Here is a 411456-nt window from a genome sequence, read left to right on the forward strand (position 1 = left end):
TGCCCTCAACCGAACAAGGATCTCACCATGGATTCCCCAACCATTGATTGCCAGACCGTCGTCCTCGGCGCCGGTATCATCGGCGTCTGTTCTGCGCTGCACCTGCAAGCGGCAGGCCAGCGGGTGGTCTTGCTGGACCGTGATGAGCCAGGAGCTGGCACCAGTCATGGCAATGCCGGCTTGATCGAGCGCTCCAGCATCGTCCCGTACGCCTTTCCCCGTGAGTGGTCGCGGCTGGCGCGTTATGCCCTCAACCGGCAGTCTTCCCTGCGGTTCAGCCCGGCCTGGCTGCCAACGATCGCGCCCTGGCTGTTTCAGTACTGGCAGAACTCCTCGCCCGACAAACTGGCCAGCGCGAGCCGCGCAATGCTGCCGCTGATCGAACGCTGCGTCAGTGAGCATGACCTGCTGGCCGAGGCCTCAGGCATGACCTCGCTGATCCGCGCCAAGGGCTGGATCGAGTGCTATCGCGACCGAGGGGAATTTGATCTGGCAGTGGCCGATGCTCGCACTTACGACCGTCACGGGCTGCGTTATGAGGTGCTTGATGCAAGCCAGTTGCGCGATCGCGAGCCGCATCTGATCGGGGCCTTGGGCGCCATCCACTGGCTTGACCCGAAAAGCGTGATCGATCCCGGTGCACTGGTCCGCGGTTATGCGGCGTTGTTCGTTGAGCGCGGCGGCCTGTTGCTCAAGGGTGACGCGCGCAGTCTTCGTCAGCACGACGACAGCTGGCAGGTAGAGCCCCGCGAGGGGCTGATGCGGGCGCAAAACGCAGTGGTCGCGTTGGGGCCGCAATCAACGGAGGTGACCGCCCGCTTTGGATACCGCATTCCCCTGGGGATCAAGCGCGGCTATCACATGCATTACGCAGCAAAACCAAATGAGCCGTTGCAGCACTCGATCATCGATGCCCAGGCGGGCTATGTGCTGGCGCCCATGGCGCGGGGTATCCGACTGACTACAGGCGTCGAGTTCGCCGCACCCGACGCGCCCATCAACGAGATCCAGCTGCGCCGCTGCGAGGCCATCGCCCGAACGCTTTATCCGTTGGGCGAGCGGCTGGATGCCGAACCGTGGCTGGGGCGTCGGCCCTGTTTGCCGGACATGCGCCCTGTCATTGGACCGGCGGCGTCGCACAAAGGGCTGTGGTTCAACTTTGGGCACGCGCACCACGGTCTGACTCTGGGCCCGGTGACCGGTCGATTGCTGGCGGAGATGATGAGCGGCGCCAAGCCCTTTACCGATCCCGCGCCTTACAGCCCGGACCGATTCGGGTAAACCTCGGCGCGCCGCTGACTATTGCGCCTGCAACCGCTTCTGAAAGAACAAGCGCTGGTGCCCGGGCGGATAGTCATCCAGCCGACCAAACTGTTCATAGCCATGCTTGCGGTAGAACTCCGGCGCCTGGAAATCAAAGGTGTCGAGCCAGACGCCAACGCAGCCCCGCTCGCGGGCGAGGTCTTCGGCCATCGCCATCAACTGGCTGCCCATGCGCTGGCCCCGGGCCTGTTCAGGTATCACGAGCAGTTCGATGAACAGCCAGCTGTAAAGAATGCGGCCGTGAAGGCCGCCGAGCACGGCGTCGGTCTGTTCGTCGCGGACAAACAAGGCAAACTTTTCGTGCTTGCCGTCGCCTGCCATGGCCGCGTTGTAGGCCCTCAGTGGTTCAAGGATCTGCAGGCGTTCTTCTTCGGAGGGGTTGGATTTGAATTCGATACGGACACTCATGCGTCGCTTCCTGCTGACGGAAATGGGGACGCCAAGGTTGTCGGATATGCGGAAGGGAGTAAAGGTGCGAGAGGTTAAAGCAACGGACTAGAGGGAATCAGTGAGAAGGGATGTGGAAGCCCCGGGGGCCTCCACATGCGCTAAAGCGCTGGGTCGATCAGTCCTTCTGATCGCGCAGGACGTTACCGGAGGTGCCGTCGATGCGGAATTCGTAGGTCAGGCTGTCAGCTTTGCGGCCTTCGCCTTCCCAGTACCCATTGTCGTCGGCTTCGATCATGTAGATCTCGGTGTAACCCGCCGACTTGGCTTTTTCGATCGCTTTTTCGATGGTGATCCAGCCAGCGCCCGGCTTGTCCGCCAGGGCGAACTGTGCGGTGGTCAGGGCAGCGGTGGCGAGAACGGCAGCGGTAAGTTTCTTGATCATGATTGAACTCCATTTCCCTTTGCGGGCTTTTTGAATGCGAAATTTTGGAGTTCGTCACCGGAAAATAAGTTCATCCGAGGTTTTGTAACCGCTTGATGCTGCCGAATGAATGCCACCGCAGACAGCGGCTTAAAGCTGCGCCAACGCGGATCAGCGCTTGACCTTGCGCCGCAGCACACCGTTCAACACCACCACGACAACAGCAACGAAGATCGCGATGTATTGAAAGGTCTTCTCGCTGAGCACGCCGGTGGTCTGTAGGTGAGACAGCCCAAGCATGATCGCCAGAACGCTCAAGGCGATGATGATCGAATAAATCAGACGCTGTTTGTTGGTCATTACGGGATTCCTGAAAACCGGTCGAGATGTGGGGCGCGGTGCAAATGTGCGGACATGGTACCTGCTCGGGTCGACGCTGGCACGCCACCGCCTGCCCCGGGGCTGTGTCAGGCTACGTCCCCGCTGCGGCGAAGCGTCTCGGCCGCTGATTTCCGTCACTTTCACGTGGTTTAATACGCGCACTTTTTAGTCGCTGAAGCATTTCAGGGCTGTAGGACGTGTCTGCCAACAACGCAGATTTTTCCTCCCCCTCTTTCAACAAGGAGTCCCCAATGCCCCATGAAGGCAGCCTGTTGCAGGCCGCAGTCGTGTTCCTGCTCGCCGCCGTTCTCACGGTTCCTCTGGCCAAACGTCTGCAACTGGGCGCCGTGATCGGCTACCTGATCGCGGGTGTGATCATTGGCCCGTCTTGCCTCGGCCTGATCGGCGACCCGCAGAGCGTCGCGCACATCTCCGAGCTGGGCGTGGTGCTGTTGTTGTTCATCATTGGCCTGGAGTTGTCGCCGCGACGCCTCTGGACCATGCGCAAATCGGTGTTCGGTGTCGGCATGGCACAGGTGCTGCTAACGGGGGTGGTCATTGGCGCGGTCGCGTTGCTGGGCTTCAATCAGCCGCTGAACAGCGCCGTGGTGCTCGGCCTGGGGCTGGCGTTGTCATCGACCGCCTTCGGTCTGCAAAGCCTGGCCGAACGCAAGGAGCTCAACGCACCCCACGGTCGGCTGGCCTTCGCCATTCTGCTGTTCCAGGACATCGCGGCCATTCCGCTGATCGCGTTGGTGCCGATGCTGGCAGGCGGTTCTCACGATGCCGGTTCCGGCGATTCCCTGCGTCACGGCCTGCAAGTGCTCGGCGGCATCGCCATTGTCGTGGTCGGCGGTCGTTACCTGCTGCGGCCGGTGTTTCGCATCGTCGCCAAAACCAAACTGCAGGAAGTCTCCACGGCGACCGCTCTGCTGGTGGTGATCGGCACGGCGTGGCTGATGGACCTGGTGGGCGTGTCCATGGCGCTGGGCGCATTTCTTGCCGGCCTGCTGCTGGCGGATTCCGAATACCGTCATGAGCTCGAAGCGCAGATCGAACCGTTCAAAGGCCTGCTGCTGGGGCTGTTCTTCATCAGCGTCGGCATGGGCGCCAACATCGGGCTACTGATCAACTCGCCGCTGACGGTGCTGGGCCTGACGCTACTGCTGATCGGCTTGAAGTTGCCGTTGCTGTTCTTCGTCGGACGTCTGGCGGGCGGGCTCGGCAAGCAAAGTGCGCTGCGCCTGGGGCTGGTCCTGGCCGCGGGCGGTGAATTTGCGTTCGTGGTATTCAAGATCGGCCGCGATCAGGGCCTGTTCGATGCCGCGTTGTACGACACGCTGGTGCTGACGATCACTCTGTCGATGGCGCTGACGCCATTGCTGCTGCTGGCCCTGTCGCGCTGGCTCAAGCCAAAGCCCGTGATCAAGGAAGTGCCGGCAGAGTACAAGGAAATCGAATCGGACAACCCGCGCGTAGTCATCGCGGGCATGGGCCGGATGGGGCAGATCGTTGCGCGTATTCTGCGCGCGCAGAACATCCCGTTCATTGCGCTGGACACTTCGGTGGAAACCATCGAGTTCACCCGCAGTTTCGGTAATGTGCCGGTGTTCTACGGCGACCCGCTGCGTCCGGAAATCCTGCGCGCCGCGAAGGTCGACCAGGCCGAATATTTCGTCATCGCCACGGACGACCCGGACACCAACATCAAGACCGCCGAGCTGGTGCGCAGGCTCTACCCGCACATGAAGATCATTGCTCGCGCTCGTAACCGCCAGCACGTTCACCGCTTGCTGGACCTGGATGCCGAGGCGGTGCGGGAAACCTTCTATTCGAGCCTGGAAATGACCCGGCGTACGCTGATCGGCCTGGGCCTGAGTGAAACCCAGGCGGCCGCGCGCATTGATCGGTTCAAGCGCCACGACGAACAAGTGCTAAATCGCCAGCACCTGATCTACGATGATGCCGCGAAGGTCATGCAAAGCGCGCTGGAAGCCCGGACTGAATTGTCCGAGCTGTTCGAATCCGACCGGATCGATGAGGAAGCGAGTGACGCGCAGCCTGCAGTGAAGGCTAAAAAATAGCGGCCTAGGGCTGAGCCTTCTTGCGAAGGCTCAGCCTCTTAGCCCATGACCTCGCTCAGTGGAATGAAGTTGAGCAGGTCGCCCTCCGCCACCGTGGTGCCTTCCACGATCTCGATCAGCCCGTCGGCCCAAGCCGCGCTGCGCAGCACACCCGAGCTCTGATTGCGGTAGGCAACCAGCCGGCCCTGTTCAAGGCGTCCGCGCAAGTACTCGCGCCGGCTTCCCGGTTTGGTCCAGACGAATGCAGCAGGCACCTGGAACTGCAGCGGCTTGACGGCCTGCACGCCGAGGCGTCTGAGCAGATAGGGCCGGGCCAGCAGCGCGAAGGTCACCAGCGTGGAGGCCGGATTGCCCGGAAGGCCGATCACCGGCACGCCACGGAAATGGCCGAACGTCAGCGGCTTGCCCGGTTTGATCGCCAGTTTCCAAAGAGCGATCTCGCCCTCTTCACGCAGCGCGTGACCGAGAAAATCCGCTTCGCCGACGGACACGCCGCCCGTGGAGAGGATCAGGTCGACGTCGTTGAGGCTGCCCAGCGCCGCGCGGGTTTTCTCGAGGTTGTCGGGAAGGATGCCCGCATCGACCACTTCGCAGCCCAGTCGCGCCAGCCAACTGCACAGCAACACGCGATTGCTGTTGTAGATCTGCCCCGGGCCCAACGGCTGCCCCGGCTCGATCAACTCATCGCCCGTGGACAGCACGGCCACACGGGCGCGGCGCACAACCTGCACCTGACCAAAACCCATGGTCGCAGCGAGGCCCATTTCGATCGGGTTCAGGACCGTGCCCGCATCCAGCACCTTGTCGCCGACGGTGGTTTCCTGGCCTTTGGGGCGGATGTTCTGACCGGCGCTCAACGGTTCGAGAAAGCGCACGGTCGCGTCGGCTTGAACCTCGGCGTTTTCCTGCATCTCGACGCAGTCAGCCCCTTCAGGAACCGGCGCGCCGGTGAAGATTCGCGCGCAAGTGCCCGGCTGTAAGGGCTCGGGCGCTTGCCCGGCGAAGATCCGCTGGCTCACTGGCAACGGCTCGCCGGTCCAGTCCGCCACGCGCATCGCGTATCCGTCCATGGCGCTGTTGGGCCACGGCGGCAAATCCAGCGTCGAAATCAGATCCTCAGCCAGCACGCGCCCCTGGGCATCGGCCAGCGCCACGGTTTCACGCTCGCTGATCGGCGCGTTGGCGGCCAGATCCATCAACCGCTGCATGGCCTCTTCGACCGGCATCAGGCGACTCATTTCAGTTGCGCTCATGGAGGCTCACCCGCGGGTCGCGCAGGGTTCGGCCTTCTTCAGGTGCGGCACGAAATTGCACGGGCGGAAGCTGTTGTTCAACTGGTCGGCGAGGATGCCGTCCCAGCCGGTGCGCACCGCGTTGGTCGAGCCCGGCAGGCAGCACACCAGCGTGCCGTTGGCCAGACCGGCAAGGGCGCGGGACTGAATGGTCGAGGTGCCGATGTCGGGCAGGGAAATCTGGCGGAACAGCTCGCCAAAGCCGTCCACCTGTTTGTCCAGCAAACAGGCCACGGCTTCCGGGGTGCTGTCGCGACCGGTGAAGCCGGTGCCGCCGGTGATCAGCACGACTTGTACTTCATCGTCGGCGATCCAGATCGCCACCTGGGCGCGGATCTTGTACAGGTCATCCTTGAGCAACACGCGCTCGATCAGGCCATGACCTGCAGCGGTCAGGCGGTCGACGAACATCTGGCCGGAGGTATCGGTTTCAAAAGTACGGGTGTCACTGACCGTCAGAACAGCGATGTTCAGGGGTACGAAAGGCGAGTCTGCCTTGGCTTTCATGGCGAGGTCCGGTTGTAGAGGAAACAGGGCGGTGTTATATCACAGCACCTGCTTTTTTCCGCGCCAACCGAGCTGATCATGACCCCTTCCGAAGCCCTCCCGCCCTGCTCTATCCTGCTGCTTGCCGGAGGCCAGGGTCGGCGCATGGGCGGGCGTGACAAAGGCCTGATCACCTGGCGCGACAAGCCTTTTATCGAGCATTTGTACGGGCTCGTGCGACCGCTCACGGACGATGTGATCGTGTCGTGCAACCGCAACCGCGAGCAGTACGCGCGCTACGCCGACCAACTGGTGGAGGATGAGCAACAGGGCTTCCCCGGCCCTTACGCGGGTATTCGCGCCGGTCTTGCCGTGGCCAGACATGACTATCTGCTGGTCATCCCCTGTGACATGCCACTGCTGGATCGTGAGATTCTCGACGGCCTGCGCCAGAGCGCGGCCACTTCCGGCACGCCAGTCATGGTCCGCCAGGGCGAGCAGTGGGAACCGCTTCTGTGTTGCATTCCCACCTGCCACGCACATGTGTTCGAACAGCATTGGCGGGAAGGACAGCGCAGCCCGCGCCGGACCCTGGCAGAGTTGCGCGCCGTCGGGTTGCAGTGCGAGGCCGACGACCCGCGCCTCGCCAACCTCAACACGCCGGATCTATTGACCGAGATCAAGGCCTGAGCGCAGCGGGCAGGTTTCATGGAACTTTGCCGTTACACTCTGCGTCAGACACATCACTAAATAAAATTCCCGGAGACACAGCAATGAAACAACGGACTCTTCCTGCCGCCTTTCTGCTCGCGCTGAGCCTTGCCGGTCTTGCCGGTTGCTCGTCGCCCACCGTGATCACGCTGAACGACGGCCGTGAAATCCAGGCAACCGACGAGCCGAAGTTCGATGAAGAGTCGGGCTTCTACGAGTTCAAGCAGCTGGACGGCAAAGAAACCCGCATCAACAAGGATCAGGTTCGCACCGTTAAAGAACTGTGATGCCGGCTTGATCGCGAGGGTTTGAACACACCGTCGCAGAGAGCAAAAGACCCGCCAATCGAGCGGGTCTTTTTTGCCTTAAATAACCCGCAGCCCTATCCAGCGCGCTACCAATCCAACGTGATCCGGCTTTCGAATACCCGCTCCTGCCCCGTCACCGGATCAACAAAGCGCAATCCCTGGGCAAGGAGTTTCAGCGGGTTAGCGTAGTCGTCCACGGCGTCCTTGAGCACGTCGGGATAGAACGGGTCATTGCAGATGCCAGCGCCCAGGGCGGCCATGTGCACGCGCAACTGGTGTTTTTTCCCCGTCACCGGATACAGCGCATACCGCCAGAGCCCGCCCTTTTTTCGCTGACCACAACCCGGGTTTCCGTGTTGCTCGGGCCCTCGCCCTCTTGCATGCGAAAGAAGGGTTCGCCATCGACCAGGCGGCTTTTGTGAACACGCGGAAACGCCATGTCCGGGAGCGCAGGCGCTATCGCCTCGTAGCGCTTTTCAATCTGCCGGGTCGGAAACAGCGCCTGATAGGCCGACCGCGTCTGCTTGTTGGCCGAGAACAGCACCAGCCCTGCCGTATGCCGGTCGATGCGGTGCAAAGGCACCAGATCGGGATTGTCGAGGGTACGGATCAACCGTCGCAGCAGGGTCTGCTCAACGTACCCGCCCGCCGGTGTGACGGGCAGAAAATGCGGCTTGTCGGCAACCACAAGATGCTCGTCGGCATACAGGATCGACTCCTGCACCGGAATCGGCGTCTCGTTGGGCACTTCGCGAAAGTAATGGATGCGCAGGCCTTCGCGGTACGCAAGCTCCACGGCGATCGGCTGGCCCTCAGCGTCAAGCACTTTGCCCCGCGCCATCCGGTCAAGCCACTGCTCGCGGCTGATGGCACTGAAGCGCTCGCACAGGCAATCGAGCACCGTCCGCCACGGTCCGGGCGGCAGATACAACGTGCTGGCTTGACGGTGGGCAGCGGTAAATACAGGTGCGGACATAAACAGCTCAAAATAAAAGTGGTGATAGCAGCAAGGCTGGCATTATCTACGCCGAAGAACCTTTGCGCGACCGCGCAGATAACGGCTTTGCCGGAAGGCTCTAGCCCGGGCGATACAGAAGTGCGCGACGTTATGCCGCACGGAAAACCGGCGCCAGTTGTCTGACAACCGCGGTCCCGCGCTGGATGCGCAAAATGATTTGTCCTAAAATGTTTCGAAATCGGCAAGCAGGCGCGAATCCGAGCGGACACGAACTTCTTCGTGACTGAAATCGAAAACGCCTGCCAGACCTGAAACCCATAAAAAGAAAGCCCGTCATCGACGGGCTTTTTTCGTTTTCAGGGTTTGTGTCGCGCGTCGAGCGCCAGTGCCCACGACTTTTTCTTTCGCCACTTTTTGAGGTTACGCCCATGCTGGTTCAATTCTTCCAATGGATCAAACGTCTCTCCACCGGTACTTCTTCGCAGAGCGATGAAAACTATTCCCAGTCCTTTTCCAACGAGGACCATGACGTGGGCCGCTGGACGTTCATGTCGGTGTTCATCGTACTCACCCTGAGCCTGTACATCGTCGCCGGCCTTGGCTACTACGCCAAAGTGCACGTCTGGGACGGCATGACCGACGAGCAGAAAGCCGCCGTCGCTCAAGCCATGGTAGTCGACACGCAATACCTCTGAAGCCAGTCAAGACGCGCGCGGTTATGCACTTATCCCACGTGCGTCAGTCGCTCAGAAACAGCACGACCTGATCGGTGTCGAACGGCCAGTCCAGTTCGGCACCGGTGTCTGCCCGCCTCAGCACGGGAATCCTCAGGCTATAGGTTTCGTAGCAGGCCTCGCTCTCGGCGATGTCGACCAGCTCCACCATCAAGCCGTGCTCCACCAGCGGCATCAGTTCGGCTTCGGCCACCTCGCACACATGACACCCCAACGTTCCAAACAGCTGACATTCCGGTGGCATGGCCAGGCCCCTCTGTGGCTGTGATTCCAAGGGTTTGATCTGGAAGTCTAGAGCTGGCCGCGAACACCGTCGAGCCTGCGCAGGCTCCCTTACCGTCCTCCCGTCGCCCACCCACACTGGAGCGCGAGGTCCGACAGGCGCACCGGAACAGCGCAGAAATCGCTTCCGGCGAAACGGCAGTCCTGTTCACGCGATTGGAATGAACCTTCAGGAATGCGCCATACTCGAAACCCCATATCGTCATCCCCTAAGGAGAAAACCATGGCTCGACCTACAGCAGACAAAGCCCAGGACATATTGATGTCTGACTTCCAGACGCTGGTTGCCGATACGGAAAAATTGCTGGCGCACACGGCCTCTCTGGCCGGTGAACAGGCCGACGAACTGCGCGAGCAGATTCGCGAAAGCCTGGTCCGTGCACGCGAAACCCTCAAGCTGACCGAAGAAACCCTCCGCGCCCGCGGCAAGGAAGCGGTCATCGTCACCGAGGACTATGTGCAGAACAACCCATGGCAATCGGTAGGCATCGCAGCTGGCGTCGGCTTCCTGCTGGGCCTGTTGGCCACCCGGCGCTAACGGCCATGACGCAGCCGACAGGTCCAACCGGGACCGATCAATCCTCTTCGCCACGGCGGCTGGGTGCGGCTTTTCTGGGGCTGTTGCACACCCATGTCGAACTGTTCGGCATCGAGCTTCAGGAACAGAAAGCCCGTACGGTCAGGCTGTTGCTGTTCGCAGGCCTGGCGCTGGTTTTCGCGTTGTTGCTGCTCATCGGCCTGTCCGCCTTGCTGCTGATTCTGGTCTGGGACAGCTATCGCCTGTACGGAATCATCGGCCTGTGCGGGTTATACACCCTGGCGGCATTGTTCTGTGCAATGCGCCTGAAGGCAGCTGTTTTCGATGAGTCTTCACCCTTCCATTCGACACTGGAAGAACTGGCAAACGACCGCGAGCGACTGATGCCATGAGCGCACCTCAATTGCCCCAGACCCACAATCGTCGCGAGTTGCGCAAGGCGCTGATCCGCCTGCGCATGGAAATGCACCGTCAAGAAATCCGGCAGGAATCCTCGCGCTTGATGCATCCCCTGCAACGCATGCGTGGCATGGCTTCAGACCTGCCTGGCTCCCTTGGCATCAAGCATGGGCCGCTGTGGGGCGTCGGTGCTGTCACCCTGCTGGGATTTCTCACCGGCAAGGGCACTCGCAGTAAAAAACCGGCAGCGTTACCCGCCTGATCAAATTCAGCGCAACTGTTTTGCCGTTAATCAAAATGGCGCTGCAAAACTCCTCCCGCCGTCGCTAAAAGCCTTCTGGCTGCATTCTTGCTAACAATCCGCGCCTTGCCCGATATTCGTATCGGGCAAGGCGTCGGTGTTTATCGAGCGAAAATCCCACAGCCAAGCCTTCGCCAGCACCGTTTCAATCAATCGTCACTAAGGAGGCCCCGTGTTCGATGGGCAACCGCTCGCCTGTTTTCAGCCGTTCATCGACACCGCGACAGGCCGCGTTGCCGGCGTTGAAGCACTGGGCCGCCTGCGCCAGGCAGACGGCAGTCTGCAATCGGTCGGTCCTTTGTTTGCGGATCCGCGGCGCCCGGCCGTGCAACTGCGTCGGCTGGATCGTCAGATTCGCGACAACGCCCTCAGCCGGTTGCACGAAGCGCCGAGCGACTGGTTCCTGAGCCTGAACATCTCGCCTCGATGGATCACCTGCCTGCGCCACGATGAATCGCCGCCCAGCCTCAAACAACTGCAGACCTACGGCATTCCTGCAGAACGTATCGTCTTTGAAATCACCGAATTGAGCGGCGACGGCCAGCGGCTGAAGAACGTCGTGGCTCGCTACCGCGACGCCGGGGCACGCATTGCCATCGATGATTTCGGCGCCGGCTATTCGCAGCTGGACCGGGTGCTTGCGCTGCAACCCGACATCCTCAAACTCGACATGCGTCTGTTTCAAGCCGCGGCGCGGGGCGGCCCCAGCAGCGATGTGGTCAAAGCCCTCGCGCAGATGGCCGAGAAAACCGGGTGTTGGATCATCGCTGAAGGTGTCGAGACCGAGGCCGAACTGGACTTCGCTCTTGAGTGCGGCTCGCGCTACGTTCAGGGCTATCTGTTTGCGCCGGCGCAGTTGTCTTTCTTCGAGGCCGATGCGTTCGTCGAGCGCTTCGCTGCCCTGCGCGATCGTTACGTGATGAAGAAAGTCGCCGAGCGGGAACAGCTGATGACGCTGCGAAGGCAGGTCACGCAACTGATGTCCCGGCTGCAGAGCTGGGCCGAGAACGATGCGCCGCTGAGCGACTTGCCCCAGGTCACGGAATTCCCCTGGTTGCTGCGCTTTTATCAATGCGACCGCCATGGCACTCAACTGACGCCCAATCTGGAATGGCGCAACGGCGCGTGGAGCCCGGATGCTCGGTATCTGGGCCATAACTGGTCCTGGCGGCCCTATTTCTATCACTTGCTGGCCGAGGGCTGGCACGAGCGGCGTCTGACGCTGTCGAGCACCTACCGCGACGCCACCAGCAATCAGTACTGCCTGACGGCCGGGCAGTTCTTCGACAACGGCGAGCGACTGTTGCTGATCGATGTCGACGCGGCCGGGTTTTGAGGCTGTCTGTGGACACCCTTTCGGCGATCTTGTGCTTGCAGCGTGCGGGGTGAACCGGGAAGCTAGCGTGGTAATCATTCGACGGAGTACCGGCCTTGGATTGGCAAACCCTGCTTACCCGCGAGCGCCTTGGCAAGACCCTCCACAGCCCTGAGGAACTGGGGCGCAGTCCCTTCCACAAGGACCACGACCGGATCATCTTCTCCGGCGCATTTCGCCGGCTTGGCCGCAAGACTCAAGTTCACCCGGTCACCAGCAATGACCATATTCACACGCGCCTGACCCACTCGCTGGAAGTCAGCTGCGTCGGCCGCTCGCTGGGCATGCGCGTCGGCGAGACCCTGCGCAGTGCCCTGCCCGACTGGTGTGACCCCAGCGATCTGGGCATGGTCGTGCAATCGGCCTGCCTGGCCCACGACATCGGCAACCCGCCATTCGGCCACTCTGGCGAAGACGCCATTCGCAACTGGTTCAAACAGGCCGCAGGCCGCGGCTGGCTGGACGCGATGAGCGAGGTCGAGCGCAATGACTTCCTCAATTTCGAAGGCAATGCCCAGGGTTTTCGCGTCCTCACCCAACTGGAATACCACCAGTTCGAGGGTGGCACGCGGCTGACCTACGCCACCCTCGGCACTTACCTGAAATACCCGTGGACGGCCCGTCACGCCGACTCGCTGGGCTACAAAAAGCACAAGTTCGGCTGCTACCAGAGCGAGCTGCCGATCCTGGAGCAGATCGCCGGCAAACTCGGCCTGCCGCAGATCGAGGATCAACGCTGGGCACGTCATCCGCTGGTTTACCTGATGGAGGCTGCGGACGACATCTGCTACGCGCTGATCGATCTCGAAGACGGCCTGGAAATGGAGTTGCTCACCTACGACGAAGTGGAGTCGCTGCTGCTGGGTCTGGTGGGCGATGACCTGCCGGAGACCTACCGCCAGCTGGGCCCCAATGACTCGCGCCGTCGCAAGCTGGCGATTCTGCGGGGCAAGGCCATCGAACACCTGACCAACGCCGCCGCGCGCGCTTTTGTTGAACAGCAGGACGCGTTGCTGGCGGGCACGCTGCAGGGCGATCTGGTCGAACACATGCACGGGCCGGCCAAGCGCTGCGTGCTCAATGCCAAGGACATGGCGCGCAAGAAGATCTTTCAGGACAAGCGCAAGACGCTGCATGAAATCGGTGCCTACACCACGCTGGAGATTTTGCTCAACGCCTTCTGCGGCGCGGCGCTGGAACAGTTCGGCGGGCATGAGCCGTCGTTCAAGAGCCGACGGATTCTCGATCTGCTGGGCAATAACGCACCCGACCCGAGCTGGCCGCTGCACACGTCCTTTCTCAGGGTCATCGATTTCATCGCCGGCATGACCGACAGCTACGCCAGCGAAATGGCCCGTGAAATGACCGGCCATTCCAACCCTGTCTAGCGGCGCCTTTTAGCCGTCGCGCCTTTTCGAAGGCCTTGGCAAAAGCCCGAACCCGGCCCTGAATCAGGGCCCGGATTCGGTTTTTTCACATTGGGGCTTCAGGCAATCCAACAGCAAGTTCGGATATTTCCTACACAACCGTCGGAATGCCCTTATCGCTGGTCGTACATCCCTGCCGAATAATCCGCGCCTTCCGAGCCTTGGGACAACTCGACCCATTACCTCCCGAAGACACCGCCCGCCCTGCGAGCGCGCCGCCGGCCCGCCTTCAAACAGCGGCGCTCACTTCCCCTACGTCTGGAACCGCCGATGTTCACTAAAGATTTCCGAATCCTGCTGGTAGAGGATCATCCGTTTCAGCTGATCGCCTTGCAGATCCTGCTGAACAATCATGGGCTGTACCGCGTCACGCCGGCGCTCAATGCCAGCGAAGCACTCGGCGCCATGGAGCGCAGCGCCGAGCCTTATGACCTGCTGCTCTGCGACCAGCGTCTGCCAGGCATGTGCGGCCTGGAGCTGATACAGACGGCGAACCGGCGCGGATTGATCCAGCGCGCCGTGTTGCTCAGCGGCCTCGATGCAGATCCGCTGGCCAATCTTGAGTCCGAAGCCAGAGCGATGGGTCTGCCGCTGCTGGGATGCCTGAGCAAACCGCTCAATACTCTGGAGCTGATCAGCCTGCTCTCTGCGCCCGCCTGACATCACCCGCATGCGTCCTTTCCGGGCATAGCCCTTAATAAGCCAGGCCGCTGCCGAGTATGCTTTTCATGAGGCCTGTTGTTATCGGCGCAACCGTTGACATTAAACAGGTAGGCCATGATTCGAAAATGCGTAGGGTTATTCCGATTCGAAATAAACACGCGTTTCTACATAGCATTAAATCAGCGGTAACCGCTGTTACGTATTAAACATTCATGACCGCTGTGTGCATCCATGTACGCACATACGCTTATTTCTGTAGGAACATTCCTATATAGCCCTTCGGGCATGATCTCTTTATGTGCGCCTTTGAACATCTGGGATAAGGTGCGCGCTTTCTTGCCACCCGTTATGGACTGATCATGAACTCTATTTTTATTATCGACGACCACCCGGTCATACGCATGGCCATACGTATGCTCCTGGAGAACGAAAATTACGAGGTGGTCGGAGAGACCGACAACGGCGTCGACGCCATGCAGATGGTCCGCGAATGCATGCCCGACCTGATCATCCTCGACATCAGTATCCCCAAGCTGGACGGGCTCGAAGTACTCGCCCGCTTCAACGCCATGAACCTGCCCTCCAAGATTCTCGTACTGACCGCCCAAGCGCCGAGCCTGTTCGCCATCCGTTGCATGCAGTCAGGCGCCTCGGGTTATGTGTGCAAGCAGGAAGACCTCAGCGAACTTGTCAGCTCGGTGAAGGCCGTATTATCCGGCTACAATTACTTTCCCAGCCAGGCCCTTGCCGCGACGATCAAAAAAGAAGGTGACCCCAACGAGCTTGAGCGCTTCAAACTCGTCAATGACCGCGAACTGATGGTGTTGCAACTGTTTGCCCAAGGGCGGACAAACAAGGAAATAGCCAAGGGTATGTTTCTCAGCAACAAAACGGTCAGCACTTACAAAACCCGTTTAATGCAAAAACTCAAGGCCAAGACTCTGGTAGAACTTATCGAGATGGCAAAACGCAATTCGCTAGTGTGAGAGACAGGATGCCAAAGGCGTTAAAGGACTATTGCATAGCAGCCGTCATTGTCTGCCTTGGCTTCGATACCCAGGCAGGCCCGCTGACGCCCGAACGCTACACGCTGCTGAGCCGCTCCAACCCGGCGCACATGGACGTGACGCTGGACCGCGCCCAGTGGCAATGGGTGCGCAACAAACGCGAGCTGGTGGTCGGCACCTCCGCGCCGGACTATCCGCCGTTCGACATGACCCTGACCGGGCGTGACTATGAAGGCTTTACCGCCGATTACGTCGGCATCCTCGGACGTGTGCTTGACCTGCCGGTGAAGGTACTGCGTTTCGCCAGCCGCGACGAAGCGATTCAGGCGCTGAGCAGGGGCGAAATCGACCTGCTGGGCAGCGCCAATGGCTACGAAGCGGCGTCGCGCGGGATCATGCTGTCCACGCCTTACGCCGTTGACCAGCCCGTCCTGGTGACCCGCGCCGGAGAGGCGCGACCACTGAACGGCGACCTCAACGGCTTGCGCCTGAGCATGGTTTATCACTACCTGCCCCCCGACGAAATTGCCGCGCTTTATCCCAAGGCGCGCCTGCAAACCTTTCCCTCATTTCAGAGCGCGATCAACGCCGTGGCGTTCAACCAGGCTGACGTGTTTCTGGGCGACACGATTTCCACCCATTACGTGATCAACAAGGGCTATCTGAATAACGTGCAGATGGCCAATTTCGGCAAGCATGAGGCGAACGGTTTCAGCTTCGCCGTAGAGGCTACCAACCCCGTGCTGCTGGACATCGTCAACCGGGTGCTCAAAGGCATTCCGGTTGAAGAGCGCATCGCCATCTCCAAACGCTGGGGCGCTGGCAGTGACCTGATGCTCACCGACCAGAAGCTGCAGCTCAATCAGCGGGAAGAACGCTGGATCGCTCAGCATCCGACCGTTCGCGTGGTGTTCAACGAGGCCTATGCACCGCTGACTTTTTTGACGGGGCCGGTAATTTCAGCGGTGTCACCGCCGATTTGCTCGAACTCATTCGTCTGCGCACCGGGCTTACCTTTCAGGTGAGCCACGCCGCCAGCATGAACGACATGACCAACCAGCTGAGCCAGGGCCAGGCCGACCTGATCGGCGCGATGATCCCCAGCGAGGAGCGGCAGAATCGCTTCAATTTCAGCCGGCCCTACATGGACAACGTGTTCGTACTGGTCACGCGCAAGGAACCTCGGCGCCCTCCAATCTCGATCAACTGGACGGCAAGCGGGTGGCCCTGGCCCTCAGCAGCCCGATCCTGCCCTTCCTGCGCGAGCAGCACCCGGGCATCTATCCGGTGGAGGTCGACAACCCCGCCCAAGCCCTGGACCTGCTTGCCCACGGGCGGACAGAGGGCGCCATCACCTCATTGTTCAGCGCCAGTTATTTCCTTTCCTCCCGGGCGCTGAACGACACGCTGCAGATGCGCGTCACCGTCGGGCAGGAACCGGCGCGCATCGCCATGGCCACGTCACGTAATGCGACCGAGCTGACCTCGATCATCGACAAGGCGCTGTCGAGCATCGCCCCGGAGGACCTGGCGGCCATCAACAACCGCTGGCGCACCTACACGCCGCCGAGCAGTGGCGCCTGGCACGACTATCAATTGTTGATCTACCAGATCATCGGCGGCGCCAGCCTATTGCTGCTGGGCTCGCTGGCCTGGAATGCCTGGATGCGTCGGCAGATCAAACAGCGCGAGCGGGCCGAGCGGGCGCTCAACGATCAGTTCGAATTCATGAGCGCGCTGGTGAACGGCACGCCGCATCCCATCTATGTCCGCGACCGCGACGGCCTGCTGAAAATGTGCAACGAGAGTTACCTCGCCGCGTTTGCCGCTCGCCGCGAGGAAGTGATCGGACAAAGCATTCTGGACGGTGTACTGAGCGACACCGAAGAGGCCCTGGGCTACGTCGAGGATTACAAGCGTGTCATGGCCGAAAACGAGCCGCTGATTCTCGACCGCTCGCTGCACATCGGCGGCCGCGAGTTGACGATCTACCATTGGATCCTGCCGTTCCGCGACTCCCTCGGCAAAGTGCAAGGCATCATCGGCGGCTGGATCGACATCAGCGAACGGCGGCAATTGATCGAGCAACTGCAGACGGCCAAGGACCTCGCCGATGATGCCAACCGCGCGAAAAGCACCTTCCTGGCAACCATGAGCCACGAGATCCGCACGCCGATGAACGCGGTCATCGGCATGCTCGAACTGGCCCTGAAGCGCGCCGACCACGGCCACCTGGACCGCCCGGCCATCGAAGTGGCCTACAGCTCGGCGAAGGATCTGCTGGAGCTGATCGGCGACATTCTCGACATCGCCCGCATTGAGTCAGGCCGTTTGAGCCTGAGTCCCGAGCGCGCCAACCTGCGCCAGCTGGTCGAATCCGTGGTGCGGGTGTTCGACGGCCTGGCCCGGCAAAAAGCCTCACGCTGGCGCTGGATCTGGACGCGCGGACCAACACGGATGTGCTGATCGACCCGCTGCGCTTCAAGCAGATTCTCTCCAATCTCATCAGCAATGCCATCAAGTTCACCGAACTGGGTCAGGTCAAGATCACCCTTCAGACGGAAGCCGGCCGCAACCCGCAGCAAATGCGCGTGCAGGTGGTGATTCACGACAGCGGCATCGGGATCACCGAGCAGGACCAGCAGCGGCTGTTTGCGCCCTTTGCTCAGGTGGACCAGTCAGGGCAACTGGCGCGAACCGGCGCCGGCCTTGGCCTGGTGATCTGTCGCAGCCTGTGCGAAATGATGGGCGGACACCTGACGTTGAGCAGCCGTCCCGGGGATGGCACGCGGATCGAGATGACCTTCGAGTTCACCACCCTCGAGCCGCTGGATGCAAAAAGCGTCGCCCGTGAAGCCGCGCCGCACGCGTCAGCCCAATTGCACATCCTGATCGTCGACGATCACCCGGCGAACCGTTTGTTGCTATTCGAGCAACTGTGCTTTCTCGGGCATCGCTGCGACATGGCGGTACAGGGCGCCGAAGCCCTGGAGCGGTGGCAGGCTGAGCGATTCGATCTGGTCATCGCCGATTGCAACATGCCGGTCATGAACGGCTACGACCTGACCCGAGCCCTCCGCCGGCTGGAGCAAAGCGAGGCACGTCCGCGCTGCACCGTGCTGGGCTACACCGCCAATGCCCAGCCGGAGGAAAAGCAACGCTGCCAGGATGCCGGCATGGATGACTGCCTGTTCAAACCCATCAGCCTGACGGCACTGAACGACCGCCTCAGCAAAGTCATGCCGCTGCGGGCTGCGTCGACGCAAGGCGCGGTGATTGCGGTGGCGACTGGGACCGCTAAACCGCCGCAGGAAGTGTTCGACCCGCTCACCATCGAAGCGCTGACCGGTGGCAGGGCCGACATGAATGCGCGGCTGCTCGATCAACTTATCGACAGCATTCGCCAGGATCGCGCCGAGCTGAATGCCAGCACGCTCCCGGAGCAGTTGAAAGACATCGGCCACAAGGTCCGCGGCGCGGCGAATATTATTTCCGCGACGGCTGTCATCGAAGCGTGCGAAGCGCTGGAAGCTGTCTGTGAAGCCGAAGCACCGGACGCCACTGTCGGCGAACGGCAGTCAGCACTTGATGCCGCGCTGGGAGTTCTGGAGCAGGCCTTGGTGGCTTACCGTGGGAAGACGCCAGCGCCAAAGGCGAGGCCGCTGGCATGAGGCTGATTCCAATGAGCGCTGCTGATTTTCAGGCTTTTGCTGCCCGTTCGGTCGCCGGGTACGCCAGGGACATTGTTCGCACCTACGGGCTGCCTGAAGTGCTGGCCTTCGAAAGCGCCAGCGCTGACTTCAATGACCTGGTGGCGGATGGCCTGGAGACAGAGGGGCATTACTTCTACTGCTTATGCACCCATGAAGGCGTTGAGGTGGGCAGCCTGTGGCTAGGCGTGGTGGAGGATCAGCCGCTGCCGGCTAAAGTGTTCATCTATGACCTGGAGATTCATCAAGCCTTCAGACGTCAGGGCCTGGGCCGGCAAGCACTGCGCGCCGTCGAATCGTGGGGCGTCGAGCGCGGCATTCGGCGCCTGGAGTTGAATGTCTTCGCTGACAACCATGGGGCGCGCAAGCTGTACGAAATGTCGGGGCTGGCTGTCAGTGAAGTGACCATGGGCAAGGATTTCTAGTCTGCCAGCATGCGTTGGCGGTCACGCCGACGCGGTAGCAGAATCAACGCTGCCGTACGGCGCCAGGTGCTCGCTCAGGTATTTCAGTAAAATGCTCACCTTCGGCAGCGCCTCCTGGTTTTCAACCAGACCAGGTTCATGGGCAGTCCGTCAGTGGCGAGTTCCGGCAGCACTTCCACCAGCCGCCCTTCGTTGAGATGGGTCTGCACCAGCCAGGTTGGCAACTGTGCGATGCCATGCCCGGCCAGCGTGGCCGACACTTCACCCTCGCCGTCCCCCACCGCAATACGCGGATGAATGACCCGCCGCTCCTGATCCCCCGGCACGCGCCCGCGAAAGTACCAGGGCTGCACCTGCCCGTCGGACTGGCCGTAGGCGATGCAATGATGATCTTCGAGATCAGCGTCAGTTTCAGGCCGACCGTGTTCGGCGATGTAACTCGGTGCGGCACAGAACACCAGTCGCTGGGCGCCAATGAACCGGTGCCCCAGCCCCGCCGCCCAGGCATCACGTCCGCCGATCCTCACTACGATATCGATGCCTTCATGCACCGGATCGATGAACCGGTCGGAGAAGGAAATGTGCGGTTGCAGCAGCGGGTACTCCCTGACGAAATTGAGAATCAGCGGCAACACATGGAGGCGCCCGTAAGAGGCGGGCAAATCAATTCGAACCCGCCCATGGGGTTCATGCCGCTCCGACGCGAGCGCCAATTCAGCTTCTTCGAGGTCAGCCAGCACGCCGCTGCAGGTGGCGTAGAACTTCACACCGGCCTCGGTGAGGGCCAAGCGGCGTGTGGTGCGATTGAACAGGCGCTGGCCCAATCGCTGCTCCAGCCGGGCGATGCTTTTGCTGACCGCCGACGGCGTCAGGTTCAGCTTCAGCGCGGCGCTGGCGAAGCTGCCGAAATCGGCCACGGCCACAAACACGTCAATGCCCTTGAGCCGCTCGGATGAGAACATCGCGATCACCACTGATGAACTGAATTCGCGATAGTAAGTCATTTATGTCGCGGATGAGAACGCAAATCTCCAATAGGCTATGGCTACGTCTCTTGGAGCTTCCTCTATGCAACCTACACACTCGGCAACGGCGTCCGCGCCGGATGCCACCTCTCGATCAGGTGTTCAGATCCTGATCATGGCGGTCGCTGCTTTTATCATCGTCACTACCGAATTCCTGATCGTCGGACTGCTTCCGGCCATGGCCAAGGACCTCGGTGTATCGATCGCCGTGGCTGGCCAGGTGGTGACACTGTTCGCCTTTACCGTGATGTTGTTCGGGCCGTTCCTCACCGCAAAACTCGCCGGCGTGGAACGCAAAAAGCTGTTTACCATCATCCTGCTGGTGTTCGCGGCCTCCAACGTGCTGGCAGCGCTTTCCACCAACATCTGGGTCATGGCCCTCGCCCGCTTCATCCCGGCGCTCGGTTTGCCCGTCTTCTGGGGCACCGCCAGCGAAACCGCCGGGCAACTGGCAGCGCCCGGCAAATCGGGTCAGGCCGTGTCGCGGGTGTACCTGGGCATCTCCGCCGCCCTCGTATTCGGCGTGCCGCTGGGCACCGTCGCCGCCGACACCCTCGGCTGGCGCGGCAGCTTCTGGGTGCTGGCCGTCATCTCGCTGGTGATCGCCATCCTGATGCAACTGTGCATGCCCACCTTGCCTTCCTCGCCTGCCAAGCACGGCGCAAAGCAGACTGACATCCTGAAACAGCCGCGTTTTCTCGCCCACGTGTTGCTGTCAGTGCTGGCGTTCACCGCCATGTTCACGGCCTACACCTACCTGGCCGATATCCTCCAGACCCTGGCTGACGTTCCGACCAACCAAGTGGGCTGGTGGCTGATGGGCTTCGGCGCTGTGGGCATGATCGGCAACCAATGGGGCGGCGCGTTGGTTGATCGCAGCCCGCTGGGGGCCATGGTCCTGTTTTTGGTGATTCTGAGTGTCGGCATGGCCGCTGCCATTCCCCTTGCCACCAACCACGTCTGGCTGATTGCCGCGCTGGTGCTGTGGGGCGTGGCGTACACCGCGCTGTTCCCGGTGTGCCAGGTGCGGGTCATGCAAGCCGGCGCCAAGGCACAGGCACTGGCCGCGACCATGAACATCTCGGCGGCTAACGCCGGGATTGGTCTGGGTGCGATTTTTGGCGGCCTGGGGATTGGACACCTCGGACTCGGGTCGTTGGGATGGATTGCGACCGGGATTGCGGCCCTGGCGATTGTGGTTGCGCTGCTGATGATGCGTAAACGCTGAGGGCTGATGGGGGACTGATTTATTGACACGCTTCATCGCAAATCAATCTGTCCCCTTTCTCGCTTTATCGTCGCTCACCCCAGGCAGCGACGAAGCAGGCACCGCCGGGACGAAGCTGGTAGACTGCGCCCCGAAATTACTTAAGAGGAACGCTTCATGGCCACTAACCGCTCCCGCCGTCTGCGCAAAAAACTCTGTGTCGACGAGTTCCAGGAATTGGGCTTCGAGCTGAAGCTTGGCTTCAAAGAAGACCTGGATGACGAGGCCATCGACGCCTTCCTCGACGCTTTCCTGACCGAGGCCATGGACGCTAACGGTCTGGACTACGTCGGCGGCGACGATTTCGGCCTGGTTTGCCTGGCGAACCGTGGTTCGGTCAGCGAAGAGCAACGTGCTGCTGTCGAAGCATGGCTCAAAGGCCGTAGCGAGCTGACTGAAGTTGAAGTCAGCCCTCTGCAGGACGCCTGGTACCCGGAAAAGCCGATCAACGCGGCTGTCTGATCAGCGGGCGGGCCTTCCCGCCAAGCTGATACCCTCAAAAAAGCCATCCTCAGGGATGGTTTTTTTGTGCCTGAAATTCAAGGCTTGGCGTTTCTCGCCCCAGCAAACCTCAGCCAGATCTGCGGAATTAAACAGCCGAGTCCCCTAAAGCGCCCGACCCACCCGCAAAAATCACGGTTTAACGTGACTTTGAAGGGACAAGCGCAAAAAATAGCGCCGTTTGACGGCAGCGCCCCGGCGCAAGTCACGAAAGCTTGGGGCATAATGCCGCTTTACCGAAACGCCAGTGTCACGCCCTGTCATCGGGCATTTCTGGTGGCTCGTTCACCGTGCGAGGGAATTCACCCCCTCTTCATCTCCGCATTTGCTGCAGTAGGGTTTATTGAATGATCAAGTCTTTGCGTCCGCTATTTATTGCCACCCTGCTTTTGCCCCTCTCGTTCTCCATCGCCGCCGCCCCCATCAACACCGCCCTGCCGCCCAAGGTTCAGGAAGCACTTAAAGCCAGCAAGCTGCAGAACGATGCACTGTCGCTGGTGATGCTGCCGGTCAGCGGCCCCGGTACCCCGACTGTTTTCAACGCCGACGTGTCGGTCAACCCGGCCTCGACCATGAAGCTGGTCACCACCTACGCCGCTTTGGAAATGCTCGGCCCGACCCACCAATGGAAAACCGAGTTTTATACCGACGGCACCCTCAGCAACGGCGTTCTGCGTGGCAACCTGTACCTCAAAGGCGGCGGCGATCCCAAGCTGAACATGGAACGCCTGTGGCTGCTGATGCGCGACCTGCGGGCCAACGGCGTGCAGCAGGTGACCGGCGATCTGGTGCTGGATCGCAGCCATTTCGTACAACCGCAACTGCCGGTGTTCGACGACGATGGCAACGACAAGAACAAGCCGTTCCTGGTGCGCCCCGACTCCTTGATGGTCAACCTCAAGGCACTGCGTTTCGTCACCCGCAACGACGACGGCAGGATTCTGGTTTCAGTGGAGCCGCCCATCGCCGCCATCCACATCAACAACCAGGTGAAGGCGCTGTCGTCCAGCAAGTGCACCGGTGACGTGCTGTACAACCCGGTGCCGGCAGCCGATGGCGGCATCACCGTCACGGTGTCCGGTCAGTTGGGCGACGGCTGTAATTCCCAGACGTATCTGTCGCTGCTCGACCACCCGACCTACACCGCCGGCGCCGTGCGCGCCATCTGGCAGGAACTGGGCGGGACGATTCTCGGCAAAGACCGGCTGGACGTGACGCCGGGCAGCGCCAAGCTGCTGGCCAAGGCCTTTTCGCCGGACCTGGCGGAGATCATCCGCGACATCAACAAATTCAGTAACAACACCATGGCCCAACAGCTGTTCCTGAGCCTGGGGTCGGAGTTCCGTAACGAGGCAGACGGTGACGACGCGAAAGCCGCGCAACGTGTCGTGCGCCAATGGCTGGCGAAGAAAGGCATCATCGCGACGCACCTGGTGATGGAAAACGGTTCAGGCCTGTCCCGCGCCGAACGGGTCAGCGCGCGGGAAATGGCGCAGATGCTCCAGGCCGCGTGGAACAGCCCGTTTCAAGCCGAGTTCATGAGTTCGCTGCCGCTGGCGGGCATGGACGGCACGATGCGCAAACGTCTGAAACGTACGGCGCTGCGCGGTGAAGCCCACATCAAGACCGGCACCTTGAACACCGTACGGGCTATTTCCGGGTTCAGCCGCGACAGCAATGGCAACACCTGGGTGGTGGTCGCGATCCTCAACGACCCGCGTCCGTGGGGTGCGTCTTCGGTACTGGATGAAGTGCTGGTCAGCCTGTACAACCAGCCAAAACTGGCAAACACGTCCATTTCGCTTCAGCAGTAATGGCCTGCGCCGGGCTGTGCGAAGTCGTTCGATGACATGCGCACAGCCCGGCCGCCAATCCTTGCATACCCGTTCTGCCTACCAGCTCTGGCCCAACCCCAACAAACCGAGAATCTGCTTGCGCAGGTCGACCAGATACGGGTCGTCACGGTGCCGTGGATAGGGACGATTGATGGTCAGCTCGGCCTTGATCTGCGCGGGCCGGTCACTGAAGACAATGACGCGGTTGGCGAGCAGCAATGCCTCTTCGACATCGTGGGTGACCAGCAGCGCCGTGTAACCCTGGCGCTGCCACAGATCGATCAACTCCTGCTGCATGGCGATCCGGGTCAGCGAATCAAGCTTGCCCAGCGGCTCATCGAGAATCAGCAGCCGCGGCTCGTTGACCAGCGCCCGGGCCAGCGCGACTCGCTGCGCCATGCCGCCCGACAACTGTCGCGGATAGGCCCGCGCGAATTGACTCAAGCCGACCTTCGCCAGCGCCTCATCGACTTTGCCCTTGGTGGTTTTGAGCAGGCGCCGGGCTTCCAGCCCGAGGGCAACGTTGTCCCACACCGGACGCCACGGGTACAGGGTCGGGTCCTGAAACACCACCACCCGAGTGGGATCCGGTCCGGTGATCGCAGCGCCGTCCGCGGTAAGGCTCCCGCTGTCCGCACCTTCCAACCCCGCGACCAACCGCAGGAGGGTAGATTTGCCGCAACCGGAAGGGCCCAACAGGGCAACAAATTCCCCCGGTTCAATCTCCAGCGACACCCGTTCCAGCACCGGCAATTTATGCCCTTCGAGGGAGAAACCGTGGCTCAGATTATCAATGCGCAGCGCCAGGCCACGACTCGGCTCTGCGCTTGCCGCTCTGGCTGCATTCACCATTTCATTGCTCCTTCCTGCCAGGCCAGCAGACGGTCACGAATCAGAAACAGCGCCGAGATAAGGCCCGAACACGCCAGCGCCATGATCAACAACGCCGCGTACATGTTGGCGTACGCCGCCCAGCCTTGGGCCCATTGCAGGTACCAGCCGATGCCGGACTTCACGCCCATCATTTCGGCCACTACCAAGGTCGAGAACGAGGCGCCGAGGCCCATGAACAAGCCGACGAAAACGTGAGGCAGCGCTGCTGGAATCGCCACCTTGAAAATCAGAAATCCCTGCTTTGCACCCAAGGTACGGGCCACGTCGTAGTAGGCCTTGTCCACACTCGACACCCCTGACCACGTCAGCACCGTCACCGGGAACCAGGTCGCCAGAGCAATGAGAAACACACTGGCGCTCCAGCTGCTGGGAAACAGGAAGAAGCACAGCGGCAACAACGCGGTGGACGGGACCGGGCCGAGAATTCTCAACACCGGGTGCAGCCAGTAGCCGATGCTGCGCGACCAGCCGATGGCGACGCCGGCGATGAACCCCGTCAGCGCACCCACTGCAACCCCGCTCCCCAGCAGAATGGCCGAATGAAACAGGCTGTCGGCCAGGCGCGGCCAGTCTTCGACATAGACGTCCAGTAACGCTTGGGGCGGCGCGAAAAACGGCACCGGCAACACGCCGAATTTGGCGGTGAGCAGCTCCCAGATCGTGAGCAGAATCGGCAGCGCGATCAGCCAGGGCCCGAGTGTGTGCGTATGCGCGACAACGCGCTGAGACCAGCGCCCCGCCACCACCGCCAACAGGATCAGCCCGGTCATGATCAGGCACAGATTCGCCAGGCCCTGGGTCATCGGCCAGAGACGAGTGGCGTTGGGCAGATACACGATCAACAGCGCCGCCACGAACCAGACCACAGCCGCCACCACACCCTGCAGCCAGAATATTCTTGCAGAGGGTTTCGACCGTTCGAGTTCAACAACCAGATCAACTGAAGACATCGGCCGTAATCTCCGCAGCAAAGGCGTTGGCATCGGTGCTTTGACGGATGACCTCGACGGTTTTCAGATCACGCACGTAGGTGGCGATCTCCGCAGTCAACGCCGCGCCGACGGCATGATGGCCATGGGTATGATCGTGAAGGATGGCGACGACTTCTTCGGTCGTGGTGTTCAGCGCGTAGGCCTGGAATCCCTTGGCCACCTCCTCCGGATGCTTGACCGAATAATCGTGAGCTTCAAGAATCGCCTGCGTCAGCGCGGCCACCACACGTCTGTCGTCCCGCGCCAGGTTGCCGGTCACGCCCACCACGCAGCAGCTCAGGTTGGCGTAGTCCTCCACCAGGTTGGACGACAGCTCGCGGGCCTTGCCGGCGTTGATCAATCGGTACATGAACGGGTCGCTGCCGCTGACCGCCTGCACCTCCCCACGCTCCAGCGCCGTACCCAGCAGGTCGGCCGGATACAGGCGCCACTCGACGTCGCGCACCGGGTCGACGCCATGTTTCTTGAGCAGGATGGAAAAGAAGTTGCGGTCCGGGCTGGCCATGTCGGTCACGCCGATGGCCTTGCCTTTGAGGTCTTCGAGGGTCTTCACGTTGCCACTGGCCGCCGTGAGCAAACGCAGGCAACCGCCGTGGGTTCCGGCCGTCAACTTGACATCAAAACCTTGCTCCAGCGCTTTCAGCCATCGCAATGCCATGCCGATCCCGGCGTCGGCCTTCCCCGTTGCGATGGCTTCCAGCAGCACCTCTGTTGAATTCCCGAAATTGACCAGCTCGACGTCCAGATTGTGCTTCTTGAAGAAGCCCTGCCCGTGGGCGATGACCACGGGTGCCAGGCACACGGCGTTCAAGTTGATCGCGAGCTTCAATGCCCTGGGCTGATCGAGTTTGATGAACTCCCCCGTGCCCGCAGCCTGGCTCGCCCCGTCACTGGCGTCGGTGCCATGCCCGGCATGCTCCGCGTGTTCGTCCGCTGCCCAGACGCCGCGCGGCACTGACAGCAGAAGTGGTGACGCCAGCGCGGCGCCGGCAAGGCCCAGCACCCGCCGACGGCTCAGTTGATCGAAAACGGCCATGGTGTTCCCTTACCCGGTGAGTGAAATGGTCGTCGCCGAACGAGAATTTTAATAACCAAATCCTGGGGTTTCGCCGACTGCTTAAAACATTAGCACCGACCTTTTAATTAATTAAATTCATTTTTGTTCTATATGACTATGCAAATAGTCTATCTATCGAAGGGACTGTTATGCACCCCCGGCAACGTCAACGCCTCTAGTGGGTGCGTGCTGACGGCAATGTCATGCATCACCTCGTGCACTACCGCTATGCTGCGTGCTCGACCCATCACCGGATTCGCACCGCCCATGAAGACCTCCAGATCCCAGACCGTCCGCCACGGCCTCCTCCTATCGGGATTGCTCAGCGCACTGCTATCGGCAGCCCTGCCAGCCCACGCCGAAGACGGCAAACCCACCCGCGTGCGCGGCGCCATCACCGCGGTCGAGGGCGACGCGTTGAAGATTCACAGCAATCGTGGTGAGGACTTGCAGATCGTGCTGACCCCTGACACCCAGATTCGCGGCGTCACGTTGGCGCAGGTGTCTGAAATCAAACCGGGCAGCTACATCGGCTCCGCCGCGGTGCCGCTGCCGGACGGTTCGTTGAAGGCGCTGGAGGTGCATGTGTTCCCGCCGGAAATGGCGGGCACGGGGATGGCCATCGGGCCTTTGACCTGACGCCGGACAGCACGATGACCAACGGATCGGTCGGCGACCTGGTCGCCAGTAATGGCCGCACCATCACGGTGAATTACAAGGGCGGGCAGAAGAAGATCGTCATCCCTGATGACGTGCCGATCGTCAACCTGATGCCAGGCGATCGCAGCTTGCTCAAGCCCGGTGTGAAGGTGGTGCTGCAGGCGCAGAAAGGTTCGGACAACGCGCTGACGGCGCTGTCGATTTCTGCGGGGGAAAATGGCGTTGCTCCGCCGATGTGAAGCAGGCCACCATGAAGCGGCCAATGTGCAGGGCTTGTAGCGTTCAAAACCTGCGTGGCGCCGATAGATGAAACAGCACCGGTCAGCACGCGCAGGTCAGTGAATGCAGGGCTGATTCAGAGACAGGTCGCGAGCACCGCGCCACGCTGCTCAATGGCCTTCGCGCCGGGCTTTGCGTAGAAATTGACCTTGGTCATGCCCGCCTTGCCAGCGACGTCGGCGAAATACTCGCCTTCGGTGGTATAGACCGTGAACGCGCCAGGGTCACCTTTGGCCATGAACACGTCGGCCACGTCACCGAACAGTTGCACGTTGGCCCACGTGACCTTGATGCACTCGGCAACGGCGACTGCTGGTTTCTGGCTGGTGTAAACCTGCGCCGGCCCTGCCGAGCGCGTCTGATTCAAGCTCATGCAGCCCGTTAACCCACCCGATAACAGGAGCAGCGCCACAGCGCCCGCCCAACGTTTCATGCCAGTCCCGTTCATCAAGCGCCCTCTTCCTTAAAAAGGAGGGATGTTACCAGCAACGTCAAGCGAGCCCCATGGCTAAGCCGTCTGAGCGCTTAATCATCCAGCCCGGCAGGTGGTGCAGCAGGAGCGGCCTTGCCGGGCTTGGCCGGTTTGCCCGACTGGGTGGCGGCCTTCGGCTCGGCGACCGGCGCAGGCGGAGCAGCGGCGGCCGCTTCTTTCTCGGCCATCGGCATCTGGTCGATGGTGCTGAAAATGTCCTTCGGATCGATGGGACCGTTGTGAGTCATTTTCTTCTCACCGTCCTTGCCCACCAGAATCACCTGCGCCTGCTTTTCTGTCTGAGCGCCAAGCTTGAGTTCGCGGATCAGGGCCATGGTGGCCTGGGCATCAAGGTCTTTTCCGTTACGCTGCCCCACGGTATTGATGATGGTGTAAAGCACCATGTCGCGCTTGGCGAATCCTTCCTTGTTGGCGGGTTCGTCCAGATTTTTCTTAAGACTCACCAGCGTCGGGTCGACCGAACTCGACGCGATAACGATCAGTGGACGGGTCTTGCCGCGCTCCTGAGAAAGTGGGCCATCACCGTCGGCAGCCAGCAAGGGGCTCGACACGGCGAACAAAACGGCAAGGGTCAACGACCGGCTAAACATACACATCTCCTCTGGTTTTCCATGCACTGATGATCGCGCATCATGGGAAAAGGTCCAGACGGTAGCGGGAAAAAAACCGGATTTATTTCGCGGCGCGCAGAGGCTCGCGGGTATCAAATGGGGTCAAAACGTCCGGCCATAGGGGCTGAGGCGGGATCTAGGAAGGCTGGTCTGACGAGGGAATTTCAGGCAATAAAAAAGGGCGAATCTTTCGATTCGCCCTTTTTTGTCACCGCCCAGCAGAGCGGATTTGTTTGGTAGGCGCGATTGGACTCGAACCAACGACCCCCACCATGTCAAGGTGGTGCTCTAACCAACTGAGCTACGTGCCTGCTGTGGGTCGGCATTCTACGGATATTCAAATGGCTGTCAACGTCTTTTTGGGCAGTAAGCCTATGAATATGCAAATTATTTAGGCCCGGCGCCAACACCTGTAGATCGACGTCATAGACAGCACGTTAGCCCTCCTCTGCTGCTACGACCTCGGCGTGACGGGTCTCCATGACTGCGAGATTGAAAGGCATGTGCCGCTTGTCGCCGTAATGGCACTACTGCCGAACTCCAGATGCCGAATGAGTAAGGAATAACGACACGGAGATCACCCGATGAACAGACCACTTGCTGCACTCATGCTCGGCTGCGCCCTGACCTGCACCTCCCTCGCAGCGCTGGCGGGCGCGACATCGCCAGACATGGGTCCGCCACCGTCACAGACCGGCATCGACCCGCGCGTCCAGGGCAGTGATGCCGCTCGCCAAGGCGCCGATGTGGACACGCAAACCAAGAAGGGCATCAGCATTGGCGGCGGTACGTCCATGAGCAATGGCACCGGCAATAACAACGATGCCGACCTGCCCGGTGGCGACACCACCAATGGTGGCGGTAGCAAAGGCTCGGGTTCGTCGAGCGCGGGCGGCGCAGGCGGTTGAAGCCTCTCGTACATCTTAGAAATGAAAGGGCGCTTGAACAGCGCCCTTTTCGTGCCTGGATGTCGTGGCTGGCCGTGGTGTTTTGATATAGTGCGCAGCCGCCGCGCCTGAACCAGGGTCTCGGGACCGGGCGTCATCAACAGTGGAGAGCGGCACCGTGGGCATGAAGAAATCAGCGCTGGAACTCAAGCGTGACCTGAGTACGATTGCGGCGAATCTGGAGAGTACCGCAGGGGAAATCAGCCGACTGGCCGAACGGGTCAACGATGTGGACGTGGTCGCGGTGCTGCACTTGATGAATCAGCAGTACAAGGACGCTGACCGCCTGCGCGCCTACGTGGACGAGATCAGAGCGGGCCGCATTACTCGCGCCAAGGCCGAGTGACGAGGGCGGCAGATGACCGAACTCCTAAGGTATTCAGACATGCATAAGCAAAAAAGGGTGACCCTCTCGGGCCACCCTTTTTCGTTACCGCCCAGCAGAGCGGATTTGTTTGGTAGGCGCGATTGGACTCGAACCAACGACCCCCACCATGTCAAGGTGGTGCTCTAACCAACTGAGCTACGTGCCTGCTGTGGGGCGGCATTCTACCGGGAATCGAATTGCTGTCAACGTCGATTCATCCCTAAGCCTCTGAATGCCCAAGCTATTTGCGCCGACGGGAGCGAATAGGATCGAGTGCATGCCTCAACAACCGGCGCCTCGCCAGCGCCAGTAGCGCTTCCAACCTGCGACCTCGGCTGGTCGGCCAATTTCATCTCAGGTAGGATCCGCCCATTCGTAAAAAATATAAAACAGGGCTTCCAGGATGACGAACACGCCATACCCCCACTCCTACTACGCCGCTTCCGCCAATCCGGTTCCGGTTCGGCCTCGGCTTCAAGGGGACGTCGAAACCGACGTGGTCATCATCGGTGCAGGTTACACCGGCTTGTCGAGCGCGCTGTTTCTCCTCGAACACGGCTTCAAGGTCACGGTACTGGAAGCCGCTAAAGTCGGTTTCGGCGCCTCGGGCCGTAACGGCGGGCAGATCGTCAACAGTTACAGCCGCGACATCGACACCATCGAAAAGACCGTCGGGCCCAGGGAGGCACAACTGCTCGGCCACATGGCTTTCGAAGGCGCGCAGATCATTCGTGACCGAGTCGCCAAGTACCAGATCCAGTGTGACCTGAAAGACGGCGGCGTTTTTGCGGCGATCACCCCTAAGCAGATGAGCCATCTGGAATCGCAAAAACGTCTCTGGGAACGCTACGGCCACACGCAGCTTGAGCTGATGGACCAGCGTCGCATCCGTGAAGTGGTGGCGTGCGACCAGTACATCGGCGGCCTGCTCGACATGAGCGGCGGTCACATCCACCCGCTGAACCTGGCGCTGGGCGAAGCGGCGGCAGTCGAGTCGCTGGGTGGGGTCATTTACGAACAGTCGGCGGCAACCCGCATTGATCGCGGTGCCAGCCCGGTGGTGCACACCGCCGAGGGCAAGGTTCGGGCGAAGTTCGTCATCGTCGCGGGCAATGCCTATATGGGCAACCTGGTGCCGGAACTGGCGGCCAAATCGATGCCCTGCGGCACTCAGGTCATCACCACCGAACCTCTCAGCGAAGAACTGGCGAGCACGTTGCTGCCTCAGGATTACTGCGTCGAGGACTGTAACTACTTGCTGGACTACTACCGGCTTTCAGCCGACAAACGTCTGATCTTCGGCGGCGGCGTGGTGTACGGCGCGCGCGATCCAGCCAACATCGAAGCCATCATCCGGCCGAAGATGCTCAAGGCGTTTCCGCAACTGAAAGACGTGAGGATTGATTACGCCTGGACCGGAAACTTCCTGCTGACCTTGTCGCGGTTGCCGCAAGTCGGGCGACTGGGGGACAACATTTACTATTCCCAAGGGTGCAGCGGCCACGGTGTGACCTACACCCACCTGGCGGGCAAAGTGCTGGCCGAAGCGTTGCGCGGACAGGCAGAACGTTTCGACGCCTTCGCCGGCCTGCCCCATTACCCGTTCCCAGGCGGGCAACTATTGCGTACGCCGCTGACGGCATTGGGTGCCTGGTATTACAGCCTGCGGGACAAGCTGGGGTTCTGAGTTTGCAGCTCCACCAGTGATCATTAGCCCTGTAGGAGCCGGCTTGCTGGCGAACCGAAAGTAGCCAGCTTGCATCCTGGTAGCTGAGCAGCTGCGTTTGCCAGCAAGCCGGCTCCTTGTACAGAAACAAATCTCAGTATCCGACGAGAATTTATCGCTGATTAAAGTCAGCGACTTACCTTAGCGTTCAGCGCCTTGACCGCCTCGCCCGCCGCCTGTTCCTGCCCGGCCTGGGCCAGATCATTGGCGGCTTTCAACCAGCGTTCACGGTCCACCGGCACCGGGACTTGTCGTGGCCCCTGGATCAGTACGGCCCAGTTGCCGGCGTCATTCCAGTCCGAAGTAAACGAATCAAAGCTCGTCGTCACGCGCCCCGGCCCGGTGTAGATCAGCACCGTACGCTTGTTCTGATCGAACCCGACCAGCACGCCGTAGCGCTGCTCTTTCCAGAACATGGAACCGTCCGAGAACCGCACCATGACCGGATAACCCGCCGACACCTGGGCCAGCAGATCAGGCAGACCAGGGTCGACGGGGTACACCACAAACCCGTATTCCCGGGCCAGGTCCAACATGCTGCGGTCGAGCCTGTCTTCGGCGCCCGGCAGTTTCAGCGGTTTTTCCAGAAGGCCCGGCGTGGTCTGTACGCCATGCACGGTCAGCATACTGGCCAGCGCGAACGGCGCGCTCTGATAATCCTTGCCCCGGAACGACGGCACTGCGTTGATTTCCACCCGGTCAGGCAGCGTCTTGTACATCGGCGGGTAGCCGGGCTTCCAGTTATGGGAATTCGAGCAGCCTGCCAAGACCAGCACGGCCGCAAGCGCCAGCCATTTGCGTCGACCTGCAACGCTATCCAATCGCGTCAATGCCCGCACGTTCTTCACCCACTTGACTGATGGCGAGGGATCACGAGATCCGGCCGGAAGGCTGATGATAGAGCCGCCACTGGTTGCGGTATAGCCCGAAACGCTGTCAACGCGAGTGGATAGAACAAAACGGTCACGAGATTCTTACCACCGGTCAATTTTTAGCAACAACAGGGAGACTAGACTGTCGGTTACTAAGAGACGAAGAGAAGAGCCGGAGGAAGCCATGAGCCTCGGAATGACCATTGTGATGTTGATCGCTGCCTGGATGGCCGTTGCGTCCGCCATGTTGTGGGGGTGATGCGGATCTCGCGTCGCCATCATCCGCATTATCGGGAAACCGAAGCCGCGAAGTCCGTAGAGCGTGCACAACGCAAGATCCGTCATGCCACAGCGCACTGATACCGCTGTGGACTGATCAATCACCGTACAAATGAAAACGGTCGGTAATGGCATCCCATTCCCGACCGTTTTTTATTGCCCTGCATTTGACTGCTTCGCGGTTCCTGCTCCGCCCTCAACGCCAGGCGGAGCCTACTTCAGTGTCAGACCTTCTGGCCCTGCGCTTCAGCGTCCAGACGGCGCTGGCGGGACCGACGAACCAGCATGTTGAGCACTTCGATCAGGGCCGAGAACGCCATGGCGGTGTATACGTAGCCTTTCGGGACGTGGGCGCCGAAGCCTTCGGCGATCAGGGTCATGCCGATCATGATCAGGAAGCCCAGGGCCAGCATCACCACGGTGGGGTTATCGTTGATGAACTTGGCGAGGGGTTCCGACGCCACCAGCATGACGACCACGGCAGCAATCACGGCGATCACCATGATAGGCAAGTGCTCGGTCATGCCAACGGCGGTGACGATACTGTCGATTGAGAACACTAGGTCGAGCATCAGGATCTGCCCGATAGCGGCAGCCATGCCCAGGGTGACGGTGTTCGACGCGGCTTTCTCGGCTTCGCTTTTGATGTCGACGCTGTGATGGATCTCAGTGGTAGCTTTCCAGACCAGGAACAGGCCGCCGGCAATCAGGATCATGTCCTTCCAGGAGAACGTCTGGCCGAACACCTCGACCACCGGCGCGGTCAGCTGGACAATCCACGCCACGGTGGTCAGCAGGCCCAGACGCAGGATCAGCGCCATGCTGATACCGATCCGGCGCGCCTTGGTGCGCTGATGAACCGGCAATTTGTTGGTAAGAATCGAGATGAAGATAAGGTTGTCGATACCGAGCACGATTTCCATGACGACCAGTGTCGCCAGAGCGATCCACGCCGTTGGGCTTGCGGCCAGTTCCAGAAGGTATTCCATATAAGCGAGTGTCCAGAATCAGTTCAGGGGTTAGGACGGCATTCTAGGGACGGAAACACTTCAGTAAAATTCGTATTTTTCAGGCGTATACTTCGATTTTCCCGAAGTGACGTCCCCCATGCTCAATTATCGACAGCTGCATTATTTCTGGGTTGTGGCCAAGACCGGCAGTATTGTCCGGGCCTGCGAGCAATTGAACCTCACGCCACAGACCATCAGCGGGCAAATCAGCCTGCTGGAGCAGACCTACGGCGTCGAGCTGTTCAAGCGTGTCGGCCGCCAACTGGAACTGACCGAAACCGGCCGCGTCGCCCTGCCCTACGCCGAACAGATGTTCCAGCTGGGTGGCGAGCTGGAAGCGGTTCTGCGCGCGCAACCGGACGAACAGCAAATCCTCTTTCGCGTCGGGGTCGCCGACGTCGTGCCCAAATCCATTGTCTATCGGCTCATCGCGCCGAGCATGGCCCTCAACGAGCTGGTGCGCATCAGTTGCCGGGAAGACCAGCTCGAACGCTTGTTGGCCGACCTCGCGATTCAGCGCCTGGACCTGGTGATTTCCGACAGCCCGATGCCCTCTCATCTGGACATTAAAGGCTATAGCCAGAAGCTGGGCGAATGCGGCGTGAGTTTTTTGCCACCCGCGCCCTCGCCGCCCTGTACGGCGAGAACTTCCCCCACGGCATGCAAGGGGCGCCGCTGCTGGTGCCGGGCCAGCAGACGGTGGTGCGCAGCCGCCTGATGCGCTGGTTCGCTGAGCAGAATGTCCAGCCGAAGATCGTCGGGGAGTTCGACGACAGCGCCCTGATGAAGGCCTTCGGCAAGTCCGGCAGCGGGATTTTCATTGCGCCGAGCGTGATCGCCGATGAAGTGATCGAGCAATACGACGTCGAGCTGATCGGCCATACCGACGCCGTGACCGAGTCGTTCTACGCGATCTCGGTCGAGCGCAAGGTCAAGCACCCCGGCATCGTTGCGATCACCGAGGGGGCACGCCGCCAGTTATTTCCGGATTAGGCGTTGCAGGCTGCCGGGTGTGGGCGGACTGTCATCAGCAGCAGGGCCAGCAGGATCGACAGCAGGATAATCCCGGCCGCCGCGAAGCCCAGGCTGCCAAGGCCCAGATGATCGATCACCCGGCCGCCAATGATCGCGCCAATGCCGATGCCCAGATTGGCCCCGGCGATATTCAGCGATGCGGCAAAGGCCGGCGCCTGGGGCGCGGCTTTCATCAGCCGCACGTGGCTGACCAGAAACAGCGCCGCCTGGGTCGCGCCCCACACCGCCAGCGCCAGGGCCAGAGCAGGCAGGGAGTGCATGCTCGGCACGACCATGACCATGCCGCCGATCATGAACGTGCAGAAGGTCAGGCTGGCGATCAGCGGATGGCGATCCACCAGCCGCCCGCCCAGTGAATTGCCCAACAGACCCACCGCACCGAAGCCCATCAGACACCAGCCGACCACGGTGCCGTTGAAACCGGCGAGGCGCTCGAGCATGTCCGCCAGGTAGGTATAGGCCGTGAACATGCCGCTGAACACCAGCACCGACAGCAGCACATGGCCCTGCATCAACGGGCTGCGCAGAATACGGAACTGGCTACGGAACGAGGCCTGATCCTTGTGCACGCTATGGGGCAAATAGATGAACAGCAGCAGCGCCTTGGCGAAGGCCACCACCGAGAGGATGGCGAAGGCACTGCGCCAGCCGATGGCGTCCGAGATCAAGGTGCCAACGGGGATGCCGAATACCGTGGCGCAGACGATGCCGAAGCCGATCTTGGCGATCGCACGGCCGGCATGATCAGGGCCGACGATGTCCACGGCGGTTTCGCTGGCCAGGGCCCAGAACACCGGCAACCCGAGGGCCGGGATCAGCCGCGCCGCCGCCATGACCCAAATGTTGGGCGCCAGCGCGGCAACGGCGTTGGAGACGCCGAACATGATCAGCACCGCAATGAACAGGCGCTTGCGCTCGAAGCGCGAAAAATACGCCGTCAGGAACGGGCCGAAGCAGGCCACGGTGAAGGCGAACAGCGTGACCAGCAAGCCGGCCTGAGGGATGGTGACAGCCAGGTCGCGGGCGATGGCGGGCAACAGGCCGACGATGACGAACTCTGTGGTCAGCACGGTAAAACCGGCGGCCGAGAGTAGGTAGATGGGGAAAAACATGAAATCTCCAGAACGACGAAACGACCGGTCCTTGCGGAGCGGTCGATCGGATGTGGCTTGAATCAGGACGCGGAGGGTATCAGAACCAGGCGCTTGGGAGCCAGGCGCCGGACGAGCCACGTGTCGCTGCCCACGCTGAGCCGGGCAGCGAGGCCTGTCAGTAAGCGCCCATGTAGTCGCGCTTGCCGACTTCCACACCGTTGTGGCGCAGCAGGTCATAGGCCGTGGTGACGTGGAAGAAGAACTGCGGCAGCGAGTAATGCAGCAGGTAGGTCTGGGTGTTCAGACGCTTTTCCTTCTCGGTACCAGGGCGAAGGACGATTTCGCGCGCCTCGTTGCCATCGACCTGTTCGGCCTTGATCGTATCGAGGAACGCCAGCACTTTGGTCAGCAGCGCTTGCAGGTCGGCGAAGGTGGTTTCGGTGTCTTCATACTTCGGCGGCTCAAGGCCGGCCAGTCGTGCGCCGGCGCCTTTGGCAAAATCAACGGCGATCTGCACCTGACGCACCAGCGGGAACATGTCGGGGAACAGACGCGCCTGCAGCAGGGCATCCGGCTGAATGTTCTTGGCGGTGGCGTGGGCTTCGCCTTTCGCCAGAACGGCGCTGAGGGCGGTGAGCATTTGCTTGAACACAGGAATCGAGGCAGCGTAAAGAGAAAGGGTCATGGCAGTTCCTGGGGAAATGAGTCGCACAGAGGCGGACGCGAACGCGGCTTGTCTTTTACCTCATCCACCCCCTACCCTCATAGCCTTTTCAACGCCTGGGAAATGGGTCATGTCTGACGAGCTGGATTCCGAAAACACCGTTGAAGCCTCGGGTGCGCTGCAGCTGAACAGCACCGAAGTGCGCATTCTGGGCTGCCTGATCGAAAAGCAGGCGACCCATCCCGAGACCTATCCCCTCACCCTCAACGCGCTGGTGCTGGCTTGCAACCAGAAAACCAGCCGCGAGCCGGTGATGAACCTGACGCCCGGCCAGGTCGGCCAGAGCCTGCGCGCGCTGGAAAGCCTGCAACTGACACGCCTGGTGATGGGCAGCCGGGCGGACCGCTGGGAACACCGCGTCGACAAAACCCTGGAGCTGGTGCCGGCGCAACTCATCCTCACCGGCCTGCTGTTGCTGCGCGGCCCGCAAACCGCCAACGAGCTGCTGACCCGCAGCCAGCGCATGCACGACTTCGAAGATACTGACGCAGTCGTGCATCAGCTGGATCGGCTGATCGGGCGCAGGCTGGCGGTGTTGATCCCGAAACAGGCAGGCCAGCGCGAAGACCGCTATATGCACGCACTGGGTGACCCGGCCGACATGGAGAGCATCCTCGCCGCCCGCGCGCATCCAGGTGAGCGCAGCGGTAGCGGCAATTCGGGCAGCGCGGGCAGCTCGGCGATGGCGGAGAGGGTCGAAGCCCTCGAAGCCCGCATTGCCGCCCTGGAAGAGCGGCTGGCATTGCTGGACGGTTAAGCGCGTTAACCCCGCGCGAACGCCGCCGCGGCCTGATACTGCACCTCGCTTGGCGTCACGCCGGTATAGAGAATGAACTGCTCCAGCGCCTGTATCGCCGCCACCTGGTCGCCGGTGATCAGGCGCTTGCCGAGCCGTTCGGCCTCGACAATAAACGGCGTTCGCGCCGGCGTGGCGACGACGTCAAACGCGGTATCGGCCTGATCGATGGCGGACACGTCGAAGGCCAGCGCTTCGGCTTGATCACCTGCCATCCCCAACGGCGTGACGTTCACCAGCAGCGGCGGACGCTCACTGCCCAGTTCGGCTTGCCACTCGAAGCCGCAAGTCTGTGCGAGCGCCCTGCCCGCCTGCTCGTTGCGGGCCACGATCAGCCCCTCAGTGAACCCGGCGTCGCGCAGGGCACAGGCGACAGCCTTGGCCATGCCACCGCTGCCGCGCAGGGCGAAGCGAGTGCGCGGCACTTCATGGGTGTCGACCAGTTGGGCAATGGCGATGTAATCGGTGTTGTATGCTTTCAAGTGGCCATCGGTATTGACGATGGTATTGATGGATTGAATGGCGGCGGCGGACGCATCCAGTTCATCAACGAGTGCAATGCAGGCCTCTTTAAACGGCATCGACACGCCGCACCCGCGAATGCCCAAAGAACGCATGCCGGCGATGGCCGCAGGCAGGTCGTTCGGCGAGAAGGCCTTGTAATAGAAGTTAAGACCCAACTGTTGATACAGGTGGTTATGGAAGCGAACGCCGAAGTTGCCCGGACGTCCGGCCAGCGACATGCACAACAGCGTTTCCTTACTGGCAGTGACCAACATGAAATCTCCCGAGTGGTATTAGAAGACGCCTGGGGAAAGGCGTAGAATCGCGGCGTTCTGGCGCTACACGTTTTTAACCGCGTTACAACGGCGCCAGCCCTTGTCATGAAAGTTGTCGAATACCTTACACAAAATTTACCCAACGGCCTCGCAGATAATTTCGAAACCGTTGTCTGAGAAGTTATCCCGTGGCAGTGCCTGAGCGTAACGCAGGCTCGCGACAACGGGAATGAACACCGAGGAACAGTCATGATTCGTCAGATCCCCAAAGTTGCCTTGTTGTTAGGCGCCCTCGCCCTCGCAGGCCAGGCTGAAGCCCATGGCGGCGGCCCGGGCTGGGGTGGAGCCGCCGTGATCGGTGCGGTCGTCGGCGGTGTTGTCGGCGCGGCAGTGGCGTCCGGTCCGGTTTACGCATCGCCCGCGCCGGTGTACTACTCGGCCCCGGCGCCTGTTTATTACGCGCCACCGCCGCCACCGCCGGTTTACTACCAGCCGGCTTATGTCGTTGAACGCCCGGTTGTCTACGCACCGCGTTACTACGGTCCGCCACGTTATTACGGCCCACCACCGGGCTACTATCACGGCTACCACGGTGGCGGTCGCTGGTAACGGCGGTCTGCTCCGGCCAGCAGGGCTGTCGATCCGTGGTCGCCAGCCCTCACCCACTACTGACCCCGCCTCCCTGGCGGGGTTTTTGTTTCCGGGCGTTTATGCCGGACTGCACGGTGTGCGCACATCCCCCATCAGCGTCCCTACCCGCTCATCAATGACAACTATCGAGCGCGGTGATTTTTGCCTCAAGCGGTCGCGCCGTACAGTAGCGCCATAGATTGATGGAGGCACTTATGACCAAGGTTCAAATCATGTCGGTTGTCGGCAGCGCAGTTCCCCCTCAGCTTCGTGAGCGCGGGCTGTTGGCGTGCTGGTACCTGATGCAGAACGGCGAGCCCGTGAGTGGTCCATTGCCTTCACTGCCGGCAGCGCAGGCCCTGTCCCAGCAACTTGAATGCCGCTCGCTCAACAGCTGAAACCCTATTCGCTCTTCCCTGTGAATCGTGCGTTGCTCCGCACACCCCTTTAGCCCGCCTCTTTAATGACGCGGGCTTTTTTTGCGCGGTGATCCGGTTTTGATGCGAAACCCAGTTCGGCAGGTGCGCCATGAAAGGCAATTTGACCCTTTTAAATACAGGCTTTTTGGATCCGCCACCTGAACCTGAGCTATACAATCGCGGTTTATTACCGAAACCCCGCACCACCCCATCGACAACTTCAGAAACTTGCTCCTAAAATGCGCCGAACTTGTTGTCGTGCTTGAAGAAAGTCCGACGTTCCACGCTATTTCCATCATTTAGTGAGCTTGGCTCTTGAAAATTCGCCCAACCGTCATCGGCCTATTATTTGCACTTACAGGCTGCGCACTTTCCACTGTCGCATTCTCCGCGACGGCGCTGGCCAATGAGCCGGTGGCGTTCAAGCGCGACCCGGCCAATCTGCATCTGGCCTCCGGCAGTTCCATGATCACCGACCTGCAAACCGGTCAGGTTCTGTATGCGAGCAACCCCGATATCGTCGTGCCGATCGCCTCAGTGACCAAGCTGATGACTGCGATGGTCACCCTCGACGCCAAGTTGCCCATGGACGAGATGATCAAGGTCGAAATCTCGCAAACGCCCGAAATGAAAGGCGTGTTCTCCCGGGTCAAGCTGGGCAGTGAGCTGAATCGCCACGACATGATGCTCATCACCCTGATGTCGTCGGAAAACCGCGCTGCGGCGAGCCTCGCCCACAGCTATCCGGGCGGCTATCCGGCGTTTATCCGGGCGATGAACGCCAAGGCCAAGTCGCTGGGCATGAACCATACCGTGTACATGGAGCCCACCGGGCTGTCGGTGTACAACGTTTCCACCGCACGTGACCTGACCAAGCTGGCCCTCGCCGCCCGCAATTACCCGATGCTGCGCGAGCTGAGCACAACGCCGGAGAAGACCGTCACCTTCCGCAAGCCGAATTACATCCTCGGCTTCAGCAACACCGACCATCTGGTGCGTAAATCCAACTGGGACATCAAGCTGACCAAGACCGGCTTCACCAACCAGGCCGGGCACTGTCTGGTGCTGCTGACCAGCATGGCCAATCGTCCGGTGTCCGTAGTCATTCTCGACGCCTTCGGCAAATACACCCACTTTGCCGATGCCAGCCGCATGCGCTTGTGGATGGAAACCGGCAAAAGCGGTCCGGCGCCGGAAGTCGCGCTGCAATACAAGAAAGAGAAGAACCAGGTGATGCGGCAGAAGGGTTTGCAGGCGTCGGAATAAGCCTTCGCGCCGCATTCAGTGGGCACCCGCCGGGCGCCCACTGATCAATGATTTGCCCTCGCCATGCGCTTGAGTATCACCACCATCCCCACGCCCAGCCCGGCCATGCCCACCAGCAACGCCGGGTAGCTGATCCACCACGGGATCGGCGTGGTCATCATGCTGTATTCCGACATCCCGCCAATTCCCGCCACCAGATTCAATGGCAGGAACACCACGTTGATCAGCGTGAGCTTGCGCAGCAGGTTATTGGTGTTGTTGTTGACCAGATTGCCCCGCGCATCCATCAGACTGGCGAACACCGTCGAGTAGATATTCGCCTGTTTGTGGCACTGCTCGTTCTCGATGATCATGTCTTCGATCAGCGCCAGGCTGTCGCCGGAAAACTGATGCTTGTGGGCGTGATTGCGCAGACGGGTCAACACCGAGCCATTGCTGTCGATGGCGTTGATGTAATAGACCAGGCTTTCGCTGAGGTTAAACATCTGCACCAGATGGCGGCTGTCCATCGACGCATTGAACTGCTGCTGCAATTCCCGGGCGATCATCTTGATCACCTTCAGGTGCCCCAGATAATGATGGATGTTGTGGAACAGCACCTCCAGCAACACGTCCAGCAGCGTGTGCATCGGCCGATGCTGTCCCAGATCGCCGAACTGTCGCTCGTCCGCGCAGATCAGCACCATATGATGGGGGCTGAGCAGCACCCCGAACGATGACACGTCAAAGGAAAAGGTATCTTTGCCCGAGTAGTTCTCCGGGCGCTTCCAGATCATGAACAGCGCGTCTGGATGAAACTCGATGCGCGACACCTCGTCGGGGTCGAGCGCCGAGGCCAGGGCGTGGTCATCCAGCTTGAAGCGCTCCAGCAGCAACGTCTTCTCCGCCGCATCCGGGTCGCTGAACCACAGCACGCTCGCCTCGGCCTCAGAGCATTCCCATAACCTGCCCGCCTCCAGGCGGTGGCCTTTGATCACCGGCCTAACCCGCCAGACCGCGACGTTTGATGTCGAGGCGGCGAATGAATTCCTCCAGCACCAGCGCGTACAGATCGTCCTGCAGCCAGGCGTCTTCGATGCCAGCGTCGAGGTTGGGGTTGTCGTTGACTTCGATGACCACCACGCGGTCGCCGGACTGCTTCAGGTCGACGCCATACAGGCCGTCGCCGATCAGGTTGGCGGTCTTCACCGCCAGGTCCACCACGGCCCGCGGCGCATCATGAACCGCCAGGGTCCGGCACTCGCCATTGACCTCCGCGTCGATGGCCTTGTGGTTATAAATCTGCCAGTGCCCCTTGGACATGAAGTACTGGCAGGCGAACACCGGCTTGCGGTTGAGCACGCCGATGCGCCAGTCGTATTCGGTGTAGAGGTATTCCTGGGCCAGCAGCAGCACCGAGTGCTCAAACAGCTCCCGCGCCGCGTCCTGCAACTGCTGCGCGTCCTGCACTTTGATTACGCCCTTGGAAAAACACCCGTCGGGAATTTTCAGCACCAGCGGAAAGCCCAGTCGTGCCGCGACGTGCTCCAGGTCATCCGGTCGCTCCTTGTAAAGGATTTCCGTAGCCGGCATGCCGAGCTTGTGGCTTTTGAGCAGGTCGGTCAGGTAGACCTTGTTGGTGCAGCGCAGGATCGACGCCGGGTCATCCATCACCACCAGCCCTTCGCTCTCGGCCTTCTTGGCGAAGCGGTAGGTGTGGTTGTCGACGCTGGTGGTCTCGCGGATCAGCAGCGCGTCGTATTCGGCCAGCCGCGAGTAATCCTTCTTCTCGATCAGCTCGACATCGACGCCCAGTTGCTGGCCGACGCGGATGAAGTTGTCCAGCGCCTTGCGGTTGGACGGCGGCAACGCTTCCTGGGGGTCGTGCAGAATCGCCAGGTCGTAGCGATAGGTGCGGCGCGAGCGCGGCTGGCGCCAGATCTTGCGGCTGAAGCTGTCGAGGGATTGAGCGAACTGGTCCTGCTGGTGATCGCGCAGGCGGGTCAAGGCGCCGGTCTTGATGCCGACGATGTGCCAGTTGTCGCGCTTGCGAAACTCCACCAGCAGGATCGGCGCCGGAAACGCTTCGAACAGCTGACGGGCCAGATCCTGCAACGGCGCAAGATCGGTCTGACCGAAATACAGGCTCAGGGTGAAGCCTTCGGTTTCGTCATACGGATGGTCACGCAGCGCATGTTCGAGGCGCTTGTCGAGGTCATCCAGGGCCAGGCCGTAAAGTGATTTACGGGTCAGCTCGCTGATGGTCTTCACCGACGGAATCACATGGTGCCCCCGGGCTTCGGCCAGCAGCGAGCAGTAATAACCGTGACCCAGGTAGCGGTAACTGCGGCAGAGGTTGATCACCTGCACCCGTTGCCCGGCATTGTCCTGGGGCGGGTTTTCCAGATAGTCCTGGGCGCTGATCAAATGTTCGCTGGGCAAGTAAGACGACCAGTCTTCGAGCCGCTCCACGACAATCAACAGTTGGCTTCGGGTTGAAACAGGTTTCAGCGGATTGACATTAAAAGTTGCCGAACGCTGAGGTTGTGCTGATACTTCGTCGGTCTTCACCGGCACCGCATTCATGAGTTGATCCTTCGGGAAACAGTCCTTTCTATAAAACATGGCTTTGTAGAAATGTCCCGTTTCGTTACTCACTCTTTACGGTGTCGGACATGAACTTTATATATCGCCTCGCCCAGCCTGCCGATGTGGATGAACTGTTGGTGCTGGAAAACCAGTGCTTTGAATCCGACCGCCTGAATGCCCGCAGCTTTCACTGGATGGTCACGCGGGCCAATGCGCGATTGATCGTGGCGCTGGGCGATCAGCCCGAACAACGCCTTGCCGGTTACGCGCTGGTACTGTTTCATCGCGGCACGTCTCTGGGTCGGCTTTACTCGCTGGCGATCAGCGACGGTGCCCGGGGCCAGGGCCTCGGGCAGCAACTGCTGGCCCAGGCTGAACAGCAAGCCCTTAAGCGTGAGTGTGCCTATTTGCGGCTCGAAGTCCGCCCGGACAACGCCCCGGCGATTCGCTTGTACGAGCGTAACGGCTATCGACTGTTCGACCGCATTGACGATTACTACGAAGACCACGCCCCGGCGCTGCGCTACGAAAAGCGCATCCGCGAACGCGCCACCGGCGTCACCCGCCATGTGCCTTACTACCCGCAAACGCTGGACTTCAGCTGTGGCCCGGCGTGCCTGCTGATGGCGATGAAAGCGCTGCAACCGCCACGCGCCATGCAGCGCCACGAAGAACTGCAGATCTGGCGCGAGGCGACCACGGTGTTCATGACCTCCGGCCATGGCGGTTGCAGCCCCCAGGGCCTGGCGCTGGCGGCGTTACGGCGCGGGTTCGAGGTCGGCCTGCAAGTGTCGGTGCGCGGGCCCTTGTTTCTCGCCGGGGTGCGCAGTGAAGAAAAGCGCGAAGTCATGCGCCTGGTGCATGAGGAATTCAGCCGCGAACTGGCCGCCAGCGAGGTTCGTCAGCTGGGCAGCGCACCGCTTAATCTCCGGCAACTGCAACAGGACAACGGCCTGGCACTGGTGTTGATCAGCAGCTATCGGTTGACCCGTTCCAAGGCGCCGCATTGGGTATTGGTGACGGGTTGCGACGATGACTTTGTGTTCTTGCACGACCCTGATATCGATCACAGCCAACAGCGTCAGGCCATGGATTGCCAATACATGCCGGTCAGTCATAAAGAGTTCGCCGGCATGAGTTGTTTTGGCGCCGACAAACTTCGCGCGGCGGTAGTGCTCTATCCACAAAAGTATCCGCAGACACCGGCACTTATATAAATGGCGTCAGGTGAAGCACTGTTCGCGTAAAGATCCCGTCGTATTGATTGCAGTTGAACAGGCAAACGGCATCAATAGGCGCTCGGCCTTTAGGCGATGGGTGGGACAAGCGTGATGGATAACTCGGTGATCGGTCTGGTGATTGTTTCGGTGATAGCGGTGTTCGGCCTCTCGGCGTTTTACGTTGATTTCGTTCACGCACGCCGCAAAAGCAATCCTTCACCTGCAAACGGCGCCGTTCGTGGCCATTCTCGCGCTGGAAGGGGTGCCGATGTTCGCGCCGATCAAATGGCGCATCCCATTGAAGAAGAGCCAGCCCGTTGATACGTCCCTGTCGCGCCGCTTCGCGCGGATCGGCCACATAGAGGCGTTGCTGTTGGTCATCATCGTCATCGCCGCCACGGGCATGGCGCGGGGAATCTTATTGAGCTGAGGTGTTTAATAACCGTGGAAAGCTGCTGACCCACGCGCAACCGCTGCATCGCCGAATGTCCGTAGGAGCCGGCTTGCTGGCGAACCGGTTGAGTCAGACATAAAGATGTTGACTGACAGAACGCGTTCGCCAGCAAGCCGGCTCCTACAGTTTCGGCGCAGCGGTCAGGTCACCCAGAAAAACATCAGGGTCAGGTTCGCGCCCGAGATCAGTCCGAACAGCCCCCAGGCCAGGGTTTTGGTCAGGCGGCTGTTGACGAACTGGCCCATCAATTGTTTGTCACTGGTGAAGCGAATCAACGGCCACAGGGCGAACGGCAGCTGCAGGCTGAGGACGACCTGGCTGAGCACCAGCATCTTGCCCACCGCGCCATCGCCGAACCAGATCACGCCGATAAGCGCCGGAATCAGCGCCAACCCACGGGTCGCCAGGCGGCGCTGCCAACACGGGATCTTCGCTTTCAGAAACCCTTCCAGCACCACCTGACCGGCGATGGTCCCGGTGAACGTTGAACTCTGCCCTGCCGCGAGCAGCGCGACCCCGAACAGCACGCTCGCCACGGCGCCGCCTACCAGCGGATCGAGCAAATGGTACGCGTCCTGAATTTCCACGACGTCGGTGTGACCGGTGCCGTGGAACGCGGCGGCGGCCAGGATGAGGATGGCGGCGTTGATCACCAGCGCCAGGCTCAGGGAGGCGATGGTGTCGAGCCGGGCGTAGCGAATGGCGCTGGCCTTGCTTTCGACTGACGTGCCGTTGACGCGGGTCTGCACCACAGATGAATGCAGGTACAGGTTATGGGGCATCACCGTCGCGCCAAGAATGCCGATGGCGATGTACAGCGGCTCTTGGTTGCTGAGCATCTCCCACGACGGTTTGAGCCCCGCCACGACGTCCGGCCAGAACGGTTTGATCAGCACCAGTTCGATAAAGAAGCACGTCGCGATGGTCGCGATCAGTCCCAGCACGATGGCTTCCAGACGCCGGAAATTGGCGCCCTGTAACGCGAGCACGATGACCGTATCGAACGCCGTCAGCGCCACGCCGGTGGTGATCGACACGCCCAGCAGCAAGTGGAACGCCAACGCCGCACCCAGCACTTCCGCCAGATCGGTGGCGAGGATCGACAGCTCGGCAAGAACCCACTGCCCCATGCCGACCCGATGGCTATAGCGCTCGGAGGACAGCTGGGCCAAATCGCGGCCGGTGGCAATGCCCAGGCGCGAGCACAAATTCTGCAGCACCATGCCCGACAGACTGGCCAGCACAACCACGAACAACAACGCATACCCAAAGCGCGAACCGGCTTCGATGGCGGTGGCCCAGTTGCCGGGGTCCATGTAGCCGATGGAGATCAACAGGCCGGGGCCGACGAACAGCATCAGCTTGCGCAGGAAAGACGCATTGGCGGGAATGGCGACGCTGTCGGTGGTCGCCGACGGGCAGAATGGCGCGGTGGCGGTGGTCGGGAGTTTGTACTTCACGGGAATCCGAAACGTGGTGGCGGTCAGCCCCGGAGCTTAAACGCGCAGAAATGTTTTGTCTTGAATCTCTGGGGCACTAACATGCTGCGTCTCACCGATTCGGAAAAACAATAATGCATGCCGCTTCTGATAGCCCTGATCACGCCCGCCCGACCCAGGACGGAATCGACCCGATACGCGCTGCGCGAATTTCCGCCCGCATCGACCGACTGCCCGCCGTCGCCACGATCTGGAAGCTGGTGGCGCTGCTGTCCATTGGTGGTTTCTTCGAACTCTACGATCTGTTCCAGACCGCCTACATCAGCCCTGGCCTGATTCGCGACGGGCTGTTTGCGACCGGCGCGCAGGGTGTATTCGGCTTTTCCGATCAAGCGGCGTTTGCGTCGGCGACGTTCCTGGGGCTGTTCCTCGGCGCCAGCCTGCTGAGCCCGATCGCGGATCGCTATGGTCGCCGCGCGATCTTCACCTTCGCGTTGATCTGGTACACCGTCGCCACCGTTTTGATGGGTATTCAGACGTCGGCACTGGGCATCATCTGCATGCGCTTTCTGGTGGGCATCGGTCTGGGCATCGAGCTGGTGACCATCGACGCGTACCTGTCGGAACTGGTGCCCAAGCGCATGCGCAGCTCGGCGTTCGCTTTCGCGTTTTTCGTGCAGTTCCTGTCAGTGCCGTCGGTGGCATTGATGTCCTGGTGGCTGGTGCCCCAGGATCCCTTCGGCGTCGCCGGCTGGCGGTGGGTGGTGCTGGCCAGTGCGGTGTTCGCGCTGTTCATCTGGTGGCTGCGCTCGCGCCTGCCCGAATCGCCGCGCTGGCTGGCGCAGCACGGCCGCTTCAGCGAGGCGGAAAAGATCATGGATGAGCTCGAAGCCCGTTGCGTCAAGGACCACGGCCAGGCGCTGGACGAACCGGAAACCCACAATGTGGCCGTCGAAGGCAAGGGCCGCTTCGCCGACATCTGGCAACCGCCGTATCGTCGCCGCGCGCTGATGCTGATTGTGTTTCATGTGTTCCAGGCGATCGGCTTTTTCGGCTTCGGCAACTGGCTGCCTGCGTTGCTCTCGGGTCAAGGCGTGAGCGTGACCCACAGTCTGGCGTATGCGTTCGTGATCACCCTCGCCTATCCGCTTGGGCCGCTGCTGTTCGTGAAGTTCGCCAACCGTTTCGAGAACAAGTGGCAAATTGTGGGCTCGGCCCTGGGCTCGATGATTTTCGGCACGCTGTTCGCGCAGCAGACGACGGCGGCCGGTCTGATCTTTTGCGGGGTGATGATTACGTTCTGCAATGCGTGGTTGAGTTTCAGTTATCACTCGTACCAGAGTGAATTGTTCCCGACCAATATTCGCGCCCGGGCGGTAGGGTTCTGTTATTCGTTCAGTCGTCTGTCGACGGTGTTCAGCAGTCTGTTGATCGGGCTGTTTCTGGATCACTTCGGCACGCCGGGGGTGTTGACGTTTATTGTGATGAGTATGTTGATCGTGATCATTACGATTGGCGGGTTTGGGCCGAAGACGCGGAATCTGGCGCTCGAAGATATTGCTCATCGCTAGCATCGCTAGGGGACTGATTTATTTACACCGCTTCACCGTAAATTAATCTGTCCCCGGTCCAGCGAAGAGCAAGAGCGTCTGCCTAACGGCACACATTTCGCCTTCGGCGAGTTACTTGGAAAAGCACCCCAAGTAACCAAGGGTGCTTGCTCCTGGCTAGGTTCCTCCTTCGTCGGAATACCCTCACTCCGACGACGCTCCGTGGGCCCGCGCCGAACGGACATCCATGTCCTGACGGCGCTCTCGCCGCATCCATGCGGCTCGGCCCACTGCGCGTCGTCTGCGTTCGGCCTGCACCAAAGTCGCGATTGGTGGTGTCTGGACTTTTTGGGTATGAAGATCAAAAGCAGATCAGGAGCAGATCAAGGGCAGATCAGGGGCAGATCAGGCGCGGAGGACTTGTGGGAGTGAGCTTGCTCACGAAGGGTCAGGACATCCACCGGATGTCTGGTGTTTGAAACTGATCGTTCCCCCGCTCTGCGTGGGAAGGCATCCCGTGACCCTCCGCGTCACCTCCACCGGCCTGAATGCGCGTCGTCTGCGAGACGCGGAGCGTCCAGGGCGGCGTTACCACGCGGAGCGTGGGAACGATCAGACGGATATCTGGTGTTTGAGATAAAGCATTCGCGAGCAAGCTCGCTCCCACAGGAAGTGTGGCTGATCAGCAATACTGTCGGCGCCTGGGCTGGCCTCTTCCCGGCTAAAGCCGGTCCCACTAAAAGCAACGCGTGCATTCAGTGAGATTGGCTCCGACTGTAGGACCGGCTTTAGCCGGGAAGCTTTCGCTCTGCATCTGCATCTGCATCTGCATCTGCATCTGCATCTGCATCTGCATCTGCCTTTGATTTTGATCTTCAAACACAAGAAGTTCAGGCACCACCAATCGCGACTTGGGTGCAGGCTGAACGCAGGTCTCGTGGAGTGGGCCGAGCCGCATGGATGCGGCGAGAGCGCCGTCAGGACATGGATGTCCGTTCGGCGCGGGCTCACGGAGCAAGACCGGAGTGAAGGAACTCCGAGGAACGAGGGGCCCAACCAGGAGCAGGCACTTTTGCTTACTTTTGGTGCTTTTCAAAAGTAAGTCGCCGAAGGCGAAACAGTCTGCCCCCAGGCAGACGCTCTTGACGTTAAGGATCTTGATCTTAAGGATCTTGATCTGAAAAAACCTACCGGATCCCCAACCGCCTGGCGAGCCGACTCAGATTCGCGCGATCAACATCCAGCTCCCGCGCCACATCTGCCCATTTCCCGCCATGCCGCTCCAGCGCCTCACCAATCAACCGCCTTTGAAACCCGTCCACCGCCCCCTTCAGCCCCTCGCCCGGCTGAGTCGCCGGCAGGTCCTCGCTCGCCTGCAACACAGCAGGCGCAGCGACCCGCAACTCATCCAGCCCCAGAACATCCGCATCGATCGTCAAAATCCGCGGCCGCTCGCGATGCACCGACAGCGCCTTGAGCACTGCCCGGCTGATCAAATGCTCCAGCTCCCGCACGTTCCCCGGCCATGGGTACGCCAACAGCACCGCCTGCCCCTCAGGACTCATGCGCAAACTGCGCAGCCCCATCCGCGCCCGGTTCTCCTCCAGGAAATACCCCGCCAGCAGCAACACATCGCGACCCCGCTCGCGCAACGGCGGCACCACCAACGGGTAAACACTCAGGCGGTGATAGAGATCCGCGCGGAAGCGCCGGCGCGCACCTCCTCCGCCAGATCACGGTTGGTCGCAGCGATGATGCGCACGTCCACGCGATGCTCCTGATCGGAACCGACGCGCTGCAACTGGCCGCTCTGCAACACCCGCAGCAGCTTCGACTGGACTGGCAGCGGCAACTCGCCCACCTCGTCGAGGAACAGCGAACCGCCATGGGCCAGCTCGAACTTGCCGCTGCGGCTGCTGACCGCGCCGGAAAACGCACCTTTGACGTGACCGAACAACTCGCTTTCCACCAACAGCTCCGGCAGCGCGGCGCAGTTGAGGCTGATCAGCGGCTTCTGCGCCCGCGGCGACTGCACGTGAATGGCCTCGGCGACCAGTTCCTTGCCGACGCCGGTTTCGCCGGTGATCAGCACCGTCAGCGGGCTGTTGCCCACCAACTGGATTTCCTGCTGCAAACGCTTGTGCACCGGGCTCTGCCCGATCAGCTCCAGGGCCCGCGTCCGCCCGCGGCGCGTTTGTAAACCTCTGCCAACAGGCGTTGATCCTCAAACCCGCGCGCCAGTTGGCTGATCCGTTCGCTGGCCATCACCGTCGCCGCCGCGAGGCTGGAAAACGCCTGAAGGTCGCCCAGATCGACCCGGCCAAAGCGTGCCGGATCGAGGGAGTCCAGCGTAATCACCCCCACAGCGTGTTCTGCACGTAGAGCGGGCAGCCGAGGCAATCGTGCACTTCCAGATCGCCATGTACGCCCTCGACCAGCCCGTCGTACGGGTCTGGCAAATCGCAGTCGGTGGAAAACCGCGTGGGTTCGCGGTTTTGCAAAATGATGTCCAGCCGCGGGTGCTCCCCCAGCCGGAATCGTCGCCCCAGCGTGTCCGGGCTCAGGCCCTCGACGGACAACGGCACCAGCGCCTCATCCTCAAGCTTGAGCAACGCCACCGCGTCGCAGGGGAATAACTGTCGCAACGAGCGCAGCAGCCGGCGATAGCGCTCATCGTCCGGCAAGTCCCGGGACAGGTCGGCGACCAGCGGAATCAGCGCCAGCAGTAGAGGATGAGTCATCAAAGCTCCCGGTCATGTCATGGGAAGGAGGCGCGGTGGGCGGGTCATTATGACGTCGGTGAGAGTCTAAACGACAACACCCTGGCCGATCCTACCCCTGCCGACGCAATGGAGGGCGGTCTGAACACCGCCAGGCAGAGATCGCCGGATTAAAGACGGCATTAAACCGTCATTCTCTAGAAGTCATTCGTTGGTCGCCAACGCTACGGCGGCGGCAGTCTCAACAATCAAAAGCAACCCCCGCAGACTTTCGTAAAAGAAGTCCCCTGTCATTCTGACGCCACCCTACCGACGTATTAAACGAAGCCCTTTAATTTAAATGAAAGTGGTGAAAATCTTATTTTGTTTATAGTCCGTTGACCCTAAAGGAGCACTCACTATGGCCAGAATTCAGGGACGAGTTCTTGAAACTTCCCCTCCCTTGGTAGTTGATCTCGACGGCACGTTACTGCGCTCGGACCTGCTCATGGAAACGGCCATGGCGTTTATTCGAGGCCAGCCGCTGAAAGCCTTGAAAATGCTCGGCTGGCTGTTCAAAGGCAAAGCCGCTCTGAAGGAAGGCCTGGCCCTCAGCACCGAAATAGACGTCTCCGTGCTGCCTTACGATCCGCAGATCATCGAGATGATCCAGCGCGAAAGAGACACCGGACGCATGGTGGTGCTGGCGACGGCAAGTCATGTAAGTCTCGCCGAGCGCATCGCCGATCACCTTCAGTTATTCGATCTGGTGCTGGCGTCCAACACCAACCGCAACTTGTCCGGCCACAACAAGCGGGACCTGTTGGTGGCGCACTTCGGCGAGGGCGGTTTCGACTACATCGGCAACTCCAAAGATGACTTGCCGATATGGAACGTGTCTCGGCAGGCCTATGTGGTCAATCCCGACCGCGGAGTGGAAGCCAACGTAAAAGCGCAAGTCCGCGTTGAGCCAACCATTCGCAGCAACACGCCGAGCTTGCGAGACTGGCGCAGGGCCCTGCGCATGCACCAGTGGCTGAAAAACGCGCTGATCTTCGTTCCGCTGCTGGCGTCCCACCGGCTGGCCCAGTTCGAACTGATGCGTGACGGCGTCATTGCGTTTCTGTGCTTCGGCCTGTGCGCCTCCAGCGTCTACATCCTCAACGACCTGCTGGACCTGTGCGACGACCGCCATCACAAAAGCAAATGCAATCGGCCGTTCGCCAGCGGCCGTCTGTCGATCAAGGCCGGTCTGGTGATGGTGCCGACGCTGCTGGCGATGGCCTTCGGCGCCGCGCTCTTGCTCTTGCCGTGGCAATTTTCGGCGGTGATGGCCGCCTATTACGGCCTGACCCTGACCTACTCGCTGAGACTCAAACGCCTGATGGCCTGGGACGTGATCGCCCTGGCGATGCTGTATACCGCCCGGATCATCGCCGGCGTGGCGGCGTTCAGCCTGACGTTGACCTTCTGGATCCTCGCGTTCTCGATGTTCATCTTCCTCAGCCTGGCGATGGTTAAACGCTACGCCGAGCTGCGTGATGCCCGCGCCCGGGAGGTCAATACCTTCGCTCGCGGCCGGGGTTACCACCCGGGCGATCTGGACATGATCGCTTCGTTGGGGGCGTCTTCGGGCTACCTCGCAGTGATGGTGTTGGCGCTGTATATCCAGGACGCGAAAACCACCGAACTGTACGTCACGCCACACATCATCTGGCTGGCCTGCCCGCTGCTGCTGTTCTGGGTGACGCGGGTGTGGATGCTGACCCATCGCGGGCAGATGAATGAAGACCCGGTGGTGTTCGCCATCCGCGACCGCACCAGCCAGCTGATCGGCGCTGCGTTTCTGATGATGTTCTGGATCGCCGCATGAGCACGCCGTTGTATTCCTGGGGACGTTTTCCCCGCCACCCGCAACGCGGTCATGGCTGTGTGTGGCTCGACGAATTGCCTGCGCAAATGGACCACGTGATCGGCGCCCACCGCAGCAGCCTGCCCTATGGCAACGGCCGCAGTTACGGCGACAGTTGTCTGGCCGCCAGCGATCAGGTGCTGCACATGCGCTCGCTGGATCGGCTGATCGAGGCCGACTGGAGCACCGGGGTGATCAAGGCGGAGGCCGGTATTACCCTCGCTGAAGTGCTCGCCGTGGCCATCCCCCAGGGCTGGTTTTTGCCGGTGACGCCCGGGACCCAGTTCGCGACGCTGGGCGGCGCCATCGCCAACGACGTTCACGGCAAGAACCATCACGTACGCGGCACCTTTGGCCGTCATGTGCTGGGCTTCGGCCTGCTGCGCCACGGCGAGCCGGAAGTGATCTGCTCGCCTGACGCCCACCCTGACCTGTTCGCCGCGAGCATCGGCGGCCTCGGCCTGACCGGGGTGATTCACTGGGCGCAGATTCAGTTGATGCCGATCCGTGCCAGCCAGATTGACACCACCACGGTGCGCTTCGCCAATCTGGCCGAATTCTTTGCGCTGTCTGCCGAGCTCGACGCGGGTCATGAATACAGCGTCGCCTGGGTCGACTGTCTGGCCAGAGGCGCGGAGACCGGACGCGGCGTATTCATCGTCGGTGATCACGCGCAATACGGCTCCCTCGACGTCGTTCAACGCAAGAGGCTCAGCGTGCCGCTGACGCCGCCGGTATCGCTGATCAACAACGTCTCCCTCAGCGCTTTCAACAGCCTGTACTGGCGCCTACACCCCAGCCAGCGCAAACCGGGCCGCAGCGCCTACGAACCCTTTTTCTACCCCCTCGACCGAATCCTGCACTGGAACCGGATTTACGGTCGTCGGGGTTTTCAGCAATACCAATGCGTGGTGCCTGCAGTGAATGCCGAAGCGGCCATGGGCGAACTGCTGCGCACCATCGCTAAGGCCGGTCAGGGTTCGTTTCTCGCCGTGCTCAAGCGCTGCGGCGATATGGCCTCGCCAGGCCTGCTGTCGTTCCCCATGGAAGGCACTTCCCTGGCCCTGGATTTTGCCCAGAGCGAGGCCCTGGAAAAGGTGCTGTTCCCGCGTCTGGACGACATCGTTCGCGCCGCCGGCGGGCGCTTGTATCCGGCCAAGGACGCCCACATGACTGGCGCCGATTTCCGCCGCGCCTACCCCGCCTGGGAGCAGCTGGAAGCGCTGCGCGATCCCTCTTTGATGTCCCGTTTCTGGAGCCGTGTGATCTTATGAAAACTGCAGTGAAGAAAGTCCTGATCATCGGCGCCACCTCCGCCATCGCCAGTGCGTGCGCGCGTTTGTGGGCCACGGAAGGCAGCGATTTTTCCTCGTGGCACGCAACGTCGAGAAGCTGCAGCAGACCGCCGCCGACCTCAAGGCGCGTGGCGCGACCAACGTCACGCTGCACGAGATGGACGCCAACGATATCGAGGCGCACCCCTTGATGATGGGCCGCTGCCTGACCGCCCTGGGCCAGATCGACATCGCCCTGATCGCCCACGGCACACTGCCCGACCAGAAGGCCTGCGAGCGTGACGTGCACATGGCGCTGAAGGAATTCGCCAACAACTGCACGTCGGTGATCGCCTTGCTGACGGTGCTGGCGATGCAGTTCGAGACCCAGCGCTGCGGCAGTCTGGCGATCATTTCTTCGGTGGCGGCTGATCGCGGCCGCCCTTCCAACTACCTCTACGGCAGCGCCAAGGCGGCGGTGTCGACCTACTGCGAAGGCTTGCAGGCGCGGCTGTTCAAGGTCGGCGTGCACGTCACCACCATCAAGCCGGGCTTCGTGGATACGCCGATGACCCAGGGTCTGTCGTTGCCGGCGGCCTTGCTGGCACAACCGGCGCAGGTCGCCCAGCGCATCGTCAAGGGCATCGCCAACAAGGTGCCGACGCTGTACGCACCGGGTTTCTGGGCGCTGATCATGCTGGTCATCCGTTCGATCCCGCAGCCGGTGTTCAAGAGGCTGAACCTGTGAGCGAAGCCGTGCCCGAGACTTTGCACCTGTCCGGCTGGCGCTACCGCGCGGTGCTGCTGTCGGTGGTCGGTTCGGCGCTGGGCTATCTGGCCTTTTCGCTGTGGGGCGGCTGGCAGGCAGTGGGCGCTGCGGTGAGCGAGGTCGGGCTGATCGGCATTGTCATCGCGCTGTTCATGTCGTCGGTCAATTACGGCCTGCGCTTCGTGCGCTGGCAGACCTACCTGAAGGTGCTTGGCCATCCGATGCCGTGGCGCCCGAGCCTGAACATTTACCTGGCCGGCTTTGCCCTGACCACCACGCCGGGCAAGGCCGGTGAAGCGTTGCGCGGCGTGTTGCTGAAACGCTGGGGCGTGCCCTACCCGCAGAGTTTCGCGGCGTTTTTCAGCGAGCGCCTGTCGGACCTGTTTGCGGTGGTGCTGCTGACCCTGTTCGGCCTGTCGCTGTACCCCCAGGCGTGGCCGATGATTGTGGTCGGCGTGGCGCTGGTGGCGGTCGGGCTGGTCGTGCTGTCGCAACGTCGGCTGCTGGAGCGCATCACCGAAACGGTGCCGGCCGGTGGCGGCAAGGCACTCGGCCTGCTTCGCCATCTGCTGCAGGTGCTGGTGCATGCGCAGCAATGCCATCGCCTGCGCCTGATGCTCGGCCTGACCGCGCTGAGCGTTGTCGCCTGGAGCGCCGAAGCCCTGGCGTTCGACTGGATTCTGAAATGGATGGGCGCCGACATCCCGCTGACCTTTGCGGTGTTCGTCTACGCCCTGGCGATGCTGGCCGGCGCGGTGAGTTTCATGCCTGGTGGAATGGGCGGCGCGGAGGCGGTGATGGTCGGGCTGTTGGTCTGGAAAGGCATGGACGGCGCCGACGCCGTGGCCGCCACCGTACTGATTCGTCTGGCCACCCTGTGGTTCGCCGTGGCCATTGGCGCGGTGATGCTGATCAAACTCAAAGGCGAGGCGACGACGCCTCGGGTTCAACCGATTTAATAACGCTTTTCGACGGGATTAAAGGGACAGGAGTGCAAGTCATGGTGGCAGCAGTACGTTATCGAGCGTTGTTTGGCATTCCTCTGTTATTGGCGGTGGCCGCCGTTCTCTGGAGCTTTCTGGCGTCCAGCGGACCGATTCAATGGATGGACAACGGGATCTTCATCGCCGACGCCTCGGAGGGCCGCTATTTCAGCGACACCCTCGGGCCGCTGGATCACCCGTTGTACCTGTTCGTCACCACCGCGCTGTTCGCTCATTTCGGGCCGCTGGTGCTGAGTTTCATGAACTCGATGCTGCTGATTCCACTGGGCTGGGCGATTTTCCGCCTGGCCAAGGGCGTCGGCGCCACGTCGCAGCAAGCCTTGCTGGCGATTGCCGCCGCGCTGCTGTGCCATTGCGTGTTCTGGGTCTCGACCAAAGCGGAGGTGTACCTGCTGCACACGCTGCTGGTGACCTTGGCGTATATGGTGCATTTTCGCGATAAATCGCGCCTGGGTCTGCTCACCGCGCTGTTCATCATCGGCATGCTCACAGGCCTTGCCGCCGCCATTCATCAACTGACGTTCATCGTGCTGTTTCCGCTGTACGTGCAACTGGTCTGGCAGCACAGGGCGCGGGTTTTGCTGACGATTCCGGGCTTTGTGCTGGGCTTTGCGGTGGCGATCCCCGGCATCTTGCAGGAGCTGCAGAACGGCCTGAGCCTGATCGATATCGGTCATCGTTACCTGATCGGCATCCCCGACAAAACCACCGAGCAGAGCTGGCAGGGTTCGCTGTTTCGCTTCGACGACATGTGGCACGAGAAAAACTCGGTGGCGCTGCTGATGCTGTCGCTGCTCGGCCCGCAACTGGTGGCGCTGGTGCTGTTTCCCAAAAGCCGGCGCCTGCGACTGTTGTGGTGCGCGGCGGTGCTGAACTTCCTCTTTGCGGTGTCTTACAACGTCACCGACCGCTTCACGTTTTTTCTGCCGGGGGCGGTGCTGTTGAGCATCATCGGCGTGATTCATGTGCAGGCGTGGCTGGCGCGACGCAACGCCGCCGTGGTCGCCTATGCCCTGCCCTTCAGCGGCCCGGTGACGATCCTCGCGGTGTACGCGATTTACGCCGGCGGCGTCGTCGCGCTGCCGACCCACAAGGAAGCGCTGCCTTTCCGTGACGATATCCATTACTTCATGGCGCCGTACCTGCGTGATCGGTCGGCGGAGGCCTTCATCCAGAGTTACGAACAATCGGCCCCGCCAGGCGCGCTGATCGTTGCCGACTGGACGCCCAACGGCGCATTGCGTTCCGCGCAAGCCAGCGGGCTGCTCAAGGGGCGAACCATTGCGCTGTGCGAAGGCGCGCAGGACATCGAGTCCTATCTCAGCGGGCCTGGCGCCTTCCTCGCGCGGACCAGTTATTGCTCAAGCATCTCGGACCGTTTCGATCTGCAGACGCTGGCGGTGGGATACGAGCTGCACGCGAAATAGACAAACAGAGGGAAGAAAGCCCCCGCGACGAGCCAATCGTTGCAGGGGCTTTTTGTATTTATGGCGGCGTGGGATTCGACGGGAAGAGATTCCTGCAGTGTTCCCCCCTTGAACCTCGTTGAACTTGGAATGACCGTCCGTCGGGTGGAATGCACCTCTTGCGTCGCGCGACTGACCAATAGGTATCCATGACAACAAAGGGATTCACATCATGATCAAGACAAAATTGACTGCCCTGACCCTCGCTGGCCTGATGGCTGTTGCCACGGGCTCTGCATTCGCCGGCTCCACAGGCCCGACCGATCCGGTCGACAAAAACGGCCCGAAGCCAAGCACGTCCACCAGCGGTCAGAATAACGACGGCAGCTCCCCAGGCACGTCTACTCCAGGCACCAAAGGCATGGGCAGCACCAACGGGACCACCCGTGGCGACGCTGACGGCGGTGGCATGACCAACGGCAGCGGCATGGGCGGCAGCGGCGGCGGCACTGGTGGTGGCGCGAGCGGCTCCAGCGGTAGCAAATAACGCGATGTGATGACCGTGTTTGCTTGAGCGCAAAAGCGCCGGGGCAGCACTGAATACGATGAAGGGCCGAATCTGATTCGGCCCTTTTTTCGTTTCGGGCATTTGATTGACCCAATGGATTTTGGAGCCGTCGCGCGGGCGGCAATTGGCCTCCCCATCTTCCGGGCGATTGGACGTAGCCCCCGTACCTCCGCAGCCTTAGCGTAGCAGTCATCAATCGCTGCCGGATGACCCGCCTATGAAACCGCTCAATCACTTCCCCTCCCTGCTCTGCTGGCTGGCCTTCGCTGGCCTTATCTCTGTCGGCAGCGCCCAGGCCCATGATGCGCAACAGGAAAAGGTGACCGTGCTGGAACAACACCCGATGCTCAATGCGCCCGGGAAAAAAGCCACGGTGCTGACCGTCGATTACCTGCCGGGCCAAGCCTCCATCGCCCACAGTCACAGCGGCAGCGCGATTGCCTATGTTCTGGAAGGCGAGGTGATTTCGAGAGTCAACGACGGCAAGGCGATTACCTACAAGGCGGGCCAGACATGGTACGAGCCGGCCGGATCAAAGCACTACGAATCGCGAAACGCCAGCGCGACAAAGCCTGCGAAATTGCTGGTGTTCATCCTGCTGGACGAAAAGGCCGACATCCTCACGCCGCTGCCGAAGTGACATCGAGGGTGATCACACCGGCCTCTTCCCGGCTAAAGCCGGTCCTACAGTGGGATCGCGGCGATCCTTAGGACTGGCTTTAGCCGGGAAAGCGTCAGGCAACGCACTGCAAAACCGGGCAGACAAACCCGAGGCTAAATTTTCTGCCACCGCTGTCGATACGCTATTCGTAGAGCCCGAAATGTCGGGTCGGACCGGATCAGTGAAAGGCAAAAGTATGTACACAAACATTTTTCTGCTGGTAGAGCATGGCCGCGATCAAGGTGAAGTTTCTGTGTTGGGCTGGTTCGATGACGAACGCGCCGCACAGGACACCGCCGAAGCCATGGAGTGGAAAGCGTATCGCGATGAAGCCAAGCGTCATCATCAGTGGTCGAGCCAGCCACTGCTGCCACCGGACCAGACGGCCCATCGTCGTTTCTGGGTCAAAGGCATCTCCAAGTTCAGCCACACCCCGGCACCCCGTTCGTGGGCGGTGCATTGATTCGGCGCGTGTGAATTCTCAGCGCAGCGGGTGCACTGCAACAGAGCTGAAAGGGGACTGATTTATTTACAACGCTTCACCGTAAATCAATCTGTCCCCGCCGATTCCAACTGCGCGCCAACCACGCTCCACCGCACGTTCAGGCCCGTGATCTGGACGGATACCCGCGCCTGAGATAGCGTGCGGCTCCTACCCACTTCCAGGCCTCCCTCCCATGACCGACCGTCAACTCATCGTCCCGGACGAAATGCGTTTGCTCGCCGAGCGCGCGGGCTATGCCCCTGCCGTCAAGGTCGGCAAAACGCTCTACTGTGCCGGTCAGGTCGGGCGCACCCATGAGCTGGCCGTCATCGACGACCCGGGGCAGCAATTCCTCGCGGCATGGGAAAACCTGCGACTGGTATTGACCGCTGGGGGATGCACCTTCGAAGACGTCGTCGACCTGACGACCTACCACGTCGATCTGCACCGTCACATGCCGGCGTTCAGGGCGGTAAAAGACAGCGTCTTCCCCAGGGGCACCTGCGCCTGGACCTGCCTCGGCGTCAGCGAACTGGCCAGGCCCGGCCTGCTGGTGGAAATCAAGTGCGTGGCGGTGCAGCGCTGATGCTCGGATTTCCCGGTTCCTGCGCCAGGCATTCGGGCACATTCGTCCCCAGTAGCACCGCTTATCCCGCAATACTCTGTCTGATCATCCAGCGAATCATGTACGCCACCGGTACACAGTGATGCCGGACCCTTCGGTGTCCGGGTCGCCGTAGCGTTCGACATAACGGCTGAGCGTCGACCCTCGTCGGTCAGTCACCGGACAACACCTGGCAAGCTAATGCGCAGCCCAATGGGAGACCTGCCGCCGCACGTCAGCGGCACCTGTCAGGCACTGCGTAGCGGTGGCGCCCGGGTCCTTGCGCTCCAGGGTGGTCACCGGTTTGCCGGGAGGCGAGTAGATCGTGATGCGCTGGGCGCCGACCGGGCGAAACTCGATTCGGGTACCGTCCTCCAGGTGCAGCGCCTGGTCCGTGTATTTTCCCTCCATCGCCTGGTAGTAGGGCGGCGCGCTCAGGCAGGTGCGCAAGTTGCCGTCTTCGAAAATCTCGACATAGAACACGCCCCCGCATGGGGGCCGGCCCACAGACCGGTGTGTCTGGCCGGCGGCGGCGTAGCGCTCACCGACGGGTAATCCACCAGCGACACGTTGCTCGGATGCTTGCTCGCGCAGCCAGACGCGCACGAGACAGCAGCGGCCACGATAAGCAACGCCGTGGCCCGCGTTACGCTCATTCCATTTTGCATAGTGAACCTACACTTCCAGCGCGTGGTTGACCGGCAGACCGATGCGCAACAGCGCCTGCATGCCGTTGCCGGACGCGACGTCGAACAGGGTGGGTTTGACTCTAGTACGCAGCCATTGCCCTCGCAACCTTCAAAAACAGCCGCAGCCTGCACGGGCGCTTCCAACCCTCCCTTCCCGTCATTTGCCCCAGGCAGGAACGGGTCGAACGTCGCATCGTTGGCCCTGTGTATGCATTTCCCTCGGGATCAGATCATAAACACGACCTATGCTTGGATAGAGCGGGTGCCAGTGGTGCCGAAAAATTTCATCCAAACGGCACGTCCGAGGGTTGAACCCCCTATACCGCGCACAGTCCATGCACTACATCCCAAGGGGGAACATCGATGAATGACTTATCAAAAGCTTCAGGGTTGAGGCGTTTCACTTCCATCATTGCAGGCATCTTTGCCCTGTTTCTGGTGGTTGGCGGTATCTGGCTGCTCTCATTGGGCGGCTCTTTTTATTATCTGTTCCTGGGCGTCGCGCTGCTGGTGTTCGCCGTCCTGTTGTGGCGACGTTCCGCGGCCTCGCTCTGGCTCTATGGCGCGCTGATGCTGATCACTGTGGTCTGGGGCCTGTGGGAAGCAGGCACGGACTTCTGGGCGTTGGTGCCGCGCTTCGACATCCTCGGGGTGTTGGGTCTGTGGCTGCTGATCCCGGGGGTCACCCGTGATATCCCTGAGCGTCTGAAGCCGGGCAAAACCTTTTTATCCGCGACATTGGCACTGGCCATTGTGGTGATGGTCTACGCCATCTTCAACGACCCCCAGGAAATCAACGGCAGCATGGCGACGGCGCAACCCGCCCAGCATCAGCCTGTCGAGGGCATCGCCAATGGCGACTGGCCTGCTTATGGCCGCACGCAGTCGGGCACGCGCTATTCACCGCTGACCCAGATCAACGAAGGCAACGTCAAAGACCTTCAGGTGGCCTGGACCTTCAACAGTGGCGAATCGAAAACCGCCAATGACTCCGGTGAAACCACCAACGAACTGACGCCGATCAAGGTTGGCGACAACATGTACATCTGCACCACCCACCAGATCCTGGTGGCGCTGGACCCGGCCACCGGCAAAGAGAAGTGGAGATTCGATCCCAAGCTCAAATCCGATCCGTCCTTCCAGCACTTGACCTGCCGTGGCGTCGCCTACTTCGATCAGGCGGACACCACTCAGTTTGCAAAAAGCCTGGAAGGCACCCAGCCGGTCGCCACCAGTTGCCCGCGCAAATTGTTCCTGCCAGTCAACGATGGTCGCTTGTTCGCCATCAACGCTGACACCGGCGCACCCTGCGCCGACTTCGCCAAAAACGGTGAGCTGGATCTGCTGCACCTGCAGCCCTACCCGTATCCGGGCGGCCTCGAACCCACCTCCCCGCCTGTTGTGACCGGTACCACCGTGATCATCGGCGGTTCGGTGACCGATAACCTGTCCGTGCACGAGCCTTCCGGCGCAATCCGTGGTTACGACGTCAACACCGGTGCGCTGAAGTGGATCTTCGACACCGGTGCCGAAGACCCGAATGCAATCCCGGGCGACGGCAAAACCCTGGTCAACAACTCGCCGAACGCCTGGGCTCCGCTGGCCTATGACGCGAAAACCGACGTGGTCTACGTGCCAACCGGTAACCCGACACCCGACATCTGGGGCGGCAACCGCACGCCGGTGATGGAGCGTTATGCGAGCTCGATCGTCGCGATGAACGGTTCCACCGGCAAGCTGGTGTGGAGCTTCCAGACCACTCACCACGACTTGTGGGACATGGACGTACCGGCTCAGCCGACCCTGGCTGACGTGAAAACCGGCAGCGGCGACGCCGTCCCCGCGGTGTACGTGCCGACCAAGGCCGGCAACCTGTTTGTGCTGGACCGTCGCGATGGCAAGCCGATTGTGCCCGTCCATGAGATGCAGGTGCCTGCCGGTGAAGCCGCGCCAGGCGATCGGGTCAGCCCGACTCAGCCGCGCTCGGACCTCAATCTGACGTCCATTCAGACACTCTCCGACAAGGAGATGTGGGGCGCGACCATGTTCGACCAACTGGTCTGCCGCGTGATCTTCAAGCAGCTGTCCTACAACGGCCAGTACACGCCACCGTCCGAGCAAGGCACGCTGGTGTTCCCGGGCAACCTGGGGGTCTTCGAATGGGGTGGTATCTCGGTGAACGCCGACCGTCAGGTGGCGTTGATGAACCCGATGGCGCTGCCGTTCGTGTCCAAGCTGATACCACGCGGCCCGAACAACCCGCTGTGGCCTAAAGAAGGTGCTACCGGCTCAGGTACCGAAATGGGCATCCAGCCCCAGTACGGCGTGCCTTATGGCGTCGAAATCAACGCCTTCCTCTCACCATTGGGCCTGCCGTGCAAAGAGCCGGCCTGGGGTTATGTGGCTGGCGTGGACATGAAGACCCACGATGTGGTCTGGCGCAAACGCATCGGCACCATCCGCGACAGCCTGAAGGGCATTCAACTGCCGCCGCTGAAAATCGGCGTACCAATGCTGGGTGGTCCGATTTCCACGGCCGGCAACCTGATGTTCATCGCGGGTACCCAGGACAACTACCTGCGCGCTTTCAACGTCACCAACGGCGACCTGCTCTGGGAAGCACGCCTGCCAGCGGGCGGCCAGGCCACGCCGATGACCTACGAGAGCAGTGGCAAGCAGTACATTGTGATCATGGCCGGCGGGCATGGCTCGTTTGGCACCAAGATGGGCGACTCGTTGATCGCCTACGCCCTGCCGTCGAAATAACCAGCGGTTGAGCAACAACAAAAAGCCCGAGTGATCGGGCTTTTTGTTGCCTGCGATTCAAGCATGGCGGTGGTCGGTGCTTTGTAAACCGACGCCTGCGTCAAAGCCGGAAACGGTCCACCGATTGGGAGAGCTGGCCTGCGAGCACTGCCAGTTGATCGGTGGTACTGGCCGTCTGGCCAATCACTTGGCTATTACCAGCCGACATGCTGGCGATCATCTCCACTTGATGGGCAATCTCATTGCTGGCCAGACTTTGTTCACCAATAGTCCGGGTAATGTCATTGACCAACTGAGTGGTGCCCAGCGTTGCCTCAAGAATTTCGCCTATGGCCTGCTCCACTTCGGCAGTTACAGCCATACCCTTATCGACCTGAGCAACACCCGCTTCCATGCTCATCACGGCGTCGCGAGTGCTTTGCTGGATACGTGCCACCATACTGGCAATTTCCTGGGTAGAGGCGCTGGTGCGTCCCGCAAGGCTGCGCACTTCATCGGCAACCACCGCAAAACCTCGCCCCTGCTCACCGGCACGGGCCGCTTCAATAGCAGCGTTCAGCGCCAATAGATTGGTCTGGTCGGCAATGCCCTTGATCACCTGGATAATGTTGAAGATGCCTTCAGACTCTTTGTCCAGCAGACGAATCACTTGCGCCGACTGCTGAGACGATCGAGCGATGCCATCCATGTCGCTGACCACCTGATGAATTACGCGGCCGCCATTCTTGGCCAGGGTTTCGGCCTGATTGGCCATGGCCAGCGCCTGCTCCGCATGCCGCGTGATCTCCTCGATGCTCGCCGTCATTTCGCTGGTGGCCGCAGACATGGTGCCGGCTGCGGCGCTCTGCTGCAGGCTGCTCCCGGCGACTTCGTGACAGCTGCCCGCCAACTGCTGGCTGATGGTGCTGACGCCTTGAGCGTTATTGCGCACCGCTTCGATCATCCCGCGCAAGTCCCGCTGCATGGCTGCCAGGCTAAGGATCAGCAGGCTGGCTTCATCGCGATTACCAGGTTCAGCGATAGGTTCGCTCAAGTTGCCATGGGCAATGCTGTCGGCAATGCGCCGGGCCGTTTGCAAGGGGGCCATGATGCTTCGGGTCACCCACAAGCCCTGTACGGTCAGCAGCAACAGACTGATCACCAGCACAACACCGAGGGCAATGTTGGCACTGTGGATCGCGTCACGAGTCCCGTCGCCGCCGGCCTTGGCGTTGTTTTCGATCAGCTCGCTCAAACTGGCCATCTGATCTTCCAGCTGGGTGAACGCGCGGCTGAACGACGCCAGTTCCTGCTGTGCCCGTTCCGGACTGTTGAGGGCCAGCTCGACAATCCGCTCACCCGCCACGATATAAGTGTCCAGGCCAGGCTTGAGGTTTTCCATCGCTGACTTGAGCGCAGGATTGAGGGGCAGTGTGAGGTTATCGGCGATGACCTTGCGAAAGTGCGCAGCATGCTCGTTCAGGCCAGCCACGACGTCTTCGCGACGGGTATCACTTTTGCCCACGCCGACCAGCATCGCCAGCAGTACATCAGCGCGCAGGGCATCGTGCATCATGTCGGCTTCCAGATGATTGCTCAGCGCCGTCATGCTGACTTCACTGTCGAGCATCGCGGCTTCCGTCCGCGCGTTGCTCAGGTAATTGACCAGACTGATGATCACGACGGTGAGCACGCTGGTGCCGATCAATAGCAATAGACGCAGTTTTATCGACATCATCAAGCCCCGGGTTATCGGTGGGAAAATCGCCGCTGTGCCTACGTTATCGGCGCAGGCCATCCGTTATTGAAGGCTATTTCCTGTTGGACTGTCGGGCATTTCTCGGGGATACAGGGCGGTGGTGGTTATGGAGCCTGCCCGATTGAAAAAGCCAGGACACGGTGCCCACTTACCTTCAAGTGAACACCGCGACCTGGCTTCAGGGAATTGGCGAAATGATTGGCTCGCCGGTGACGCCGACGGCTCAGTCGGCCTTGATAACGCCCGTCATCGCGGTAAAACGGCTCTGCGGATTCTTGAGCTTGTCGAGCACCTCATCCGGCGTGGACTCGCGGAACACCACCATGTGCCCCACCTCTTCACCGCCTTCGGTGACACGCTCGATGTCGTTGATCATCCAGGTTTTCAGCTCTTCCACGCTGATGCCCAGCTGCTCGGCGACCTGACCGTGAAAGCGTTCTGTGTCGTATTGATTGAACTCGTCGTTGTTCATGGCCTTGGCCTCCTTTAACGGGTGTAAGTCTGAGGCCGCAGGAGGCGCGCACAGTTCAGTCGGTTATGATCCACGGTGCCCAACGCCAGGATCAAAAAGGTCGTTAGCGCAAGCCTGGCCCGGCCATCCAGGGACTGTATTCGAACGCAACCGCGCCTCTGGACACGCCGGTTTCATCCACGGAGAAACCCGGCATCTGCGTAAGGTCCAAGTGCTTGCATTGCTCGGCCAGCCGGCTTTGCAAGACGTTGTCGTAGGTGAAGGCCTCAGGGCGTTCGCGGTGGCGTTGGAGGTTGACGACGCACGCCTCGACCTTGCCCTGCTTGTTCGCCAGATACTCGAACGTGACCACGCCAATGCTATCCGGCGGCGCTTTCAGCAATGTCCGCTCGGCAAAATAGCGGCTCTGCGCGTAGTGCTGATAAAGGGGCTGCATGGACAAGCGCTGGGTATCATTCATGGGCAGATAGATCAAAGGGGCGACGACTTCGACGTTGCCGTCTTTGTCTAACCGGTCTACGGGTACGACCGGGAACACCGCGCTCCAACACACCTTTTTGAAAGGTCGGCAAGGGGTGCATTCGACGTGGCAAGGCCCGTGGCCTGGGTTTCGCAGCTGAATACCTGATTGTTGCGATTGATCTTGATGCGCAGGCGAACCTCACCCGTCAGGCCTTCGCTGTTGGCCTCAAGGCCTCTGTTTCCGAGAATGGACTGGAAACGTGCGACGAAGGTGTGAAATTGCTGCTTTTTGATGTCTTCCGGGCTCGGGACGGCCGGGGCAGCGACAGGAGACGTCACCTGCCGGGACTGACAGGCCAGAAGCGCGCAGGCAACGCCGAGGATTGCGGTCAAGCGTAGCCAGGGAGAAATTGGGCGAATCAATAACAGGCGTGACACAGGGAGAGTAGACAACATTGATCATCCTTGAACGACAGAGAACAAAGCGCGCGAAGATACCGTTGCTCAGCGCAGTGCGTCCACAACGTGCCGTTAAAATGAGGGGCGCCCACACTGGCCTCTTCCCGGCTGAAGCCGGTCCCACTAAAAGCAACGCGTTCGACCTTTAGGACTGGCTTTAGCCGGGAAAGCGTCGGCAGTCACGCTGCAGAATTGATGGCGTTCACACTGGCCTCTTCCCGGCTGAAGCCGGTCCCACTAATCGACCGCGTACTCATAGTGGGACCGGCTTTAGCCGGGAAGGCGTCAAATGCCACGCTACATAACAACGGACTGCCACGCCCAACCGGCAACTGACAAACCGACCTCCGCCTCCAGCCACTGGCATGCGACAATCACGCACCGAACACCGTCGGCCCTTTTACGGTCTGACGTCGAGACACTTGCGCGGATGAACCCGATGATCAATGCCCTCGTATTTTTCGCCACCGTGATCGGCATGGAGGGCTTTGCCGTGTTTGCGCACAAGTACATCATGCACGGCTGGGGCTGGGGCTGGCATAAGTCGCACCATGAACCGAGAACTGGCTGGTTCGAGAAGAACGATCTGTATGCCGTGGTGTTCGCCGGTTTCGCCATCGTGCTGATCGCGCTCGGCACCCAGGGCGCGCACCCGCTGGAATGGATTGGCGCCGGGATGACCGCTTACGGCTTCCTGTATTTCATTGCCCACGACGGCCTGGTGCACAAGCGCTGGCCGTTCAAATACGTGCCGCGCAATGGCTACCTCAAGCGCCTGTACCAGGCGCATCTGATGCACCACGCGGTGTCGGGCAAAGAGCGTTGCGTGTCGTTCGGCTTCCTGTACGCGCCGAGCGTCACTCGATTGCGCGCCCAGCTTCGACGCCTGCACGACGGTCCGTTGCAGAAATCCGACCCGGACGTTGCCACAGGCTCGCAGGCCGCGCGGGCCACTGCCGACCACGAGTCACGCTAGCCTTCCACGCCCCCACCAACACCAGTCGCAGCTTGTCCAGCTTGCTGGTCGACACCCGCGCATCCCACGCCCGAGCGCCGCGCGCCCTGACCTTCACGCCGATCTCGCGATAGACGCAGCCCGCCGTCGCCACCGCCCACGCCGATCGCCACGGCAATGCGGTCAGGCCCGCGTTGGCACTTTCGTAATACGGCTCTGCCATGTCCACCAACCGCTGGGCAAGCACGGCCACTTGCGATCGATACTGCGGATCCGCGAGCCGATCCCTGGGAATCCCCAACTCATCCAGCCAGTCGCCCGGCAGGTAGCAACGGCCCACCGAGGCGTCTTCGACAATGTCCCGCGCGATGTTGGTCAGCTGAAACGCCAGACCCAGATCGCAGGCACGGTCGAGGGTCGCTTCGTCGCTCACACCCATGATCTGCGCCATCATCAGGCCGACGACGCCCGCCACGTGGTAGCAGTACTCCAGCGTGTCGTCGATGCGCCGATACTCGCGCTGACTGACGTCCATCGCAAAACCGTCCAGATGCTGCAGGGCATAACGCTGCTCGATGCCATGCCGCAGCACAACCTCCCTGAACGCCTCGAACGCCGGGCTGTGGGTGGGCGTGCCGGCGTACACGGCGTGGGTCTGGGCAATCAGCCGTTGCAGCCGCTCGGTGACTTCCTGCTGACTGACCACCTTCGCCGAATGCCCCGCTTCCTGACCGTCAATGACGTCGTCGCAATGCCGGCACCACGCATAGAGCATCACCGCGCTGCGACGGGTCACCGGGTCGAACAGGCGTGATGCGGCCGCGAAGCTTTTCGAGCCGACTTCGATGCTCTGGGTGGCGTGGTCGAGCAGCGCCTGATCGGCCACGCTCATGAGTGCAGCTCCTCCAGCATCAGTCCGGCCGTGGCTTTGGCCGAACCGATGACACCCGGCACGCCAGCGCCCGGGTGCGTGCCAGCGCCGACCAGATACAGATTGCTCAGGCTCGCGTCGCGGTTGTGGGGGCGGAACCACGCGCTCTGGCGCAGGATCGGCTCAAGGGAAAATGCCGAACCGAGGTGCGCGTTGAGCTCACCCTTGAAGTCCTGCGGGGTGAAGATGCGGCTGGTGACCAGGTCCTCGCGCAGACCGGGCATGTAGTGCTTCTCCAGGTACTCGAAAATGCGATCGCGGTAACGCGGCCCTTCCACTTCCCAGTCGATATCGGCGTTGCCCAGGTGCGGCACCGGCGACAGCACGTAATGGCTGGAACAGCCCGGCGGCGCGAGGCTCGGGTCAGTGATGCAGGGCGCGTGCAGGTACAACGAGAAATCTTCGGCCAGCGCCGCGCCGCTTGAAAATCTCCTGAATCAGCGCCTTGTAGCGGGGCCCGAAGCACACCGTGTGGTGCTGCAACTGAGGCTGCGGACGCTTGAGTCCGAAGTGGATGACGAACAGCGAATTGCTGAAGCGCTTGCCCCTCAATCGCGCGCCTTCCTTGACCCCGCGCGGATGGCCGCCGAGCAGTTCGGCGTAGGTGTGCATGACGTCGGCGTTGGAGGCCACACAATCGGCGTTGATCTGCCGACCGTCCTTGAGCCGTACGCCGGTCACCCTCTGGCCACGGGTCTCGATACTGGCGACATCGGCGTTCAGCTCGAACTGCCCGCCGATGTCTTGGAACAGCTTGACCATGCCCTGCACCAGCGCACCGGTCCCGCCCTTGGGAAACCACACGCCCCACTGACGTTCGAGAGCATGAATCAGTGTGTAAATGGAGGACGTCGCGAAGGGGTTGCCGCCCACCAGCAGCGAGTGAAAGGAAAACGCCTGGCGCAGTTTGTCGTCCTCGATGAACTCCGACACCATCGAGTACACGCTGCGCCAGGCCTGCAGCCGCGCCAGCTGCGGCCCGGCCTGAACCATGTCGCGGAACGACAGAAACGGCACGGCGCCGAGCTTCAGATAACCCTCTTCAAACACCGCTTTGGAGTACGCCAGAAAGCGCTGATAACCGGCGACGTCCTTGGGGTTCATCGCGGCGATCTGGGTGTCCAGAGCCTGCTGATCGTTGGCGTAATCGAACTTCGTCCCGTCTTCCCAGCACAGTCGATAGAACGGCGACACCGGCAGCAACTCGACGTAATCCTTGATGGATTTACCGGCCGCGGTGAACAGCTCTTCGATGGCCGTCGGGTCGGTGATCACCGTCGGCCCCGCGTCGAAGGTGAAACCCTCGTCTTCGTAGACGTAGGCGCGGCCGCCGGGCTTGTCGCGTTTTTCCAGCAGCGTCGTCTGCACGCCCGCCGCCTGAAGCCGGATGGCCAGGGCCAGGCCGCCGAAACCGGCGCCAATCACAATTGCGCTTTTTGCTTGAGTCATTTCAATTCTCGTTGTGCTTAGGCAGGTGATGCCTGGCCTGGTAATGCTTGGGCAGGTAACGGACCGCGGCTTTGACCGCCTCGTTGATCGGTACGGGCGGCTTGCCGGTGAGCACGCGCAGCTTGTCGGCCAGGGTGCTGCGGCCTGCGTAGAAACGGCTGATCAGGCCTTCGGACAGGCCATAGAACCGCTGCATCACCTGCCAGCGATTGGACGGCCGCCCGGCCAGAAACAGCATGCGGTTGAGCAGCCGATAGAAACGCTGGGACTCCCACGCACGCTGCGCGATGGCGCGGATGCCTGCGTCCAGTGAGTCGCAATGGAGCGTTGGCTGAGCGGCAACCCACTCCGCCAGCCGTACGGCATGGGGCAGTGAATAGCCGGTGGTGCAATGAAACAGCCCGGCGCGCAAACCCGATCGCGGCTGGCCTGCAGCTTCGTGCCAGAACGCGGTGAAATCACCGGCCAGGGTGATCGGCAACACGCCCTGCTCTTCGCGCAGGCACTCGGCGATTTCCCAGCCGTGAGCCCCGGCGTAATCAGTGATGTGCTGACGAAGTTGGTCAGAAGTAAATGAATGTTGGTCGACGTAATGGGTGTCCTCGATCAGCAAGGTGTCGGCTGAGAATGGCAGCACGTAGACGAAGCGGTAGCCCTCACTTTGCGCGACCCGGGCGTCCATGATGATCGGCGCGGTCAAGCCATGGGGCGCCTTCAAACGCAGCAACTGTCCGAGAAACGCCTGCTGGCCCAACACCATGTGCGCCGTGGCCTGCACGCCGCGGCCGTCGATCACCGCGCGGGCCTCAAGCCGCTCGCCGCTGTCCAGCACGACGCCATTCGGGGTGAGTTCGGTGATGCGTTGGCCGGTCAGCAGCGCGTCGCCCAATGCGGGCTCGATGACCTCGGCAAAGCGTTCCGACGTGATGCTGGCATAGCCACTGTTCAACCGTCGCGAGCGTTGCGGGAAGTGCACGTCATAGGTCGCCCAGCGCTGCACCACCAACGGCGAAAGCCATTGATGCTGCTCGGCGGTGAGGTCGCCCTCGTGATAAGACCAGGTGTGGTTGCCGCCGAGGTGCGCCTGCTCTTCGATGCACAGCACGCGCAGCTCCGGCCGCTGTTGTTTGAGACGCCAGGCGATCAGCCCGTTGGCCAGGCCGCCGCCGGCGAGAATCAGGTCATAGGTCATGGCACCAACCCCGCCAGCACCGGCTCGCCCGTGCGCACCACGGCTTCGACAATGTCGGCAGCGCGGGACGTGCCGCCGGCCCGGGCCAGTTCCGTTGCGAGGCGATCAAAAGGCTCGGTGGACAACCCGCGCAGCTGCGTCAGCCTTTCGCGGATCTGCCCTGCCCCGGCGCCGCGACGCAGTTGCAGGCCAATCCCGGCGTGGGTAACCCGCGAAGCGACGCCCGGCTGATCAAACGCGATGGGCATGACCAGCATCGGCGTGCGCGCGACGATCGCGTCCATCACCGTATTCAGGCCGCCGTGGGTGACCACCGCATCAGCGTGTTGCAGCGCCCACTGTTGCGGCGCGAAATCGGTCACCCAAGTCGCGCCGGTTTTAATCAACCGCTGCTCCTGCCGGCGGTCGAGCCCACCGCAATGGGCGACCAGCAGCTGCGCATTCAGCTGTCGGCTGGCCGTGGTGATGCGCTTGAACATGTCAAAACGACTGCCCTGCAGCGTTCCGAGGCTGGCAAAGATGAAGGGCCGGCTCGGGTCAATCGGCCATTCGCCCTGTTGTACGGTTTGAGCCGCCCGCAGTGGCCCGACCGCGTGAAAATTCGCGGGCGGATGCTGTCGGGGAAATCGAACCCCGGGATGGTCTGACTGATCTGCGCATAGGGCGAGAGGCATTCATGCAGCCCGTCGCGGGGCTCGATGGCCAGGCGGCGTGAAGCCTCGCGCAGCTCCTTGCCCAATGGGCGCATTAGCCAGTCGTACACCTTGCGGCTGCCTTCGAAGATATGCTGACTGCGCTCATCGGTGGCGTAGGCAAACGGCATCACCGGCAGCGGCAGTTGTGGCTCGCGGTTGACCGGCAAGGCGCAGGCCACCGAGACATACGGCAAGCCCAGCCCTTCGGCGACCATTCCGCCGGCCGCCTCCATTTGATCGCACAGCAGGGCCTCAATCTGCCGCAGCGCCAGCGCCGACGGCAGCTCGGCGCAGAGCATGCGTGTGGTGTCGCACAGGTCGCGGATCACCCGGCGCAGGCGCAACGGATTGTTCGAACAGGCAGCACGCCGCAACGCTGCTTCGAGGCTGCCCGGCGGATGACTGAGGGCGCCGAGGGCATGGAAGCCGATGCGCGGATCGGTCAGCCAGCGGCGTGCATCGGCCTGCTGGAAAAACGTGACCTGATGACCCCGGTCGATCAACGTTCCGGCCAGGGCCTGAAACGCCTGAAAGTGGCTGTAGAACGCCGGTGCCACGACGGCGAAATGCGTCATGACAGCAACGACTGCAGGGTGTTGGGCGCCAGCAAGCGGGCACTGCGCAGCGCGCGAAGATCAGCGGAACCGGTGCAGAAACAGGCGATACGCAGCTGGCGGATAACGATGTCGAAATGTTCGATAACGGCGGCGGTGGACAGGGTTGCGTTGCGCAGCACGCCCGCCGCCTGACCCACAACATCCGCGCCCAGCCGAATGGCCTTGGCCACGTCGATGCCATTATGAATGCCGCCGGAGGCAATCAGCGGCGTGTCCGGCAGCGCCTGGCGAACCATGGCCAGGCTGACGGCGGTCGGAATGCCCCACTGGGCGAACGCCATGGCAACTTCACGATCCGCCGGGTTCTCTGCGCGCTCGGCCTCGACGGCGGCCCAACTGGTGCCGCCAAGGCCGGCGATGTCCAGCACCTGCACACCGGCATTCACCAGCGCCAGTGCAACATCGGCAGACAGGCCCGCGCCCACTTCCTTGACCACCACCGGCACCCCGACATCGAGCACTACGCGGTGGATGGCGTCGAGAATGCCCTGCCAGCGGCGGTCGCCGCCGGCCTGAACCGCTTCCTGCAAAGGGTTTACGTGGATGATCAACGCGTTGGCCTGAAGCATGTCGACCGCACGGCGGGCCATGTCCAGGCCGTCAGGCTCGATCAGCTGCGCGGCGCCGATATTGCCCAGCAGCGCGATGTCCGGCGCCAGACGTCGCAGTTCGCGAGTGAGGCCCTGATCACCGCCGCTTTGCAGGGCTACCCGCTGGGAGCCGACGCCCATGGCGATGCCCAACTCCTGGGCAGCTTCGGCCAGATGACGGTTGATCGCGGTGGCCCGGTCGGCCCCGCCGGTCATGGAACTGATGAGCAGCGGCGCGCGCAACGCAATGCCCAACAGCGAGCTGCTCACGTCAACGCCGTCCAGATTCAACTCTGGCAGCGCGCAGTGTTCGAAGCGGATGTCGTCCAGTCCGGAGAAGGAAGAACGCACGCTGGCGCGCCTGTCCAGCACGATATCGAGGTGATCGTCTTTTCGACGACCCATATCGCTGTGAGTCATACTCGCTCCATGCAGCTGAATTATTGAACCGGCTATACGGTCTTCTGCAGACGCAATCTTGTACAAAACCGATTTTCCTGTACAACTTTGCCGTATCTTGAGGCATTTAGAAACAGCAGTTGTTCCGTGACGACCGACCCCGCACCCCTCACCGGTCCGCGACGAACAGTATTACCGCTAAAGCATAGGGAAAGACCGATGGCAGGTAACGTCGACACAACAATCAAATCGAGCTTTGCCGGGCGACTGGGAGACGTCCGGGCGGCCATCGAAACGCGGCTCTCGGAGCTTCTGCCCGAATCCGGCAACGAGCGTGATCTGGTGGCGCTGGCCATGCGCGAATCGACGTTGGCGCCGGGCAAGCGCATGCGCCCGGTGCTGTTGGTGCTCGCTGCCGAAGGGCTGGTCGAGGACGGCCGTGAAAACAGCCGCACGATCAGGCGCCAGGCCGTGGACCTGGGCTGCGCTGTCGAAATGATCCACGCCGCGTCACTGGTGCTTGACGACATGCCCTGCATGGACAACGCAGCGCTGCGGCGCGGTCAGCCCACGGTCCACCTGAAGTTTGGTGAAGACGTGGCGGTTCTGACTGCCATCGCCCTGCTCAGCCGGGCGTTCGGTGTCGTTGCCACCATCAGTGATCTGGCCGCCACTACTCGTACCGAGTTGGTCGAAGTGCTGGCCAATACCGTTGGCATGCAAGGTCTGGTGCGCGGGCAGTTCCAGGACTTGCGCGACGGCCAGCGCAGCCGTAACGCGGACGAGATCGCTTTAACCAATAACTTGAAAACCGGCGTGCTGTTCGGCGCGATCATGGACATGGTCTGGCTGATCAGCGGCGCGCGGGAGGATCAGCGGCCGCTGCTGCAGAACTTCGCCATGGAGCTGGGCCAGGCCTTCCAGATGTACGACGATTTGCGCGACCGATGCGCCGACAGTGATAAGGATCAAGGCAAGGACGATGGCAAATCCACCTTCGTTTCGCTGTACGGCGAGGACAAGGTCAAGCGGCAACTGGCCCTGCACCTGTCCAGCGCCGAGCAGGCCCTGCGTGAGGTCTACGGCGACGACTCCACCATCGCCGGCTACCTGCGGCTGATCTTCGAGAAAGCCGCGCTCAACGGCTAGCGGACTGCGAACCCAGTTTTGCAATGGCCTGCTTGAGCTGCTCGCCGTCGGAGAAGCGCTCCTGACGCACGACCGCGCCGTTTTTCAGCGTCAGCCACTGCACCGTGTCGCGATCGCCGTCGTAGGCCGAGGCGACCCGGGCGTCACGGTCGAGCAAGATGCGGTATTTGGCCGAACGCATGGCGGGCACTGCCACCATTTTCACCAGCGACGGCATCTTCTCGATGTCCGCCACGTAAACGACGTGGCGCTGCTCCAGATACCCCTCGGGCCCCTCTTCAAGGGCGGCGTTGACCATCTTCGCCGCCGACATGCTGCGGGCGATCAACAACACCTGGGCCTGGTCGTCCAGCGTGTAGGCCTTGTCGAATTGATCCAGCAGCGTCCACTTGGCCACCGGCTGGGGTGCGTCCTGGGCGAAGGCGTTGAGACTGAGAAACAGAGCGAGGGCCGCAAATTGCCGCATGGTTTAAATCCCTTTAGCAGGAGAGTTTGAACAAGAACAAGCGTCGAGGATAAGGGCTGGAGTGCCTGCCCGAATCTGCCTTTCTGGCGCCCATGATGGCTCAACACATGAAGCGTGCGCCAATTTACCAGCAAGCGGTTGAAGCGGTTCGCCTGTTATGGGTTTTGCAGGTGATTTATCCCCTGTAACCCTATAGGCTCGGCACCTTTCGCGCCCATCGCTATTTTCCGGACACTCAATGAACCTTCAGCAGCGCAACAACGTGCACGTCATGGGTGAAGGCCGGGCGACCCTGATTTTTTCCCATGGCTTTGGTTGCGATCAGGCCATGTGGCGCTTGCTCAGCCCCCATTACGCTGACCGCTTCAACGTCGTGCTCTACGATCTTGTGGGGGCGGGCAATTCGGCGATCGAGGCTTACGACCGGGACAAATACGCCACGCTGAACGGGTACGCCCACGACCTCACCGAACTCATCCACGAATTTGCCACCGGGCCGGTGATCATCGTCGGCCATTCGGTCAGCGCAATGATTGGCGTATTGGCGGACCGCCAGACCCCGGGGCTGATCGCCGCCCACGTGATGATCGGCCCCTCCCCTTGCTACGTTGACTCCGGCGATTACATCGGCGGTTTTTCCGAAGAGGACGTGCATTCGCTGCTCGATACGCTGGACAGCAATTACCTCGGCTGGTCGAGCACCATGGCCCCGGTGATAATGGGCGCACCGGGTCAACCGGCGCTTGGCGAAGAACTGACCAACAGCTTTTGCCGCACCGATCCGGAGATCGCCAAGCAGTTTGCCCGGGTCACGTTCCTCTCGGACAACCGCAGGGACGTTGACGGCCTGACCACGCCGACGCTGATCCTGCAATCCACCGATGACATGATCGCCCCCGTTGCCGTGGGTGAATACCTGCGTGCTGCGTTGCCGAACAGCACGCTGAGTCTGGTGGACAACGTCGGGCACTGTCCGCACCTGAGTGCGCCGGCGGCCTGTTCAGACTCGATGGATGACTTCCTCAGGCCGTGGGCGACCGTCCGTGGCGATTGACGTCGTCGCAGCGCCGGACCTCCTCGAGCTGTTCGAAGGCGCCCCTTGCGGGCTGGTCGTCACCGACGAAGACGGGCGCATCCTGCGCGCCAATCGCACCTTCTGTGACTGGCTGGGCTACACCGACGCCGAGTTGAGCGGCATGCCTTTCCAGAATCTGCTCACGGTCGGCGGGCGCATTTTCCACCAGACCCACTGGGCGCCATTGATGCGCTTGCAGGGCTCGGTGGCGGAGGTGAAGTTAAGCATCGTTCATCGCGACCGCCGCCAGATCATCATGCTGCTCAACGGCGTGCGCCGCGAGCATGAAGGCAAGGTCTACAACGAGCTGGCCTTTTTCGGCACCGCTGACCGAGACAAATACGAGCGCGAATTGCTCAAGGCGCGCAAGGCGGCGGAGGACCTGCTGCAGGAAAAAATCGCCGCCGAGGCAGCATTGCGTCGGGCTCAGGCGGAACTCAGCGAGGCTTACGAAACCGCTCAACGGCGCGCGACGTTTGCCGAGCAGATGGTGGCGATCGTCAGTCATGACCTGAAAAACCCCCTCACCGGGATCAAAATGGCCACCGACCTGCTCGCTCGGGGTCAACGCACGGTGCAGGAAAGCCGATTGTTGCAGCACGTCGGGGATTCGGTGCAGCGCGCCACCCGGATGATCGCCGACCTGCTCGATCTGACGGTGATTCGGGTCGGGCGCGGCATTAGCGTCAACCCTACGGAGGTCGACCTGCACACCTTCATCGGCCATTGCGTTGATGAACTGCGCGTCGCCTTCCCGCGTGCTGAGCTGGCGCACCGCTCCAACGGCAGCGGGCTGGTGGCGCTGGATAACGACCGTCTGTTTCAGGTGATCGGCAATCTCACTGCAAACAGCGTGGCGTATGGGGACAATGCCAGACCCGTGACCATTACCTCTGCGCTGGACGTCGGGACGGTGTCGATCAGCGTGCACAACTTCGGCCCGGTTATCCCCGAGGCGCAACGCACCCGCCTCTTCGAGCCGCTGACCCGCGGCGCGGACGTCCATGCGGACCTGCGCAGCGTGGGTCTGGGGCTGTTCATCGTCCGCGAAATCGCCCGGGCCCATGGTGGTGATGTATCCGTGGTGTCCGACGCGCTCGAAGGCACGACCTTCACGGTGAGGCTGCCGCGGTGTGCAGGTGAAGCGTCTCTTCCCGGTTGAAGCCGGTCCCACTGATTGACCGCGTGCCCATAGTGGGACCGCATACGCATTGTAGGACCGGCTTTAGCCGGAAGGCGTCGGCAGGCACGCTGCAGAATTGATGGTGTTCACACTGGTTTCTTCCCGACTGAAGCCAGTCCCACTCATCGACCGCGTACCCCCAGTGGGACTGGCAAACCTCGACTGCGGGACCGGCTTTAGCCGGAAGGCGTCGGCAGTCACGCTGCGGAATTGATGGCGCTCACACTGGCCTCTTCCCGGCTAAAGCCAGTCCCACTCATTGACCGCGTACCTTCAGTGGGATTGGCGAACCTCGACTGTGGGACCGGCTTTAGCCGGAAGGCGTCGGCAGGCACGCTGCAAAATGGATGGCGCTCACACTGGCCTCTTCCCGGCTGAAGCCAGTCCTACGAATCGACCGCGTACCCCCAGTCGGACTGGCGAACCTCGCCTGTGGGACCGGCTTTAGCCGGGAAGATGTCGGCACGCACGATCCAGAATTGATAGCGCTCACACTGGCCTCTTCCCGGCTGAAGCCGGTCCTACGAATCGACCGCGTACCCCAGTGGGGCTGGCAAACCTCTCTTCCCGGCTGAAGCCAGTCCCACTGAAAACCAATCAGTGTCTGGGCATGAGTGCTGCCACCGCTTCGATCTCGATCAACATGCCGTCCAGCGCCAGGCGGGGTACCGGGATCAGTGTGCACACCGGCTTCATATTGCCGGCCCATGCGAGATCAGCCTGCTCGACCCACACACGCAACCGTTCCTCCGAGTGATCAACCATCAGCAGCGTCAGCTTGAAGAGATGGTGAAGGTCGGCCCCGCGAGATTGCAGGGCGGTGCGGACGTTGGCGATGGCTTGCGCTGCCTGATCGGCAAAGACAGGTGACAGTTGGCCTTGAGCATCCTCCCCGCCTTGCCCCGCGACGAACAGCCACTCGGCGCCTGGCGCAACGACGGCGAGGTGGGAATAGGCATTGGGGGCGGGATCGTACAAACCTTGTGGGTTGTACAACGTGAAGGGAGCAGCGGGGGTTTGCGTCATGGCAGTGATCCTGAACGTGAGGGCGCCCAGTCTCGAACCTCCACCTAAGTGGAGGTCAACCAGGCGCTGACGTTTGAATCAATTCTCCAGCGCATACCGCCGGCAATGCTCCAGATAGCCCTGCTCGTGGCTGCCGACCAAATGCACGACGTTGCTCCACAGCCACGACGGCGCATCGAGGGTCTGCGAGCGGTTGAGCTGCAGGTCGCGCATCCACGAGGTCCGCGTGGCGAGGTCCATCTGCCGGGCGTGTGCCAGACCGACGACGCGAGCCAGGTAACCGGCCGCTTTCATGGCTTCGCGTTCGCTCAGTTGATCGAGCTCAAGCTTCATGTCCTGGGGCAGCAGCTCGCGAACGAAGAAACCGTGATCGAGCATGCGCGTTGCAATCATGCGGTTGCCGAGGCCCGGAGACAGATGCCGGGCGCCTTCCACCACGCGCTTGCCGTTGTCCCGGGGCATGCCCGCGCGCGGGGTGCGCGGTGCGGCGGCAGCGACGGCTTCCTTGACGTCGAGCAGGCAAAATTCCTGATCTTCGTCATCGCCCACGCTCAACAGGACCGCATAACGCAGCAGGCCCAGCGAGCTACAGCCCTTGACCCAGTAAGCGCAGTCGAGCATCTCCACGCGATCATCCTTCGAACGGCCTTTGAGCGAAGTGACCAGCGCATGAATCTCCGGCGTCGAGCACAGGTCTTTCAGGCCATGACGCTCGTCGCGGGACAACGACCAGAAATGCTTGCCCAGCGGAATGGTCGGCCGCGTGTCTTCAATGCGCTCCTGAGCAAGGTGCTTCCAGGTCCGCTGCACCGCGCTGCGCATGCCCGCCTTCACCTGCGCCGGGCGCGCGGGCTCCTCATCGGCGCCGTCTTCGAACGCCAGCTCATAACCCTGCATCATCTCTTCGAGCATTCTTGCGGTGGCGACGCCCGGCAGGTCAGGACCCCGGGCAGCGGTGGCCAGAGACAGCGCCAGCCGAACCAGGTCATGGGCCGGGTTGCCGATGACCGTCTGATCCAGATCGCGGATGTGAATGTCGATGCGCCCTTTGGAATCCCCGGTCGGCCCGAGATTACCCGCGTGACAGTCGCCGCATATCCACACCGGCGGGCCGCTGGGCAGACGCCGGCCCGATTGACTGTGCAGCCATTCGTAAAACTGCACCGTGCTGCCGCGTACATACGCATGGGCCGAGCGGGCCATCTTCAGATTACGTAATTCATTGAGCGGCTTGATACGGGCGGTGGGTCGAGGGGTCTTCATGAAGAATTCTTTGCAGGGAGATGTAGCGTTGACTCACCACGAAGGGAAATGTTGCGGAATGTTTCACGATTTTGGCATGACGAGTTGTGATGACAGAAATCATCCACCTCCGCCGACTGCCCTTAGAACACAAACCCATGCCCCAACTCGCCCTCCATCCATTCAAGAAAGCGCCGCACCCGGGGAAATCCGGAGTGGGCTTTGGGGAACACCAGATGATGAGCCGCGACCGGGGCTGACAGCGCTTCGGGCGCCACCTCGACGAGCGCTCCGCTTGCCAGGTATTTCTGCGCCAGCAACGTGCTTTCGAGTGCAAAACCCAGGCCGTGGCTGGCAGCCTCGAGCGTCATGTACGAGCGGTCAAAACTCAGCGCGTAAGGTTTTTCCGGGCGCGCCAGACCATGCTGGGCAAACCAGGCGGGCCAGCGCAGCAGCGTGGCTTCCGAGAGAATCAAATCGCGGTCCAGCAAGTCGGAGGCCTGAGCGACCGCACGCTGGCCGACGAGCTTGGGTGAAGCCAGTACGGCGAAGGTTTCGTTGCGCACCGTGCGTACTTCGAAGCTCGGCCAGTTCGGCTCGCCGTGGCGAATATCGACGTCGATTTTGTCGCGACTGAAATGCAGCGACTCATAGGAGCACGACAGATTGATCTGAATGTCGGGGTGGCTCAGGCGGAAGGCCTCCAGTCGCGGCATCAACCAGAGCAGCCCGAAGCTGGGCGAGGAATGCAGCCGCAGGCAGTCGAGGCTGACGTCGCTGCCCGCCCGCTCCGTGGCGATGGCCAGGCTGTGCAGCAACCCGGAAATATCCTTCAGGTACTGCTCGCCCACCGGCGTCAGCGTGACCCCGCGCGCCGCACGCACAAACAGCTGGCGGCCAATCATCGCCTCCAGCCTGGCGAGTTGATGGCTGACTGCCGAGGGCGTCAGGTCCAGCACTTCCGCCGCCCGGGCGACGTTGCCAAAGCGCGCGGTCTGCTCGAAGGCCTGAATGGCTTTCAGCGGTGGCATGCTGGCAGGTGCTTCGTCGATACGCCTCATGGGCCGGCTCCGGGTGAGTTCTTGTTATGTCGGGAGCCGACATTCAATCACCCCGAACGAGGCGTGACGAGTGCTGAATTTTTTCAGCATCCAATGACTTTTGCGTCATTGCTCGACCCTTGCACGGAGCACAAGCTGATCCGGCCAGAGACTTCGGACAGCGAAAAGGTTCGCTCCCGCTGATCCAGCCCATAACAATAATCACACGAGATCACGCCCATGCTCCTTCAAGGCAAAATCGCAATCATCACCGGCGCCGCCTCCGCTCGCGGTATCGGTCGCGCCACCGCTGCCACCTTCGCTCAACAGGGCGCCCGCGTGGTCATCCTCGACCTCGACGAATCCGCCGCCCGCGACGCCGCCGCTTCCCTGGGCGAAGGTCACCTGGGCCTCGCCGCCAACGTCGCCGACGAAGCGCAGGTCAAACAAGCCGTCGCGCGGGTCATCGAACACTTCGGCCGCATCGACGTGCTGATCAACAACGCCGGCATCACCCAACCCCTCAAGACCCTCGACATTCGCCCCGGCGACTACGACAAAGTGCTCGACGTCAGCCTGCGCGGCACCTTGCAGATGTCCCAGGCGGTGATTCCGCTGATGCGCGAGCAAAAGACCGGCAGCATCGTCTGCATGTCGTCGGTGTCGGCGCAACGTGGCGGCGGCATTTTCGGCGGGCCACACTACAGCGCAGCAAAAGCCGGCGTACTGGGCCTGGCCAAAGCGATGGCGCGGGAGCTGGGGCCGGACAACGTGCGCGTGAACTCCATCGCGCCGGGCCTGATTCACACCGACATCACCGGCGGCCTGATGCAGGACGAGCGCCGCCACGCGATCATCGACGGCATTCCTCTGGGTCGTCTGGGCGCGGCGCAGGATGTCGCCAACGCTGCGCTGTTTCTGGCCAGCGACCTGTCGTCCTACCTGACCGGCATCACCCTGGACGTGAACGGCGGCATGCTCATTCATTGATGCCTTCTGCGCCGGCCGAGGCCGCCGGCGCTGTTCTGAATCGACGTTTCAGCCGCAGCTGACCATAAAAACAAGAGATCAGACCATCATGACTACCCTCTCCCTGGATGCGGTCGTTTCCGTCCGCACCAACGCCTACCGCAAAACCGCGTGGCGGCTGATGCCGTTTCTGATGCTGTGCTACCTGTGCGCCTACCTGGACCGGGTGAATGTCGGCTTCGCCAAGCTGCAGATGATGAACGACCTGGCCCTGAGCGAAGCGGTGTACGGGCTCGGCGCCGGCATGTTCTTCCTCGGCTATTTCCTGTGCGAGGTGCCGAGCAACCTGATCCTGCATCGGGTCGGCGCTCGCCGCTGGATCGCCCGCATCATGATTTCCTGGGGCATCATCTCCGCCCTCTTCGCGTTCGTTGAAACCGCCTGGCAGTTCTATGGCCTGCGCTTTCTGCTGGGCATCGCCGAAGCCGGTCTCGCACCGGGCCTGCTGCTCTATCTGACCTACTGGTTTCCGTCTTACCGCCGGGCGCGAATGACTGTGCTGTGGTTCATCGCCATTCCGCTGTCGGGAATGATCGGCGGGCCGCTGTCCGGGCTGATCATGACCCAGTTCGCCGGCGTGCACGGCTGGGCCGGCTGGCAGTGGATGTTTGTCATCGAAGCCATTCCCACCCTGATCGTCGGGCTGCTGGTGCTGAGTTACCTCAAGGACGGCGTGCACCAGGCCACCTGGCTCAACGACGAGGAAAAGGAGCTGGTCAACAAGGAGCTTGCCGAGGACAACAGCCAGAAAGTCACCCACGCCTCAGTCGGGGAGTTCATTCGTGACCGGCGCCTGTGGCTGCTGGCGTGCATCTATTTCTGCGTGGTCATGGGTCAGTACGCCATCACCTTCTGGCTGCCGACGCTGATCCGCAACGCCGGCGTCGCCGACCCGCTGCACATCGGCCTGCTGACCAGTTTGCCGTACATGTGCGCCATCGCGGCCATGCTGTTGATGGGCCGCAGTGGCGACAAGCACCGCGAGCGGCGCTGGCACCTGGTGGCCCCGATGATCGCCGGCGCCATTGGCCTGTCGCTGGCGGCGTTACTGGGGGCAATTTGCTGCTGTCGGTGCTCAGCCTGTGCCTCGCCGCCTCCGGTGTGCTCTCGGCATCGTCACTGTTCTGGATGCTCCCGACCACGCTGTTGGGCGGGGTTTCCGCCGCCGCAGGGATCGCCGGCATCAACAGCTTCGCCAACCTCGCCGGCTTCTGCTCGCCGTACCTGATCGGCTGGATCACCACCGCAACTGGCTCAAGCGCCATCGGCATGTACCTCATCACAGGCGTGTTGTGCATCGGCGCCCTGCTGGTGCTGCGCATCCCCGCCGCGTCCGTCAATCGCTAATAAAAGGAGCCACTCACATGAACATCAGTCCATCGGGTCACGCCGCTTTGTCGCTGGCCCAGCGCGCCTTCAATATTCGTCGCCACGCCCTGCGCATGGGGCAGGTTCAGGGCCAGGGGTATGTCGGTCAGGCGCTGGGCGCGGCCGATCTGCTCGCGGTGTCCTATTTCCATGCCTTGCGCTATCAGCCGCAAGACCCCGAATGGGAAGATCGCGACCGTTTTTACCTGTCCATCGGTCACTACGCCATCGCGCTTTACGCCGCGTTGATCGAAGCCGAGATCATTCCGCTCGACGAGCTGGAAACCTACGGCTCCGATGACAGCCGCCTGCCCATGTCGGGCATGGCCGCTTACACACCGGGCATGGAAATCACCGGCGGCTCGCTGGGACACGGACTGGGCATTGCCGTCGGCGCGTGTCTGGGCCTAAAGCGCAAGCACTCCGCCTCGTTCGTTTACAACCTGCTCTCGGACGGCGAGTTGAACGAAGGCTCGACCTGGGAAGCGGCGATGTCGGCCTCCCACTGGAAGCTGGACAACCTCATCGCGATCATCGACGTGAACAACCAGCAGGCCGACGGCCATTCCAGCGAAGTGCTGGCGTTCGAACCCATCGTTGACCGCTGGCAGGCCTTCGGCTGGTTCACCCAGCGTGTCGACGGCAATGACATCGACGCCCTGGTCAGCGCCTTTGACGCCGCGCGCAACCACACCGGGGCGCAACCTCGGGTGATCATCTGCGACACCAAAATGGGCAAAGGCGTCGACTTTCTGGAGACCCGCGAGAAAACCCACTTCATTCGCGTCGATGAGAACGAGTGGGATCTGGCACTGGACAATTTGCAACTCGGGAGAACGGCATGAGCGCACTGACCCACAACGAGCCCGGCAAGAAACGTCTGACGACGTCGGCGATGATTGCTTCGATTGCGTCCGAAGGCCAGGCCACACGCCCGGCGCCATTCGGCCACGCGCTGGCGGCCCTCGCCGAGCAACGCGCGGACATCGTCGGGCTCTCCGCCGACCTGTCGAAATACACCGATCTGCACATTTTCGCCAAGGCCCACCCGGAGCGCTTCTACCAGATGGGCATGGCCGAGCAGTTGCTGATGAGCGCAGCGGCCGGCATGGCCCGCGAAGGCTTCGTGCCCTTCGCTACCACCTACGCGGTGTTCGCGTCCCGTCGGGCCTATGACTTTATCTGTATGGCCATCGCCGAAGAAAACCTCAACGTCAAGATCGTCTGCGGATTGCCCGGCCTGACCACTGGATATGGCCCGAGCCATCAGGCGACCGACGATCTGGCGATCTTCCGCGCCATGCCCAACCTGATGATCGTCGACCCTTGCGACGCGCTGGAAATCGAACAGGCGGTGCCGGCCATCGCCGCCCATCAAGGCCCGGTGTACATGCGCCTGTTGCGCGGCAATGTCCCGCTGGTGCTCGACGAATACGGCTACACCTTCGAGATCGGCAAGGCCAAGACCCTGCGCACCGGCAACGATGTGCTGATCATCTCCACGGGGCTGATGACCATGCGCGCGCTGGAAGCGGCGAAGGCACTGCAAGCCGATGGCGTCGATGTGGCAGTGCTGCACGTGCCGACCATCAAGCCGCTGGACGAGCAGACCCTTCTCGCCGAAGCGCGCAAACCCGGACGGTTGGTGGTGACGGCGGAAAACCATTCCATTATCGGCGGGCTGGGTGAAGCGGTAGCGACGGTGCTCTTGCGCAACGGCGTGACGCCGACGTTCCGGCAGATCGCCCTGCCCGACGCCTTCCTCGACGCCGGCGCCCTGCCGACACTGCATGATCGCTACGGGATTTCCACCCCGGCGGTGTGCGCGCGTATCAAGGCTTGGTTGTAAGCGCAGAACATCGGGGGCTTTTCGAGTCCCCCTCTTCGCCGAGGAGATTATTCGTGGACCCCGACCAACTGCTGGATCCCGAGTACGGCTGCTTCCGCGACGAGGTGTCCAGCGAATGGACGCTGAGCCATCTCGCCGACATTCGTACGCGTATCCACACCACCTTCAAACCCGCCGGACTTGCTCGCGGTGAACAGCACTGGGCCAGTCAGCCCGCAGCCGCTCACAAACTGCGGCTCTGTGTCTACCGCCCCGAGCGGGAGGCCGAGACCCAGTACCTCCCGGCGATCCTCTATGTGCACGGCGGAGGTTTTGTGTTGGGTTGCCCGGAAATGGCTGACGACTACCTGGCGGATCTGGCGATTGAGTTGGGCGCTGTGATCGTCGCCGTCGATTATCGGCTCGCACCCGAGCATCCGTTTCCCGCGCCGCTGGAGGACTGCTATCGCGGACTTGAATGGCTTCACCGAGAGCATGCTGCGCTGAGGGTCGATCCTGGCCGCATCGCAATCATGGGGCACAGCGCGGGCGGCGGACTTGCTGCGGCGTTGACACTGCTTGCCCGGGACCGTGGCGAGATTTCCGTCGCCGGCTCGGTGCTCATTTACCCCATGCTCGACCCTCGCACCGGCACCGCCGATGCGCCCGTGCAAAACCCCGGCACCGGTACGTTCAGCTGGTCACGGGAGGCCAACCAATTCTGCTGGCAGTGCTACCGCGGCGAGTACCTCTGCAACGATGAGCGGGCCGCGCTGTTTTCTCCCGCGCTGGCCACTGACCTCAGCCACCTGCCGCCGAGCTTCATCGCTGTCGGTGCGTTGGACCTGTTCGTGGATGAAGACATGGCCTACGCGGGCCATCTCTCTCGCAGCGGCGTGCCCGTCGAGCTGCACGTTTATCCCGGCGTGCCGCACATGTTCGATCTGCACCCGGGCGGCGTGACAGAGCAGTGCAAGACGGATGTCGTGCGCGCGCTGGGGAAAATGCTGGGGCGATGACCCGTCCTGTTGGGCAGCCTTCTAAAGCAACGCGCTCAAATCCAGCTTGTCCTGGGGCACCGGCATCGAGAAGTAGTAGCCCTGGGCCTGGCCCGCGCCCATGTCCCGCAACAGTTCCAGGGTCGCGGCGTCTTCCACGCCCTCCGCCACCACCGTCAGCCCCAGGGATTCGGCCATGCGCACAATGGCGCGAACGATGGCCCGGCTGCGGGAACTGGTGGTCAGTTCGAGGGTGAACGACTTGTCGATTTTCAGGCCGCTGAAGTGGTACTGGTGCACGTAACTGAGGGATGAAAAACCTGCACCGAAGTCATCGAGGACCACCGAAACGCCGTTGTCGGCCAGATGCTTCATGGCCTGACGCGCCAGCTCGGGCTCGGCCACCAGCGCGCCTTCGGTGAGTTCCAGGCAGATGCGCGACGGCGCCACGCCGTGCTGGCTCAGCAAACCCAGAACTTCGCTGGAAAACTCCGGGCGGGTGATGCTGTAGCTGGAGCAATTAACGTGGACTGTCGGCCAGTGCGCGTGGTCGGGATGGGCGAGGATCACCACCACCTGCTGCAGCATATAGAGGTCGAGCCGGCCGATCAGGCGCAGGCCTTCCAGCGCCGGCAGAAACTGCCCCGGCGCGACGATCCGGCCATCGGCCTGACGCCAGCGGATCAACGCTTCGAGGGCCAGTATCCGGCCGCTGGCCACGTCGATGATCGGCTGGAAATACGGCAGCAGTTCGTCGGTGCGCTTGAGGGCATTGCGCAGCGCGGTCTCCTGTTCCATCTGGTCGGACACCTCGCGGCGCACTTCTTGGTTGAATACCGCGTAACTGTCGCGCCCGGCATTCTTGACCCGGTACATGGCCGTGTCGGCATCCCGCAACAGGTCGGCCGGCTCGCTGTGAAACTGCAGGTCGGCGCCGACAACGCCGATACTGCAAGACGAAAATACTGCGTGGCCGTCGATGAAGAACGGCACGTCGAAGGCCAGCAGAATGCGCTCGGCGATGGCCACAGTGACGTCCGGCGGCGCCGCGTAGGCCAGCACTGCGAATTCATCGCCGCCCAGCCGCGCCAGCAAATCGTTGTCGCGCATGCAATGGCGCAGCCGTTCGGCGGCCTGCACCAGCAACAGATCCCCAGAGTGATGACCCAGGCTGTCGTTGACCATCTTGAAGCGGTCCAGGTCAATGAACATCACCGCCAGATCCTCGCCCCGCTCGCAGAAATCCTGCCACGCGCCTTTGAGCCGCTGCTGCAGGTAGCTGCGGTTGGGCAGCCCGGTCAGCGCATCGTGGGCGTTTTCGTGTTGCAGCTTGGCGTTGGCGTAGTCCAGCTCCCGGGTGCGGTCCTGAACCCGCGCTTCCAGGCGCAGATTGGCAGTGTGAATGGCCTCGGCGGCACTGCGCCGGGACAACGCGGTGTCGATGTGGCGAGAAACGAAGGTCAGCAGTTCCTGATCCCGCAGGGAATAGCTGACGTGGGACGAATAGCTCTGCACCGCCAGTACACCGCGCACCACGTCGCCGTCGAACAACGGTATGCCCAGCCATGAGCTGGAGCGGTTGACCTCGTTCTGCAGGGTGATCTCGCCGATGCTTTCCAGCCAGCGCGCCTCGGCACCGTCGATCAGGCACGGCCGGCGCTGGCGGATGACGTATTCGGTAAAGCCGCGCTCGCCACGGCGCGGGTCGGGGCGTCGGGTCAGGCGCTCGTCCACGTAATACGGGAAGGTCACCTCGGCGGTGGCATCGTCGAACAGCGCAATGTAAAAGTTAAGGGCAAACAGCAGCTCGCCGACGATGCCGTGCAGGCTTTTGAACAGGTCGGCCATGTCGCCGGGCTGGCTCGACAGCTCGGTGATCTGGAACAGCGCACTCTGCAAGTGCTCGGCGCGCTCACGATCGGCCACTTCATTGCGCAGGGCGTCATTGAGGCGAGACAGCTCAAGGGTGCGGCGGGCGACGGTTTCTTCCAGTTGCGCGCGGTGCAGAATACGGTCCAGAGCCATGGCCACGTGACGGGCCACCACCAGAAACAGCTCTTGATCCTCGACGCTGTAGACCCGCTCGACGTCATAGACCTGCATCGCCAGCATGCCAAACACGTCGTCGGAAGCGTTTTTCAGCGGCGCCCCCATCCAGAATTCCGGGCGATGGCCCACGCAATGAAAGCGGTCCAGCGCCCGTGCCCGCTCGATCCCGGCAGCATCGACGAACAGCGCTTGCTCGGTGGTCAGCACATAACCGGTCATGGACAGCCGCTCGGGATCGAGAAACTCGTAGGTTTCCGCTTCAAGGGCGTCGAGGTCGGTGATGTCGATGTAATACGGGTAAGTGATTTTGCCGCTGTGGCTTTCGTACAGCGCCAGGTAGAAGTTTTCCGCGTCGATCAGGGTCGAGAGCTGTTTGTGCACGCCCTGCAAAAATGCCGCGCGGTCACGGGTCGAGCTGGCCAGGTAGGTGATTTCATAGAGCACCCGCTGGGTCGCCTGGGCCCGCGCCAGCGCGTCGGTCTGCAGGCGCAGGCCGAGACGTCCTGCCAGCTCGACGAAAAATGGATCGTTTGAATAGGCATCCGGCATTAACAGCCAGCCCAGGGCTGTCTCGCCATGGCCGGTCACCCAGCGCTGGAGATGATGCTGGCGGCAGTAGCCATCGAATGCTTCACGGGGTATCAATGTCGGCCAGTCCGTGGCGGAACAGCCTTGCCCCAGCAAGTGCATTTGCTGGCCGGCACGGTACGCGGCCCAGCTCAACGTCGGCGCGGTCTGATGGGCCGCACGCAGCAAGGCGTCCAGCGAACTCTCCCCGGTCAACCCACCCATGACCAGCGCGCTGTCATCGTCGGGTGCAGAGATCCGCTCGTCGGCAATCGGCGTGTACCCGCTGGGGGTAAGAAGTGGGGAATTCATAGGCGCTCCATTGCCAGCGTCGGACTGAGCTATCTTCATGGGGTGTGACAGAAGGTTGCAAGCGGGATATTCGCATTTGCGGTCTATTCGCGACGAAAAAACCGAATTCCACGACATTTGTTGGAATTACCCGCCGTACGGCCCTATAGCGGCCTGCAAATCGAAAGATTTAACCCGGCACTCTGTTTAAACAGCCCGCTTCACACAGCTCGTCAAACAGCCCGGCCGGGACGGTTTCATCCTTACGCATTGACCTTTGCGCGCCCTCGCCTGTCACTGATTGCTGTTACCCGTCTTTTTGCCCTACTGGAGATGATCACGCAATGATCAAGACTTACAGCTACGCCGCGCAAAAACCCACTGACAGACTGGCTCCGTTTCAGATCGAGCGCCGTGACCCGGGCGCCGATGACGTGCAGATCGACATCCTGTTCTGCGGCGTCTGCCACTCGGACCTGCACACCGCCCGAAATGAATGGAACAACACCTTGTATCCGTCGGTGCCGGGCCACGAGATCGTCGGCAAGGTCACCGCCGTCGGTGCCAACGTCACCCACTTCAAGGTCGGCGACCTCGCCGGCGTCGGCTGCATGGTCGACAGCTGCCAGCACTGCGCGTCCTGCGCGGAAGGCGAAGAGCAATACTGCGAGAACGGCTTCACCGGCACCTACAACGGTCCGGTGTTTGGCGGCGAGAACACCTTCGGTGGCTACTCCGACAAGATCGTGGTGAAAGAGAAGTTCGTGCTGAAGATTTCCCACAGCGACAACCTGGCCGCCGTGGCACCGCTGCTCTGCGCCGGGATCACCACATACTCGCCGCTGCACCACTGGAAAGTCGGCCCGGGCAAGAAAGTCGGCGTCGTCGGGCTGGGCGGCCTCGGCCACATGGCGGTCAAGATCGCCCACGCCATGGGCGCCCACGTGGTGCTTTTCACCACTTCGCCGAACAAGCGTGAAGACGGCCTGCGCCTGGGCGCCGATGAAGTGATCGTCTCGAAAAACCCGGATGAAATGGCCACCCAGACCAATCAGCTCGACTTCATCCTCAACACCGTGGCGGCGCCGCACGACCTTGATCCGTTCCTGAACCTGCTCAAGCGCGACGGCACCATGACCCTGGTGGGCGCGCCGGATCAGCCGCACCCGTCGCCAGGCGTGTTCAACCTGATCTTCAAACGCCGCAGCCTCGCCGGCTCGCTTATCGGCGGCATTCAGGAAACCCAGGACATGCTGGATTTCTGCGCCAAACATGGCATCGTCTCGGACATCGAGATGATCCACATGAAGGACATCAACGAAGCCTACGAGCGCATGATAAAGGGTGACGTGAAGTACCGATTCGTCATCGACATGGCGACATTGAAAGAACAAGCGTCGGCTGCCTGACGCTGAGGGTTCCGGGGCCGGTTTCGCCGGCCCTGGCACTCGTAACATTCTGTGATTTTTCCGCTCGAGAAATATCCGCAACCATCCTCCGGTGCCTCGGTCACAACCCTTGAGCCATGGCCAGCACCGCCCGCTTATGCTGATCCCGATAAGGCGCCAGCCTTCGCTGCTGACACCAGCGCCGCGGATTAGAGAGCGCGACTCACAAGTGCATGAACAAATCCAACGAAATGCAGTGCCTGCGCATTGGTTATCGTTAAAGACTGCCGTCGCTTTGAAAATTGCCGTTGCCACTGGCCATACCGCATGCCGCTCCACCTGCCGTCCCTGCCCGCGCGTCCGCCCACCGTCGGCCGCCAGGTCTGACCCGATGCTGACGAGGAACCTGCTCATGACCGATCAGCCTGATCGCCCCATCAAAGAAGAACTGTCTTGTGACCTCAAGGCCTTCACCGTCCCTTCCCGCCGCAACTTCCTGAAGTCCATAGGCGTGTCCAGCCTCGCTGCCGCGACGGCGCCGATCTGGACCCAGGCGCTGGAAGCCCAGGCCGCCGTTGCAGATGACATCGACCCGCCCGCCGCTGACGAGCGGCGCATGACCCTGAAGGTCAACGGCCAGGCCCACACCCTGAACCTGCCGGCCAATGCCGCGCTGCTGGACGTGCTGCGCGATCGCCTGCAACTCACTGGCACCAAGAAAGGCTGCGACCACGGCCAGTGCGGCGCCTGCACCGTTCACGTCAACGGCGTGGCCATCAATTCGTGCCTGTCCCTCGCGGCGATGCACGAAGGCGACGACATCACCACCATTGAAGGTCTGGCGCAGAACGGCGAATTGCACCCGGTGCAGGAAGCCTTCTGGGAACACGATGCCTACCAGTGCGGCTACTGCACCTCCGGGCAGATCATGAGCGCGGCGGCGTTGTTGAAAGACAAAAACATCGGCACCGACGATCACAGCGTGCGTGAAGCCATGAGCGGCAACATTTGCCGTTGCGGCGCGTACAAGAACATCCTCGCGGCGATCCAGTCGGCGCGCATCAAAGTCCAGGAGGTGAGCTGATGAGAGCCTTTGATTATGTGCGCGCCAACAGCGTCGAACAGGCCGTGACGACCCACGCGAAAAGCCCGACGACCTTCTTCCTCGCCGGCGGCACAACTTTGCTCGACCTGGTCAAGCTCGACATCATGCCGGCCGATCAAGTGATCGACGTCAACCACCTCTCGCTCAAGCAGATCGAGGTGCAGAAGGACGGCAGCGTGCGCATCGGTGCGCTGGTCAGCAATACCGAACTCGCTCATCACCCGCACATCGTCGAGCACTATGCCGTGCTGTCCCAGGCGCTGCTGTCCGGCGCCACGACTCAATTGCGTAACAAAGCCACAACGGCTGGCAACGTGATGCAGCGGGTGCGCTGCAACTATTTCCGCGACGGTTATTCGCCCTGCAACAAGCGTGAGCCGGGTTCGGGTTGCGCCGCCATTGACGGCCATAATCGCAGCGTGCATGCGGTGCTGGGCACCAGCGAACAGTGCATCGCCACCCATCCTTCGGACATGTGCGTGGCGATGATCGCCATTGGCGCGACGGTCGAGGTGCAGGGTCCGAAGGGCAAGCGCAGTGTCGATTTCGCCGACTTCCACCTGTTGCCTGGCGCGACGCCGTGGAAAGAACACGCGCTGCTGGACGATGAGCTGATCACCCACGTGGTGCTGGCCGCGCCGCTGGCCGGCAATAAGTCCGCGTACCTGAAGCTGCGGGATCGCGCCTCGTACCAGTTCGCCCTGGCGTCCAGCGCGGTGATCGTTGTCATGGACGGCAACACCGTGCGTGACGCGCGGGTCGCCCTGGGCGGCGTAGGGACCAAACCCTGGCGCTCGCTCGAAGCCGAGCAGGCGTTGAAGGGCCAGAGCCTGACCCCGCAGACCCTCGATAAAGTCGCCGCCATCGCCCTCAAGGGCGCCAAAGCCTATCGCCACAACGCCTACAAGATCGCCTTGGGGCAGCAGGCCATCGTGCGCAACCTCGGCACCTTGAATGCCTGACCGGAGAATTCACCATGACTGACGCAATGATTGGCTCGGCACCCCGTCGCATCGATGGCCAACGTAAGGTCACCGGCAGCGCGATGTACGCGTCCGACCACCACCTGAAGAATATGGCCTACGGCTACGGCGTGTTCAGCACCGTCGCCAGTGGCAAGATCACCGGCCTGGAACTGGACGCGGCGCGGAAATCGCCGGGCGTTCTGGAGATTCTGCACCACGGCAACTTCCCGGCGCTCTATCACAACTCGACGCTGCCGATGTCGTTCGCCCAGATCCTCAAGGCAGCCAAGTCCGACGAAAGCCGCCTGCCGTTCGAAGACGACACCGTGCATTACGCCGGCCAGTTCGTCGCTTTGGTGGTGGCCGATACCTTCGAGCACGCCCGCGCCGCGGCCTACAAGATCAAAGTCAGTTACAGCAAGACCGACGCCGTGGCCAATCTCGAACAAGGCCTGAAAGCCGGCACGCTGCAGGATGGCAGCCCGAACCACAGCCGGGGTGACGCCGCCGCTGCTTTCGATAGCGCCGCCCACAGCATCGACGCCACCTATTCGACGCCGGTCGAAACCCACAACCCGATGGAAATGCACGCCACCGTCGCCACTTGGGAAGACGGTCGACTGATCGTTTACGAGGCGACTCAAGGCGTGGTCGCCCACCGCAATTCCCTGGCAAAAATCTTCGGCATGATCCCGGAGAAGGTCGAAGTGCGCGCGTCGTTCATTGGCTCGGGCTTCGGCAGCAAACTGTGGATCTGGCCCCATTCGGTCGCCGCCTGTGGCGCTGCCAAGGTGCTCAAGCGCCCGGTGCAACTGGTGGTGCCGCGTCAGCAGATGTTCACCACCACCGGCCACCGCCCGGAAACCCGTCAGCGCATGCGGCTGGCCACCGACGACAAAGGCAAGCTGGTATCGGTGAGCCACGAGTCCATCAACACCACGTCGTTTACCGACCCGTACAAGGAAAACTGCGGCACCTCGACCAAGAGCCTCTACAGCTGCGCGAACGTGCTGGTGACCCACAAGATCATCGAGGTCAATCGCGGCACGCCGACGTCCATGCGTGCGCCGGGTGCAGCGCCGGGGCTGTTCGCCCTGGAATCGGCCATGGATGAAATGGCCGAAAAAGTCGGCATGGATCCGCTGGAGTTCCGCAAGCTCAACGTCTCCGAGCGCGACGAAAGCCAGAACCTGCCGTGGTCAAGCAATCATCTGCAAGAGTGCATCGACAAGGCCGCCGAGCGCTTCGGCTGGAGCAAACGCAACCCGGCGCCCGGCTCGATGAAGGACGGTACCGAGATCATCGGCTATGGCATGGCCGCCTGTAACTGGGACGCCTATCGCACGCCGGCAGAGGCACAGGTTGCGCTGCGCGCCGACGGCACGGCCTGGGCCATTTGCGGGGTGCAGGACATCGGCACCGGCACCTACACCATCGTTGCTCAAGTGGTCAGCAGCATCACCGGCATCCCGCTGGACAAGATCGAGGTCGAGCTGGGCAATTCGTCGTTCCCGCCGGCGCCGGTGTCAGGCGGCTCCTGGGCGACCGCAAGCGTACTGCCCGCCATCGCCGAGGCCACCCGCCAGGCCGTCGATCAGTTGAAGGCGTTCGCGACCGCGCCCAAGGGCGTGTTTGCCGGGGCCAAGGCCGATCAGGTGAGCTTCGAGCAGGGTCAATTGAAAAGCGGCGACAAGACGTTCGCCATCGCTGACGTGCTCAAGGCGCAAAAGCAGGCCAGTGCTTTCGGTGAAGCCAAGACCGGCATGAACGACACCAGCAAGCACTCGTTCCGCTCCTTCGGTGTGCACTTTGTCGAAGTGCGCTGGGACCCGGGCATTTCGCGGCTGCGGGTGTCGCGGGTGGTCAGTGCCATTGACGTGGGCAAAGTGATCAACCAGAAAACCGCCCTCAATCAGGTCGAAGGCGCGATCGTCATGGGCGTCGGCATGGCGCTGTTTGAGGCCACCGATTTCGACGAGCGCAACGGCATGCCGGTGAACAACAACTACGCCGAATACGTGGTGCCGGTGCATGCGGATCAGCCAGAGATCGACGTGATCCTGCTGGACTACCCCGATTTTGAGCTCAATGAGTTCGGCGCTCGCGGGATCGGAGAAATCGGGATCACCGGCCTGGCGGCTGCGGTGGCCAATGCGGTGTCGCATGCCACCGGCAAACGCATCCGCGACCTGCCGATCACCCTGGACAAATTGATGGAGTTGCCGCCGACGATGAAGGTGTGAATCGAAAGCGGCCGCTGCAACACACGCAGCGGCCGCTTTCGCACCGGTACTGCCAATCATCCGGCAACCAGGGAGCCCACCGGCTCCCTGAACATCATTGCCCTTCCAACAACTCCCCTGCCCGATCCAGCAAGCCCAGCGGGTCGTCCGTCTTGTGGATGTCCACCGAGAGCATCTGCCGAAACTTCCGTGCCCCGGGAAACCGGTGCCCAGGCCCAGCACATGGCGGGTGATGTGGTGCATGGAGCCGCCGTCGCGAAGGTGCGCTTCCACGTAGGGGCGCATCAGCGCCAGGGTGTCGGCGCGGGTAATTAGCGGGGCGGTGCTGCCGAACAGTTCGCGGTCCACGCCTGCCAGCAGGTACGGGTTGTGATACGCCTCACGGCCGAGCATCACGCCATCGAAGGTATTCAGATGCTCCTGGCACTGCTCCAGGGTCTTGATGCCGCCGTTGAGGATGATCTCCAGTTCGGGAAAGTCCTGCTTCAACTGCGCGGCAATGTCATAGCGCAGGGGCGGGATGTCCCGGTTTTCCTTTGGCGACAGGCCTTCAAGAATGGCGATGCGGGCATGCACGGTGAAGCTGGTGCAGCCGGCGTCGCGCACGGTGCCGACGAACTCGCAGAGCTGCTCGTAACGGTCGCGGCCGTTGATGCCGATGCGGTGCTTGACCGTCACCGGAATCGTCACCGCGTCGCGCATGGCTTTGACGCAATCGGCCACCAGTTGCGGATGCCCCATCAACACGGCGCCGATCATGTTGTTCTGCACGCGATCGCTCGGGCAACCGACGTTGAGATTGACTTCATCGTAGCCGGCCGCCTGGGCCAGGCGCGCACTGGCGGCGAGGTCAGCCGGGTTGCTGCCGCCCAATTGCAGGGCCAGCGGATGCTCCGTCTCGTCGTGGCGCAAAAAACGCTCGGTATCGCCGTGCAGCAACGCGCCGGTGGTGACCATCTCGGTGTACAGCAGCGCGTTTTTCGACAGCAGCCGCAGGAAAAACGGCAGTGACGATCCGTCCAGTCCATCATCGGGGCTACGGAAAAACGCCGTGAAGGCTCGAACGGAAGGCGGTCAGTACGGGGTTCTGTGGTAGGCAACATGGCAGCAATGAGCAGGTCGGGCGAAGAGGACGCGCATTCTAACAGCTCGCACGCCCGGCTGAAGCGGGTCATGGTGAAAACACGCGCGCTCTGCAGAGCAGAACTCATACGGTAAGCAATGAAGCAGTCGCTTGAAACTTATAACAACTTCATCACTGCCACAGGGTCATAAACTTCACGACCACCCTAAGCATTAGCCAGCTAACAACCCCTCTTTCAAGACGCTCGCTTTATACATATCCATAGATGCTGGCTTTATTAAGCCTTTTCCCGGCAGATTATTTGACGCCATAAATTCGCAGCCTTGTTACGGCGTTACTGTTCAAACAGAATTATTTAAATAAGAATGGAAGTTGACGCCAACAAAATAAATGAACTTTATTTTAATTAAGCACTGGCAAAGCAAGTTGAATGAGATATAACAAGTAACACCCTGTACCCATAATCGTACACACATGAAAACCCTTAACGTTATTGGCCTATGGCTGCTGCCTCTGTGCGCCGCAACCACGGCGCTCGCTCAGCCCAGCGTGAACACTTCCGCGACAGTTGAGCAGCACCGGACGCTCAACCACCGTGACGTCGGCGGTATTGTGATCGGGCAGACCATGACCCTAGCAGGCCGGACGTTTTATGACAGTTTCGCCAATACCTGGCGCGAGAAAGATGAAGCGGAAACGTTTACCGTCACCATTACCGAGCGCCCCACTGCGCGTTTAGGCAGTCAAGTCTTCGTGGATTACGGCAATCGCCGTTTGTTTCAAATGTTCCTCCCGCCCAACCGCACGCTTATTCCGGCCATTGCAGCCGACGCGGCCGGTCAGGTGTACCAGGCCATTCTGGATTATCAATTGGCACAATTCTTTGGCGACCCGGACATGGGACGAGACGAGCTATGAGAGTACTCACTATTAATCGCAGTTTGGTGGTTGTCGCCAGCCTCGCCTTGATGGCCGGCCTCTGTTCAGGCGTCCAGGCCAGCGAACTGGCCTATGTCCCGAACAACCCGTCGTTTGGTGGCAACCCGTTGAACGGCCCGGTGCTGCTCAATCAGGCCCAGGCGCAAAACCATTACGTCGAAAAGTCCTCATCGTCCGGCGCCTACTCCGGGCAGACCGCGCTGACCCAGTTCAACAGCATGTTGCAGAGCGCCATCCTCAGCCGGGTGTCGTCGGCGGTGACGTCCAGCATCGTTGGCGCCAATGGCCAACTGGTTCCGGGCACCGTCGAAACCACGGACTTCCGCATCGCAATCACCAACCTGCAAGGCGGCCTGCTGCAGATCGTCACGACCGACAAAAACACCGGCCAGACCACCCAGTTCCAAGTGAATCAACCGTAAGACCCGTCGCATCCGATATCTGCAATACCCCACAACAACACTGAATAAGGAAGATCATCATGCAAGCACGCAAATCCTTACTGTCTCTGGCCATCCTGTTTGCGGTATCCGGTGCGGCCATGGCCGACTCAAGCACCGTCAACACCACCCAGGCCGGTACTGACAACAAGTTGGGCGTCGAGCAGCAAGGCGCCACCCAGTCGACGGTTACGGTCAATCAGAACGGCGGCCGTAACACCGCTGGCGCCAGCCTCAATGGCATTCCTGTCAGCCAGAGCGCGACCTACAGCAACCTGACGATCAACCAGACCGGCTACTACAACATCGCCGGCGCCAAACAGGCCGGGAACAACAACACCGGCTCGATCACTCAGAATGCCGGCGGCCCTCAACCGCAGATCGCCAGCCTGAATCAGTCCGGCGCTTACAGCAAAGCGACCATTGATCAACAGGGCAACTACAGCACCAGCGCCTACATCACCCAGGGCGGCGGTAACAACAACACCGCCAGCGTCTCGCAAACCGCCAACACGAGCTCCAGCGGGACCATCTCCCAGGCCGGCAGCTACAACCTGGCGAGCGTCTCGCAGCAAGGCAACAGCAACAGCGTGGGCGGTAAAGTCACACAAGCGGGCAACAGCAACACCGGCACCGTTTCGCAACAGCGTAACCAGGCGCAGACCGTCGCCACTCTGCAACAGAACGGCAACAACAACCTTGGCTCGATACAGCAGACCGGCTCCATCTTCACCAGCGCCAACGTGCAACAGCGCGGCGACTTCAACACCGTCAGCGCTTCCCAGAACGGCACTTCACTGACCGCAGACGTCCAGCAGTTCGGCAACAACAACTACGCGTCCAGCACCCAGACCAGCGTCAACAACGAAGAAACCCTGCTCCAGACCGGCAACAACAACCGCGCGGTCGTTAGCCAGACCGGCACCGGCACTTACACATCCTCCAACATCGTCGGCCTGACCCAGTCCGGCAACAACATGGTCGCCAACGTCAGCCAGACCGGCGGCAGCGGCAACGTGGCAACGATCTACCAACACTAAGATGATGTACCCCGCCAGGGTCTGGCGGGGTTTTCTTGCGGGAAGAGAAAGTATGCGCGTCCGTCCCCTCATGTTGATGTTCACTGCCGTCATGCTGATTGCCGGCTGTACCACGTCCCGCCCTGCGGCGACCATTTCCCCGGCCACGTTGTCGCCTGCCACCCAGAGCCTGCGTGACCTGACCCACCTGCCGCCGCCCGCGGGTCCCATCAGCGTCGCGGTCTACGGCCTGCGCGACCAGACCGGGCAGTACAAACCGTCCCCCGACAGTTCGTTTTCCACCTCGGTGACCCAGGGCGCCGCGTCGCTGCTGATCAGCGCCCTGCGCGACTCACGCTGGTTCAAGCCGGTGGAGCGGGAAAACCTTCAAGACCTGCTCACCGAGCGCAAGATCATCCGCGCGCTGGAGCAGCCCCAGGACCAGGCTCAGGTGCAACTGCCTGCGCTGCGGCCGGCGAACATGATCATCGAAGGCGCCATCGTCGCCTACGAAAGCAACGTGCGCACCGGCGGCATCGGCGTTCGCTATCTCGGTGTCGGGCCATCCGAGCTTTACCGCCAGGATCAGGTGACCGTCAACCTGAGGGCGGTGGACATCCGCACCGGTGACATCATCCAGAGCATCACGACCACCAAGACCATATTCTCGATTCAGGTCGATTTCGGCATCTTCCGCTTCGTCTCCCTCAAGCACCTGCTGGAGGTCGAGACCGGCGTGTCGCGCAACGAACCCGTGCAGCAATGCGTGCGCGAAGCCATCGAAACGGCGCTGATCCACATGATTGCCCAAGGCGCCCGGGACGGTAGCTGGAACCTGAAAAACCCCGCTGACCTGAACAAGCCGCTGCTGCAGAGTTACCTGCAGAGCTACGACGAACAAATGACCACCTTGCCGCTGGCTGAGGCGGACCAGGACATTGTTACGACAGGAGAAAAGAATGGAACGCAACGCTAAAGGATTCGCCTGGGTCGCCGCCGCACTGCTGCTCACCGGCACGCTTGCCCAGGCACAGGCCCAGGATCTGGTGCGCGAGGCACGCTATGCGGACATCACTGTCGGCAACAGCGTCGCTACCATCTTGCAGATCGGCGCCTACAACCAGGCGCGCGTCGATCAAAGCGGGGCCCGACTGAATCAGGCCGTGAGTCAGACCGGCAGTCGCAACCAGGCGGTGGTCAACCAGAGCGGGGTGAACAACGCGGTCACCGCGCAGCAGAACGGCACGGCGAACACCGCGCAGGTTAGCCAATCGGGCACCAACAACCAGACCGGCGTGACGCAGCACGGCACTGACAACGCCGCGAGCGTGGTGCAGACCGGCGCCTATAATCAGGCCTTCGTCGGGCAATACGGTCAGGCCAACCAGGTCAGCGTCACCCAGGCTGGATTCGGCGGTGCCGTGTCCGTCAAGCAGTTCGGCGACAACATGAAAGCCAGCGCGACCCAACGGTGATCACGATGATGGACTTCACGCAGCTCGTTGTGACGGTTGACGCTCAGCGCAGCGGCTCGACGGCGGTGATCCGCCCGCACCTCGAAAATCCTGCGCCGCTGACGCTGCACTACCGAATGACCGTCAGGCAGACCAGCGCCCAGGGCACGACGGCCATCGACCAGCAAGGCGATCTGCAGAGCGGGATCGCGGCGAACAGCGTGAGCTTGAGCCTCCCGGCCGAGGCGACGTGTCAGGTTCATCTGGAAGTCTTCGATCGGACCACGCTGATCAAATCAGTCGACAGCGACTGCGGCGAGACGCCCGCTCGTTGATTGTGGCCACACCACTGCGCGCGGATTCCCGTATCGGGCATATGCCTGTGGGGCCGTCGCAGACCGTCGGCGGATAAGATGTCAGCGCCCGGGAACATCCCGGCCGGTCCGGGCTCCAACCAGTCTGGATCGAGTATCCGCCTTCCTCGGGAACCGACAGACCATGCCCCCGCGCCGCTCTTTTAAAAGCGCGCATCGCCCGGATCATGGCTGACACGCAGGCACGCCGTTTGCGCAAACGCAGGCGTCTAAACCGGTGCGTGTGTCGCGGTTTACGCCCTTGAGTGACCGGCGGCGCTCGGGTAATGTCAGCACAACCACAGGACAGAGCACGCTCATGACTTCCAAGCTGGAACAACTCAAGCAATTCACCACCGTCGTTGCCGACACCGGCGATTTCGCTGCCATCGAAAAACTCAAGCCCGTCGACGCCACCACCAACCCTTCCCTCTTGCTCAAGGCCGCTTCCAGCGACAGCAACAGCGACCGGTTGAAAGAGGCGTTCACCGGCAGCAACAACGACATCAACGTCGCCAGCGACCGTTTCGCCGTCGCCATCGGCCGTGAAATTCTGAAAGTGGTCCCGGGCCGCGTTTCCACTGAAGTGGACGCACGCCTGTCGTTCGACACCCAGGCCTGCATCGAACGCGCCGACCGCATTGTTGGTTTGTACGAAGATTTCGGCATCGGCCGCGACCGCATCCTGATCAAGCTGGCGTCGACCTGGGAAGGCATCAAGGCCGCTGAAGTGCTGGAAAAGAAAGGCATCCAGTGCAACCTGACCCTGCTGTTCTCTTTCGCTCAGGCCCAGGCCTGCGCCGACGCGGGCGTGTTCCTGATCTCGCCATTCGTGGGCCGCATCTACGACTGGTACAAGAAGGCCGAAGGCAAAGACTACGTCGGTGCCGAAGATCCGGGCGTGCAGTCGGTGACCCGCATCTACAACTACTACAAGGCTAACGACTACAAGACCGTGGTCATGGGCGCCAGCTTCCGTAACCTCAGCCAGATTGAAGAACTGGCCGGCTGCGATCGTCTGACCATCAGCCCTGACCTGCTGCATAAGCTGTCGGAAGACAACGGCACACTTGAGCAGAAACTCAAGCCAGGCAATGGCGGCGAGCCGCGCGTGACTCTCAACGAAAGCCAGTTCCGCTGGGCTTCCAACGAAGACGCCATGGCCACCGAGAAACTGGCCGAAGGCATTCGTCAGTTCGCCCGTGACCAGGTTGCACTGGAAAAGATGCTGTCGGCCAAAGCCTAAAGCGTCAGGCATGTAAAAAGGGCGGCCTCCTCACAGGGGCCGCCCTTTTTATGCCTCGGTTCAGGACCGCAGCGTGTGACTGGCGCTATTGCTGACGCTACTACTGGTGCTCGAGTGCGTTGACCAGGTCACGGAAGGCTTCGCGGTTCGAGTCGTTCAAGCCCATGAGGATCTTGTGGGCCTCAAGCACCTTGGCCTTCACCACGTCTTCGCACTGATCCTGGGTCGGCAGATCGCTCAAGGCCTCGGGACGCGGAACAGGACGCCCGACGATGTTGAAGACCTGATCGAAGCCCATGGACTGCAGCAGCCGCGTGATGTCTTCATGGGTGGTGACGACCGTCGGCAACAACCCGGCCTTCTGGCGCGAGAGGATCGACAGCTTGGCCAGCAGACCCAGGGTTGTGCTGTCGATGCTGCGGGTTTCGGTCAGATCGATGACCACCGTCGAGAAATTCATCGAGGTGAAGATCCGCTCAATTGTCGCATCCAACGCCGAGCACAGCGTCAGACGCACTTCACCCACAAACTTGAGGACGAATGTGCCGTCTTGCTCGGCGAACTGGATTCTACCGGTACTCATTAAAGGTTCCTGCTCAACACTAACAAGGCGATATCATCCGGCATCTCCCCTAGCGTGGCCAATCCAAACGTCTGGCGCAGACCATCCAGGCTGCCCCCGCCGCCTTGACCAGTTCGGGCAAGTTGGCTTCTTTCTCTTTGAGTGTATCACCTGGCAGAAGGTCCAGAATGCCGTCGGACAGCAGGGTGAGACTAAAGGACGCAGGCAGATCGATAACGTGATCCGTGTAAGTCGCTTCATTGAACAGCCCGACAGGCAGACCACGGCCTTCAAGGTAATGCGTGTCCCCCGGCGTGTAGAACACCGGCAGCGGCAAATGGCCGCCGACGCTGTACGTCAGTTGCCCGGTAACCTCGTCGATCACGCCACCCACCATGGTCACGTGCTTGCCCAGCTTGCAGCTGATCAGCCCGCGATTGATGTGGCCCAGCACATCTGACGGCTTGAACTCCGGCAGACTGCCGCCTCGCTTGGATTCAAACAGCAGGCGCGTGGTCATGAATTTCAACAGCACGGTGATGAACGCAGACGACGCGCCATGACCGGACACGTCCGCGAGGTAAAAGGCGACGCGTCGCTCATCGACCCGAAAATAATCAACGAAATCGCCCGACAGGTACAGCGACGGGATGATCTCATGTTCGAATTCGAACGCGTCGATGGCCCAGGGGCTGATGGGCAGCATGTTCATCTGCACCTGACGGCCCGCATCCTGGTCTTCCTGCAGCAAGTGCAGGCTGGCCTCGAGCTCGCGATTGGCGGTCTCCAGCTTCTGCCGGTATTCCTGGTTTTCGTGGAGCAGACGCGCCCGGTCCAGCGCTCGTCGGACCGAGTGCTCAAGCACTGCAAGGTCTTCGAGGGGTTTGATCAGGTAATCGGCAGCGCCAAGGCGCAGTGCTTCGACGGCATCACTCATCACACCCGCGCCAGACACCACGATGACCGGCGTTTCCGGCGCAAGACTGGTGACCTGACGGATCAGCTCGAGACCGCCCACCTGCGGCATGCGCAGGTCGCAGATCAGCAGATCGGGCTTTTCCCGCTCGAAAGTCTGTAGACCCTGCAGGCCATTACCGGCTTGCAGAACACTGAACCCGCTGTCTTCCAAATAGGCCGCGAGACTCGCGCGCACGACTTCGTCGTCATCGATGATCAGCAGCGTGGCACTGGTTTTTTGCATGTGGGCAAACGGCGCCAGATTAGGTTGGCGTAGGCGGCTGGTTGCAGTCAGCCCGCGTACTGGATTCGCTTCTAGCCTCTCTGGCTCAGGTAGCGGACTTTTGGTCAAACGCTTCACATGACAGAGCTGCCCTTCAAGGCGCAGACGGTACTCCCATCCGCCTGGCGTTTCAAGCGCGGCCCCGCTGCCGAACGGCGTCTTTACATCGCAAATCGCCCGGAGTTATAAGAACCGTTAAATCAGCAATCAAAACGAAGGATGCGTCATGGGCCAGCTCGATCGCGATTACGAAGAAAAACGAGATTACATTCGCATGCGGGTCGATGCGGACATCAGCCTGATCTACGCCGGCCAGATTATCCCGGCCGTCTGCGTGGATTTATCCAGCTCTGGCATGCAGATACAAGCGCCCCGCTCGTTCCAGGTGGGCGACAAGATCAGCGTGACGATTGATTCCGAGCATGCCGCGCTCAAGGGCCTGGAGGCCGACACCGAGGTGGTGTGGATTGCCGACATCGAGGGCGGCGAGCAAAAACTGGGGCTGACGATCCTCGCGATGAAGTGACGTCAGTCCGGAACTCCATCACATTTTCGAAAAATAGCGAAAATAAAAAGGCGACCCTCAGGTCGCCTTTTTTGCGTCGCTTTCCAGCGCGGCGGGATCAGAAGTCGTCGACGACTTTGCCGTCTTTGACTTTGAACTCGCGGTTTTGCAGGTAAGCGTTGCGGATGAAGATGTACTTGTCGCCATTGATCAGCTTTTCGGCTGAGAGCAGGCTGGCCCGGGTGTCGACAACGCTCACGGCCAGCGCAGTGTTACGCGTCGGGACGTGATCGATGTAACGCCAAGGCTGGGTGTAGGTGTCCGGGTATTTGGCGAATGTGTCACGCACGGTGCTCGGACCAAATAGCGGCAGCATCACGAACGGGCCGCTTGGAACGCCCCAATGACCGAGGGTCTGGCCGAAATCTTCGTCGTTGCGTTGCAGGCCCATCTTGGTGCCGACATCGAAGAAGCCCAGCAGGCCAAAGGTGGTATTGAAGATCAGGCGTGCGGTATCGACGCCCGCGGCTTCAGGTTTGACCTGAAGCACATCGTTGGCAAGGTTGGTGACTTCGCCGACGTTTTTGAACATGTTGTGGATGCCGTCTTCAAGGAACTGCGGCGTGATGAACTCATAGCCCTGGGCGATGGGTTTCAGCGCGTAGGTGTCGACGGTGTCATTGAAACGGAAAATCGCACGGTTGACGCCTTCCCACGGATCTTCGTCCGCCGCATTTGCAGCCATCGGCGCCACGGCCAGACTGGCCCACACGCACGTTCGAACCAGACGATTGATAAAGCCAGCACCGTTCTCGGGCATAGCTGAGACTCCCAGTCAAAGTAATCAAGCGGGCGCTACGCCCCAAACCAAAGGCGGGAGTATAAAGCGTTCTGTGACTATTTACGTCGCTGAAATGGTGGGTGTTTTGTAGGGCCTTAAACATCTGGAACCACTGTCATCGTTCGGTCATCGATTTGTCATGGCAATCCCTTAGCGTCAACGGCTTTGAGAGGGAATGCCATGCTCGCCCCGGTCGCCGTCGCTGCACCGTCGTTCACTGCCGTTTTGTTCGGACTGAGCGGTTGCCTTGTCGACTTCGGCGCCCAGGCGCGCACGCTGCTGGGCAGCGATGGCAGGTCACTGGCTTCCCGGGACGCCCAGCCATTCGCAGCGCTCGCGCCAGGTGCAATCAACGCCCTGAAGCATCTCAAACAGCACGGCATTCCCTGCGCCTGGCTCGATGAATACCCCTCCTCGATTACCGATCAGCTGGCTGCACCGCTCGGCAATCTGATTCTGCCCACTCCCGCGCCGACCCACCGTTGGCCTGCACCTGATGCGTGCTGGCAAGCGCTGATGACCCTTGGCGTGAAGCAACTGGACGGCTGCGTATTGGTGAGCGGCGATCCGCGTCTGGTCATGGCGGGCATCAACGCAGGGCTGTGGACGGTCGGGCTGGCGTCTTGCGGCCCGCTGTGCGGTGTGTCGCCTGAGCAATGGGAGGCATTGAGCGATCTGGATCGCGAGCGCCGTCGCGGCCGAGCCACCCTCGAGCTGTATGCGGCCGGCGCACATTCAGTCATTGATCACTTGGGCGAGCTGGAGTCGTGCCTGGCGGATATCACTCTGCGCCGGCAGAAGTCGGAGAAGCCTTGAGCTGACTGAGGTCATGCACAGTGGCCTGGAGTGGATTAGTCTAGGGCGGTAAAGGACCTTTGCCTGCGTATTGCGGTCCATCGTGAGACCAATCAGATTAAGGAAGACCCCATGTCCGTCAGTGACTTGCAACTACAACTCGACAGCCTGAACCAGCAGCTGGAGCATAATCCTGATCTGACCGCAGAGGATCGCTCGAACCTGACCGAGGTCATGGAGCAGATCCAGGCGCAGATCGAACTCGAGACCGTCTCCCAAGACCCGAGCATTGCCGATGGCGTCAACCTGGCGGTCGAGCGTTTTGAGGTCGATCACCCGACCATCGCCGGTACGCTGCGCAATGTCCTGGTAACGCTGGGCAGCATGGGGATCTGATTCAGGCGTCTGCTGGCCCACCTCATTGAAGCAGCCGGCTCGATTCTGAAAGCCGGCTTGCTGGCTAACGCAGTGCGTCAGTCACCCCTATCGTCTGAACATTCGGGTTCGCCAGCAAGCCGACTCCTACAAATGGGGCAGCAACGCCTTATTGCCGCGCGAGACGCACGTTTTCCAGTGTCAGCGCTTCCGTGCTGCGGTAGGGGTTGATGTCCAGCCCGCCGCGGCGCACGTAACGCGCATACACCGTCAGCTTCTCCGGCTTCAGCAAACGCTGCAGGTCCATGAAGATGCGTTCCACGCACTGCTCATGGAAATCAGAATGCTGGCGGAAGCTGACGATGTAGGCCAGAAAACTGGCGTGATCCAGCGCCGCGCCACGGTATTCAACCGCCACGCTGCCCCAGTCCGGCTGGCTCGTCACCGGGCAGTTGGATTTGAGCAGATGGCTGTGCAGCGCATCGTCCACCACCCGCGACTCATCGCAGCGCAGCAGTTCGGGTTGAGGGCGGTCGTAGCTTGAAATAGTCACGTCGAGGTCATCGACGCACACACCCGGCACCGAAACAATTCCCTCGGCCTCGATGTCCTTCAGGCTGCGAATGCGGACGCCAACCGGCTTGCCAGCCGCCGCCGACAGGTCCTTTTCCAGTGTGGCGATCAGCTCGGCTTCAGACGCAAAGGCGGTCTGATTGAGCGAGTTCAGGTAGAGCTTGAACGACTTGGATTCGATGATATTGGCCGAGTCCGCCGCGATGCTGAACTCACCAATGGCCACCACCGGCTTGCCCGACGGCAGCAGCCAGGACAACTCGTAGCAATTCCAGAAATCGACACCCTGATAAGGCAGGGTCTCGGCGGTCAGTCCCAGTTCCGCCCACTTGGCAGCGCGTGGAATAGGGAACAGCAGAGACGGGGTGTACGTGGCGATGTATTCGCTGGACTTGCCCAGCGGCGAGTGTTCGGCTGCGGGATGCATGGCGGGACCTGGACCTGAAAAAAGCGGCTGTTAAAACCAAGGCCGCGAAGTTTATCGGGTTCGCTCAGGGTTTTCAGCGTTTACTGACTGATCGCCACCTCGCCGACCATGCCCGGCTTGCACAGCCCGCTAGTGGAATCGTCGTGCTTCATGGCCGCGGTGTCGTGCTCCGGGCCGTACTCCCCACTGCGCGTCGGCCCCTGATCCATCTGCTACTCGTAACGCAAGGCGTGGGCCGGCTGGATCTGCGCGGCGCGGTAAGCCGGGTAAATCGTTGCCAGAAAGCTGAGGATAAAGCCGGCACTGCAGATCAGCGCCACATCGCTGCCTTCGAGCTTCGACGGAAGATTGCTGATGAAATAAACGTCCGAGGTGAAAATGTGCTGGCCTGTTACGCGCTCGACCCAGCCGACGATCTGACTGACGTTGATCGCAGCGACCACCCCCAGCACGCCGCCGATCACGGTGCCAACGACGCCGATAACGGTGCCCTGCACCATGAAGATGGTCATGATCTGGCTCGGGGTGGCGCCGATGGTGCGCAGGATGGCGATGTCGGCGCCCTTGTCATTCACCACCATGATCAGCGTGGCGATGATGTTGAACGCCGCCACGGCGACAATCATCAGCAGCAGAAGGCCGATCATGGTCTTTTCCATCTTCATCGCGCTGAACAGGCTGCCCTGCGTGTGGGTCCAGTCATCCGCCTTGTAGTCCGCACCGAGTCCGGCGGCAATGGCCGTTGAAACCTGCGGCGCGGCGTACAAATCCGTCAGCGCCAGCCGCACGCCCTGCACTTGATTGGGCTGCCAGCGCTGGATGACGGCGGCATCGGCGACGTTGACCAGCGCCATTGAACCGTCCAGTTCGGCACCGACCTTGAACACGCCCACCACCGTCAAGCGCTGCAGGCGTGGGGTGATGCCACCGGGGGCACTGCTGATTTCCGGAACGATCAGCGTCAGTTTATCGCCGACGTTCAGACGAAAGCGCCGGGCGGTGATTTCGCCGATCACCACACCAAATTCACCCGCCTTCAAGTCCTGCAGGCGGCCCTGCACGATGTGCTGGGTCACGATGGAGACCTTGGATTCCAGGGCCGGATCGACGCCGTTAATCTGTATCGGCTGCATCGAGCCCTTATACGACAGCATGCCGTCCATTTCAGTGAATGGCACGGCGGCCGTGACCTGTGGATCTTTCAGCGATGCCCTGGCCGCCGGCTGCCAGTCGTCGAGCGGCTTGACGCCAGAGATCACCGCATGGGGGACCATGCCGAGGATCCGCGAACTCATTTCCTGCTGGAAACCGTTCATCACGGACAGCACCACGATCATCGCGAGCACGCCCAGCGCCAGCCCGATCATCGAGGTCATGGAAATGAACGAGATGAAGTGGTTGCGACGCTTGGCCCGCGTGTAGCGCGTACCGATAAAGATGGATAACGGTCTGAACATTCGTGGAGCACCGTAACTAAGCAGCTAAAAGTAAAAAGCCGATGCCCTGAAGACACCGGTCGTACGGGTCAGGCTTCGACCAGACGGCCTTCTTCAAGACGCCACACGCGGTCCATCTGCCGGGCCAGCGTCATGTCGTGGGTCACCACCAGAAACGCAGTGCGCGACGACGTGCTCAGCTCGAGCATCAGGTCCTGAATTCCTTGCGCCGTGTGAGAGTCAAGGTTGCCAGTGGGCTCGTCGAGCATGACCAGACCCGGCTGGTTGACCAGCGCTCGGGCGATCGCCACCCGTTGACGTTCGCCGCCGGACAGCTCCGACGGCTTGTGCGCCAGTCGATGCTTGAGCCCTACCCGCTCCAGCAGCGCGGTTGCACGCTGACGGGCTTCCGGAATCGGCGTCTTGCCGATCAGCAATGGCATGCAGACGTTTTCCAGCGCGGTGAACTCGGGCAGCAAGTGGTGGAACTGATAGACGAAGCCAAGGGCACGGTTGCGCAGCAGACCGCGGGCCTTCTCGTTGAGCGCCGAAAGCTCTTCGCCCGCCAGCCAGACACTGCCTTCGGTGGGCGTGTCGAGGCCGCCAAGCAGGTTGAGCAAGGTACTTTTGCCCGAGCCCGAGCTGCCGACGATCGCTACGCGTTCGCCCGGGTGCAACTCCAGTTGCAGGCCCGAGAGGACGACCACGGATTCCGGACCTTCCTCGTAGGATTTGCCCAGGTTGCGGCAGCTCAGTACAGCTTTATCACTCATGCCCGACTCACTCATAACGTAGCGCCTCCGCCGGCTGGGTGCGCGCAGCACGCCAGGCTGGATACAGGGTGGCGAGAAAACTCAGGACCAGCGCCGCGCCGCATACGAGCAGCACGTCCTGGGCCATCAATTGCGAAGGCAGATAGTCGATGAAGTAGACATCCGCGTTGAGAAACTTGTGACCGATCAGACCTTCCAGCGCCGAAATCGCCGAACTGACGTTGAGTGCCGCAAGAATGCCGACACCGGCGCCGATCAACGTCCCGACCACACCGATGACCGTGCCCTGGACCATGAAGATCGCCATGATCTGGCCCGGGGTCGCGCCCAGGGTACGCAGAATGGCGATATCACCGCGCTTGTCGTTGACCACCATCACCAGCGTGGAAATGATGTTGAACGCCGCGACCGCCACGATCAGCAACAGCAACAGGCCGATGATGGATTTCTCCATGCCGATCGCCTGATACAGGTTGCCGTGAGTGCGGGTCCAGTCGCGGGAGTAATACTGGTGCTCGCCGAGGTTCTGGGCGATGTCGTACGCCGTGCGTGGCGCCTTGAACAGATCGGTGAATTTCAGACGCAAGCCCTGCACCTGATCCGGCTTCCAGCGGTGCAGCCGCGCCAGGTCCTGCAGATTGGTGACGCCCAGGTAGCCGTCCAGCTCGCCGGCGCCGACATGAAAGATGCCGACCACGGTAAAGCGCTTCATGCGCGGGAACATGCCGGCAGGGGTCACGGTGACTTCGGGGGACACGAACGTGACTTTGTCGCCCATGCCGACACCGAGCTTGGTCGCGGCCTTGTCGCCGATCACCACGCCAAAGCCGCCCGCGACCAGGTCGTCAAGGCTGCCCTGCTTCATGAAACCGTCGATGATCGACACCTTGCGCTCCTGCGCCGGGTCGATGGCATTGAGCAGGATCTTCTGCACATTGCCGTTGTTGGTCAGCAGGCCTTGCATCTGAGTGAACGGCGCAACGGCCTCGACCTGTTTGTTCTGTTTGACCCGGGAGGCCAGGGCCTGCCAGTCATTGATCGGCTCGCCGGACTCGATGGTAGCGTGGGGCACCATGCCCAGCACGCGGGTGCGCATCTCGTGGTCGAAGCCGTTCATGACCGAGAGCACGACGATCATCACGACCACGCCCAGGGCGAGGCCGATCATCGACGTCAGGGAAATGAAGGAGACAAAGTGATTACGGCGCTTTGCACGGGTGTAGCGCGTGCCGATGAATACAAAGAGAGGTCTGAACATTTAGGGGCTTGTTCGGAGGAATGGGAACGTCCTTGTGGCGGGCCTGGGCAAGCGGCTTTACACTCGGATCACCACCGGATCACGCTCGAAAAGCTGAGCTATGATTTTGAGCAATCACTCTGACAACCGCCGCTACCATGGGTTCGCCATGCCGACACTAGATGAAGAAGAACGCCGCGAATACTACCGTATCGAGGACAGCGTCGCACTGGAAATTAACCGCATCGCCGAGACTGGCACGGGAGAGGAACCTGGCCATCACGACACGTCCACGCTCTTCGATCTGCTGAGCGAATTGCACGTCGCCGAGTTTGAATCCCAGCACCTGCTGCGCCAGCTGGATGATCGAGACCGCACTACCAACAGCTTCCTTCGAGCGATGAGCAAGCGCATCGACTTGCTCGGCCAAGTGGTGGCGCACACCGCACTGGGCAAGCTGGGCGCGCCGCAGCGCGTGATCATGTCCGAGGGTGGCCTGCAATTCGAAACCCCTCAACCCTTCCAGCCCGGCACCCTGTTGTCGGTGAAGATGGTGCTGATGCCCCAGGCGTCGGGGATGATGCTGCGGGCCCGGGTGACGCAGTGTCATGCGTTGACCATCGGCGATTTTGACGTCGGCGCGGAGTGGATCGACCTCACTGACGCCCAGCGCCAATTGCTCGCCCGACACATCCTGCAACGACAAGCCGCGCAGCGGCGGCTGGCCCGTGAGCAGGCAGACCCCGACACCAAGCCAACCTGACCCCGGCACCCCTTATTTCAGCCCGACCTATTCCAGCGCCATGCGTACCAAGGAGTGATTGTGACCATTATTTACGGCCACCGCGGCGCCAAGGGCGAAGCACCGGAAAACACCCTGACCAGCTTTCAGGAATGCCTCAAACACGGCGTCAAACGCTGCGAACTGGATCTGCACCTGTCCCGCGACGGCGAGCTGATGGTGATCCATGACCCGACCCTCAAGCGCACCACCGACCGCCGCGGCAAGGTCGTCGAGCACGACGCCGCCGATCTCATGACCTACGACGCGCGCAAGGGCGGACCCGGCTGGGTGCAGCCCTGCCCCATTCCCCGACTGGAAGAACTGTTCGAGAAATGCGCCTTCGATCACTGGCAGCTTGAGGTCAAAAGCGCGTCACGCACCCGCGCGGCAACCACCGTGCTGGCCATTCGTGAAATGGCTCAGCGCCACGGACTGCTGGATAAAGTGACGATCACGTCGAGTTCCCGGGAAGTGCTGCGCGCGGCGCTGGAGCTGACACCGGATATTTCGCGAGGGCTGGTGGCGGAATACGCCTGGCTTGACCCGCTGAAAGTGGCTCAAGGGTATGGCTGCGAAATACTCGCGCTGAACTGGACGCTGTGCACGCCCGAGCGCTTGAAGAAAGCCCAGAACCAAGGGCTGCATGTGTCGGTGTGGACAGTCAACGAGCCCGCGCTCATGCGCAGACTCGCCGACTTCGGCGTTGACAGCCTGATTACAGACTTTCCCGGTTTGGCCAGCGCCACCCTTGGGAAGTACTGAAATCGGTCTCCCCGGCCGGCTCAGGCCACCGGCCGGAGCCGCTCAAAAAAGCCGGTTCAGGCCGTCATATGCCGCTACCCGATAGGCCTCGGCCATGGTCGGGTAGTTGAACGTGGTGTTGACGAAGTACTTGATCGTGTTCGCCTCGCCGGGCTGGTTCATGATCGCCTGACCGATGTGCACGATCTCCGATGCCTGGTCGCCGAAGCAGTGCACGCCGAGGATCTGCAGCGTTTCCCGGTGAAACAGGATTTTCAGCATGCCAACCGGCTCGTTGGAAATTTGCGCGCGAGCCATGCTCTTGAAAAACGCCTTGCCCACTTCGTACGGGACTTTGGCCACGGTCAGGTCATGCTCGTTCTGACCGATGGAACTGATCTCGGGGATGGTGTAGATCCCGGTCGGTACGTCGTTGACGAAGCGCCACGCGCCGTTGTCGACCGCACTGCCCGACGCCGAACGACCCTGGTCATAGGCCGCGCTGGCCAGACTCGGCCAGCCGATCACGTCGCCAGCGCCATAAATGTTCGGCTGGCTGGTGCGATAGGCTTCGTCGACATCGATCTGCCCGCGACCGTTGGCCTTGATGCCGACGTTTTCCAGACCCAGCTTGTCGGTGTTGCCGGTACGGCCGTTACACCACAGCAAGGCGTCGGCCTTGACCTTTTTGCCGGACTTGAGGTGAAGGATCACCCCGTTGTCCAGCCCTTCAACGCGCTCGTATTCCTCGTTGTGGCGCACCATCACGTTGTTGTTGCTGAAGTGATAGCTCAGGCCTTGGGAGATTTCCGAGTCGAGGAAGCTCAGCAACTGGTCACGGTTGTCGATCAGTTCGATTTCTACACCGAGACCGCTGAAGATCGACGCGTATTCGCAACCAATAACCCCCGCGCCGTAGATGATCAGTTTGCGCGGGGTGTGACCCAGACTGAGGATGGTGTCGCTGTCGTAGATGCGCTTGTGGGAGAAGTCGATATCGGCTGGGCGATAAGGCCGCGAGCCGGTGGCGATGATGATCTGGTTGGCGACCAGTTTTTCCACGACGCCGGTGTTGCATACCACGTCGATGCTGCGCTCGTCGGCGAAGCTGCCGGTGCCGAAGAACACGTCGACACGGTTGCGGGCGTAGTAAGCGGTGCGTGATGCGACTTGCTTGTTGATGACCCTCTCGGCGTTCTTCAGGACGTCCGGAAAGGAAAACCAGCGTGGCTCACCGATGGCGCGGAACATCGGGTTGGTGTTGAACTGGATGATCTGTTTAACCGAGTGACGCAGGGCCTTCGATGGGATCGTGCCCAGGTGTGTGCAGTTGCCGCCGACCTGCCGACGACTGTCGACCATTGCCACCTTACGCCCGGCCTTGGCAGCGTTCATCGCCGCGCCCTCACCCGCCGGGCCCGAACCCAGCACTACCACGTCGTAGTTGTAGACAGCCATGCGTACTCCTCAGAACTGGCCGAGACACCACTCTGGTGTCTCCGGCTGAATCATGCCGCCCGGGCGGCATGAAGGATCGAAACTCGCGGCGCAGTCTAGTCTCACCGAGGGCAAACGACCATTAACCCTTGGTCGCGTCCCTCGGCAGACCTCTCTGCTATGCCGCAGGTCGAGTGCTGGAAACCTCACTCGACTAGAGAATTGCTGCGGATGATAAATCCCTTGCGTGACGATTCCTAAAAAATCGCACGCCCAGGCATCTGTCTCTACGGCGGCCCTAGGCATTCACTCGGCCAGATGCAGAAACAGACGTTGCGCCAGTTCCTTGCCGATGGCGCTGCGATAAATGCTCACCACTTCCTTGTTGTCCTTGGCCGCCTTGAGCATGGCCCTGTAACCCATCAGACGCTGTTCCGGGAGTTTAAGGTGCGCGGCGGTGAAGGCATTCGCCGCCGCGTCCTCGCTGGCGTAGTGAAAATGCGCCCACCACAGCAGGTGGTCGTCCTTGTCGCGGATCGCATATTCCTGCACGAAGTCATTGCGACGACTGCCCGACATGTTTTTTCGGCCGTCGACACGGGCAATGCGCACCTCATGTTGTCGATCCAGATAACTGACGCGACTGGCCGTCGGCGGCTGGCGCTTTATCATCTCGATACGCAGCTGACGTCCCTGCTCGCGAAATCGCTGTTCGGCGACACGCATTTCGTCCAGCAGGGGCTGAACTGATTCACCCTTGCCGTCTACCGCATGGGGATTTTCAAGATGAATCTGCAGCTTCTCCGCCAGCTCACCTAATTTGTCGGCCTTTTGCACCAGGATGTCTTCCATGTCCTCGGGCTCATTGGCACGGCGAGACTGGCGCACCGCGCTGGCAATCTCGGGCTCCACACGATCCAGCAGGGCGCGGCTTCGACGCATGAGCTCTGCCAGTGGAACGATGCTGTCGCGATTGCCCGGCTTGCGTGGCTGTTCCTCGATTTCGACCCATTCCCCCTCCGCGTGCTGGTGGTACGCGCCAACCACCCGATCACCGGTGGCCGCCTTGACCTCAACGACCTCACCCAGTGAAGGCTCGTCGCCTTCACGCAGTCGGCCGATCAACGTGCGGTGCCCTCGGGTTTTGATTACCCGCTTGCGTGTCTGCTTGAGCCTCGGGACATATTCCGCAGGCGTCTCGGCAGGCTCCTCGCTCTCGCGTATCAGGTCAGAAAGCCGGTGCTCGGCACGGTCGGAAATCGCGGACAGATCCTCGAAAAATCGGTGAAAGTGCGGCGTATTGACCACCTCAGGCTCACTCTCGAACGCGGCCAGGGCGACGATTGAGGCCCGGTCATACTGCCTCAGCGAGCTTTCGAGCACATCGATCTGTTCGGCAATTGTGTAATCGTGCGGTTTTTCCAATTCCGCCTGAGACGTCAGCGCGGCATGCAGAGGGTCATCATTGAGCAGACGCTTCAGCGTCACCGCTTTGCGGGTATCCAGAATGCTCTCGGCACTTAAACACAATTCCAGGGACGACCACATTCGACTGGCGCGCCAATCGACCAGGGAGTACATCCGGCTCTTGTAAAACTCCAGCGCTTCCGTGCGCCAGTAGGCCTCACCGACTTTCGGCACGTCCCGCAGCCTCTGCCACAGCCCCTCCCTGATCAGGGCCCATTGCACCCCGCTCTCTTGCAACACCAGTGACTTCTCGAAAACCCCCAGGTAGATCCCGACATTCTCGGCGGCGATCGCCCCGGACAACGCGCGCATTCGGGCTGCCTCTTCTCTGGCCACAATCAGCATGTCGCGCAGCAGCACGCCCTCCAGCAGGCAGATCCGCCGGGCGATGCCTTGCAGGTCCCTGGCATAGGTTTTGTCAGGGGTGCGGTCGGCAGGACGTAGCGATTGGTCGAGTTCGTCCCTGCGGTCGATGATCTCCATCACCGCGCGGATGTCTGTCTCAAGCAGCGCAATGACCTCATGGTGCCGTTCGAGCGGCATGGCATCGATACGGTTGTCGTTTTCCACTATCCGGATGTACAGATCGTTTTGGCGCTTGAGCAGCTCGGACTTCTCGGCATTGACGCGTTTAAGCCGGGCAGCATTTTCCAGGGCCAGCTGCCGGGCGCTGCGCTTGGGGCCTCCGCCTCGTAGCCGCAGACCGAGGTCCAGACGCCAGGCCTCACCCTTGCGCATCAGCCAGGGCCCGGTGCGCTCGGGGTTGTGGGGATGAACAATCTGCACGTCACCCTCGCCGACACGAACCATGAATACGGCGTTGTCGACGCGCGCATACCAGGCGCCGTCCCGCTCATACAGACCTTGCGTGCCGAAGGCGTTCGAAGGCTCAGGCAGCTCGGGCGGCGGGAGGATTTCGAACGACCGTAGCGCGAGGGTCTGCTGGGCGGTCAGGTTCAGATCGGCTCGCGACCACGTGAAGTCCAGCCGGCTCCTCAGGCTGGCCGGCATGACAACGGGATCAGGCGCAGGGACTGGAATGATAGGGGTGGAAGGGATCGAAGGCGTCGATGCCCCCGTGAGCAGATTCGCCAGACTGGGGCGCACGGACTGGGCAGCGTGCTGGCGACCGGATCGGCCACCCTCGCCCAGCGAGCTGTGCAACAACAGCATCGCCACGGTCAGCAGCACATTGCCCATGGATTCCGTGCGTTCCCGTGCACCGCCGGTGCCGTCTGCAGCCAGCGCTCCTTGGGCTTCGCTCAGGAACTGCACCAGCCACAGCCCGTGGCCGACCGGGCCCGAAATGAAAGGCATGACCGACTCCAGCGCCAGCCAGCCGCCGCGTTTGAGCAATGCCCAGCGGCTTTCGGCGTTGGAGGTGGACTGCCTCTCCGCCAGCTGGATCAGCGCGGACGCGTTGGCCCTGAACAGCGCAATCAGTGGATCACCCACTGCTTCATCGACCGCCAGCTGCGCAGGCGACGGGATTTCGAGGGGCGCGAAGTCAGAACCCTGGCCGAAGCGCACGACATGGGGCTGATCAAACCCGCCATTGGCATACACCTGGCGTGCATGGTCGGCCATCCAGGTCAGCACTTCGTCCTGAAGCTCACCGGGTTTGACGATAGCCGCGCGCAAGGCTGCCCAGGATTCAAATTCGACCAGCGACTGAGGGGAAAACGGTCGGTACAGCACCACCGGCCCCCTGGACGTATCGCGATCACTGATCACAAACATATTGGTGACTTCATCTGCCTGCGCCCCAACCGTGGCCCGGAAGGCCAGCGGACGCAGGGTCGTGTTGCGCAGCGCTGAAGGGCGCCGCTCCGGCGGCTGAACAAGGGCGGCAACACGCTGATAAGCGCTGTCACAAAAATGCCCCTCGCTACGCATTTTCAGCACCAGCGCCTGCAGTGGCAGTTGAGCGCGAAGCTGGTCGATGTACGCCGCCCGACGCTTGGCTGACTGTGTGGGGTCAGTCAGCAGCGCCCGTTTCAGCAGCGCCGGGTAGTGGCGCCCTATGTCGACCTGACACACCAGCAGCCGCAGGTAATCGGCGCTGAACCAGTCCGGCGCCGGGGTGCCGTCCCTGTGCACGATGTGCAGCGCACCGGCTGGCTCGCCGGACAGGTTTTCCAGGGCGAACTCGGCGAGGCTCATGCGTATCGGTTCGACCAGGCCCGAGGCGAACACCTGACCACCGCCGGGAATCGCGGCGGCAACCACTTTACGGATAACCACGTCCAGATCGGCGATCAGCAGATCCGCCGCCTCCGGGTGATCGGCGAGCATTTCGCGCTGCAGTTGCTGGCTGGCGTAATCCAGCAACGGCGGAATGTCCTCGCTGAACGTGCTCTCTGCGCCCGCTGTAGCGCCCGCCAACGCAATCATTCGACGGCTGAAATCCATGCGGTCGGCGACGCTGGCCTGGCGCAACCAGTCTGGAAGCGTTTCGGGGCTTTCCAGGCCCGGAACGACGGGGAGCAGAAAAGGCGTGATGTCGGTGGCAGCGGCCATACGGCGATCGAGCTCGGCAAAATCCTCCGCGTCGGCGTGGTCCAGTCGGGCAACCTGCTGCAGCTGGAGGGCCAGCATCGACTGGGCCAGCGCACTGAACAGGTCACCCTCAACCTCGCGCAGCGTCCAGGCCTCGGGCTGGGTGGCTGACGGAGACCTACCGAGGCTGGCTATCAGATCAGCGAGCGAACCATGCCTGACGATGACACCCGGCGACTGCCAAGTGAAAAACATCTCCTTGCCGCCCCACACACCGGTCGCCGCCAGCACGGGCAGCCCTGACACCGGGTTTGAAGCGTCCACCGCCTGAGGGATGCAGGCGCGAATGACAGGGTCCGGATGGGCCTCGTTGATACTCAGCATGAAATTGCGCTGGGTCTGGTCGGAAAAGGACGCGATGGGACGCAGAAAGTCGTCCTCGTCAGCCTGCAAACCCGGTATGTCGTCCAGCGCCTTCAGATAGCCCTTCTTCAATGCATCGGCAAGCTGTGCCCATGGGGTTTGTCCCTCTGCCGCCGGCGTTCCCCAGAAATCCACCAGCGCCTGCTGAAACTGCTCGTTCAGCTCCAGAGCAACCGTATCCACCAGAATGTTCAGTTGATCAAAATCGATCGGCGTCGGGGTCGAGCCTTGAGCGGCGGGATCGATGACCAGTGTGTTAACCCCGGAACGCCAGCGTGGCGTCTTGCCCGTCAGGAATGCCTGTTGCAGATTTCTGAACAGCGTTTCCGCGCGCTGACTGCCGTCAGAGGCGGCTCGGGTGATGACGCAAATCTCGGGATCGATTTCAACGTTCGGGAATTGTTGCTGCAGTGCAGAACGCAGCTGCTTGATTGCAACGTCATGCAGCGTAGGTCGCAGGGAAACCCCAGCGATCAGATGAAGGGTTGAGCTCATTGGCCAGTTAACTCGTGCAATGGATTGAGGATCGCTCAGGGGCCTGTCAGCCACTGAGAGAATTTGCGAGGAGTTAAACCGGGAATGAGCCCATCGATGGGATACATAAATATTGTTTTCACGCGGGCGCAGCGGGGGTCCGTGGTCGATGGGCGGGGCGTTCTGATTGCCAACCGCCAGCTTTACACATATCGTTACAAATCTGCGGCACGCGAGGCCAGGCTCGGGCGCCGCAGCAGAGGACGCATAAATACAACGGATCCCCCCAGCTAGACAGCTTAAGTGAGTAATTCCAGATGGCCTCGACCCCAGGCAAAGGCAAGGCGATATTTCGCGTTGTCAGCGGCAACTTCCTTGAAATGTTTGACTTCATGGTCTATGGCTTCTACGCCACGGCTATCGCCAAAACCTTCTTCCCCGCTGACAGTGAATTCGCATCGCTGATGCTGTCGCTGGCCACCTTCGGCGCCGGCTTCCTCATGCGCCCGCTGGGTGCCATCTTCCTCGGCGCGTACATCGACCACCATGGCCGGAAAAAGGTCTGGTGATTACCTTGGCGATGATGGCCATGGGTACGGTATTGATCGCCTGCGTGCCGGGCTACGCGACCTTGGGCGTCGCCGCGCCGCTGCTGGTGCTGATCGGGCGTCTGCTGCAAGGCTTCTCGGCCGGGGTTGAGCTGGGCGGTGTGTCGGTGTACCTGGCGGAGATTTCCACGCCGGGCCGCAAGGGCTTCTTCGTGAGCTGGCAGTCGGCTAGCCAACAGGCGGCAGTGGTTTTCGCCGGTCTTTTGGGTGTTGGCCTTAACCACTGGCTGAGCCCCGAAGACATGGGCCAATGGGGCTGGCGTGTGCCGTTCCTGATCGGCTGCCTGATCGTTCCGGCGATCTTCGTGATTCGCCGTTCGCTGGAAGAAACCCCCGAGTTCGAAGCCCGCGCCCAACACCACCGCCCAAGCCTGGGCGAAGTGGTCAAGTCAATCGGTCAGAACTTCGGTCTGGTCATCGCGGGCATGGCGCTGGTGGTCATGACCACCGTGTCGTTTTACCTGATTACCGCTTACACACCGACGTTCGGCAAAAACGAGCTGCACCTGTCTGATCTGGACAGCCTGCTGGTAACGGTCTGCGTGGGTATTTCCAACTTCATCTGGCTGCCGGTGATGGGCGCACTGTCGGACCGGATCGGCCGCAAGCCTCTGCTGCTGGCGGCGACTATTCTGGCGATCATCACGGCGTACCCTGCCCTGTCCTGGCTGACCGCCAACCCGAGCTTCGGCAACCTGCTGATGGTCGAGCTGTGGTTGTCTTTCCTGTACGGCTCGTACAACGGCGCGATGGTGGTTTCACTGACCGAAATCATGCCGGTCGAAGTGCGTACCACCGGCTTCTCCCTGGCTTACAGCCTGGCGACCGCGACGTTCGGCGGTTTCACGCCGGCGGCCTGTACGTACCTGATTCACGTGCTGGACAACAAAGCCGCACCGGGCATCTGGCTAAGCGGCGCTGCAGTGCTCGGCCTGATCGCCACGCTCGTGCTGTTCCGCAAGGGTCAGACGCGGATTCAGGGCGTGACAGCGGTCGGCTGATCGTCGAGAGCAGTAAGCTTCAAGCTTCAAGCCATAAGCTCAAGCAAACAAAACGCCCCGATTGATTCGGGGCGTTTTTATTTCCAGATGACGTGGGTCGCCTCGGGATTTCGGCCGGTTCGCTGGAGCTGTGGGAGTGAGCTTGCTCACGAAGAGGCCAGGACAGCGAGCTACTTTTCTGGGGAGGGACACTAAGCCTTCGCCAGCAAGCTCGCTCCCACAGGATCGTGCGGCGCCTGAGATTTCGGCCGGTTCGCTGGAACTGGGGAGTGAGCTTGCTCACGAAGAGGCCAGGACAGCCAGCCACTTTTCTGGCAAGTGACACTAAGCCTTCGCGAGCAAGCTCGCTCCCACAGGATCGTGCGGCGCCTGAGATTCGGCCGGTTCGCTGGAACTGTGGGAGTGAGCTTGCTCACGAAGAGGCCAGGACAGCCAGCCACTTTTCTGGCAAGTGACACTAAGCCTTCGCGAGCAAGCTCGCTCCCACAGGATCGTGCGGCGCCTGAGATTTCGGCCGGTTCGCTGGACTTGCTCGCACATGAAAACGCCCCGAACCAGTCGGGGCGTTTTTTTACTTCGCAGTTCAGCTTGCAGCTTGAGGCTTACCGCTTACCGCTTATCGCTGCTTTCAACCTACTTCGGGAAAGCCGGCGGGTTGACCCCGGTCATTTCTTCCATCACGCGGACCACCTGGCAGCTGTAGCCAAACTCGTTGTCGTACCAGACGTACAGCACAACGCGGTTATCCATGGCGATAGTCGCTTCAGCATCAACGACGCCGGCGTAACGCGAGCCGACGAAGTCGGTGGAGACCACTTCCAGGGAGTTCACGAAGTCGATCTGTTTGTGCAGATCGGAGTACAGCGCGGTGTGGCGCAGGTACTCGTTCATCTCTTCGCGGGTGGTGGCCGTCCCCAGGTTCAGGTTGAGGATGGCCATCGAGACGTTTGGCGTTGGAACGCGGATCGCGTTGCCGGTCAGCTTGCCGGCCAGCTCGGGCAATGCCTTCGCCGCTGCAGTGGCCGCGCCGGTTTCGGTGATAACCATGTTCAGCGCGGCGCTGCGGCCACGGCGATCGCCCTTGTGGAAGTTGTCGATCAGGTTCTGGTCGTTGGTGTACGAGTGAACCGTCTCAACGTGACCGTTGACGATGCCGAACTTGTCGTTGACTGCCTTGAGCACCGGCACGATGGCGTTGGTGGTGCAGGATGCCGCGGAGATGATCTTGTCATCGGCGGTGATCTGCTGGTGGTTGATGCCGTGCACGATGTTCTTCAGCTTGCCCTTGCCCGGTGCGGTCAGGACCACGCGATCGATACCCGGGCATTGCAGGTGCTGACCCAAGCCGTCGGCGTCACGCCATACGCCGGTGTTGTCGACCAGCAGCGCGTCCTTGATACCGTATTGGGTGTAGTCCACCTCGGCCGGGTTCTTGGCATAGATCACCTGAATCAGGTTGCCGTTGGCGCAGATGGTGTTGTTGGCTTCATCGATGGTGATGGTGCCGTCGAAAGGACCGTGGACCGAGTCACGGCGCAGCAGGCTTGCGCGCTTGACCAGATCGTTTTCAGCGCCCTTGCGGACCACGATGGCGCGCAGACGCAGGCCGTCGCCGCCACCGGTTTTTTCGATCAGGATGCGTGCCAGCAGACGACCGATGCGGCCGAAGCCGTACAGGACGACGTCAGTGCCCTTGCGCTCGCCGGAATTCTGCTGGCCAATGACTTCGGCCATTTCTTCGCGGATGAATTCTTCAGGAGTGCGGCCATTGGCTTCGGCCTTGTACTTCACCGCCAGCTTGCCCAGGTCCACCGAAGCGGCGCCCAGTTTGAGCTCGCTCATGGCTTTGACGAGGGGGAATGTCTCGTGTACGGACAACTCGCTGGCGTCGGCCTGGCGGTGACGCGCAAAGCGGTGTGCTTTGAGAATCGCGATGACTGAACGGTTGATCAGGCTGCGGCCATAGATCGAACTCACCACATTATTATTGCGGTAGAGCTGACCGATAAGCGGGATCATCGCCTCGGCGAGGGCTTCACGATCGATCCATTCACCAAGACACTGGTCGGGCTTCTGAGTCACGGGAACCTTCCACATGTAGGGGCTGAAAAAAGGGACTACATTATGCACAGGCCTTTGTTTATGAGCAATCCAGACTTTTCACGAGCTGGAGCACTACATAATTGCGAGCGCACAAAACTGACAGCGTCTCTGCGGATTAGTTACACTCCCCGGCTTTGCCGCAACGCCTGGAGCTTTAACTTCCGTGCCCGTTCTGCGCCTACCGATTCTGCCTGCTGCAGCAGGCAAACAACATTGGGGTAACCTCCCCGGTGCCGCCCTGAGTCTCGCCATTGCCGAGGCTGCCAGCGCCGCGAAACGCTTCACTCTGCTGCTCACCGCAGACAGCCAGAGCGCCGAGCGACTGGAGCAGGAACTGAAGTTTTTTGCCCCTGATCTGCCGGTCCTGCATTTCCCCGATTGGGAAACCCTGCCCTACGACCTGTTCTCGCCCCATCAGGACATCATCTCCCAGCGCATCGCCAGCCTGTACCGGCTGCCGGAGTTGGTGCACGGCGTACTGGTGGTGCCGATTACCACCGCCCTGCACCGTCTGGCGCCGACCAGCTTCCTGCTGGGCAGCAGTCTGGTCCTCGACGTGGGCCAGAAGCTCGACGTCGACGCCATGCGCACCCGCCTTGAAGCCAGCGGTTATCGTTATGTCGACACGGTGTATGAGCATGGCGAGTTCACCGTCCGTGGCGCGCTGATCGACCTGTTCCCGATGGGCAGCAAACTGCCTTACCGCATCGACCTGTTCGATGACGAGATCGAAACCCTGCGCACCTTCGAGCCGGAAACACAGCGCTCCATCGACAAGGTCGATTCGGTGCGTCTGTTGCCGGCCAAAGAATTCCCGCTGCAGAAGGAAGCGGTGACGCGTTTCAAGGCGCGTTTCCGCGAACGCTTTGACGTCGACTTCCGGCGCAGCCCGATCTTTCAGGACTTGAACAGCGGCATCACGCCGGCCGGTATCGAGTACTACATTCCGTTGTTCTTCGAAGAAACCTCCACGCTGTTCGACTACCTGCCCCAGGACACCCAGGTGTTCTCGATGCCAGGGATCGAAGCGGCGGCCGAGACCTTCTGGAAGGACGTGCGCAACCGCTATGAAGAACGCCGGGTCGATCCCGAGCGGCCGTTGCTGCCGCCGGCGGAGCTGTTCCTGCCGGTGGACGATTGCTTTGCCCGCCTGAAAAACTGGCCCCGAGTGGTCGCGAGCCAGGATGACGTCGAAAGCGGCGTCGGTCGCGAGCGTTTTCCGGCGCAGGTCCTGCCGGATCTGGCCATCGAAGCCAAGGCAAATCAACCGCTCGCGGCGCTGTCGAAGTTCCTCGGCGAGTTCCCGGGACGCGTGCTGTTTACGGCCGAATCCGCCGGTCGCCGTGAAGTGTTGCTGGAGCTGCTCGAACGCCTGAAGCTGCGCCCGAAAACCCTGGACAGCTGGCAGGAGTTCGTCGACAGCAAGGAGCGTCTGGCGATTACCATCGGGCCGTTGGACGAAGGCCTGGTGCTGGAAGAGCCGGCGCTGGCGCTGGTGGCGGAAAGCCCGTTGTTCGGCCAGCGGGTGATGCAGCGTCGTCGTCGCGACAAGCGCGCCGACAGTCACGCCAGCGATGCCGTGATCAAGAACCTGGCCGAGCTGCGTGAAGGCGCCCCGGTGGTGCACATCGACCACGGTGTCGGCCGTTACCTGGGGCTGGCTACGCTGGAGGTCGAGAACCAGGTCGCCGAGTTCCTCATGCTGGCCTACGCCGAAGAGGCCAAGCTGTACGTGCCGGTGGCCAACCTGCACCTGATCGCTCGCTACACCGGCAGCGATGACGAGCTCGCGCCCCTGCACCGTCTGGGTTCCGAAGCCTGGCAGAAAGCCAAGCGCAAGGCCGCCGAACAGGTGCGCGATGTGGCCGCCGAGCTCCTCGATATCTATGCCCGCCGCGCGGCACGCGAAGGGTATGCCTTCGCCGATCCGAAGCTTGACTACGACACCTTCAGCGCCGGCTTCCCGTTCGAAGAAACCCCGGATCAGCAGACCACCATCGAGGCCGTGCGCGCTGACATGCTCGCGCCCAAGCCCATGGACCGTCTGGTCTGCGGCGACGTCGGTTTCGGCAAGACCGAAGTGGCCATGCGCGCGGCGTTCATCGCCGTGCACGGCGGCCGCCAGGTGGCGATTCTGGTGCCGACCACCCTTCTCGCGCAGCAGCATTACAACAGTTTCCGCGACCGCTTCGCTGACTGGCCGGTGACGGTCGAAGTCATGAGCCGCTTCAAATCGGCGAAAGAGATCAACGCCGCCGTGGCCGACCTGGCCGAGGGCAAGATCGACATCGTCATCGGCACCCACAAGTTGCTGCAGGACGACGTCAAGATCAAAAACCTGGGGCTGGTGATCATCGACGAAGAGCACCGCTTCGGTGTGCGTCAGAAGGAACAGCTCAAGGCCCTGCGCAGCGAGGTCGACATCCTGACCCTCACCGCGACGCCGATCCCGCGCACCCTGAATATGGCCGTGGCCGGCATGCGTGACCTGTCGATCATCGCTACCCCGCCGGCGCGTCGTCTGTCGGTGCGCACCTTCGTCATGGAGCAGAACAAGCCGACCGTCAAAGAAGCGTTGCTGCGTGAGTTGCTGCGCGGCGGTCAGGTGTACTACCTGCACAACGACGTAAAGACCATCGAAAAATGCGCGGCGGACCTGGCCGAACTGGTGCCGGAAGCGCGCATTGGCATCGGCCACGGGCAGATGCACGAGCGCGATCTCGAACAGGTGATGAGCGACTTCTACCACAAGCGTTTCAACGTGCTGATTGCTTCGACCATCATCGAGACCGGCATCGACGTGCCGAGCGCCAACACCATCATCATTGAGCGCGCCGACAAGTTCGGTCTGGCCCAGCTGCACCAGTTGCGCGGTCGGGTCGGGCGCAGTCACCACCAGGCGTACGCCTACCTGCTGACGCCGCCGCGCAAGCAGATCACCCCGGATGCCGAAAAGCGTCTGGAGGCGATCGCCAACACCCAGGACCTCGGCGCAGGCTTCGTGCTCGCCACCAACGACCTGGAAATCCGGGGCGCCGGCGAACTGCTCGGCGACGGCCAGAGCGGGCAGATTCAGGCGGTGGGTTTCACCCTGTACATGGAAATGCTCGAACGCGCGGTGAAGTCGATCCGCAAGGGCGAGCAGCCGAACCTCGACCAGCCGCTGGGTGGCGGTCCGGAGGTCAATCTGCGGGTGCCGGGGCTGATTCCCGAGGCCTATTTGCCGGACGTTCACACGCGCCTGATTCTGTACAAGCGCATTGCCAACGCCGCCGACGAAGAGGGTCTCAAGGACCTGCAGGTCGAGATGATCGACCGCTTCGGTCTGTTGCCCGAGCCGACCAAGAATCTGGTGCGCCTGACGTCGCTGAAGTTGAAGGCCGAGCAACTGGGCATCAAGAAAGTCGACGCCGGGCCCCAGGGTGGGCGCATCGAATTCGCGGCGGAAACCCCGGTCGACCCGCTGACGCTGATCAAGCTGATCCAGAGCCAGCCTAAACGGTACAAGTTCGAAGGCGCCACGCTGTTCAAATTCATGGTGCCGATGGAGCGCCCCGAGGAACGCTTCGCCACGCTGGAGGCGCTGTTCGAGCGCTTGACCCCACCGCCTTCCAAAAATCGGCTTAAGGATTCACCATGGGTTTGATCCGTTCCTTCACCCTGCTGCTGGTGCTGTTTGCCCCGGCGGCCTTCGCCGATGGCGCCTATCAGGTGGAACTGATCCTTTTCCGCCAGAACGGCGAGCCGGCGGCGACCAATCAACCGGCGCCGGAAGACTGGGCCGCCGGGGCGCAACAGCTGGGCGCGGACAGCCAGACGCCGACAGCGCTGAACGGTCTGGCGAACAAGCTCGAATCAAGCGACGGCTATAACGTGCTGCTGCACAAAGCCTGGCAACAGGACATCAGCGCCACACCGAGCAAGGTGGCGATCAGTGACGGCCAGGAGCAGTTCGGCCACTTCCCCATCGAGGGCACGGTGAGCCTGGGGCTGGCGCGCTTTACCGACATCGACGCGAACTTCTGGGTCAACCAGCTGGACAGCCACGGCGTGCTGGTGACCAGCGAGCGCATGCGTCAGGCGACCCGGGTCAGAAATGGAGAACTTACTTACATGGACAACGGAAGCCTCGCCATGCTGATCAAGGTTTCTCCCGTCCAGCCACCCCGTTGACGCAGGCCTAGACGTGGCGTCCAACCTGGAAAAAGCCCTCGCCTTGCCGTGGGAACCACTATTTAAAACGCAATCCGTCGAGCGGGGTCTAGAGTACGCGCGGCAGCAGCGCGTGATGCTCGAACACTTGAGCGGAGATGTCGTGCGCACGGTTTGCCGGGGCTCAAGCCTGGAGATCTATACCCAGACGCTGCTGTTCAAAGACCCCGAGCGCACGCGCAATTTCATCGTCGGCAAATGCACCTGCCCGGTCAGAAACAACTGCAAGCACTGTGCGGCGGCGCTGTTCTTTTTGCAGGACCCGGAAAACAGCCCCGGGATTCTGGCAGCGGTCGACGGCGAATCGGTTGCGCGCAGGCCGAAAGTCGTCGAGCAAAAACCCAAGCTGCCCGAGCGCCTGGAAAAAACATCAAGCCCGAACCGCGGCTGATTCTCGCCAGCTTCGAGTACAGCGCCTACGAGCCGCGCAACGGCAAGATGCAGCGGCACATCCAGCACCGCGCGGCCCTGGCGTTTCGTTATCGCGAGTCCTATGTGTCCGGCGTGCCCGCACCCGGCCGTGGCGGCGACATCCTCTGGCATCTGCCGGACGAAATATTGCGCACGCGCCGCCATCCGGAGCGTGAAGGCGAGTACCGCAAGCAGCTGCAGGAGCTGGGGTTTCGCATCGCCACCCGGCAGAGCAAGGCGCTGCCCGACAGCGCCGGCGAAATGTTCGAGCTGCCCACCGACAAGGCCTGGCTGAGCTTCATTCTCGACGAGTTGCCCCGCCTGCGCGCCGAAGGCTGGCAGATCGAAATGAGCGAAGACTTCGGCTTCGACGTGACCCCGGTGGACGACTGGTACGCCGTGGTCGACGACGAGCCGGAGCGCGACTGGTTCGATCTGGAGCTGGGAATCATCGTCAACGGCGAGCGGCTGAGCCTGCTGCCGATCCTGATAAACCTGCTGCGCACCCACCCCGAGTTGATGACCGCCAGCGGCATTGCCAAGCGTCGGGACGACGAGCAGTTGCTGGTTCAGCTCAACCATTTCACCCAGCGTGGCGGCGTGCCGATCCAGGTGGCGCTGCCTTATGGCCGGCTGAAACCGGTGTTGGCGACCCTCGGCGATTTCTACTGGCGCGAGGACGGCAACAACGCCATTCGCCTGAGCACCGCCGACGCCACGCGGCTCCGGCAGCTGGATGACCTGCCGCTGGTGTGGCAAGGCGGCGACCGGCTGCGGCAGTTTTCCGAGCGACTGGTGAACATCAAGGATGTGCGCGGCGAGGTGCCGGAAGGCTTGAATGCGACGTTGCGGCCTTATCAGCTGGAGGGCTTGAGCTGGATGCAGGCACTGCGCGAGCTGGAAGTCGGCGGCGTGCTCGCCGATGACATGGGCCTGGGCAAGACCCTGCAAACCCTGGCGCACCTGCTGCTGGAGAAACAGGCCGGGCGACTGGACCGGCCGGCGCTGGTGGTGATGCCCACTAGCCTGATCCCCAACTGGATGGACGAGGCGAAGCACTTCACGCCGCAACTCAACGTGCTGGCGCTATTCGGCACCCAGCGGCATCAGGATTTCAAGCACATGCAGGAGTACGACCTGATCCTGACCACGTACGCGCTGCTGCCCCGCGACGTCGAAGTGCTCAGCCAGCAACTGCTGCATGTGCTGGTGCTCGATGAAGCGCAATACATCAAGAACCCCAACAGCAAAGCGGCGCAGGCGGCGCGTCAGTTGAACGCCCGGCAGCGTCTGTGCCTGAGCGGTACGCCACTGGAAAACCACCTGGGCGAGCTGTGGTCGCTGTTCCATTTCCTGATGCCCGGCTGGTTGGGGGATGCCAAGCAGTTCAACAGCAATTACCGCACGCCGATCGAGAAGCTGGGCAACGAGCAGCGCCTGGAGCACCTCAACGCGCGGATCAAGCCGTTCCTGCTGCGCCGGACCAAAGAGCAGGTGGCGACCGAATTGCCGCCGAAGACCGAGATCGTGCATTGGGTCGAGCTCAATGACACCCAGCGCGATGTGTACGAGACCATGCGTCTGGCGATGGACAAGAAAGTCCGCGACGAGATCACCCGTAAAGGCGTGGGGCGCAGTCAGATCATCATTCTTGAAGCGTTGCTCAAGCTGCGTCAGGTCTGCTGCGACTTGCGGCTGGTCAACAGTGCGCCGGTCAATCCGCGGCAGTCCAGTTCGGGCAAGCTCGATAGCCTGATGGAGATGCTGGAGGAGTTGTTTGCGGAGAACCGCAAGATTCTGTTGTTCTCGCAGTTCACCTCGATGCTGGAGTTGATCGAGGCGGAGTTAAAGCAGCGCGGCATTGCGTATTCGCTACTGACCGGGAAAACCAGGGATCGGCGGGTGCCGGTGCAGGATTTCCAGAGCGGCAAGCATTCGATTTTTCTGATCAGTCTGAAGGCAGGTGGCACGGGGCTGAATCTGACGGCGGCCGATACGGTGATTCACTACGATCCGTGGTGGAACCCGGCGGCGGAGAATCAGGCGACGGATCGGGCGTATCGGATTGGTCAGGATAAGCCGGTGTTCGTGTACAAGATGATTGCGCGGGGGACGGTGGAGGAGAAGATTCAGCATTTGCAGCAGGAGAAGGCGGCGCTAGCGGCCGGTGTGCTGGATGGGCGCAAGGCCGGGGACTGGAAGTTGCAGGATGAGGATATTGCGGCGTTGTTTGCGCCGTTGCCGGTGGTGGCCAAAAAGGTGAAACGCTAAGGACATCAAGATCAAGAGCGTCTGCCTGGGGGCAGACTGTTTCGCCTTCGGCGAGTTACTTGGAAAAGCACCCCAAGTAACCAAGGGTGCTTGCTCTCGGTTGGGCCCTTCCTTCGTCAGGGTACCCTCACTCCGACGACGCTCCGTGGGCCCGCGCCGAACGGACATCCATGTCCTGACGGCGCTCTCGCCGCATCCATGCGGCTCGGCCCACTCCGCGTCGTCTGCGTTCGGCCTGCACCAAAGTCGCGATTGGCGGTGACTGGTCTTCTTTCGTACGAAGATCAAAAGCGCGCTTACGCTTAGTAGGACCGGCTTTAGCCGGGAAGCCTTTGATTTGATCGTTCCCACGCTCTGTGGGAATGCATCCTCTGACGCTCCGCGTCACCGGTCTCACTGATGCAACGCGCGCTTTTAGTGGGACCGGCTTTAGCCGGGAAGAGGCCAGCTGAGGCGCTGGATTTTTTGGATCTGTTTGTAGGGGACTGATTATTTACAGCGCTTCACCGTAAATTAATCTGTCCCCGCGTCAGCCAATCGCTCACCCCGCCGCCCGTACTTCTTCCTCCGCCCATTTCACGTAACACACCACAACAGGCATGTCGTGTTCGGCGCAGAAGTCGATCCAGCGCAGTTGGTTGTCTTGCAGGCGGTCGCCGGGACCTTTGACTTCGATCATTCGGTAGCGGCGTTGTTCGGGGTAGAACTGGATGAGGTCGGGCATGCCGGTGCGGTTGGCTTTGATGTCTTGCAGCAGGCGGCGGAACCAGCGTTTCAGGTGTTGAGCCGGGAGGCAATGCAGCGCTTGGTCCAGCAATTCGGGGGTCAGGGTGCCCCAGAACACGAAGGGTGATTGCAGGCCGAATTTGCTTGCGTAGGTGTCGCGGATCACCGCTTCGTAGCGCTGGTCGTCGAGTTGCGCCAGGCATTCGTCGAACAGGGCCGCGCGGCGCTGGTAGAAGTCCGGGCTGTAGAGGTCGCTGGGGGCGCTGTGGAACGGGTGGAAAAAGCCCCCGGCAACGGCGCAAAAATCGCCCGCCAACAGAGCAGACCAAACAGCGAATTGACCAGCGCATTCTCGACGTAATGCACCTCGCTGCCCTCTTCCGCCAAGTGCTGCTGAATCAGCCGTTCGACGCTGTGATCGGGCAGCGGCAGCACGCTTAGATCAAGCCGGCTGACCGTACGCTTCAATCTTTTCTGCACACTGCCTTCGCCCAGCTTGCGCTTGAGACGCGGCTGAATGCGCAGCAGGTGCTGGGTTTCTTCGTCGTTTTCCGGCGCCGATTGCGCTTGCAGCAGCAACGTCATTGCGTCGAGGAATTGCTCGCTACGTTCGAGCACGCGAATCCTGCGCACACGGGCGCCGGGGTAACTGGACTGCGCGTAGACACTGAGCGCCAGCGGCCAGTCCTGCTCGCGCTCGGCTTGCTGACCGATCTTGAACAACAGCTTGGCGCGACGCATGGCCAGCCAGGGGTTGTCGGTCTGGACCGCCAACGCCTGCGGAGCCAGGTCGGCCAGTGCCATGCCGTCGTCCAGCGCCTGTCGACAGCGGTGCAGGTGCAGGCAGATGTCGATGTCGGCGCGTTGATTGATGCCGCGGGACTCGACGGAAAATTCGACTTTCTCGTAGCGATAGATGCCCAGGTCCGCGAGGACGAACTCCGACCATTCCTGGTACAGATTGCCGAAGTACAGCAGGCGAAGCCGGTCGCACAGCGGCATGACCTGGAGGGCGAAAATCACTTCTTCGAAGCCGGCAAACCAGTGTTCCAGGCGCTGGGGTGCTTCGTAGATCGGCAACAGGCGCTGCAAGAGGTCGGATTTTTTCTCGGCGCTTTTGACGCCGTGGGCTTTGAAACACTCGCCCAGTTCATCTTTGCGCAGCAGCGCGAACAGGGCGTGGAGGTCCAGATGGGGTTGACCGTCGACCCAGCCTGTTTCCAGCAACGGCGCGGCGGCCAGTCGGACATCGCCGATTTCTGCGTAATCCAGCTTGCTGGCGCGAAACAGCGTGCCTTTGCGCATGACCATGCGCACCAGCAACGCCTGTGCCGGTTGCGGCAGCTGGGCAAAATCGTCGATGAAACGCCGCTCGTCTTCATCGAGCAGGTCGTCGTAGCGCTGGGCGATCCAGTTCAGCACCTGGCGGAAGTTTTCCAGGTAGTAAAACGGATTGTCGAGGGGAGAAAGGCTCACGGCGAGGTCACGTAAAGGCTGACGGAAGAGCGTCAGGATACTGGTTATCCGTACAGATTCCAGCCTTGCCTGCTGTAGGATGGCGCCGGCCCGATCAACGGCGCAGACCAAAGGGCCCTGTCCACCCGCTACACTCCCTCAACGTATTTTCAGGAGATCGCCATGCCTTCCACCGGCAAACCCCTTGTTTATCTCGCGGGCTTCGACGTGTTTCGTGCTGATGCCATCGAGCACGGTCGCGCGTTGAAAGCGTTGTGCGATCAGCACGGTCTGGAGGGGTTGTACCCTTTCGATAACGACGTGCCCCAAGGGCTTACGCCTGAAGAAGCGGCCGCGGTCATTTGCAACGCCAATATCGCAATGATCAAACGCTGCGACGGCGTGCTGGCGAATCTAAACGCATTTCGTGGTGCCGAGCCGGATTCAGGCACCGCCTTCGAAGTGGGCATGGCCGTCGCGCTGGGCAAGCCGGTCTGGGCGTATTTTGAAGCAAACGGGTCGCTACGCGACCAGATCGAACATGACGCGGCGGGCTTCGATGCGCAGGGGTTTCAGGTGGAGGATTTTGGGCTGCCGCGCAATTTAATGCTGGCGTGTACCTGGGCTGGCAGTAGCGATAAGGCCGAAGAAGCGATTGAGGCATTGGCTGCGCATCTGGCTGGCTGAACCCAACCCCTGTAGAAGTGAGCTTGCTCGCGATGGCGTCGTATTTACCGCTGAAAATCCAGCGGATGTACTGGCCTCTTCGCGAGCAAGCTCGCTCCCACAAGGTTTGCATCTGCTGCGAGACCGCGGAGCAGTTTACGACTGGAGATATCCTACAATCGGGCGCTGACGCCCTCTTCTACTCAAGGTTCGATGAACTGATGTCCAGCTTGTCAGTGTCCGCAAACTCGTCCAGGTCCAGTTCGCTTAAATCCAGCTCGCCCTCGGGATCGCGGTCTTCGTCGGAGTCGGCGTCGTTGAGGGGCGATTGATCACCGCCGAAATGATCGCCATCGTGTGCCAGATAGGCCATTGATTGGGTGTCTGGCTGGCGGGTCTGTAGCTGCATCTGTACCTGCATCATTGAGGCTCCGAAAGTGAATGGCTCCACGCAGGCTAACCCAACCGGCGGGGTAAAAGCACAGCTCAGGACCAATTGAGGAAAGATCCGCCGTCATCGCGCAGCATCTGCACCATGGCGTGGGCGGCAGGCGACAGATAGCCCTCGCGGCGCAGCATCACGCAAATGGTCCGGGTCATGGTGGTCTGTTCCAGCGGCACCTCGCGCAGGTCCTGCATGTTCTTGCCGAACTCCAGCGTCTCCCGGGCGATGAAACTCAGCAGGCTGGTCTGGGCGATCAGCCGAGGCAGCAGGGAAATCGAGTTGGACTCGATCTGCACTTCCGGCAGCGGCAGGTTGTGGCGGGCGAAGGCGTCGTCGACCCAGATCCGCGACGACACCCCCGCAGGCGGCAACACCCAACGGTACCGACTCAAGTCGCGCATCTCGAATGGCGCAGTGAAGATCGGGTGATTGCGGCTGGCGATCACCACCGCTTCGTCGGTGAGGATCGGGTAGTAGGTGAATTCCTCTTCGGCGCTGCGCTGGGCGCAGATGATCATGTCCAGGTGCCCGGAGCGCAGTTGCTCGCGGAGCATGTCGTCCTGGCCGATCACCAGCTTGAGCGTGACCTGCGGCGAGCGTTTGAGCAGCGCGCTGGTCAGTTCCGGCAGCAGGTACTCGGCCATGGTCGCCGCACAGCCCAAACGGATATCCCCTACCGCGCCACTGGCGAAATCCCGCACCTCGCGCTGGGTCTGGGCGATGCTTTGCTGCAACACCTTGCCCCGCGCCTGCAGCAGTTCGCCCACGGGGGTGAGCTTGATTCTGCGGCCGTCGCGCTGGAACAGTTTGGTACCGAAGGATTCCTCCAGCCGCTGGATGCTTTTGGTCAACGCCGGCTGGCTGCGATTGAGCTTTTCCGCCGCGCGCCCCAGGTGACCGAGCTCGGCGATGGTTTCGAAATAGGTCAGGTCACGCAGGTCCATATATCAACCAAAGCTATCAATTCATGATTATTAGAAAATAGACTTGATCGATTGCGCTGTCGATACTGGGCGTCATTGGAAAACACCTATCAGGAAACGCCAATGCTCTGGAGATCCGCGTTGCCACGCCCCACCTCGTTCGCCCTCGCCCACCAGCACCCGCTCATCCAATGGTTGCTGCTCATCCTCATGGCCGGTAGCGCCGGCCAACTGTTCAAATACTTTCACGTACCTGCCGCGCTGTTTCTCGGGCCCATGCTGGTGGCGATCGGCTTCGGCGTCGCCGGGGCCAGCATTCGCCTGAACAAGCACGTGTTCCGTCTCGGTCAGGGCACGGTCGGGGTGCTGGTCGCCCATTCCATGACGGTCGGCGTTCTGCTGGCGGCGATGCAGTCGTGGCATGTGATGGTCTTCGCCACCTTGCTCACCGTCGCGCTGAGCGCGGTGGTCGGGATTGCCATGGCGCGGTGGGGCGGCATTCAGAGCAGCACCGCGGCGTGGGGCACTTCGCCGGGCGCAGCGTCGGCGATGGTTGCGATGTCCGAGGATTACGGCGCCGATTCGCGGGTGGTCGCCACCATGCAATACGTGCGGGTGGTCTGCGTGGTAATGGTCGGCGCGCTGGTCAGTCGGCTGCTCGGCGCCGATGCTGGCGGTTCGGAGGCTCACAGCACGGACGCACTGCTGCACGGGATGAACCTGCTCAATCTGGGCTTGAGCCTGCTGGTGATCGGGGTCGGCGTGACGCTCGGCAGTCGCTTGCCGGCCGGGGCGTTGCTGGTGCCCTTGTTGCTTGGCGGCGCGTTGCAGCTGAGCGGCGTGCTGCAGATCACCCTGCCCACCTGGGTACTGGCGATTGCCTACGGCGCGATCGGCAGTTACATCGGCTTGCGCTTTGATCGGGTGACCATCAGCTATGTCTGGCGGCGGCTGCCGGCAATGATCGCTGGCGCGCTGGTGCTGATTCTGCTCTGCGCCCTGTCGGCCTGGGGCATCGCGGAAATCATGGGCAAGGACTTTCTCTCGGTGTATCTGGCCACCAGCCCCGGCGGCCTTGATGCCATGGCGATCATTGCCATCGACACCCACTCGGACGTCGGTTTCGTGCTGGCGATGCAGACCCTGCGGCTGTTCGCTGTGATCGTGACGGGCGCGTACATCGCCCGGCAAGTGATTCGTGTGTCGCAACGCTTCGCCTGAAAGAACGCAGGCAAATCCAGCGGCACGCACGCCGATGGAATCTTAATCGAACCGGCGACCTCCAACGCTGCACACTCATTGGAGGCGAACGCCATGGCCAAGTTGAAAATCGCCACGTTCAACATCAACGGCATCCGCGCGCGTTTGCCCATTCTGTTGCAATGGCTGGAAAAGGAAGCGCCCGACATCGTCTGTTTGCAGGAGCTCAAAGCCGCCGACACAGCCTTCCCCGCCGACGACATCCGCAATGCCGGCTACGGTGTGATCTGGCAGGGCGAGCCGTCGTGGAACGGCGTAGCGATTCTGTCCCGGGACAGTGAGCCGCTGGAGATCCGCCGGGGTTTGCCAGGCAATGAAAAGGACAAGCACAGCCGCTATCTGGAGGCGGCTGTTCAGGGCGTGATCGTCGGTTGCCTGTACTTGCCCAATGGCAACCCGCAGCCGGGGCCGAAGTTCGACTACAAACTGGACTGGTTCGAGCACTTCATCACCCACGCCGACTCGCTGCTCAAGAGCGAGCATCCGGTGGTGCTGGCCGGTGACTACAACGTCATCCCCACCGACAACGACATCTACAACACCCGCTCATGGCTCAAGGACGCCTTGCTGCAACCGGAAAGCCGCGCGTGCTTCGAGCGTTTGCTGGAGCAAGGCTGGACTGACGCCCTGCGCGCGAAATTCCCGGACGAGCGGATTTACACGTTCTGGGATTACTTCCGCAACCACTGGAAGACCAACTCCGGGCTGCGCATTGACCACCTGCTGTTGAGCAAGGACCTGGCGCCCAAGCTTAAAAACGCGGGGGTGGACCGCTGGGTCAGGGACCTGCCCCACGCCAGCGACCATGCACCGACGTGGATTGAGTTGAAGGTTTGACCGAGATGCGCAAATCCTCAAACAACACATAACCTGCAGGAGTGACCCGGGTGGGGCTCCACCTTGCTCGCGAAGAGACCGGGACATGCACTACATCTTCAGCGGCTGAGACACCGCCTTCGCGAGCAAGCTCGGCTCCCACATGGAACTGCGCCTGATCCAGTAGCGGCGGTGGTGCGCACCACCGGTTTTGTGGCGGACGCACAACAGAAAGCACACGCACAAACCTGTGGGAGTGAGCTTGCTCACGAAGGCGGCAGTTCAGGCGCAAAAGGTATAGCGGATGTACTGGCCTCTTCGCGGGCAAGGTGGAGCGCCACCCCGGTCGCTCCCACAAGGGATGTATTTGCCGGCCGAGGGCGCAAACGCTGCGGGCTAGGCCCTGTGCGCCAACGCCGTCGCCAAGCTTTGCTCCAGCGGTAAGACCGGCAGCAGCGTCGCCTGATAGGCGTGGTACAGATCCGGCTTGCCGGCCCAGATATCGGCGCTGGGCTGGTTTTGCGGGTTGAGTTCGTGGCGCCAGCTGCCGTTTTCGTAGTCGATGAACAGCGTCTCGCTGAATTCCCAGAACGTCCGGTACCAGTCTTCGTATTGCTGCTCGCGGGTGCGTTGCAGCAGTGCGGCGGAGGCAGCGGCCGCTTCAGCGTGGGTCCAGTGCAAACGATGGCGAACCACCGGACTGTTTTCCCAGTCGAGGGTGTAAACGATCCCCGGCGCGCCATCGACGTCCCAGCCATAGCGGCAGGCGTTTTCGAACAACCCGCGCGCGTCCTCCAACAGCCAGGCGGGCGTGTCCAGCCTGGCTTTGCGCCGTGACGCTTCCAGGTGCAAGACCAGCCGCGCCCATTCGAATGCGTGGCCAGGCGTGGTGCCGTAGGGGCGGAAGCCGTCGTCGGGCTTGTCGACGTTGTAGTCGGGAATCGGCTGCCACTGCAGGGTGAAATGCTCGATCACTTGATGGTTATTGCCCGCGGCGTGCTGATGGATGACCCGCTCGACGATGCTCAGCGCCCGATCCAGCCAGTGCGCATCGCCGGTGACGTCGGCCAGGGCGAGGAACGCCTCGGTGCTGTGCATGTTGCTGTTGGCGCCGCGATAGCTTTCTTCGTTGCGCCAGTCGCGGTCGAAGGACTCGCGCATGGCGCCTTCCTCCTCGCTCCAGAAACGCCGGGTGATCACCTGAATCGCGTCTTCCAGCAGCGCCTGTGCGCCGGGGCGTCGAGCGACGACTGCCGAGCTGGCCGCCAATGCAACGAAGGCATGCAGGTAGGCGTTCTTGCCGGTGTCGGCGCTGTGCTCCAGGGGTCTGGCGAACCAGCCGCCATGCTCGGCATCGCGCAACGGCCCGGCCAGCGCCGCGATGCCGTGATCAACCAGCGCAGCGCAACCGGGAATGCCGTTGATGTGGGCCATGGCAAAACTGTGGGTCATGCGTGCGGTGTTCATGGTTTCGGCGACGGCATCGGCGGGGAGCCGGCCGAGGTCATCCAGATTGCCGAAGCCCTGGGGCAGCTCCGAGGCCTTGGCAAACGCCAGCAGCCGATTGCCCTCCTGCATCAGCCAGGCCGTGTGACCCGGGGAGCGCAGCCAACTGCTGAAATCGCGATTCACGTCATCCATTGCCCTTCACCTATCTCGTCGGCAGGTTCGGCCCGCCAGGAATTATTAGTCGGGGCGAATCATGCAAGCCGAGGGCAGCGACAGGCAAGTGAATGAGGTGAAAGGGTTGGCCAGCTACAAGCTGCAAGCGCCAAGCAGCAAGCAGCCATAGTTTTGCAATCAGACCCGAAAGCGCGTGACCACCTGATTCAACTCCGCCGCCAGCCGGGACAGTTCGTTGCTCGACGCGCTGATCTGGTTGGCGCCGGACGACGATTGCATCGACAGGTCACGGATGTTGACGATATTGCGGTCCACTTCCCGCGCCACTTGGGCCTGCTCTTCAGCCGCGCTGGCGATCACCAGATTGCGCTCGGAGATCTCGTTGATCGATGTGGTGATCCGGTTCAGCGACTCGCCGGCGCCCTGGGCCAGTCCCAGGGTTTCGGTCGCGCGAGTGCGGCTGATCGACATCGATTCCAGCGCCTCGGTAGAACCGCTGCGCATGGTCGTGACCATCTTGTCGATTTCCAGGGTCGACTGCTGGGTGCGGTGGGCCAGTGCGCGCACTTCATCGGCGACCACGGCAAAGCCGCGTCCGGACTCACCCGCCCGCGCCGCCTCGATGGCGGCGTTCAGCGCCAGCAGGTTGGTCTGCTCGGCAATGGAGCGAATCACGTCCAGCACCTTGCCGATGTCCTGGGACTGATCGGCGAGGTTCTGCACCAGTTCCGAGGTGTGCTGCACGTTGCCGGACAGGGTCTGGATCGAATTAACCGTGTCGATGACCCGGCTCTGGCCGTCGCGGGCCGCGGTGGTCGATTCGCTCGACGCCTGGGACGTCGACACGGCGTTGCGTGCGACTTCCTCGACGGCCGAAGTCATCTCGTTCACCGCCGTGGCGGCCTGTTCGATTTCGGCGTTCTGCTGATGCAGGCCGCGATGGCTGTCTTCGGTCACCGAATTCAGCTCGGTGGCGGCCGACGCCAGTTGGCTTGCCGAGTTACCGATCAGGCTCAGGGTCGAGCGCAGATTGGTTTGCATCTGCTGCAACGCGCTCTGCAAGCGAGTGACTTCGTCATTGCCCTCGACGCGAATGTCATGGGTCAAATCGCCCTTGGCCACGTATTCGGCGGCATCAACCGCTTCCTGCAGCGGGCGGACGATGCTGCGGGTCAGCCACACCGCCAGCACCACGGTGGCCAGTGCCGCGATCAGCACGAACACCAGCACCACGTTTCGGGAGTTGCCGTATTGGGTTTCTGCGGCGGCGCCTTCGAGCTCGACCTGATGGGAATAGAAGTCACCGAGTTCGCCCAATTGCGCGCCGGAGTTGTCGACCGCCGTCTTCATGTCCACCAGCAACAGCTTGTTCAGCGCCTTGAGGTCTCCGCTCTCGGCGAGCACAAAAGACTGGGTCAAACCGCGCTGATAATCGACCAGGGTCGCGCGGAATTTGCCGTACAGCGCCTTCTCTTCCGGGGTGTCGATAAAGGTGTCGAGGCTGGCAAGTTTCTCGTCGAGGATCTTCGCGCGCGCGTCCATCTGACCCTTGTAGACGCTGACGTTTTTCGGATCGGCATCAAGAGCAACCCGCAGCGAGATCGTGCGAATGCGCAGCATGGCCTCGCGGATGTCGTTGACCAGCCGCATGCTCGGCATCCAGTTGCTTTCGACGGCCACCTCGCTCTGGCGAATCGTCGACATCTGGCTCAAGGCGAACCAGCCGAGCAACGCGACCAACAGGGAAATCAGGGTAAACCCAAGGCCGGCGCGGCGGGCGATGGTCAGGTTGCGTAGGCTCATAACGGTCGGCTCATTCTTGTAGGGTCGGGACGCAAAGTCGTCAGATGACTACCGCTTATCGACGCTGCCGCAGGCTTCTTTAGCCAACCGCACGTGAAGAATCCGAACGCCCGTTCGAGAAAACATCGAACCCCGCCCGCTTGAGCGGTCTAGACCCTTACGCCCAATCACACATTTAAGCGGAGGTGAATCATGCATCTGGAAGGTTCCTGCCATTGCGGCGCCGTCGAATTCAGCCTGACAAGCGCCCATCCCTACCCTTATCAACGCTGCTACTGCTCGATCTGCCGCAAGACCCAAGGCGGCGGTGGCTACGCAATCAATCTGGGCGGCGATGCCAAAAGCCTCAAGGTCAAAGGCAAGGACAGCATCGCCATCTACCACGCGAAGATGCGCGACGATAAGGGTCACCAGACCCACATCAGCAGCGCCGAACGGCATTTCTGCAAACGGTGCGGCAGCGGGCTGTGGTTGTTCAGCCCCGAGTGGCCTGAGCTGATTCATCCCTTCGCATCCGCCATCGACACCTCTTTGCCAATCCCGCCAGAGCACACGCACTTGCTGCTGAACTCCAAGGCGCCCTGGGTGGAAGTGGCCGCAGGGCCGAATGACCAGCAGTTCGAGGAATTCCCTGAAGAGTCGATCGCCGACTGGCATCAGCGGCTGAAATTGACCCGGTAGCCTGGCCGGGTGAAGTCACCAGGGCCTCCGGGCGTTCCTTCTGCAGTTAATGCAGATGGAGCGCCCGCCCAACCGACCACCCGATAATTCCCTGAACCTCTCCCCTGACCGCCGACTCCGAACTAAAAGCCCCTAAGCCCAATAAAAAAGCCCACGAGGAAGCGCACATGCCTCTGCATCGAGTCGCCAGCTTGACCGACATTCAGCGAGATCGCGGTCTCCAGGTCGAGTTTGGCGAAACCAAGGCGCTGCTGGTTCTGCACGGCGACGAAGTCCGCGCGTTTCAAGCCTTCTGCCCCCATGCCGGCGCGCCATTGGCCGACGGCGCCATCTGCAACGGTCATCTCATCTGCCCTTGGCACAAGGCCGAATTTTCCATCGACGACGGCCATCTCTGCGAACCGCCTGCGCTGGATGCCCTGACTCGTTACCCCGTCCACGTCATCGATGGCCATGTGCACGTCGATGACCAGCCCGTCACCGCTGACACGCCGACGCTGGCCGAAGACAGCCGCTGCTTCGTCATCATCGGCGCCGGCGCCGCGGGCACAGCTGCCGCTTGCGCGCTCAGGGAAAAGGGCTTCAACGGTCGGTTGCTGCTGATCGACCGGGACGCCGCGCCCGGCTACGACCGCACCGCGCTGAGCAAATTTGTGCTGTCCGCCGAGATGGAAACCGATGAGATCCCTGCCCTGCGCGACGACGGGTTCTACCTGAGCAACCGCATCGAACGGGTGCACGGCGAAGTGATGAAACTGGACGTCGTCAACAAGCGCGTCACCCTGGCGGACGGGCGCCGCTTTGACTACGACGCGGCGCTGGTGACCACCGGAGGCGAGCCGCGTGGGTTGCCCCTGGAAGGCGCCGACCTGCCGCAAGTGCTGACCCTGCGCAGCCGTGATGAAGCGCGCCGAATTTTGGCAGCAGTCCATCCCGGCAGCCACGCGCTGATCGTCGGCGACAGTTTTATCGGGCTGGAAGCGGCGTCGGCGTTGCGCACTCAGGGTGTCGACGTGACCGTTCTGGCCCATCACGAGGTGCCGTTTGCCAGCCAGTTGGGCGAGCGCGTCGGCAAAGCGTTGCGCGCGCTGCATGAGCAAAACGGCGTGCTGTTCCGCACCCACGTCGACGTCAGCCGGTTCGAGGGTGATGAACAAGATGGCCAGCAGGTGCTGCGAGCAGCCGTACTCAGCAATGGCGAACGGGTGGAAGTGGACCTGGCCCTGGTTGGCGTCGGCGTGAGTCCGGTGACGCATTTCATCGACGGTCTTCAGCTGGAAGACGATGGCTCACTGGCGGTCGACGACGGCATGCGCGCGGGCAAAGATCTGTGGGCGGCGGGTGACATTGCCACTTTCCCCTCAGTCATCAGCCACGGCGCATCGAGCACTGGCGCCTTGCCCAACAGCAGGCACGCATCGCGGCAGGCAACATGCTCGGCGATGACCTGCACTACGCCGACGTGCCGTATTTCTGGACCTACCATTTCGAAAAGCGTCTGGACTACCTCGGCCACGCCGAAGACTGGGACGACATCGTTTACCTCGGCGAGCCGGAGCGATTTGATTTCCTGGCGCTCATCTGCAAGCAAGGCGTCGTCGCGGCCGTGGTCAGCTGTGAACGTGAAAGGCCGATGGCGATGCTCGCCGAACGCATGAAACAACCGCTGTTCAAAGACGAAGCGCTCATGCTGATTAATCAGATCGACGATTGAGATGCACGACGAAAATCCCTTATTCAACCGCGCACTGGAGGTGCACCATGCCTGATAAAGAGTCCAACCGCGAAGACCTCGACCACAAGCCTGAAAACGCAGGCAAGGTCGGTGAGGAACACAAACAAGCCAATCAAAGTGGTGAACAACAGCGACCACCGGAAACCGAGCACCCGGCAGACCCTACTGACGCCAAACCTTGAAGCAGCCGCTTTAGCCCTGGCTGGTGGCCTGCTGGCGACCGTGCCGCTGTTTAGCGCAGCGGCCTGCCGCCGGCTCGGCAGCCTTGTCCACTTTCAGCCACCACGCCTCGCCTCGGCTGGGGTACTGAACGTAAAACGGCTGGCCCATTTCTGGCGTGGTGATGGAGATGCTACGATCCCACGCCAGCGCGATAATCCGGTCGAACGGCTCATGCCAGGCGTGCATCGCCAGGTCGAACGTGCCGTTGTGGATCGGCAGCAGCCACTTGCCGCGCAGGTCGATGTGCGCTTGCAGCGTCTCTTCAGGCTGCATGTGCACGTCCGGCCAATCTTCGTTGTACGCGCCGGTTTCCATCAGGGTCAGGTCGAACGGGCCGTACTGCTCACCGATTAACTTGAAACCGTCGTGATAGCCGGTGTCGCCGCTGAAGAAGATCCGCTGCTCGCCATCGAGGATGACCCACGACGCCCACAGGGTCTGGTTGCCGTCGCGCAGCGTGCGGCCTGAAAAATGCTGCGCCGGGGTCGCTACAAAGCGAATGCCGTGAATGTCCGTCGACTGCCACCAGTTCAATTGCTGAACCTTGGCCGCCGGCACGCCCCACTCGATCAGCGTATCCCCTACCCCCAGCGGCGTAATGAAATGCTCGGCCTTGTCCTTGAGCACCTGAATCGTCATGTGATCAAGATGGTCGTAGTGGTTGTGGGAAAGGATCACCGCCTTGAGCGGCGGCAGGTCTTGCAGAAGGATCGGCGGCTGGTGAAAGCGCTGGGGGCCGGCCCATTGCACCGGCGACGCACGCTCGGCAAATACGGGGTCGGTCAGAAAATATGCGCCACGCAGTTTCAGCAGCACCGTGGAATGGCCGAGGCGGTAGACCGTGTTGTCAGGCGCGGCAAACAGCTGCTGGCGCGACAGCGGCTGCACCGGGATCTCGCCGGCCGGGCGGGTGTGATGGGGTTTGTTGAATAGAGCGTTCCAGAAGATACGCAAAGTCTTGCCAACGCTTGAGCGCGCCATTGGCTTGATATTGAAATAGCGACCTTCGCGCCGAGTCAGGACAGGCAGCGCAGGATTTGAATCCAGGTTTTTTTCGATCGAGGCCATGAGGGTGCTGACTCCATAAAACGGGTGAAGGTGGCGTTGCGCTGTGCAAGCTGCAAGCTGCAAGCTGCAAGAGCATGGCGTACGCTTTGAGCTTTCGCTGTGGCTTTAGCTTGGAGCTCAAAACTTGAAGCTTCCAGCTGCTCTTACACTACACAGTGTAGTTTCAAGCTTGCACGATGGGCAAAGAGAAGTAAACTGCTCGGTGTAATTTTCTTGCCGGGTGACTTGGTTGCCCGGCTCACCTCACAGAAGAGACCCCATGACTGCCCCATTGCGACTGACCGACCGTAAACGCGAAGCCATTGTTCAGGCGGCGATAGCCGAGTTCCTCGATAACGGTTTCGAGGTCACGAGCATGGACCGGATTGCAGCACGGGCCGAGGTCTCCAAGCGCACGGTGTACAACCACTTCCCCAGCAAGGAAGAACTGTTCTCCGAAATGCTTCACCGACTGTGGTCCAGTGCCGCGACGCAGACTGATGCGGTGTACAAGCCCGGGGTGCCCCTGCGAGATCAACTGCGGGAATTGCTCGACGCGAAGATGAAGACCCTCGGCGACAGCAACTTCATTGACCTGGCTCGCGTGGCCATCGGCGCGACCATCCACTCTCCCGACCGCGCGCAGGTCTGGGTCAGCCGGCTCAATCAACGGGAAGAAACCTTCACCGTCTGGGTCCGCGGCGCCCAACAGGACGGCCGCCTCAAGGCCGTCGAGCCAGTGTCTGCCGCGTCGCAGATTCACGCGCTGCTCAAGGCCTTTGCTTTCTGGCCGCAAGTCACCCTCAACGAACCCCTGCTCGCGCCGGACAAGCAGCGCGAAGTGGTCGAGTCTGCGCTGGACCTGTTCCTCTGCTGGTATGAAATCCCGCTGGATAAATCCTCGACCTAAACCGTCCCGTTATCCATGGCCGCCGTAACGCGCTCGACAATCTGCCGGCGTGCGAGCAAGCCCTGCATGGCGCGATCAGTGGCGATGGCAAGGATATTGGCGGGTGCCGAATCCGGGCGGCCCGAATCGTAGGGCGGTGCCGGCGCGTACTCCAGCTGCAGCTGGATGGTCCGGGCGGTATCGGCATCGAACACTTCGCTGATCAGCGTCAGGGCAAAATCTATCCCCGCCGTCACGCCGCCGCCGGTCATCAGGTTGCCGTCGCGCACCACGCGCTCGCGTACCGGAATCGCGCCGAACTGCTCCAGTAACGAATGGGACGCCCAGTGAGTGGTGGCGCGGCGGCCTTTCAACAGCCCTGCCGCACCGAGCACCAGCGCGCCGGTGCAGACCGACGTCACGTACTGCGCCGTGGCAGCCTGATGCTGAATGAACGCCAGGGTTTGCGCATCTTCCATCAATACGTCGACGCCTACCCCGCCCGGCACGCAGATCACATCGAGGTCAATGCAGTCGGCGAAGGTCGCGGTCGGTACCAGTGTCAGGCCGGTGCTGGACTGCAGCGGCTCGAGGTTCTTCCAGACCAGGTGCACGACCACGCCAGGCATGGTTGCAAAAACATCGTAAGGGCCAGTGAGGTCCAGTTGCTGGACGTTGGGGAATACCAGCAGGCCGATATGCAGGGTCATGGTGTGTTTCCTTGTACGAGAAGTGATTCATCTGACGGTATGAAGTGACGCTGCCGATGGGACTCGGGCCAGCGCCTGGACGAAACCACTGTAGCGAGCTAGCCTCTGGCGGATACGCCATAAAGCCAACAATTCACGCCAATTTTTTACAACGAGGGCGCCATGCCTCATCAGCCCCGGCCGGTTCATGTTCTGGCCTTTCCCAACGTTCAGTTGCTCGACGTCACCGGACCGCTGCAGGTGTTTGCCTCGGCCAACGTCATGGCGCACGAAGCGGGCCTGAAAAAATCCCCTACCGGCCCGAAGTCATTGCAAGCGCACCCGGCGGCATCACGTCTTCCGCCGGACTCGGCATGCTCACTCACCCGCTGCCGTCCACGCCTTCGGACACGCTGATCATCGCCGGTGGCGGCGGGGTCCATGCCGCGCTGCTGGACCCGGTTCTGGTGGCCTGGGTGCGAACGCAATCCCTCAGTGCCCGGCGCGTGGCGTCGGTGTGCACCGGCGCATTTCTGCTGGCGGCCGCCGGCGTGCTGGACGGCCATCGGGTGGTCACCCACTGGGACAGTTGCGATGAACTGGCGCGGCGTTTTCCGCACCTGCGCGTCGATCCGGACCCGATCTTCATCAACGAGGACAAACTGTGGACGTCCGCCGGGGTGACGGCGGGGATTGATCTGGCACTGGCGATGGTTGAAGCGGACCTGGGGCGGGACATCGCGCTGGCGGTGGCGCGGGATCTGGTGGTGTTTCTCAAGCGCCCGGGCGGGCAATCGCAGTTCAGCACGGCGTTGTCGATGCAGCACCAGACCCGCGATCAAGGCAGCCGCTTTGGCGACCTGCACGCCTGGATTCTCGACAATCTGGCCAGTGACCTGTCGGTTGGCACGCTGGCGGCGCAGGTGGGCATGAGCGAGCGCAGTTTCGTCCGCCACTACCGCGCCCACACCGGCAACACGCCGGCGCGGGCGATCGAGCAATTGCGCGTCGAAGCGGCACGGCGTCTGTTGGGGGACAGTGCGCTGCCGATCAAGCGCATCGCCGACCGCTGCGGGTTTGGTACGGAAGAGACGTTGCGGCGCAGCTTCATGCGCGCGGTATCAGTGACGCCCCAGGCGTATCGGGAGCGGTTCACTGCGGCATGAAGCGGCCGCGAAGGCTGACTGTCCTTCCCCAGAGAAAGGGGCTGGCTGTCCTGGCCCCTTCGCGAGCAAGCTCACTCCCACGAGTCTCGGCATGGTTCGAAATCTCAAGTCACCCACGATCCTGTGGGAGCGAGCTTGCTCGCGAATGCTGACTGTCCTTCCCCAGAGAAAGTGGCTGGCTGTCCTGGCCCCTTCGCGAGCAAGCTCGCTCCCACAAGTCTCGGCATGGTTCGAAATCTCAAGTCACCCACGATCATGTGGGAGCGAGCTTGCTCGCGAAGGCTGACTGTCCTTCCCCAGAGAAAGTGGCTGGCTGTCTGGCCTCTTCGCGAGCAAGCTCGCTCCTACAAATTGACTGCATCGACCGGGAAATAAAGGTCGCGCACAGAGACCTGTAGGAGTGAGCTTGCTCGCGAAGAAGGCAGTTCAGCCAATGAATTTTCTTCGCTGGATAAACCGCATTCGCCAGCAAGGTGGAACGCCACCCCGGTCACTCCCACACGTCCAACCAACCGGCCGAAATCCTGAGGCAACCCGTGCTCCCACAAATGGATGGGGCGCAAGGCAAAACATCTGAGAGAAATTAATTTTCATGAATTGATCTTTTTATCCTGCTTCGTGTAATTTACTTTCCATCACGAAATCAGAGATAACAATAATGACTGCCTGTGATCGTCCCGCCCCTGCTCTTCTTTCGCCGTTCATGGCGCCTGCAACACCCAATGCCGAGATCGTTTTCACCGCCTGGCTGCGCACCGGTTAACGCCATTGCGCGGGTGAGTCCTGCTTTGTTGTAGCTCGACAGGCTCAGCCCCGCCGCCGCCCAAGCCCTGACCCCCTCATTCTCAGCAAGGAATCCGTTGCATGCCTCCGTCAACCGGCCTGTCTCTGTTGGTCTATGCCGCCGTCGCGATCATCGCCCTGATCGTGCTCATCGCGCGCTTTCGCCTCAATCCGTTCATCGTCATCACCCTGGTGTCCGTCGGCCTCGCGCTGGTCGCCGGCATGCCGGCCAATGCCGTCGTCGCGTCCTATGAGGGCGGCGTCGGCAAGACGCTGGGGCACATCGCGCTGGTCGTGGCGCTGGGCACCATGCTCGGCAAAATGATGGCCGAGTCCGGCGGCGCCGAGCAGGTGGCGCGCACGATGATTGACCGCTTCGGCGAGCGTAACGCCCATTGGGCGATGGTCTGCATCGCGTTTCTGGTGGGGCTGCCGCTGTTCTTCGAAGTAGGTTTCGTGCTGCTGGTGCCGATCGCCTTCACCGTTGCGCGCAGGGTCGGCGTGTCTATTCTGATGGTCGGCCTGCCCATGGTCGCCGGCCTTTCTGTGGTCCACGCCCTGGTGCCGCCGCACCCTGCGGCGATGCTGGCGGTGCAGGCGTACCAGGCGTCAGTCGGCCAGACCCTGTTCTACGCCATCCTCATCGGCATCCCCACCGCGATCATTGCCGGCCCGGTCTACGCGCGCTTCATCGTGCCGCACATTCATTTGCCCGACGAAAACCCGCTCGCCAAACAATTTCTCGACCGTGAACCCCGCGTCCAGTTGCCAGGTTTCGGCATCACCATGGCGACCATTCTGTTGCCGGTGGTGCTGATGCTGCTGGGTGGCTGGGCCAATCTGATTTCCACGCCGGGGAGCGGCTTCAACAGCTTCCTGCTGTTCATCGGCAACTCGGTGATCGCGCTGCTGCTCGCCACGTTGCTAAGCTTCTGGACACTGGGTATCGCCCAGGGCTTTTCCCGCGATTCAATCCTGAAATTCACCCAGGAATGCCTGGCGCCAACGGCCAGCATTACGTTGTTGGTCGGCGCAGGCGGCGGTCTGAACCGAATTCTCGTCGACAGCGGCGTGACCAACGAGATCGTCGGCCTGGCGCAGGACTTTCACCTGTCGCCGCTGCTGATGGGCTGGCTGTTTGCGGCATTGATGCGCATCGCCACCGGCTCGGCCACGGTGGCGATGACCACCGCGTCCGGCATCGTGGCCCCCGTGGCGCTGGGTCTGGGCTATCCCCATCCGGAGCTGCTGGTGCTCGCGACCGGCGCGGGTTCGGTGATTTTCTCCCACGTCAATGACGGCGGGTTCTGGCTGATCAAGGAGTATTTCAACATGACCGTGGCACAGACCTTCAAGACCTGGACGGTGCTGGAGACGCTGATTTCGGTGATCGCTTTCGTGCTGACCCTCGGGCTGGCGCAGGTGATCTGAGTGGACATTCTTTACCAGATCCGCGCCCGTCAGGAGTCGTTCAGCGCCGGCGAAGGCCGCATCGCCAGACTGGTGCTCAGCGACGTGGCGTTTGCCGCCAGCGCCAGCCTCGACGACCTCGCCGCCCGCGCCGAGGTCAGCAGCGCCACGCTGTCGCGCTTCGCCCGCACGGTGGGCTGCAAGGACCTGCGCGACCTGCGCTTGCAACTGGCCCAGGCCAGCGCCGTGGGCAACCGCTTCCTGACCGCGGAACAGGCGCCGGAACAGTCGGCGTTTTTCACCCAAATCGTCGGCGACATTGAATCTACTCTGCGTCAGCACCTGGCCGGTTTCGATGAATCGCGCTTCCAGGCGGCGGTGGCTTTGCTGACGCCGGCGCGGATGATTCACAGTTTTGGCATGGGCGGCGCGTCCAGCCTGTGCAGCGAAGAACTGCAGACCCGACTGGTGCGGCTCGGTTATCCGATTGCCGCCAGCCGCGACCCGGTGATGATGCGGCTCATCGCCGCGACCCTCGGGCCCGAGCACAGCGTGATCGTCTGCTCCCTGAGCGGGCGCCCCCTGAACTGCTCGATGCAGTGGATCTGGCCCGCAGCTACGGCGCAAAGATTCTCGCCATCACCCTGCCCGGCTCACCGTTGGCGGAACGCGCAGATGTGCTGCTGCCGCTGCAGATCGCCGAAACCCATTTCATCTACAAACCCACCGCCGCGCGTTACGGCATGCTGCTGACCATCGACGTGCTGGCCACCGAACTGGCGCTGACGGCGCCCGACGCCAACCGCGAACGGCTAAGGCGGATCAAGCTCGCCCTGGATGACTACCGCGGCGGCGACGACGGCCTGCCCCTTGGAGACTGACCCCATGCTTTACGACCTGATCATTCGCGACGCGCTGGTGATCGACGGCAGCAATACGCCGGGCTACCGCGCCGACGTGGCCCTGCGCGACGGCCGCATCCAGCGCATCGGCGACCTGCACGACGTCTCCGCCCGCGAAGAAATCAACGCCGACGGCCGCGTGCTGGCCCCGGGTTTCATCGACGTGCACACCCACGACGACACCGTGGTGATTCGCCAGCCGGCCATGCTGCCGAAAATCACCCAGGGCGTGACCACGGTGATCGTCGGCAACTGCGGCATCAGCGCCTCACCCGTTTCCCTGGCGGGGGATCCACCGGATCCGATGAACCTGCTGGGCCCCGCTTCCGCGTTCGTTTATCCGCGCTTCATCGACTACCGCAACGCAGTGGACGCGGCGCGACCGGCGGTCAATGTGGCGGCGCTGATCGGCCACACCGCGCTGCGCAGCAATCACATGGACGATCTTTTTCGAACGGCGCGCGCTGATGAAATCAGCGCCATGCGCGAGCAATTGCGCGACAGCCTGGCGGACGGCGCGCTGGGGCTTTCCACCGGTCTGGCCTATGCCTCGGCTTTTTCGGCCGAGACCGACGAAGTCAAACAACTGGCCGAGGAGCTGACAGCGTTCGGCGCGGTGTACACGACGCATTTGCGCAGCGAGTTCGAGCCGGTGCTGGAGGCCATGGACGAGGCGTTCGAGATCGGCCGTCACGCCAGATCGCCGGTGGTGATTTCCCACATGAAATGCGCGGGCGCCGGCAATTGGGGCCGCAGCCCGCAATTGCTGGCGTCCCTTGAAAACGCCGCGCTGAGCCACCCGGTGGGCTGCGATTGCTACCCCTATGCGGCCAGTTCTTCGACGCTGGATGTGAAGCAGGTCACCGATGCGTTCCCGATCACCATCACCTGGTCGACGCCGCACCCGGATCAGGGCGGCCGCGAGCTGAAAGACATCGCCGCGGACTGGGGCCTTTCACTGGTGGACGCCGCGCGCAAACTGCAACCGGCCGGCGCCGTGTATTACGGCATGGACGAAAGGGATGTGCAGCGCATCATGAAACACCCGCTGTCGATGATCGGCTCGGACGGCCTGCCGGAAGACCCGTTCCCGCACCCGCGCCTGTGGGGTGCGTTCCCTCGGGTGCTGGGGCATTTCAGTCGGGACGTAGGGCTTTTCCCGCTGCACACCGCCGTGCACAAGATGACCGGACTGACCGCCACGCGCTTCGGGCTGACGGATCGCGGTTTTGTGCGCGAAGGGTATTGCGCGGACCTGGTGCTGTTCAACGCTGACACCGTGCGCGATGTGGCGGATTTCAAAGAGCCCAAGCGCCCGGCGGAGGGGATTGATGCGGTATGGGTCAACGGGCATTTGAGCTATGCCGAGGGCAAGCCTCAGGGGGAACGGCAGGGACGGTTCTTGCCGCGAAGCGGATCGCTGATGGGCGGATTTAGCTAATCTTTGTAGGACTGGCTCTCGCCGGGAAAACGTCAGGCGGCACACCGCAAATCTGGGCTGTACACATTGGCCTCTTCCCGGCTGAAGCCGGTCCTACTAAAAGCATGCGCTGTGTCCGTAGGACTGGGTTCACCCAATCACAACCCCACGGCATTCGCCAAACCCGATGCTCACTTCTCCGTCCTTGCGGCAGCGCGCTTTGAGGATCACCTCATCGCCGGCCTCCAGAAAGGTTCGCGTCTCGCCGTTGGGCAACTCGACGGCGCGCTTTCCGCCTTCGGTCATTTCCAGCAGGCTGCCAAGCTGGCCGGGCTGCGGGCCTGACAAGGTGCCGGTGCCGAACAGATCGCCGGCTTGCAGCTTGCAGCCGTTGACGCTGTGGTGGGCCACCATCTGCGCAACGGTCCAGTACATGTTCAACGTGTTGCTCAGGGACAGACGCTGGGGCGCGATACCCTGCTCTTTCATCCGCGCAGTGAGCAGCAGCACTTCCAGCTCGATGTCCAGCGCTCCGCCGGCCTGATCCTGCTCATCGAACAGATAGTCCATCGGCGGCGGGTCACCCTCGGGGCGCACCGGTTGAGCCGCGCGAAAAGGCGCAAGGGCTTCGGCCGTGACCACCCACGGCGAAATGCTCGTCGCAAAACTCTTCGACAGAAACGGCCCCAGCGGTTGGTATTCCCAGGCTTGCAGGTCCCGGGCCGACCAATCGTTCAACAGACAGAAACCGGCGATGTGCTCGCCCGCCCTGCCGATGGCGACGGGCTCGCCCGCCTCGTTGCCCTGCCCGATCCACACGCCCACTTCCAGCTCGTAATCCAGGCGTTTGCTCGGCCCAAAATCCGGCGCCTCGGCACCCGGCTTCAAGGTTTGCCCGCTGGGGCGCTTGACCTGCATCCCGGACACACCCAGCGTCGAGGCCCGCCCGTGGTAGGCAATCGGTACGTACTTGTAGTTCGGCAACAGCGGATTGTCCGGGCGGAACAGCTTGCCGACGTTCATCGCGTGATGAATGCCGACGTAGAAATCAGTGTAGTCCCCGACCTGCGCCGGCATGTGCATCTTGCAGTCAGCCATCGGCACCAACAGACGCTCGCCCATGGCCTGCAAGCGCTCACGTTGCAGGTTTTTTCGTCGAGCAGGTGCAAAAGTTCATGGCGCAACGCCTGCCGGGAGGAACCGCCCAGGGCGAAAAAGTCGTTCAGTTGCCCCTGGCTGGCGGCTTCGACGGCCACGCGCGCGGCGCCGTTGAACAGGCTGGCCTCCAGGGCCGTTTGCAGGTCCAGAATGAAATCGCCGATGGCAACGCCGCCGCGCTTGCCGAAACCGGGGCGGCTGAACACGCCCAGGGGCAGGTTCTGCAGGGGGAAGTCGGGATGGTCGTTGGCGCTGGCAACCCAGCTGCGCAGGTGCTGTGAAGTGCTCATCGTTGGCTGTCCGTGTCGAAAGGCTTGAACGTTCTGGCGATGCCATCCCAACAGGCATCGTAATCGCTTTGCAGCTGTGGGCTTTCCAGCGCGTGGTAGCTGGGCCGCAGGACTTTACCGGTCTCGAACATGAACGCCATGGTCTGTTCGATCTTGTGCGGCTTGAGCTCGGCGGCCATGGCCTTCTCGGCGCTGGCGTTGTCCGGGCCATGGGCGCTCATGCAGTTGTGCAGTGAGGCGCCGCCGGGCATGAAACCTACGGCCTTGGCGTCGTAGGCCCCGTCGATCAGGCCCATGAATTCGTTCATCAGGTTGCGGTGGAACCACGGCGGCCGGAAGGTGTTTTCCGCCACCATCCAGCGCGGTGGGAAGATCACGAAATCGACGTTGGCCTGACCGTCGACGGCGCCCGGAGACGTCAGCACGGTGAAGATCGACGGATCGGGGTGGTCGTAACTCACCGTGCCGAGGGTATTGAACAGGCGCAGGTCGTATTTGTAGGGGACATTGTTGCCATGCCACGCGACGACATCGAAGGGGGAATGACCGAGCGTAGTCGCCCACAGTTCGCCGAGGAATTTCTGCACCAGCACGGTGGGCTGCACGCTGTCTTCAAAACAGGCGTGGGGCACCTGGAAATCCCGGGGATTGGCCAGGCCATTGCTGCCGATCGGACCCAGGTCAGGCAGGCGCAGGGCGCAGCCGTGGTTCTCGCAGAGATAACCTCGCGCGGCGCCGTCGAGCAACTCGACGGTGAATTTCAAACCCCTCGGCAGCACGGCGATTTCTTGCGGCTCAAGCTCTAGCAGGCCCAATTCGGTGGTGATGCGCAGGCGACCCTGCTGGGGGACGATCAGCCATTCGCCGTCAGCGCTGAAGAACGCGCGCTGCATAGAAAGGTTGGCCGTGTAGACGTAGACGCTCACGCCCTCGGCCTGCTCGGCAGACGAGGTGCTGGCCAGCGCGTGCAGGCCGTCGATGAAATCGGTCGGTTCGGCGGGGATGTCGAACGCATTCCAGCGCAGGCGATTGGGGGTGACAGGGCCCTGCTGTTGACCGGTAATCTGCCGCTCGAGTCGCTGAAAACGAGGGTGCGCGGCAGACGGTTGAATACGGTAGAGCCAGGTGCGCCGGGCTTCGGCGCGGGGGACGGTGAATGCGGTGCCGGAGAATTGCTCGGCAAACAGGCCCAGCGGATGACGCTGAGGCGAGTTCTGCCCGCGGGGCAATCCGCCCGGCATCGCCTCGCTGCTGAATTGATTGCCGAAGCCGCACTGGTAGCGCAAGGATTCGGACCGGGGTGCTGTCGACATGACGACCTCTTATTGTTTTTATCGTAAGCGTGTTACGCATAACGTAATTTGAGTTTGCAGAAGGGTCAAGCTATAAAGCAGCCTTTCCAGACCGGGGGCCTCCCTTGCCATGACCGACGATTCCACCCCCGCCGCCGCGCCACGCCAGCAGAAAGTCCAGTCGGCTGAAGTCGGCGTCGGCATCCTCAAGGCGCTGGCCGAACTGGCCCCCGCCACGTCACTGTCGAAACTCGCCGAGTACGTCGACATGCCCGCCAGCAAGGTGCATCGCTACCTGCAAGCGCTGGTGGACAGCGGCTTTGCCGAGCAGGACCCGGCCAACAATCATTACCGACTGGGCCGTTCGGCGTTACAGGTCGGCCTGGCCGCACTGAGCCAACTGGATGTACTGAAAACGTCTGCCCCAGCCCTGATCGCACTGCGCGATGAACTCAACGAAACCTGCTTTCTGGCGGTGTGGGGCAACAAAGGCCCGACGGTGGTGTACGTCGAGCAGTCGCTAGGGGCGGTCACGCTGGTGACGCAGATCGGCTCGGTGCTGCCGCTGCTCAGTTCGTCCACCGGGCTGGTGTTCGAGACCTTTCTGTCTGCGACTGAAACCGCCGGGTTGAGGGAGGCGGAATCGGCCTCGTTGAACGCGGCGCAGTTGCAGGAGATCGATCGGCACCTCCAAGAGATCCGCAGCACCGGGGTGCATCAGATTCATGGGATGTTGATGGCCGGCGTCAACGCGGTGTCATCGCCGGCGTTTGCCATGGGCAACAAGCTGGTGGGTGTGGTGACGGTGGTGGGCTCGGCATCGGTGTTTACCGATCAGCGTCAGGCCCTCGCTGCACAGAAACTGCTGCAGACGGCCCAGGCGATCAGCGCGCGGATGGGTGGGGAAATGCCGCGACTGGCGTGATTCTCCAGGATCATGGTCATACTGTAGGAGTGAGCTTGCTCGCGAAGACGTCCTGACATCCGCTAGAATTTCGGCGGCTGAAATGCCCCTTCGCGAGCAAGCTCACTCCTACAGGTATTGCGTTAACACGTGAATACGAGGCGTTAGCCTCACTCCTACAGGTATCGCGTTAACACGTGACTACGAGGCGTCAGCCTCAATCCACCGCCAACACCCCCGCCGCACTTGATCCCGCTCGATCGACTCGAACAGCGCCTTGAAATTGCCCTCGCCGAACCCGTCGTCGCCCTTGCGCTGGATGAATTCGAAGAACACCGGCCCCATCAGGGTTTCCGAGAAGATCTGCAGCAGCAGTCGCTTGTTTCCGCCTTCGGAATTGCCGTCCAGCAGAATTCCCCGCGCCTTCAGCTCGTGCTCCGGTTCGCCATGGTTAGGCAGCCGGCCTTCGAGCATTTCGTAATAGGTGTCCGGCGGCGGTGTCATGAAGCGCATGCCCAGCGCCTTGAGCCGGTCCCAGGTGTCGATCAGGTTTTCGGTGAAGAACGCGACGTGTTGAATGCCCTCGCCGTTGAACTTCATCAGAAACTCCTCAATCTGCCCAGCGCCCTTGGACGATTCCTCGTTCAGCGGGATGCGGATCATGCCGTCCGGCGCTGTCATCGCTTTCGAGGTCAGGCCGGTGTACTCGCCCTTGATGTCGAAGTAGCGCAGCTCACGGAAATTGAACAGCTTCTCGTAGAAGTTCGCCCAATAGGCCATCCGCCCGCGATAGACGTTATGGGTCAGGTGATCGATGAATTGCAGGCCGGCGCCCTTGGGGTGACGGTCGACGCCTTCGAGGTACACGAAATCGATGTCGTAGATCGAGGTGCCTTCGCCGAAACGGTCGATCAGGTACAAGGGTGCGCCGCCAATCCCCTTGATCGCCGGCAAACGCAATTCCATGGGCCCGGTGCCGATCTCGACAGGCTGCGCGCCGAGTTCCAGCGCGCGCTTGTAGGCCAGTTGCGAGTCCTTGACGCGGAATGCCATGCCGCACACGGAAGGACCATGCTCCGCGGCGAAGTAGGACGCTTCGCTGTTGGGCTCATTGTTGAGGATGATGTTGATCGCACCCTGGCGGTACAGCGACACGTTCTTGGAACGGTGTTGGGCGACTTTGCTGAAGCCCATGATCTGGAAAACAGGCTCCAGCACGTTGGGGGTCGGCGAGGCGAATTCGATGAACTCGAAGCCCATAAGGCCCATTGGATTTTCGTAGAGATCAGTCACGGTCTTGCTCCTGCTGAAAAGTGAGAGGCACAGCGGCTCGGATCACGATTCAGCGGGTGGCGCGCAGGAAATCCCCGCACGCTGCGGGCGAGGAAGTCGCCGAAGATCAATTGCAGACCGAAGCTTTTCATGGGGGAAAGATTACTCCGGCTTGTCCGATTGCGCATCGGGATGGGCGGTCTGAAACGCCGGATGCTGTAACGCCAGTGCTTCGACCCGGCAAATACGCGGGTACGGGCTCATGTCGACGTTGAAGCGTCGCGCCGCATACACCTGAGGCAGCACATACACATCGGCCAGGCCAACCGCGCCAAAACAAAACTCAGCATCGCCAATCAGGGCCTCCACTGCGGCGAAGCCTTCGCCGATCCAGTGGCCGATCCACGCCGTCACATCGCCTTCGTCGTGACCCATGCCGCGCAGGCGATTCAGCACCGCCACGTTGTGCAACGGATGAATGTCGCAGCCGATCAGGGCGGCAACCTGCCGATGGCCCGCGCGGGCGAGCAGCGCTTCGGGGAGCAATGGGAATTCGGGGGATAATTCTTCGAGGTATTCGATGATCGCCATGGACTGGATGATCACCTCACCGCCATCCCCCTCAAAGCGGGAACGCGGCCCTGGGGGTTGATCGCCAGGTAGTCGGGCCGGTGGTGTTCACCGCCGTCGCGGATCAGGTTGACCGGCAGTGCGTCGAACGCGAGACCTTTCAGCGCCAGGGCAATGCGCACCCGGTAGCTCGAGGTCGATCGGTAGTAGGTGAAAAGATCCACGGGAATGGCCTGTTATTGTTGTTTTGGTTTTCACTACGGCGTAAGCGACTTACGCAATGCGTAAACTGCGGCAATGCGGCATGGCTGTCAAGTTCAGCTCCAGCTGGCTCAAGCCCAGCCCTCCAGCCGCAGAGTGGCGCGCACCAGCCGTTGCTCCTCGCTTTCGATCTCCCGCAGGTTGTCACAGATGTTCTGGATGTGCGCCACAGCCGCCTTGCGCGCCTGCTCGGGCAAGCGCCCCGTGACCGCGTTGTACAGCCGGGCATGATGACGATCGATCTGCCGCTTCTGGGCGTCACGGTGATAGAGGTTGTTGACCGAAGCAAACACCGTGTTGAGCAGCAGATCCGTCAACGAACGCAGGGTCTGCACCAGCACCGGGTTGTGGGACGCTTCACAGATGGCCAGATGAAACGCATGGTCGAGCCGAGCGTGTTCGGACGCCGGCATCGGGTGGTCATGGCCGGCCACCAACGCGTTGTAGGCCCGGGTGATCAGCACGAAATCCGCGTCGGTACCACGCAACGCTGCCAGCCGCGCGGACTCCCCTCCAGCAGGCTGCGCACCTCGAACAGGTCGTACAGCGTGCGCGGCTGGGAAGCGAACAAATGCATCAGCGGCGAGGCAGCGGTCAGCCCGAGCCCGCCCATCTGCGCGACAAACGAACCCTTGCCATGACGGGTTTCGATGATGCCCCGGGCGCGCAGCAACTGCAGGCCCTCGCGCAGGGCGGTGCGCGACACCCCGAGTTTTTCGGTCAGTCGCCGCTCGGAAGGCAACAGCTGACCGACCTTGAGCACCCCGTCGACAATCAGCCGCTCAATGCGCTCGCTGACGACATCGGCGACCTGCTGCGGGCGCTGGGTTTGGGTAGTTTCCATGACTAAGTGTTCCTCGGGTTAGCGCTGGGTCCAGTCCGTTCGCTCGAATCGATCCGTAGGAGCCGGCTTGCTCGCGAACACATTTTTCAGCCGCATCCAACAAACTGGATTGCCCGGTTCGCCAGCAAGCCGACTGCTGCCACGGGCGTAGCACTGGTATGACCGCGGATATCAACCTGAACAGCAGAGAGCGCGGCTGGCGCTATCTAACTGATATTCATGTGTATTAGCGGAAAATTTCCTGTTCCCTCATGGCGAAACTGGTTCGACCACTGCTCCACCCGGTAGACACTAAGCCAGGCTGAGCCAATGATGCAAGCCAGCCATTCACGTTCCGTCACGGAACGGGCCTCCAATAAAAACAAGACAGGGTTGCGAACCCATCATGAATATCCTGTACGACGAACGCGTCGACGGCGTTCTGCCGGTCATCGACAAACAACAGCTGCTCCAAGCGCTGCAAACCCGCCTGCCCGATCTGGACATCCTCCATCGGGAGGAAGAATTGCGCCCCTACGAATGCGACGGCCTCTCCGCCTACCGAACGACGCCGATGCTGGTGGTGCTGCCCCAGCGCATCGAGCAGGTGCAGACGCTGCTGAAGGTCTGCCACGAGCGCGGCGTGCCGGTGGTGGCCCGTGGTGCCGGGACCGGACTGTCCGGCGGCGCACTGCCCCTGGAAAAAGGCGTGCTGCTGGTGATGGCGCGCTTCAACAAAATTCTGCACATCGACGCCGCCGGGCGCTATGCAAGGGTGCAGCCTGGCGTGCGCAACCTGGCCATTTCCCAGGCCGCCGCGCCCTATGACCTTTATTACGCCCCAGATCCCTCCTCGCAGATTGCCTGCTCCATCGGCGGCAACGTCGCGGAAAACGCCGGGGGCGTGCATTGCCTGAAATACGGCCTGACCGTGCACAACCTGCTCAAGGTCGACATCCTGACGGTCGAGGGCGAGCAGATGGTGCTGGGCTCCGACGCGCTGGATTCGCCGGGCTTCGACCTGCTGGCGCTGTTCACCGGATCCGAAGGCATGCTCGGGGTGATCACCGAGGTCACCGTCAAACTGTTGCCCAAGCCGCAAGTCGCACGGGTGTTGCTGGCCGCCTTCGACTCGGTGGAAAAAGCCGGGCGCGCGGTCGGCGACATCATTGCCGAGGGCATCATCCCCGGTGGCCTGGAAATGATGGACAACCTTGCCATTCGCGCTGCCGAAGACTTCATTCACGCCGGCTATCCGGTGGACGCCGAAGCCATCCTGTTGTGCGAACTCGATGGCGTGGAAGCCGACGTCCACGCCGATTGCGACCGGGTTCGCAGGGTGCTGGAAAATGCCGGGGCGACCGAAATCCGACAGGCGAAAGACGAAGCCGAACGCGTGCGCTTCTGGGCCGGGCGCAAGAACGCCTTCCCGGCAGTCGGTCGGCTGTCGCCGGATTACTACTGCATGGACGGCACCATTCCGCGTCGGGAGTTGCCGGGCGTGCTGAAGGGTATTTCCGCGCTGTCGGAAGAATACGGCCTGCGCGTCGCCAACGTTTTCCACGCCGGCGACGGCAACATGCACCCGCTGATCCTCTTCGATGCCAATCAACCCGGTGAACTGGACCGCGCCGAGGCGCTGGGCGGGAAGATTCTGGAGCTGTGCGTGAAAGTCGGCGGCAGCATCACCGGCGAGCACGGCGTAGGCCGCGAAAAGATCAACCAGATGTGTGCGCAATTCAACAGTGACGAGCTGACGTTGTTTCATGCGGTAAAAGCCGCTTTCGATCCGGCCGGCACCCTCAATCCCGGCAAGAACATCCCGACCCTGCACCGCTGCGCCGAATTCGGTGCCATGCACGTGCACATGGGCAAGCTGCCCTTCCCTGAACTGGAGCGTTTCTGATGGATGCCCAACGTCAGCCGCCCTTCGTGGCCCAGGAGCGCGATGCCAGCGATGCGCTGCTGGAACAGGTCAACCAGGCGATTCAATCCGCCCTGCCGCTGCGCATTCAAGGTGCCAACAGCAAGGCATTTCTCGGTCGCGAGGTGGCCGGGGAAATGCTGGATACGCGCATCCACAGTGGCATCGTCACTTACGACCCGACCGAGCTGGTGATCACCGCCCGCGCCGGCACGCCGTTGTCGGTGCTGAACGCCGCGCTGGAAGACGCCGGTCAAATGCTGCCCTGCGAGCCACCCAGCTACAGCGATGGCGGCGCAGGTGGTGGAACCGTCGGCGGCATGGTCGCCGCAGGCTTGTCCGGCCCGCGCAGGCCGTGGTCAGGCTCGGTGCGTGATTTCGTCCTGGGCACGCGGGTGATCACAGGTCTCGGCAAGCATTTGCGCTTCGGCGGCGAGGTGATGAAAAACGTCGCCGGTTACGATCTGTCACGCTTGATGGCGGGCAGTTTTGGCTGTCTGGGCCTGATCACCGAAGTCTCATTGAAAGTCCTGCCCAAACCGAGGCTGTGCACCAGCATCGCACTGGAGATGGACAGCGCCACCGCCCTCGCCCGCCTCGCGCAGTGGGGTCAGCAACCGCTGCCGATCAGCGCCGCCAGCCACGACGGCCGCGTGCTGCGCTTGCGCCTTGAAGGCGGTGAAGGTTCAGTCGCGGCGGCCCATGACCGCCTCGGCGGCGAATCCATCGACCCGGCTTACTGGCGCGCGCTGAACGAACACCGCCTGGACTTCTTCACCGATGGCCGGCCGCTATGGCGCGTGTCATTGCCCGTCAGCACGGCGGCGCTGGACCTGCCGGGGATCAATTGATCGACTGGGCCGGCGCGCAACGCTGGTTGAAATCCGACGCCAGCGGCAGCGAGATTCGGCGCATCGCCAGCGCTGCAGGTGGTCACGCCACCTGTTACAGCCATGGCCTGGAAGACAGCCCGTTTCAGCCATTGGCCACGCCCTTGCTGCGCTATCACCGCCAGCTCAAGGCGCAACTCGATCCGCACGGAATGTTCAATCCGGGCCGAATGTACGCGGAGATCTGAACCATGCAGACGACCCTGAGCGAACACGCTAGAAGCCTGCCCCGTGGCGAAGAAGCGGAAAGCATTCTGCGCAGCTGCGTGCACTGCGGTTTCTGCAACGCGACCTGCCCGACCTATCAGTTGCTCGGCGATGAGCTGGATGGGCCACGCGGGCGCATTTACCTGATCAAGCAAGTGCTGGAAGGCAAGGAAGTCACCGAGAAAACCCAGCTGCACCTGGACCGCTGCCTGTCCTGCCGCAACTGTGAAACCACCTGCCCTTCCGGCGTCGACTACCACAACCTGCTGGACATTGGCCGGGAAGTGGTCGACGCCGCCGTGCCGCGCCCGCTGGGCCAACGATTACTGCGCGACAGCCTTCGCGCTGTGGTGCCAAACGCCAGCCTGTTCAAGTCGCTCACCCAGCTGGGCAATTCCTTCAGGCCGCTGCTGCCCGGCGCATTGAAGACCAAGCTGCCCGGCAGTATCCGACCGGCCAAGGCGCGGCCGACCCGGCAACATGCGCGGCAAATGCTGATTCTCGAAGGCTGCGTGCAACCCGGTTTGTCGCCCAACACCAATGCGGCCACGGCGCGTGTGCTGGATCGGCTGGGCATCAGCGTCACATCCATTGCCCAGGCCGGTTGCTGCGGCGCCGTGGATTATCACTTGAACGCCCAGGAACAAGGCCTGCAGCGGGCGCGGCGGAACATTGATGCGTGGTGGCCGAGCATTCAGGCCGGTGCCGAAGCCATTGTGCAGACCGCCAGCGGCTGCGGCGCCTTCGTCAAGGATTACGGCCACCTGCTGCGCAACGACCCGGCTTACGCGCAAAAAGCCGCGGCCATCAGCGAACGCACCAAAGACCTGGTCGAAGTGCTGCGCGCCGAACCCCTGGAGCAGCTCGGCGGTTGCACCCTCCAGACCCTGGCCTTCCACTGCCCGTGTACGCTGCAGCACGCGCAGAAACTTGGCGGCGCCGTCGAGTCCGTGTTGACCCGGCTGGGCTTCAATCTCACACCAGTGCCCGACAGTCACTTATGCTGCGGCTCGGCCGGCACCTATTCGATCACCCAGCCGGTGCTGGCGAAACAGCTGCGTGACAACAAGATGAATGCGCTGGAAAGCGGCAACCCGGACGTGATCGCGACGGCCAACATTGGCTGTCAGACCCACTTGGCCAGCGCCAACCGCACGCCGGTCAAACACTGGATCGAACTCATCGAGGACGCGTTGCCTCCAAGTTGATTGCAGACGCCCTTGATCCGTATCAGACCGACACGCATGACACCCTTTGCCCTTCAGGAGAACTGCATGAAAACCAAATCCGTACTGACCCAGACCGAAGTCACCCAGATCCTCGCTGCCGCCCGTACCGAGGCGCAGAACAACGGTTGGGCGGTGTCCATCGCCGTGACGGACGACGGCGGTCACCTGCTGGGCTTCGAGCGCCTCGACGGCTGCGCGCCCATCGGTGGCTACATCGCCATCGAAAAAGCCCGCACCTCGGCGCTGGGGCGTCGCGAATCCAAGGGCTATGAGGAAATGGTCAACGGCGGTCGCACCGCATTCGTCACCGCCCCGCTGCTGACGTCGCTGGAAGGCGGCGTACCGGTGATCATCGACGGCCAGACCATCGGCGCCGTGGGTGTGTCCGGCGTGAAGGCCGACCAGGATGCCCAAGTGGCCAAGGCCGGGGTGGCGGCGGTGAGCGCGCAATAACGCCACCCGCGATAACGCTCTACGCGCCGGCGCCCAAGGGTGCCAACACCTATTCACGATGGAGACCCCTGATGACCGAATTCGTCAATTGCCACAACCTTAAAGTGGCGGCCAACCTCAAGCGCTTTGTCGACGAGGAAGTGATTCCCGGCACAGGCCTGACACCGGCACTGTTCTGGGCCGATTTCGATTCGCTCGTCCACGACCTCGCCCCGGTCAACCGCGAGTTGCTGAAAGAGCGCGACCGCATACAGGCTCAACTGGACAAGTGGCACAAATCCAACCCTGGCCCGGTCACCGACATGCCGGCGTACATCGCATTTCTCGACAGCATCGGCTATCTGAAGCAGGTGCCGGCGCAGGTGAAGGTCTCCACTAACAAGGTGGACATCGAAGTCAGCGAGCAGGCCGGCCCGCAACTGGTGGTGCCTGCCGCCAATGCCCGTTACGCCCTGAACGCCGCCAACGCGCGCTGGGGTTCGCTGTACGACGCGCTGTACGGCACCGATGCCATTTCCTCGGCCAACGGCGCCGAAATCAAAGCGGGCTACAACCCGTTGCGGGGCGAGAAGGTCATCGCCTTCGCCCGCGCCCTGCTGGATGAAGCCGCGCCCCTGGCGTCCGGCTCCCATGTCGGCGCCAAGGCCTACGCGGTGGACAGCGGCGAATTGCTGGTCACCCTCGCCGACGGCAGCCAGTCGCGCCTGGCACAGCCCGAGAAATACATCGGCTATCAGGGCGAGCCGCGCCAGCCGAATGCAATCCTGCTGAAGAACAACGGCCTGCACATCGAAATCCAGATCGACCCCGCCAGCCCGATCGGCGCCACTGACCCGGCCGGAATCAAGGACCTGCTGCTGGAAGCCGCGCTGTCGACCATCATCGACTGCGAGGACTCGGTCGCCGCCGTCGATGCCGACGACAAACTGGTGATCTACCGCAACTGGCTGGGCCTGATGAAAGGCGACCTGACCGAAGCGCTGGTCAAGAACGGCAAGACCATCACCCGTCGCCTGAACGCCGACCGCCAATACACGGCGGCCGACGGCAGCGCGATTACCCTGCACGGGCGCTCGCTGCTGTTCATCCGCAACGTCGGCCACCTGATGACCAACCCGGCGATCCTTTACGACGGCAATAAGGAAATCCCCGAAGGCATTCTTGATGGCGTCATCACCAGCCTGATTGCCCTGCACGACCTGCACAACCGCACCAACTCCCGCGCCGGCAGCGTCTACATCGTTAAACCGAAGATGCACGGGCCGGACGAAGTCGCGTTCGCCAACACCCTGTTCAGCCGCATCGAAGACGCGCTGAAAATTCCGCGCAACACCCTGAAAATGGGGATCATGGACGAGGAGCGGCGCACCAGCGTCAACCTCAAGGCGTGCATCGAAGCCGCATCCTCTCGAGTCGCCTTCATCAACACCGGTTTCCTTGATCGCACCGGCGACGAGATGCACAGCTCAATGGAAGCCGGGCCGATGCTGCGCAAGGGCGACATGAAAGCCACGCCGTGGATCAAGGCTTACGAGCGGAGCAACGTGCTGGTGGGCCTGGCGTGCGGGTTGCGCGGGCGAGCGCAGATCGGCAAAGGCATGTGGGCGATGCCGGACCTGATGGCCGACATGCTGGAGCAGAAGATCGCGCACCCGAAATCCGGCGCAACCACGGCGTGGGTTCCGTCCCCTACCGCGGCCACTTTGCATGCGCTGCACTACCACAAAGTGGACGTGAAAGCGGTGCAGCAGGAGCTGGAACAGGTCGATCTGGACAGCATCAGCGAAGACATTCTGCTGGACCTGCTGAGCATTCCGGTCGTCGAGAAGGCGGAGTGGAACGAGGATCAGATTCGCGAAGAAGTCGAGAACAATGCCCAAGGGCTGTTGGGCTATGTGGTGCGCTGGGTGGAGCAAGGCGTTGGCTGCTCGAAGGTGCCGGACATCCACAACGTCGGCCTGATGGAAGACCGCGCGACGCTGCGCATTTCCAGCCAGCACATCGCCAACTGGCTGCGCCACGGCGTGATCTCTGAGGACTATGTGAAAGATGCGTTGAAACGTATGGCGAAGGTTGTCGACCGGCAAAACGCCGGGGACTCGGCTTACACGCCAATGGCCGGCAATTTCGAAAAATCAGTGGCCTTCCAGGCCGCCAGCGCGCTGGTGTTCAAAGGCCGCGAACAGCCGAGCGGCTACACCGAACCGCTGTTGCACGAGTTCCGGTTGGCGTTCAAGAAGGAGCATTGATCGAGCGGAAGCGCTGGGGATTTGAAGTGGGGGTGGCTTGCTCACGAATGGGGTGGGTCAGCAGCACTCAGGCTGGCTGACAGATTGCCTTCGCGAGCAAGCTCACTCCTACAGGATCAGCGTCTGACTTTGGTTCGGGGCGGATGGAGGAGTTGTGGAAATGAGCCTGCTCACGAAAACGCCTAAGTGCTCTCCCGCACCACCAGTTCAAACCCCAGATCCACCTGTGCTTCGTGGACCGTGCCGTCCAGCAAGCCGAGCAACAGTTGCGCGGCGCGCTGGCCGACCTGTTCGCGCGGGGTACGGATTGAGGTCAGGCGCGGGACCATGTGCGCCGAACCCGGCAGATCGTTGAAGCCGATCAGCGAAACCTGTTCCGGAATGCGGACGCCCCGTCGCAGGGCCTCCAATGATGCGCCCTGGGCCAGGTCGTCGTTGCAGAAGAACACCCCGTCAACATCCGGATGCGCCTCCAGCAACCGGGCGAACAACTCACTGCCCAGACCGATGGATGACGGCAGCGGCGACGCCACCTGCAGCGCTTCGTCGTACAGCCCTTCCTGCTCCAGCACGCCGCGAAAGCCGACGCCACGCTGAATCACCCGTGGATCGAGCTGCGCCGACACGTACGCCAGTCGCCGCCGGCCACGGCTCAACAGATGCCGCGCCGCCTCGGCACCTGCCTGTTGCTGGGAAAACCCTACGCATGGCTCGGCGCGGGTCGGGTCGAGTTCCATCATGTGCACGCACGGCACGCCACTGGCGGCGAGCAATTGCTGCGCCGCCACGCTGCGGTCGAAACCGGTCAGCAGAATCCCCCGAGGCCGGTGGGACAGATGACTGCGCAGCAGGTTCTCTTCTTCTATAGGCGAGTAGTGATAGTTACCGATCACCACTTCAAGCCCGCGCGGGCGCAAGACCGTCTGAATGGCTTCGAGGGTTTCGATAAACAGTTGGTTGGACAGCGACGGCACCAGCACTACCACCGACTGACTTTGCGAAGACGCCAGCGCCCGTGCAGCAGGATTGGCGACATAGCCTAGACTCAGCGCAGCAGCGCGGACTTTTTCCACCAAATCCGGTGCCACGGTGGTCACACCACGCAAGGCTCGGGACGCGGTAATCGGCGAGACGGCGGCCAGTTTGGCGACTTCATTAAGGGTGGGACGACCGGTGGATCGGGAACCAATACGTGTCATGCGTTGCCAACTGATTGGAAGAAAGCTGAGGGGTTGCGATTGTGTGGGATGGGCTCTAAGGTAGCGCTATCTCACGGAGGCCCGCAACTTTTCGATCGATTCCACGACCGGGTTTTTGCATCTCATGGATCAGCGAGATACCCATAACAATGACTACACCTGGAAACAGTCTCGCCGGACTTGCACACCATTCGGCGAAGACAGCGCTGTCTCCGGGACGAGGTTTTTATGACTACTGCTCCACATGCTATTTCCGCCATCGTGGTAATGGGTGTTTCCGGCTGCGGCAAGAGCGCCGTCGGCGAGGCCATCGCAAACAACAGCGGCGGCCGCCTGATCGAGGGTGATGCGTTCCATCCTCAAGCCAACATCGACAAGATGAGCGCGGGCCATCCGCTTGACGACAACGATCGCGCCGGCTGGCTGACCCGCCTCGGCGAAGAAGTTGCCACCGCCTTGAAGAACGGCGAAAAACCCGTTCTAACCTGCTCCTCCCTCAAGCTCATCTACCGTGACCGTCTGCGTGCAGCCGTGCCGGGGCTGGGTTTCGTGTTTCTGGAGCTGACCAAAGAACTCGCCACCGAACGCTGCTCCCATCGCCCCGGGCACTTCATGCCGGCTAGTCTGGTCGACAGCCAGTTCGCGACCCTCGAACCTCCTTACAACGAGGACCGCACACTGGTGGTGGACGCGACCAAATCCATCGAAACCATCGGTAAGGAAGCGGCCACCTGGTGGAGCGAGTCCAGCGCCGAGCCACAAACCCCATCTGTCACCGCGCGCACCGGCTCTTGATCCTCGATCAGGCGTGAGCGGCAAAGGTAGCGCTGTCTCTGATGACGCTGCCCTCGCTTCACAGGGCAGAGAGCAACAGCGTCAAGCAGTAGCTCCAAAAAAACAAAATACAACGGAGAGACACCCCCATGTTCGGCATGACTCAAGACACGTATCTGCTGGTCGATGCGTTGGTGACCATCATTGGCCTTGTGCTTTTGATCACCAAGTTCAAAGTCCACCCCTTTATAGCATTGACCATCGCGGCAGGTTTTCTCGGGCTGACCTCCGGGATGCCGGTCGAAAAAGTGATGAAATCATTCCAGGACGGTTTCGGCGGCGTGCTGGGTTTCGTCGGCATCATTCTTGGCCTGGGCACCATGCTCGGCAAGCTGATGGCCGATTCCGGCGGTGCTGACCAGATCGCCCAGACGTTGATCCGTCGCTTCGGCAAGGACCGCGTGCACTGGGCCATGATGTTTTCGGCGTTTCTGGTGGGCATCCCGCTGTTCTTCGAAATCGGCTTCGTGCTGCTGATCCCGCTGGTGTTCATCGTTGCCCGTCGCAGCGGCGTGTCCATCGTCAAGATCGGTATCCCGCTGCTGGCAGGTCTGTCGGCCGTACACGGCCTGGTGCCTCCGCACCCGGGTCCGTTGCTGGCCATCGGCATCTTCAACGCAGACATCGGCAAGACCATTTTCTACGGTCTGATCGTTGCGTTCCCGACCGCCATCATCGCCGGCCCGATCTACGGCAAGTGGATTGCCAAGCACATTCCGGGCAACCCGTCTAAAGAGCTGATGGACCAGATTGCCAAGGAATCGACCAACGAGAACCTGCCAAGCTTCGCGATTACCCTGGTGACGATCCTGCTGCCAGTGTTTCTGATGCTGCTCAAGACGTTCGCCGACGTCGCGCTGCCAGCCGGTCACATCTTCCGCATCTGGATGGACTTCATCGGTCACCCGATCGCTGCCCTGCTGTTTGCCCTGCTGCTGGCGTTCTACACCTTTGGTTCGGCACGTGGTTTCAGCCGCGACCACATCATCAAGCTGCTCGACCAGAGCCTGGCGCCCGTCGCCGCAATCGTGCTGATCGTCGGTGCCGGCGGTGGTTTCAAGCAGATGCTGGTGGACAGTGGCGTCGGTAACCTGATCGGCCACATGGCCGTGCAGGCGCAGATCTCACCGATTCTGCTGGCGTGGCTGGTGGCTGCGGTCATCCGTATCGCTACCGGTTCCGCGACCGTCGCCACCATCACCGGTGCCGGGATTGTTGCGCCGGTGGTCGGCATGGTGCCGGGCGTGAACCGTGAGCTGCTGGTACTGGCGACCGGTGCCGGTTCGCTGATCCTGTCCCACGTGAACGACGCGGGCTTCTGGCTGGTCAAGCAGTACTTCAACATGACCGTGTCCGAGACGCTGAAAACCTGGACCGTGATGGAAACCATCCTGTCGGTCGTGGGCATCATCCTGATCATGCTGTTATCGATGGTGGTCTGATGGGTTGATCGCGGCAAATTGACGCTGCGATCCTTGCCGCTGTTCCCATGCCCACCTCTACGGTGGGCATGTCATTTCTGACCCACTCAAAGCGCTCACCACCGCTCTGCTGATGACGCCACCTGAGTCTTCGGTGCAGTCCAGCCGGGCCTGATACAAAACCGTTCACACATCCCGTCATCAATTCGATTAAAGTTACGGCGTTTTGCCGGTACTCATTTAGGAAGTCTCCTACACTCCTCCCAGAGAACTCGTACGAGGCAATCTAATGAAAATTTCATCGCCGGCCGCTACGAGTTCTTTGCAATAAAGGGCAAAGGAGTGTGGAATAGGCGCCGCTCTGAATCCGGCTATCAATGCGATAGCCGATTCGTACGGGAAATTACCGCCAGCATCAGGCAAGATTCCCATGCCGTTCTGCCCCAGGAGCGACGCTCACTGTGACGAGACGATGAACCTGGGGAATTAAAATCGTACCAATGGCGTCATACTGATGACCGCATTTGGATGCAATCGGCAATTACCATCACCCAAAGGCTCACGCCAGCCTCCCGGCAGAGGCGCTTCATGAGGCCATCAAGGAAAAGATTATGTTGATACTCACCCGTAAAGTCGGCGAAAGCATAAACATTGGTGACGACATCACCGTTACCATTCTGGGCGTTCAGGGCCTCCAGGTCCGTCTCGGGATCAACGCCCCGAAAGATGTTTCCGTACACCGCGAAGAAATCTACAAACGCATCAAGGCCGAAACTGCAACCGACCAGGATCCGCAATAAGCCCACCGGTTTATGCTTATTCGATAACTGTCAGCGGCCATCAGGTGCTGACAGATCGGCGACGGCGACTGACAAGGCGCCGTTTTTTTCGTCCGCACTTTGGATCCATCAAAGTCAGCTTCGCTGATAACTAAGCGTGAGCGAATGCAGAGAATCTGCGTATCGGACGATGCACTTCCGGATGTCGCGACAAGTTGTCAGACATCCGGTATCGCCAACTAAAACGGCCGACCTCCATAAGAGATCGGCCGTTTTTAGTTATCAACCGGTTTAACCCGATCAGCCCGCCGTGTTCAGGTGGCTGGCGATGGTGTCTTTTGCCTGCAGGCGTTTTTCCTTGAGTTTTTTCAATTCGTCATCGGGAATATCGCCCGCCTCTTCGGCGCTCACAATCTGAATGTCCAGCTCATCGTAGTGCTCGACCAGGGCATTGAGCTTCGCGTCGCCGCTTTTGAGCTTGGCGAGTTCTTCTTTGGTAACGCTCAGGTCCGCGTACAAATCGTGCTTAACCGGCATGGGATGCCTCTCCTCTGATGACTGATGTAGGCATGTTGAGGGTAGCCCAGCTTAAAGGTTCGGCGTTTTTGCCGATGTGAATAACGCGTTTTGACATGCACGATCCTGTACAACGGGCTAGGGTATCGGTCGAACCCTTTTCATGCCATTTCAAGGATCGACCATGACCTCGCCGTTTTCCCGTTCTCTTCTCGCCAGCGCTCTGGCCTTCGGTATCGCCTTCTCCGCGGCAGCGCCTGTCTTTGCCGAGCCCAACAAACAGGTCCAGGCGGATGCCGAGCAATACAAGGACGAAGCGCTGAAGCTGCTGGAGCAACTGGTCAATATCGATTCGGGCTCCGGCTATGAGCCGGGACTGACCCAGGTGCGTGACATCGTCGTCGCGCAGCTCAAGGCGCTGGGCGCGACTATCGAAATGGTCCCTAACACCGCGCCGGACAAGAGCCAGCATGTGGTCGCGACGCTCAGGGGCACCGGCAAGGCGAAGATTCTGCTGATGGCGCACATGGACACCGTATTCAAGGAAGGCTCCGCCGCCGCCCGGCCATTCCATATCAAGGACGGTCGTGCCTACGGGCCGGGGGTGATGGACGACAAGGGCGGCATCGTTGCCGGGCTCTATGCGCTGAAGATTCTGAAGAAGCTCGACTTCAGGGACTATGCGCAGATTACCTTCCTGCTGGACGCCAGCGAGGAAACCGGCTCGGCCGCCGCTACGGCGCTGATTCAAAAGGTCGCCAAACAGCACGATGTGACCCTGAACCTGGAACCGGGACGCCCTGCCGACGGCCTGGTGATCTGGCGCAAAGGCAGCGCCACCGCCGTGGTTGAGGTCAAGGGCAAGGCATCTCACGCCGGCGTCGCGCCGGAACTGGGGCGCAACGCGGCCATGGAGGCGGCACATCAGATCCTGCAACTGGGCAAACTCGGCGATGCCGAGAAGAAAACCACGATCAACTTCACCGTGCTCAACGCCGGCGATCGCACCAACGTGATACCGGATCAAGCCACCGCCAAGGCCGATGTCCGCGCCGCCGTGCCGGAGGAGTTTGATCGTATCGAGAAGGATCTGGCCCGTGTCTCAGCTGACAAACTGATCCCGGACACCCAAGTGACGACCCGTCTTGAGCGCGGCTTGCCGCCCATGCCGCAGACGCCGGAAACCGACAAGCTGGTCGATATCGCTCAGGGCATCTACGGCGAGATCGGCCGCAAGCTGACCATAGAGGGCAGCGGCGGCGCGGCCGATGCGAGCCTCTCGGCCGGGGTCGGTGTGCCGACGCTGGACGGCTTCGGCATCGTTGGCGGCAACATTCACACGCCCGAGGAATATGCGGAAGTCGACAGTGTGTCGCCGCGCATTTACCTGTTGACGCGGATGATCATGGAGCTGGCGACGCACACTCCGGGAAAGTGACCTACGCCTGCTCCCCGAGCCTTTTACGTGAGCCTGTTACGTGAGCCGCCGCGCCTCATACGTGCGCAGGTGCAGATACACGTAATCGAGTGCCGACAGAGAATCTGCAGGTGACCTGTCGGCGCCTGGCCGACGGGTAATCAGCTCGCCAAACACATGCTCCACTTCAATCGGCGCGCCGCGCTCGATGTCCCTGAGCATCGAGGCAGTCATCTTCGAGCCGGGAGTGGTCAGCATCTTCTCGAACCGTTGGCGGGTTTCACTGAGCAGCGGGTGTCCGGCGTGTTCCGCGACTCGGGCACACTCGTCCAGCAGCTTCAGAATGAGCCCTTCTCCGCCACTGGCAACCACGTCGCCGATGCTCGCCCGCATCGACCCGGTAATGCCGGCCCCGGTCGCGATGAAGCACCATTTTTCCCACATCTCCTGAGTAATCTGCTCACTCAGGACCGCGTCGAATCCTGCATTGCCCAGCGCATCGGCGACCTGCTGAATGCGCGGCGTCAACCCACCGTCCCGTTCGCCAAACGAGAGCTGGTTGGTGTCGTTCAAGTGAAGGATGACGCCGGAGGCATCACGATCCAGCGAGATCAGGCATTGACCGCCGAGCACGTTTGCGGGAGAGAACCGCTCGGCGAGCCGATCCAGATGCGCCATGCCATTGAGCAGCGGCAGGATCAAGGTGTCCGGGCCGACGGCTGGCGCGAAAGATTCCATGGCGGTGTCGAGGTCGTAGGCCTTGCAGCTGAGGACGATCAGGTCGAACGGCGTATCCAGCATCGCCGCCATGACCTGCGGCGGCGACAGGTATTCGATGTTGCCGAGCGGGCTGCGCACGATCAGTCCGTCACGCTCCAGCTCTTGCGCCCGCCCTTCGCGCACCAGAAATGTCACGTCTCGCCCGGCGTCCAGCAATCGGCCGCCGAAATAGCCGCCGATCGCACCCGCGCCCACCATCAAAATCCGCATTGGTCAGTTCCTGTTCGATGCAACGTCGAGGGTCGGGCAAGCAGAATAGATCAGCCGCGGGACTCTGGCTAACTGCTTATATGGCGGCCAACATATATTTTCTATAGTTGAATCATGGGCAAAAAAATCCCGGAGCACCAAAACAAAGGTGCGCCGGGATACAAGTGCTGCAAGGAGAGTCAGGATTGCGCGTTGGCCAGCACGGGCCAGAGGAACGGCAGACGTTCTTCGCTGCGACTGGACACCAGTCGCGGCGCCGCAGGAACAGGCTGCACGGCCGGGGTTTGCAAGCGGGTCAGGACCGAGTCGATTACCACGCCACTGGCGTCGTGATGGAACTGCCAGACGCCGTAGATGCGGCCATCAAAAGACGCTTCGCTGCCCAATCGCGGATCAACCCCCAGCCCTGCCCCCAGACCGAACAGGTGCAGGCCGTGCAGGCGCTGACCGCTGGCATCAAGCGGACAGCCGGACGGGTCGGAATCCAGCCCGCCCTTGACCTCCATCAGCGTGATGGCCTCGCCACCGGCGTGGCTCAAGGCCGGCAACACCGGTTGGTAGCCCGTGCACTGCACGACAATCTCGGCTTCCGCCAGCGCTTGACGCGCTCGCTCCAACTGATCGGCCGGGCCCTGATGGGTTTGCAGCAACTGCACGCGCACGCCGGTCTTGCCGATCTGGCCCTTGGACAGGGCTTCACGGCCCACGTCCAGCGCCCGGTAGCGCAAACCGCCGGAGCGGTTGACCCGACCCGACACCGGGCAGACATCCCTCGCCGCATCGAACGCATAGCCCGCATCCAGCGCGGCCTGAGCAGTTTCGTAAAACAGACGAATCGGCGAACGGTGCACCAGCGTCACCTCCTCCAGGCCGGCAAACTCCAGCGCGTCGGCCAGGTTTTCCAGCACTGAGAACGCGCTGTGGGAGCCCCCACGACGCATACCCGCCCTTTGGCCGCCAGGGTCGTCGCAAAAAGGTGGCGCAACTGCACGGCGTTCATTCTCAGCAGCGCGTCGGCGCTCTCGATCCGCGCCGAAGGTGGCACCGCGAGGCCTTGATCCGCCAAGCTGTCGAGCAGGTGCTGCGGGTCCTGCCAGCCGCCCAGATTGAGGACGACTGCGCGGCTGCGAATACGCCGACTGCGGCCATCTGACTCGACCCACACCTGATACTCATCGTCTTCGCGCACGATCTCGGTGATCGTCGTGCTGCTCCACAACTTCACGCCATAGTGCTCGACGATAAAGTCGAGCACCAGCGTCGAGGCTTCCGCCAGCAGTTCAGCGACGTCCGCCAACTGCGGCGCGCTTTGCGCCTGGTGTCGGATGCGCCAGTAGGCGGGCGAATGTTCCAGGGGTTCAAATACATCACGCAGCGCCGGGTCGCGCAGACAATCCAGAAACACATCGCCCACCGAGTTGGCGGTGATTCGGTAATCGCCCAGACGACCCGTGCCCGGCGTCGGACTTGCGTCGACAATGATTAAACCTTCCTTGGCCAGTTCTGGCATGGCGCCGCTTTTCAATGCGTTGAACAGCAGCCCCATTCCTGCAGGTCCGGCACCTCCCACTACACAACCGCAAACGGTTTCCAGATGATCTCCTTGCATAATTGTCACTCCACGCTGGGTCGTTACCGTATCGCCGCCTGCGTTATGAACATCCGCACTTCCGTGCGCGTTCAACCGCTATCGCTGAGACGATGCCTGAACTTTCAAGTTGAAAAAAATGAGCTGTTACTGAATGACTAGATCTGGCAGGCATGAACACCGCAATGAGGAGCGACACGTTGGCGGCAGTGACAACAGGCGCATCGACCCGGGTCAATTGATTCGGCGCAGGCTCTGGAACGCTGCTTTAAGGGAGGTACACCCTGCCTGAAGCTCCGTCGATCCGACTGTCCGTGCCGCCTGTTGTCAGTTTTCCCCAAGGGACGCTACCGCCAAACTCATCGCGCACCTGAACGGATTTATCCTGGAATAAGAAGTGCCGGGCGCTTGCACTAAGCGCGATTCAGCGAAGTCGAAAACGTAAAGTGATAGTTGCAAAGAACCGCCGAAGTGTCAATTTTACGAGACAAAGGGGATTTTGATCGATAGTAGATGTAACTAACTGATTTAGATCGTAATTTTTATTTTGACGTCATCAATTCGGCGCTCCATGTTGAGCCCATGGATTTATAAAATAACCGCCCCTCGCAATTTAACTGTGAATGGCGGGTCGCTACGGTATTAACTAACTCTGTTCGCAACATGAAACCGCCTCGAGTCATTTATTGCTCGTACTTTTCTATGATCATTAATATTCCCCAGCATTTATTGACGCCAGAATTATTCATTTTCTTAGGGGAATTGAGCTGTCTGCAGTGGCAAGGGAACCCTGCCGGATCCGATGAATGGGATACTTTGGTATGGCCAGCTGAGAACTATTCGGCCCTGTCGTACCTCCATTGTGATGTGTAAGCACTTTCCCAAGGACAGAGAGGTGACCTATGAATGCTGATAAAACCGATCGATCCAGCATCGCCGAAATTGATTATTCGCGGGACACACTGTTCGGACCTATCCCGATGCAGGCGACCTGCCGAGTACGTCTCGCGACGGTAGAGCATGATGGGCACAGCTTGCGCGAGCTGACTATCCTCGGTGACGTGCCGGATTATTTGCCCAAGTCATCGATCATTCGCATTGCGATGGACGGCCGCATTGAGGCGGGGCCCGTTCGTGAGCACTATGCGGTTAAAGACAACGGCGAGGAGCACTACAAGCTGCTCTTCGAGAATGAGCACCTCCACCGGACGCATTGAAAACGATCGCGCTACTGCGCGCCGTTGTGGACGTGCACGGCCTGAGCGATCCCAAGGGGTTTGCCGGACCGGGGCTCCACGTTGGGAGGAATGGCGAGGGTCGGAGGGATGAAAGGCAGCACTGCCGCAGAGGTCGGCGCTGTATCAAGTGCAGTGGCGTCCCCGCCCGCACCTTGACGTACGGGCAGCACGTCGGCCCCGTAGCGCAGGCCTTCAACCTGAGGCTTGATTTGCAGCACCGGCTCCGGTGGCAGCAGTTGCTCTCGCTCCAGGGACGTCATCGGCGGTCTGAAGCTGGCGTTCCGCGTTTCCAGCCGCTCCAGCATCGTGATGATCGACGCAGCGCCAACCACAACAATGCCCAGCAGGCAGCTGACGCCGATCATTACTTTGCGACGGCGGCGCGCTGGCGCCGCTCGGTTGTGCTCTGGTACTGCATCGATCTCGGGTTGCGCGTACGCCATGCAAATCCTCAATGTCCCGCCTGGCCGCCGTGGCCGATGCAGACCAACATAAGGCGGAACGGTGATTATTGCTAGAGCCCTGCGCTCAACTCGCCAGCGCGTGCGCGTAATGCCTGGCCTTCACGAGTTCGGCCTGAAGGTCACGGATAAGTACGCACAAGGCGTGGCTATTATCGAGCGAGTCCAGAGCAATATTGGAAGCGAACAACTCGACGCGCTGAGTGGCAGGGTCGATGACTTCAACCGTCATTCGATCCTCTATCACCGTGCAGTTGCAACGCAGGGGCAGAAACGCACTTTCTATAATGTTGCGCAGTTCAAGCTTGGAGAGCGTACAGGCAATCATCTTCAATCCTCCACAGGCAGGACTGGGTGATGCCTTCAGCCGCTCGCCTGACCATAAATAACCGTTTACACCACGAGGGAAATGTTTCCCGGGCCACCATTCGCCAGTTGGCAAACAGGGATATTCAACTTATACGCCGCAGCCCAAAGTGAAGCAAACAGCCTTTATCGCGCTCATTTCAGATCCTGAGCTGCAGGGATGCGGAGGTAAATCGATTCACTCTGGTAGAACTCGACCCGTTCACACTTTAACGGGCGCAATCGCCGGACTAATAGGCGCTACATTGTCTTGGCCATCCGTCGGACAGGGTCAAAGGCCCGACGAGCGACGTCATTTACCGATCCCTGGGATTAGCTGCGTGGCAACTTGAGATGAATGAGGGCAACGCGCGCGCCTTTCTTGTCCTGACGCTCTTCGATGGCGAAGGGTTTGAAGCCGAGCTTGGGATAGAAGAGCAATCCGGGGACGTTATGGTTGAAGCAGGAAGCGGTCAACTCCGCCGCTTCGTGTTTGCCAAAGGCCAGTTCCATCATGCAGCCGATCATGTAGCGGCCAACGCCTTTGGAGCGAAAGCGCGGATCAATGATGACGTTGCCCATTGAGCAACGGCCTCTGAAATCGTAGCGGGAGAAGTTCGCGAATCCCACGACCTGGCCGTCCAGCTCGATGACCGTGTTGTCCGAACGCTGGGCGATGGATTCGTTGAGCTGCTCCGGGGTCAGCGGGAAAACAGCCTTGGGGAACATATAGAACAGCTCATCAATGCTCTGGGGCATGTCGCAGATGAACGGAACGTCTTTTTCTTCCAGGGGGCGATGGATAAACATGGTGAGTTACCTCTCGAAGAAACAGGGGCCGTGGGCGGACTATAACTGTCATCCCGTAGAGCTGACGGTATAAGACACCATCCAAGCATGAATGTGCCGAAATGTTGCAAATGGCCTGAATCCGCCGCAGAAGATTGTCGCAAACCTCTGACAGTCATGGAAATACCCTCACCGGGCAGAACGCCTCCGCCCGCTCTAGTGACTCATGCATTTTGCACGACAACATTTGCGATCAAATTCTTTATGTCATTGATTTTGTTACGTTTTTATCTGGGTAAGCGATTGGCACAGGCAGTGCACCGTAATGGGGAGAAGCACAACATCATTCGCACGGAGCAGCACAATGAACGTCTCACCTGATTCTTATCCTGCCGCTGTAGAAGAATCCTCCTCGGTCTCGGGCGTGTCCTGGGGTGCCATCTTTGCTGGCGCTGCCGGCGCCGCTGCCTTATCGCTGATCCTGATTTTGCTGGGCTCGGGCCTTGGTTTTTCGGCGATGTCGCCCTGGGCCAACGAAGGCGCCAGCGCGAAGACAATCGGTATCTCGACGGTCGTCTGGCTCGCGCTGACGCAAATCGTGGCATCCGGTCTCGGCGGTTATCTCGCAGGCCGACTGCGCGTCAAATGGGCCAACATGCACGGCGACGAAGTTTATTTCCGTGACACCGCGCACGGCTTCCTGTCCTGGGCTGTCGCGACGCTGGTAGCTGCCGTGCTGGTCGTTGGCTCTGTCAGCGGCGTCGTCGGAAGCGGCGTGAAAGCCGGCGCCACTGCGGTAGCGGGCGTTGCCGGTACTGCCGCCACTGCCGCTGGTTCTGCAGCCGGCAATACCAGCAGTGACCAATACGGTTACTACATCGATTCGCTGTTCCGCGATGACCGCCCTGCTGCTGTTAGCGATGATGCGGCCCACGGTGTTGTGGTGCGTATCTTCACCAAGACAATGGCCAACGATGGTCAACTGGCTTCGGAAGACCGCACCTACCTGGCACAGCTGGTCGCTCAGCGTACCAACTTGAGTCAGGCCGATGCCCAGGCGCGCGTTGATCAGGTTTACGCTCAGGCCAAACAAGCTGTGGCTGACGCCAAGCTGAAAGCCCAGCAAGCTGCCGATGCTGCCGCCAAGGCCGCTGCAACCGCTGCGCTGTGGACTTTCGTTTCGCTGCTGTGCGGTGCGTTCGTGGCAAGCCTTGCCGCTATCTGGGGTGGTCGTCGTCGTGATGCAGTGACGTATGTCGAAACCCGTGCTTATTCCACTACTTCCAGCATTCGCTGATTAAGGAGAGTCATCATGCGTTCACTACTTCTGTGGTTCCTCGGCATCCCAATCCCGATCATTATCTTGATTGCACTGTTTGTGCATTGATTGAGTGATTAAAGATCCGCGCTGTTCTCCCAGAGACAGCGCGGATTTTTTGTCTGGCCCAAAGTTAGTAGAGCATCTGCCTGGGGGCAGATGGTTTCGCCTTCGGCGACTTACTTTTGAAAAGCACCAAAAGTAAGCAAAAGTGCCTGCTCCCGGTTTGGCCCTTCCTTCGTCAGGGTTCCTTCACTCCGGCCTCGCTCCGTGGGCCCGCGCCGAACGGGCATCCATGCCCTGACGGCGCTCTCGCCGCATCCATGCGGCTCGACCCACTCCACGAAACCTGCGTTCAGCCTGCACCCAAGTCGCGATTGGCGGTGTCTGGACTTTCTGCGTACGAAGATCAAAAGCAAAAGCTTCCCGGCTGAAGCCGGTCCTACAGTCGGAGTCAATCCCACTGACTGCACCCGTTGCTTTAGTGGGACCGGCTTTAGCCGGGAAGAGGCAAGCCCAGCCGCCAACAATTTTGTTGATAGCACCTCCTACCTGTGCTCTGTCCTTGATCTGCTCTTGATCTGCTTTTGATCTTCATACACAAGAGGCTCAAACACCGCCAATCGCGACTTTGGTGCAGGCCGAACGCAGACGACGCGGAGTGGGCCGAGCCGCATGGATGCGGCGAGAGCGCCGTCAGGACATGGATGTCCGTTCGGCGCGGGCCCACGTAGCGTCGTCGGAGTGAGGGAACCCGACGAAGTCGGGCCAAACCGAGAGCAAGCACCCTTGGTTACTTGGGGTGCTTTTCCAAGTAACTCGCCGAAGGCGAAATGTCTGCCCTTAGGCAGACCGCCGTAGCTCTTGATCTTGATCTTGATCTTGATGTGGCTCTAAGAACGAGCCCCATCTCTTATGGCATCCCCAACCAGTTCGGCAGCGCCAGCGAAATGTATGGCACGTAAGTCACCAGCAACAGGAACACCAGCAGGATCGACAACCACGGCAGCGCCGCACGAATAGTCTCGCCCAACGTCAGACCTGTCACCGCAGACGTCACGAACAGGTTCAGCCCCACCGGAGGGTGGACCAACCCGATCTCCATATTGACCACCATGACGATACCCAGGTGAATCGGATCGATACCAAGTTTCATCGCGATCGGGAAAAAGATCGGCGCCAAAATCAGGATGATTGCCGACGGCTCCATGAAGCTGCCCGCGACCAACAGCACGATGTTCACCATGATCAGGAAGCCGATCGGAGTCAGCCCTTCGGAGATGACCCACGCGGTAATCTGCTGCGGGATCTGCTCCGTGGTCAGGACGTGGGCGAACAGCATGGCGTTGGCGATGATGAACATCAGCATGATCGACAGGCGCCCTGATTCCAGCAGCACCTTCGGGCAGTCCTTGAAGCTCATGTCCTTGTAGACGAACAGCGCGATGAACGCCGAGTAGACCGCCGCCACCGCCGCTGCTTCCGTCGGGGTGAACATCCCGCTGTAGATCCCGCCGAGGATAATCACCAGCAGCATCAAGCCCCAGAACGCCCGTTGCGCCGTGTGCAGCCACTGGCGAAAGGTCACCCGAGGCTGGGCCGGGAGCTTTTTGACCCGCGCGACGATGTAGATCACCACCATCAGGATCACGCCGAGCAGAATCCCGGGGACCACACCGGCAATGAACAGCTTGCCGACCGAGGTTTCTGTTGCGGCGGCGTACACCACCATCACGATGGAAGGCGGTATCAGAATGCCCAGCGTGCCGGCGTTGCAGATGATGCCCGCGCCGAATGCCTTCGGGTAACCGGAACGCACCATGCCGGCGACGGCGATGGGACCCACGGCTGCAACGGTGGCGGGCGATGAGCCGGACAGCGCCGCGAACAGCATGCACGCCAGCACCGCCGCAATCGCCAGGCCGCCGCGAATGTGGCCGACGCAGGCGTTGGCGAAGTCGATCAGTCGCTGTGCCACCCCGCCGGTGGTCATGAAGGCGCCGGACAAGAGAAAGAACGGAATCGCCAGAAAGGTGTAGCTGTCGGAGGTTTCGAACAGTTTGATCGCCAGCGAACTCAACGAGTCAGGGCTGAACAGCAGGATCGAAACGGCGCCGGACAAGCCCAGGGAAATGGCGATGGGCACGCCTAGGAACATGAAAACGAAGAGCAGCAGGAACAGGCAGATAACAGTCATCAGTGCTGCTCCTCGGCAGGGTTGGCGAGTTTGCTCGCTTCAGCCGCTTCGTCGGCCAGACCCAACCCGGTCTGGCGGTGCGTCCAAATGCGGTAGAGGATTTCCAGGTACCGGGCGATCACCAGAGCAAAGCCGATCGGCACAATGACGGCGATGTACGCGACCTTGATGCCGTAACGATCCAGGTCTTCGGCACCGATGCCGGCGATGAACAGCGCCGACACCCACTTGTAACTGGCGACGAGGAACAGACCGGCGTAGGCCAGGCAGCAGGCGCAGGCCAGCATCGCCAGAATGCGCTGGACCGGCTTGCTGGTTTTCTTGACCAGCGCGTCGACGCCCAGGTGGCCCGCCGTGCGCACGCCGTAGGAAATCCCAAAGAAGATCAGCCAGCCAAACAGCGCTTTGGTCAGCGCCACGCTCCAGGTCATGCCTTGGGCGTAGCCCATCAGGTGGTCGCCAATGGCGGCGAAGAAGTCGCTGCTCACCGCCCACTGATCGCTGAGGGAATAAAACAGGGTGTAGATGTTGTTCAACGCCACGTAGACGAAAGTCACGAGGGTCATGGCAGCCAGCAGAAAGGCAATGATGCCCTCCTCCAGATGCTCCCAGAGTCGCGTCAGCGGGTGCATAAGCATTCTCCGAACGAAGCCGAACCTAGCCGGGTGTAGAGACGGCCGTGAAGGGGGACCACCCACGACATGGGTGGCCGCCGGGCCGTCACGGTCTGTAGCGAGAAGGGACTGAAGGGCTCAAGGCGCCTTGTTCGAATCGTCGGCGGCCTTGATCAGGTCGGCACCGATTTCCTCGGAGAACTTGTCCCAGACCGGCTTCATGACTTCACGCCATTTCGCGCGCTGCTCAGGGGTGAGCGTCACGATTTCACTGGTTTTGGAATCGATGATTTTCTGCTTGGCCGTCTGGTTCAGCGCTTCGGCCTGCTTGTTCACTTCGACGGTGACCTGATCCATGATCTTCTGCAGTTCGTCACGCACGTCCGCCGGCAGGCCGTTCCAGAACTTGGAGTTGGTGATGACCATGTAATCGATCAGGCCATGGTTGGACTCGGTGAAGAACGGCTGCACCTCGTTGACCTTCTGGCTTTCGTAGTTCGACCAGGTGTTTTCGGTGCCGTTGACGGTGCCGGTCTGCAGGCCTTGATAGACCTCGGCGAAGCTCATCTTGCGTGGGTTGGCGCGCAGGGCGACGAATTGAGCTTCCAGCACACTGGACGCCTGCACGCGGAATTTCAGGCCACGGGCATCCTTTGGCTCAACCAGCTTTTTGTTGGCGGACAATTGCTTGAGGCCGTTGTGCCAATACGCCAGACCGTGAATGCCCTTGTCGTCCATCGCGGTCAGCAACGCCTTGCCCTGCGGCCCCTGCTGGAAGCGGTCGACGGCAGCAAGATCGTTGAACAGGAACGGCAGGTCGAATATCTGCACTTTCTTGGTGTACTGCTCGAATTTCGCCAGGGACGGCGCGAGCATCTGCACGTCGCCGAGCAGCAGGGCTTCCATTTCCTTGCCATCGCCGAACAGCGAGGAGTTCGGGTAGACCTCGACTTTGACCTTGTCTTTCAAGGCCGGATCGGCGGCGACCATTTTCTGGAACAGCAACGCACCCTGCCCCTTCGGCGTGTTTTCCGCCACCACGTGGGCGAACTTGATCGTGATCGGGTCAGCGGCCTGTGCAAGGCTGGCCACAGACACCGCGGCCGCGCAGAAAAGCGCTTTGGTCAGCTTCAACATCGATATCACCTTTTTATTCTTGTAGGAGCTTATGTTTGAAGGAGCAGGTGGAGTGCATGAGCATAGTGCAACCCCACGATGACGATGCCCCGGTGTTTAGAGAATCAGCATTTGTGTAAGCCGGCGTTCGGGCTAGCTGAACGCCCTGATGCGTTAAACCTCGAGTCAACGCGGTTCACCCCGTCGCCAACGCCAGCAACCGTTGAGCCCTGAGCAGCACCGGCGCGTCGACCATCTGCCCTTCCAGCTGAAACGCACCTGCCCCCTTGGCCGCTGCGCTGGCATTGATCACCTTTTGCGCCCAGTTCAGGTCATCGGTGCTGGGGGCCAAGGCGGCATGAATCACCGGCACCTGCGCCGGATGAATGCACAGCGCGCCGCCGTAACCCATGTCGTAGGCGTGGCGAATGGCGCGATGCAGGCCTTGTGGGTCGCCGATGGCCGGGTGAACGCCGTCCAGCGGTGGCAACAGGTCGGCGCCCCTCGAATGCAATTGCACGGACATCCGCGCCTGATCGAGGAACGTCTGCGCGGCGTGGGTGCCGCTGTTGAGGTTCAGGTCCAGCGCCAGGTCGAGCCCGCCAAACGACAAACGCTCAACTCCCGGAGAACGGGCGATCTGCTCCAGGGCCAGCAGGCCTTTGGCGCTCTCGATGATCGGCAGGACCGGCTTGCCTGTCTGCCAGACAGCCGCGACGTGAGCAGCGCTTTCGACCTTCGGCAGCAGCACGCCGGCGACGCCCGCGTATTGCTCGCAAAACGCCAGATCGTCCGCATGCTCAGCATGGGTCGGCGCATTGACCCGCACCCACACTGAAGCTTGTGTGTTATCGCTTAAAAAGGCCGCAAGATTGTCCCGCGCCTGGCGCTTGAGGGGCTCTTCAACGGCGTCTTCGAAATCGACGATCACCGCGTCAGCGCCCGCCGCCAGCGCCTTGGCAAAACGATCGGGGCGACTGCCAGGGACGAACAGTGCGGAGCGGATGATGGTTTGTGGCATGGTTGAAGCTCCTGAAAAAAGGTGTCATCCCGACGCTGTGGGCGCTTGCTCGCAATGACTGCCCTCCATCCGCAGAAGATGTGGCGGATGTTGCGGCCATTTCGCGGCAAAGCGCGCGCCTACTGTTGCAAGCGCGGACGATAGGCCCGCGCGGCAATGTAGAGGCTCAGACCACTCCGCCCGCTGCCATCCGCGCCTGGTCTTCAGTCGAAAACCCCAGCTCGCCAAGAATGCTGCCGGTGTGTTGGCCCAATCCCGGCACGCCATCCATGCGCGGTGTGAACGCGGTGTTGTGGCCTGGCGGCAGCAGCGACGGCAGCGGGCCGGACGGGCTGTCGACTTCGCGCCATCGATCACGCGCCTTGAGCTGCGGATGGTCCCAGACGCCTTGCATGTCGTTGACCCGGGCGTTGGCGATCTGGGCGTCTTCCAGACGGGCAACCACCTCATCGACGCTCAAGGACGCGAAGCCATCGACGATGATCTGCCGCAGCGCCTCGCGGTTCTCCGAGCGCTTGAAGTTCGCCGAAAAGCGCTCGTCTGTGGCCAGCTCCGGATCAAGCAGAACCTTCTCGCAGAACAGCGCCCATTCGCGCTCGTTCTGCAGGCCCAGCATGATTGTGCCGCCCCCGCCGGTGGGAAACGGGCCATAGGGGTAGATCGTCGAGTGGGACGCACCGGCCCGTGGCGGTGGCGGCGCGCCGTGGTAGGCGTAGTACATCGGGTAACCCATCCACTCCACCAGGCTTTCCAGCATGCTGACGTCGATGCGGCTGCCCACCCCGGTCTTGTCCCGCAGCATCAGCGCCGACAGTATGCCGGTGTAGGCATACATGCCGGCAGCGATGTCGGCGATGGAGCAACCGGCCTTGGCCATCTCGTTGTCGCCGGGGCCACCGGTGACCGACAAAAAGCCGCCCTCGCTCTGGATCAACAGGTCGTAGGCCTTCTTCTTCTCGTAGGGCCCGCCTTCGCCGTAGCCGGAAATGTCGCAGACGATCAGGCGCGGGAAGCGTTCGTGCAGGGCTTCGAACGACAAGCCCATACGTGCAGCGGCGCCCGGCGCCAGGTTCTGCACCAACACGTCGGCCTTGGCGAGCAGCGACTCCAGAATGTCCCCGGCCTGGGCCTGCTTGAGGTCCAGGGTCAGGCTTTCCTTGGAGCGGTTGGTCCAGACGAAATGCGAGGCCAGTCCGTCGACGCGCTGGTCGTAGCCACGGGCGAAATCGCCGACGCCGGGCCGCTCGATCTTGATGACCCGGGCGCCGAGATCCGCCAGTTGCCGGGTGCAGAACGGCGCCGCGATGGCGTGCTCAAGGCTGACGACGGTGATGCCGTCCAGAGGACGCGGGTTTTGTTGAGTCATGTTCGTAAACCTCTTCAAATCCCCTGTAGGAGTGAGCTTGCTCGCGCTAGCATTTTGTCAGTCAGGGCTGATGGCGCTGACACACTGCAATCGCGAGCAAGTTCACTCCTACAAGGGTTGGCGTTCGCCCTAGATCAAAGTGACCAAATCCTGCGCATCGCGTAGCTGCCAGACCCGCTGAATCAACGCCGTGCCCTGCTCCACCGTGCGTGCGCCGGAGAACGCCAGGAGGCGCTGAACCTTGTCCTCCAGCTCAGGACGCGACAGGGTGTTGCCCGGGTCGCCCTTCGGCTCATCGATGCCGGCGCTAAGGGTGCGGCCATCGGTGGTGGTCACGATCACCCGACCCAGCCAGCGCGCTGGATAAGCGCCGTCAACCTCCGGGTCCAGCTCCATCGTGACTTTTTCGCGGAAGGCGGCGACGTCGGCATCGGTCAGGGCCAGGTCGCGGAATTCGATCAATTGCGCGCTGCCGTGAACCGCAATCAGCCCGAGCACCGCGCCCATGGAAAACTTTGCCTGGTGCACGGTCTGCGGCACATCGACCCGGCCGAGCACATCGATGGCCCCTTGATGAACCCGGGTCACGACCTTGGCGATCTCCCCATGGCGCAGGCCTTCGCGCTGCATCAAGTGCAGCAAGGCATCGGCCGCCGGATGGGTGTGGCGGCATGAGGCGTGAAACTTGAACGAGGTCTCGACCAGCGCCCAGCGGCTGCCGAGGCGATCGGACAGTTTCGCAGGATCGCTGTCGCTGGACATCCCCGCCGCCATGCCCTGATCGCCTTCGAGAATATTGCGTGCGCCAGTCAGGCCCTCTCCGGTGAGGTACGCCGCCAGCAGGCCATCGGCGGCGGCCTTGGCGGTGTGCAGCTGCTTGGAATCGGCCGCGTCACGCAAAAACTCCCACAGCCCGGCGGCCTGGGTGCCCGCCGTGCCCAGCAGGTTGATGAACTGCTCTTTGTCGAAATTCAGCAGCTTGCCGACGCCCACCGCCGCAGCAAGGGTGCCGACTGTCGCGGTGGTGTGGAAGATGCGGTAGTGGGAGCGGCCCATGAATTCGCCGATGCGGATACCGGCTTCATAACCGGCAACCGACGCCAGCAGCAAATCCTGGCCGGTTTTGCCGAGGTCCTGGGCCGCCGCCAGCACGGCCGAAAACACCACGGTCGCCGGGTGCAGCACCGAGCTGTTGTGCAGATCGTCCTGCTCGACCAGGTGCGAAGACGCGCCGTTGACCAGCGCGGCGAAGTACGCCGACGTGCCGCGACCGCTGACCAGAATCTTCGCCTTGCCCTGCTGCGGGCCCATGCGTTCGGCGTAGCGCTCGAACAACGGAATCGGCCGCGCGCCCTGGCTGGCCAGCGCCGAGCCGATCCAGTCGAGGAACAGGTCTTCGGTGCGGTCCAGCACGACGCCGGGAATCTGCTCGTAGGTCAGCTCGGCGAGGAAACCCGCCAGTGCCTGGGTATGGCTCATGTCGGCGTCCTCAGAAGCTGCGTGGCAGGTCGAGCAGGTGCTCGGCGACGTAGGAAAGAATCAGGTTGGTGGAGATCGGCGCGACCTGATACAGACGGGTCTCGCGGAATTTGCGCTCCACGTCGTACTCGCAGGCAAAGCCAAACCCGCCGTGGGTTTGCAGGCAGGCATTGGCCGCTTCCCAGGATGCTTTCGCTGCGAGGTACTTGGCCATATTGGCGCTGGCACCGGCGTTCTTGCCGCTGTCGTATTCCTCGCAGGCACGCCAGCGCATCAGGTCCGCCGCTTCGATTTCGATGTGCGCTTCGGCAATGGGGAACTGCACGCCCTGGTTCTGCCCGATCGGGCGGCCAAACACCACGCGATCACGGGCGTAGGCGGCGGACTTTTCAATAAACCAGCGGCCGTCGCCGATGCACTCGGCGGCGATCAACGTACGTTCGGCATTCAGGCCGTCGAGGATGTAGCGGAAGCCTTTGCCTTCCTCGCCGATCAGGCTCTCGGCGGGCAGTTCGAGGTTGTCGAAGAACAGCTCGTTGGTTTCGTGGTTGACCATGTTGGCGATGGGCTGCACGGTCAGGCCGTTGCCGATAGCATCGCGCAGGTCGACAAGGAAGATCGACATGCCTTCGGACTTCTTGGTCACCTCGGCCAGTGGCGTGGTGCGGGCCAGCAGGATCATCAGGTCGGAATGCTGGACGCGAGAGATCCAAACCTTCTGGCCGTTGATCACATACTTGTCGCCCTGCTTCACCGCCGTGGTCTTGATCTTGGTAGTGTCGGTGCCGGTGCTGGGCTCGGTCACGCCCATGGATTGCAGACGCAGTTCGCCGCTGGCGAGCTTGGGCAGGTAGTAGCTTTTCTGGGCGTCGCTGCCGTGACGCAAGAGCGTGAACATGTTGTACATCTGGCCGTGCACGGTGCCGGAATTGCCGCCGCAGGCGTTCACTTCTTCAAGGATCACCGAGGCTTCCGCCAGGCCCAGCCCGGAGCCACCGTATTCTTCCGGGATCATCGCCGAGAGCCAGCCTTCATCGGTCAGCGCCTTGACGAAGGTTTCCGGAAAGCCCTTCTCTTCGTCGATCTTGCGCCAGTATTCAGCCGGAAACTGGGCACACAGCGCGCGCACGCCGTCACGGATGGCATTGAGGTCTTCGTTTTCGTAGGGATTCATGGTGTCCACTCGCATCGACCGGCGGCCATGGGATCGGCGCGCCGGGCTGTAAAGAAGAAAGATTCAGTCAAAAACGACTTCGGCACTCTGGGCGACGCCGGCGTCATTACCGGCCCACAGCTGCGCCTTGCCCGGCTCGACGATTCGGCCGCCGACGCGGAACGCCGCAGGCACGTTCAACGGGCGCACGCCGCGATAGGCGAAATGCCGCACACGCTTGTCGGGATGGGCGCGAATGAAGGCGCGCAGGTTGAACGTGGCGATCATCGGCCCGTGCACCACTAAGCCGGAATAGCCCTCGGTGTCAGTGACGTAGGGGTAGTCGTAGTGAATGCGGTGGCCGTTGAAGGTTACCGCCGAGTAGCGAAACAGCAGCGTCGGCGTCGGTTCGATGACCTCGCTCCACTCGCCCTGCTCCGGCGCGTCGCCACTGTTGAGTTTCGGCGGATTGGGTTCGCGGTAAACGATGTCCTGCTCTTCACGCACGCACAATTCGCCATGTTGCGAGTAATCGTGGCGCACCGTTACGAACAGCAGCGAGCCGGTGCGGCCGTGTTTTTCTTCGATGTGCAGAATGGTCGACAGGCGATGGGCGTCAGCGCCGACTTTCAGCGGCTGGATGAACTCGACTCGGCCACCGGCCCACATGCGATTGCGATTGTCCGCCGGCGGCAGAAAGCCACCACGGGCCGGATGGCCGTCACCGCCGAGTTGCGCCTCGAACACCGGCTCCTGGAAAAAACACCACTGCCACAGCGGCGGTAGCGGGTCGCCGACAGCGGGCGTGGGCTCGCCAAAGGTCGCCGCGATGCGCTTGATCAGGTTCACGCTCAGGTGATCCTGGGCTTCTTCGGTGCGGCCAATCCAGGCCGTAAAATCCACGGGTGACGCTGCAGCGCTCATGGGCGTAAACCCTCTGGGTTTGTTGTTATGGCCCGATCATGGAAGTGCGCCGGCATTCTGTGAATTTGCATTTGCGTATAGCGGCGTTCGGGTATGCTGAACGCCTCCTGCAGCGTCCGGACACCCACCATGCATTTCGACCTGGCTGACTTGCGTCTCTTCATTCATATCGGTGAATCACCGAGCCTGACCCAGGGGGCGCGCCGGGCCTTTCTCTCCCCTGCCGCCGCCAGCGCGCGGATCAAGGCGCTGGAAGGCCAACTCGGCACGCGCCTGCTGTACCGCGACAGCCGCGGGGTCGAGCTGACCCCTGCCGGTCAGCGCTTGCTCAAACACGCGCGGCTGATCATGAGCCAGGTGGATTACCTGAAAAGTGAGTTCACCCGCTACGGCACCGATTCGGCCGGGCACATTCGCATCTTCGCCAACACCACTGCCGTTACCGAGTTTCTGCCGGAAGTGCTGGCAGGGTTTCTGGCGAAACGGCCAGGCGTCACTGTGGATCTGCAAGAGCGCCTGTCCCGGGACATCGTGCGCGGCGTGCTCGACGGCAGCACCGACATGGGCATCATCGCCGGCCCGGTGGAAGCGGCGGGTTTGCAGGTCATCCACTTCAGCACCGACCGCCTGGTGCTGATCGTGCCCGTGGGCCATGAGCTGGCGACCGAGAAAAAGTCACGTTCAAGCAGACCCTGGCGTTCCAGCACATCGGCCTGCACGAAGGCAGCACGCTGCTGAGTTTTCTGCGCGATCACGTCGAGCGGCTGGGGCAGAGCCTGTCGCTGCGGATTCAGGTGTCGAGCTTCGAAGCCATCTGCCGGATGGTCGAAGCCGGGGTAGGCATCGGGGTGATCCCGGAGTCGGCGGCGTTGCGGCACAGCCGGACGATGGAGTTGGTGACCATCGAGCTCGACGAGCCGTGGGCGGTGCGCGAACGAAGCATCCTGGTCCGCGAACTGGACGCCCTGCCGGGGGTGGTCAGGGCGTTGATTGCGGTGTTGTTGCCTGCGCCCGAAGCTGAAACCGAGCCCGCGCCGCCCGAGGCGTAGTCAGATCCAGACGTCGTTCTGCGCGGTGCGCTCGTTGGTGTCGCTGCCAGTGTTGATGACGCCGCTGGGCTCGATCAGCATCAGCTTCACCTCCTTCTCGGCGTAGGGTTTGTGCTCGACGCCCTTGGGGACTACGTACAGCTCGCCCGCATTGAGTTCGACGAACCCTTCGCGGAAATCGATGCGCAAACGGCCTTCGAGCACGATGAAGGTTTCGTCGGTGTCAGCGTGGCTGTGCCAGAGAAACTCCCCTTCCAGCCGTGCCAGCTTGAACTGGTACTCGTTCATCTGCGCAATGACTTTGGGCTGCCACTGCTCGGTGAACAGGCTGTATTTCTGGGCGAAGTTAACGGGGGTGTGATGAGTGTTGGACGTAGACACGAGGGCGGCTCCGAAGGGTTGATGTGGCGCCAATCTAGAACCTGGGGGTGGGTGGGGTCTTGTACGTTATTGCACGATGGGTGCATCCGTCCTGCAGCAGTGAACAGTCGCGGCCGCATGGATCTGTAGATATCGTCTTGATATCTCGACTGCAACCCCAGCAGCGCGTTAGCGCTGCTGCTTCTAGTCAGGCACGAAGGTACCTCCGCAGCTCACCCGGCAACGACCCCTTGGCCATCCAAGTCCTAGTCGATCAGCCTTCAAGCGGCCAAAGCAATTCCAGGGTCGAATGGCTTGTTGCTCTTAAGCACGCCATAGACCAGGTGCAACATCTTGCGCATCACTGCACAGATAACTTGCTTGGGAGCCTTTCCGTTCGCCTTCAATCTCTTGGCGAATTCTCTCAGCACCTCATTGTGTTGAATTCCTACGATCGCGGGCATGTAAAGACCGCCCCTGAGCCGCGACGACCCGGTTCGGCTTATGCGGGTTGGACCCACGTAGCCTCCAGAGCGGTCCTGTCGGGGCGATAATCCAGCGAAGGCAGAGAGCTTTTTCGGTCCCTCGTAATCCAGAGGGTCTCCCAGTTCCGCGAGGATCAGCGCGGCAGTTTTCTCGCCTAGACCATTGATGGAGGTCATCAACTCGCTCTTGCCGCGCAGGTCAGGATCATCGTCGATGTGCTGCTTGATCGCTTTTTCGGTTTCGGTGATTTCTTCCGAGACATGAGCAATCACCGATTCGATCGACGTTCGGGCTGGCAACTTCCAGGCGGTTTTTCTCCATCTGACGGATCTCGTTGAGATCTTCCAGACGGCGGACCAACGCCCTCAGGCGGCGCCGCGACTGTGGCTCAGGCACCCAAAGCCTTAGCTTGCGATGCTTCTGCATGGCGAAATCGGAGATGAGTTTGGCATCAGTCTTGTCAGTCTTGTTGCGTGACAACTCCGACTTGGCATGAGCGGCGGTGGTGGCAGGGTTCGCGATATGAAGCCGATATCCCTTTTGGAAAAGGAAATCTGCCAGCGCTTCGTGGTAGTTACCCGTGGCCTCAATGACAATCAGCGCATCGGCGGTGGCATGCTTCTGGAGCCAGGACTCGAACTCGGCAAATCCCTTGGCATCATTGCTCAACTTGCCCTTGGTGCGGTGTTTGCCATTTTCCAACGGCGTCGCAACATCAAAAGTATTCTTGGCCATGTCAACGCCAACGAATGCAGACATGCTGTTCTCCTTTTCAACTGAAGATCAATCATCGCGTCACTCGGCTTCGACCTTGTAAATGCGAGCTCACAGCGTGGCCCTAGATATCGTACGAGCTCAATGAGTGAGGTTGGAAAGGCGGAGAATGGATCTACTTCGCAGGCTATAACGCCACTAGGAGCCGGTCGTCTTCACGCCTTTCCCTCGATGATCAGTCGAGAACTTTACCTTCTGAGAAGACAAAGTCGAGATACAAGGAGCCGGCTTGCTGGCGAACCCGGTTTGATTTTCGTTGCTGCAGCGCCTGACACAACGCCTTCGCCAGCAGGCCGGCTCCTACAGTGCAATGGCGTACATTCAGTGGGACCGGCTTCAGCCGGGAAGAGGCCTGTGTGTACGCCATCCATTTTGCGGTGTGACGCCTGCAGCATTCCCGGATAAAGCCAGTCCCACTAAGACACCGGTCCCACTGGGTAATCGCGGTGTGCAGTGAGTGCTTAGCGAACCGCCAACATCTTCAACCACCGCCCCGGCGGGTAGCCGAAGGTCTTCACGAAATGCCGCGTCATGTGGCTCTGGTCCGAAAATCCGGCCATCACCGACGCGTCGCTGAGCGAGACGCCCAGCGCTATCGAATGACGCACCAGGTCAAGCCGGCGCAGGGTCAGGTCGCGGTAAGGCGTGGTGCCGAACAGCACGCGAAAATCCCGCGACAGGCGCCAGCGATCGGTGTCGCTGGCCTGTTCCAGATCGGTGAGGCTGACGCCCTGCTCCAGACTGGCCATGAGCATTTCCCGCGCACGTTGCGCGCCGGCGTAGTTGACGCTCTGGCGGCCTTTGCGCACGCCGGCGGCTGCTTGCAGAGCGATGGCGAGGTCGTAGATCGCATCGTCCAGTTCCAGAGGATCCAGCGCGGTGTTCAGGTCTGAAAGCAGCGCCTGCGTCGCCCTGAACAGGCGCGGGTCATTCGACGCCCCGCCCTTGATGAACGGCAGCGGCTTGCCGCCGAGCACCTGCTGAATCATCGCCGGTTGCAGATAGAACATCCGGTAGCGAAAGCCGTCTTCGGTCCCGGCGTGGCCGTCGTGGGCTTCGTCGGGGTGCAATACCATCGTTTGCCCCGGCAGGTTGTTTACCTGTTCCTTGCCGTACTGAAAGCTTTGCACCCCTGACATCGTGTGACCGATGGCGTAGGTGTCGTGGCGGTGCATCTCGAAACCGTGCCCGTGAAAGTACGCCTCGATGCGCTCGATCTGGGGCAATGGCGCGGCACGCAGCACCCAGTCCCGTGCGGAGTGGGTCAGGTGAGTGTCTTCGTCTGCGTGTGTGTCCATCGGCAGGGCTCGCGGCAGTGGACGGCGGGTGCTTTGAGAGGACACCGGCCGCGCTCATGAAAAAGGGCTAACCGGGCTGCTTGAGCAACGCCGCCGATGCGTTGGACGCATGCACCGCCGGTGGCTTCTCGCTGAGCAGGTTCTGGATCGCCTGACTGTAAGCCTGGCGCCCGAGATTCATGCTGTTGTTGTGGTTACCGCCCGGCACCATCAGCAGGTTCTTTGGCTCCTGCGCCGCTTCGAACAGCGCTTCGCTGAATTGCGGCGCGACAAACTGATCCGCCGTGCCATGCACGATCAGCACCGGCATGTGCACGTCGGCGATCTTGTCGATGGAGTCGAATTTCTGCGAGACCAGCCAGCGCACCGGCAACGAGGTGCGTTTGCTGGCGACCGAGGACGCGACGTCGGCGAGGTTGGTGAAGGTCGATTCGATGATCAGGCCTCGCGCCTGAATGGGCTCGTTACCTTTCTGCGCGTCCCGGCCCAGTTCGGCGGCGAGGTCGACCGCCACGGCGCCACCCAGCGAATGCCCGTAGATCAGGCGCTTTTGCGGGTCGGGTTGAATCTGCTTCAAGCGTTCCCACGCGATGCGCGCGTCTTCATAGACCGACGCTTCCGACGGCAACTGGCCCTTGCTCTGGCCGAAGCCGCGGTAATCGATGGCGAGGATGGAAAACCCCAGCGCCCGCAGTTGTTCAATGCGGAACAACTGGCCGGTGAGGTTCCAGCGGGAGCCGTGCAAATAAAGAATGGCGGGAGCGTCCTTCTTCTCCGAAGGCCACCACCAGGCATGAATGTTCTGCCCGAGGCCGAAGGTTGGCCCCTTGAGCTCAAGCTCTTGCACATCGGACGGCAGGCCACGGTACCAGCTCGCCGTGCCGGGCTCGATCATGAAGACCAGCTCACGTTCCTTGTGCTGCAACGCCGCGCATCCGACCGGCAGACCGACGACGATCACCAACATGCACAGCCAGAAGAACCAGCGGGCCTTGAGCCGCGACAGGGAGAATGTTTGCATTGAGAACGGTGTCCGGTGCAGAAGTGAGTGCACCGGCAGTTTGCCATTCATTGGCGGGGCGGGTCCTGCTCTTTTCGGCGAACGGCCTTCTGTCGAAAGGCCGCCGCCTGATCGGGCACGGCGTCACGCCGTAGGCTGCACCAAACCCTGCCCTCCCGCAGACTCAGTAACCCGAGCCCGACGCCGCCGCACCACTGACGATGGAGATCCCGGAGCTGGTGCCCAGTCGCGTTGCGCCCGCTTCGATCATCGCCACCGCGGTGGCGTAATCGCGCACGCCACCGGACGCTTTCACGCCTACGCCCTGCCCCACGACCTTACGCATCAAGGCCACGTCTTCCACGGTTGCGCCGCTGCGGCTGAAGCCGGTGGAGGTTTTGACGAAGGCGACGTTGAGGTCACGGCAGATCTCGGCGGCGCGGGTTTTCTGCGCGTCGTCCAACAGGCAGGTTTCGAAGATGACCTTCAGCGGCACTGCACCACAGGCGTCTTTGACGGCAGCGATATCGTCGCGTACTTCGTCGAACAGGCCGTCTTTCAGCCAGCCAATGTTCAGCACCATGTCGATCTCTCCCGCGCCGGCGGCGATGGCCTGCTTCGCTTCGAAAGCCTTGGTGTCGCTCAGCCCGGCGCCCAGCGGAAAGCCGACTACAGCGCAGACCTTGACGGCCGCACCTTCCAGCAACGAAGAGGCATAGGGCACCTGGCCAGAGTTCACGCACACCGAATAGAATCCGTGCGCCTGCGCCTCGCGGCACAGGGTTGCGATCTGCTCGCGGCTGGCGTCGGCGGCCAGCAAGGTGTGGTCGATGTACTGGGCGAGTGCTGCGGGTTCGATCTTCATGGCCAATCGTTTCCTGATAGTGAGGCGGTAACCGTCGACACGCTTTAAGCTTCATGCCTGAGCGCATCATTTTATGTTGTAAATATAACAATGAATGTTATTTTTTTACCATATCCATTCGACAATCGGAATGCCCGTGGACAGTAAAAAATCCGACCGTATCAAGCTGATCCAGCAAGCCCTGCAAGATCAGAAGGCCATTCACCTGAAGGAAATGGCCGCCCTGCTGGACGTTTCGGAGATGACCTTGCGTCGCGACCTGACCCGGCACCCCGACAAATTCCACCTGCTGGGCGGGCATATCACCCTGGCGTTTGATCCGTCCGAGGCCAGCGATTACAAAGTCACCGAGCAAGGCACCCGCCACGTCGAGGAGAAGCGCCGGGTGGGCAAGCTTGCCGCCGCGTTCATTCAACCCGGCGATACGGTGTTTTTCGACTGCGGCACGACGATCCCTTTCGTCATCGACTTCATTCCGGAAGAGCTGGAATTCACCGCCGTGTGCAACTCCCTCAACGTCTTGCTCAAGCTGCAGCAGAAGCCCAACTGTTCCATCGTGCTGTGCGGTGGCACCTTTCATCGCAAGAATCAGGTGTTCGAGCACCACAGCGAGGCGACCATTCTCGATGGCATCCGCCTGACCTGGGCGTTCGTGTCAGCGGCCGGGGTCAGCGACGAGCTTGGCGTGACCTGCTTCAACTTCAACGAAGTGGAGGTCAAGCAAAAGGTTCTGCGCCAGGCCCGGCACTGCATGTTGCTGGCCGATCATTCAAAGTTCGATGCCGTGCGCACGGCGCATTTCGCAACGCTGCAGGACTTTCATGTGGTGGTCAGCGACAAGAAGCTGCCGAAGGTGTATCGGGATTTGATTGAGGGGTATGGGGCTAAGTGGGTGGTTTGATCAGCCCACTTGCATCGCTTGGAATACCGAATTCGCGAGCAAGCTCGCTCCCACAAGTCCTATATCATCTGAAGTTCCGGCGGTCGGCTTAGGTTGATGCACGCGAGGAAGCTCACTCACACAGTGTCTGGGAATCGCCGCAATACCTGCAGATAAACACAGATCTTCGTGGGAGCGAGCTTGCTCGCGAAGGCGCCTTCAGCGTTTCAGATCGCTTTCCAGCTGCAACACCTCTTCAGCCCCCAGATACCCCGTCGTCACGCTGAACGACGCGCTTTCCCCGCGCCCAACTGGCGCACATTGCCTTTGGCCTTCTCCGCCAGATAACCCTCGGGCTCACAGGTCGCGGGCAACACAAACGCGGCCACCTGCTGATCAGCGTTGTGCAGAATCCACCGCGCCGCATGGTCGAACTGCGCCGGCTGGTAACGCGTGTAAAACGCAGGACCTTCAGGGTGCTTGAGCAGGAAATGCGCATTGCCCTGGGCGTCCGCGTGCACGCCGTCGAAGAAGCAGACGATCTCCGGGTCGTAAAGCTCAGGCGTGCTCAGGCTGTCCAGCCGCGAAGGCTCTTCCGTCAGTTCGGCCATGTACGCCGACCACGCCGGCGTTGGCTTGACATGGGCCGGCACGCTGCTGCGAACCCGCGTACGCGCCATGCCCAATGGCTCGACGAAACGTGCGCCGTCGACGTAGGCGTAATTCATGTGCGCCATGTACATCAACTCCATCGGCTTGCCGGCCAGGTTGCGCACGTCCATGCCGATGTCGAACAGCGCCGAGCCGGCGCGCAATGTCACGCTCGGCCTGGCGCGATAGTGGTCGCCAAAGCCCATCACGTATTCGTACTCGCCGCCGATGCGCAAAAATGCACCGCCCGCGTCCTCGCCGATTTCCAGCCAAGCGCTGTCCATCGGCGCGCAGGGCATTTCGCCGTGCAACGGGTGATCGTCTTCCAGCGTCGGGCAGCCGTTGCGCAAAAGGCCGCTGTGGAACATGAAGCAACCGTAAGTGCCGATCACCGTCGGGCTCGGGCGCGGTTGCTCAAACATGTTGCGCATGGTCAGGTCGCAGCCATCGAAGACCGCTGACCAGACCATCTGACCCTGATACGGCAGCACCACCACCCGGCCGCGATCATTTTCCAGCGCCAGGGCTTTCACGCCGCTGGGGTAGGTCCAGGCCAGCACGCGAAAGTCGGCGGATTCCAGCAGTGTCTTTTCATCGCCACTGAACAGCTCCGGGTGCAGCGAAATCGTGGTGCGCTTGTCGGCCGTTCTCATGATGCCGTCACCGCACCCGCCGGAGCCTGGGCCGGCAGTGGATCACGCATGCACTTGATGGCGTAGGCGACGATCGCCACGAAGCACAGCAGCGGAACGATATAGGCGATCTGCATGTTGCCGCCGGTGGCGTCGGAGAGCAGGCCCTGGAAGATCGGCATCACACCGCCGCCGACAATACTCATCACCAGCAGCGAACCGCCGACACCGGTGTCTTCGCCCAGACCGTCGATGGTCAGGCCGTAAATGGTCGGCCAGCACGGACCGAGGAAAATACTCACCCCCACCGCCGCATACACCGCGCTGATGTTCGGCACCAGAATCGTGTAGGCCAGCAGGACGATGGCCAGCACGCCGTAGATCGCCAGCACCTTGGCCGGGGACATTTTGCGCATCAGCAGGTTGGCGACCATCTTGCCGACGAAGTAAGCGGCGAAGGTGGTCAGCAGGAACCACGAGGCGCTGCGCTCGTTCATCCCGCCCATCTGCATCGCCAGCCGAATGGTGAAACTCCACACGCCCACTTGCGCGCCCACGTACAGAAACTGCGCCAGCACGCCGAACGTGAAGCGCGGGTTGCGCCACAGACGCGACAGGCTCTGGCCGATGCTGCTGGATTTGACGTTAGCCTTTACGATGCCCTTGCACGCCGGAAACTTGGTGAAGGCAATCAGCACGAACATCAGCACCAGCACCGCGATCATCCATTTGTACGGCAGCAGCGTGGACTGAATCATCTGCAATTGCTGGACCGCCGCGTCCGACGCGCTCATCTGCGTCAACTGCTCGCGGGTGGCGTCGGTGTCCTTGAACATCACGAAGCTGCCGACGTACACGCCGGTCATTGCGCCGAACGGGTGGAAGGTCTGGGAGATGTTCAGGCGACGGGTGCCGGTTTCACGCGGCCCCATCAGCGTCGAGTAGGTGTTGCAGGCGGTTTCGAGGAAGGCCAGGCCGGCCGCGATGACGAACAGCGCCATCAGGAACATGCCGTATTTGGCCATCGACGCTGCGGGGAAGAACAGCGAGCAGCCCGCCATGTACAGCACCAGACCGATGAGGATGGTGGTCTTGTAGCTGAAACGTCTGACGACCATCGCCGCCGGAATCGCCACGAAGAAATAACCGAGGTAGAACGCCGACTGCACGAACGAGGTCTGCACATCGCTGAGCAGGAAGGCCTTCTTGAAGTGCGCGATGAGCACGTCGTTCATGCTCGCGGCCGCCGCCCACAGCGCGAAGCAGCAGCACAGCAGGAGGAAGGCGAACCACGGCGTGCGGTTCAGGTAGAACCCGTCCGGTGATTGTTGGAGCGCGGGCTTTGTCATTGTTGTTCTCCGGGAAGTACAGGGAATACCCCGCCCCGCCGATCAGGCGATCGGCAAGACGTAGCGGCTCAAAGGGTGTCGAGAAAGTGGCTGAACGCGGCAGCGTCCGGGTAGGAACTCTGGGTGCCAAGGCCGGTGACCGAGCAAGCCGAATAGGCCACGGCGCGGGTCATGGCGTTGCGCATGTCGCCGTCTTCGCTCCAGTGGCGAGCGAAGCAACCAATGAATGCGTCGCCGGCGCCGGTGGTGTCGCGAGCATCGACCTTGATGCCTTCAACGCGAAACTCACCCTCTTCGCCGACATACAGCGCGCCCTTTTCACCCAGGGTGACGATGACGTGGCGTATGCCGTCCTGCACCAGTTGCAGGGCGGCCGCGCGGGCCGAATCCACCGAGTCGATAACCAGGCCGGTCACCAGCGCCAGTTCGGTCTCGTTCGGGATGAAGAAGTCCAGCTGCGACAGGTGCTCGCGGCTCAAACCCTTCACTGCTGGCGCAGGATTGAGCAGCACCGGAATGCCGTTGGCCTTGGCGAACTCGATGGCGTAGTAGACGGTTTCCAGCTCGATTTCCAGTTGCAGCACGATGAGCGTGCAGTCGCGCAACGCGGCCTGGGCAGCGTCGATGTCCGCGGGTTTCAGGTGCGCGTTGGCGCCTTTGACGATCAGGATGCTGTTGTGGGAATCGCTCTGCACGAAGATCGGCGCCACGCCGCTGGAGACGCCTGGGACGCGCTGCACAAACTGGGTGTCGATGCCGTAGCGCTTGAAATTGGCCAACGTGTTGTCGGCGAACATGTCGTCGCCGACCTTGCTCAGCATCAACACGTCAGCGCCCAGCTTGGCCGCGGCAACGGCCTGATTGGCGCCCTTGCCGCCGCAGCCCATGGCGAAATTCGGTGCTTCGAGGGTTTCACCCTGCGCCGGCATCCGGTCGATGTAGGTGATCAAATCCACCATATTGCTGCCGATGACCGCGATCTTGTTCATGTGTGTGATTACCTTGTTCTCGCGCTGGGCCCGAAGAATGAGCCACCGTCGCGGTTTTATTTTTGTTATTTAAATAACATTTTGTGTGACTATTCAACCTATTTCTTCCCGGGAAGACATGCGGCCTGTTAAGGGGCGCACACGGCGGTTATGGGAAGCGGGCTGGAAGCCCTGCAGCAGAGGGTTTGCAGCCACTGGTCGTACAGACCATGGATTCGCGCAAACGTTTGCGATGGAGATGAAACATCATCGAACTTTGCGCAGTTGAACGAACTGAGCGAGGGGTTTGCCCGCAAAAAGCTGCCCGCAGGAGCCTGCGGGCCGGGCACTGCAACGGGATCAGAAAATCACTACATCAGGAAATACAGCAACAGAATATTCGCCACCAGCATCGCCACCGCCGTGGGAATCTGCGCTTTGATCACGGCGTATTTTTCGGGCAGTTCCAGCAACGCCGCAGGTATCAGGTTGTAGTTGGCCGCCATCGGGGTCATCAGCGTGCCGCAGTAGCCGGAGAACATGCCGATGGCAGCCATCACCGCCGGATTGGCGCCGTACATGCCCACCAGCACCGGCACGCCAATGCCGCCGGTCATCACCGGAAACGCGGCAAAGCCGTTGCCCATGACGATGGTGAACAGCGCCATGCCGAGTACATACACCATCACCGCGACGAGGCGGAAATCCAGGTTGATGTACGCCGTTGCCAGGTGCGCCACGGCCTTGCCGACGCCCGCGTCGTTGAACACCAGCCCGAGCATCGCCAGCATTTGCGGCAGCACCAGCGCCCAACCCAGCGCTTCGGTCAAGCGCCGCGATTCGCGCATGGCCTGCACCGGCGTGTCGCGGGTCAGCCAGCAGGCCAGTCCCAGCGCCACCAGACTGCCAATGCCCAGCGACACGAACGTGCTGTTGGCCGGGTCCAGCAAAAAGACGTCGCCGAACTTGATGTTCTTCAGCAGCACCGCGCCAATCACCGTGACCAGCGGAATCGCCAGCGCCGGAATGAACAGCTTGTTCTTCAAGCGCCCTGCACTCTCCCGCCGCGCCCGGTCGTTGAGGTTCTCATGCTGACCGAAACCCACGCCGCCGAACCCGGCGATCACCGCCATGACGATCACGCCGATGCCCACCCACACCGGTGGCAGCTTCTCGCCAACCAGAAACGCGATGGCGAACAGGCCCCAGAACAGCCCGGTGGTCCAGCGCTTGGGATTGGTCCGGTCGGTCGCGGTCATGAACGCGGTGATCGCCAGAATCACCCCCGCCAGCCAGTACAGGTATTGAATGGAAATGATCATCGCGCCAGTTCCTTGTCGACCGCGGGGGCAAGCGGCAGCACCTTGAGCTCACGGTTCAGGCGCTGATCGAAACGGTGCAGGCGGATAGCGTGAATGACGAACGCGCAGATCGCTGTCGGAATCCCCCAGAAGGCGATGTGCATCGGGTCGACATCAATGCCGGAGCCAAGCAGGAAGGTGTGCATCAGCGCAATCGCACCGAACGCGACGAAGATGTCTTCGCCGAAAAACAGGCCAACGTTGTCGGTCGCCGCGCACAACGCCAGCAGCTTGATGCGCAACGCCTCGGGCAACTTGCCGAAGCGGGATTCGGCAGCGCCCTCGGCCATGGGCGCGAGCAACGGCCGCACCATCTGCGGGTGGCCGCCGAGGCTGGTCAGCCCCAGCGCTGCAGTGGTTTCCCGCACGAAGAGGTACGCGATCAAAAGGCGTCCGGCTGTGGCGCCGGTGAACCGGGCGATCCAGTTCTGCGCGTGCAGACGCAGTCCGTGGCGTTCCAGCAAACCGATCACCGCCAGCGGCAGAAGGATGATCAGCGGCAGCGTGCGGGTTTTGATAAAGCCGGTACCGATGGTCGCCAGGATGCTTTCCAGCGGCATGCTGGCAGCAAGGCCGGTGGCCAGGGCGGCTAGCGCCACGACCAGCATCGGGTTGAAACGCAGGACGAAGCCCAGAACGATGACCAGCACGCCAAGCAGCGGCCAGAGGTTGATAGCGGTTTGCATGTTGGGGTTCTCGTTGGCAGTGGCGGTACCTTGCTGGGGCACGAATAAGGAAAAGGGTCGAGAAACGAGCGGTCGCGGCGCCTCTGCTTAAAGAAGTGACTGCGCCGTTGCCCCATGGCACCGCAGTCGCGCCGGGGCGTCCAACGGGAAAAACCCGCTATCGGCCATAAGATTTTCTGTTGCCGGAGTGGCATGTAACCTGCTGTTCCAGTGCTGTATTTGCACAGGTCGTGCCGCCCGGGTGTGCCGTCTGCACCTCATCCTGTGCCTGCAGGGGCGCTCAATTGCTCAAGGAAATCCCACGGTGAATCTCAAGTTTCTGGAAACCTTCGTCTGGGTCGCGCGACTGAAAAGCTTTCGCCTGACGGCGGAAAAACTGTTCAGCACCCAGGCCTCCATCTCCAGCCGCATTGCCGCGCTGGAGGACGAAATGGGCGTGCGGTTGTTCGTCCGGGATTCCAGAGGCGTGTCACTGACCCAAGAGGGCACACGTGTGCTGGAATACGCCGAGCACATCATGGACACGATGCAAAGCATGAAAGCGGCGATCAAAGACCCGAGGCAGGTGCGCGGCCGCATCCGCATCGGCGCCATGGATACGGTGATACACACCTGGCTCAGCCCCTTGGTAACACGCCTGATGAAGTGTTACCCGAACCTGGAAATCGAGCTCACCGCCGAGACCGCCAGCAACCTCTGCTCGCAACTGGAAAAGGGTTATCAGGACATCATTTTCCAGACTGACGTGCTGCGCTTCGACAGCGTGCGCAACGCGGTGCTGGCGCGCTACCCCCTGCGCTGGGTGGTGCCGACCGCCTCGGCGTTCGACCGCCCGGACGTGACCCTGGAGGAGATCGCCGAGGCTCGGATCGTCACGTTCTCGCGCAACTCGCGGCCGCACCAGGACATCCTCAACATGCTGCACACCGCCAACATCGTCACGCCACGGATCAACTGCGTGAACTCCGCCTCGGCCATTACCCGCCTGGTGCGCGATGGCTTCGGCATCGGCGCGCTGCCGGTGACGCTGGTGCATGGCGAACTGGCCCAGGGCGTGCTGACGCTGATCGAGAACGTGCCGCTGCCGCCGCTGATGGACATCGTCGCCAGTTGGCGCACCGGCGCGGGCATGGAGCTGGTGGAAGACATCGTCGGCCTGACTCGCGAGGTGGTGAACGCCTTCGCTCAGGAAATGCCGGAGGGCTTTGTTTTGGAGGGCGGACCGGAGTGAGGATCAATACCCTCCCCGCCCCTCCAGCAGCGTATCCAGCAACCAGGTCCCCGCCGGGCCCAGGCTTTTTGCCGGGACCAGATCACGTCGACCGCCGAGCTGCGCGGCCAACCCGGCACCGTGAGTTCCTTCAACCGACCCTGACCGCAGGTGCTGACCAGCCAGCGCGGCAGCGCCGACCAGCCGAATCCGAAGATCGCCATGTCCATCAACAGCAGGTAATTGGGCGCTGACCAGCTGCGTCGCGCGCCGCTGGGCAGGTCGTCGGTGGGCACACTCTCGTCAACGATGGTGTTCAGGCGCAACGCCCGATGCTGCGCCAGATGGCGATAATCGACGGCGTCTTCTGCGGCCAGCGGGTGGCTATGGGAAACGAAGATGCCGAAGTCTGCGCGCTCGACGATGGTCGCGTAACCCACCTCCGGCGGATACGACGCCTGGGCCGACAGCAATCCCAGGGACGCCCGACCGCTCTGGATCAAGTTGATCGCGTCACCGTGTTCGGCAAACACACACTCCAGTTCCAGCTCTGGAAAGCGCTGATCGAGTTCGGTCATGCGCGCCTGAAATTCAGCGAACTGGTTGGCATCGGACAGCACCAGCGTCAGGCGCGGCTCCATGCCTTCCGCCAGACGCCCCGCCGCGCGACGCAGCGTATCGGACGCCGCAAGTACATCCTCGATGCGCCCTTCCAGCGCCCTGCCCGCTTCGGTGAGCGCGGGATGACGGGTGGAGCGGTCGAACAGCTCCAGGCCCAAGTCGATCTCAAGCCGCGAAATCGCCTCGCTGATGGTCGACTGGCTCTTGCCCAGGCGGCGGGCGGCGGCACTGAACGAGCCCAGCGCGATGGTCTGCGCGAAGGCTTCAAGGGCTTCGGGGGAATAGCTCACGGAAGGACACCTCTGAAGTGCATGTGACGTCCCCATCGGTTTTTCCGATGGGACCGATTTTCACTCTAGTCTATTGCGCCCCGACAATGCACACCTGCCCGCGAGAAAGTGATCACCGACATGCCTCTGAACACCCTCATGCCCCACAAGACCGCGAAGCCGGTCGTTTCGCGAAAGTCCCTCAAAGAGCGCGCCCTGCATGCGCTGCTGTTCGAGCTGATCGGCGTGCTGATGTTCGCGCCCGGGCTGGCCTGGGTGCTCGGCCAGTCCATCGGCAAGATGGGCGCTATGACGGTGATGATTTCCACGGTCGCCATGCTCTGGAACATGGTGTTCAACGCCGGGTTCGACCGTCTGCGCGCCCGGTGGGGTTTCGCCCTGAATCTCAAGGCGCGGGCACTGCATGCCATCAGCTTTGAAGTGGGGCTGGTGTTCATGGTGGTGCCAATGGTGGCGTGGTGGCTGTCGATCAGCCTGCTGGAAGCCTTTGTGCTGGACATCGGCCTGTTGCTGCTGTTTCTGCCGTACACGATGCTGTTCAACCTGGCGTACGACCGGATTCGCGAGCGTCTGCTCGACCGCCCGCAACCGTGCGCCGCAGATCGATAGCGGCGTGATTGGTCTCCTCTAAACCTCCTTCATTGGCTATTCGACGGGCCGCGGCGCCGGCGTAACATTTCGCCACGTCCAGCGGCATCCGCCGGCCACTTTGAAGAGAGCACCCACATGAACAACCGAATCAATTGGGCCCAGAAATCGCCCGAAGCCTATAAAGCCATGGTCGGCCTGGAGACGGCGCTGAGCAAATCCGGGCTGGATCATTCGCTGCTGGAGCTGATCCGTCTGCGTGCCTCGCAGCTCAACGGCTGTGCGTATTGCGTCAACATGCACGCCAATGACGCACGCAAGGCCGGCGAAACCGAGGCCCGTCTGCAGACCCTCAGCGTGTGGGAAGAAACCGAATTCTTTACCGAGAAGGAAAAAGTCGTACTCGCCTGGGTGGAAAGCCTGACCCTGCTGCCCGTGCACCGCGCGCCGCAGCATCAGTACCAAGCGTTGTTCAAGCACTACAGCGACGCCGAGGTGGTCAACATCACCCTGGCCGTCGCCACCATCAACGCCTGGAACCGTTTCGGCGTCGGCTTTGCGATGATGCCGAGCTGATTCCCGTTATTGGCCTCACACCCGCAGGAACCGCCCGCTGACCGCCACACCCAGCAGCATCACGGCGATGATCATGAACGCCGCGCCGAGGCTGCTGAGGTGGGCGACAAAACCGATGCCGGCCGGGCCCATCAGGATGCCGATGTAACCCAACGTGGTGATCGCCGGCACTGCCACGTTCTCCGGCATGGTTTTCTGCCGGCCGACCGCGCTGTAAAACACCGGCACGATGTTGGAACAGCCGATGCCCACCAGCGCGTACCCGCACAACGCCGCCTGCCAGACCGGGATCAACGTCGCGACGGTCATCCCGGCCGCCGCGCACAGCCCGCCAAACAGAATGATTTTGTGTACACCGAGGCGCCGGACAATTGGATCGCCGCACAGGCGCCCGATGGCCATGAACAGCGCGAACACCGCATAACCGAATCCCGCGTAAGACGGCTCGACGCCGCGCTGGGCGCTGAGGAACACCGCACTCCAATCGAGCATCGCGCCTTCCGTGAGGAACACCGTGAAGCACATCAAACCGATGAACAACACCACGCCCCGGGGAATTGCAAACGCCGGCCCGCCCGGCTCGCTGCCATAGGGCAACAAGTGCGGCGCGGCTTTATAAAGCGCAAGGGCGATGAACAGCGCAACGAAGGCCATCGCCAGCCATGGCCAAACGCCGACACTCAGCAACGCCGACACCCCCGCCGCCCCTAGAATTCCGCCGCAACTGAACAGCCCGTGAAACCCGGACATCATGGTCTTGCCGCTCGCCCGCTCGACGATGATCGCCTGAATGTTGGTCACGCACCCCAGCGCACCCATGCTCGCGCCATAGACAAACAGCGTGGCGACCATCAGCGGCACCGAGCTGAGGGTCGCCAATAAAGGCAGGCACACACAGGCGATGGCGCCCGTTATCACGATCAAACGCCGACAGCCATAACGCACCGTCATCGCCCCGGCCAGTGGCATCGACACAATCGAGCCAATGCCCAGGCACAACAGCAACAACCCGAGGCCGGCGTCGTCCAGGCCAAGACGGCTTTTCGCATAAGGCACCAGCGGCGCCCAGGCCGACATGCTGAACCCGGTGACAAAAAAGCGATACGCGTAGAAAACTGCTCCAGCCGCCCCGGAACCACGGGCGCTGCGGTGCTGATGGAAGTCATTGCCGCTCCGTTGAATGCTTGGACGGAGGCGGATTCATTTACGGTGAAGCGCTGTAAATGAAATCAGCCCCCTCGAAAGAGGGACCAGCCTAACAAAGCTCGAAACAATGCCGAAGAAGGGATGTTGAAGGCAGCAGCCTCAGAAACGCCTCAATCGTTCCTCAAGACGCGGACGCGGAGCGTCAAAGGATGCATTCCCACGCGGAGCGTGGGAACGATCAATTGCTTCAGTGGGACCGGCTTCAGCCGGGAACAGGCCTGCGTGGTCGACATCCATTTTGCGGCGTGACGCCCGACGCCTTCCCGGCTAAAGCCGGTCCCACGAAAAGCGCCGCGTACATCCTGTAGGACCGGCTTCAGCCGGGAAGCCTTTGATCTGCTCTTGATCCGCTTTTGATCTTGATCTTCGTACACAGAAAGTCCAGACACCACCAATCGCGACTTGGGTGCAGGCCGAACGCAGACGACGCGGAGTGGGCCGAGCCGCATGGATGCGGCGAGAGCGCCGTCAGGACATGGATGTCCGTTCGGCGCGGGCCCACGGAGCGTCGTCGAAGTGAGGGTATTCCGACGAAGGAGGAACCCAACCAGGAGCAAGCACCCTTGGTTACTTGGGGTGCTTTTCCAAGTAACTCGCCGAAGGCGAAACGTCTGCCCCCAGGCAGACGCCCTTGATCTTAAGGACGTTGATCCAGATCACCCCTTCCAAGGCGACCGCCGAATAATCTCCACAAAATTCAGCGGCTTGAACGACGGGTCTTCGTCCGCCAGTACATCCGCATTCACCGTCCCGAACGTCGTATCAGGCTTATGCCGAAACCCATCCGCAAACGCACACAAAATGCATTCCTTGAAGTCTTCACCGCGCGGGTGAGCATGGGTCACCACCTCCCGCTGCTCATCACTGAACTGCCCGTAATTGATCCCCAACACATCCATCTCCACGCCCGCCGTCACCAGCGCCACGTTCGGCCGCAAATGCTCGGGCACGCCCGGCGTCGTGTGCAACGCAATCGACAACCAGACCTGCTCCATATCCCCCTCCGACAACCCGAACGAGTGCATGAACGCCCGCGCCGCATTGGCCGAATCCACCTCGAAACGCAGGTCCGCGCTGCGATGCTGCGCCACCAGACCCAAATCATGAAACATCGCCCCGACGTAAAGCTGCTCGGCGTCGTAGGCCAGCCCCTTGCGCTCACCGGTCAGCGCGCCCCACAAAAACACCCGGCGCGAGTGATTGAACAGCAGGTCATCTTCATGCTCGCGGATGTACTCGGTGGTGGCGCGGGCCAGCGCGCTGTCAGGGATCTTGATACCAGCAATCGATTGAGTCATGGGAATCTCTCCAGCGGCCGCACCGGGGTGGCGCGTTGAAGAGAAGTCTGGGCGACGGCGCATCTCGGCTCAATCGGCGCGCGGTCTCGTTCTCTGCCAAACGTGCATCGTTTACTGCCAGCCCACCTGCGGTTTACCAGATTGCTGCGGACCGCCCGCCTGACCTCGGATAAACTCTGCGCCTTTGCAGTGCGCCATGCCTCAAAAAGCGCCTCATAAAGTGCCGCCAAAGCGTGCCGTCAGAGCCCGCCGATAAAGCATTCCTGCATCCCACACCTGATGAATCGAAAACAAGGAGCCCCTGTGTACAAGGGCGTTGCGTTATCGGTCATGGCCTCCTGCCTGTTCGCGGTCATGTACTACTACACCTCACTCCTCACGCCATTGAGCGGTGAAGAAATCTTCGGTTGGCGCATGCTGCTGACCCTGCCATGCGTGACGCTGTTCATGCTCTCCAGCGGAGACTGGAAGCTGGCCCGCGCCCTCGGCGTCCGGGTGCGCCAGACGCCTGCATTGCTGGCGGGGATGGCGCTGTCGGCGACGTTGATGGGCGCGCAACTGTGGCTGTTCATGTGGGCGCCGCTGCATGGCCGCAGCCTGGAGGTGTCGCTGGGGTATTTTTGCTGCCGCTGACCATGATCCTTACCGGGCGCGTGGTGTACGGCGAGCACCTGTCGCACCTGCAGAAGATCGCCGCCTGCTGCGCGCTGGTCGGGGTCGGCAACGAGCTGCTGCGCCTGGGCAGTTTTTCCTGGGAAACCCTGCTCGTCTGCCTGGGTTATCCGCTTTACTTCGTGTTGCGGCGCAAGCTCAAGACCGACAACCTTGGCGGTCTGTGGTGGGACATGCTGCTGATCCTGCCCGTCGCGGTGCTGTTCATCTGCCAGGGCAACCCTTCGGTCGTGGAACAATTCCCACGCTTCTATGTGCTGATTCCGGTGTTGGGGGCGATCAGTGCGTCGGCCCTCGTCAGCTACATTCGCGCCAGCCGCCTGCTGGCGTTCAGCGTGTTTGGCTTGCTGAGCTACGTCGAGCCGGTGCTGCTGGTTGGCGTTGCGCTGTTGCTGGGCGAATCCATCGGCCGCGATGAATGGATGACCTACTTGCCGATCTGGCTGGCGGTCATGGTGCTGGTGGGAGAAGGCGCCAAGCATGTATTGGCCCAGCGACGACGCAACAGCGTTTGAATTGAAGTTTGCGCCTTAGCAGCGTTAATGACCGAACCGCGCCAGCTGCATCTCCTGCATCCGGCTAAGCGTGCGTCGAAACGCAAACGCCAGATAGCCTTCGGTGTACAGCTCGGCCATCGGCATCGCGGCTTCGACGTACAGCGGTACCTTGCGGTCATAGCACTCGTCCACCAGCGCAATGAAACGCCGCACGCCATCGTCATAGGGCGACAGCTGCGGCAGTTCGCGGTCCCCCGCGGTGACCTGTTCAACGCCATCCTCGGTACCACGGGCAATGCGTCCCTCGCGCTGGGGTGCGCTCAACGCCGGCACTTCACTCAACAAAACGGCCTTGTAACGATCGCAGAGCTCGATGAAATCCATCGCCGCCAGCGGCTGCTCGCACAGGTCGGCATAGCGGCACCAGATCACGGTTCTACTGCTGCGCACCACCGGCACATGCCGCCTTCCCAGCGGCACAGGCTGAGTCGACACCGACTCGCCGCTGCTCAACGTATCGAACACCTCGACCAGCGCGCTCGGCCCCTGCTCCGCCTTCACCCAGTAACGCTGCTGCGCCTGACCGGGATGCAGCCGATGGTCCTCGCCGCCGTCGACCGACACCACCTCCATGAAGTGATTGATCGCCGTGATCGCGGGCACGAAACGCTCGCGGTTATGCCCGGTGGCGTACAGTTGCTCGGGCAATTGATTGGAGGTGCAGACCAGCACCACGCCCTCGTCGAACATCGCGCGCACTAGACCGCCGAGGATCACCGCATCGCCGATGTCGTTGACGAACAACTCGTCGAAGCACAGCACGCGCACGTCGTGGGCCAGCTCCCGGGCCAGCACTTGCAGCGGCTGGGCCACGCCGGTGAGCTGGAACAGGCGCTGATGCACCCAGCGCATGAAGTGATGAAAATGCTGGCGCCGGGCCGGGACCTGCAGGCTGTCGTAAAAACGATCCATGAGCCAGGTCTTGCCGCGACCCACCGGGCCCCACAGATACACGCCTTTGACCGCGCCGCCGCGCTTGCCGTCGTTCAGCGCCTGCCAACACGCCTGCAAATGCAGTGCGGCATTGCGCTGGGCTTCGTCAGGTTGAAAACCCTGGGCATCAACGGCCTGCTGCCAGGCCTCAAGTGGAGACAAAACGGTCATCGAAACGCTTCACTGCGCAGTGGAGTTTTGGTCGTGGCGTCTGGAATACGAGGCGCCCAGTAGATAGAAGCAGCCGCCGGCGATGATGAACGCCGCCAGCATGTAAAACATGAAATGCGCCGACTGAGTCGCCAGTGCGAAGCCGCACAACACCGGCCCCAGGGCGCCGCCGAGGTTGGAGAGGTTCTGCGCGCCGTAATACATGCCGCGCAAATGGGGGGTGCGATGCGGTCGATGAACATGTACTCGGCCGGGAACACAATGATCTCGCCGAGGGTGAACACCGCCACTGCCAGCGACCAGTGCAGCACCGTCGTCGACAAGGCAAACCCGACCACGCCCATCAGGAACAGGCTGAAACCTGCAGTCAGCCACTGATTCAGGTACTGATGGCTGATGCGTTTACCGACCAGGTACTGCAAGCAGATCACCACCGCCGCGTTCACCGCGACCACCGAGCTGATCACCTGATAAGTGAATTCCGGCGTGGTCGTGGTGACCAGGTATTGCGACAGGTAGGCCGTGAACTGCCCGAACACCACCGCGCTGAGCACGCCGCCGACGGTGAAGCACACCAGCCGGTAATCCTTGAGCAGGATGCGTCCGACGGCGATGAAGGAAATCGGTGCGTTGGCAGGGTCCGCCGAGCTCAGCTTGCGGTCCCCGTACATCGCGTAAACCAGGAAAAACCCAGGCCGAGAGTGGCCGACATCACGAACGGCAGCTTCATGTTCCAGTGCGCCAATCCTGCGCCGATGAACGGCCCGACGGCATAGCCGATATTGATCAGGGTGTAGCGCACCGAGAACACTTTACTTTGATCGGCCACTGGCAACAGCTTGCCAAACGCCGCCTTGACCACGATATCGATGACCGAATACGCGAAATTGAAGGACACCAGAAACAGGAAGAACAGCCACAGCTTGCCGGTCACGCACATGCCGATGAAACCGGCGACGAAGAACCCGGTGAAGCTGAGGATCAACCGATAACTGGACAGTTTGTCGGTGAGGTAGCCGCCATACAGGCTCAGCAACGAGCCGACGATCAGCGCCCCACCGACGACCAGGCCGATGTCGCTCATGCTCAAAACGAAATTCGAAGAAAGGTAAATCACCAGATACGGCAAGGTGATTGCCCTGCCCAGCGTCAGAAACAGCGCCGAAGAAAGCAGGAGATTGACTGAAGCCGGGTAGTGTCTGAGCGCAGCGAGCATCCGTGTTCTGTCCTTCATGACGTGCCGAGCCTAGATGACGGGAATCGGCGTGCTGTTTGAGGGAAACATCCTTACACAATCAGGGGTAACGGGACACATGAAGAATGAGTAAAACGCGGCAGGGTGTGGCATCCCACCGACTGGCCGTCTGCGTTCACATTCCGTAACATCCCCTCCCTTTGCACCCCGCCCTTCAGGAATTTCATGAAACCCGCCCGTCTTCGCGCCGATGTCCTCGCCGGACTCACCACTTCTTTCGCCCTGGTGCCCGAGTGCATCGCCTTCGCGCTGGTCGCGCACCTCAACCCGCTGATGGGCCTGTATGGCGCCTTCATTATCTGCACGCTGACTGCGCTGTTCGGCGGGCGTCCCGGCATGGTTTCCGGCGCAGCGGGTTCGATGGCCGTGGTCATTGTGGCGCTGGTGGTGCAGCACGGTGTGCAATACCTGCTGGCGACGGTGTTGCTGGGCGGGTTGGTGATGATCGCGTTCGGGCTGCTGCGCCTGGGCAAGCTGGTGCGGATGGTGCCGTATCCGGTCATGCTCGGGTTCGTCAACGGCCTGGCCATCGTCATCGCCATGGCGCAGCTGGAGCATTTCAAAAGCGGCGAAACCTGGCTCAGTGGTACGCCGCTGTACCTGATGATTGGCCTGGTGGCGATGACCATGGCGGTGGTGTATCTGCTGCCGCGCCTGACCCGCTCGGTGCCGCCGGCGCTGGTCGCCATTCTCGGCGTGGGCCTGCTGGTGTACCTGTTCGACCTGCCGACGCGCACCCTCGGCGACATGGCGCACATCGCCGGCGGTCTGCCGGGCCTGTCGCTGCCGGACGTGCCGTGGAATCTGGAGACCCTGCGGATCATCGCGCCCTACGCGATCCTGATGGCGCTGGTCGGTCTGCTGGAAACCCTGCTGACCCTGAACCTCACCGACGAAATCACCGAAAGCCGTGGCTACCCCGACCGCGAGTGCGTCGCCCTCGGCGTCGCCAACCTGGCGTCCGGCCTGTGCGGCGGCATGGGCGGCTGCGCAATGATCGGCCAGACGGTGATCAACTTGAGTTCCGGCGGCCGCGGTCGTCTGTCAGGCATCGTCGCCGGCGTGATGATTCTGATGTTCGTGCTGTTCCTCTCGCCCCTCATCGAACGCATTCCGCTGGCGGCGCTGGTCGGAGTGATGTTCGTGGTGGCCCAGCAGACCTTCGCCTGGGCCTCCCTGCGCGTGCTGCGCAAAGTGCCGCTGAATGACGTCTTCGCAATCATCGCCGTGACCATCGTCACTGTCCTCACCGACCTGGCAACGGCCGTGCTGTTCGGCATCCTCATCGCGGCGCTGAACTTCGCCTGGCAACAGGCCCGCGAGCTGTACGCCGACAGCCATGTCGAGCCCGACGGCAGCAAGATGTATCACCTGCACGGCACGCTGTTCTTCGCCTCCACCACGCCGTTCCTCGATCAGTTCGATCACCTCAACGATCCACAGCACGTCACGCTGGACTGCCGCCACTTGATCTTCGTGGACTATTCCGCCATCGCGGCGCTGAAAACCCTGCGCGAGCGCTACCAGAAGGCGGGCAAACACCTGCGCGTGGTGCATCTGTCGGAACGCTGCAAGAAGCTGCTCAAGCGCGCGGGTGTGCAGCACGCCTGACACCCGTGCTGAGGCTCGACAGGCGGGTTAATTGATCGCCCGCAAAATAGCCTCGCTCGCCACTACCTGCGCGTACTCACCGTGCAGGTTGGCCAGCGACATGGCATGGATGTCTTCAGCACTGCGTGGCTGTCCGAAGAAGTCCGCGCCGTCGAAGGTGAAGCACGCATCGTGGGGCACGATGACCTCGAAGCCCAGGTTGCCGCCAGTGCGCGCGGTCGACTCCACGGAGTTGTTGGTCACCACGCCGACGATCACCACCTGATTGATCCCGTCCGCCCGCAACCAACCTTCCAGCGCCGAATGGCAGAACGCATCGGGCACCTGTTTGTGCAGCTCGCCTTCGTCGTCCCACGGCGTAAACGCCGGTTGAAACTCGACACCTGATTGCTGCGGCCAGAACACAGAATCCGGTGAGCGGGAGAAATGCCGCACATGAATCACCGTGCGGCCGCTGTTGCGCCAGACCCTCAGCAGTTCCAGCATGCGCTGCTCGGCGTCAGGGTTGTTACGCCGGCCCAGCTTGGGGTGGTTGATGCCCTGCTGCATGTCGATGAGGACCAGCGCCGCTTTCGGTTGGATGTGCATGTTTGTTCCTTTAAGACAATCCCGGGAATGACACTCAGCCAATAGGGGCACGTGCTCAAACGGCACTGAAATGCCGCGCCCATTGCTGTTCGGCGAACTGTTCGATGATGAAGTCGACGAACGCGCGGGTTTTGCCCGGCAGTAATTTGTGCCCACTGTAATAGATGGAAATGTTGCCGTCCTCGACATACCACTCCGGCAGCACCCGTTGCAGCGCACCGCTGCGCAGGTACGGCAGGGCAAACGGCATGCTCACCAGCGCAACACCCAAGCCCTGACTCGCCGCGCGGCAGGCAGCCTCTGAATCGCTCAGGGTCATGCGCACCTTCATGCGCAGCGGGCTTTGCTCATGACTGCGATGGCTCAACGGCCAGGAGCGGATCCGCCCGGTTTGCGGCGAACGGATCAGAATGCCGTCACAGCCGTGCAAGTCGTCTGGATGCGTGATGCCTTCGTGGGCGTGCAGCCATTGCGGCGACGCCACCAGCACGCGGTGAGCGGGCGCCAGCTTGCGGGCGACGACGCCCTGGGGCAGATCGAAGCCACCGCCGATGGCTGCGTCGAAGCCCTGCCCGATGAGGTCCACCTGCCGGTTATCGAAGTGCCAGTCGGGGGTGATGGCCGGATAGCGTTGCAGAAAATCGGCCAGCAGCGGCACCACATACAGACAGCCGAACATGGTGCCGACGCTGACTTTTAAGGTGCCGGCGGGACTGCCTTCGGCACTGGCCAGGTTGGCGACAGCGTTCTGAATGGTGTTGAGGCTGGCACTGACCTCGCCGAGAAACCGCTGGCCGGCCTCGGTCAGCGTCAACTTGCGCGTGCTGCGCTGGAACAGTCTTACCCCCAGCTTCGCCTCAAGTTTGGCGACGCTCTTGCCGACGGCAGCGGGCGTCAGGCTCAGCCGGCGTGCAGCCTCGGCAAAGCTGCCGACCTCGGCACTGCGCACGAAGCATTCTATGCTGCTGAAGTGTTCCATCGCGCTCACTCACAACTTCCGGTTTACACAGACTATCTCGATTAACGGCTACCGGACGGGTAATCGTCGGCAGATACTCGTGTCCATCAACCTACTCCTCACCTCTATCGGAGATCGACATGACGCACCCCACCAATCTGATCGGCAAAACAGCACTGGTCCAAGGCGGCTCACGCGGCATCGGCGCCGCGATCGTCAAACGGTTGGTCGAACAAGGCGCAGCAGTGGCCTTCACCTTCGTCAGCTCGGAAGCCAAAGCGCAGGAGTTGCAGGACAGCATCACTGCAGCCGGCGGCAAAGCCCTGGCCATCAAGGCCGACAGCGCCAACGCCGAGGACATCCGTAGCGCCGTCGCCAAGACCGTGCAGACATTCGGCGGCCTCGACATCCTCGTCAACAACGCCGGCGTGCTGGCCATTGCGCCGCTCGAAGAATTCACCCTTGAGGATTTCGACCGAACCCTGGCGATTAACGTACGCAGCGTCTTCATCGCCAGCCAGGAAGCTGCACGGCACATGAAGGAAGGCGGTCGCATCATCAACATCGGCAGCACCAACGCTGATCGCATGCCCTTTGCCGGAGGCGGCGTCTACGCCATGAGTAAATCGGCGCTGGTCGGCCTGACCAAAGGGCTGGCCCGCGACCTCGGCCCACGCGGCATCACCATCAACAATGTCCAGCCCGGCCCGGTCGACACCGATATGAACCCGGCCGACAGCGACTTCGCCGACACACTGATGGGCCTGATGGCCATCCCGCGCTACGGCAAATCCGAAGAAGTCGCCGCCATGGTCGCCTACCTCGCCGGCCCGGAAGCGGGCTACGTCACCGGCGCCAGCCTGACCATCGACGGCGGCTTCGGCGCCTGATCCACGCGCCCTCGCCGTCGACGCAAAGCCCCGGACCCTGGTAAGGAGCCGGGGCTTCGCGCTTTTTGCTTAAGCGCATGAAAATTCTGAAAAAAGTTTTGCCTTCAACAAAGCTTTCGACTACATTAGCGCGCCTCGACAGACTGAACGTCTGAAGAGATACGGTGAAGTGTCCGAGTGGCTTAAGGAGCACGCCTGGAAAGTGTGTATACAAGAAATTGTATCGAGAGTTCGAATCTCTCCTTCACCGCCACATTAAAAAGATCCCCGCAACGCTCATGGCGTGCGGGGATTTTTGTTTCTGGCCCTTGGCAAGTCTCGTCTATGTGGGAGTGAGCTTGCTCACGAAGGCGGCATGTCGACCGCCAGATATTCTCCGGTCACAACCGCTCTTCGCGAGCAAGCTCGCTCCCACAGTTCCCTCATCGACTGGTAGAGCGGTGATGTATCTGCCCTTGCCCCGCGCCTTCCCGCCCTGCAAACGACCGCGTGACCCCACCCAGCGGAATAACTAGAATCGCCCCGCGTTTATTTTTTCCACGCAAAGCGTCGGAAAAATCGCCATTTGGGTGTCTTAGCAGCTAAGGTCTACCCGTCGTACTGTGAATGACTCCAATTCCCGTACACGGATAGCGCTACCCCAAAAGAAAACAGTCCGTATTCCGGCCCCCATTGCGCACCCGCGAGAGACACATGCAGGGTGCGAATTCGCAGGAGAAGGTAAATGAATGGCATCGGTAAACGTTTGCGCCAAGAAAGAAAACGTTTGAAATTGACTCAAAGCGCGCTGGGCGCCATCGGTGGTGTGGAAGCCAACGCTCAGGGGCATTACGAAAGCGGGCAGCGGTTGCCCAGGGCAGATTATCTGTTCAAGATCGCCGCCGCGGGAGTGGACATTAACCGCGTTGTCACTGGGGTAGACGCCTCTGCCCGCGCTGAAATACCCACGTTTTCGACGGTGGTGACGAATCAGGACAGGGAGAGCGCAGCCGATCTCGACAGCTCGGAGAGCATGGTGAAAATCATCAGCCAGTTGCGCCAGAGCCTGTGGATCACGGCGAATGCATTGTGCGAAGTGACCCGACTGGTTGACTCCGAAGCGCCACGCTCGAGCGCCGACCATGTCGAAGATCACCTCAAGGTGCTGCAAGGTGACGCCGACATGTTCGCAGCACTCGCGCTGGCAAAAGTCCAGAAAGCCGCCCACGAAACCCACTGATCCCCATCAGCGTGACTGACAGCTGAACCTCTCAGATGGTAGCCTTGCGCCATCCAGGGAGGTTCCGATGATCAGAATTCCAGCACTGTCCGCCGCCGTCATGACGTTGCTCTTGTGCGACGTGGCAAACGGCGACGTCTTCAAGTGCGTCGCCGCAAACGGCGCTATCAGTTTCGCCCAAAGCCCTTGCCCGACCTACGTGGGCGAATCCAGCGTGCAGCGGCCGCCTCCGTCCCGGCTTTCCAGCGAGTGGGAGGAAACCGATTTCCCCTACCGCCTGAACAAGAACGCCACCGAAATTCTACAAGTGAGCCGACGCAGAAAGCTGATCATCACCAACGAGCGAGAAATCGCCGATCGCCTGCAAAGCATCCGCCCCCTCCCCCTGGCCTACCCTCGACGTGCGTCGCCCCTCGCTATGAAAGCGCCTGCTTCGATCCTTCCGGCGGCCGTGTTCGTCAGCCAGTCAAAAGCGGCCTGATGAAATCCTCGGGAAACTGACTGCGCACCGCTGCTCACCACTTGCAGCTTGTCGCTTGTCGCTTGTCGCTTGTCGCTTGTCGCTTGTCGCTTGTCGCTTGTCGCTTGTCGCTTAAGACTTGCCGCTCACCATTACTTCTCAATTCTCTGAACTAAGTTTTTACCGGCGCCGATGTGATGCCCCGTGAGAGCTGCTTACAGTCGGGCCCCATCGCCAGAATCACAAAAACGAGCCGGCCATGACCTCCACCGACACCCGCCACGACGCCGTTCAGCACGCGGCAAAAACGCTCATCGACGCGTTCGCCAGCAACGACACGGACGCCTACTTTGCGGCATTCGCTGAAGACGCCACCTTCCTCTTCCACACGCTGCCCGCGCCCTTGCTGTCCCGCGCCGTTTACCGCGATGTGTGGGCCGGATGGCAAGCCGATGGCTTTGCCGTTCTGGGTTGCCAGTCGCGCAACGCGCACATCAGTCTGCAAGGCGATGTGGCCATTTTCATGCATGACGTCGACACCCACGTTCGATTCGGCGATGAAGAAAGCCATTTCGGCGAGCGTGAAACCATCGTCTTTCGGCGATATGGCGCGCGCTGGCTGGCGTGCCACGAACACCTGTCGGTGAAGACGGGCTAGCGCGCACGCGCGCTCAGTGGCGAGTAGCCCCTCAGAGGCTGCCCCACCTGCAACACACTGCTTAATCTGATTCATGGTCGCAATGCCGACTACTGCCAATGCCACGATCGGGTTCACCGGTCGAGATAACGGGCCAGCGCTTTTGCGTCGGCCCCATAACAACACGACAGCGCGCAGGAACATCCCATGGCTCACCCCACCACCACGATCGAAACCTTCGGGGTCGAACAGATCCCTGACCATCAGCGCGACGCTGCGCCCCTCGACCTGTTTCGTCTGACTTTCGGCGGCGCCAACACCTTCGCCACCGCCGTGCTCGGCAGTTTTCCGGTGCTGTTCGGCCTGTCATTCCAGGCCGGCGTCTGGGCCATCCTGCTGGGCGTTGTGCTCGGGTCGATCATCCTGGCGCCGATGGGCCTGTTCGGCGCCCTCAACGGCACCAACAACGCGGTCTCGTCCGGCGCGCATTTTGGCGTTCACGGGCGCATCGTCGGCTCGTTTCTGTCACTGCTCACCGCGGTGGCGTTCTTCTCGCTGTCGGTCTGGAGTTCGGGAGATGCGTTGATCGGCGGTGTCAAACGCATGGTCGGCCTGCCTGAGAATGACATCACCCTGGCGCTGGCCTATGGCATTTTCGCGGTGCTGGTGCTGGTGGTATGCATCTACGGCTTTCGCTTCATGCTGTGGGTCAACAAGATCGCAGTGTTCGCTTCAAGCCTGTTGTTTCTGCTGGGTATCTTTGCCTTCAGCGGCAGCTTCGATGCGGGCTTCGCCGGCACGGTCAACCATGGCAGTCAGGGATTCTGGGCGGCGTTCATCGGCGCTGCGCTTCTGGCGATGAGCAATCCGGTGTCCTTCGGTGCGTTTCTCGGCGACTGGTCGCGCTATATCCCACGCCAGACATCAAAAAACGCATCATGGCGTCGGTGTTTCTGGCACAGATCTGCACGTTGATCCCGTTCCTGTTCGGCCTCTGCACGGCGACCATCGTGGCCACCCAGGCGCCGCAATACATCGCGGACAACAACTACGTCGGCGGCCTGCTGGCGGTCTCGCCCAGCTGGTTCTTTCTGCCGGTGTGCCTGATCGCGATCATCGGCGGGATGTCGACCGGCACAACGTCGCTCTATGGCACCGGGCTGGACCTGTCGAGCATGTTTCCGCGCCTGCTCAACCGGGCTCAGGCAACGATTCTGATCGGCATCGCGGCCATCGCCTTCATCTTCATCGGCCGTTTCGCCTTCAATCTGGTGCAAAGCGTGTCGACCTTCGCGGTGCTGATCGTCACCTGCACCTCGCCGTGGATCGTCATCATGGTGCTGGGCCTGATCGTTCGCCGTGGCTTCTATCACCCGGCAGACCTGCAGGTGTTCACCCGTGGTCAGAGTGGCGGTCATTACTGGTTCGAGCACGGCTGGAACTGGCGGGGACTGGGCGCGTGGCTTCCGAGCGCGGCGGTGGGCCTGTGCTTCGTCAATTTGCCGGGGCAGTTTATCGGTCCGCTAGGCAATCTCGCGGGCGGCATCGACATCAGTCTGCCGATCACCCTTGGCCTGGCGGCGCTGTTATACATCACCCTGCTGCGCACCTTCCCCGAACCGGTCGGCGTGTACGGCGCCATGGGTCCGCACCCGTTACTCGGCAATAACGCACATCGCAACGTAAAGAAGCCGATGGCGATCGGTTGACAGGCCAACGCCATTGACCCAGGGCTCGCTGCAAAGCGGGCCCTTTTCGTTGAGAACCTACCCGCGAGGCTACCCCGACCGACGGGTCGCGTGCCGCTGGCGCCAGTGATTCACATCACGCACAATCGCGACTCACCTCAGCATCCCACCCACAGCAACACGTCAGCTCGACCCACAGGAGATCACCCCCGCATGAACGCAAACGACTGGACCGAAGCTGCCTTGGCGAAGTACATCGTGACCAATCCGATGTTGCAGGCTGAAATCCAGGATTTGAGTCCGAAAGAGCAGCAACAGCAGACCCTCTGGGCCTTCGAAGACGAAGCCGAAAATCTGGGCATCCCGACCTGGGAGCTGGCGCTGACCTTCATTGCCGAAACCCCGGAGCAACTGAAGGAACTGCGCCTAGCTGCGCACAAGGAAGCGGCCGAGGCACTGGACATGGACTGGGAAGAGTACTGCGAATTGAACGAAGTCGAGGTTTAACCGCCCTGCTTGCGTTCACCTTCAGGGTCGCCAGCCTCGGCGACCCGATCCCCTGACTTGCCAGTCATCCTTTACGCTTTACCTTGCCCTGCCGGGTGGGTAACGTCTGCGCCACTTCAAAACAAAAAGGACTCGCTCCATGAGTGATTTGGTCGCCTATCAACTCGATGACGGCGTTGCGACGCTGACCCTGGCCAACGGCAAGGTCAATGCCATCAGCAACGAGGTGGTTGCCGCATTCAATGCCGCACTCGACCGCGCCGAGCAAGACCGCGCCGTGGTGATCATCACCGGTCAGCCCGGGATCCTTTCGGGCGGGTACGACCTGAAAATCATGACCTCGTCGCCGGAAGCCGCCATGGCCCTGGTCGCCGAAGGTTCCACGCTGGCGCGGCGCATGCTGTCGTTCCCCTTCCCCGTCGTGGTCGCGTGCGGCGGTCATGCCGTGGCGAAAGGGGCCTTCCTGTTGTTGTCGGCGGATTACCGCATCGGCGTCGAAGGCCCGTTCAGCATCGGTCTGAACGAGGTGCAGATCGGCATGACCATGCATCACGCCGGCATCGAACTGGCCCGTGACCGCCTGCGCAAAAGTGCCTTCGGTCGCTCGGTGATCTGCGGCGAGATGTTCGATCCCAAGGGAGCGCTGCAGGCCGGCTTCTTCGACAAGGTGGTCGCGCCGGAAGAACTCACCGAGGCCGCGCGCACCGTGGCGCTGCAGATGAAGAAGATCAACATGCGCGCCCACAAGCAGACCAAGCTGAAAGTGCGCAAGGAATTCCTCGAAACCCTCGACCGGGCCATTGAGCTGGATCGCCAGATCCCGCTCTGAGGAACCCTCGACAACGCGCTGCGTCCCCCGCAGCGCATTCCCCTGAAACATCCCGTTAAATTCCTGCTCCCCGCCCGGCCTGTGGCCGATTGCCGATTCCAGTGCACATCCGTACACTGCGCGGCCTTTCGCCTACCGGGTGGTTTTTGCATGCTGTTCGTATTGCGTATGTGGTTGATGGGCCTGCACTTTCTCGTCGCTGGCGCGCTGGGGCTTTTGTTGGGCTTGTGCCGCCCGTTCAACCCTGACAACAGCCGATTGTGTGCTCGCCTCTACGCCCTCCCCGCCATGAGAATTCTCGGGCTGCGCCTGAATGCGCAGCTCGACCCGCAGTTCGAGCAGGCAAGGCCTTGCGTGATCATCTGTAACCATCAATCCAACTACGACCTGTTTGTGCTCGGCAACATCGTGCCGCCGCGCACGGTCTGCATCGGCAAAAAGAGCCTCAAGTGGGTGCCGTTCTTTGGTCAGCTGTTCTGGCTGGCGGGCAACGTGCTGATTGATCGCGGCAACCCGCAGCGGGCGCGTCGGGCCATTCTCCAGACCACTGATACCCTGCAGCACAAGGACACCTCGATCTGGGTCTTTCCCGAAGGCACACGCAACAAGGGTGAGGGGTTGCTGGCGTTCAAGCGTGGAGCGTTTCAGATGGCGATTGAGGCCGGTGTGCCTATCGTGCCCGTGTGCGTGAGCAACTACGTGCGCAGCATGAATTTGAATCGATGGGACAGTGGTGAGGTGATCATCCGCACGCTGCCCGCGGTCCCGACGGCGGGCCTGACGAGCGAAGACATCCCGCAGCTCATCGCGCTCTGCCACGGCCAGATGCAGGCCGGCATCGCCAGCATGGACGCTCAACTCCGCGGGTCGACGGCCGCCATCCAAACGGACGCTGAACAGCACTGAAAAAACCTGCGAACTCGGTTAAATCCGCCGACTCTGATCAGGGAGCGCGCTAAGCTGCGCGTCAGTTCTCCCTAAAAGAAGAAGCAGACATTATGGGTCGAGTGGTTGCCGCTGCCGTTTACAGTGCCGGAAAGAAAGTCACCAACATTTCCCTCGACGAAGGCGCGACCTGGGCGGCGAAACCGGGGCATTTCGTCTGGATCGGCCTGGAGAACCCGGGCCTGGAAGAACTGACCACGCTGCAACGGCAGTTCAACCTGCACGAGCTGGCCATCGAAGACGCCCTGGAGGTCCACAGCCGGCCGAAGCTGGAAACCTTCGGCGACGCGTTGTTCATCGTGACCTACGCGCCGATCCGCGAGAACGGCAAGCTCATCTTCATCGAAACCCACATCTTCGCCGGCAAGGGCTACGTCATCACCTCGCGCAACGGTGATTCGAAATCCTACGGGGCGGTGCGCCAACGTTGCGAGGCGCGGCCGTTGCTGCTGGAGCATGGAGAAGACTTCGTGCTGTATGCGCTGTTGGACTTCGTCACCGAGAACTACCAGCCGGTCACCGAGGCCATTCACTGCGAGCTCGAAGAGCTCGAGCACAACGTGCTGCGCAAAGACCTCAACGAATCCGACATCCACCGCATCCACGCCCTGCGTCGCGATCTGCTGCGCCTGCGCCGCTACGTGGCACCCATGGTCGAGATCGGTGAGGAGCTGCAGAAGCTCAGCTTCCCCTTCATCGACAAGAACATGCGCCCGTACTTCCGTGACGTGGAGATCCACGTCAAACGGCAGATGGAAGACCTGTCCAACCTGCGCGACATCGCCAGCCAGACCATCGAAATCAGCCTGCTACTGGAGTCTTCCCGGCAGAGCCTGACCCAGCGCAAATTTGCCGCCTGGGCCGCGATTCTGGCATTCCCCACTGCCATCGCCGGCATTTACGGGATGAACTTCGAGAACATGCCGGAGCTGACCTGGCACTACGGGTACTACATGGTGTTGGGTGTCATTGTCGGCGGGTGCGGGGTGTTGTTCGCGAGCTTCAAACGGTCGGGGTGGCTTTGACGGGTTGGCGCGCCATGGTATTGAATCTTCGATGACTCACCGGGTGCTCCCTCGGGGCTCGGCGTGGGGACTGACGAACTCTCAATCTGTGGGAGCGAGCTTGCTCGCGAAGGCGGCGGTTCAGCCGCCGTAGATGTAGCGGATGTTCCAGCCTCTTCGCGAGCAAGCTCGCTCCCACAATTGATCGTTCAGCAGATGCACCTGCGTGGTTGCAAAATGAGCACAACCACGCTGTCAGCTCACCGGCCGCTTGTTCGCCACAAATCGCATCATCCATTCCGCCACCGCCGTCCCGTGGTGGTCTTCTTCCAGGCTGGCGATGCCTTTGCCGTAGACCTGTTCGCCCAGCGCGTCCTGGCGGATATCGAGCAGCGTGCGCGAATAGTCGTGGATGAATTCCGGGTGACCCTGAAAGCACAGCACCTGGTCGTTGATGTGATACGCCGCGAACGGGCAGAAGTCGCTGGTGGCAATAACCGTCGCGCCTTCGGGGAGTGCGGTGACCTGATCCTGATGGCTGATCAGCAGCGTGAGTTTGTCCAGCGCCGGCGTCATCCACGGCTGGGTCGGTGTGAGGTTGTAGTGATGGATCCCGACGCCCCACCCCTGTGGCGCGCGTTCGGTCTTGCCACCCAGCAGCAGCGCCAGCAACTGATGGCCGAAACAAACCCCCAGCAACTTGTCGCCGCGCTTGTAGCGGTCCAGAAGGTAGGTTTTCAGGGTTTCGATCCACGGATCGGTACCGAAGGAATCGGCCTTGGAGCCGGTGATCAGATACGCGTCGAACTGCTCGTCATCCGGCGGGTAGTCGCCCTGCATGACGTTGTAGACGACAAATTCCGCAGGTACCGGCTGGCGGGCGAAAAGCTTCTCGAACATCCGCCCGTACCCCTGGTATTGATCGACCAGCTCCGGGCGAAGAACGTCGGTTTCCAGAATGCAGATGCGTAGCGACATAAAAATTCCTGAAGCGACAAAAGCGAAAATGCGTGGGACCAAGCCTGCCTTGAAGGCCAGGGCAAGGCAAGGCCCAGTTGTGGCCGCACGCTGTCGTCAGCTGAACCCCGGCTGTCGCAGCACTTCATGCGCCACAACCGGGAGCCGGCGCTAGAACAGCGAGCCCTCCTCGGCTTTCTCCAGCAGCAACGCTGGCGGTTGAAAGCGTTCGCCATAGCGCTCGGCCAAGGCGCGAGCACGGGTAATGAACGGCTTGAGCCCGTACTGGTTGATGAACTGCAACGCCCCGCCGGTCCAGGCCGGAAAGCCGATACCCAGCATTGACCCGACGTTGGCGTCCGCGGTTGATCGCAACACACCCTCTTCCATGCAGCGCACGGTTTCGAGGGCCTGAATGAACAGCAAGCGGTCGCGAATATCCTGGCCGCTGATCTGTGCGTCGGGCTTCTCGAATCGAGTCTTCAACTCGGGCCACAAGTGCTTGGGCGCGGCGTCGGGGTAGTCGTAAAAACCGCCGCCGGAGGTTTTCCCTGCGCGATCGAATTCATGCAACAGCTGCTCGATCACCGCGTCAGCCGGATGCCCGGCGAGCTCGACGCCCTGCTCGGCCAGGTCCTTGCGCGTCTGCTGGCGAATCTGGCTCATCAGCCTCAGCGACACTTCGTCGGACACCGCCAGCGGCCCCACCGGCATCCCGGCCTTGCGTGCCTCGGTTTCGATCATCGGCGCACTGACGCCCTCGCCGAGCATGGCAATGCCTTCGTCAGCGAAAGTGGCGAACACCCGCGAGGTGAAGAACCCGCGGGAGTCATTGACCAGAATCGCGGTCTTGCCGATCTGCTGAACGAAGTCGAAGGCCCGCGCCAGGGTCATGTCGTTGGTGCGCGCGCCCTTGATGATTTCCACCAGGCGCATCTTCTCCACCGGGCTGAAAAAATGCAGGCCGATGAAGCGCTCCTGCCGGCTGATGGCGCTGGCCAGTCCGGTGATCGGCAGCGTCGAGGTGTTGGACGCAATCACCGCATTGGGCACCACCACTTGCTCGGCGGCAGCGCTGACCTGGGCTTTTAGCTCGCGATTTTCGAACACCGCCTCGATGATCAGATCGCAGCCTTCCAGATCGCTGTCGCGGCCGGTCGGCTTGATGCGGCCCAGCACGGCGTCGCGCTGAGTCTCGGTGATGCGGCCACTGGCAACCTGCTTGTTCAGCAACCGCACAGAGTAATCCTTGCCCTTCTGCGCGGCCGCCAGGTTGACGTCCTTGAGGATCACGCTGACACCCGCCACCGCCGTGACGTAGGCAATGCCGCCGCCCATCAGCCCTGCGCCGAGGATGCCGACCTTGCGCATGTTGAACACCGGCGGCGCCTTGGGCCGCGCCTCGGCGGCCTTGACCCGGTTGAGCTGAAACCAGCTGCCGATCATGTTTTTGGCGATGGGTCCGGTAGCCAGCTCGGTGAAGTAACGCGCTTCGATTTTTTCTGCCGTGTGGAAATCCACCTGGGCGCCTTCCACAGCTGCCGCCAGAATTTTCTCCGGCGCCGGATAGCATCCCCAGGTTTTGCTGCGCAGGATTGACGGCGCGATGGCCGGCATCTGTGCCACGTTCGGGTGCGCAGGCGTGCCGCCAGGCAACTGAAACCCTGGTTGATCCCACGCTTTGATCGGCACCGGATTGGCCAGAATCCACGCGCGCGCCTTGGCCATCAGGTCCTCAGCATCGCTGGCCAGCTGATCGATCACACCGGTCTTCAAGGCATGGTCGACGCCCATGGTCCGGCCTTGCATCAGTAACGGCAGCGCTTTTTCCAGCCCCAACATGCGCACCAGCCGCACCGTGCCGCCCCCGCCCGGAAGCAAACCGAGGGTGACTTCCGGCAAGCCCAATTTTATGTGGCCCCCACTCAGTGCAATGCGATGGTGACAGGCCAGGCAAAGCTCCAGGCCACCGCCCAGAGCCGAGCCCTCAATGGCCGCCACCACCGGCTTGCCGAAGGTTTCCAGCGCCCGAAGCTGCGCCTTCAGGTCCATGGTCATCTGGTAGAAGGCGGCGGCGCGGGCGGCGTCGACCTGGCTCAGCTCGTTGAGGTCGCCGCCGGCAACGAACGTCTTCTTCGCCGAACGAATGATCACACCGACGATGGCGTCTTTGTCTGAACGCAGGCGCTCGAGGGTGTCGGCCATGGCCTGGCGGTACGCCGCGTTCAGGGTATTGGCCTGCTGGCCGGGCATGTCCAGGGTCAGCGTGACAATCTGATCCTGGCCGGTTTCATAGCGGATGGCATCGGTCATGCGGTCGTTCTTCCTGAAACGGTTGTCGGATAAAGGCGGTCGGCGAAGTGGTTATCGTGCTTCACGCTCACACCCGCTCGATGATCGTCGCGATGCCCATGCCGCCGCCGACGCACAGGGTCGCCAGGCCGTAGCGCAATTGCCGGGCTTCCAGCTCATCGAGCAGTGTTCCGAGAATGATGCAGCCCGTGGCACCCAGTGGATGGCCGAGGGCGATCGAGCCGCCGTTGACGTTGACCTTGTCGGGGTCGATGTCCAAGTCCTTGATGAACTTGAGCACCACCGAGGCAAAGGCCTCGTTGACCTCGAACAGATCGATGTCATCGATGGTCAGCCCCGCCCGCGCGAGCGCTTTGCGCGTGGCGGGCGCGGGACCTGTGAGCATGATGGTCGGATCGGTGCTGGTCACCGCCGTCATCACAATGCGGGCCCGGGGCCGCAGCCCCAGCGCCTGACCTTTTTGCGCAGTGCCGAGCAGCATCAAGGCGGCGCCATCGACGATGCCGGAGCTGTTGCCCGGCGTGTGCATGTGCTCAATGCGCTCAACGTGGCTGTAGACGCGCAGCGCCGTGGCGTCATAGCCCATTTTGCCGATCGCCTCAAAACTGGGGCGCAGTTTGCCCAACGCCTCCCGTGTCGTGTCGGGGCGGATGAACTCGTCATGGTCGAGCAAGAGCAGGCCATTCTGGTCCCTGACCGGCACCAGCGAACGGCGAAACGCGCCGCGCTCCCGGGCCAGTGCCGCTTTGTGCTGGGATTGCACGGCGAACAGGTCCACATCATCGCGGCTGAAGCCTTCAAGGGTTGCGATCAGGTCGGCGCCGATCCCCTGGGGCGTGTAGTGAGTGTGCAGACTGGTTTGCGGGTCCAACATCCAGGCGCCGCCGTCACTGCCCATCGGCACGCGCGACATCGATTCCACGCCGCCGACCACCACCAGATCCTCGAACCCGGAGCGGATCTTCATCGCCCCCAGATTCACTGCCTCAAGCCCGGATGCGCAAAACCGGTTGACCTGAACCCCGGCCACGCTGGCGGCCCAATCGGCGACCAGCGCTGCGGTTTTGGCAATATCGGCGCCTTGATCGCCGATAGGCGTCACGCAGCCCAGGACAATGTCATCGACGTGGTGGGTGTCGAGGTGATTGCGCACTTGCAGTTCTTTCAGCAGCCCCGCCACCAGATCCACCGGTTTGACGCTGTACAAGGCGCCATCCGGCTTGCCCCTGCCCCGCGGCGTGCGCAAGGCATCGTAAATAAACGCTTCGGTCATCCTGTCCTCGTTAACCCGATGAACTGTCTTTTTATAGGCGCGATCGACAGTCGAACTGTCATGGGAGCACTGTCTATCACAAGCGATATCACACAGCGCGATCTTTCGCCTGATCGGTTGACAGGGTAGCTGGTTGTGGGAAGTTTCGGACTCTGACGAACGGTAGCGCGCTATTGAACTTGGGCGGTTTGGTACGCAGGTGTCTAGCAGGCGAATATCTGAGTGATAGCTATTCGCCAAATGTGCTTAAGCAATAAAAATCAGGCTGCTTAATCCTCAACGATCTAAGCCACACAGCACGCGGGCTCTAAGGTTTAGTCAGTAGCAGTGGCGCTATAACAAAAACGATTCACCCAGCGCCCGCCGCTTGCGATCTGCTGATCGGGGCACCTGCTCTTTTGCCTCACCTTTGCCAACCCTTGCTTTGGTTATACCCAAGGCCCATGGGTTTCTGTCGCTCAGGAATAACAAGAAAGGCATCCACTATGTTCAAGTTCAAACGCTCGAAAATACGCCAGGCTGGATTAATTGTTTTCGCCACTACTCTGCTGCTCATCCTGCCCAACATGACCCGCCTGTTTGGCTGAGCATCCTGCCGCTTGCAAGCGCAGCCCCGCCCCCGGCTTGCCTGTGTCCTGCAGGTCACCGGCGGCCGTGTGGGCATCGCGTATTGAACTCGCGAAGTTTTGGGATCTTGGGGGTGGCATTCAAGCGCACCGAGTGGCGCGCCGTTCGGCTGATGGCCGCCGAGCGTTCTTCTGAACGCTCGACCGCTACGGGTTGATCAGCCCTGGCGTTGCACCTGAATCATCGGCGCTGGCTTTTTGCAGCCGCAGGAATAGCGATCGGCGCCGAGGGCGACACCACCACCTTGGCGTGCATCTGCTCGCAACCACCACCACGGCGCATGCCGCGCACCGGGCAGGCGTCCAGATAATCCAGGCCGACGGCGAGCTTCAGATGCCGCTCCGGGATCGCCAATTGATTGGTCACGTCGAAGCTGTACCAGGCATCGTCAATCCACGCTTCCGCCCACGCATGGCTGGACAGATGCTCGCTGCTGTCGCTGCAGAGATAACCCGACACATAGCGCGCCGGCACCCCCAGACTGCGGGCGCAAGCCAGAAACGCATGGGTGTGGTCCTGACACACGCCGACGCGATTGGCGAACGCTTGTGCGGCGCTGGTATCGACGGCGGTAGAGCCCGGCGTGTAGGTGATGTGCTCGTTGAGCGCGTGCATCATATCGATCAGCGCGGTGCGGTCGGTGCGCTTGTGGGTCTGCGCGATGGCAAAGGCGCGAATCGCTTCGTCAGCCTCGGTCAGGCGGGTAAAGCGCAGGAAGGGCAATGCAGACTGGCTTTCATGTTCCGCCTCGCGCTTCTCGTCGATCTCGACCTGCCCACGCGCGCCAATGACGATGGCTTCATGGGGTTCGTCCAGGGTCAGGACGTGGAGAATGTTGCCGAAGGGATCGATCTGAGCACGCACCGGGCGCGGCAATGCCAATTGCCAGCTCAGCACCTGCTGGCGCTCGCTGTCATGGGGAGTCAGACGCAAATACTGGATGCTGGCGCGGACCTGATCGTCGTAGTGATAGGTGGTCTCGTGGCTAATTGAGAGTCTCATGCAGCCTCCAGGTAAGAAGTGTGAATGACGCTACCCAGTTGGGCCAGAAGTGGGATGAATTCGTTCAACCACTCATGCAGGCCTTCATCGAGGATCTCGTCGATGCCGGTGTAGCGCAGGCGAGCGTCCAGCTCGGCGGCCAGACGCTGGGCGGGGCGGCCATTTGCCCCGGGCAGACTGGCGAGAATGATGTCCAGCTCCTCCAGACACGCACGCAATGAGCGCGGAATGTCCGCACGCAACAGCAGCAATTCAGCGACCTGACGGGCACCCGGTGCATCGCGATAAACCTCCGTGTACGCCTCGAACGAGGACAACGCGCGCAACAGCGCACTCCATTGGTAATAGCCGGCGGCGGAACTGTCTGCCGCCGCGTTGGCGGACGGGCCGCGCAATTCGAGCATTTCATAGCGCGCATCGAGCATGCGCAGGGTGTTATCGGCGCGCTCGATGAATGTGCCCAGACGAATGAAACGGAAGGCGTCGTTGCGCATGATGGTGCCGTAGGTGGCGCCGCGGAACAGGTGCGAACGCTCCTTGACCCATTCACAGAAACGGCTCATCCCGTAGCGACTCAACCCCTGTTCGGCGATGCCGCGAATTTCCAGGTAGGTGGCGTTGATGTTTTCCCACATGTCCGCAGTAATACGCCCACGCACCGCATGGGCACTGGCCCGCGCCGCACCCAGACAGCTGAAGATGCTGGCCGGGTTTTCGGCGTCCAGCGCGAAAAAGTGCAGCAAGCGCTCGGCGTGCAGGTCGCCGTGGCGCTCCAGGTAATCGTCCAGGGTTCCGGTGATCAGCAGTGGCATGGCGATTTCATTGAGGCCATCCCCGCGCCCGTCCTGTGGCATCAGCGACAGCGAGTAACTGACGTCGAGCATCCGCGCGAGGTTTTCGGCGCGCTCCAGGTACCGCGACATCCAATATAAATCCGAGGCAGTTCTACTTAGCATTGGCAGGCATCCTTAATCCTCGACCACCCAGGTGTCCTTGGTTCCGCCACCCTGCGACGAATTCACCACCAGCGAGCCTTCGCGCAGAGCAACGCGCGTGAGACCGCCGGGCACTACACGGGTTTCGCGGCCAGCCAGGACGAACGGGCGAAGGTCGATGTGGCGTGGGGCGATGCCGTTCTCGACGAAGGTCGGACAGGTCGACAGGCACAAGGTCGGCTGGGCGATGTACGCGTGGGGCTTGGCCTTGAGCCGCGCCCGGAACGACTCGATTTCGGCGGCAGTGGCGGCGGGACCGACGAGCATGCCGTAGCCGCCGGAGCCCTGGGTTTCCTTGACCACCAGATCGCCCAGGTTGGCGAGCACGTGGGACAGCTCTTCGGGCTTGCGGCACTGCCAGGTCGGCACGTTCTTGAGGATCGGCTCTTCGTCGAGGTAGAAACGGATCATGTCGGTCACGAAGGGGTAGACCGACTTGTCGTCCGCCACGCCGGTGCCGATGGCATTGGCGAGCACAACATTTCCGGAGCGGTAGGCGGCCAGCAGGCCCGGCACCCCGAGCATCGAATCCGGATTGAACGCCAGCGGATCAAGGAATGCGTCGTCAAGCCTGCGGTAAATCACATCGACCGCTTTCGGCCCGTCCGTGGTGCGCATGAAGACGCGGTCATCGCGCACGAACAGATCGGCGCCTTCGACCAGTTCGACGCCCATTTCACGGGCGAGAAACGCATGCTCGAAAAACGCGCTGTTAAAGCGCCCGGGAGTCAGCACGACGACGCTGGGGTTATCCAGCGGACTCGAGCTTTTCAGGGTGTCCAGCAGCAGATTCGGGTAGTGATCGATGGGCGCGATGCGTTGCGCGGCGAACAGCTCGGGGAACAGCCGCATCATCATCTTGCGGTCTTCGAGCATGTAGCTCACGCCGCTGGGGGTGCGCAGGTTGTCTTCGAGCACGTAATACGTGCCATCGCCGTCACGCACCAGATCGACGCCGGAGATATGCGAATACAGGTCGCGATGAAGATTCAGGCCCTGCATCGCCAACTGATATTGCTCATTGGCGAGGACCTGTTCGGCGGGAATGATCCCGGCCTTGATGATGCGCTGATCATGATAGAGGTCAGCGAGAAACATGTTCAGCGCCTTGACGCGCTGAATGCAACCGCGCTCAACCACCCGCCATTCGCTGGCCGGGATGCTGCGCGGAATCGTATCGAAGGGGATGAGCCGCTCGGTGCCCTGCTCGTCGCCGTACAGCGTGAACGTGATCCCGGCGCGATGAAACAACAAATCGGCCTCACGCCGGCGCTGAGCGAGCAACTCAGGCGGCGCTTCGCCCAGCCAACGGGCGAATTCCCGATAATGCGGACGGACTATGCCGCCCGCATCGTACATCTCGTCATAAAAGGTGCGGATCATGCCGTACTCCTTGTCACCATGGACACCAGAGCCTTCGCAAGGCCCGTGCCATCGGCATAAACGCTTGAAAATCAACGGGTTGATTTAAACAGCCGGAGCGCCCGCACCATTCCTGTGCGCGATGCGCCCTGACCTGTTACCTGACGCTCCATGGCGAAGCGTCCCGCGCTTGAAAAAACTATCGCGCGCATAGCCAGAGTTCATTTCCGCGCGGTACGTGAGCTCATCATAATCGCCCCATACCGCAGACCAACCCGCCGGATCACACAGGGCGATTGGCTACAAAACCTTATTCGCAGCATCGCTGCTAACGACCGATATTCCCTTTCCGCCGCTTCCAAGAGAGCGGCTTTTTTTGCCTGTGATTCAGCTCGGTGCATCTCCCGCCCCACTTTTGCCGTGGAGCCGGGAGACAGCGTTTGAAGATCGGCGCAATGGCTCAGCGCCTCAAGGTCAATGAAGGCGCTGGAGTACCTGTTTGACGCCCCAGCCTTCGACCTCCCCGTCCAGACCGACAATCGCGGTCTGGAAATCCTGCTCGAAATCGCCTATCCCGTCGTAGGTGGCGTACATCACTTTGCTCAGTTCCAGGTGCCAGGCACCGTCTTCCAGTGCATTGAGCTGGACATTGACTGACTCGCCACGAAATTTTTCCGCAGCCTGACGCGCCCGGTCCTCATCCGGAAAGGTGGCATAGAACTCAATGGGGTGAATGCGTGCGAAGTCGAAACCGCCTTCTTTCATGCAGCGCAGAACATGGCTGCTGACGTCTTCTTGATAGGCTGTGCTCATGAAACGTCCTCCTATGCAACGATAGATAGAGTTTCAACTATCCCGAAACACCCCTCGATGGCGAGGCGTGTAGCGGCAGGTCATCTGCCGCCCGGGACTCAAGCATGTCGCTGACAAGGCCGGTGCGCTTTACAAAACGGGCATACGTACGCGAGTGGACTCGGGTAGATGCATCACCGACCTCGCTGGCAGAGTACGCCCATTGATAGCGCGTTGCCAATTGGCAGGATGCCGTGAAATGCAGGCTTCTTACGAAGCCTCGACGATGGAGATGATCTGTACCGCGTTCTGCTCTTTGAGTGTCTTCACGGTGGGCTCGGCAGTGCGACCGTCAAGGTCGTTCAGATCAAGATCACTGGCGACCGGGAACAGGATCGGACGGAGTTGCTGCGCAGCCTCTTCTTCACTGGGACGGTGATCGGATTCAAGATCGAGGGTTTGCTGCACACCGTCTTTGTCCAGAAACGAAATAGTCCACACTTTCATCAATCTCTCCTCAGTAAGGGCCTGACTACGGCCTGTTGATCTTGACCCTTGCGGCGCAACGACGTTCAACCCGAATCGTCAGCGCACAGCTGACGTTCGCAGCCTGAAGCCATGAATCCGCAGGCAAAAAAACGCCCCGGTCTCGGGGCGTTTTTCATCAGGCTGCGGTCATTGTGGCTTGGCGTCTTTGACCCCTGCCGTGTTGTCCAGCAGGCTTCTGGTCGCGGTCTGAAGGAAGCTGTCGAGCTTCTTGCGCAACTCGGCGACGTCCGGCGCGCTCGGCATCAGCTCGGCATGGGGCTTGGTGCCCAACGCGTAGCTGTACACCTTCGGCTCCATTTCCTTGGGTTCGATCAGGATCCGGTTACCGGTGACCAGCGCCACGGTCTGCTCGCTGCCCGATGGCTTGATCACACCGAAGCCCTCGTCTCCCGCCGGCAGATTGAGCAGGTCGCGGCCCCAGCACTGGTGCACGGTGTCGCCACCCAGGCGGCCCATGATGGTCGGCACGATATCGATCTGCGTGCCGACAATGCTGCTGCGCTTGCCGAACTTGTCTTGCAGGCCCGGGGCGATCATCAGCATAGGGACGTTGAAGCGGCCCAGGTCCATTTCGGTGATCTGCTCGTTGTTGCCGAAGCCGTGGTCACCGACGACCACAAACAGCGTGTCTTTGTAGTACGGCTCTTTCTTGGCCTTCTCGAAGAACTGACCCAGCGCCCAATCCGAATAACGCATGGCAGTGAGGTGTTCATCCAGGGTGCCATGCCCGGTCACGCGCTCGACCGGCAGATTGGCCGGCAGTGCGTACGGCGTGTGGTTGGACAGGGTTTGCAGCAAGGCATAGAACGGCTTGCCTTTGGCTTCGCGGGCTTTCAGTTCTTCGGCGCCACGGTCGAACATGTCCTGGTCGGACACGCCCCAGGTCGGGTCCGAGAACACCGGATTCACAAAGTCATTGCGACCAATGAAGTTGGTCATGCCCTGGTTGCTGAAGAAGCCGGACTGGTTGTCCCAGGCGAAGTCGCCGTTGTAGACGTAAACGTCGTCGTACTTGCGGGCGCTGAGCAGCTGCGGCAGACCGGACAGCTTGTGACTGCCTTCCGGCGTCTGCATCAGGTACTCGAAGCCCGGCAGGTTCGGGAAGCACGCCATGGTCGCGAACATGCCCTGATGGGTGTGCGTGCCATTGGAGAAGAAACGATCGAACAGCAGACCTTCCTGGGACAGTTTGTCGAAGTAAGGTGTGATGTTTGATTCATCACCCAGCGCCCCCACGGAATGGCCGGCGAAACTTTCCATCAGGATCACGACGACGTTCTTGATCGGCAGCGTGTTGGCCGCCGGCGGCGTGAAATCGCGACGCACCGCAGCTTTTTCTGGATCGATCAGCTTGTCGTTGGCGGTCAGCAGCATGTCGCGGACGATCTGCTGGGCTTCGGCCTGAGGCAAGGTCGCTTTCCAGATGTTGTCACGGTCCTCGGACATCCGGCTCTTGGCCGCCGCGATCAGCGTCAACGTGCCGTTCAGGCCCAGGGTGTTGGCGAAGTTGGATTCAGTGGTGTAAGCATCGCCCCAACGCAGCGGCGGGCCCTGACGCAGGGTGCCGCGAGCGGCGATGACGGCCACCACCAGACACAGCAGAAAAACCACGGCGCGCTTGTACAGCGGCGCGACCATGCGGTTGTCGGCGCTGGCAACGTTGAAGCCGCCACGGGGCCGGGTCAGGCGATCAACCCCTTTGAAGACCAGGCTCAGCAGCCAGGTCAGCAGTGCCCAGGCCAGCAGATAGCGAACCACCGGATAGCCGTACCAGATCATGCTCAGAACGGTTTTCGGGTCTTCTTTGACATACTGGAAAACTAGGCCATTCAGCCGCTGGTGGAATTCACGGTAGAAATCCATCTCCATCAGGCCGAAGAACGCGGTCAGGCTTGCAACCAGCGTCAGCCAGAAGCGAAACACCCCACGGGCCGCCATCATGCGCGCGCTGAACAGCGACAGCAGAAGGGGAATCAGGATGTACACGACCAGACGCAGATCGAATCGCAGGCCATTGCCGAACGCCTCGACGAACGTCGACGCCGGCGTCGCGCCGATGCCTTCGCGGTTATAGACCAGCAGCGCAACGCGCAAAAGGGTGTACAGGACCATCAGCACCAGGCCGCTCAGGAGCGTATAGGCCAGGTGCGATTTGACGGTAGGTTGCGGCGCGCGCGCCGGGGCGTCCGTTTTGGCCATGTGTTGTGGGATCCGTTGGATTCAGGTTTAAGTTCAGAAGCTGTGCGCCCGACCGCATTGAAAATGCCGGTCCGGGCTGCGAGGGCCAAATCTTACGTGAACCCTCGCGGTTTACCACCGATGCCGCGCATTCTTCATGACGGATCGGTACAAACATTTACCTCAATCAGGTGCCAGGCTTGAGACGGCGCGAATCTTCCCGAAGAAACGGTGAAAATTCCGTTCATTAATGCCGCCTCTCATATTTTCTTACAAAGCCTTGAATAGCGCCTAAACCTTGAATGTCTGGGCATACCGCTCGACCGCGTGTTCGATGGCTTCGAAAACATGAGGTGCATGGGCGCTGAGCGAGGCGTTTTCCTGCAGCGACGCCTGCACTGCCGCGATCAGCCGCGCGATGCGCAGGTTTGGTTTGCGGATGTCACAGGTCGACGCCAGGGTCAGGATGCCGAGCCTTGAACCGAACAGGCTTTTCGAGCCATCCAGGCGCAGGGCAAGCGCGTCATCCTTTATATACGCGGTGGTATTGACAATGTCGTAGGCCGGGGCCAGTCGTGCGTCCGCCCCCAAAGGATCGCGGTATAGCACCCCGAAATTTTTCAGGTGCGCATCACCGTTGCCGACCATGCAACTGAGCGTGACGATGTCGAAGAACTGGTCCAGCGAATCACGCACCTGCTCGGGTGCGCAAAACAGGCGAATGGCCTTGGCGATGTTTTCGTAGCTCGAGTCGTATTTCTGCTCCGTGCCCAGGCCCATCAGCACAGCCATGTCCTCGAAGCCGATGGCGCGTTGCTCAGCGTCCCGGTCAAAACGGCGCATGACGAACAGCTGGCGGTTATCCGACAGATAGAATTCCGGTACCGGCATGCCGGCTCTGCGTGCAGCGTCCATGCACACGTACTCGTTGACGGCCAGCCCCGGGAAGTCCGCCCTCCCCGACTTGACGATCAATTCGGGCATCAACAGCGTGGCTTTCGGGTCCGTGACAAAATCCGAGTCGGGCACGATGACCTTGGGCTGAACGCCTGAAATCCCCGTGCGCAAAATGTACTGATCGACCAGTTCGGCAAACAGATCCTGCGTGCCGTCCCAACTGAGTATCTGGCCCAGGCTTTTGCCTGCGACCGGGCCCACACCACCCAGCAACTCGTCGATCATGGGCGAAGCCACGGCCACCCGGCCGACCGGCGAACCGCTGCCGGTCAATGCCATCAGCAGCATGGGATTGAGGGGTGTGGTTTTGGCGAGGCGATTGCGCAACTGTTCCAGCACGAAGCCTTCGGGCAGGTTCATCTGGAAAACCGGGTGCAGGCTGCGCGAGACGTAGGCCGCATCACGCACGCCCATGGTCAGGCTGATCTGCGCCGCCGGACTCGCGTCCAGGCCGTAGCGAAACAGGTAGTCGCCTGACTCCGCTGCCGACAGCTCACCGCTCTCACCCTCCGGGGTAAAAATGCGTACGCGATCCAGCGGTTTCACTGGAACACCTCGCGCAGCTCTTCAAAGGTCGGGCGTCGGGCGGAGACGACTTTTATCTCGGCATTCAACGCGGCCAGGACCTTGGCGTAGAAATTCACCGCCACGGTCGGGCTGCCTTTTTCAACTTCGGCGAGCTTTTGCCGGGTCATGCCCGACTGGTAGGCCAGCTGAACCTGAGTAAGGCCGCGGGATTTGCGCATCTCCTCGATCTGACGGCCCAGACGTTCGAGCAATAACGTCGCGTCCATTTGTCACGCCTGCATAACATTCAATAATGAATGGAAGGTATACGTGACATGAATGACGAGCAAGGAAAAGTTACGCAAACCTGACATTGAGGTGGTAATGTCAGGTTTACGTAACACCAGCAGCCGTCAGGCATTGCTAGGTTTGCTGATCGCCTGAAGCACATACTGCGGCAATGCGAAGGCGCCGATGTGGACCTCAGGGTTGTAGTAACGGGTGACGATGCCGCTGCCGGCGAATCGCCGATGCAAGGTATCCAGTGAAATCTTGCGATGCTGGGAATCCGTCGAGCCCCAGGCGAACGTCATTGCGCCGCCAATATAGGTGGGCACCGCTGCCTGATAGAAATGCCAGTCGGCAAACAGGCCATTCATACGCCCTGCCGTGGTCTGCACTTCGCTCAGCTGCATGAACGGCGTGCCATTCTGGGTGACCAGAATGCCGCCTTCGTTGAGGCAGCGATGGCAGGCCTGATAGAAGTTCTCCGAGAACAGCACTTCGCCCGGCCCGATCGGGTCAGTCGAATCGGAAATGATGACGTCGAATTTTTCCTCGGTGTTGGCGACGAAGCGCATGCCGTCGTCGATCACCAGGTTCAGACGCGAATCATCGAAAGCGCCTTTGGAGTGATTCGGCAGGTATTCCTTGCACATCTCGACCACGGTGCCGTCGATCTCGACCATGGTGATGTGCTCGACCGTCGCGTGCTTGGCAACTTCGCGCAGCATGCCGCCATCGCCACCGCCGATGATCAGGACGCGTTTGGCGCGGCCGTGGGCCAGGATCGGTACGTGGGTGAGCATCTCGTGATAGATGAACTCGTCGGCTTCAGTGGTCTGAATCACGCCGTCCAGCGCCATGACGCGACCCATGCGCGGGTTCTGGAAGATCACCAGATGCTGATGCTCGGTGCGCACTTCATGCAGCATTTTTTCCATGCGAAAGCGCTGACCGTAGCCTTCGTACAACGTTTCTTGATAATCGCTCATGGAGGGAGTCCCCGATAACTACTGATGACAGGACGGCAGGCCGCCCACAAGAAGGCGCGCATTCTACGTCGCGGAGCATGACAGGTCGAATGTCGTGGTGGCGCGAGGGTGATCCGCCCAGACAAAAACGCCCGACTGGCCAGGCCAGTCGGGCGTCATGTGTTCTGAAGCCTTGCTGCGCTTCTACTGCGGTACTAGATAGCCACGCTACTAGATACGCACGTTGCCACGCGGACCGGCGATTGCCCAGATAATCAGGCCCAGCACTGGCAGGATGACAATCAGCAAAATCCAGAGAATTTTCTTCCCGGTTTCCGCGCCGCTTTTCAGCACGTTGATGATGGCCCAGATATCCAGCGCCAGAATAATCAGGCCAATCAGACCGTTGAAGGTAGAACCCATGGTGTTGCTCCTTATTGAAGGCTTGCCCACTTGAGAGTGGTGGCCTGCAATGAGGGTTCCGTGGGTTGGCAGGGATATTTCGCGGCGCAGCAAAGGCCGCAGGCGAAGATCAAATCTGCGCCTTGAGCGCCTCCAGCGCAGGCTCTATCAAAATACCGAGCTCGACGCCAAGGGCCATGACCCGCTCAACGTCGGTGCCGTAGACCAGCACTGTTTGCAACACATGGTCCAGAGGTTCGCTGATGTCCATCAGCACATAACCGCCCATGTCCTTGTTCATGCTCGAAAGCTGCACCTGAATGCGGTTCAACGCCACCAGCGGCTCGGCCTTGACCAGTTGCTTGGGCTTGATATTGAACGAAACGTTCGGGCCGAACGAAGCCATGATCTCGGTGAGCAGGTCAGGATAGGTATCGGCCTGAAGCAAGACGGTGTCGGGGAGGCTGCCGATGACAACCCACTCCCCCAGCGGAATCGGGAACGTGTCGTCGAAATTGATATCGGGATTGGCGGTCAGGAATGCGTCGGGGTCGGCGTAAGCCTGGGCGGCCTCGTCGGCGATTTTTCCGATTTCTTCATCGCTCATGCAGCCGGAGCTGATCTTGCTGATGAATTCGATGAGTGAAGCGTTCATGGCAGATCGTCCGAGGGCAGGAAAACAGGCGCGCAGGATAGCTGGAAATGCTGCGCGCCTCTATCGCTTACGCCCCCAGACGGGTGAGCTGCTCGGCGGTCTCGGTCGCGCCCATCGTTTGCGCGGCCATCAAGGGAGTAACGCCCTTGGCATCCTGAATGTGCGGGTTGGCACCTTTGGAGATCAGGTAGTCGACGATGGCCGTACGGTTGAACATCGCCGCCATCATCAATGCCGTCCGACCATCGGCCGATGCGCCTTCGACATCTGCGCCGCCTTCGACAAGGATCTTCACGGTTTCCAGATCGCCTTTGAAAGCAGCGCCGGCGATCGGGCTCTGACCGTTGTCGTTGCGCAGCTCAGGGTCAGCCTTGTGCTTGAGCAGTACACGCACGGCGTCTTGATGACCGTGATAGCTGGCCAGCATCAACAGCGTGTCGCCTTTGTGATTACGAAGGTTGGGGGTCAAGCCGTTTTCCAGCAGCCGGTCGAGCATCGGGGCGTCGCCGGCACGGGCCCGGTCGAATACCTGCTCGGCAAACTCCAGTGCTTCTTCGTCTGTCATGCGCGTGGCAGAACCGGGCGTGTTGGGGGCTTCAGACATTACATAACTCCAGTAGCGCAAGGCATTGCGCGGGATCAATCAACGGGTGCGGCGATCTAAGGCCAGGCACTCTAGGAGCCCTGGACAAAGCGTCTAGTTCCACTGATGGCGCCACCGCACAATGGGCATCCACAATGTCAGCTTCAGTTTCGGGCGCCCAGTCAGCGGTTTCAATCAGCCCGATAGGAGCGGCGAAAGGTGTCCTGCGAAAATTTCAGCAACGTAGTGAAATAAATCCGGGATACCGCTGTCTCAGTTATGTCCGCAATGGGCAAGCGCTCCCCCCGTCACACCCATCCCCTACTCCCCACTCCGGTAAATTGCAGGATGCACGAGAGGCATTCATGCATATTGCACGAGGCAATATTTTTCAAAAATCCATAAGCCGTTGATTTCATTGAGATTTATTTAACCTCAAAAGCTGGCACAGTCACTGCACTAGTCATTCCAAGCTTGTTATCCCATGAGCAATGGAGCCTCTAGACATGACTTTCATCCAAGAAAAATTCGCATCCGTATTTTCCGATTTCGAAGTCACCACCCAGCCGCGTCCGGACGGTGGCGTTCTGTTGACTCTGCGCAACGAAGAAGGCACCAACATCCGCCGCTGCGTGTCCTACGCTCAACTGCATACCCCCGTGCAGCTGGAATGGGTGATAAGCGCGATTCGTCGCGACTTGGCCGCTCAAGCCAGTGAGCTGCCCGCTATCTCGATGTTGCAAAGCCAGCACCGCTTTGATTTGCCTACTTATCACACCCGATAAGTACTACGCCGCAACAGAGCGTTTCGGCGACAGCACGTTTCACTCTCATCGAAGCATCCCTTGTAGATTCCCGCGATAGTTGATGCTATCGCGGTTTTTTTGGCTTTTTTGTGCCAGGCTTACCTCAAGCGCAGACGGATACCGAGTCGGGTTCTACTGAATGATCCCCCGACACAATGCCTCGCCCACCGCCTGAGCACGGTTGGTTACGCCGAGCTTGGCGTAGATGCTTTTGAAGTGATGCTTGACGGTCGCCTCCGAGACTTCTTTTATCAGTCCAATCTCCCACGCAGTCTTGCCTTCCCGCGCCCATTTGAGAATCTCCAGCTCTTTTGGAGACAGCGCCCGCGTCTGCAACTGACGCCCCTTCCCTGCCACATGAAGCATCGGCACCAGACTTGTCAGCAGATAGCGATCGTTGTGGGACAGCGGGCGCTCCATGCCGTTGAGCGTGCAGATGGTGATGACGCCCTGATTGGCTCGGGTCTGGCTGCTGTAGCCGTAGGAAAACGCTGGTAAAAGATCGCAATCCTCCACCGCCGCCATATAGGCCGCAGAGGGCGGGTACGTCTTGAACGCCTCTTCCCAATTCAGAAAGCCCATGGTGTGACGGTAGCAGCGGATGACCGGGTCTTCGATCATCAGGCGTCCCTGACAATAAAGATCCTTCCAGTAACTGTCGACGTTCGACGTGATACAGCTCAGCAGCACGCCATTGCGATACTGATAAAGCATGGCCCGCTCGCTGCGACATTCGGCCCGCAGCCAGTCAAGCGCGTTGGCGATGGCCGCATCGCCATCCTGTTCAGTGATGCTGCTGACCATTTGTTGGATCAACGGACTCAGCGTCCCTGTCTGCACGTTTTTCATTTCCCCTCCCGTATAAACAACTAAATGCGCGGCCCTGATGCCCCTTGGATTTTTTATGCATGGCAGCTCGAAAACCGCGCCAGGTACTGTCGTCAGCACGACCGCACGCGGCGCATTCAAAAGCTGTCAGGGTCCGACAGGCGAAGGGTTACACAGTCGAGAAGGGTTAAACACAGCGTCGAAAACAAACAGGCATGCCTGACCGTGAAACAAGCAACTTCCCACAAAAGAACAAAAACCTACTTACAGTTTTCCGCATTTAGAAACAAAAACGGCCAATGTCAAAGACATCAGCCGTCATTTGCAGTACGCCCGAAACGTCAGAAAACGCTGGGCTCGATCGACGCAAAACTGCTGACGGTGAGGTGGCCGCTCAGCTTTCCACCGTCGCGCGCTACCCCGCAGGTGGCCATGCCAGCCAGTTGCGCCGCATCGAGCTCTTCGACGATATCGGACAGGAACACAATGGACTGCGCCGGGAGGCCGATACTCGATGCAATTGATCGATAGGACGCCTCCTCGCGCTTGGGCCCGGAGGTGGTGTCGAAGAAGCCGCTGAACAGCTCGGACAGATCGCCCGCCTCCGAACAACCAAAGATCAGCTTCTGCGCCTGGATCGAGCCCGACGAGTAAACGTAAAGCGCGTACCCCGCCTGATGCCAGCGTTTCAACGCTTCAACCGCATCCGGGTAAACGTGCCCCTTGAGCTGCCCGGCCTGATAGCCCTGTTGCCAGACCATACCTTGCAATGCCTTGAGCGGCGTGGCTTTGCGATCTTCGGCGATCCATTGCAGCAGGATCTCGATCACGCGATCGACACTCGCGTCAGGCTCACCGCTGTCGTTGCGCACGGCCTGCAGCTGCGCGGCGACGTCGGGTTCGTCGGCATGCGCGCGAACGAACTCGGGCAAATGCTGTTTGGCGTACGGAAAGAGCACGTCGAAGACGAAGCTCACCGCGCTGGTGGTGCCTTCGATGTCGGTCAAGATGGCTTTGATGGTCATGATGATCAGTCTTCCAGGCGCGGGAACTGGCTGGCGATGCTTTTGCCGGTGAACTTGGCGACCCAGCCTTCCGGGTTGTTGAACAGGCGAATGGCGACGAAGTGGGGGTTTTCACCCATGTCGAACCAGTGACGGGTGCCGGCCGGAACCGAGATCAGGTCGTTTTTCTCGCACAGCACGGCGTAGACATAATCGTCGATGTGCAGCGTAAACAGCCCACGGCCGGCGACGAAGAAACGCACTTCATCTTCGCCATGCTGGTGCTCCTCAAGGAACTTGGCGCGCAGCTCGGCTTTTTGCGGGTGATCGCTGTTGAGGCTGATCACATCGACGGTCACGTAACCGCGCTCGGTCATCAGCCGGTCGATCTGGGTGCGGTAGGCAGCAATCACTTCCTCCTGACTGGCGCCGGGGGTGATCGGCGTCGCCGCCTGCCAGCGGTCGAACCCAACGCCATGCTCGGCCAGGGTCGAGGCGATGTCTTCCAAATGGGTCAGGACCTTGTTGGGCAGCTCGGGGGATGACACGTGGTAAACGGACAGACTGCTCATTTCGGGGCTTCCTCGGTTCGGTCCGCGTCTGCCGGCTCTGGGGCCGATCCGACGCGTTGATTCAGGCATTGGGGAACGCTGGGTGCATTGATCGGTGCGTAGAACAGGGATCAGCGGTTGAGCACGGACAGCGTCTTGAGCTCGCATTCGAACAGGAATTCGAAGGCTTCGATCTGGCGCAAGGCATCGCTCATCTTAGCGCCCCAGGTGTACAAACCATGACCGCGAATCAGGTAGCCGGCGCAGTCAGGGTGTTGATCCAGCCAGGGCTGAACCTTGGCGGCGAGCCGGGCGATGTCCTGATCGTTGTCGAAAATCGGCACCACCACTTTTGATTCATGGGTGGAAACGCCGCTGAAGGCCTTTTGCAGCTCGTAGTCCTCGAACACCAGATGATCACCGGCAGTGAGCCGGGACAGCACGGTGGCGTTGACCGAATGGGTGTGGAGCACAGCGCCCACCGCCGGCTTGCAGCTATAAAGCTGCGTGTGCAGCAGGGTTTCGGCGGACGGCTTCTTGCCGGGTTCCAGGCTGTTGCCGGCAAGGTCGGTGGCCAACACGTCGTCGAGGCCCAACTGGCCCTTGTGCTTGCCGGAGACCGTCAACAGCGCCTCGGTCGGCGACAGGCGCACGGAATAATTACTGCTGGTGGCGGGCGACCAGCCCCGGGCGTACAGAAACTGCCCCGCTTCGATGATTTCCCGAGCCAGTGCTTCGCGACTCATACGCGCTCCTCTTTCATACATGTGGCGGTCAGAACAGCAGCGGCCACGGCCGCCAGACTCGCAATGGCAAAGGTCCAACTGGCGCCCAGCGCGTTCCAGCTGTACCCGGCATACAAAGCGCCCATTGCCCCGCCGGTGCCGGAAAGGGCGGCGTACAACGCCTGACCCTGCCCCTGCTGGCGCGGGCCGAAGCTGCGTTGCACGAAATGCACGGCCGAGGCATGGAAACTGCCGAACGTGGCCGCGTGCATCAGTTGGGCAACGATCAGAATCGCCAGATGATCGGCCAGATTACCCAGCAAAAGCCAGCGCAAGGCAGCGATCACGAAGCTGGTCATCAGCACCTGCCGGACGCTGAACCGTTGCAACACACGGCTCATCAGCATGAACATCAACACTTCGGCGATCACCCCCAGCGCCCACAGCAGGCCAATCATGCCGCGGGTGTAACCGAGGTGTTCCAGGTGCAGCGTGAGAAAGGTGTTATACGGCCCGTGGCTCAGCTGTATCAACGCGACGCTGACATAAAACGCCAGCACCCCCGGCCTGATCAGTTGCCTGAGAAACCCGTCGCCCGCGACCCGTACGCCAGAGGCAACCGGCTGAGCATTCGGCACCCACCAACTGCTGGCGACAATGCCGATCAGAATCACCAGCAGCAATTGCGGGTAGTGATCCAGGCTGAACCACTCCAGCATCCGGCCCAGCACGACCACCGAAAGGATGAAACCAATCGATCCCCACAGCCGGATCTGGCTGTAGCGTGAAGTCTGGCCCTGCAAATGCGTCAGCGTGATGACTTCAAACTGCGGCAGCACCGCGTGCCAGAAAAACGCATAGAGGGCCATGACCATCGCCACCCAGGCGTAGGACGTGTCGACGAGAATCAGGCTGAAACAGGCCAGTCCGCAGAGGGCGCCAAAACGCACGATGGTCAGACGTCGGCCCGTGTAATCGCCGAGCCAGCCCCAGACATTGGGTGCGACGCAGCGCATCAGCATCGGGATCGCGATCAGTTCGCCGATACGCGCGGCGGAAAAACCCAGATGGCTGAAATACAGCGCCATGTACGGCGCCGTGGCCCCAAGCAGGGCGAAATAGAAGAGATAGAAGCTGGCGAGCCGCCAGTAAGGAAGCGCCGCCACGCTCAGATGACCGCGGCAGCAGCGCCCGGCTCAGGCATTACAGCTGACCCAGAATCGGCGTCGTGACACGCACGTCACTGTTTTGCCCGCGATGGCGCAGCAGGTGGTCAACCAGCACGATCGCCATCATTGCCTCGGCAATCGGCGTGGCGCGAATACCGACGCACGGGTCGTGTCGGCCCTTGGTGATGACTTCGACGGAGTTGCCGTCGACGTCGATCGAGTGCCCCGGCGTGGTGATGCTGGAGGTCGCTTTCAGGGCCAGGTGCGCAACGATCGGCTGCCCGGACGAAATCCCGCCGAGGATGCCGCCTGCGTTGTTCGACAGAAAACCCTCGGGGCTCATCTCATCGCGGTGCTCGGTACCGCGCTGGGCAACGCAGGCAAAGCCGGCGCCGATCTCGACGCCCTTGACCGCGTTGATGCTCATCAGCGCGTGGGCCAGTTCGGCATCGAGACGGTCGAAAATCGGCTCGCCCAGGCCCGGCTTCACGCCCTCGGCCACGACGGTGATTTTCGCACCCACCGAGTCCTGATCGCGACGCAGCTGATCCATGTAGGCTTCCAGCTCCGGCACCTTGCTCGGGTCGGGGCTGAAGAAGGCGTTGTCTTCCACCGAATCCCAGGTCTTGAACGGGATTTCGATCGGGCCGAGCTGGCTCATGTAGCCGCGGACGGTAATGCCCTGGGTGGCGAGAAACTTCTTGGCGATGGCCCCGGCGGCGACGCGCATGGCGGTCTCCCGCGCAGAGCTGCGGCCGCCGCCACGGTAATCGCGAATGCCGTATTTGTGGTGGTAGGTGTAATCAGCGTGGGCGGGCCGGAACAGGTCCTTGATCGCCGAATAGTCCTTGGACTTCTGATCGGTGTTGCGGATCAGCAAGCCGATGGACGCACCGGTGGTCTTGCCTTCGAAGACGCCGGAGAGAATCTCGACCTCGTCGGGCTCCTGACGCTGGGTGGTATGACGGCTGGTCCCCGGCTTGCGGCGGTCGAGATCACGCTGCAGGTCTTCCAGCGACAGCTCGATGCCGGGCGGGCAGCCGTCAACGATGGCAACCAGCGCCGGACCGTGGCTTTCGCCGGCAGTGGTGACAGTGAACAGCTTGCCGTAGGTATTGCCGGACATGCGGGAGGCTCCGAGGACGTTCAAAAACTCAAGCGCGCCAGTATACGCAGGCTTATGGCGCAGTTCATCCTCGAACCTTATTCATTTGCCCGCGTCCAATTGACACTTTATTGATGACGGTCCTGCAATGCTAAGCGCCTTACCCCTGATTCGCGGCTTCTGGCCGCTGCGAGCGATCATCTTGAGCCTGACCCTGCTGTCATCCATCGCCCACGCCGGAACACCCGTCGTGCTGCAGCGCCCCATCAGCCTGGACACCGGCAGCGGCGAGCTGTTCGGCACACTGCTGCTGCCCAAATCCGCGAAACCTGTGCCGGTGGTGTTGATCATCGCCGGATCAGGGCCGACCGACCGTGACGGCAACAACTCCGACGGCGGACGCAACGACAGCATGAAGCGTCTCGCCCTGATCCTGGCCAAGCACAACATCGCCAGCGTGCGTTATGACAAGCGCGGCGTCGCGGCCAGTCGCCCTGCCACCCCGGACGAGCGCGATCTGAGCATCGAGAAGTACGTCGACGACGCCGTCGCCTGGGCCGCCAAGCTCAAGACTGACTCGCGCCTGGGGCCTTTGATTCTGATGGGTCACAGCGAGGGCGCACTGGTTGCCACCCTGGCGGCAGAACGAGCGGGCGCTGTGGCGTTGATCTCCGTGGCGGGCACCGGTCGCCCGGTGGATCAAGTGGTCCGCGAGCAACTGCAGGATCGCCTTCCTCCTCCGCTGCTGGCGCGCAGTGAGCAACTGATCGAAGAGATCAAGGCCGGCAAGACTGACAACGACGTGCCCGAGCCTCTTCAAGTGGTGTTCCGCCCCAGCGTGCAGCCTTATCTGATTTCACTGTTCCGGCAGAATCCGACGGCGGCGTTCGGGCAATTGAAAATCCCGACGCTGATCATTCAGGGGCGCAACGACATGCAGGTGGGCGTGGGCGACGCCGAGTTGCTGCACAAGGCCAAGCCCGACTCGCAACTGGCGATTATCGACGGCATGAACCATGTGCTGCGTATCGTGCCCATGGACATCAAGCGTCAGTTGGCGTCCTACAAGGATCCGCAGTTGCCGCTGGCCAGTGAAGTGACTGACCGCATCCTGAAATTCCTCGACTCGATCCCGGCCGCCTGAGGCCGGTGCTCTTCTCGTCGACGCGCGAGTCGACCCACGATCCCTTCAGCTTCGTCATAAACGGCCGATAGCAGTCTGCTGGCATCGTGTGCCGGTGCCATGTGCCAGGCAATGTCGATAACAGGATCGCCGTGATGACAGAAGCAACCATGCAAACCGACGCGGTCGAGCCGACCGATGCCCAAGAAGGCGAAGTCGCCGCGCCTGTCTTGTGGGAAGAAGTACACGCCGAGCACTTCTCGATGCTGCGTCTGGCGCCGCTGCCAACTGATCGCGCAACCGGCGCCCGCCCGCTGCGCTTTGTCGAGTTCGGCAAGGCCGAGCGCCACAACAAGGAATTCAGCCTGCTGCGCATGAGCTACCAATTGCCGGGGCAGAAGACCCGCAAAGAACAGAATTGTCTGGATATCTGGGTGGATCACGCCAATCGCAGCGTTCGCGTGGGCCCGGCGTCCGGCCTGCAGATCGATCCATGGAACCGTGGCCTGGGCCGTTTCATGCTGGCTCAAGGCATTGCCTGGGCGCAGAAACGATGCGCCGAGTACAAGATTGAAGGTGTCGCGCTGGCGAACAAGGATGCACTCAACGAAGACACGCGCCTGCGTCGTGACCACTTCCTCAAGACCCAGGGTTTCGAAGTCGCCTACGCCGATGCCCAGCACCTGAAAGGCACCCTCAAGGACGCCAAGGTCGGCAACCTCAATAACACCTGGAATGCCGACAAAATCCAGATCGTGCAGATCCTCGACGCCGCGCAGATGCTGCAACAGGCCGAACAGCGAATTCAGGAACAGGACCTCACGATCAAGAAGTCCGAAGACAAGGTCAGCAAATACCGCCGGGACGACAGCGGCTTGCGCTTCACCATCGCCTGCCTGGTCACGTTTGCCGTGTTTCAGGCCGGCCTGCTGATCTGGATTGCGACGCATCGGTGACCGGCGTTAAGACGGGAAAGGCCCGTGTGCTCGCCATCAGATTTGCGGTGTGACGACCGACGCCTTCCTGGCTAAAGCCAGTCCTACAGGTTGCATGCGGTCAGTAGGACCGGCTTCAGCCGGGAACAGGCCCGCCGACCGCCGGACTAGATTCGTGCTGCAAACAGATCCTGATGATTGCGGCACTGCTCGGCGGTCAGCATGAACACGCCGTGGCCGCCACGCTCGAATTCCAGCCAGGCGAAATCCACTTCCGGGTACAGCGCTTCGACGTGAACCTGGCTGTTGCCGACTTCCACGATCAACAAGCCCTTCTCGTTCAGATGGTCCGCGGCCTGGGCCAGCATGCGCCGCACCAGATTCAAGCCATCGTCACCGCAGGCCAGCGCCAGCTCGGGTTCATGCTGGTATTCGTCGGGCATGTCGGCGAAATCTTCGGCATCGACGTACGGCGGGTTGGACACGATCAGGTCAAAACGCTGACCCGGCAAGCCGTTGAACCCATCGCCCTGCACGGTGTAAACGCGCTGATCCACGCCATGGCGCTCGATGTTCTGATTCGCCACTTCCAGCGCCTCGAACGACAGGTCGGCCAACACCACTTCAGCGTCGGGGAACACGTCGGCGCAGGCGATGCCAATGCAACCGGAACCGGTGCAAAGATCGAGAATCCGCGCAGGATCGTCAGCCAGCCAGGGTGCGAACCGCTGCTCGATCAGTTCACCAATGGGCGAGCGCGGAATCAGCACGCGTTCGTCGACGATGAATGACATCCCGCAGAACCACGCCTCACCCAGCAGATACGCAGTAGGCACGCGCTCCTCGATGCGTCGCTTGATCAGGTGCTGAACCGCCACCAGCTCTTCCTCTTCGAGGTTGCAGTCCAGATAGCTGTCGGCAATTTCCCACGGCAGATGCAGGGCGCCGAGCACCAATTGGCGAGCTTCGTCCCACGCATTGTCGGTGCCATGGCCGAAGAACAGGTCTTCCCCGTGGAAACGGCTGACAGCCCAACGGATATGATCGCGCAGGGTGCGCAGGCGGGAAGTGATCACGGCAGACTCCTTGAAAAAACGACGGGCGATTCTATCAGCCCTCCACGCAACAAACGATCCCGCACCGGGCGCGGCGGCCACGCGCAAAATTTTCCTCAGTCTTTGCCTCGTTTTGCAGGCACTATGACAGCAACCGCGACCTGCTCGACGGCTTGAAGCCCGGCAAAAAAGCGAGGCCTGTGAGCATGGCGATTCACAGAATCGCTCTGCCAGTGGACAATGTGGCAAAAGCCCCACTCGAAGGAGCCCCCGATGTCTGTTCCAAACACTGGTCCGAAGACCATGTTTCAACTCAGTGGCCGCGAATACGCGGCGGCCACCTTGAGTAATGCCACCCTGATCATCATCGATGCGCAGAAGGAATACCTCAGCGGCCCCCTCGCCCTGACCGGTGTTCAGGACGCCATCAATAACATCGTCAAACTGGTCGCCGCAGCCCGTGCAGCGAAGTCGCCGATCATTCACGTCCGCCACCTGGGCACCGTCGGCGGCATGTTCGATCCTCAGGGTGAGCGCGGGCAGTTCGTCCCCGAATTGCAGCCGCAGGGCGATGAAATCATCATTGAAAAACGCCTGCCCAATGCGCTGAATGGCACCGTCTCCACCGATGACCGCACCACCCTGCACAGCCTGTTGGAAAGCCGCGGCCGGCTGGATCTGGTGGTCTGCGGTTTCATGAGCCATTCCAGCGTCAGCACCACTGTGCGCGCGGCAAAGGATTACGGGTTTCGCTGCACGCTGGTTGAAGACGCCTGCGCCACCCGCGACCTGCCGACCCCGAGCGGCGTCATCAAGGCCGAGCTGGTGCAGCAGGCGGAGATGGCAATCATGAACGACAATTTCGCCAAACTGGCGCTGACCAAAGATCTGATCTGATTCCTCCCTCGACAGGAGCTGTTGCGACCGAGCTGACTGTGTGTGCCCTCGCACCGATCATTTTCCGGCAGTTCCTGTAGAAAAGGCGTACAAATGCAGTCGTCAGGCGGGGTTAACCCGTTCACCTGACCGCCTATCCGTTATCTACCCGTGATGCCCCTGAAACCTGGCCAGGCGGGAACCACCCCACCCTGTGCTGGTCAGAGCGCCGATACCCATAGAGGAAATCGGAATGAAAATATCCGATGGTTTTGATGCCCGTCGCCTGCGCTCCAAGGGCCAGGGCAGCTGGCGGATGCGCATTATTGCTGCGATTTCGGCCGTCCTGGCCACTGCTGGCGTGCTGCTGGCAATGGCCGGCGTTGCCAGCCTGATCGGCAACCCTGTCGCGCTGGGCGAACTCAACGCCAGTCCGGCGGGCGCCGTGGTCACGGTCATCGTCGGTTTACTGATGCTGTACGTCGGCATCTGGTTCTGGCGCCGCAGTCGTCGTCGCCGTCGTCGTGCCGGCGAGCTGAACATGTCTCCCCACCTGATGAAGAAACACGACTGACCCTCGCGTCATCCGCTGCCGTTTAATCCCCGATAGTCTTAATCATCGATAGTCGCGCCGATTCCGGCGTGACGCGGTTAAACTGGCCCCCTTCGCGGAGACCACCATGCAAGACGACGATTTTTCCCTGTTCAGAAGTGAGATTCGCGGCGTAAAGCCGATCAAGACTGAACATGCGGACGTAGGAAAACCCAAAACCGACCGTAAGAACCTGGCCAAGCTGCGTCAGGCAGCCACCGTGCGCTCCGATGCGACGATTACCGTTGATGGTTTGTCAGACCAGTTCGTGATCGACGTTGGCCCTGAAGACACGCTGTACTGGGCGCGTGACGGGGTGCAGGAAGGCCAGATGCGCAAGCTCAAGCTTGGGCAGATCAGCTTCGAAGGCAGCCTGGACCTGCATGGCATGAGCGTCGAAATGGCGCGCGAGACGATGTGGGAATTTCTCGCCGAGGCGGCCAAGCTGGAAGTACGTTGCGTACGCATCACCCACGGCAAGGCCGTGCGGCTGGATGGCAAGCGACCGATGATCAAGAGCCACGTCAACACGTGGTTGCGTCAGCATCAGCAGGTATTGGGATTTGCGTCGTGCATCGCCAAGCATGGCGGGGCCGGTGCGGTGTACGTGATCCTCAAGCGGACCATGATGGAAGGGCGTGACGAGTAAGGCAGGCGTTTGCCGACCAGTCCTTGTGGGTTGGCACTCCACTTTGCTCACGAAGGCGGCATTTCGACCCCTGAAAATTTAGCGGTAATCACTTCCTCTTCGCAAGCAAGGTGGAGCGCCATCCCGGTCGCTTCCACCGCTCATTAAGCGCTTATCCGATCAACGCGGGCCAGGACCGCCGCCACCGCCACCGCCGCCACCCGGGCCGCCGCCTTCATAGTGACCACCGCCGCCACCGCCTCCATGCCCCCCGTGGCCTCCGCCGCCCGGGCCCCAGAACGGCCAGCATCCGGACATGGCCGACATCACCGCGATGACCATCGCGACTTTCGCTATACGACTCAACATTTCGATTTCTCTCTAAACGCGGGCTTGATCACAGGTATTAATCACCTGCTGCTTGAGACAGCACGCGCCCGTCAATCCGCGTCGCGGTTTGGTACCGGTCGCGTACCAAAACGGATACGCAGGACTGTGCTTTCCCAAGGGACCGAGCGCGAGCTTCCGGCACGGCGGCGCCATGCCGCAGGCCTCTCGGCCGCCTGCCGTACCCCTGCGCGCCCAGCTACGCTACTATGTGCGCCTTTGCAGGCCCGCAACCCTGCGTTTTTTGAACCCACACGGAACACACCCCTGTGACTCTGGAACAGAACTACACCGCCATCCTCGGTCAACTCGGCGAAGACGTCTCCCGCGAAGGCCTGCGCGACACCCCGAAACGTGCAGCCAAAGCCATGCAGTACCTTTGCCGCGGCTATGAGCAAACCCTCGAAGAAGTCACCAACGGTGCGCTGTTCAGCTCCGACAACAGCGAAATGGTGGTGGTCAAGGACATCGAGTTGTACTCGCTGTGCGAACACCATTTGCTGCCCTTCATCGGTAAGGCCCATGTCGCCTATATCCCGAGCGGCAAAGTGCTGGGCCTGTCGAAGGTCGCGCGCATCGTCGACATGTACGCCCGTCGCCTGCAGATCCAGGAAAACCTCAGCCGCCAGATCGCCGAAGCCATCCAGCAGGTCACCGGCGCGATGGGTGTGGCGGTTGTCATCGAAGCCAAGCACATGTGCATGATGATGCGCGGCGTCGAGAAGCAGAATTCGTCGATGATCACGTCGGTGATGCTGGGCGAATTCCGTGAAAACGCCGCGACCCGCACCGAGTTTCTCAGCCTGATCAAGTGATCCCGGCATCCTGAAGGCCGCAGCATCAGGCTGCGGCTGTCTGGCGGCTCGTGCTGCCGAGTGAGGTTTTAGCGTGTTGATGAAAGCAGTGAGAGTCGGTCTCGGCCAGCTCGTGATCGCGGGCGATTTCCTGACCCGGCCGAGCAAGAAGAAGCGTTCTCCCGAAGCCCAGGCTGCCGTCGATGCGTCGGCCAAAGCGCTGACGCTGTATCAGTTCCACGCCTGCCCGTTTTGTGTGAAAACCCGCCGGGCAATGCGCCGTTTGAACGTGCCCGTGGCCCTTCGTGACGCAAAGAACAACGAGCCGGATCGCCAGGCACTGCTCAGCGGCGGCGGCCGGATCAAGGTGCCCTGCCTGCGGATTGAGGAAGAAGGTCAGACGGTGTGGATGTATGAATCGAAGGTGATCATCGATTACCTCGAGAAGCGATTCTCAGCGGTTTGATGCAATCCACTTGTGAGAGCGGGGGCACCCACGCTCTCAGCCATCCCGCAAAACGTGTAGGAGTGAGCTTGCTCGCGAAGGCGGCGTGTCTGCTGGTGGAGATTCAGCAATGTCCCGCCCTCTTCCGCCTTTACTTCGGGCACCCTTCCTCGCGACACGCCGTATATGCCTTCAACTGCTCAACCCGCACTTTGGTCTGGGCTGACAGGCACTGCGCCTGAACCAGCGGCCACATGCTTCCGCCGTCCTCCCGCTTGCCGGCCTGATACTGGCAATCGGCGTCACGAAACGCGATCCACTTCTTCTGCGCGTCCTGCAGCGCTTTCTTGCGTGCCGGCGTCTTCAGATAGCCCATCTGCGTGTTGTATTGAGTGTTCAACTCCGCATCCAGCGCGGCGTACTCTTTGCTCGCGCACTGATTCATCGACGCCTGGTTGGCGTCGCAGTCCTGAGCCTGGGCCGAGCAGCCGATGCCCAGCGCCATCAGCATGCCAACCGCGATCATCCTGTACTGCATGTCTCATCTCCTTTTAATGAACAACGCCAATCGTCAATCCAGCATGCCGACGTAACCCGGTTGCTGCTTGACCCGCGCGAGCCAGGCTTGAATCGCCGGGAACTGCGCCAGGTCGAAGCCGCCCTGATCGGCCACGTGAGTGTAGGCATACAGCGCAATGTCGGCGATGGAGAAACTATCCCCTACCAGAAACGGCGTGCGCAGCAACTGTTGCTCCATGACTTTCAGGGCCTTGTTACCGCGCCGGTGCAACGAGTGGTATTCCTCCATCCGCTCTTCTGGCATCCCCAGGTAAAACTGAATGAAGCGCGCCACCGCCAGGGTCGGCTCGTGGCTGTATTGCTCGAAGAACTGCCACTGCAGCATTTGCGTGCGCAGGCGCGGCTCGGTCAGCAGGTAAGGCGTGCCTTCGGCGAGGAAATTGAGAATCGCGTTGGACTCCCACAAGCAGGTGCCGTCTTCGAGCTCAAGCACCGGGATCTTGCCGTTCGGGTTCTTCGCCAGAAACGCTTCGGTTTCGGTCTCGCCCTTGAGGATGTCCACCGGTACCCACTCGTATTGAGTGCCGAGCAGGTGGAGCATCAGCTTGATCTTGTAGCAGTTGCCCGAGTTGTAATCGCCGTAAACCTTGTACATCAACCCTCTCCCCTCAATCGTGTGCCGTCAGTCGTGCCGGTCGTGCGTGTGCGCAATGTATCAGGCCGCCTGTGAAAGCTGTGTGTGCCGAATGACGGCGGCGAGTCGTTTCAAGCCTTGGTCGAGGCGCTCGGGGTCGATGTGACTGAAGTTCAGCCGCAGATAACCCGGGTTGGCGTCCGGATCGGCAAAAACGGCTCGCCCGGCATGAACGCCACGTTCTGTTCCAGGGCGCTGTCGAGCAAGGTGCGGGTGTCGGTTTTGTGCTTGAGCGTCAGCCAGAAAAACAGGCCGCCCTGGGGGCTGTTCCATTCCGCCAGATCAGCGAAGTGCCGCTGCAGCGCGGCTTCGAACGCATCGCGACGGGTGCGATAGAAGCTGCGCAGTTCCAGCAGATGCTGCTCATAGTGCTCGCTGCCGATCCACTGCAACGCCTGCCATTGACCCACGCGATTGGTGTGCAGATCCGCCGATTGCTTGAGCTTGAGCAGATGGGGGAACAGGTCGGGCGTTGCGATCAGGTAGCCGACGCGCAAGCCCGGCATCAGGGTTTTCGACACGGTGCCGGTGTAGATCCAGCTGGCTTTCTTCAGGCGGCTGACGATGGGCCGGGCGCTACCGCCGTCGAAGGTCAGCTCGCGGTACGGCTCATCTTCGATCAGGGTGACGCCGAATTCATCGAGCAACGCCGCCACCGCATCCCGCGCGGTTTCGCTGTAACGCACCGCCGACGGATTCTGGAACGTGGGAATCAGGTACGCGAACGACGGCGAGTGCTGCTCCAGTCGCTGACGCAGTGCGTCAAGGTCCGGGCCTTCGGCGAGCAGCGGCACGGTCAGGCAGTCGGCGCCGAACAGCTGGAAGATCTGCAGCGCCGCCAGATAGGTCGGCGCTTCGAGCAGGATCTCGGTGCCCTTGTCGATGTACAGCTTGGCGGCCAGCTCCAGCGTCTGCTGGGAACCGCTGACGATCATCACCTGACTCGCGTCGCAGTCGATGCCCACCCCCGAGCCTGGGCGGCCAGCGCCTCACGCAGCTGCGGCTCGCCTTCGCTCATGCCGTACTGGCCGATGCTGCGCGGCATCTCAGCCCATTCACTCTTCGGCAACATGGGCTCGGCCGGCAATCCGCCCGCGAACGACATCATCTCCGGGCGCTGGGCGGCGGCGAGGATTTCGCGAATCAGTGAACTCTTCAAACGGGTAACGCGTTCGGAAAATGGCATCGGATCACCGCTGGCGGAAAGAAAGGGGAATACGTCAAACTGGTTGACCGAAATTACGATGCCGCACACGGATACGTCAATATGCTTGACCTTAAAAATTCATCCACCCAGCAAATTGCCATGGAAGCGTTTTTCTTCGGCTATCAGGCGTTCACTGCTAAAGCCGATGAAATGCTCGACCGCCGTGGCCTGAGTCGGGTGCACCAGCGCATCGTGTTTTTCATCGCCCGCTATCCGGGCCTGAGCGTGAAGGAGCTGCTCGGCAAGCTCGGGGTGAGCAAGCAGGCGCTGAACACGCCACTGCGGCAGTTGATCGAGATGGAGCTGGTGCTCAGCGTCGCGCCCGAGGACGACAAGCGTAAGCGCCTGCTGGAGCTGACCGCCGAGGGACGCAAATTCGAAGAGTCCCTGCGCCGCGAGCAGGTCAAGCTGCTGCAGCGGGTGTTCGCCGAAGCCGGACGCGAAGCGGTGGATGGCTGGATGGCGGTGAATCAGGCGTTGGGCAACACGATGACCCGCAGCTGACCCGCCGGTTTACAGACCGCGGCCGAAACTGTGCCGACCATTGCGCCGATGGCTGTATTGCAACGGGGCATGACCACTGCGTATAGGCTGGCGGTTCTGTTCAACCGTTGCGCCAAGGATAGACCCGCATGACTGACGTGCCCCTCGCGCCATTGCGACCGCTGACCGACTCCTCGCCCTCCGCCATCGTCGCCGGCTTCATCGCGATGATGACCGGCGTCACCAGTTCGCTGGTGCTGATGTTTCAGGCCGGTCAGGCCGCCGGGCTGACCTCGGCGCAGATTTCCTCGTGGATCTGGGCGCTGTTCATGGGCATGGCGGTGTGCAGCATCGGCCTGTCGCTGCGCTATCGCTCGCCGATCACCGTGGCGTGGTCGACGCCGGGCGCGGCGTTGCTGATCACCAGCCTGGGCGGCGTCGCCTACCCCGAAGCCATCGGCGCATTCATCACTTGCGCGGCGCTGGTGATTATTTGTGGGGTCACCGGCAGCTTCGAACGGCTGGTCAAGCGCCTGCCGACATCACTGGCAGCGGCCCTGCTGGCGGGGATTCTGTTCAAGATCGGCAGCGAAATCTTCGTCGCCGCGCAACACCGCACCGGCCTGGTGCTGGGCATGTTCTTCAGTTACCTGATCGTCAAACGTTACTCGCCGCGCTACGCCGTGCTGGTGACGTTGTTGGTCGGTGTCGCGCTGTCGGGCATGCTCGGCCTGCTGAATTTCAGCGGCTTCGCCCTGGAAGTGGCGATGCCGGTCTGGACCACGCCTTCGTTCTCCATCGCGGCGACCGTCAGCATTGGCATTCCGCTGTTCGTCGTCGCCATGACCTCGCAGAACATGCCGGGCGTCGCGGTCCTGCGCGCGGATGGCTATCAGGTGCCCGCCTCGCCCCTGATTACCGCCACCGGGATCATCTCGCTCATCACCGCGCCCTTTGGCGCTCACGGCATCAACCTCGCGGCCATCAGTGCCGCCATCTGCACCGGTCCCCACGCCCACGAAGACCGAGACAAGCGCTACACGGCGGCGATCTGGTGCGGGATTTTCTACGCCATCGCGGGGGTGTTCGGCGCAACGCTGGCGGCACTGTTCGCGGCGTTTCCCAGGGAACTGGTGCTGTCGATTGCTGCTCTGGCGCTGTTCGGCTCAATCATCAATGGCCTGACCGTGGCCATGAACGAACCGAAGGAACGCGAAGCGGCGCTGATCACCTTCATGGTCACAGCGTCAGGCCTGACGCTGTTTTCCATCGGTTCGGCGTTCTGGGGGATTGTTGCGGGTGTTTTGACGCTGCTGATTCTCAACTACCGCAAATGATTGATCGCGGCGTTCCACTCTTCTGCAGGAGCGCGCTTGCCCGCTATTCGCGGTGAGTCGGGCGATATCGAGTGCAGCAGGCAGATCCCATTCGCGGGCAAACGCGCGCTCGTCAAACCTACCAACGCCGCCGATGTATCTGGCGACCTACGGATTGTGGGAGCGAGCTTGCTCGCGAAAAGGCCGGGACATGCGCTGAGTCTTCAGTGGCTGAAATGCCGTCTTCGCGAGCAAGCTCGCTCTCACAGGAATTGTGTTTGCAGCGCCACAGCGCGGCTGTATGAACGATGGAGATCATCTCCAGGTTGCACGTTGGAGACCGGGTTCGAGGGTGGACCTCAGCGACGACTGAACTGCAAATGCGCGGGATCATGTTTCGGTCGAGTTGGCGGAGGGCGGCTTGCCAAGCCCCGGCTCATAACCTGAAATGCCCCACCATGCCTTTCAATTCCATGCCCAGCGACGCCAGTTCGATGCTGGAAGCCGCGTTGCCCTGCATTGCCAGCGCGGACTGATCGGCACTGGCGCGGATGCTGGTGACGCTGCGGTTGATCTCTTCCGCCACAGAGCTCTGCTCTTCCGCCGCAGCGGCAATCTGCTGGTTCATCTGCTGAATCATCGACACGGCCGCGGCGATGCTGCCCAGCGCGCTCTCGGTCTGCAGCGCATCGCTTACCGCCAGTTTGACCAGCTCGCCGCTGCTCTGAATCTGCGCCACTGACGCCTGGGCGCCGCTTTGCAGCCGGCTGACCAGGCGCTCGATTTCCTCCGTAGACTGTTGCGTGCGTTTGGCCAGCGCGCGGACTTCATCGGCCACCACCGCAAAGCCCCTGCCCTGCTCCCCGCCCGTGCCGCTTCGATGGCGGCGTTCAGTGCCAGCAGATTGGTCTGCTCGGCGACGCTTTTGATCACGCCGAGCACGGTGCCGATGTTCTGGATTTCCGCGCTCAGGTTCTCGATCGAATCGCTGGCAGAACGGGACGACGACGCCAGTTGCTCAATCCGCTGCATGCTCTGGCGCACCACGGCCTGGCCCGAGTCGACCTTGGTGTCGGCGGTCTGCGCCGCGAGCGCCGCCTCTTCCGCATTGCGTGCGACATCGTGAACGGTGGCGGTCATCTGGTTCATCGCCGTCGCCACCTGCTCGGTCTCTTCCTTCTGGCTGCTGACTTCCAGATTGGTCTGCTCGGTCACCGCCGACAGTGAATGGGCGGACGTCGCCAACTGCTCAATGCCCGCCTGCAGGCCGCTGACGATGGTGCTCAACCCCGCGCCCATTTGCTGCATCGCTTGCATCAACTGGCCGATTTCGTCCTTGCGCGTGATATTCACGGTGCGACTCAGGTCCCCGGCCGCAATCCGCTGGGCCGTGGCAATCACACTGCGCAGCGGCGCGACGATCAGGCGCGTCATCACCAGCGCCGCGATCAGACCGACCACCAGCGCCAACACGGACGAGCCGATGATCATCATCGAGTTGGCCTGCAACTCGCTCTGCATCGACTGGCCTTCGGCGTCGTAGGCCTGATTGACCTGCTGCACCACGGCTTTGGCGTTGCTCGCCAGTTGCTGCGAGACCTTCGCTTCCGACTCCAGCAGCCCGGTGTATTCGTTGAGTTTTTCGCTGAAGTTGCTGATGTGCCCGCCCACCTCGGTCAACACCGTGAGGTAACCGGCGTCCTTGATTACGCCCTTGAGCTGCTCGGCCAGTTCCTGCGCCTGCACCGCCTGCTCGATCTTGCCGGTCTTGACCTCCTCGCCCGAGCCGGTCTTGCGGCTCTTGTCGAGGCGCACCCGGGCCTCGTCCATGGCCTGCATCATCAGTTTCGAAACCTGGCTGACCTGACCGGCCTGCTCGATTAACTCGGCACCCTGCTGCCCCTGGGAATCCTTCAGCGTGTAGGCACCGTCGTCGGCCAGCCCCGCCTGCAACACGTCGAGGTTATTGGCGACGCTGGACACCGACCAACTGGCCATCTCCAGCGCCAGGTCCTTGCTCTGACTGATGCTGACGAACTCGTCGAAGGAAGCGCGATAGGCCGCCAGTGCCTGCTGCACCTGGCCCATTACCTGCTCGTTGATCGGCGCGCCCGCCTTGAGCTGCTCCGCCTGGGCATTCAGGCCGTCGAGCCCGGCGTGAACCTGATCGACCACCTTCGGATCGCCGTGCAAAGCGTAATCCTGCTCCAGCAGCCGCACGCGATTCACATCGCTGTTGAGTGCGGTCATCGCCTTAAGGCTGTCGAAATGCGCACTGATCGAGCGCAACGACCAGACCCCGATGGCCGCGACCAGCGCCGTCAACAGCAGCACCAGCACGAACCCGATGCCCAGCTTCTTGGCCATCCCCAGATTGGCGAAACGCGTCTTCACGGCAGACATCATCAGTTTCCGCTCCACAGCTTGAGGGCGCACATGGCAAGGCCATCCGCGCGCGGCCAGTCAATATCCGTGGAGATTCGCAATGCCCAAGGGGCAAAACAAGGTGCTGGCGCCTGAATGATGGCAAATAGCTAGAGCGAGGTCGCTTACAGAACGGTGATCGTCGTACTAGCGCGTGGCCGGGGCCACCGTCAGGGTGCCAGCCTCGGTGTCGAGCACCGCACGAGTGCCCAACGCCACCGCCAGATTACGATCGCCGTGGCCGATGGACAGACCGCCCAAGACCGGAATGCCCAGATCGCCCAGACGCTCGATCAAGACATCGGGCGGCCGGATTGGGTTATTGCCGTGACCCGGCTCGCTGAACTGACCCAACGCGATACCGCCGAGCCGTTGCAGAATCCCGCAATTGAGTAGATGAGTGATATTGCGGTCAACCCGATACGCCAGCTCGCCGACGTCTTCGAGCAGCAGGATCGCGCCTTCCAGGTCGGGCATGAACGGCGTGCCGATGCAGGTACTCAGCATGCTTAAGTTGCCGCCAAGCAAGACGCCCTCCACTGTCCCCGATGTACGCACGGTAAAGGTGGGTTCGGCCGGGTCCGCATGGATGACGGAAGGCTCGGTGCTCATTAATGCGTGCTTGAGCGTGCTGGCGAAAATGCCGCCCTTCTCCAGCTGCGCGGCGACCGGGCCGTGAACCGTGGCGAGGCCTGCGTGGATCCAGAGTGCGGCGTGCAAGGCGGTGATGTCCGAGAAACCGACCACCAGTTTCGGGTCGCGGCGCACGGCGTCGTAGTCGAGTTGCCCGAGGATGCGTTGAACGCCGTAGCCGCCACGGTTGCACAGCACGGCGCGGATTTCGGGGTCGGCCAAGGCGTCGTTGAGGTCGGAAATGCGATCGGCGTCGGTGCCTGCCAGGAAGCCGATGTTGTCCAGCGCGTGGGGGTAAACGCGGGGGCGTAATCCCCAGGACGTGAGTTCACGTACCGCTGCTTCTACCCGAGCTTCGGCGACTGGGCCTGCTGGGGAAACCAGCGCTACGGCGTCGCCGGCGCGAAGGACTTTGGGGTGGAGGGTTGGGCGGGAGGCAGGCATTGTTGGGGGCTCGGCGGGTGTTTGGTGATGGTGCAATGTAGAGCAGTGGGGGAGTGAATCCAGTGGAGGGTGCTGATATACCATTTAGGCCGCGCCGGGGATGTGGTTGCGAACTGATGTATGTGTTGTGATAAGTGTTGAGGTGTCTAGCCGTTGCGGCGTGAATCGGAAATTCGCATCACTTGTTGCGGGATGTGGGGTCGCTGACGCAGTACACATGCGTTGGCCCCGGCTGACAACAGCGCACAATAGTACCGGACATATGCTTGGCTAAATTTGGGAGCGGCCGCTTCGTGATCATTTTGAATGGCAGCGATTGGCCAGAAGAGATTTTTACTGTAGAGCAATGCCAGTCTTGAGCATAGACATACTGCCAATGACTCAGTAACATCCTTTAAGAGGTGGTCGCATTATCATCTGCGCGCTCCGCGTTTATTACGCTGGAATCAATTAGCTGAGGGGTGCTACGGATTGACCTGAAATTGTAAACGTCATACTTATCGCCACCTATATCTGTCTAACTGCATCACTAACGCGGAAATAACGAATCATGGGAAGAGACGTTACCCTGTACCCTAAGAACGCATCCAGAAAGGAACTTAGTGAATATTTAGAGAATCTCGGCTTTGTGAGGTGCAGCCATTTCTGGGATTGGCCAAAGGGAACTTTGAATTATTCGTGGTTCGAAAGTAATGAATTTAGGTCTATCGATGGTGTTTCTGCCGACGTATACCCGATATCGACTAAAGAAAGAAAAATCACAGCAAATGGCTGGGCACTGCATGTACGAAATTTATACAGTGCAAGCTGGCACGATGTCGCAATGCTTAACGAAGTTCTTAGGGGCGCAAGAAAACGGTTTGGCGGAACAATAAAGGGAGATTATGGAACCAATAGATATGCGCCACTCTGGGAAGACACGAGCACTCCAACAAGCAGAGGAATATCCGGAATATATCAACATATAACCCAGCAAATATCTTCAGTAAAATACGCACTGCCGCTCCCGTCGATAACCTCCTTCAAAAAAGCCGGCAATGCGATTGACGAGCTCACTGAACTCGCAAACAGTATGGACCCTAGCCGGATAGTTTATAACGGATTAGTGCCATTTGCAGTAGCCATGTTTGAATATTTTTTTCGCAGGCCTTTCAAGTCCTAATTGCTTACGACAAGCAAGCCTTAGAAAAGCGCGAAACCCACAAGGCAAAGATTGATTTTAACACGATGCTAAACGTGCAAAAAAACAAACAAAGCATCGAAAGCATCATAGCCGAAAGCTACACCTTTCAGAATCTAGATCAGCTGAACAAGGCATACAAAGAATGGCTAAATATTGATGTGAGAAATATCTTTTTTAAAAAGAAGCGTATTGGACAATCAATAACATTTCTAGAAAACAGAATTTCAGAAATAATCCAATACCGTCACGGCATTGTCCATCACTTTGCAATAGACAGGAGCCTAACCCGAGAGGCCTACATTGACATCTTAGACGCAATCTCATTAGCTATCGAAGAATTCATTTCCCATATAGAAGACAAGTACAAAATGAAAATTCAGAAAATGTAGCTTCTATGGTATTGATAACTACTATCCACTTCGTTCGCTCTGGCGCAAAAAAATAAATCCGCCCCCCTTTCTGAGCCCTATTTTAAAATGGCTGGAGCACCCCAGTGCAGGTCCAGTCTTTGAAGACACCGCGCTTTGATCAATCAACCACTGTTTAGGTCAAAATTTTAGTAGGAATTAGACATGGCACCTGAAGACATTGAGCTGATTCGGAAGTCAGCGCAGCAAGCACTTGGAATAATTAAGGCTGCCGATGGCAACACGAGAGCTGACAAGCATTTTTTGTTCAACCGCAAACAGGTAATTACGAGGCGAAAACTACCGCCATACTATTTAGTGTATTTCTTGATGGTGGATTTATTGAGATTCAAAGATCTTGGCCGTTTTGAAAAAATAGATTGGTCCATTCCTATCGATTTTAATGGTATTGCGTTTCTGCTTGAGCATGGAAAGTTTGGGCTTGGTGTTTACGCTCATGATCCTGAAGGCGAAGGTGCTGCGGCAGAAGAAATTGCGACCCGCGTCCAAAAAGCGGTAAAGATAGCGACTCCGTTTTTTGACCATCTTGCCCGTCAGGCTATGGAACTCTCCGAAGTAAACGTAGTTAATAATAGTATTCCGCTTTACTGCCGATTTGAGTTCATGAGCAAAGCTTACAAATCTAAGTGCGCTGAATTGGCTGCAGAGAGCGAGCTGCACGCCTTAAAAGCTAAGCAGAAACATTTACCATTGGGCGTGTGGGTTTTAGGAGGTGCGTATTCAAACCTCAAGCAAGAGGCGGGTTGGTTAGCGATTTCCGCTATCGAGTCATTTTTCAGCTGGACTGAGCACGTACTGGTACATGTAGCAATATTAACTGGCGGTGTCACGACAGCGCATGAAATCGCGGATCTTGCAGCGGCGGATTGGCCAAGAAAGTTCAGAGCCGTGTTCGATATAAAAAGTATAGAAGAAAAATCCCTGTTTGATAGTGCGCTTTGCTTGCGGCAAGAGCTCAGAAATTATGTAGCTCATGGCGCATTTGGAAAAGGCGGCGAAGCTTTCTCATTCCATTCCTCGGCGGGTGCCGTTCCAGTGTTGTTGCCAAAAAAAATGGAAGTAAGAAATTTTCTCTGGGTAGCAACTTGGATTTCGATTATGAATTGGCGTTTGGGGTAGTCGATAAGTTCATTACACTCCTTTGGTCAGGGGTAAGATCCCCGGCACAGCTGTATATTCAAGAAAGCAGCCTGCCAACAATTGTGACATTTTGCACAGATGGAACTTACGCCCGTGCTATGACCTCGCTGGAGGAGATGGAGAGCTTGGTTGAGTATCTTTCAAACATGACTGATCAAGCGGCAAACATGGATTGGTAGGGGCCGCTAGTATCATAAATCGCTTGATTTTTAGATCAGTTGGCTTCACCGCGACACGCGTAACAGTAGGCTGATTATCAGATCGGGCGTTCCGGCGCTCTAATAATCGTCACTCATTCAGGGGTTGCTTCCCACCTTTAAAAATTAGCGCTCTGGCGTCTGTTCCGAGCAAGACCCGATAAGGGCCGGGTTCATTAATCTAAATAATAAAGCTGCCCCCTTACTTGAAAAGGAAGACGGACCAGTTATGTACGGAGCGGTACTGACCGACCACTCGTAATCTTCCTCTGCCGTCCTAGACTGCCTTCCGTAAACGCACCCACGCGTTATTACCGCTGATCGCGCTGCGTACATGTTCGCCCTCATCGACAGAAAATCGTCATCACCCTGAAACACAAACGTCAAATACCGCCGTTGCGACCGGAACCGGAATAGCCCGCTCGGCCACACACCCTCTGGAAAACCATCCTTGATAGCAGTGCTGTCTTGCTGCATCCCTAGAACCAGAGAGGACCTCACCATGCGCGTGTCTGGCCAGCAACCCCCGTTCCCTCCCCCTCCATCGAACTTCAGCAACGGTCAAATTCAACGGCTGCCACCGGCCACGCGTCCGTGGGCCAAGGTCATCCCCAATCCGCTGAGGTAAGCGCAGCGGCGCTGACCCAAGCCCGTGAGATGAAGCATTTGCTCACGACCTACGTGACCAGTCAGTTTCAGCCCTACAAAGATCGCCTGGATCCGGAATCGGGGCACCGGGGGAGATCGATCGAATCATAGAGAGCCGGGTCAACAAGCTGATGGAGGAGAACATCTCGTTCCAGGAGCTTGGAACGTTGATGGAAAAAGCCAAGAATATGGACCGCAACGCTTCAATGGTGTCGGGTACGGCGGGCGGCGCACCGTTCGCGGTGGCGTCGTCGCTTCAGGCGGCCATTCCCGTGATCACGGGAATCGGGGCGAACATACCAAACCCGGTGGCAAAGGCAGCGGCCCTGGGGACGATTTCGCTCGCGGCGGCATCAGCGATGGATCAGGTCGGCGGCGCTTCCATTAAAAAACTTCGAGAAGACGCGTACTACCTGCATGCGCCCGCGGACAAACTGCATGATTCGTTGAATGCCGCGCTGGAGACTATCGATACCACCGCGAACCTGGCCATCCAGAACGCCAAGGAGGCGCAGACGTTCACGATGCGAAACGCACTAAGGACGGTTGTCAGCCCGGTGGTGGCGGCGATCAATCCGAAGGCCGAGCCCATTGTGGACACAGCCATTGCCATTGCGGGTGGGCTCGCGGCAGGGACCGGCACCGGGTACCTCGCCAACAGTCGGCGCACCGAACAAGGCACCAGTGGCCCCGCGCTCCTGCTGGGACGAAGAGATGCCGAGGCCAAAGAGGATCTGAGTCAGGAAACCGAATGGATCGACACGTTGAAGGCACTGCGGGACGCGAAAACCATCCGTACGCCGCTCGCCAATGGAGTGGGACGTCTGGCCGACGCCGGCCGCACCCTGGTATCCGATCCGCTCGGAGCGGTGTCGAGAACCGCTAAAGCCACTTTCACCCCTTCCGGCGCCGCCAATGTCAGCACGCTGACCGCTGGCTTCACCGCACTGGAAGCCGGTAAAGGCGCTGCGGTCAACGCCTTGAGCGCGCAGCACCCCGCGCTGAGTTCCTTTGCAAAACACGCCATCAATACGGCAGGCGGCTCGCTCGTGTTCGGCAGCAACGCTGCTGGTGTGGCAGTCGGGGACAAGCTGGTTGACGACTTCAAGTCGCGACGCAAGACAACGGCGGAAACCACGGCAGGCGCTACCGAGACCGCTCAATCCGTGCATGAAGACCCGGCCGACGCTCCGGGTGAACCTCCCGCCGACGAGGCAACCCGCACCAGTAGACCGTCCAGTCAACGGTCCCAGCGGGCGGCGTCTGATTCGGGCTCTCTTCCACGAACCAGCCTGACCGGCAACCGGATCACGAATGCGGAGAACCCGGCGCCCTCCTCTACCAAGTCTCCAGCAGGCAGTGTTCGGGCAAGCCTCAAGGGTGAGCAGGCGCAACCCACGATCAGCGGCGGCCCTTCTAGCGAAGCAGCGCGGCCTGGGTCGAGGTCTTCGGCGGCACCTGCCCCGCTCCAGGTTCAAACCACAGTGCCGGTGGATGACTCCTCGGATGACGACGCCAGCTTCCACACTGCGACGTCGGATAACGAATCCGTCTACCACACTCCGCCGCAAAGCCCGGTTTGAGAGAGTCGGACGATAAGGAATAAACCTGCGCCATTGAGACAGGAAGACGGCTGCACTCATCAGTCTTGGCCAACCGTGCTTGAGTCAGGTATTGCTCAAGCACATGGCGTGGGTAGCATGAATAGTTTCATGATCTGTTCGCGTGAAGCCACACTTCAGATAAAAAGCGTCGCCTTCAGCGGTATCCGTGAAAAGGCCCACGCTCTGAAAGCGCAGAGCGGCATATACAATTAGTGCCTTCACTAGCGTCTGTCCCACATGGTGCCGCCTTGATGAAGCGCTGACATAAACCCGTCGCAACCGTGCCATGCTCTTTGCGGCATATGGATCAACTGAAAGGCCTCCGATGCCCACTAGTTGCTGGTTTAAATACGCGGCCATAAGACATTCGCCGGGGGCATCGAAGCGATTTGCTCCGGAGTTCCACTCGTCAATCAGGCGAGTCATAAACCGGAAGCCTTCTCCGACCGCCTCTTTCTCTAGCGCCTGAATCTCCGGGGGCAGATGGGTGATGAGTTGAATGTTGACCTGGCTCATGCACCTTCCTTGATTGGGAGGAGACCTAGTTGGCGCTCACAAAGGTATTTCGAGTCCATCGCTATCAGCAGCGTTTAGTCTTCATCACGCTTTACCGAAACCAAGCAATGACCGCAGCCAGCCTGCCGACTTCCTTTCATAGAAAGGCGTTGTTTCCTTAAGGAAGTAATCGCTAAGGCCCTCCCCACCTTCGGTCACGCGATAGAGGTCAACGGGTTCGCCATCCGGCGCGGTATCTCCGGCAACGTTACCGGCTTCGCGCATGACCCGTTCAAAATCTCCGTCCGCTTCAATACCAATGATCAGATGGGGCTTTTGATCAACCGATGGGTCATGCATCAACGCCAAAAATGCACGTTTAACGTTGCGATGTTTGGCGAGTAGCTGCGTGAGCGAGTTGACCATGCTGGACGGGTATTGCGACGGCTGTCCGAGCAGCACGTTCGTGTCTTTTTCGACCGTGCGCTGCGCTGGCTTTTGGCCGATCCCGTCGGAGAGCAGATGGCGCACTTCCTCCGGCAAAAACTCTTTCCCGTAAGGGGACTTCGGGTTGAGGAAGAGAGGCGCGCCCAGTGTGATTTCAAACAGCGATCTGGCCGGGATTTCGACGTAGGACTCTTCGCTGTCTATGGATCCTTGCAGTGTTTTTAAAGAAGAAAAAAAGGGATGACAGGTGAGCCGTCAGCCTTCTGCCAACTCGCGATGCTGATGTTGCTACCCGCCTCGAGCGTGACATGACCTTTGCCAGTCCCGGCAGTGCCAAGCACGTAGACAACTGAGTTCAGCAGCGTGTTGAAAAACTCAGGTCGATGGGCCGGCTCATCGGCCGCCAGCCTGAGTGACTGTTCGAGGGCGTTTTCTTGCTGGTTGTTCATGATTTCCATCCATGGCTCCATCAAAACAGGCAAAAAATGAGTGCACAGCGCGCGTAGTTTTCCACGGGACTGTGAAAACAGGAAGGACAGCAGGCTCTGCTGATGGCAGCGCCTTGCATTCAACTTCGTCAGGCGTTTCACACGATGTGAAAAATGTGTCGTCAGTGGCAACAAACTCAAAAGCACTCTGATATCATTCTCACCTGCGAATACTTCGCATTGCCAGGGAGGCGTCAATCCATTCTGATCACCTTGCTGGGTAGCCCTTAATGTTCCTTTCGCATCCGTTTCGCCCCACCCTGCTTGCGCTTTGCTGCTCTGCGAGCTTCATCGCCAATGCTGCCGATTCGGCGGTTGAGCTCGGCGCTACTGACATAAACGCGGATGCCGTCAAGGCCAATTCCAACACGCTGCCTGAGGTCTACGCAGGTGGTCAGGTCGCTCGTGGCGGGCAGATGGGTGTTCTGGGTAATCAGGACAACATGAACGTCCCCTTCACCATGACCAGCTATACCTCCCAGCTTATCGAGGATCAGCAGGCTGAAGATGTGGGAGACGTACTCCTCAACGACCCGTCGGTGCGCCAGTCTTACGGCTTCGGTAATCAGTCGCAGATATTCGTGATCCGCGGTCTGCCGTTGGCAGGCGACGATATCTCCTACGGCGGTCTGTACGGCGTCCTTCCGCGGCAAATTCTCTCCACGGACGCGATTGAGCGGGTGGAAGTATTCAAAGGTCCCAACGCGTTTATCAACGGCGTGAGCCCCACCGGTACGGGCTTGGGTGGCAGCGTGAATTTGCAGCCCAAGCGTGCTGAAGACGTGCCGACTCGCCGTTACACCCAAGACATCAGTTCTGACGGCCGCGTAGGTGAGCATCTGGACCTTGGCCAACGCTTCGGCGAGGGCAATCGATTCGGAGCGCGAGTCAACCTTAGCCAACGCGAAGGCGACACTGCGATTGATGACGAAAACCAGCGCACCAAGTTGTTCGTCGCTGGACTCGATTACCGGGGTGACAACTTTCGCGTCTCTACCGACTTTGGCTACCAGAAACAGCGCATCAACGGTTTACGAAACACCGTGCAATTGGGCAATACGACAAAAATCCCGACCGCCCCTGACGCCAGCCACAACTACGGCCAGGACTGGACCAATGCCGAGACCGAAGACACGTTCGGCATGATGCGTGGCGACTGGGACCTGGATGAAAACTGGACTGCCTACCTTGCAGGGGGCGCCAAGCATACGCGTGAAACGGGCGTATACGGCACGCCAACCCTCGTAGGTAATAACGGCGTTGCCACTGTCGGCGGCTCCGAGATCCCGCACAATGAGGACAACACCAGCTTTGCAGCGGGGCTTAACGGTCATGTTCAAACCGGGCCGGTGAGTCATCAGATCGCGATCGGCGCCTCTACCCTCTGGACCCAGCAAGAGAACGCCTACACCTTCTACCGCCCGGTCACCGGGAATACCAATATCTACACCACACCTGATCTGCCCAAGCCAACGGCGGTCTCCAGCACTGGCGGCGATATGGGCGATCCGGGCGTCACCGGCAAAACCCGCAACCGAAGCCTGGCCGTTTCCGACACCGTTGGCTTGTTCGACGACAGTTTGCTGCTGACCTATGGCGTACGCCGTCAGCAGCTGCGCGTAGAGAACTACTCGTACGACGGCACCACTTCCAACGGAGCGGCTAACGCGGCCAATGACGGCAGCCGTACCTCGCTTTACGAAAAATCCATCACCACTCCGGTGTACGGCATCGTCTATAAACCGACTGACACCGTTTCCCTGTATGCAAACCGCATTGAAGGCTTGGCCAAAGGGCCGGTCGCGTCCGGTACCAACGTCACCAACCTTGGGGAAGCTTTCCCGCCTGGCCGCACCAAGCAACTGGAAGCGGGTATCAAGCTGGACATGCAATCGTTCGGCGCAAATCTCGGCGTGTTCCGAATCGAGAAGCCCAGCGATGGCTACGTCGATGCGACACAGCGCCTCTACATTCGCGACGGCGAGCAGGTGAACAAAGGCATTGAGCTGAGCGTGTTTGGTGAGCCCATCGAAGGCCTTCGCCTGATGGCAGGCGGCACGCGCATGACCTCGGAGCTGAAGAAGACCGCGGGCGGGCTCGCTGATGGCAACCATGCCATCGGGGTGCCCACCTTCCAGCTAAATGCGAGCGTCGACTGGGACGTTCCTGGCCTGGAGGGAGCTGCCCTCAGCGCCCGTATGCTTCGTACTGGAGGCCAGTATGCGGATCAGGCCAATAACCTGAGCCTTCCAACCTGGAACCGGTTCGATGCCGGCGCGCGCTACAAATTCAGGGTCGATCAAAAGGACCTGACGTTGCGCGTCAATGTGGAGAACATCACCGACAAGAACTACTGGGCCTCAGCCAACGGCGGCTATCTCAGCCAGGGCGACCCGCGTCTGGTCAAACTCTCAGGCACCATAGACTTCTAAATCAAAGCTCCCAAGGGATAGGCATCATCATTCCCTTGGGATCAAGTGGCTTTCGATGAGTCGAATTCAGGTCAGCCAGCGGACAGACCCAAGCGCCCAAGGCATAGCTCAGATCAAGCGTTCGGCAGCGTCTAAGGTACGCCTCGGAGTGTCAGTTGCCTGGGAGAGTTTTACCTCTCGACCACCCGCTCTCTTTTTCAGCGCTTCCTGTCATCAGATCCCGGGCCCCGCGTCACCTCAAACCGCCTCACATTCTTGCGCAACCAACCCAGAAACCCATTGGCATCCGCCACCACTGGCTTGGCCTCCAGCATCGCCGCCCGCGCCTTCGCCCGAAACTTGGCCAACCCCGCCAACGCCCCCATCAACTCCGGATGCTCCGCCAGCCACGGCTCCAGATCGGCCTTGTCGATCCGGTAAATCATGCAGTCGGTGTACGCACAAAAGCGCCCAAGCGTCGGTGCCCCATCAACAAACCCACTCTCACCCAGCAACTCCCCGGCCCCATGCGCCCTACTTCCAGCCATCCGTCCGGTCGTTGCAGCGACACTGAAACGACGCCGGACTCGATAAGGAAGAGCGCATCAGGCACCACGCCCTCGGCCAGCACGATGTCTTTCGCCGGATAAGCGCCCAGGCGCATGCGCTGTTCCAGCTGCGCGCGGTCGGCGTCGCTGAGCATGCGCAGCGCATTCACGGTATTCAGTACGGCAGACTGGCGGGTCGCAGGGCGTTGCTGGTCCTGGCGGGTTTCGGTGGACGCCAGTTGTCGGTGGATCAGGTCGAACAGCTGGTTGCGCACCGCTGAACTTCGGTCCCGGGATTTCACGTAGCCGGTGACCTGGTATTCGACGATGCGCAGGCCGGACTTGACCACCACTGCCGATGGCGCCGGCTGGGCCAGCAATTCGCGGCAGCCGAGCAGCGCTTTCTCCAGGGAATCCAGGACCAAGCTGGGCCGCAGGCGGGTCGACAGTTCGATGGACAGGGTGACCGAATGGAAATGGTCCGGCCGGCTGAAGTTGACGATGCGGGTCTTGGCGGCCATGGCGTTGGGGATCACCGCCATGCTGCCCTCGGAGGTCAGCAGGTGGGTGGAGCGCCAGTCGATTTCGATGACTTTGCCTTCGATGTCGTCGACGCGAATCCAGTCGTCCACCCGAAACGGCTTGGTCGCGTTGAGGACGATGCCGGAGAACACATCGCCCAGGGTGCTTTGTACGGCGAGACCCAGGATGATCGCCACGGCGCCTGAGGTCGCCAGCAAGCCTTTGACCGGCAGGTCCAGCACGTAAGCGGCCGCCGCTACGGTTGCAACAAGGAAGATGATCGCGCCCATGACGTCTTGCAGCAGATGGCCCTTGCCGCCGATGCGCGGCTCCATGACCACCACGGCGAGCACGGTCAGGGTTCGCGCGCCGTAGAGCCACCAGGCGATGGTCAGAATGGTCGCCAGCACATGTCGCGGAACGGACCAGTCGGCGGGCACCGGATACAGCGGACTCAGCCCGCCATCAAGCAGCGCCATGCTGAACAGCACAAACAGCACCAACCGGCAAACGAGCTTGCGCCGGCGCCAGCGCGGGTGCAGCCACTGCCAGAGCGTGAGGTCGATGACCAGCAGCACGGCAGCGCTGATCAGCGGATAGGCGAACCACAAATGATCCATCGACATTCCCTGGGGGTGGACAGCCCGTGGAGCTTAGCTGAATACCTCGCAGGAGCGCCGGTCTGCTGTTTCGCTGAAAGGGTCTGACCGATCAGAACGCCGTCACGCCCCCGTCCACCGCCAATGAATGCCCGGTAGTGAACGCGGCGCCGTCGCTGCAAAGGTAGAGCACGGCGGCGGCGATTTCTTCGACTTTGCCGATCCGCCCGACCGGGTGCATGGTCGCGGCAAATTCGGCCTTGCGCGGATCGGCTTCGTGGGCGCGGCGGAACATGTCGGTGTCGATCACCGCCGGACACACCGCGTTAACACGGATGTGTTTCTTGGCGTATTCGATGGCGGCCGATTTGGTCAGGCCGATCACCGCGTGCTTGGACGCGCTGTAGATGCTCATCTTCGGCGCCGCGCCCAGCCCTGCAACCGATGCGGTGTTGACGATTGCCCCGCCGCCCTGGGCCAGCATCAGCGGCAACTGGTATTTCATGCACAGCCAGACGCCTTTGACGTTGACGCCCATGATCGCGTCGAACTCGGCTTCGCTGCCTTCGGCAAGGCGGCCCTTCTCGATCTCGATGCCAGCGTTGTTGAAGGCGTAATCGACGCGGCCATAGGCGTCCACGGCCTGGGCCATCATTTGCTGCACCTGGGCGTCCTTAGTGACGTCACACGGCAGAAACAGCGCTTCGCCGCCCGCCTGACGAATCAGCTCGGCCGTGCCTTCGCCGCCCGCGCTGTCCAGATCCACCACCAGCACTTTCAGGCCGTGTTCGGCAAACGCCAGCGCGGTCGCTCGGCCAATACCCGCCGCGGCGCCGGTGACCAACGCGACCTGGCCGGAAAACGTCATGCTCATGGGATCGTCCTTTTTGTACTTATTAATTGAAGAGCTCGGCAAACGCCTGATAGGCCGCAGCTTAGCGGTCGCGACACAGTCAGCGTCAGCACTATCAAGAGGCCGGTTGCCGGGCTATTGGTGGCGATGATGATCGGAGACGAGCGCCATCATCAGCGTGGATCGGCGGGCATTCGGTGCAGTGGCAATCCTTGCTGTCCGGGCCGTTCCGGTCTATCACTGCCGCTTCGCCGATAATCGAGAGCCCTGCCATGACCGCCCTGAACAACCGCCAATTCCTCCTCGCCCGCCGCCCGGTGGGCGCCGCCAGCCGTGAAGATTTCACCTTCCAGACCGTGCCCGTTGCGGAACTCGCCGAAGGCCAGATCCTGGTGAAAAGCGAATACCTGTCCCTGGACCCGGCCATGCGCGGCTGGATGAACGAAGGCAAGTCGTACATCGCGCCGGTCGAGCTGGGTGCGGTGATGCGCGCGTTGGGTGCGGGCAAGGTCATTGAGTCGCAACACCCGAAATTCGCCGTGGGCGATTACGTTCAGGGCGTGCTCGGGGTGCAGGACTATTTCGTCGGCGAGCCCAAGGGCTTCAATAAGGTCGATCCAAAACTGGTGCCACTGCCGGTGTACTTGGCGGCGCTGGGCATGACCGGTATGTCGGCCTACTTCGCTTTGCTCGAAGTCGGCCAGCCCAAGGCCGGTGATACCGTGGTGATTTCCGGCGCCGCCGGTGCGGTGGGCAGCATCGCCGGGCAGATCGCCAAAATCAAAGGCTGCCGAGTGATCGGTATCGCTGGCGGCAAGGAAAAGTGCCAGACCCTGATCGATGAATTCGGCTTTGACGGCGCCATCGATTACAAGAACGAAGACATCCACGCGGCGCTGAAACGCGAATGCCCGAAAGGCGTGGACGTGTATTTCGATAACGTTGGCGGCGACATCCTTGATGCGGTCCTGACCCGCCTGGCGCTCAAGGCGCGGGTGGTGATCTGCGGCGCCATCAGCCAGTACAACAACAAGGAAGCCGTCAAAGGCCCGGCCAACTACCTGTCACTGCTGGTCAACCGCGCGCGCATGGAAGGTTTCGTGGTCATGGACCATGCGGAACACTTCGCCAAGGCCGGGATGGAAATGGCCGGCTGGCTGGCCCAGGGCAAGCTGAAGAGCAAAGAGCACATCGTCGAAGGCCTGGAAACTTTCCCCGAAACCCTGCAGATGCTGTTCAAGGGCGAAAACAGCGGCAAGCTGGTTCTGAAGGTTTGAGGTCAAGGCGAGACCGCAAGGGGTGAGCCGTCGCTGATAATCCGCTGAACAACTCACGGATAACGCTGCCAAAACCACCAGAGGGCGCACTCTGGTGTAAGCTCGTGCGCTGTTGATCCGACCCATCGAGAGGCTTATGCGGGCTCCCTTCCGACGTTCTACCCTTGCAGCGCTGCGCGGTTTTGAATCCTCCGGCACGGCGATCACGATTCTGCCGAGTGCAGCCGACTATCGGCAGACACTGCTGGCCAAGATTGCCGCCGCCACCCGGCGGATTTACATCGTCGCCCTGTACTTGCAGCAGGATGAAGCCGGCCAGGAAATGCTCGATGCGCTGTATGCCGCCAAGGCTGCGCGCCCGGAGCTGGACGCCGTGGTGCTGGTCGACTGGTTCCGTGCCCAACGCGGCCTGATCGGTGCCGGCAAGCAGGCCGGGAACTCGGCGTGGTATCAGGCGCAGAACCTGGAACACGATCAGGAGGTGCCGGTGTACGGCGTGCCCGTGCAAACCCGCGAGCTGTTCGGCGTGTTGCACCTCAAGGGCTGCGTCATCGACGACTGCGTGATTTACAGCGGCGCCAGCATCAATAACGTTTATCTGCACAAACTCGGCAAATACCGGCTTGATCGTTATCACCTGATCGACAGCAAAGGCCTGGCCGACTCGTTTCAGCGCCTGGTGCAGCAGGACATTCTGCCGTCCGACGCCGTGCATCGCCTCGACCTGCCCTCGCCGCCCAGCTCTCGCAGCCTGCGCGGGGAGATTCGTCAGTTCCGCCAGCACCTCAAGCGCGCCAGCTACGACGTCAACGATGGCGTGCGTGACAACGGCGAGCTGCGTGTCATTCCGCTGCTGGGCATTGGCAACAAGAACCCGCTGAGTAAAACCCTCTGTGATCTGATTGCCGCGACCGATGAGCAACTGACGCTGTGCACGCCATACTTCAACATGCCGCTGGTGGTGAAGCGCGAGATCAATCGCGCGCTGAAGCGGGGCGTTAAGGTCGACATCATCATCGGCGACAAGACCGCCAACGACTTTTTCATTTCGCCGGAGGAGCCATTCAAGGTGATCTCCGCGCTGCCGTATCTGTACGAGATCAGCCTGCGTCGCTTCATGCAGAAGCATCAGACGGCGATCGCCAAGCACCAGTTGAATATTCATCTGTGGAAAGACGGCGACAACACCTATCACCTCAAGGGCCTGTGGTCGGACGACCGCTACACCCTGCTGACCGGGAACAACCTGAACCCCCGGGCCTTTCAGCTGGACCTGGAAAACGCCGTGCTGATCGATGACCCCAAGGGCGAATGGCTGAAGCCCCGCGCGGAAGAAATCGCGCTGTTGATGCGCAATACCCATCGGGTCGGCAAGTTCGACGAGCTCGATACCCTGAGCGAATACCCGGTGGGCGTGCGCACCTTTCTGCGCCGTGTCAGCCGGGTCAGGGTCGAGCGCCTGCTCTACCGGATTCTCTGACGACCATGGGCAAAAGCACTGGCGTTCGCGCGCAACAGGCCGATCAAACCCGCGCGCGCATTCTTCAGGCGGCGATCACGGTGTTCACCCGCGACGGCTATTCCGGTGGGCGCATCGAGAAGATCTCCGCCGAAGCCGAATCCAACGACCGGATGATTTATTACTATTTCGGCAGCAAGGAGAAGCTGTTCGTCAAAGTGCTTGAGCACACCTACGAGCAGTTCAACCGCGCCGAAAGCCTGCTGTCACTGGACCCGTCGACGCCGGTACAGACGCTGCGCCAACTGGTGGCGTTCGTCTGGGACTATTACGTCAGCCACCCGGAATTCGTCGCCATCCTCAGCATCGAGAACCTGCACAAGGGCAAGCACGCGCGCCAGTCCGGGGAGCTGCGACGCCTGTCAGGCGAAGCCGTCGGCGTGCTCAGACCGATCATCGAGGCCGGTCAGGCCCAGGGTTTGTTTCGGCAGGACCTGGACATCAAGCACGTGTATTTGATGATCGCGTCGCTGTGCTACTTCTATAACTCCAACCTGCACACCCTTAGCTCGTTCCTGGGCCAGAGCATGGCCGCGGAGGAAGAGCGCACGGACTGGCTGGCGTTTATTCAGGACCTGGTGATGCGGGGTGTGGCGAAGGCCCCGCAGACGCCACAAGTCTAAATTGTGGGAGCGAGCTTGCTCGCGAAGGCGCCAGTACATCCGCTGAATATTCTGTGGCTGAGATACCGCTTTCGTGAGCAAGCTCACTCCCACAGGGGCCAGTACATCCGCCAGATATTTAGCGGTCGAAATGCAGTCTGTGGGAGCGAGCTTGCTCGCGAAGGCGCCGGTACATCCGCTGAATATTCTGTGGCTGAGATACCGCTTTCGTGAGCAAGCTCACTCCCACAAAGGCCAGTACATCCGTTAGATATTTAGCGGTCGAAATGCAGTCTTCTTGAGCAAGCTCACTCCCACAGAGGCCAGTACACCCGCTAGATATTTAGCGGTTGAAATGCAGTCTTCGTGAGCAAGCTCACCCCCACAAGGGCCAGTACATCCGCTAGATATTTAGCGGTCGAAATGCAGCCTTCGTGAGCAAGCTCACTCCCCCAAAGGCCAGTACATCCGTTAGATATTTAGCGGTTGAAATGCAGTCTGTGGGAGCGAGCTTGCTCGCGAAGGCGCCGGTACATCCGCTGAATATTCTGTGGCTGAGATACCGCTTTCGTGAGCAAGCTCACTCCCACAGAGGCCAGTACACCCGCTAGATATTTAGCGGTTGAAATGCAGTCTGTGGGAGCGAGCTTGCTCGCGAAGGCGCCGGTACATCCGCTGAATATTCTGTGGCTGAGATACCGCTTTCGTGAGCAAGCTCACTCCCACACGTACTTTATTCAGCACAGGTCCAGCGCAGTCCCTGAAGAGTCAGTAAATCCCTCAGGCTTACCCAATCAGTGCGTTCCGGGATTGGCTTTCAAATGCGCCACCTTCTCTGACAACCCCGCCCATTGCGGCTCATTCGGCGCAAAGCGGTTGCGCAGGTAGGCGGCCAAATCGCTGATCTGGGTATCGGACAGGCTGTCCTTGAAGCCCGGCATGTAACCCAGATCTGCCGTCGCCGGCTTGTCTATTCCCTGCTGAATCACTTTGATCAGATTGTCCGGCAGCGCGCTGTGGACGTTGGTATTGGTCGCCAGCGACGGGCTCACGCCAAACAACTTCGGCCCCAGACCGTCCGCGTGACATCCCTGGCACGAACCTTCGAACACCCGCTGGCCATTGCTCAACGACTGGGGCGAAACGCTCGACTTCTGTGCCAGACGGGTCGCCGTTGCCGGACCGACATCAGCGCTGCCAGACGCAGGCTCATTCAACGCCGCGAGATACACCGCCATCGCCCGCACATCGCTCTTCGGCAGTTTCGCCAATTCCGACACCACCGGCCCCATTGGTCCCGCCGCGACACCGTGGGCATCGGAATACCCGCTGCTCAGGTAATTGAACAACTGATCCTCGGTCCACGGCGTCGGCGCTTTCGACAGGCTGTTGAGCGCCGGCGCTTCCCAGCCGTCCACCATGCCACCCGCGAGAAACGACGTGCCGCCCTTCTCCGCTCCCAGCAGATCCCGAGGTGAATGGCAGGCCGCGCAGTGCCCCAATCCATTGACCAGATACTGACCGCGATTCCACTGCGCGCTTTGCTGCGGCTGCGTCTGCACCTCGCCTTTGCGCAGGTACAGCGCGTTCCAGCCGGCCATCAACGGCCGAACATTAAAGGGGAAGCGCATGTCATTGGCGGGCTGCACCTGTTTCACCGGCGTCTGCGACATCAGGTACGCGTACAGCGCCTGCATGTCGGCGTCCTCGATATTTCTGAACGCCGTGTAGGGAAACGCCGGATAAAGGTGTTTGCCATCGCGACTGATGCCGTCACGCATCGCCCGCTCGAACGCCGGATACGACCAGTTACCGATGCCGGTTTCCGGGTCCGGGGTGATGTTACTGCTATACAAAGTGCCAAACGGCGTTTGCATCGCCAGCCCGCCGGCATTGCTGGCGCCATTCGGGGCGGTGTGGCAGACCGCGCAGTCGCCCACGGCCGCCAGCAAACGCCCGCGTTCCAGGGTCGCCGACGACCAGGTGCCCGCTGAAGGCGGTGTGATCGGCGCGATTTCCCCACGCCAGGGCAATGCGGTCGCCGCCATGCCGAGCAACGCGCCGAACGCTGCAAACAACGAACCAAACAGCCATTTCGAACGTTTGGCTGTTGGCGATTGCGGCGGTTGGCTATTGGATTGCGTGCCAGCGCTGTTCAATGCGGCAAGGATGCCCTCGGCGGTAATCGGCAGTTCGCGAAAGCGAATCCCGGTCGCGTCGTACACGGCGTTGGCAATGGCCGCGGCACTCGGCACCGACGCCGACTCCCCGGCACCCATGGGCGGCTCGGCCTGGCGCGGCATCATCATGACGTCGACCTTCGGCACTTCCGGGAACGTCAGAATCGGATAACCGCCCCACTCCTTGCTGGCCACGGTCGACTCTTCGAACGTCACCCGTTCCTTGAGCACGCGGCTGGTGGACTGGATGACGTTGCCGTGAATCTGATGCTGCACGCCGGCCGGGTTGACCATCATCCCGGCGTCATGGCCGATCACCACCCGGGTCACCGACACGTCGCCGGTGTGCTTGTCGATCGCCACGTCTGCGACCCACGCCGCCCACGCCGCGCCGAAGCCGGGAAACTTGCTGTGGATGTAGCGCGCGTAGGCAAAACCGCGCCCGCGCAAGACGCCGTCTTCTTCGGGAATTTGCATCGGTTGGGTGCGGGGTGTCCAGTCAGCTCGGGCGGCGGTGGAGCGAACCAGTTCGGCAGCGCGCTCGTCGTGCAGATAACGAAGCCGGTATTCGATCGGGTCGACGCCGGCGGCGAACGCCAACTCGTCGATGTAGGACTCATGCGCAAACGTATTGGGAAGCGCCGACACGCCGCGCATCCACGACGCCCGTACGATCGGCGCCATGTCGTGAATGGTGACGCGCATGTGTTCGATGTCGTACGGCGGGATCGAGGTGCGGTCGCCCATTTCGAACATCGTCGCCACCGGCTCCACGCGCCCGGTCAGCAGCAAGGCCAGCGTCGGCGAATTGTTCGACGGATAACGGGTGCTGAAGTCATACCCGGCGATGCCGCCATCGGCGTTGAGCCCGCCGTCGACTTCCATCAATTGCGCGGTGCCTTTCGGCTCCCACGCGTGTTCCTGCTCGCGGGTCAGTTGCACGCGAACCGGCCGGCCCACGGCGCGGGACAGCAACACGGCATCGGCGCAGACGTCGTCGGCGCAGTTGCGCCCGTAACAGCCGGCCGCCTCCATGCGGATGATGTCGATGCGCTCTTCGGGGTATTCCAGCAGCCAGGCCAGATCGGCGCGGAGCATGTGGGGGTTCTGCGTGCCGGACCAGACCCGAACGCCTTCTTCGCTGTAGTCCGCCAGCCCGCAAGAAGGTCCGATGGAGCCGTGAATCTGGTAAGGCCACAGATAGGTTCGCGTCATTCGCTCGCTGGCCTGGGCCAAGGCGTTTTCGACATTACCCTGATCGAGCACCACCCGCTGAATGCTCGGGTTGTCGCGAATCGCCCGCTCGATGTTGCTCATGTCCGGCAACTGGTGCTGCCACGGTTTCCAGGTGACTTTGAGTTCGCGCGCCGCCTTCGCCGCCTGCTCTTCGCGCATCGCAACGATACCGACGAAATCGCGAATCACCACCACGCGGACGATGCCGGGAATGTGGGCGATGGAGGATTCATCTACTTCCAACAAGCTGGTGCCAACGAAGTCGCCGGTGTCGTAACCGGCGTAGGGCGGACGTACGACACGGCCGTGGAGCATGTCCGGCAGACGCATATCGTGCACGTAGGTCAATTCGCCGGTGGCCTTGCCCGGAATGTCCACGCGGGCGGCGCCCTGCCCCACCAGCTTGTAGTCTTCCAGCCGCTTGAGTGGTGCGTTGCCGGAGATGCGCAACTCGACACGCTGATCAACCAGCAGCTGGCCAAAGGTCAGTTCGCGACCGTCCTGCGTCTTGATCACGCCGCTGTCGATGACCAACGAATCCACATCGACCGACCACTGCTCCGCGGCCTGTTGCAGCAAATAGCGCCGCGCCTCGGCGGCCGCGTTGCGCAGGGGAATGGCGGAAATCTGCAGCGTGGCGCTGGCAATGGTCGCGCCCTGATTCGGCGCACGTTCGGTGTCGCCCAGGATCATCGTCACCTGATCCATCTGCAGGCCCAGCTCTTCGGCGACGATTTGCGTCAGCGAAGTGCGAATGCCGGTGCCCAGATCGACGTGGCCGTTGAAGGCGAAGACGCGGCCGTCCTGATGGATGGCAATGAACAGCCCCAATTCCACGGGCCGGACGGTGGGGGTGCCGCCTTTGGCGACCGGACCGGATGGCGGGAGGATGTCGTCGACGATCAGCAGCACGCCGTTTTGGGCGAGCAATTCATCGCGCGTGGGCAAAGTCTGGGTCATTGGACGGGATCCGGGCTGGGCTGATGACGTGCGGCACGCAGGACCGCACTCAGGATTTCCAGGTGCGTGCCGCAGCGACACAGGTTGGCCGACAGTTCGTTGCGGATCTGCGCTTCGGTGGGGTGCGGGTTGCGGTCGAGTAACGCTTTGGCGGTCATGATCATGCCGTTCATGCAGTAGCCGCATTGCGCGGCCTGTTCGTCGATGAAGGCTTGCTGCACCGGATGCGGGCGATTCCGCGAGCCGATGCCTTCCAGCGTGGTGATCTGCCGTCCTTGTGCGCCCGCCAGCGGAAACACGCAGGAGCGTGCGGCAACGCCGTCGATGATCACCGTGCAGGCGCCGCACTCGCCCAGGCCGCAGCCGTATTTGGGGCCATTAAGGTGCAGGTCGTTGCGCAGGATCAGTAACAGCGGCGTGTCAGGCATTGCCGTAACGCTCGTGGCCTGACCGTTGACGTTCAAGGTCACGGTCTTCTCTGCCGCCCGCTGTGGCTCGCTTGTGTCAGCCGTCATGTGTTACCTGCTGTAGCTTGCATTTGATGAAGTGATTACTTCATGAAACGAGAGCAGGAAGCATGCCAGCGGAGAAAAGGCTGTAGGACGATGGAGTTTTCGGGAGGGAGATGACGCCTGGCGAGAGGGTCAGGGGGCGTTATTCGTCGCCCTCATCAATCAGTTTGCGCAGCAGAAACAACACGGCCACGCGTTCGGCGGGGTTGAGTTTGCTCAGGGTCAGCTCACTGATCTGCGCGGCGCGAGGCACGGTTTCCTGCACCCGTTGCAGGCCGCTATCGGTCAGGCTGCAGATGACTTTGCGGCGATCCTGCGGGTCCGGCTCAAGACTGATCAAGTCCCGGGCTTTCAGGCGATCGACGATGCCGCGAATGGTCGCCTGATCCACCGCCGTGGCCTTGACCAGCTCGGTCTGCGAGCTGGGGCCGTGATCGCGCAGCGCGCACAAGGTCACGAACTGCACCGCCGTGAGCTGCGAATCGCCGACATTCTGCTGGAAGATCGCCAAATGCCGCTGGTAGGCCTTGCGCAGCAGATGGCCGACCTGCTCGGAGAAGGTGTAGGACGAATTGTTGTTGGAAGGGTTGTCAGTAGACACGGATGGCTCGTTCGGCAGGATCGGGGAAGTGGTGGCTACAGTAACGTTTGCGGGGGTTGAGGGGAATCTTCGGAATGAGTGAGTTGTGTCGTGACCGGACACGGATGACCCGGCCTTGCTCATACCCTGTGGGAGATTCTATGGTTGTCATCAAGCCAAAATCCCTCTTTTGATCGTTCCCACGCTCCGCGTGGTAACGCCGCCTCGGACGCTCCGCTTCCCGCAGACGACGCGCATTCAGGCCGGGGAAGGTGACGCGGAGCTTCACGGGATGCATCCCACGCAGAGCGGGGGAACGATCAAGATCAAAAGCTTCCCGGCTGAAGCCGGTCCCACAGAATGCACGCGCTGCTTTTAGTGGGACCGGCTTTAGCCGGGAAGAGGTCAGCCCAGGCGCCGACAGTATTGCTGATCAGCCACACTTCCTGTGGGAGGGAGCTTGCTCGCGAAGACGGTATTCCTACCGTCGGATCTCTGGTGGATGTACCTGCCTCTTCGTGAGCAAGCTCACTCCCACAGGGACCGCGTTCTGAATGCGATCGCGAGCAAGCTCACGCCTACGGGTCTCACGGTCGCGGGGAAGCTGCCTCAGGCTTTCGATGCCTCGGGCGCCATCACTTCCCCCGCCAGCACCACGGCCTGATCATCGAGATATATATCGCAACGACGCAGCGGGATATCCAGATGGCACGGGGTTTTTCGGGTGCCGCCGACTTCGGTATTCGGCCCTGTAGAAAACAGGAAATTGCCATAGAACGCCCGGGCGTCCATGCACATGCCGTCGTTCTTGTCGTGCAGGCCCATGGCCGTCCACTGTGCGCGCGGTTGCAGGCCCCACCCGATGTGGGAAATCCCGTAGACCTCCGGGTCGTTGAAGTACTTCAGGTATTCGCGCAGGTACTCAGCCTCGAAACCACCGTGAATCCCGGTGATAAACCCCTTGTCGATCTCCAGCGTGATTTGCTCGCGGGAATAGGTTTTGAACGGCAGGACGATGTCGCCGACATCAATGACCAGCGTGCCCTCGGCGGTCTCTTCGTTGGGCCAGGAGAACAGAAAACCGCTGGGCCAGTGATCCCAGCGGCCCGGCTCGTCGGCGAAACCGTACTCGGTCACTGAAGGGTATTGCCCCAATTGCGCGCGGAAATCGCTGCCGGCGCGGGACTTCACCTGAATCGACCGGGCCGCCTTCAGCACCTGTTCGGCGGCCAGCACTCGCTCTTTGTCCGCGACTGTCGGCAGCATCCGCGCCAGCACTTCCGGCGGTTCCACCGCCAGCAGAATCCGCGTGCCGGTCTTGAGGATCTGCTCCTGCTCCGGCGAGTGCAGCAGCATCATCGTGTCGACGATCAGGTCCGCCGCCTCAAGGGCACGTTGTGCCGCAATATTGCCGGTCAGCGCGGTGTCGCCGCAGTAGGCGGTCATGTCGTTGCCCATGGCTTTGGGGTGATTGAACGACGGCAGCTCCACCGCATACACCTTGGCGCCCAAGCGTTGAGCAGCGTCCATCGCGGCACGCACCGTACGCGCATCGGAGTAGTGGCTCTTAAGCACCGCGACACTCTGGGTCGCGTCCACTTTCGACAGTTTCAGGACGTGCTCGAACATCTGGGTCAATTCGCAATCGCTAACCGGCATCTCTTTTCTCCTCTGGGGCGGATGACGAGCCGGATGCACCATTGCAAGGCGTCGCGCATCAGACCAGTGCATTTTTTAAAGCGTACACACTTATTAAAAGCGATAAGACATCAATCCGTGCGCCGCTGCAATAGGCACGCCATTCTGATACCTAACCACACAGATACCAGCAGATATGGGTTACAGCGAGTGACATGCCTGTTTGCGACACCGCCGGCCGTTTCTGGAAATATCGGTTCACTTTTAAAATTATCAGCGTATACACTTTAAAAACACCGCTACGAGACAATCAATCTCGCCTCGCGGTCATTCAGAGCTCCTGTGACTCAGAACTCACGAAACACGAGGGAATGCGCGCCATGCCAACCACGCAAAAAATCGCCATCGTCGGATCCGGTCTGGGGGGCGCTGCGGCTGCGACGCTGTTGCAGAAAGCCGGTTTCCACGTCGACATCTACGAACAGGCCCCTGCGTTTTCACGCATCGGCGCCGGGATCCACATGGGCCCGAACATCATGAAAATCTTCCGGCGCATGGGCATTGAGCAACAGCTCAGCGACATGGGTTCGCACCCGGATTTCTGGTTCAGCCGCGACGGTGCGACCGGCGACTACCTGTCGCGCATCGCCCTGGGCGAGTTCTCGCTCAAAGAATACGGCGCGGCCTACATCACCGTGCACCGTGGCGATTTGCACGCACTGCAGATGTCGACGCTGGCGCCCGGCAGCGTGCACTTCAGCAAGTGCCTGACCACCCTGGAGGAACGCGAAAACGGCGTGCGTCTGAACTTCGCCGACGGCACCCATGCCGACGCCGACATCGTGATCGGCGCCGATGGCATCAATTCCAGGATTCGCGAAGAGCTGTTGGGCCACGAGAAACCGCTGTACAGCGGCTGGGTCGCCCACCGCGCGCTGATCCCCAGCGAGGTGCTGAGCAAATACAACCTGGAGTTCGAGAACTGCGTGAAATGGTGGAGCGAGGACCGTCACATGATGGTTTACCACACCACCGGCAAGCGCGATGAGTACTACTACGTCACCGGCGTGCCCCATGCCGCATGGGATTTTGAAGGCAACTGGGTCGACAGCAGCCGGGACGAAATGTACGAAGCCTTCGCCGGGTATCACCCCACCGTGCAGGCCCTGATCGAGTCCACTGAAACCGTGACCAAGTGGCCGCTGCTCAACCGCAACCCGCTGCCGCTGTGGAGTCGCGGCCGCCTCGTTTTGCTCGGCGATGCCTGCCACCCGATGAAGCCGCACATGGCACAGGGCGCTGGCATGGCCATCGAAGACGCCGCGATGCTCACCCGCTGCCTGCAGGAAACCGGCCTCAGCGACTACCGCACCGCGTTCCAGCTGTACGAAGCCAATCGCAAGGAGCGCGCCTCTCGCGTGCAAGCGGTTTCCAACGCCAACACCTGGCTGCGCACCCAGGAAGATCCGGCCTGGGTCTACGGTTACGACTTATACGGCCAGGAGCTGAAATCGGGGGTGGCGGCATGAGCACCTTCATTCAGGGTGGCAACGTTCAGGCCAACGGCATCCGTCAGCATTACCTGCGCTACGGCGGCGACATACACGCGGGCAAACCGGCGCTGATCCTGATCCCGGGCATCACCAGCCCGGCGATCACCTGGGGGTTCGTCGCTGAACACCTGGGCCAGTCTTTCGACACCTACGTGCTGGATGCGCGCGGTCGCGGGCTTTCTTCCACGGGACCGGATCTGGATTACAGCGTCGACACCTGCGCCGACGACATCGGTGCGTTCGCCGCCGCCATGGGCATCAACAGCTATCACCTGACCGGCCATTCGATGGGTGCGCGATTTGCCGTACGCGCTTCGGTGCGTTGTCCGCAGGGGCTGAAAAGCCTGGTGCTGATCGATCCGCCCGTGTCCGGTCCGGGGCGTCGTGAATACCCGGCGAAGTTACCGTGGTACGTCGATTCGATCCGCCAGTCGCAACAGGGCATGAGCGCGGAAGACATGCGCGCGTTCTGCCCGACCTGGACCGAGGAGCAACTGCAGCTGCGCGCCGAGTGGCTGCACACCTGCTACGAACCCGCCATCGTGCGCGCCTTCAACGACTTCCATGACGTGGATTTCCATCAGGACCTGCCGAACCTGCCGGTCCCTGCCCTGCTCATCGTCGCCGAGCGTGGGGGCGTGATTCAGGCGCAAGACGAAGCCGAAATCCGACAGCTGCAACCGAACATTCTGATCGCGCGGGTGGAAAACGCCGGGCACATGATTCCGTGGGACAACCTCCCGGGGTTCTTTGCCGCGTTCGGGGATTTTCTCGGTACGCCGCTCAATTAACGGCCTTTGCTTAATACGATGAACAGGAGAACCCAATGACCGACCCACAAAGCGCGGACGCCAACTATCAGGGCGTCTGGGGCAATCGCATCGGTTTTGGTGCGAAACCGGCCCTGTTGATGATCGATTTCATGCAGGGCTACACCCAACCCGGTGCGCCGTTGTATGCGCCGGGCGTGGTCAGCGCGGTGGCCGAAAGCGTCGAGCTGCTGGCCTGCGCACGGGAACACGGCATCGCGGTGGTGCACACCAATATCCGCTACCACCCCACGCATTTCGCGGACGGCGGCATGTGGGTGAAAAAAGCGCCGGTGATGAAGGACATGGTCGAAGGCAATCCGCTGGCCGCGTTCTGCGAGGCCGTGCAGCCGTTGCCCGAAGAGGTCGTCATCAGCAAGCAGTACGCGAGTTCGTTCTTCGGCACGTCACTGGCATCAATGCTGCACGCCCAAGGGATCGACACCGTCGTGCTGGCCGGTTGCTCCACCAGCGGCTGCATCCGGGCGACAGCGGTAGATGCCGTGCAGCATGGTTTCCGGACCATCGTGGTGCGGGAGTGCGTGGGCGACCGTCACCCCGATCCCCACGAAGCGAACCTGTTCGACATCGACAGCAAGTATGGGGATGTGGTTGGTAAGCAGGAGGCTATGACGCACATGCGAGCGGCAACCGGTAAGCGATGAGCTGCAAGCTACAAGCGGTAAGCCGCAAGTGAAGAGCACGCGGTCCCCTCTTGCAGCTTGAAGCTTACCGCTTGCCGCTTCTTCCCCATATGACAACACCGCAAACACAGGCAAAATCAGCCGCCGCCGCGCTCACCGGTCGTAGAACCGCCAGGAGACACCCATGCCCTCTGCGAATGTAGAAACCTCCGCGAACTTAGCCGCGGACCCGATCAAGGCGCTGTACAGCAAGATCACCTGGAAGCTCATTCCCTTCCTGTGCTTCTGCTACCTGGCCGCTTACCTGGACCGCATCAACATCGGCTTCGCCAAGCTGCAGATGCTCGACCAGTTGCACTTCAGCGAGACCGCGTTCGGGCTGGGCGCCGGGCTGTTCTTCGTCGGCTATATCCTCTTCGAAGTGCCGAGCAACCTGGTGCTGGAAAAGGTCGGCGCGAAAATCTGGATCGCGCGGATCATGATCACCTGGGGCTTGCTGTCGTCCTGCACGCTGTTCGTCAGCACGCCGACGCAGTTTTACGTGCTGCGCTTTCTCCTTGGCGCCGCTGAAGCGGGCTTTCTGCCCGGCGTGCTGTTCTACCTGACCACCTGGTTCCCGACCTACCGCCGTGGCCGCATCATCGCGTTGTTCATGATCGGCCTGCCGCTTTCAAGCGTCATCGGCGGCCCGCTGTCGGGCTGGATCATGGGCCATTTCGACCAGACCGCCGGGCTGCGCGGCTGGCAGTGGCTGTTCCTGATCGAGGGCATTCCCAGCGTGCTGCTGGGGGTGATGACGTTCTGGGCGCTGCCGAATAATCCGAAAGAAGCCAAATGGCTGAACAGCACCGAACAAACCCTGCTGGAAGGCGAACTGCGCCTGGACGACGTTGAGGGCAAAGACAGCAAGCACAGCTTTCGCGACGGCTTTTTCAATCTGAAGGTGTGGATGCTCGGCGGCATCGACTTCTCGATCCTGCTCAGCGCATACGCCATGGGCTTCTGGATGCCGACGTTCATCAAAAACGCCGGGGTCACCGACACCTTCCACATCGGCGTGCTGACCGCATTGCCCAGCGTGGCCGCGCTGATCGGCATGCTGATGATCGGCGCCAGCTCCGACCGCCGTCGCGAACGTCGCTGGCACATCATCGTGCCGTTCTGGATCGGCGCCGTGGCCATGGCCGCCAGCCCGTTCTTCACCCATAACCTGGTCGTGACCGTCGCGCTGTTCGCCGTCGCTTCGGCCGCGATCATTGGCGCGGTACCGGTGTTCTTCAGCCTGCCGGCAACGTTCCTCAAGGGCCGGGCGGCAGCGACGGGTTTCGCGTTGGCCTGCTCGCTGGCGAATATCGCCGGGCTGGTGAGCAACTCGATGATGGGCATCGCCATCGACGTCACCGGCAGCAGCGCCGGGGCGTTGTGGTTCTTCGCCGGGTGTTTGATTTTGAGCAGCCTGCTGGTGGTGGCGTTGCCGGCGAAGCTGGTGAATAGATGATGACCGGGCCGGTGTCGGCCAAGCCTCAGGACCGAGGACCGATTGATTGACGCTGAAGCGTTGTAAATAAATCAGTCCCCTGACTGGGGCTCACCCCACCAATGCAATCAGCTGTTGCCGCTGGGCGTAGGTGAGCAACGGACCACGCGCAGCTTCGGCGTTTTCCTTCATGTATTTGGGATTGCCCGTACCGGGGATCGCGCACGTCACCGCCGGGTGTGAGATCAGAAACTTCAGCGCCAGTTGCGCCCAGCTCCTGGCCTGAACCTCCCCGCCCAGCCCGGCAGCGGCGTGTTGCGCAAGCGGCCGAGCAGACCGCCGCCACCGAACGGCCGATTGCAAATCACCGCCACTCCCCGCTCACGGCACAGCGGCAGCAGCCGTGCCTCGACAGCGCGATCGTCCAGTGCGTAATTGATCTGCAGAAAATCAAACGCCTCAGCCTTCAGCGCAGCTTCCACCTCGGCGTAGGCCGATGGGGTGTAGTGCGTCAGACCGATGTAACGAATCCGCCCTTCCTCTTTCCACTGACGCAGCGTCGGCAGGTGGGTCTTCCAGTCCAGCAGGTTATGGATCTGCATGAGGTCGATGCGCGCGGTTCGCAATAGCCGAAACGACGCTTCCATCTGGGCAATGCCTTCGTCCCGTCCTCGGGTCCAGACCTTGGTCGCCAGGAACGCTGGCGATGACGGCTGATGGATCGACAGCAACTCGCCGGTGGTTTCCTCGGCGCGGCCGTACATCGGTGAACTGTCGATCACCGTGCCGCCCGCCTGAAACAGCTGGTCGACCACAGCGGGCAGCAGTTTGTACGCGTCGCTGGCGGGTTCGACATCGAACCCCCGATAGGTGCCAAGTCCGATCATCGGCAAGGCTTCACCGCTGGATGGAATGTCTCGCGTGAGCATGTTCCGCTCTCCTGGTTGACCGGGCGATGTGCCGGGTGGTGGGGCCTCGGATGCTTGCGCACGGCGCCCGAAGGCGTCAAGAACCAGCGCCGCCGAGGCACCTGCTGCCAGGGTGATCAGTCTTCTGCGGGTGAGCGGGCGTGGGTCGGTCACGGGCATGTCTCCGTGGCGGGCTGACGTGAGCGCACAGTGATTGATCGACCCCTCGCGTGCGCCGTGGGTTCAAGTCTGTACGACCATCTGCGCAGATCGCAGGTCCGCGCTGGAACTCAATCACTCCCCGTAATTATTCGGAATGACGCAGAGCGTCTCTGGATGCATTCCCACGCGGAGCGTGGGAACGATCGAAAACCTCTGAACCGGGGACAGATTAATTTACGGTGAAGCGTTGTAAATAAATCTGTCCCCTCTAAACACCGCAAGAATGCCTGCGCCCCGGCCGGCCTCTTCCCGGCTAAAGCCGGTCCCACTAAAAAGCACACTGCGCCCCCCGTAGGACCGGCTTCAGCCGGGAAGCCTTTGATCTTGATCTTGATCTTCAAACACAAGAATCCCAGACGACATCAATCGCGACTTGGGTGCAGGCTGAACGCAGGTCTCGCGGAGTGGGCCGAGCCGCATGGATGCGGCGAGAGCGCCGTCAGGACATGGATGTCCGTTCGGCGCGGGCCCACGGAGCGTCGTCGGAGTGAGGGAACCCGACGAAGTCGGGCCCAACCGAGAGCAAGCACCCTTGGTTACTTGGGGATGGTGCGACTTTCGACTTTTCCAAGTAACTCGCCGAAGGCGAAATGTCTGCCGTTAGGCAGACGCTCCCGATCTCGCCGAATACCGCAAATACCGCGACCACCTGCGCAGATCGCGGGAACGCTGGGCAGCCCCATGCGTCAGAACTCCATCTTGAACACTGGAAGACACGAAATGAAAACCGTCATTACCCTGAACGAACTCGCCAACGCCGACCTGCGCCCCTACACCGAAATCTGGCTGACCTCGCCGACTGCCGTTCGCGAACCCGGCCACACCGATGACGAACTGTGCCTGTGGCGCGCCAACCAAGTCTTCTCCCACGACATGCTCAGCGAAGGCACCCATGGTCAGAACGTCATGCCGGTGTGGCTGGTGGTTGACGACATCGACGACTCTGAGCAGGTGCTTGAAGTCGAAACACAAGTGCGTGAACGCCTGCTGACCGCAGGGCTTGAAGGGGAGTTTTATCCAGCGGAGGTGGGCGAGCGGACGGACGGGATCAAGTGATTTAACCGAGTACAGAAGCTACGCGTAAGGCCGGCGAATATACCTGCCAGCCTTTGCGTATCGCCGCGAGTTACCGCGATTTATGACTTCAGCGCGTCATACGCTTCCAGCGCGTGCATGGAGTAGATGTACGCGGCGCCGGCATTCAACGAGATCGCGGTGGCCAGGGCGGCGGCGACTTCTTCGCGGGTCGCGCCAGCGGCAATCGCGGCCTGGGCATGGGTGCCGAGACAGCCGTCGCAGCGAGTAGTGACGGCAACGGCGAGGGAAATCAATTCGCGGGTCTTGGCGTCGAGAACGTTGTTTTCGGCAGCGGCTTCGCCAAGGACCATGTAGGCCTTGACCATTTTCGGGTTGGATTTGGACAGCGCACCAAACGATTGCTTGATGGTGGAAACCAGATCGGGCCAATTGCTGAACATGTTGGTATCTCCTGAGGGCGGCGACTAGACTGCGCCGGAACACCTTCAGTCTCCGCCAACCACGGCGCGGCGACTTGCTCGTTTGGCTCATTCTTTTGTCCGAAAGTCGCCTATGAATGCCATTGATACGCTCATCGCCCTCGCTGACATCCGCGGCAGCCTCGACCTTCGCTGTCAGTTTCAGGGTGACTGGGCCCTCGACCATGCACAGGAACCCGCCGGCACGTCGCCCTACCACATTGTGCTGGCCGGGCACTGTCACGTTGAGATGGCCGATCGACAACGATTGACCCTGACGGCAGGGGACATTCTGGTTCTGCCGCGAGGCAGCCAGCACCTGTTGTTGAGCCCCGGCCAGCGCGTGACGCCTTCTCGGCCCCAGCGCCGGACTGACGCAGGCTTACTGCCGATGCAACGCTTCGGCGACGGGGTCGAGCTGGATTTACTGTGCGGCCGCTTCATCCATCAGCCCTACGCGATGCTGTTCTCGTCCCTCCCCGATCATGTGAAGGTCTCGACCCAGGCGCTGGGCAGCGGCGACCCGTTGCCGGCGCTGGTCGCGCTGTTGCGCAGTGAAGCGGACGCCAACCTGGCGGGGGCCAGTTCATGGTCAATGCATTGACCTCGGCGCTGTTCACCCTCGTCTTGCGCGAGCACCTTGGCCAGTTCCCGCAGCACACCGGGAGCCTCGCGCTGCTGACAGACAAACGGCTGGGTCGGGCGTGGCAGGCCATGCTGGAAAACCCGGCCCACGACTGGAACGTCGACGCCTTGGCTGAACGGGCGAACATGTCCCGCGCGACCTTCATGCGCGCGTTCACGAAACTTAGCGGCAGCTCGCCGTGGACGTTGCTGACCCAGGTTCGCATGCAACGGGCCTATGGATTATTAAGTGCGTCGAAAGAAGGCCTGAGCGACATCGCCGCTCAGGTCGGCTACCAATCCCAGGCGGCGTTCAGCAAAGTCTTCAAGGACACCTACGGGATAGCGCCCGGTCAACTGCGCCGCAGCCTGATCAGCGCTGTCGACGGGTGACCCATGCTTCACGCCGGCGGCGTGGCGCCCAGGCGTTTCCACATCGGCTTGGTCAGCCGCTGGGTGTTCTTGTAACCGGCCCACGGGTCAGCCTTCAGCTTGCGCAACCGCTGCTGCAGATTGGCGATGTTCCACTGCGCCGCTGACTTCACCTCGGTCAGCTCGTCACGGGTGATCGGCACCGACACCGGCAACCCCGGCCGCGCCCTCGCCGAGTAGGCCACGACCGTACTGGCGCCCCGGCTGTTGCGTAGGTAATCGATGAATATCTTGCCGACCCGGTTCTTCGGCCCGGACGTCGCGGTGAATCGGTCCGGCAACTCCCGTGACATGAATTGCGCCAGCGCCTTCGCGAAGGCTTTGACCGACTCCCAGTCGGCCCGGCGCGCCAGTGGTACGACGATGTGCATGCCCTTGCCGCCGCTGGTCTTGACATACGCATCCAGGCCCAGCTCGTCGAGGGTCGACAACGTCAGTTGCGTGGCTTCGATCATGCTGCGCCAGGGCAACTGGTCGTCCGGGTCGAGATCGAGGACGAAGTGGTCCGGCAGCTCGATCTGATCGTACGTTGCGCCCCAGGTGTGCAGTTCGATGGTGCCCATCTGGGCGGCACCCACCAGCGCCTTGACGCTGTCGATCTCCATCAACCGTGCATGGCCGGGGTCGAGCTTGGGGTCTAGCTGCTTGATGTTGGGAATCGCCATGCGCTCGGAATGCTTCTGGAAAAATTGCTCGCCCTCCACGCCTTCGGGGCAGCGCAACAGCGCCACGGGCCGATGGTCGAGGTGCGGCAGAATCCAGTCCGCCACCGATTCGTAATACTGCGCCAGCTCAATCTTGTGCAGACCGCTTTCGGCATCGATTACCCGTTCGGGATGGCTGACCATCACGCCGGCCACGTCGATACGGTCCTTGCCCGCACGCTTGCTGGCAGGCTTGGGTTTCTCGGCTGAAGACTCGGCGCTGGTTGCGGATTTTTTGCTCGGCGCCTTGGCCTTGGCGGCGCTGGGCTTGAACGGTGCCTTGATGTCTTTCGGCGTGTTGGGGTATTCGTGAACCACTTCGCTGGCGGGCTTATCGCTGCGCAACGAAACAAACGCCGAATGACGAATGATGCCGTCGCGGGTCCATTCGCCGAACTCGACCTCCGCCACCAAGGTCGGCTCTATCCAGTGCACACCCCGGGCCTGGGCGCTGGTCACTTTCTTCGCCAGCGGCGAAGCGTCCTGTTCCAGCGGTTTCATCAGCTCAAGCAAGTCGCCGAGCATCTGTTGATTGAACCCCGTGCCGACCCGACCGGCATACACCAGACCCGCGCCCTCCTCATTCACCGCCAGCAACAGCGCGCCAAAACCATTGCGCGCGCCCTGAGGTTTGGTGAAGCCGACGACGACGAACTCCTGCCGCAGCTTGCACTTGAGCTTGATCCAGTCAGCGTTGCGTTTCGACTGGTACACGCTGCCAGCTCGCTTGCCGATGACGCCTTCGAGGGACATCAGACTCGCGCTTTCAATGATGTCGCGATGGCCGGCAGAGAAGGCTTCGGAGAACCGGAGCAGGCCCTTTTTCTGTCGCCCCAGCACTTTCTTCAGCGCCGCACGACGGTCTTCCACGGGCATCTCGCGCAGGTCTTCTCCGTTCAGGAACGGCACGTCAAACAGGTAGTAGATGATGTCCATGCTGCGGTCGATGTCGAACGCATTCTGCAGCGCCTGAAAGTCCGGCAACCCGGCGTCGTTGAGCACCACGACTTCGCCGTCCAGCCAGCAGTTGTCCAGTTTCAACTCGCCGATGGCCTTGGCCTGCAACGGCAGTCGCTCGGTCCAGTCATTGCCGTTACGGGTGAAAAACTTCACCTCGCCATCAATGATGCGAGTCAGAATCCGGTAGCCGTCGTACTTGATTTCGTAGAACCACTTGCCCTCGGGCGGGGTGTCCATGAGCGTCGCCAACTGAGGCGAGAGCTTGGCTGGCACGCCGCTCTTTTTGGGCGAAGGCGCTTTGGCTTCTTTCACCGCTGGCTTTTTTGCGGGCTTCTTCGCGGTAGAGGTCTCGGCAACGGGTTCAGACGTGTCCGATTTACGTTTAGCGGTCTTGGCCGGCGCGCGCCCCTCGCCCACCGTCGCGCCACTGACCACGCTGGCCGGCTTGTCGGCCACGATGTCGTATTCCTCGCCCGAGCGCACGGCATCGTCCTTTTCCTTGATCAACAGCCACTGCTCCTTGTCGCTGTTGCCCGGCAAGCGGGTCCGCACCAGCGCCCAGTCGCCGGTGAGCTTTTCACCGATCAGGGTGAATTTGAGCTTGCCGGCCTTGTAGGTTTCCTGAGGGTCGCCGTGGGGTTGCCAGATGCCGCGGTCCCAGACGATCACGTCGCCAGCGCCGTATTCGCCCTCGGGAATGCTGCCCTCAAACGTGCCGTAGCCCAGCGGGTGGTCTTCGACGTGCACCGCCAGGCGCTTGTTCTTCGGGTCCAGGCTCGGTCCTTTCGGCACTGCCCAGCTTTTCAGCGTGCCATCCAGCTCAAGGCGAAAGTCGTAATGCAGATTGCGCGCATCGTGCTTGTGAATGACGAAACTCAGCGCCTTGCCTTTCTCGCTTCGCGTCTGGCCCTCGCTTTCGGCCGGCTCGGACGTGACATCGAAGTTGCGCTTGCGGGTGTATTCACTCACAGGTTTTGTCATGACGATGAACCTCTGCGCAGTGGAACGGTGCATCTTTTAACGCTACAACAGGACACGCGTTCAAGAGGCCTTGGTGGTCTTCTTCCGGGGCGGCGCACGACGCTTCGCCGGCGCATCGTCCTTGGACTCGGTTTTGCTTTTGCTCGCCGGTTTGGCTTTGGCGGGCGCCGCCTTCGCTGCAGCGCCGCGACCGCCCAGGCTGCGCTTGAGCAGTTCGGTCAGGTCGATGACATCGGCCGATTTGCGCTCGGTGTCGCCAGCGTCCGTTTCCACATTCTCGATCTTGCCTTCGCGGGCCTTGGTTTCCACCAGCGACATGATCTGGTCCTGGAAGGTGTCGCGGTACTCTTCGGCGTCCGGCGTCCATTCGGTGCTCATGTCCTTGATCAGGCGCTTGGCCATGTCCAGTTCACTCTTGCTGAGCTTGACGTCGGTGGCCTCCTTGGGCAGCTCAAGGCTGTCGAGGCCACGCACTTCCGAGGGCCAGCGCAGCAGCACGAGGACGATCGCCGACTCCAGGGGCATCACTGCCGCCAAGTGCTGGCTGGTGCGAATCACCACATGGGCCAGCGCCACCTTGCCGGTATCGACCAGTGACTGCCTCAACAGCGCGTAGACTTTCTCGCCGCGCTTGTCCGGGGCAAGGAAGTACGGCGTGTCGATGTGCTGGAGCGGAATCTGGTCGCTGTCGACAAAACCGAAAATGTCGATGGTCTGGGTCGATTTCGGGTGCGCCGAGCGAATCTCGTCCTCGCTGATAACGACGTAGCGCCCCTTCTCGTACTGCACGCCTTTGACGATGTTTTCTTTATTGATCTCCTTGCCGGAGACCTTGTTGATGCGCTTGTAACCGACCGGGTCCATGCTGCGTTTGTCCAGCCAGTCGAAGTCGACACCTTGCCGCGACGTCGCCGACACCAGCGCCACAGGAATATGCACCAGCCCAAAACTGATCGCGCCTTTCCAGATTGCCCGAGGCATAGTTTTTATTTCCGATGGGGTGTGAGGGGTATGTGTAGGAAGTGACCGGAGCGCACGCGGAAAAGTTTCGGGCCACCGACCGGAGCGTCGCTTGCATCAACATAGCGGGCGGGGGCTGCCCGCCTTTGGTGCGCAAGACGTGTCACGTAAACGCCCGCCTGGACAGATCGCGTACCTATTCGGCGAAGCCTCTTCTTAACGCAACGAAAAAGCGTTAAGCTCCCGCCACTCCTTTTTGCACGCCGTACCAGAGCCGTCTCTGTCAGGCCTGCGACCTCTCCCGGGTACTCCCATGACGTCCATTTCTTCCGCAAGCCACGGCACCACAATGACCAAGGGCCTGGCGATGCTGTTCGCGTTCTGCTGCGGCGCAATCGTTGCCAACCTGTATTACGCGCAACCCATCATTGGCTTGATTGCGCCGGACATCGGCCTGTCCGGCACACTCGCCAGCTTCATCGTGTCACTGACCCAGATCGGTTACGCGCTGGGCCTCTTCTTCCTCGTGCCACTGGGCGACTTGTTGGAAAATCGTCGCCTGATGATCGTGACCACCGGCGTCGCCATTCTCAGCCTGCTCAGCGCCGCATTCGCGCAAACGCCCAATCTGTTCCTGGTCGCCTCGTTGCTGGTGGGTTTCAGCTCGGTGGCGGTACAGATTCTGGTGCCACTGGCCGCCAACCTCGCACCGGAAGAAACACGCGGGCGCGTGGTCGGCAGCATCATGGGCGGTCTGCTGCTGGGCATCCTGCTGGCGAGACCCGCCGCCAGTCTGATCGCTGACCACTTTGGCTGGCGCGCGGTGTTCGGCACGGCCGCCGTGGTGATGCTGCTGATCAGCGTGGTGCTGGCGACCACCATTCCGAAACATCAGCCGGCCCACACCGCCACCTATGGCCAGTTGCTCAAATCCTTGTGGACCCTGCTGCGCAAACAGCCGGTCCTGCGCCAGCGCGCGTTTTATCAGGCGTGCATGTTCGCGACCTTCAGCCTGTTCTGGACCGCCGTGCCGCTGGAACTGGCGCGCAATCATGGCCTGTCGCAAAGCCAGATCGCCCTCTTCGCTCTGGTCGGGGCCATCGGCGCCATCGCCGCCCCCATCGCCGGCCGCCTGGCCGACGCCGGCCACACCCGCGTCGCCAGCCTGTGCGCCATGCTGTTCGCCGCACTGAGTTTTCTGCCCAGCCTGATTGACCCTGCCTACGCCGTGATCGGCATGGCAGTCACCGGCGTCATCCTCGATTTTTGCGTGCAGATGAACATGGTCCTCGGCCAGCGAGCGGTCTACGCTTTGGACGCCAAAAGCCGCAGCCGGCTCAACGCGCTGTACATGACCAGCATCTTTATCGGCGGCGCGATTGGCTCGGTGGTCGCCAGCGCGCTGTATGACCATGGTGGCTGGGTGTGGATTGTCATTGTCGGGAGTGCATTTCCAGTGCTGGCGTTGTTAGGGTTTTTGAAGAACTCACGGCCATGAAGAACGGAGCGCGGCACGCGCAGGATGCTCAGGCCATAGGCGGGAGGCGCTGATCGCCGCCCAAGAAAAAACCGCCGATATCGGCGGTTTTCTTTTGAAGGTTCAGCCCCTGAACCCAGCCATGGGGCCGGCTGGCTCAAGGTCTCTTCCAATTTCGATCGCTACGCGCAGAAAGTGCAGCTGAGCTTGGGCATACTCCGCAGCACGCTTGTGCGCTTCGGCACTGAATTCCGTCATTTCCCGAATCTTGGCCTTGCGTTTTTTGATATTCATGAGCACCTCCCTGCTGTGGTCTTGGGGGACATCCTAGAAACGATCGGCTGAAATAACAAGGCATCCAGCCGTGTCGAACTCGAACCCCAGTGCCTGATAGTAGTTCACCACGCCTGGCTCGGGGCGTTCGATCTGGATGACTTTGCATCTCAGCAACTGCGCGTAAACCCTTACCGCCATCAACATCAATGGGGCAACCGACCCTTTCAGGGGATGACTCTCAGTCGGTTGACCTTCCAGCAAGATAATCTTGATCCGCAAACGGCTTCGACGAGGTGTTGCGTAACATAAACCGCAAAGCTCCTGAGCATGCCACAGGGCGAGGTCAAGACCTTTCGGATCTTTTAGCTTCCACTCAGGCACCGCTCGCCAAGGATAATGGCAGCGCTCCCAGCCATCGCTGATTGCGAGCGCCGCGGGATCAATAGGTAAGAATTTCACTGCCTCGCCGTTAATACCGAGTGATCGTACTCCAGCGGACTTCTCGACGGTTTGATTAACCAATTCGCGCGCTTTCGACTTGAGGACCTGATTGCGCAGGTCAGTCCCCTTTCCCTGTCTCCTCATTGCCAAATTCACCGCATACCAAAGCAGCGAATGATGACGGAGGTATCCGCGCCACATGCGTTACATATTTATAGCTACCAATTTAATGTCGCCTATCAACCATCGCCGCAAACCCCTCCGCAAATCCTCAATCAACGCCTCCACATCTTCCAGACCAATGTGCAGCCTCAGCAACGGGTTCAAGGATTTGTCCGACGCGTTGTCACGATCACCGACGTTCGCGACGATGATCAGGCTTTCGAACCCGCCCCATGACGCACCCAGGCCGAACAGTTGCAGGGCGTCGATGAAGCGTTCCAGATGGCGGGGGTCGGTGTCCGCGAGTTCGAAGGTGAGCAAGCCGTTGCTGCCGTTGAAGTCGCGCTTCCAGAGAGCGTGGCCCGGATGGTGGGGCAGCGCTGGATGGAACACGTTTTTGACCTGCGGCTGTTGCTGGAGCCAGTGCGCGACCTGCAAGGCCTGACGCTCATGGACGTCCAGCCGCGCGGCCAGGGTACGGGCACCGCGCAGCACCAGATATGCATCGTCCGGACTGACGGTATTGCCGAAGGTGTCGGTCATGACGGCCAGACGCTGCCAGACGGCTTGGGTGGTACAGACGCTGCCCATGACCACATCGCTGTGACCGCACAGGTATTTGGTCAGGGCCATGATGGAAATGTCGGCGCCCAGGGCCAGAGGCCGGTACTGATACCCGGAGCCGTAAGTGTTGTCGACCGCCAGCAGGACCCCTTTCGATCGGCACAACGCGGCAATCGCCGGAAGGTCGCACAGTTCATACAACAGCGATCCGGGAACCTCGGTGTAGACCATTCGGGTGTTGGCTTGCAGCTGTAGTTCCAGGCCGCTGCCGTCGGCAGAAAAGTAGCTGTACTGAATACCGAACGGCGCAAGGAATGCTTCGGCGATTTGCCGCACCGGTGAATACACCGCGTCGGTGATCAACACATGATCGCCCGGTCGCAGGTAAGCCAGGAATGTCTGCGCCACCGCCGCAAGGCCAGTGCCGAACAGGCGTGTGCGGTAGCCGCCTTCAAGCTCGGTGATCAGGTCTTCCAGTTCGAACGCGGTCGGGTTGCCCCGCGCACCGTAGCTCAGCACGCGCTCGGTGTCGCGACGCTTTCGTGCCTCACGCATATCGCCCAGGCTGTCGAAGAGCACGGTGCTCATTCGCGTGACCGGCGGGTTCACGCCGCGCGGCCCTCGCCCTTTGCGCCACGGGCGGCATGCACCAACCGGGTACGAACGCGATCTTCCTCCGCAACGGCCAACAAGGGCTTGAGACTGGCGATCTCCTGCTCGGTCATTTGCCCCAGCAGGCCGATCTCCCACGCCAGGTACTGCCGAGCCGCCGCTTTGTTGCCCGAATGACGGTCATGGGTGAAGAACAGAAAATCAATGCAGTCCTCGTCAGGCGGATCACCGGCGCTTTCGCTGAGGTTGAAACCTGCCGTCTGCCATGTATTGAGATCCAGCCAGCGCACCGAGCCGCGCAACTCCTCCGACAACTCCAGTGCAGCCAGCGCCGCTACGGCAGATTGCTCCGCCACCAGCACGACAGGTTTCCACTGCGAGAGCACGTCCGCAGCCAGCCGAGGGCGAATCGACCAGCGCGCCCCCTCGATGTGGCCTTTACGAAACGCCATGCTACCGCGCAGATCGATCAGCGTGACCGCATTGTCTCTGAGCGCCTCCGCCAGTTCGGCGGCTTCTATGCCAGCCAGGGCCGGGAAAGCACCTGAATTGTCGATCGGCAAGTGCAAGCCGCTACTCAACCCGCCTTCAAGTACATAAGCGTCGAGGCCCAGCTGACGCAGCCAGGCGGCAACGATGGGTGCGCGCACGCCGTCATGGTCCACCAGCACCAAGCGCGCTTGACGCACGCCGATGTACAAGTCGGTGCTCTGGATCAACTGCCCACCCGGCGTGTGTTGCGCGCCAGGCAAACTGCCGAGGGCAAATTCTTCCGGGGTACGCACGTCGCACAGGAACAGGCTGCGGGACTCTTCGGCAAACCATGCCAGAACCTGCGCCGCGTCCACCGCCTGCACCCCGGCGCGCCGGGCGAACTGTTGAGCTGCCTGACGCTGGCTATCCAGCGAAGCGCCGACCGGGACATTCGGGTATCGGCGATCACTGCCGTGCTCCAGCGGCAAGTCGGCGAGATACCAGCCCTGGGTGCCGTTTTCCAGGGCGTAGACCGGATTTTTCACCCCAAGGTCGATCAGCGTTTGCGCACCGATGATGCTGCGCGTGCGGCCGGCGCAGTTGACCACGATGGGCGTGGTGTCATCCGGTACCAGCTCGTTCAGCCGATAGCCCAGCTCGCCATTCGGGCAGCAGACCGAACCGGGAATGGTCATCTTGCGGTATTCATCGAATGGTCGGCCGTCCAGCAACACCAGCGGCTTGCCACCGGCTTGCATCGCCGCCAGCTTGGTGGCGCTGATATGCGGCGTATGCCGGGCCTCTTCGACCAACTCGCCAAAGGCCTTTGATGGCACGTGTACCCCGGCAAACAGCTCACGGCCGGCGGCGCGCCAGCCATCGGTGCCGCCCTCAAGAATATGCACGCCGCTGTAGCTCAGCGCTTCAAGACGCTGCGCGGCGCGTACGGCGAGTTCACCATCATCGCGGTCGTAAACCACCAGGCGAACCCGAGGATTGGGGGCGAGGCGATGCACGTCCAGCTCAAGGCGGCTGTACGGCAGATTCACCCCGTGAAACAGATGTGCCTCACCGTACTGGCCGTGTTCGCGGACATCGAATACAGCGATTTCCTGTCCGTCGAACAGCCAGGCGTGTAATTGTTGCGGGGTAACTTTTTGGCTCATGACGTTCTCGTGATTCTGTTGTAGAGCGCCATCAGGCGTAGGCCTTGATCGAGGGGGCCATTTGCGAGGCGTTGTAATTGAGCACCTTGCCTTCCTGGTTCACGCCATAGCGCCCGTTCAAAGATTCCAGCGGACGCCCGTACAAGTGGAAATGCAGGGTCGGTTGCTCGCCCTCGACTTTGATGCCGTGCAAATCCTCGCCGAGGAAGCTGATGGGCGTTCCGGGCTGCACCACCACTTCCTTTTCCAGCGCGAGCCGGGCGAACGCCGGATCGCTGCCGTCGTCCGTGCGCGCCCACACGTAATTGATCTCCTGACCCTCGACGGCAACGATTACCGCCCAGGTTTCATGGTTGTGGGGCAGCGTACTTTTGCCTGGCAGCAGTGAGTTCATGTACAGCGTCGGGGTCTCGCCGTCGTCGTTCAGCCGGTAGCGGAACGCGGTGTCACCCTCGCCTGGCACCGGCGCGGGAAAGGTGTCGAAGTTGAACAGATCGCGCCGTTCCGCCAGCCCCTCAAGCAGCGTGACGATGCTGTTCAGTGCGTCCCGATCGACGCCGCGCTGATGGATGGCGCGTATCTGCTGCAGAAAGGCTTCGACGACTTGGCTGCGGTTCTCAATGCTCATCAGGTGCTCCTTGTGTGTGTTCAGGCCAACAGGCCCGGCTCAGACCGACAGGCTGTAACGGCTGATATTGCTCAACAGAAACGGATCGCCACTGGCGACCGGACGGCGTCCGGCGTCGCCCAAGGCATGGCGCAAAAACGTCTGGGTCCGCTCATGGGTCGGGCGCTGGAAAATGTGTTCGGGGCTGCCGTGCTCGACGATCAGGCCGTTTTCGGTGAAATACACGACATCGCTGATGTCCTCCGCGAAACGCATTTCGTGGGTGACCAGCACGCAGGTCATGCCCTCTTCGGTCAGCTCGCGAATCACCGTCAGCACCTCGCCGACGGTTTCCGGGTCGAGTGCCGAGGTCACTTCATCGAACAGGATCAGTTCCGGCCGCATGGCCAATGCCCGCGCAATGGCAACGCGCTGCTGCTGACCGCCAGACAGCTGCCCTGGATACGCATCGGCCTTGTGCTCCATGCGGACTTTGGCGAGCAGTTCGTGCGCGTGCTTTTCGGCGTTCGCCGCCGTTTCGCCGAGCACCTTGCGCGGCGCGATCACCAGATTTTCCAGCACGGACAAATGCGGGAACAGGTTGTACTGCTGGAACACGAAGCCCACGCGTTTGCGCAGTTCGATGCGCTGCGCCTCGGTCTTGAGCGTGTGCACATCGGTGTCGCCCACCCGGATGCTGCCGCGCTCGGTCTGCAGTAAACCGGTGATGCAGCGCAGGATGGTCGACTTCCCCGAACCCGACGGGCCGATGATTGACACCGCTTGCCCGCGCTGAACGTCGAGGTCGATGCCCTTGAGCACGTGGTTGCTGCCGAACGAAAGATGAACATCGCGCAGGCTGATTAGGGGTGGTTCGGCGCGCGTGTCAGGAGAAGGCATAACGTCGCTCCAGGAATTGAGTGAATCGGGAAATCGGATAGCAGTAGGCGAAAAACAGCACCAGTACGCTGAAGTAGATCAGCACTGTGAAGCCGGTCCGGTTGACCGTATTGCTGGCAATCTGCGCGGTGTCGATCAGGTCATGCACACCCACCAGCGAGGCCAGCGCGGTGCCCATGGTGATGACTGCATACAGGTTCATCCACGGCGGCAACATGCGCTTGAAGCACTGCGGCAGGATGATCGAACGGAAGATCTGCCCGCGTGTGAAGGCCAGCGAGCGGGAGGCTTCCCACTGCGTCCCGGGTATCGAACCGATGGCGCCGCGAAAGATTTCCGCGACGTTGGCGCTGGCGGGCAACGCCAGGCCGAGGGTGACTTTCACCCAGTCCGGAAACGAGATCCAGGACGTGCCGATGTGCAGCTCGAACGGGAAAACGTAGGTGGTGAAATAGATCAGCACCAGCCACGGCGCGTTACGAAATACCTGCACCCAGATCTTCGCGGGCAGCCGGGTGATCCACAGCGGCGACACCGCCAGCGCACCCACCAGCAGGCCGAGCACGGAGCCGATAGCAATCGCCAGCAGGCTGATCAGAATGTTCTGGGCAAAGCCCGTCGCCAGCGCTGGCGACCACTCCAGGAGCGCCGCAAACACCGGGCTTTTCGGGGCGCCGAAGACCAGCCACAGCAACACGGCGGCCAGCAGCACCAGCGTGCCCGGATGCCGACGCGACCAGTAAAGCGGCAGGCGCACAGACGAATCAATGGCCATAACCAGGCATCCTCAATTTGGCTTCGAGGGCACGGCCCACGCAGTTGACGACGAAGCTGAGCAGGCCGAAAAACGCCAGCAGCAGGATCATCAGTTCCAGCACGTTGTCGCTCTGGGTCCAGATCATGATCGAGGCGTAGGTGATGTCGCCCACGGCAATGGCCGACGCCACCGCCGTCATCTTCACCAGGTCGATCAGGTTGTTGATCAGCGACGGGAGCGCGAAACGCATCGCCAGCGGCAGCTGCACGTTCCACAGCAACTGACGGCTGCTGAAGGCCAGGGAGCTGGCGGCTTCCAGCGTCACGCTCGGCACCGCTTCGATGCCGGCGCGCAAGGCCTCAGCGTGAAATGCGCCCTTGTGCAGGGAGATCACAATGACCACCCAGGCGAACGGCGTCAGCGGGTTCGCAGCGCCAACGGCCTGGGTCAGCAGCATGTTAAGCACCAGGAACGCGCAGTAGAGCTGCACCAGCGTCGGCGTGTTGCGGGTCACTTCGATGAACACCCGCGCTGGCCTGGCCAGACTGGGCTTGCCGCTGGTCAGCATCGCCGCCAGCGCAAGGCCCGCCAACAGGCTGCCCACGATCGTGAATGCGCACAACGCAATGGAGGTCACGGCGCCATTAACCAACGAACCGCGCTGGTAAGCGTCCAGCAAAAAGCCGTAATTCAGACCGAACCTCGCCGCGCTCTGCACGAACAGTTCAAGCAGGTGCGTCATGCGCTCGCCCCGTCCTTAAGGCGCACGTTCAAGCGCCCGCGGCCTGGAATTTTTCGTGCAGTTCAATCAGCGCAGGTGACGGCGGGCTGATGTGATGGCGCTTTTCTGCGTCGATCAACCAGCCCGTGCGGTGCCAGCCCTTGACGATGGCGTCGAGTTTCGCCTGGGTGTCGGTCTCGCCGGGGCGGGTCCAGATCACCGACGGCGCAGGATTGAGCTCGGGACTGAGGGCGCGGTAGTTCTGCCATTCCGGGCTGTCGGCCACCAATGGATTGATCAGGGTAGCGTCGTGCACCGCTGCGACGCAGTTGTTGCCGCGCAGGGCCAGGAGGGATTCCGACGAGCTTTTGAATGCTTTCAGTTCAGCGCCGAATTCGGTCAGCGGCTTGATGTAACTGCTGCCCTGGGACGTGCAGACGGGTTGGCCCTTGAGGTCTTCCCAGCGGGTGATCTTGCTGTCTTTGAGCACCGCTGCGGTGCCGCCGACGCGATAGAACGGGGTGGGTACGAAGCCCAACTGCTGGCCACGCTCGGCGGTCCACTCCATGTTGGCGATCAGCAGATCGACCTTGCCCTGCTGCAGGAACTGCACGCGATTGGCGGGCAGCACGGACACCAGTTCTACTTCGGCGCCGAGCTGACGACCCACGTCTCTGGCCAGGTCCACGTTCAGCCCCTCGGGTTTCTGCGTCGTCGGGTCAATTGAGCCAAACGGGCCGCCGGACAGCAGCACCCCCACCACCACACGGTGGCGCTGCTCGATCTTGTCCAGAGTGGCATCGGCCTGCGCCGCAAAACTGGCGCCCAGCGTCACGGTGGCGCCGATCATCAGCGGCAGGATACGAGCAAGTGGCGAACGCGTGGACGGCATGGACTTCCCCTCAGATGGACATCGGCTCGGCGCGTGCGACGGGTAATGCGTCAGCGCCTTGTAATGAGCTGCATGCTAGGGAGGGAACTGCCGGAGCGGAAATGAAAATATCAAATATGGTTATAACTTTCTGGTTTCGGCCCTTAAAGCAAAAAAGCATAAGCGCTGTTTTATTGAGTTTTATCGATATTTTTAGAGACAGGGCTTTCCCCATTCATAAAAAACCGTAATGTATTAGCCCGTTCAGCTGATGTAATCCAGGCGTGCAGGAGTGAGCTTGCTCACGATTGCTGTGTATCTGCGCCGATGATTGGCCTGACAGATCGCGATCGCGAGCACGCTCACGCCTACGAGGAATGGCGCTGCGGGTAACAAACCGTTCAAACGAGTAAACACGATGTCCTCCACCCTAGACCTCGAACTGCTGCGCACTTTCGTCGCCGTCGTCGATCACCACAGCTTCGCTGGCGCCGGAGCGCACCTGTCGCGCACGCAGTCGTCGGTGACGCAGCACATGCAGCGTCTGGAGCAACAGATTGGCGTCAGTCTGTTTCAGAAACAGGGCCGTCAGAAGCAACTCACCGAACCCGGTCGACAGCTGTTACGGCATGCCCGGCAGATGCTTTCACTGAACGACGACGCGCTCAACTCCCTTCGCGAAAGCAGCATGAGCGGCGTGCTGCGTATCGGCTCACCCCACGACATCGCCGACACCATCCTGCCGCCGATCCTCAGCCACATCGCCCGTTCTGCGCCGAAGCTGCGACTGGAGATCGACGTCGGTCGGAGCCCGTTTCTGATGGAGGATTTGCATCGCGGCAAGGTCGACATGGTGATTTCAACCCGCGAAGATCCGGCGCTGGAAGGGTTCGCCTTGCGCACGTCGCCGGTGTGGTGGATCTGCTCGGCGCAGTACCTGCACGTTCCTGGAGAACCGATACCGCTCATTCTGGTGGACGAGCCGAGTATTTACCGACGCTATGCCATCGAAGCACTGGAGCGCGCCGACATCGAATGGCGTCAGGCGTACCTGGCGTCGAACCTGATCGGCATCAAGGCGGCCACGCGCGCGGGCCTCGGGGTCACGGCGCGAAGCATGGAAATGCTCGGGCCGGACATGCGGGTGCTGGGGAAGCCGACGGTCTGCCGAGAATGCCCGACGTCACTTATTACCTGTGGATTCGTCCCAATACGGTGAATCCGCTGGCGCGCCGGGCGTATGAGCTGATTCGTGGCAGTCAGGGCCTGTAGCGGCCCTGGTCTCTTCCACGGGGTTATTTCTGCAGTTGCGCTTCCAGCCAGTGCTTCAAGTCCGCCACTTCATCCGTTGTAATCGTATGCCCTGCCCCGGCGTAGGCATGAAACTCGGGAACGATCAGCAAATTCTCCAGCACCGCTTTGGCGTCGGTTGCACCCGAGTAAGCCACGCGGGTGTCGGCCGAGCCGTGGCCGATGAACACCTTCAGTGGTTTCAGACGCTCATCGGGTTTCAGGCGTGAATGAAGGGACGCGAGAATCTTGCCGCTCAAGGGCGCGATGCCGTGCACCAGTTCCGGGTATTGCAGGCCGATCTGGTAACTCATCATCGCGCCCTGGCTGAAGCCGACCAGGATCACTTTGTCGGGCTGGGTCTTGTATTTCTCGGTGGCCTGCTGGATGAAGGTCCGCAGCAAGTCTGTGCTTTTGTCGACGTCGCTGGTCACGCCTTCGTATTCGGCCTGATCGGTGTCCTGGGTGAACCACTTGTAGCCGCCGCCGTCGACTTCCTGCGGCGCACGCACGGAGAGGTAGGTGTAACCCGGGGAAAGATCGTTTTTGATGTCGAGCAGGTCGCGCTCGTCGCTGCCATAGCCGTGCAGGAAAATGATCAGGGGTTTGTCTCTGGATTCAGCGGGCACCGCCGCCAGATACGGCAGCGCAAGGTCGGTGAGCAGAGCGGGTTCTGCGTGGGCCATGCCGGTGAACACACACAGCAGCGCGGCGAAAAACTTCATCATGAGCGTGAGCCTTTTTGCGAAAAACGTCGGGCTCATCATACGCAGCATGTCGCGAATGTCAGCCCGTCAATGATCGCGCAAAGCTGTCAGGTGGCTGTACGGAGTATGAATTTCTTAAGCGCAGGGTTCAGGACTCCAGCGCCTCCAACCCCAGATGCTCACGCAGGGTCGAGCCTTCATAGGCTGTGCGAAACAGCCCTTTGCGTTGCAGGTGCGGAATGACGCTTTCGACGAATTTGCTGAATGAGCCCGGCAGATACGCCGGAGAAATCACGAACCCGTCGCAACCACCCAACGTGAACATCTCCGCCAGTTGATCGGCAATCTGCGCCCCCGTGCCGACCAGTTGCGGCACCCGCACGCTGCTGGCGAAAATCCGGCCCAGTTCCTCCAGCGTCGTGTCCGGCCCCTGCATCAGCAGCTTCTCCGCTGCAGCAGGCGGTATCGACGGCGAGCGTGCGATCTCTGCCAGGGTCGCCGACAGCGGAAACGGCGAGAGATCGACGTTCAGTTGCGATGCCAGGGTGACCAGACCCAGTTCCGGGCGCGCCAATGCGTTGTGCTTGTCGCGCTTTGCCCGCGCCTCCGCTTCGCTGCCACCAATGAACGGCATCACCGCCGTCAGCACTTTACAGCTGTCGGCGTGGCGGCCTTGCGCGACGACCTGTTCGCGCACGTCCTGGCGAAACGCGTGCATGGCTTTGAGGTGCGGGTGAATGGTGAAAATCGCCTCGGCCCAGCGCGCGCCGAACCGCCGACCACGGCCCGAGGAGCCTGCCTGAATCAGCACCGGCCGCCCTTGCGGCGTACGCGGAATGTTCAGCGGACCTTCGACCTTGAACCATTCGCCATGATGCTGCACCGAAGTGATCTTCGACGGGTCGGCGAGCACGCCGCTTTCCCGGTCCAGCTTCAACGCATCCGGCGCCCAACTGCGCCACAACTTCAGCGCCACTTCGACGAACTCGTCAGCGCGGTCGTAACGCAGGTCGTGCTCAAGGTGTTTGTCCTTGCCGAACAGGCGCCCTTCGCTGTCGTTCATCGACGTGACGATGTTCCAGGCAGCGCGGCCTTTGGACAGATGATCGAGCGTGGCGAACTCCCGGGCGATGTGCGCCGGCTCGTAATACGTCGTCGAGCGGGTAGCGCCCAGGCCGAGCTTGCTCGTTTGCCCGACCAGATAGGACAGAATCGGCAGCGGGTCCAGACGCGTCGCATCCTGCGCGCCATACCGCAGGGCCACGTCCCGCGAGCCGCCCATCTGATCACCCACCGCCAGCCGGTCGGCGAAGAACAGGAAATCGAACAGCCCCTCCTCCACCACCTGCGCCGTGCGGGCGTAATACTCGGGATCAAGGTAATGGCCGACCGTTTCGGGATGACGCCAGACCGCATGACTGTGAATAACCGGCCCGGTCAGCAGGAACGCCGACAGGTGAATGTGACGACTCATGATCGCGCTCCTGACTTAGTGGGCGTGCGGGGTCCAGACAGCGATGTCGGACACCTTCAGCGCTTTGGGGATCATCCCGGCCTCGAAATAGAAGTCGGCGATGCGCTGCTGCTCGGCCAGTTCATCCACCTTGACCGGGACGATGTCGTAGCTGCGTCGGCTGTTGGCCAGCTCGACGGTCTCAGGCGGGATGTTGCCCCACAGCGGCGCCAGATTCGCCGCGGCTTCATGAGGATGACCTTTCACCCACTGCCCGGCGTCGTGCAAGGTGTCGAACACCACTTGCAGCACCTCGGGATGGGCCTTGGCGAAACGCGTGTTGGCCACGTAAAAACGGTTGTAGTTGGCAATGCCGCCGGAGCCGTCGGTCAGCACGCGAACATGATGCTCACGCTGCTGGGTCGCCAGGAACGGGTCCCAGATCGCCCAAGCGTCAACGTTGCCGCTGGCAAACGCGGCGACACCGTCGGGCGCCTCCAGGTAAATCGGCTTGATGTCCTTGAGGGTCAGCCCGGCGCGCTTCAGGGCCGAAATCAACAGAAAATGACTGCCTGAGCCCTTCGACACCGCCACGGTTTTGCCCTTGAGATCGGCAACGCTGCGGATCGGTGAGTTGTCCGGGACGATGATGGCCTGCGCCGTCGGGGAAGGATTCTCACGGGCGTAATAGGTCAGCGGTGCATTCGCCGCCTGCGTGAACAAGGCAAACGCATCGGCGACGTCGGCGTGCAGGTCGACACTGCCGGCGTTCATGGCGCTGAGCAGCCCGCTGCTGAATTCATGCCAGTTGACGGTGAAACCCAGCGGCTTGAGTCGCTCCTCCAACTGGCCGTCGTTCTTGAGCAGAATCCACAGCGTGGACGAACGCTGATAACCGATATTGATGACCTGCTCGGCGTGAGCGGTGACGGTCGCCAGCATTAACGCAGCGGCGACGATGATCTTTCGCAGGGACATGAGGATCCTTGGACGGGCACTAAGGGGCGCTCAGCACGAAAACGAATGAGCACATCGGAACAGCTTCACTTTCATTATAAAAAACGGCGCAGGTTATGAAAGAAACTTATAGATCTATCCATATGCCCGAAGTGCAACGGAACGGCTGAATACCCGCTGCGGTCTAGGGATAAGCACATCAGTCCGTTGCCGAACCCAGGAGCACCCGTGAACATTTTTGAAGCGCTGAGAGAAAGTCATGAACGGCAACGCGGCTATGCCGACGCCTTGATCCAAACCCATGGCGACAGTGAGGAGCGTGTCGAGGCCTACAAACAGCTGAAAGCTGAACTCCAGGCCCATGAAACCGCTGAAGAGCGCTTCTTCTATATCCCGCTGATGCAGTTCGACAATGGCGTCGACCTCAGCCGCCATGCCATTTCCGAGCACCATGAAATGGACGAAATGATGGAAGAGCTCGACGAGACCGAGATGTCCAGCCCCTCATGGCTGGCCACGGCCAAGAAGCTGTCAGAGAAGGTCCATCATCACCTGAAGGAAGAAGAGCAGAAGTTCTTCCAGTCAGCGGGCAAGTTGCTGGACGACCAGCAGAAGCAGTCGCTGGCCCGTGAGTATCACAAGGAGTATAAGGAGCAGTTGGCTAAAGCTTAAGCCGCTCTGAATGCTCAAAGCCCCGAATCTTCGGGGCTTTTTTTTGGCTGCGTTTTTCGCCGTACTTTTGTTCGCTGTGCGGCGTTGCTGGTGAAGAGCGGTCGCGTGCGGGTTTGGCGGAGTGCGCAAGAAGTTGCGCACCTGTTTGTTGAAAATGGAAGGGGCAATGCTCTGCAGGCCACGTCGTTCGGGGCGTGCAGACGAGTGCGCAAGAAGTTGCGCAGGGGTGCGCAACTTCTTGCGCACCTTTGCCTTCTCGTCTGGGTTGGCGTTCGCCAAACCCTCCTGTTTTTCCTCTTAAGCTATTGATTTTCCTGGGCTAATCCATATTTGGCACAGCCCTTGATATCTCCGTGCCCCCGGATTGGCATTCACGCCTTCTCGGATGGTTTTTTGAGCACGGAGAGCATCCTTGGCAAACCCCGCAGTTACGTCCGGCAGCGACGCAAAAACGAGCCTCAGCTGGCGATCGTTCCGCTTGATCTGATTCAGCTTGAGGACGTGGGAGCGGGTGCGGCCACTGTCGATGCCTGGCTGCAGGGCATCAGCGGCGGGGTCGTTTCGCTTGAACGGATCAAGAGCGCTGCGGGCTTTTTGCCTGTGGTGGGCAACATCATGGCGCTGGTTGATGCGCTGAATGACATCGTCCGGCTGGCGACCAGTGAGAAACGCGACCCTCTGGATTGGGTGAGTCTGGGCATCAATTTGATTGGCGTCTTGCCGACACCGCCGACCATGGCGGCAGCGCGGATGAGCCTGCGGCCGACGCTGTTTCTGGTGCGTCAGGAGATGCGGCAGGCGGGGAAGATGCTGTTGGGCGATGCGCTGATCGAGGTGCTGATCGGGCACCTCAATGCGGACATCGTTGGAACGCTTGATGACTTTGTAATGCAGGCGCAGACCAAGCTTGCTGGCATTCTCGATGACGCGGGGAAGCTGGGCGAAGGCGTGCTGAACGAGATCGCCAAGGGTCTGGAAAGCGTGGTCAACGGCGATCTCGATGCCGAGGGCAGTCTGCTTGAGGCCGTGCAACTGATCAGCGATGGGCGCAAGCAGTGGGACTACGATCCCAAAGGCGCGATTTCCAACATCTTCATCGCGGTTGCCGATGTTTACATCGCAGCCGGCCAAAAAATCGTCAACGGCACCGTCGAACATCTTGTGCCTGAAGCGCTGAAAGACCCGGTACGCAGAAAGGCTAAGTCGTTGCGTGCCATGGGGTCAGAGCTTCGGGCCCAGATTAATGGTCTAGCAGATCCTGAGGTTCAAAACTCGATTGGAGCGTTGCTGCAGACGTTGGCTGGAGCGGTTGTAAGTTGGCGTTCCCGCAATGGGCATGGTCAGTCTTTCAACATCAAGCCGGGGGTGGTTAATCAGGCCAAGCGACGGGGCAGCGAAGGCAAACTCGAAGTTGTTCAGCGTGAGAAGCCGGCGAAGGGCCGGCCCAACGTACTGAAGAAGTGCACCTGTGCCTGTCCTTGCGCCTGTAACTGCGGCTCAACGGGGAACAGCATCAGCTTTGCGATGGGCTCGGAGTCGGTCAGTCATACCGACTTTAGTTTGCCAGGGCCTTTTTCCATTGAGTGGAATCGGACTTATTGCTCGAGTCTGGATGCTTACGATCATGACGTCATCGGTGCGCGTTGGATCACGCCGTTTAACACGCGGTTTGATCTCGTCGGCGACGGATTGGTCTTCCACGACGCCGATGGCCGCAGCCATGAATTCCCTCTTCCCAAGGTCAAGTTGTTTCACTTCAACGCCATTGAAAATCTGACCGTCGTTCGCCTCAGCAAAGATCGGTTATTGCTGATGCGTGGCCTGGATCACAGGGAGACCTATGTTCGGCGGGGACAGCGGTTTGTTCTGATTAACAAAGTGCTGCCCAATGGCGCTGGGGTGATGCTGCATTACGAGCATCGGCATGATGGACGTTTGATGCTCTCCGAGTTGGTGACGTACTCGGAAAAAGATGTCAGTAAAGTGCATCTTCGTCTGGGCACTTTGATTGATGATCAGGGGCGCTTGACGGGCCTTTGGGAAGTTCGTGACGGCGACGTCAAACGCCAACTGTGCGCGTATCAGTACGACGATTTTGGTGACCTTGTTCTGGCTCAGGACGAGAACGGTTCGGCCTGGCGTTACCAGTATCAAAACCACCTGATTACCCGCTACACCGACCGCACAAATCGTGGGTTGAATTTGCAGTGGCAGGGAACAGGTCCCGATGCGAAGGCTGTGCGTGAGTGGGCTGACGACGGCAGTTTCGATACGCGATTGGCGTGGGATGAAAACATCCGTCTCACCTGCGTCACCGATGCGCTCGGTCACGAAACCCGGCATTACTACGACAGCCTCGGCTACACCTATCGCATCTGCCACGCCGATGGCCGTTCCGAATGGTTCTTCCGTGATGCCGCCAAGAACATCATCCGCCACGTCCACACCGACGGCAGCACCGACCGCTATCGTTACGACAAGCTCAGCAATCTGACTGAGCACACCCGCGCTGATCACAGCGTGATGAATTACGCCTACGACGACAAAAGCCACCTGATCAAGATCAGCGATGGCGAGGGTGGGCTGTGGAAGCGGGACTACGACCATCGCGGAAATCTGGTCGAGGCGATCGATCCGCTAGAGAACGTTACCGAATACACCTACAACTCGTTTGGCCTTCCTACAGCAATCAACGACGCTAACGGCAATACAAAGGCGTTGGCCTACAACGACGCCGGACAACTCGTTAAGTACACCGACTGCTCCGGCAAGATCAGCGCGTGGGAATACGACGAACGCGGCCAGATGATTCGCTTCACCGACCCGGCCGGGCACAGCACCACGTACGAATACAAAGCCGGTCAGCTTGTCTTGGTCAAACACCCGGACAAGACCGAAGAACGCTTTAGCCGGGATGCCGAAGGCAGACTTCTCGCCCACTCCGATGGCCTCGAACGCTGCACCACCTGGCGCTACACCGCAGCCGGTTTTATCGCCGAACGCGTCGACGCCGCCGAGCAAACCCTGCGCTACCGCTGGGACAAACTCGGCCGGTTAATCGCGCTGGAAAACGAAAACGAGCGTCGTGCGCACTTTCACTACGACCCTGTGGGCCGGCTGCTGGAAGAACGCGGCTTCGACAATCGCTCGACTCAATACCGGTACGATCCAGAAACGGGACGGCTCGCTCAGACGCTTAACGGCCAGCGCACCATCGCACTGACCTTCGATCCCATGGGCCGCCTGACTGAACGCCGGGCCACCCTCGGCGAGCAGTCCCAAAGCGAAACCTTCGCCTACGACGGCAACGGAAATCTGGTCATGGCGACCAACGCCGTCAGTCGCCTGCAATGGTTTCACGACCCGGCTGGCAATTTGCTGCGCGAGCATCAGCATTACTCAAATCTGGATAAACCACTGGTTGCCGTCTGGCAGCATGAATACGACGCGCTGAACAACCGCGTCGCGACCATCCGCCCGGACGGGCATCGCGTCAGCTGGCTGACCTACGGCAGCGGGCATCTGCTGGGCCTGAAGCTCGACGAGCACGAACTACTCAGTTACGAACGCGATGACCTGCACCGTGAAGTGGCCCGTCATCAAGGCAACCAGTTGCTGCAAACGCAGCAATGGGACCTTGCGGGACGTCTTCACGAACAGCTACTGGGCCGGGCAGACGACAAAACCACGTTTATCAGACGCGCCTACACCTACGATGCCGCGGGCCAACTCACCGACATCAACGACAGCCGCCGTGGAGTCCTTGCTTATAAATACGACCCGGTCAGCCGCCTGCTTAGCGCCACCAGTCGCCTGGGCACAGAAACCTTCGCCTTCGACCCCGCGAGCAATCTGCTCGACGACAGCGCCGCACCCGTACGCCGCCCACTCGACCCCGAACCGGTCCGTCACAAACTGATCGACAACCTGCTGCGGGACTACGCCGGCAACCACTACGAATACGACGAACGTGGCAACCAGACCGAGCGCTGGACCAACGGCCTGCGCAGTGAGCTTTACTGGGATCTATTCGATCGACTGGTCCATTTCCGTGATCCGCGTCTGACTGTCGACTTCGGCTACGACCCCTCGGACGTCGCCTCTACAAATTCTCGAAAGCGCACTACCGCCCACGCCCGGAAGCCGGCACTGGCTGGAACGAAAACGAACACGCCCGCAAAGAGCGGGAACTTGGCTGCGGCTTCACCCTGTACGGCTGGGACGGCGACAACCTCGCCTGGGAAAGCAGCCCGCCGCCCTACGCCGGCGCCTTGGGCCGAACCGTCCACTACATCCACGAGCCCGGCACTTTCGTCCCCGTGGCCCAGGCCATCCGCCACGAAACCATCCGCCTCGTAAGCCAACCCACCTATCAGGGCCGCTACAACTTCAAAGAAGACCCGCTCTGGACGTACAAACCAGCGGCGCTGCCAATCGACGTCCTCGCCTGGTACCAGTGCGATCACCTCGGCACCCCTCAGGAGATCACCGACCAGAACGGCAACACCACCTGGAGCGCGCAGTACAAAGCGTGGGGCGAAGCAACCGAACAGCGCTCCGAATTCGCCCAACAGATCGGTCTGACCAACCCCATCCGATTTCAGGGCCAACACCACGACTACGAAACCGGCCTGCACTACAACCGCCACCGGTACTATGATCCAAGGGTCGGGCGGTTTATCAGCAAGGATCCGATTGAACTTGCTGGAGGTTTGAATCTTTATAGTTATGCACCGAACCCATGCGAATGGGTTGACCCTCTTGGGCTGATTTCATGCGGCTTGACTGGAAACGATGTAGGGGACGCGAGCAATCTGCCCGTGATAAGCAAGGGAAGTAGGGAATGGAAAACGGCCACCGAAAGCATAAAAAAGGCAGCAAAACAAATTTCAGGGTTCCAGATCAGGCAACAGGCGAGAGACTATTGAAGGATGCTAAGGGAGAGATGGTGAACTACGATACTTATACAACCCAGCGTTATAAGAAAGGTTTCGAGTGCCATCCCAACGAAGCACATACTGACAACGCTCCTGAGAACAACCTTCCTCACATCAAGTGGAAAGACTGGAGTGCGGGCAAAAAAACAGGCGGAGCAGGCCACATATTCCATGACTAAATATTCTTATATTTTCGATGTCGACACATACCCTGTCGCTTGGCGATTCAACTCTAATGATTGCCTGCTGTCTGACCAGGAAAAGGCAAGCATCATTTTGTTTAATGAACCCCAATCACAACGGCTCTGGGATGCATTTATCCCCACAAAAAACCTGATGGAGCTAACTAGTAACAATTTCAAGCGCCATGAAAAATCTACACTAAGCTTTTCTGAAAGTGCTGAGTCAGCCGAGTTCTTCAAGTTCAGATTAAATGAGGCTGGCTTTATTTGGTTTTTCTGGGGTGGACGCTCAGCGGCGATAGTACCCAAGGATATATTTATAAAAGCCTGGGACGATTTCTTCTACCCATCGGATGAAGACTCCCTTCTGCTAGTGGTCAATAGCTCGAAGGCCATATATTCTTTTGAAGACACATTTTTTTATGGCGATTTACTGACCCCTGGCACGGGCCTTGATGGCTAAAACTTCCTTAACTAAAGGGGCTGACCCCTTTAATATTTCAACTCTATAACCTCATCTTGCAAACCAGGAAATTCACTTGCTTAACGCTATAAATAAATCTGTCCCCTTTCCTCCCCGTAACTGGACTGCAACTGATGCCCGTAGTCGTTTGTCTGGATTGTTTTACCTACCGCTCGTATCACGCATAATCCAACAGTCGGAGATATCACCAACCCATACTGCTCGAATGCGTCGTTAGGCTTCGGGACGCTGCCGGTTACGTATAAATTCTCAGATTCCTTTGCAATCTTGGGCGCTTGCCCTGTCACCTTTTCGATTGTGTCTAGGCTTACACCAGCTTCTAATCCAAATGGGCCAACGCCAGCAGGCAGCAGATCGGCAGCTCCTTTAGCCTGTGTTTCTAGTGCTGGAGGTGTATCGTTCACAACGGTTTGTGAAGCAAGTACTCGAATAGGGTTCAACCCAAATTTTGCTACTAGATACCGCTGCTCAAGCATTGCCAGTGATTGCTCGGTGGTCGCAATGGCTGAGAGCTTCAAAGATAAAATTATTCCGCCGCTGTAGTTTGCTGCATCGATCTTTGCTGCATTGATGTTCGTTTTCACCGACTGAATCTCGCCGGCAATGGATGACGCCAAAGCCTCGTCCGGCACAGATGTTGTCGTCTCTACCTTGACTGGTGATCCTGACTCGACAGCCAGCATCCTTTGCTCAATGAGCGCCTGATTTGTCTGAAGGACTTCGACCCTGGTAGCTATAAGTGCCTTGATGAGTCCTCCGCTATACGAGGCTGCCGCCTGTTTGGCTGACTCAATTTCGGATTTTGTGTGTGACAGCTCAACGTCCAGTTTGGAAAGGTACGCCCGTTGTTCTGGGGTGAGGTCTTTAGGACCGCACCCGCCTAATACTGCAACCGATGAAAGTACCAAGCTGATCCCAAGTTTTCGCACTGCCCAACCCTCCATAGTGAGATCCAACTCTACCATGCAGGCAAGCGGCTATTAGTATGTCTAGAGCCAAGGCGGCGCGGAGAGCAAATACGAAAAAGCCCGTTGCTCCGGCGTAATGCTGTTCATTCAGGGCCTCCTCCCGACGGTTTTTGCTTAAGTGCAGCGGCGAAGAAAAAAGGCGCTCACCCCAATTAGGGAAACACCATTTTCCTTAGGTGAACAGCGTTGCGAATGGTCGTGATTGCTATGGTTTTCTTGCCGCCGTATTTCGATCGCGATGGAGTGTTTCTTTAAGAACGGTCGGTGCGAATTTGGCGGAGTGCGCAGGAAGTTGCGCACATGTTTGCTGGACATGCCGGAGTCGATGGTCTGCAGGCCACGTCGATCCCGTCAAAAATTCCCCCATAAAACCCATGTGGATTTTATCGCCCTGAACCGAGAGATTGTTGACCTTCCGAACGACCAAGTCCGCCCCCTCCAAACGCAAAAAGCCCCGAATCATCGGGGCTTTTCCATCACGCCATTTGATTGATCACCAAAATCAAGGATCAACCTGCGCCATCAACTCCGCCACCGGCTCAGCTCGCTTGGCATACCGCTGCGCCACCACCGCACACACCATCAGTTGAATCTGGTGAAACAGCATCAGCGGCAAAATCAGCAACCCAATCGTGCTCCCCGCAAACAGCACCTGCGCCATCGGCACGCCGGTCGCCAGGCTCTTCTTCGAGCCGCAGAACAGGATGGTGATGCGGTCTTCCTGATTGAAGCCGAAGAGCTTGGACAGCAAGGTCGCGGCCACGAGCACCAGTGTCAGCAGCAGGCAGCACACCACCACCAGCCCGGCCAGGTCCCAGATCGGTGTTTTCTGCCAGATGCCTTCGTTGACCGCCTCGCTGAATGCGCCGTAGACCACCAGCAGGATCGAGCCCTGGTCGACGAATTTCAGCCAGTTCTTGTTGCGTCCGACCCAGGCGCCGATCCAGCGCCGCATGATCTGGCCGGCAATGAACGGCAGCAGCAACTGCACGCTGATCTTAACGATCGCGTCGAGGGTCGAGCCGCCTTCGCCGTGGACGTTCAGTAACAGCGTAACCAGCAGCGGGGTCAGGAATATCCCGAACAAGCTGGAGGCCGCCGCGCTGCAGATCGCCGCCGGAATATTGCCGCGTGCCAGTGACGTGAAGGCGATCGCCGACTGTACCGTCGCGGGCAGCGCACACAGGTAAAGGATGCCCATGTACAGGTCTTTGCCGATCAGCGGCGACAGCACGGGTTTGAGCGCGAGGCCAAGCAAGGGGAACAGGACGAATGTCAGCCCGAAGACCAGCAGGTGCAGGCGCCAATGCCCCGCGCCGGCGATGATCGATTCGCGGGACAGTTTGGCGCCGTGAAGAAAGAACAGCAGCGCGATGGCGATGTTGGTCAGCCAGCCGAAGCCAACGGCCACTTGCCCGGTGGCGGGCAGGAAGCTGGCGATGATCACCACGGTGATCAGCATGAGGGTGAAGTTGTCGGGTAGAAAACGGGGGCGGGTCATCTGCGTTATCCGAAGCTGCCAGGAACATGCCCGCCACTTTAGCGCGCAATGCACCTGCCGACTAACGCCAATATGTCGATCAATAGCGGCTAACGGACACATTCGCATGCGTACTGCGGCTACCGGTCCCTTCCCGGCTGAAGCCGGTCCAACTGGAACCGGCGGAAGCCACTTGCCAGACGTTGTGTCGACAAGCGGCTCATCGATTAATCCGGGTTATGTCAGGCCAGACCGCCCTGAATCACACGCATCACGGTCACTCGACGCTGGCCGGGATTGTCTGCAATGAGCCGGGACAGGGCGGCTTGCCACTTCAATATGTCCTTCTCTTTGGAGAGCATCATCAGTTGTTCCCAGCCCATCGGACCACGGGGGCCAAACTGCGCAGCAGCCTGCTCGGGACTGTCTTCGCGTTTCAAGAGGTTTGCTGCAATTTCCGAGAGAGTACTCATGGCCGGCTCCTGGGCATGCGCGTTTTAGAGCATGCCAATTCAAAACTAAAGGTGATTTCAGGAGTGCCTTCGCGCCAATTTTCTGTGATCGAGGCCGCCTGTAACAGGGATGTAGCAAAGTTCAGACCAAGAAGGATCTCGCCGATTTATTGTTCATCTGGCCTATCCGATCACCCTCGATTTTGCAGCGTGTCGCCGGACGCATTCCCGGCTAAAGCCAGTCCTACCTACTACGTGACGCTCGTCGCCTTCCTGGCTAAAGCCGGTCCTACTGAGTCCACTAGAATCGCCATCCATGCGCGTCGGTCGGTCTTCCAGTGCCAACGGTTGACCCCTCCCGGCAGAGTCGCTTAACTGTATATACATACAGCAATCGAAAAGGAGGGCTTCATCATGAACGTCGTTTTCCCCGGTTTTTCCGCAACTCCCCGCAGCCGACGCCCTACGTCAGCACGTCCAGCCGCCCTGCCCCGGGCCTACACTCGCCGCGCGCCGAAGAATCCGCCGGTCAATCCAGCGACTGCCCGGTTCAGCGTGGCCCATCATGATCCCGTATGAGCGAACCTTCGCGCTGATTGACTGCAACAGTTTCTACGCCAGCTGCGAACGGGTCTTCCGCCCGGACCTGATAAGGACACCCATCGTCGTGCTGTCCAACAACGACGGCTGCGTCATCGCGCGCAGTTACGACGCCAAACCCTTCGTGAAAATGGGCGCGCCGTATTACCAGATCAAGGACGACCTGCGCCGTGCCGGGGTGGTGGCGTTCAGCAGCAATTACGCGCTGTACGGCGACATCAGCGAGCGGGTGATGACGATCATCGAGTCGATGGTGCCGGCCCTTGAGGTGTACAGCATCGATGAAGCGTTCGCCGAGCTGACCGGCCTTCCGGGCGACCTGGATCGATTTGGCCGCAACATTCGCGAGCGGCTGATCAAATGCACCGGCATCCCGGTGGGCGTGGGCATCGCGCGGACCAAGACGCTGGCCAAACTCGCCAACCATACTGCCAAGCGGTTGTCGCACATCACCGGCGGCGTGGTCGATCTGAGCGATCCGTTCAAGCGCGACTGGACCCTGCGCAACACTAACGTCGGCGAGGTCTGGGGCGTCGGCAAACGCATGAGGGCGCACCTCGAAGGCATGGGCATCAAGACGGCGATGGACCTGGCCCGTGCCGACCCGTGGACCTTGCGCAAAACCTTCAGCGTGGTCATCGAAAAAACCGCCCGCGAGTTGGCCGGCACGCCGTGCCTGGAGCTGGAAGACGTCACGCCGCCGAAACAGGAAATCTGCTGCAGCCGGATGTTTGGCGCACGGGTCACCGACATCGAGCCCATCAAAGAGGCGGTCGCGACTTATACCCAGCGCGCCGCCGAAAAGCTTCGGGCGCAGAACTCGCTGTGCAAGAAGATCCGCGTCAGCATTCGCACCGGGATGTTCAACCCCGAGGAAGTCAAGTACGCCAATGCTGCACTGGTGGAACTGCCCTACCCCACCAATGACGTGCGCCTGATGACCAAAGCGGCGACCGAAGCGGTCAATCGGCTGTTCCGGCCGGGCTTCAAATACAGCAAAGCCGAAGTGCTGCTGATGGACTTGCGCCACCCGGGCGAATTCACCGATGACCTGTTCGCCCATTCGCAACCCACCGACGCCGACAAGGTGATGGAGGTGCTCGATGAAATCAACACGCGATGGGGTCGCGGCACACTGCGCTCGGCCAGCGTCCCGGCGGCGCCGGAATGGGCCATGCGCCGTGACCTGATGAGCAGCAGTTACACGACGCGGGTTGATCAGTTGTGGACGGTCAAGGCGACCTGAGCCGTGTTTTTTGGCGCCCGCAGTGAACGCAGCCGCCCCTGAGCACCGCCAGGTTGCCCTCGCTGAGGCACGGGGGCTTGAAGTCATCAAGCGCTGCAGCCACTGAACGTGCAGATGTAACTGCATATGCATAACGCCCAAATAGGCTGAACTATGTTCCTGACCCATTGATCCCAAACGATGCGCACCCTGCGCGGCCCTGATGGGTCAGTTCATTTGCACAGCATAAGCGTCAGCAAAATAGGGAGTCGTCGTGAACACTACCGCCCATCTTGTCTACAGAAACCCGCCAGGCCCGCTACACGCGATAATGCTTGCCGGAACCGTCCCGCTGTTTCTCGGCGCATTGCTGAGCGACATCACCTACTTTCAGACGTACCAGATTCAATGGAGCAACTTCGCTTCCTGGCTTATCGCCGGGGGTCTGGTGTTCTGCGGACTCGCTGTTCTGTTCGCGCTGGTCAATCTGATCCGGGCCGACCGCAAGGCCGGGCGCCCTGTGGTCTATCTGGTCTTGTTGGTGGTGACTTGGGCACTGGGGCTCGTCAACGCCTTTGAACATGCCAAGGATGCCTTCGCCACCATGCCGTCGGGCCTCATTCTCTCCGCACTGACCACGCTGCTGATTGGCGTGACAGCGTGGCTGGGACTCACCAGCGTGCGCACGGGGGATGGAAAATGAACCACTCGATCAAACTGACCGCAATCAGCATGGCGTTATTGTTAAGCGGCTGCGGTGACGCCGGGGATGCCACCCAGGCATTGGGACCCGATCCAAAACTGCCGGCCGCCCAGCGCGGTCTTTTACCCAGCATGAAGATTGCCGAACCGGCGTTGTGGGGCGACCAGAAGCCCACGGTCCCTGAGGGCTATAGCGTGACAGCCATCGCCGCCGACTTGCTGATTCCTCGTCAAACGCTCGTGTTGCCCAATGGCGATATCCTCGTGGCTGAAGGACGTGGCGGCAATGCCGCAAAACTCAAGCCCAAGGACGTGATTGCGGGGTACATCAAGGCCCAGGGCAACACCAAGGTCAAAGGCGGTAACCGCCTGACGTTGCTGCGAGATGCAGACGGTGACGGCGTCTACGAGACGAAGACCGTATTTGCGGAAAACCTCAACGCGCCCTACGGCCTGGCGTTTGCCAACGGCAAATTGTACGTGGCCAACCAGGACGAATTGGTGCGTTTCGATTATCAAGAGGGGCAGACCAAAGCCGACGGCCCACCGATCAAAGTCACTGACCTTCCCGCTGAAATAAATCACCACTGGACCAAGTCATTGGCCATCAGTGATGACGGGCGCACCTTGTACGTCGGCATCGGTTCGAACAGCAACGTGACCGAGCGCGGCATGGAGGTCGAACTCGACCGGGCCAGGGTCTGGCAGGTGGATGCCGAGACCGGCGCCCACAAACCGTACGCAACCGGCATCCGCAACCCGACGGCGTTAACCATCCAGCCGCAAACCGGGAAGTTATGGGCAGTGGTCAACGAGCGCGATGAACTGGGCCCGGATCTGGTCCCGGACTACCTGACCTCGGTTCGCGAAGGCGGGTTCTACGGGTGGCCCTACAGCTATTGGGGTCAGAACGTGGACACCCGTGCCCAACCGCAGAACCCGAAAATGGTCGCTGCCGCCATCAAGCCCGATTACAGCCTCGGGTCCCATGCCGCAGCCCTTGGCGTGGATTTTTCCATCCCGGCGATGGGTGAAAAGTACGCTGACGGGGTATTTGTTGGCGAACACGGCAGCTGGAACCGGGAGAATCCGGTGGGTTACAAAGTCGTTTTCGTGCCGTTCAGCAACGGCCGTCCGAACGGGGCGCCGATTGACTTCGCGACCGGCTTTCGGGGTGCCGACGGGAAAACCCGCGGGCGGCCAGTGGGTGTGACGGTGGACCCTAAAGGTGCATTGATCATCGCCGACGACCTGGCGAACACCGTATGGCGGGTCACTCGTAATCGATGAAGGATGATTCCAGGCAGGGCAATCCTGCCTGGAATGTACAAATGTCGTGCTGATCCGTCGGCATGAATTGATTCATGCGTTGAGAGGGGCGCGACACCTGTCCGCTCCGCCCCTGATTGGATTAACGACGCGCATCAGGCCGGCAACTGACCCTGACCGCTTTCGATGATTTTTGCGAAGTTCATGACGTTCTCGACGTACTTCGGATCCCCCACGCCGCCGGCATCCGCGGGGTTGTCCTTGTTGACCTTGTCCGGGCCCGAGTTGTAGGCGCGCAGTGCGGAGTTCCAGTCACCGAACGTAGCCTTCTGGTCGCGCATGTACAGCGCGCCGGCCATGATGTTGTCGTGGGCGTTGTTGACGTCGGCATTGCCGAGCTCGTTGGGGTTGTCTCGTTTGAGGGCGGCGAAGGTGTCGGCGTTGACCTGCATCACGCCTGCATCCTTTTTGCCATTGACATTGGTGGTGTCCTGGCCCAACTGACCACGGGATTCGGCCCAGATCTGACCCGCCAGAATGTTCGGCGGCACGCCGGTTGCGTTGGACGCTGCCATGATGTCCTTCCGGTAGTCCTCAAGCTGAGGCGGCAAATGCAAACCGCCCGAACCGCTGAGGGCCGTGTCGTCCGACACCGTGTCAGTGTTGGCCGCAAGCGCAGCAGCGGGTGCCTGAGCAGCGCCAGCGCCTTGCGCACCACCGCCCGCCCCTTCTGTAGCGCCACCGCCACCACCACCGCCCGCTCCCTCGGTCGCGCCGCCACCGCCTCCGGTCACTGCGTTGTTCTGCGCCGCCGGATTGCCAGTCTGGTTGGGGTTGTTCTGCATCAGCATTTGCATCAACTGCATGATCAGCGCCATGAGCTGCTGGGCAATGCCGTTCTGGTCGGCGCCGCCAGCGAGGGGTTAGCGGCGTTGGTCTTCGAATCCTGATTCTCAGGCGATCCAAAGTTGACCTGGGACTGCCCGGCATGGGCAAACAGAATCGAGCTCGCGTCGAGCGCTTGACCGGCGCCACCGCCGCCGCCCAGGGAGTTGCTCTGGCCGGGCTTGCCGCTCAGGGACGAAAAGTCCGGGTGGCCGGGCTCGCTCAACGGCCGAATCTGGGAAATACCGATACTCATGATCACTTACCTCTTTCGGGTCAGGAAACATCAATGGGCTTTGGGGATGCCGAACTGATCGAGGACCGGGTCGACGTTGTGATCGAAGGCCTTCTGGGCCTTGTGTTTCTTGACGGCTTCGATGATGGCGGAGATGCCGAAACCCAGGGCCATGGCCGCGTCGGCGATCCAGCCGACCACCGGAATGGAGGCACCGATGGCTGCCCCGGCGGCCAGCCCCGCTGCTTCGCCTACGACCATGCCGGCGACGCGGCCGCCGACTTTCGCCGCGACCTCGCCCAGCCCTGCGCGCCCGGCGGACTTGGCCACCGCGTCATAGCCATGCTTGGCCGCCGAGAGGCCGGATTTGGTGCTGTCATAAATGGTCCTGGCGGCATCGGCTTTGTCGCCGCGGGCGAGCATGTCCGACACCGAGGCAAAACCTGCCACTGAGCGCAGCGCTGACGGTCCCATGTTCGAAGCGACCTGGGCGGCCATCGACGGCGCATGGTCTTTATCGCCCTTGGCGTTTTCCAGCACCTTGCGACCGCTCTTGGTGTCTTCCAGATGGTGAAAGGTCGAATCCACATAGCGCGATTGCTGGCTCTGCACGAAGGTGTCGGGCAGCACGCTGTCATACGCAGCCTTTTGCGCGTCGGCGCTCTGCAACGCCTCCTCTCCATCGGCTTTCTTCTGATCGAGCAACTGCCGGACGGCGCCGCCTTCGCTGAAGTTGCGCACGTACGAATCCTGAACCTTGCCCTGCAGGTCAGGCCGCTGACCCAGTACCTGCTGCGCGGTTGGCACATGAGCGTCGTCGCCGAGCAGGTCTTTCTGCATCTGCAGCTGCGCCGACAACCCGCCCAGGGCGCTGCTGTAGTCGGCGTTCGGCTTGTCCTTTTTGGCGGCCTTGTCGGCGGTGTTCAGGTCCGCCTGCAGGGCCTCGCCGCTGTTGACCTTGCGCATCTGCTCGGTGACGGCTTTCTGCAACGTCGGCGTGCTGGCGACCAGCGCCCGCGACTGCTGCGGTATCTGTTCGTCGAGGAAGGCTTGCACCTCAGGATCGGCTTGCAGCTGGCCGATCTTCTCGTTCAACGCCTCTTCGGTCTTGCCGGTCTTGCGCAGGTCCTGGCCGGCGACGACGCTCTGTTGGGTCTGCTGCAGCTTGATCATGACCGCGGCTTTCTGCTCGCCGCTGTAGGCCGACGGGTTGTCGAAGACGTCCTTGCCCAGTTTGGAGATGTCGACGTTGGCCACTGAGTTGAGGGTGGCGGCATCGCTGAGCACGCTGGCAAACTCGCCGCCGTTGGTGGGCGCCTGCTTTTTGATCCAGTCGCTGATGTTCTTGGCGTTGAACAGCTTGTCCGGGCTGTGGGCCGCCAGCGAGCGACCGCTCAAACCGCCCTGGTCGATCTGGGTGAGGAAGCCGGGCTGAGACCAGGTTTTCGCCGCCTGCTTCAACGGTCCCGCCAGGCCCGGGTTGTCGTTCTGAATGGCCTTGAGGCCATCGGCACTGGTCAGGCCATCGACCTTGGTTTTGCCATCGGCGCCCAGGGCATGCTTGGGATCGGCAGCCTTGGTCAGCGGCTCGTTGGCGCGCATCAACGCAGCGCTGCGGACCATTTCCAGAGATTGAGGGTCGGCGTCCGGATGGTCTTTCTGGTAGCTGGCAATGTCCTTGTCCGCGCTGTCGGCGGCTCTTTGCATGTTCTTGGCGAAGGACTTGAGGTCGCCATCGGTTATTTTGCCGTCCGCTTTGCCGCCGTGCTTGCCGGTATCGACTGCGGTTTTCAGCGACGGGTTGGCGTTGATGAAGTCCATGGCCTTGGCCGCATCCGGGCCTTTTTCAGCAGCCATGCGCGCGGCGGCGATGGGTCGATTCAGCTCTTTGGCGGCCTGCTCGCGCTGGTCCGGCGGCAGGTTGGCAACCATCGGCGCCCAACGCTCAAGCTCCTTGGGCGATGAGTATTTCGAGTCATCGAGAAAGGCTGCTTCGGTGGCTTTGGGTTCATCGGCTTTAGCGTCCTCGGCCGGTTTCGCCGCCTCGACCGGCGCTGCGGGGGCAGCGGCGTTCGCCTGGGCGACAGGTTGCGGACTGGCCGTGGGAACGGCACCGGAAGTGGGAGCGTTTTGCGCGGCGGCGTTGGGAAATGTCGTGGCGGATTCGGGCGACGATGGCGCCTGTCCTTTGAACAACTGCGTGAGCTGGGTCAGCAATGACAGCAGCTGCTGTTCGATGCTCTGAGCCTTGCCCGCAGCGCCTGTGCTGCCAGGGCTATTGCCGGCAAAGGCACCGTTCGCCGGCGATGGCTGGGTCGACGCGCCGAAGCGAATAGTCGGATCGACGCCCCCTTCAGTAACAGCGCAGGCTTGGCGTCAGTCATCGGCAATCTCTGGGCGGCTTCGGCGCCAGCAGATTGGGAAGCAGCGGCGTTGGGAGGAGTGCTTAAGATACGCATGAGTCGTCATCCGGGCGTGAGGGATAGCGACTGTGTGGCTGCTGCGCGGCGTCGGTTCCGATAATGTTGCAGTTTGTTTCTCGGATGCCGAGGGAGCAGCCCATCTCACTGGATGCACGCGATGCTTTTTAGTGGGACCGGCTTCAGCCGGGAAGAGGCCTGCGTGAACACCCTCAACCCTGCGGCGTGGCGCCCGACGCCTTCCCGGCTAATGCCGGTCCCACCAGGGTCAGGCAAACGGGTCCATCTGCCGCTTGAGTTGCTCGCGGGCCCGGGACAGGCGTGAGCGCACGGTGCCGATCGGCACGCCAAGAGACGACGCGGTTTCCTGATAATTGCCGTCCATTTCCAGCGACACCTCGATCACCCGCTGCATGTTCGACGGCAGCGTGCCGATGGCCCTGACGACCTGCATCAGCTGACGATGGCCGTCGACCTGGTGGCCGATGTCACCATGGCTGTCGGGTTCGGAATGGGTATGGTCTTCCCAGCTTTCCTGATACGGCTGGCGGTACATCTTGCGGAAATGGTTGCGGATCAGATTCAGCGCAATGCCACACAGCCAGGTCTGGGGTTTGCTTGCGTGCTGAAACTTGTGCTCGCTGCGCAGCGCTTCCAGAAAGGTGCTCTGCAGAATGTCGTCGACATCTTCCGGGTTCATGACCCGCTTCTGAATGAAGCCGCGAATCATCTTGATCTGATCACTGGTCAGGTGACGTATCCCCTGGGCGGGACGGCGCACGGGGGAGTCAATATCGAGAATCGCAAGGTTGGAAAACATCAGGGCTCTTCCTTGTTTTGAGTGTAATAGCCCTATAGCGATATGCGTGCCACACATACGAACAATCTAACTTATTGATATTCAACAACTAAAACAGTTATCCAAAACGGCGCTGTGCAAAAATTTGCGCGAACACGCTGTTTCTTCGACGAGATTTGGCACAGATCCTTCTGCCCGCAAATAGATGGAACCGCTTTGCGGCCGCGCTCCACTCAGAGCCCATGACCAGGCCCCGAACCGAGCTATCCAGAGCCGACTTATGAAGATCGCCGCCCCGATTGCCCCACAGGCATTGCAACCCCCGCGATCGCGCCGGCAAAGATGCAGGCGCCTGCGCCTGCGCCCGCGCCGCTGCATGCCAATGCGCCGAACGTCAATGGCACTTCGCCGCAACAGGTCGCGCGGTTCGCCTCGGCGTTGGTTCAGCAGAGCCGCAGCCTCAGCCAGCGGGAGCTGCTGGCCAGCGGCAACGCCCTGCAGTCGCGGGCGGTGAAACTGGGCGAGCTGTATCAGCTGTTGATGGGCAGTCAGGACAAAGGCCTCGACGACGCCGCCCGCAACTTGCGCAAGCAGCTGCAAAAGCAGAACGCGTCGAGCCTGGCGCAGATTCTGAGCTACACCGACGGCGACCCGGCGAAGGCCCATGTGATGCTGCAAGCGGCGAGAAAGCAGGCCCAGGCCGACGGCGAAATGGGTGAACACGTGGTGCTGAGCCAGCAGCTCAAACAGTTGCGTCGTCAATACGGCAAACGCACCCGCGCCGGCATCAACAGCGCCAAGGCGTTTTCCCGGCCGACCTCGGAAAAGCGCCGCGGCGCCCTGCGCAATCTGTACAGCGTGGCGGTGGCCGGGCAGCAGAACATCACCGGGCTGATTGACGCGCTGATCAACGAGCAGGAAGAACCCGGCGAATTCGAGCTGAACCTGCGGGACATGCGCAGCGCCCTCGCCGACGATCTTTCATCCCTCACCCCGTCCACCTCGCCGGCGCAACTGCGCACCCTGATGCATGGCCTGAACACCGCGCGGCACGTCACCACCCTGCTGCGCAGTTGCGAACATCTACTGGGCCGCATGCGCAACAAGAACCCGGGGCTGCAAGTGGACGCAGCGGCCTTTCTCAAACACCTGCTCGCGCTGTCGGGCAAGGGCATGAGCCTGGGCGAAACCCTGCAACTGACGCAACACATCGGCGGCAAGCATCTCAAGCATCAACTGGCATTTCTCAACGGGCTGCGGCCCATGCTGCAACAGCTGCCGATTCTGCTTTGGCGCGACCTGAAAAGCCGCCAGAACGCCTTGGGCAACCTGCTCATTCTCATGGCCGAACTGACTCGGCAGGAACAGAACCAGCTCCAGGGGGCCTCGCCTGATGGATCGTGTCATTAACCTGCTCAATGCGATCGCGCACGCCGCCATGCGCCGCTCGGAAATCGTCGGTGCGTTCGTGGTCATCGCCATTGTGTTCATGATGATCACGCCGCTGCCGACGGGTCTGGTGGACGTGCTGATCGCCATCAACATCTGCATTTCCTGCCTGTTGATCATGCTGGCGATGCACCTGCCGCGCCCGTTGGCGTTCTCGACGTTTCCGGCGGTGCTGCTGCTGACGACGATGTTTCGCCTGGCGCTGTCTATCTCCACCACCCGCCTGATCCTGCTCAACCAGGACGCCGGGCACATCGTCGAAGCGTTCGGCCAGTTCGTGGTCGGCGGCAACCTGGCGGTGGGCCTGGTGATCTTCCTGATCCTCACCGTGGTCAACTTTCTGGTGATCACCAAAGGTTCGGAGCGGGTGGCGGAAGTCGGCGCGCGGTTCACCCTCGACGCCATGCCGGGCAAGCAGATGTCCATCGACAGTGACCTGCGCGCCAACCTGATCAGCGTCCACGAAGCGCGCAAACGACGTGCCGAACTGGGCAAGGAAAGTCAGCTGTTCGGCGCCATGGACGGGGCCATGAAGTTCGTCAATGGCGACGCCATCGCCAGCCTGATCATCGTCGCCATCAACATGATCGGCGGCATCGCCATCGGCGTGGTGCAGCACAACATGACAGCCGGCGACGCCTTGCAGGTCTACACCGTGCTGACCATCGGTGACGGCCTGATCGCGCAGATCCCGGCGCTGCTGATTTCGGTCACCTGCGGCATGATCATCACCCGCGTGCCCAGCGGCGAAAACGGCGTTGAAGCCAACATCGGCCGGGAGATCGCCGAGCAGATCACCAGCCAGCCGAAGGCGTGGATCATCGCCGCGGTGGCCATGCTGGGGTTCGCTGCTCTACCGGGCATGCCGACGGCGGTGTTCGTGGTGATTTCGATCATCTGCGGTGTCGGCGGCCTGCTCCAGCTGCACCGCGCCAAGCCCAAGGCCGAGCAAGCCCAGGCCGTGGCCGTTGCGCCGGAAATGAACGGCCGCGAAGACCTGCGCACCTTCTCTCCCAGCCGCCAGTTCGTGTTGCATTTTCACCCCAGCCAGAACCCCGCGCAGATCGAGGCGCTGGTCAGCGAAATCCGTCAGCGGCGTAATCGGCTGGTGGTGCAATACGGCCTGACCCTGCCCTCCTTCATCATCGAAACCAGCGAGCTGCTGCCGCCGGACGAGTTTCGCTTTTCGGTCTACGAAGTGCCGCTGCTTCGGGCCACGCTCAGCCAGACCCACGTCGCGGTCGACGCACGCTCGGTAGAAGGCTCCCCGGAGTGGGCCTCGCTGGAATCGGCAGTGTACGGCAGCCTTGAGCGCGAGGAAGGTCAGTGGCTGTGGCTGCCGACCGACGCCCCGCAATTGCAGGAAGCCCACATCGAGCGCATCGACGCGACCACGCTGATCATCGAGCGCATGGAACGCGCGCTGCAGTCGTGCGGGCCGCAGTTCATCGGCCTGCAGGAAACCAAGGCGATTCTCGGCTGGCTGGAATCGGAGCAGCCGGAGCTTGCCCAGGAAATGCAGCGGGTGCTGCCGCTGGCGCGCTTCTCGGCGGTGCTGCAACGCCTGGCTTCGGAGTGCGTGCCACTGCGGGCGATCCGTGTGATCGCCGAAACCCTCATCGAGCACGGCCAGCACGAGCGCGAAGTCACGGTGCTCGCCGACTACGTGCGCATCGCCCTGAAGTCGCAGATCTACCACCAGTATTGCGGCCCCGAGGGCCTGCTGGTCTGGGTACTGACGCCAGAAAGCGAAGGCATTCTGCGGGACGGCCTGCGCCAGACCCAGACCGAAACCTTCTTCGCGCTGGACAACGAAACCAGCCAGTTGCTGGTCCAGCAACTGCACATCGCCTTCCCCCTGCGTACCCCCAGCGCGCGGTGTTGCTGGTCGCCCAGGATTTGCGCAGCCCGCTGCGGACCCTGTTGCAGGAGGAGTTCTATCACGTGCCGGTGCTGTCGTTTGCCGAAATCAGCAATGCGGCGCAGGTGAAAGTGCTAGGGCGCTTCGACCTGGAAGACGACTTCGAGAGCGATCACGAAGACGACCCGCACGCGCTGGATAACGAGTACGCCGCTTGAGTGCCTGGAGAGCGTCACATGTTTGAATTACGCGTATTGACCGGCCTGCACCAGGGCGCCGCGCTGCCGCTGGTGGGTGAGCAATGGGGCATTGGCGCTGACGCCGATCAGGATCTGGCGCTGCACGATCCCGGCGTCGAACAGCTGCACTGTCGCCTGCAACGCCAGGGCGAAGCCTGGCTGCTCAACGCTGCCGACGGCCAGATCGCTGACGACGAGGGGCATCTTCACGCCAGCACCCTGCTCACCCCTAACAGCGCGTTTGTGTTGGGTTCGGTCTGGCTGTGCGTGTCTCCGGCGCAGGACCCCTGGCCTTCGCTGCCTGCAGTGATTCCTCAGGCGCGGGCCGAGCATGCCGCGCAGGCCGAGGCGCCGGCCAGCGCGCCGCTGGAGAAGGTCGAGTCGCACTCGCGCTTTTTCAACCGCACCACCGGCGTGGTCATCGGCGTGTTGCTCGGCATCGCCGGCAGCGCCTGGAGCCTGAGCCGCAGCGCGACGCCCGCCTCAGAGCAATTGGCGATCAGTTCGCCGGCGCAGCAACTTGCGCAGCAGGCCAATCAGCCGGCCAGACCTTCGAACGAGAAGGCCAAAACGACTGAGCTGCCGGCAAAAAACGCATCCGGCTGACCAGCGTCGATGACGTCAAACGCCAGCTCAACACCATGCTCAGCGAACGACTGCTGGGCGACGTCAGCGTGGAGCAGACGCCTGAGGGTCTGGCGTTGAGCGGCAACCTCAAGCCGGAATCGCAGCTGGTCTATCAGCGCATGCTCCAGCGTTTCAAGGACCGCTATGACACGCCGGTCGCGTTGATCGATAACGTCGCCGCCGGCACCAGTGGCCTGCCGTTCACCATCGTGCAGATCATGTCCGGGCCCCACGCGCACCTGGTCACGGCGGACGGTCGACGGCTGTACGTCGGCGACGAACTGGCCGGGCTGCGCCTGACCCGCATCGATGACAACCGCATCCAGTTCGACGGCGACCGCCACTACGAGGTGAGCTGGTGAACGCCTCGCTGGATCAATGGAAATCCGCCCACCGTCAGCGCCTGAAGGGCTTTTCTGCGGTGAAGGTCAGCGGCCGTGTCAGCGCCGTCAGCGGCATTTTGCTGGAGTGCCAGATCCCCGCAGCCAAGGTCGGTGACCTGTGTGAAGTGAGCAAATCCGATGGCAGCACCATGCTCGCGGAAATCGTCGGTTTCACCCGCGACTGCACGTTGCTCAGTGCGCTGGGCACGCCGGACGGCATTCAGGTCGGGGCGCACATTCAGCCCCTGGGCATGGCTCACCGCATCGGCGTCGATGACCGTTTGCTGGGCAGCGTGCTTGATGGTTTCGGTCGCCCGCTGCTGGGGGATTCAGAAGGCGCGTTCGCCGGCCCCGGTGATCGGCGCGTGACCCTGCCGGTGATCGCCGACGCCCTGCCGCCGACCCAGCGGCCACGGATCAGCAGGGCTTTGCCCACGGGCGTGCGCGCCATCGACAGCGCGATTCTGCTCGGCGAAGGCCAGCGGGTCGGCTTGTTTGCCGGCGCCGGTTGCGGCAAAACCACGTTGATGGCCGAACTGGCGCGCAACATGGACTGCGATGTGATCGTCTTCGGCCTGATCGGCGAGCGAGGCCGTGAGCTGCGCGAGTTTCTCGACCACGAGCTGGACGCCACGTTGCGCGCGCGTTCGGTACTGGTCTGCGCCACATCGGACCGCTCCAGCATGGAGCGGGCCCGCGCGGCCTTCACCGCCACGGCCATCGCCGAGGCTTTCCGCGAGCGCGGTTTGAAGGTGTTGTTGCTGCTGGATTCCCTCACCCGTTTCGCCCGGGCCCAGCGCGAGATCGGCATTGCCGCCGGCGAACCCCTCGGGCGCGGTGGCCTGCCGCCTTCGGTCTACACCCTGCTGCCGCGCCTGGTTGAACGGGCCGGCATGAGCGAGAAAGGCTCGATCACCGCGCTGTACACCGTGCTGATCGAACAGGATTCGATGAACGACCCGGTCGCCGACGAGGTGCGTTCGCTGCTCGACGGCCACATCGTGTTGTCGCGCAAACTGGCCGAGCGCGGGCATTACCCGGCCATCGACGTGCAGGCCAGCATCAGCCGGATCATCAGCAACGTCACCGGCCGCGAGCACCAGCAGGCGAATAACCGGTTGCGCCGTTTGATGGCGGCGTACAAGCAAGTGGAGATGCTCCTGCGCCTGGGCGAATACCAGCCCGGCAGCGACCCGGTGACCGACTGCGCGGTACGGCTGAACGAGCCAATCAATGCGTTCCTGCGCCAGGACCTGCGCGAGCCGGTACCGCTGGAAGAGACCCTGGCGGCGCTGATGCAACTCACCTCGCAACTGCCGGAGTAGTGGCGTGGAAGAAGCGCTTGAAGTCGATCCGCAAACCCTCGCCATGGAACAGGTCATCAGCGTGCTCACGCCTTTGCGCCAGCATCGCCAGGCCAGCGCCGAGCGCGCGCAACGGCAGGCGCAGAAAACCCTGGAGCACCTGCACGAACACCTGCAACAAACTCGCGACTCCTACACCCAGGAACGCCATAACCAGCGCGAACGCCGGCAGGTGCTGAGCAGCGCCCACGTCAACAAAGCGATGTCGCTGGACGACCTCGAACGCTGGCACGAGAAGGAAAACCGCATGCTCGACCGGCTCGCCTATATCCGTCAGGACATGGCCCGCCAAGAGATAGGTATCGAGGAACAACAGCAGCGTCTGGCCGAGGCGAAAGATGCGGCGAAAGCGTCCCAACGCGCCGTGGAAAAACTCGCCTGTCTGGCCGAGGCCCTCAACGAACAAGGTGAATCGTCATGAACAGCCCGGTGCAACACCCGCCTCGCCCACAGCCGCAACCGCGCGCTGAACCGTCCCGGACGCCCTCGCCCTCTCCCGCGTCCTCAAGTGAAACGCGCCAGCCGCTGGCCACTGTGCGTCGCGCCGATACCGAACGCCTGCGTCGGCTGTGCGATGAGTCCGCTTCGCCTGCGTCGTTGAGTGCGGACGGGATGTTTTTTCTCAGCTGTTGGTGCCGCCGGTGACCGAGCAGCAAAGCGAATCCGCTTTTGCCGGCAGCAGCTTCAGCACGCTGTTTCCCACCGAAGGCGTGCCGACGCAATTGATCGACGAACTCGCGCAACGCCTGCCCCAGCAACCGGACGGCCCGTTGAGCCTGACCTTGCTGATGCCCAATCTGGGCAAGGTGCAGGTCAACGCCAGCAAGCGCGACAACCAGTGGAGCATCGAACTGGGCTTCGCCCGACGTGGCGTGCTGAAACGCTTGCAGCCCCACCAACGCAACTGCGAAACCGCGCTGGAGCAGGCGCTGGGCTGTGACGTTGATCTGTCGTTGCACGAGGAGTCGCAGGCATGACGCCAGACATGAACTTGACCATGTATTCGGACACGAACTCGGGCATGAACATGGGCATGAACGTGGGCATGAGCGACCTGAACACCGTAGGACCGGCTTTAGCCGGGAACCCGCCATTCAGTCCGCTGAAGATGCGGGAAGTCAGCGCCGACGTCGCCGAGGCTTCGCGTCTACTGGGTGCCGGCGTGAGCTGTAGCTACACCGCCCAGGGTCAGCACGGCGAGCTAAGCCTGCGATCGATGCCCAACGATGCAAACCGGGATGGCTCGCCCCTCGCAGCACCGGCTTCAGCCAGGAACAAGTCATCGCTGACCTGGTTCGACAGCGCCATCGGCCCCTTCGCCCTGAGCGACGCCGAAGCGGTGCTCAGTCTGCTGGGTGAACTACCGGTCACCCTCGGCGGCGACCATCAGCCGTGGTACTGGCAGCTGGTGAATCAACGCATGAATACAGAACTGGCGGAACTGCTTTGCCCCTTGCGGCCACTCAGCGATATCACTGCGCTGTCCGCCTGTGGCGAAAGTCCGAATGACGCGCCAATGACCTGCCGACTGCAACTGCGATTGGGTTCGCAGGTGTTGCACGCACAGCTCTGCGCCGACGCGCGGGTCATGCTGCAACTGCTCGGCAGCCACCACTGGCGGCCGCACCGGCAGAACGTCGCGCACGACTGGCCCATCCGTCAGCCGCTGGTGTTGGGCGAGCTGTCGTTGAGCCTCGATCAGTTGGCGTCGCTGCAACCGGGGGACGTGCTGCTGCCGTCGCTGTGTCATTTCGACGAGGAAGGCGGCGGGCGCCTGCAACTGGCGGGTCGGCAATGGGCAGTGCAGACGGACAGCCGCGCCGAGCAGCTGTATGTACGGTTCAGCCACGAGGAAGACTTGGGACATGGTCAATGAAGAATTGTACGAAGACGAGATCGAGGATCTTGCCGACGATGAGTCGACCGAGCACGCTCTGAACAATGGGGCCGGCTTCAGCCCTGAGACTGTCGACCGTGGGACCGGCTTTAGCCGGGAAGCTTTTCACGACGCCGAGCATCAAACCACTGAAAGCGAGTGGCAGGATGAAACCGCCTCTGATGCCTACGCGGACGAACCTTACGAGCCTCATTCAGCGGAAACCCACCCCTCCCTCGATTCCCTCGATCAACTGCCGCTGGCCCTGACCCTGCGCTGCGGCAGCCTCGAACTGACCCTCGGCGACCTGCGCCGCATCGCTGCCGGCACCGTATTACCCGTCAACGGCGTTACGCCCGGCTTTGCCACCTTGTGTCACGGCGAACGTGTCGTCGCCGAAGGCGAACTGGTCAGCGTCGAGGGCCGCCTCGGTCTGCAAATTACGCGCATGGCGTCCCAAGCATGATCATGGACGGGATGAACCCGGTGATGCTGGCGCTGTTCCTCGGCGCCCTGTCGTTGATTCCGTTTCTGTTGATCGTCTGCACGGCCTTTCTCAAAATCGCCATGACCCTCCTAATTACCCGCAACGCCATCGGCGTGCAGCAAGTGCCGCCGAACATGGCGCTGTACGGCATCGCCCTGGCCGCGACCATGTTCGTCATGGCCCCCGTCGCCCACGAAATCCAACAGCGGGTTCACGATCACCCGCTGGAGATGGGCAGCACCGAAAAGTTGCAGGCCAGCGCCAGCACCGTCATCGAACCGTTGCAGCGCTTCATGAGCCGCAACACCGACCCGGAAGTCGTGGCCCACCTGCTCGACAACACCCAGCGCATGTGGCCCAAGGACATGGCCGATCAGGCCAGCAAAAGCGACCTGCTGCTGGCCGTCCCCGCCTTCGTGTTGTCCGAGTTGCAGGCCGGTTTTCAGATCGGCTTTCTGATCTACATCCCGTTCATCGTCATCGACCTGATCGTCTCCAACCTGCTGCTCGCGCTGGGCATGCAGATGGTCTCGCCGATGACCATTTCGCTGCCCCTCAAACTGCTGCTGTTCGTGCTGGTGCAAGGCTGGACGCGCCTGCTGGACAGCCTTTTCTACTCGTACATGTGAGGCGGTGATGGAAGCGCTGGCGTTGTTCAAACAGGGCATGTTTCTGGTGGTGATTCTCACGGCGCCGCCGTTGGGGGTCGCCGTGCTGGTCGGCGTCATCACCTCGCTGCTGCAGGCGTTGATGCAGATCCAGGATCAGACCCTGCCCTTCGGCATCAAGCTCGCCGCCGTCGGCCTGACCCTGGCCATGACCGGGCGCTGGATCGGTGTCGAGCTGATTCAGTTCATCAACCTGGCCTTCGACCTCATTGCCCGATCCGGCGGCGCGCACTAGATGCCCTTCGACGCCCAGGGCCTGTTCGAACTGATGCTGGGCATGGGCTTGGCGGCGGCGCGTATCCTGCCGTGCATGATTCTGGTGCCGGCGTTCTGCTTCAAATACCTCAAGGGCCCGCTGCGTTACGCGGTGGTGCTGGTGGTCTCGATGGTGCCCGCGCCGAGCATCAGCCGTGCGCTGTCGGGCATGAACGACGACTGGTTTTCCATCGGCGCGCTGCTGCTCAAAGAGGCCGTCCTCGGCACCCTCCTCGGCCTGTTGCTGTACGCGCCGTTCTGGATGTTCGCCTCGGTGGGCGCGCTGCTCGACAGCCAACGCGGCGCCTTGAGCGGCGGCCAGCTGAACCCGGCGCTGGGGCCTGACGCGACGCCGTTGGGCGAGCTGTTTCAGGAAACGTTGATCATGCTGGTGATCCTGTCCGGCGGGTTATCGCTGATCACTCAGGTGATCTGGGACAGTTATCAGGTCTGGCCGCCCACCGCCTGGCTGCCCGGCATGACCGTCGACGGGCTCGACTTGTTTCTCGAACAACTCAACCAGACCCTCCAGCACATGATGCTCTACGCCGCGCCATTCATTGGCTTGCTGCTGTTGATCGAGGCCGCGCTGGCGATCATCGGCCTGTACGCGCAGCAACTGAACGTATCGATCCTGGCCATGCCGGCCAAGAGCATGGCGGGCATCGCCTTCCTGCTCATCTACCTGCCGACGCTGCTGGAACTGGGCAGTGGCCAGATCATGCAACTTGCCGATCTGAAGCACCTGCTCGGCCAACTGGTGCATGTGCCGTGAGCGAAAAAACCGAAAAAGCCACGCCCAAACAGCTGCGCGACGCCCGGGAAAAAGGCCAGGTCGGACAGAGCCAGGACCTGAGCAAACTGCTGGTGCTGTTGGTGGTCAGCGAAGTGACCTTCGGCCTTGCCGACGAAAGCGTCGCGCGGTTGCTGCACTTGATGACGCTGTCGTTCCAGGGTGTTGGCCAGCCCTTCATGCATACGCTGGAACAGGTCGCCAGCGAAGGCGCGACCGTGTTGGTCGGCTTCATCCTGAGCAGCGTCGGCATCGCGATGTTGATGCGGCTGGTGGGCAGCTGGATACAGATCGGGTTTCTGTTTGCGCCCAAGGCGTTGAAGCTGGACTTCAACAAGCTCAACCCGTTCGCCCACGCCAAGCAGATGTTCTCGGCGCAGAGCCTGACGACCTTGTTGCTCAGCATTTTGAAAGCCACGGCCATCGCCGCGACGCTGTATGTCGTGGTGAAGCCGTCGCTGGGTACGTTGATTTTGCTGTCGAGCACGGACCTGACGACGTACTGGCATGCCCTGTTGCAGGTGTTCCGGCATATCTTGCGGGCGACGCTGGGGTTGCTACTGGTGATCGGCGCAGTGGATTTTGCGCTGCAGAAGTACTTCCACGCGAAAAAGCTGCGGATGAGCCATGAGGACATCAAGAAGGAGTACAAGCAGTCGGAAGGCGACCCCCATGTGAAGGGCCATCGGCGGCAACTCGCCCATGAGTTGTTGAACCAGGCACCGACCGCGCCGGCCAAGCCGGTGGAGGATGCGGACATGCTGGTGGTGAATCCGACCCACTATGCGGTGGCGCTGTATTACCGACCCGGCACGACGCCGCTGCCGCAGATTCACTGTAAGGGTGAGGATGATGAGGCGCTGGCGTTGATTGCGCGGGCGAAGAAGGCAGGGATTCCGGTGGTGCAGAGTATCTGGCTGGCGCGGACGCTTTATAAGGTCAAGGCGGGCAAGTACATCCCGCGGACGACGCTGCTGGCGGTGGCGAATATTTATCAGATCGTGCGGCAGCTTGAGGACGTTCCGGACGAAGTCATTAGAATTGACGATGTTTAATCAGGATCAAGATCAAGGGCGTCTGCCTGGGGGCAGACTGTTTCGCCTTCGGCGACTTACTTTTGAAAAGCACCAAAAGTAAGCAAAAGTGCCTGCTCCTGGTTTGGCCCTTCCTTCGTCAGGGTTCCTTCACTCCGGTCCCGCTCCGTGGGCCCGCCGCCATCCGCCATCCATGGCGGGGGCGGCTCTCGCGGCATCCATGCCGCTCGGCCCACTGCGCGAGACCTGCGTTCAGCCTGCACCCAAGTCGCGATTTGTGTCGTCTGGGAGTTATGTGTTTGAAGATCAAGATCAAGATCCAAAGCAAAGCAACAGCTTCCCGGCTGAAGCCGGTCCTACGAGAGACACCGCCGGTCCCACAGGGTGTCCGCGTTGCTTTTTAGTGGGACCGGCTTTAGCCGGGAAGAGGCCGGTATGGCCGCTGGCAGTTTTGCAGACACGACTACCTCCCTGTAGGAGCGAGCTTGCTCGCGAAGGCATTGATACATCCGCCGAATAGTTGGTGTTTGCAATACAGCATTCGCGAGCAAGCACGACTCCCACAGGGACGGTGTCCGATCCCGGATTTCCAACGCGGATTCAGCCCCGGGGGTGACGCGGAGCGTCAGAGGATGCATTCCCACGCGGAGCGTGGGGACGATCGAATGTCAGGTTTGGACGGGCCTCTTCCCGGCTAAAGCCGGTCCCACTAAAAGCAGCGCGTGCATTCTGTGGGACCGGCTTCAGCCGGGAAGCCTTGATCTGCTCTTGATCTGCTCTTGATCTGCTCTTGATCTGCTTTTGATTTTCCGACGCAGCAAGCTCAGTCACCGCCAATCGCGACTTTGGTGCAGGCTGAACGCAGGTCTTGCGCAGTGGGCCGAGCCGCAGGGATGCGGCGAGAGCGCCGTCAGGACATGGATGTCCGTTCGGCGCGGGCCCACGGAGCAAGACCGGAGTGAGGGTATTCCGACGAAGGAGGAACCAAACCGAGAGCAAGCACCCTTGGTTACTTGGGGTGCTTTTCCAAGTAACTCGCCGAAGGCGAAACAGTCTGCCCCCAGGCAGACGCCCTTGATCTCAAGGATCTTGATCTTGAGTTACTGCAAAACATCACTAAGATGCCCCAACCCCGCCAGCTCCAGCTCCTGCCGGCGAATACTGTCCAGACTCACCGGCGACTCCTGCGCCCCCGGCACCGCATGCCAGACCACAAAATCCCGCTGCACATCCAAAAACAAAAAGAAGTCATTGAACAACTCCGCCTGCGAAAACCGCCGCTCCAACGCATCGCGCAACTGCTCCGGGCGCAAGGCCCGGCCCTCGATATGCAGCGCGATGCCCCAGTCCCGATGCTCACGTCGACTGACAAACGCCACGCCCGTCGCCACCGGCCAGATCGCCGCACGCTCGGCGGCGACGTGGGCGTAAAACGCTGCTTTTTCCGATACCCGAATCATGCTCAGTCCTTCAATGGCACCACAGTAAAGTCCTGCTCATGGTCACGCTCATCAATCCCCTGACGCATGTCCGGCGGCCACCAGATCACCAACTCCCGGTCATTGGAATCCGGCCGCTTGCACGAATAACCCGAGCACCCATGGGTGGCACACCCCGCCAACGTGGCGGTCACCAGAAACAGCAAAAGCAAACCGCGCAGGTTCATCGTGTAGCCCCCTTGAGCAGCGAAGGTCGGTTCTGTTTGGCCTTGCTCGACACCTGCGGCTGGCGCAAGGCGATGTAGATTTCGCTCTCCGCCCCCGGCTGCAGCCACGCATGGGGCCAGGCGCTGACACCCATCACCCAGCGACCCCCGCAGCGGCTTTCGTCGATGCGCACCGGCTTGCTGGTGGTATTGCGTGCCACGACCACCGCAATGCCCCAATCCTTGCGGGTAAACCACTGGGAACGCTGGCGATCCATGCTCAGCCCGACACCCGGATCACACAGGCTGTCCGCTTCGAACGGCAAGGTCTCGCCGCTGTTGAAGCCCACCGGGGTCACGCCGTCGAGCAACTGGGTGAAAGCGTTCTGCACGTCACTGCGGGTGGGTTGTTCACCACCGTCGCGGCGTTCCTTGATGCGCTTCATCTGGTCATCGACGTCGTGGGGGTTGCCGTTCTGCACGTAGCGCGCCGGATTGATCTGATCGCCGATCAGCCGCGGCGTCAGGATGAACAGGCGCTCACGCTGGTTCAGCTCACGAGTGCGGGACTGGAACAGCAGCTTGCCGATCACCGGGATGTCGCCCAGCAGCGGGATTTTGTTGACCTTGTCGGTGGTTTCCAGCCCGTGGAATCCGCCGATGACCAGCGAGCCATGCTCGGCGATCACCGCCTGGGTGCTGACGTTGCCCTTGCGCACCGCCGGCTGGTCTTCGTTGATTTGCGAGGTGTCGATCTGGCCGTCTTCGATGTCGACGATCAGCTGCACTTGGGATTTGCCGTTCTGGTCCAGGGAGCGCGGAATCACCTGCAAGCTGGTGCCCGCCGTGATGGGCACAATGTCGGCGACGCGTTCGGAGGTGGCGGTGAGGTATTCGGTGCGGCTGAAGTCGATCACCGCCGGCTGGTTTTCCAGGGTCAGAATCGACGGATTGCCGATCACCGAGGCCGCGCCGTTGCCTTCGAGGGCATGCAGGTCTGCCGAGAACTTGCCGGCGTCCTGAATGAACAGCGTGGTGCTGGTGCCTTGATCGAACAAGTTGGCGCCGCCGCTTACGCTGCCGCCTTTGAAATTCCAGCGGCTGGACAGCTGAGCCAGCTCGTTGCGATCGATGTCGAGAATCACGGCATCGATCTCGATCAGGTTACGCGGCGTGTCCAGTTCCTTGACCAGCTTCTCGTACATCGCCCGGCGCTTGGGCAGGTCATAGATCAGCACCGAGTTGTTGCGCACGTCGGCGCTGACGCGGATCTTCGAGCGGCTCGCCGATTCGCCGGACGACCCGCCGCGCTTGCCCTTGGAACCCAGCACCCGATCCAGCCCCTGTTCGATGGCGCCGGTGTCAAAGCCCTGGCTTTGCATGCCGCCGTAATTCAGGCCCGAAGACGTGTTGACGCCGCCCGCAGATCCCCCTGCGCCGCCCTGCCCTTGCAGCAGATTGACGCCATTGATGGATTCGCCTCGGGAACGGCTTTCCAGCAGTTCCTGAAGAATGCTGGCCACGCCGGCGACGGTGAGCTGTTGATCGCGATAACGAATGGTGCGGTCGGCGGCGTTGGCATACTTCAGCGGCAGGACCACGATGTCCTGCTTCTCGGCTTTTTCCGGGGCCTCGACCTTCTTGCTGTAACTGCGCACGAAGTCGACGTACTTGGCCGGGCCGCGCACCAGCACCACGCCTTCGTCGGGCAATGCGCCCCAGCCGAAGCGTTTGTCCAGCAGGCCAACATCGGACAGCGCCTGCTGCAGGTCATCGACCGCTTCCGGCGACACTTCGATGCGCGCCGAGGTCTGCTCGCTGGTGGGGCTGATGTACAGGGTTTCGTTGTAGACGAACCACTGGAAGTGATGCTCCTGACCCAGCCGGTCGAGGAATTCCTGGGGGTTCTGCGCACGAATGCGCCCATCCAGGGTGCCCGGCATCGCCGGCATGTCCAGGCCGATGCCGAACTCCTTGGCGAAGTCTGCCAGCGCAGTCGCCAGCTCGGTCTGCCGCGCGTCGTAGGCGTAGGCGGTGTGTTTCCAGGCGTCAGGCACCGCGGCCAACGCCGGCGCAGCGATGCCGATCATCAGCAAAGGCAACCACATTAAGGCCTTGCGCATTTCACACTCCCGGTTGCCAGGTTTTGAGGGTCGAGCGGGACGACGAGGCGGTCGCGCTGCGAATCGAGGTTTGCATGAGGCTGAGCATCGCGGCGCGCTGATTGGCCAGGCGTTCGAGACGTTCGAGCAGTTGCGTGGGATTGCAGGGGTCGGGAATCCAGCTCACCAACACCACGCAGCGTGTGTCGGGGTCGATGGCCAGCCCACCCTCACAGGCACAGGCCACGCCGGCGCCGCCCTGGGTGAGCACCGCGTCAAGGCGCTGCGGGTCGCTGCCGTCATAGGGATCGAGCACATCGAGGCTCAGGCGAATGCCGTTGCCCGACACCGCCAGTCGCGCATTGGCGTCATCGATCCAACAGTCCAGCGGCGCGAGCGGACGTCGCTCGCACCACTGAGCGAGGATCGCGCTGAATTCACTGAATTCCATCGATGATCGCTTTGGTGATGCCGTGTTTGGCGCGCAGCCCTTCATTAAGAATCATGTTGGCGACGTTGGTCTGCTGCGAGGCATCGCTGAACGCCTGGAAGTCTTCCATGGTGCCGCTTTCCGAGGCGGTTTCGGCGGCGTCCTGCATATCGTCCTGGGCGCGGGAATAGGAGTGATCGAGGTGGTTTTGCAGGGATTTGAAACTGATCATGCCGGTGGCTCCAACTGAGGGATTCAACCCCTGAGTGGAACCTGCGGCCGCTCCGGTTCCATGAACCGTCACAACCGGGTCAAGAAAAACTCATGAAGGCGCCGACGATCCCACAAGACCACGGCGCAGGCTGTCCCAGTCGATGTCGAACGCACCGTTGGCGTCGCTCAGGCGCAAGGTCTGCGGCGCCAGCACCGGGTCACCTTTTAGCTGCCAGTGATCGGCGAAGCGACTGGCCGACAGCCACTCACCGAGGCTGTCGAGCATGTCGGGATGAGCGCTGAGCACGGCCCTGGTTTCGACGGTCTGGCCGGCGGCGAGATTCCTCATCAGCGCGCGAGTGCGTTCAGCGAGTGTGGTCTGGTCGAGCAACTCGGCGAGCGCCTCGTTGAGCAAGGTTTCCACGGCCTTCATGGATTCCTGCGCCAGGGCCGATCGCTGCTGCTCCAGCTGCTGAAGAAAACCGTTGGCGCTGTCCCAGAATTGCGCCAGCGCCTGGTCCTTTTCGCGCTGGGCCTGGGCGTGGGCGGCCGCCAGAATCTGCTCGGCTTCTGCGCGGGCATTGTCCAGCACTTCAGCGGCGAGCACGGTACCGGCCAAGTCTTCGCGACGCAGGATGTCGGTGACCAACACGGCGGAAGAAGACAACACGAGACGACGCTTGGCGAGCATGTTCAGCTCCTGAAAAACAATGAGGTAACGGCAATCATCAAGGCGTCGTCACCCGCCATAACACCGAGTGCCACAGGGTTTGCAGCTTGTTCTCGGGCAGCGCTGCGCCGGGCGGCGGCAGGGCATCCGGCGCCCAGGACAGGCGCAGCCGCGACCAGCACGGCTCACCCGCCCACGCCGCAAGCAACAGGCGCGCATCGCTCACCGAAGCGTCCAGCCACAACCCGGGCCGCAACGCCTTGGCCACCGCCCGACACCAGGGCTCATGCACCTGCCCGGCGTCGTCAACGCTCGCCTCCCCGCCCTGGCCGAAACAGATTCGGCCCGCCAGAGACAGCGCCCGTTGCTGCTGCGCTTCATCCAGTTGCAGCCATTGCATCAGCGATTCAACGGGCGGTGGCGGTTGGCTCGGGACCACACCGACGCTGTGCAGAAAGACGTTGTGTCGGGTGCCGAGCAGCTCGGCGCAATCTTCGCGGGTCACGCCGCAATGGTCGGCAAACACATTGAGCCAGTCGGCATGGGCCCATTCCCAGGGCGCACACCACCAACGAATCCAGTGCTCCTCGGCGCCTGACATTACGCCCGCACCGGCATGCTCGTCCGGGCACTGCGGCGCAGGCCGATGCGTTGCAACAGCGCATTGCGCCAGTCGCCGCGCAGGATCAACACGATCAAGGCAATCAGCAGCAGCGCGGCAAACGGCGCGAGCCACAGCATGCGATTCCAGAAGTCGAGGTTGGCGCTGTCGATCAGAAACGGCCCGAAATTCACCAGCCGTTCGGTGTCCTGAAACTCTGCCGCCGGCACGAACACGATGGCGAATTTTTTAGAATCCAAGGGCTCGCCGGACATCCCGGGGATGCTGCTGGCGACCATCTGCTGGATACGCCCGCGCACGCTGTCGGGATCCAGGGCCGAGGTGTGTTTGATGAACACCGCCGCCGACGCAGGCTGCACCGGCTCGCCCGGCGCGATGCGTTCGGGCAGCACGACATGGACGCGGGCGACGATCACGCCGTCGATCTGCGACAGCGTTGCTTCCAGCTCCTGGGACAAGGCGTAGATGTACCGCGCGCGCTCTTCCAGCGGCGTGGAAATCACCCCTTCCTTCTTGAAGATTTCGCCCAGGCTGGTGCGCGAGCGACGCGGTAGACCGGCGGCATCGAGGATCCGCACGGCGCGATTGATCTCGGCGGTCGGCACGCTGATGACCACGCCGGTCTTCTCGCTGCGCTTGCGCGCGTCGATGTGCTGGTCGGCAAGGCTGGCGATTACGTCGTTGGAATCCTGCTCGGACAGCCCGGTAAACAGGTCCGTGTCATCGCTGCACCCGCTGAGCAGCAGCATCAGGCAGATCAGTCCCGCAGTCAGGTAGTTCACGGCATGCCTCTACTGCAGATTGGTCAGTTTATCGAGGGCCTGAGCGCTCTTGCTGACGACTTTGGTGGTCAGCGCCATCTGCAGCGAATACTGCGACAGCGACCGGCTCATCTGGGAAATTTCCAGCGGGTCGTCGGTGGTGGACGCACGTTTCATCTTGCGTGCGGCTTGCTGCGAAAGCTTGTCGGTGGCGCCAAGGCGTTCCGACAGCGCGCTGGCGATCTGTTCCGACAAATGACTCTGCTGCATCGACAGCTCGGGACGCATGGCGGCATTGAACAGATCGACGTCCGCCTGCGAAGGCCCGCTGACCAATCCCTGATCCAGGCGCGGCTCAAGATCGGTGGACGGCGATTTGAGTTGATTGACATTGGAAAGGGTCACGGGTGCTCTCCGGCAGACGGTGTCGAGGGTCGCGGCTGGGTTCAGGACAGGCTGTTGCTGGTGTTACCACCGCCCACCAGTGCCGAGACGAGGGCGGAAGCGGCCTGGACCAGCATGTTTTGCTGATCGTGCTGAGCGAACGGATTGGGCTGCCCGCCTGCGCCGTTGACGCCGGCACCGTTCTGTTCAGCTTCCAGCCCTTTCTTGATCAGGCCGCTGAGCAGTTGCCCCAGGTCCTGGGTCACGCTATTGGTGGCACCGCCGGACTGTGACGCATCGTTCATCGGCGTACCGAGGCCGCCGCCGACGCTGGCGTTGACGCCCTTCTGCAGCAGGTCACCCAGCAGTTGGCCGAGGTCCTGAGTCGCGCTGTTCGGGGTCTGCGCAGCGCCGCCCGATGGATCGGTGGGCGAAACGCTGCCGAGTGGCGACCCGCCGCCGGCATCACTGAGGCCGTTCTGTTCCTGACCGAGCTGGCTGCCCAGCGAGTCCAGTGCAGAACGAAAGGCAGCCGTTTCTTTGCCGTCGAGGAAATTGTCGCCCTCAGCCGTGAGTTCGTTCTTCCAGGAGCCCGAATCCGGCGCCGGGAATTTCTGCGGATCCTGAGCGGTGCGCTGGTCCATGAATTCGGCGATTTTTTCCAGCAGCGGCATGTCGCCCTTGGAGAAGGTCGTGCCTTGATCCGTTTTGGTCAGCAGGTCATCCAGTGACGCCTTGGCCAGACCATTGAGGGTCTGCGACATCAGGTCGGGCGCGCCGGCACCTGCCTGGCCTGCATCGGCCGCAGCACCAAAGTTTTCGCCCAGCTTGTCTTTGATCAGGTCACCCAGGGCAGCCTTGATCATCTCCGGATTGCCGCCGATCAGCGACGCCAACGGGTTGTTCTTCTCCATCTGCTTGCCGACCATCTGGCCCAGCGGCGACTCCTTGTCCAGGTGCCCGCCTTTGGTCAGCGCCTGAGCGAGCTGATCGATGACATCCTTCAGCGACTGCGGGGTCTTGTCGCCGCCCAGCGCGGGTTGGGAAACCACGGTACCGATGTGCAGGTTTTGCAGCGGATTGGTATTGGCATTGAGACTTAGCATGAGACCTCCATCCTCAAGTGGATGCCCCCTTTTTCAGAGGGCGCTCGGACCGATCAGTAGCTGATGCCCTTGGCGTTCTGCGCCTCGGCACTGATCGCTTTGTTGGCGCTGTCTTCCTTGCCGGAACGGATGGCGCTGAGGACGTCGTTGGTCTGCTTGCGAATGTCGGCTTCGGTCTGCATGGCAATCAGGCGCGCCTGGCTTGCATCGGCCTTCTCGGTAGCGGCGTTTTGTGCAGCTTCGGCCTTGGAAGGGGCGGCGGACTCGGTGATCTGGTTTTCCTGCTTGACGTTGGTCACAGCGCTGGCTGCCTGCTGAGTCATTTGCCCGCCCGCGTTGATCGCGCTGTTGGCGAAGCCACCGACCATTGAGATTGGATTCATGTCGAACACTCCTGAGTCATCACCAGCGAAAGTGCTTGGTGCCAATGGGTGGCCCGGACCTCGGGATCGGTTCCGCATGGGGCTCAATAAAATTCGGAATGTTCACGCACGCTGCGGACAGGGACGTGTCGACGAGCCTGTGTCGCCGGAAGCCGCGCGGTGGGCGAAGGTCAGACGTCGAGTTCTTTCATGCGGTGGTAGAGCGTGCGACGGGGAATGTCGAGCTCCTGGCTCACGGCCTCGACGCTGTTGTTGTGACGCTTGAGCGCGGCCTGGATCAGCGCTTTTTCGATCACCCGCAGCTGCGATTTGAGCCCCGATGATTCGCCCTCCTCCCCGGACTCCCCGCCCAGCAGCGGAAAGCCCATGACATGACGCTTGGCCGCTGATTTCAGTTCGCGGATGTTGCCCGGCCAGTCATGGTTGAGCAGGACGTGACGCAGCACGCCGGTGGTCTCGGGCACCGAAATACCCGACTCCTGCGCCGCCGCCTCAGCGAAACGGGCGAACAGCGGAAGGATGCGGGCCCGCTGCTCGCGCAGGGGCGCCAGGGTCACGGTCAATACGTTCAGGCGGAAATACAGATCCCGGCGAAAACGCCCCTGTTCAACCATCTCGTCGAGGGAGCGCTGGGCCGAGGCGATGACGCAGACATCCAGTGCAATGGGCGTCGTCGAGCCAAGCCGTTCGACGGAGCGCGTTTCCAGCACCCGCAGGAGTTTGGCTTGCAGGCTGAGGGGCATGCTGTCGATCTCGTCGAGGTACAAGGTGCCGCCCTGCGCGGCCTCAATGTAGCCGACCCGCGCCCGGTCAGCGCCGGTGTAGGCGCCGCTGACCACGCCGAACAATTCGCTCTCGGCCAGGGATTCCGGGATGGCCGCGCAGTTCATCGCGACCAGCCGGCCCTTGCGACCGGACAGCGCGTGAATCCGGCTGGCGACGGTGTCCTTGCCGGTCCCGGTTTCGCCTGACAACAACAGGTCGATCCCCAACTGACCGAGACTGCGGGCGACCACGCGCAGGTTCGGCACCTGATGGTCGTCCTCCAGTTGCTCATCGAATAACTCGTACACACTCATCCACGACCTCTGGCATTTCAGGGTTGCGCGACATTGGCTGCGCGAGATTGGCTGCGAGGCGTCCATTGCGAAACAGCGCGTTCGGTGCGGCAGGTATGTGTGAGACGCTGGGCAGGACTCGCTTTCGTGGGACCGGCTTTAGCCGGGAAGGCGTCAGGCGTTACACCACACGATTGATACTGAACACACTGGCCTTTTCCCGGCTGAAGCCGGTCCTACGAAATCGCCGCTTCTTGCGCATCGTTCATGCCCAGCTCTTTCATCCGGTGATATAAGGTGCGCCGGGGAATGTCGAGCTCCTGCACCACCGCTTCCAGGCTGTGCTTGTGACGCTTGAGTGCGTCTTCGATGAGCATCCTTTCGATGACCCGCAGCTGGGTCTTCAACCCCGTTTCCTGATCGCGATCCGGAGGGGCATCGCCGCCCAGCAGCGGGAAACCCAGCACGAAACGCTTGGCCGCGGATTTCAATTCGCGAATGTTTCCCGGCCATGCATGGCTGAGGAGCAGCTGCACCAGACGATTATCCAGCTCGGGTACCGGGCAACCGAAATCGGCGGCAACTTCCTGGGTGAACTGGTCGAACAACGGCAGGATCTGTTCGCGACGCTTGCGCAAGGCTGGCATTTGAATGGTCAGCACGTTGAGCCGAAAAAACAGGTCGCGACGAAAAAGCCCTTGTTCCACGAGTTCATCCAGAGGCCGCTGCGCCGAGGCGATGACCCGAAGGTCCACCGGAATGAAGTCAGTCGAGCCCAGTCGCTCGATGCCTCGGGTTTCCAGAATCCGCAGCAGCTTGGCCTGCAGACTCAGTGGCATGCTGTCGATCTCGTCAAGGTACAGCGTGCCGCCGCAGGCCGCCTCGATGTACCCCTCCCGAGACCGACTGACGCCGGTATACGCGCCGTTCACCACCCCGAACAGCTGACTCTCCGCCAGGGATTCCGGAATAGCGGCGCAGTTCATACCGATGAAAGAACCTGTCCGACCGGACAGGTCATGAATACGTTTGGCCAGCGTGTCTTTGCCTGTTCCCGTCTCCCCGCACAGCAGCAAATCCATACTCAGGTTTGCGGTATTCAATGCTATCTGCTGGATATCCAGCGCTACAGTTTCAGGCTGACACGGACAGTCGCTTACATCGATTTCTTCTCTCATCGATACCTCTTGTAGTGGGGCAAGCGATTTATTAATACCACGCATTCCAAAGGCAGCAATAATTAATTTTAGTTCCCCGGCGTCGCGAGACATACCTCAGTGATAGCACTTTGACTTTATTGAACGATACCAACTAATTATCTGCGAAACATTCAAACGGCTATTTCAAATTATCCCTTGCCCCCGACTGGGCGATGACTCACGCGGGAGAGCCAAGGGCCCGGACTGCCTGGCGCGTGCATCACAATAGCTTAACAATCAGCGGGTTATGCTCTGCCATGGTGCACTCCGTACTGAATGGCGAGGTTGGTCCTTCCCTCGCGTCACCGTCAATCGTCAAACTTGTTAATTAAGCATGCGTAAACCTGTATCTATCGAAGGGCCGCGATTTAACTCGACTTTGTAAATATATGACCCAAGGACCACTTACTAAACCTCGCTAACTCGCTCACCTCATATCGCGTCACCTCATTGAGCTTATATACCACTTCGCAAAATCATCGAAGTGCCCAAAACATTTAAACCTAATTGATTAGTTATTAACGCTGCTAGTTTACCTGTGTTCGGAAATCCGACCGTCTCAACTCGGTTTTCCGAACGCCATTAACTGTACTCTCGCGTATAGGCCTAGAACCCTTGAATCTAGCGGGTCGGGCAAAAAGCCGTTGTTCATCCGGACTATTAAACGCACAGCAAAGGTCTGCGCGTGGACACTGACTGGATAATAGGATCCAACTACGCACTGTCCCGGATGATCGCTCCGCAGGCAACGCCAATTAACCCACAGCCTTTATCCGCCCACCGCCATGGATGTTTCTAATTGTGTCTTCAGCGGCAACCGGCCGCGATGTATCAGCGCTTTTACACATCGCCCGAAAGTTCGGTGAGATTCGGGTTAATTGATTGCGTGAATAAGTGCCAACCGACTGATCCGAGGGTGGAGAAAGGCTGAACAGCAGGCGAGCAGGAATGTGTCCGGGCCGACACACGACGGGTTCATTGCTGCCAAAAATAGGCCCCAGGCGGACAATCGCCTGGCGGACGCGTTGTGTCAGGGACGAACTGTACCCGCTGGGACGGCAGCAGTGCTGACCGCCAGTGCCTCGTTACCGGGCATGACATCGTCGGTCATCTTGCCGAGGGTGGCAGAAAGCTGCTCGAACTGGTCACGGGGCACCAGCACGCGGGAGGGTCCATCGGCGGTTTTTTTGCGCAGAAACGCCGGATTGAGGTTCAACAGCACCGAGCGATCGATGCCGGCACTGACCGCGAGGCGCTCAAGGTCCACCGGCCGCGCCAGCTCCAGCACCGTGAAATACGGCGCATTGGCCACCGGGCTGAGCTTCACGCCATAGCTCTCGGGTTCGCGCACCAGCAACGACAGCGCCAGCAGGCGCGGCACGTAATCCTGGGTTTCCCTGGGCAAGCTGAGGTGCCAGTAATCCGTGGGCAGACCTCGGCGCTGATTCGCGTCGATGGCCCGACTCACCGTGCCCTCCCCCGCGTTATAAGCCGCCATCGCCAGCAGCCAGTCGCCGCCGAACTGGGTGTGCAGACGGGTCAGGTAATCCATCGCCGCTTTACTGGACGCCACCACGTCCCGCCTACCGTCATACCAGGCGGTCTGACGCAGGTCGAAATCACGTCCGGTGGCCGCCATGAACTGCCACAGCCCCGCCGCGTTACGGATCGAATTGGCTTTGGGGTTGTAGGCGCTTTCGATGATCGGCAGCAAGGCCAGCTCTGCCGGCATCGCGCGCTGATCGAGGGTTTCGACGATGAAGTGGAGGTACGGGCTGGCCCGCTGACTGGCATTGCGGATGAACCCTGCATTGCCCAGCAGCCAGTCGCGCTGGCGCACGATGCGCTCGTTGACGCCGTTGTCGTCGGCCAGGCGGAAATCCTGTCCCATCCGCTGCCAGATATCACTGCCGTCATAGGGTTGCGTCGGCCGTGAATACGCCACCGGTTCTGCACTGCGATGGAGCCCCGCCACCAGGCGCGGCGTGCGTTCGGTACTTGCCTCGGGCGGCCCGTAAGACTGGCAACCGGTACACAACATCGCGACAGTCAGTGAAGCAATGCGCATCGGGCGAATGACACGCAAAGCGCCCGGATACGGGCGGAAGGCAGGCGGCATGGGAGGTCATCCTGAGAGGTTTATGCTGTGTGGCACGGCTGCCTGAACGGTTCCGTGGCGAGGGGCTGAATCGCGGAAAGTTCACGCTTCGGCCGGGCTGACAACGCCGACCGAAGCGGGTGAACGCTGGGGTTACGTCGGCCGATAGCTGCCCGCCCCCGTGGCCGCCATATCCCTCAATGACGGCGTGTCGCGCTCGGCCGTCAACTGCCCTTCCAGTTTGTAGCCCACAGGTGCCTGCTGGGCCTCGGCGTAGTCGAAGGTAATCTCGCCGCGCAGCCGCTCGACACTCAGGTTGCTGCCGCTGCGAAAATTGGTCCATACCCCCGGCAAGGTGAACGAGTCTTCCTTGGCCGCATTGCGGAACACCGAAATGCTCTTGATGCGCAGGTTTTGCTCATTGTCCAGAATCCTCTTCAACCCGGCGTCGGTGAGTGTCCCGGCGATGGCCTGTTGATCGATCTCGGCCTTGGCATCGTCCGTCACTTCCAGTTTGATCTCCGCCCGGGTGGTGCCCCGGCGGTCCTGCAGCTCCTTCAGCAACCCGGCCAGTTGCGGGTCCTGACTCATCAGGCCGGCGATTCTCTCGGCGTTGCCCGGGTTGGTCGTCCCCCCAGCCAGGCGCGCACCGGATCGGTGGCGCGTTTGCTGTTGCTGGCGCGGTCGATGCGGTTGACGTTGCTCTGTTTGGTGGTGAAATCCATGGTCGTCATCAGCCGGGTGTTTTGATCCGCCGCCCTGTCCTGGCGCTGGGTCTGGCTGAGGCTGTTGAGCGCCGCGTACTGCGCATTGGTCAACGGTTCGGCGAACGGGATCGTCACCCTGGCGTAGGTCGAGGCCAGCGCATCCAGTTGCGCCTTTGCGTCCTTGCCCGACAGGTCGGGCGCCTCGATCAGCGGAAACGCCTTTTCCAGTGTACTGGCCAGTGCTTTGGTCTCCGCCGGCAGCAACGGCAAGGTGTCCTTGAAACGGATATCAAACGCTTTGCCGGTCTTGTTCTCCACCACGACGCTGGCAGTGACACCCGTCGGTACCCCGCCCGACAGAAACACGTGGTTAGGCTGCGAGCTGAAGGCTGCATCGAACAGCCGCGCATAGGCAGTCGCGCCGCCCTTCTCCAGAAAACGCACCCTGTTGTCACTGCGGATGTCGGTGCGCAAACCGTCCGACCCGCGCCCTTCCACCCGCTCTCGCTCGTAGCTGGCCAGGTTGGCGGTGCCCACGGCGCCTGCCGAGACACGCAAGAAGCCCTTGACCGGCTTCGCGCCTATCTGCCCTGCATTGAGCCGGTATTCGGCGCCAAGGTTAAGGTCCACATCGGCGTTGTGCTTGGTGCCGGTGCGCACTTCCTGCTCGGAGCTTTCATCCAGGAAAGACAGGGGATGCAGCCGGCTGGCCACCGCCCCCTGCGCGTCGCCACTCTTTTGCAACGGTGTGCTGGTCAGGTCGCGCACGAAGCCTTCGATGTCCTCGTCGCGCACGAAAAAACTCAGCGCGTTGCTCTCGGTGTATTTGTATTTGAGGTCGGCACTGACGCCTAACCAGCTGCCGTTCTGTATCAAGTTGGAGGAGGTGTCCTGTTTCGGCGCGGCGTGATCGGCAAAGCCCGCGCCGAAGCCAATGTTGCCGCCGCCGGCCACGGCGCCGTCGCGGTTCATCGAGACCTTGAGGCCGCGCTCGTACCGGGTGAAGGTCAGGCCGTAAGTACGCTCCGGCTCGACGTTGACCCGTCCGCCCAGGTACGCAGGTCCTGTGACCGGGCCGCTGACGCCAGCGTTGACGTTGCCGGCATAGTTGCGACTGATTTTCAGGTTCTCCCGGGGTTTGAGCTGACGCAGCGCCGTGCTGAGCTCTTCACTCATGCGCGCGGACGGGACGTCCATCCCGGCGCGCAGGTTCTGCGTCATCGGGTGCTTTTCATCGCGGAAGTATTTGAGCATCGTCTTGCTGGCGTCGTAGCTGGCCTCAAGTTCCGTGTGGCTGCGAAACCCGGCGTCGGTGTATTTCTTCAGCGGCGCGTTGGCGTATTCCTTGGCGTACGTCTGCTCAAGGGTATTTGCCACGCCATCGAGCAGCGCGTTCGAGGCATTGCCTTCGCGGGCGGCCGCCGTGAGCAGGTCAAGCTGTTGATTCAACTGAAAGAGCACATCGGCGTTAAGCGCCAGCCGCGCCTTGACCAGCGCCTGCGCATCCCCACGGTCGCGATCACCCTCGGGCTTGCGATGGCCGACCTGAAAGCGCTGGGACGTCAACTGTTCAAGTAACCCGTTCAGCGGTGTCCCGGTCACGCCGGAAACCGCCAGGGAGTGCGCCAGCCCGGCAACCATGTCATTGGCAACCGGTTTGGACGGCGTGAAGGTCGGGTTGTCCTGCCCGTCGCTCATCAGCACGCCATGGTCCTGGGCCAGCGAACGCAGCAACCGCTCGGTGTCTTCGGCAACCGCTTGGGTGGCTCGCTCTATGACGTCGGCGAGCAAGTCAGCCTTGGGGTTCTTGATGAAAGCGCCGTTGCCGCGAATCTGCTCCAGTCGCTCGCTCATCGCCGGGACCCTGGACGTGGGCCTCGTTCTCCAGCGTTGATCCAGTCGCGCCAGCATGGCCGATTCGGTTTGATAGACCTCCGCCAGACCTTTACGGCCCTTAAAGGCATGAGTGGCCTTGTCGAACGGCTTGCGCAGGCCCGACCCGACGCGCAGGTGCGACCTCAGGTAGTTCAACGGGCCGGGCGTGGCTTCCCGGGGCGTGACCGTTTCCATGTTCGCCCGCCCCAGCACGGCAGCGTTGACCTTGAGATTGCCGTGGCGGGTAAACCGACCCAAGGCGTCTTCGCGATCGGCGAGGCGTTGATGCAAGGCATGCTGTCGGGTCAACTTGGCGTCCTGCGGCGCAGGCGCAGTCAGGCTTCCATCGGCACCCAATTGCTGCTCGGTGGTGCCATGCTTCAGCAGCAACGCCCCATCGGGGGCAGTGCGAATGCTGTCCACCGAGACACCTGCTGGGAGATTCGGCTCAACCAGTTCCCAGGCGGACTGATCCTGATGATGAACCCCCAAGCCCTGCTTGCCGCCCTGCCAGTGCTGCGCCGCCATGCGAAACAGCGCGCCGGCCTTGAGCACGTAGAGATCGCCGCCCGCGATGGTCATGTCCTGGATGTGACGTTGGTCGACCTCATGGGGATCCGGAATGCCCAGCGTTTCGTCGTCGCCAAAGCCCGGCAACGGCGGCAGCGCCTGGCGCGTGCCTTTCTGGTCGTGGGCGCGCAGGTGTCCGTCGCTCAGGGTGACGTAACGATCATCGTTGAGCACCGCGATTTTTTCCGCGACAACATCGTGGGCGCCCCGAAGTGTCGCGCCCGCTTTCACCTCGGTGCCATGCCCGATGGTGAGGTCCGGGCCGCTGCCCATCGTTCGCGACAGCGCCTGGGCCTGCACCGCCAGACGCTTGACCGCCCCTTCTTTGTCGACCACATAGGCGAAGCCATCATTGCCCTGATGCAGGTCTTGCAGATTCGACTCCGAACCTTTGCTCCACTCGTCGGTTCTCGGGTCCTTCACCAGCAGCTGACCGTCTTTGTGCGCCACGCTGCCACCGTCCAGATGGATCATCTCGTGGGCGTCGGGTACCAGCGTCGGCAAATTCCGTTGCTTGACCACCGCCGTGGACTGACTGAGGTTCCAGCCCGGCACGAAATCACCCTTGGTCGCGTCCCATTGCGCGGTGTGCTCCTTGCCATGAACGTCCTTGAACCGCGCGTTCAAGTTGCCGGCCTGGTCATTGAACAGACCGCTGAAGGTCAGCTTGCCAAACTCCGCGATCGCCAACTCCGTCGCTGCATGGGGCTGTAGATTCAGTGTGTCCGGCCACGGGTCGCCAGTCGGCAACCGACCTCTGTACAAACGCCCGCCGCCGTCGACCATCAGTAAATGGGATCCGGCGGTACCGATGGCTGAAGGCTTGTCGGCTTTTTTATCACCCAACGGCGCGTTGTTGAGGGTCAGTTCCGTGGAGCGACCTTCCGGCTCCTCCAGGTGAACAGCCCCGTCGTGGGTCGACACCCCCAGCAACTCGTTGCCTTGTACGGCCGTCGCACTGACCGGATGGGCAAACATCACGCGCGTTGGCTGACTGTCGCCCAGCTTCCAGACAACACCTGCTTCATCGAGGGCGTGGACATCGTTGCCATCAAGGCTCAATGATTTGAATTTGCCCTCGTGGCCATCGGGCAGTCCGGCGGCGTGCCAGCTGGCGTCGCCGCCAAAGCGGAAAAGCTGCTTGTCATGAAGGGTCCAGACGTCCCTGCCAGCGCCCTCGAAAATGCCACTTTTCTGAGCCAGATGACCTTTGTCGAAGGGGATCGGTGGCGGCGTGCCGCCGGCGCGATGAGGCCTGGAAGCAACATAGGCATGAACGGTATGCGCGGACGCATCGGCTCTGACGGCAAAGCCCTGGGCGTCGATCAACTGACCGCCCGGATGATGGGCAAACGACTGGCCCGGCTTGTTGAGGATCTCGCTCAACAGGCGCTGTTCGTTGTCCAGCCCTCCAATGGTCGCCCTGTCGCTGACCTCCACCCGCCCCTGCGCGTTGACCGCCAGGGCGAGACGAGTCGGTGGGCCCAACGGCTGCAGGGGAACGCCGGGGTTTGGTCCGGCGGCAGGCTGCTGCGCGCCGTCATGGCGGCGAAAGACCGAGGCACCGAAGTGTTGAAGCGATCGCAACGGGTTATCAAAACGCATGAGCAGGCATCCATGGAAGCGTCCGCCTGTGTGGCTGCCGAGGCCCGGAGGGTTCCCACCACATGGAGCGTTTTTACCTGCCGCCTAGCGTGCTCCCTCTATAAGGAAGCTCGTTCTTCACGAATGCATCACCTTGTCGTGATCGCGAACGCTGTATTTCACCACGCCCCAGATCAGCAACTCGTCGCCTTCCATGACGTAGCGCGGCGGGTATTTGCTGTTCTCGGATTTGAGGATGACCTCGTTGCCCCTCATGTGCAGGCGCTTGCAGACCGGTTCGGTATTCAGCGCGGCGATGACGATGTCGCCATGCTCGGCATACAGGCTGCGGTCGACAATCACGAGGTCGCCGCAATAGATGCCCGCGCCCTGCATGCTGTCGCCTTCTATTTTCACGAGGTAGACGTGGGGCGCGCGGATGTCGAACAGCTCGTCCAGCGAGATGTGCCGCTCGATGTGATCGGCCGCCGGCGAAGGAAAACCCGCCGGCACCTGAAAGGCGTAAAGGGGAAACCGTTCGCCCGCTGCCGACAACCGGCCAAGGATGGTGACACTCATGAGACTGACCTTGTGTTTGTTAACTGTACGTATATACAGTTAACGTTCTCAGCCGCGTGCGGTCAATCTGGTAGGCAGGAAAATTCGACGGGTGACACATGTGCGGACGCTACTCGATCTACGAGCCAATGGACCATTACCTCAAGACGCTGGCGCCAGAGCAGTTGGTCATCAACGGCTATGATCTCTGGCCCATCGAGCGTTACAACGTGGCGCCGACCACCCGCGTTGAAATCATCCGGCCGGTCGCTGACGGCCTGAGCGTCGACAAAGTACGCTGGGGCTGGTCGCCCTCCTGGGCAAAGGGCAAACGGCCCGACCCGATCAATGCGCGGGTGGAAACCGTGATGACGGGCAAATTCTTCAAAGAACTGTGGCCGGAAGGTCGCGCGCTGGCGCCGGCCAACGGCTGGTTTGAGTGGGTCAAAGACCCGAACGACGCAAAGCGCAAACAGCCTTGGTTCATCCATTTGAAAGACCGACAGCCTATGTACTTCGCCGCGCTGGGACAGGTCAGGCCCGGGCTTGAACCGGACGAACGCGACGGCTTCGTCATCATTACGGCTGCGAGTGACGCCGGCATGCTCGACATCCACGACCGTCGCCCGCTGGTGCTGACGCCGGCGCTCGCTCGGGAGTGGATCGATACGCAGACGCCGGCATCACGGCTTGCGCAAATCGCTCAGGACGGTTGCCGACCGGTCAGTGATTTTCGCTGGCACGCGGTGGGCAGGGACGTGGGCAATGTGCGCAACGACGGCGCCAGGCTGATCGAGCCCCTGGAGGGGCCCGATCTGGCAGAGAGTCAAACCACGCTCGACTTTTGATCGCTGCATTGCGCGGTCAAACGTTGCACGACAGCTGCGTGATCAGAGCGTCCACTTCACCGAGAACATCAGGTTGCGCGGATCGCCGTAAACGCCGGTGCCGGACTCTTTCGGGATGCCCTGCCAGTAGCGCTTGTCTAGGAGGTTGTTGACGTTGACCCGGCCGTCCCAGTGCTCGTTCAGCTTGTAGCCGGCCATCAGACCGACGATGCCGTAAGCGTGCTGGTCCGCCTGACCGTCGCCGACGCGGTTGAAGGTTTTGCTCTGGGCCAGCACGTCTGCCCCCACGCGCCATTTGTGCAGCTCGCCGGGCAAGGTGTAGCTGGTCGCGGCTTTGAACAGATGCTTCGGCTGCTCGGGGGCGAACAGTTTGCCTTCGTTGCTTTTGATGCCGTCTTCGACAAACTGGCTCAGCACGTAGGTGTAGGACGCCGAGACCTGCCAGTCCGGCGTCAGCGCGCCGCTCAGCTCGGTGTCGATGCCGCGGCTGCGCACCTTGCCCGCCGCGCCATAGCAACTGGTCGCCGGGAAGCCCGGGCAAGTAGCGGCGCTTTGATTTTCCTCCTGATAGGCGCGGTTCTCTTGCTCCATTTCAAACAGCGCCACCGAGGCGTTCAGCGCACCGTCGAAATACTCACCCTTCAGGCCGATCTCGTAGTTTTTGCCGGTCATTGGCTTCAGCACCGAGCGCGATGAATCCGTCTCGGTCTGCGGCTTGAAGATTTCGGTGTAACTGGCGTAGGCCGAGTATGTCTCGTTCAGGTCATAAATGACGCCGGCGTACGGCGTGACTTCGCGGACCACCTTGTAATCGCCATCGCCCACGCGGTTGTCGTAGTCATACCAACTGACGCGGCCGCCGAGGATGACGTGCAGCGGGTCGATCGGGTTCAGGCGCGCGGCGGCGTAAACGCCTTCTTCGGTGGCGGCGTTGCGGGTTTCATACAGGCTGGTGTCGACGTCAGGTTTGGGCAGTGAATGGGTCGGGTTGTAGAGATCGATCGGCGTGCCATCGGTCCAGCCGCCCCACTGGTGAAACTTCTCCTGCCGGTGACTCACGCCCACGACCAGCTCATGCTCGCGACCAAACATCTGAAACGGCCCGCTGAGGGAGGCGTCGAGGTTGGTCTGGTCATCGTCGTCGCGATACTTGCCGTGGTATTGCTGAAAGCCCAGACCGTCGTAGTTGCCGATGTAGCTGGAGAAGGTGTCTGCTTCGGCCCAGATCTTCTGCCCGGCGAGCTTGGCCGACCAGCCGTTGTCGAAACGGTGGGTGACGTCGGTGAAGAACATGATGTTGTCTTTGTTCCAGTACGACCAGTCGTTGCTGAGGAACGTCGAACGCTTGAGGTGCAGGTCTTCGCCGTTCGGACCACTGGGCAGACCGCCCCAGTCCGAGGTGTTGTCGTCACGCTGCTTCGACGCGCCCACGGTCCAGGTGGTCGAGTCATTGAGGTCGGCTTCGAGAATCCCGTAAAAGGTCTGGCGCTGGTTCTTGCGGATGTCGGAGAAGCTCTTGTCGTCTTCGTACGCCGCCACCACGCGGCCGCGAACGGTGCCGGAATCATTGAGCTTGTTCGAGGCATCGACCTCGGTGCGGTAGCGGTCCCAACTGCCGGCGCTGGTGGTCACGCTGACCTGCGGCACGGCGGTGGGATGCTTGCGCACCAGGTTCAGCGTCGCCGCCGGGCTGCCCGCGCCGGTCATCAGTCCCGTCGCCCCGCGCACCACTTCGACGCGGTCATACATGGCCAGATCCGCGCCGGAAATCACGTCCTGGGTGTACGCGCTGATGCTGCTCGGCAGCCCGTCGTACATGATGTTGTCGATCTTGAAACCGCGCGCCAGGAACTCCTGACGGTCCGACGCCGTCCGGTGCAGCGTCACGCCGGGCGCGTATTTCACCACGTCGTTCAGGTCGTTCATGCCCTGATCGTCCATGCGCTGGCGGGTAATCACACTCACCGACTGCGGCGTCTCGCGGATGGACAACGGCAGCTTGGTCGCCGTGTTCATGGAACCCGTCGTGTAAGAGCCCGAACTTTCCGTGGTCGCCTGCCCGGCGATGCCGTAATCGGCGTTGATGCTCAGGCCTTCCAACGCCACTGCGCCCGGCGCCGAGTTGGCGCTGTCACTGCCTGATTGAGCGGCCGAGGTCGCCGATGGCCGATCGGGCAAATCCTGCTGCACCGACGCTGCGAAGGAATGGCTGGAGAAACCAAGGGCAACAAGTGCCGACAAGGCTGGCAGGGCGGGACGTAGCATCGGGTGCTTCCTGGAGAGGACGAAGGCGTGCTGATCCGCGGCACGGCACCCTGACGAGCGACGTTCCGCATGGCGAAAAGCTATGAGGGCGCCGATCGTAACAACTTTTTTATAAATTGGTAATGCAAAGCGTTATCAGGTGTTAGAGGTTCTGATTCTGTTTCGCAAGCAACTAATGGTTGCGGTCCTTGGGCCGTCAAGCACTGTGATCGGTGTGTTTCCGGGCCCTTCGTCGCAACATCACTCACCGCCGGCTCTGCGCACTCGAACATTTTCAGAGAACAGATAAATTGTCTCTAAAGATTTCCACTCAGAGGGTTCGTGCATGGCAGGTCTTTTGAGAGACGCGCCGCTTTATAGGGCGCGCGTGCCAGACGACGGCGTGCCTGGCAAAACCCCTGAAACGCCTCGCCTCATGCCGTCGCTTGTCGACCACGATTGAACAGCTTGGGCCCGAGCAAGTTTACCGTCAGACCCAGCATCACAAGCACACCGCCCGCGCATTGCAGCACGCTGAGTCGCTCGCCCAGCACCAACGCCGAGGAACTGAGGCCGACCACCGGCACCAGCAGGGAAAACGGCGCGACTTTGCCCGCAGGGTAGCGCGACAGCAGCTTGCTCCAGCTGATGTAGCCGAACAGCGTGGCGACGAAGGCCAGATAAGCCAGGGACAGCACCGAGCTCCATCCCAGATTGAGCAGTGAATGCTCAATGAGCGCTGGCCCCTCCAGCCACAACGACATGGCGAGGAACGGCAGCGGCGGAACGATCGCACCCCAGACCACCAGGGCGACGAGATCGACGTTCCCAAACCGGCGCGTGATGATGTTGCCCAGCGCCCACATCGAGGCCGCGCACAACACCAGCAACACCGCCAGCAGTGGAGTTGCGGCCCCCGTGCCCATGCCGATGAGAGTGAGCCCGCCTGCGGCGATCAATAAGCCAGCCACGCTGTACACGCGTAATTTCTCACCAATGAATATCGCGGCGAACAGCAGGGTAAAGAATGCCTGCGCCTGCAGGAGCAAGGAGGCCAGCCCCGGTGGCATTCCACGGGCCATGCTCTCGAACAGAAAGGCGAATTGGCCGAAAGAAATGGTCGCTCCATACGCAAGCAGCCAGAACCACGGCAGCTTTGGGCGGCGGATGAAAAACACGGCGGGAATCGCGACCAGCGTGAAGCGGAGCGCGCCGAGCAACATCGGCGGCAGGCCATCCAGGCCGTATTTGATCACGATGAAATTCAAACCCCACGCAATGATGACGAGCAATGCCAGGCACAGGTCTTTAAACGGCATGGGGTTCCTTGGAAGGTGACTGCAGCGCGCTGCTGGGCGAAATGGGCACGGCGAATTGTGCAGGAGCATACGGATGTGTTCAACCGGACGGGCGTTGCAGGGGGCCCGCGTGCTTTTCTCGGCGGGCCACGCCGCTATTCTGCGGCCCTGAGCACTTGCTGCCACCCATCGACGATAAATCGCCGGTTGAGTGCTACCCCTTCTAAAACCGGGAACTAACGGCTCAGGCCATTCTCGGAATAACGTGAATGGGTCTCTCTGGGAATGATGCCGGAGCAACAACCCTGGTGTAACACTGCCGCGCTGTTTCGCACATCGCAGACAGAAGCCCCGGCCGCGCCGCGCTGGAGCGGCCATCCACCCAGCAAAGGAGCCGCATCGATGGACTTTAAAGACGTAGCCGAAGTGATCACCACCAGCAGCACCTCGGGTGCCAACGATCTATTAGGCAAAGGCTGGACATTGCTTGCCGTAGTGGCGGGCAACAGCGGGCCGGATTTCGTGTTTGGCCGACACAAGGATCAACCAAAGCTGGCCGGCAAGAAAAACTCCGGCGAGCTTCTGGGCGACGCCGACCTTTAAGGGAATGCGCCGGGAAGCCAGCTGCCTCAATTGAGGTAACGACGAGCTTGACCTTCAGCCGCGCTACGTCGGCTTCCCTAGACTTTAAATTGACCCATCAGAGCTTGCTGGTGGTTGGCCAGTTTATTCAACATTTGACTCACCTGCGCCGACTCGCCCGCCTGTCGGGAAATGCTCTCCGTCACGTCGCGAATGGCGGCCACGTTACTGTTGATCTCTTCCGCCACCAGACTTTGCTCTTCGGCGGCGCTGGCGATCTGCAGGTTCATGTCCGTGATCATCCCGACCGCGGCACTGATGCGCCTGAGCGCACTCACCGCAAGTTCCACTTGGCGTACGCTGTTCTGCGCCTGTTCATGGCTCGTGCCCATGGTACCCACGACTTCGCGCGTGCCACTTTGAAGGCCTTCGATAACCTGGCGGATTTCTTCAACCGAATCCTGGGTGCGTTTGGCAAGGTTGCGCACCTCGTCAGCCACCACAGCAAAACCACGCCCGGCCTCACCGGCACGGGCAGCTTCAATGGCCGCGTTGAGTGCCAGAAGGTTGGTCTGATCAGCAATCGAGCGGATCACTTCCAGTACAGAGCCGATCTGTTGGCTGCTGTTGGAAAGACCCTCGACCTCCCCATCGCCTCAGTCATCTTGTTGGCCAGCGATTCAATGGCCGTGGTGGTGTTGTCGATGACGGCCAGCCCTTCATGGGTCGCGTCATCAGCACTGCGGGCGGCTTCGGCGGCTTGCGCGGCATTGTGCGCGACATCATGGGCGGTGGCGCTCATTTCCTGGAAAGCGGTTGCCACCTGATCCACTTCACGCAGCTGCTGTTGCATCCCGTCGCTCGTTTGTTTTGCGATGGCGGCCGACTGGTCAGCGGTGGCACGTGCGTCCAGAACGGATAGCTTTACGTCGGCAATGATCGGCTGCAGCTTGTCGAGGAAACGGTTGAACCAGCCAGCCAGCTTGCCCAGCTCGTCGTCCTTTTTGTAATCCAGGCGCCGAGTAAGGTCCCCTTCGCCGGTAGCGATGTCCTTGAGCATATCGGCCACCTTCAGAATTGGGCGAGTTACGCCACGGGCGGTCAGCCACATCAGGGCCAGACCGGCAATAACGGCCAGCAAGCCGATGCCCAGCGCCATACGGCTGTCGCTGGAGCGACGGCTGTCGAGTTCGGCTTCAAGCTGTCTCGCCGGCGCGGTGAGGATTTCTTCGGGCACTTCGAGCAGGACACTCCAGGGCCTGGCGCCTGGAATGGGTAGCAGCGGTTCCAGGACCTGCAGCATCGCCCCTTGATGCAGCATCTGCGAGCGCCCCCCGCCGTCAGGCGAACGAGCTCATCGCTCTGGGCACCAAAGCCCGTGCTTAAGGGTTTGCCCAGTAACGAGGCATCGCCACTATGGGCAGCGAAAAGACCCAAGGGACTGACAATACTGATGTGACCATGGCCGTCGTACAGCTCGGCATTTGCCTGGTTGCTGATCTCTTGAAGGCTGGCCAGGCTAATGTCAGCGCCGACCACACCCACGACCTTGCCCTCTACGACAAGCGGAACGGCAATGCTGGTCATTAAAGTTTTGACGTCGTCCACTTCATCTACATAGGGATCGAGTACGCAGGTTTTTCCGCTGGCAACAGGGCAGGTGTACCAAAAATTATAAGGAGCGCCGTTGCTCATCACTGTGGTGTCAGTGAGTACTTTTTCCTTCATGGCCTCGGCTTCGAGTGTTCCATCACTGGACTGGGACCAGTACAAGGCGAAGCGGCCTTTTTCATTACTGCCTAAAGTCGGCTGGTTTAAAAACTGCTCGTCCTGCCCGTCAAGACCATTGGCCTCGAAGACCACATACAGCCCCAGCAGATTGGGGTTGCCTTGAAGAGCATTGTGTATCTGTGAGGACAGATCAGCACGCACGGAAGCCGGGGCGATGCCGTGCTGCCGGGCCTGGGCCATCAGCATCTTCACTTGCCGGGCAAAACCGTCGCTGTATTGGTAAACGTCCATGAAATAACGCTGGATGCGCAGGGCTTGGCTCTCGCCACGAGCCGCCATGCGCTTCTGCGCGGACTCCCGGAGCATGGCGGTGCTGGAAGCCTGGACGACCTGAGCACTGCGCTGCGACTGATACAACGAAGCACCGACCAGCAGCGTAACGATGAACAACAGACAAAGGGCTGCGAGCAGCGTGATTTTCCACTGAATAGAGAAGCGATTGAACATGGGTGTGCCTTGGATGCATCGAACGTGCAACTTATATCGGCGCAGCCGCTTGATTCCTAAATCGAACGGCTCCCATGCGTTAGCGTCTCGAGCAGTGGCGACCAAAAGCAGCCATGCCGCACCAAACCCCGGAAACGAAAAAGCCCCGCGTAAGCGGGCTTTTTACTGTGTTTGGCGGGGAACTAGGGATTCGAACCCTAGAAACGCTATTAACGTTCGCCGGTTTTCAAGACCGGTGCATTCAACCACTCTGCCAATTCCCCGAAGCATCTCGCGTTGGAGGTTTGTGAACCCCTCCGTCGCTTTGCGGGCGCCATAATACCGTAATGAAACAAGCTGTCAAACTCTCCGGCTAGCGCACTGCGTCGCCTCTGTTATGATCTTTGCAACTTGAGGTTTCAAACCCTTCATTTTTACCATCAGGAGTAGCGCCATGCGCGAACAGGATTACGCAGTCAACAACCGCGTGCAGGTCGAGCAGCTAGAGGTTAGCCGCGTCCTGCGCAATACTTACGGCCTTCTGGCCCTCACCCTCGCCTTCAGCGGCGTCATGGCATTCGTCTCCCAGCAGATGAACTTCCGTTACCCGAACGTCTTCGTTGTGCTGATCGGCTTCTACGGTCTGTTTTTCCTCACCAACAAATTGCGCGATTCGGCGTGGGGTCTGGTTTCTGCGTTCGCGCTGACAGGTTTCATGGGGTTCATCCTCGGCCCGATCCTCAACCGTTACCTCGGCATGCAGGGCGGCGCTGAAGTCGTCGGTTCCGCGTTCGCGATGACGGCATTGGTCTTCGGCGGTCTGTCGGCCTACGTGCTGATCACGCGCAAGGACATGAGCTTCCTCGGCGGCTTCATCACCGCTGGCTTCTTCGTGTTGCTGGGGGCCGTGGTGGCCAGCATGTTCTTCCAGATCAGCGGCCTGCAGCTGGCGATCAGCGCCGGTTTCGTGCTGTTCTCGTCGGTCTGCATTCTGTTCCAGACCAGCGCGATCATTCACGGCGGTGAGCGCAACTACATCATGGCGACCATCAGCCTGTATGTATCGATCTACAACCTGTTCATCAGCTTGCTGCAGATCTTCGGCATCATGGGCAGCAAAGACTGATCAGTTTGCCCGCTTCAACAAAAAGCCCGCTTCGGCGGGCTTTTTGCTGTCCGGCGTTCGTGAATTCTTTATCATTGCGCCCATGTTCCCTGTCAGCGCCCCACCGAGCCGCCCATGAAGTTCGCCATCGCTCTGCATTCGCCCGCCCACGCGCCCTCCTCCCGACGCGCGTTGCTGTTCGCCAAGGCCGCATTGGCGCAGGGCCATGAAATCGTGCGCCTGTTCTTCTACCAGGACGGCGTGCACAGCGCATCCGGCAATGTGGTGTCGCCCCAGGACGAGTCGGACACCGCCGCGCAATGGCGTGATTTCGTCACCACCCACCAGCTGGACGGCGTGGTCTGCATTGCCGCCGCCCTGCGTCGGGGCGTGTTGAATGCTGACGAAGCGGAGCGCTACTCGCGACCTGCGGCAAACCTTGCGGCACCCTGGGAGTTGTCGGGGCTGGGTCAGCTGCACGACGCGATCCAGGCGGCTGATCGTTTGATCTGCTTTGGAGGGCCATGACGTGGCGAAGTCATTATTGATCATCAGCCGTCAGGCGCCATGGGCGGGTCCGGATGCCCGCGAGGCGCTGGATATTGCCCTGGCCGGCGGCGCGTTCGATCTGCCGATGGCCATGCTGTTCATGGACGACGGCGTATTGCAGTTGGCGACGGCGCAGAACGCCAGTCAGGTGCAGCAGAAAGACCTGACCGCCAACCTTCAGGCGTTGTCGATGTTCGGCGTGGAAGACCTGTTCGCCTGCGGCACCAGCCTGAATCAGCGAGGGATGCAGCCGACCGCGCTGAGTGTCGAGCCACTTGAGGTGCTGGATGACACGCAAATCGCCGCGCTCATTGACCGTTACGACCAGGTGATAACGATCTGATGGCTACCCTGCACGTACTCTCTCACTCCCCTTTACCGACGCGCGCCTGAGCAGTTGCCTGCGCGTGCTCGGCAGTCAGGACGCGATCCTTTTGTGCGGCGACGCGACCTATGCGTTGCGCGCAGACACCGCCACAGCTGAGGCACTGAGCGCGAAGACTGGCAGCCTGAGGCTGTTCGTGCTCGATGAAGACGCTACCGCTCGAGACATCGCGCTGCCTGACTGGGCCGAAAGCGTCGACTACGCCGGCTTCGTCGCACTCTCGGTGCACTACGACAAGGTCAACACGTGGCTATGAACCCGCTCATCGTCGACGGGCGCAGTGTTGCGCTGGACAAAGACGGCTATCTCGAGGACCTGCACGAGTGGTCCAACGAAGTCGCCGAAGCCCTGGCTCTCAAGGAAGACCTCGCACTGACGCCCGATCACTGGGAAATCCTCGAATTGCTGCGGGCGTTCTATGCAGAATTTCAGCTGTCCCCGGCCACACGGCCGCTGGTCAAGTACACCGCGCTGAAACTGGGCGCCGACAAGGGCAACAGTTTGCACCTGAATCGTCTGTTCAACGGCACTCCCGCCAAACTTGCCGCCAAGCTGGCGGGCCTGCCAAAGCCGACCAATTGCCTATGACCGATTTCACCCTCTCGCCACCGAAACCCCGGCCGAGCATCCTTTTGCGCCCTTCGTTCGCATTCTCGGCAAAGGCAAGCGTGGTGCGCGCAACATGACCCGCGCCGAGGCACGGGAAGCCATGGGCATGGTGCTCGATGAAAAAGTCGAAGACACCCAGCTTGGGGCTTTTCTGATGCTGCTGCGGCACAAGGAAGAGAGCCCGGACGAACTCGCGGGCTTCACCGAGGCCGTGCGCGAGCGTCTGCATGCGCCGGAATTGACGGTCGATATCGACTGGCCGACCTACGCCGGCAAAAAGCGCCATCTGCCGTGGTACCTGCTGGCGGCCAAGTGCCTGGCGCAGAACGGCGTCTGCGTACTGATGCACGGCGGCGGCGCCCATACCGCTGGCCGCCTGTACAGCGAGCAGTTGCTGGAGCTGTTGGGCATTCCGCTGTGCCGAAGCTGGCAAGCGGTGGGTGAAGCACTGGAGCAGCAGAACATCGCGTTCTTTCCCCTTGGCGACTGGGCGCCGCAGCTGCAGCGCATGATCGATCTGCGCAACACGCTGGGGCTGCGCTCACCGATCCACTCGCTGGCGCGCATTCTCAATCCCCTGGGTGCCCGCTGCGGGCTGCAGAGTATTTTCCATCCGGGCTATCAGGGCGTGCATCGTGACGCCAGCAGCCTGCTCGGCGACCACGCCATCGTGATCAAGGGCGACGGTGGTGAAGTCGAGATCAACCCGGACACCATCAGTCACTTGTACGGCACTACCGATGGCCAGCCGTGGGACGAAGAATGGCCGGCGTTGTCGGACCGTCGCCACGTGAAGCCGGCGACTCTCGACCCGCAGCATCTGGTCGCGATCTGGAAAGGCGATGTCGAGGACAGTTACCCGCAATTGGCGTTGATTGCGACCATGGCGTTGGCACTGCGGGGCCTCGGGATGCCGCGGGCTGAAGCCTTCGCCCGGGCGGAGCAGTACTGGGCAAACCGCAACAGATCGATTTAGCCGATAGCTACCCCCAGTCTTTGCGCTATTCGTTCGAACGATTGTCTTTAGACTGATCTCCAACGTACTTCGGTACAGCTCAATTTGGAGTCAGACATGGGCCTTCTCGTTGAAGGACGCTGGCAAGACCAGTGGTACGAAAGCAGCAAAGACGGCGCTTTTCAGCGCGAGCAGGCCAAACGGCGGAACTGGGTCACCCGCGATGGTCGGCCCGGACCGTCCGGTGAAGGCGGCTTCAAAGCGGAGGCCGGTCGTTACCATTTGTACGTTTCCCTTGCTTGCCCATGGGCCCATCGCACGTTGATCGTGCGCAAGCTCAAGGGTCTGGAAGGTTTGATCGACGTCTCCGTTGTCAGCTGGCTGATGCGCGAAAACGGCTGGACGTTCGACAAGCAGAAAGGGTCTACCGGCGACGCGCTGGATGGCCACACCTTCATGTACCAGCGCTACCTCGCCGACACCGCCGATTACACCGGTCGTGTGACGGTACCGGTGCTGTGGGACAAGCAGCTGAATCGCATCGTCAGCAACGAGTCGTCGGAAATCATCCGGATGTTCAATTCGGCGTTCGACGACCTGACCGGCAATCACCTGGATCTCTATCCAGAGCCGCTGCGCAACGAGATCGACAGGCTGAACGACCGTATTTACCCGGCCGTGAACAACGGTGTCTATCGCGCCGGATTCGCGACGTCACAAGGTGCTTACGAAGAGGCTTTCGATGAAGTGTTCGCCGAGCTCGACGCGCTGGAAACGCTGCTGAGCGAGAAACGCTACCTCGCGGGTGAATACCTGACCGAAGCGGACGTGCGCCTGTTCACCACACTGATTCGCTTTGACGCGGTGTACCACGGGCACTTCAAGTGCAACCTGCGGCGCATTGCCGACTACCCGAACCTGAGCAACTGGGTGCGGGAGATGTATCAATTGCCGGGCGTGGCCGAGACGGTGGACTTCGTGCATATCAAGCATCACTACTACGCGAGCCACGCCACCATCAACCCGACCGGCGTCGTGCCAAAAGGCCCGCAGCAGGATTTCAGCGGCGAACATGATCGCGGGCGTTTGAGCGGAAAAGGGATATTGCAGAACAGCTGAAGGGTTTCAGTTAACGCTGAAACCCCACCTGCCTCTCCACCGCAGAACCTTTTGGAAGACTGCGGTGGAATCAAACGCTCGCCTGCGCCCCTTCAAACCACGCCAGTTTTTCCCGCAACTTCACCACTTCACCCACGATCACCAGGGTCGGCGCATGGACTTCGTGTTCGGCGACCAATTGCGGAAGGTTGGCCAGCGTGCCGGTGAAGACGCGCTGGTTTACCGTGGTGCCCTGCTGAATGAGCGCAGCGGGGGTGTCGGCCGCGCGCCCGTGCTTGATCAGTTGTTCGCAAATAACCGGTAGCCCGATAAGACCCATGTAGAGCACTAAGGTCTGCGAGGGCGAAACCAAGTCTTTCCAGGGCAGGTCGGTGGTGCCGTTCTTCAGGTGGCCGGTCACGAAACGCACGGACTGCGCGTGGTCGCGATGGGTCAGCGGGATACCGGCATAGGCCGCGCAACCACTGGCCGCCGTGATGCCCGGCACGACCTGGAAGGGAATGCCGTGGGCCGCCAGCTCTTCGATCTCTTCACCGCCACGGCCGAAGATGAACGGATCACCGCCCTTCAGTCGCACCACGCGTTTGCCCTGCTTGGCCAGATCCACCAACTGCTGGTTGATCTGATCCTGCGGCAAGGCATGATCGGCGCGCTGCTTGCCGACGTAAACCCGGTCGGCGTCGCGACGGCACAAGTCCAGAATCGCCGGGGCTACCAGGCGGTCGTAAAGCACGACATCCGCCTGCTGCATCAAACGCAGGGCGCGAAAGGTCAGCAGATCAGGATCGCCAGGCCCTGCGCCCACGAGGTACACCTCACCGGTCGTGGCAGGCGCATCGCCGTCGATCTTCGCTTGCAGCAACCGCTCGGCTTCGGCCCCCTGCCCGGCCAGTTGCCGGTCAGCGATGGGCCCCTGGAATACATCTTCCCAGAAGGCCCGGCGCTGCTGAACGTTGGGAAACAGCCCTTTGACCTGATGACGAAAGCGTGCGGCCAGACCGGCCAGATGCCCGTAGGTCGGTGGAATCCAGGTTTCCAGCTTGGCGCGGATCAGCCGTGCCAGCACCGGCGCATCGCCACCGCTGGACACCGCGATCACCAGCGGCGAACGGTCGACGATCGCCGGGAAGATCACGCTGCACAGCGCAGGCGCATCCACCACATTGACCGGCACACCACGCTGGCGGGCATCGGCTGACACCTGCGCGTTAAGCGGCTCGTCATCGGTGGCAGCAATGATCAGCACGCAGCCGTTGAGGTCCGACTCGGTGTAGCCGCGCAGAATCTGTTCCCCGCCGCTGCGCTCGATCAGCTCGCGCACTTCCGCTCCGATCTCGGGAGCAACCACACGTAGCACTGCACCGGAATCGGCCAGCAGGCGAGACTTGCGCAAGGCAATCTCGCCGCCGCCCACCACCAGCACCCGGGCGCCCCGAAGGTTATGGAACAGCGGCAGAAATTCCATTTAGCCGATCACCTCAATCCCGCCCATCCACGGCTTGAGGACTTCCGGCACGCGGATCGAGCCGTCGGCCTGCTGGTAGTTTTCCAACACCGCCACCAGCGTGCGACCCACTGCAAGGCCAGAGCCATTTAGCGTGTGAACGAGTTCCGGCTTGCCGGTTTCCGGGTTGCGCCAGCGGGCCTGCATGCGACGCGCCTGGAAATCGCCGCAGTTGGAGCACGAGGAGATTTCACGGTATTTGTCCTGGCTCGGGATCCACACCTCCAGGTCATAGGTCTTGACCGCACTGAAGCCCATGTCGCCGGTGCACAGTGCCAGTACGCGGTAGGGCAATTCGAGCAATTGCAGAACGCGCTCGGCGTTTCCGGTCAGGCTCTCCAGCGCTTCCATGGATTTTTCCGGCTCGACGATCTGCACCATCTCGACCTTGTCGAACTGATGCTGACGGATCATGCCGCGGGTATCACGGCCCGATGCGCCGGCTTCGCTGCGGAAGCACGGGGTATGAGCAACAAACTTCAACGGCAACTGTTTGGCGTCGAGGATTTCACCCGAGACGATGTTGGTCAGCGACACTTCGGCGGTCGGGATCAGGTACAGATCGGCTTCGCCTTCGCGGGAGATCTTGAACAGGTCTTCTTCGAATTTCGGCAGCTGGCCGGTGCCCTGCAACGCAGGCGCCTGAACCAGATACGGCGTGTAGGCCTCTTCGTAACCATGCTCGTTGATATGCAGCGTGATCATGAACTGCGCCAGCGCCCGGTGCAGGCGCGCAATCGGGCCACGCAGCAACGCGAAACGGGCGCCGGAGAGCTTGGCGGCGGTTTCAAAATCCAGCCAGCCGAACTTCTCGCCCAGGGCGACGTGGTCCTGAACCGCGAAGTCGAACGACGCCGGCGTGCCCCAGGTACGCACTTCAACGTTTTGTTCTTCGTCAGCGCCCACTGGCACTGACTCGTGGGGCAGGTTCGGCATGCTCAGGGCCATGGCATCAAGTTCGGACTGGATGGCGTCCAGCTCTTTCTTGCCAGTGCTCAGCTCTTCGGCCATGCGATCGATGTCAGCCATCAGCGGTGCGATGTCTTCGCCGCGCTGTTTGGCCTGACCGATGGATTTGGAACGGGCGTTACGCTCGGCCTGAAGCTGTTCGGTGCGGGTCTGCACGGTCTTGCGCTGGGCTTCCAGCGCTTCGATGCGGGCGACGTCCAGCGTGAAGCCACGGGAAGCCAGGCGATCCGCTACGTCCTGAAGTTGAGTACGCAGCAGTTTGGAGTCGAGCATATCGGTTTCTCGTATATTAAATTCGGGTCAAAGACAGGCCGGCCCATGTTGCGAGCAGCCCGCCCAGTACGCTGATGAGGGCGTAGCCAATGGCCAGAGGAGCCTGGCCGCTTTCAAGCAGACGAATCGTGTCCAGTGAGAAAGACGAGAACGTCGTCAAACCACCGAGGAATCCAACCATCAAACCAGCGCGCAGTTCGATCGGGACTTCCGGGCGGATCAGAAACAGACCGTACAGCACACCGATCAGCAGGCAGCCCACCAGGTTTACCGCCAACGTGGCCGTGTAGAAGTAGCGCGGCCAGTTCGCAGCCACGACGTTACCGGCGGCGAAGCGCAATAATGTACCAGCCACGCCACCGGCGGACACGGCAAGAATCAACTGAATCACTATTTTCTCCGCTGACGTGGGCTGGCGCGGTCGAGCGCTGACAGGTGTTTGAGTTTTTCGCCGATTTTCAGCTCAAGGCCGCGGGGGACCGGCTGGTAATACTGGCGCGGTTCGAGTTCGTCGGGGAAGTAGTCTTCACCTGCCGCGTAAGCGTCCGGTTCATCATGGGCGTAGCGGTATTCTTCGCCGTAGCCGAGCTGTTTCATCAATTTGGTCGGTGCGTTGCGCAGGTGCAGCGGGACTTCCAGCGAGCCATGCTCGGTGGCTTCGCGCATGGCCATTTTAAAACCCATGTACACAGCGTTGCTCTTCGGCGCGCAGGCCAAGTAAACGATGGCCTGGGCCACGGCCAGTTCGCCTTCCGGACTGCCGAGGCGTTCCTGCACATCCCACGCCGACATGCACAGCGGCAAGGCGCGCGGATCAGCATTGCCTATGTCTTCGCTGGCCATGCGCACCACCCGCCGCGCCAGATACAGCGGGTCGCAGCCGCCGTCGATCATCCGCGCGAACCAGTAAAGCGCGGCGTCGGGATTGGAGCCGCGAATGGATTTGTGCAGCGCGGAAATCTGGTCGTAGAACGCTTCACCCCCTTTGTCGAAGCGACGGCGACTGTCGCCAAGCAGGCTTTGCAGCAACTCGGGGTCAATTTCGCTGCCGTCTTCGGCAAGGTCCGAGGCGTTCTCCAACAGATTGAGCATCCGCCGACCATCGCCATCAGCTGCAGCCAGAAGCGTCTGGAAGGCCTCGTCGCCCAGGGTCAGATGCCGATTGCCCAGCCCGCGTTCTTCGGTTAACGCACGACTGACCAACTGACGCAGCGCACCCTCGTCCAGACTTTTCAGCACATAGACCCGGGCGCGGGACAGCAGCGCGTTGTTGAGTTCGAAAGAGGGGTTTTCAGTGGTGGCGCCAATGAAGATCAGCGTGCCGTCTTCGACGTAGGGCAGAAACGCATCCTGCTGCGACTTGTTGAAGCGGTGCACTTCGTCGACGAACAGAATGGTCCGGCGGCCGTACTGCCCGGCCTGTTGCTTGGCGATCTCCACCGCCTGACGGATTTCTTTGACCCCGGCCAGCACCGCCGACACCGTTTCAAAGTGCGCGTCGGAGACTTTCGCCAGCAACCGCGCCAGCGTGGTTTTCCCACGCCGGGCGGCCCCCAGAAAATCATCGAGTGCAGCGCGCCCTGCTCCAGCGCTTCACGCAGCGGCTTACCGTGGGCTAGCAAATGTTGCTGGCCGACGTACTCGTCCAGGTTGGTCGCTCGCAGGCGGGCGGCCAACGGTTGCGCGATCGGTTCAGTGCTGAACAGGTCCATTGAACAGGCGACCCCCTTTTATTCCTGAATGACGTCAGCGCCCTTCGGGATCTGGAACTGGAATTTGCTCGCCGCGACAGGCTCGTTGGCCTTGACGCCGGTGAACAGGATATTGGTGCGTTGGCCGACGCTGTCGATCAGTTGCATGTCGTTGATCATGCCGTTGCGGAACGATAGACGCAGGCTGTCGAACAGGGTGTCCTTGGATTTAGGCTTGAGCACGAAGTCGATCACGCCGCCCGCTTCCTTGGCAGTGATGTCGAAGCTTTCGCTGATTTTTGAGACGTCGCCGGACAGCAGCAGCGCCGGGGTCTGGGTCAGGCGCTGGTCGAGGGTCTTGATGGTGACCTGCTCCAGATCAGGGTCCCACAGAGAAACCTTCTTGCCATCGGAGACCATCAGCTGTTCTTGCGGCGCGTCGGTGTGCCAGTAGAACAAGCCAGGGCGCTGCAAGGTCATCTCGCCGGTGGTTTCCTGCAACTGGGTGCCGCCACCGTCGAGGGTGAGCTGGGAAAAACGCCCGCTCAGGGTTTTCGAGTTTTCCAGCAGTTGGGTCAGGCGCGCCACGTCCTTGCTGTCGGCGTGGGCCGAGACAGCAGAAAAAGCCAGTGCAGATACCAACAGCATGCGGATAAGACGCATGGGATTCCTCTTTGAGTGTGGTTGAAGCCGGGCGCCGCCGCGATGACGACGCCCGGTGACGCGTGACCGGGAAGTGTCAGTCACGCACTGGGGCTGGCGCAATCACTTCGCGCGAGCCGTTGGTGTTCATGGGCGTCACGACGCCGGCGTTTTCCATGGTTTCGATCATGCGCGCGGCGCGGTTGTAGCCAATCTTCAGCTTGCGCTGCACCGCAGAGATCGACGCACGACGGCTTTCCAGCACGAACTTCACGGCTTCGTCGTAAAGCGCATCGCTTTCGCTGTCTTCGCCATCACCGCCGCCACCGCCGCCTTCGAAGCCGCTACCCGCCTCTTCTACGCCGGCCAGGATGTCATCGTTGTAGTTCGGCGTACCGCGCAGCTTCCACGCCTCAACGACCCGGTGAACCTCTTCGTCCGACACGAAGGCGCCGTGCACGCGAATCGGCAGGCTGGTACCCGGGGGCATGTACAGCATGTCGCCGTGACCAAGCAGTTGTTCGGCGCCGCCCTGATCGATGATGGTCCGGGAGTCGATCTTGCTCGACACCTGAAATGCCATGCGCGTCGGGATGTTCGCCTTGATCAGGCCGGTGATCACGTCCACCGAAGGTCGCTGAGTGGCGAGAATCAGGTGGATACCTGCGGCACGGGCCTTCTGGGCGATTCGGGCGATGAGCTCTTCGACCTTCTTGCCGACGATCATCATCATGTCGGCGAATTCGTCGACCACCACCACGATGGTCGGCAGCTTGGTCAGCAGCGGCGCTTCGTCGTGAATGCTCTCGCGGTGATACAGCGGGTCGGACAGTGGCGTGCCGGCCTCCTCTGCTTCACGCACCTTCTGGTTGAAGCCCGACAGGTTACGCACGCCCATCTTGGCCATCAGCTTATAGCGGCGTTCCATCTCGGCCACCGACCAGCGCAGGGCATTGGCGGCGTCCTTCATGTCAGTGACCACCGGGCACAGCAAATGCGGAATGCCTTCGTAGATCGACAGCTCAAGCATCTTCGGGTCGATCATGATCAGCTTGGCGTCTTCCGGCCCGGATTTGAACAGGATCGACAGGATCATGGCATTTACGCCCACCGACTTACCGGAACCGGTGGTACCGGCGACCAGCAGGTGCGGCATCTTGGCGAGGTCAGTGATGACCGGCTTGCCGCCGATGTCATGACCCAGCGCCAGGGTGACCGGCGATTTCGCATCGTCGTATTCCGGCGTCGACAGGACCTCGGAGAAGCGCACGATCTGGCGATCTTCGTTGGGAATTTCGATACCGACCGTGGTCTTGCCGGGAATGACCTCGACCACACGAACGCTGGTGACTGCCAGCGAGCGGGCCAGGTCTTTCGCCAGGTTGGAGATACGGCTGACCTTTACACCGGCAGCCGGCTGAATTTCGTAGCGGGTAATCACCGGGCCCGGATGGATGGAATCCACCGTGACTTCAACGCCGAATTCCTTCAGCTTGATCTCCAGCAGATGACCCACCGCTGCCAGCGATTCAGGCGAATAGTTGAGCTGCTTTTTCTCGGCCGGGTCGAGGATCGAGATCGGCGGCAAGGTGCCTTCCACGGCGCTGTCGACGAACAACGGCGCCTGTTTCTCTTTCTGTACGCGCTTGCTCGGCTCAGGGGCGCGGGGAGGCGCAGGGGCAATCACGGCTGGCACGTGCTTCTCACGGGCGGCCATATGCTCGGTCAGTGCCTGGTCGCGCTCGATGATTCGTTCCCTGGCTTTGGCCTGCTCGCGTCGATCCGGGGCAACCGGAGCCACCACTTCGTCGACGCGCATGTCGACTTCACGCAGCTGAGCGACCATTTGCTTGCGCTCATTGCGGGCGGTCCACCAGCGGTTGAGCGAGCCGGTGAACAATTCGATCAGGTCCAGCGTGATCTTGCCGGTGTTGTCCATGACCTTGAACCAGGACAAATCGGTGAACACAGTCAGACCGAACAAAAACAAGGCGATGAACAGCAGCGTGCTGCCCTGGACGTTCAGCGCGCGCTTGGCCAGATCACCCAGTACTTCGCCCAGCACGCCACCGGCTGAACCCGGCAGGCCTGACGCCGAATGAAAGTGCAAGTGCGCCAGCGAGGCGCCGGCGAGGACCAGAAACACCAGACCGATCATGCGCCAGGAAACCAGCCAGCCGCTCCACTGCCACGGCTCGTGGCGATGCCGGAAGACCTGATAAGCCTTGATCCCCAGCAGCAACGGGAAGATGTAGGCGAAGTAGCCGAGGATCATGAACAGGATGTCGGCAGAATACGCACCGGCAAAGCCTGCGGCGTTCTGAACCTGAGCCGAGTTGCTCGAGCTGCTGGTGTGGCTCCAGCCCGGATCGCCCTGATCGTAGGTCAGCAGCGCCATGATCAGATAAAGACACAGCGCGCCGAACGCGATCAATGCACCTTCCTTGAGCCGGTAGTGCAAGTGCTGCCGCCAGAGCGGAACGGGGGTGGGTGCTATGGTGGATTTCTTCAAAACGCTTCAATTCCTGCGCGCAAGCGCGAACATCTGATGATTGACTGTGTACGACTGCCTTGGCGAAATGGCAGTGGCTTTCCCGAACATCGGCCAGAACAGCATCATGGCAGTAGGGAAAACCGCGCCTGCGATAACGCACGCTCGACAGGTGACTTGAAATGAGGTTAAACAACATCGGCATTGTACGGATTTGCGCGCCGCGCGCTACGTTAGTCTGGCGCGGTGCTTGCAGATGTTCAAGCGTCGCCGGGCGGTGACAATTTGAGCACGCATTTTCTTTGCCGACAAAGGCTTATGACGTGTTTATCCTGCTCCCTTGAACTGTCAAAAGGCCATCCCCGGATCAAGAAGACAGCGGGTCGACGATCCCGGCATGATCAAGCGGCTTGTGACCATGCCTGCGACAGAGAGTTGCAGCCGGGGTTGCAAGCCTGCGTTGACTCCCTCCCCTCTCGTAAAGTCTGGATGCCATGCTGACCTGGTTACAACGCGACACCCTTGATTTCCCTCCGCTGGAAAAAGCCATGCGCGAGCCCAACGGACTGTTGGCCGGTGGCGGCGACCTGTCTGCCGATCGCCTGATTGCCGCCTACCGGCATGGCTGTTTTCCCTGGTATCAGCAGGGCCAGCCGATTCTCTGGTGGTCGCCGGACCCGCGCACCGTGCTGTTTCCGGATGAGCTGCATGTATCACGCAGCCTGGGCAAGCTACTGCGCCAGGGGCGTTATCGGGTCACTTTCGACCAGGATTTCGCGGCAGTCATTCAAGCCTGCGCCGAACCCCGGGCCTACACCGACGGCACGTGGATCACCGGCTCCATGCAGGCGGCCTATATTGAACTGCACGCCCGCGGCTTCGCCCACAGCGTCGAAGTCTGGGATGGCGACGCGCTGGTAGGCGGTCTCTACGGACTGGCGATGGGCCGGCTGTTTTTCGGCGAATCGATGTTCAGCCGCGCCGACAACGCTTCCAAGGTCGGCTTCGCAACGCTGGTCGAATACTTGAAAGAATCGGGTTTCGTCCTGATTGATTGCCAAATGCCTACCGAGCACCTGCTAAGCCTTGGCGCGCGCTCGATTGCGCGCCAGACGTTCGCCGACTATCTGCATAAACACCTCGACGAGAGCAATTACACCGATTGGTCGCCTAGGCGAGTTTGATTGGGCTGGCTTACACTCATGTCTACAGTTTTTCTCGAGGGTTGATCATGACCGAGCTGGCGCGGCTGAAGTTCTATGCCACTCAACCCCACTCCTGTAGCTACCTGCCCGAGGAACAAGCCACCACGCTGTTTCTCGACCCCAGCCAGCCGATGGATGTCCAGGTGTATGCCGACCTCTCGGACATGGGGTTTCGCCGCAGTGGCGATCATTTGTACCGTCCGCATTGCCAGAACTGCAGCGCCTGTGTGCCTGCGCGCATTCCGGTCGGACTGTTCGTGCCTGATCGTCAGCAAAAACGCATTTTCAAAAGGAACGCCGACCTCGAAGTGACGAGCACCAAGCCGCATTTCAGTGAGGAGTACTTCGATCTGTATCAGCGCTACATCGAGCAGCGCCATGCCGATGGGGATATGTTTCCACCGAGCCGTGACCAGTTCTCCACCTTTCTGGTCCGCGACCTGCCGTTTTCGCGTTTCTACGAATTCCGTCTGGAGAGTCGACTGCTCGCCGTAGCCGTCACTGACCTGCTGCCCAATGGCCTTTCCGCCGTTTATACGTTCTACGAGCCGGCGGAGGAGCGCCGCAGCCTGGGGCGTTACGCAATTCTCTGGCAAATTGCCGAGGCCGCACGCCTGCAATTGCATGCGGTGTACCTTGGCTACTGGATAAAGAACTGCAAAAAGATGAATTACAAGACCCAATATCGCCCCATCGAACTGCTCACCAATCAAAGATGGGTCACTCTTTACTGAAGCCCTTGGCTTAAACCTCAGTTTTCGGGCACAATGCAGCCCGCTTTTGCCTGGCTGCCGTTTGCACCGGGCCATTCATTGGATACCGAGGGCTTTACTGCATGTCGAAAGAAGACAGCTTCGAAATGGAAGGCACTGTCGTCGACACCCTGCCCAACACCATGTTCCGTGTGGAGTTGGAAAATGGGCACGTCGTAACCGCGCACATCTCCGGCAAGATGCGCAAGAACTACATCCGCATTCTTACCGGCGACAAGGTCCGCGTTGAGCTGACGCCCTACGACTTGAGCAAAGGGCGCATCACTTACCGCGCCCGCTAACAGGTCTTAACAAAAACGCCCGGCTTGTGCCGGGCGTTTTTGTGTGCGTGAGATTCACCCTACACGCTCACGGCAAGTCGCAAAAAGCGGCTCACTCGGTCCATCAGACCGGGCACGTTTCAACAGATGTAGGAGTGAGCTTGCTCGCGATTGCTTCGTGTCAGTCACCTAATGTGTCTCAGACAAATCGCAATCGCGAGCAAGCTAACTCCTACAGGGTTCGGCAGATTCGCAGCCAACAAAAAAGGCGCCAATCGGCGCCTTTCAGGTTTGTTGCAGGGACGCGAAACGTCAGGCCATTTCAGCCGTGGTTTCGTAATCGAACGTGATCTCGCCGTCTTTGACGTCGATGTGTACCACACCGCCATGCTCGGACAACTCGCCGAAGAGGATTTCCTCGGCCAGCGGACGCTTGATCTTGTCCTGAATCAAACGGGCCATCGGACGCGCACCCATCGCTGCGTCGTAACCGCCTTCGGCCAGGTAACTCCTCACCGCGTCGGTCACTTCCAGCTGTACGCGCTTGTCCTCCAGCTGCGCCTGAAGCTCGGTAAGGAACTTGTCCACCACGCTCTTGATAACCTCATGGCTGAGGCGACCAAATTGAATGATGGTGTCCAGACGGTTGCGGAATTCCGGCGTGAAGCTCTTCTTGATCACCTCCATTGCATCAGATGAGTGATCCTGATGGGTGAAACCGATCGAAGCACGCGCAGCCGTTTCAGCACCGGCGTTGGTGGTCATGATCACGATCACATTGCGGAAGTCCGCCTTGCGCCCGTTGTTGTCGGTCAGCGTCCCGTGGTCCATGACCTGTAGCAGCAGGTTGAAGACTTCCGGATGCGCCTTCTCGATTTCATCGAGCAGCAGCACGCAATGCGGCTGTTTGGTGACGGCTTCGGTCAGCAGACCGCCCTGATCAAAACCGACATAGCCCGGCGGCGCACCGATCAGACGCGATACGGTGTGACGCTCCATGTACTCGGACATGTCGAAACGCACCAGCTCGATACCCAGCGCCTTGGCCAGCTGACGCGCAGCCTCGGTCTTGCCGACACCGGTCGGACCTGCGAACAGGAACGAACCGACAGGCTTGTCCGGCGACTTGAGGCCTGCTCGGGACAGCTTGATCGCGGTGGACAACGAATCGATGGCGGCATCCTGACCAAACACGGTCAGCTTCAGGTCGCGCTCCAGGTTACGCAGCAATTCCTTGTCGGAACTGTTGACGTGCTTTGGCGGAATCCGCGCGATCTTCGCCACGATGTCTTCAACCTGCGGCACTTCAATGCGCTTGACGCGCATTTCCACCGGTTGCAGCCGCTGGTAGGCACCCGCCTCGTCAATCACGTCAATGGCCTTGTCGGGCATATGACGGTCATTGATGTAGCGCGATGCCAGTTCAGCAGCGGCACGCAGGGCTTCATCGCTGTATTCGATATTGTGATGCTGTTCAAAACGGCCTTTGAGGCCACGCAAAATGCCGATGGTGTCTTCGACCGAAGGCTCGGACACGTCGACCTTCTGGAAGCGACGGGCCAGCGCACGGTCTTTTTCGAAGATGCCACGGAATTCCTGGAACGTGGTCGAGCCGATGCAACGGATATCACCCGACGACAGCAGCGGCTTGAGCAGATTGGACGCGTCCATCACACCACCGGACGCGGCACCTGCACCGATGATGGTGTGAATTTCGTCAATGAACAGGATCGCGTGGGGCCGTTTCTTCAACTCGCCGAGCAGCGCCTTGAAGCGCTTCTCGAAATCGCCACGGTATTTGGTACCAGCCAGCAGTGCGCCCAGGTCGAGGGAGTACACGACACTGTTGGCGAGCAGATCCGGCACCTGATTGTCGACAATGCGCTTGGCCAGGCCTTCGGCAATGGCGGTTTTACCCACCCCGGCCTCGCCTACCAGCAGCGGGTTGTTCTTGCGACGCCGCGCGAGAATCTGAGCGACGCGCTCGACTTCCATCTCGCGCCCTACCAGCGGATCGATGCGGCCTTGACGGGCCAGCTCATTCAGGTTGCTTGCATAGGCATCCAGAGGATTGCCTGAGGAAGAAGACTCACCGCCCTCGTCATCCTGCATATCTTGCTCACCTTCAGATTGATCGCCATGCCCCGGCACTTTGGAAATACCGTGGGCGATATAGTTGACGACATCGATACGGGCAACGCTCTGCTGTTTCAGCAGGAACACTGCCTGGCTTTCCTGCTCGCTGAAAATCGCCACAAGCACGTTCGCGCCAGTGACTTCACGCTTGCCGGAGCTCTGCACATGAAAAACTGCGCGCTGCAGGACGCGCTGGAAGCCGAGTGTGGGTTGGGTCTCGCGATCCTCGTCATGCACAGGGATCAGCGGCGTGGTGGAGTCGATGAACTCCTGGAGGTCGTGTTTGAGTTTGTCGAGGTTTGCGCCGCAGGCACGCAGTACGGTGGCGGCAGCCTCATTGTCCAATAGGGCCAGCAGGAGGTGCTCGACGGTCATGAACTCATGACGTTTAGAGCGGGCCTCCTTGAAAGCCAGATTGAGGGTGACTTCGAGCTCACGGTTTAACATAGCTTCACCTCATACCCAAGTGTCCGGCGTTAACCGTCCTTCTCGATTTCACAGAGTAGCGGATGCTGGCTTTCCCTGGCGTACTGGTTGACCTGCATAGCCTTGGTCTCGGCGATGTCGCGGGTAAACAATCCGCAAACGGCCCGTCCCTCTGTATGGACGGCCAGCATGACCTTGGTCGCCAGCTCACGATTCAGGTTGAAAAACACCTCGAGCACTTCGACAACGAAATCCATCGGGGTGTAGTCATCATTGAACAAAACCACCTTGTACATAGGCGGCACCTGCAATATCGGCTTGGCTTCCTGTACAGCGGTGCCCGACGCATCGTCCTCATGGGGATGCGGGTCATCCTGATTGAATGTTAGTCGAATCTTGCTGATTGCATGCATGGTAAAGAAGGTTCACAGAGGACGTGATTGAAATAAGTGGTGGCGGCGATACCCGTTTTCAACTGGACCGCCGCTTGACCTTGACTATCGGCCAATCAGTGTTACAAACAATAGAACCCACATTGGGTAAAAAGGGTCCGCGCAGTCAACCAAAATTTTTTTAGGTCCGGCGGATGAGAGGTGATGATACTCCCATCGGAGTCCTTTGCAGAGGGATGTGACTATGCTAAGCGGTAAGGTCAAGTGGTTTAACAACGCCAAGGGGTATGGCTTCATCGTTGAAGACGGCAAGTCTGAAGACCTGTTCGCACACTACTCGGCGATCAGTATGGAGGGCTATAAAACCCTGAAGGCCGGGCAGCCGGTTCAGTTCGAGATCACTCAGGGCCCCAAGGGTCTTCATGCCGTAGGCATCACTGCGAAAGCTGTTGCCGATATTCCTGAGGCAGCCCACCACCACGAGCGACATTTCGAGAAGCAACAGGCATAGAGCAACAATCACGCCTGAGCCGGACCGTTCAAGCGCGAGATTCGACAAGCCGGTCAATCCTCTCAGGGTTGGCCGGCTTTTTTGTGCCTTCGCTGCCCTGTTGCGTCCATCTATATAGAGAGGCGAGCCAACTCAACTATGGCCCAGATGCTCCTTTAGTCGAAATCAGGTGGGGTACTGGTCAGGACGCATCGGCCCCAGGCAACTGCGACTAGTTGCCGCAGGCCCCGTACTACAAGGGCTAAACGGTTTTCATGGGGAATCCGGACACCTTCCGAGACCACCGCGAACGTCCCGGGCACCGCAAAGCCGTCATACGAGTACCGTAGTAATGGCCGGGTGCAGTGATATACTCAGCGCCGGTGACCGTTGGGTCATTGGGGGCCAGACCACCTGAAACCAGGCGTTCAGCCCTCGACAGGCCAGACCGCTACCCGGGTCCGACCGCTTGACGCTCGACTGATGCACCCCCTATCACGCGACGAAATTCTCGACTTTCGGCTCATCGATACTTTGGGCGAAAGTGCCTACCCTGCGCATCTCGAAATTTTGTGTACGCTCAGCAAAGAAGAGAGTTATCCCGAATATGTCCAACCGCTCGAAGATCATCTATACCTTCACTGACGAAGCGCCAGCCCTCGCCACCTACTCACTGCTGCCTATCATCGAAGCGTTCACCGCTTCCGCTGACATCGCCGTTGAAACCCGCGACATTTCGCTTGCAGCCCGCATCCTCGCCAGCTTTCCCGAGCGCCTGGGTGACAAGAAGGTTTCCGACGATCTGGCAGAGCTGGGCCAACTGGCGACCACGCCGGAAGCCAACATCATCAAGCTGCCAAACATCAGCGCCTCGGTTCCACAGCTGAAGGCCGCGATCAAGGAACTGCAAGCCAAGGGCTACGACATCCCGAACTACCCGGATGAAGTCGTGACCGACGCCGACAAGGTTGCCCAGGCTGGCTACGACAAAGTGAAAGGCAGCGCCGTGAACCCGGTGCTGCGTGAAGGTAACTCTGATCGCCGGGCGCCGCTCTCCGTCAAGAACTACGCGCGCAAGCACCCGCACAAAATGGGCGCCTGGTCTGCGGACTCCAAGTCCCACGTGGCGCACATGGACAATGGCGACTTCTACGGCAGCGAAAAATCCTCGCTGATCGAAGCTGCTGGCGCCGTGAAGATCGAGCTGATCGGCAAAGACGGCAACACCACTGTGCTGAAGGACAAGACGTCGGTACTGGCGGGCGAGATCATCGACTGCGCGGTGATGAGCAAGAAAGCCCTGCGCGCTTTCGTGGCCCGTGAAATCGAAGACGCCAAGAAGCTCGGCGTGCTGTTCTCCGTGCACCTGAAAGCGACCATGATGAAGGTCTCGGACCCGATCATGTTTGGTGAGTTCGTCGCCGAGTACTACCAGGAAGCGCTGAACAAGCACGCTGACGTCCTGAAGGAAATCGGTTTCAACCTGCACAACGGCATCGGCGACCTGTACACCCGTATCAAAGACCTGCCGGCCGACCAGCAAGCGCAGATCGAAGCGGACGTCAAAGCCGTTTACGCGACCCGCCCTGCGCTGGCGATGGTCAACTCCGACAAGGGCATCACCAACCTGCACGTGCCGAGCGACGTCATCGTCGACGCCTCGATGCCAGCGATGATTCGTGATTCCGGCAAGATGTGGAACAACGACGGCGTCCTGCAGGACACCAAGGCGGTGATCCCGGATCGCTGCTACGCGACCATCTATCAAGCCGTGATCGAAGACTGCAAGCAACACGGCGCCTTCGACCCGACCACCATGGGCAGCGTGCCAAACGTTGGCCTGATGGCGCAGAAAGCCGAAGAGTATGGCTCGCACAACAAAACCTTCCAGATCGAAACCGATGGCGTGGTCCGTGTGACCGACGACAAAGGTCAGGTCTTGATGGAGCAGGACGTTGAAGCCGGCGACATCTGGCGCATGTGCCAGACCAAGGACGCGCCGATTCAGGACTGGGTCAAACTGGCCGTCAACCGTTCGCGCCTGAGCAGCACCCCGGCCATTTTCTGGCTGGACCCTGAGCGCGCCCACGATGCGGCGATGATCAAGAAGGTTGAGCAGTACCTGAAAGATCACGACACCGCTGGCCTGGACATCAGCATCCAGTCGCCGGTCGACGCGATGAAGGTTTCCCTGGAGCGCATCCGCGCAGGCAAGGACACCATTTCGGTGACCGGCAACGTGCTGCGCGACTACCTGACCGACCTGTTCCCGATCATGGAACTGGGCACCAGCGCCAAGATGCTGTCCATCGTGCCGCTGATGAGTGGCGGTGGCCTGTTCGAAACCGGCGCAGGGGGTTCGGCGCCGAAGCACGTTCAACAGCTGAACGAAGAGAACTTCCTGCGCTGGGATTCGCTGGGCGAATTCCTTGCACTGGCCGCTTCCCTCGAGCACCTGGGCAACGTCTACGACAACCCGAAAGCGCTGGTACTGGCCACGGCCCTGGACAAGGCCACCGGCCAGTTCCTGGACAACAACAAGTCGCCATCGCGCAAGGTCGGCGGTATCGACAACCGTGGCAGCCACTTCTACCTAGCCACCTACTGGGCTCAGGCTCTGGCGGCACAGACCGAAGATACGGCGCTGCAAGCCAAGTTCACCGAGCTTGCAAAAACCCTGGCTGACAACGAAACGACCATCGTCGCCGAGCTGAACAGCGTACAGGCCAAGCCATTGGACATCGGCGGCTACTACTTCCCTACCCCGGAACTGGCCAGCAACGCCATGCGCCCAAGCAAGACCCTGAACGACGCGATCAACGCGTTGAAGTAAGGCGCGACGACCGGCGGCTGAAAAGCTGTCTAGCGCGATAAGAAAGCCCTGGCCATTGCGCCGGGGCTTTTTTTGCTATCACCATTCCTGTAGGAGCCATCGGAGGTTACGACGGTTGCGAAAGCGGTTTATCTGACACTCCGCTTCGCGACCCTCGTAAACTCGGATGGCTCCTACAGAAACGAGAAAACCCAATGACCTGGCATCCCCACATCACCGTCGCAACCGTCATCGAAGACAACGGCCGCTTTCTGTTCGTCGAAGAATTGAAAAACGGCAAGCTGGTGCTCAATCAGCCTGCCGGGCACCTCGAGCCTGATGAGACGTTGCGTGAAGCGGCCATTCGCGAAACCCTGGAAGAAACCGGCTGGGACGTCGAACTGACCGGCGTCGTCGGCATTTACCTGTACACCGCGCCGAGCAATGGCGTGACCTATCAGCGTGTGTGCTTTTCGGCCAAAGCGACGCGACACCACGCCGAGCGTACGCTGGACACCGGCATCGTCGGCGCGCCATGGTTCAGTCGCGACGAACTCGCCAGCCAACCGGAGCGCTGGCGCAGCGAGCTGGTCTTGCGCTGCGTCGATGAGTACCTGGCGGGCCCGATTCACAGTCTGGAGGTCGTGCGGGACTGACTGGCCGCCGAGCGCAACTGAATAGCTTTTAGCCTTGGCGCCGACTCCCTGTTAGAATCGCGCCCTTTCCTGCTGCTACCCAATCGAATTCCTATGTCTGATTCAGCCTTTTCCGATACAGAAAAGAAGCGCGTCATTGTCGGCATGTCCGGCGGCGTGGATTCTTCGGTCTCCGCCCTTCTGCTCATGGAGCAGGGGTATCAGGTGGAAGGCCTGTTCATGAAGAACTGGGAAGAAGACGACGGAACGGAATACTGCACCGCCATGGACGACCTTGCGGACGCCCAGGCCGTGTGCGACAAGATCGGCATCAAGCTGCACACCGTGAACTTCGCGGCCGAGTACTGGGATCATGTCTTCGAGCATTTCCTTGAAGAATACAAAGCCGGCCGCACGCCGAACCCGGACATCCTGTGCAACCGCGAGATCAAATTCAAAGCTTTCCTCGACTACGCCTTCATGCTCGGCGCCGACCTGATCGCCACCGGGCATTACGTGCGCCGCCGCGACATCGACGGCCGCACCGAACTGCTCAAGGGCCTGGACCCGAACAAGGATCAGAGCTACTTCCTGCATGCCGTCGGCGGTGAGCAGATCGCCAAGACCCTGTTCCCGGTCGGTGAACTGGAAAAGCCCGAGGTGCGAGCCATCGCAGAGAAGTATCAGCTGGCGACCGCGAAGAAGAAGGACTCGACCGGTATTTGCTTCATCGGCGAGCGTCGCTTCACCGACTTCCTCAAGCAATACCTGCCTGCGCAGCCCGGCGAGATCAAGACCACCGAAGGCGAAGTCATCGGTCGGCATGCCGGCCTGATGTACCACACCATCGGCCAGCGCCAGGGTCTGGGCATCGGCGGACTGAAGGATGCCGGTGATGAGCCGTGGTACGTGCTGGTCAAGGACCTGGAGCACAACGAGCTGATCGTCGGCCAGGGCAACGAGCATCCGTGGCTGTTCTCGCGCGCCCTGCTCGCCTCTGAGATCTACTGGGTCAACCCGATCGACCTGAGCAGCCCGCGCCAGTTGACCGCCAAAGTGCGTTACCGCCAGAGCGACCAGCGCTGCACCCTGGAACGCACTGAAACCGGTTATCGCGCCACCTTCGACGAGCCGCAACGCGCAGTAACGCCTGGCCAGTCCGTGGTGTTTTACGACGGCGAGGTCTGCCTCGGCGGCGGCGTTATCGAAATCGCCGAGCCGTGGCACACTAGGGATGCACGTTGATGACCCCGATCCAGGAACAACTTGTCGCCCTGGCCGGGGTCTTTCAGGCCGCCGTGCTGGTCGATCGCATCGCCAAGACCGGCCAGGCCGGTGAAGCCGCCGTGGGCTGTATGATGGGCACCCTGCTGGTCATGGACCCGAAAGACACGCTGGACGTGTTCGGTGGCGACGACCTTAATCTGCACGAGGGCTATCGCGCCCTCGCCAGTGCCCTGGAGCGCGATCCGGCCACCCTGCAACGGGAACCCTTGCGTTATGCCCTGGCGATGCTGGGCCTGGAACGTCAACTGTCCAAGCGCGATGACATGCTCAACACCATCGGCAAGCGCCTGCCGCAGATCAAATCCCAGGTCGAGCATTTCGGTATCGCTCACGAAAACGTCATAGCCGCCAGCGGCGCGCTGTATCAGGACACCCTGAGCACCTTGCGTCAGCGGATTCAGGTCCACGGCGACATGCGCAATCTGCAGCAACCCAACAATGCCTCGAAAATCCGCGCACTATTACTGGCCGGAATTCGCTGCGCGCGACTTTGGCGACAAGTGGGCGGTCACCGCTGGCAACTGGTCATCAGCCGCCGCAAGTTATTGAAAGAACTGTATCCATTGCTTCACCGCTGAGGGGCCAACGCCCTTCAGCTCGCTTCCGACCCGACATCGCGCGACTCATAACGGTCAGCCAGCCTCGGCTGACCGGAATTTTCATGTATGATACGCGCCCCTTTTCGTTGCCCGACAGTCCGAGAACACCCTATGCAGCTTTCTTCGCTCACTGCGGTTTCCCCTGTAGATGGCCGCTACGCCGGCAAAACCCAGGCCCTGCGCCCGATTTTCAGCGAATACGGCCTGATCCGTTTCCGCGCCCTGGTGGAAGTACGCTGGCTGCAACGCCTGGCGGCTCACCCGCAAATCCCTGAAGTCCCGGCCTTCTCCGCCGAAGCCAACGCCATCCTCGATGCCCTGGCCAACGATTTCGCTCTCGAACACGCCGAGCGTGTCAAAGAGATCGAGCGCACCACCAATCACGACGTCAAGGCCATCGAGTACCTGCTCAAGGAGCAGGCTGCCAAGTTGCCGGAGCTGGCCAAGATCAGCGAGTTCATCCACTTCGCCTGCACCAGCGAAGACATCAATAACCTGTCCCACGCGCTGATGCTGCGCGAAGGCCGTGACACCGTGCTGCTGCCGCTGATGCGTCAGATCGCCGAGTCCATCCGCGAGCTGGCGATCCGTTTTGCCGCCGTACCGATGCTCTCCCGTACCCACGGTCAGCCGGCCTCCCCGACCACTCTGGGCAAGGAACTGGCCAACGTCGTTTACCGCCTGGAGCGCCAGATTGCTCAAGTGGCCGCCGTGCCGCTGCTGGGCAAGATCAACGGCGCCGTCGGTAACTACAACGCGCACCTGTCGGCCTACCCGGACATCGACTGGGAAGCCAACGCCCGCGCCTTCATCGAAGACGAGCTGGGTCTGGGCTTCAACCCCTACACCACGCAGATCGAGCCCCACGACTACATCGCCGAGCTGTTCGACGCGATCGCCCGCTACAACACGATCCTGATCGACTTCGACCGCGACATCTGGGGCTACATCTCCCTGGGCTATTTCAAGCAGCGTACCATCGCCGGTGAAATCGGTTCGTCGACCATGCCGCACAAGGTCAACCCGATCGACTTCGAGAACTCCGAAGGCAACCTCGGCATCGCCAACGCGCTGTTCCAGCATCTGGCCAGCAAGTTGCCGATCTCCCGCTGGCAGCGTGACCTGACCGACTCCACCGTGCTGCGCAATCTCGGTGTGGGCTTCGCTCACAGCGTGATTGCCTACGAAGCCAGCCTGAAAGGCATCGGCAAGCTGGAACTCAACGAGCAGAAGATCGCCGCCGATCTGGACGCTTGCTGGGAAGTCCTGGCCGAGCCGATCCAAACGGTCATGCGTCGCTACGACATCGAGAATCCGTACGAGAAGCTCAAGGAATTGACCCGCGGCAAGGGCATCGGCCCTGAAGCGCTGCTGACCTTCATCGACGGCCTGGACATGCCGGCGGAAGCCAAGGCCGAGCTGAAAAAGCTCACGCCGGCGAACTACATCGGCAACGCCGTGGCGCAAGCCCAGCGCATCTGACCACGCTGCATACGCTCTGAACGCCCGGCTGAGCCGGGCGTTTTTATTCCCGTCGTAAAAACTCGTTTTTTCAATAGGTTACACATGAATCCTGACATCCCTCTTCAGCTCCTAGGTGGTATCACAGCGCGCGAGTTCCTGCGTGACTACTGGCAGAAGAAACCTTTGCTGATCCGTCAGGCCATTCCGGATTTTCAGAGCCCGATCGACGCCGACGAACTGGCCGGTCTGGCGCTGGAAGAAGAAGTTGAATCGCGCCTGGTGATTGAGAAAGGTGAGCGTCCGTGGGAGCTGCGTCGCGGCCCGTTCGCCGAAGACGAATTCAGCAAGCTGCCGGAGCGCGAGTGGACCCTGCTGGTTCAAGCCGTGGATCAGTTCGTGCCTGAAGTCAGCGAATTGCTGGAAAACTTCCGCTTCCTGCCAAGCTGGCGCATCGATGACGTGATGATCAGCTACGCCGCACCCGGCGGCAGCGTGGGTCCGCATTTCGACAACTACGACGTGTTCCTGCTGCAGGGCCACGGCAAGCGTCACTGGCAGATCGGCCAGATGTGCGACTCCGAAAGCAAACTGCTTGAGCACGCCGACCTGCGTATCCTGGCCGACTTCCAGGGTACCGACGAATGGACGCTGGAACCGGGCGACATGCTCTACCTGCCGCCACGTCTGGCGCACTGCGGCGTCGCGGTGGATGAGTGCCTGACCTACTCGGTCGGCTTCCGCGCCCCAAGCGCCGCCGAAGTGCTGACCCACTTCACGGACTTCCTCAGCCAGTTCATGCCTGAAGAAGAACGCTACACCGACGCCGACGCGCAGCCGGTCAGCGATCCGCACCAGATTCAGCACGACGCCCTTGATCGCCTGAAGGGCTTGCTGGCCGAGCACATGGGTGACGAGCGCCTGCTGCTGACCTGGTTCGGCCAGTTCATGACCGAGCCCCGTTATCCCGAGCTGGTGGTCGGCCCCGAATTGGCCGAGAGCGAGCTGCTCGACAGCCTGGAACAGGGCGCCGTGCTGATCCGCAACCCGAGCGCGCGACTGGCGTGGTCGGAGGTCGACGACGACCTGCTGCTGTTCGCCAGCGGTCAGAGCCGTCTGTTGCCGGGCCATCTGCGTGAACTGCTGAAAATGATCTGCGCGGCCGATGCGCTGCACATCGACAATCTGGGCCAATGGCTGGCAGATGACGATGGACGTAACCTGCTCTGTGAGCTGGTCAAACAAGGAAGTCTGGGGTTTGCTGATGAATAAGATCCACGTACGGGTAGCCGACTGGCAGAAAGACAACGCCGACATTCGGCGCATTCGTGACGCCGTGTTCGTGTTTGAACAGTCGGTTCCGCCCGAACTGGAATGGGACTCGGAAGATGCAGGCGCCCTGCATTTTCTGGCGCTCGAAGGGGATTACGCCGTGGGCACCGCGCGCCTGCTGCCCGATGGTGAATTCGGCCGATTGTCCGTGCTCAAGGACTGGCGCGGCCTGAACGTGGGTGAAGCGTTGATCACTGCGATCCTCGCCGAAGCCGAACGCCGCGGCCTGAAACAGACGCGGCTCAGCGCACAGGTTCATGCCACGGCGCTGTATGAGCGCTTCGGCTTTACCGTGGTCAGTGACGAGTTTCTTGAAGCCGGCCTGCCCCACGTGGACATGGTGCGCAACGCGCACTGACTACACCTGTCGACATTTGCGCCCCGGCGTTAGCGCTTCAGCTGCCTAAGCTGAAACAAAAGCACCGGGGCGTTTTGCTGTCTGCGATTCAACTTGGTGCTGCCCAGGCCGACAAACTGGCAAACTCGTCGTTCAGACGCGCCCCTCGCGGAGACCACATCGATGTCATTACGCACCCTGCTCGCTTCACTGTTGTTGGCTTGCAGCTTCACGGCCGCGGCCGCCACTGAAGTCATCCCCCTGAATTACCGCACCAGCGACGATCTGCTGCCCACCGTAAAATCTTTTCTGGGCAACGAAGGCAGCGTCAATGCCTATGGCAACAAGCTGATCGTCAACGCCGAACCGGACAAGATCAGCGAGCTGCGCGACCTCCTCGGCCAGCTCGACACTGCGCCCAAACGGCTGATGATCAGCGTCGACACCAGTGACAGCACGGTACAGAGCGATCAGGGTCACTCGGTCAACGGCACCGTGCGTTCGCAGGACGGACGCCTCAGCGCCGACGGCCGGACGCGCATCCAGAATTACGGCACCGCCAGCCGCGAGGGCGGCGTGCAACAGGTTCAGGCCAATGAAGGCACGCCGGCGCTGATTCAGATGGGCCAGAGCATACCGATCACTTCGGTGCAGTCCGATGGGTACGGCTACCCCCAGACCAACACGCAATACCGCAACGTGACCCAGGGTTTCTACGTCACGGCGACGGTCACCGGCGACATCGTTCATTTGAGCATCAGCACCAACAACGATCGCATGAGTCAGCAACAGGCCGACGCGATCAAGGTGCAGAGCACCGACACGCAAGTCAGTGGTCGGCTGGGTGAGTGGATCACGCTGGCCGGCGCCAGCGACCAATCTCGCGCCGATGAGCGCGGCGTCGTCCGACGCTACTCGACACAAGGCAGCAACGACATGCAGCTGCGGGTGAAGGTTGATAGCCTGGATTGAGGGGAACCGCTCGTTATCACGACGCTAGGCCCCATGGTGTGCTGGCCACTGCACAAATCTTTTGGGAGTGAGCTTGCTCGCGAAGAGGCCGGTTCAGCCAATGGTTTTCTGGTGGCTGACACAAGGCTTTCGCGAGCAAGCTCGCTCCCACATGGAACGTGGCCATCCGTGCTATTCCGGTTAGATACCGCCAATTATGTAGTGCTTGAACAGACACTACATCCTGCTTTCATTCCGTGACCGCCCAGTATCTACGCTGACTTCCCCGCCCCAGCACCCGCACGCCCGAAACTGACCGCCAAGTCGCATTCGACGATTTATGTAGTACAACTAAAAAAGCACTACAAAGTGTTTGACGAGGCTAAATCATCGAGGCATGATGGCCTCGCTCCCGCTGATCGGAGGGCGTGCAGAACGCCTCCTGATCGCGCTCGAACTCAGCATGTTCGTGCCGATTAGCGTCATTTCCGCCCACAAGGCAGCTTCACCCCCTCACCATCCTGAGGTCGAAAAAATCTGACCGAGAATCCGTGCTTTCCGATTCAGCGAGCAGCCATCAGTGCGCCTTGAAGAAACACGCGGCGCCGGCGAAGCAAGGAACTTCACCTCAAGACCCACAACATCAAGCAACGAGGTTTACCCCATGGCACTGACACGCGAACAACAAATTGCAGCCATCGAGAAAGACTGGGCCGAGAATCCACGCTGGAAAGGCGTAACCCGCACCTACTCCGCTGCTGACGTCGTCCGCCTGCGTGGCTCGGTTCAGCCTGAACACACGTTTGCAAAACTGGGTGCCGACAAGCTGTGGAACCTGGTGACCCAAGGTGCCAAGCCTTCCTTCCGTCCCGACAAGGATTTCGTTAACTGCATGGGCGCCCTCACCGGTGGCCAGGCCGTGCAACAAGTCAAAGCCGGTATCCAGGCTATTTACCTGTCTGGCTGGCAAGTCGCGGCGGACAACAACTCCGCCGAATCGATGTACCCGGATCAGTCGCTGTACCCAGTGGACTCGGTGCCGACCGTGGTCAAGCGGATCAACAACTCGTTCCGTCGCGCCGACCAGATCCAATGGAAAGCCGGTAAAAACCCGGGCGACGAAGGCTATATCGATTACTTCGCGCCGATCGTGGCCGACGCCGAAGCCGGTTTCGGCGGCGTGCTCAACGCTTACGAACTGATGAAGAGCATGATCGAGGCAGGCGCTGCCGGCGTGCACTTCGAAGACCAACTGGCGTCCGTGAAGAAATGTGGCCACATGGGCGGCAAGGTTCTGGTGCCAACCCAGGAGGCGGTACAGAAACTGGTCGCCGCACGTCTGGCCGCTGACGTTGCCGGCGTGCCGACCATCATTCTGGCGCGCACCGACGCCAACGCCGCAGACCTGCTGACCTCGGACTGCGACCCGTATGACCAGCCGTTCGTGACCGGCACCCGCACGCCGGAAGGATTCTACAAAGTACGCGCCGGCCTGGACCAGGCGATTGCCCGCGGCCTGGCGTACGCGCCGTATGCCGATCTGATCTGGTGCGAAACCGCCAAGCCGGATCTGGACGAGGCCCGTCGCTTCGCCGAAGCGATCAAAAAGGAATACCCGGATCAGTTGCTCTCCTACAACTGCTCGCCTTCCTTCAACTGGAAGAAGAACCTGGATGACGCGACCATCGCCAAGTTCCAGCGCGAGCTGTCGGCAATGGGCTACAAGCATCAGTTCATCACCCTGGCCGGCATCCACAACATGTGGCACAGCATGTTCAACCTGGCGCACGACTACGCCCGCAACGACATGACCGCTTACGTGAAACTGCAAGAACAGGAGTTCGCCGACGCGGCCAAGGGTTACACCTTCGTGGCGCACCAGCAGGAAGTGGGCACTGGCTACTTCGATGACATGACCACGGTCATTCAGGGCGGCAAGTCATCGGTGACGGCACTGACTGGCTCGACGGAAGAAGAACAATTCCATTGAAGCTCTTTGAACCTCCCCTTCCCGGCTAAAGCCGGCCCTACGAAATGAAAAGCCGCCTTTGGGCGGCTTTTTGCTGACAATGGCTGACTTAACCTACGTTGCCAGTCAACTACTAACGATAGACAACTCAAATCAGCGCGCAAACGTTAATTAACCACGCAATCAATTACCGACTTATTGTCTCGGCTAATTAAACGGAACTTCGTCACGTTCCAGTGACACACATCAAACACGCCCTCCAAATGATATTTATTATCATTTAAGCCAGGCCGAACTGCCGGTCCGCTGTGAGAAACATATTTCTCGAAACCCTCCTCGACGCCCGCCCCTGCTGGGGCTAAGCATCAAAACCGTGACCTATCTCATTAATCCTGCGAATAAATTTGATGCAGAAAATTTACTTGCCCTCCTTTTGCACATAAAATCCCGGGATTGATCGCACTGCGACATATCGTCACTGCTTCTACTTCTTTCAAGCCCAGAGACCTTTGCTCTCTGTTAAGGACTGCCAGCATGCCCGACTCGACAGGATTGATTGCCCACAATTGGGGCTTCGCCGTGTTTCTCCTTGGTGTCGTCGGCCTCTGCGCCTTCATGCTCGGCCTCTCAAGCCTGCTGGGTTCCAAAGCCTGGGGCCGCAGCAAAAACGAACCGTTCGAATCCGGCATGCTGCCTACCGGCGGCGCCCGTCTGCGGCTCTCGGCAAAATTCTATCTGGTCGCGATGCTGTTCGTGATTTTCGACATTGAAGCCCTCTTTCTGTACGCCTGGTCTGTGTCTGTCCGCGAAAGCGGCTGGACCGGCTTCGCCGAAGCGCTCGTTTTCATAGCAATTCTGTTGGCAGGTCTTGTCTACCTATGGCGGGTAGGGGCGCTCGATTGGGCTCCCGTTGGTCGTCGTAACCGGCAGGCGAAGCTAAAACAATGAGGCTTTGGCAATGCAATATAATCTCACCAGGATCGACCCGGATGCTCCTAACGAGCAGTACCCCATCGGCGAACGCGAAGTCGTTTCCGATCCGTTAGAAGACCAAGTCCACAAAAACATCTACATGGGCAAGCTCGAAGACGTGCTGAATGGTGCCGTCAACTGGGGTCGCAAGAACTCCCTTTGGCCGTACAACTTCGGTCTGTCGTGCTGCTATGTGGAAATGACCACCGCCTTCACCGCGCCCCATGACATCGCGCGCTTCGGCGCCGAAGTGATCCGGGCATCGCCGCGTCAGGCGGATTTCATGGTCATCGCCGGTACACCGTTTCTGAAGATGGCCCCGATCATCCAGCGCCTCTACGAGCAAATGCTGGAGCCCAAGTGGGTCATCTCCATGGGCGCCTGTGCCAACTCCGGTGGCATGTATGACATCTATTCCGTGGTTCAGGGCGTGGATAAATTCCTCCCTGTGGATGTTTACGTGCCCGGCTGCCCGCCCCGTCCAGAGGCTTTTCTGCAAGGCTTGATGCTTTTGCAGGAATCCATTGGCCAGGAGCGTCGTCCCCTTTCCTGGGTCGTCGGTGACCAGGGCGTTTATCGCGCCGAGATGCCGTCGCAGAAGGAACAGCGCCGCGAACAGCGTATTGCGGTGACCAACCTGCGCAGCCCCGACGAAGTCTGATCCAGTTTTTCTTTTACAAAAAGAAGCCTGAACCTGGGTTCATTCTGTACGTTGACCGATAGCGATCGAGACCTATGACTGCAGACACCGCTCTGTACATCCCGCCTCACAAGGCTGACGACCAAGAGGTCGTCGTTGAACTCCATAACCGTTTTGGCGCTGAAGCCTTCAGCGCCCAGTCCACCGTCACTGGCATGCCTGTGCTGTGGGTGCAACGTGCGCGGCTGATTGAAATCCTGACCTTCCTGCGTCAGATGCCCAAGCCGTACGTGATGCTGTACGACCTGCACGGCGTCGACGAGCGCCTGCGCACCAAGCGCCGTGGACTGCCGGACGCCGACTTCACCGTGTTCTATCACCTGATGTCGATCGAACGTAACAGTGACGTGATGATCAAGGTCGCGCTGTCCGAAAGCGACCTGAGCATGCCGACCGTGACTGGCATCTGGCCGAATGCCAACTGGTACGAGCGTGAAGTGTGGGACATGTTCGGGATCGACTTCCCGGGCCACCCTCACCTGACCCGCATCATGATGCCGCCGACCTGGGAAGGTCACCCGTTGCGCAAGGACTTCCCGGCCCGTGCCACCGAATTCGACCCGTACAGCCTGACCCTCGCCAAGCAGCAGCTGGAAGAGGAAGCGGCGCGTTTCCGTCCGGAAGACTGGGGCATGAAGCGTTCCGGCACCAACGAGGACTACATGTTCCTCAACCTGGGTCCGAACCACCCTTCGGCCCACGGTGCGTTCCGCATCATCCTGCAACTGGACGGTGAAGAGATCGTCGACTGCGTGCCGGACATCGGTTACCACCACCGTGGCGCCGAGAAGATGGCCGAGCGTCAGTCCTGGCACAGTTACATTCCGTACACCGACCGCATCGACTACCTCGGCGGCGTGATGAACAACCTGCCGTACGTGCTCTCGGTCGAGAAACTGGCCGGCATCACCGTGCCGGATCGGGTCAACGTCATCCGCATCATGATGTCCGAGTTCTTCCGTATCACCAGCCACCTGCTGTTCCTGGGAACGTACATCCAGGACGTCGGCGCCATGACCCCGGTGTTCTTCACCTTCACCGACCGTCAGCGTGCCTATACCGTGATCGAAGCCGTCACCGGTTTCCGTCTGCACCCGGCCTGGTTCCGCATCGGCGGCGTTGCCCACGACCTGCCTCGCGGTTGGGAGAAACTGGTCAAGGACTTCATCGACTGGATGCCCAAGCGCCTGGACGAGTACACCAAGGCGGCGCTGCAGAACAGCATCCTCAAGGGTCGTACCGTCGGCGTTGCCGCGTACAACACCAAGGAAGCGCTGGAATGGGGCGTCACCGGGCCGAGCCTGCGGGCCACCGGTCTGGACTTCGACCTGCGCAAGGCGCGCCCGTATTCGGGTTACGAGAACTTCGAATTCGAAGTGCCTCTGGCTCACGATGGCGACGCCTACGACCGTTGCATGGTCCGCGTCGAAGAGATGCGCCAGAGCCTGAAGATCATCGAGCAGTGCATGCGCAACATGCCGGCCGGGCCGTACAAGGCGGACCATCCGCTGACCACGCCGCCGCCGAAAGAACGCACCCTGCAGCACATCGAAACCCTGATCACGCACTTCCTGCAGGTTTCGTGGGGTCCGGTCATGCCGGCCAACGAATCCTTCCAGATGATCGAAGCGACCAAGGGCATCAACAGTTATTACCTGACGAGCGACGGCGGCACCATGAGCTACCGTACCCGGATTCGCACCCCAAGCTATCCGCACCTGCAGCAGATCCCTTCGGTGATCAAAGGCAGCATGGTCGCGGACTTGATTGCGTACCTGGGTAGTATCGATTTCGTTATGGCCGACGTGGACCGCTAAGCATGAACAGCACGCTTATCCAGACAGACCGTTTCGCCCTGAGCGAATCCGAGCGCTCGGCCATCGAGCACGAAATGCATCACTACGAGGACCCGCGCGCGGCGTCCATCGAAGCCCTGAAAATCGTCCAGAAAGAACGCGGCTGGGTGCCGGATGGCGCGATTTACGCGATCGGCGAAGTGCTGGGCATCCCTGCCAGCGACGTTGAAGGCGTGGCGACGTTCTATAGCCAGATCTTCCGTCAGCCGGTGGGCCGCCACATCATTCGCGTCTGCAACAGCATGGTCTGCTTCATCGCCGGTCACGAAGACATCGTTGGCGAGATTCAGAGCAAGCTGGGCATCGGCCTGGGCCAGACAACCGCCGACGGCCGCTTCACGCTGTTGCCGGCCTGCTGCCTGGGCAACTGTGACAAGGCGCCGGCGGTCATGATCGACGACGACACTTTCGGCAATCTACAGCCCGCGGGCGTTGCCCCGCTGCTGGAGGGTTACGTATGACCATCACTTCCTTCGGCCCCGCCAACCTGATCACCCGCGCCCCGGAAACCCATCCGCTGACTTGGCGTCTGCGCGATGACGGCGAGCCGGTGTGGCTCGATGAGTATCAGAAGAAAGACGGTTACGCCGCAGCACGCAAAGCGTTCGCGACGCTGTCGCCTGACGAAATCGTCCAGGCCGTCAAAGACTCCGGCCTCAAGGGGCGCGGCGGTGCTGGCTTCCCCACGGGCGTGAAGTGGGGGCTGATGCCCAAAGACGAATCCATGAACATCCGTTACCTGCTGTGTAACGCCGATGAAATGGAGCCGAATACCTGGAAAGACCGCATGCTGATGGAGCAACAACCCCATCTGCTGATCGAAGGCATGCTGATCAGTGCCCGCGCGCTGAAAGCCTACCGCGGTTACATCTTCCTGCGCGGCGAATACACCACCGCGGCGGTGCACCTGCGCCGCGCGGTAAAAGAAGCCGAAGCCGCCGGCCTCCTGGGCAAAAATATCCTCGGCAGCGGTTTTGATTTCGAGCTGATCGTGCACACCGGCGCAGGGCGTTACATCTGCGGCGAAGAAACCGCACTGATCAACTCCCTCGAAGGCCGTCGCGCCAACCCGCGTTCCAAGCCGCCCTTCCCTGCCGCCGTTGGCGTCTGGGGCAAGCCGACCTGCGTGAACAACGTCGAGACCCTGTGCAACGTCCCGGCCATCGTCAACAACGGCAACGACTGGTACAAGTCCCTCGCCCGCGAAGGCAGTGAAGACCACGGTACCAAGCTGATGGGCTTCTCCGGCAAAGTGAAGAATCCCGGTCTATGGGAACTGCCGTTCGGCCTGCCCGCTCGCGAGCTGTTCGAAGACTACGCCGGCGGCATGCGCGACGGCTTCAAGCTCAAGTGCTGGCAGCCCGGCGGCGCCGGTACCGGCTTCCTGTTGCCGGAACACCTGGACTGCCAGTTCTACGCCGGCGGCGTGGCCAAGGTCGGCACCCGGATGGGTACCGGTCTGGCGATGGCGGTGGACGACAAGGTCAACATGGTTTCGCTGCTGCGCAACATGGAAGAGTTCTTCGCCCAGGAGTCGTGCGGGTTCTGCACGCCGTGCCGCGATGGCTTGCCGTGGAGCGTGAAGATGCTGCGCGCCCTCGAGAACGGCCAGGGTCAACCGGGCGATATCGAGACGCTGCTGGGGTTGGTCAACTTCCTCGGCCCAGGCAAAACCTTCTGCGCCCATGCACCGGGCGCCGTGGAACCTCTGGGCAGCGCGATCAAGTATTTCCGGCCGGAATTCGAGGCAGGCATCGCACCGACACGTGCGGGCGACCTCAATCAGGTCATCAGTCCGACCATGGTCGGCGCATAACACGATAAACGGTCGGCGGCTCCCAAGGCCGCCTTCCCTGCATCCGACGACGCCGAGAGGCTGTTTGAGTCGGATGGCACCGAGATTCCATTAGCCACGCCCGCTGACACCGGGCCAACGAAGAACTTTGAACCATGGCCACTATCCACGTAGACGGCAAAGCGCTCGAAGTCGATGGCGCAGACAACCTGTTACAGGCGTGTCTGTCGCTGGGCCTCGACATCCCTTATTTCTGCTGGCACCCGGCACTTGGCAGTGTTGGCGCCTGTCGCCAGTGCGCGGTCAAGCAGTACACCGACGAGAACGACACCCGTGGTCGCATCGTCATGTCCTGCATGACGCCCGCCACTGACAACACCTGGATTTCCATCGAAGACGACGAATCCAAGGCGTTTCGCGCCAGCGTGGTCGAATGGCTGATGACCAACCACCCGCATGACTGTCCGGTCTGCGAGGAAGGCGGTCACTGTCATTTGCAGGACATGACGGTGATGACCGGCCACAACGAGCGCCGCTATCGCTTCACCAAACGCACCCACCAGAATCAGGAACTGGGGCCTTTCATCGCGCACGAGATGAACCGCTGCATCGCCTGCTATCGCTGCGTGCGCTTCTATAAGGACTACGCCGGCGGCACCGACCTCGGCGTATTCGGCGCCCACGACAACGTGTACTTCGGTCGCGTTGAAGACGGCACCCTGGAAAGCGAGTTCTCCGGCAACCTCACCGAGGTCTGCCCGACCGGTGTGTTCACCGACAAGACCCACTCCGAGCGCTACAACCGGAAATGGGACATGCAGTTCTCGCCGAGCATCTGCCACGGTTGCTCAAGCGGCTGCAACATCAGCCCGGGCGAACGTTATGGCGAAATCCGCCGTATCGAGAACCGCTACAACGGTTCGGTGAACCAGTATTTCCTCTGCGACCGTGGCCGTTTCGGTTATGGCTACGTCAACCGCACGGACCGTCCACGCCAGCCGCTGGCCGAAGGCATCAAGCTGGGCCTGGACGCTGCGCTGGACAAGGCCGCTGACCTGCTGCGCGGGCGCAATATCGTCGGCATCGGTTCGCCCCGCGCTAGCCTGGAAAGCAACTTCGCCCTGCGCGAACTGGTTGGCGCCGAGCATTTCTACTCGGGCATCGAAGCCGGAGAGCTGGAGCGTCTGCGCCTGATTGCCCAAGTGCTGAAAGACAGCCCGCTGCCGATCCCGACCCTGCGTGAAGTCGAAGAGCACGACGCCGTGTTTATCCTCGGCGAAGACGTTACCCAGACCGCTGCGCGCATGGCCCTCGGCCTGCGTCAGTCGGTGAAGAACAAAGCCGAAGACATGGCCGCTGCGATGAAAGTCCAGCCATGGCTCGACGCTGCTGTAAAGAACATCGGTCAGCACGAGCTGAACCCGCTGTTCATCGCCAGCCTCACCGACACCCGCCTCGACGACATCGCCGAAGAGTGCGTGCACGCGGCGCCTGACGACCTGGCGCGCATCGGTTTCGCGGTGGCCCACGCCATCGACCCGAGCGCTCCGGCCGTTGTCGGCCTGGACAGCGAAGCGCTGGAACTGGCCGAGCGCATTGCCGCCGCGTTGCTTGAAGCCAAGCGCCCACTGATCGTGTCCGGCGCCTCGCTGGGTTCGAACGCGCTGATCGAAGCGGCGGCGAACATCGCCAAAGCCTTGAAGCTGCGCGACAAGCAGGGTTCGCTGAGCCTGATCGTGCCGGAAGCCAACAGCATGGGCCTGACCCTGTTCGGTGGCGACTCGGTCGACGCTGCGCTGCAGGCCGTGATTTCGGGCCAGGCCGACGCCATCGTCGTGCTGGAAAACGACCTGTTCACCCGCGTTGACGCTGCAACGGTTGAAGCGGCATTGAAGGCCGCCAAAGTGGTCATCGTTGCCGATCACCAGAAGACCGCGACCACCGACCGCGCGCACCTGGTGCTGCCGGCCGCAAGCTTCGCCGAAGGCGACGGCACGCTGGTCAGCCAGGAAGGCCGCGCCCAGCGCTTCTTCCAGGTGTTCGATCCGACTTATCTGGACGCGAGCATTCTGGTTCACGAAGGCTGGCGCTGGCTGCATGCCCTGCGCGCTACCCTGTTGAATCAGCCGGTTGACTGGACTCAGCTCGATCACGTCACCGCTGCCTGCGCTGCGAGCAATCCGCAACTGGCCGGCATTGTCGGTGCCGCGCCGTCTGCTGCGTTCCGCATCAAGGGCCTGAAACTGGCTCGCGAGCCGCTGCGTTACAGCGGCCGGACCGCCATGCGCGCCAACATCAGCGTCCACGAACCGCGTACGCCGCAGGACAAAGACACCGCGTTCGCGTTCTCGATGGAAGGTTACTCGGGCTCTGCCGAACCCCGCTCCCAGGTGCCCTTCGCCTGGTCGCCGGGCTGGAACTCGCCACAGGCGTGGAACAAGTTCCAGGACGAAGTCGGTGGTCACCTGCGTGCTGGCGATCCGGGCGTGCGCCTGATCGAAAGCAGCGGCGACAAGCTGGGCTGGTTCGCCAACGTCCCGCGCGCCTTCTCCCCTGCACAAGGGACTTGGCAGGTCGTGCCGTTCTATCACCTGTTCGGCAGCGAGGAGACCTCCTCCAAAGCCGCGCCGGTTCAAGAGCGTATTCCCCAGGCCTATGTTGCGCTGGCCAAGTCCGAAGCGGACCGTCTGGGTGTCAACGAAGGCGCCTTGCTCAGCCTGAGCATTGCCGGCCAGACCCTGCGTCTGCCGCTGCGCATCAGTGAAGAGCTGGGCGCAGGCCTGGTGGCATTGCCGTCCGGTCTGGCGGGCATTCCTCCGGCGCTGTTCGGCAAAACCGTTGATGCAGTGCAGGAGGCCGCTCAATGACCTGGTTCACCCCTGAAGTGATCGACTCGATCATCGCTGTCGTCAAGGCCATCGTGGTGCTGCTTGCCGTGGTGGTCTGCGGCGCGCTGCTCAGTTTCGTCGAACGCCGCTTGCTGGGCTGGTGGCAGGACCGTTACGGGCCGAACCGCGTGGGTCCGTTCGGCATGTTCCAGATTGCTGCCGACATGCTGAAGATGTTCTTTAAAGAGGACTGGAACCCGCCCTTCGTCGACCGGGTGATCTTCACCCTGGCGCCGGTGGTGGCCATGAGCGCGCTGTTGATCGCGTTCTCGGTCATCCCGGTGACCCAGACCTGGGTGGTCGCCGACCTGAACATCGGCCTGCTGTTCTTCTTCGCCATGGCCGGTCTGTCGGTCTATGCGGTGCTGTTCGCCGGTTGGTCATCGAACAACAAATACGCCCTGCTCGGCAGCTTGCGTGCCTCGGCGCAAACGGTGTCGTACGAAGTGTTCCTCGGCCTGTCGCTGATGGGCATCGTGGTGCAGGTCGGTTCGTTCAACATGGGCGACATCGTCAAGTACCAGGCCGATCACCTGTGGTTCATCATTCCGCAGTTCTTCGGCTTCTGTACCTTCTTCATCGCTGGCGTTGCCGTGACTCACCGTCACCCGTTCGACCAGCCGGAAGCGGAGCAGGAACTGGCCGACGGTTACCACATTGAATACGCCGGCATGAAATGGGGCATGTTCTTCGTCGGTGAGTACATCGGCATCATCCTGATCTCCGCGCTGCTGGTGACCCTGTTCTTCGGTGGCTGGCATGGCCCGTTCGATATCCTGCCGCAACTGTCGTTCATGTGGTTTGCCCTGAAAACCGCGTTCTTCATCATGCTGTTCATCCTGTTGCGTGCTTCGATCCCTCGTCCGCGTTATGACCAGGTGATGGATTTCAGCTGGAAGTTCTGCTTGCCACTGACCCTGATCAATTTGCTGGTGACCGCTGCGGTCGTCCTGGCGGCTCAGTGAGGATTTGACCCATGTTCAAATATATTGGCGACATCGTTAAGGGTACGGGTACCCAGCTGCGCAGCCTGATCATGGTCTTCGGCCATGGCTTCCGTAAGCGTGACACCCTGCAATATCCGGAAGAGCAGGTCTATCTGCCGCCGCGCTACCGTGGCCGCATCGTCCTGACCCGCGACCCCGACGGCGAAGAGCGCTGCGTGGCGTGCAACCTGTGCGCCGTGGCGTGCCCGGTGGGTTGCATCTCGCTGCAGAAGGCCGAGACCGACGACGGTCGTTGGTACCCGGAGTTCTTCCGCATCAATTTCTCGCGTTGCATCTTCTGCGGCATGTGTGAGGAAGCTTGCCCGACCACCGCGATCCAGCTGACACCGGATTTCGAAATGGCCGAGTTCAAACGTCAGGATCTGGTGTACGAAAAGGAAGATCTGCTGATCTCCGGCCCCGGCAAGAACCCTGACTACAACTTCTACCGCGTTGCAGGGATGGCGATCGCCGGCAAGCCGAAAGGCGATGCACAGAACGAAGCCCAGCCCATCAACGTCAAGAGCTTGCTGCCTTAAGGAAGAAAGATGGAATTCGCTTTCTATTTCGCATCCGGCATCGCTGTGGTGGCCACCCTTCGGGTGATCACCAACACGAACCCGGTGCACGCCCTGCTCTACCTGATCATTTCGCTGATCGCCGTGGCCATGACCTTCTTCAGCCTCGGCGCGCCGTTCGCCGGGGCCCTGGAAGTCATCGCTTACGCGGGCGCCATCATGGTGCTGTTCGTCTTCGTGGTGATGATGCTGAACCTGGGCCCGGCCTCGGTTCAACAAGAACGCGCCTGGCTCAAACCCGGCATCTGGCTCGGCCCGATTCTGCTGGGCGGCCTGCTCCTGGCGGAGTTGATCTACGTGCTGTTCGCCAACTCCACCGGCGCCTCCATCGGTCACACCACTGTGGACGCCAAAGCGGTTGGCATCAGCCTGTTTGGCCCTTACCTGCTGGTTGTCGAACTCGCCTCGATGCTGCTGCTTGCGGCAGCCGTGACGGCGTTCCATGTCGGCCGCAACGAGGCGAAGGAGTAAAGCCATGAACTCAGCAATCCCTCTGGAACATGGTCTGGCGGTCGCCGGCATCCTGTTCTGCCTCGGCCTGGCGGGCCTGTTGGTACGCCGCAACATTCTGTTCGTGTTGATGAGCCTGGAAATCATGATGAACGCAGCCGCGCTGGCCTTTGTGGTCGCGGGCAGCCGCTGGGCACAGCCTGACGGCCAGATCATGTTCATTCTGGTGATCAGCCTTGCCGCAGCCGAGGCCAGTATTGGCCTGGCGATCCTGCTGCAACTGTATCGCCGCTTCCACACGCTCGATATCGACGCTGCCAGCGAGATGCGCGGATGAACCTACTCTTTCTGACTTTCGTATTCCCCCTGATCGGTTTCCTGCTGCTGTCGTTTTCGCGCGGCAAATGGTCGGAAAACCTTTCAGCCCTGATCGGCGTGGGCTCCATTGGCCTGTCGGCCATCGTGGCCGCTTACGTGATCTTCCAGTTCAACGTCTCACCACCGGAAGGCGGTCACCTGACCATGGTGCTGTGGCGCTGGATGTCGGTGGACGGCTTCGAGCCCAATTTCGCCCTGTATGTCGATGGCCTGTCCATCACCATGCTCGGTGTGGTGGTCGGCGTCGGCTTCCTCATTCACCTGTTCGCCTCGTGGTACATGCGCGGTGAAGACGGTTACTCACGTTTCTTCGCCTACACCAACCTGTTCATTGCCAGCATGTTGTTCCTGATCCTGGGCGATAACCTGCTGTTCATCTACTTCGGTTGGGAAGGCGTGGGCCTGTGCTCGTACTTGTTGATCGGTTTCTATTACAGCAACCGCAACAACGGCAACGCGGCACTGAAAGCCTTCATCGTGACCCGCATCGGCGACGTGTTCATGGCCATCGGCCTGTTCATTCTGTTCCAGCAACTGGGCACGCTGAATATCCAGGAACTGCTGGTCCGCGCGCCACAGCACTTCAAGGTCGGTGACTTCTGGATCGTTCTGGCCACGCTGATGTTGCTGGGCGGTGCTGTCGGTAAATCCGCGCAGCTGCCGCTGCAAACCTGGCTGGCGGATGCGATGGCCGGTCCTACTCCGGTTTCGGCACTGATCCACGCCGCGACCATGGTAACCGCGGGCGTTTACCTGATCGCACGGACTCACGGCCTGTTCATCCTCGCTCCGGACATCCTGCATCTGGTCGGGATTGTCGGCGGCGTTACCTTGGTGCTGGCGGGCTTTGCCGCACTGGTTCAGACCGACATCAAACGTATCCTCGCCTACTCGACCATGAGCCAGATCGGCTACATGTTCCTGGCGCTGGGCGTAGGTGCCTGGGATGGCGCGATTTTCCACCTGATGACCCACGCCTTCTTCAAGGCGCTGCTGTTCCTCGCGTCCGGTGCGGTGATCGTTGCCTGCCACCACGAGCAGAACATCTTCAAGATGGGCGGTCTGTGGAAGAAGCTGCCATTGGCCTACGCCAGCTTCATCGTCGGCGGCGCTGCGCTGTCAGCCTTGCCGCTTGTGACGGCGGGCTTCTATTCCAAGGACGAAATCCTCTGGGAAGCCTTCGCCAGCGGCCATGACTATCTGCTGTACGCAGGCCTGCTCGGTGCGTTCATGACCTCGCTGTACACCTTCCGCCTGATCTTCATCGCCTTCCACGGCGAAGCGAAGACTGAAGCCCACGCCGGCCACGGGATCTCCCACTGGTTGCCGCTGGGTGTGCTGATCGTGCTGTCGACGTTTATCGGCGCCTGGATTCATCCGCCACTGGCGGGTGTGTTGCCGGAAAGCGCAGGCCATGCCGGCGGCGAAGCCAAGCACAGCCTGGAAATCGCCTCGGGCGCCATCGCTCTGGCCGGTATTCTGCTGGCGGCGGTGCTGTTCCTCGGCAAGCGTCGTCTGGTCACCGCCATCGCCAACAGCGGTCCGGGTCGTTTCCTGTCCGCATGGTGGTTCGCAGCCTGGGGCTTCGACTGGGTGTATGACGTGCTGTTCGTCAAACCTTACCTGGCGATCAGCCGCATCCTGCATAGTGACCCGCTCGACCACACAATCGGCCTGATTCCGCGTCTGGTCAAAGCAGGCAACGGCTTGATGACCCGCACCGAAACCGGTCAGCTCCGTTGGTACGCCGCTTCGATCGCCGCAGGTGCCGTACTGGTACTCGGCGCGATTGTGCTGGTCTGATGAGTCGATTTGACATGAACCTTGCGACTTTGCGAAAGGAATTGAGCCCGTCATGATTCTGCCTTGGCTAATCCTGATCCCCTTCATCGGCGGCCTGCTGTGCTGGCAAGGTGAGCGCTTCGGCCCTACCCTGCCGCGCTGGATTGCGCTGTTGACCATGTCTCTCGAGACGATTCTGGGCCTGTGGGTCTGGAGCACCGGTACATTTACCTATGCTCCTGCTCCGGGCGCCGATCCGACCTGGGCCCTTGAATTCAAGCTCCAGTGGATCCAGCGCTTCGGCATCAGCGTGCACCTGGCCCTCGATGGCCTGTCCCTGCTGATGATTCTGCTGACCGGCCTGCTGGGTATCCTCTCGGTACTCTGCTCGTGGAAAGAGATTCAACGTAACGTCGGCTTCTTCCACCTGAACCTGATGTGGATCCTGGGCGGTGTCGTCGGCGTGTTCCTCGCCATCGACCTGTTCATGTTCTTCTTCTTCTGGGAAATGATGCTGGTGCCGATGTACTTCCTCATCGCGCTCTGGGGTCACAGCTCGGCAGACGGCAAGAAGACGCGGATCTACGCAGCGACCAAGTTCTTCATCTTCACTCAGGCCAGCGGCCTGATCATGTTGGTGGCGATCCTGGGTCTGGTGCTGGTGCACTTCAACCAGACGGGCGTGATCACCTTCGGTTACGCGGACCTGCTGAAAACCAAGCTGTCCCACGGCACCGAATACATCCTGATGCTGGGCTTCTTCATCGCTTTCGCGGTCAAGCTGCCGATCGTGCCGCTGCACTCCTGGTTGCCTGACGCTCACGCCCAGGCGCCGACCGCAGGTTCCGTAGACCTGGCGGGCATCCTGCTGAAGACCGCTGCGTATGGTCTGCTGCGTTTTGCCCTGCCACTGTTCCCGAATGCTTCGGCCGAGTTCGCACCGATCGCGATGGTGCTGGGCCTGATCGGTATCTTCTACGGTGCCTTCCTCGCCTTCGCCCAGACCGACATCAAGCGCCTGATCGCGTTTTCCAGCGTTTCCCACATGGGCTTCGTGCTGATCGGCATCTACTCCGGCAGCCAGCAGGCGTTGCAAGGCGTCGTCGTTCAGATGCTCGCGCACGGTCTGTCGGCCGCCGCACTGTTTATCCTCAGCGGCCAGTTGTACGAGCGTCTGCACACCCGCGACATGCGCGAAATGGGTGGTCTCTGGAACAAGATCGCGTACCTGCCGGCCATCAGCCTGTTCTTCGCTGCCGCGTCGTTGGGCCTGCCAGGAACCGGTAACTTCGTTGGTGAATTCCTGATCCTGATTGGCAGCTTTGTCAGCTCGCCATGGATCACCGCCATCGCCACCTCCGGCCTGGTGTTCGGTTCTGTCTACTCGCTGATCATGATCCACCGCGCCTACTTCGGCCCGGCCAAATCCGACGCAGTCTACAAAGGCATGGACGGTCGGGAATTGATCATGGTGCTGGGTCTGGCGGTGTTGTTGATTCTGCTGGGCGTGTACCCGCAACCGATCCTCGACACCTCCTCGGCGACCATGCATGGCGTGCAGCAATGGCTCGGCACCGCCTTCACTCAACTCGCTTCGGCCCGGTAAGAGCGCTATGGACCTGACGATTCAACACTTTATTGCGCTGGCGCCGCTGCTGATTACCAGCATCACCGTTGTGGTGGTGATGCTGGGCATCGCATGGCGTCGCAGTCATTCGCAATCATTCCTGCTGACGGTAGCGGGACTCAACCTGGCTTTGCTGTCCATCTACCCGGCGCTGAAAGTTGCGCCGCTGGTGGTCACGCCATTGCTGCAAATCGACAGCTTCGCCTGCCTCTACATGGGCATCATTCTGGTGTCGACGCTGGCCTGTGTCACTCTGGCCCACGCCTATCTGGGTGAAGGCAAGGCAGGTTACCCGGGCAACCGCGAAGAGCTTTACCTGCTGATCCTGATGGCCGCGGCCGGCGGGCTGGTACTGGTCGCTGCGCAACACTTGGCAAGCCTGTTCATCGGTCTGGAACTGCTGTCGGTGCCGGTCTACGGTCTGGTGGCCTACGCCTTCTTCAACAAGCGTTCGCTGGAAGGCGGCATCAAGTACATGGTGCTGTCGGCGGCTGGCTCGGCTTTCCTGCTGTTCGGTATGGCGCTGCTGTATGCCGAATCCGGCAGCCTGGGTTTCAGCGAAATCGGCAAGGCCATCGCCGCCACCGGCATGCCAAGCCCGATCGCCAGCCTGGGTCTGGGCATGATGCTCGTGGGTCTGGGCTTCAAGCTGTCGCTGGTGCCGTTCCACTTGTGGACACCGGACGTGTACGAAGGCGCCCCTGCCCCGGTAGCGGCTTTCCTCGCCACGGCCAGCAAGGTCGCGGTGTTCGGCGTGCTGGTCCGCCTGTTCCAGATCTCTCCGGCGGCCACCAGTGGCGTGCTGACGGACGTGATGTCGGTCATCGCCGTGGCGTCGATCCTGGTCGGTAACCTGCTGGCCCTGACGCAGAACAACCTCAAGCGCCTGCTGGGTTATTCGTCCATTGCGCACTTCGGTTACCTGATGATCGCGATGGTGGCGAGCAAGGGCATGGCGGTCGAGGCGATCAACGTTTACTTGGTCACCTATGTGCTGACCAGCCTGGGCGCGTTCGGTGTGGTCACGTTGATGTCGTCGCCGTACAGCGGCCGTGATGCCGACGCGATGTTCGAATACCGCGGTCTGTTCTGGCGTCGTCCGTACCTTACGGCCGTGCTGACCGTGATGATGCTGTCCCTGGCGGGTATTCCGCTGACGACTGGCTTCATCGGCAAGTTCTACATCATCGCAACTGGCGTTGAAGCGCACCTGTGGTGGCTGACCGGTTCGCTGGTCGTGGGCAGCGCCATCGGTGTTTTCTATTACCTGCGGGTGATGGTGACTCTGTATCTGCAGGACTCGAAGATCCAGCGTCACGACGCCCCGTTCAACTGGGCGCAGCGTGCAGGTGGTGTGATGCTGTTGGGGATTACGCTGCTGGCGTTCTTCCTGGGCGTGTACCCGCAACCGCTGCTGACCCTGGTGGGCCATGCGGGTTTGTGATGAGTGAGTGATGCACAAAAAACCCTGCCTTAGAGCAGGGTTTTTTTATGGCTTTGATTTAGTACTTCGGCACACTTCAGGATCAAGAGCATCTGCCTAACGGCAGACATTTCGCCTTCGGCGAGTTACTTGGAAAAGCACCCCAAGTAACCAAGGGTGCTTGCTCTAGGTTTGGTTCCTCCTTCGTCGGAATACCCTCACTCCGGTCTTGCTCCGTGGGCCCGCGCCGAACGGACATCCATGTCCTGACGGCGCTCTCGCCGCATCCATGCGGCTCGGCACACTGCGCAAAACCTGCGTTCAGCCTGCACCAAAGTCGCGATTGGCGTCGTCTAGACTTCCTGCGTATGAAGATCAAAAGCAAAAGGCAAAGGCAAAACCAGATCACAGGCTTCCCGGCTAAAGCCGGTCCCACTAACAGCAGCGCATGCCTCCAGTGATAGTCGAGGCGACCTCTAATGTGGGACCGGCTTTAGCCGGGAAGCTTTTATCTTGATCTTCATGCGCAGGAAGTCCAGACGACGTCAAATCGCGACTTGGGTGCAGGCTGAACGTAGGTCTCGCTCCGTGGGCCGAGCCGCATGGATGCGGCGAGAGCTGCCCCCGCCATGGATGGCGGATGGCAGCGGGCCCACGGAGCGAGACCGGAGTGAAGGAACCCTGACGAAGGAAGGGCCAAACCAGGAGCAAGCACCCTTGGTTACTTGGGGTGCTTTTCCAAGTAACTCGCCGAAGGCGAAACAGTCTGCCCTTAGGCAGACGCTTTAGATCTTGATCTTAGAAGTACACGCTAACCAGGCAATCGAACGGTTTTCTTGTCGCCGGTAAACAACGCCCACGTCGACATAAACAACGCCGCCACCATCGGCCCGATCACAAACCCGTTCAACCCGAACACCGCCATCCCGCCCAACGTCGAAATCAGAATCAGGTAATCGGGCATCCGCGTGTCCTTGCCCACCAGGATCGGACGCAACACATTATCCACCAGCCCGATCACGAATATCCCGAACAGCCCCAACACCACGCCCTGCCAGATCATCCCGCTGAGCAGGAAATACAGCGCCACCGGCGCCCAGACAATCCCCGCCCCCACCGCCGGCAGCAACGACAGAAACGCCATCATCACTGCCCAGAGCAAAGCGCTTGGGATATCCAGCACCCAGAAAATAAACCCGCCCAGCGCGCCTTGAGTCACCGCTACCACAATGTTGCCCTTCACCGTCGCGCGCACGACACGGGTGAACTTCAACTGCAAGCGGCGCTTCTGCGGCTCGGCCAGCGGAATCGCGATGCGGATCTTGCGTGTCAGCTCCTGGCCATCACGCAGAAAAAGAACAGCAAGTACAGCATGATGAAAAAGCTGACAACGAAATCGAACGTGCCCTGCCCAAAGCTGAACGCCTGTGTGGCCAGGTAGTTGCTGCCCTGCATCGCGCTTTTGGCAATCTTGTCGCGCAGGCCGTTGAAGTCCCCCATGCCCAGGCGATCAAGCCAATGCTGCACGTAAGGTGGCAGCAGGACTTTGAATTCAGCCAGGTACTTGGCAATGTCGAGCTGACCACTTTCCACATTCTTGTAAAGCGTCGCACCCTCTTGAACCATCAACGCCGCGATGACGATCACCGGCAGGATCGCGATGACCAGACAGATCATCAGCGTGCACAAAGACGTCAGGTTGCGCTGCCAACCGAAGCGGGCCAGCAGACGGCGTTGCAGCGGCGCGAAGATGATCCCGAGGATCACTGCCCAGAACACCGCGCCGTAGAACGGCAGCAGGATCCAGATGAACGCGATGGTCACCAGGATCAATAACAGCAGCAGGGTTTTGTTTTGTAGCGCGGTTTCGTTCATGTTTCTTCCATGTCATTACACCGCGCCAAGCACACGGTCTGATGCTTAGTCCGTCAATCGCCACAGGAGTGCCGCGCCTGAAGCGCAAGGTCAATGGAGGAAGTGCGCAAAGCGGGCCCCGAGAGAGGCCCGCCACCCCGGTCTAGATTCTGAACTGCCGGACCAACTGGCCAAGACGCTGATTCAGCTCCGTAAGGTTGCGCGACGTGGAGGCGCTGTGGCGGGTTTCATCGGCCACGCTTTCGACCGCCACCGCGATCTGGTGAACGCTGCGATTGATCTCTTCCGCCACGGCCGTCTGCTCTTCTGCGGCGCTGGCAATCTGCGCGTTCATGGCGTTGATCGTGCCGATCAGCTGACCGATTGTGTCCAGCGATGCTCCGGCCTCATTAGCCCGCGCAGATGTCCCGTCGCCCGCCTCGCTTGAGCGTCGCATCGCCTGCACCGCGCCTTGGGTGCCTTGCTGCAAGCGGTCGATCATGCCCTGGATTTCCTGAGTGCTTTGCTGCGTGCGGCTGGCCAGCGCACGCACTTCGTCGGCCACCACCGCGAACCCGCGGCCCGCTTCCCCGGCACGCGCGGCTTCGATGGCGGCGTTGAGTGCCAGCAGGTTGGTTTGATCGGCGATGGAGCGGATCACCCCGAGCACGCCGACGATGGACGACACGTCATTCTGCAGGCTGTCCAGAGAAGTACCGCTGTCGCGGATGTCGTTCACCAGCGCATGAATCTGCTGAATGCTGCCGTCGACCACTCGCTTGGCGGCCTGACCTTCAGCATCGGTTTGCTGCGCCGCGACCGAGGCGCCCTGAGCGCTCTTCGCAACTTCCTGGGCCGCAGCCGACATCTGATTGATCGCCGTGGCGACCTGGTCGGTTTCATGGCGCTGACGCTCCATCGCCTGCTCGGAGCGCTGCGCTTGGTCGGTCACCTCGCCCACCAGCCCGGTCAGCTGCGCGGTCATTTCGGCAATCTGCCGGACCAAGCCGTGGATCTTGTCGACAAAGCGATTAAACGACCCGGCCAGTTCGCCAAGTTCGTCCTGGGAGGTCACCGCCAGGCGCTGGGTCAGATCACCCTCTCCGGCGGCAATATCATCGAGGTTGGCTTTCATCAGGCGCAGCGGCCGCAGAATACCGCCCGCGATCCAGAAACCCACCGCCGCGATAATCACCAATACCAGCAGGGTGATGCCAATGATGCTGACGAGCATATTCTGCCGGCGCTCGGACACATTCTTCTGCAGCTCTGCGACTTTGGCATCGATGTTATCCAGGTTGATCGACGACCCAAAGGCCATGTCCCATTTCGGCAGATACTCGGTGTAGCCCAGTTTGGGCACCAGTTCGCTCGACCCGGGCAGCGCAGAGGAATATTCCAGGTAATGAGTGCCCGCTTTCGCCACGTCAACCAGGCCGGCATTGACGAAAACGCCTTTTGGATCGCGAGCGTCCTTGAAGCTCTTGCCGATGCCGTCGGGGCTATTGCCCTTGAACAGCCGCACCGCCTGCGAGTCGTAGCCGAAGAAGTACCCGTCCTTGGCGTAGTTGACTTGGGAGAGCATCTTGATGACTTGCGCGCGGGCTTCCATGTCACCGGGCGCCGAGGCGTCATACAGCGGTTTGATGGTGCCTAGCGCAACAGCCACATAACTCTGCAACGTGGCTTTGGCCTCCGCAAGCAGGTGCTGGCGGGTTTCCTCGACTTCGCGCTTGCCCTGCTCCCGCAGCATGATGACGGTGCTGGCGCTGATGATCAGTGCGAACACCAACACGGGGAGCACGGCGAGCGAAAGTACTTTGGCTTTGAGATTTAGCCGCATAGAAGTCATGACCCTTTGTTTTTGTGCGTTGAGTCGTTGGGGTTCCTTTACGGTTAACGGCCCGGCGCACAAAAAGTTGAGGTCACGAGGGTTGACGAGCGCTTTCGGCCCCCGGCAGTTGCGGGCTGAGTCGCTCGGGCAGATCGATACGCACTTGCAGCCCACCCAAGGGGCTGTCCAGCAACTGAATGCGCCCGCCCCACGCCTCGACGATGTCCTTGACGATGCCGAGTCCCAGACCGTGGCCGGTCACTTGCTCGTCCAGACGATTGCCACGGCCGATGACTTCATCGCGATGCTGAACAGGGATACCCGGGCCATCGTCGTCGATAGACAGCCAGTAGCCATCAGCGCCTCTGGCGATGGTTAGCCTGACCTCGCTGTCGGTCCACTTGCAGGCGTTGTCCATGACGTTGCCCAACAACTCAAGGATGTCTTCACGGTCCCACGGCAGAAACAGATCTGCAGCGATCTCACTGCTCAGTTCCAGATGCTCGCCATGAATCATCCGCAATGTGGAGAACAGCCCGGGGATCTCCGCAGCACAATCAAACCGTGCGCCTGGCAAGGCATCGCCTGACAAGCGCGCTCGATTGAGCTCACGCTCAAGACGCTGCTGAATGTGCTGCAGCTGATCGCGCAAGGTGTCGCGCACGTGCGGGTGGCCCGCCAGCCTGTCGCCTTCGGCCAGGCTCATCAGCACGGCCAGCGGCGTCTTCAGCGCGTGGCCTAGATTGCCAAGGGCGTTGCGCGATCGTTTGAGACTGTCCTCGGTATGGGCCAGCAGATGATTGATCTGCGCAACCAGCGGCTCAAGCTCCACTGGCACTCGCTCATCAAGTTGCGAGCGCTGCCCTTGTTGCAGCTGGAAAATCTGTTCTCTGGCCCTTTCCAGCGGGCGCAAGGCGCGGCGAACGGTGACGCGCTGCAACACAAGAATCAAAACCAGGGCCATCAGCCCCAGCCCGAGACCGATGCGCTGGACCAGTGCGAAACTGTCTCGCACCGGGGTGTAGTCCTGAGCGACAGTGATAGAGACGATCTGTCCGAACTTGCGGTAATCGGTGTGCAGCAGCAACAGCGATTGATCGGTCTTTTCCAGGGCAAGGTCGGCATGCAAGCCGGGCTGCCCGGGATGCGGCAACTCCAGATCCCACAACGAGCGCGAGCGCCAATGACCGTGGTCAACATCAATTCGAAAATAGTGGCCGGAATAGGGTCGCTGATAGCCCGGCGACAGCCGATGCTCATCGAGCTGCAGGCCGTCGGGGCCGCGCACCAAGGCCACTAGCAGCAGCTCGCTCTCATTGCGCAGGCCTGATTCCAGGTAACGCTGCAAGCCGACTTCGAAGAGCCACAGGCTGATTTGCGCCAGGACCAGTCCAACAATCAGCAGCACGCTGATCAGGCCCAGACTCAAGCGTCGCTGTATCGACCTCACCCGCCCGTCCCGGCAAAACGATAGCCTTGCCCGCGCCGCGTCTCGACCACGGCCCGACCCAGCTTGCGGCGCAAATGATTGACGTGGACCTCGATTACGTTCGAGTCCCGCTCGTTCTCCCCGTCATAAAGATGCTCGGCCAGATGACTTTTGGAGAGAATCTGTCCGGGATGCAGCATGAAATAACGCAGCAGGCGAAACTCTGCAGCAGTGAGCTGGACTTCCTCCTCCCCGCGACTGACGCACTGGCGCCCTTCGTCCAGGTGCAGGCCAGCAGATTCGAGCTTGGGCTGATTGGCCAGACCTCGGACACGGCGAAGCAGCGCCTGTATGCGCAGCTGCAGTTCTTCGGGGTGAAAGGGTTTGGTCAGATAATCGTCGGCGCCGGCCTTGAGACCTTCGATACGTTCGGCCCAGGAGGCCCGCGCCGTCAGGATGAGTACGGGGGTGGACAGCCCGCCCGCGCGCCACTCCTGCAGCACCTCAAGCCCGGGGACGCCTGGCAGGCCGAGGTCAAGCACGATCAGGTCGTAAGGCTCTGTGGCGCCTTGATGAATAGCGTCGCGGCCGTCGGTCAGCCAGTCGATCGCGTAACCCTGCCGGCCCAGTGTACTGATGAGCTCGTCCGCCAGGGGAACGTGGTCCTCAACCAATAACAAACGCATCAATCGTCTTCCTTGTCTTGCAACAGGCGGCTGTCACCGGCATCAAATTTGAGTTCGCGCACGACATGATCGGCGGTGAGAAGCTCGATCTCGTACACCAACACGCCGTGCTTTTCTTCAAGTTCGGCTTCAAGCAGCTTGGAGCCGGGGTAACGTCCCAGTGCCTGATCGATGAACTGCTCAAGCGGCAGAATCACACCTCTCCTGCGCAGCTCAAGCACCTCGTCCTGATTCAGGTCCCGAGCCAGGCACGCGACGCCTGGGGCGACCGCACAGGCGGCCACCAGACAGTAAACGAAACGCTTGGCGGGACGCTTACTGGCGATCATCAGGCGTCCTGGTGGTCTTTAAGTATCTGGCCGCTGACGGCATCGACTTCAACGTCCCACTCCACACCTTGAGCATCTCGCAGTTCGATCTGGTAAACGTACTTGCCATATTCCTGTTCCAGCTCGGTGTCCGTGATAGTGGATTTCGGGTGCTTGGCCAAAGCGACGGCGTTGAGCTTTTCAAAGGATTGAATAGTACCTGCATCCCGCAGTTTCAGCGCCTCGTCAGGACCAAGGTCTCGAGCCTGGACGTAACCTGCTGTGAAAGTGAATGCGGTGGCAGCGATGAAGGCAGTCAGAATTTTCATGGTGAATCTCCGTTGGGTTCTGGTTGGTTACGGAGCCCACCATAAACGCGCGAACTTAATTGAAGCTGAATTTATCTGGCTACGTGCCACTACCCTATCAACCGTCAGTCGATGAAGGCGGGATCCACGGTATTATTCGCCCCAGTCCGACCCCGGAGGGGCCATGAGCAACATTCACATCAAACACCCTTCATTGACTATCAAGGCCGGCAGGCGCGCGATGACGCGGATCAGGGAGCAAGGCCTGTCGCCGATTGACGTTGGCATTATCCCTGGCGCGGCGGGAGGCCCGAAAGCACTGGGCATTCAGGGCTTGGATCTGGCGCTGTTTGGCGAATGGCTCCCCCGAGCTCAACGGGAGCGATCATTGATTGGTGCTTCCATCGGTTCGTGGCGCTTTGCAAGCGCATGCCTGCCGGACCCCGTTGCAGGTCTTCAGCGACTTGGGCGTTTGTACAACGAGCAGAGTTTCGCCAAAGGCGTAACGATGGCGCAGGTCTCCCGCAGCTGTGTGACGATGCTTGATGCGCTTTTGCAGGCGGATGACGCACACGTCCTGGCGAATCCCCATTACCGTCTCAACGTAATGATCGTCAAAAGCCGGGGCTTGCTTGCCCGGGATCATCGCGCAGGGTTGAGTCTGGGACTGGGGGCCGTCATCGCTGACAACCTGATCGGGCGCGCGCGCCTGTCACGGCATTTCGAGCGGCTGATCATGCACGACCCGCGCCTTGCCCCTCCCCTCATGCCATTGACTGATTTCCCATCCCGATGCTTGCCACTGGACACATCGAACCTGCGCCAGGCATTGCTGGCGTCAGGCTCCATTCCGATGGTAATGGAGGGTGTTCCAGAGATACCCGGTATCGGCGCAGGAATGTTCCGGGATGGCGGCCTGCTTGACTACCACTTGGATCTTCCATACAGCGGAAGCGACATTGTGCTGTATCCGCATTTCACCGACAAAATCATCCCTGGCTGGTTTGACAAGACACTGCCCTGGCGCAGAGGCGATCAGACTCGGCTTCAAGACGTCGTGCTGCTTGCGCCCTCCAAGGAGTAAAGGAGTACCTGACTACGCTGCCCTACGGCAAGCTGCCTGATCGGAGCGACTTTAAACGGTTCGTAGGCAGTGATGCGGAACGGCAACGGTACTGGCGTGCTGCAATGGAAAGCAGTCAGCGGCTGGGGGACGAATTTCTTGAACTCGTTGACACGGGCCGTCTCGCCCACCGACTGGAGCCTCTGGTTTAACCACGCGGCCAGGTCTGCCTGTCACTCGCTAAACCATTACTGATAAACTCGCCGCTTGCATTTATCGCGCTGGCGATCGCCACTTCTCAAGGCTTATATCACCGTGGAAATTTTTAAAGAGTTTACGTTCGAGTCCGCTCACCGGCTCCCTCACGTGCCTGATGGGCACAAGTGCGGACGTCTGCACGGTCACTCCTTTCGTATAGCGATCTACCTACAGGGCGAACCCGATCCCCATACCGGATGGATTCGCGATTTCTCCGAGATCAAAACCATCTTCAAACCTCTGTACGAGCGGCTGGACCACAACTACCTCAACGACATTCCCGGCCTGGAAAACCCGACCAGTGAAGTGTTGGTGAAGTGGATTTGGAAAGAATTGAAACCACTGCTGCCAGAGCTGTCCGCTATACGGATTCATGAGACATGCACCAGCGGGTGCGTGTATCGCGGTGACTGACCAATGCTGGCAGAAGAAAAGACCACCCTATCGGGTGGTTTTTTTGGACCGTGACTTAGCATCTTTTTCACGCGCAAAAACAAAACCCCATCTGCTTTCGCAAATGGGGTTTCGGAATTTAATCTTGACGATGACCTACTCTCACATGGGGAAACCCCACACTACCATCGGCGATGCATCGTTTCACTGCTGAGTTCGGGATGGGATCAGGTGGTTCCAACGCTCTATGGTCGTCAAGAAATTCGGGTACTGATTCGTTCTCTCGAACGCTTCAGCAAATCGGGTATGTGATCAAGGTGCAGCTTGTGTGTTCGCAAACTTTCGTCTTCATGCGTCTTCACACACCGCAACCTGCTGTCTCTCTGCAGATTGCTTGGGTGTTATATGGTCAAGCCTCACGGGCAATTAGTATTGGTTAGCTCAACGCCTCACAGCGCTTACACACCCAACCTATCAACGTCGTAGTCTTCGACGGCCCTTCAGGGAACTCAAGGTTCCAGTGAGATCTCATCTTGAGGCAAGTTTCCCGCTTAGATGCTTTCAGCGGTTATCTTTTCCGAACATAGCTACCCGGCAATGCCACTGGCGTGACAACCGGAACACCAGAGGTTCGTCCACTCCGGTCCTCTCGTACTAGGAGCAGCCCCTCTCAAATCTCAAACGTCCACGGCAGATAGGGACCGAACTGTCTCACGACGTTCTAAACCCAGCTCGCGTACCACTTTAAATGGCGAACAGCCATACCCTTGGGACCGGCTTCAGCCCCAGGATGTGATGAGCCGACATCGAGGTGCCAAACACCGCCGTCGATATGAACTCTTGGGCGGTATCAGCCTGTTATCCCCGGAGTACCTTTTATCCGTTGAGCGATGGCCCTTCCATACAGAACCACCGGATCACTAAGACCTACTTTCGTACCTGCTCGACGTGTCTGTCTCGCAGTCAAGCGCGCTTTTGCCTTTATACTCTACGACCGATTTCCGACCGGTCTGAGCGCACCTTCGTACTCCTCCGTTACTCTTTAGGAGGAGACCGCCCCAGTCAAACTACCCACCATACACTGTCCTCGATCCGGATAACGGACCTGAGTTAGAACCTCAAAGTTGCCAGGGTGGTATTTCAAGGTTGGCTCCACGCAGACTGGCGTCCACGCTTCAAAGCCTCCCACCTATCCTACACAAGCAAATTCAAAGTCCAGTGCAAAGCTATAGTAAAGGTTCACGGGGTCTTTCCGTCTAGCCGCGGATACACTGCATCTTCACAGCGATTTCAATTTCACTGAGTCTCGGGTGGAGACAGCGCCGCCATCGTTACGCCATTCGTGCAGGTCGGAACTTACCCGACAAGGAATTTCGCTACCTTAGGACCGTTATAGTTACGGCCGCCGTTTACCGGGGCTTCGATCAAGAGCTTCGCGTTAGCTAACCCCATCAATTAACCTTCCGGCACCGGGCAGGCGTCACACCCTATACGTCCACTTTCGTGTTTGCAGAGTGCTGTGTTTTTAATAAACAGTCGCAGCGGCCTGGTATCTTCGACCGGCATGAGCTTACGGAGCAAGTCCTTCACCCTCACCGGCGCACCTTCTCCCGAAGTTACGGTGCCATTTTGCCTAGTTCCTTCACCCGAGTTCTCTCAAGCGCCTTGGTATTCTCTACCCAACCACCTGTGTCGGTTTGGGGTACGGTTCCTGGTTACCTGAAGCTTAGAAGCTTTTCTTGGAAGCATGGCATCAACCACTTCGTGTTCTAAAGAACACTCGTCATCAGCTCTCGGCCTTGAAATCCCGGATTTACCTAAGATTTCAGCCTACCACCTTAAACCTGGACAACCAACGCCAGGCTGGCCTAGCCTTCTCCGTCCCTCCATCGCAATAACCAGAAGTACAGGAATATTAACCTGTTTTCCATCGACTACGCTTTTCAGCCTCGCCTTAGGGACCGACTAACCCTGCGTCGATTAACGTTGCGCAGGAAACCTTGGTCTTTCGGCGTGGGTGTTTTTCACACCCATTGTCGTTACTCATGTCAGCATTCGCACTTCTGATACCTCCAGCAAGCTTCTCAACTCACCTTCACAGGCTTACAGAACGCTCCTCTACCGCATCACTTGCGTGATACCCGTAGCTTCGGTGCATGGTTTGAGCCCCGTTACATCTTCCGCGCAGGCCGACTCGACTAGTGAGCTATTACGCTTTCTTTAAAGGGTGGCTGCTTCTAAGCCAACCTCCTAGCTGTCTAAGCCTTCCCACATCGTTTCCCACTTAACCATGACTTTGGGACCTTAGCTGACGGTCTGGGTTGTTTCCCTTTTCACGACGGACGTTAGCACCCGCCGTGTGTCTCCCATGCTCGGCACTTGTAGGTATTCGGAGTTTGCATCGGTTTGGTAAGTCGGGATGACCCCCTAGCCGAAACAGTGCTCTACCCCCTACAGTGATACATGAGGCGCTACCTAAATAGCTTTCGAGGAGAACCAGCTATCTCCGAGCTTGATTAGCCTTTCACTCCGATCCACAGGTCATCCGCTAACTTTTCAACGGTAGTCGGTTCGGTCCTCCAGTTAGTGTTACCCAACCTTCAACCTGCCCATGGATAGATCGCCCGGTTTCGGGTCTATTCCCAGCGACTAGACGCCCTATTAAGACTCGCTTTCGCTACGCCTCCCCTATTCGGTTAAGCTCGCCACTGAAAATAAGTCGCTGACCCATTATACAAAAGGTACGCAGTCACCCAACAAAGTGGGCTCCCACTGCTTGTACGCATACGGTTTCAGGATCTATTTCACTCCGCTCTCCGCGGTTCTTTTCGCCTTTCCCTCACGGTACTGGTTCACTATCGGTCAGTCAGTAGTATTTAGCCTTGGAGGATGGTCCCCCCATGTTCAGACAAGGTTTCTCGTGCCCCGTCCTACTCGATTTCATTGACAAGAGATTTTCGCGTACAGGGCTATCACCCACTATGGCCGCACTTTCCAGAGCGTTCCGCTAATCTCAAATCAACTTAAGGGCTGGTCCCCGTTCGCTCGCC

General features: G+C 61.0%; 331 protein-coding genes, 4 tRNA genes, 2 rRNA genes and 46 pseudogenes (1 of these 383 running past the window's edge). 191 read left to right on the top strand and 192 right to left on the bottom strand.

Translation table 11 applies throughout. The features are described from left to right. The first annotated feature begins 42 nt into the window (after positions 1-42). Complete coding sequence (locus JN403_RS19950; RefSeq protein WP_205487553.1) at positions 43-1281, top strand: FAD-binding oxidoreductase; 1239 nt, start codon at positions 43-45, stop codon at positions 1279-1281. An 18-nt stretch (positions 1282-1299) separates the two neighbouring features. Here the strand turns inward: JN403_RS19950 and JN403_RS19955 are convergent, their stop codons facing one another. From JN403_RS19955 to JN403_RS19965, 3 genes are all read right to left on the bottom strand, one after another. Then, positions 1300-1731 (bottom strand): GNAT family N-acetyltransferase, encoded by a 432-nt coding sequence (locus JN403_RS19955; RefSeq protein ID WP_205483999.1) that lies wholly within the window; start codon positions 1729-1731, stop codon positions 1300-1302. A gap of 157 nt (positions 1732-1888) precedes the next feature. After that, entirely contained in the window at positions 1889-2155 is a 267-nt protein-coding gene (locus JN403_RS19960) for a PepSY domain-containing protein (RefSeq protein ID WP_205484000.1), read from the bottom strand. A 150-nt stretch (positions 2156-2305) separates the two neighbouring features. Beyond that, positions 2306-2494, bottom strand: coding sequence for a hypothetical protein (locus JN403_RS19965; protein WP_122538211.1), 189 nt, complete (start codon positions 2492-2494; stop codon positions 2306-2308). Positions 2495-2766: 272 nt separating this feature from the next. Between JN403_RS19965 and JN403_RS19970 the strand changes: the two genes are divergently transcribed. Further along, complete coding sequence (locus JN403_RS19970; RefSeq protein ID WP_172611714.1) at positions 2767-4599, top strand: monovalent cation:proton antiporter-2 (CPA2) family protein; 1833 nt, start codon at positions 2767-2769, stop codon at positions 4597-4599. Positions 4600-4637: 38 nt separating this feature from the next. On the opposite strand, the gene glp is transcribed toward JN403_RS19970, so the two are convergent. After that, positions 4638-5852 (bottom strand): gephyrin-like molybdotransferase Glp, encoded by a 1215-nt coding sequence (glp, locus tag JN403_RS19975; RefSeq protein ID WP_240356688.1) that lies wholly within the window; start codon positions 5850-5852, stop codon positions 4638-4640. Positions 5853-5858: 6 nt separating this feature from the next. Further along, positions 5859-6398, bottom strand: a complete 540-nt coding sequence (gene moaB / locus JN403_RS19980) for a molybdenum cofactor biosynthesis protein B (RefSeq protein ID WP_205484001.1) — start codon at positions 6396-6398, stop codon at positions 5859-5861. Positions 6399-6476: 78 nt separating this feature from the next. Between moaB and mobA the strand changes: the two genes are divergently transcribed. Then, a complete protein-coding gene (gene mobA / locus JN403_RS19985; protein WP_205484002.1) occupies positions 6477-7067 on the top strand; it encodes a molybdenum cofactor guanylyltransferase MobA in 591 nt (196 codons plus the stop codon). Between the two features lie 83 nt (positions 7068-7150). Further along, positions 7151-7375, top strand: coding sequence for a YgdI/YgdR family lipoprotein (locus JN403_RS19990; RefSeq protein ID WP_122538201.1), 225 nt, complete (start codon positions 7151-7153; stop codon positions 7373-7375). A gap of 107 nt (positions 7376-7482) precedes the next feature. Here the strand turns inward: JN403_RS19990 and JN403_RS19995 are convergent. Continuing rightward, positions 7483-8372, bottom strand: a pseudogene (locus tag JN403_RS19995) (pseudouridine synthase). A 410-nt stretch (positions 8373-8782) separates the two neighbouring features. Here JN403_RS19995 and JN403_RS20000 point away from each other — a divergent pair. Next, a complete protein-coding gene (locus tag JN403_RS20000) occupies positions 8783-9049 on the top strand; it encodes a hypothetical protein (protein ID WP_122538197.1) in 267 nt (88 codons plus the stop codon). A gap of 43 nt (positions 9050-9092) precedes the next feature. On the opposite strand, the gene JN403_RS20005 is transcribed toward JN403_RS20000, so the two are convergent. Beyond that, positions 9093-9332, bottom strand: coding sequence for a glutaredoxin family protein (locus JN403_RS20005; RefSeq protein WP_205484003.1), 240 nt, complete (start codon positions 9330-9332; stop codon positions 9093-9095). A 261-nt stretch (positions 9333-9593) separates the two neighbouring features. Here JN403_RS20005 and JN403_RS20010 point away from each other — a divergent pair, with 261 nt between their 5' ends. The 9 genes and pseudogenes from JN403_RS20010 to JN403_RS20050 all read left to right on the top strand — a co-directional run bounded on the left by JN403_RS20010 (position 9594) and on the right by JN403_RS20050 (position 19215). Further along, a complete protein-coding gene (locus JN403_RS20010; protein WP_122538194.1) occupies positions 9594-9908 on the top strand; it encodes a YqjD family protein in 315 nt (104 codons plus the stop codon). Between the two features lie 5 nt (positions 9909-9913). Next, on the top strand, positions 9914-10300 hold the full coding sequence (locus JN403_RS20015; protein ID WP_122624202.1) for a phage holin family protein: 387 nt from the start codon (positions 9914-9916) through the stop codon (positions 10298-10300). Continuing rightward, a pseudogene (locus JN403_RS20020) lies at positions 10297-10637 on the top strand (hypothetical protein). The gene JN403_RS20015 and the pseudogene JN403_RS20020 overlap by 4 nt, the downstream one beginning before the upstream one ends. A 143-nt stretch (positions 10638-10780) precedes the next feature. Then, on the top strand, positions 10781-11944 hold the full coding sequence (locus JN403_RS20025; protein WP_205484004.1) for an EAL domain-containing protein: 1164 nt from the start codon (positions 10781-10783) through the stop codon (positions 11942-11944). Between the two features lie 95 nt (positions 11945-12039). Next, positions 12040-13371, top strand: coding sequence for a deoxyguanosinetriphosphate triphosphohydrolase (locus JN403_RS20030; RefSeq protein ID WP_122538188.1), 1332 nt, complete (start codon positions 12040-12042; stop codon positions 13369-13371). 309 nt (positions 13372-13680) lie between these two features. After that, positions 13681-14070, top strand: coding sequence for a response regulator (locus JN403_RS20035; protein ID WP_122538186.1), 390 nt, complete (start codon positions 13681-13683; stop codon positions 14068-14070). A gap of 362 nt (positions 14071-14432) precedes the next feature. Then, complete coding sequence (locus JN403_RS20040) at positions 14433-15059, top strand: response regulator transcription factor (protein ID WP_122624200.1); 627 nt, start codon at positions 14433-14435, stop codon at positions 15057-15059. Between the two features lie 8 nt (positions 15060-15067). Continuing rightward, positions 15068-18751 (top strand): annotated as a pseudogene (locus JN403_RS20045) (transporter substrate-binding domain-containing protein). Further along, entirely contained in the window at positions 18748-19215 is a 468-nt protein-coding gene (locus JN403_RS20050) for a GNAT family N-acetyltransferase (RefSeq protein WP_205484005.1), read from the top strand. The pseudogene JN403_RS20045 and the gene JN403_RS20050 overlap by 4 nt, the downstream one beginning before the upstream one ends. A gap of 21 nt (positions 19216-19236) precedes the next feature. On the opposite strand, the pseudogene JN403_RS20055 reads toward JN403_RS20050, so the two are convergent. After that, a pseudogene (locus JN403_RS20055) lies at positions 19237-20177 on the bottom strand (LysR substrate-binding domain-containing protein). 106 nt (positions 20178-20283) lie between these two features. Between JN403_RS20055 and JN403_RS20060 the strand changes: the two are divergent. The 3 genes from JN403_RS20060 (at position 20284) to dacB (ending at position 23822) form a co-directional block, all read left to right on the top strand. Further along, complete coding sequence (locus JN403_RS20060; protein WP_122538179.1) at positions 20284-21468, top strand: MFS transporter; 1185 nt, start codon at positions 20284-20286, stop codon at positions 21466-21468. A 156-nt stretch (positions 21469-21624) separates the two neighbouring features. Further along, the gene (locus JN403_RS20065) at positions 21625-21969 is read left to right on the top strand and encodes a YggL family protein (RefSeq protein WP_065988787.1); all 345 of its coding nucleotides are present in this window, start codon (positions 21625-21627) and stop codon (positions 21967-21969) included. 386 nt (positions 21970-22355) lie between these two features. Further along, positions 22356-23822 (top strand): D-alanyl-D-alanine carboxypeptidase/D-alanyl-D-alanine-endopeptidase, encoded by a 1467-nt coding sequence (dacB, locus tag JN403_RS20070; protein ID WP_205484006.1) that lies wholly within the window; start codon positions 22356-22358, stop codon positions 23820-23822. Positions 23823-23900: 78 nt separating this feature from the next. On the opposite strand, the gene JN403_RS20075 is transcribed toward dacB, so the two are convergent. The 3 genes from JN403_RS20075 to JN403_RS20085 are packed head-to-tail and all read right to left on the bottom strand — an operon-like array spanning position 23901 to position 26765. Beyond that, positions 23901-24695: an ABC transporter ATP-binding protein gene (locus JN403_RS20075; RefSeq protein ID WP_205484007.1), complete on the bottom strand. Its 795-nt coding sequence runs from the start codon at positions 24693-24695 to the stop codon at positions 23901-23903. Continuing rightward, complete coding sequence (locus JN403_RS20080) at positions 24689-25687, bottom strand: ABC transporter permease subunit (RefSeq protein ID WP_205484008.1); 999 nt, start codon at positions 25685-25687, stop codon at positions 24689-24691. The genes JN403_RS20075 and JN403_RS20080 overlap by 7 nt, the downstream gene beginning before the upstream one ends. Continuing rightward, positions 25674-26765 (bottom strand): ABC transporter substrate-binding protein, encoded by a 1092-nt coding sequence (locus JN403_RS20085; RefSeq protein ID WP_205484009.1) that lies wholly within the window; start codon positions 26763-26765, stop codon positions 25674-25676. The genes JN403_RS20080 and JN403_RS20085 overlap by 14 nt, the downstream gene beginning before the upstream one ends. A 288-nt stretch (positions 26766-27053) precedes the next feature. On the opposite strand from JN403_RS20085, the pseudogene JN403_RS20090 reads away from it, so the two are divergent. Continuing rightward, positions 27054-27685 (top strand): annotated as a pseudogene (locus JN403_RS20090) (DUF5666 domain-containing protein). A 116-nt stretch (positions 27686-27801) separates the two neighbouring features. Here JN403_RS20090 and JN403_RS20095 read toward each other — a convergent pair. The 3 genes from JN403_RS20095 to JN403_RS20105 all read right to left on the bottom strand — a co-directional run bounded on the left by JN403_RS20095 (position 27802) and on the right by JN403_RS20105 (position 29140). Next, a complete protein-coding gene (locus tag JN403_RS20095) occupies positions 27802-28098 on the bottom strand; it encodes a 2-oxoacid ferredoxin oxidoreductase (protein ID WP_240356690.1) in 297 nt (98 codons plus the stop codon). A 152-nt stretch (positions 28099-28250) separates the two neighbouring features. Beyond that, on the bottom strand, positions 28251-28808 hold the full coding sequence (locus JN403_RS20100) for a DUF4174 domain-containing protein (RefSeq protein ID WP_172611700.1): 558 nt from the start codon (positions 28806-28808) through the stop codon (positions 28251-28253). Between the two features lie 255 nt (positions 28809-29063). Continuing rightward, positions 29064-29140, bottom strand: a tRNA-Val gene (locus JN403_RS20105). A 273-nt stretch (positions 29141-29413) separates the two neighbouring features. Here JN403_RS20105 and JN403_RS20110 point away from each other — a divergent pair. Both JN403_RS20110 and JN403_RS20115 read left to right on the top strand, forming a co-directional pair. Then, entirely contained in the window at positions 29414-29737 is a 324-nt protein-coding gene (locus JN403_RS20110) for a hypothetical protein (RefSeq protein ID WP_240356692.1), read from the top strand. Positions 29738-29894: 157 nt separating this feature from the next. After that, a complete protein-coding gene (locus JN403_RS20115) occupies positions 29895-30122 on the top strand; it encodes a hypothetical protein (RefSeq protein ID WP_122538163.1) in 228 nt (75 codons plus the stop codon). Between the two features lie 110 nt (positions 30123-30232). Here the strand turns inward: JN403_RS20115 and JN403_RS20120 are convergent. Next, a tRNA-Val gene (locus JN403_RS20120) sits at positions 30233-30309 on the bottom strand. 237 nt (positions 30310-30546) lie between these two features. Here JN403_RS20120 and JN403_RS20125 point away from each other — a divergent pair. Next, positions 30547-31830, top strand: a complete 1284-nt coding sequence (locus JN403_RS20125; RefSeq protein ID WP_205484010.1) for an FAD-binding oxidoreductase — start codon at positions 30547-30549, stop codon at positions 31828-31830. Between the two features lie 167 nt (positions 31831-31997). Here the strand turns inward: JN403_RS20125 and JN403_RS20130 are convergent, their stop codons facing one another. After that, on the bottom strand, positions 31998-32699 hold the full coding sequence (locus JN403_RS20130) for a peptidase C39 family protein (RefSeq protein ID WP_240356696.1): 702 nt from the start codon (positions 32697-32699) through the stop codon (positions 31998-32000). 545 nt (positions 32700-33244) lie between these two features. Further along, a complete protein-coding gene (locus tag JN403_RS20135; RefSeq protein WP_122538159.1) occupies positions 33245-34009 on the bottom strand; it encodes a TerC family protein in 765 nt (254 codons plus the stop codon). 118 nt (positions 34010-34127) lie between these two features. Here JN403_RS20135 and nhaR point away from each other — a divergent pair. Beyond that, positions 34128-35023, top strand: a pseudogene (nhaR, locus tag JN403_RS20140) (transcriptional activator NhaR). On the opposite strand, the gene JN403_RS20145 reads toward nhaR, so the two are convergent. Together JN403_RS20145 and JN403_RS20150 are read right to left on the bottom strand one after the other, a co-directional pair. Then, entirely contained in the window at positions 35020-36177 is a 1158-nt protein-coding gene (locus tag JN403_RS20145) for an MFS transporter (RefSeq protein WP_205484012.1), read from the bottom strand. The pseudogene nhaR and the gene JN403_RS20145 overlap by 4 nt on opposite strands. 157 nt (positions 36178-36334) lie before the next feature. Further along, positions 36335-36844, bottom strand: coding sequence for a DUF1993 domain-containing protein (locus JN403_RS20150; protein WP_074887234.1), 510 nt, complete (start codon positions 36842-36844; stop codon positions 36335-36337). 109 nt (positions 36845-36953) lie between these two features. Between JN403_RS20150 and JN403_RS20155 the strand changes: the two genes are divergently transcribed. After that, positions 36954-37640, top strand: coding sequence for a DUF480 domain-containing protein (locus tag JN403_RS20155; RefSeq protein ID WP_205484013.1), 687 nt, complete (start codon positions 36954-36956; stop codon positions 37638-37640). Positions 37641-37645: 5 nt separating this feature from the next. Here JN403_RS20155 and JN403_RS20160 read toward each other — a convergent pair whose 3' ends face one another. Beyond that, a complete protein-coding gene (locus JN403_RS20160; RefSeq protein WP_205484014.1) occupies positions 37646-38458 on the bottom strand; it encodes a shikimate 5-dehydrogenase in 813 nt (270 codons plus the stop codon). Positions 38459-38707: 249 nt separating this feature from the next. Here JN403_RS20160 and JN403_RS20165 point away from each other — a divergent pair, with 249 nt between their 5' ends. The 3 genes from JN403_RS20165 (at position 38708) to pbpG (ending at position 40773) form a co-directional block, all read left to right on the top strand. Continuing rightward, positions 38708-39067 carry a hypothetical protein gene (locus JN403_RS20165; RefSeq protein WP_122538147.1) on the top strand — a complete coding sequence of 120 codons (360 nt, stop codon included), beginning with the start codon at positions 38708-38710 and terminating at the stop codon, positions 39065-39067. A gap of 236 nt (positions 39068-39303) precedes the next feature. After that, entirely contained in the window at positions 39304-39486 is a 183-nt protein-coding gene (locus JN403_RS20170) for a hypothetical protein (RefSeq protein ID WP_122538145.1), read from the top strand. A 336-nt stretch (positions 39487-39822) separates the two neighbouring features. Next, positions 39823-40773, top strand: coding sequence for a D-alanyl-D-alanine endopeptidase (gene pbpG, locus JN403_RS20175; RefSeq protein ID WP_205484015.1), 951 nt, complete (start codon positions 39823-39825; stop codon positions 40771-40773). 44 nt (positions 40774-40817) lie between these two features. Here the strand turns inward: pbpG and JN403_RS20180 are convergent, their stop codons facing one another. Together JN403_RS20180 and JN403_RS20185 are read right to left on the bottom strand one after the other, a co-directional pair. Further along, a complete protein-coding gene (locus tag JN403_RS20180) occupies positions 40818-41750 on the bottom strand; it encodes a magnesium transporter CorA family protein (protein WP_205484016.1) in 933 nt (310 codons plus the stop codon). A 4-nt stretch (positions 41751-41754) separates the two neighbouring features. Continuing rightward, the gene (locus tag JN403_RS20185) at positions 41755-43338 is read right to left on the bottom strand and encodes a RimK family protein (RefSeq protein ID WP_205484017.1); all 1584 of its coding nucleotides are present in this window, start codon (positions 43336-43338) and stop codon (positions 41755-41757) included. An 89-nt stretch (positions 43339-43427) separates the two neighbouring features. On the opposite strand from JN403_RS20185, the gene JN403_RS20190 reads away from it, so the two are divergent. Both JN403_RS20190 and JN403_RS20195 read left to right on the top strand, forming a co-directional pair. After that, positions 43428-44558 carry a GNAT family N-acetyltransferase/peptidase C39 family protein gene (locus tag JN403_RS20190; RefSeq protein ID WP_205484018.1) on the top strand — a complete coding sequence of 377 codons (1131 nt, stop codon included), beginning with the start codon at positions 43428-43430 and terminating at the stop codon, positions 44556-44558. A 184-nt stretch (positions 44559-44742) separates the two neighbouring features. After that, complete coding sequence (locus JN403_RS20195; protein WP_205484019.1) at positions 44743-44991, top strand: DUF2214 family protein; 249 nt, start codon at positions 44743-44745, stop codon at positions 44989-44991. A gap of 164 nt (positions 44992-45155) precedes the next feature. Here JN403_RS20195 and JN403_RS20200 read toward each other — a convergent pair whose 3' ends face one another. Beyond that, a complete protein-coding gene (locus JN403_RS20200; RefSeq protein ID WP_205484020.1) occupies positions 45156-46475 on the bottom strand; it encodes an Nramp family divalent metal transporter in 1320 nt (439 codons plus the stop codon). Between the two features lie 113 nt (positions 46476-46588). On the opposite strand from JN403_RS20200, the gene JN403_RS20205 reads away from it, so the two are divergent. Further along, positions 46589-48025 (top strand): MFS transporter, encoded by a 1437-nt coding sequence (locus JN403_RS20205; RefSeq protein ID WP_205484021.1) that lies wholly within the window; start codon positions 46589-46591, stop codon positions 48023-48025. Between the two features lie 1166 nt (positions 48026-49191). Here JN403_RS20205 and norR read toward each other — a convergent pair. Beyond that, positions 49192-50748 (bottom strand): annotated as a pseudogene (gene norR / locus JN403_RS20210) (nitric oxide reductase transcriptional regulator NorR). A gap of 376 nt (positions 50749-51124) precedes the next feature. Between norR and JN403_RS20215 the strand changes: the two are divergent. The 9 genes and pseudogenes from JN403_RS20215 (at position 51125) to JN403_RS20255 (ending at position 59367) form a co-directional block, all read left to right on the top strand. Continuing rightward, positions 51125-52576 carry a UbiA family prenyltransferase gene (locus tag JN403_RS20215; protein ID WP_205484022.1) on the top strand — a complete coding sequence of 484 codons (1452 nt, stop codon included), beginning with the start codon at positions 51125-51127 and terminating at the stop codon, positions 52574-52576. After that, entirely contained in the window at positions 52573-53889 is a 1317-nt protein-coding gene (locus tag JN403_RS20220; protein ID WP_205484023.1) for an FAD-binding oxidoreductase, read from the top strand. The genes JN403_RS20215 and JN403_RS20220 overlap by 4 nt, the downstream gene beginning before the upstream one ends. Before the next feature lie 8 nt (positions 53890-53897). Beyond that, positions 53898-54637, top strand: a pseudogene (locus JN403_RS20225) (SDR family oxidoreductase). Between the two features lie 8 nt (positions 54638-54645). Continuing rightward, a complete protein-coding gene (locus JN403_RS20230; protein ID WP_205487558.1) occupies positions 54646-55617 on the top strand; it encodes a lysylphosphatidylglycerol synthase transmembrane domain-containing protein in 972 nt (323 codons plus the stop codon). A gap of 41 nt (positions 55618-55658) precedes the next feature. Then, a complete protein-coding gene (locus JN403_RS20235; RefSeq protein ID WP_205484024.1) occupies positions 55659-57089 on the top strand; it encodes a DUF2723 domain-containing protein in 1431 nt (476 codons plus the stop codon). Between the two features lie 211 nt (positions 57090-57300). Continuing rightward, positions 57301-57615, top strand: a complete 315-nt coding sequence (locus JN403_RS20240; protein WP_122624690.1) for a hypothetical protein — start codon at positions 57301-57303, stop codon at positions 57613-57615. Positions 57616-57853: 238 nt separating this feature from the next. Then, a complete protein-coding gene (locus JN403_RS20245; protein ID WP_205484025.1) occupies positions 57854-58276 on the top strand; it encodes a cupin domain-containing protein in 423 nt (140 codons plus the stop codon). A 217-nt stretch (positions 58277-58493) separates the two neighbouring features. Beyond that, entirely contained in the window at positions 58494-58760 is a 267-nt protein-coding gene (locus JN403_RS20250) for a hypothetical protein (RefSeq protein ID WP_065988488.1), read from the top strand. Positions 58761-58974: 214 nt separating this feature from the next. Further along, a complete protein-coding gene (locus tag JN403_RS20255; protein WP_205484026.1) occupies positions 58975-59367 on the top strand; it encodes a RidA family protein in 393 nt (130 codons plus the stop codon). A 216-nt stretch (positions 59368-59583) separates the two neighbouring features. Here JN403_RS20255 and JN403_RS20260 read toward each other — a convergent pair whose 3' ends face one another. Continuing rightward, positions 59584-59868 (bottom strand): hypothetical protein, encoded by a 285-nt coding sequence (locus tag JN403_RS20260; protein ID WP_205484027.1) that lies wholly within the window; start codon positions 59866-59868, stop codon positions 59584-59586. 569 nt (positions 59869-60437) lie between these two features. Between JN403_RS20260 and JN403_RS20265 the strand changes: the two genes are divergently transcribed. Further along, positions 60438-62840 (top strand): glucose/quinate/shikimate family membrane-bound PQQ-dependent dehydrogenase, encoded by a 2403-nt coding sequence (locus tag JN403_RS20265; RefSeq protein WP_205484028.1) that lies wholly within the window; start codon positions 60438-60440, stop codon positions 62838-62840. A gap of 100 nt (positions 62841-62940) precedes the next feature. On the opposite strand, the gene JN403_RS20270 is transcribed toward JN403_RS20265, so the two are convergent. The 3 genes from JN403_RS20270 to JN403_RS20280 form a co-directional block, all read right to left on the bottom strand. Beyond that, positions 62941-64554, bottom strand: coding sequence for a methyl-accepting chemotaxis protein (locus JN403_RS20270; protein WP_205487560.1), 1614 nt, complete (start codon positions 64552-64554; stop codon positions 62941-62943). 247 nt (positions 64555-64801) lie between these two features. Next, positions 64802-65050, bottom strand: a complete 249-nt coding sequence (locus JN403_RS20275; protein WP_205484029.1) for a hypothetical protein — start codon at positions 65048-65050, stop codon at positions 64802-64804. A gap of 103 nt (positions 65051-65153) precedes the next feature. Further along, positions 65154-65510, bottom strand: a complete 357-nt coding sequence (locus JN403_RS20280) for a hypothetical protein (protein WP_205484030.1) — start codon at positions 65508-65510, stop codon at positions 65154-65156. An 891-nt stretch (positions 65511-66401) separates the two neighbouring features. Between JN403_RS20280 and JN403_RS20285 the strand changes: the two genes are divergently transcribed. Beyond that, positions 66402-66947 carry a sterol desaturase family protein gene (locus JN403_RS20285; RefSeq protein ID WP_122538099.1) on the top strand — a complete coding sequence of 182 codons (546 nt, stop codon included), beginning with the start codon at positions 66402-66404 and terminating at the stop codon, positions 66945-66947. Here the strand turns inward: JN403_RS20285 and crtB are convergent. From crtB to fni, 6 genes and pseudogenes are all read right to left on the bottom strand, one after another. Then, complete coding sequence (crtB, locus tag JN403_RS20290) at positions 66829-67818, bottom strand: 15-cis-phytoene synthase CrtB (RefSeq protein WP_205484031.1); 990 nt, start codon at positions 67816-67818, stop codon at positions 66829-66831. The genes JN403_RS20285 and crtB overlap by 119 nt on opposite strands. Beyond that, a pseudogene (locus tag JN403_RS20295) lies at positions 67815-69306 on the bottom strand (phytoene desaturase). Before JN403_RS20295 ends, crtB begins: the two are co-directional and overlap by 4 nt. Before the next feature lies 1 nt (position 69307). After that, positions 69308-70498 (bottom strand): lycopene beta-cyclase CrtY, encoded by a 1191-nt coding sequence (gene crtY / locus JN403_RS20300; protein WP_205484032.1) that lies wholly within the window; start codon positions 70496-70498, stop codon positions 69308-69310. Next, on the bottom strand, positions 70495-70977 hold the full coding sequence (locus JN403_RS25935) for a nucleotide disphospho-sugar-binding domain-containing protein (RefSeq protein ID WP_345945824.1): 483 nt from the start codon (positions 70975-70977) through the stop codon (positions 70495-70497). Before JN403_RS25935 ends, crtY begins: the two co-directional genes overlap by 4 nt. Continuing rightward, entirely contained in the window at positions 70941-71768 is an 828-nt protein-coding gene (locus tag JN403_RS25940) for a hypothetical protein (RefSeq protein ID WP_345945825.1), read from the bottom strand. The genes JN403_RS25935 and JN403_RS25940 overlap by 37 nt, the downstream gene beginning before the upstream one ends. After that, the gene (fni, locus tag JN403_RS20310) at positions 71765-72820 is read right to left on the bottom strand and encodes a type 2 isopentenyl-diphosphate Delta-isomerase (protein ID WP_205484033.1); all 1056 of its coding nucleotides are present in this window, start codon (positions 72818-72820) and stop codon (positions 71765-71767) included. Before fni ends, JN403_RS25940 begins: the two co-directional genes overlap by 4 nt. A gap of 198 nt (positions 72821-73018) precedes the next feature. Between fni and JN403_RS20315 the strand changes: the two genes are divergently transcribed. Further along, positions 73019-73948: a polyprenyl synthetase family protein gene (locus JN403_RS20315; RefSeq protein WP_205484034.1), complete on the top strand. Its 930-nt coding sequence runs from the start codon at positions 73019-73021 to the stop codon at positions 73946-73948. Here JN403_RS20315 and JN403_RS20320 read toward each other — a convergent pair. After that, positions 73938-74414 carry a hypothetical protein gene (locus JN403_RS20320; RefSeq protein ID WP_122624677.1) on the bottom strand — a complete coding sequence of 159 codons (477 nt, stop codon included), beginning with the start codon at positions 74412-74414 and terminating at the stop codon, positions 73938-73940. The two genes, JN403_RS20315 and JN403_RS20320, sit on opposite strands and share 11 nt — an antisense overlap. A gap of 238 nt (positions 74415-74652) precedes the next feature. Between JN403_RS20320 and JN403_RS20325 the strand changes: the two genes are divergently transcribed. Continuing rightward, the gene (locus JN403_RS20325) at positions 74653-75468 is read left to right on the top strand and encodes an alpha/beta hydrolase (RefSeq protein ID WP_205484035.1); all 816 of its coding nucleotides are present in this window, start codon (positions 74653-74655) and stop codon (positions 75466-75468) included. After that, positions 75458-76651, top strand: coding sequence for a PAS domain-containing sensor histidine kinase (locus tag JN403_RS20330; protein WP_205484036.1), 1194 nt, complete (start codon positions 75458-75460; stop codon positions 76649-76651). The genes JN403_RS20325 and JN403_RS20330 overlap by 11 nt, the downstream gene beginning before the upstream one ends. 618 nt (positions 76652-77269) lie before the next feature. On the opposite strand, the gene JN403_RS20335 is transcribed toward JN403_RS20330, so the two are convergent. The 3 genes from JN403_RS20335 to JN403_RS20345 all read right to left on the bottom strand — a co-directional run bounded on the left by JN403_RS20335 (position 77270) and on the right by JN403_RS20345 (position 80001). Then, positions 77270-77698 (bottom strand): RidA family protein, encoded by a 429-nt coding sequence (locus JN403_RS20335; RefSeq protein ID WP_205484037.1) that lies wholly within the window; start codon positions 77696-77698, stop codon positions 77270-77272. A gap of 78 nt (positions 77699-77776) precedes the next feature. Beyond that, positions 77777-78961 carry a DUF2252 domain-containing protein gene (locus JN403_RS20340; protein ID WP_205484038.1) on the bottom strand — a complete coding sequence of 395 codons (1185 nt, stop codon included), beginning with the start codon at positions 78959-78961 and terminating at the stop codon, positions 77777-77779. Positions 78962-79083: 122 nt separating this feature from the next. Further along, complete coding sequence (locus tag JN403_RS20345; RefSeq protein WP_205484039.1) at positions 79084-80001, bottom strand: LysR substrate-binding domain-containing protein; 918 nt, start codon at positions 79999-80001, stop codon at positions 79084-79086. A gap of 219 nt (positions 80002-80220) precedes the next feature. Between JN403_RS20345 and JN403_RS20350 the strand changes: the two genes are divergently transcribed. The 5 genes and pseudogenes from JN403_RS20350 to JN403_RS20370 all read left to right on the top strand — a co-directional run bounded on the left by JN403_RS20350 (position 80221) and on the right by JN403_RS20370 (position 85224). Next, positions 80221-80970, top strand: a complete 750-nt coding sequence (locus JN403_RS20350; protein WP_122624673.1) for an SDR family NAD(P)-dependent oxidoreductase — start codon at positions 80221-80223, stop codon at positions 80968-80970. An 88-nt stretch (positions 80971-81058) separates the two neighbouring features. Continuing rightward, positions 81059-82356: pseudogene (locus JN403_RS20355) on the top strand (MFS transporter). Between the two features lie 17 nt (positions 82357-82373). Then, on the top strand, positions 82374-83222 hold the full coding sequence (locus tag JN403_RS20360) for a transketolase (RefSeq protein ID WP_108121776.1): 849 nt from the start codon (positions 82374-82376) through the stop codon (positions 83220-83222). Next, the gene (locus tag JN403_RS20365) at positions 83219-84226 is read left to right on the top strand and encodes a transketolase family protein (protein ID WP_074884811.1); all 1008 of its coding nucleotides are present in this window, start codon (positions 83219-83221) and stop codon (positions 84224-84226) included. The genes JN403_RS20360 and JN403_RS20365 overlap by 4 nt, the downstream gene beginning before the upstream one ends. Positions 84227-84279: 53 nt before the next feature. Beyond that, a complete protein-coding gene (locus tag JN403_RS20370) occupies positions 84280-85224 on the top strand; it encodes an alpha/beta hydrolase (RefSeq protein ID WP_205484040.1) in 945 nt (314 codons plus the stop codon). A 21-nt stretch (positions 85225-85245) separates the two neighbouring features. Here the strand turns inward: JN403_RS20370 and JN403_RS20375 are convergent, their stop codons facing one another. Then, positions 85246-88131 carry an EAL domain-containing protein gene (locus JN403_RS20375; protein ID WP_205484041.1) on the bottom strand — a complete coding sequence of 962 codons (2886 nt, stop codon included), beginning with the start codon at positions 88129-88131 and terminating at the stop codon, positions 85246-85248. 323 nt (positions 88132-88454) lie between these two features. Between JN403_RS20375 and JN403_RS20380 the strand changes: the two genes are divergently transcribed. The 4 genes from JN403_RS20380 to JN403_RS20395 all read left to right on the top strand — a co-directional run bounded on the left by JN403_RS20380 (position 88455) and on the right by JN403_RS20395 (position 93811). Continuing rightward, on the top strand, positions 88455-89519 hold the full coding sequence (locus tag JN403_RS20380; protein WP_205484042.1) for an NAD(P)-dependent alcohol dehydrogenase: 1065 nt from the start codon (positions 88455-88457) through the stop codon (positions 89517-89519). 391 nt (positions 89520-89910) lie between these two features. Beyond that, positions 89911-90582 carry a (2Fe-2S)-binding protein gene (locus JN403_RS20385; RefSeq protein WP_205484043.1) on the top strand — a complete coding sequence of 224 codons (672 nt, stop codon included), beginning with the start codon at positions 89911-89913 and terminating at the stop codon, positions 90580-90582. Beyond that, positions 90582-91565 (top strand): xanthine dehydrogenase family protein subunit M, encoded by a 984-nt coding sequence (locus JN403_RS20390; RefSeq protein WP_205484044.1) that lies wholly within the window; start codon positions 90582-90584, stop codon positions 91563-91565. The genes JN403_RS20385 and JN403_RS20390 overlap by 1 nt, the downstream gene beginning before the upstream one ends. Positions 91566-91579: 14 nt before the next feature. Then, entirely contained in the window at positions 91580-93811 is a 2232-nt protein-coding gene (locus JN403_RS20395) for a xanthine dehydrogenase family protein molybdopterin-binding subunit (RefSeq protein ID WP_205484045.1), read from the top strand. Between the two features lie 94 nt (positions 93812-93905). On the opposite strand, the pseudogene dusA reads toward JN403_RS20395, so the two are convergent. Next, positions 93906-94914, bottom strand: a pseudogene (gene dusA, locus JN403_RS20400) (tRNA dihydrouridine(20/20a) synthase DusA). 455 nt (positions 94915-95369) lie between these two features. Here dusA and JN403_RS20405 point away from each other — a divergent pair. From JN403_RS20405 to tal, 7 genes are all read left to right on the top strand, one after another. After that, on the top strand, positions 95370-95813 hold the full coding sequence (locus JN403_RS20405) for a CsgE family curli-type amyloid fiber assembly protein (RefSeq protein ID WP_172611653.1): 444 nt from the start codon (positions 95370-95372) through the stop codon (positions 95811-95813). Beyond that, complete coding sequence (locus JN403_RS20410; RefSeq protein WP_240356699.1) at positions 95810-96256, top strand: curli assembly protein CsgF; 447 nt, start codon at positions 95810-95812, stop codon at positions 96254-96256. Before JN403_RS20405 ends, JN403_RS20410 begins: the two co-directional genes overlap by 4 nt. Positions 96257-96315: 59 nt before the next feature. Continuing rightward, on the top strand, positions 96316-97314 hold the full coding sequence (locus JN403_RS20415) for a hypothetical protein (RefSeq protein WP_205484046.1): 999 nt from the start codon (positions 96316-96318) through the stop codon (positions 97312-97314). A 52-nt stretch (positions 97315-97366) separates the two neighbouring features. Further along, the gene (locus JN403_RS20420) at positions 97367-98269 is read left to right on the top strand and encodes a CsgG/HfaB family protein (protein WP_205484047.1); all 903 of its coding nucleotides are present in this window, start codon (positions 97367-97369) and stop codon (positions 98267-98269) included. Then, positions 98253-98768, top strand: coding sequence for a curlin-associated protein (locus JN403_RS20425; protein WP_205484048.1), 516 nt, complete (start codon positions 98253-98255; stop codon positions 98766-98768). Before JN403_RS20420 ends, JN403_RS20425 begins: the two co-directional genes overlap by 17 nt. 5 nt (positions 98769-98773) lie before the next feature. Next, positions 98774-99082 (top strand): hypothetical protein, encoded by a 309-nt coding sequence (locus JN403_RS20430; protein ID WP_205484049.1) that lies wholly within the window; start codon positions 98774-98776, stop codon positions 99080-99082. Between the two features lie 337 nt (positions 99083-99419). Further along, complete coding sequence (tal, locus tag JN403_RS20435) at positions 99420-100346, top strand: transaldolase (RefSeq protein ID WP_122538053.1); 927 nt, start codon at positions 99420-99422, stop codon at positions 100344-100346. Between the two features lie 100 nt (positions 100347-100446). On the opposite strand, the gene rssC is transcribed toward tal, so the two are convergent. After that, positions 100447-100929, bottom strand: a complete 483-nt coding sequence (gene rssC, locus JN403_RS20440; RefSeq protein ID WP_122538051.1) for an anti-sigma factor antagonist RssC — start codon at positions 100927-100929, stop codon at positions 100447-100449. Beyond that, positions 100929-102109 (bottom strand): annotated as a pseudogene (gene rssB / locus JN403_RS20445) (two-component system response regulator RssB). Before rssB ends, rssC begins: the two are co-directional and overlap by 1 nt. Before the next feature lie 265 nt (positions 102110-102374). On the opposite strand from rssB, the gene JN403_RS20450 reads away from it, so the two are divergent. Beyond that, the gene (locus JN403_RS20450; RefSeq protein ID WP_122538047.1) at positions 102375-102674 is read left to right on the top strand and encodes a PilZ domain-containing protein; all 300 of its coding nucleotides are present in this window, start codon (positions 102375-102377) and stop codon (positions 102672-102674) included. A gap of 97 nt (positions 102675-102771) precedes the next feature. On the opposite strand, the gene JN403_RS20455 is transcribed toward JN403_RS20450, so the two are convergent. Beyond that, positions 102772-103473 carry a VacJ family lipoprotein gene (locus JN403_RS20455; RefSeq protein WP_122624662.1) on the bottom strand — a complete coding sequence of 234 codons (702 nt, stop codon included), beginning with the start codon at positions 103471-103473 and terminating at the stop codon, positions 102772-102774. A 201-nt stretch (positions 103474-103674) separates the two neighbouring features. On the opposite strand from JN403_RS20455, the gene JN403_RS20460 reads away from it, so the two are divergent. Together JN403_RS20460 and JN403_RS20465 are read left to right on the top strand one after the other, a co-directional pair. Beyond that, complete coding sequence (locus JN403_RS20460; protein WP_205484050.1) at positions 103675-104310, top strand: HAD family phosphatase; 636 nt, start codon at positions 103675-103677, stop codon at positions 104308-104310. Positions 104311-104421: 111 nt separating this feature from the next. After that, positions 104422-104685: a DUF4404 family protein gene (locus tag JN403_RS20465; RefSeq protein WP_122538041.1), complete on the top strand. Its 264-nt coding sequence runs from the start codon at positions 104422-104424 to the stop codon at positions 104683-104685. Positions 104686-104833: 148 nt separating this feature from the next. On the opposite strand, the gene queF is transcribed toward JN403_RS20465, so the two are convergent. From queF to JN403_RS20485, 5 genes are all read right to left on the bottom strand, one after another. After that, positions 104834-105664 (bottom strand): NADPH-dependent 7-cyano-7-deazaguanine reductase QueF, encoded by an 831-nt coding sequence (gene queF / locus JN403_RS20470; protein ID WP_205484051.1) that lies wholly within the window; start codon positions 105662-105664, stop codon positions 104834-104836. Positions 105665-105744: 80 nt separating this feature from the next. Then, positions 105745-105873 carry a hypothetical protein gene (locus JN403_RS25820; RefSeq protein WP_275900168.1) on the bottom strand — a complete coding sequence of 43 codons (129 nt, stop codon included), beginning with the start codon at positions 105871-105873 and terminating at the stop codon, positions 105745-105747. Positions 105874-105876: 3 nt separating this feature from the next. Then, positions 105877-107121, bottom strand: a complete 1245-nt coding sequence (locus JN403_RS20475) for a lipoprotein-releasing ABC transporter permease subunit (RefSeq protein ID WP_205484052.1) — start codon at positions 107119-107121, stop codon at positions 105877-105879. 68 nt (positions 107122-107189) lie between these two features. Further along, a complete protein-coding gene (gene lolD / locus JN403_RS20480) occupies positions 107190-107873 on the bottom strand; it encodes a lipoprotein-releasing ABC transporter ATP-binding protein LolD (protein WP_163022143.1) in 684 nt (227 codons plus the stop codon). Positions 107874-107880: 7 nt separating this feature from the next. After that, the gene (locus JN403_RS20485) at positions 107881-109131 is read right to left on the bottom strand and encodes a lipoprotein-releasing ABC transporter permease subunit (protein WP_122538033.1); all 1251 of its coding nucleotides are present in this window, start codon (positions 109129-109131) and stop codon (positions 107881-107883) included. 148 nt (positions 109132-109279) lie between these two features. On the opposite strand from JN403_RS20485, the gene JN403_RS20490 reads away from it, so the two are divergent. Continuing rightward, the gene (locus JN403_RS20490) at positions 109280-109873 is read left to right on the top strand and encodes a PilZ domain-containing protein (protein WP_205484053.1); all 594 of its coding nucleotides are present in this window, start codon (positions 109280-109282) and stop codon (positions 109871-109873) included. Positions 109874-109933: 60 nt separating this feature from the next. Next, complete coding sequence (locus JN403_RS20495; protein WP_122538031.1) at positions 109934-110656, top strand: glycerophosphodiester phosphodiesterase family protein; 723 nt, start codon at positions 109934-109936, stop codon at positions 110654-110656. 42 nt (positions 110657-110698) lie between these two features. On the opposite strand, the gene sthA is transcribed toward JN403_RS20495, so the two are convergent. Together sthA and JN403_RS20505 are read right to left on the bottom strand one after the other, a co-directional pair. After that, entirely contained in the window at positions 110699-112093 is a 1395-nt protein-coding gene (gene sthA / locus JN403_RS20500) for a Si-specific NAD(P)(+) transhydrogenase (RefSeq protein ID WP_205484054.1), read from the bottom strand. Positions 112094-112378: 285 nt separating this feature from the next. Continuing rightward, positions 112379-116956: a DUF6543 domain-containing protein gene (locus tag JN403_RS20505; RefSeq protein ID WP_205484055.1), complete on the bottom strand. Its 4578-nt coding sequence runs from the start codon at positions 116954-116956 to the stop codon at positions 112379-112381. 296 nt (positions 116957-117252) lie between these two features. On the opposite strand from JN403_RS20505, the pseudogene JN403_RS20510 reads away from it, so the two are divergent. Next, positions 117253-118544: pseudogene (locus JN403_RS20510) on the top strand (MFS transporter). A 633-nt stretch (positions 118545-119177) separates the two neighbouring features. On the opposite strand, the gene JN403_RS20515 reads toward JN403_RS20510, so the two are convergent. Continuing rightward, on the bottom strand, positions 119178-120641 hold the full coding sequence (locus tag JN403_RS20515) for a glyceraldehyde-3-phosphate dehydrogenase (protein ID WP_122538023.1): 1464 nt from the start codon (positions 120639-120641) through the stop codon (positions 119178-119180). 169 nt (positions 120642-120810) lie between these two features. On the opposite strand from JN403_RS20515, the gene mfd reads away from it, so the two are divergent. The 3 genes and pseudogenes from mfd (at position 120811) to JN403_RS20530 (ending at position 127541) form a co-directional block, all read left to right on the top strand. Beyond that, positions 120811-124293 (top strand): transcription-repair coupling factor, encoded by a 3483-nt coding sequence (gene mfd, locus JN403_RS20520; protein WP_205484056.1) that lies wholly within the window; start codon positions 120811-120813, stop codon positions 124291-124293. Beyond that, positions 124284-124820 (top strand): peptidoglycan binding protein CsiV, encoded by a 537-nt coding sequence (locus tag JN403_RS20525; RefSeq protein WP_205484057.1) that lies wholly within the window; start codon positions 124284-124286, stop codon positions 124818-124820. The genes mfd and JN403_RS20525 overlap by 10 nt, the downstream gene beginning before the upstream one ends. Before the next feature lie 13 nt (positions 124821-124833). After that, positions 124834-127541, top strand: a pseudogene (locus JN403_RS20530) (DEAD/DEAH box helicase). A 541-nt stretch (positions 127542-128082) separates the two neighbouring features. Here JN403_RS20530 and JN403_RS20535 read toward each other — a convergent pair. Next, positions 128083-129743, bottom strand: a pseudogene (locus JN403_RS20535) (VRR-NUC domain-containing protein). 162 nt (positions 129744-129905) lie between these two features. Here JN403_RS20535 and JN403_RS20540 point away from each other — a divergent pair. Beyond that, complete coding sequence (locus tag JN403_RS20540; RefSeq protein WP_205484058.1) at positions 129906-130409, top strand: nucleoside 2-deoxyribosyltransferase; 504 nt, start codon at positions 129906-129908, stop codon at positions 130407-130409. 178 nt (positions 130410-130587) lie between these two features. Here the strand turns inward: JN403_RS20540 and JN403_RS20545 are convergent, their stop codons facing one another. Next, on the bottom strand, positions 130588-130812 hold the full coding sequence (locus JN403_RS20545; RefSeq protein WP_205484059.1) for a hypothetical protein: 225 nt from the start codon (positions 130810-130812) through the stop codon (positions 130588-130590). 62 nt (positions 130813-130874) lie between these two features. Beyond that, positions 130875-131777, bottom strand: a complete 903-nt coding sequence (locus JN403_RS20550; RefSeq protein ID WP_205484060.1) for a LysR substrate-binding domain-containing protein — start codon at positions 131775-131777, stop codon at positions 130875-130877. Between the two features lie 102 nt (positions 131778-131879). On the opposite strand from JN403_RS20550, the gene JN403_RS20555 reads away from it, so the two are divergent. Next, positions 131880-132977, top strand: a complete 1098-nt coding sequence (locus tag JN403_RS20555; protein ID WP_122538008.1) for an AbrB family transcriptional regulator — start codon at positions 131880-131882, stop codon at positions 132975-132977. A 93-nt stretch (positions 132978-133070) separates the two neighbouring features. Next, a complete protein-coding gene (locus JN403_RS20560) occupies positions 133071-133853 on the top strand; it encodes an exodeoxyribonuclease III (RefSeq protein WP_205484061.1) in 783 nt (260 codons plus the stop codon). A 375-nt stretch (positions 133854-134228) separates the two neighbouring features. Here JN403_RS20560 and JN403_RS20565 read toward each other — a convergent pair whose 3' ends face one another. Both JN403_RS20565 and JN403_RS20570 read right to left on the bottom strand, forming a co-directional pair. Then, a complete protein-coding gene (locus tag JN403_RS20565) occupies positions 134229-135473 on the bottom strand; it encodes an AGE family epimerase/isomerase (RefSeq protein ID WP_205484062.1) in 1245 nt (414 codons plus the stop codon). A 159-nt stretch (positions 135474-135632) separates the two neighbouring features. Beyond that, the gene (locus tag JN403_RS20570) at positions 135633-137258 is read right to left on the bottom strand and encodes a methyl-accepting chemotaxis protein (RefSeq protein WP_205484063.1); all 1626 of its coding nucleotides are present in this window, start codon (positions 137256-137258) and stop codon (positions 135633-135635) included. Positions 137259-137450: 192 nt separating this feature from the next. Between JN403_RS20570 and JN403_RS20575 the strand changes: the two genes are divergently transcribed. The 3 genes and pseudogenes from JN403_RS20575 (at position 137451) to JN403_RS20585 (ending at position 139856) form a co-directional block, all read left to right on the top strand. Continuing rightward, on the top strand, positions 137451-137939 hold the full coding sequence (locus JN403_RS20575; RefSeq protein WP_205484064.1) for a GFA family protein: 489 nt from the start codon (positions 137451-137453) through the stop codon (positions 137937-137939). 167 nt (positions 137940-138106) lie between these two features. Further along, positions 138107-139653 (top strand): annotated as a pseudogene (locus JN403_RS20580) (FAD-dependent oxidoreductase). 47 nt (positions 139654-139700) lie between these two features. After that, complete coding sequence (locus JN403_RS20585) at positions 139701-139856, top strand: hypothetical protein (RefSeq protein WP_163022187.1); 156 nt, start codon at positions 139701-139703, stop codon at positions 139854-139856. 10 nt (positions 139857-139866) lie between these two features. Here the strand turns inward: JN403_RS20585 and JN403_RS20590 are convergent, their stop codons facing one another. Next, on the bottom strand, positions 139867-140964 hold the full coding sequence (locus tag JN403_RS20590) for an MBL fold metallo-hydrolase (protein WP_205484065.1): 1098 nt from the start codon (positions 140962-140964) through the stop codon (positions 139867-139869). A 259-nt stretch (positions 140965-141223) separates the two neighbouring features. On the opposite strand from JN403_RS20590, the gene JN403_RS20595 reads away from it, so the two are divergent. Beyond that, positions 141224-141853, top strand: a complete 630-nt coding sequence (locus JN403_RS20595) for a TetR/AcrR family transcriptional regulator (RefSeq protein ID WP_205484066.1) — start codon at positions 141224-141226, stop codon at positions 141851-141853. Here the strand turns inward: JN403_RS20595 and JN403_RS20600 are convergent. Then, the gene (locus JN403_RS20600) at positions 141850-142542 is read right to left on the bottom strand and encodes a DJ-1/PfpI family protein (protein WP_122625350.1); all 693 of its coding nucleotides are present in this window, start codon (positions 142540-142542) and stop codon (positions 141850-141852) included. The two genes, JN403_RS20595 and JN403_RS20600, sit on opposite strands and share 4 nt — an antisense overlap. Positions 142543-142704: 162 nt before the next feature. Here JN403_RS20600 and JN403_RS20605 point away from each other — a divergent pair. The 4 genes and pseudogenes from JN403_RS20605 (at position 142705) to JN403_RS20620 (ending at position 148223) form a co-directional block, all read left to right on the top strand. Beyond that, a pseudogene (locus JN403_RS20605) lies at positions 142705-143687 on the top strand (GlxA family transcriptional regulator). 864 nt (positions 143688-144551) lie between these two features. Then, complete coding sequence (locus tag JN403_RS20610; RefSeq protein WP_122625349.1) at positions 144552-145901, top strand: gluconate:H+ symporter; 1350 nt, start codon at positions 144552-144554, stop codon at positions 145899-145901. After that, a pseudogene (locus JN403_RS20615) lies at positions 145902-146761 on the top strand (MurR/RpiR family transcriptional regulator). 4 nt (positions 146762-146765) lie between these two features. After that, positions 146766-148223 carry a D-aminoacylase gene (locus JN403_RS20620; RefSeq protein WP_205484067.1) on the top strand — a complete coding sequence of 486 codons (1458 nt, stop codon included), beginning with the start codon at positions 146766-146768 and terminating at the stop codon, positions 148221-148223. Between the two features lie 129 nt (positions 148224-148352). Here JN403_RS20620 and fahA read toward each other — a convergent pair. Together fahA and hmgA are read right to left on the bottom strand one after the other, a co-directional pair. After that, a pseudogene (gene fahA / locus JN403_RS20625) lies at positions 148353-149650 on the bottom strand (fumarylacetoacetase). Then, a complete protein-coding gene (gene hmgA / locus JN403_RS20630) occupies positions 149647-150963 on the bottom strand; it encodes a homogentisate 1,2-dioxygenase (protein ID WP_205484068.1) in 1317 nt (438 codons plus the stop codon). Before hmgA ends, fahA begins: the two are co-directional and overlap by 4 nt. A 109-nt stretch (positions 150964-151072) precedes the next feature. On the opposite strand from hmgA, the gene JN403_RS20635 reads away from it, so the two are divergent. Then, positions 151073-151867, top strand: coding sequence for an IclR family transcriptional regulator (locus JN403_RS20635; protein WP_205484069.1), 795 nt, complete (start codon positions 151073-151075; stop codon positions 151865-151867). A gap of 180 nt (positions 151868-152047) precedes the next feature. Here JN403_RS20635 and hppD read toward each other — a convergent pair whose 3' ends face one another. The 3 genes and pseudogenes from hppD to glcC form a co-directional block, all read right to left on the bottom strand. Continuing rightward, a complete protein-coding gene (gene hppD, locus JN403_RS20640) occupies positions 152048-153139 on the bottom strand; it encodes a 4-hydroxyphenylpyruvate dioxygenase (protein ID WP_205484070.1) in 1092 nt (363 codons plus the stop codon). Positions 153140-153280: 141 nt separating this feature from the next. After that, positions 153281-153912 (bottom strand): annotated as a pseudogene (maiA, locus tag JN403_RS20645) (maleylacetoacetate isomerase). Positions 153913-154020: 108 nt separating this feature from the next. Then, positions 154021-154793: pseudogene (glcC, locus tag JN403_RS20650) on the bottom strand (transcriptional regulator GlcC). A 385-nt stretch (positions 154794-155178) separates the two neighbouring features. Here glcC and glcD point away from each other — a divergent pair. The 5 genes and pseudogenes from glcD (at position 155179) to JN403_RS20675 (ending at position 161724) form a co-directional block, all read left to right on the top strand. Then, a complete protein-coding gene (gene glcD / locus JN403_RS20655) occupies positions 155179-156678 on the top strand; it encodes a glycolate oxidase subunit GlcD (protein ID WP_205484071.1) in 1500 nt (499 codons plus the stop codon). After that, positions 156678-157774: pseudogene (glcE, locus tag JN403_RS20660) on the top strand (glycolate oxidase subunit GlcE). The gene glcD and the pseudogene glcE overlap by 1 nt, the downstream one beginning before the upstream one ends. 3 nt (positions 157775-157777) lie before the next feature. Next, positions 157778-159001, top strand: a complete 1224-nt coding sequence (gene glcF, locus JN403_RS20665; RefSeq protein ID WP_205484072.1) for a glycolate oxidase subunit GlcF — start codon at positions 157778-157780, stop codon at positions 158999-159001. Between the two features lie 66 nt (positions 159002-159067). Beyond that, on the top strand, positions 159068-159475 hold the full coding sequence (locus tag JN403_RS20670) for a heme-binding protein (RefSeq protein ID WP_122625337.1): 408 nt from the start codon (positions 159068-159070) through the stop codon (positions 159473-159475). A 71-nt stretch (positions 159476-159546) separates the two neighbouring features. Further along, a complete protein-coding gene (locus tag JN403_RS20675) occupies positions 159547-161724 on the top strand; it encodes a malate synthase G (protein ID WP_205484073.1) in 2178 nt (725 codons plus the stop codon). A gap of 182 nt (positions 161725-161906) precedes the next feature. Here JN403_RS20675 and JN403_RS20680 read toward each other — a convergent pair whose 3' ends face one another. After that, positions 161907-162923, bottom strand: a complete 1017-nt coding sequence (locus JN403_RS20680; protein ID WP_205484074.1) for a LacI family DNA-binding transcriptional regulator — start codon at positions 162921-162923, stop codon at positions 161907-161909. Positions 162924-163190: 267 nt separating this feature from the next. Here JN403_RS20680 and JN403_RS20685 point away from each other — a divergent pair, with 267 nt between their 5' ends. From JN403_RS20685 to csrA, 3 genes are all read left to right on the top strand, one after another. Beyond that, complete coding sequence (locus JN403_RS20685) at positions 163191-163718, top strand: gluconokinase (RefSeq protein WP_163023182.1); 528 nt, start codon at positions 163191-163193, stop codon at positions 163716-163718. A 128-nt stretch (positions 163719-163846) separates the two neighbouring features. Next, positions 163847-165199, top strand: a complete 1353-nt coding sequence (locus tag JN403_RS20690; RefSeq protein WP_205484075.1) for a GntP family permease — start codon at positions 163847-163849, stop codon at positions 165197-165199. Positions 165200-165789: 590 nt separating this feature from the next. After that, positions 165790-165978 carry a carbon storage regulator CsrA gene (csrA, locus tag JN403_RS20695; RefSeq protein ID WP_122537958.1) on the top strand — a complete coding sequence of 63 codons (189 nt, stop codon included), beginning with the start codon at positions 165790-165792 and terminating at the stop codon, positions 165976-165978. Between the two features lie 279 nt (positions 165979-166257). Here the strand turns inward: csrA and JN403_RS20700 are convergent, their stop codons facing one another. Then, complete coding sequence (locus JN403_RS20700) at positions 166258-166494, bottom strand: DUF465 domain-containing protein (protein WP_122537956.1); 237 nt, start codon at positions 166492-166494, stop codon at positions 166258-166260. Positions 166495-166657: 163 nt separating this feature from the next. Between JN403_RS20700 and JN403_RS20705 the strand changes: the two genes are divergently transcribed. Further along, entirely contained in the window at positions 166658-167911 is a 1254-nt protein-coding gene (locus tag JN403_RS20705; RefSeq protein WP_205484076.1) for a M20/M25/M40 family metallo-hydrolase, read from the top strand. Between the two features lie 36 nt (positions 167912-167947). Here JN403_RS20705 and JN403_RS20710 read toward each other — a convergent pair whose 3' ends face one another. Beyond that, a complete protein-coding gene (locus tag JN403_RS20710) occupies positions 167948-168880 on the bottom strand; it encodes a ketopantoate reductase family protein (RefSeq protein ID WP_205484077.1) in 933 nt (310 codons plus the stop codon). A gap of 179 nt (positions 168881-169059) precedes the next feature. Next, positions 169060-170489, bottom strand: a pseudogene (locus JN403_RS20715) (pyridine nucleotide-disulfide oxidoreductase). 881 nt (positions 170490-171370) lie between these two features. Between JN403_RS20715 and JN403_RS20720 the strand changes: the two are divergent. Next, complete coding sequence (locus JN403_RS20720) at positions 171371-171685, top strand: hypothetical protein (protein WP_205484078.1); 315 nt, start codon at positions 171371-171373, stop codon at positions 171683-171685. A gap of 11 nt (positions 171686-171696) precedes the next feature. Here JN403_RS20720 and JN403_RS20725 read toward each other — a convergent pair whose 3' ends face one another. The 3 genes from JN403_RS20725 to JN403_RS20735 form a co-directional block, all read right to left on the bottom strand. Next, positions 171697-172149 carry a hypothetical protein gene (locus tag JN403_RS20725; RefSeq protein WP_205484079.1) on the bottom strand — a complete coding sequence of 151 codons (453 nt, stop codon included), beginning with the start codon at positions 172147-172149 and terminating at the stop codon, positions 171697-171699. Positions 172150-172234: 85 nt separating this feature from the next. Continuing rightward, a complete protein-coding gene (locus JN403_RS20730; RefSeq protein WP_205484080.1) occupies positions 172235-172495 on the bottom strand; it encodes a DUF1652 domain-containing protein in 261 nt (86 codons plus the stop codon). A gap of 350 nt (positions 172496-172845) precedes the next feature. Beyond that, on the bottom strand, positions 172846-173322 hold the full coding sequence (locus JN403_RS20735) for a GNAT family protein (protein ID WP_205484081.1): 477 nt from the start codon (positions 173320-173322) through the stop codon (positions 172846-172848). Positions 173323-173665: 343 nt separating this feature from the next. Here JN403_RS20735 and JN403_RS20740 point away from each other — a divergent pair, with 343 nt between their 5' ends. After that, the gene (locus tag JN403_RS20740) at positions 173666-174598 is read left to right on the top strand and encodes a hypothetical protein (RefSeq protein WP_205484082.1); all 933 of its coding nucleotides are present in this window, start codon (positions 173666-173668) and stop codon (positions 174596-174598) included. Positions 174599-175532: 934 nt separating this feature from the next. Here the strand turns inward: JN403_RS20740 and dctM are convergent. The 8 genes from dctM to JN403_RS20780 all read right to left on the bottom strand — a co-directional run bounded on the left by dctM (position 175533) and on the right by JN403_RS20780 (position 184489). Then, a complete protein-coding gene (gene dctM / locus JN403_RS20745; RefSeq protein ID WP_205484083.1) occupies positions 175533-176816 on the bottom strand; it encodes a C4-dicarboxylate TRAP transporter large permease protein DctM in 1284 nt (427 codons plus the stop codon). Further along, positions 176816-177448, bottom strand: a complete 633-nt coding sequence (locus tag JN403_RS20750; RefSeq protein ID WP_122537936.1) for a TRAP transporter small permease — start codon at positions 177446-177448, stop codon at positions 176816-176818. Before JN403_RS20750 ends, dctM begins: the two co-directional genes overlap by 1 nt. 120 nt (positions 177449-177568) lie before the next feature. Next, a complete protein-coding gene (locus JN403_RS20755; protein WP_122537934.1) occupies positions 177569-178567 on the bottom strand; it encodes a TRAP transporter substrate-binding protein in 999 nt (332 codons plus the stop codon). Positions 178568-178742: 175 nt separating this feature from the next. Next, a complete protein-coding gene (locus JN403_RS20760) occupies positions 178743-179567 on the bottom strand; it encodes a CoA ester lyase (protein ID WP_205484084.1) in 825 nt (274 codons plus the stop codon). A gap of 166 nt (positions 179568-179733) precedes the next feature. Further along, positions 179734-180933 carry a CaiB/BaiF CoA-transferase family protein gene (locus JN403_RS20765; protein WP_205484085.1) on the bottom strand — a complete coding sequence of 400 codons (1200 nt, stop codon included), beginning with the start codon at positions 180931-180933 and terminating at the stop codon, positions 179734-179736. A 129-nt stretch (positions 180934-181062) separates the two neighbouring features. Then, positions 181063-182412, bottom strand: a complete 1350-nt coding sequence (locus tag JN403_RS20770; protein ID WP_205484086.1) for an MmgE/PrpD family protein — start codon at positions 182410-182412, stop codon at positions 181063-181065. Positions 182413-182422: 10 nt separating this feature from the next. Next, on the bottom strand, positions 182423-183586 hold the full coding sequence (locus JN403_RS20775; RefSeq protein WP_205484087.1) for an acyl-CoA dehydrogenase family protein: 1164 nt from the start codon (positions 183584-183586) through the stop codon (positions 182423-182425). A 63-nt stretch (positions 183587-183649) separates the two neighbouring features. Further along, a complete protein-coding gene (locus JN403_RS20780; RefSeq protein ID WP_205484088.1) occupies positions 183650-184489 on the bottom strand; it encodes a MaoC family dehydratase N-terminal domain-containing protein in 840 nt (279 codons plus the stop codon). 129 nt (positions 184490-184618) lie between these two features. Between JN403_RS20780 and JN403_RS20785 the strand changes: the two are divergent. Beyond that, a pseudogene (locus JN403_RS20785) lies at positions 184619-185538 on the top strand (LysR family transcriptional regulator). On the opposite strand, the gene JN403_RS20790 reads toward JN403_RS20785, so the two are convergent. The 5 genes and pseudogenes from JN403_RS20790 to deoC form a co-directional block, all read right to left on the bottom strand. Continuing rightward, positions 185539-185919 carry a cupin domain-containing protein gene (locus JN403_RS20790; RefSeq protein ID WP_240356702.1) on the bottom strand — a complete coding sequence of 127 codons (381 nt, stop codon included), beginning with the start codon at positions 185917-185919 and terminating at the stop codon, positions 185539-185541. 260 nt (positions 185920-186179) lie between these two features. After that, positions 186180-187143, bottom strand: a pseudogene (locus JN403_RS25945) (transposase). A gap of 476 nt (positions 187144-187619) precedes the next feature. After that, a complete protein-coding gene (locus JN403_RS20800) occupies positions 187620-188456 on the bottom strand; it encodes an AraC family transcriptional regulator (protein ID WP_205484089.1) in 837 nt (278 codons plus the stop codon). Positions 188457-188523: 67 nt separating this feature from the next. Beyond that, on the bottom strand, positions 188524-189477 hold the full coding sequence (locus tag JN403_RS20805; RefSeq protein ID WP_240356707.1) for an alpha/beta hydrolase: 954 nt from the start codon (positions 189475-189477) through the stop codon (positions 188524-188526). A 163-nt stretch (positions 189478-189640) separates the two neighbouring features. Then, positions 189641-190321 (bottom strand): deoxyribose-phosphate aldolase, encoded by a 681-nt coding sequence (deoC, locus tag JN403_RS20810; protein ID WP_205484090.1) that lies wholly within the window; start codon positions 190319-190321, stop codon positions 189641-189643. A 130-nt stretch (positions 190322-190451) separates the two neighbouring features. Between deoC and deoR the strand changes: the two genes are divergently transcribed. Continuing rightward, the gene (gene deoR, locus JN403_RS20815; RefSeq protein WP_205484091.1) at positions 190452-191222 is read left to right on the top strand and encodes a DNA-binding transcriptional repressor DeoR; all 771 of its coding nucleotides are present in this window, start codon (positions 190452-190454) and stop codon (positions 191220-191222) included. A gap of 198 nt (positions 191223-191420) precedes the next feature. On the opposite strand, the pseudogene JN403_RS20820 reads toward deoR, so the two are convergent. The 5 genes and pseudogenes from JN403_RS20820 to JN403_RS20840 all read right to left on the bottom strand — a co-directional run bounded on the left by JN403_RS20820 (position 191421) and on the right by JN403_RS20840 (position 196848). Then, positions 191421-192505, bottom strand: a pseudogene (locus tag JN403_RS20820) (aldose 1-epimerase family protein). Then, a complete protein-coding gene (gene fucP / locus JN403_RS20825) occupies positions 192502-193833 on the bottom strand; it encodes an L-fucose:H+ symporter permease (RefSeq protein WP_205484092.1) in 1332 nt (443 codons plus the stop codon). The pseudogene JN403_RS20820 and the gene fucP overlap by 4 nt, the downstream one beginning before the upstream one ends. Before the next feature lie 68 nt (positions 193834-193901). Continuing rightward, positions 193902-194822, bottom strand: coding sequence for a ribokinase (rbsK, locus tag JN403_RS20830; protein ID WP_122537913.1), 921 nt, complete (start codon positions 194820-194822; stop codon positions 193902-193904). Positions 194823-195172: 350 nt separating this feature from the next. Continuing rightward, positions 195173-196123: a DUF979 domain-containing protein gene (locus tag JN403_RS20835; RefSeq protein WP_205484093.1), complete on the bottom strand. Its 951-nt coding sequence runs from the start codon at positions 196121-196123 to the stop codon at positions 195173-195175. Further along, positions 196120-196848, bottom strand: coding sequence for a DUF969 domain-containing protein (locus JN403_RS20840; RefSeq protein WP_205484094.1), 729 nt, complete (start codon positions 196846-196848; stop codon positions 196120-196122). Before JN403_RS20840 ends, JN403_RS20835 begins: the two co-directional genes overlap by 4 nt. Before the next feature lie 304 nt (positions 196849-197152). On the opposite strand from JN403_RS20840, the gene JN403_RS20845 reads away from it, so the two are divergent. Beyond that, positions 197153-198079 carry a LysR family transcriptional regulator gene (locus JN403_RS20845; RefSeq protein WP_205484095.1) on the top strand — a complete coding sequence of 309 codons (927 nt, stop codon included), beginning with the start codon at positions 197153-197155 and terminating at the stop codon, positions 198077-198079. Between the two features lie 3 nt (positions 198080-198082). On the opposite strand, the pseudogene JN403_RS20850 reads toward JN403_RS20845, so the two are convergent. Further along, positions 198083-198969: pseudogene (locus JN403_RS20850) on the bottom strand (LysR family transcriptional regulator). A 120-nt stretch (positions 198970-199089) separates the two neighbouring features. Between JN403_RS20850 and JN403_RS20855 the strand changes: the two are divergent. Beyond that, a complete protein-coding gene (locus JN403_RS20855; RefSeq protein WP_240356708.1) occupies positions 199090-199578 on the top strand; it encodes a multidrug/biocide efflux PACE transporter in 489 nt (162 codons plus the stop codon). 117 nt (positions 199579-199695) lie between these two features. Next, the gene (locus tag JN403_RS20860) at positions 199696-200133 is read left to right on the top strand and encodes a carboxymuconolactone decarboxylase family protein (RefSeq protein WP_205484097.1); all 438 of its coding nucleotides are present in this window, start codon (positions 199696-199698) and stop codon (positions 200131-200133) included. A 15-nt stretch (positions 200134-200148) separates the two neighbouring features. On the opposite strand, the pseudogene JN403_RS20865 reads toward JN403_RS20860, so the two are convergent. Continuing rightward, positions 200149-201299, bottom strand: a pseudogene (locus JN403_RS20865) (MFS transporter). 696 nt (positions 201300-201995) lie between these two features. Continuing rightward, positions 201996-202637, bottom strand: coding sequence for an HD domain-containing protein (locus JN403_RS20870; protein WP_205484098.1), 642 nt, complete (start codon positions 202635-202637; stop codon positions 201996-201998). A gap of 303 nt (positions 202638-202940) precedes the next feature. Here JN403_RS20870 and rarD point away from each other — a divergent pair. Next, a pseudogene (gene rarD, locus JN403_RS20875) lies at positions 202941-203824 on the top strand (EamA family transporter RarD). Positions 203825-203848: 24 nt separating this feature from the next. Here rarD and zapE read toward each other — a convergent pair. Then, positions 203849-204970, bottom strand: a complete 1122-nt coding sequence (gene zapE / locus JN403_RS20880; protein ID WP_205484099.1) for a cell division protein ZapE — start codon at positions 204968-204970, stop codon at positions 203849-203851. Between the two features lie 9 nt (positions 204971-204979). Further along, a pseudogene (locus JN403_RS20885) lies at positions 204980-206186 on the bottom strand (MFS transporter). A 204-nt stretch (positions 206187-206390) separates the two neighbouring features. On the opposite strand from JN403_RS20885, the gene JN403_RS20890 reads away from it, so the two are divergent. After that, the gene (locus JN403_RS20890) at positions 206391-207836 is read left to right on the top strand and encodes a SulP family inorganic anion transporter (protein WP_205484100.1); all 1446 of its coding nucleotides are present in this window, start codon (positions 206391-206393) and stop codon (positions 207834-207836) included. A 27-nt stretch (positions 207837-207863) separates the two neighbouring features. Here JN403_RS20890 and JN403_RS20895 read toward each other — a convergent pair whose 3' ends face one another. Together JN403_RS20895 and JN403_RS20900 are read right to left on the bottom strand one after the other, a co-directional pair. Then, a complete protein-coding gene (locus JN403_RS20895; protein WP_205484101.1) occupies positions 207864-208424 on the bottom strand; it encodes a cysteine hydrolase family protein in 561 nt (186 codons plus the stop codon). 55 nt (positions 208425-208479) lie between these two features. After that, positions 208480-209403, bottom strand: a complete 924-nt coding sequence (locus JN403_RS20900) for a LysR family transcriptional regulator (protein ID WP_205487587.1) — start codon at positions 209401-209403, stop codon at positions 208480-208482. Between the two features lie 119 nt (positions 209404-209522). On the opposite strand from JN403_RS20900, the gene JN403_RS20905 reads away from it, so the two are divergent. The 10 genes and pseudogenes from JN403_RS20905 (at position 209523) to JN403_RS20950 (ending at position 217582) form a co-directional block, all read left to right on the top strand. Then, positions 209523-210272: a 3-oxoacyl-ACP reductase family protein gene (locus tag JN403_RS20905; RefSeq protein WP_122624170.1), complete on the top strand. Its 750-nt coding sequence runs from the start codon at positions 209523-209525 to the stop codon at positions 210270-210272. Positions 210273-210435: 163 nt separating this feature from the next. Continuing rightward, positions 210436-210525 (top strand) — tRNA-Ser (locus JN403_RS20910). Between the two features lie 471 nt (positions 210526-210996). Next, positions 210997-211491 (top strand): helix-turn-helix transcriptional regulator, encoded by a 495-nt coding sequence (locus tag JN403_RS20915; RefSeq protein ID WP_122537879.1) that lies wholly within the window; start codon positions 210997-210999, stop codon positions 211489-211491. Between the two features lie 67 nt (positions 211492-211558). Beyond that, complete coding sequence (locus JN403_RS20920; RefSeq protein WP_205484102.1) at positions 211559-211972, top strand: DUF4124 domain-containing protein; 414 nt, start codon at positions 211559-211561, stop codon at positions 211970-211972. 238 nt (positions 211973-212210) lie between these two features. Continuing rightward, a complete protein-coding gene (locus JN403_RS20925) occupies positions 212211-212609 on the top strand; it encodes a nuclear transport factor 2 family protein (RefSeq protein WP_205484103.1) in 399 nt (132 codons plus the stop codon). 186 nt (positions 212610-212795) lie between these two features. Continuing rightward, positions 212796-214297 (top strand): annotated as a pseudogene (locus JN403_RS20930) (cytosine permease). A gap of 192 nt (positions 214298-214489) precedes the next feature. Beyond that, a complete protein-coding gene (locus JN403_RS20935; protein ID WP_122537871.1) occupies positions 214490-214783 on the top strand; it encodes a DUF6388 family protein in 294 nt (97 codons plus the stop codon). 139 nt (positions 214784-214922) lie between these two features. Next, positions 214923-215612, top strand: a complete 690-nt coding sequence (locus tag JN403_RS20940) for a crotonase/enoyl-CoA hydratase family protein (protein ID WP_122537869.1) — start codon at positions 214923-214925, stop codon at positions 215610-215612. Positions 215613-215762: 150 nt separating this feature from the next. Next, on the top strand, positions 215763-216518 hold the full coding sequence (locus tag JN403_RS20945; protein ID WP_205484104.1) for a 1-acylglycerol-3-phosphate O-acyltransferase: 756 nt from the start codon (positions 215763-215765) through the stop codon (positions 216516-216518). 92 nt (positions 216519-216610) lie between these two features. Further along, complete coding sequence (locus JN403_RS20950; RefSeq protein ID WP_205484105.1) at positions 216611-217582, top strand: magnesium and cobalt transport protein CorA; 972 nt, start codon at positions 216611-216613, stop codon at positions 217580-217582. 234 nt (positions 217583-217816) lie between these two features. Here JN403_RS20950 and JN403_RS20955 read toward each other — a convergent pair whose 3' ends face one another. The 15 genes from JN403_RS20955 to JN403_RS21025 form a co-directional block, all read right to left on the bottom strand. Beyond that, entirely contained in the window at positions 217817-218539 is a 723-nt protein-coding gene (locus tag JN403_RS20955; RefSeq protein WP_205484106.1) for an amidotransferase, read from the bottom strand. Positions 218540-218689: 150 nt separating this feature from the next. After that, entirely contained in the window at positions 218690-220831 is a 2142-nt protein-coding gene (locus JN403_RS20960) for a 3-hydroxyacyl-CoA dehydrogenase NAD-binding domain-containing protein (RefSeq protein WP_205484107.1), read from the bottom strand. 67 nt (positions 220832-220898) lie between these two features. Further along, entirely contained in the window at positions 220899-222104 is a 1206-nt protein-coding gene (locus tag JN403_RS20965; protein WP_205484108.1) for an acetyl-CoA C-acetyltransferase, read from the bottom strand. A gap of 807 nt (positions 222105-222911) precedes the next feature. Continuing rightward, positions 222912-223733: a transglutaminase family protein gene (locus JN403_RS20970; protein WP_205484109.1), complete on the bottom strand. Its 822-nt coding sequence runs from the start codon at positions 223731-223733 to the stop codon at positions 222912-222914. After that, the gene (locus tag JN403_RS20975; protein WP_065989404.1) at positions 223730-224689 is read right to left on the bottom strand and encodes an alpha-E domain-containing protein; all 960 of its coding nucleotides are present in this window, start codon (positions 224687-224689) and stop codon (positions 223730-223732) included. Before JN403_RS20975 ends, JN403_RS20970 begins: the two co-directional genes overlap by 4 nt. Positions 224690-224701: 12 nt before the next feature. Then, positions 224702-226111 carry a circularly permuted type 2 ATP-grasp protein gene (locus JN403_RS20980; protein WP_074891898.1) on the bottom strand — a complete coding sequence of 470 codons (1410 nt, stop codon included), beginning with the start codon at positions 226109-226111 and terminating at the stop codon, positions 224702-224704. Between the two features lie 453 nt (positions 226112-226564). Continuing rightward, the gene (locus JN403_RS20985; RefSeq protein ID WP_122535171.1) at positions 226565-226903 is read right to left on the bottom strand and encodes a ribonuclease E inhibitor RraB; all 339 of its coding nucleotides are present in this window, start codon (positions 226901-226903) and stop codon (positions 226565-226567) included. Positions 226904-227152: 249 nt separating this feature from the next. After that, positions 227153-227389, bottom strand: a complete 237-nt coding sequence (locus tag JN403_RS20990; RefSeq protein WP_122535170.1) for a hypothetical protein — start codon at positions 227387-227389, stop codon at positions 227153-227155. 168 nt (positions 227390-227557) lie between these two features. Beyond that, a complete protein-coding gene (locus tag JN403_RS20995) occupies positions 227558-229630 on the bottom strand; it encodes an LTA synthase family protein (RefSeq protein WP_205484110.1) in 2073 nt (690 codons plus the stop codon). Positions 229631-229900: 270 nt separating this feature from the next. Beyond that, positions 229901-231103, bottom strand: coding sequence for a type II toxin-antitoxin system HipA family toxin (locus JN403_RS21000; RefSeq protein WP_205487589.1), 1203 nt, complete (start codon positions 231101-231103; stop codon positions 229901-229903). Between the two features lie 5 nt (positions 231104-231108). After that, positions 231109-231360 (bottom strand): helix-turn-helix domain-containing protein, encoded by a 252-nt coding sequence (locus JN403_RS21005; RefSeq protein ID WP_122624154.1) that lies wholly within the window; start codon positions 231358-231360, stop codon positions 231109-231111. Between the two features lie 126 nt (positions 231361-231486). Continuing rightward, complete coding sequence (gene speE, locus JN403_RS21010) at positions 231487-232347, bottom strand: polyamine aminopropyltransferase (RefSeq protein ID WP_205484111.1); 861 nt, start codon at positions 232345-232347, stop codon at positions 231487-231489. A gap of 210 nt (positions 232348-232557) precedes the next feature. Further along, positions 232558-232749, bottom strand: a complete 192-nt coding sequence (locus JN403_RS21015; protein WP_037009073.1) for a PLDc N-terminal domain-containing protein — start codon at positions 232747-232749, stop codon at positions 232558-232560. A 109-nt stretch (positions 232750-232858) separates the two neighbouring features. Beyond that, entirely contained in the window at positions 232859-233383 is a 525-nt protein-coding gene (locus JN403_RS21020; RefSeq protein WP_205484112.1) for a hypothetical protein, read from the bottom strand. Between the two features lie 67 nt (positions 233384-233450). After that, on the bottom strand, positions 233451-233987 hold the full coding sequence (locus tag JN403_RS21025) for an ankyrin repeat domain-containing protein (protein ID WP_163023067.1): 537 nt from the start codon (positions 233985-233987) through the stop codon (positions 233451-233453). 485 nt (positions 233988-234472) lie between these two features. Between JN403_RS21025 and JN403_RS21030 the strand changes: the two genes are divergently transcribed. Next, the gene (locus JN403_RS21030; RefSeq protein ID WP_074891912.1) at positions 234473-234751 is read left to right on the top strand and encodes a DUF3509 domain-containing protein; all 279 of its coding nucleotides are present in this window, start codon (positions 234473-234475) and stop codon (positions 234749-234751) included. A gap of 153 nt (positions 234752-234904) precedes the next feature. Here JN403_RS21030 and JN403_RS21035 read toward each other — a convergent pair whose 3' ends face one another. From JN403_RS21035 to aroC, 6 genes are all read right to left on the bottom strand, one after another. After that, complete coding sequence (locus JN403_RS21035; RefSeq protein ID WP_172611560.1) at positions 234905-235621, bottom strand: LuxR family transcriptional regulator; 717 nt, start codon at positions 235619-235621, stop codon at positions 234905-234907. 320 nt (positions 235622-235941) lie between these two features. Beyond that, entirely contained in the window at positions 235942-236625 is a 684-nt protein-coding gene (gene mtnC, locus JN403_RS21040; RefSeq protein WP_205484113.1) for an acireductone synthase, read from the bottom strand. Between the two features lie 5 nt (positions 236626-236630). Next, positions 236631-237176, bottom strand: a complete 546-nt coding sequence (locus JN403_RS21045) for an acireductone dioxygenase (protein ID WP_205484114.1) — start codon at positions 237174-237176, stop codon at positions 236631-236633. Positions 237177-237286: 110 nt separating this feature from the next. Continuing rightward, positions 237287-237901: a methylthioribulose 1-phosphate dehydratase gene (locus JN403_RS21050; RefSeq protein WP_122535161.1), complete on the bottom strand. Its 615-nt coding sequence runs from the start codon at positions 237899-237901 to the stop codon at positions 237287-237289. Then, positions 237898-239052: an MFS transporter gene (locus JN403_RS21055; protein WP_205487592.1), complete on the bottom strand. Its 1155-nt coding sequence runs from the start codon at positions 239050-239052 to the stop codon at positions 237898-237900. Before JN403_RS21055 ends, JN403_RS21050 begins: the two co-directional genes overlap by 4 nt. A 31-nt stretch (positions 239053-239083) precedes the next feature. Further along, positions 239084-240175 carry a chorismate synthase gene (gene aroC, locus JN403_RS21060; RefSeq protein ID WP_205484115.1) on the bottom strand — a complete coding sequence of 364 codons (1092 nt, stop codon included), beginning with the start codon at positions 240173-240175 and terminating at the stop codon, positions 239084-239086. A gap of 127 nt (positions 240176-240302) precedes the next feature. Between aroC and JN403_RS21065 the strand changes: the two genes are divergently transcribed. Beyond that, the gene (locus JN403_RS21065) at positions 240303-241298 is read left to right on the top strand and encodes an alpha/beta fold hydrolase (protein WP_122624146.1); all 996 of its coding nucleotides are present in this window, start codon (positions 240303-240305) and stop codon (positions 241296-241298) included. 134 nt (positions 241299-241432) lie between these two features. Then, positions 241433-242233 carry a hypothetical protein gene (locus JN403_RS21070; protein ID WP_205484116.1) on the top strand — a complete coding sequence of 267 codons (801 nt, stop codon included), beginning with the start codon at positions 241433-241435 and terminating at the stop codon, positions 242231-242233. 146 nt (positions 242234-242379) lie between these two features. On the opposite strand, the gene prmB is transcribed toward JN403_RS21070, so the two are convergent. Further along, positions 242380-243288: a 50S ribosomal protein L3 N(5)-glutamine methyltransferase gene (gene prmB, locus JN403_RS21075; RefSeq protein ID WP_205484117.1), complete on the bottom strand. Its 909-nt coding sequence runs from the start codon at positions 243286-243288 to the stop codon at positions 242380-242382. Between the two features lie 252 nt (positions 243289-243540). Between prmB and JN403_RS21080 the strand changes: the two genes are divergently transcribed. From JN403_RS21080 to JN403_RS21090, 3 genes are all read left to right on the top strand, one after another. Further along, positions 243541-244164, top strand: a complete 624-nt coding sequence (locus tag JN403_RS21080; RefSeq protein WP_122535153.1) for a cysteine hydrolase family protein — start codon at positions 243541-243543, stop codon at positions 244162-244164. 232 nt (positions 244165-244396) lie between these two features. Then, on the top strand, positions 244397-244717 hold the full coding sequence (locus tag JN403_RS21085; RefSeq protein WP_122535152.1) for a hypothetical protein: 321 nt from the start codon (positions 244397-244399) through the stop codon (positions 244715-244717). A 106-nt stretch (positions 244718-244823) separates the two neighbouring features. Continuing rightward, the gene (locus tag JN403_RS21090) at positions 244824-245384 is read left to right on the top strand and encodes a Smr/MutS family protein (protein WP_065989376.1); all 561 of its coding nucleotides are present in this window, start codon (positions 244824-244826) and stop codon (positions 245382-245384) included. Between the two features lie 159 nt (positions 245385-245543). Here the strand turns inward: JN403_RS21090 and JN403_RS21095 are convergent, their stop codons facing one another. Next, entirely contained in the window at positions 245544-245732 is a 189-nt protein-coding gene (locus JN403_RS21095) for a hypothetical protein (RefSeq protein WP_205484118.1), read from the bottom strand. A 287-nt stretch (positions 245733-246019) separates the two neighbouring features. Here JN403_RS21095 and folE point away from each other — a divergent pair, with 287 nt between their 5' ends. Further along, positions 246020-246565 (top strand): GTP cyclohydrolase I FolE, encoded by a 546-nt coding sequence (gene folE / locus JN403_RS21100; RefSeq protein ID WP_122535150.1) that lies wholly within the window; start codon positions 246020-246022, stop codon positions 246563-246565. A 79-nt stretch (positions 246566-246644) separates the two neighbouring features. Next, positions 246645-247010: a glutathione S-transferase N-terminal domain-containing protein gene (locus JN403_RS21105; RefSeq protein ID WP_172611551.1), complete on the top strand. Its 366-nt coding sequence runs from the start codon at positions 246645-246647 to the stop codon at positions 247008-247010. Between the two features lie 130 nt (positions 247011-247140). Here the strand turns inward: JN403_RS21105 and JN403_RS21110 are convergent, their stop codons facing one another. From JN403_RS21110 to JN403_RS21120, 3 genes and pseudogenes are all read right to left on the bottom strand, one after another. Then, a complete protein-coding gene (locus JN403_RS21110) occupies positions 247141-247527 on the bottom strand; it encodes a lysozyme inhibitor LprI family protein (RefSeq protein WP_205484119.1) in 387 nt (128 codons plus the stop codon). A 33-nt stretch (positions 247528-247560) separates the two neighbouring features. Next, positions 247561-248163, bottom strand: a complete 603-nt coding sequence (locus tag JN403_RS21115) for a glutathione S-transferase family protein (protein WP_205484120.1) — start codon at positions 248161-248163, stop codon at positions 247561-247563. Positions 248164-248223: 60 nt separating this feature from the next. Next, a pseudogene (locus tag JN403_RS21120) lies at positions 248224-249388 on the bottom strand (PLP-dependent aminotransferase family protein). Between the two features lie 81 nt (positions 249389-249469). On the opposite strand from JN403_RS21120, the gene JN403_RS21125 reads away from it, so the two are divergent. Next, complete coding sequence (locus tag JN403_RS21125) at positions 249470-249913, top strand: MarR family transcriptional regulator (RefSeq protein ID WP_205484121.1); 444 nt, start codon at positions 249470-249472, stop codon at positions 249911-249913. 128 nt (positions 249914-250041) lie between these two features. Next, positions 250042-251229, top strand: a complete 1188-nt coding sequence (locus JN403_RS21130) for a benzoate/H(+) symporter BenE family transporter (protein ID WP_205484122.1) — start codon at positions 250042-250044, stop codon at positions 251227-251229. A gap of 415 nt (positions 251230-251644) precedes the next feature. On the opposite strand, the pseudogene JN403_RS21135 reads toward JN403_RS21130, so the two are convergent. Continuing rightward, positions 251645-253614: pseudogene (locus tag JN403_RS21135) on the bottom strand (methyl-accepting chemotaxis protein). A 165-nt stretch (positions 253615-253779) separates the two neighbouring features. After that, on the bottom strand, positions 253780-254709 hold the full coding sequence (locus tag JN403_RS21140) for an LD-carboxypeptidase (RefSeq protein WP_205484123.1): 930 nt from the start codon (positions 254707-254709) through the stop codon (positions 253780-253782). 550 nt (positions 254710-255259) lie between these two features. Between JN403_RS21140 and JN403_RS21145 the strand changes: the two genes are divergently transcribed. From JN403_RS21145 to JN403_RS21160, 4 genes are all read left to right on the top strand, one after another. Continuing rightward, the gene (locus JN403_RS21145) at positions 255260-255871 is read left to right on the top strand and encodes a hypothetical protein (RefSeq protein ID WP_205484124.1); all 612 of its coding nucleotides are present in this window, start codon (positions 255260-255262) and stop codon (positions 255869-255871) included. A gap of 74 nt (positions 255872-255945) precedes the next feature. After that, positions 255946-256281, top strand: coding sequence for a hypothetical protein (locus JN403_RS21150; RefSeq protein ID WP_205484125.1), 336 nt, complete (start codon positions 255946-255948; stop codon positions 256279-256281). 183 nt (positions 256282-256464) lie between these two features. Further along, positions 256465-257439: a hypothetical protein gene (locus JN403_RS21155; protein WP_205484126.1), complete on the top strand. Its 975-nt coding sequence runs from the start codon at positions 256465-256467 to the stop codon at positions 257437-257439. A gap of 997 nt (positions 257440-258436) precedes the next feature. Further along, a complete protein-coding gene (locus JN403_RS21160; RefSeq protein ID WP_205484127.1) occupies positions 258437-259888 on the top strand; it encodes a hypothetical protein in 1452 nt (483 codons plus the stop codon). A gap of 84 nt (positions 259889-259972) precedes the next feature. Here the strand turns inward: JN403_RS21160 and JN403_RS21165 are convergent, their stop codons facing one another. The 4 genes and pseudogenes from JN403_RS21165 to JN403_RS25690 form a co-directional block, all read right to left on the bottom strand. Then, complete coding sequence (locus JN403_RS21165) at positions 259973-260425, bottom strand: GNAT family N-acetyltransferase (RefSeq protein ID WP_205484128.1); 453 nt, start codon at positions 260423-260425, stop codon at positions 259973-259975. An 84-nt stretch (positions 260426-260509) separates the two neighbouring features. Beyond that, positions 260510-260947, bottom strand: a complete 438-nt coding sequence (locus tag JN403_RS25680; protein WP_240356712.1) for an enhanced serine sensitivity protein SseB C-terminal domain-containing protein — start codon at positions 260945-260947, stop codon at positions 260510-260512. Between the two features lie 42 nt (positions 260948-260989). Continuing rightward, a pseudogene (locus JN403_RS25685) lies at positions 260990-261067 on the bottom strand (hypothetical protein); the annotation flags it as partial. Positions 261068-261072: 5 nt separating this feature from the next. Then, positions 261073-261486, bottom strand: coding sequence for an SseB family protein (locus JN403_RS25690; RefSeq protein WP_240356715.1), 414 nt, complete (start codon positions 261484-261486; stop codon positions 261073-261075). Between the two features lie 83 nt (positions 261487-261569). Between JN403_RS25690 and JN403_RS21175 the strand changes: the two genes are divergently transcribed. Further along, positions 261570-263771, top strand: a complete 2202-nt coding sequence (locus tag JN403_RS21175; RefSeq protein ID WP_205484129.1) for a TonB-dependent siderophore receptor — start codon at positions 261570-261572, stop codon at positions 263769-263771. Positions 263772-263968: 197 nt separating this feature from the next. On the opposite strand, the gene JN403_RS21180 is transcribed toward JN403_RS21175, so the two are convergent. The 3 genes from JN403_RS21180 to JN403_RS21190 all read right to left on the bottom strand — a co-directional run bounded on the left by JN403_RS21180 (position 263969) and on the right by JN403_RS21190 (position 266293). Further along, entirely contained in the window at positions 263969-264196 is a 228-nt protein-coding gene (locus tag JN403_RS21180; protein WP_205484130.1) for a hypothetical protein, read from the bottom strand. Then, positions 264193-265440 (bottom strand): mechanosensitive ion channel family protein, encoded by a 1248-nt coding sequence (locus tag JN403_RS21185; RefSeq protein WP_205484131.1) that lies wholly within the window; start codon positions 265438-265440, stop codon positions 264193-264195. The genes JN403_RS21180 and JN403_RS21185 overlap by 4 nt, the downstream gene beginning before the upstream one ends. A gap of 91 nt (positions 265441-265531) precedes the next feature. Then, entirely contained in the window at positions 265532-266293 is a 762-nt protein-coding gene (locus JN403_RS21190; RefSeq protein WP_074892538.1) for an SDR family oxidoreductase, read from the bottom strand. A 251-nt stretch (positions 266294-266544) separates the two neighbouring features. Between JN403_RS21190 and JN403_RS21195 the strand changes: the two genes are divergently transcribed. The 3 genes from JN403_RS21195 (at position 266545) to JN403_RS21205 (ending at position 269691) form a co-directional block, all read left to right on the top strand. Then, a complete protein-coding gene (locus JN403_RS21195) occupies positions 266545-267549 on the top strand; it encodes an NADP-dependent oxidoreductase (protein ID WP_205484132.1) in 1005 nt (334 codons plus the stop codon). Positions 267550-267685: 136 nt separating this feature from the next. Then, positions 267686-269029, top strand: a complete 1344-nt coding sequence (gene pssA / locus JN403_RS21200) for a CDP-diacylglycerol--serine O-phosphatidyltransferase (protein ID WP_205484133.1) — start codon at positions 267686-267688, stop codon at positions 269027-269029. Positions 269030-269034: 5 nt separating this feature from the next. Further along, positions 269035-269691 carry a TetR/AcrR family transcriptional regulator gene (locus tag JN403_RS21205; protein ID WP_205484134.1) on the top strand — a complete coding sequence of 219 codons (657 nt, stop codon included), beginning with the start codon at positions 269035-269037 and terminating at the stop codon, positions 269689-269691. 773 nt (positions 269692-270464) lie between these two features. On the opposite strand, the gene JN403_RS21210 is transcribed toward JN403_RS21205, so the two are convergent. The 4 genes from JN403_RS21210 to JN403_RS21225 all read right to left on the bottom strand — a co-directional run bounded on the left by JN403_RS21210 (position 270465) and on the right by JN403_RS21225 (position 276797). Next, a complete protein-coding gene (locus tag JN403_RS21210; RefSeq protein ID WP_205484135.1) occupies positions 270465-274046 on the bottom strand; it encodes a molybdopterin cofactor-binding domain-containing protein in 3582 nt (1193 codons plus the stop codon). Next, positions 274043-274561 (bottom strand): (2Fe-2S)-binding protein, encoded by a 519-nt coding sequence (locus tag JN403_RS21215; RefSeq protein WP_205484136.1) that lies wholly within the window; start codon positions 274559-274561, stop codon positions 274043-274045. The genes JN403_RS21210 and JN403_RS21215 overlap by 4 nt, the downstream gene beginning before the upstream one ends. A gap of 139 nt (positions 274562-274700) precedes the next feature. Continuing rightward, positions 274701-275159, bottom strand: a complete 459-nt coding sequence (locus JN403_RS21220) for a MarR family winged helix-turn-helix transcriptional regulator (protein ID WP_240356716.1) — start codon at positions 275157-275159, stop codon at positions 274701-274703. 588 nt (positions 275160-275747) lie between these two features. Beyond that, complete coding sequence (locus JN403_RS21225) at positions 275748-276797, bottom strand: 2,5-dihydroxypyridine 5,6-dioxygenase (RefSeq protein ID WP_205484138.1); 1050 nt, start codon at positions 276795-276797, stop codon at positions 275748-275750. A gap of 359 nt (positions 276798-277156) precedes the next feature. Here JN403_RS21225 and JN403_RS21230 point away from each other — a divergent pair, with 359 nt between their 5' ends. The 4 genes from JN403_RS21230 to JN403_RS21245 all read left to right on the top strand — a co-directional run bounded on the left by JN403_RS21230 (position 277157) and on the right by JN403_RS21245 (position 281280). Next, a complete protein-coding gene (locus tag JN403_RS21230; protein WP_122535180.1) occupies positions 277157-278305 on the top strand; it encodes an FAD-dependent monooxygenase in 1149 nt (382 codons plus the stop codon). Then, on the top strand, positions 278302-279120 hold the full coding sequence (locus tag JN403_RS21235) for an alpha/beta hydrolase (protein WP_205484139.1): 819 nt from the start codon (positions 278302-278304) through the stop codon (positions 279118-279120). The genes JN403_RS21230 and JN403_RS21235 overlap by 4 nt, the downstream gene beginning before the upstream one ends. Positions 279121-279155: 35 nt before the next feature. Continuing rightward, positions 279156-279803, top strand: coding sequence for an N-carbamoylsarcosine amidohydrolase (locus tag JN403_RS21240; RefSeq protein ID WP_122624115.1), 648 nt, complete (start codon positions 279156-279158; stop codon positions 279801-279803). A 163-nt stretch (positions 279804-279966) separates the two neighbouring features. Next, complete coding sequence (locus tag JN403_RS21245; protein WP_205484140.1) at positions 279967-281280, top strand: MFS transporter; 1314 nt, start codon at positions 279967-279969, stop codon at positions 281278-281280. Positions 281281-281370: 90 nt separating this feature from the next. Here JN403_RS21245 and JN403_RS21250 read toward each other — a convergent pair. Next, a pseudogene (locus JN403_RS21250) lies at positions 281371-282188 on the bottom strand (aldo/keto reductase). A gap of 921 nt (positions 282189-283109) precedes the next feature. Here JN403_RS21250 and JN403_RS21255 point away from each other — a divergent pair. After that, complete coding sequence (locus tag JN403_RS21255; RefSeq protein WP_205484141.1) at positions 283110-283445, top strand: hypothetical protein; 336 nt, start codon at positions 283110-283112, stop codon at positions 283443-283445. A gap of 80 nt (positions 283446-283525) precedes the next feature. Here JN403_RS21255 and JN403_RS21260 read toward each other — a convergent pair whose 3' ends face one another. Next, a complete protein-coding gene (locus JN403_RS21260) occupies positions 283526-283867 on the bottom strand; it encodes a carboxymuconolactone decarboxylase family protein (RefSeq protein WP_205484142.1) in 342 nt (113 codons plus the stop codon). 112 nt (positions 283868-283979) lie between these two features. Here JN403_RS21260 and JN403_RS25950 point away from each other — a divergent pair, with 112 nt between their 5' ends. Together JN403_RS25950 and JN403_RS25955 are read left to right on the top strand one after the other, a co-directional pair. After that, entirely contained in the window at positions 283980-284489 is a 510-nt protein-coding gene (locus JN403_RS25950) for a cupin domain-containing protein (protein ID WP_345945826.1), read from the top strand. Continuing rightward, complete coding sequence (locus tag JN403_RS25955; protein WP_345945827.1) at positions 284474-284902, top strand: AraC family transcriptional regulator; 429 nt, start codon at positions 284474-284476, stop codon at positions 284900-284902. The genes JN403_RS25950 and JN403_RS25955 overlap by 16 nt, the downstream gene beginning before the upstream one ends. An 8-nt stretch (positions 284903-284910) precedes the next feature. On the opposite strand, the gene ligD is transcribed toward JN403_RS25955, so the two are convergent. Beyond that, positions 284911-287586: a DNA ligase D gene (gene ligD, locus JN403_RS21270; protein WP_205484143.1), complete on the bottom strand. Its 2676-nt coding sequence runs from the start codon at positions 287584-287586 to the stop codon at positions 284911-284913. A gap of 60 nt (positions 287587-287646) precedes the next feature. Continuing rightward, a complete protein-coding gene (locus JN403_RS21275; protein WP_205484144.1) occupies positions 287647-288567 on the bottom strand; it encodes a Ku protein in 921 nt (306 codons plus the stop codon). Between the two features lie 292 nt (positions 288568-288859). Between JN403_RS21275 and JN403_RS21280 the strand changes: the two genes are divergently transcribed. Beyond that, positions 288860-290044, top strand: a complete 1185-nt coding sequence (locus tag JN403_RS21280; RefSeq protein WP_240356718.1) for an MFS transporter — start codon at positions 288860-288862, stop codon at positions 290042-290044. 102 nt (positions 290045-290146) lie between these two features. Here JN403_RS21280 and JN403_RS21285 read toward each other — a convergent pair whose 3' ends face one another. From JN403_RS21285 to JN403_RS21320, 8 genes and pseudogenes are all read right to left on the bottom strand, one after another. Next, on the bottom strand, positions 290147-290317 hold the full coding sequence (locus JN403_RS21285; RefSeq protein ID WP_172611525.1) for a hypothetical protein: 171 nt from the start codon (positions 290315-290317) through the stop codon (positions 290147-290149). A gap of 33 nt (positions 290318-290350) precedes the next feature. Beyond that, positions 290351-290941, bottom strand: coding sequence for an N-acetyltransferase (locus JN403_RS21290; RefSeq protein ID WP_240356720.1), 591 nt, complete (start codon positions 290939-290941; stop codon positions 290351-290353). 3 nt (positions 290942-290944) lie between these two features. Next, positions 290945-293718, bottom strand: a pseudogene (metC, locus tag JN403_RS21295) (cystathionine beta-lyase). Between the two features lie 31 nt (positions 293719-293749). Beyond that, positions 293750-294346 (bottom strand): cysteine dioxygenase, encoded by a 597-nt coding sequence (locus JN403_RS21300; protein ID WP_205484145.1) that lies wholly within the window; start codon positions 294344-294346, stop codon positions 293750-293752. 39 nt (positions 294347-294385) lie between these two features. Continuing rightward, complete coding sequence (locus JN403_RS21305; protein ID WP_205484146.1) at positions 294386-295225, bottom strand: amino acid ABC transporter ATP-binding protein; 840 nt, start codon at positions 295223-295225, stop codon at positions 294386-294388. Further along, entirely contained in the window at positions 295212-296000 is a 789-nt protein-coding gene (locus JN403_RS21310; RefSeq protein ID WP_205484147.1) for an amino acid ABC transporter permease, read from the bottom strand. Before JN403_RS21310 ends, JN403_RS21305 begins: the two co-directional genes overlap by 14 nt. Then, entirely contained in the window at positions 295990-296724 is a 735-nt protein-coding gene (locus JN403_RS21315) for an amino acid ABC transporter permease (RefSeq protein WP_205484148.1), read from the bottom strand. Before JN403_RS21315 ends, JN403_RS21310 begins: the two co-directional genes overlap by 11 nt. A 28-nt stretch (positions 296725-296752) precedes the next feature. Then, complete coding sequence (locus JN403_RS21320; RefSeq protein WP_205484149.1) at positions 296753-297595, bottom strand: transporter substrate-binding domain-containing protein; 843 nt, start codon at positions 297593-297595, stop codon at positions 296753-296755. Between the two features lie 397 nt (positions 297596-297992). Between JN403_RS21320 and JN403_RS21325 the strand changes: the two are divergent. Next, a pseudogene (locus JN403_RS21325) lies at positions 297993-298846 on the top strand (LysR substrate-binding domain-containing protein). 23 nt (positions 298847-298869) lie between these two features. Here the strand turns inward: JN403_RS21325 and JN403_RS21330 are convergent. The 3 genes from JN403_RS21330 to JN403_RS21340 all read right to left on the bottom strand — a co-directional run bounded on the left by JN403_RS21330 (position 298870) and on the right by JN403_RS21340 (position 302002). Next, complete coding sequence (locus JN403_RS21330; protein WP_205484150.1) at positions 298870-299592, bottom strand: dienelactone hydrolase family protein; 723 nt, start codon at positions 299590-299592, stop codon at positions 298870-298872. Between the two features lie 127 nt (positions 299593-299719). Next, complete coding sequence (locus tag JN403_RS21335) at positions 299720-301045, bottom strand: LLM class flavin-dependent oxidoreductase (RefSeq protein ID WP_205484151.1); 1326 nt, start codon at positions 301043-301045, stop codon at positions 299720-299722. Between the two features lie 15 nt (positions 301046-301060). Beyond that, positions 301061-302002, bottom strand: coding sequence for an aliphatic sulfonate ABC transporter substrate-binding protein (locus JN403_RS21340; protein WP_205484152.1), 942 nt, complete (start codon positions 302000-302002; stop codon positions 301061-301063). Between the two features lie 207 nt (positions 302003-302209). Between JN403_RS21340 and JN403_RS21345 the strand changes: the two genes are divergently transcribed. The 3 genes and pseudogenes from JN403_RS21345 to JN403_RS21360 all read left to right on the top strand — a co-directional run bounded on the left by JN403_RS21345 (position 302210) and on the right by JN403_RS21360 (position 308235). Further along, positions 302210-302653 (top strand): hemerythrin domain-containing protein, encoded by a 444-nt coding sequence (locus tag JN403_RS21345; RefSeq protein ID WP_205484153.1) that lies wholly within the window; start codon positions 302210-302212, stop codon positions 302651-302653. Positions 302654-303061: 408 nt separating this feature from the next. Beyond that, positions 303062-307422 (top strand): annotated as a pseudogene (locus JN403_RS21350) (RHS repeat-associated core domain-containing protein); the annotation flags it as partial. 300 nt (positions 307423-307722) lie between these two features. Then, positions 307723-308235 (top strand): hypothetical protein, encoded by a 513-nt coding sequence (locus JN403_RS21360; protein WP_205487710.1) that lies wholly within the window; start codon positions 307723-307725, stop codon positions 308233-308235. Positions 308236-308321: 86 nt separating this feature from the next. Here the strand turns inward: JN403_RS21360 and JN403_RS21365 are convergent, their stop codons facing one another. From JN403_RS21365 to JN403_RS21375, 3 genes are all read right to left on the bottom strand, one after another. After that, positions 308322-309185 carry a hypothetical protein gene (locus JN403_RS21365; protein ID WP_205484156.1) on the bottom strand — a complete coding sequence of 288 codons (864 nt, stop codon included), beginning with the start codon at positions 309183-309185 and terminating at the stop codon, positions 308322-308324. Between the two features lie 541 nt (positions 309186-309726). After that, a complete protein-coding gene (locus JN403_RS21370) occupies positions 309727-310725 on the bottom strand; it encodes a bile acid:sodium symporter family protein (protein ID WP_205484157.1) in 999 nt (332 codons plus the stop codon). 221 nt (positions 310726-310946) lie between these two features. Beyond that, positions 310947-311177, bottom strand: coding sequence for a hypothetical protein (locus tag JN403_RS21375; protein WP_205484158.1), 231 nt, complete (start codon positions 311175-311177; stop codon positions 310947-310949). A 544-nt stretch (positions 311178-311721) separates the two neighbouring features. On the opposite strand from JN403_RS21375, the gene umuC reads away from it, so the two are divergent. The 3 genes from umuC to JN403_RS21390 all read left to right on the top strand — a co-directional run bounded on the left by umuC (position 311722) and on the right by JN403_RS21390 (position 314973). Continuing rightward, positions 311722-313002: a translesion error-prone DNA polymerase V subunit UmuC gene (gene umuC, locus JN403_RS21380; protein WP_205484159.1), complete on the top strand. Its 1281-nt coding sequence runs from the start codon at positions 311722-311724 to the stop codon at positions 313000-313002. Positions 313003-313312: 310 nt separating this feature from the next. Beyond that, positions 313313-313684, top strand: coding sequence for a DUF2231 domain-containing protein (locus JN403_RS21385; RefSeq protein WP_172613067.1), 372 nt, complete (start codon positions 313313-313315; stop codon positions 313682-313684). Then, entirely contained in the window at positions 313681-314973 is a 1293-nt protein-coding gene (locus JN403_RS21390; protein ID WP_205484160.1) for a sorbosone dehydrogenase family protein, read from the top strand. The genes JN403_RS21385 and JN403_RS21390 overlap by 4 nt, the downstream gene beginning before the upstream one ends. A gap of 134 nt (positions 314974-315107) precedes the next feature. Here JN403_RS21390 and JN403_RS21395 read toward each other — a convergent pair. The 3 genes and pseudogenes from JN403_RS21395 to JN403_RS21405 form a co-directional block, all read right to left on the bottom strand. Continuing rightward, positions 315108-315955, bottom strand: a pseudogene (locus JN403_RS21395) (lytic transglycosylase domain-containing protein). A 168-nt stretch (positions 315956-316123) separates the two neighbouring features. Then, entirely contained in the window at positions 316124-318289 is a 2166-nt protein-coding gene (locus tag JN403_RS21400) for a type III effector HrpK domain-containing protein (RefSeq protein ID WP_275900169.1), read from the bottom strand. A gap of 471 nt (positions 318290-318760) precedes the next feature. Further along, positions 318761-319312 (bottom strand): RNA polymerase sigma factor, encoded by a 552-nt coding sequence (locus JN403_RS21405; protein ID WP_122622931.1) that lies wholly within the window; start codon positions 319310-319312, stop codon positions 318761-318763. 321 nt (positions 319313-319633) lie between these two features. Between JN403_RS21405 and sctW the strand changes: the two genes are divergently transcribed. The 13 genes and pseudogenes from sctW (at position 319634) to sctU (ending at position 330348) form a co-directional block, all read left to right on the top strand. Continuing rightward, positions 319634-320701, top strand: a complete 1068-nt coding sequence (sctW, locus tag JN403_RS21410) for a type III secretion system gatekeeper subunit SctW (RefSeq protein WP_205484161.1) — start codon at positions 319634-319636, stop codon at positions 320699-320701. Further along, positions 320685-322819 (top strand): annotated as a pseudogene (sctV, locus tag JN403_RS21415) (type III secretion system export apparatus subunit SctV). The gene sctW and the pseudogene sctV overlap by 17 nt, the downstream one beginning before the upstream one ends. An 18-nt stretch (positions 322820-322837) precedes the next feature. Next, positions 322838-323446 carry an FHA domain-containing protein gene (locus JN403_RS25700; RefSeq protein ID WP_240356726.1) on the top strand — a complete coding sequence of 203 codons (609 nt, stop codon included), beginning with the start codon at positions 322838-322840 and terminating at the stop codon, positions 323444-323446. Between the two features lie 35 nt (positions 323447-323481). Then, positions 323482-323829, top strand: a complete 348-nt coding sequence (sctD, locus tag JN403_RS25705) for a type III secretion system inner membrane ring subunit SctD (protein ID WP_240356728.1) — start codon at positions 323482-323484, stop codon at positions 323827-323829. Beyond that, the gene (locus tag JN403_RS21425) at positions 323826-325175 is read left to right on the top strand and encodes a FliI/YscN family ATPase (RefSeq protein WP_205484162.1); all 1350 of its coding nucleotides are present in this window, start codon (positions 323826-323828) and stop codon (positions 325173-325175) included. Before sctD ends, JN403_RS21425 begins: the two co-directional genes overlap by 4 nt. A 4-nt stretch (positions 325176-325179) precedes the next feature. Further along, positions 325180-325635: a YscO family type III secretion system apparatus protein gene (locus tag JN403_RS21430; RefSeq protein WP_122534910.1), complete on the top strand. Its 456-nt coding sequence runs from the start codon at positions 325180-325182 to the stop codon at positions 325633-325635. A gap of 220 nt (positions 325636-325855) precedes the next feature. Then, entirely contained in the window at positions 325856-326191 is a 336-nt protein-coding gene (locus tag JN403_RS25710) for a type III secretion system HrpP C-terminal domain-containing protein (RefSeq protein ID WP_240356730.1), read from the top strand. After that, entirely contained in the window at positions 326188-327090 is a 903-nt protein-coding gene (locus JN403_RS21440; protein ID WP_240356732.1) for a type III secretion system protein, read from the top strand. The genes JN403_RS25710 and JN403_RS21440 overlap by 4 nt, the downstream gene beginning before the upstream one ends. Continuing rightward, positions 327080-327556, top strand: a complete 477-nt coding sequence (locus JN403_RS21445) for a FliM/FliN family flagellar motor switch protein (RefSeq protein WP_205484164.1) — start codon at positions 327080-327082, stop codon at positions 327554-327556. The genes JN403_RS21440 and JN403_RS21445 overlap by 11 nt, the downstream gene beginning before the upstream one ends. Next, positions 327553-328206: a type III secretion system export apparatus subunit SctR gene (gene sctR / locus JN403_RS21450; protein ID WP_122534913.1), complete on the top strand. Its 654-nt coding sequence runs from the start codon at positions 327553-327555 to the stop codon at positions 328204-328206. The genes JN403_RS21445 and sctR overlap by 4 nt, the downstream gene beginning before the upstream one ends. A 7-nt stretch (positions 328207-328213) precedes the next feature. After that, the gene (gene sctS, locus JN403_RS21455) at positions 328214-328480 is read left to right on the top strand and encodes a type III secretion system export apparatus subunit SctS (protein ID WP_065989232.1); all 267 of its coding nucleotides are present in this window, start codon (positions 328214-328216) and stop codon (positions 328478-328480) included. Beyond that, entirely contained in the window at positions 328481-329275 is a 795-nt protein-coding gene (gene sctT, locus JN403_RS21460; RefSeq protein WP_205484166.1) for a type III secretion system export apparatus subunit SctT, read from the top strand. Continuing rightward, entirely contained in the window at positions 329272-330348 is a 1077-nt protein-coding gene (gene sctU / locus JN403_RS21465) for a type III secretion system export apparatus subunit SctU (RefSeq protein WP_205484168.1), read from the top strand. The genes sctT and sctU overlap by 4 nt, the downstream gene beginning before the upstream one ends. Positions 330349-331427: 1079 nt before the next feature. Here sctU and JN403_RS21470 read toward each other — a convergent pair. From JN403_RS21470 to umuD, 17 genes and pseudogenes are all read right to left on the bottom strand, one after another. Further along, complete coding sequence (locus JN403_RS21470) at positions 331428-331787, bottom strand: type III secretion protein HrpV (protein ID WP_122536377.1); 360 nt, start codon at positions 331785-331787, stop codon at positions 331428-331430. 2 nt (positions 331788-331789) lie between these two features. Further along, positions 331790-331993: an HrpT family type III secretion system protein gene (gene hrpT / locus JN403_RS21475; protein ID WP_074891941.1), complete on the bottom strand. Its 204-nt coding sequence runs from the start codon at positions 331991-331993 to the stop codon at positions 331790-331792. Then, entirely contained in the window at positions 331990-334095 is a 2106-nt protein-coding gene (gene sctC / locus JN403_RS21480) for a type III secretion system outer membrane ring subunit SctC (RefSeq protein ID WP_205484171.1), read from the bottom strand. The genes hrpT and sctC overlap by 4 nt, the downstream gene beginning before the upstream one ends. Position 334096: 1 nt before the next feature. After that, positions 334097-334525, bottom strand: coding sequence for a type III secretion protein (locus JN403_RS21485; protein ID WP_205484174.1), 429 nt, complete (start codon positions 334523-334525; stop codon positions 334097-334099). After that, positions 334512-334736, bottom strand: coding sequence for a type III secretion protein (locus JN403_RS21490; protein WP_065989219.1), 225 nt, complete (start codon positions 334734-334736; stop codon positions 334512-334514). The genes JN403_RS21485 and JN403_RS21490 overlap by 14 nt, the downstream gene beginning before the upstream one ends. 90 nt (positions 334737-334826) lie before the next feature. Next, positions 334827-335408 carry a type III secretion system stator protein SctL gene (sctL, locus tag JN403_RS21495; protein WP_205484176.1) on the bottom strand — a complete coding sequence of 194 codons (582 nt, stop codon included), beginning with the start codon at positions 335406-335408 and terminating at the stop codon, positions 334827-334829. Positions 335409-335445: 37 nt separating this feature from the next. Next, positions 335446-335988 (bottom strand): type III secretion protein, encoded by a 543-nt coding sequence (locus JN403_RS21500; RefSeq protein WP_205484178.1) that lies wholly within the window; start codon positions 335986-335988, stop codon positions 335446-335448. Continuing rightward, positions 335988-336791, bottom strand: coding sequence for a type III secretion inner membrane ring lipoprotein SctJ (gene sctJ / locus JN403_RS21505; RefSeq protein WP_192174805.1), 804 nt, complete (start codon positions 336789-336791; stop codon positions 335988-335990). The genes JN403_RS21500 and sctJ overlap by 1 nt, the downstream gene beginning before the upstream one ends. Before the next feature lie 9 nt (positions 336792-336800). Beyond that, positions 336801-337175, bottom strand: coding sequence for a type III secretion system inner rod subunit SctI (sctI, locus tag JN403_RS21510; RefSeq protein ID WP_065989211.1), 375 nt, complete (start codon positions 337173-337175; stop codon positions 336801-336803). A 41-nt stretch (positions 337176-337216) separates the two neighbouring features. Beyond that, positions 337217-338260 carry a harpin HrpZ family protein gene (locus JN403_RS21515; RefSeq protein ID WP_205484180.1) on the bottom strand — a complete coding sequence of 348 codons (1044 nt, stop codon included), beginning with the start codon at positions 338258-338260 and terminating at the stop codon, positions 337217-337219. Between the two features lie 53 nt (positions 338261-338313). Then, positions 338314-338643 (bottom strand): hypothetical protein, encoded by a 330-nt coding sequence (locus JN403_RS21520; protein WP_163022184.1) that lies wholly within the window; start codon positions 338641-338643, stop codon positions 338314-338316. A gap of 170 nt (positions 338644-338813) precedes the next feature. Further along, positions 338814-339722 carry a sigma 54-interacting transcriptional regulator gene (locus JN403_RS21525; protein WP_172611489.1) on the bottom strand — a complete coding sequence of 303 codons (909 nt, stop codon included), beginning with the start codon at positions 339720-339722 and terminating at the stop codon, positions 338814-338816. 215 nt (positions 339723-339937) lie between these two features. After that, positions 339938-340972: a sigma 54-interacting transcriptional regulator gene (locus JN403_RS21530; RefSeq protein ID WP_275900170.1), complete on the bottom strand. Its 1035-nt coding sequence runs from the start codon at positions 340970-340972 to the stop codon at positions 339938-339940. A 1033-nt stretch (positions 340973-342005) separates the two neighbouring features. Next, positions 342006-343019, bottom strand: a pseudogene (locus JN403_RS21535) (transglycosylase SLT domain-containing protein); the annotation flags it as partial. A 132-nt stretch (positions 343020-343151) separates the two neighbouring features. Beyond that, complete coding sequence (locus tag JN403_RS25825; RefSeq protein ID WP_205484184.1) at positions 343152-343589, bottom strand: AvrE-family type 3 secretion system effector; 438 nt, start codon at positions 343587-343589, stop codon at positions 343152-343154. Then, positions 343589-347755 carry an AvrE-family type 3 secretion system effector gene (locus JN403_RS21545; protein ID WP_205484186.1) on the bottom strand — a complete coding sequence of 1389 codons (4167 nt, stop codon included), beginning with the start codon at positions 347753-347755 and terminating at the stop codon, positions 343589-343591. Before JN403_RS21545 ends, JN403_RS25825 begins: the two co-directional genes overlap by 1 nt. Positions 347756-347872: 117 nt before the next feature. Next, a complete protein-coding gene (umuD, locus tag JN403_RS21550; protein ID WP_122625290.1) occupies positions 347873-348313 on the bottom strand; it encodes a translesion error-prone DNA polymerase V autoproteolytic subunit in 441 nt (146 codons plus the stop codon). Between the two features lie 98 nt (positions 348314-348411). On the opposite strand from umuD, the gene JN403_RS21555 reads away from it, so the two are divergent. Continuing rightward, the gene (locus tag JN403_RS21555) at positions 348412-349140 is read left to right on the top strand and encodes an SOS response-associated peptidase family protein (protein WP_205484188.1); all 729 of its coding nucleotides are present in this window, start codon (positions 348412-348414) and stop codon (positions 349138-349140) included. Positions 349141-349182: 42 nt separating this feature from the next. Here JN403_RS21555 and JN403_RS21560 read toward each other — a convergent pair whose 3' ends face one another. Both JN403_RS21560 and JN403_RS21565 read right to left on the bottom strand, forming a co-directional pair. Next, positions 349183-351405 (bottom strand): TonB-dependent siderophore receptor, encoded by a 2223-nt coding sequence (locus JN403_RS21560; protein ID WP_205484190.1) that lies wholly within the window; start codon positions 351403-351405, stop codon positions 349183-349185. 413 nt (positions 351406-351818) lie between these two features. Next, positions 351819-352703 (bottom strand): EamA family transporter, encoded by an 885-nt coding sequence (locus JN403_RS21565; protein ID WP_122536361.1) that lies wholly within the window; start codon positions 352701-352703, stop codon positions 351819-351821. A 381-nt stretch (positions 352704-353084) separates the two neighbouring features. Between JN403_RS21565 and JN403_RS21570 the strand changes: the two genes are divergently transcribed. After that, positions 353085-353285, top strand: coding sequence for a hypothetical protein (locus JN403_RS21570; protein WP_205484192.1), 201 nt, complete (start codon positions 353085-353087; stop codon positions 353283-353285). A 77-nt stretch (positions 353286-353362) separates the two neighbouring features. Here JN403_RS21570 and JN403_RS21575 read toward each other — a convergent pair. Both JN403_RS21575 and JN403_RS21580 read right to left on the bottom strand, forming a co-directional pair. After that, positions 353363-355502: pseudogene (locus JN403_RS21575) on the bottom strand (methyl-accepting chemotaxis protein). A gap of 172 nt (positions 355503-355674) precedes the next feature. Next, positions 355675-355765, bottom strand: a tRNA-Ser gene (locus tag JN403_RS21580). A gap of 170 nt (positions 355766-355935) precedes the next feature. Between JN403_RS21580 and JN403_RS21585 the strand changes: the two genes are divergently transcribed. From JN403_RS21585 to JN403_RS21615, 7 genes and pseudogenes are all read left to right on the top strand, one after another. Next, positions 355936-356607, top strand: a complete 672-nt coding sequence (locus JN403_RS21585; RefSeq protein WP_122536358.1) for a Bax inhibitor-1/YccA family protein — start codon at positions 355936-355938, stop codon at positions 356605-356607. Positions 356608-356721: 114 nt separating this feature from the next. Then, entirely contained in the window at positions 356722-357114 is a 393-nt protein-coding gene (tusD, locus tag JN403_RS21590; RefSeq protein ID WP_205484194.1) for a sulfurtransferase complex subunit TusD, read from the top strand. Between the two features lies 1 nt (position 357115). Then, complete coding sequence (tusC, locus tag JN403_RS21595; RefSeq protein ID WP_205484196.1) at positions 357116-357478, top strand: sulfurtransferase complex subunit TusC; 363 nt, start codon at positions 357116-357118, stop codon at positions 357476-357478. Next, positions 357478-357776 (top strand): annotated as a pseudogene (gene tusB, locus JN403_RS21600) (sulfurtransferase complex subunit TusB). Before tusC ends, tusB begins: the two are co-directional and overlap by 1 nt. Next, entirely contained in the window at positions 357773-358108 is a 336-nt protein-coding gene (locus tag JN403_RS21605; protein WP_205487609.1) for a TusE/DsrC/DsvC family sulfur relay protein, read from the top strand. The pseudogene tusB and the gene JN403_RS21605 overlap by 4 nt, the downstream one beginning before the upstream one ends. Beyond that, a complete protein-coding gene (locus tag JN403_RS21610) occupies positions 358098-359105 on the top strand; it encodes a glycosyl transferase family protein (RefSeq protein WP_205487612.1) in 1008 nt (335 codons plus the stop codon). The genes JN403_RS21605 and JN403_RS21610 overlap by 11 nt, the downstream gene beginning before the upstream one ends. A 96-nt stretch (positions 359106-359201) precedes the next feature. After that, complete coding sequence (locus JN403_RS21615; RefSeq protein WP_205484198.1) at positions 359202-360203, top strand: glutathione S-transferase family protein; 1002 nt, start codon at positions 359202-359204, stop codon at positions 360201-360203. 70 nt (positions 360204-360273) lie between these two features. On the opposite strand, the gene cysG is transcribed toward JN403_RS21615, so the two are convergent. The 6 genes and pseudogenes from cysG to JN403_RS21645 form a co-directional block, all read right to left on the bottom strand. After that, on the bottom strand, positions 360274-361668 hold the full coding sequence (cysG, locus tag JN403_RS21620; protein ID WP_172611468.1) for a siroheme synthase CysG: 1395 nt from the start codon (positions 361666-361668) through the stop codon (positions 360274-360276). After that, a complete protein-coding gene (gene serS, locus JN403_RS21625) occupies positions 361669-362949 on the bottom strand; it encodes a serine--tRNA ligase (protein WP_205484200.1) in 1281 nt (426 codons plus the stop codon). A gap of 16 nt (positions 362950-362965) precedes the next feature. Further along, positions 362966-363340 (bottom strand): fluoride efflux transporter CrcB, encoded by a 375-nt coding sequence (gene crcB, locus JN403_RS21630; RefSeq protein WP_205484202.1) that lies wholly within the window; start codon positions 363338-363340, stop codon positions 362966-362968. After that, positions 363340-364661 (bottom strand): annotated as a pseudogene (locus JN403_RS21635) (replication-associated recombination protein A). Before JN403_RS21635 ends, crcB begins: the two are co-directional and overlap by 1 nt. Before the next feature lie 18 nt (positions 364662-364679). Further along, positions 364680-365303 carry an outer membrane lipoprotein chaperone LolA gene (lolA, locus tag JN403_RS21640; protein WP_122536347.1) on the bottom strand — a complete coding sequence of 208 codons (624 nt, stop codon included), beginning with the start codon at positions 365301-365303 and terminating at the stop codon, positions 364680-364682. A gap of 76 nt (positions 365304-365379) precedes the next feature. Next, positions 365380-367794: a DNA translocase FtsK gene (locus JN403_RS21645; RefSeq protein ID WP_205484204.1), complete on the bottom strand. Its 2415-nt coding sequence runs from the start codon at positions 367792-367794 to the stop codon at positions 365380-365382. A gap of 473 nt (positions 367795-368267) precedes the next feature. On the opposite strand from JN403_RS21645, the gene aat reads away from it, so the two are divergent. The 3 genes from aat (at position 368268) to infA (ending at position 370032) form a co-directional block, all read left to right on the top strand. Beyond that, the gene (gene aat / locus JN403_RS21650) at positions 368268-368957 is read left to right on the top strand and encodes a leucyl/phenylalanyl-tRNA--protein transferase (RefSeq protein WP_205484206.1); all 690 of its coding nucleotides are present in this window, start codon (positions 368268-368270) and stop codon (positions 368955-368957) included. A gap of 47 nt (positions 368958-369004) precedes the next feature. Beyond that, positions 369005-369712 (top strand): arginyltransferase, encoded by a 708-nt coding sequence (locus JN403_RS21655; RefSeq protein WP_205484208.1) that lies wholly within the window; start codon positions 369005-369007, stop codon positions 369710-369712. Positions 369713-369813: 101 nt separating this feature from the next. Beyond that, positions 369814-370032 (top strand): translation initiation factor IF-1, encoded by a 219-nt coding sequence (infA, locus tag JN403_RS21660; RefSeq protein WP_002553999.1) that lies wholly within the window; start codon positions 369814-369816, stop codon positions 370030-370032. Between the two features lie 291 nt (positions 370033-370323). Here infA and clpA read toward each other — a convergent pair whose 3' ends face one another. Together clpA and clpS are read right to left on the bottom strand one after the other, a co-directional pair. Continuing rightward, positions 370324-372594 (bottom strand): ATP-dependent Clp protease ATP-binding subunit ClpA, encoded by a 2271-nt coding sequence (gene clpA, locus JN403_RS21665; RefSeq protein ID WP_205484210.1) that lies wholly within the window; start codon positions 372592-372594, stop codon positions 370324-370326. A 29-nt stretch (positions 372595-372623) separates the two neighbouring features. Then, positions 372624-372986 carry an ATP-dependent Clp protease adapter ClpS gene (clpS, locus tag JN403_RS21670; protein WP_122536342.1) on the bottom strand — a complete coding sequence of 121 codons (363 nt, stop codon included), beginning with the start codon at positions 372984-372986 and terminating at the stop codon, positions 372624-372626. A 223-nt stretch (positions 372987-373209) separates the two neighbouring features. On the opposite strand from clpS, the gene cspD reads away from it, so the two are divergent. The 23 genes from cspD to nuoN all read left to right on the top strand — a co-directional run bounded on the left by cspD (position 373210) and on the right by nuoN (position 400294). Next, positions 373210-373476 (top strand): cold shock domain-containing protein CspD, encoded by a 267-nt coding sequence (gene cspD / locus JN403_RS21675; RefSeq protein WP_240356734.1) that lies wholly within the window; start codon positions 373210-373212, stop codon positions 373474-373476. 586 nt (positions 373477-374062) lie between these two features. After that, positions 374063-376288, top strand: a complete 2226-nt coding sequence (locus tag JN403_RS21680; RefSeq protein WP_205484212.1) for an NADP-dependent isocitrate dehydrogenase — start codon at positions 374063-374065, stop codon at positions 376286-376288. Between the two features lie 194 nt (positions 376289-376482). Then, positions 376483-376923: an NUDIX hydrolase gene (locus JN403_RS21685; RefSeq protein ID WP_205484214.1), complete on the top strand. Its 441-nt coding sequence runs from the start codon at positions 376483-376485 to the stop codon at positions 376921-376923. Between the two features lie 93 nt (positions 376924-377016). After that, positions 377017-378147: a tRNA 2-thiouridine(34) synthase MnmA gene (gene mnmA, locus JN403_RS21690; protein WP_122536338.1), complete on the top strand. Its 1131-nt coding sequence runs from the start codon at positions 377017-377019 to the stop codon at positions 378145-378147. Beyond that, a complete protein-coding gene (gene hflD / locus JN403_RS21695) occupies positions 378147-378767 on the top strand; it encodes a high frequency lysogenization protein HflD (protein ID WP_205484216.1) in 621 nt (206 codons plus the stop codon). The genes mnmA and hflD overlap by 1 nt, the downstream gene beginning before the upstream one ends. Positions 378768-378899: 132 nt before the next feature. Next, positions 378900-380270 (top strand): adenylosuccinate lyase, encoded by a 1371-nt coding sequence (gene purB / locus JN403_RS21700; protein ID WP_205484218.1) that lies wholly within the window; start codon positions 378900-378902, stop codon positions 380268-380270. An 84-nt stretch (positions 380271-380354) separates the two neighbouring features. Beyond that, complete coding sequence (locus tag JN403_RS21705) at positions 380355-381521, top strand: cupin domain-containing protein (RefSeq protein ID WP_205484220.1); 1167 nt, start codon at positions 380355-380357, stop codon at positions 381519-381521. Further along, positions 381514-381939, top strand: coding sequence for a GNAT family N-acetyltransferase (locus tag JN403_RS21710; RefSeq protein WP_172611456.1), 426 nt, complete (start codon positions 381514-381516; stop codon positions 381937-381939). The genes JN403_RS21705 and JN403_RS21710 overlap by 8 nt, the downstream gene beginning before the upstream one ends. A 162-nt stretch (positions 381940-382101) precedes the next feature. Beyond that, positions 382102-382890, top strand: coding sequence for a secretin N-terminal domain-containing protein (locus JN403_RS21715; RefSeq protein ID WP_205484222.1), 789 nt, complete (start codon positions 382102-382104; stop codon positions 382888-382890). Positions 382891-383533: 643 nt separating this feature from the next. Then, entirely contained in the window at positions 383534-384859 is a 1326-nt protein-coding gene (gene aceA, locus JN403_RS21720) for an isocitrate lyase (protein ID WP_122625266.1), read from the top strand. Positions 384860-385372: 513 nt separating this feature from the next. Continuing rightward, positions 385373-385786, top strand: coding sequence for an NADH-quinone oxidoreductase subunit A (locus tag JN403_RS21725; protein WP_037008823.1), 414 nt, complete (start codon positions 385373-385375; stop codon positions 385784-385786). 10 nt (positions 385787-385796) lie between these two features. Continuing rightward, the gene (locus JN403_RS21730; RefSeq protein ID WP_065989126.1) at positions 385797-386471 is read left to right on the top strand and encodes an NADH-quinone oxidoreductase subunit B; all 675 of its coding nucleotides are present in this window, start codon (positions 385797-385799) and stop codon (positions 386469-386471) included. A 74-nt stretch (positions 386472-386545) separates the two neighbouring features. Continuing rightward, the gene (gene nuoC, locus JN403_RS21735) at positions 386546-388327 is read left to right on the top strand and encodes an NADH-quinone oxidoreductase subunit C/D (protein ID WP_122536330.1); all 1782 of its coding nucleotides are present in this window, start codon (positions 386546-386548) and stop codon (positions 388325-388327) included. Between the two features lie 2 nt (positions 388328-388329). Continuing rightward, positions 388330-388827 carry an NADH-quinone oxidoreductase subunit NuoE gene (gene nuoE / locus JN403_RS21740; protein WP_074892019.1) on the top strand — a complete coding sequence of 166 codons (498 nt, stop codon included), beginning with the start codon at positions 388330-388332 and terminating at the stop codon, positions 388825-388827. Beyond that, positions 388824-390182 carry an NADH-quinone oxidoreductase subunit NuoF gene (gene nuoF, locus JN403_RS21745; protein WP_192174847.1) on the top strand — a complete coding sequence of 453 codons (1359 nt, stop codon included), beginning with the start codon at positions 388824-388826 and terminating at the stop codon, positions 390180-390182. Before nuoE ends, nuoF begins: the two co-directional genes overlap by 4 nt. Before the next feature lie 134 nt (positions 390183-390316). Continuing rightward, positions 390317-393028 carry an NADH-quinone oxidoreductase subunit NuoG gene (nuoG, locus tag JN403_RS21750; protein ID WP_205484224.1) on the top strand — a complete coding sequence of 904 codons (2712 nt, stop codon included), beginning with the start codon at positions 390317-390319 and terminating at the stop codon, positions 393026-393028. Next, complete coding sequence (nuoH, locus tag JN403_RS21755) at positions 393025-394014, top strand: NADH-quinone oxidoreductase subunit NuoH (protein WP_037008811.1); 990 nt, start codon at positions 393025-393027, stop codon at positions 394012-394014. The genes nuoG and nuoH overlap by 4 nt, the downstream gene beginning before the upstream one ends. Before the next feature lie 11 nt (positions 394015-394025). Next, positions 394026-394574 (top strand): NADH-quinone oxidoreductase subunit NuoI, encoded by a 549-nt coding sequence (gene nuoI, locus JN403_RS21760; RefSeq protein WP_037008808.1) that lies wholly within the window; start codon positions 394026-394028, stop codon positions 394572-394574. A gap of 9 nt (positions 394575-394583) precedes the next feature. Then, positions 394584-395084: an NADH-quinone oxidoreductase subunit J gene (gene nuoJ, locus JN403_RS21765; RefSeq protein ID WP_037008804.1), complete on the top strand. Its 501-nt coding sequence runs from the start codon at positions 394584-394586 to the stop codon at positions 395082-395084. 4 nt (positions 395085-395088) lie between these two features. Then, positions 395089-395400, top strand: a complete 312-nt coding sequence (gene nuoK / locus JN403_RS21770; RefSeq protein WP_065989117.1) for an NADH-quinone oxidoreductase subunit NuoK — start codon at positions 395089-395091, stop codon at positions 395398-395400. Beyond that, entirely contained in the window at positions 395397-397244 is a 1848-nt protein-coding gene (gene nuoL, locus JN403_RS21775) for an NADH-quinone oxidoreductase subunit L (protein WP_205484226.1), read from the top strand. The genes nuoK and nuoL overlap by 4 nt, the downstream gene beginning before the upstream one ends. 52 nt (positions 397245-397296) lie before the next feature. Further along, positions 397297-398829 (top strand): NADH-quinone oxidoreductase subunit M, encoded by a 1533-nt coding sequence (nuoM, locus tag JN403_RS21780; protein ID WP_065989114.1) that lies wholly within the window; start codon positions 397297-397299, stop codon positions 398827-398829. 7 nt (positions 398830-398836) lie between these two features. Next, positions 398837-400294, top strand: a complete 1458-nt coding sequence (gene nuoN, locus JN403_RS21785) for an NADH-quinone oxidoreductase subunit NuoN (protein ID WP_192174849.1) — start codon at positions 398837-398839, stop codon at positions 400292-400294. Positions 400295-401084: 790 nt separating this feature from the next. Here nuoN and JN403_RS21790 read toward each other — a convergent pair. The 6 genes and pseudogenes from JN403_RS21790 to JN403_RS21815 form a co-directional block, all read right to left on the bottom strand. After that, positions 401085-402148 (bottom strand): annotated as a pseudogene (locus JN403_RS21790) (AI-2E family transporter). Between the two features lie 142 nt (positions 402149-402290). Further along, positions 402291-403970, bottom strand: coding sequence for a methyl-accepting chemotaxis protein (locus tag JN403_RS21795; RefSeq protein ID WP_205484228.1), 1680 nt, complete (start codon positions 403968-403970; stop codon positions 402291-402293). A gap of 82 nt (positions 403971-404052) precedes the next feature. Continuing rightward, entirely contained in the window at positions 404053-405411 is a 1359-nt protein-coding gene (locus tag JN403_RS21800; RefSeq protein WP_205484230.1) for an ATP-binding protein, read from the bottom strand. Further along, on the bottom strand, positions 405408-406076 hold the full coding sequence (locus JN403_RS21805) for a response regulator transcription factor (protein ID WP_205484232.1): 669 nt from the start codon (positions 406074-406076) through the stop codon (positions 405408-405410). The genes JN403_RS21800 and JN403_RS21805 overlap by 4 nt, the downstream gene beginning before the upstream one ends. Continuing rightward, a complete protein-coding gene (locus tag JN403_RS21810) occupies positions 406076-406405 on the bottom strand; it encodes a PepSY domain-containing protein (protein ID WP_205484234.1) in 330 nt (109 codons plus the stop codon). Before JN403_RS21810 ends, JN403_RS21805 begins: the two co-directional genes overlap by 1 nt. Beyond that, the gene (locus tag JN403_RS21815; protein WP_122536319.1) at positions 406405-406713 is read right to left on the bottom strand and encodes a PepSY domain-containing protein; all 309 of its coding nucleotides are present in this window, start codon (positions 406711-406713) and stop codon (positions 406405-406407) included. Before JN403_RS21815 ends, JN403_RS21810 begins: the two co-directional genes overlap by 1 nt. A 163-nt stretch (positions 406714-406876) precedes the next feature. On the opposite strand from JN403_RS21815, the pseudogene JN403_RS21820 reads away from it, so the two are divergent. Together JN403_RS21820 and queD are read left to right on the top strand one after the other, a co-directional pair. Continuing rightward, a pseudogene (locus JN403_RS21820) lies at positions 406877-407967 on the top strand (patatin-like phospholipase family protein). Between the two features lie 103 nt (positions 407968-408070). After that, on the top strand, positions 408071-408427 hold the full coding sequence (queD, locus tag JN403_RS21825; protein WP_172611443.1) for a 6-carboxytetrahydropterin synthase QueD: 357 nt from the start codon (positions 408071-408073) through the stop codon (positions 408425-408427). A gap of 122 nt (positions 408428-408549) precedes the next feature. Here the strand turns inward: queD and rrf are convergent. Together rrf and JN403_RS21835 are read right to left on the bottom strand one after the other, a co-directional pair. Continuing rightward, a 5S ribosomal RNA gene (gene rrf, locus JN403_RS21830) occupies positions 408550-408665 on the bottom strand. A 146-nt stretch (positions 408666-408811) separates the two neighbouring features. Further along, a 23S ribosomal RNA gene (locus JN403_RS21835) occupies positions 408812-411456 on the bottom strand (it continues 246 nt past the right edge of the window).

This window comes from Pseudomonas sp. 15A4 (genome assembly GCF_016925575.1).
GTDB lineage: Bacteria > Pseudomonadota > Gammaproteobacteria > Pseudomonadales > Pseudomonadaceae > Aquipseudomonas.

Bases quoted from the DNA above. Each gene is read 5' to 3' on its own strand.
- JN403_RS20475 (WP_205484052.1), bottom strand. From the start codon at position 107,121: ATGTTCAGACCGTTATCCATCTTTATCGGTACGCGCTACACGCGGGCC.
- JN403_RS21095 (WP_205484118.1), bottom strand. From the start codon at position 245,732: ATGTTGAGTCGTATAGCGAAAGTCGCGATGGTCATCGCGGTGATGTCG.
- JN403_RS25935 (WP_345945824.1), bottom strand. From the start codon at position 70,977: ATGTTCAAGCGCATCACCACGGCCAGCCGACAGCTGAATGCGCAGCTG.
- JN403_RS20955 (WP_205484106.1), bottom strand. From the start codon at position 218,539: ATGTCGCTACGCATCTGCATTCTGGAAACCGACGTTCTTCGCCCGGAG.
- JN403_RS21815 (WP_122536319.1), bottom strand. From the start codon at position 406,713: ATGAAAATTCTGACTGCCTTCATCGCTGCCACCGCATTCACTTTCACA.
- JN403_RS21320 (WP_205484149.1), bottom strand. From the start codon at position 297,595: ATGCCGTCCACGCGTTCGCCACTTGCTCGTATCCTGCCGCTGATGATC.
- JN403_RS25820 (WP_275900168.1), bottom strand. From the start codon at position 105,873: ATGGATCAGGGGCCGACGCGCAGTGGGGAGTACGGCCCGGAGCACGAC.
- JN403_RS21125 (WP_205484121.1), top strand. From the start codon at position 249,470: ATGCTTGACCTTAAAAATTCATCCACCCAGCAAATTGCCATGGAAGCG.
- JN403_RS20730 (WP_205484080.1), bottom strand. From the start codon at position 172,495: ATGATTGCCTGTACGCTCTCCAAGCTTGAACTGCGCAACATTATAGAA.
- JN403_RS20065 (WP_065988787.1), top strand. From the start codon at position 21,625: ATGGCCACTAACCGCTCCCGCCGTCTGCGCAAAAAACTCTGTGTCGAC.
- infA (WP_002553999.1), top strand. From the start codon at position 369,814: ATGTCGAAAGAAGACAGCTTCGAAATGGAAGGCACTGTCGTCGACACC.
- JN403_RS20995 (WP_205484110.1), bottom strand. From the start codon at position 229,630: ATGGCCAAAACGGACGCCCCGGCGCGCGCGCCGCAACCTACCGTCAAA.
- JN403_RS20720 (WP_205484078.1), top strand. From the start codon at position 171,371: ATGAATGCTGATAAAACCGATCGATCCAGCATCGCCGAAATTGATTAT.
- JN403_RS20855 (WP_240356708.1), top strand. From the start codon at position 199,090: ATGCCTCTGAACACCCTCATGCCCCACAAGACCGCGAAGCCGGTCGTT.
- JN403_RS20205 (WP_205484021.1), top strand. From the start codon at position 46,589: ATGCATGCCGCTTCTGATAGCCCTGATCACGCCCGCCCGACCCAGGAC.
- JN403_RS21155 (WP_205484126.1), top strand. From the start codon at position 256,465: ATGGCACCTGAAGACATTGAGCTGATTCGGAAGTCAGCGCAGCAAGCA.
- JN403_RS21520 (WP_163022184.1), bottom strand. From the start codon at position 338,643: ATGAATCCAATCTCAATGGTCGGTGGCTTCGCCAACAGCGCGATCAAC.
- JN403_RS21210 (WP_205484135.1), bottom strand. From the start codon at position 274,046: ATGACCCAGACTTTGCCCACGCGCGATGAATTGCTCGCCCAAAACGGC.
- JN403_RS21570 (WP_205484192.1), top strand. From the start codon at position 353,085: ATGGACTTTAAAGACGTAGCCGAAGTGATCACCACCAGCAGCACCTCG.
- JN403_RS20960 (WP_205484107.1), bottom strand. From the start codon at position 220,831: ATGACCGATGCCATCCGCTATGAAACCGGCCAGGATCAGATTGTCACG.
- glcF (WP_205484072.1), top strand. From the start codon at position 157,778: ATGCAGACGACCCTGAGCGAACACGCTAGAAGCCTGCCCCGTGGCGAA.
- tusD (WP_205484194.1), top strand. From the start codon at position 356,722: ATGAAGTTCGCCATCGCTCTGCATTCGCCCGCCCACGCGCCCTCCTCC.
- JN403_RS21705 (WP_205484220.1), top strand. From the start codon at position 380,355: ATGAATCCTGACATCCCTCTTCAGCTCCTAGGTGGTATCACAGCGCGC.
- JN403_RS20555 (WP_122538008.1), top strand. From the start codon at position 131,880: ATGCTCTGGAGATCCGCGTTGCCACGCCCCACCTCGTTCGCCCTCGCC.
- JN403_RS20525 (WP_205484057.1), top strand. From the start codon at position 124,284: ATGGGTTTGATCCGTTCCTTCACCCTGCTGCTGGTGCTGTTTGCCCCG.
- crtB (WP_205484031.1), bottom strand. From the start codon at position 67,818: ATGAGCGTGGCCGATCAGGCGCTGCTCGACCACGCCACCCAGAGCATC.
- JN403_RS25825 (WP_205484184.1), bottom strand. From the start codon at position 343,589: ATGAGTCAGGACCCGCAACTGGCCGGGTTGCTGAAGGAGCTGCAGGAC.
- rssC (WP_122538051.1), bottom strand. From the start codon at position 100,929: ATGAGTACCGGTAGAATCCAGTTCGCCGAGCAAGACGGCACATTCGTC.
- tal (WP_122538053.1), top strand. From the start codon at position 99,420: ATGACTTCCAAGCTGGAACAACTCAAGCAATTCACCACCGTCGTTGCC.
- JN403_RS21085 (WP_122535152.1), top strand. From the start codon at position 244,397: ATGAAAATATCCGATGGTTTTGATGCCCGTCGCCTGCGCTCCAAGGGC.
- zapE (WP_205484099.1), bottom strand. From the start codon at position 204,970: ATGACCGTTTTGTCTCCACTTGAGGCCTGGCAGCAGGCCGTTGATGCC.
- JN403_RS21205 (WP_205484134.1), top strand. From the start codon at position 269,035: ATGGGCAAAAGCACTGGCGTTCGCGCGCAACAGGCCGATCAAACCCGC.
- JN403_RS20835 (WP_205484093.1), bottom strand. From the start codon at position 196,123: ATGATCATTTCCATTCAATACCTGTACTGGCTGGCGGGGGTGATTCTG.
- JN403_RS21130 (WP_205484122.1), top strand. From the start codon at position 250,042: ATGACTGACGTGCCCCTCGCGCCATTGCGACCGCTGACCGACTCCTCG.
- lolA (WP_122536347.1), bottom strand. From the start codon at position 365,303: ATGCGTCTTATCCGCATGCTGTTGGTATCTGCACTGGCTTTTTCTGCT.
- nuoH (WP_037008811.1), top strand. From the start codon at position 393,025: ATGACCTGGTTCACCCCTGAAGTGATCGACTCGATCATCGCTGTCGTC.
- lolD (WP_163022143.1), bottom strand. From the start codon at position 107,873: ATGAGTGATAAAGCTGTACTGAGCTGCCGCAACCTGGGCAAATCCTAC.
- sctW (WP_205484161.1), top strand. From the start codon at position 319,634: ATGCAGGCGCCTGCGCCTGCGCCCGCGCCGCTGCATGCCAATGCGCCG.
- JN403_RS21235 (WP_205484139.1), top strand. From the start codon at position 278,302: ATGAGCACCTTCATTCAGGGTGGCAACGTTCAGGCCAACGGCATCCGT.
- JN403_RS20760 (WP_205484084.1), bottom strand. From the start codon at position 179,567: ATGCCACAAACCATCATCCGCTCCGCACTGTTCGTCCCTGGCAGTCGC.
- clpA (WP_205484210.1), bottom strand. From the start codon at position 372,594: ATGTTAAACCGTGAGCTCGAAGTCACCCTCAATCTGGCTTTCAAGGAG.
- JN403_RS21070 (WP_205484116.1), top strand. From the start codon at position 241,433: ATGACAGAAGCAACCATGCAAACCGACGCGGTCGAGCCGACCGATGCC.
- JN403_RS21805 (WP_205484232.1), bottom strand. From the start codon at position 406,076: ATGCGTTTGTTATTGGTTGAGGACCACGTTCCCCTGGCGGACGAGCTC.
- JN403_RS21230 (WP_122535180.1), top strand. From the start codon at position 277,157: ATGCCAACCACGCAAAAAATCGCCATCGTCGGATCCGGTCTGGGGGGC.
- nuoN (WP_192174849.1), top strand. From the start codon at position 398,837: ATGGACCTGACGATTCAACACTTTATTGCGCTGGCGCCGCTGCTGATT.
- JN403_RS20725 (WP_205484079.1), bottom strand. From the start codon at position 172,149: ATGGCGTACGCGCAACCCGAGATCGATGCAGTACCAGAGCACAACCGA.
- JN403_RS21110 (WP_205484119.1), bottom strand. From the start codon at position 247,527: ATGCAGTACAGGATGATCGCGGTTGGCATGCTGATGGCGCTGGGCATC.
- JN403_RS21710 (WP_172611456.1), top strand. From the start codon at position 381,514: ATGAATAAGATCCACGTACGGGTAGCCGACTGGCAGAAAGACAACGCC.
- JN403_RS20190 (WP_205484018.1), top strand. From the start codon at position 43,428: ATGAACTTTATATATCGCCTCGCCCAGCCTGCCGATGTGGATGAACTG.
- sctC (WP_205484171.1), bottom strand. From the start codon at position 334,095: ATGCGCAAGGCCTTAATGTGGTTGCCTTTGCTGATGATCGGCATCGCT.
- JN403_RS21565 (WP_122536361.1), bottom strand. From the start codon at position 352,703: ATGCCGTTTAAAGACCTGTGCCTGGCATTGCTCGTCATCATTGCGTGG.
- JN403_RS21390 (WP_205484160.1), top strand. From the start codon at position 313,681: ATGAACCACTCGATCAAACTGACCGCAATCAGCATGGCGTTATTGTTA.
- JN403_RS20485 (WP_122538033.1), bottom strand. From the start codon at position 109,131: ATGTTCAGACCTCTCTTTGTATTCATCGGCACGCGCTACACCCGTGCA.
- aroC (WP_205484115.1), bottom strand. From the start codon at position 240,175: ATGTCCGGCAATACCTACGGCAAGCTGTTCACTGTCACCACTGCCGGC.
- JN403_RS21280 (WP_240356718.1), top strand. From the start codon at position 288,860: ATGACGTCCATTTCTTCCGCAAGCCACGGCACCACAATGACCAAGGGC.
- mobA (WP_205484002.1), top strand. From the start codon at position 6,477: ATGACCCCTTCCGAAGCCCTCCCGCCCTGCTCTATCCTGCTGCTTGCC.
- sctD (WP_240356728.1), top strand. From the start codon at position 323,482: ATGCTCAGCGAACGACTGCTGGGCGACGTCAGCGTGGAGCAGACGCCT.
- JN403_RS20770 (WP_205484086.1), bottom strand. From the start codon at position 182,412: ATGAGCCATACCCAGGCACTGGCGGGTTTCCTCGCCGAGCTGACCTAC.
- JN403_RS21440 (WP_240356732.1), top strand. From the start codon at position 326,188: ATGACGCCAGACATGAACTTGACCATGTATTCGGACACGAACTCGGGC.
- JN403_RS20170 (WP_122538145.1), top strand. From the start codon at position 39,304: ATGACCAAGGTTCAAATCATGTCGGTTGTCGGCAGCGCAGTTCCCCCT.
- JN403_RS20700 (WP_122537956.1), bottom strand. From the start codon at position 166,494: ATGCCGGTTAAGCACGATTTGTACGCGGACCTGAGCGTTACCAAAGAA.
- JN403_RS20155 (WP_205484013.1), top strand. From the start codon at position 36,954: ATGTCTGACGAGCTGGATTCCGAAAACACCGTTGAAGCCTCGGGTGCG.
- JN403_RS21015 (WP_037009073.1), bottom strand. From the start codon at position 232,749: ATGGGTTCTACCTTCAACGGTCTGATTGGCCTGATTATTCTGGCGCTG.
- JN403_RS20390 (WP_205484044.1), top strand. From the start codon at position 90,582: ATGAGAGCCTTTGATTATGTGCGCGCCAACAGCGTCGAACAGGCCGTG.
- JN403_RS21020 (WP_205484112.1), bottom strand. From the start codon at position 233,383: ATGAACGCTTCACTCATCGAATTCATCAGCAAGATCAGCTCCGGCTGC.
- JN403_RS21470 (WP_122536377.1), bottom strand. From the start codon at position 331,787: ATGATTCGGGTATCGGAAAAAGCAGCGTTTTACGCCCACGTCGCCGCC.
- JN403_RS21725 (WP_037008823.1), top strand. From the start codon at position 385,373: ATGCCCGACTCGACAGGATTGATTGCCCACAATTGGGGCTTCGCCGTG.
- JN403_RS21605 (WP_205487609.1), top strand. From the start codon at position 357,773: ATGAACCCGCTCATCGTCGACGGGCGCAGTGTTGCGCTGGACAAAGAC.
- JN403_RS21330 (WP_205484150.1), bottom strand. From the start codon at position 299,592: ATGATGAAGTTTTTCGCCGCGCTGCTGTGTGTGTTCACCGGCATGGCC.
- JN403_RS20100 (WP_172611700.1), bottom strand. From the start codon at position 28,808: ATGTTTAGCCGGTCGTTGACCCTTGCCGTTTTGTTCGCCGTGTCGAGC.
- JN403_RS19955 (WP_205483999.1), bottom strand. From the start codon at position 1,731: ATGAGTGTCCGTATCGAATTCAAATCCAACCCCTCCGAAGAAGAACGC.
- JN403_RS20160 (WP_205484014.1), bottom strand. From the start codon at position 38,458: ATGTTGGTCACTGCCAGTAAGGAAACGCTGTTGTGCATGTCGCTGGCC.
- JN403_RS21305 (WP_205484146.1), bottom strand. From the start codon at position 295,225: ATGCCTTCTCCTGACACGCGCGCCGAACCACCCCTAATCAGCCTGCGC.
- JN403_RS21180 (WP_205484130.1), bottom strand. From the start codon at position 264,196: ATGATTTACCGGATCGACAAGGCCGATCTGGAGCCGTGGCTGGCGGAG.
- JN403_RS25955 (WP_345945827.1), top strand. From the start codon at position 284,474: ATGGTCAATGCATTGACCTCGGCGCTGTTCACCCTCGTCTTGCGCGAG.
- JN403_RS20380 (WP_205484042.1), top strand. From the start codon at position 88,455: ATGATCAAGACTTACAGCTACGCCGCGCAAAAACCCACTGACAGACTG.
- nuoC (WP_122536330.1), top strand. From the start codon at position 386,546: ATGACTGCAGACACCGCTCTGTACATCCCGCCTCACAAGGCTGACGAC.
- JN403_RS20895 (WP_205484101.1), bottom strand. From the start codon at position 208,424: ATGCACATCCAACCGAAAGCGGCGCTGGTCCTCATCGACATGCAGCAG.
- JN403_RS20095 (WP_240356690.1), bottom strand. From the start codon at position 28,098: ATGAGCTTGAATCAGACGCGCTCGGCAGGGCCGGCGCAGGTTTACACC.
- JN403_RS20870 (WP_205484098.1), bottom strand. From the start codon at position 202,637: ATGACTCAATCGATTGCTGGTATCAAGATCCCTGACAGCGCGCTGGCC.
- JN403_RS20565 (WP_205484062.1), bottom strand. From the start codon at position 135,473: ATGGATGACGTGAATCGCGATTTCAGCAGTTGGCTGCGCTCCCCGGGT.
- JN403_RS20150 (WP_074887234.1), bottom strand. From the start codon at position 36,844: ATGACCCTTTCTCTTTACGCTGCCTCGATTCCTGTGTTCAAGCAAATG.
- JN403_RS20560 (WP_205484061.1), top strand. From the start codon at position 133,071: ATGGCCAAGTTGAAAATCGCCACGTTCAACATCAACGGCATCCGCGCG.
- JN403_RS20410 (WP_240356699.1), top strand. From the start codon at position 95,810: ATGAGAGTACTCACTATTAATCGCAGTTTGGTGGTTGTCGCCAGCCTC.
- JN403_RS20705 (WP_205484076.1), top strand. From the start codon at position 166,658: ATGACCTCGCCGTTTTCCCGTTCTCTTCTCGCCAGCGCTCTGGCCTTC.
- deoC (WP_205484090.1), bottom strand. From the start codon at position 190,321: ATGAAGATCGAACCCGCAGCACTCGCCCAGTACATCGACCACACCTTG.
- JN403_RS20675 (WP_205484073.1), top strand. From the start codon at position 159,547: ATGACCGAATTCGTCAATTGCCACAACCTTAAAGTGGCGGCCAACCTC.
- JN403_RS21615 (WP_205484198.1), top strand. From the start codon at position 359,202: ATGGGCCTTCTCGTTGAAGGACGCTGGCAAGACCAGTGGTACGAAAGC.
- JN403_RS20740 (WP_205484082.1), top strand. From the start codon at position 173,666: ATGAACGTCTCACCTGATTCTTATCCTGCCGCTGTAGAAGAATCCTCC.
- JN403_RS21140 (WP_205484123.1), bottom strand. From the start codon at position 254,709: ATGCCTGCCTCCCGCCCAACCCTCCACCCCAAAGTCCTTCGCGCCGGC.
- JN403_RS21715 (WP_205484222.1), top strand. From the start codon at position 382,102: ATGTCATTACGCACCCTGCTCGCTTCACTGTTGTTGGCTTGCAGCTTC.
- JN403_RS21065 (WP_122624146.1), top strand. From the start codon at position 240,303: ATGCTAAGCGCCTTACCCCTGATTCGCGGCTTCTGGCCGCTGCGAGCG.
- JN403_RS20920 (WP_205484102.1), top strand. From the start codon at position 211,559: ATGATCAGAATTCCAGCACTGTCCGCCGCCGTCATGACGTTGCTCTTG.
- JN403_RS20430 (WP_205484049.1), top strand. From the start codon at position 98,774: ATGATGGACTTCACGCAGCTCGTTGTGACGGTTGACGCTCAGCGCAGC.
- JN403_RS21175 (WP_205484129.1), top strand. From the start codon at position 261,570: ATGTTCCTTTCGCATCCGTTTCGCCCCACCCTGCTTGCGCTTTGCTGC.
- JN403_RS21285 (WP_172611525.1), bottom strand. From the start codon at position 290,317: ATGAATATCAAAAAACGCAAGGCCAAGATTCGGGAAATGACGGAATTC.
- JN403_RS21370 (WP_205484157.1), bottom strand. From the start codon at position 310,725: ATGACCCGCCCCCGTTTTCTACCCGACAACTTCACCCTCATGCTGATC.
- clpS (WP_122536342.1), bottom strand. From the start codon at position 372,986: ATGCATGCAATCAGCAAGATTCGACTAACATTCAATCAGGATGACCCG.
- rbsK (WP_122537913.1), bottom strand. From the start codon at position 194,822: ATGAACAAGATCGCGGTCATCGGCAGCAATATGGTGGATTTGATCACC.
- JN403_RS20275 (WP_205484029.1), bottom strand. From the start codon at position 65,050: ATGAACAACGACGAGTTCAATCAATACGACACAGAACGCTTTCACGGT.
- nuoF (WP_192174847.1), top strand. From the start codon at position 388,824: ATGACCATCACTTCCTTCGGCCCCGCCAACCTGATCACCCGCGCCCCG.
- JN403_RS21240 (WP_122624115.1), top strand. From the start codon at position 279,156: ATGACCGACCCACAAAGCGCGGACGCCAACTATCAGGGCGTCTGGGGC.
- JN403_RS20905 (WP_122624170.1), top strand. From the start codon at position 209,523: ATGACGCACCCCACCAATCTGATCGGCAAAACAGCACTGGTCCAAGGC.
- JN403_RS20980 (WP_074891898.1), bottom strand. From the start codon at position 226,111: ATGATCCGCACCTTTTATGACGAGATGTACGATGCGGGCGGCATAGTC.
- JN403_RS20060 (WP_122538179.1), top strand. From the start codon at position 20,284: ATGCAACCTACACACTCGGCAACGGCGTCCGCGCCGGATGCCACCTCT.
- JN403_RS21080 (WP_122535153.1), top strand. From the start codon at position 243,541: ATGTCTGTTCCAAACACTGGTCCGAAGACCATGTTTCAACTCAGTGGC.
- JN403_RS20245 (WP_205484025.1), top strand. From the start codon at position 57,854: ATGAAACCGCTCAATCACTTCCCCTCCCTGCTCTGCTGGCTGGCCTTC.
- JN403_RS20220 (WP_205484023.1), top strand. From the start codon at position 52,573: ATGAGCACGCCGTTGTATTCCTGGGGACGTTTTCCCCGCCACCCGCAA.
- fni (WP_205484033.1), bottom strand. From the start codon at position 72,820: ATGACTCACAGCGATATGGGTCGTCGAAAAGACGATCACCTCGATATC.
- hrpT (WP_074891941.1), bottom strand. From the start codon at position 331,993: ATGAACCTGCGCGGTTTGCTTTTGCTGTTTCTGGTGACCGCCACGTTG.
- JN403_RS20395 (WP_205484045.1), top strand. From the start codon at position 91,580: ATGACTGACGCAATGATTGGCTCGGCACCCCGTCGCATCGATGGCCAA.
- JN403_RS21185 (WP_205484131.1), bottom strand. From the start codon at position 265,440: ATGGATCATTTGTGGTTCGCCTATCCGCTGATCAGCGCTGCCGTGCTG.
- JN403_RS20515 (WP_122538023.1), bottom strand. From the start codon at position 120,641: ATGTGGAAGGTTCCCGTGACTCAGAAGCCCGACCAGTGTCTTGGTGAA.
- JN403_RS20385 (WP_205484043.1), top strand. From the start codon at position 89,911: ATGACCGATCAGCCTGATCGCCCCATCAAAGAAGAACTGTCTTGTGAC.
- JN403_RS20465 (WP_122538041.1), top strand. From the start codon at position 104,422: ATGTCCGTCAGTGACTTGCAACTACAACTCGACAGCCTGAACCAGCAG.
- moaB (WP_205484001.1), bottom strand. From the start codon at position 6,398: ATGAAAGCCAAGGCAGACTCGCCTTTCGTACCCCTGAACATCGCTGTT.
- JN403_RS20165 (WP_122538147.1), top strand. From the start codon at position 38,708: ATGATTCGTCAGATCCCCAAAGTTGCCTTGTTGTTAGGCGCCCTCGCC.
- queF (WP_205484051.1), bottom strand. From the start codon at position 105,664: ATGCATCCCGCAGCCGAACACTCGCCGCTGGGCAAGTCCAGCGAATAC.
- JN403_RS20585 (WP_163022187.1), top strand. From the start codon at position 139,701: ATGCCTGATAAAGAGTCCAACCGCGAAGACCTCGACCACAAGCCTGAA.
- JN403_RS20670 (WP_122625337.1), top strand. From the start codon at position 159,068: ATGAAAACCAAATCCGTACTGACCCAGACCGAAGTCACCCAGATCCTC.
- JN403_RS20635 (WP_205484069.1), top strand. From the start codon at position 151,073: ATGACCGACGATTCCACCCCCGCCGCCGCGCCACGCCAGCAGAAAGTC.
- serS (WP_205484200.1), bottom strand. From the start codon at position 362,949: ATGCTCGACTCCAAACTGCTGCGTACTCAACTTCAGGACGTAGCGGAT.
- JN403_RS20335 (WP_205484037.1), bottom strand. From the start codon at position 77,698: ATGACGCAAACCCCCGCTGCTCCCTTCACGTTGTACAACCCACAAGGT.
- JN403_RS20285 (WP_122538099.1), top strand. From the start codon at position 66,402: ATGAACCCGATGATCAATGCCCTCGTATTTTTCGCCACCGTGATCGGC.
- speE (WP_205484111.1), bottom strand. From the start codon at position 232,347: ATGAGCGATTATCAAGAAACGTTGTACGAAGGCTACGGTCAGCGCTTT.
- JN403_RS20505 (WP_205484055.1), bottom strand. From the start codon at position 116,956: ATGAGCTCAACCCTTCATCTGATCGCTGGGGTTTCCCTGCGACCTACG.
- JN403_RS20805 (WP_240356707.1), bottom strand. From the start codon at position 189,477: ATGCAAACATTCTCCCTGTCGCGGCTCAAGGCCCGCTGGTTCTTCTGG.
- JN403_RS20860 (WP_205484097.1), top strand. From the start codon at position 199,696: ATGAACAACCGAATCAATTGGGCCCAGAAATCGCCCGAAGCCTATAAA.
- ligD (WP_205484143.1), bottom strand. From the start codon at position 287,586: ATGACAAAACCTGTGAGTGAATACACCCGCAAGCGCAACTTCGATGTC.
- JN403_RS20620 (WP_205484067.1), top strand. From the start codon at position 146,766: ATGCTTTACGACCTGATCATTCGCGACGCGCTGGTGATCGACGGCAGC.
- JN403_RS20040 (WP_122624200.1), top strand. From the start codon at position 14,433: ATGAACTCTATTTTTATTATCGACGACCACCCGGTCATACGCATGGCC.
- JN403_RS20550 (WP_205484060.1), bottom strand. From the start codon at position 131,777: ATGGACCTGCGTGACCTGACCTATTTCGAAACCATCGCCGAGCTCGGT.
- nuoL (WP_205484226.1), top strand. From the start codon at position 395,397: ATGAACCTACTCTTTCTGACTTTCGTATTCCCCCTGATCGGTTTCCTG.
- JN403_RS21810 (WP_205484234.1), bottom strand. From the start codon at position 406,405: ATGATCGCCAGTAAGCGTCCCGCCAAGCGTTTCGTTTACTGTCTGGTG.
- JN403_RS25700 (WP_240356726.1), top strand. From the start codon at position 322,838: ATGTTTGAATTACGCGTATTGACCGGCCTGCACCAGGGCGCCGCGCTG.
- mtnC (WP_205484113.1), bottom strand. From the start codon at position 236,625: ATGACCATCAAAGCCATCTTGACCGACATCGAAGGCACCACCAGCGCG.
- JN403_RS21375 (WP_205484158.1), bottom strand. From the start codon at position 311,177: ATGAGTACTCTCTCGGAAATTGCAGCAAACCTCTTGAAACGCGAAGAC.
- JN403_RS20035 (WP_122538186.1), top strand. From the start codon at position 13,681: ATGTTCACTAAAGATTTCCGAATCCTGCTGGTAGAGGATCATCCGTTT.
- fucP (WP_205484092.1), bottom strand. From the start codon at position 193,833: ATGACAAAGCCCGCGCTCCAACAATCACCGGACGGGTTCTACCTGAAC.
- aat (WP_205484206.1), top strand. From the start codon at position 368,268: ATGCTGACCTGGTTACAACGCGACACCCTTGATTTCCCTCCGCTGGAA.
- JN403_RS20085 (WP_205484009.1), bottom strand. From the start codon at position 26,765: ATGGCCGTTTTCGATCAACTGAGCCGTCGGCGGGTGCTGGGCCTTGCC.
- JN403_RS21685 (WP_205484214.1), top strand. From the start codon at position 376,483: ATGACCTGGCATCCCCACATCACCGTCGCAACCGTCATCGAAGACAAC.
- JN403_RS20350 (WP_122624673.1), top strand. From the start codon at position 80,221: ATGCTCCTTCAAGGCAAAATCGCAATCATCACCGGCGCCGCCTCCGCT.
- umuD (WP_122625290.1), bottom strand. From the start codon at position 348,313: ATGAGTGTCACCATCCTTGGCCGGTTGTCGGCAGCGGGCGAACGGTTT.
- JN403_RS21035 (WP_172611560.1), bottom strand. From the start codon at position 235,621: ATGAAAAACGTGCAGACAGGGACGCTGAGTCCGTTGATCCAACAAATG.
- JN403_RS21045 (WP_205484114.1), bottom strand. From the start codon at position 237,176: ATGAGCAGTCTGTCCGTTTACCACGTGTCATCCCCCGAGCTGCCCAAC.
- csrA (WP_122537958.1), top strand. From the start codon at position 165,790: ATGTTGATACTCACCCGTAAAGTCGGCGAAAGCATAAACATTGGTGAC.
- nuoJ (WP_037008804.1), top strand. From the start codon at position 394,584: ATGGAATTCGCTTTCTATTTCGCATCCGGCATCGCTGTGGTGGCCACC.
- nuoK (WP_065989117.1), top strand. From the start codon at position 395,089: ATGAACTCAGCAATCCCTCTGGAACATGGTCTGGCGGTCGCCGGCATC.
- JN403_RS21290 (WP_240356720.1), bottom strand. From the start codon at position 290,941: ATGTGGCGCGGATACCTCCGTCATCATTCGCTGCTTTGGTATGCGGTG.
- JN403_RS20450 (WP_122538047.1), top strand. From the start codon at position 102,375: ATGGGCCAGCTCGATCGCGATTACGAAGAAAAACGAGATTACATTCGC.
- JN403_RS20780 (WP_205484088.1), bottom strand. From the start codon at position 184,489: ATGAGCGCTGCAGCGTCACCCGTGGATTTTACGGCCTGGATTGGCCGC.
- nuoI (WP_037008808.1), top strand. From the start codon at position 394,026: ATGTTCAAATATATTGGCGACATCGTTAAGGGTACGGGTACCCAGCTG.
- cysG (WP_172611468.1), bottom strand. From the start codon at position 361,668: ATGGAATTTCTGCCGCTGTTCCATAACCTTCGGGGCGCCCGGGTGCTG.
- JN403_RS25940 (WP_345945825.1), bottom strand. From the start codon at position 71,768: ATGACGCATTTCGCCGTCGTGGCACCGGCGTTCTACAGCCACTTTCAG.
- JN403_RS20540 (WP_205484058.1), top strand. From the start codon at position 129,906: ATGCCTTCCACCGGCAAACCCCTTGTTTATCTCGCGGGCTTCGACGTG.
- JN403_RS21145 (WP_205484124.1), top strand. From the start codon at position 255,260: ATGGGAAGAGACGTTACCCTGTACCCTAAGAACGCATCCAGAAAGGAA.
- JN403_RS21165 (WP_205484128.1), bottom strand. From the start codon at position 260,425: ATGAGCCAGGTCAACATTCAACTCATCACCCATCTGCCCCCGGAGATT.
- JN403_RS20545 (WP_205484059.1), bottom strand. From the start codon at position 130,812: ATGATGCAGGTACAGATGCAGCTACAGACCCGCCAGCCAGACACCCAA.
- JN403_RS20405 (WP_172611653.1), top strand. From the start codon at position 95,370: ATGAAAACCCTTAACGTTATTGGCCTATGGCTGCTGCCTCTGTGCGCC.
- dacB (WP_205484006.1), top strand. From the start codon at position 22,356: ATGATCAAGTCTTTGCGTCCGCTATTTATTGCCACCCTGCTTTTGCCC.
- JN403_RS20595 (WP_205484066.1), top strand. From the start codon at position 141,224: ATGACTGCCCCATTGCGACTGACCGACCGTAAACGCGAAGCCATTGTT.
- JN403_RS20610 (WP_122625349.1), top strand. From the start codon at position 144,552: ATGCCTCCGTCAACCGGCCTGTCTCTGTTGGTCTATGCCGCCGTCGCG.
- JN403_RS21555 (WP_205484188.1), top strand. From the start codon at position 348,412: ATGTGCGGACGCTACTCGATCTACGAGCCAATGGACCATTACCTCAAG.
- JN403_RS20240 (WP_122624690.1), top strand. From the start codon at position 57,301: ATGATCAAGACAAAATTGACTGCCCTGACCCTCGCTGGCCTGATGGCT.
- JN403_RS25950 (WP_345945826.1), top strand. From the start codon at position 283,980: ATGAATGCCATTGATACGCTCATCGCCCTCGCTGACATCCGCGGCAGC.
- JN403_RS21490 (WP_065989219.1), bottom strand. From the start codon at position 334,736: ATGATCAGTTTCAAATCCCTGCAAAACCACCTCGATCACTCCTATTCC.
- umuC (WP_205484159.1), top strand. From the start codon at position 311,722: ATGATCCCGTATGAGCGAACCTTCGCGCTGATTGACTGCAACAGTTTC.
- JN403_RS20460 (WP_205484050.1), top strand. From the start codon at position 103,675: ATGCTCGCCCCGGTCGCCGTCGCTGCACCGTCGTTCACTGCCGTTTTG.
- pssA (WP_205484133.1), top strand. From the start codon at position 267,686: ATGCGGGCTCCCTTCCGACGTTCTACCCTTGCAGCGCTGCGCGGTTTT.
- JN403_RS20990 (WP_122535170.1), bottom strand. From the start codon at position 227,389: ATGAAAGTGTGGACTATTTCGTTTCTGGACAAAGACGGTGTGCAGCAA.
- nuoE (WP_074892019.1), top strand. From the start codon at position 388,330: ATGAACAGCACGCTTATCCAGACAGACCGTTTCGCCCTGAGCGAATCC.
- JN403_RS20420 (WP_205484047.1), top strand. From the start codon at position 97,367: ATGCGCGTCCGTCCCCTCATGTTGATGTTCACTGCCGTCATGCTGATT.
- sctL (WP_205484176.1), bottom strand. From the start codon at position 335,408: ATGCTCGCCAAGCGTCGTCTCGTGTTGTCTTCTTCCGCCGTGTTGGTC.
- JN403_RS20915 (WP_122537879.1), top strand. From the start codon at position 210,997: ATGAATGGCATCGGTAAACGTTTGCGCCAAGAAAGAAAACGTTTGAAA.
- JN403_RS21225 (WP_205484138.1), bottom strand. From the start codon at position 276,797: ATGCCGGTTAGCGATTGCGAATTGACCCAGATGTTCGAGCACGTCCTG.
- sthA (WP_205484054.1), bottom strand. From the start codon at position 112,093: ATGGCTGTCTACAACTACGACGTGGTAGTGCTGGGTTCGGGCCCGGCG.
- JN403_RS20010 (WP_122538194.1), top strand. From the start codon at position 9,594: ATGGCTCGACCTACAGCAGACAAAGCCCAGGACATATTGATGTCTGAC.
- JN403_RS20050 (WP_205484005.1), top strand. From the start codon at position 18,748: ATGAGGCTGATTCCAATGAGCGCTGCTGATTTTCAGGCTTTTGCTGCC.
- JN403_RS20775 (WP_205484087.1), bottom strand. From the start codon at position 183,586: ATGAATCCCTACGAAAACGAAGACCTCAATGCCATCCGTGACGGCGTG.
- JN403_RS21030 (WP_074891912.1), top strand. From the start codon at position 234,473: ATGACTTTCATCCAAGAAAAATTCGCATCCGTATTTTCCGATTTCGAA.
- JN403_RS20490 (WP_205484053.1), top strand. From the start codon at position 109,280: ATGCCGACACTAGATGAAGAAGAACGCCGCGAATACTACCGTATCGAG.
- JN403_RS21560 (WP_205484190.1), bottom strand. From the start codon at position 351,405: ATGCTACGTCCCGCCCTGCCAGCCTTGTCGGCACTTGTTGCCCTTGGT.
- JN403_RS20075 (WP_205484007.1), bottom strand. From the start codon at position 24,695: ATGGTGAATGCAGCCAGAGCGGCAAGCGCAGAGCCGAGTCGTGGCCTG.
- JN403_RS21245 (WP_205484140.1), top strand. From the start codon at position 279,967: ATGCCCTCTGCGAATGTAGAAACCTCCGCGAACTTAGCCGCGGACCCG.
- JN403_RS20690 (WP_205484075.1), top strand. From the start codon at position 163,847: ATGTTCGGCATGACTCAAGACACGTATCTGCTGGTCGATGCGTTGGTG.
- purB (WP_205484218.1), top strand. From the start codon at position 378,900: ATGCAGCTTTCTTCGCTCACTGCGGTTTCCCCTGTAGATGGCCGCTAC.
- JN403_RS21195 (WP_205484132.1), top strand. From the start codon at position 266,545: ATGACCGCCCTGAACAACCGCCAATTCCTCCTCGCCCGCCGCCCGGTG.
- JN403_RS20185 (WP_205484017.1), bottom strand. From the start codon at position 43,338: ATGAATGCGGTGCCGGTGAAGACCGACGAAGTATCAGCACAACCTCAG.
- JN403_RS20600 (WP_122625350.1), bottom strand. From the start codon at position 142,542: ATGACCCTGCATATCGGCCTGCTGGTATTCCCCAACGTCCAGCAACTG.
- JN403_RS20455 (WP_122624662.1), bottom strand. From the start codon at position 103,473: ATGCCCGAGAACGGTGCTGGCTTTATCAATCGTCTGGTTCGAACGTGC.
- JN403_RS20970 (WP_205484109.1), bottom strand. From the start codon at position 223,733: ATGAGACTCTCAATTAGCCACGAGACCACCTATCACTACGACGATCAG.
- JN403_RS20590 (WP_205484065.1), bottom strand. From the start codon at position 140,964: ATGGCCTCGATCGAAAAAAACCTGGATTCAAATCCTGCGCTGCCTGTC.
- JN403_RS21105 (WP_172611551.1), top strand. From the start codon at position 246,645: ATGAAAGCAGTGAGAGTCGGTCTCGGCCAGCTCGTGATCGCGGGCGAT.
- JN403_RS20570 (WP_205484063.1), bottom strand. From the start codon at position 137,258: ATGAGCCTACGCAACCTGACCATCGCCCGCCGCGCCGGCCTTGGGTTT.
- glcD (WP_205484071.1), top strand. From the start codon at position 155,179: ATGAATATCCTGTACGACGAACGCGTCGACGGCGTTCTGCCGGTCATC.
- JN403_RS20800 (WP_205484089.1), bottom strand. From the start codon at position 188,456: ATGGACACACACGCAGACGAAGACACTCACCTGACCCACTCCGCACGG.
- JN403_RS21680 (WP_205484212.1), top strand. From the start codon at position 374,063: ATGTCCAACCGCTCGAAGATCATCTATACCTTCACTGACGAAGCGCCA.
- JN403_RS20940 (WP_122537869.1), top strand. From the start codon at position 214,923: ATGAGTGATTTGGTCGCCTATCAACTCGATGACGGCGTTGCGACGCTG.
- JN403_RS20425 (WP_205484048.1), top strand. From the start codon at position 98,253: ATGGAACGCAACGCTAAAGGATTCGCCTGGGTCGCCGCCGCACTGCTG.
- JN403_RS20345 (WP_205484039.1), bottom strand. From the start codon at position 80,001: ATGAGGCGTATCGACGAAGCACCTGCCAGCATGCCACCGCTGAAAGCC.
- JN403_RS19960 (WP_205484000.1), bottom strand. From the start codon at position 2,155: ATGATCAAGAAACTTACCGCTGCCGTTCTCGCCACCGCTGCCCTGACC.
- JN403_RS21005 (WP_122624154.1), bottom strand. From the start codon at position 231,360: ATGGACGCGACGTTATTGCTCGAACGTCTGGGCCGTCAGATCGAGGAG.
- JN403_RS20265 (WP_205484028.1), top strand. From the start codon at position 60,438: ATGAATGACTTATCAAAAGCTTCAGGGTTGAGGCGTTTCACTTCCATC.
- JN403_RS21255 (WP_205484141.1), top strand. From the start codon at position 283,110: ATGAAAACCGTCATTACCCTGAACGAACTCGCCAACGCCGACCTGCGC.
- JN403_RS21795 (WP_205484228.1), bottom strand. From the start codon at position 403,970: ATGCGGCTAAATCTCAAAGCCAAAGTACTTTCGCTCGCCGTGCTCCCC.
- JN403_RS20935 (WP_122537871.1), top strand. From the start codon at position 214,490: ATGAACGCAAACGACTGGACCGAAGCTGCCTTGGCGAAGTACATCGTG.
- JN403_RS20415 (WP_205484046.1), top strand. From the start codon at position 96,316: ATGCAAGCACGCAAATCCTTACTGTCTCTGGCCATCCTGTTTGCGGTA.
- JN403_RS20985 (WP_122535171.1), bottom strand. From the start codon at position 226,903: ATGAGCACAGCCTATCAAGAAGACGTCAGCAGCCATGTTCTGCGCTGC.
- JN403_RS20890 (WP_205484100.1), top strand. From the start codon at position 206,391: ATGAAACCCGCCCGTCTTCGCGCCGATGTCCTCGCCGGACTCACCACT.
- JN403_RS20015 (WP_122624202.1), top strand. From the start codon at position 9,914: ATGACGCAGCCGACAGGTCCAACCGGGACCGATCAATCCTCTTCGCCA.
- JN403_RS20315 (WP_205484034.1), top strand. From the start codon at position 73,019: ATGGCAGGTAACGTCGACACAACAATCAAATCGAGCTTTGCCGGGCGA.
- JN403_RS20575 (WP_205484064.1), top strand. From the start codon at position 137,451: ATGCATCTGGAAGGTTCCTGCCATTGCGGCGCCGTCGAATTCAGCCTG.
- deoR (WP_205484091.1), top strand. From the start codon at position 190,452: ATGCCCGTGGACAGTAAAAAATCCGACCGTATCAAGCTGATCCAGCAA.
- JN403_RS20375 (WP_205484041.1), bottom strand. From the start codon at position 88,131: ATGAATTCCCCACTTCTTACCCCCAGCGGGTACACGCCGATTGCCGAC.
- JN403_RS21545 (WP_205484186.1), bottom strand. From the start codon at position 347,755: ATGCGTTTTGATAACCCGTTGCGATCGCTTCAACACTTCGGTGCCTCG.
- sctS (WP_065989232.1), top strand. From the start codon at position 328,214: ATGGAAGCGCTGGCGTTGTTCAAACAGGGCATGTTTCTGGTGGTGATT.
- JN403_RS21310 (WP_205484147.1), bottom strand. From the start codon at position 296,000: ATGGCCATTGATTCGTCTGTGCGCCTGCCGCTTTACTGGTCGCGTCGG.
- JN403_RS21215 (WP_205484136.1), bottom strand. From the start codon at position 274,561: ATGACGGCTGACACAAGCGAGCCACAGCGGGCGGCAGAGAAGACCGTG.
- JN403_RS20250 (WP_065988488.1), top strand. From the start codon at position 58,494: ATGTACACAAACATTTTTCTGCTGGTAGAGCATGGCCGCGATCAAGGT.
- JN403_RS21050 (WP_122535161.1), bottom strand. From the start codon at position 237,901: ATGAGTCGCGAAGCACTGGCTCGGGAAATCATCGAAGCGGGGCAGTTT.
- JN403_RS20280 (WP_205484030.1), bottom strand. From the start codon at position 65,510: ATGAATGATACCCAGCGCTTGTCCATGCAGCCCCTTTATCAGCACTAC.
- JN403_RS21340 (WP_205484152.1), bottom strand. From the start codon at position 302,002: ATGTCCCTGCGAAAGATCATCGTCGCCGCTGCGTTAATGCTGGCGACC.
- JN403_RS21090 (WP_065989376.1), top strand. From the start codon at position 244,824: ATGCAAGACGACGATTTTTCCCTGTTCAGAAGTGAGATTCGCGGCGTA.
- JN403_RS20735 (WP_205484081.1), bottom strand. From the start codon at position 173,322: ATGTTTATCCATCGCCCCCTGGAAGAAAAAGACGTTCCGTTCATCTGC.
- JN403_RS20145 (WP_205484012.1), bottom strand. From the start codon at position 36,177: ATGTTTTTCCCCATCTACCTACTCTCGGCCGCCGGTTTTACCGTGCTG.
- JN403_RS21730 (WP_065989126.1), top strand. From the start codon at position 385,797: ATGCAATATAATCTCACCAGGATCGACCCGGATGCTCCTAACGAGCAG.
- nuoM (WP_065989114.1), top strand. From the start codon at position 397,297: ATGATTCTGCCTTGGCTAATCCTGATCCCCTTCATCGGCGGCCTGCTG.
- JN403_RS21115 (WP_205484120.1), bottom strand. From the start codon at position 248,163: ATGTACAAGGTTTACGGCGATTACAACTCGGGCAACTGCTACAAGATC.
- JN403_RS20975 (WP_065989404.1), bottom strand. From the start codon at position 224,689: ATGCTAAGTAGAACTGCCTCGGATTTATATTGGATGTCGCGGTACCTG.
- JN403_RS21530 (WP_275900170.1), bottom strand. From the start codon at position 340,972: ATGTCTCGCGACGCCGGGGAACTAAAATTAATTATTGCTGCCTTTGGA.
- JN403_RS20000 (WP_122538197.1), top strand. From the start codon at position 8,783: ATGCTGGTTCAATTCTTCCAATGGATCAAACGTCTCTCCACCGGTACT.
- JN403_RS20925 (WP_205484103.1), top strand. From the start codon at position 212,211: ATGACCTCCACCGACACCCGCCACGACGCCGTTCAGCACGCGGCAAAA.
- sctT (WP_205484166.1), top strand. From the start codon at position 328,481: ATGCCCTTCGACGCCCAGGGCCTGTTCGAACTGATGCTGGGCATGGGC.
- JN403_RS21655 (WP_205484208.1), top strand. From the start codon at position 369,005: ATGACCGAGCTGGCGCGGCTGAAGTTCTATGCCACTCAACCCCACTCC.
- JN403_RS21585 (WP_122536358.1), top strand. From the start codon at position 355,936: ATGCGCGAACAGGATTACGCAGTCAACAACCGCGTGCAGGTCGAGCAG.
- glp (WP_240356688.1), bottom strand. From the start codon at position 5,852: ATGAGCGCAACTGAAATGAGTCGCCTGATGCCGGTCGAAGAGGCCATG.
- JN403_RS20270 (WP_205487560.1), bottom strand. From the start codon at position 64,554: ATGTCGATAAAACTGCGTCTATTGCTATTGATCGGCACCAGCGTGCTC.
- hflD (WP_205484216.1), top strand. From the start codon at position 378,147: ATGACCCCGATCCAGGAACAACTTGTCGCCCTGGCCGGGGTCTTTCAG.
- JN403_RS20945 (WP_205484104.1), top strand. From the start codon at position 215,763: ATGCTGTTCGTATTGCGTATGTGGTTGATGGGCCTGCACTTTCTCGTC.
- JN403_RS21260 (WP_205484142.1), bottom strand. From the start codon at position 283,867: ATGTTCAGCAATTGGCCCGATCTGGTTTCCACCATCAAGCAATCGTTT.
- JN403_RS21515 (WP_205484180.1), bottom strand. From the start codon at position 338,260: ATGCTAAGTCTCAATGCCAATACCAATCCGCTGCAAAACCTGCACATC.
- JN403_RS20325 (WP_205484035.1), top strand. From the start codon at position 74,653: ATGAACCTTCAGCAGCGCAACAACGTGCACGTCATGGGTGAAGGCCGG.
- JN403_RS21445 (WP_205484164.1), top strand. From the start codon at position 327,080: ATGGTCAATGAAGAATTGTACGAAGACGAGATCGAGGATCTTGCCGAC.
- JN403_RS20965 (WP_205484108.1), bottom strand. From the start codon at position 222,104: ATGACCGAAGCGTTTATTTACGATGCCTTGCGCACGCCGCGGGGCAGG.
- nuoG (WP_205484224.1), top strand. From the start codon at position 390,317: ATGGCCACTATCCACGTAGACGGCAAAGCGCTCGAAGTCGATGGCGCA.
- JN403_RS20685 (WP_163023182.1), top strand. From the start codon at position 163,191: ATGGGTGTTTCCGGCTGCGGCAAGAGCGCCGTCGGCGAGGCCATCGCA.
- JN403_RS20950 (WP_205484105.1), top strand. From the start codon at position 216,611: ATGGGTCGAGTGGTTGCCGCTGCCGTTTACAGTGCCGGAAAGAAAGTC.
- JN403_RS19965 (WP_122538211.1), bottom strand. From the start codon at position 2,494: ATGACCAACAAACAGCGTCTGATTTATTCGATCATCATCGCCTTGAGC.
- JN403_RS21405 (WP_122622931.1), bottom strand. From the start codon at position 319,312: ATGTTTTCCAACCTTGCGATTCTCGATATTGACTCCCCCGTGCGCCGT.
- JN403_RS20840 (WP_205484094.1), bottom strand. From the start codon at position 196,848: ATGCAAACCGCTATCAACCTCTGGCCGCTGCTTGGCGTGCTGGTCATC.
- aceA (WP_122625266.1), top strand. From the start codon at position 383,534: ATGGCACTGACACGCGAACAACAAATTGCAGCCATCGAGAAAGACTGG.
- crtY (WP_205484032.1), bottom strand. From the start codon at position 70,498: ATGACCTATGACCTGATTCTCGCCGGCGGCGGCCTGGCCAACGGGCTG.
- JN403_RS21190 (WP_074892538.1), bottom strand. From the start codon at position 266,293: ATGAGCATGACGTTTTCCGGCCAGGTCGCGTTGGTCACCGGCGCCGCG.
- JN403_RS21275 (WP_205484144.1), bottom strand. From the start codon at position 288,567: ATGCCTCGGGCAATCTGGAAAGGCGCGATCAGTTTTGGGCTGGTGCAT.
- cspD (WP_240356734.1), top strand. From the start codon at position 373,210: ATGCTAAGCGGTAAGGTCAAGTGGTTTAACAACGCCAAGGGGTATGGC.
- JN403_RS20710 (WP_205484077.1), bottom strand. From the start codon at position 168,880: ATGCGGATTTTGATGGTGGGCGCGGGTGCGATCGGCGGCTATTTCGGC.
- JN403_RS20365 (WP_074884811.1), top strand. From the start codon at position 83,219: ATGAGCGCACTGACCCACAACGAGCCCGGCAAGAAACGTCTGACGACG.
- JN403_RS21160 (WP_205484127.1), top strand. From the start codon at position 258,437: ATGGAGGAGAACATCTCGTTCCAGGAGCTTGGAACGTTGATGGAAAAA.
- JN403_RS21300 (WP_205484145.1), bottom strand. From the start codon at position 294,346: ATGAGCATTGAGAACCGCAGCCAAGTCGTCGAAGCCTTTCTGCAGCAG.
- JN403_RS20750 (WP_122537936.1), bottom strand. From the start codon at position 177,448: ATGCACCCGCTGACGCGACTCTGGGAGCATCTGGAGGAGGGCATCATT.
- dctM (WP_205484083.1), bottom strand. From the start codon at position 176,816: ATGACTGTTATCTGCCTGTTCCTGCTGCTCTTCGTTTTCATGTTCCTA.
- JN403_RS20680 (WP_205484074.1), bottom strand. From the start codon at position 162,923: ATGACACGTATTGGTTCCCGATCCACCGGTCGTCCCACCCTTAATGAA.
- JN403_RS20765 (WP_205484085.1), bottom strand. From the start codon at position 180,933: ATGACTCAACAAAACCCGCGTCCTCTGGACGGCATCACCGTCGTCAGC.
- JN403_RS21335 (WP_205484151.1), bottom strand. From the start codon at position 301,045: ATGAGTCGTCACATTCACCTGTCGGCGTTCCTGCTGACCGGGCCGGTT.
- JN403_RS20215 (WP_205484022.1), top strand. From the start codon at position 51,125: ATGGCCAGAATTCAGGGACGAGTTCTTGAAACTTCCCCTCCCTTGGTA.
- JN403_RS21025 (WP_163023067.1), bottom strand. From the start codon at position 233,987: ATGTCTGAAGCCCCCAACACGCCCGGTTCTGCCACGCGCATGACAGAC.
- hmgA (WP_205484068.1), bottom strand. From the start codon at position 150,963: ATGTCGACAGCACCCCGGTCCGAATCCTTGCGCTACCAGTGCGGCTTC.
- JN403_RS20360 (WP_108121776.1), top strand. From the start codon at position 82,374: ATGAACATCAGTCCATCGGGTCACGCCGCTTTGTCGCTGGCCCAGCGC.
- sctR (WP_122534913.1), top strand. From the start codon at position 327,553: ATGATCATGGACGGGATGAACCCGGTGATGCTGGCGCTGTTCCTCGGC.
- JN403_RS21525 (WP_172611489.1), bottom strand. From the start codon at position 339,722: ATGAGTGTGTACGAGTTATTCGATGAGCAACTGGAGGACGACCATCAG.
- JN403_RS20125 (WP_205484010.1), top strand. From the start codon at position 30,547: ATGACGAACACGCCATACCCCCACTCCTACTACGCCGCTTCCGCCAAT.
- JN403_RS21315 (WP_205484148.1), bottom strand. From the start codon at position 296,724: ATGACGCACCTGCTTGAACTGTTCGTGCAGAGCGCGGCGAGGTTCGGT.
- JN403_RS19990 (WP_122538201.1), top strand. From the start codon at position 7,151: ATGAAACAACGGACTCTTCCTGCCGCCTTTCTGCTCGCGCTGAGCCTT.
- mnmA (WP_122536338.1), top strand. From the start codon at position 377,017: ATGTCTGATTCAGCCTTTTCCGATACAGAAAAGAAGCGCGTCATTGTC.
- JN403_RS20340 (WP_205484038.1), bottom strand. From the start codon at position 78,961: ATGAAGACCCCTCGACCCACCGCCCGTATCAAGCCGCTCAATGAATTA.
- JN403_RS20900 (WP_205487587.1), bottom strand. From the start codon at position 209,403: ATGGAACACTTCAGCAGCATAGAATGCTTCGTGCGCAGTGCCGAGGTC.
- JN403_RS20080 (WP_205484008.1), bottom strand. From the start codon at position 25,687: ATGTCTTCAGTTGATCTGGTTGTTGAACTCGAACGGTCGAAACCCTCT.
- JN403_RS20320 (WP_122624677.1), bottom strand. From the start codon at position 74,414: ATGCGGCAATTTGCGGCCCTCGCTCTGTTTCTCAGTCTCAACGCCTTC.
- JN403_RS20755 (WP_122537934.1), bottom strand. From the start codon at position 178,567: ATGTTGAAGCTGACCAAAGCGCTTTTCTGCGCGGCCGCGGTGTCTGTG.
- JN403_RS20255 (WP_205484026.1), top strand. From the start codon at position 58,975: ATGACCGACCGTCAACTCATCGTCCCGGACGAAATGCGTTTGCTCGCC.
- JN403_RS20110 (WP_240356692.1), top strand. From the start codon at position 29,414: ATGAACAGACCACTTGCTGCACTCATGCTCGGCTGCGCCCTGACCTGC.
- JN403_RS20135 (WP_122538159.1), bottom strand. From the start codon at position 34,009: ATGGAATACCTTCTGGAACTGGCCGCAAGCCCAACGGCGTGGATCGCT.
- JN403_RS21485 (WP_205484174.1), bottom strand. From the start codon at position 334,525: ATGGAATTCAGTGAATTCAGCGCGATCCTCGCTCAGTGGTGCGAGCGA.
- JN403_RS21500 (WP_205484178.1), bottom strand. From the start codon at position 335,988: ATGTCAGGCGCCGAGGAGCACTGGATTCGTTGGTGGTGTGCGCCCTGG.
- JN403_RS20005 (WP_205484003.1), bottom strand. From the start codon at position 9,332: ATGCCACCGGAATGTCAGCTGTTTGGAACGTTGGGGTGTCATGTGTGC.
- JN403_RS19970 (WP_172611714.1), top strand. From the start codon at position 2,767: ATGCCCCATGAAGGCAGCCTGTTGCAGGCCGCAGTCGTGTTCCTGCTC.
- JN403_RS21385 (WP_172613067.1), top strand. From the start codon at position 313,313: ATGCTTGCCGGAACCGTCCCGCTGTTTCTCGGCGCATTGCTGAGCGAC.
- JN403_RS20235 (WP_205484024.1), top strand. From the start codon at position 55,659: ATGGTGGCAGCAGTACGTTATCGAGCGTTGTTTGGCATTCCTCTGTTA.